The 454,936-nt window shown below is 63.2% G+C and carries 430 protein-coding genes, 2 tRNA genes, 6 pseudogenes and 1 riboswitch (1 of these 439 only partly in view); of the genes and pseudogenes, 238 read left to right on the top strand and 200 right to left on the bottom strand.

All coding sequences use genetic code 11. The features are described from left to right. The first annotated feature begins 58 nt into the window (after positions 1 to 58). The 11 genes from NUH86_RS10065 to NUH86_RS10015 all read left to right on the top strand — a co-directional run bounded on the left by NUH86_RS10065 (position 59) and on the right by NUH86_RS10015 (position 9,948). A complete protein-coding gene (locus tag NUH86_RS10065) occupies positions 59 to 466 on the top strand; it encodes a phage major tail protein, TP901-1 family (RefSeq protein ID WP_267249376.1) in 408 nt (135 codons plus the stop codon). Continuing rightward, positions 463 to 774, top strand: coding sequence for a gene transfer agent family protein (locus tag NUH86_RS10060; RefSeq protein WP_267249375.1), 312 nt, complete (start codon positions 463 to 465; stop codon positions 772 to 774). The genes NUH86_RS10065 and NUH86_RS10060 overlap by 4 nt, the downstream gene beginning before the upstream one ends. After that, a complete protein-coding gene (locus tag NUH86_RS10055; protein WP_267249374.1) occupies positions 771 to 968 on the top strand; it encodes a phage tail assembly chaperone in 198 nt (65 codons plus the stop codon). Before NUH86_RS10060 ends, NUH86_RS10055 begins: the two co-directional genes overlap by 4 nt. A 144-nt stretch (positions 969 to 1,112) precedes the next feature. Beyond that, positions 1,113 to 1,652, top strand: coding sequence for a tail tape measure protein (locus tag NUH86_RS10050; RefSeq protein ID WP_267249373.1), 540 nt, complete (start codon positions 1,113 to 1,115; stop codon positions 1,650 to 1,652). Beyond that, positions 1,649 to 3,976, top strand: a complete 2,328-nt coding sequence (locus tag NUH86_RS10045; protein ID WP_267249372.1) for a DUF2460 domain-containing protein — start codon at positions 1,649 to 1,651, stop codon at positions 3,974 to 3,976. Before NUH86_RS10050 ends, NUH86_RS10045 begins: the two co-directional genes overlap by 4 nt. Next, the gene (locus NUH86_RS10040; RefSeq protein WP_267249371.1) at positions 3,973 to 4,791 is read left to right on the top strand and encodes a DUF2163 domain-containing protein; all 819 of its coding nucleotides are present in this window, start codon (positions 3,973 to 3,975) and stop codon (positions 4,789 to 4,791) included. Before NUH86_RS10045 ends, NUH86_RS10040 begins: the two co-directional genes overlap by 4 nt. Before the next feature lie 8 nt (positions 4,792 to 4,799). Continuing rightward, the gene (locus NUH86_RS10035) at positions 4,800 to 5,159 is read left to right on the top strand and encodes a peptidoglycan endopeptidase (RefSeq protein ID WP_267252093.1); all 360 of its coding nucleotides are present in this window, start codon (positions 4,800 to 4,802) and stop codon (positions 5,157 to 5,159) included. Between the two features lie 8 nt (positions 5,160 to 5,167). Continuing rightward, positions 5,168 to 7,369: a phage tail protein gene (locus tag NUH86_RS10030; RefSeq protein ID WP_267249370.1), complete on the top strand. Its 2,202-nt coding sequence runs from the start codon at positions 5,168 to 5,170 to the stop codon at positions 7,367 to 7,369. Positions 7,370 to 7,408: 39 nt separating this feature from the next. Next, positions 7,409 to 7,912, top strand: coding sequence for a DUF2793 domain-containing protein (locus NUH86_RS10025; protein WP_267249369.1), 504 nt, complete (start codon positions 7,409 to 7,411; stop codon positions 7,910 to 7,912). Between the two features lie 189 nt (positions 7,913 to 8,101). Next, entirely contained in the window at positions 8,102 to 9,178 is a 1,077-nt protein-coding gene (locus NUH86_RS10020) for an OmpA family protein (protein WP_267249368.1), read from the top strand. Between the two features lie 218 nt (positions 9,179 to 9,396). Next, on the top strand, positions 9,397 to 9,948 hold the full coding sequence (locus NUH86_RS10015; RefSeq protein ID WP_267249367.1) for a superoxide dismutase family protein: 552 nt from the start codon (positions 9,397 to 9,399) through the stop codon (positions 9,946 to 9,948). 98 nt (positions 9,949 to 10,046) lie between these two features. On the opposite strand, the gene thpR is transcribed toward NUH86_RS10015, so the two are convergent. Then, a complete protein-coding gene (gene thpR / locus NUH86_RS10010) occupies positions 10,047 to 10,622 on the bottom strand; it encodes an RNA 2',3'-cyclic phosphodiesterase (RefSeq protein ID WP_267249366.1) in 576 nt (191 codons plus the stop codon). A gap of 120 nt (positions 10,623 to 10,742) precedes the next feature. Between thpR and NUH86_RS10005 the strand changes: the two genes are divergently transcribed. Next, positions 10,743 to 11,480, top strand: coding sequence for a Bax inhibitor-1/YccA family protein (locus tag NUH86_RS10005; RefSeq protein ID WP_267249365.1), 738 nt, complete (start codon positions 10,743 to 10,745; stop codon positions 11,478 to 11,480). 56 nt (positions 11,481 to 11,536) lie between these two features. Here the strand turns inward: NUH86_RS10005 and NUH86_RS10000 are convergent, their stop codons facing one another. From NUH86_RS10000 to NUH86_RS09990, 3 genes are all read right to left on the bottom strand, one after another. After that, positions 11,537 to 12,169, bottom strand: a complete 633-nt coding sequence (locus tag NUH86_RS10000) for a glutathione S-transferase family protein (protein WP_267249364.1) — start codon at positions 12,167 to 12,169, stop codon at positions 11,537 to 11,539. A gap of 156 nt (positions 12,170 to 12,325) precedes the next feature. Then, a complete protein-coding gene (gene clpA, locus NUH86_RS09995; protein WP_267249363.1) occupies positions 12,326 to 14,647 on the bottom strand; it encodes an ATP-dependent Clp protease ATP-binding subunit ClpA in 2,322 nt (773 codons plus the stop codon). A 157-nt stretch (positions 14,648 to 14,804) separates the two neighbouring features. Continuing rightward, positions 14,805 to 15,002 (bottom strand): DUF1192 domain-containing protein, encoded by a 198-nt coding sequence (locus tag NUH86_RS09990; protein ID WP_267252092.1) that lies wholly within the window; start codon positions 15,000 to 15,002, stop codon positions 14,805 to 14,807. A gap of 95 nt (positions 15,003 to 15,097) precedes the next feature. Here NUH86_RS09990 and NUH86_RS09985 point away from each other — a divergent pair, with 95 nt between their 5' ends. The 7 genes from NUH86_RS09985 (at position 15,098) to NUH86_RS09955 (ending at position 21,841) form a co-directional block, all read left to right on the top strand. Further along, on the top strand, positions 15,098 to 16,102 hold the full coding sequence (locus tag NUH86_RS09985; RefSeq protein WP_267249362.1) for an NAD(P)H-quinone oxidoreductase: 1,005 nt from the start codon (positions 15,098 to 15,100) through the stop codon (positions 16,100 to 16,102). A 264-nt stretch (positions 16,103 to 16,366) separates the two neighbouring features. Then, positions 16,367 to 17,221 carry a UDP-2,3-diacylglucosamine diphosphatase gene (locus NUH86_RS09980; RefSeq protein WP_267249361.1) on the top strand — a complete coding sequence of 285 codons (855 nt, stop codon included), beginning with the start codon at positions 16,367 to 16,369 and terminating at the stop codon, positions 17,219 to 17,221. Positions 17,222 to 17,250: 29 nt separating this feature from the next. Beyond that, positions 17,251 to 18,279: a glycosyltransferase family 4 protein gene (locus NUH86_RS09975; protein WP_267252091.1), complete on the top strand. Its 1,029-nt coding sequence runs from the start codon at positions 17,251 to 17,253 to the stop codon at positions 18,277 to 18,279. A 125-nt stretch (positions 18,280 to 18,404) separates the two neighbouring features. Further along, positions 18,405 to 19,088: a DUF1013 domain-containing protein gene (locus tag NUH86_RS09970; RefSeq protein WP_267252090.1), complete on the top strand. Its 684-nt coding sequence runs from the start codon at positions 18,405 to 18,407 to the stop codon at positions 19,086 to 19,088. A 139-nt stretch (positions 19,089 to 19,227) separates the two neighbouring features. After that, positions 19,228 to 20,934, top strand: a complete 1,707-nt coding sequence (locus NUH86_RS09965; protein WP_267249360.1) for a long-chain-fatty-acid--CoA ligase — start codon at positions 19,228 to 19,230, stop codon at positions 20,932 to 20,934. Positions 20,935 to 20,975: 41 nt separating this feature from the next. After that, positions 20,976 to 21,509: a peptide-methionine (S)-S-oxide reductase MsrA gene (gene msrA / locus NUH86_RS09960; RefSeq protein ID WP_267249359.1), complete on the top strand. Its 534-nt coding sequence runs from the start codon at positions 20,976 to 20,978 to the stop codon at positions 21,507 to 21,509. A gap of 65 nt (positions 21,510 to 21,574) precedes the next feature. Next, positions 21,575 to 21,841 (top strand): hypothetical protein, encoded by a 267-nt coding sequence (locus NUH86_RS09955; RefSeq protein ID WP_267249358.1) that lies wholly within the window; start codon positions 21,575 to 21,577, stop codon positions 21,839 to 21,841. Between the two features lie 287 nt (positions 21,842 to 22,128). Here NUH86_RS09955 and NUH86_RS09950 read toward each other — a convergent pair whose 3' ends face one another. Continuing rightward, positions 22,129 to 23,085 (bottom strand): L-threonylcarbamoyladenylate synthase, encoded by a 957-nt coding sequence (locus tag NUH86_RS09950; RefSeq protein WP_267249357.1) that lies wholly within the window; start codon positions 23,083 to 23,085, stop codon positions 22,129 to 22,131. A 111-nt stretch (positions 23,086 to 23,196) separates the two neighbouring features. On the opposite strand from NUH86_RS09950, the gene NUH86_RS09945 reads away from it, so the two are divergent. Beyond that, positions 23,197 to 24,015, top strand: a complete 819-nt coding sequence (locus NUH86_RS09945; protein WP_267249356.1) for an ATP-binding protein — start codon at positions 23,197 to 23,199, stop codon at positions 24,013 to 24,015. Between the two features lie 38 nt (positions 24,016 to 24,053). On the opposite strand, the gene NUH86_RS09940 is transcribed toward NUH86_RS09945, so the two are convergent. Together NUH86_RS09940 and NUH86_RS09935 are read right to left on the bottom strand one after the other, a co-directional pair. Continuing rightward, positions 24,054 to 25,382 (bottom strand): PQQ-dependent sugar dehydrogenase, encoded by a 1,329-nt coding sequence (locus NUH86_RS09940; protein WP_267249355.1) that lies wholly within the window; start codon positions 25,380 to 25,382, stop codon positions 24,054 to 24,056. A gap of 60 nt (positions 25,383 to 25,442) precedes the next feature. Next, a complete protein-coding gene (locus NUH86_RS09935) occupies positions 25,443 to 25,616 on the bottom strand; it encodes a hypothetical protein (RefSeq protein WP_267249354.1) in 174 nt (57 codons plus the stop codon). Between the two features lie 227 nt (positions 25,617 to 25,843). Here NUH86_RS09935 and NUH86_RS09930 point away from each other — a divergent pair, with 227 nt between their 5' ends. Next, positions 25,844 to 26,047 (top strand): hypothetical protein, encoded by a 204-nt coding sequence (locus NUH86_RS09930; protein WP_267249353.1) that lies wholly within the window; start codon positions 25,844 to 25,846, stop codon positions 26,045 to 26,047. A gap of 60 nt (positions 26,048 to 26,107) precedes the next feature. Here the strand turns inward: NUH86_RS09930 and argC are convergent, their stop codons facing one another. The 4 genes from argC to NUH86_RS09910 all read right to left on the bottom strand — a co-directional run bounded on the left by argC (position 26,108) and on the right by NUH86_RS09910 (position 29,781). Next, a complete protein-coding gene (argC, locus tag NUH86_RS09925; RefSeq protein WP_267249352.1) occupies positions 26,108 to 27,049 on the bottom strand; it encodes an N-acetyl-gamma-glutamyl-phosphate reductase in 942 nt (313 codons plus the stop codon). Further along, positions 27,046 to 27,954 (bottom strand): C40 family peptidase, encoded by a 909-nt coding sequence (locus tag NUH86_RS09920; RefSeq protein ID WP_267249351.1) that lies wholly within the window; start codon positions 27,952 to 27,954, stop codon positions 27,046 to 27,048. Before NUH86_RS09920 ends, argC begins: the two co-directional genes overlap by 4 nt. Further along, a complete protein-coding gene (locus tag NUH86_RS09915; protein WP_267249350.1) occupies positions 27,914 to 28,321 on the bottom strand; it encodes a MarR family transcriptional regulator in 408 nt (135 codons plus the stop codon). Before NUH86_RS09915 ends, NUH86_RS09920 begins: the two co-directional genes overlap by 41 nt. 62 nt (positions 28,322 to 28,383) lie before the next feature. Then, a complete protein-coding gene (locus NUH86_RS09910) occupies positions 28,384 to 29,781 on the bottom strand; it encodes a leucyl aminopeptidase family protein (protein WP_267249349.1) in 1,398 nt (465 codons plus the stop codon). 141 nt (positions 29,782 to 29,922) lie between these two features. On the opposite strand from NUH86_RS09910, the gene NUH86_RS09905 reads away from it, so the two are divergent. Both NUH86_RS09905 and NUH86_RS09900 read left to right on the top strand, forming a co-directional pair. Beyond that, positions 29,923 to 30,126 carry a hypothetical protein gene (locus tag NUH86_RS09905; protein WP_267249348.1) on the top strand — a complete coding sequence of 68 codons (204 nt, stop codon included), beginning with the start codon at positions 29,923 to 29,925 and terminating at the stop codon, positions 30,124 to 30,126. Further along, complete coding sequence (locus NUH86_RS09900; protein WP_267249347.1) at positions 30,126 to 30,971, top strand: DUF4163 domain-containing protein; 846 nt, start codon at positions 30,126 to 30,128, stop codon at positions 30,969 to 30,971. Before NUH86_RS09905 ends, NUH86_RS09900 begins: the two co-directional genes overlap by 1 nt. A gap of 89 nt (positions 30,972 to 31,060) precedes the next feature. Here the strand turns inward: NUH86_RS09900 and rimO are convergent, their stop codons facing one another. The 4 genes from rimO to serS all read right to left on the bottom strand — a co-directional run bounded on the left by rimO (position 31,061) and on the right by serS (position 35,717). After that, a complete protein-coding gene (rimO, locus tag NUH86_RS09895; protein ID WP_267249346.1) occupies positions 31,061 to 32,458 on the bottom strand; it encodes a 30S ribosomal protein S12 methylthiotransferase RimO in 1,398 nt (465 codons plus the stop codon). A 37-nt stretch (positions 32,459 to 32,495) separates the two neighbouring features. Next, positions 32,496 to 33,545 (bottom strand): potassium channel family protein, encoded by a 1,050-nt coding sequence (locus NUH86_RS09890; RefSeq protein WP_267249345.1) that lies wholly within the window; start codon positions 33,543 to 33,545, stop codon positions 32,496 to 32,498. 112 nt (positions 33,546 to 33,657) lie between these two features. Beyond that, positions 33,658 to 34,422, bottom strand: coding sequence for a 5'/3'-nucleotidase SurE (gene surE / locus NUH86_RS09885; RefSeq protein WP_267249344.1), 765 nt, complete (start codon positions 34,420 to 34,422; stop codon positions 33,658 to 33,660). Positions 34,423 to 34,439: 17 nt separating this feature from the next. After that, positions 34,440 to 35,717 carry a serine--tRNA ligase gene (serS, locus tag NUH86_RS09880; RefSeq protein ID WP_267249343.1) on the bottom strand — a complete coding sequence of 426 codons (1,278 nt, stop codon included), beginning with the start codon at positions 35,715 to 35,717 and terminating at the stop codon, positions 34,440 to 34,442. Between the two features lie 95 nt (positions 35,718 to 35,812). Between serS and NUH86_RS09875 the strand changes: the two genes are divergently transcribed. Beyond that, positions 35,813 to 36,253, top strand: coding sequence for a host attachment family protein (locus tag NUH86_RS09875; RefSeq protein WP_267252089.1), 441 nt, complete (start codon positions 35,813 to 35,815; stop codon positions 36,251 to 36,253). Between the two features lie 55 nt (positions 36,254 to 36,308). Here NUH86_RS09875 and NUH86_RS09870 read toward each other — a convergent pair whose 3' ends face one another. Continuing rightward, on the bottom strand, positions 36,309 to 37,121 hold the full coding sequence (locus NUH86_RS09870; RefSeq protein ID WP_267249342.1) for a PEP-CTERM sorting domain-containing protein: 813 nt from the start codon (positions 37,119 to 37,121) through the stop codon (positions 36,309 to 36,311). 410 nt (positions 37,122 to 37,531) lie between these two features. On the opposite strand from NUH86_RS09870, the gene dksA reads away from it, so the two are divergent. Further along, positions 37,532 to 37,996: an RNA polymerase-binding protein DksA gene (dksA, locus tag NUH86_RS09865; protein WP_267249341.1), complete on the top strand. Its 465-nt coding sequence runs from the start codon at positions 37,532 to 37,534 to the stop codon at positions 37,994 to 37,996. 64 nt (positions 37,997 to 38,060) lie between these two features. Further along, entirely contained in the window at positions 38,061 to 38,426 is a 366-nt protein-coding gene (locus NUH86_RS09860) for a PilZ domain-containing protein (RefSeq protein WP_267249340.1), read from the top strand. 170 nt (positions 38,427 to 38,596) lie between these two features. Here the strand turns inward: NUH86_RS09860 and NUH86_RS09855 are convergent, their stop codons facing one another. Next, positions 38,597 to 38,755: a YdcH family protein gene (locus tag NUH86_RS09855; RefSeq protein ID WP_007684009.1), complete on the bottom strand. Its 159-nt coding sequence runs from the start codon at positions 38,753 to 38,755 to the stop codon at positions 38,597 to 38,599. Between the two features lie 191 nt (positions 38,756 to 38,946). Here NUH86_RS09855 and NUH86_RS09850 point away from each other — a divergent pair, with 191 nt between their 5' ends. Together NUH86_RS09850 and NUH86_RS09845 are read left to right on the top strand one after the other, a co-directional pair. Next, positions 38,947 to 39,126: a YdcH family protein gene (locus tag NUH86_RS09850; RefSeq protein WP_267252088.1), complete on the top strand. Its 180-nt coding sequence runs from the start codon at positions 38,947 to 38,949 to the stop codon at positions 39,124 to 39,126. A 117-nt stretch (positions 39,127 to 39,243) separates the two neighbouring features. Next, a complete protein-coding gene (locus NUH86_RS09845) occupies positions 39,244 to 39,714 on the top strand; it encodes a DUF1465 family protein (RefSeq protein WP_267249339.1) in 471 nt (156 codons plus the stop codon). 50 nt (positions 39,715 to 39,764) lie between these two features. Here NUH86_RS09845 and radC read toward each other — a convergent pair whose 3' ends face one another. Continuing rightward, on the bottom strand, positions 39,765 to 40,502 hold the full coding sequence (gene radC, locus NUH86_RS09840; RefSeq protein ID WP_416365317.1) for a RadC family protein: 738 nt from the start codon (positions 40,500 to 40,502) through the stop codon (positions 39,765 to 39,767). A 98-nt stretch (positions 40,503 to 40,600) separates the two neighbouring features. Between radC and NUH86_RS09835 the strand changes: the two genes are divergently transcribed. The 8 genes from NUH86_RS09835 (at position 40,601) to NUH86_RS09800 (ending at position 47,227) form a co-directional block, all read left to right on the top strand. Next, positions 40,601 to 43,837 (top strand): intermembrane phospholipid transport protein YdbH family protein, encoded by a 3,237-nt coding sequence (locus tag NUH86_RS09835; protein WP_267249338.1) that lies wholly within the window; start codon positions 40,601 to 40,603, stop codon positions 43,835 to 43,837. Further along, positions 43,834 to 44,022, top strand: coding sequence for a YnbE family lipoprotein (locus NUH86_RS09830; protein WP_013846310.1), 189 nt, complete (start codon positions 43,834 to 43,836; stop codon positions 44,020 to 44,022). Before NUH86_RS09835 ends, NUH86_RS09830 begins: the two co-directional genes overlap by 4 nt. Beyond that, complete coding sequence (locus NUH86_RS09825) at positions 44,019 to 44,420, top strand: YdbL family protein (protein WP_267249337.1); 402 nt, start codon at positions 44,019 to 44,021, stop codon at positions 44,418 to 44,420. The genes NUH86_RS09830 and NUH86_RS09825 overlap by 4 nt, the downstream gene beginning before the upstream one ends. A 177-nt stretch (positions 44,421 to 44,597) precedes the next feature. Then, positions 44,598 to 44,921, top strand: coding sequence for an AtpZ/AtpI family protein (locus NUH86_RS09820; RefSeq protein ID WP_176595391.1), 324 nt, complete (start codon positions 44,598 to 44,600; stop codon positions 44,919 to 44,921). 48 nt (positions 44,922 to 44,969) lie between these two features. Continuing rightward, entirely contained in the window at positions 44,970 to 45,755 is a 786-nt protein-coding gene (locus tag NUH86_RS09815) for a F0F1 ATP synthase subunit A (RefSeq protein WP_267249336.1), read from the top strand. Between the two features lie 56 nt (positions 45,756 to 45,811). Then, on the top strand, positions 45,812 to 46,039 hold the full coding sequence (locus NUH86_RS09810; RefSeq protein ID WP_004207392.1) for a F0F1 ATP synthase subunit C: 228 nt from the start codon (positions 45,812 to 45,814) through the stop codon (positions 46,037 to 46,039). An 86-nt stretch (positions 46,040 to 46,125) separates the two neighbouring features. Further along, a complete protein-coding gene (locus tag NUH86_RS09805) occupies positions 46,126 to 46,620 on the top strand; it encodes an ATPase (RefSeq protein ID WP_267249335.1) in 495 nt (164 codons plus the stop codon). Next, positions 46,613 to 47,227, top strand: a complete 615-nt coding sequence (locus NUH86_RS09800; protein WP_267249334.1) for a F0F1 ATP synthase subunit B — start codon at positions 46,613 to 46,615, stop codon at positions 47,225 to 47,227. The genes NUH86_RS09805 and NUH86_RS09800 overlap by 8 nt, the downstream gene beginning before the upstream one ends. A gap of 90 nt (positions 47,228 to 47,317) precedes the next feature. Here the strand turns inward: NUH86_RS09800 and NUH86_RS09795 are convergent, their stop codons facing one another. Beyond that, the gene (locus tag NUH86_RS09795) at positions 47,318 to 47,737 is read right to left on the bottom strand and encodes a sugar transporter (protein ID WP_267249333.1); all 420 of its coding nucleotides are present in this window, start codon (positions 47,735 to 47,737) and stop codon (positions 47,318 to 47,320) included. A gap of 105 nt (positions 47,738 to 47,842) precedes the next feature. Here NUH86_RS09795 and NUH86_RS09790 point away from each other — a divergent pair, with 105 nt between their 5' ends. Beyond that, positions 47,843 to 48,346, top strand: a complete 504-nt coding sequence (locus NUH86_RS09790) for a 2'-5' RNA ligase family protein (RefSeq protein WP_267252086.1) — start codon at positions 47,843 to 47,845, stop codon at positions 48,344 to 48,346. A gap of 25 nt (positions 48,347 to 48,371) precedes the next feature. Here NUH86_RS09790 and NUH86_RS09785 read toward each other — a convergent pair whose 3' ends face one another. The 4 genes from NUH86_RS09785 to NUH86_RS09770 form a co-directional block, all read right to left on the bottom strand. Then, on the bottom strand, positions 48,372 to 49,598 hold the full coding sequence (locus NUH86_RS09785; protein WP_267249332.1) for an NAD(P)/FAD-dependent oxidoreductase: 1,227 nt from the start codon (positions 49,596 to 49,598) through the stop codon (positions 48,372 to 48,374). 82 nt (positions 49,599 to 49,680) lie between these two features. Further along, positions 49,681 to 51,558, bottom strand: a complete 1,878-nt coding sequence (htpG, locus tag NUH86_RS09780) for a molecular chaperone HtpG (protein ID WP_267249331.1) — start codon at positions 51,556 to 51,558, stop codon at positions 49,681 to 49,683. A 73-nt stretch (positions 51,559 to 51,631) separates the two neighbouring features. After that, complete coding sequence (gene chrA / locus NUH86_RS09775) at positions 51,632 to 53,023, bottom strand: chromate efflux transporter (RefSeq protein WP_267249330.1); 1,392 nt, start codon at positions 53,021 to 53,023, stop codon at positions 51,632 to 51,634. Next, a complete protein-coding gene (locus NUH86_RS09770) occupies positions 53,020 to 53,970 on the bottom strand; it encodes a chromate resistance protein ChrB domain-containing protein (protein WP_267249329.1) in 951 nt (316 codons plus the stop codon). The genes chrA and NUH86_RS09770 overlap by 4 nt, the downstream gene beginning before the upstream one ends. Before the next feature lie 306 nt (positions 53,971 to 54,276). Between NUH86_RS09770 and NUH86_RS09765 the strand changes: the two genes are divergently transcribed. The 6 genes from NUH86_RS09765 (at position 54,277) to NUH86_RS09740 (ending at position 62,336) form a co-directional block, all read left to right on the top strand. Beyond that, the gene (locus tag NUH86_RS09765) at positions 54,277 to 56,682 is read left to right on the top strand and encodes a TonB-dependent receptor (protein ID WP_267249328.1); all 2,406 of its coding nucleotides are present in this window, start codon (positions 54,277 to 54,279) and stop codon (positions 56,680 to 56,682) included. After that, positions 56,682 to 57,905, top strand: a complete 1,224-nt coding sequence (locus NUH86_RS09760; RefSeq protein WP_267249327.1) for a dipeptidase — start codon at positions 56,682 to 56,684, stop codon at positions 57,903 to 57,905. The genes NUH86_RS09765 and NUH86_RS09760 overlap by 1 nt, the downstream gene beginning before the upstream one ends. A gap of 318 nt (positions 57,906 to 58,223) precedes the next feature. After that, positions 58,224 to 58,706 (top strand): spore coat U domain-containing protein, encoded by a 483-nt coding sequence (locus NUH86_RS09755; protein ID WP_267249326.1) that lies wholly within the window; start codon positions 58,224 to 58,226, stop codon positions 58,704 to 58,706. Between the two features lie 12 nt (positions 58,707 to 58,718). Then, positions 58,719 to 59,447 (top strand): molecular chaperone, encoded by a 729-nt coding sequence (locus tag NUH86_RS09750; protein ID WP_267249325.1) that lies wholly within the window; start codon positions 58,719 to 58,721, stop codon positions 59,445 to 59,447. Between the two features lie 136 nt (positions 59,448 to 59,583). Continuing rightward, positions 59,584 to 61,863 (top strand): fimbria/pilus outer membrane usher protein, encoded by a 2,280-nt coding sequence (locus NUH86_RS09745; protein WP_267249324.1) that lies wholly within the window; start codon positions 59,584 to 59,586, stop codon positions 61,861 to 61,863. After that, on the top strand, positions 61,860 to 62,336 hold the full coding sequence (locus tag NUH86_RS09740) for a spore coat U domain-containing protein (protein ID WP_267249323.1): 477 nt from the start codon (positions 61,860 to 61,862) through the stop codon (positions 62,334 to 62,336). Before NUH86_RS09745 ends, NUH86_RS09740 begins: the two co-directional genes overlap by 4 nt. On the opposite strand, the gene NUH86_RS09735 is transcribed toward NUH86_RS09740, so the two are convergent. After that, positions 62,330 to 63,316 carry a PAS domain-containing protein gene (locus NUH86_RS09735; protein WP_267249322.1) on the bottom strand — a complete coding sequence of 329 codons (987 nt, stop codon included), beginning with the start codon at positions 63,314 to 63,316 and terminating at the stop codon, positions 62,330 to 62,332. The genes NUH86_RS09740 and NUH86_RS09735 overlap by 7 nt on opposite strands. 289 nt (positions 63,317 to 63,605) lie before the next feature. Here NUH86_RS09735 and NUH86_RS09730 point away from each other — a divergent pair, with 289 nt between their 5' ends. The 6 genes and pseudogenes from NUH86_RS09730 (at position 63,606) to NUH86_RS09705 (ending at position 68,465) form a co-directional block, all read left to right on the top strand. After that, on the top strand, positions 63,606 to 65,525 hold the full coding sequence (locus tag NUH86_RS09730) for a YadA family autotransporter adhesin (protein WP_267249321.1): 1,920 nt from the start codon (positions 63,606 to 63,608) through the stop codon (positions 65,523 to 65,525). Beyond that, a complete protein-coding gene (locus NUH86_RS09725) occupies positions 65,500 to 66,303 on the top strand; it encodes an OmpA family protein (protein WP_267249320.1) in 804 nt (267 codons plus the stop codon). Before NUH86_RS09730 ends, NUH86_RS09725 begins: the two co-directional genes overlap by 26 nt. A 160-nt stretch (positions 66,304 to 66,463) precedes the next feature. Further along, positions 66,464 to 66,847, top strand: a complete 384-nt coding sequence (locus NUH86_RS09720) for a transposase (RefSeq protein ID WP_267249319.1) — start codon at positions 66,464 to 66,466, stop codon at positions 66,845 to 66,847. A 169-nt stretch (positions 66,848 to 67,016) separates the two neighbouring features. Further along, positions 67,017 to 68,075, top strand: coding sequence for an IS110 family transposase (locus NUH86_RS09715; protein ID WP_267249318.1), 1,059 nt, complete (start codon positions 67,017 to 67,019; stop codon positions 68,073 to 68,075). A gap of 16 nt (positions 68,076 to 68,091) precedes the next feature. Continuing rightward, a pseudogene (locus tag NUH86_RS09710) lies at positions 68,092 to 68,277 on the top strand (IS3 family transposase); the annotation flags it as partial. Positions 68,278 to 68,285: 8 nt separating this feature from the next. Next, positions 68,286 to 68,465, top strand: a complete 180-nt coding sequence (locus NUH86_RS09705) for a helix-turn-helix domain-containing protein (RefSeq protein ID WP_267249317.1) — start codon at positions 68,286 to 68,288, stop codon at positions 68,463 to 68,465. Here the strand turns inward: NUH86_RS09705 and cofH are convergent. From cofH to NUH86_RS09675, 6 genes are all read right to left on the bottom strand, one after another. After that, positions 68,429 to 70,786, bottom strand: a complete 2,358-nt coding sequence (gene cofH / locus NUH86_RS09700; RefSeq protein WP_267249316.1) for a 5-amino-6-(D-ribitylamino)uracil--L-tyrosine 4-hydroxyphenyl transferase CofH — start codon at positions 70,784 to 70,786, stop codon at positions 68,429 to 68,431. The two genes, NUH86_RS09705 and cofH, sit on opposite strands and share 37 nt — an antisense overlap. A gap of 59 nt (positions 70,787 to 70,845) precedes the next feature. Then, positions 70,846 to 71,943: an LLM class flavin-dependent oxidoreductase gene (locus tag NUH86_RS09695; RefSeq protein WP_267249315.1), complete on the bottom strand. Its 1,098-nt coding sequence runs from the start codon at positions 71,941 to 71,943 to the stop codon at positions 70,846 to 70,848. Between the two features lie 509 nt (positions 71,944 to 72,452). Then, positions 72,453 to 74,567 (bottom strand): PQQ-dependent dehydrogenase, methanol/ethanol family, encoded by a 2,115-nt coding sequence (locus NUH86_RS09690; protein ID WP_267249314.1) that lies wholly within the window; start codon positions 74,565 to 74,567, stop codon positions 72,453 to 72,455. Positions 74,568 to 74,686: 119 nt separating this feature from the next. Beyond that, a complete protein-coding gene (locus NUH86_RS09685; protein WP_267249313.1) occupies positions 74,687 to 76,177 on the bottom strand; it encodes an aldehyde dehydrogenase family protein in 1,491 nt (496 codons plus the stop codon). A gap of 327 nt (positions 76,178 to 76,504) precedes the next feature. Then, a complete protein-coding gene (locus NUH86_RS09680) occupies positions 76,505 to 77,266 on the bottom strand; it encodes an enoyl-CoA hydratase/isomerase family protein (protein ID WP_267249312.1) in 762 nt (253 codons plus the stop codon). Beyond that, positions 77,263 to 78,429 carry an acyl-CoA dehydrogenase family protein gene (locus NUH86_RS09675; RefSeq protein ID WP_267249311.1) on the bottom strand — a complete coding sequence of 389 codons (1,167 nt, stop codon included), beginning with the start codon at positions 78,427 to 78,429 and terminating at the stop codon, positions 77,263 to 77,265. The genes NUH86_RS09680 and NUH86_RS09675 overlap by 4 nt, the downstream gene beginning before the upstream one ends. Before the next feature lie 269 nt (positions 78,430 to 78,698). On the opposite strand from NUH86_RS09675, the gene NUH86_RS09670 reads away from it, so the two are divergent. From NUH86_RS09670 to NUH86_RS09650, 5 genes are all read left to right on the top strand, one after another. Beyond that, on the top strand, positions 78,699 to 80,003 hold the full coding sequence (locus NUH86_RS09670) for a CaiB/BaiF CoA transferase family protein (RefSeq protein ID WP_267249310.1): 1,305 nt from the start codon (positions 78,699 to 78,701) through the stop codon (positions 80,001 to 80,003). Further along, the gene (locus NUH86_RS09665) at positions 80,000 to 80,911 is read left to right on the top strand and encodes an HpcH/HpaI aldolase/citrate lyase family protein (protein ID WP_267249309.1); all 912 of its coding nucleotides are present in this window, start codon (positions 80,000 to 80,002) and stop codon (positions 80,909 to 80,911) included. The genes NUH86_RS09670 and NUH86_RS09665 overlap by 4 nt, the downstream gene beginning before the upstream one ends. 90 nt (positions 80,912 to 81,001) lie before the next feature. After that, positions 81,002 to 82,432 carry an aldehyde dehydrogenase family protein gene (locus NUH86_RS09660; RefSeq protein ID WP_267249308.1) on the top strand — a complete coding sequence of 477 codons (1,431 nt, stop codon included), beginning with the start codon at positions 81,002 to 81,004 and terminating at the stop codon, positions 82,430 to 82,432. Positions 82,433 to 82,518: 86 nt separating this feature from the next. After that, complete coding sequence (locus NUH86_RS09655) at positions 82,519 to 83,010, top strand: MaoC family dehydratase (protein ID WP_267249307.1); 492 nt, start codon at positions 82,519 to 82,521, stop codon at positions 83,008 to 83,010. Beyond that, positions 83,007 to 83,495, top strand: coding sequence for a MaoC family dehydratase (locus NUH86_RS09650; RefSeq protein ID WP_267249306.1), 489 nt, complete (start codon positions 83,007 to 83,009; stop codon positions 83,493 to 83,495). Before NUH86_RS09655 ends, NUH86_RS09650 begins: the two co-directional genes overlap by 4 nt. A gap of 43 nt (positions 83,496 to 83,538) precedes the next feature. On the opposite strand, the gene NUH86_RS09645 is transcribed toward NUH86_RS09650, so the two are convergent. Further along, a protein-coding gene (locus tag NUH86_RS09645; protein WP_267249305.1) for an IS5 family transposase occupies positions 83,539 to 84,296 on the bottom strand; the annotation gives its coding sequence in 2 pieces (ribosomal slippage) (positions 83,539 to 83,963 and positions 83,963 to 84,296; 759 coding nt in all). A 513-nt stretch (positions 84,297 to 84,809) separates the two neighbouring features. On the opposite strand from NUH86_RS09645, the gene NUH86_RS09640 reads away from it, so the two are divergent. From NUH86_RS09640 to NUH86_RS09615, 6 genes are all read left to right on the top strand, one after another. Next, positions 84,810 to 87,026: a TonB-dependent receptor gene (locus tag NUH86_RS09640; protein ID WP_267249304.1), complete on the top strand. Its 2,217-nt coding sequence runs from the start codon at positions 84,810 to 84,812 to the stop codon at positions 87,024 to 87,026. A gap of 28 nt (positions 87,027 to 87,054) precedes the next feature. Beyond that, positions 87,055 to 88,773 carry an N-acyl-D-amino-acid deacylase family protein gene (locus NUH86_RS09635; RefSeq protein WP_267249303.1) on the top strand — a complete coding sequence of 573 codons (1,719 nt, stop codon included), beginning with the start codon at positions 87,055 to 87,057 and terminating at the stop codon, positions 88,771 to 88,773. A gap of 66 nt (positions 88,774 to 88,839) precedes the next feature. Continuing rightward, entirely contained in the window at positions 88,840 to 90,132 is a 1,293-nt protein-coding gene (locus NUH86_RS09630; RefSeq protein WP_267249301.1) for a cytochrome P450, read from the top strand. A 74-nt stretch (positions 90,133 to 90,206) separates the two neighbouring features. Next, positions 90,207 to 92,267, top strand: coding sequence for a 3-hydroxyacyl-CoA dehydrogenase NAD-binding domain-containing protein (locus NUH86_RS09625; protein ID WP_267249300.1), 2,061 nt, complete (start codon positions 90,207 to 90,209; stop codon positions 92,265 to 92,267). A 41-nt stretch (positions 92,268 to 92,308) separates the two neighbouring features. Further along, a complete protein-coding gene (locus NUH86_RS09620) occupies positions 92,309 to 93,505 on the top strand; it encodes an acyl-CoA dehydrogenase family protein (RefSeq protein WP_267249299.1) in 1,197 nt (398 codons plus the stop codon). Between the two features lie 3 nt (positions 93,506 to 93,508). Continuing rightward, positions 93,509 to 94,633 (top strand): acyl-CoA dehydrogenase family protein, encoded by a 1,125-nt coding sequence (locus tag NUH86_RS09615; RefSeq protein WP_267249298.1) that lies wholly within the window; start codon positions 93,509 to 93,511, stop codon positions 94,631 to 94,633. A gap of 198 nt (positions 94,634 to 94,831) precedes the next feature. Here NUH86_RS09615 and NUH86_RS09610 read toward each other — a convergent pair. The 6 genes from NUH86_RS09610 to NUH86_RS09585 form a co-directional block, all read right to left on the bottom strand. Further along, a protein-coding gene (locus NUH86_RS09610; protein WP_416365316.1) for an IS3 family transposase occupies positions 94,832 to 95,979 on the bottom strand; the annotation gives its coding sequence in 2 pieces (ribosomal slippage) (positions 94,832 to 95,727 and positions 95,727 to 95,979; 1,149 coding nt in all). Between the two features lie 66 nt (positions 95,980 to 96,045). Further along, the gene (locus NUH86_RS09605) at positions 96,046 to 96,186 is read right to left on the bottom strand and encodes a hypothetical protein (protein WP_267249296.1); all 141 of its coding nucleotides are present in this window, start codon (positions 96,184 to 96,186) and stop codon (positions 96,046 to 96,048) included. A gap of 410 nt (positions 96,187 to 96,596) precedes the next feature. After that, a protein-coding gene (locus NUH86_RS09600; protein ID WP_267252085.1) for an IS630 family transposase occupies positions 96,597 to 97,660 on the bottom strand; the annotation gives its coding sequence in 2 pieces (ribosomal slippage) (positions 96,597 to 97,166 and positions 97,169 to 97,660; 1,062 coding nt in all). A gap of 72 nt (positions 97,661 to 97,732) precedes the next feature. Then, positions 97,733 to 98,497: an SDR family NAD(P)-dependent oxidoreductase gene (locus NUH86_RS09595; protein WP_267249295.1), complete on the bottom strand. Its 765-nt coding sequence runs from the start codon at positions 98,495 to 98,497 to the stop codon at positions 97,733 to 97,735. Positions 98,498 to 98,568: 71 nt separating this feature from the next. Continuing rightward, positions 98,569 to 100,830, bottom strand: a complete 2,262-nt coding sequence (locus tag NUH86_RS09590; RefSeq protein ID WP_267249294.1) for an amylo-alpha-1,6-glucosidase — start codon at positions 100,828 to 100,830, stop codon at positions 98,569 to 98,571. Between the two features lie 17 nt (positions 100,831 to 100,847). Further along, complete coding sequence (locus NUH86_RS09585; protein ID WP_267249293.1) at positions 100,848 to 101,942, bottom strand: glycosyltransferase family 4 protein; 1,095 nt, start codon at positions 101,940 to 101,942, stop codon at positions 100,848 to 100,850. Positions 101,943 to 102,222: 280 nt separating this feature from the next. Here NUH86_RS09585 and NUH86_RS09580 point away from each other — a divergent pair, with 280 nt between their 5' ends. From NUH86_RS09580 to epsC, 8 genes are all read left to right on the top strand, one after another. Then, a complete protein-coding gene (locus NUH86_RS09580) occupies positions 102,223 to 102,675 on the top strand; it encodes a hypothetical protein (RefSeq protein WP_267249292.1) in 453 nt (150 codons plus the stop codon). Then, positions 102,672 to 103,382 (top strand): response regulator transcription factor, encoded by a 711-nt coding sequence (locus NUH86_RS09575; RefSeq protein ID WP_267249291.1) that lies wholly within the window; start codon positions 102,672 to 102,674, stop codon positions 103,380 to 103,382. The genes NUH86_RS09580 and NUH86_RS09575 overlap by 4 nt, the downstream gene beginning before the upstream one ends. Before the next feature lie 160 nt (positions 103,383 to 103,542). Next, on the top strand, positions 103,543 to 104,241 hold the full coding sequence (locus NUH86_RS09570) for a carbonic anhydrase (RefSeq protein WP_267249290.1): 699 nt from the start codon (positions 103,543 to 103,545) through the stop codon (positions 104,239 to 104,241). 4 nt (positions 104,242 to 104,245) lie between these two features. Then, a complete protein-coding gene (locus NUH86_RS09565; protein ID WP_267249288.1) occupies positions 104,246 to 105,742 on the top strand; it encodes a SulP family inorganic anion transporter in 1,497 nt (498 codons plus the stop codon). 286 nt (positions 105,743 to 106,028) lie between these two features. Continuing rightward, the gene (locus tag NUH86_RS09560) at positions 106,029 to 106,886 is read left to right on the top strand and encodes a TorF family putative porin (RefSeq protein ID WP_267249287.1); all 858 of its coding nucleotides are present in this window, start codon (positions 106,029 to 106,031) and stop codon (positions 106,884 to 106,886) included. 192 nt (positions 106,887 to 107,078) lie between these two features. Further along, the gene (locus tag NUH86_RS09555; RefSeq protein ID WP_267249286.1) at positions 107,079 to 107,789 is read left to right on the top strand and encodes a response regulator; all 711 of its coding nucleotides are present in this window, start codon (positions 107,079 to 107,081) and stop codon (positions 107,787 to 107,789) included. Next, the gene (locus NUH86_RS09550; protein WP_267249285.1) at positions 107,786 to 109,090 is read left to right on the top strand and encodes an ATP-binding protein; all 1,305 of its coding nucleotides are present in this window, start codon (positions 107,786 to 107,788) and stop codon (positions 109,088 to 109,090) included. The genes NUH86_RS09555 and NUH86_RS09550 overlap by 4 nt, the downstream gene beginning before the upstream one ends. A gap of 186 nt (positions 109,091 to 109,276) precedes the next feature. After that, on the top strand, positions 109,277 to 110,281 hold the full coding sequence (epsC, locus tag NUH86_RS09545) for a serine O-acetyltransferase EpsC (RefSeq protein WP_267249284.1): 1,005 nt from the start codon (positions 109,277 to 109,279) through the stop codon (positions 110,279 to 110,281). Between the two features lie 133 nt (positions 110,282 to 110,414). Here the strand turns inward: epsC and NUH86_RS09540 are convergent, their stop codons facing one another. After that, positions 110,415 to 112,076: an alkaline phosphatase family protein gene (locus tag NUH86_RS09540; RefSeq protein WP_267249283.1), complete on the bottom strand. Its 1,662-nt coding sequence runs from the start codon at positions 112,074 to 112,076 to the stop codon at positions 110,415 to 110,417. 80 nt (positions 112,077 to 112,156) lie between these two features. Here NUH86_RS09540 and NUH86_RS09535 point away from each other — a divergent pair, with 80 nt between their 5' ends. The 9 genes from NUH86_RS09535 (at position 112,157) to NUH86_RS09495 (ending at position 122,056) form a co-directional block, all read left to right on the top strand. Then, positions 112,157 to 114,178: a protein-disulfide reductase DsbD family protein gene (locus NUH86_RS09535; protein WP_267249282.1), complete on the top strand. Its 2,022-nt coding sequence runs from the start codon at positions 112,157 to 112,159 to the stop codon at positions 114,176 to 114,178. Further along, positions 114,178 to 114,915 (top strand): TlyA family RNA methyltransferase, encoded by a 738-nt coding sequence (locus NUH86_RS09530; RefSeq protein ID WP_267249281.1) that lies wholly within the window; start codon positions 114,178 to 114,180, stop codon positions 114,913 to 114,915. The genes NUH86_RS09535 and NUH86_RS09530 overlap by 1 nt, the downstream gene beginning before the upstream one ends. Positions 114,916 to 115,002: 87 nt before the next feature. After that, positions 115,003 to 116,061: an efflux RND transporter periplasmic adaptor subunit gene (locus NUH86_RS09525; RefSeq protein ID WP_267249280.1), complete on the top strand. Its 1,059-nt coding sequence runs from the start codon at positions 115,003 to 115,005 to the stop codon at positions 116,059 to 116,061. Between the two features lie 12 nt (positions 116,062 to 116,073). Further along, positions 116,074 to 119,178, top strand: coding sequence for an efflux RND transporter permease subunit (locus tag NUH86_RS09520; RefSeq protein WP_267249279.1), 3,105 nt, complete (start codon positions 116,074 to 116,076; stop codon positions 119,176 to 119,178). Between the two features lie 20 nt (positions 119,179 to 119,198). Further along, positions 119,199 to 119,747, top strand: a complete 549-nt coding sequence (locus NUH86_RS09515; protein ID WP_267249278.1) for a TspO/MBR family protein — start codon at positions 119,199 to 119,201, stop codon at positions 119,745 to 119,747. 46 nt (positions 119,748 to 119,793) lie between these two features. Next, a complete protein-coding gene (locus tag NUH86_RS09510; protein WP_267249277.1) occupies positions 119,794 to 120,084 on the top strand; it encodes an accessory factor UbiK family protein in 291 nt (96 codons plus the stop codon). Positions 120,085 to 120,153: 69 nt separating this feature from the next. Then, entirely contained in the window at positions 120,154 to 120,660 is a 507-nt protein-coding gene (locus tag NUH86_RS09505) for a YbjN domain-containing protein (RefSeq protein WP_267249276.1), read from the top strand. A 10-nt stretch (positions 120,661 to 120,670) separates the two neighbouring features. Continuing rightward, the gene (locus NUH86_RS09500) at positions 120,671 to 121,483 is read left to right on the top strand and encodes a pyrroline-5-carboxylate reductase family protein (RefSeq protein ID WP_267249275.1); all 813 of its coding nucleotides are present in this window, start codon (positions 120,671 to 120,673) and stop codon (positions 121,481 to 121,483) included. Positions 121,484 to 121,552: 69 nt separating this feature from the next. Beyond that, positions 121,553 to 122,056 (top strand): asparaginase domain-containing protein, encoded by a 504-nt coding sequence (locus NUH86_RS09495; protein ID WP_267249274.1) that lies wholly within the window; start codon positions 121,553 to 121,555, stop codon positions 122,054 to 122,056. 96 nt (positions 122,057 to 122,152) lie between these two features. Here the strand turns inward: NUH86_RS09495 and NUH86_RS09490 are convergent, their stop codons facing one another. The 8 genes from NUH86_RS09490 to NUH86_RS09455 all read right to left on the bottom strand — a co-directional run bounded on the left by NUH86_RS09490 (position 122,153) and on the right by NUH86_RS09455 (position 129,778). Further along, complete coding sequence (locus tag NUH86_RS09490; protein WP_267249273.1) at positions 122,153 to 122,584, bottom strand: DUF2147 domain-containing protein; 432 nt, start codon at positions 122,582 to 122,584, stop codon at positions 122,153 to 122,155. Positions 122,585 to 122,717: 133 nt separating this feature from the next. Further along, a complete protein-coding gene (locus NUH86_RS09485) occupies positions 122,718 to 123,710 on the bottom strand; it encodes a type II secretion system F family protein (protein ID WP_267249272.1) in 993 nt (330 codons plus the stop codon). A 13-nt stretch (positions 123,711 to 123,723) separates the two neighbouring features. After that, positions 123,724 to 124,722 carry a type II secretion system F family protein gene (locus NUH86_RS09480; protein ID WP_267249271.1) on the bottom strand — a complete coding sequence of 333 codons (999 nt, stop codon included), beginning with the start codon at positions 124,720 to 124,722 and terminating at the stop codon, positions 123,724 to 123,726. Positions 124,723 to 124,793: 71 nt separating this feature from the next. After that, complete coding sequence (locus tag NUH86_RS09475) at positions 124,794 to 126,080, bottom strand: pilus assembly protein CpaE (RefSeq protein ID WP_267249270.1); 1,287 nt, start codon at positions 126,078 to 126,080, stop codon at positions 124,794 to 124,796. Position 126,081: 1 nt separating this feature from the next. Then, positions 126,082 to 126,750, bottom strand: a complete 669-nt coding sequence (locus NUH86_RS09470; RefSeq protein ID WP_267249269.1) for a CpaD family pilus assembly protein — start codon at positions 126,748 to 126,750, stop codon at positions 126,082 to 126,084. Positions 126,751 to 126,767: 17 nt separating this feature from the next. Further along, positions 126,768 to 128,246: a type II and III secretion system protein family protein gene (locus NUH86_RS09465; protein WP_267249268.1), complete on the bottom strand. Its 1,479-nt coding sequence runs from the start codon at positions 128,244 to 128,246 to the stop codon at positions 126,768 to 126,770. Position 128,247: 1 nt separating this feature from the next. Continuing rightward, positions 128,248 to 129,252 carry a Flp pilus assembly protein CpaB gene (gene cpaB, locus NUH86_RS09460; RefSeq protein WP_267249267.1) on the bottom strand — a complete coding sequence of 335 codons (1,005 nt, stop codon included), beginning with the start codon at positions 129,250 to 129,252 and terminating at the stop codon, positions 128,248 to 128,250. Between the two features lie 52 nt (positions 129,253 to 129,304). Continuing rightward, positions 129,305 to 129,778 (bottom strand): A24 family peptidase, encoded by a 474-nt coding sequence (locus NUH86_RS09455; RefSeq protein ID WP_267252084.1) that lies wholly within the window; start codon positions 129,776 to 129,778, stop codon positions 129,305 to 129,307. Positions 129,779 to 129,820: 42 nt separating this feature from the next. Here NUH86_RS09455 and NUH86_RS09450 point away from each other — a divergent pair, with 42 nt between their 5' ends. Genes NUH86_RS09450 through NUH86_RS09440 form a run of 3 tightly spaced genes read left to right on the top strand, consistent with a single transcriptional unit; the run spans position 129,821 to position 132,102 of the window. Further along, the gene (locus tag NUH86_RS09450; RefSeq protein ID WP_267252083.1) at positions 129,821 to 130,801 is read left to right on the top strand and encodes an alpha/beta hydrolase; all 981 of its coding nucleotides are present in this window, start codon (positions 129,821 to 129,823) and stop codon (positions 130,799 to 130,801) included. Next, the gene (locus NUH86_RS09445; protein ID WP_267249265.1) at positions 130,798 to 131,901 is read left to right on the top strand and encodes an NAD(P)/FAD-dependent oxidoreductase; all 1,104 of its coding nucleotides are present in this window, start codon (positions 130,798 to 130,800) and stop codon (positions 131,899 to 131,901) included. The genes NUH86_RS09450 and NUH86_RS09445 overlap by 4 nt, the downstream gene beginning before the upstream one ends. Before the next feature lie 24 nt (positions 131,902 to 131,925). Then, positions 131,926 to 132,102, top strand: coding sequence for a YegP family protein (locus tag NUH86_RS09440; RefSeq protein WP_267249264.1), 177 nt, complete (start codon positions 131,926 to 131,928; stop codon positions 132,100 to 132,102). 17 nt (positions 132,103 to 132,119) lie between these two features. On the opposite strand, the gene NUH86_RS09435 is transcribed toward NUH86_RS09440, so the two are convergent. Beyond that, the gene (locus tag NUH86_RS09435) at positions 132,120 to 133,454 is read right to left on the bottom strand and encodes a lipopolysaccharide biosynthesis protein (RefSeq protein ID WP_267249263.1); all 1,335 of its coding nucleotides are present in this window, start codon (positions 133,452 to 133,454) and stop codon (positions 132,120 to 132,122) included. Positions 133,455 to 133,567: 113 nt separating this feature from the next. On the opposite strand from NUH86_RS09435, the gene NUH86_RS09430 reads away from it, so the two are divergent. After that, positions 133,568 to 134,335 carry a phosphocholine cytidylyltransferase family protein gene (locus NUH86_RS09430; protein WP_267249262.1) on the top strand — a complete coding sequence of 256 codons (768 nt, stop codon included), beginning with the start codon at positions 133,568 to 133,570 and terminating at the stop codon, positions 134,333 to 134,335. On the opposite strand, the gene NUH86_RS09425 is transcribed toward NUH86_RS09430, so the two are convergent. The 3 genes from NUH86_RS09425 to NUH86_RS09415 are packed head-to-tail and all read right to left on the bottom strand — an operon-like array spanning position 134,323 to position 136,994. Beyond that, positions 134,323 to 134,751 carry an HIT family protein gene (locus NUH86_RS09425; protein WP_267249261.1) on the bottom strand — a complete coding sequence of 143 codons (429 nt, stop codon included), beginning with the start codon at positions 134,749 to 134,751 and terminating at the stop codon, positions 134,323 to 134,325. The genes NUH86_RS09430 and NUH86_RS09425 overlap by 13 nt on opposite strands. Beyond that, positions 134,748 to 135,860 (bottom strand): CDP-alcohol phosphatidyltransferase family protein, encoded by a 1,113-nt coding sequence (locus NUH86_RS09420; protein WP_267249260.1) that lies wholly within the window; start codon positions 135,858 to 135,860, stop codon positions 134,748 to 134,750. The genes NUH86_RS09425 and NUH86_RS09420 overlap by 4 nt, the downstream gene beginning before the upstream one ends. A 12-nt stretch (positions 135,861 to 135,872) precedes the next feature. After that, positions 135,873 to 136,994 carry a CDP-glycerol glycerophosphotransferase family protein gene (locus tag NUH86_RS09415; protein WP_267249259.1) on the bottom strand — a complete coding sequence of 374 codons (1,122 nt, stop codon included), beginning with the start codon at positions 136,992 to 136,994 and terminating at the stop codon, positions 135,873 to 135,875. Between the two features lie 166 nt (positions 136,995 to 137,160). Here NUH86_RS09415 and NUH86_RS09410 point away from each other — a divergent pair, with 166 nt between their 5' ends. The 9 genes and pseudogenes from NUH86_RS09410 to lpdA all read left to right on the top strand — a co-directional run bounded on the left by NUH86_RS09410 (position 137,161) and on the right by lpdA (position 147,740). Then, the gene (locus NUH86_RS09410) at positions 137,161 to 137,949 is read left to right on the top strand and encodes a succinate dehydrogenase iron-sulfur subunit (RefSeq protein WP_046764649.1); all 789 of its coding nucleotides are present in this window, start codon (positions 137,161 to 137,163) and stop codon (positions 137,947 to 137,949) included. Positions 137,950 to 137,984: 35 nt separating this feature from the next. After that, the gene (locus tag NUH86_RS09405; protein WP_267252082.1) at positions 137,985 to 138,431 is read left to right on the top strand and encodes a PaaI family thioesterase; all 447 of its coding nucleotides are present in this window, start codon (positions 137,985 to 137,987) and stop codon (positions 138,429 to 138,431) included. After that, complete coding sequence (gene zapE, locus NUH86_RS09400; RefSeq protein WP_267249258.1) at positions 138,428 to 139,540, top strand: cell division protein ZapE; 1,113 nt, start codon at positions 138,428 to 138,430, stop codon at positions 139,538 to 139,540. Before NUH86_RS09405 ends, zapE begins: the two co-directional genes overlap by 4 nt. A gap of 322 nt (positions 139,541 to 139,862) precedes the next feature. Next, the gene (mdh, locus tag NUH86_RS09395; protein WP_267249257.1) at positions 139,863 to 140,825 is read left to right on the top strand and encodes a malate dehydrogenase; all 963 of its coding nucleotides are present in this window, start codon (positions 139,863 to 139,865) and stop codon (positions 140,823 to 140,825) included. A gap of 104 nt (positions 140,826 to 140,929) precedes the next feature. Then, positions 140,930 to 141,814, top strand: coding sequence for a succinate--CoA ligase subunit alpha (sucD, locus tag NUH86_RS09390; protein WP_267249256.1), 885 nt, complete (start codon positions 140,930 to 140,932; stop codon positions 141,812 to 141,814). An 85-nt stretch (positions 141,815 to 141,899) separates the two neighbouring features. Continuing rightward, the gene (locus NUH86_RS09385) at positions 141,900 to 144,710 is read left to right on the top strand and encodes a 2-oxoglutarate dehydrogenase E1 component (RefSeq protein ID WP_267249255.1); all 2,811 of its coding nucleotides are present in this window, start codon (positions 141,900 to 141,902) and stop codon (positions 144,708 to 144,710) included. 8 nt (positions 144,711 to 144,718) lie between these two features. Next, the gene (gene odhB, locus NUH86_RS09380; protein ID WP_267249254.1) at positions 144,719 to 145,951 is read left to right on the top strand and encodes a 2-oxoglutarate dehydrogenase complex dihydrolipoyllysine-residue succinyltransferase; all 1,233 of its coding nucleotides are present in this window, start codon (positions 144,719 to 144,721) and stop codon (positions 145,949 to 145,951) included. Between the two features lie 66 nt (positions 145,952 to 146,017). Further along, positions 146,018 to 146,290, top strand: a pseudogene (locus tag NUH86_RS09375) (GIY-YIG nuclease family protein); the annotation flags it as partial. 49 nt (positions 146,291 to 146,339) lie between these two features. Further along, entirely contained in the window at positions 146,340 to 147,740 is a 1,401-nt protein-coding gene (gene lpdA / locus NUH86_RS09370) for a dihydrolipoyl dehydrogenase (protein ID WP_267249253.1), read from the top strand. A gap of 71 nt (positions 147,741 to 147,811) precedes the next feature. Here lpdA and NUH86_RS09365 read toward each other — a convergent pair whose 3' ends face one another. From NUH86_RS09365 to NUH86_RS09355, 3 genes are all read right to left on the bottom strand, one after another. After that, positions 147,812 to 148,984 carry a sensor domain-containing diguanylate cyclase gene (locus tag NUH86_RS09365; RefSeq protein WP_267249252.1) on the bottom strand — a complete coding sequence of 391 codons (1,173 nt, stop codon included), beginning with the start codon at positions 148,982 to 148,984 and terminating at the stop codon, positions 147,812 to 147,814. A 150-nt stretch (positions 148,985 to 149,134) separates the two neighbouring features. Next, positions 149,135 to 149,896: an enoyl-CoA hydratase/isomerase family protein gene (locus NUH86_RS09360; RefSeq protein ID WP_267249251.1), complete on the bottom strand. Its 762-nt coding sequence runs from the start codon at positions 149,894 to 149,896 to the stop codon at positions 149,135 to 149,137. Beyond that, a complete protein-coding gene (locus NUH86_RS09355) occupies positions 149,893 to 150,561 on the bottom strand; it encodes an HAD family hydrolase (RefSeq protein ID WP_267249250.1) in 669 nt (222 codons plus the stop codon). The genes NUH86_RS09360 and NUH86_RS09355 overlap by 4 nt, the downstream gene beginning before the upstream one ends. 43 nt (positions 150,562 to 150,604) lie before the next feature. On the opposite strand from NUH86_RS09355, the gene glmU reads away from it, so the two are divergent. From glmU to glmS, 3 genes are all read left to right on the top strand, one after another. Next, positions 150,605 to 152,014 (top strand): bifunctional UDP-N-acetylglucosamine diphosphorylase/glucosamine-1-phosphate N-acetyltransferase GlmU, encoded by a 1,410-nt coding sequence (gene glmU, locus NUH86_RS09350; RefSeq protein WP_267249249.1) that lies wholly within the window; start codon positions 150,605 to 150,607, stop codon positions 152,012 to 152,014. Then, a complete protein-coding gene (locus NUH86_RS09345; protein ID WP_267249248.1) occupies positions 152,011 to 152,868 on the top strand; it encodes a metallophosphoesterase in 858 nt (285 codons plus the stop codon). Before glmU ends, NUH86_RS09345 begins: the two co-directional genes overlap by 4 nt. A gap of 82 nt (positions 152,869 to 152,950) precedes the next feature. Then, on the top strand, positions 152,951 to 154,774 hold the full coding sequence (gene glmS, locus NUH86_RS09340; RefSeq protein WP_267249247.1) for a glutamine--fructose-6-phosphate transaminase (isomerizing): 1,824 nt from the start codon (positions 152,951 to 152,953) through the stop codon (positions 154,772 to 154,774). Positions 154,775 to 154,941: 167 nt separating this feature from the next. Here the strand turns inward: glmS and NUH86_RS09335 are convergent, their stop codons facing one another. Continuing rightward, on the bottom strand, positions 154,942 to 156,555 hold the full coding sequence (locus NUH86_RS09335; RefSeq protein WP_267249246.1) for a carbon-nitrogen hydrolase family protein: 1,614 nt from the start codon (positions 156,553 to 156,555) through the stop codon (positions 154,942 to 154,944). Between the two features lie 115 nt (positions 156,556 to 156,670). Continuing rightward, positions 156,671 to 157,891, bottom strand: coding sequence for an NADP-dependent isocitrate dehydrogenase (locus tag NUH86_RS09330; RefSeq protein ID WP_267249245.1), 1,221 nt, complete (start codon positions 157,889 to 157,891; stop codon positions 156,671 to 156,673). 270 nt (positions 157,892 to 158,161) lie between these two features. Here NUH86_RS09330 and NUH86_RS09325 point away from each other — a divergent pair, with 270 nt between their 5' ends. Together NUH86_RS09325 and NUH86_RS09320 are read left to right on the top strand one after the other, a co-directional pair. Beyond that, positions 158,162 to 158,896, top strand: a complete 735-nt coding sequence (locus tag NUH86_RS09325; protein ID WP_267249244.1) for a phosphatidylserine decarboxylase — start codon at positions 158,162 to 158,164, stop codon at positions 158,894 to 158,896. Continuing rightward, positions 158,896 to 159,672 carry a CDP-alcohol phosphatidyltransferase family protein gene (locus NUH86_RS09320; RefSeq protein WP_267249243.1) on the top strand — a complete coding sequence of 259 codons (777 nt, stop codon included), beginning with the start codon at positions 158,896 to 158,898 and terminating at the stop codon, positions 159,670 to 159,672. Before NUH86_RS09325 ends, NUH86_RS09320 begins: the two co-directional genes overlap by 1 nt. 3 nt (positions 159,673 to 159,675) lie before the next feature. On the opposite strand, the gene NUH86_RS09315 is transcribed toward NUH86_RS09320, so the two are convergent. Beyond that, entirely contained in the window at positions 159,676 to 159,969 is a 294-nt protein-coding gene (locus NUH86_RS09315; RefSeq protein ID WP_267249242.1) for a hypothetical protein, read from the bottom strand. Positions 159,970 to 160,151: 182 nt separating this feature from the next. Here NUH86_RS09315 and rpsB point away from each other — a divergent pair, with 182 nt between their 5' ends. From rpsB to rpmE, 12 genes are all read left to right on the top strand, one after another. After that, positions 160,152 to 160,910: a 30S ribosomal protein S2 gene (rpsB, locus tag NUH86_RS09310; protein WP_267249241.1), complete on the top strand. Its 759-nt coding sequence runs from the start codon at positions 160,152 to 160,154 to the stop codon at positions 160,908 to 160,910. Positions 160,911 to 161,010: 100 nt separating this feature from the next. Next, entirely contained in the window at positions 161,011 to 161,937 is a 927-nt protein-coding gene (gene tsf / locus NUH86_RS09305) for a translation elongation factor Ts (RefSeq protein WP_267249240.1), read from the top strand. Between the two features lie 183 nt (positions 161,938 to 162,120). Beyond that, positions 162,121 to 162,846 (top strand): UMP kinase, encoded by a 726-nt coding sequence (gene pyrH, locus NUH86_RS09300; RefSeq protein WP_267249239.1) that lies wholly within the window; start codon positions 162,121 to 162,123, stop codon positions 162,844 to 162,846. 5 nt (positions 162,847 to 162,851) lie between these two features. Beyond that, positions 162,852 to 163,409 carry a ribosome recycling factor gene (gene frr, locus NUH86_RS09295; protein WP_267249238.1) on the top strand — a complete coding sequence of 186 codons (558 nt, stop codon included), beginning with the start codon at positions 162,852 to 162,854 and terminating at the stop codon, positions 163,407 to 163,409. A 43-nt stretch (positions 163,410 to 163,452) separates the two neighbouring features. Then, positions 163,453 to 164,193 (top strand): isoprenyl transferase, encoded by a 741-nt coding sequence (locus tag NUH86_RS09290; protein WP_267249237.1) that lies wholly within the window; start codon positions 163,453 to 163,455, stop codon positions 164,191 to 164,193. Positions 164,194 to 164,198: 5 nt separating this feature from the next. Beyond that, positions 164,199 to 164,978, top strand: coding sequence for a phosphatidate cytidylyltransferase (locus NUH86_RS09285; protein WP_267249236.1), 780 nt, complete (start codon positions 164,199 to 164,201; stop codon positions 164,976 to 164,978). Beyond that, positions 164,975 to 166,132, top strand: coding sequence for a 1-deoxy-D-xylulose-5-phosphate reductoisomerase (locus tag NUH86_RS09280; RefSeq protein ID WP_267249235.1), 1,158 nt, complete (start codon positions 164,975 to 164,977; stop codon positions 166,130 to 166,132). The genes NUH86_RS09285 and NUH86_RS09280 overlap by 4 nt, the downstream gene beginning before the upstream one ends. Then, positions 166,129 to 167,262 (top strand): RIP metalloprotease RseP, encoded by a 1,134-nt coding sequence (gene rseP / locus NUH86_RS09275; protein WP_267249234.1) that lies wholly within the window; start codon positions 166,129 to 166,131, stop codon positions 167,260 to 167,262. Before NUH86_RS09280 ends, rseP begins: the two co-directional genes overlap by 4 nt. Positions 167,263 to 167,374: 112 nt before the next feature. Further along, complete coding sequence (gene bamA, locus NUH86_RS09270) at positions 167,375 to 170,032, top strand: outer membrane protein assembly factor BamA (protein WP_267249233.1); 2,658 nt, start codon at positions 167,375 to 167,377, stop codon at positions 170,030 to 170,032. Next, a complete protein-coding gene (locus NUH86_RS09265) occupies positions 170,032 to 170,691 on the top strand; it encodes an OmpH family outer membrane protein (protein ID WP_267249232.1) in 660 nt (219 codons plus the stop codon). The genes bamA and NUH86_RS09265 overlap by 1 nt, the downstream gene beginning before the upstream one ends. 7 nt (positions 170,692 to 170,698) lie before the next feature. Beyond that, on the top strand, positions 170,699 to 171,181 hold the full coding sequence (fabZ, locus tag NUH86_RS09260) for a 3-hydroxyacyl-ACP dehydratase FabZ (RefSeq protein WP_267249231.1): 483 nt from the start codon (positions 170,699 to 170,701) through the stop codon (positions 171,179 to 171,181). 122 nt (positions 171,182 to 171,303) lie between these two features. Next, positions 171,304 to 171,528 carry a 50S ribosomal protein L31 gene (gene rpmE / locus NUH86_RS09255; RefSeq protein WP_013847278.1) on the top strand — a complete coding sequence of 75 codons (225 nt, stop codon included), beginning with the start codon at positions 171,304 to 171,306 and terminating at the stop codon, positions 171,526 to 171,528. A 94-nt stretch (positions 171,529 to 171,622) separates the two neighbouring features. Here rpmE and NUH86_RS09250 read toward each other — a convergent pair whose 3' ends face one another. From NUH86_RS09250 to NUH86_RS09240, 3 genes are all read right to left on the bottom strand, one after another. Then, entirely contained in the window at positions 171,623 to 172,273 is a 651-nt protein-coding gene (locus NUH86_RS09250) for a YoaK family protein (protein ID WP_267249230.1), read from the bottom strand. A gap of 182 nt (positions 172,274 to 172,455) precedes the next feature. Continuing rightward, entirely contained in the window at positions 172,456 to 173,568 is a 1,113-nt protein-coding gene (aroB, locus tag NUH86_RS09245; protein WP_267249229.1) for a 3-dehydroquinate synthase, read from the bottom strand. Next, positions 173,559 to 174,107, bottom strand: a complete 549-nt coding sequence (locus tag NUH86_RS09240) for a shikimate kinase (protein WP_267252081.1) — start codon at positions 174,105 to 174,107, stop codon at positions 173,559 to 173,561. Before NUH86_RS09240 ends, aroB begins: the two co-directional genes overlap by 10 nt. A gap of 79 nt (positions 174,108 to 174,186) precedes the next feature. Between NUH86_RS09240 and NUH86_RS09235 the strand changes: the two genes are divergently transcribed. From NUH86_RS09235 to NUH86_RS09215, 5 genes are all read left to right on the top strand, one after another. Continuing rightward, on the top strand, positions 174,187 to 174,375 hold the full coding sequence (locus tag NUH86_RS09235) for a hypothetical protein (RefSeq protein ID WP_267249228.1): 189 nt from the start codon (positions 174,187 to 174,189) through the stop codon (positions 174,373 to 174,375). Between the two features lie 5 nt (positions 174,376 to 174,380). After that, complete coding sequence (locus tag NUH86_RS09230) at positions 174,381 to 176,198, top strand: hypothetical protein (RefSeq protein ID WP_267249227.1); 1,818 nt, start codon at positions 174,381 to 174,383, stop codon at positions 176,196 to 176,198. Further along, entirely contained in the window at positions 176,198 to 177,115 is a 918-nt protein-coding gene (locus NUH86_RS09225) for a tyrosine recombinase (protein WP_267249226.1), read from the top strand. Before NUH86_RS09230 ends, NUH86_RS09225 begins: the two co-directional genes overlap by 1 nt. A gap of 11 nt (positions 177,116 to 177,126) precedes the next feature. After that, positions 177,127 to 178,071 carry an acetyl-CoA carboxylase carboxyltransferase subunit alpha gene (locus NUH86_RS09220; protein ID WP_267249225.1) on the top strand — a complete coding sequence of 315 codons (945 nt, stop codon included), beginning with the start codon at positions 177,127 to 177,129 and terminating at the stop codon, positions 178,069 to 178,071. 80 nt (positions 178,072 to 178,151) lie between these two features. After that, a complete protein-coding gene (locus tag NUH86_RS09215; protein ID WP_267249224.1) occupies positions 178,152 to 179,630 on the top strand; it encodes a M48 family metalloprotease in 1,479 nt (492 codons plus the stop codon). A 67-nt stretch (positions 179,631 to 179,697) separates the two neighbouring features. On the opposite strand, the gene NUH86_RS09210 is transcribed toward NUH86_RS09215, so the two are convergent. Together NUH86_RS09210 and NUH86_RS09205 are read right to left on the bottom strand one after the other, a co-directional pair. Then, on the bottom strand, positions 179,698 to 179,859 hold the full coding sequence (locus NUH86_RS09210; RefSeq protein ID WP_267249223.1) for a Flp family type IVb pilin: 162 nt from the start codon (positions 179,857 to 179,859) through the stop codon (positions 179,698 to 179,700). Positions 179,860 to 179,997: 138 nt separating this feature from the next. After that, a complete protein-coding gene (locus NUH86_RS09205) occupies positions 179,998 to 180,183 on the bottom strand; it encodes a Flp family type IVb pilin (protein ID WP_267249222.1) in 186 nt (61 codons plus the stop codon). Positions 180,184 to 180,261: 78 nt separating this feature from the next. Here NUH86_RS09205 and NUH86_RS09200 point away from each other — a divergent pair, with 78 nt between their 5' ends. Beyond that, the gene (locus tag NUH86_RS09200) at positions 180,262 to 180,669 is read left to right on the top strand and encodes a (deoxy)nucleoside triphosphate pyrophosphohydrolase (protein WP_267249221.1); all 408 of its coding nucleotides are present in this window, start codon (positions 180,262 to 180,264) and stop codon (positions 180,667 to 180,669) included. 48 nt (positions 180,670 to 180,717) lie between these two features. Here NUH86_RS09200 and bfr read toward each other — a convergent pair whose 3' ends face one another. From bfr to NUH86_RS09185, 3 genes are all read right to left on the bottom strand, one after another. Next, positions 180,718 to 181,197: a bacterioferritin gene (gene bfr / locus NUH86_RS09195; RefSeq protein WP_013847267.1), complete on the bottom strand. Its 480-nt coding sequence runs from the start codon at positions 181,195 to 181,197 to the stop codon at positions 180,718 to 180,720. Positions 181,198 to 181,345: 148 nt separating this feature from the next. Continuing rightward, entirely contained in the window at positions 181,346 to 181,516 is a 171-nt protein-coding gene (locus NUH86_RS09190) for a (2Fe-2S)-binding protein (protein WP_025547882.1), read from the bottom strand. A gap of 54 nt (positions 181,517 to 181,570) precedes the next feature. After that, positions 181,571 to 182,815 carry a DUF418 domain-containing protein gene (locus tag NUH86_RS09185; protein ID WP_267249220.1) on the bottom strand — a complete coding sequence of 415 codons (1,245 nt, stop codon included), beginning with the start codon at positions 182,813 to 182,815 and terminating at the stop codon, positions 181,571 to 181,573. Positions 182,816 to 182,889: 74 nt separating this feature from the next. Here NUH86_RS09185 and NUH86_RS09180 point away from each other — a divergent pair, with 74 nt between their 5' ends. Then, entirely contained in the window at positions 182,890 to 183,657 is a 768-nt protein-coding gene (locus NUH86_RS09180) for a methyltransferase domain-containing protein (RefSeq protein ID WP_267249219.1), read from the top strand. Between the two features lie 92 nt (positions 183,658 to 183,749). Here NUH86_RS09180 and purL read toward each other — a convergent pair whose 3' ends face one another. Further along, a complete protein-coding gene (purL, locus tag NUH86_RS09175; protein ID WP_267249218.1) occupies positions 183,750 to 185,927 on the bottom strand; it encodes a phosphoribosylformylglycinamidine synthase subunit PurL in 2,178 nt (725 codons plus the stop codon). Between the two features lie 106 nt (positions 185,928 to 186,033). Here purL and NUH86_RS09170 point away from each other — a divergent pair, with 106 nt between their 5' ends. Next, a complete protein-coding gene (locus NUH86_RS09170) occupies positions 186,034 to 186,462 on the top strand; it encodes a DUF805 domain-containing protein (RefSeq protein ID WP_267249217.1) in 429 nt (142 codons plus the stop codon). A gap of 75 nt (positions 186,463 to 186,537) precedes the next feature. Here NUH86_RS09170 and NUH86_RS09165 read toward each other — a convergent pair whose 3' ends face one another. Continuing rightward, complete coding sequence (locus tag NUH86_RS09165) at positions 186,538 to 186,918, bottom strand: hypothetical protein (RefSeq protein ID WP_267249216.1); 381 nt, start codon at positions 186,916 to 186,918, stop codon at positions 186,538 to 186,540. Positions 186,919 to 187,086: 168 nt separating this feature from the next. Here NUH86_RS09165 and NUH86_RS09160 point away from each other — a divergent pair, with 168 nt between their 5' ends. The 5 genes from NUH86_RS09160 (at position 187,087) to queA (ending at position 190,845) form a co-directional block, all read left to right on the top strand. Next, positions 187,087 to 187,347 (top strand): exodeoxyribonuclease VII small subunit, encoded by a 261-nt coding sequence (locus NUH86_RS09160; protein ID WP_267249215.1) that lies wholly within the window; start codon positions 187,087 to 187,089, stop codon positions 187,345 to 187,347. Positions 187,348 to 187,358: 11 nt separating this feature from the next. Beyond that, a complete protein-coding gene (locus NUH86_RS09155) occupies positions 187,359 to 188,267 on the top strand; it encodes a polyprenyl synthetase family protein (RefSeq protein ID WP_267249214.1) in 909 nt (302 codons plus the stop codon). A 3-nt stretch (positions 188,268 to 188,270) separates the two neighbouring features. Beyond that, a complete protein-coding gene (coaD, locus tag NUH86_RS09150) occupies positions 188,271 to 188,780 on the top strand; it encodes a pantetheine-phosphate adenylyltransferase (protein ID WP_267249213.1) in 510 nt (169 codons plus the stop codon). Between the two features lie 106 nt (positions 188,781 to 188,886). Beyond that, positions 188,887 to 189,660, top strand: coding sequence for a peptidylprolyl isomerase (locus NUH86_RS09145; RefSeq protein ID WP_267249212.1), 774 nt, complete (start codon positions 188,887 to 188,889; stop codon positions 189,658 to 189,660). 150 nt (positions 189,661 to 189,810) lie between these two features. Continuing rightward, positions 189,811 to 190,845, top strand: a complete 1,035-nt coding sequence (gene queA, locus NUH86_RS09140; protein WP_267249211.1) for a tRNA preQ1(34) S-adenosylmethionine ribosyltransferase-isomerase QueA — start codon at positions 189,811 to 189,813, stop codon at positions 190,843 to 190,845. Between the two features lie 821 nt (positions 190,846 to 191,666). Here queA and NUH86_RS09135 read toward each other — a convergent pair. Both NUH86_RS09135 and NUH86_RS09130 read right to left on the bottom strand, forming a co-directional pair. Next, positions 191,667 to 192,413 (bottom strand): glutaminyl-peptide cyclotransferase, encoded by a 747-nt coding sequence (locus NUH86_RS09135; RefSeq protein WP_267249210.1) that lies wholly within the window; start codon positions 192,411 to 192,413, stop codon positions 191,667 to 191,669. Next, positions 192,410 to 193,147 (bottom strand): YgfZ/GcvT domain-containing protein, encoded by a 738-nt coding sequence (locus NUH86_RS09130; RefSeq protein WP_267252080.1) that lies wholly within the window; start codon positions 193,145 to 193,147, stop codon positions 192,410 to 192,412. Before NUH86_RS09130 ends, NUH86_RS09135 begins: the two co-directional genes overlap by 4 nt. A gap of 61 nt (positions 193,148 to 193,208) precedes the next feature. On the opposite strand from NUH86_RS09130, the gene NUH86_RS09125 reads away from it, so the two are divergent. Beyond that, on the top strand, positions 193,209 to 194,534 hold the full coding sequence (locus NUH86_RS09125; RefSeq protein WP_267249209.1) for a dihydroorotase: 1,326 nt from the start codon (positions 193,209 to 193,211) through the stop codon (positions 194,532 to 194,534). Here NUH86_RS09125 and rarD read toward each other — a convergent pair. Beyond that, complete coding sequence (gene rarD / locus NUH86_RS09120) at positions 194,531 to 195,400, bottom strand: EamA family transporter RarD (RefSeq protein ID WP_267249208.1); 870 nt, start codon at positions 195,398 to 195,400, stop codon at positions 194,531 to 194,533. The genes NUH86_RS09125 and rarD overlap by 4 nt on opposite strands. Before the next feature lie 38 nt (positions 195,401 to 195,438). After that, entirely contained in the window at positions 195,439 to 195,660 is a 222-nt protein-coding gene (locus tag NUH86_RS09115; protein ID WP_267252079.1) for a hypothetical protein, read from the bottom strand. Between the two features lie 161 nt (positions 195,661 to 195,821). Here NUH86_RS09115 and NUH86_RS09110 point away from each other — a divergent pair, with 161 nt between their 5' ends. Continuing rightward, positions 195,822 to 196,517: a hypothetical protein gene (locus tag NUH86_RS09110; RefSeq protein ID WP_267249207.1), complete on the top strand. Its 696-nt coding sequence runs from the start codon at positions 195,822 to 195,824 to the stop codon at positions 196,515 to 196,517. 21 nt (positions 196,518 to 196,538) lie between these two features. On the opposite strand, the gene NUH86_RS09105 is transcribed toward NUH86_RS09110, so the two are convergent. Further along, complete coding sequence (locus tag NUH86_RS09105) at positions 196,539 to 197,465, bottom strand: homoserine O-succinyltransferase (RefSeq protein ID WP_267249206.1); 927 nt, start codon at positions 197,463 to 197,465, stop codon at positions 196,539 to 196,541. 42 nt (positions 197,466 to 197,507) lie between these two features. Then, positions 197,508 to 197,615, bottom strand: a riboswitch (SAM-I-IV-variant riboswitch). 185 nt (positions 197,616 to 197,800) lie between these two features. Here NUH86_RS09105 and crcB point away from each other — a divergent pair. From crcB to NUH86_RS09080, 5 genes are read left to right on the top strand one after another with little or no spacing between them, the layout of a single operon-like run. After that, positions 197,801 to 198,184 carry a fluoride efflux transporter CrcB gene (gene crcB / locus NUH86_RS09100; RefSeq protein ID WP_267249205.1) on the top strand — a complete coding sequence of 128 codons (384 nt, stop codon included), beginning with the start codon at positions 197,801 to 197,803 and terminating at the stop codon, positions 198,182 to 198,184. Further along, positions 198,181 to 199,500 (top strand): RluA family pseudouridine synthase, encoded by a 1,320-nt coding sequence (locus tag NUH86_RS09095; protein WP_267249204.1) that lies wholly within the window; start codon positions 198,181 to 198,183, stop codon positions 199,498 to 199,500. The genes crcB and NUH86_RS09095 overlap by 4 nt, the downstream gene beginning before the upstream one ends. Further along, a complete protein-coding gene (locus tag NUH86_RS09090) occupies positions 199,497 to 200,165 on the top strand; it encodes an HAD-IA family hydrolase (RefSeq protein WP_267249203.1) in 669 nt (222 codons plus the stop codon). Before NUH86_RS09095 ends, NUH86_RS09090 begins: the two co-directional genes overlap by 4 nt. Beyond that, entirely contained in the window at positions 200,162 to 200,419 is a 258-nt protein-coding gene (locus NUH86_RS09085; RefSeq protein WP_267249202.1) for a hypothetical protein, read from the top strand. The genes NUH86_RS09090 and NUH86_RS09085 overlap by 4 nt, the downstream gene beginning before the upstream one ends. Further along, positions 200,416 to 201,111 carry an ATP12 family chaperone protein gene (locus NUH86_RS09080; RefSeq protein ID WP_267249201.1) on the top strand — a complete coding sequence of 232 codons (696 nt, stop codon included), beginning with the start codon at positions 200,416 to 200,418 and terminating at the stop codon, positions 201,109 to 201,111. The genes NUH86_RS09085 and NUH86_RS09080 overlap by 4 nt, the downstream gene beginning before the upstream one ends. A gap of 37 nt (positions 201,112 to 201,148) precedes the next feature. Here NUH86_RS09080 and NUH86_RS09075 read toward each other — a convergent pair whose 3' ends face one another. The 3 genes from NUH86_RS09075 to NUH86_RS09065 all read right to left on the bottom strand — a co-directional run bounded on the left by NUH86_RS09075 (position 201,149) and on the right by NUH86_RS09065 (position 203,679). Then, on the bottom strand, positions 201,149 to 201,805 hold the full coding sequence (locus tag NUH86_RS09075) for a murein L,D-transpeptidase catalytic domain family protein (RefSeq protein WP_267249200.1): 657 nt from the start codon (positions 201,803 to 201,805) through the stop codon (positions 201,149 to 201,151). A gap of 124 nt (positions 201,806 to 201,929) precedes the next feature. Next, positions 201,930 to 202,220, bottom strand: a complete 291-nt coding sequence (locus NUH86_RS09070; RefSeq protein ID WP_267249199.1) for a hypothetical protein — start codon at positions 202,218 to 202,220, stop codon at positions 201,930 to 201,932. Positions 202,221 to 202,224: 4 nt separating this feature from the next. After that, a complete protein-coding gene (locus NUH86_RS09065; RefSeq protein WP_267249198.1) occupies positions 202,225 to 203,679 on the bottom strand; it encodes a L,D-transpeptidase family protein in 1,455 nt (484 codons plus the stop codon). Between the two features lie 58 nt (positions 203,680 to 203,737). On the opposite strand from NUH86_RS09065, the gene NUH86_RS09060 reads away from it, so the two are divergent. Next, complete coding sequence (locus tag NUH86_RS09060; RefSeq protein ID WP_267252078.1) at positions 203,738 to 204,661, top strand: histone deacetylase; 924 nt, start codon at positions 203,738 to 203,740, stop codon at positions 204,659 to 204,661. Here the strand turns inward: NUH86_RS09060 and NUH86_RS09055 are convergent, their stop codons facing one another. The 7 genes from NUH86_RS09055 to hisB all read right to left on the bottom strand — a co-directional run bounded on the left by NUH86_RS09055 (position 204,662) and on the right by hisB (position 208,789). Further along, positions 204,662 to 205,243: a hypothetical protein gene (locus tag NUH86_RS09055; RefSeq protein WP_267249197.1), complete on the bottom strand. Its 582-nt coding sequence runs from the start codon at positions 205,241 to 205,243 to the stop codon at positions 204,662 to 204,664. A gap of 78 nt (positions 205,244 to 205,321) precedes the next feature. After that, complete coding sequence (locus NUH86_RS09050; RefSeq protein WP_267249196.1) at positions 205,322 to 205,642, bottom strand: phosphoribosyl-ATP diphosphatase; 321 nt, start codon at positions 205,640 to 205,642, stop codon at positions 205,322 to 205,324. Between the two features lie 42 nt (positions 205,643 to 205,684). Continuing rightward, the gene (locus tag NUH86_RS09045; protein ID WP_267249195.1) at positions 205,685 to 205,927 is read right to left on the bottom strand and encodes a PEP-CTERM sorting domain-containing protein; all 243 of its coding nucleotides are present in this window, start codon (positions 205,925 to 205,927) and stop codon (positions 205,685 to 205,687) included. A 160-nt stretch (positions 205,928 to 206,087) separates the two neighbouring features. Further along, positions 206,088 to 206,852: an imidazole glycerol phosphate synthase subunit HisF gene (hisF, locus tag NUH86_RS09040; RefSeq protein ID WP_267249194.1), complete on the bottom strand. Its 765-nt coding sequence runs from the start codon at positions 206,850 to 206,852 to the stop codon at positions 206,088 to 206,090. A gap of 1 nt (position 206,853) precedes the next feature. Then, complete coding sequence (gene hisA, locus NUH86_RS09035) at positions 206,854 to 207,591, bottom strand: 1-(5-phosphoribosyl)-5-[(5-phosphoribosylamino)methylideneamino]imidazole-4-carboxamide isomerase (RefSeq protein WP_267249193.1); 738 nt, start codon at positions 207,589 to 207,591, stop codon at positions 206,854 to 206,856. Further along, entirely contained in the window at positions 207,588 to 208,205 is a 618-nt protein-coding gene (gene hisH, locus NUH86_RS09030; protein ID WP_267249192.1) for an imidazole glycerol phosphate synthase subunit HisH, read from the bottom strand. Before hisH ends, hisA begins: the two co-directional genes overlap by 4 nt. Then, positions 208,202 to 208,789, bottom strand: a complete 588-nt coding sequence (gene hisB, locus NUH86_RS09025) for an imidazoleglycerol-phosphate dehydratase HisB (protein ID WP_267249191.1) — start codon at positions 208,787 to 208,789, stop codon at positions 208,202 to 208,204. The genes hisH and hisB overlap by 4 nt, the downstream gene beginning before the upstream one ends. Positions 208,790 to 208,876: 87 nt before the next feature. On the opposite strand from hisB, the gene NUH86_RS09020 reads away from it, so the two are divergent. The 4 genes from NUH86_RS09020 (at position 208,877) to gmk (ending at position 211,915) form a co-directional block, all read left to right on the top strand. After that, a complete protein-coding gene (locus NUH86_RS09020) occupies positions 208,877 to 209,353 on the top strand; it encodes an SspB family protein (RefSeq protein WP_267249190.1) in 477 nt (158 codons plus the stop codon). Between the two features lie 66 nt (positions 209,354 to 209,419). Then, the gene (gene fumC, locus NUH86_RS09015; protein WP_267249189.1) at positions 209,420 to 210,805 is read left to right on the top strand and encodes a class II fumarate hydratase; all 1,386 of its coding nucleotides are present in this window, start codon (positions 209,420 to 209,422) and stop codon (positions 210,803 to 210,805) included. Positions 210,806 to 210,854: 49 nt separating this feature from the next. Then, on the top strand, positions 210,855 to 211,196 hold the full coding sequence (locus NUH86_RS09010) for a hypothetical protein (RefSeq protein WP_267249188.1): 342 nt from the start codon (positions 210,855 to 210,857) through the stop codon (positions 211,194 to 211,196). Positions 211,197 to 211,249: 53 nt separating this feature from the next. After that, positions 211,250 to 211,915 (top strand): guanylate kinase, encoded by a 666-nt coding sequence (gmk, locus tag NUH86_RS09005; protein WP_267249187.1) that lies wholly within the window; start codon positions 211,250 to 211,252, stop codon positions 211,913 to 211,915. Between the two features lie 7 nt (positions 211,916 to 211,922). On the opposite strand, the gene NUH86_RS09000 is transcribed toward gmk, so the two are convergent. Next, positions 211,923 to 212,990: a class I SAM-dependent methyltransferase gene (locus tag NUH86_RS09000; protein ID WP_267249186.1), complete on the bottom strand. Its 1,068-nt coding sequence runs from the start codon at positions 212,988 to 212,990 to the stop codon at positions 211,923 to 211,925. After that, on the bottom strand, positions 212,980 to 213,846 hold the full coding sequence (gene lgt / locus NUH86_RS08995; protein WP_267249185.1) for a prolipoprotein diacylglyceryl transferase: 867 nt from the start codon (positions 213,844 to 213,846) through the stop codon (positions 212,980 to 212,982). The genes NUH86_RS09000 and lgt overlap by 11 nt, the downstream gene beginning before the upstream one ends. A gap of 367 nt (positions 213,847 to 214,213) precedes the next feature. Between lgt and NUH86_RS08990 the strand changes: the two genes are divergently transcribed. The 4 genes and pseudogenes from NUH86_RS08990 (at position 214,214) to NUH86_RS08975 (ending at position 219,430) form a co-directional block, all read left to right on the top strand. Then, positions 214,214 to 215,119 carry a tyrosine-type recombinase/integrase gene (locus tag NUH86_RS08990; protein ID WP_267249184.1) on the top strand — a complete coding sequence of 302 codons (906 nt, stop codon included), beginning with the start codon at positions 214,214 to 214,216 and terminating at the stop codon, positions 215,117 to 215,119. 12 nt (positions 215,120 to 215,131) lie between these two features. Beyond that, positions 215,132 to 215,740, top strand: a pseudogene (locus NUH86_RS08985) (transposase); the annotation flags it as partial. A 512-nt stretch (positions 215,741 to 216,252) separates the two neighbouring features. Continuing rightward, positions 216,253 to 218,610 (top strand): TonB-dependent receptor, encoded by a 2,358-nt coding sequence (locus NUH86_RS08980; RefSeq protein WP_267249183.1) that lies wholly within the window; start codon positions 216,253 to 216,255, stop codon positions 218,608 to 218,610. A gap of 112 nt (positions 218,611 to 218,722) precedes the next feature. After that, entirely contained in the window at positions 218,723 to 219,430 is a 708-nt protein-coding gene (locus NUH86_RS08975) for an alpha/beta fold hydrolase (RefSeq protein WP_267249182.1), read from the top strand. Between the two features lie 214 nt (positions 219,431 to 219,644). Here the strand turns inward: NUH86_RS08975 and NUH86_RS08970 are convergent. Beyond that, positions 219,645 to 220,076: pseudogene (locus NUH86_RS08970) on the bottom strand (transposase); the annotation flags it as partial. Between the two features lie 348 nt (positions 220,077 to 220,424). Between NUH86_RS08970 and NUH86_RS08965 the strand changes: the two are divergent. From NUH86_RS08965 to NUH86_RS08925, 9 genes and pseudogenes are all read left to right on the top strand, one after another. Continuing rightward, on the top strand, positions 220,425 to 222,650 hold the full coding sequence (locus NUH86_RS08965; protein ID WP_267249181.1) for a TonB-dependent receptor: 2,226 nt from the start codon (positions 220,425 to 220,427) through the stop codon (positions 222,648 to 222,650). Positions 222,651 to 222,952: 302 nt separating this feature from the next. After that, positions 222,953 to 224,446, top strand: coding sequence for an aldehyde dehydrogenase (locus NUH86_RS08960; RefSeq protein WP_267249180.1), 1,494 nt, complete (start codon positions 222,953 to 222,955; stop codon positions 224,444 to 224,446). Between the two features lie 29 nt (positions 224,447 to 224,475). Next, complete coding sequence (locus tag NUH86_RS08955; RefSeq protein ID WP_267249179.1) at positions 224,476 to 224,679, top strand: hypothetical protein; 204 nt, start codon at positions 224,476 to 224,478, stop codon at positions 224,677 to 224,679. A gap of 65 nt (positions 224,680 to 224,744) precedes the next feature. Then, on the top strand, positions 224,745 to 224,879 hold the full coding sequence (locus NUH86_RS08950; protein ID WP_267252198.1) for a hypothetical protein: 135 nt from the start codon (positions 224,745 to 224,747) through the stop codon (positions 224,877 to 224,879). Beyond that, positions 224,861 to 225,091, top strand: a pseudogene (locus NUH86_RS08945) (IS5/IS1182 family transposase); the annotation flags it as partial. The gene NUH86_RS08950 and the pseudogene NUH86_RS08945, both read left to right, overlap by 19 nt. Positions 225,092 to 225,337: 246 nt before the next feature. After that, on the top strand, positions 225,338 to 226,588 hold the full coding sequence (locus NUH86_RS08940) for a cytochrome P450 (protein WP_267249178.1): 1,251 nt from the start codon (positions 225,338 to 225,340) through the stop codon (positions 226,586 to 226,588). 127 nt (positions 226,589 to 226,715) lie between these two features. Continuing rightward, a complete protein-coding gene (locus NUH86_RS08935) occupies positions 226,716 to 227,570 on the top strand; it encodes an HpcH/HpaI aldolase/citrate lyase family protein (RefSeq protein ID WP_267249177.1) in 855 nt (284 codons plus the stop codon). Between the two features lie 171 nt (positions 227,571 to 227,741). After that, positions 227,742 to 228,545: a ferredoxin--NADP reductase gene (locus tag NUH86_RS08930; protein WP_267249176.1), complete on the top strand. Its 804-nt coding sequence runs from the start codon at positions 227,742 to 227,744 to the stop codon at positions 228,543 to 228,545. A gap of 111 nt (positions 228,546 to 228,656) precedes the next feature. Next, positions 228,657 to 229,828, top strand: a protein-coding gene (locus NUH86_RS08925) for an IS3 family transposase (RefSeq protein WP_267249175.1) whose coding sequence is annotated in 2 segments (ribosomal slippage) — positions 228,657 to 228,921 and positions 228,921 to 229,828 — 1,173 coding nt in all. Because the reading frame shifts where the segments join, the coding sequence is not laid out codon by codon here. 278 nt (positions 229,829 to 230,106) lie between these two features. Here the strand turns inward: NUH86_RS08925 and NUH86_RS08920 are convergent. From NUH86_RS08920 to NUH86_RS08905, 4 genes and pseudogenes are all read right to left on the bottom strand, one after another. Further along, positions 230,107 to 230,340, bottom strand: a pseudogene (locus tag NUH86_RS08920) (coenzyme F420-0:L-glutamate ligase); the annotation flags it as partial. After that, positions 230,333 to 231,004: an NADPH-dependent F420 reductase gene (gene npdG / locus NUH86_RS08915; protein ID WP_267249174.1), complete on the bottom strand. Its 672-nt coding sequence runs from the start codon at positions 231,002 to 231,004 to the stop codon at positions 230,333 to 230,335. The gene npdG and the pseudogene NUH86_RS08920, both read right to left, overlap by 8 nt. Before the next feature lie 13 nt (positions 231,005 to 231,017). Beyond that, complete coding sequence (locus tag NUH86_RS08910) at positions 231,018 to 231,197, bottom strand: hypothetical protein (RefSeq protein WP_267249173.1); 180 nt, start codon at positions 231,195 to 231,197, stop codon at positions 231,018 to 231,020. Positions 231,198 to 231,353: 156 nt separating this feature from the next. Further along, the gene (locus NUH86_RS08905) at positions 231,354 to 232,685 is read right to left on the bottom strand and encodes an MmgE/PrpD family protein (protein WP_267249172.1); all 1,332 of its coding nucleotides are present in this window, start codon (positions 232,683 to 232,685) and stop codon (positions 231,354 to 231,356) included. 536 nt (positions 232,686 to 233,221) lie between these two features. Here NUH86_RS08905 and NUH86_RS08900 point away from each other — a divergent pair. From NUH86_RS08900 to NUH86_RS08860, 9 genes are all read left to right on the top strand, one after another. Beyond that, the gene (locus tag NUH86_RS08900; protein ID WP_267249171.1) at positions 233,222 to 234,469 is read left to right on the top strand and encodes an acyl-CoA dehydrogenase family protein; all 1,248 of its coding nucleotides are present in this window, start codon (positions 233,222 to 233,224) and stop codon (positions 234,467 to 234,469) included. Positions 234,470 to 234,620: 151 nt separating this feature from the next. Continuing rightward, positions 234,621 to 235,472, top strand: coding sequence for an IclR family transcriptional regulator (locus tag NUH86_RS08895; RefSeq protein WP_267249170.1), 852 nt, complete (start codon positions 234,621 to 234,623; stop codon positions 235,470 to 235,472). Between the two features lie 696 nt (positions 235,473 to 236,168). Then, complete coding sequence (locus NUH86_RS08890) at positions 236,169 to 237,341, top strand: acetyl-CoA C-acyltransferase (RefSeq protein WP_267249169.1); 1,173 nt, start codon at positions 236,169 to 236,171, stop codon at positions 237,339 to 237,341. Between the two features lie 264 nt (positions 237,342 to 237,605). Continuing rightward, the gene (locus tag NUH86_RS08885) at positions 237,606 to 238,958 is read left to right on the top strand and encodes an MFS transporter (protein WP_267252077.1); all 1,353 of its coding nucleotides are present in this window, start codon (positions 237,606 to 237,608) and stop codon (positions 238,956 to 238,958) included. Positions 238,959 to 239,033: 75 nt separating this feature from the next. Then, positions 239,034 to 240,245, top strand: coding sequence for an acyl-CoA dehydrogenase family protein (locus NUH86_RS08880; protein WP_267249168.1), 1,212 nt, complete (start codon positions 239,034 to 239,036; stop codon positions 240,243 to 240,245). 157 nt (positions 240,246 to 240,402) lie between these two features. Further along, positions 240,403 to 241,245, top strand: a complete 843-nt coding sequence (locus NUH86_RS08875) for an enoyl-CoA hydratase-related protein (RefSeq protein WP_267249167.1) — start codon at positions 240,403 to 240,405, stop codon at positions 241,243 to 241,245. A gap of 323 nt (positions 241,246 to 241,568) precedes the next feature. After that, positions 241,569 to 242,582, top strand: a complete 1,014-nt coding sequence (locus NUH86_RS08870) for an NAD(P)H-dependent flavin oxidoreductase (protein WP_267249166.1) — start codon at positions 241,569 to 241,571, stop codon at positions 242,580 to 242,582. Positions 242,583 to 242,713: 131 nt separating this feature from the next. Beyond that, complete coding sequence (locus tag NUH86_RS08865) at positions 242,714 to 243,400, top strand: glutathione S-transferase family protein (RefSeq protein ID WP_267249165.1); 687 nt, start codon at positions 242,714 to 242,716, stop codon at positions 243,398 to 243,400. Between the two features lie 267 nt (positions 243,401 to 243,667). Continuing rightward, entirely contained in the window at positions 243,668 to 245,869 is a 2,202-nt protein-coding gene (locus NUH86_RS08860) for a TonB-dependent receptor (RefSeq protein ID WP_267249164.1), read from the top strand. A gap of 385 nt (positions 245,870 to 246,254) precedes the next feature. On the opposite strand, the gene NUH86_RS08855 is transcribed toward NUH86_RS08860, so the two are convergent. The 3 genes from NUH86_RS08855 to NUH86_RS08845 all read right to left on the bottom strand — a co-directional run bounded on the left by NUH86_RS08855 (position 246,255) and on the right by NUH86_RS08845 (position 248,987). Next, positions 246,255 to 246,329: transfer RNA gene (locus NUH86_RS08855), tRNA-Glu, on the bottom strand. A 291-nt stretch (positions 246,330 to 246,620) separates the two neighbouring features. Next, on the bottom strand, positions 246,621 to 247,409 hold the full coding sequence (locus tag NUH86_RS08850) for a SapC family protein (protein WP_267249163.1): 789 nt from the start codon (positions 247,407 to 247,409) through the stop codon (positions 246,621 to 246,623). Between the two features lie 138 nt (positions 247,410 to 247,547). Further along, positions 247,548 to 248,987: an FAD-binding oxidoreductase gene (locus NUH86_RS08845; protein ID WP_267249162.1), complete on the bottom strand. Its 1,440-nt coding sequence runs from the start codon at positions 248,985 to 248,987 to the stop codon at positions 247,548 to 247,550. A gap of 78 nt (positions 248,988 to 249,065) precedes the next feature. Here NUH86_RS08845 and NUH86_RS08840 point away from each other — a divergent pair, with 78 nt between their 5' ends. From NUH86_RS08840 to NUH86_RS08815, 6 genes are all read left to right on the top strand, one after another. Further along, positions 249,066 to 249,500, top strand: coding sequence for a hypothetical protein (locus NUH86_RS08840; RefSeq protein WP_267249161.1), 435 nt, complete (start codon positions 249,066 to 249,068; stop codon positions 249,498 to 249,500). 109 nt (positions 249,501 to 249,609) lie between these two features. Next, positions 249,610 to 250,959 (top strand): DEAD/DEAH box helicase, encoded by a 1,350-nt coding sequence (locus tag NUH86_RS08835; protein WP_267249160.1) that lies wholly within the window; start codon positions 249,610 to 249,612, stop codon positions 250,957 to 250,959. A 189-nt stretch (positions 250,960 to 251,148) separates the two neighbouring features. Beyond that, positions 251,149 to 253,191, top strand: a complete 2,043-nt coding sequence (locus NUH86_RS08830) for an autotransporter assembly complex protein TamA (RefSeq protein WP_267249159.1) — start codon at positions 251,149 to 251,151, stop codon at positions 253,189 to 253,191. Then, complete coding sequence (locus NUH86_RS08825; RefSeq protein WP_267249158.1) at positions 253,191 to 257,366, top strand: translocation/assembly module TamB domain-containing protein; 4,176 nt, start codon at positions 253,191 to 253,193, stop codon at positions 257,364 to 257,366. Before NUH86_RS08830 ends, NUH86_RS08825 begins: the two co-directional genes overlap by 1 nt. Positions 257,367 to 257,369: 3 nt before the next feature. Next, positions 257,370 to 258,764, top strand: a complete 1,395-nt coding sequence (locus NUH86_RS08820) for an L-serine ammonia-lyase (protein ID WP_323748982.1) — start codon at positions 257,370 to 257,372, stop codon at positions 258,762 to 258,764. A 169-nt stretch (positions 258,765 to 258,933) separates the two neighbouring features. After that, complete coding sequence (locus tag NUH86_RS08815; RefSeq protein WP_267249157.1) at positions 258,934 to 259,587, top strand: outer membrane protein; 654 nt, start codon at positions 258,934 to 258,936, stop codon at positions 259,585 to 259,587. Between the two features lie 83 nt (positions 259,588 to 259,670). Here NUH86_RS08815 and pyrF read toward each other — a convergent pair whose 3' ends face one another. From pyrF to NUH86_RS08795, 4 genes are all read right to left on the bottom strand, one after another. Then, the gene (gene pyrF / locus NUH86_RS08810; RefSeq protein WP_267249156.1) at positions 259,671 to 260,345 is read right to left on the bottom strand and encodes an orotidine-5'-phosphate decarboxylase; all 675 of its coding nucleotides are present in this window, start codon (positions 260,343 to 260,345) and stop codon (positions 259,671 to 259,673) included. Further along, positions 260,342 to 260,668, bottom strand: coding sequence for a lipopolysaccharide assembly protein LapA domain-containing protein (locus NUH86_RS08805; protein WP_267249155.1), 327 nt, complete (start codon positions 260,666 to 260,668; stop codon positions 260,342 to 260,344). Before NUH86_RS08805 ends, pyrF begins: the two co-directional genes overlap by 4 nt. A gap of 216 nt (positions 260,669 to 260,884) precedes the next feature. After that, the gene (gene wrbA / locus NUH86_RS08800) at positions 260,885 to 261,484 is read right to left on the bottom strand and encodes an NAD(P)H:quinone oxidoreductase (RefSeq protein ID WP_267249154.1); all 600 of its coding nucleotides are present in this window, start codon (positions 261,482 to 261,484) and stop codon (positions 260,885 to 260,887) included. 180 nt (positions 261,485 to 261,664) lie between these two features. Beyond that, on the bottom strand, positions 261,665 to 262,384 hold the full coding sequence (locus NUH86_RS08795; protein WP_267249153.1) for a pirin family protein: 720 nt from the start codon (positions 262,382 to 262,384) through the stop codon (positions 261,665 to 261,667). A gap of 108 nt (positions 262,385 to 262,492) precedes the next feature. Here NUH86_RS08795 and NUH86_RS08790 point away from each other — a divergent pair, with 108 nt between their 5' ends. Together NUH86_RS08790 and ctrA are read left to right on the top strand one after the other, a co-directional pair. Continuing rightward, the gene (locus NUH86_RS08790; protein WP_267249152.1) at positions 262,493 to 263,386 is read left to right on the top strand and encodes a LysR family transcriptional regulator; all 894 of its coding nucleotides are present in this window, start codon (positions 262,493 to 262,495) and stop codon (positions 263,384 to 263,386) included. A gap of 208 nt (positions 263,387 to 263,594) precedes the next feature. Then, positions 263,595 to 264,302 (top strand): response regulator transcription factor CtrA, encoded by a 708-nt coding sequence (ctrA, locus tag NUH86_RS08785; protein WP_007688543.1) that lies wholly within the window; start codon positions 263,595 to 263,597, stop codon positions 264,300 to 264,302. Positions 264,303 to 264,388: 86 nt separating this feature from the next. On the opposite strand, the gene NUH86_RS08780 is transcribed toward ctrA, so the two are convergent. The 3 genes from NUH86_RS08780 to NUH86_RS08770 all read right to left on the bottom strand — a co-directional run bounded on the left by NUH86_RS08780 (position 264,389) and on the right by NUH86_RS08770 (position 267,109). After that, positions 264,389 to 264,805 carry a hypothetical protein gene (locus NUH86_RS08780; protein WP_267249151.1) on the bottom strand — a complete coding sequence of 139 codons (417 nt, stop codon included), beginning with the start codon at positions 264,803 to 264,805 and terminating at the stop codon, positions 264,389 to 264,391. A 256-nt stretch (positions 264,806 to 265,061) separates the two neighbouring features. Continuing rightward, positions 265,062 to 265,712 carry a hypothetical protein gene (locus tag NUH86_RS08775; protein ID WP_267249150.1) on the bottom strand — a complete coding sequence of 217 codons (651 nt, stop codon included), beginning with the start codon at positions 265,710 to 265,712 and terminating at the stop codon, positions 265,062 to 265,064. A gap of 101 nt (positions 265,713 to 265,813) precedes the next feature. Continuing rightward, positions 265,814 to 267,109 carry a S8 family serine peptidase gene (locus NUH86_RS08770; RefSeq protein ID WP_267249149.1) on the bottom strand — a complete coding sequence of 432 codons (1,296 nt, stop codon included), beginning with the start codon at positions 267,107 to 267,109 and terminating at the stop codon, positions 265,814 to 265,816. A gap of 91 nt (positions 267,110 to 267,200) precedes the next feature. Here NUH86_RS08770 and NUH86_RS08765 point away from each other — a divergent pair, with 91 nt between their 5' ends. After that, a complete protein-coding gene (locus tag NUH86_RS08765; protein WP_267249148.1) occupies positions 267,201 to 267,689 on the top strand; it encodes an RNA polymerase sigma factor in 489 nt (162 codons plus the stop codon). Beyond that, positions 267,686 to 268,378 (top strand): anti-sigma factor family protein, encoded by a 693-nt coding sequence (locus NUH86_RS08760; protein WP_267249147.1) that lies wholly within the window; start codon positions 267,686 to 267,688, stop codon positions 268,376 to 268,378. The genes NUH86_RS08765 and NUH86_RS08760 overlap by 4 nt, the downstream gene beginning before the upstream one ends. A 52-nt stretch (positions 268,379 to 268,430) precedes the next feature. Here NUH86_RS08760 and NUH86_RS08755 read toward each other — a convergent pair whose 3' ends face one another. The 6 genes from NUH86_RS08755 to NUH86_RS08730 all read right to left on the bottom strand — a co-directional run bounded on the left by NUH86_RS08755 (position 268,431) and on the right by NUH86_RS08730 (position 274,305). Beyond that, the gene (locus NUH86_RS08755) at positions 268,431 to 271,217 is read right to left on the bottom strand and encodes a TonB-dependent receptor plug domain-containing protein (protein WP_267249146.1); all 2,787 of its coding nucleotides are present in this window, start codon (positions 271,215 to 271,217) and stop codon (positions 268,431 to 268,433) included. A gap of 81 nt (positions 271,218 to 271,298) precedes the next feature. Then, the gene (locus NUH86_RS08750; protein WP_416365311.1) at positions 271,299 to 272,063 is read right to left on the bottom strand and encodes a metallophosphoesterase; all 765 of its coding nucleotides are present in this window, start codon (positions 272,061 to 272,063) and stop codon (positions 271,299 to 271,301) included. Positions 272,064 to 272,107: 44 nt separating this feature from the next. After that, positions 272,108 to 272,662, bottom strand: a complete 555-nt coding sequence (gene dcd / locus NUH86_RS08745; RefSeq protein WP_267249144.1) for a dCTP deaminase — start codon at positions 272,660 to 272,662, stop codon at positions 272,108 to 272,110. A 7-nt stretch (positions 272,663 to 272,669) separates the two neighbouring features. Beyond that, positions 272,670 to 273,128 carry a cytidine deaminase gene (locus NUH86_RS08740; protein WP_267249143.1) on the bottom strand — a complete coding sequence of 153 codons (459 nt, stop codon included), beginning with the start codon at positions 273,126 to 273,128 and terminating at the stop codon, positions 272,670 to 272,672. After that, on the bottom strand, positions 273,125 to 273,775 hold the full coding sequence (locus NUH86_RS08735; protein WP_416365310.1) for a glycoside hydrolase family 25 protein: 651 nt from the start codon (positions 273,773 to 273,775) through the stop codon (positions 273,125 to 273,127). The genes NUH86_RS08740 and NUH86_RS08735 overlap by 4 nt, the downstream gene beginning before the upstream one ends. A 47-nt stretch (positions 273,776 to 273,822) precedes the next feature. After that, complete coding sequence (locus tag NUH86_RS08730; RefSeq protein ID WP_267249142.1) at positions 273,823 to 274,305, bottom strand: UPF0262 family protein; 483 nt, start codon at positions 274,303 to 274,305, stop codon at positions 273,823 to 273,825. Between the two features lie 136 nt (positions 274,306 to 274,441). Between NUH86_RS08730 and NUH86_RS08725 the strand changes: the two genes are divergently transcribed. Next, positions 274,442 to 275,923 carry a replicative DNA helicase gene (locus NUH86_RS08725; RefSeq protein ID WP_267249141.1) on the top strand — a complete coding sequence of 494 codons (1,482 nt, stop codon included), beginning with the start codon at positions 274,442 to 274,444 and terminating at the stop codon, positions 275,921 to 275,923. Between the two features lie 46 nt (positions 275,924 to 275,969). Here NUH86_RS08725 and NUH86_RS08720 read toward each other — a convergent pair whose 3' ends face one another. From NUH86_RS08720 to NUH86_RS08685, 8 genes are all read right to left on the bottom strand, one after another. Further along, positions 275,970 to 276,362 carry an MAPEG family protein gene (locus tag NUH86_RS08720; protein ID WP_267249140.1) on the bottom strand — a complete coding sequence of 131 codons (393 nt, stop codon included), beginning with the start codon at positions 276,360 to 276,362 and terminating at the stop codon, positions 275,970 to 275,972. Between the two features lie 90 nt (positions 276,363 to 276,452). After that, the gene (locus NUH86_RS08715) at positions 276,453 to 277,244 is read right to left on the bottom strand and encodes a phosphoadenylyl-sulfate reductase (RefSeq protein WP_267249139.1); all 792 of its coding nucleotides are present in this window, start codon (positions 277,242 to 277,244) and stop codon (positions 276,453 to 276,455) included. Beyond that, positions 277,237 to 277,677 carry a DUF934 domain-containing protein gene (locus NUH86_RS08710; protein WP_267249138.1) on the bottom strand — a complete coding sequence of 147 codons (441 nt, stop codon included), beginning with the start codon at positions 277,675 to 277,677 and terminating at the stop codon, positions 277,237 to 277,239. The genes NUH86_RS08715 and NUH86_RS08710 overlap by 8 nt, the downstream gene beginning before the upstream one ends. Continuing rightward, on the bottom strand, positions 277,670 to 279,313 hold the full coding sequence (locus NUH86_RS08705) for a nitrite/sulfite reductase (protein ID WP_267249137.1): 1,644 nt from the start codon (positions 279,311 to 279,313) through the stop codon (positions 277,670 to 277,672). Before NUH86_RS08705 ends, NUH86_RS08710 begins: the two co-directional genes overlap by 8 nt. 3 nt (positions 279,314 to 279,316) lie before the next feature. Continuing rightward, positions 279,317 to 279,613, bottom strand: a complete 297-nt coding sequence (locus tag NUH86_RS08700; RefSeq protein ID WP_267249136.1) for a DUF2849 domain-containing protein — start codon at positions 279,611 to 279,613, stop codon at positions 279,317 to 279,319. After that, positions 279,610 to 280,398: a uroporphyrinogen-III C-methyltransferase gene (gene cobA / locus NUH86_RS08695; protein ID WP_267249135.1), complete on the bottom strand. Its 789-nt coding sequence runs from the start codon at positions 280,396 to 280,398 to the stop codon at positions 279,610 to 279,612. The genes NUH86_RS08700 and cobA overlap by 4 nt, the downstream gene beginning before the upstream one ends. A 173-nt stretch (positions 280,399 to 280,571) precedes the next feature. Continuing rightward, entirely contained in the window at positions 280,572 to 282,005 is a 1,434-nt protein-coding gene (gene astD, locus NUH86_RS08690; RefSeq protein ID WP_267249134.1) for a succinylglutamate-semialdehyde dehydrogenase, read from the bottom strand. A 27-nt stretch (positions 282,006 to 282,032) separates the two neighbouring features. Continuing rightward, entirely contained in the window at positions 282,033 to 283,427 is a 1,395-nt protein-coding gene (locus tag NUH86_RS08685; RefSeq protein ID WP_267249133.1) for a protein adenylyltransferase SelO, read from the bottom strand. Between the two features lie 40 nt (positions 283,428 to 283,467). Between NUH86_RS08685 and NUH86_RS08680 the strand changes: the two genes are divergently transcribed. The 4 genes from NUH86_RS08680 (at position 283,468) to NUH86_RS08665 (ending at position 287,205) form a co-directional block, all read left to right on the top strand. Further along, positions 283,468 to 284,337: an alpha/beta fold hydrolase gene (locus NUH86_RS08680; RefSeq protein WP_267249132.1), complete on the top strand. Its 870-nt coding sequence runs from the start codon at positions 283,468 to 283,470 to the stop codon at positions 284,335 to 284,337. Next, the gene (locus tag NUH86_RS08675; RefSeq protein WP_267249131.1) at positions 284,330 to 285,496 is read left to right on the top strand and encodes a glycosyltransferase family 4 protein; all 1,167 of its coding nucleotides are present in this window, start codon (positions 284,330 to 284,332) and stop codon (positions 285,494 to 285,496) included. The genes NUH86_RS08680 and NUH86_RS08675 overlap by 8 nt, the downstream gene beginning before the upstream one ends. Positions 285,497 to 285,589: 93 nt before the next feature. Then, positions 285,590 to 286,993 carry an NAD(P)H-dependent flavin oxidoreductase gene (locus NUH86_RS08670; RefSeq protein ID WP_267249130.1) on the top strand — a complete coding sequence of 468 codons (1,404 nt, stop codon included), beginning with the start codon at positions 285,590 to 285,592 and terminating at the stop codon, positions 286,991 to 286,993. Further along, positions 286,993 to 287,205 carry a DUF2093 domain-containing protein gene (locus tag NUH86_RS08665; protein ID WP_267249129.1) on the top strand — a complete coding sequence of 71 codons (213 nt, stop codon included), beginning with the start codon at positions 286,993 to 286,995 and terminating at the stop codon, positions 287,203 to 287,205. The genes NUH86_RS08670 and NUH86_RS08665 overlap by 1 nt, the downstream gene beginning before the upstream one ends. 649 nt (positions 287,206 to 287,854) lie before the next feature. On the opposite strand, the gene NUH86_RS08660 is transcribed toward NUH86_RS08665, so the two are convergent. The 4 genes from NUH86_RS08660 to purS all read right to left on the bottom strand — a co-directional run bounded on the left by NUH86_RS08660 (position 287,855) and on the right by purS (position 290,095). Further along, entirely contained in the window at positions 287,855 to 288,358 is a 504-nt protein-coding gene (locus NUH86_RS08660; protein WP_416365309.1) for an IS110 family transposase, read from the bottom strand. 131 nt (positions 288,359 to 288,489) lie between these two features. Beyond that, a complete protein-coding gene (locus tag NUH86_RS08655; protein ID WP_267249128.1) occupies positions 288,490 to 288,837 on the bottom strand; it encodes a hypothetical protein in 348 nt (115 codons plus the stop codon). Positions 288,838 to 289,183: 346 nt separating this feature from the next. After that, entirely contained in the window at positions 289,184 to 289,858 is a 675-nt protein-coding gene (purQ, locus tag NUH86_RS08650; RefSeq protein WP_267249127.1) for a phosphoribosylformylglycinamidine synthase subunit PurQ, read from the bottom strand. 3 nt (positions 289,859 to 289,861) lie between these two features. Further along, positions 289,862 to 290,095 carry a phosphoribosylformylglycinamidine synthase subunit PurS gene (gene purS, locus NUH86_RS08645; RefSeq protein WP_267249126.1) on the bottom strand — a complete coding sequence of 78 codons (234 nt, stop codon included), beginning with the start codon at positions 290,093 to 290,095 and terminating at the stop codon, positions 289,862 to 289,864. A gap of 109 nt (positions 290,096 to 290,204) precedes the next feature. Between purS and NUH86_RS08640 the strand changes: the two genes are divergently transcribed. After that, positions 290,205 to 290,957, top strand: coding sequence for a sulfite exporter TauE/SafE family protein (locus tag NUH86_RS08640; protein ID WP_267249125.1), 753 nt, complete (start codon positions 290,205 to 290,207; stop codon positions 290,955 to 290,957). A 34-nt stretch (positions 290,958 to 290,991) separates the two neighbouring features. On the opposite strand, the gene purC is transcribed toward NUH86_RS08640, so the two are convergent. From purC to NUH86_RS08610, 6 genes are all read right to left on the bottom strand, one after another. Continuing rightward, complete coding sequence (gene purC, locus NUH86_RS08635) at positions 290,992 to 291,774, bottom strand: phosphoribosylaminoimidazolesuccinocarboxamide synthase (RefSeq protein ID WP_267249124.1); 783 nt, start codon at positions 291,772 to 291,774, stop codon at positions 290,992 to 290,994. 131 nt (positions 291,775 to 291,905) lie between these two features. Further along, positions 291,906 to 292,034, bottom strand: coding sequence for a hypothetical protein (locus NUH86_RS08630; RefSeq protein WP_267249123.1), 129 nt, complete (start codon positions 292,032 to 292,034; stop codon positions 291,906 to 291,908). A gap of 31 nt (positions 292,035 to 292,065) precedes the next feature. After that, positions 292,066 to 293,469 carry an alpha,alpha-trehalose-phosphate synthase (UDP-forming) gene (otsA, locus tag NUH86_RS08625; protein WP_267252074.1) on the bottom strand — a complete coding sequence of 468 codons (1,404 nt, stop codon included), beginning with the start codon at positions 293,467 to 293,469 and terminating at the stop codon, positions 292,066 to 292,068. Positions 293,470 to 293,494: 25 nt separating this feature from the next. Beyond that, on the bottom strand, positions 293,495 to 295,300 hold the full coding sequence (locus NUH86_RS08620) for a glycoside hydrolase family 15 protein (RefSeq protein ID WP_267252073.1): 1,806 nt from the start codon (positions 295,298 to 295,300) through the stop codon (positions 293,495 to 293,497). A gap of 73 nt (positions 295,301 to 295,373) precedes the next feature. Next, complete coding sequence (gene otsB / locus NUH86_RS08615; RefSeq protein ID WP_267249122.1) at positions 295,374 to 296,138, bottom strand: trehalose-phosphatase; 765 nt, start codon at positions 296,136 to 296,138, stop codon at positions 295,374 to 295,376. A gap of 70 nt (positions 296,139 to 296,208) precedes the next feature. After that, entirely contained in the window at positions 296,209 to 296,349 is a 141-nt protein-coding gene (locus tag NUH86_RS08610; protein WP_267249121.1) for a hypothetical protein, read from the bottom strand. Positions 296,350 to 296,480: 131 nt separating this feature from the next. On the opposite strand from NUH86_RS08610, the gene NUH86_RS08605 reads away from it, so the two are divergent. From NUH86_RS08605 to NUH86_RS08595, 3 genes are all read left to right on the top strand, one after another. Next, the gene (locus NUH86_RS08605) at positions 296,481 to 297,401 is read left to right on the top strand and encodes a LysR substrate-binding domain-containing protein (protein ID WP_267249120.1); all 921 of its coding nucleotides are present in this window, start codon (positions 296,481 to 296,483) and stop codon (positions 297,399 to 297,401) included. Between the two features lie 43 nt (positions 297,402 to 297,444). Further along, on the top strand, positions 297,445 to 299,733 hold the full coding sequence (gene parC / locus NUH86_RS08600; protein WP_267249119.1) for a DNA topoisomerase IV subunit A: 2,289 nt from the start codon (positions 297,445 to 297,447) through the stop codon (positions 299,731 to 299,733). An 82-nt stretch (positions 299,734 to 299,815) separates the two neighbouring features. Next, positions 299,816 to 301,567 (top strand): putative bifunctional diguanylate cyclase/phosphodiesterase, encoded by a 1,752-nt coding sequence (locus tag NUH86_RS08595; protein ID WP_416365308.1) that lies wholly within the window; start codon positions 299,816 to 299,818, stop codon positions 301,565 to 301,567. Here the strand turns inward: NUH86_RS08595 and NUH86_RS08590 are convergent. The 4 genes from NUH86_RS08590 to NUH86_RS08575 are packed head-to-tail and all read right to left on the bottom strand — an operon-like array spanning position 301,531 to position 304,458. Further along, positions 301,531 to 302,739, bottom strand: a complete 1,209-nt coding sequence (locus tag NUH86_RS08590) for a CCA tRNA nucleotidyltransferase (protein ID WP_267249117.1) — start codon at positions 302,737 to 302,739, stop codon at positions 301,531 to 301,533. The genes NUH86_RS08595 and NUH86_RS08590 overlap by 37 nt on opposite strands. Further along, entirely contained in the window at positions 302,720 to 303,331 is a 612-nt protein-coding gene (locus tag NUH86_RS08585) for a CoA pyrophosphatase (protein ID WP_267249116.1), read from the bottom strand. The genes NUH86_RS08590 and NUH86_RS08585 overlap by 20 nt, the downstream gene beginning before the upstream one ends. Further along, complete coding sequence (locus NUH86_RS08580; RefSeq protein ID WP_267249115.1) at positions 303,328 to 303,894, bottom strand: DUF1285 domain-containing protein; 567 nt, start codon at positions 303,892 to 303,894, stop codon at positions 303,328 to 303,330. The genes NUH86_RS08585 and NUH86_RS08580 overlap by 4 nt, the downstream gene beginning before the upstream one ends. A 45-nt stretch (positions 303,895 to 303,939) precedes the next feature. Beyond that, on the bottom strand, positions 303,940 to 304,458 hold the full coding sequence (locus NUH86_RS08575; protein WP_267249114.1) for a GNAT family N-acetyltransferase: 519 nt from the start codon (positions 304,456 to 304,458) through the stop codon (positions 303,940 to 303,942). A 127-nt stretch (positions 304,459 to 304,585) separates the two neighbouring features. On the opposite strand from NUH86_RS08575, the gene NUH86_RS08570 reads away from it, so the two are divergent. Further along, positions 304,586 to 304,969, top strand: coding sequence for a dihydroneopterin aldolase (locus NUH86_RS08570; RefSeq protein WP_267249113.1), 384 nt, complete (start codon positions 304,586 to 304,588; stop codon positions 304,967 to 304,969). Positions 304,970 to 304,983: 14 nt separating this feature from the next. On the opposite strand, the gene NUH86_RS08565 is transcribed toward NUH86_RS08570, so the two are convergent. After that, on the bottom strand, positions 304,984 to 305,928 hold the full coding sequence (locus NUH86_RS08565; RefSeq protein ID WP_267249112.1) for an isopenicillin N synthase family dioxygenase: 945 nt from the start codon (positions 305,926 to 305,928) through the stop codon (positions 304,984 to 304,986). A gap of 105 nt (positions 305,929 to 306,033) precedes the next feature. On the opposite strand from NUH86_RS08565, the gene NUH86_RS08560 reads away from it, so the two are divergent. Then, positions 306,034 to 306,441, top strand: a complete 408-nt coding sequence (locus NUH86_RS08560; protein ID WP_267249111.1) for an EVE domain-containing protein — start codon at positions 306,034 to 306,036, stop codon at positions 306,439 to 306,441. 141 nt (positions 306,442 to 306,582) lie between these two features. Next, positions 306,583 to 306,861: a hypothetical protein gene (locus NUH86_RS08555; RefSeq protein ID WP_267252072.1), complete on the top strand. Its 279-nt coding sequence runs from the start codon at positions 306,583 to 306,585 to the stop codon at positions 306,859 to 306,861. A gap of 113 nt (positions 306,862 to 306,974) precedes the next feature. Here the strand turns inward: NUH86_RS08555 and NUH86_RS08550 are convergent, their stop codons facing one another. Then, positions 306,975 to 307,277 (bottom strand): glycine zipper 2TM domain-containing protein, encoded by a 303-nt coding sequence (locus NUH86_RS08550; protein ID WP_267249110.1) that lies wholly within the window; start codon positions 307,275 to 307,277, stop codon positions 306,975 to 306,977. Positions 307,278 to 307,398: 121 nt separating this feature from the next. Between NUH86_RS08550 and NUH86_RS08545 the strand changes: the two genes are divergently transcribed. Together NUH86_RS08545 and NUH86_RS08540 are read left to right on the top strand one after the other, a co-directional pair. Then, positions 307,399 to 307,839, top strand: a complete 441-nt coding sequence (locus NUH86_RS08545) for a cupin domain-containing protein (protein WP_267249109.1) — start codon at positions 307,399 to 307,401, stop codon at positions 307,837 to 307,839. 811 nt (positions 307,840 to 308,650) lie between these two features. Then, a complete protein-coding gene (locus NUH86_RS08540; protein ID WP_267249108.1) occupies positions 308,651 to 309,781 on the top strand; it encodes a glycosyltransferase family 2 protein in 1,131 nt (376 codons plus the stop codon). 4 nt (positions 309,782 to 309,785) lie between these two features. Here NUH86_RS08540 and NUH86_RS08535 read toward each other — a convergent pair. The 4 genes from NUH86_RS08535 to NUH86_RS08520 form a co-directional block, all read right to left on the bottom strand. Next, positions 309,786 to 309,860: transfer RNA gene (locus NUH86_RS08535), tRNA-Thr, on the bottom strand. Between the two features lie 31 nt (positions 309,861 to 309,891). Then, on the bottom strand, positions 309,892 to 310,752 hold the full coding sequence (locus tag NUH86_RS08530; protein ID WP_267249107.1) for a hypothetical protein: 861 nt from the start codon (positions 310,750 to 310,752) through the stop codon (positions 309,892 to 309,894). Further along, positions 310,749 to 312,062: a replication-associated recombination protein A gene (locus NUH86_RS08525; protein WP_267249106.1), complete on the bottom strand. Its 1,314-nt coding sequence runs from the start codon at positions 312,060 to 312,062 to the stop codon at positions 310,749 to 310,751. The genes NUH86_RS08530 and NUH86_RS08525 overlap by 4 nt, the downstream gene beginning before the upstream one ends. Positions 312,063 to 312,090: 28 nt before the next feature. Further along, entirely contained in the window at positions 312,091 to 313,269 is a 1,179-nt protein-coding gene (locus NUH86_RS08520) for a glycosyltransferase family 4 protein (protein WP_267249105.1), read from the bottom strand. A gap of 144 nt (positions 313,270 to 313,413) precedes the next feature. On the opposite strand from NUH86_RS08520, the gene NUH86_RS08515 reads away from it, so the two are divergent. Both NUH86_RS08515 and rnr read left to right on the top strand, forming a co-directional pair. Further along, positions 313,414 to 314,064 carry an MOSC domain-containing protein gene (locus NUH86_RS08515; RefSeq protein WP_267249104.1) on the top strand — a complete coding sequence of 217 codons (651 nt, stop codon included), beginning with the start codon at positions 313,414 to 313,416 and terminating at the stop codon, positions 314,062 to 314,064. A gap of 57 nt (positions 314,065 to 314,121) precedes the next feature. Further along, positions 314,122 to 316,443, top strand: a complete 2,322-nt coding sequence (gene rnr / locus NUH86_RS08510) for a ribonuclease R (RefSeq protein ID WP_267249103.1) — start codon at positions 314,122 to 314,124, stop codon at positions 316,441 to 316,443. 67 nt (positions 316,444 to 316,510) lie between these two features. On the opposite strand, the gene NUH86_RS08505 is transcribed toward rnr, so the two are convergent. The 5 genes from NUH86_RS08505 to NUH86_RS08485 form a co-directional block, all read right to left on the bottom strand. Beyond that, entirely contained in the window at positions 316,511 to 316,831 is a 321-nt protein-coding gene (locus NUH86_RS08505; RefSeq protein WP_267249102.1) for a hypothetical protein, read from the bottom strand. A 101-nt stretch (positions 316,832 to 316,932) separates the two neighbouring features. Beyond that, on the bottom strand, positions 316,933 to 318,309 hold the full coding sequence (locus tag NUH86_RS08500) for an MATE family efflux transporter (RefSeq protein WP_267249101.1): 1,377 nt from the start codon (positions 318,307 to 318,309) through the stop codon (positions 316,933 to 316,935). After that, positions 318,309 to 319,238 (bottom strand): DUF808 domain-containing protein, encoded by a 930-nt coding sequence (locus NUH86_RS08495; protein WP_267249100.1) that lies wholly within the window; start codon positions 319,236 to 319,238, stop codon positions 318,309 to 318,311. The genes NUH86_RS08500 and NUH86_RS08495 overlap by 1 nt, the downstream gene beginning before the upstream one ends. A 122-nt stretch (positions 319,239 to 319,360) precedes the next feature. Further along, on the bottom strand, positions 319,361 to 319,609 hold the full coding sequence (locus NUH86_RS08490; RefSeq protein WP_267249099.1) for a hypothetical protein: 249 nt from the start codon (positions 319,607 to 319,609) through the stop codon (positions 319,361 to 319,363). Continuing rightward, on the bottom strand, positions 319,606 to 319,935 hold the full coding sequence (locus tag NUH86_RS08485) for a hypothetical protein (RefSeq protein ID WP_267249098.1): 330 nt from the start codon (positions 319,933 to 319,935) through the stop codon (positions 319,606 to 319,608). Before NUH86_RS08485 ends, NUH86_RS08490 begins: the two co-directional genes overlap by 4 nt. 105 nt (positions 319,936 to 320,040) lie before the next feature. On the opposite strand from NUH86_RS08485, the gene NUH86_RS08480 reads away from it, so the two are divergent. Continuing rightward, complete coding sequence (locus tag NUH86_RS08480) at positions 320,041 to 320,346, top strand: plasmid stabilization protein (RefSeq protein WP_267249097.1); 306 nt, start codon at positions 320,041 to 320,043, stop codon at positions 320,344 to 320,346. A 53-nt stretch (positions 320,347 to 320,399) separates the two neighbouring features. On the opposite strand, the gene purU is transcribed toward NUH86_RS08480, so the two are convergent. The 3 genes from purU to NUH86_RS08465 form a co-directional block, all read right to left on the bottom strand. Beyond that, entirely contained in the window at positions 320,400 to 321,266 is an 867-nt protein-coding gene (purU, locus tag NUH86_RS08475; RefSeq protein ID WP_267249096.1) for a formyltetrahydrofolate deformylase, read from the bottom strand. A gap of 61 nt (positions 321,267 to 321,327) precedes the next feature. Further along, on the bottom strand, positions 321,328 to 322,356 hold the full coding sequence (locus tag NUH86_RS08470; RefSeq protein WP_267249095.1) for a 2-oxoadipate dioxygenase/decarboxylase family protein: 1,029 nt from the start codon (positions 322,354 to 322,356) through the stop codon (positions 321,328 to 321,330). A gap of 66 nt (positions 322,357 to 322,422) precedes the next feature. Further along, positions 322,423 to 323,445 (bottom strand): SPOR domain-containing protein, encoded by a 1,023-nt coding sequence (locus NUH86_RS08465; protein WP_267249094.1) that lies wholly within the window; start codon positions 323,443 to 323,445, stop codon positions 322,423 to 322,425. Positions 323,446 to 323,612: 167 nt separating this feature from the next. Here NUH86_RS08465 and NUH86_RS08460 point away from each other — a divergent pair, with 167 nt between their 5' ends. From NUH86_RS08460 to NUH86_RS08450, 3 genes are read left to right on the top strand one after another with little or no spacing between them, the layout of a single operon-like run. Beyond that, entirely contained in the window at positions 323,613 to 324,332 is a 720-nt protein-coding gene (locus NUH86_RS08460; protein WP_267249093.1) for a ParA family protein, read from the top strand. A gap of 17 nt (positions 324,333 to 324,349) precedes the next feature. Further along, entirely contained in the window at positions 324,350 to 324,892 is a 543-nt protein-coding gene (locus tag NUH86_RS08455) for a hypothetical protein (RefSeq protein WP_267249092.1), read from the top strand. Positions 324,893 to 324,905: 13 nt separating this feature from the next. Next, complete coding sequence (locus NUH86_RS08450) at positions 324,906 to 326,192, top strand: SPOR domain-containing protein (RefSeq protein WP_267249091.1); 1,287 nt, start codon at positions 324,906 to 324,908, stop codon at positions 326,190 to 326,192. 651 nt (positions 326,193 to 326,843) lie between these two features. Here the strand turns inward: NUH86_RS08450 and NUH86_RS08445 are convergent. The 10 genes from NUH86_RS08445 to NUH86_RS08400 all read right to left on the bottom strand — a co-directional run bounded on the left by NUH86_RS08445 (position 326,844) and on the right by NUH86_RS08400 (position 340,242). Continuing rightward, complete coding sequence (locus tag NUH86_RS08445; RefSeq protein WP_267249090.1) at positions 326,844 to 328,193, bottom strand: sensor histidine kinase; 1,350 nt, start codon at positions 328,191 to 328,193, stop codon at positions 326,844 to 326,846. Continuing rightward, on the bottom strand, positions 328,193 to 328,867 hold the full coding sequence (locus NUH86_RS08440) for a response regulator transcription factor (protein ID WP_267249089.1): 675 nt from the start codon (positions 328,865 to 328,867) through the stop codon (positions 328,193 to 328,195). The genes NUH86_RS08445 and NUH86_RS08440 overlap by 1 nt, the downstream gene beginning before the upstream one ends. Positions 328,868 to 328,871: 4 nt before the next feature. Then, positions 328,872 to 330,077 (bottom strand): TolC family protein, encoded by a 1,206-nt coding sequence (locus NUH86_RS08435; RefSeq protein WP_267252071.1) that lies wholly within the window; start codon positions 330,075 to 330,077, stop codon positions 328,872 to 328,874. A gap of 253 nt (positions 330,078 to 330,330) precedes the next feature. Next, the gene (locus NUH86_RS08430) at positions 330,331 to 331,362 is read right to left on the bottom strand and encodes an IS110 family transposase (protein WP_139139481.1); all 1,032 of its coding nucleotides are present in this window, start codon (positions 331,360 to 331,362) and stop codon (positions 330,331 to 330,333) included. A gap of 276 nt (positions 331,363 to 331,638) precedes the next feature. Continuing rightward, positions 331,639 to 334,740: an efflux RND transporter permease subunit gene (locus NUH86_RS08425; RefSeq protein WP_267252003.1), complete on the bottom strand. Its 3,102-nt coding sequence runs from the start codon at positions 334,738 to 334,740 to the stop codon at positions 331,639 to 331,641. Then, positions 334,740 to 335,732 carry an efflux RND transporter periplasmic adaptor subunit gene (locus NUH86_RS08420; RefSeq protein WP_267252002.1) on the bottom strand — a complete coding sequence of 331 codons (993 nt, stop codon included), beginning with the start codon at positions 335,730 to 335,732 and terminating at the stop codon, positions 334,740 to 334,742. Before NUH86_RS08420 ends, NUH86_RS08425 begins: the two co-directional genes overlap by 1 nt. Positions 335,733 to 335,985: 253 nt before the next feature. Continuing rightward, positions 335,986 to 336,726, bottom strand: coding sequence for a phosphatase PAP2 family protein (locus NUH86_RS08415; RefSeq protein WP_267252001.1), 741 nt, complete (start codon positions 336,724 to 336,726; stop codon positions 335,986 to 335,988). A 144-nt stretch (positions 336,727 to 336,870) separates the two neighbouring features. Further along, positions 336,871 to 338,217: a lipopolysaccharide biosynthesis protein gene (locus NUH86_RS08410; protein WP_267252000.1), complete on the bottom strand. Its 1,347-nt coding sequence runs from the start codon at positions 338,215 to 338,217 to the stop codon at positions 336,871 to 336,873. Positions 338,218 to 338,299: 82 nt separating this feature from the next. Further along, positions 338,300 to 339,412, bottom strand: coding sequence for a glycosyltransferase (locus NUH86_RS08405; protein WP_267251999.1), 1,113 nt, complete (start codon positions 339,410 to 339,412; stop codon positions 338,300 to 338,302). Positions 339,413 to 339,480: 68 nt separating this feature from the next. After that, complete coding sequence (locus NUH86_RS08400; protein WP_267251998.1) at positions 339,481 to 340,242, bottom strand: HAD family hydrolase; 762 nt, start codon at positions 340,240 to 340,242, stop codon at positions 339,481 to 339,483. A gap of 156 nt (positions 340,243 to 340,398) precedes the next feature. Here NUH86_RS08400 and NUH86_RS08395 point away from each other — a divergent pair, with 156 nt between their 5' ends. Continuing rightward, the gene (locus NUH86_RS08395; protein ID WP_267251997.1) at positions 340,399 to 341,655 is read left to right on the top strand and encodes a hypothetical protein; all 1,257 of its coding nucleotides are present in this window, start codon (positions 340,399 to 340,401) and stop codon (positions 341,653 to 341,655) included. 46 nt (positions 341,656 to 341,701) lie between these two features. Here the strand turns inward: NUH86_RS08395 and NUH86_RS08390 are convergent, their stop codons facing one another. From NUH86_RS08390 to NUH86_RS08380, 3 genes are all read right to left on the bottom strand, one after another. Then, a complete protein-coding gene (locus NUH86_RS08390; RefSeq protein ID WP_267251996.1) occupies positions 341,702 to 343,000 on the bottom strand; it encodes an LptF/LptG family permease in 1,299 nt (432 codons plus the stop codon). 119 nt (positions 343,001 to 343,119) lie between these two features. After that, entirely contained in the window at positions 343,120 to 344,214 is a 1,095-nt protein-coding gene (locus NUH86_RS08385; RefSeq protein WP_267251995.1) for a VacJ family lipoprotein, read from the bottom strand. A gap of 133 nt (positions 344,215 to 344,347) precedes the next feature. Beyond that, complete coding sequence (locus tag NUH86_RS08380) at positions 344,348 to 345,259, bottom strand: endonuclease/exonuclease/phosphatase family protein (protein ID WP_267251994.1); 912 nt, start codon at positions 345,257 to 345,259, stop codon at positions 344,348 to 344,350. Between the two features lie 263 nt (positions 345,260 to 345,522). Here NUH86_RS08380 and NUH86_RS08375 point away from each other — a divergent pair, with 263 nt between their 5' ends. Continuing rightward, complete coding sequence (locus tag NUH86_RS08375; RefSeq protein ID WP_267251993.1) at positions 345,523 to 346,275, top strand: hypothetical protein; 753 nt, start codon at positions 345,523 to 345,525, stop codon at positions 346,273 to 346,275. Between the two features lie 88 nt (positions 346,276 to 346,363). Here the strand turns inward: NUH86_RS08375 and NUH86_RS08370 are convergent, their stop codons facing one another. From NUH86_RS08370 to NUH86_RS08355, 4 genes are all read right to left on the bottom strand, one after another. Beyond that, complete coding sequence (locus tag NUH86_RS08370; RefSeq protein WP_267251992.1) at positions 346,364 to 349,429, bottom strand: efflux RND transporter permease subunit; 3,066 nt, start codon at positions 349,427 to 349,429, stop codon at positions 346,364 to 346,366. Next, entirely contained in the window at positions 349,426 to 350,463 is a 1,038-nt protein-coding gene (locus tag NUH86_RS08365) for an efflux RND transporter periplasmic adaptor subunit (protein ID WP_267251991.1), read from the bottom strand. The genes NUH86_RS08370 and NUH86_RS08365 overlap by 4 nt, the downstream gene beginning before the upstream one ends. Beyond that, positions 350,451 to 351,884, bottom strand: a complete 1,434-nt coding sequence (locus NUH86_RS08360; RefSeq protein WP_267251990.1) for a TolC family protein — start codon at positions 351,882 to 351,884, stop codon at positions 350,451 to 350,453. The genes NUH86_RS08365 and NUH86_RS08360 overlap by 13 nt, the downstream gene beginning before the upstream one ends. Positions 351,885 to 352,144: 260 nt before the next feature. Next, positions 352,145 to 352,870: a hypothetical protein gene (locus NUH86_RS08355; protein WP_267251989.1), complete on the bottom strand. Its 726-nt coding sequence runs from the start codon at positions 352,868 to 352,870 to the stop codon at positions 352,145 to 352,147. Positions 352,871 to 353,224: 354 nt separating this feature from the next. Between NUH86_RS08355 and NUH86_RS08350 the strand changes: the two genes are divergently transcribed. The 11 genes from NUH86_RS08350 (at position 353,225) to NUH86_RS08300 (ending at position 363,520) form a co-directional block, all read left to right on the top strand. Next, positions 353,225 to 353,851, top strand: a complete 627-nt coding sequence (locus NUH86_RS08350) for an RNA polymerase sigma factor (protein ID WP_267251988.1) — start codon at positions 353,225 to 353,227, stop codon at positions 353,849 to 353,851. Next, positions 353,835 to 354,797: a FecR family protein gene (locus NUH86_RS08345; protein ID WP_267251987.1), complete on the top strand. Its 963-nt coding sequence runs from the start codon at positions 353,835 to 353,837 to the stop codon at positions 354,795 to 354,797. Before NUH86_RS08350 ends, NUH86_RS08345 begins: the two co-directional genes overlap by 17 nt. Positions 354,798 to 354,831: 34 nt before the next feature. After that, on the top strand, positions 354,832 to 357,150 hold the full coding sequence (locus NUH86_RS08340; protein ID WP_267251986.1) for a TonB-dependent receptor domain-containing protein: 2,319 nt from the start codon (positions 354,832 to 354,834) through the stop codon (positions 357,148 to 357,150). Continuing rightward, on the top strand, positions 357,137 to 357,883 hold the full coding sequence (locus NUH86_RS08335) for a polysaccharide deacetylase family protein (RefSeq protein WP_267251985.1): 747 nt from the start codon (positions 357,137 to 357,139) through the stop codon (positions 357,881 to 357,883). The genes NUH86_RS08340 and NUH86_RS08335 overlap by 14 nt, the downstream gene beginning before the upstream one ends. Positions 357,884 to 357,951: 68 nt before the next feature. After that, entirely contained in the window at positions 357,952 to 359,130 is a 1,179-nt protein-coding gene (locus tag NUH86_RS08330; RefSeq protein ID WP_267251984.1) for a glycosyltransferase, read from the top strand. A 48-nt stretch (positions 359,131 to 359,178) separates the two neighbouring features. Further along, positions 359,179 to 360,132: a hypothetical protein gene (locus tag NUH86_RS08325; RefSeq protein WP_267251983.1), complete on the top strand. Its 954-nt coding sequence runs from the start codon at positions 359,179 to 359,181 to the stop codon at positions 360,130 to 360,132. Further along, positions 360,129 to 360,653 carry a DUF2141 domain-containing protein gene (locus tag NUH86_RS08320; protein ID WP_416365351.1) on the top strand — a complete coding sequence of 175 codons (525 nt, stop codon included), beginning with the start codon at positions 360,129 to 360,131 and terminating at the stop codon, positions 360,651 to 360,653. The genes NUH86_RS08325 and NUH86_RS08320 overlap by 4 nt, the downstream gene beginning before the upstream one ends. Before the next feature lie 4 nt (positions 360,654 to 360,657). After that, positions 360,658 to 361,833: a glycosyltransferase gene (locus NUH86_RS08315; protein ID WP_267251982.1), complete on the top strand. Its 1,176-nt coding sequence runs from the start codon at positions 360,658 to 360,660 to the stop codon at positions 361,831 to 361,833. 287 nt (positions 361,834 to 362,120) lie between these two features. Next, complete coding sequence (locus tag NUH86_RS08310) at positions 362,121 to 362,396, top strand: metal/formaldehyde-sensitive transcriptional repressor (protein WP_267251981.1); 276 nt, start codon at positions 362,121 to 362,123, stop codon at positions 362,394 to 362,396. 10 nt (positions 362,397 to 362,406) lie between these two features. Next, a complete protein-coding gene (gene dmeF / locus NUH86_RS08305) occupies positions 362,407 to 363,327 on the top strand; it encodes a CDF family Co(II)/Ni(II) efflux transporter DmeF (protein WP_267251980.1) in 921 nt (306 codons plus the stop codon). Positions 363,328 to 363,337: 10 nt separating this feature from the next. Beyond that, on the top strand, positions 363,338 to 363,520 hold the full coding sequence (locus NUH86_RS08300) for a DUF1289 domain-containing protein (protein ID WP_267251979.1): 183 nt from the start codon (positions 363,338 to 363,340) through the stop codon (positions 363,518 to 363,520). Between the two features lie 49 nt (positions 363,521 to 363,569). On the opposite strand, the gene cueR is transcribed toward NUH86_RS08300, so the two are convergent. The 4 genes from cueR to copC all read right to left on the bottom strand — a co-directional run bounded on the left by cueR (position 363,570) and on the right by copC (position 367,721). Continuing rightward, positions 363,570 to 363,956: a Cu(I)-responsive transcriptional regulator gene (cueR, locus tag NUH86_RS08295; RefSeq protein ID WP_267251978.1), complete on the bottom strand. Its 387-nt coding sequence runs from the start codon at positions 363,954 to 363,956 to the stop codon at positions 363,570 to 363,572. Beyond that, complete coding sequence (locus NUH86_RS08290) at positions 363,953 to 366,334, bottom strand: heavy metal translocating P-type ATPase (RefSeq protein ID WP_267251977.1); 2,382 nt, start codon at positions 366,332 to 366,334, stop codon at positions 363,953 to 363,955. The genes cueR and NUH86_RS08290 overlap by 4 nt, the downstream gene beginning before the upstream one ends. Before the next feature lie 73 nt (positions 366,335 to 366,407). Next, positions 366,408 to 367,331 (bottom strand): copper homeostasis membrane protein CopD, encoded by a 924-nt coding sequence (gene copD, locus NUH86_RS08285; RefSeq protein ID WP_267251976.1) that lies wholly within the window; start codon positions 367,329 to 367,331, stop codon positions 366,408 to 366,410. A gap of 3 nt (positions 367,332 to 367,334) precedes the next feature. After that, a complete protein-coding gene (copC, locus tag NUH86_RS08280) occupies positions 367,335 to 367,721 on the bottom strand; it encodes a copper homeostasis periplasmic binding protein CopC (protein ID WP_267251975.1) in 387 nt (128 codons plus the stop codon). A 131-nt stretch (positions 367,722 to 367,852) separates the two neighbouring features. Between copC and NUH86_RS08275 the strand changes: the two genes are divergently transcribed. The 13 genes from NUH86_RS08275 to NUH86_RS08215 all read left to right on the top strand — a co-directional run bounded on the left by NUH86_RS08275 (position 367,853) and on the right by NUH86_RS08215 (position 380,432). Beyond that, the gene (locus NUH86_RS08275) at positions 367,853 to 368,131 is read left to right on the top strand and encodes a hypothetical protein (RefSeq protein WP_267251974.1); all 279 of its coding nucleotides are present in this window, start codon (positions 367,853 to 367,855) and stop codon (positions 368,129 to 368,131) included. Then, a complete protein-coding gene (locus NUH86_RS08270; RefSeq protein ID WP_267251973.1) occupies positions 368,128 to 368,568 on the top strand; it encodes a periplasmic heavy metal sensor in 441 nt (146 codons plus the stop codon). Before NUH86_RS08275 ends, NUH86_RS08270 begins: the two co-directional genes overlap by 4 nt. Then, complete coding sequence (locus tag NUH86_RS08265; RefSeq protein ID WP_267251972.1) at positions 368,565 to 369,128, top strand: RNA polymerase sigma factor; 564 nt, start codon at positions 368,565 to 368,567, stop codon at positions 369,126 to 369,128. The genes NUH86_RS08270 and NUH86_RS08265 overlap by 4 nt, the downstream gene beginning before the upstream one ends. Before the next feature lie 54 nt (positions 369,129 to 369,182). After that, positions 369,183 to 371,045, top strand: coding sequence for a copper resistance system multicopper oxidase (locus tag NUH86_RS08260; protein WP_267251971.1), 1,863 nt, complete (start codon positions 369,183 to 369,185; stop codon positions 371,043 to 371,045). After that, positions 371,042 to 372,187 carry a copper resistance protein B gene (locus tag NUH86_RS08255; protein ID WP_267251970.1) on the top strand — a complete coding sequence of 382 codons (1,146 nt, stop codon included), beginning with the start codon at positions 371,042 to 371,044 and terminating at the stop codon, positions 372,185 to 372,187. The genes NUH86_RS08260 and NUH86_RS08255 overlap by 4 nt, the downstream gene beginning before the upstream one ends. Before the next feature lie 150 nt (positions 372,188 to 372,337). After that, positions 372,338 to 372,784 carry a DUF411 domain-containing protein gene (locus NUH86_RS08250; protein WP_267251969.1) on the top strand — a complete coding sequence of 149 codons (447 nt, stop codon included), beginning with the start codon at positions 372,338 to 372,340 and terminating at the stop codon, positions 372,782 to 372,784. Between the two features lie 28 nt (positions 372,785 to 372,812). After that, positions 372,813 to 373,205 carry a hypothetical protein gene (locus tag NUH86_RS08245; RefSeq protein WP_267251968.1) on the top strand — a complete coding sequence of 131 codons (393 nt, stop codon included), beginning with the start codon at positions 372,813 to 372,815 and terminating at the stop codon, positions 373,203 to 373,205. A 102-nt stretch (positions 373,206 to 373,307) separates the two neighbouring features. Then, positions 373,308 to 373,598 (top strand): hypothetical protein, encoded by a 291-nt coding sequence (locus NUH86_RS08240; RefSeq protein WP_267251967.1) that lies wholly within the window; start codon positions 373,308 to 373,310, stop codon positions 373,596 to 373,598. Between the two features lie 134 nt (positions 373,599 to 373,732). After that, positions 373,733 to 374,962, top strand: coding sequence for a TolC family protein (locus NUH86_RS08235; RefSeq protein ID WP_267251966.1), 1,230 nt, complete (start codon positions 373,733 to 373,735; stop codon positions 374,960 to 374,962). Then, positions 374,959 to 376,446 (top strand): efflux RND transporter periplasmic adaptor subunit, encoded by a 1,488-nt coding sequence (locus tag NUH86_RS08230; protein WP_267251965.1) that lies wholly within the window; start codon positions 374,959 to 374,961, stop codon positions 376,444 to 376,446. Before NUH86_RS08235 ends, NUH86_RS08230 begins: the two co-directional genes overlap by 4 nt. Next, positions 376,443 to 379,580, top strand: a complete 3,138-nt coding sequence (locus tag NUH86_RS08225; RefSeq protein ID WP_267251964.1) for an efflux RND transporter permease subunit — start codon at positions 376,443 to 376,445, stop codon at positions 379,578 to 379,580. Before NUH86_RS08230 ends, NUH86_RS08225 begins: the two co-directional genes overlap by 4 nt. A 17-nt stretch (positions 379,581 to 379,597) precedes the next feature. Beyond that, positions 379,598 to 379,987, top strand: coding sequence for a copper-binding protein (locus NUH86_RS08220; protein ID WP_267251963.1), 390 nt, complete (start codon positions 379,598 to 379,600; stop codon positions 379,985 to 379,987). A 172-nt stretch (positions 379,988 to 380,159) separates the two neighbouring features. Beyond that, entirely contained in the window at positions 380,160 to 380,432 is a 273-nt protein-coding gene (locus NUH86_RS08215; protein WP_267251962.1) for a hypothetical protein, read from the top strand. Between the two features lie 85 nt (positions 380,433 to 380,517). On the opposite strand, the gene NUH86_RS08210 is transcribed toward NUH86_RS08215, so the two are convergent. The 8 genes from NUH86_RS08210 to NUH86_RS08175 all read right to left on the bottom strand — a co-directional run bounded on the left by NUH86_RS08210 (position 380,518) and on the right by NUH86_RS08175 (position 391,437). Beyond that, on the bottom strand, positions 380,518 to 381,117 hold the full coding sequence (locus tag NUH86_RS08210; protein ID WP_267251961.1) for an MAPEG family protein: 600 nt from the start codon (positions 381,115 to 381,117) through the stop codon (positions 380,518 to 380,520). A gap of 141 nt (positions 381,118 to 381,258) precedes the next feature. Next, positions 381,259 to 383,415: an NAD(+) synthase gene (locus tag NUH86_RS08205; RefSeq protein ID WP_267251960.1), complete on the bottom strand. Its 2,157-nt coding sequence runs from the start codon at positions 383,413 to 383,415 to the stop codon at positions 381,259 to 381,261. After that, on the bottom strand, positions 383,415 to 383,900 hold the full coding sequence (gene lspA, locus NUH86_RS08200; protein WP_267251959.1) for a signal peptidase II: 486 nt from the start codon (positions 383,898 to 383,900) through the stop codon (positions 383,415 to 383,417). Before lspA ends, NUH86_RS08205 begins: the two co-directional genes overlap by 1 nt. A 117-nt stretch (positions 383,901 to 384,017) precedes the next feature. Beyond that, a complete protein-coding gene (locus NUH86_RS08195) occupies positions 384,018 to 385,292 on the bottom strand; it encodes a sodium:proton exchanger (protein WP_267251958.1) in 1,275 nt (424 codons plus the stop codon). Positions 385,293 to 385,322: 30 nt separating this feature from the next. After that, on the bottom strand, positions 385,323 to 385,664 hold the full coding sequence (locus tag NUH86_RS08190; protein ID WP_267251957.1) for a DUF190 domain-containing protein: 342 nt from the start codon (positions 385,662 to 385,664) through the stop codon (positions 385,323 to 385,325). Positions 385,665 to 385,678: 14 nt separating this feature from the next. Then, positions 385,679 to 388,960, bottom strand: a complete 3,282-nt coding sequence (locus NUH86_RS08185) for an efflux RND transporter permease subunit (protein ID WP_267251956.1) — start codon at positions 388,958 to 388,960, stop codon at positions 385,679 to 385,681. A 3-nt stretch (positions 388,961 to 388,963) separates the two neighbouring features. After that, complete coding sequence (locus tag NUH86_RS08180; RefSeq protein ID WP_267251955.1) at positions 388,964 to 390,139, bottom strand: efflux RND transporter periplasmic adaptor subunit; 1,176 nt, start codon at positions 390,137 to 390,139, stop codon at positions 388,964 to 388,966. Next, positions 390,136 to 391,437, bottom strand: a complete 1,302-nt coding sequence (locus NUH86_RS08175; RefSeq protein WP_416365366.1) for a TolC family protein — start codon at positions 391,435 to 391,437, stop codon at positions 390,136 to 390,138. Before NUH86_RS08175 ends, NUH86_RS08180 begins: the two co-directional genes overlap by 4 nt. A 280-nt stretch (positions 391,438 to 391,717) precedes the next feature. On the opposite strand from NUH86_RS08175, the gene NUH86_RS08170 reads away from it, so the two are divergent. The 4 genes from NUH86_RS08170 to NUH86_RS08155 all read left to right on the top strand — a co-directional run bounded on the left by NUH86_RS08170 (position 391,718) and on the right by NUH86_RS08155 (position 396,229). Further along, positions 391,718 to 392,116, top strand: a complete 399-nt coding sequence (locus NUH86_RS08170; RefSeq protein ID WP_267252069.1) for a MerR family transcriptional regulator — start codon at positions 391,718 to 391,720, stop codon at positions 392,114 to 392,116. Positions 392,117 to 392,500: 384 nt separating this feature from the next. After that, the gene (locus NUH86_RS08165; protein WP_267252068.1) at positions 392,501 to 393,679 is read left to right on the top strand and encodes an aspartyl protease family protein; all 1,179 of its coding nucleotides are present in this window, start codon (positions 392,501 to 392,503) and stop codon (positions 393,677 to 393,679) included. 66 nt (positions 393,680 to 393,745) lie between these two features. Next, positions 393,746 to 395,122 (top strand): sensor histidine kinase, encoded by a 1,377-nt coding sequence (locus NUH86_RS08160; protein ID WP_267251953.1) that lies wholly within the window; start codon positions 393,746 to 393,748, stop codon positions 395,120 to 395,122. A gap of 369 nt (positions 395,123 to 395,491) precedes the next feature. Continuing rightward, positions 395,492 to 396,229 (top strand): TorF family putative porin, encoded by a 738-nt coding sequence (locus NUH86_RS08155; RefSeq protein ID WP_267251952.1) that lies wholly within the window; start codon positions 395,492 to 395,494, stop codon positions 396,227 to 396,229. A 174-nt stretch (positions 396,230 to 396,403) separates the two neighbouring features. Here NUH86_RS08155 and NUH86_RS08150 read toward each other — a convergent pair whose 3' ends face one another. The 4 genes from NUH86_RS08150 to NUH86_RS08135 form a co-directional block, all read right to left on the bottom strand. Continuing rightward, on the bottom strand, positions 396,404 to 397,564 hold the full coding sequence (locus NUH86_RS08150; protein ID WP_267251951.1) for a pepsin/retropepsin-like aspartic protease family protein: 1,161 nt from the start codon (positions 397,562 to 397,564) through the stop codon (positions 396,404 to 396,406). Positions 397,565 to 397,737: 173 nt separating this feature from the next. Further along, entirely contained in the window at positions 397,738 to 398,985 is a 1,248-nt protein-coding gene (locus NUH86_RS08145) for an XRE family transcriptional regulator (RefSeq protein ID WP_267251950.1), read from the bottom strand. Between the two features lie 141 nt (positions 398,986 to 399,126). Then, positions 399,127 to 399,999, bottom strand: a complete 873-nt coding sequence (locus tag NUH86_RS08140) for an undecaprenyl-diphosphate phosphatase (RefSeq protein WP_267251949.1) — start codon at positions 399,997 to 399,999, stop codon at positions 399,127 to 399,129. A 66-nt stretch (positions 400,000 to 400,065) separates the two neighbouring features. Next, positions 400,066 to 402,678 carry a heavy metal translocating P-type ATPase gene (locus NUH86_RS08135; protein ID WP_267251948.1) on the bottom strand — a complete coding sequence of 871 codons (2,613 nt, stop codon included), beginning with the start codon at positions 402,676 to 402,678 and terminating at the stop codon, positions 400,066 to 400,068. On the opposite strand from NUH86_RS08135, the gene NUH86_RS08130 reads away from it, so the two are divergent. From NUH86_RS08130 to NUH86_RS08110, 5 genes are all read left to right on the top strand, one after another. After that, positions 402,656 to 403,075, top strand: a complete 420-nt coding sequence (locus tag NUH86_RS08130) for a MerR family transcriptional regulator (protein ID WP_010405566.1) — start codon at positions 402,656 to 402,658, stop codon at positions 403,073 to 403,075. The two genes, NUH86_RS08135 and NUH86_RS08130, sit on opposite strands and share 23 nt — an antisense overlap. Before the next feature lie 140 nt (positions 403,076 to 403,215). After that, positions 403,216 to 405,153: a cytochrome c/FTR1 family iron permease gene (locus NUH86_RS08125; protein WP_267252067.1), complete on the top strand. Its 1,938-nt coding sequence runs from the start codon at positions 403,216 to 403,218 to the stop codon at positions 405,151 to 405,153. Between the two features lie 97 nt (positions 405,154 to 405,250). Beyond that, positions 405,251 to 405,586: a hypothetical protein gene (locus NUH86_RS08120; protein ID WP_267251947.1), complete on the top strand. Its 336-nt coding sequence runs from the start codon at positions 405,251 to 405,253 to the stop codon at positions 405,584 to 405,586. Positions 405,587 to 405,651: 65 nt separating this feature from the next. After that, positions 405,652 to 406,917 carry a TolC family protein gene (locus NUH86_RS08115; protein ID WP_267251946.1) on the top strand — a complete coding sequence of 422 codons (1,266 nt, stop codon included), beginning with the start codon at positions 405,652 to 405,654 and terminating at the stop codon, positions 406,915 to 406,917. A gap of 119 nt (positions 406,918 to 407,036) precedes the next feature. Continuing rightward, complete coding sequence (locus NUH86_RS08110) at positions 407,037 to 408,203, top strand: efflux RND transporter periplasmic adaptor subunit (protein ID WP_267251945.1); 1,167 nt, start codon at positions 407,037 to 407,039, stop codon at positions 408,201 to 408,203. A 53-nt stretch (positions 408,204 to 408,256) separates the two neighbouring features. Here NUH86_RS08110 and NUH86_RS08105 read toward each other — a convergent pair whose 3' ends face one another. Further along, positions 408,257 to 408,412, bottom strand: coding sequence for a hypothetical protein (locus NUH86_RS08105; protein ID WP_267251944.1), 156 nt, complete (start codon positions 408,410 to 408,412; stop codon positions 408,257 to 408,259). 206 nt (positions 408,413 to 408,618) lie between these two features. Between NUH86_RS08105 and NUH86_RS08100 the strand changes: the two genes are divergently transcribed. From NUH86_RS08100 to NUH86_RS08045, 12 genes are all read left to right on the top strand, one after another. Then, positions 408,619 to 411,876: an efflux RND transporter permease subunit gene (locus NUH86_RS08100; RefSeq protein ID WP_267251943.1), complete on the top strand. Its 3,258-nt coding sequence runs from the start codon at positions 408,619 to 408,621 to the stop codon at positions 411,874 to 411,876. Positions 411,877 to 411,892: 16 nt separating this feature from the next. Then, positions 411,893 to 412,249 carry a DUF190 domain-containing protein gene (locus NUH86_RS08095; RefSeq protein WP_130752799.1) on the top strand — a complete coding sequence of 119 codons (357 nt, stop codon included), beginning with the start codon at positions 411,893 to 411,895 and terminating at the stop codon, positions 412,247 to 412,249. Further along, positions 412,246 to 414,780: a heavy metal translocating P-type ATPase gene (locus tag NUH86_RS08090; RefSeq protein ID WP_267251942.1), complete on the top strand. Its 2,535-nt coding sequence runs from the start codon at positions 412,246 to 412,248 to the stop codon at positions 414,778 to 414,780. The genes NUH86_RS08095 and NUH86_RS08090 overlap by 4 nt, the downstream gene beginning before the upstream one ends. Then, entirely contained in the window at positions 414,773 to 415,258 is a 486-nt protein-coding gene (locus NUH86_RS08085) for an SRPBCC family protein (RefSeq protein ID WP_267251941.1), read from the top strand. Before NUH86_RS08090 ends, NUH86_RS08085 begins: the two co-directional genes overlap by 8 nt. Next, on the top strand, positions 415,259 to 415,672 hold the full coding sequence (locus NUH86_RS08080) for a hypothetical protein (RefSeq protein WP_267251940.1): 414 nt from the start codon (positions 415,259 to 415,261) through the stop codon (positions 415,670 to 415,672). 19 nt (positions 415,673 to 415,691) lie between these two features. Further along, complete coding sequence (locus NUH86_RS08075; protein ID WP_267251939.1) at positions 415,692 to 416,378, top strand: ZIP family metal transporter; 687 nt, start codon at positions 415,692 to 415,694, stop codon at positions 416,376 to 416,378. Between the two features lie 468 nt (positions 416,379 to 416,846). Next, complete coding sequence (locus tag NUH86_RS08070; protein ID WP_267251938.1) at positions 416,847 to 417,509, top strand: RNA polymerase sigma factor; 663 nt, start codon at positions 416,847 to 416,849, stop codon at positions 417,507 to 417,509. A gap of 465 nt (positions 417,510 to 417,974) precedes the next feature. Further along, a complete protein-coding gene (locus NUH86_RS08065; protein ID WP_267251937.1) occupies positions 417,975 to 418,298 on the top strand; it encodes a helix-turn-helix domain-containing protein in 324 nt (107 codons plus the stop codon). A gap of 59 nt (positions 418,299 to 418,357) precedes the next feature. Next, positions 418,358 to 418,843, top strand: coding sequence for a MucR family transcriptional regulator (locus tag NUH86_RS08060; RefSeq protein ID WP_267251936.1), 486 nt, complete (start codon positions 418,358 to 418,360; stop codon positions 418,841 to 418,843). Positions 418,844 to 419,017: 174 nt separating this feature from the next. Then, complete coding sequence (locus tag NUH86_RS08055; RefSeq protein WP_267251935.1) at positions 419,018 to 419,482, top strand: SRPBCC domain-containing protein; 465 nt, start codon at positions 419,018 to 419,020, stop codon at positions 419,480 to 419,482. 96 nt (positions 419,483 to 419,578) lie between these two features. Further along, positions 419,579 to 420,499, top strand: coding sequence for a hypothetical protein (locus tag NUH86_RS08050; RefSeq protein ID WP_267251934.1), 921 nt, complete (start codon positions 419,579 to 419,581; stop codon positions 420,497 to 420,499). 11 nt (positions 420,500 to 420,510) lie between these two features. Continuing rightward, the gene (locus NUH86_RS08045) at positions 420,511 to 421,086 is read left to right on the top strand and encodes a hypothetical protein (RefSeq protein ID WP_267251933.1); all 576 of its coding nucleotides are present in this window, start codon (positions 420,511 to 420,513) and stop codon (positions 421,084 to 421,086) included. 32 nt (positions 421,087 to 421,118) lie between these two features. On the opposite strand, the gene NUH86_RS08040 is transcribed toward NUH86_RS08045, so the two are convergent. The 4 genes from NUH86_RS08040 to NUH86_RS08025 form a co-directional block, all read right to left on the bottom strand. Beyond that, a complete protein-coding gene (locus NUH86_RS08040) occupies positions 421,119 to 424,106 on the bottom strand; it encodes a RelA/SpoT domain-containing protein (RefSeq protein ID WP_267251932.1) in 2,988 nt (995 codons plus the stop codon). Positions 424,107 to 424,209: 103 nt separating this feature from the next. Beyond that, the gene (locus NUH86_RS08035) at positions 424,210 to 425,124 is read right to left on the bottom strand and encodes a nucleotidyltransferase domain-containing protein (protein WP_267251931.1); all 915 of its coding nucleotides are present in this window, start codon (positions 425,122 to 425,124) and stop codon (positions 424,210 to 424,212) included. A gap of 26 nt (positions 425,125 to 425,150) precedes the next feature. Beyond that, positions 425,151 to 425,654, bottom strand: a complete 504-nt coding sequence (locus NUH86_RS08030; protein WP_267251930.1) for a GNAT family N-acetyltransferase — start codon at positions 425,652 to 425,654, stop codon at positions 425,151 to 425,153. Positions 425,655 to 425,662: 8 nt separating this feature from the next. After that, the gene (locus tag NUH86_RS08025; RefSeq protein ID WP_006960007.1) at positions 425,663 to 425,950 is read right to left on the bottom strand and encodes a DUF1778 domain-containing protein; all 288 of its coding nucleotides are present in this window, start codon (positions 425,948 to 425,950) and stop codon (positions 425,663 to 425,665) included. Between the two features lie 194 nt (positions 425,951 to 426,144). Here NUH86_RS08025 and NUH86_RS08020 point away from each other — a divergent pair, with 194 nt between their 5' ends. Further along, positions 426,145 to 426,678, top strand: coding sequence for a hypothetical protein (locus NUH86_RS08020; RefSeq protein ID WP_267251929.1), 534 nt, complete (start codon positions 426,145 to 426,147; stop codon positions 426,676 to 426,678). Here the strand turns inward: NUH86_RS08020 and NUH86_RS08015 are convergent. The 21 genes from NUH86_RS08015 to NUH86_RS07915 form a co-directional block, all read right to left on the bottom strand. Continuing rightward, on the bottom strand, positions 426,675 to 430,418 hold the full coding sequence (locus tag NUH86_RS08015) for a conjugal transfer protein TraG N-terminal domain-containing protein (RefSeq protein WP_267251928.1): 3,744 nt from the start codon (positions 430,416 to 430,418) through the stop codon (positions 426,675 to 426,677). The two genes, NUH86_RS08020 and NUH86_RS08015, sit on opposite strands and share 4 nt — an antisense overlap. A 14-nt stretch (positions 430,419 to 430,432) precedes the next feature. Continuing rightward, positions 430,433 to 431,860 (bottom strand): conjugal transfer protein TraH, encoded by a 1,428-nt coding sequence (locus NUH86_RS08010; RefSeq protein WP_267251927.1) that lies wholly within the window; start codon positions 431,858 to 431,860, stop codon positions 430,433 to 430,435. 53 nt (positions 431,861 to 431,913) lie between these two features. Further along, positions 431,914 to 432,456: a hypothetical protein gene (locus NUH86_RS08005; RefSeq protein WP_416365365.1), complete on the bottom strand. Its 543-nt coding sequence runs from the start codon at positions 432,454 to 432,456 to the stop codon at positions 431,914 to 431,916. A 35-nt stretch (positions 432,457 to 432,491) separates the two neighbouring features. Next, the gene (locus NUH86_RS08000; protein ID WP_267252065.1) at positions 432,492 to 433,373 is read right to left on the bottom strand and encodes a conjugal transfer protein TraF; all 882 of its coding nucleotides are present in this window, start codon (positions 433,371 to 433,373) and stop codon (positions 432,492 to 432,494) included. A gap of 11 nt (positions 433,374 to 433,384) precedes the next feature. Then, positions 433,385 to 433,990, bottom strand: coding sequence for a S26 family signal peptidase (locus tag NUH86_RS07995; protein ID WP_267251926.1), 606 nt, complete (start codon positions 433,988 to 433,990; stop codon positions 433,385 to 433,387). Continuing rightward, positions 433,962 to 434,819: a type-F conjugative transfer system pilin assembly protein TrbC gene (locus tag NUH86_RS07990; RefSeq protein WP_267251925.1), complete on the bottom strand. Its 858-nt coding sequence runs from the start codon at positions 434,817 to 434,819 to the stop codon at positions 433,962 to 433,964. Before NUH86_RS07990 ends, NUH86_RS07995 begins: the two co-directional genes overlap by 29 nt. Then, positions 434,791 to 435,897, bottom strand: a complete 1,107-nt coding sequence (gene traN / locus NUH86_RS07985; protein ID WP_267251924.1) for a conjugal transfer protein TraN — start codon at positions 435,895 to 435,897, stop codon at positions 434,791 to 434,793. Before traN ends, NUH86_RS07990 begins: the two co-directional genes overlap by 29 nt. Beyond that, positions 435,894 to 437,756: a hypothetical protein gene (locus NUH86_RS07980; protein ID WP_267252064.1), complete on the bottom strand. Its 1,863-nt coding sequence runs from the start codon at positions 437,754 to 437,756 to the stop codon at positions 435,894 to 435,896. Before NUH86_RS07980 ends, traN begins: the two co-directional genes overlap by 4 nt. A gap of 266 nt (positions 437,757 to 438,022) precedes the next feature. Beyond that, positions 438,023 to 439,036, bottom strand: coding sequence for a TraU family protein (locus tag NUH86_RS07975; RefSeq protein WP_267251923.1), 1,014 nt, complete (start codon positions 439,034 to 439,036; stop codon positions 438,023 to 438,025). Beyond that, on the bottom strand, positions 439,033 to 439,695 hold the full coding sequence (locus NUH86_RS07970; protein ID WP_267252063.1) for a conjugal transfer protein TraW: 663 nt from the start codon (positions 439,693 to 439,695) through the stop codon (positions 439,033 to 439,035). The genes NUH86_RS07975 and NUH86_RS07970 overlap by 4 nt, the downstream gene beginning before the upstream one ends. 25 nt (positions 439,696 to 439,720) lie before the next feature. Next, a complete protein-coding gene (locus NUH86_RS07965) occupies positions 439,721 to 439,954 on the bottom strand; it encodes a hypothetical protein (protein ID WP_188064351.1) in 234 nt (77 codons plus the stop codon). Next, on the bottom strand, positions 439,951 to 440,280 hold the full coding sequence (locus NUH86_RS07960) for a hypothetical protein (protein ID WP_267251922.1): 330 nt from the start codon (positions 440,278 to 440,280) through the stop codon (positions 439,951 to 439,953). The genes NUH86_RS07965 and NUH86_RS07960 overlap by 4 nt, the downstream gene beginning before the upstream one ends. Before the next feature lie 5 nt (positions 440,281 to 440,285). Beyond that, complete coding sequence (locus NUH86_RS07955) at positions 440,286 to 442,811, bottom strand: TraC family protein (protein WP_267251921.1); 2,526 nt, start codon at positions 442,809 to 442,811, stop codon at positions 440,286 to 440,288. After that, complete coding sequence (locus NUH86_RS07950) at positions 442,808 to 443,425, bottom strand: TraV family lipoprotein (RefSeq protein ID WP_267251920.1); 618 nt, start codon at positions 443,423 to 443,425, stop codon at positions 442,808 to 442,810. Before NUH86_RS07950 ends, NUH86_RS07955 begins: the two co-directional genes overlap by 4 nt. A gap of 35 nt (positions 443,426 to 443,460) precedes the next feature. Further along, positions 443,461 to 444,702 carry a TraB/VirB10 family protein gene (locus tag NUH86_RS07945; protein WP_267252062.1) on the bottom strand — a complete coding sequence of 414 codons (1,242 nt, stop codon included), beginning with the start codon at positions 444,700 to 444,702 and terminating at the stop codon, positions 443,461 to 443,463. 59 nt (positions 444,703 to 444,761) lie between these two features. Continuing rightward, on the bottom strand, positions 444,762 to 445,529 hold the full coding sequence (locus NUH86_RS07940) for a type-F conjugative transfer system secretin TraK (protein ID WP_416365350.1): 768 nt from the start codon (positions 445,527 to 445,529) through the stop codon (positions 444,762 to 444,764). Further along, on the bottom strand, positions 445,513 to 446,112 hold the full coding sequence (locus NUH86_RS07935; RefSeq protein WP_416365364.1) for a TraE/TraK family type IV conjugative transfer system protein: 600 nt from the start codon (positions 446,110 to 446,112) through the stop codon (positions 445,513 to 445,515). Before NUH86_RS07935 ends, NUH86_RS07940 begins: the two co-directional genes overlap by 17 nt. A 41-nt stretch (positions 446,113 to 446,153) precedes the next feature. Beyond that, a complete protein-coding gene (locus NUH86_RS07930; protein ID WP_267251918.1) occupies positions 446,154 to 446,420 on the bottom strand; it encodes a type IV conjugative transfer system protein TraL in 267 nt (88 codons plus the stop codon). 110 nt (positions 446,421 to 446,530) lie between these two features. Beyond that, positions 446,531 to 446,848 carry a hypothetical protein gene (locus NUH86_RS07925; protein WP_267251917.1) on the bottom strand — a complete coding sequence of 106 codons (318 nt, stop codon included), beginning with the start codon at positions 446,846 to 446,848 and terminating at the stop codon, positions 446,531 to 446,533. A gap of 226 nt (positions 446,849 to 447,074) precedes the next feature. After that, on the bottom strand, positions 447,075 to 447,848 hold the full coding sequence (locus NUH86_RS07920) for a DsbC family protein (protein ID WP_416365349.1): 774 nt from the start codon (positions 447,846 to 447,848) through the stop codon (positions 447,075 to 447,077). After that, entirely contained in the window at positions 447,832 to 448,137 is a 306-nt protein-coding gene (locus NUH86_RS07915; RefSeq protein WP_267251916.1) for a hypothetical protein, read from the bottom strand. Before NUH86_RS07915 ends, NUH86_RS07920 begins: the two co-directional genes overlap by 17 nt. Before the next feature lie 401 nt (positions 448,138 to 448,538). Here NUH86_RS07915 and NUH86_RS07910 point away from each other — a divergent pair, with 401 nt between their 5' ends. The 6 genes from NUH86_RS07910 (at position 448,539) to NUH86_RS07885 (ending at position 452,912) form a co-directional block, all read left to right on the top strand. Further along, entirely contained in the window at positions 448,539 to 448,934 is a 396-nt protein-coding gene (locus NUH86_RS07910; RefSeq protein ID WP_267251915.1) for a hypothetical protein, read from the top strand. A gap of 130 nt (positions 448,935 to 449,064) precedes the next feature. Then, the gene (locus NUH86_RS07905) at positions 449,065 to 449,481 is read left to right on the top strand and encodes a helix-turn-helix domain-containing protein (protein WP_267251914.1); all 417 of its coding nucleotides are present in this window, start codon (positions 449,065 to 449,067) and stop codon (positions 449,479 to 449,481) included. A gap of 2 nt (positions 449,482 to 449,483) precedes the next feature. After that, a complete protein-coding gene (locus tag NUH86_RS07900) occupies positions 449,484 to 450,125 on the top strand; it encodes a GntR family transcriptional regulator (RefSeq protein WP_267251913.1) in 642 nt (213 codons plus the stop codon). 160 nt (positions 450,126 to 450,285) lie between these two features. Further along, positions 450,286 to 450,426: a benenodin family lasso peptide gene (locus NUH86_RS07895; RefSeq protein WP_267251912.1), complete on the top strand. Its 141-nt coding sequence runs from the start codon at positions 450,286 to 450,288 to the stop codon at positions 450,424 to 450,426. 57 nt (positions 450,427 to 450,483) lie between these two features. Then, positions 450,484 to 451,149, top strand: coding sequence for a lasso peptide biosynthesis B2 protein (locus NUH86_RS07890; RefSeq protein ID WP_267251911.1), 666 nt, complete (start codon positions 450,484 to 450,486; stop codon positions 451,147 to 451,149). Continuing rightward, positions 451,149 to 452,912 carry an asparagine synthetase B family protein gene (locus tag NUH86_RS07885; protein WP_267251910.1) on the top strand — a complete coding sequence of 588 codons (1,764 nt, stop codon included), beginning with the start codon at positions 451,149 to 451,151 and terminating at the stop codon, positions 452,910 to 452,912. The genes NUH86_RS07890 and NUH86_RS07885 overlap by 1 nt, the downstream gene beginning before the upstream one ends. Positions 452,913 to 452,957: 45 nt before the next feature. Here the strand turns inward: NUH86_RS07885 and NUH86_RS07880 are convergent, their stop codons facing one another. Further along, positions 452,958 to 454,936: the 3' portion of an Atxe2 family lasso peptide isopeptidase gene (locus tag NUH86_RS07880; protein ID WP_267251909.1), read on the bottom strand. The gene runs 247 nt beyond the window's last position; only the last 1,979 of its 2,226 coding nucleotides appear in the window; its start codon lies off the right edge, out of view; it ends in the stop codon at positions 452,958 to 452,960.

Here is a 454,936-nt window from a genome sequence, read left to right as displayed (position 1 = left end):
TTCAGGCCTCTCTCTAAATCCCGATTCTTGCACGGTTTATCTTGGAGGAGAATGCGCCATGGGCGTGGAAAAAGGAAGCGCGTTTCTGTTGAAGATCGGGGATGGCGAGGCGCCGGTCGCCTACGCCACGGTGGCGGGGATGCGCACGACGCAATTGTCCGTCAATGGCGAGGCGGTGAATGTCACCAGCAAGGATTCGGGCGGTTGGCGCGAATTGCTGTCGGGTGCGGGGGTGCGGTCGGTCAGCGTGTCGGCGGCTGGGATTTTCACCGGATCGGCGGCGGAGGTGCGGCTGCGCAACCATGCGCTGGCGGGGACCATCGGCGATTATGAGCTGAGCTTCGAAAGCGGCGAGAAGATGCGCGGGCGGTTCCTGGTGACGCGGCTGGACTATGCCGGGGATTATAATGGGGAGCGCAATTATGCGCTGAGCCTGGAAAGCTCCGGCCCGGTGGTGTCGCTGTGAGCGGGGCTAACGGGGCCAGGGGGGAGGCGGCGCTGGAACTGGGGGGTGAGCGGTTCGTGCTGCGGCCCAGTTTTGCGGCTTTGGTGGCGGCTGAGGAAGAGTTGGGACCGTTGTTCTCGCTGGTGGAGCGGGCGGCGGACGGGAAGCTGTCGCTGGCCGAGATGGCGGGGCTGCTCTGGCATTGTCTGGCGGAGCCGCCCGCAGGGCTGACGCGGGAGGCGTTGGGCGAAGCGATTGTGGCGGTTGGCCTGGCGAAGCTGACGCCGGTGTTGCGCGGGATATTGGGGCAGATTCTGGGGGGACGATGAGCTTTTTCAAGGCGGCGGCGCGGCTGGCCGGGGTCGCGGGGTGGTTGCTGGGGTGGCGGCCGGAGGAATTCTGGCGGTCGACCCCGGCGGAACTGGAGAGCGTTTTGCGGGCGGCTCGCGGGGATGAGGAGGAAGCGTGGGTGGGGATGGATCGGGGGGAGTTGGAGAGGTTGCGGGCCGGGATGCCGGATTGAGGCTTGGGGGTGACTCCGTTTCTCGACTTCGCTCGAAACGAACGGGGTGGGGGTGTGGGGTCGGGGCGGGAAGTCAGTTCCAAGCTCTGGGCTCCTGCCTTCGCAGGAGCATGTTGTGCTTCAAAATGAGCTTTGGGGGGCGGGATGGACGAGGAAATCGACAATCTGGTCGTGCGGGTGCGGGCGGATACGCGGGGATTGGCCCAGGATGTGGGCGTCATGCGGGAGGAATTGGAAGGGACTCTCGCGAACGGTGCGGAGCGGGCCGGGCGGCGGATCGAGCGGGAGTTGCTGCGGGCCGCCCGGTCCGGGAAGTTCGGGTTCGAGGAACTGAAGGCTGTCGCTCTGCGGGTGCTGGATGACATCGCTGCCAATGCGTTGCGGGTGGGGATGGACAGTGTCGGCGGCGGTGGGCTGGTCGGGTTGGCGGCGTCCGTGCTGGGCCTGCCGGGGCGGGCGACTGGCGGGCCGGTGGCGCCGGGGCGGGCCTATGTCGTGGGGGAGCGGGGGCCGGAGGTCTTCGTGCCGACGGCGAGCGGGCAGGTCGTGCCCAACGGCGGCGGCGGGGTGCGGGATGTGCGGGTGAGCATCGCGGTGCAGGGGCAGGGGGCGGATAGCGCCCGACTGCTTTCGCGCAGTGCGCGGCAGGTGGCGAGGGCCGTGAGGGGGGCGATCAGCGGATGAGTGCTTTGAGCTATTGGCTGGCGGATGCACGGCGGGGGCAGGAAGCGCGGTTCATGAAGCGGTTCGCGCCGACCCATTGGACCGTCAATTTCCCCCGCCCGATGATGGCGAGTGTCGTCACCAGCGCGCCGGATGCCTTGCGGGTGGATGCCGTTTTCTATGGGTCGGGCGATCTGGCGGGGCTGATCTGGGAGGCGGAGGACAAGTGGAGCCATGCCCTGCTGGCCTATGAGGCGGATCGGGATTTTCGCGATTGCGTGCTGCGCTTTCGGTGGCGGAGCGGCGGGCTGCGGCGGCTGGACGAGACGCATGGGCCGACGCTGACCATCGAGGGGCGGGATGCGGAGGGCGTGCCGCGGTCCTGGTATGTGCGCTTGTGGAACTATGCGAGCGGTGGGGCAGAAGATGCTGTCGTCACATTGGATTTTGCCGATGTGAGGAGCGGCTTTCTGCTGAGCGAGGGCGAGGCGGTCTGGGCGGGGGATGTCGACCGGATGTTCATCTCGCTGGCCGCGCCCGATTATGATGCGGGGAGCACGCCCTTTGCCGCCGGGGTTGAGGGTTGGTGTGAACTGTCCGGGATAAGTTGCGACGGGGCAGGCTCCGTCCTGCGCGTGGGCGACGTGGTGTTGCCGGAGCATGGGCTGTCGATGGCGACGGGCTATGACGATTGCTTCAACCAGACGCCGGAGCGGATCGTCGCTTCGATCCATGCGCTGGGCTATCGCGGGGACATCAACCATTATGTCGGGATGAGCCATTATTTCCGGCTGGAACCGGTGGGGGGCGGATTTTACGTCAGCCTGGCGGGCGGGGTGCTGAATGCGGCTTGCGCGGCCTGGCATGCGGATTTCGCGCAGAGGGCCAGGGCGCTGGGGCTGGGGGTGATCTGGTCGCTTTCCTATGAATTGTTCGATGCGCATTGCTGGAACGACTGGAAGCAGCGGGCCGAGGACGGGTCGCCCGCGCTGACGGGGTGGTCGCCGCCTTCGACTTTGCTCTCGCCCGCGCATGATGGGGCGATGAGCTATTTGCGGGTGGTTGCGGGGGCCTTTGTTTCCATTGGCTTGGCGGCTGGGATTTCGATCAAGTTTCAGGTGGGGGAGCCGTGGTGGTGGGTGATGCCGGGAGATGGGCGCATCTGCCTGTATGACGATGCGGCGCGGGCGGCCTTTGGCGGCTTGCTGGTTTCCATCCCGGATGTTCGGGGGGTTTTGAGTGCGGCCCAGAAGGCTTTGCTGGATCGGGCGGGGGAGGTGCTGGCGGCTTCGACGGCGGCGCTTTGCGGCTGGGTGAAAGGGGTGGCGCCGGGGGCGGTGACGCATTTGCTGGCCTATCTGCCGACCGTGCTCGATCCGCTGGCGCCGGAGGCGAAGCGGGCGAACATGCCATTGGGATGGGCTTCGCCGGCTTTCGACGTTTTGCAGTTGGAGGATTATGACTGGGTGACGGAGGGGCGGGAGCGGCTGACCGCGCTGGGGATCGAACTGGCGGTCGGGCGGCTGGGCTATCCGGTTCATGAGCAGCATTATTTTTCGGGCTTCGTGCTGCGGGGCGAGGATGCCGGGCAGTGGCGGGAGATTGCGGCGGCGGCGGATGCTGCGGTGAAGCGGGGGACGGCGGCGGTCTTTGTCTGGGCGTTGCCGCAGGTGGCGCGGGACGGCTTCACCTGCTTCCGGCTGGATGGGGAGGATGATGTGCAGGCCTTTGACGATGTCGCTTTTCCTTTGGGCGTAGGGCGGGAGGCGAGCGTTTCACCCGCTTTCTCGACGCAGATCGTGGAGAGCGTTTCCGGGCATGAGCGGCGGAGCAGCGACTGGGCGGATGCGCGCCTGTCCTTCGACGCGGGGCCGGGGGTGCGGTCGGAGGCGGATATGGCGGTGCTGATCGCCTTTTTCCGGGCGCGGCGGGGGGCGGCGCGGGGGTTTCGGTTCACCGATCCTTATGATGACCGGAGTTGCGGCGTGGGCGGTGTGCCGGGGCCTTTGGACCAGCGGCTGGGGCTGGGCGACGGGGTGCGGGCAGAGTTTCCGTTGCAGCGCTTTTATGGGCTGGGCGAGGAGGCGCAGGCGCGGCGGATCACGCGGCCGGTGGCGGGAACTATCCGGGTCGCCGTGGATGGGACCGAGATGGTCGGGGGCTGGAGCCATTCCGGCCTGGGGGTGATCGCTTTCGATGTGGCTCCGGCGGAGGGCGCGGTACTGACGGCGGGGTTCCGGTTCGATGTGCCGGTGCGCTTTGCCGAGGATCGGCTGGATATCAACCGGGCGACATTCGCGGCGGGGGAAGCGCCTTCGGTGCCCTTGGTGGAGATACGCGAATGAGCGGGCTGGAGGCTTTGGACAGGCCGCTGGCGACATTGGCCTTTTGCTGGCGGATCGAGCGGCGGGATGGGGTGACGATGGGGCTGACCAGCCATGATCGGGACTTGGCCGTTGGGCATCTGCTGTATCGGGCGGCGCCGGGGATGACGCCCTCCGCCGTGCGGAGCGGGATCGGGGTCGAGGGGAGCGACGCCGATGTGGAGGGCGCTCTGGTGTCCGATGCGATCAGTGAGGCGGATTTGATGGCGGGGCGCTGGGATGGGGCTGCGCTGGAATTGCGGCTGACGGAGTGGGAGGCTCCGGGGGATTTGTGGTTGTTGCTGGCTCACGGGGAGTTGGGGGCGGTGGCGCGCAGGGCGGGGGCCTTCACGGCGGAGCTGGTGGGAGCGATGGCGGCTTTGAAAGCGCCGGTCGCGCCTTCGACTTCGCCGGATTGCCGGGCGGCGTTGGGGGACCGGCAGTGCCGGGTCGATCTGGCCGGGCGGCGGCGGGTGGTTGCTGTCGAGGCCGTGGAGGATGTCGTCGCGGCTGTTTCCGGGTTGGCGGCGGGGGCCTATGCGTTCGGCACTTTGCGCTGGTTGACCGGGGCCAATGGCGGGATCGTGCAGGGGGTGGTGGATAATGACGCGGAGGGCGTGAGCCTGGCCGATCCGCCGCCTTTTGCGGTGGAGGCGGGGGCCTTGGCCTTGCTGACCGAGGGGTGTGACCGGCAGTTGGCGACCTGCGCCGGGCGGTTCGGCAATGTCGTGAATTTTCGGGGGGAGCCTTATCTGCCGGGGACGGATTTGTTGACGCGCTATCCGGGGGCGGCTTGAGCGCGGCCGTGGCGGCGGCGCGGGCGTTGGTGGGCGCGCGCTTTCGCTTGCATGGGCGGTCGGTCGAGCGGGGGCTGGACTGCGTGGGGCTGGCGGCGCTGGTGCTGGGGCGGCGCGCGCCGGAGGGTTATGGGCTACGGTCGGGGGATGAGGGGCTGGCGGCGGAGTGGTTGCGGGCGGCGGGGTTGCGGCGGGTCAAGGCGGCGCGTGACGGCGATCTGGCGTTGGTGCGGCCGGGGCCTTTGCAACTGCATCTGATGATCGTTGTGCCGGGCGGGCATGTCCATGCCCATGCGGGCGTGGGGCGCGTGGTGGAGATGCCGGGGGATTCGCCCTGGCCGGTGCTGGGCTACTGGCGGCCAAAATAGGAGAAGATATGGCGACGATTATGTTGACCGCCCTTGGCACGGCCATTGGCGGGCCGCTGGGTGGCGCCATCGGGGGGCTGATCGGCAATGCCTTCGATCATGCGGTGCTGTTCAAGCCCAAGGGGGTCGAAGGGCGGCGGTTGACCGAGGTGCAGGTCCAGACATCCACTTATGGGTCGCAGATACCCAGGCTGTTCGGGACGATGCGGGTGGCGGGGACGGTGATCTGGGCGACGGACCTGAAGGAGACCAGGCACAGGAGCGGCGGGGGCAAGGGGCGGCCGAGCGTCACCAGCTACAGCTATTCGGCGAGTTTTGCGGTGGCCCTGTCGGCGCGGGCGGTGCGGGCGGTGCGGCGCGTCTGGGCGGACGGGAACCTGTTGCGCGGGGCGGCGGGGGACTTCAAGACGGAACTGGGGGCTTTCCGGCTGCATATGGGGGGAGAGGACCAGGCGGTCGATCCGCTGATCGCTGCGGCGGAGGGGCTGGGGCTGACGCCGGGGCATCGGGGGATCGCCTATGCGGTGTTCGAGGATCTGGCGCTGGCGGATTATGGCAATCGCATTCCATCGCTGACTTTCGAGATCGAGGCGGATGAGGGCGCGGTTCCGGTTGGCGGGATGGTTGCCGAGTTGAGCGGCGGGATGCTGACGGGCGACGGCCTGGGTTGGGTCGACGGCATGGCGGCGAGCGGCAGGGATGTGGGCGATGCGCTGGCGCCGTTGGCGGAGGCGTTCGACCTTGCCTTCGTGGCCGAAGAGGGCGGGTTGCGTCTGCGGGCTTCCGGGGCGGAAGGCGGAGCGGTTGTCGGGGCTGCTGGGCTGTGCCGCGCGGTGAATGGGCGGGCTTTGGACGGGTTCGAGCAGTCGGGCGGTGCCGCCGATGGCGTGCCGGTGGCTTTGTCGGTGCGCTATTATGATGCGGCGCGTGATTATCAGGCGGGCGTGCAGCGCATCGGCAGGCCGGGACCGGGGCGGCTGGAGCAGGGGGTGGACCTGCCCGTCGTGCTGTCGGGTCAGGATGCGCGGGCGCTGGCGGCGCGGAAGATGGCGATGGCCTGGACCGGGCGCGCGACGATGACGCTGCGGTGCGGGTGGGACGCCCTGCGCCACGGGCCGGGGGATGTCGTGACGGTCGAAGGCGTGCCGGGGCTTTGGCGGATCGAGGAACGGGAATGGGAGGCCATGGCCGTGCGGCTGGCCCTTCGGCGCGTGCCGGGGGCTGGGACGGCGATACCGGCGGGGGCGTCTTCGGGCGCGGTGGTGCGGCAGACGGACAGGCCGCATGGGCCGACGACGCTGATGCTGGCGGATTTGCCGCTGATCAGGGACGGGCTGGCGACGGCGCCGGTCGTCGTGGCGGCGGCGAGCGGTGGCGAAGGGTGGCGCGGCGCGGCGCTTTTCGCCATCGGCGCGACGGGGGAGGCTTCGCCTGTCGGGCGGACGGCGGGCCGGGCGGTGATGGGGCGGGTGGACGCTCCATTGCCAGCGGGGAGCGCGACGTTGATCGATGCTGTCCATGCCGTTCAGGTCACTTTGCTGGCGGCGGATATGGAATTGCACGGGGCGGATGAGGCGGCGCTGGCGCTGGGGCGCAACCTGTGTCTGGTCGGGCGGGAACTGATCCAGTTCAGCCATGCGGTGCAGACCGGCGAGGCGAGCTTCCGGCTGGAGGGGTTGCGGCGGGGGCTGTTCGGAACCGAATGGGCGATGGCGTTCCATGAGGCGGGCGAGCATTTCCTGTTGTTGGAGGAGGATCGGCTGATCGAGCCGTTTGCCGCCTATGGCGGGGTTTCGGAGATGGGCGGAGGCGTCCGGGTCGCGGCGATCGGCGTCGGGGACAGCGAGCCGAGCGAGGCGCTGTTGACGGTGTCGGGGGAGGCCGTGGCGCCGCCTTCCCCGGTTCATGTGACGGCGCGGCCGGACGGCGGGGGTGGCTGGACCGTCGGCTGGACGAGGCGGAGCAGGAACGGGTGGCGCTGGACCAGCGGAACCGACGTGCCGCTGGGCGAGGATCGGGAAGCTTATGAACTGACCCTGTGGGCGGGGGCGGATGCGGTGCGCCGGATCGTCACCGATCAACCCGTCTGGACCTATGACGCGGCGGCGGTGGCCGAGGATATGGGGAGCGGGGGCGAAGTGGCGGTAGAGGTGCGGCAGATAGGTTCCCATGCGCTGGGGCGGGCTGCGCGCATTGTTTTGGTGGGCTGATCGGGAATTTCTCCAGTAACGAAAAAGGATAATCGCATCATGACGATGGACTCGACTTTCCGTTGGGCCTTGCCGCAGCTTTTCGCGGGGCAGGCGCAGAAGGAAATTTTCCACAATGAGGCGCTGGCCCGGATCGACATGCTGCTGCATGGCGCGGTGGAAAGCGCCGATGAGCATGCGCCGCCGCCTTCGCCCCCGGTCGGCGCCTGCTGGATCGTGGCGGCGGGCGCATCGGGCGCGTGGGAGGGGCAGGAGGATGCCCTGGCCTGCTGGACCGAGGGGGGATGGCGCTTTGCCGCTCCGCGCGCGGGGCTTTCGCTATGGGTCGCGGACAGGGGGCATGCCATGTTGCATGACGGGACGGGCTGGCGGGATTGCGGCGCGGGGAGCGACGGATTCCATGTCGGCGGCGCGCGTGTCGTCGGAGCGCGGGCGGCCGCCATCGCCGATCCGTCGGGCGGCGCGACCGTGGACGCGGAGGCCCGTTCCGCACTGGTGGCCATATTGGGCGCGTTGCGGGCGCATGGCTTGATTGCGGCCTGACCGGGCCGTGACTTGGGGGATGTCCGCTTTTTACAAGAAGGCGTCCGCTGATTAGTCTTCGCGGGCGGGTGGACAGGTCTACTGCGTTATTTTTGCAACAGTTTTGCCAATTGTGGACTTGCCATGAAACTTTCTAGCGGATACAGGGTTTCAGCAGTCCTTCGTGACACTTTTGAAAGGGGAATACAGATGCGGAAGCTTGCCCTCGCGGCCGTGCTTGCCACAAGCGCCCTGGCCACTCCGGCCTTGGCGCGTGACAATAGCTGGTATGTCGGCATCGACTCCGGCGTTGTTCTCGTCGAAGATCAGGACATCACCTTCACCCCCGGCAATGCCGGTGCAGCCAGCAACACCATTTCCAATGTGGACTACCACAAGGGCTTCGATGGCGACGCCAATATCGGTTATGATTTCGGCGGTTTCCGCCTGGAAGCCGAGGCGGCCTACAAGCGCGCCGAGGTCGACCTGGACAAGAGCCTCTTCGGCGGTGCGGCTTCGGCCCTGTCCTTCATGCTGAACGGTTTGCTGGACTTCGGTCCCGATGACGGCCTGCAGGGCTTCGTCGGCGGCGGTGTCGGCGTTTCGCGCGGCAAGCTGGCCAACGATCTGGTCAATGATTCGGACACCGGCTTCGCCTGGCAGGCGATCGCGGGCGTTCGCTATCCGCTGACCAACCATGTCGACGTCTCGCTGAAGTATCGCTTCTTCAATCAGGACGATATCAAGCTGATCCCGGCCTACACCACCATCGGTGGCCCCGCCGGTTCGTCGGTCGAAACCAAGCTGCGCACCCACAGCCTGCTGCTGGGTCTGACCTACAACTTCGGTGGCGAACCGGCTGCTCCGCCGCCGCCTCCGCCCCCGCCGCCTCCCCCGCCGCCCCCGCCCCCGCCGCCTCCGCCGCCGGTGGCCGAGTGCAGCCCTGGGCCGTACATCGTGTTCTTCGAATGGGACAAGTCGGACATCACGCCTGACGCCGCCACCATTTTGGACAACGCGGTTTCGGCCTACAGCAACTGCGGCAGCGCCCAGGTCATGCTGGCGGGCTATGCGGACCGTTCGGGTTCGGCCTCGTACAACGTCGGTCTGTCGCAGCGTCGTGCTGACGCGGTCAAGGCCTATGTCGCTTCGAAGGGCATCCCCGACGGCGTGATCACGACCCAGGCGTTCGGTGAATCGAACCCCCGCGTCGAAACCGCCGACGGCGTCCGCGAACTGCAGAACCGTCGCGTGGAAATCACCTACGGTCCGGGTTCGGGTCAGTAAGATATTCCATCCCTTGGGATGGAAGAGGATCGAGGGGCTGGTCGGAAGACCGGCCCCTTTTTTCATATGGTTGGTGCGGTCGATGGTTCGGACGGATGGCTGGCCGTGGCTGCATGGCGCGACCGGCGAAAATCGGATGACATTTCAAATCGCCTAGGCAACAAAAAGCCGCCATGGAGCGTTCGCCAGGCAGCGTCCTTCTGGGGAGTTTGTTCATCATGAAAATTGCCGCCATCATCATGGCGCTGCCCATGGCTTTCATGGCGTCGGGCTGTGTGACCGGTTCGTCCGCCGACGCGCCTGTTGCGGACGCCCCGGCGCCGGTGGCCCATGCCAAGCTGTTGGCGGGGGATGGCTCTTCGCGGGGCGAGGCGACGGTGACACAGGCGGGAGACGGCCTGCATGTCGTCGTGCGCGCGCGGGGGCTGACGCCGGGGATGCATGCCGTGCATGTCCATACCGCCGGAACCTGCACGCCGCCCGACTTCGCCAGCGCGGGCGGACATTGGAATCCGACCGGGCATAAGCATGGCAGGGACAATCCGGACGGCAAGCATATGGGCGACATGCCCAACATGATCGCTGGCGCCGATGGTGCGGGCGAGATGGAATATGTAATTGCGGGCGGAACCGTCAGCGCGGGCGCGACGCCCCTGCTGGACGGCGATGGCGCTGCGGTCGTCATTCATGCGCAGGCCGATGACAACAAGACCGATCCGGCGGGCAATGCCGGTGGGCGCGTGGCCTGTGGCGTCTTGTCGGCGGGATAGGGTTTCGAGAGGCGATGGGCTTGGGTCTGTCGGAAGGGGGCGTTTCTTCTCTTCAAGAAGGGAAGGGCTTCGACGGGCTCAGCCCGAACGGGAGAGGATCAAAATGGCGGGGTGAAGGTCGTTTTGGACCTGGGTGCTGGCAGATCGGCCCGATAGCGTTCGATCCTGTGATAGGCCGATCCCGTCTGGCCGAGGTGGCTTTCATAAAGGGCGAACTCGTCGACTGTGAAGGGCGCGCTCGCCAAGGCGGCGTGGAGGTTCATGAACGGCTCCATCGGACCGGCTGTGCGGCTGAAGCGGGCCAGGGTGACATGGGGGAAATAGCTTCGATTGTCCGGCGAGAGGCCGGTTCGGATGCAGGCGCGGTCGACCTTTCGATGGAGCTGGGCGAGAGGATCGCGTGGCTGTACGCCCGCCCAGAGTGTATGGACCTGGCCCTTGCGGTCGAAACAGCCGACGCCGGAAAGGGCGAGCTGAAACGGTGAAAAGCGGATATTGCCTAGCGCGTCGGCCAGGTCGTTGGCCTGGGGGCGGTCGATTTCACCCACGAAGCGCAAGGTGAGATGCAGTTGCTCATCGTCCTGCCAGCGCGCGCCCATGATGCCGTGCATCAGGTTGAGCAGTTCCGCGCGGATATTGGCGGGGGGACGGATGGCGACGAAAAGCCGATGCATGATCCTGCTATAGCGGTTCCGCCGCGACAAGTCAGGTTGCGCTCTGCGCTTGAATATGTGGCGCGATAAGCCGATAATAGGAAAACCGGCTGCTATCATGCCGGTGAAGGAGATTATCTCATGGCCAATTGGTCCGATCCGCGTTCCGACATTGCGGGTTTTGGCGGCACGACCGCCGCGCGCGGGGAGGCGTTCGACGCTGGCCTGCGCAGCTATATGTTGTCGGTCTATAATTATATGGCGAGCGGCGTGTTGCTGACTGGTTTGGTCGCCATGCTGTTCGCGTCGAGCGGCCTTGCCTATCAGATACTGGCTGGGCCGGGCATATTGAAATATGTCATCATGTTCGCGCCTTTGCTGTTCGTGATGGTCATGAGCTTTGGCGTCAATCGGCTGTCGACCTTTGCGATGCAGGCGATGTTCTGGGCCTATGCCGCGGTGATGGGCCTGTCATTGTCGTCCATATTGCTCGTCTATACGGGGACGTCGGTCGCGCAGACATTTTTCGCGACGGCGGCGGCTTTCGTGGGGCTGAGCCTGTGGGGCTACACGACGAAGCGCGACCTGTCGGCTTTCGGCACTTTCCTGATCATGGGCGTGGTCGGGTTGCTGGTGGCCAGCCTCATCAACCTCTTCTTCCGGTCGAGCGCGATGAGCATGGTGATCAGCTTCATCGGCGTGCTGCTGTTCGCGGGTCTGACCGCCTATGACACGCAGAAGATCAAGAGCATCTACGCCCATGTCGCGGGTACGGACATGATGGGCAAGTCGGTGGTGATGGGGGCGCTGAACCTCTATCTCGACTTTATCAACATGTTCCTGTTCCTGCTGCGCTTCATGGGCAGCCAGCGGAACTGAGGACGCTGTTCAAGATAGGGAAAGGCCCGGCGGAGAAATTCGCTGGGCCTTTTATTTTATGACGGCTTCTGCATCCGGGCGATCAGGGCGTTGTCCTGTTCCTTCTGGCGCCGATAGGCCGGGCGTTCGCGCAGGCGGGCGGCATAGCTTTCGAAAGTGGGGCGGCTGGGGATGGTGCCGAAGCTGAGGCCCCAGTCGATCTGCGCGCCGACATAGACGTCCGCGGCGGTGAACTGCTCGCCGCAAATCCAGGCGGGGCCGGAGACGGCATGTTCCAGTGCATCGACCATATGGTCGAATGTGCCATAGCCCGCCGATTGCTCGCGATTGGCGGGAACGACGAAGCCGAGCGCCTTGTTGGTGACGGCGGCTTCGACTGGACCGGCGGCGAAGAAGAGCCAGCGATAATAATCGGCGCGAGCGTCCGTAGGCGGCGCGAGGTTCGCGGCGGGGAAAGCATCCGCCAGATAAGCGCAGATCGCCGCGCATTCCGTCACCGTCTTGCCGGCATGGACGATGGTGGGGACCTTGCCCATGGGGTTGATCGCCAGATAATCGGCGGACTTCATGCCGCCTTCGCCATAGTCCAGCACGATCGTCTCATAAGGTTGGCCGACTTCCTCCAGCATCCAGCGGGCGATCTGTCCGCGCGACATGGGGTTGGTGTAGAGGGTGATGGCGTTGGGCATGGTAACTCTCCCGTCCTGACTCGCGCAGGAGTGTAGCAGTGTGAGAGCGTCTTGTGACGGGGGCGCTGTTGTTGCGGGAGGATGGGTGCGCGTCCAGCATTGAAAAAGGGCGGCCAAATGGGCCGCCCTTTTTTTCTTTCACCGGATCGGGCGAAATTATTTCGCGGATTCGGCGGGTTTCGCCTTGCCACCCTTCTTGCCCTTCTTGGGGGCGGCGGGGGTGATTTCGAAGGCGAGAGCCTCATCCTTCAGCCGGACATGGACCTCTCCGCCGTGGACCAGCTTGCCGAACAGCAGCTCCTCGGCCAGCGGTTGCTTGATCTTCTCCTGCATCAGGCGGCCCATCGGGCGGGCGCCGTAGAGCTTGTCATAGCCCTTCTTGGTCAGCCATGCCTTGGCATCGTCATCCAGCGTGATGTGGACGTCGCGGTCGGCCAGTTGCAGTTCGAGCTGGAGCACGAACTTGTCGATGACCCGCGCCACGATTTCCGGCGGCAGATAGCTGAACGGAACGATGGCGTCGAGGCGGTTGCGGAATTCCGGCGTGAAGAGTTTCTTCACCGCGTCTTCCTGCGCATCCTCACGGGTCAGTTCGCCAAAGCCGATGCTTTCCTTCGCCATGTCCGACGCACCGGCATTGGTGGTCATGATGAGGATGGTGTTGCGGAAATCCACCGTCTTGCCGTGGTGATCGGTCAGGCGGCCATTGTCCATGACCTGCAACAGGATGTTGAACAGGTCGGGATGGGCCTTTTCGATCTCGTCCAGCAGCAGGACGCTGTGCGGATTCTGGTCGACCGCATCGGTCAGCAGGCCGCCCTGGTCATAGCCGACATAGCCCGGAGGGGCGCCGATCAGGCGGCTGACCGAGTGGCGTTCCATATATTCCGACATGTCGAAACGCTGGAGTGGGATGCCGAGCAGCGTGGCGAGCTGGCGCGCAACCTCCGTCTTGCCGACGCCGGTGGGGCCGGAGAAGAGATAGTTGCCGATCGGCTTGTCGGGATCGCGCAGGCCCGCCCGCGACAGCTTGATCGCGGAGGACAGAACCTCGATTGCCCGATCCTGACCGAAGACGACGCGCTTGAGGTCCGTGTCGAGCGAACCCAGCACCGACTTGTCGTCCGCGGACACGGTCTTGGGAGGGATGCGGGCCATGGTGGCGATGACCTGCTCGATCTCCCTGGGGGTGATCGTCTTCTTGCGCTTCGACGGCACCACCAGCATCTGCATCGCGCCGACCTCATCGATCACGTCGATCGCCTTGTCCGGCAGCTTGCGGTCGTTGATGTAGCGCGCCGAAAGCTCCACCGCCGCCTTGATAGCGTCGGGGGTATATTTGACGTTGTGATGCTCCTCGAAAGCGCTGCGCAGACCGGCGAGAATCTTGATCGTGTCCTCGACGGTGGGTTCGTTGACGTCGATCTTCTGGAACCGGCGCAGCAGGGCGCGGTCCTTTTCGAAATGGTTGCGGAATTCCTTGTAGGTGGTGGAGCCGATGCAGCGGATCGTGCCGCCCGACAGGGCGGGCTTCAGCAGGTTGGACGCATCCATCGCGCCGCCGCTGGTCGCGCCAGCGCCGATGACGGTGTGGATCTCATCGATGAAGAGGACCGCGTGCGGCATCTTCTCCAACTCGGTGACGACGGCTTTCAGACGTTCCTCGAAATCGCCGCGATAGCGGGTGCCCGCCAGCAGCGCGCCCATGTCGAGCGAGTAGATCACCGCTTCCTTGAGGACATCGGGAACCTCGCCCTCGACGATCTTGCGCGCCAGGCCTTCTGCAATGGCGGTCTTGCCCACGCCAGGATCGCCCACATAGAGCGGGTTGTTCTTCGACCGGCGGCACAGGATCTGGATGGTCCGGTCGACTTCGGAAGCGCGGCCGATCAGCGGGTCAACCTTGCCCCGCGCCGCCTTCTCGTTGAGGTTGACGGTGAACTGCTCCAAGGCACTGTCCTTTTTGCCCTTGCTGTCCTGCGCCTTCTTTTCCTCTTCGGCGGCGCCCTTCGTCTCGCGCTGCTGCTCAGGGGTGGCCGTGCCCTTGCCGACGCCGTGGCTGATATAGCTGACGGCGTCCAGGCGGCTCATATCCTGCTGCTGGAGGAAATAGACGGCATAACTCTCCCGCTCGGAAAAGAGGGCGACGAGGACGTTGGCGCCTGTCACTTCATCTTTTCCGGAGGATTGGACGTGCAATATGGCCCGCTGGACCACGCGCTGGAAGCCGCTGGTGGGAGAGGGGTCGCTGGACCCTTCCACCTTCAGGCTGTCGAGTTCGGCGTCCAGATATTGCGTTACCGCGTCGGACAGTTCGCCAAGCTCCACGCCGCAGGCCTGCATCACCTTCGACGCATGTTCGTCGTCGATCAGCGCGAGCAGCAGATGTTCCAGCGTCGCATATTCGTGGCGACGCTCCGATGCGTGGGTCAGCGCATTGTGCAGGGTGGTTTCAAGGGCGGGTGCGAAAGATGGCATGTCTTTTATACTCCTGACCCCAAGGAGGGGTTGTACTTGAACCATATGTCGGCATTGCTCGACGCCGGATCAAGATGGGCATCTCGACCGCCGGAATTGCCAGACTGCCCATGCCCGGTGAGACTCTTCTGGGAGTCGCGGGGGGAAGGGCGCGGGTTCATCGCTTGAATAACGCCTCGGCGCTTGCCTTATGGTTAAAGGCGCTTTCAATCTTCGATCGGGTGCGGGCGATTTCGCCCTCCAGCGCGGTGATGCGCGCATTGAGATCGGCCACGGAAAGCGGCGCCAGATCCTGTCGGAGCAGCAGGCTCAGCGGATCATCGGCCTTTCTGGGCAGATCGTCATCCATGTCCATGACGTGCAATGTTGACCCTGATGACCAGTCTGTCAATAAGGCCTTCATTCCGCCCGTCGATATTGGTGCGGTGAACATTCTCTGGCGGGGCGGACATGGCGGGCGATAGGGCAATTCCTGGCGAAATGATGGCCATCGGCATAGGGACGCCGGGCGGTCCGGAGGCGCTGGCGCCCCAATGGCGGCCGGTGCCTGTGCCCGGTCCCGACGAGGTGCTGATCAAGGTGGCGGCCGCGGGGATCAATCGCCCCGACGTGATGCAGCGGCAGGGGAAATATCCGCCGCCGCCGGGGGCTTCGGACATTCCGGGGCTGGAGGTTTCGGGCGTGATCGTCGCCGCCGGCGGGAGCGCCGAGTTGCTGGTCGGGCAGCGGGTCTGCGCCCTGGTGGCGGGCGGCGGCTATGCCGAATATGCCGTCGCGCCCGCTGGGCAGTGCCTGCCCGTGCCGGACGATTATGATCTGGTCGAGGCGGCGGCCCTGCCGGAAACGTTGTTCACCGTGTGGAGCAACCTGTTCGAGCGCGCCTATGTGGTGGAGGGCGACACGGTGCTGGTCCATGGCGGCACCAGCGGCATCGGCACCATGGCGATCTCGCTCTGCAAGCTGTTCGACATCGCCATCATCGTGACCTGCGGCAGCGACGAGAAGTGTGAGCAGGCCAAGGCCTGGGGCGCGGATCATGCGATCAACTACCGCAAGCAGGACTATGTCGAGGAGGTCAGGCGGATCACCGGCGGGCAGGGGGTGCAGGCGGTGCTCGACATGGTCGGCGGCGATTATGTTCCGCGCAACATCCAGTGCCTGGCGGAAGATGGCCGCCATGTCTCCATCGCGGTGATGGGCGGAGCGAACGCGGAAGTCTTCATTCCCACGATCATGAGCAGGCGGCTGACCCTGACCGGATCGACGCTGCGGCCCCGATCCGTGGCGTTCAAGAGCCTGGTGGCGGACGAACTGATGCGGGTGGTGTGGACCTTTGTCGAGCAGGGCAAGCTGCGGCCTGCGGTAGACAGCCGTTTCCCGCTGGCGGACGCCGCAAAGGCCCATGCGCGCATGGATGCGGGCGATCATTTCGGGAAGATCGTGCTGACGGTTTGAGGGATAGCGGAGCTATCCTATTCCTCCCCTTCGGTAGATGGCGAGGGGGACCATGCGAAGCGTGGTGGAGGGGAAGGGGCACGAGCTCCGAAATTTCCCCTCCACCACTCGCTACGCGAGCGGTCCCCCTCCCCACGCTTCGCGTAGGGAGGATTTGGTGATCTCATGGCCGAAGCCGTAGCATTTCCGTCATATTCGCTGCGGAGTTGTAACATAGTGCGGCTAGGGATTCGCTTCTGAGGGAAACAACTCAGAGGCCGCATCATGAACGCCATCACGCGCCTGCCTTTTATGGACGATGGTGCCGACGACAGGTTCGCCATTCCCGAGCGGGAGGGGAAGCGTCGCCGTTATCGCACGATCTGGATTTCGGACATTCACCTGGGCACGCGCGGCTGCAATGCGACGATGCTGATCGACTTCCTCGACAGCGTCGACAGCGACACCATGTATCTGGTGGGCGACATCATCGACGGCTGGCGCCTGAAGCGCCGCTTCTACTGGCCCGCCGCGCATAACGACGTGGTGTGGCGGGTGATGAAGCGGGCCAAGCGCGGCACTCGCGTCGTCTACATCCCCGGCAATCATGACGAGATGTTCCGCCAGTTCACCGGCCTCAGCTTCGGCGGCGTCGAAATCCGGCGCAAGGCGATCCATGAGACCGCCGATGGCCGCAAGCTGCTGGTGCTGCACGGCGACGAGTTCGACACGATCATGCTGGCGCACCGCTGGCTCGCCTTCATCGGGGACGCCGCCTACAGCATGTTGATGCGCGTCAATGTCGTCGTGAACGCGGTGCGCCAGCGCATGGGCCTGCCCTATTGGTCGCTCAGCAAGATGGCCAAGCACAAGGTCAAGAACGCTGTCGAGTTCATCTCCCGCTTCGAGGAAGTGGTGGCGCATGAGGCCGGATCGCGCGGCGTCGACGGGGTGGTCTGCGGCCATATCCACAATGCCGAAATCCGCGAAATCGCAGGCGTCGAATATTATAATGACGGCGACTGGGTGGAAGGCTGCACCGCTCTGGTCGAGCATGTCGACGGCCGGATGGAAGTGCTGCACTGGGCGGACGAGATCGCCAGGCGCACCGCCGAAGAACCCTCGCGGATCGCGGCCTGACGGGAGGAGAGCCGATGCGCCCACCGTCCATGCGCATAATCATCGTCACCGACGCCTGGAGGCCGCAGGTGAACGGCGTGGTCCGTACCCTCCAGACCATGCAGGCGGAACTGGAGAAGATGGGGCATGCGGTGAAGGTGATCTCGCCCGATCTGTTCGGTTCCATCCCTTGCCCGACCTATCCGGAAATCCGGCTGGCCTTCGCCCGGTCGACCGTAGTGGGGCAGATGATCGCGGCTTTCCGCCCCGACGCGATCCATCTGGCGACCGAAGGCCCGCTCTGCCTTGCGGCGCGGCGCTGGTGCCTGCGCAGCGGCATCCGCTTCACCACCGCCTATCACACGCATTTCCCGGACTATGTAGCGCAGCGCACCGGCCTGCCCGCAGCCTGGTTCTGGCGATATATCCGCTGGTTCCATGGCCCCGCCGAAGCGGTGCTGGTGTCGACCGGATCGGTCAGGCAACAGCTGCGCGCCCATGGCCTGGCGCAGGTGCGCGCCTGGGGCCGGGGCGTGGACCTGGCCGCCTTCACGCCCGCCGCGCCGCCGCCCGCCATCTTTGCCGACCTGCCGCGCCCGATCCAGCTCTATGTCGGGCGCGTCGCGATCGAGAAGAATCTGGAGGCCTTCCTTGCCAGCCGCCATCCCGGCACCAAGGTCGTGGTCGGCGACGGCCCGGCCCGCGCCATGCTGGAAAAGGCTTATCCGCAGGCGCATTTCCTGGGGCCGATGTTCGGAACCGATCTGGCGGGGGCCTATGCCGGGGCCGATGTGTTCGTCTTTCCCAGCCGTACCGACACGTTCGGGCTTGTGATGATCGAGGCGCTGGCCTGCGGCGCCCCGGTGGCGGCCTATCCGGTCACAGGCCCCATCGACATCGTCACTCCGGAAACCGGCGCCTTGTCCGACCGGCTGGAGGACGCCATCGCCGCCGCACTGCTCTGCGACCGCGAAATCTGCGCCGCCTATGCCCGGAGCTTTAGCTGGGACCGCAGCGCACGGGAATTCCTGACCGGCCTGCACAATATCGACCCCCAGGCGCTCGACAGCGCGGCCTGACGCTTTTCCTTGCCCGGCGGTGCAGGATGCACTATCTCAGGTCGGGCGTGGCCGCCCTGCTTGGGCGGCCCTTGTCGTTTTTAGCGCCGTTTTTATGCCGGAGAATTCCCGTGTCCCAGCCTCTCATGCCCCATGCGACAGCCAGTTGGCTGGTCGACAATACCGCGCTGAGCTTCGACCAGATCGCGGAGTTTTGCGGGCTGCATATTCTGGAAGTGCAGGCGATTGCCGACGATACCGCAGGCACCAAATATACCGGCCGCGACCCGGTTCGCGCCCATGAAATCACGATGGAGGAAATCCACAAGGGCGAAAGCAACCCGGATTACCGCCTGAAGATGCTGAAGGGTCCGGAGCCGGTCCGCCGGACCAAGGGGCCGCGCTACACGCCGGTCAGCAAGCGTCAGGACAAGCCGGACGGCATCGCCTGGATATTGCGCAACCATCCGGAGATTTCGGACGGCGCCATCGGCAAGCTGATCGGCACCACCCGCACCACCATCGCCGCGATCCGCGACCGCACGCACTGGAACATCTCCAACATCGTGCCCAAGGATCCGGTGACGCTGGGCCTCTGTTCGCAGCGGGAACTGGACGCGCTGGTGACGAAGGCGGCGAAGAAGGCGGGCATCGAAGCCCCCACCGATTCGCGCCTGGATGGCGACCGCGAGGCGCTGATCAACGAACTGCGCCGCGAGCGCGAGGACGCCACCCGCCGCGCCGAAGAAGCGCTGAAGAGCGAGGCCGACCTGATTTCGGGCGCTGCGAAAATCCTGGACCCGTTCAGCGACAATAAGGGTCACGTTTGATGCCGTAACGTCATTCCGCCGGGGGCGGAGTGACGGTCGGATGCTGTGCAAAAAGGGCCGCGCCTCGACCGGGAGGCGCGGCCCTTTTTGTCATGCTTGACGCTTGCGTAAAGGGAAGGCGTAACTTACACCTGTACAAATGGAGAGCAGAGAAAATATCTGGAAAACCCGCTATAATCACCCCTCCCCCTGGGAGCAGACATTCCCGCCCTTGTCGATGGTGGACATGGTGGCGAACAGCGCCACGGCCAATCCACAGGCGGTGATGATCGATTTCATGGGTCGCAAGACGACCTATGACGAAATGCTGCGCGCGATCCGGCGGGTCGCCAGGGGTTTGCAGGATATGGGCGTCCGGAAGGGCGACCGGGTCGGCCTCTACCTTCCCAACGTCCCTCATTATGTCGCGGCCTATTATGGGGCGATGATGGCCGGGGCCACGGTCGTCAACTACTCGCCCCTCTACACCGCCGCCGAACTGGAACATCAGGTCGAGGATAGCGGCACGAAGATCCTCTTCACCCTGTCGGCTTCGGCGTTGCTGCCCACGGCGCTGGAAGTGCTGGACAATAGCAGCCTGGAGCGGCTGGTCGTCGGCTGCGTCGCGGAAGTCCTGCCGCCCGCCAAATCGGTGCTGTTCCGCCTGTTCAAGCGGAAGGAGACCGCCACGGTCCCACACGATCCGCGCATCACCCATTATGCCGACCTGCTGCGCCATGGCGATGATCCCGCGCCGGTCGCCATCGATCCGGAGCAGGACATCGCCCTGCTGCAATATACCGGCGGCACCACCGGGCGGCCCAAGGGCGCGATGCTGACCCATCAGAATCTGACCGCCAATGCGCGGCAGGTGCGCCTGATCGATCCCCATCCCGAAGCGCCCGACCGCATATTGGCGGTGCTGCCCTTCTTCCATGTGTTCGCCAACACCTGCGTCCTCAACCGCACGGTGCTGAACGGCGGGGAGATGGTGATGCTGCCGCGTTTCGACGGCACCCAGGTTCTTGCCGCGATCCAGCGGACCAGGGCGACGTCGCTGCCCGGCGTGCCCACCATGTACCAGGCGCTGCTGGACCATCCCGCCACGCCGAATATCGACTTCTCCTCCCTGCGCCTGTGCATTTCCGGCGGCGCGCCGCTGCCGCTGGAGGTCAAGCAGCGGTTCGAGGCCATGACCGGCGCCAAGCTGGTCGAGGGATATGGCCTGACCGAAAGCAGCCCGGTCGTCTGCTCCAACCCCTATGAGGGCATCAACAAGTCCGGCACGGTGGGCCAGCCGGTCCCCGGCACGCGCGTCAAGCTGGTCGACCGGGAAGACCCGACCCGGCCGCCGCCCGAAGGCGAACCGGGCGAGCTGGTCTTTGCCGGGCCGCAGATCATGAAGGGCTATTGGCAGCGGCCCGACGCCGACAAGGAGGTGTTCGTCGACGGCTGGCTGCGCACCGGCGATGTCGGGGTGATCGACGCGGACGGCTATGTGAAGATCGTCGACAGGTTGAAGGACATGATCGCCGTGGGCGGGTTCAAGGTCTTTCCCAGCGAGGTCGAGAAAGTCCTCTACCACCATCCGGCGGTCAAGGAGGCGCTGGTGATCGGCATTCCCGACCATTATCGCGGCGAGTGTCCGAAGGCCTTCGTCACCTTGCAGGAGGGTTCCGACATAGACGGCGCCGCGCTCAAGGACTGGCTGAATCCGCAATTGGGGAAGCATGAGAAAGTGTGCGAGGTGGAAGTGCGCCTCAACCTGCCCAAGACGCTGGTGGGCAAGCTGTCCCGCAAGGAATTGGTCGCCGAAGAGCGCGCCAAGGCGGAGGCGGCGACGCCGCAGACTGGAACCGCGGGCTGATCCTCCCTATCTGTGCGGACAATATGGATAAGGACGCGCATATGGCCGAAGAGATCGCAACCCTGGCTGGCGGCTGCTTCTGGTGCACGGAGGCGGTGTATCAGAATCTGAAGGGCGTGAAGGTCGTGGAAAGCGGGTATATCGGCGGTACGCTGCCCGATCCGAGCTATGAACAGGTCTGTTCAGGCGCGACCGGCCATGCCGAGGCGATCCGCATCACCTATGATCCGGCGGTGATCGGCTATGGCGACCTGCTGGACATATTCTTCGCGACCCATGACCCGACGACGCTCAACCGTCAGGGCAACGACATCGGCACGCAATATCGGTCGGCCATCTTTCCCCATTCGCCCGAACAGGCGGCGGCGGCGAAGGCGGGCATCGAGCGCGCCCAGACGGATCGGGCTGACCCGATCGTCACCACGATCGAACCGGACGCCCCCTGGTATCCGGCGGAGGATTATCACCAGAAATATTGGGAGAGGGTAGGGGACCGGAACCCCTATTGCATGGCGGTGATCCCGCCCAAGCTGGCGAAATTGCGCAAGGGCTTTGGGGAGCGCATCGAAGCCTGAACCGTTCGTCGCCTACGGCTTGCTCCTGCCGCCATCGTCTCTAAGCTGGCGGAAAAGGAAGATATATGAACAAGATCCTATTGATGGCCGCGCCGGCTTTGCTGCTGTTTCTGCCGGGCTGCATCGCGCGCACGGCGGCGAAGATCGTGACGGCGCCGGTGCGCGCGGGCAGCCAGGTCGTCGACTGGAGCACCACCAGCCAGGAAGAGGCCGACCGCAATTACGGCCGCAATATGCGCAAGCAGGAAGCGCGTGAAGCCCGCGAGCGCAAGAAAGAGGAAGAACGCCGCCGCCGCGAATGCCGCGATGCAGGTTATGATAATTGCAGGTGAGTGGGTGGACGGGGATAATTTCAGGGCTTGTCGGACTAGCTGATTTTGGGTGGAGAGCGGACGTTCAGTTTTCCGTTCGGGCTGAGCCCTTCGACTGCCTGCCAGGGCAGGCGCTCAGGATAAACTTGCCTTCGGCAAGTCGAAGCCTTCAGCCGAGCGGAGCGAGGCTTCCATGCTTCGCCTCCGCTCAGCAGAGTCCTTCGACTTCGCTCAGGGCGAACGGATATCTAATGTCCGCCATTGGCCGTTCCCTGGTATCCCGAATTTGTCCGCACGACCTGCGCTTTTTAAGCCGCCGCGCGCTTGAGCCGGTCGTTGATCGCCGCCCCGATCCCCTCATTCGGGATTGGCGCCACCGCGATCCGTTCCGCCGCGCTGGCGTCCGCGATGTGAAGCGCCGCGAAAAGATGGGCCGCGGCCTCCCGCATATCGGCATCGGGGCTTAGGTTCACATGGCAGGGCATCAGCCCGAAGCCGATCAGATATTCGTCCTTCTCGGCATTCAGGGCGTTCAGCCGCACCGGCTTGGACGGCGCATAATGGCTTTCCAACTGCCCCGGCGCCTCGATCTTCGCATTGTCCGCGCCCGTCACCACCGGCAGCCGGGCCGCTTCCTTCAGCATCGCCGCCGTGACCGGGCCGGGCCGCAGCAGCCGGATGCAGTCGCTTTCCGGCGCGACGATGGTCGATTCCAGCCCTTCGCTGGTCGGTCCTTCGTCCAGGATCAAGCGGATCTTGCCGTTCAGGCTGGCCAGCACATGTTCGGCCCGCGTCGGGCTGATCGCCCCGCTGCGATTGGCTGAGGGCGCGGCGAGCGGACGCCCGCTTTCCCGGATCAGCGCCCGCATCGCCGGATGCGCGGGCAGGCGCAGCGCCACTGTCGGCAGCCCCGCCATCACCAGCGGCGACAGACCACTGTCGGGCCGGACCGGCAGAACCATGGTCAGCGCGCCGGGCCAGAACCGCTCCGCCAGCTTGTCGGCCACAGGCGAAAAATCAGCCAGACGCCCGGCCATCTCCCGGTCAGCGACGTGCACGATCAGCGGATTGAAGCTGGGCCGTCCCTTCGCGGTGTAGATGGCGGCGACCGCGTTGGAATCCGTGGCGTCCGCCGCCAGGCCATAGACCGTCTCTGTCGGCACGGCGACTGGCTCGCCCGCGCGGATCAGCAACGCCGCCTCGCGCAGCGCTTCGCTGCCATAGCGGCTTATTCGGGTGGAAAAGACTGGATTTGGGATGGTCACGACCCCAGCGATATAAGCCCCATTTTCGGGCAGTAAAAGGCCATTGCTACAGAAGGATGACATCGGCGCCGCGCTTGCCCCTCAAGCGGTGGAGGGTTAAGCGAGGACGCCATGAACGACGCCCTGCTGACCCGCATTGCCGAAGCGCTGGAACGGATCGCGCCGCCGCCCGCTTCTTCCGCCGATCTGGCCGCCGCGCCCGCCTATGTGTGGAATGGGGCGGCGATCCGTCCGGTGGAGGCTTTCGCGCCTGTGGACTATGCCCTGCTGACCGGCATCGACGCGCAAAAGGAGGCGCTGCTCGAAAACAGCCGCCGCCATGCCGCGGGCCATGCCGCGCATGACGTGCTGCTCTGGGGTGCGCGCGGAACCGGCAAGTCCGCCGTGGTCGCCGCCGTCGTCGGCAAGCTCCAGGCCGAGGGGCAGGACATAGGCCTGCTGCAATGCGCGATCGATGAACTGGCCAGCCTGCCGCGGCTTTTCACGATCCTGCGCGACACGCGGCGGCCCTTCATCCTGTTCCTCGACGATCTGGGTTTCGATGAAAATGGCGTGGGCGACGCCCGCGCGCTGCGCTCGCTATTGCAGGGCGGCACCGCGGCGCGCCCGGCCAATGTCCGGCTCTATGTGACGTCCAACCGTCGCCATATCGTGCCGCGCCACCTGTCCGAGCAGGACGATCCGGTCAATCCGCGTGACGTGGTGGACGACAAGATGGCGCTGTCCGACCGCTTCGGCCTCAGCCTTGGCTTCCACGCAATCGATCAGGACGCCTATGTCGCCATCGTCGGCGGCTATGCGGCCAGCCTGGGCCTCAGCTTCGAGCCGCTGGACGCGATCCAGTGGGCCACTCAGCGCGGCAGCCGCTCCGGGCGCGTGGCCTGGCAATATGTGGTGGAGCTGGCCGGGCGGAATGGGATCAATATATAGGGCGCCTTGAAATGGCCCTTATTTTTGATCGCATCACCTCATTTGGCCGCCGTCACCCGCCAAACGACCCCGCCCACATCGTCGCTGACCAGCAACGCGCCCTTGGCGTCCGCCGTCACGTCGACCGGCCGGCCACGCGCCTCGCCCTTGCTGCTCAGAAAGCCGGTCAGCACATCGACCGGCTTGGCCTTGCCCGTCTCGCCATTGTCGCCAAAGGGCACGAACACGACCTTGTAGCCTGATAAGGGCTTCCGGTTCCAACTGCCGTGCAGCCCGACGAAGGCGCCGTTGCCATAGGACGCGCCCAGAGTCACCTTGTCCGCAAAGCTCAGCCCTAGCGGCGCGACATGATTGCCCAGCGCATAGTCCGGCCGCTTGGTATATTCGCGGACTTCAGGCCTTTGCGGCTGGACCCGTCGATCCTCATAGCCGCCCCAATAATTCCACGGCCAGCCATAGAAGGCGCCGAATTCGACCCGCGTCAGATAATCGGGCACCAGATCGCTGCCCAGCATGTCGCGCTCATTCACCACGCCCCACAGCGCGCCGCTTTTGGGTTCGAAAGCCAGCCCCACCGGGTTCCGCAGTCCCGAAGCATAGATGCGATAGGCGCCGGTTTTGGGATTGATCTCCAGCACGGCGGCGCGATTGGCCTCCGCCTCCAGATCATTTTCCCCGATATTGCTGTTGGAGCCGACGCCCACATAGAGCAGCCCCTGCGGACTGGCGGCCAGGCTGCGCGTCCAGTGCATATTGGGCACCTGCGCCGGCAGGCTCAGTATCTTGCGCCCCTTGGCGGCGATCTTCGTCTCGCCTTCCTTATAGGGAAAGGCCATCAGCGCGTCGGTGTTGGCGACGTAGAACGTGTTTTCGACCAGCGCCATGCCATAGGGCGAATTGAGGCCGGTCAGGAAAACGGTCTTCGTCTCCGCCCGCCCGTCGCCATCGGCGTCGCGCAGCAGGGTGATGCGGTTGGCGGAAGGCGCGCCAGCCCCGGCCTTGTTCAGCAGATAGTTCATCACCCGGTTGGCGATGCCGCCGGTCGGCCGCGTCGGGCTGCCGGTTTCCGCCACCAGCACATCGCCATTGGGCAGGCGCAGCAGCGACCGGGGATGGTCCAGCCCATCGGCGAAGCGATCCACGGTCAGCCCCTTTGCCGGAACCGGCTTTTCGCCGCCCTGCCAGGGCGCCGCTTTCGCGACGTTCATCGTCGGGATCATCTCGCTGCGCGGGCTGGTGAAGACGGGTTCCTTGCCGACATCGGCACCGGCGGGAAGCTGCGCCTTGTCCCCGCGCGCGAAATAGAAGAACAGGCCGCCAAGAATGACCAGCGTGAGGAGGGTGAGAGCGATCAGATGCTTCTTCATGGTCCCCCGTTTATGCTGGCCCTCCCAAGCTGGCAAGGCGCGCAACCGTCGGGAGCGAAGCTATTTTCTCCAATCGCGCAGCCACAGCAGCAGGGCGATCACGATGCCCAGCGCTGTGCCCGCCAACAGGCCCGCGCTGGGCTGGCCCATCAGGCCGCCGACGATCGTGCCGCCCAAAATGGTGAGCGCCAAAATGGCGCCTGCGCCGGTCGGTTCTTTTCTGGCCTTGGTCATCGGCCGTTCCTTGCCACGGGCCGGGATGCATGGCCAGAGTTTTCCGGGCTGCGCCGTTTCGGGACAGGCCTGTCCCGGCATGGGATGGCTGTGCCAGGACGGGACGTGGCTAACAGGCCGTTCACCCTCGCAGAGCGCATCCGTCCGTCAATGGGTGAAACTGGCATGGGGATTGAATATATATCCCTACCGTCAGGGTGGGGACTTTGGGGGCCTTGAACATGAATATGCCGTATCTTGCGAATCGCAAGAGCTATGACGACGCTGCCGAGTTGATGGCGTTGTTCGGCGACAATGCGGGTTATGAAGCCGCGGCGCGCGCCGACCGGAGCCGGGACGTGGGCAACCATATCCGCTTTTGCCATTGGCGGCAGATCGAGCGGTTGATCGTGCTGCTAACCCATGAAAGGCCGCTTGGCACGATTCATTGATCCGAAGGTTCGCTCGCCCGACCCTGGCCCGTCATGAATGGGGCAGGTTGGGCGCGCCTCTTAAAGCCGCAAGCCCGAAGTTTCCGGCAAGCCCGCCAATATATTGAGGTTCTGCACCGCAGCCCCGGCCGCGCCCTTGCCCAGATTGTCGAGCGCCGCCACCAGCCGCGCCTGGCCCGTCGCCTCATTGCCGAAGACGAACAGCGCCAGCCGGTCGGTCGCGCCGACATGCTCCAGCCGGACCTGCGTCATCGCGGCGCTGTCTTCCAGCCTTTCCACGCTGACGATCGGGGATCCGGCGTAGGCCGCCGCCAGCGCCCCATGCACATCGGCCACCGATGGTGCGCCGGGCATGGCGCGCAACTGCAACGGCACTTCCACGATCATCCCGCGATAGGTATCGGCCACGGCTGGCGCGAACAGGGGCGGGTGCCGCAAACCGGAATAGCGCAGCATTTCCGGCCCATGCTTGTGCGCCAGCCCCAGTCCATAGGGCCGGAACGCACTCGGCGCGCCGTCCGCGCCCTCATATTCCGCGATCATCGCCTTGCCGCCGCCCGAATAGCCCGATGCGCCCGACACCGTCACCGGCCAGTCGGCAGGCAGCAGCCCCGCCAGCACCAGCGGCCGCACCAGCGCCAGGAAGCCGGTGGGCCAGCAGCCCGGATTGGCGACGAAGCGCGCATTGGCGAGCTTTTCCCGATGGCCCGGCTCCAGTTCGGCGAAGCCATAGGTCCAGCCATCGGCCACGCGATGGGCGGTCGATGCGTCGATCACCCGTGTCCGGTCATTGTCAATCAGCGCCACCGCTTCCCGCGCGGCATCGTCCGGCAGGCAGAGGATGACGATATCCGCCGCGTTCAACGCATCACGGCGCGCCGCCGCATCCTTGCGCTTGTCCCCATCCAGGGTGATGATAGACAATTCCGGGCGGCCAGCCAGCCGCTCGTTGATTTCCAGTCCCGTGGTCCCGACGCCGCCGTCGATGAAAATTTGCGTCATGTGCCGATTCTCCGCCGCGCCGATATGGGTTCCGCGTGATCCGCCGCCAACCGTCCGACGACGTCGGCCAGTGGTTCGATCACCACGCTCATCCAATGGGCGTTGGCATGCAGTAGATTGTCGCCGTCAGTCATGATGCCGACATGGCCCGGAAAGAAGATGAAGTCCCCTCGTCGGAGCGGCGCGTCCGGCGCGATCGGGGAACCGATCCCCTCACGCTGCAGATCGGTGTCGCGGGGTGCCTTGATCCCGCACTGGCCAAGGGCGACCTGCACCAGCCCCGAACAGTCGACGCCGCGATGGCCGCGCCCGCCCCAGACGTAGGGCTGGCCCAGATAGCGTTCCGCCGCCGCAACCCAATCGCTTTCCAGCGCGTCGATGGCAGCGACATGGCGCTTGTGCACATAGCCGTCGGCGCAGGCGAAGAAATCGCCCTCCGCCTCGGCGGCGAACTGCGCGCCGCGGGGCCAGTAATCCGCGATGGGCGATTTGATGTCGGCCGTGCTGAACAGCGGGGCGGTGCCGGTGATGATCCGGCTGTTCACGACTTCCCGCGCATCCAGCGCCTCCCGCCGGACATAGCCGACATAGCCGTCATGTCCGCAAAAGCCCCAGGCCCAGTCCGCCGTCACGTCCAGCGCATGGAAACTTTCGCCGCGCAGCAATTCGCTGACCGCCTGCGCCTTGGGCGTGTCGGCCGCCAGCACCGGCGCACCCGCCGCCACGCAGGTCAGTTCGACAGCGCGGGCATAATGGGCGGAAAACAGCACCCCGGCGAGCGCCAGGTCGGCCAGGTCGCCGCGCGCGGCATGGACCCGCGTGTCGAGCTTGACCGACCGGCCGTCCAGCTTGAATCGGATGCGTTCAGGCAGATTGGCCTGCGGAAGAGAAATGGTGGCGTTCATCGCGGCCGGTTCCTGCGATGAAATGGTGAAAGGCGTCAAGAAATTCCGCCCCTTTTGGGGTCCGGGTGATGAAAATATTGCGCCGGTCGGTGGAGTCCCGTTCCCGCCGCAGATAGCCGAGCGCCGATAATTTGTTGAGAGCGCGGGTGATGACCGGCTTCGACACGTTCAGCGCCTCCGCGAGTCCCCGCACCGTATGCGGCCCCGCGCCGATATAGACGGTCAGCATCAGGGCCATTTGCCGGTTGGTGAGATCGGGTTTTCCTGACCGCACATAATCGACCAGAGTGCGCATCCATTGGCCGAGCGGTTTCAGCCCGGGCCGGTTCAACTCTGCGGCTTCATTCTGTGCAGACTGAGCATCCATGCCCCTCCTAACGCACAATAGCCAATCCGGTTGCGTAACGGCCTGCCAAAACCGCTTTCTTTTTACTTTTTATGGCTATAGCGGGCCTGCAATATATGAAATGCCGCGCGCAGCCCCAACGCTTCGCCGCCCTTGGGCCGCCCCGGCCGGGATGAGGGCCGCCAGGCGAAGGTGTCGAGATGCACCCAGGGGGTGTTTTCCGGCACGAAGCGCTTCAGGAACAGCGCCGCCGTGATCGCCCCGGCAAAGCCGCCTTCGCCCGCATTGTTGATGTCCGCCACGTCCGACTTCAGCATGTCGGCATAGCCGTCCCACAAGGGCAGCCGCCATGTGGGATCGTCCACCGCGCTCCCGGCGGCGTCCATCTCTCCGGCCAGCGCATCGTCGTTGGAGAAGAGGGCAGGCAGGTCCGGACCCACCGCCACCCGCGCCGCGCCGGTCAGCGTGGCATAGTCGATGATGAGGTCCGGCTTGTCCTCGCCCGCCAATGTCAGGGCATCGCCCAGCACCAGCCGCCCTTCGGCATCGGTATTGCCGATCTCCACCGTCAGCCCCTTGCGCGACTGGAGGATGTCGCCGGGCCGGAAGGCATTGCCCGACACCGCATTTTCCGCCGCCGGGATCAACAGATGCAGCCGCACCGGCAGCCGCGCCCCCATGACAAGCTGCGCCAGCGCCAGCGCATGGGCCGCGCCGCCCATATCCTTCTTCATCAGCCGCATCGCGGAAGACGGCTTGATGTCGAGTCCGCCGCTGTCGAAGCAGATGCCCTTGCCGACGATGGCGATCTTCGGATGTTTGGGATTGCCCCAGCGCAGTTCGATCAGGCGCGGTGCGAAGCCCTTGTCCGCCGCCTTGCCGACGGCGTGGATCATCGGAAAGCCCTGCTCCAGCGCGTCGCCCTTCGTCACCTTGCACTCGGCGTCGAAGCGCTTCGCCACCTTGCGCGCCGCCGCTTCCAGATCGCCCGGTCCCATGTCGGCGGCGGGCGTGTTGACCAAATCGCGCACCAGCGCCACCGCTTCGGCCAATCGCACGGCGGCTTCGATCTGCGCCACCTCGCCGGTCAGCAGTACGCGGGCGCCGGAGCCACTCTCCTCCTTGCGATAGCGGTCGAAGCGATATTGCGCGGTCAGCCATCCCAGCATGGCCGCGCCCGCCGTTCCGTCCGCCAGCCGGTATGTCCCTTCCGGCAAAGCCTCCGCCAGCTTAGCCAGGCACCACGGCCCCAGCCTTTCCCGCGAAGCCACGCCCGCCACCACGGACCAGTCCGCCGGATCGTCGCCGGGCAATATGGCATGTTCATACGGCTTGCCCCTGAATTTCTGCGCCGCGGCCAGCGTCCGCACCCGCTCCGGCTGGCTGGTCAGCCAGGCTTCCAGCCCTTGTGAATCCATGATCTGGATCGAACGGGCGGTTTGATTGTTGTCGGCTTTGAGCAGGTCGGAAAAATCAGTCATGACGCACCTGTTTTGAAGAAAGGCGGCGGGGATGGAAAGCGCAATTTTTCGTCGCCTCCGCGCCACTTTCGACCGCGCTAAGATTTGCGTCGGGCGGTTTGCGAGCATAGATTGAACGCAGTTAAAATAAGGAGAGACAGGATGATGCACACCGATGACGGCCGGATCCAGGCCCTTCGCGCCCGTGCCTATGCGCTGGCGGAAAGCGGACGCTTCGATGGAGCGCATGCGGTGGAACAGGCCCTGATCGCGGAAGGATGGCCCAATGCGGGCGCCGCGCTTCAGAGCAGCTATACGCGCAAGGCGATCAGCGAACGGTGCATGGCGGCGACGAAGACCCACTGATGCCGAACGATCAGGGGAGGGGGCAGGCGGGACCGCTGCTAGCGGCGGTGCTGTTGCTTGGCGCGTGCTCGGCGGCGAAGGATGCGGATAATGCTGTGGCGCACGGCAACGATGTCGCGGCCAGCAACTTCGCCAGCCGCATGGCCGGTCAGCCCGAACCACCGCCGCCCGCCAAAGCGTTCGAGCGAAAGGAAAAGACCGACCTGCTCGAATTTGCCTACAGCTATCCCGCTCAGGCGGCGCAGATTCCGGTGCTGGTGGACAAATTCGGCAATGCGTTGAAAGTCACCAGGGCCGATGCACTGAAAATGGCGCGTGAGGACCGGAAGGCGGCCAAGGATGCGGGCTTTCCGTTCCACGCCCATGCGCTTCAAACCCGATGGACCGTGACTGCCGATACCCCTCGTTTCCTGGCGCTGGCATCGGAAAGCTATGCCTATACCGGCGGCGCGCACGGCATGACTGGCTATGATGCCCTGTTGTGGGACAAGGACCGCAAGCGCGAAACGGCGGTGGAGGCGCTCATGACCTCTCCCGCAGCCTTTGCTGCGGCCATTCGCGACCGCTTCTGTGATGCGCTAGACAAGGCGCGGGCGGAAAAGCGGGGCGAGCCGGTGAAGCGCGGCGACGATGACGATTTCACCAAATGCATCGATCCGATGAAAGAGGTGCTGGCGCCCACGTCAAAGGACGGCAAGCTGATCGACGGCGTCACCGTGATCATCGGCCCCTACAGCGCCGGTCCCTATGCGGAGGGGAAATATGAGATCGCGCTCCCGGTCGACGGGGCCATGCGCAAGGCGATCAAGACGGAGTATCAGGACGCCTTCGTGGCGACGCCTTAACGTCGCCTTTCTGTGTATCATGCTCTGGCGCAGGCAAGAGCACAGTCCAAAGCCGGGGACTGGGTTCCTGCCTGCGCAGGAACACCTGGTTATTCAATCTGTTCGTTACCTGACGGCACCCCATAAAGGTCATGTTCGTCCGCATCCTCGATCAGCACGTTGAGGATGCTGCCAGGCGCCAATCCTTCGCCCACGTCGCGCAGGAAGACATTGCCGTCGATCTCCGGCGCATCGGCCTGGCTGCGCGCCGTGGCGCCGACCGATCCGTCCTCATCGGCCTCGCCCACCTCATCGACGATGACCGGCAGCACGCGCCCGACCTTGGCCTGCAATTTGGCGGCTGAGATCGCGGCGGTCTTCTCCATGATCCGCTGGTAGCGTTCTTCCTTGACCTCTTCGGGCACCGCGCCGGGCAGGTCGTTGGCGGTCGCACCCTCGACCGGCTCGAAGCGGAAAGCGCCGACGCGGTCCAGTTGCGCCTCATCCAGCCATTGCAGCAGATAGTCGAAATCCGCCTCCGTCTCGCCGGGGAAGCCGACGACGAAGGACGAACGGATCGCGATGTCCGGGCAGATGTCCCGCCACTTGCGGATGCGGTCCAGCACCTTGGCTTCATTGGCGGGCCGCTTCATCGCCTTCAGCACCGAAGGCGCGGCATGCTGGAACGGAATGTCGAGATAGGGGGTCAGCAAACCCTCAGCCATCAGCGGGATCACATGGTCCACATGCGGATAGGGATAGACATAGTGCAGCCGCACCCAGGGCGGCGTGCCCTCCGCGGTGCGGAGCTGCCCCAGTTCCCGCGCCAGATCGGTCATATGCGCCCGGACATCGCGCCCCTTCCACTGGCGCGTCTCATGCCTTGTATCGACCCCGTAAGCCGACGTGTCCTGGCTGATGATCAGCAGTTCCTTCGTCCCGGCATGCACCAGCTTTTCCGCCTCGCGCAGCACCGCATCGACACGGCGCGACACCAGATCGCCGCGCAATGAAGGAATGATGCAGAAGGAGCAGCGATGGTTGCAGCCCTCCGAAATCTTCAGATAGCTGTAGTGGCGCGGCGTCAGTTTCAGCCCGCCCTCAGGCACCAGATCGACAAAGGCGTTGGGGATAGGCGGCGAGGCTTCATGCACCGCATTCACCACCGCCTCATATTGATGCGCGCCGGTGACGGCCAGCACTTGCGGGAATTTCGCGCGGATCAGTTCCGCCTCATTCCCCATGCAGCCGGTGACGATGACGCGGCCATTTTCCGCGATCGCCTCGCCAATGGCCTCCAGCGATTCTTCCTTGGCCGAATCGAGAAAGCCGCAGGTATTCACCAGCACGACGTCGGCGCCGGCATAGTCGGCGGACATCTGATAGCCGTCGGAACGAAGCTTGGTCAGGATGCGCTCGCTGTCGACCAGTGCCTTGGGACAGCCCAGCGACACCATGCCGACCTTCGGCGCTTCGGGAATTTTGGTTGCCATGATCGGCGCGCACATAGGGATTTTTGCGCCCAATGTCACGGGGGCGCGAAAATCAGGCCGGATCGCGCGCCTTTCCGGCCGCATCCCCCCGCACGATTTCAATGATGAGGTCGCCGGTCTGGAGCCTGGCCGCGCCTTCCTCCCAGAAACCGATGGCGCGTTCGTCGCGATGGATGCGCACCCCAAGGCCGGTCGCAATGGCGGTCAGCGGCTTGCCGATTTCTTCCGGCAGCACGAAGCGTTCGTTGAGTTTGACCTGCCCGCCAGAAGCCGCAAGGTCCGACATATAATCGGCAATATGTCGGCCGCTGGTGCTCCCGGCGAGCAGCAGCCCGGCAAAGCTCACCGGATTGATCACGGTGGTCGCGCCCGCCTGCCGGGCGGGAAGTTCATTATCCTCATTGCGCACGACGATGCTGATGGGCAGGCGAGGGGCCAGATGCCGCGCCGTCAATGTGATCAAGATGGACGTATCGTCCCGCCCCGCCGACACGATCAGCGTCCGTGCCCGGTGGATGGCCACGTCGTTCAGTGTCCGGTCCCGCGTCGAATCGCCGCACAGCACGTTGCACCCCAGCGCTTCGGCCTCCGCCAGCGCCTTCTCGACCGGATCGACCACCACGATCTCGCGGGGATCGACATTGCGCGCCAGCAGTTCGCGCACCGCCTCCGCCCCGCTGGTGCCGAAGCCGGTCACGACGATATGATTATGCAGATCGGCCTGAATACGAGCCATGCGCCACCTGTAGAGGATGTTGCGAAAAAAGAGATTATAGGCCGTGCCCAGAAAGATCAGCCACACGAACAGCCGGATCGGCGTCACCAGCAAGGCTTCGAACAGCCGCGCTTCCGGGCTGACCGGCACGATGTCGCCATAGCCGACCGTCGTGACCGTCACCGTCGTGAAATAGAGCACGTCGACAAAGCTGATCCGGTCGTCGAGATTGTCCTTCAGCCCGTCCCGCCCGATCCAGTGGATCAGCAGCACCAGTCCGATCAACCCGAACACCAGCGCCACCCGCCAGGCAAGGTCGGCCCAGATCGGCAAGGAAGACCGCCGCCGCAGGAAGCCCGCCGCGCTGGACGGGGGCCGGACGGGCATGATCCTCACAGGGGCCTGGTCCAGCGGTCATGGCCGGAGCCGCAGATGGTGGAGAGCCAGGAACGCGACATTGCCCGTTGTGTAACCGGCTCAGGTGGTTAAGGCCAGTGCCCTAACCCCCGAACGCTGCCGCCGTCGCCGCCATCGCGCTGTCCTGCGTCAGGTCATAATGCAGCGGCGTCACCGTCACATAGCCATCGGCAATGGCGGCCAGATCGCTTCCTTCCGGCACGGAGTCGCTCGTTCCCAAGCCGAACCAATAATAGTCGTAGCCGCGCGGGTCGGTGCCCTGGATGATCTTCGTCCGGTCGACATCGTGAAACCCCTGCCGCACCACGCGCACGCCCTTCACCGCCGCCGGATCGATGGCCGGGAAATTGACGTTGAACAGCAATCGCCGACTGGCCGGCATGGCGATCAGCGGGCGCAACACCCGTTCGCCCCAGGCCTGCGCCGCGGCGAAGGGCACGGCGTCGCCCATGCCCTCCCGCGCATAGACCTGGCTCAGCGCAATCGACCTGATGCCGGAGATCGCACCCTCCATCGCGGCGGCTACGGTGCCCGAATAGGTCACGTCCTCCGCCAGATTGGCGCCCCGGTTGACGCCGGACAGCACCAGATCGGGCTTGGCATCCTTCATCAGATGGCCGACCGCCATCATCACCGCATCGGTCGGCGTCCCGGTCACGCTATAATGTTTTTCCCCGTGCTGACGGACGCGCAGCGGCCGTGTCAGCGTCAGGCTGTGGCCCGCGCCGGACTGCTCCTCGCTGGGGGCGACGATCCAGATGTCGTCGGACAGCGTCCGCGCAATCTCCTCCAGCACCGTCAGGCCCGGAGCATGAACCCCATCGTCATTGGTGAGCAGGATGCGCATGGCCGGCCTTTCTTCGCTTATCGGGGCCGCAGCCGCGTCAGGCCGCCCATATAGGGGGCCAGAACCTCCGGCACGATGACGCTGCCGTCCTCCTGCTGGCAATTTTCCAGCACCGCCACCAAGGTCCGCCCCACGGCCAGGCCCGACCCGTTCAGCGTATGCAGGAAGCGCGTATTCTTCTCGCCCTCCGGCTTGTAGCGGGCGTTCATCCGCCGCGCCTGGAAATCGCCGCAATTGGAGACGGAACTGATCTCTCGATAGGTCTGCTGGCTGGGCAGCCAGACTTCCAGATCCCAGGTCTTGCGCGCCCCGAAACCCATGTCGCCGGTGCAGAGCAGCACCTTGCGATAGGGCAGCCCCAGCGCCTGCAACACCCCCTCGGCGGCGGCGCACATGCGCTCATGTTCGGCCTCCGACTCTTCCGGCTTGCAGATCGCGACCAGCTCGACCTTCTCGAACTGATGCTGGCGGATGAAGCCGCGCGTATCGCGCCCCGCCGATCCCGCTTCCGACCGGAAACAGGGGGTCAGGGCGGTCAGGCGCAGCGGCAGGCTCTCCACCGGCACGATCTGCTCGCGCACCAGGTTGGTGAGGGAAACTTCCGCCGTGGGAATCAGCCAGCGTCCGTCGGTGGTCCTGAACAGGTCTTCGGCGAATTTGGGCAACTGCCCGGTGCCGAACAGCGCATCGTCCTTCACCAGCAGCGGCGGATTGACCTCCTCATAGCCATTCTCGCCCGTTTGGCGGTCCAGCATGAACTGCGCCAGCGCCCTGTGCAGCCGCGCCATCTGTCCGCGCAGCGCGGTAAAGCGCGCGCCGGAAAGCGCCGCGCCGCCTTCGAAATCCAGCCCCAGAGCAGGTCCGAAATCCGCGTGATCCTGCGGCGTGAAGGGGAAGCTGCGCGGTTCGCCCCAGCGCGCCACCTCGACATTCTGCGCCTCATCCTCGCCCAGGGGCACATCGTTCGCGGGCAGGTTCGGGATCGCCGCCAAGCGGGCATTGAGGGCCTCGCCAACCTCGCGGTCTTCGGCCTCCAGAGCGGGCATGCTGTCCTTGAGCGCCGCCACTTCGGCCTTCAGCGCCTCGGCCGTCGCCATGTCCTTCTGCGCCATGGCCTGGCCGATGGCCTTGCTCGCTTCATTGCGGCGCGCCTGGCCCTGTTGCAGCGCGGTCTTGATCGCCCGGCTCCGCTCGTCAAGCGCCAGCAGTTCCGCGCTCAGCGGTTCAAGCCCGCGCCGGGCCAGCCCTGCATCGAAAGCGGCGGGATTTTCGCGAAGGAAACGAATGTCGTGCATGGGTCAGCCCTATGCCGTTCCGCGACGAGCCGCGCAACCCTGCTCGCCGCCGCCCGTTCGTGGTAGAAGCGACCGTCAAGATAAGGAGCAGGATGATGCGGATAGACCATGACGCGATGGTGCTGGTGGCCGATGGGCGCAAGATGCTGTTCTTCCGCAACAGGGGCAGCCCGGCCTTTCCTCATCTGGAAACGGAGGAGGTGAAGCAGCAGGACAATCCCCCGGATCGCGAGCAGGCCTCCGACGGGACGGGCCGCGGTCCCAATTCGGTCGGCAGCCACCGGGGTTCCGTGGAGCAGACCAATTTCCACGATCTGGAGGAGGCCCGCTTCGCCGCCGAGGCTGCCGAACTGCTCAAGCACCGCGCCCTGGCCCATGACTATGAAAAGCTGATCGTCGTCGCGCCGCCCGCCGCCCTGGGCGAGATGCGCAAACATTATCACAAGGAAGTGCGCAGCCGGCTGGTGGGGGAGATCGCCAAGGATCTGTCCAATCACCCCGTGCTGGAAATAGAGCGGATCATCGCGACGAGTTGAACGCGATACCCGGCCGGCGCCTCCCCCCGGATGCGCCGGCCGGATCGCCCCCCGGTTAAGCCTCGCCCTTGGCGCGCGCGAACCGCTTGCGCGCCAGCAGGGCGGCCGCGCCCGCGCCGAACAGCAGCACCATCGGCGGCGCAGGCACATCGGTCGGTGGCGGCGGATGATGATGGTCGCCCCCCGACGAACCGGATGAGGAGGACGAGGAAGAAGATGACGTCGAACTGCTGGTCGAAGTCGAACTGGACGTGGAACTCGACGTCGAGGAGCTGCTGGTCACATTGCCGCTGGAGGTGGAGACGTTCCCCGACGATGTCGACACATTGCCCGAAGAGGTCGAAATCCCGCCCGTGGACGTCGATACGCCGCCGGTAGAGGTAGAGGTCGACACGCCTCCGGTCGAGGTGGACACGCCGCCCGTCGTCGAACTGGTCGAACTGGTGATGCCGCCGGTCGAACTGCTGGTGGAGGAGATCACCACCGAGCCGCCCGAACCGCCGCTGCTGCCCCCGAAGAACCCGCCGATGAAGCCGCCGCCGCCAAAGCCGGGTCCGCCCGCCAGGACAACCGGCGCGCCGCCGCCGCCCGACATGACCGGCATTTCCGCCGCCGCGACCGGAGCGGGCAGGGGAATGGGGGTGGCCTGGGTCGTCACGGTCACGGTCTGCGGTGCGCAGGACAATGTTTTCACCACCCGCTGCACCTTGCGCACGGCGACATGCCGGCGCGGCGCCGCCTTCACGCTCTTGGTGCTCTGAACCCCGGCCGGACGCGCGCTCTCGGCGACATGGACAGCGCCGCCGCCGATGATCGCACCGCCAGCGGCGCAAGCGCATAATTTAGCCAATGCCATCCGTACCGACATAGGTTCCACTCTTGTTTGTCTTCGCGGCCCGGTGATCCTGCCAACAGGCCGCTTCCCAATCGCTAACAACGCAAAACAAAGCGTTAACTTCAATGCCGTTAACTCTTAATATCGGGGTTAAGTCGAGGAAAATTCTAACAATTCATAAACCAAGATGGTTAACGTCCCATAGTGAGACGGCGGCCGGACGCTTCCATAATGCGGCTTGTCTATTTTCTTTGATATTGTCGCATCTCAGGGAATCGGCGGTTTTCCGTGATGCAAGGGCGCGCGATGCGCGGTACTTGCGCCGGCCCACCGATTGCCTGCTTGTATCGGGCCTTACCGCTGGCTATTAGGCGCCGTCAATCACAAGCCACGGACACCCCGGCATTTTCAGCACCGGCGGGTCCCGCGAGTCGGAGAGCCAGATGGCATCGGTCCTGAATTCCGATAAAGACGGCCCAAACCCGCCGAAATCGGCTGTAACACTCCCACCCGATTATCGTCCTTCCGCGGACGAAGAGTTCATGAACCCGCTACAGCTGGAATATTTCCGGCAGCGACTATGGGACTGGAAGAAGCAGATATTGGCCGAAGCCGAAGGGACGTTGGCCGTTCTGCAGAACGAACCGCTTCGCGAACCGGACCTCAACGACCGGGCGTCGAGCGAGACGGACTGGTCGATCGAACTGCGCACCCGCGACCGCCAGCGCAAGCTCATCTCCAAGATCGACGCCGCGCTGCGCCGCATCGACGAGGGGGAATATGGCTATTGCGAAGTGACCGGCGAACCCATTTCGCTGGGTCGGCTGGAGGCCCGCCCGATCGCGACCATGACGGTCGAAGCGCAGGAACGGCACGAGCGGCAGGAAAAAGTCTCTCGCGACGATTAACCTTTTGTCCATGCGGCCATGGGAATGTCGCTGCGATAATGTGGTGGATCGCAGGGCGTCGTTCATGGATAGCAATGGGGAAAATGTGGATCGGGGTCCGGCGCGATCGGGTCCGCGAGACAGTTTGTTCCTGCTCACCAATTTAAGTTCGGCCGACGGTACGCCGCTGGGCCGCGCGCGGGTCCGCAATCTTTCCGCGACAGGCCTGATGGCCGATTGCGAACGCGCCGTGCCCGCGGGCCTTCGCATCCGCTTCGACCTGCGCGGTATCGGCCAGGTCAACGGATCGATCGTCTGGTCCCGCAACGACCGCATCGGCATCGTCTTCGATCAGGAAATCGATCCTCAACTGGCGCGCCGGCCGGTCTCGGGGAAGGGCGGGCAAGCACCCTTGCCCGATTATCTGCGCCAGCGCAGGCTCATCCGCTGATTGATGGGAAGTCAATCCTTCCCATCTCTCGTTGAAATGCCCGTCTTCCATCCCGCCCAATAAAAAGCTCCGCAGGCTTATCCGGCCCCGGAGCATCGCCATCCGCTGGAAAAGGCGCATGGATCAGCGGCAAGGGACCGCTGATCCATGCCTTCGGGCATCACCGGCTGTCAGTGCTGCGCCTCCATTTCCTCCTTCAGCCGAAGCTTCTGCTTCTTGAGCGAGGCTACCAGTATGGCATCGGGCATGGGACGGCTCGTCTCCGCCTTGATTCGTGCCTCAAGCCCTGCATGCTTGGCCGAAAGAGCTGAAATGTGGCTATTTTCCATGACATTCTCCTTACGAGGGTGATGGATAATCGAATAAATCATGATTCACCGGGCTTGTCTTCGGGTGATTCGCGCTTTGCGACGGGACGCATGTAAATTTACGATGGTTCGTGCCGCCCCGCCGGGCTATCAAGGCGGGGTGGGACGGCAATGGGTGCGAAAGTAGGTGTATGGTGAGCCGCGAAGACATCATGCGTCGGCTGGAATTACTGCGAATCGAGCATCGCGACCTGGATAGCGCCATTGCCGCGCTGGTCGATTCCGGCGCGGGCGACCAGATGCAGGTGGCGCGCCTGAAGAAGCGCAAATTGCGCCTGCGCGACGAAATGGCGTTGCTGGAGGACCAGCTCGTCCCCGACATCATCGCCTGACCATTTTTGGGCGGATCGTGGTTAATGCCGTATCAAACCGCCCCCGGATGAGACAATTCGGGGTTAACGACCTCCATCGGACCTGACAAAGGCTGACCCTTATGGCAGATATCGTCCATGAAACTCGCCGCTTCTCTTGACCGGGGCCTGCATCGCCGCCTGGTCGATGGCCTTTATGTCGAAGCCATGGTCATGGCGGACGAAGCCCGTGCCTATTTCGATATTCGCGAAACATCCGATCCGGAAACCTGCGATCCCTTGCGCCGTGTCGCCTTTGCCTGCGAATCGCTCAAGGTGACGACCCGGCTGATGCACATCATCGCCTGGCTGCTCAGTCAGCGCGCCTGGCAGCGCGGCGAACTCGACGATGCGGAGATGCTGGACGAGAAATATCGCCTCGGCCACGCCGCCACGACCGATCCGGCGCTTTGCGCGACCTTTCCCTTCGCCGCCCGCGCCTTGATAGAGGGAAGCCAGGATATTTACGAACGTGTCGCCCGCCTGCAGGACCGCATGGCCCGCCCGCGCGCCCACGCCGAACCCAATCCTGCGCGCGCCTTGATGGATCGTCTCAACGCCGCTTTCTGACCGACAGGCGTGCCCGCTCGCCGAACGAGCGGTAGAGGGGAAGGCGATCCCTAAATCAGCCCCTTCGCGCGCAGGCTGCTATGCCCCTGCGACCCGATGATGATATGATCATGCACGGCGATGTTCAGCCGTTTCCCCGCCTCGGCGATCTGGCGGGTGATCTCGATATCCTGCCTGCTCGGTTCCGGCGATCCGCTGGGATGGTTATGGACCAGGATCAGCGCGGCCGAACCCAGATCGATCGCCCGGCGGATCACCTCCCGCGTATAGATCGCCGCCTGGTCGATTGAGCCGTCGCCCATATGTTCGTCGCGAATCAGCATGTTGCGACTGTTGAGGTGCAGCACCCGCACCCGCTCCACCGTCAGGAACGCCATGTCGGCGCGCAGATAGTCGAGCAGCGCCTGCCAGCTTGCCAGCACCGGCTTTTCCGCCACCTCGTTCCGCAGCGTCCGCAGCATCGTCGCCTGGACGATCTTGATCGCGGCGATGCTGGTGTCGCCCATGCCGGGCACGCGGGCGATGGCATGCCAGTCCGCCGCCATCAGCCCGCCTATGCCGCCGAATTCGCGCAATAACGACTTGGCCAGCGGCTTGGTGTCGCGGCGGGGAATGGCCAGCGCGAGCAGATATTCGATCAGTTCATGATCGTGCAGCGCCTCGCCGCCGCTGTCCGCCAGCTTCCGCCGCAGCCGGGCGCGATGCCCCGCGCCGTCATGGGCAGGCTTCAAATCCTTGTCCGACAATGCTTTCCTGGTCCCCCGTTCGCGGAGCGGGACGCTATTCATTGCGCATTTATGGGGCAAGGATATTTAAGGGCGGTCGGACGTTATGAAGGCGTTACGGATTTGAACATGCGCGTTGAAAGCCGGGGTTGACCATAGGCATGGACGATGAAGACGGCGAAAAGGAGATTCGCCGGGGCTGGCTCCGCTGGCTTGGAGTGGGGACGGGATCGCTCGCGCTGGTCCTCGCCGCGCTGTGGACGCAGCGCGCGCCCATCGCCGAAAATTTCATCAGCCGCGAACTCAACCGGCGCGGGGTGGAAGGCAGCTATGATCTGACGGACATCGGCCTGCGCACCCAGCGGATCGAGAATATCGTGCTGGGTGATCCCGCCCGCCCCGATCTGACGGCGCGCTGGGTGGAGGTCGACATCGCCTTCACCGGCCTCTCGCCGCAGGTGGCGGCGGTCCGGGCGGGGGGCGTCAGGATGCGCGGTTCGTTGCGCGATGGCGCGCTGAATCTGGGCGAGATCGACAAGTTTCGCGATCCCAAGTCCACCGCGCCGTTCAGCCTGCCGGACATCGTGCTGGGGTTGAAGGATGCGCGGTTGCGGCTGGATACGGACGCCGGACCGGTCGGCATGCAGATAGACGGTCAGGGGAATTTGCGGTCCGGTTTTCGGGGCAGGCTGGCGGCGGCGATGCCCCATGCGGGAAGCAAGGGCTGTGGCCTGGCCGGTATGCGGGCGATGTTGGATATCGCCATGCGGGATGGGCGTCCACATCTCTCCGGCCCGGTGCGCGGCGACGCGCTGGCCTGCCGCGATGCGGGCACGGCCATGGCGAAGCCGGCGGCCGATGTGGACGTCTGGTTCGGCAAGGCGCTGGATCGGTGGAGCGGCCATGTCGATCTGGCGGGCGAGGCGCTCAAATCCAACGGCATGGTCCTGGCGCGGCCTGTGGGCCGGATCGATTTCGACGGGACGGCTGCGTCCACCGCGGGACGGGCGCGAATCGGGGCGGCGGTCCTTTCGGCGGCGGGCGCATTGGCCGGACCCGCCGACTTCAAGGGCGCCTGGCATCTCGGCAAGGATGGAGCGCGGTTGCAGGGGCGTCTGTCAGCCCGGCAGTTGCGCCTTGCTGGTCGTGATCCTTTGGCGGACATGCGCGAATCGACCGCTGGGACGCCGGTGGGACCGCTGGCCGCGCGGCTGGCCGATGCCGTGCGGCGGGCGGAGACGGACAATGTCCTGCAAACCACGCTGGCCTTCGTTCAGAGAGAAAAGGGCGGCAGTCTGGTGTTGACCGGCACCCGCTTTTCGGCGCGCAGCGGTGCGCGGGCGGCCATTCCCGGAGAAGGGCGCGTGACGATAGGCTGGCCGGGCAAGGCCGGGGCAGCCATCGACTGGGCGCTGGACGGCGCGGTGACGACGGAGGGCGGCGGACTGCCCAAGGCGGCGCTGCGGCTGGGGCGGCGGCCGGGCGGCGGCTTCGGCGGACAATTGTTCCTTGAACCCTATGCGGCGGGCGACGCCCGATTGTCGCTGGAACCGGTGCGCTTCGTTGCCGGGCCGAAGGGAGATACGCGCTTCTCGACAAAGGTGCGGCTCGACGGACCGCTCCCGGCGGGCGGGTTGCGCGGGCTGGTGGCGCCGGTCGAAGGGCAATGGAGCGCCGACGGGAGGATGGCAATCAATCCGCGTTGCGTGCCGGTCTCCCTGATCGAGGCGCGCTATGGCAGCTTCACGGTTGGGCAGACCCGGCAGACCCTATGCCCGGTTGGGCAGGGACCGCTGTTCGCCACCGGGCCTTCGGGCGTGCGCGGCGGGGCGGAAATCCGCAATCTGGCGCTGGCGGGCAGGAATGGCGACAGCCCGATGCGCCTGGCCGCCGACAGGGCGCGGGTCGCCATCGGGCAGGAAGGTTTTGCGATCGTCAACGCCGATCTGGCGATCGGATCGGGAGATTCGCCGGTCCGGCTGACCGCCGCGACTTTGGAAGGCAAGGTTGCGGGCAAGGGCTTTGACGGCATCCTGACGGGCGCGGGCGGCAGGATTGGCGCGGTGCCGTTGATCGTCGAAAATGGCGCGGGCCGATGGAGCTTCGCGGGCGGGGCGCTGAAGCTGGCGGCGGGGGTGACGGTACGCGATGCGCAGGCGCCGGGGCGGTTCGAGCCGCTGAAGGCGCCCGATTTCGTGCTGACCCTGAAGGATGGGCGGATCGCGGCGACCGGCTCTCTGCGAGCGCCGCGCAATGATGGTCTGGTCGCGCGGGTGGTGATCTCGCATGATCTGGGGAGTGGCAGGGGCAAAGCCGATCTGGCCGTGCCGGGCTTGTCCTTCGGTCCCGCCTTGCAGCCGGAGGATGTGACCCGGCTGGCGCTGGGCGTGGTGGCCAATGTGACGGCGACGGTCAGCGGAGAGGGGCGCATCCGTTGGGACGGCGCTCATGTGACCAGCGATGGCCTGTTCCGCACCGATAACGCCAATCTGGCCGCTGCCTTCGGCCCGGTCGAGGGATTGTCGGGCGAATTGCGCTTCACCGATCTGCTGGGCCTGGTCAGCGCGCCGGGGCAGGAAGTGCGAATCAGGTCGGTCAATCCGGGCGTGGAGGTGCGCGACGGCCTGGCGCGCTATCGTCTGGAGGCTGGGCAGAAGGTACGGATCGAGGGCGGCGGCTGGCCCTTTTCCGGCGGTCAGCTTGTCCTTTTGCCGACGACCATGGATTTCAGCGCCGATGTCGACCGTTATCTGACTTTCCGGGTCATCGGGCTGGATGCGGGGGCCTTCATCCAGGCGATGGACCTCAAGAATATCTCCGCGACGGGGACGTTCGACGGCATCATGCCCCTGATCTTCAACGCGCAGGGCGGGCGCGTGGCGGGCGGCGTGCTGACCGCGCGGCAACAGGACATGCCGCCGCTGATGATGCCCGAAGGGGTGCTGCCGGTGATTCCCTGCGACCCTGCGCGCCAGTCGGGCACGCTTTCCTATGTCGGGCCGGTATCGAACGAGCAACTGGGGGCGATGGGTCGACTGGCCTTCGATGCGCTCAAGAATCTGCAATATAAATGCCTGACCATATTGATGGATGGCGCGCTGGATGGCGAAATGGTGACGAATGTCGTCTTCAACGGCGTCAATCGCGGGCAGATCGGCGGTGCGCCGGCGGGGCTGGCCCGCAATTTCACCGGCCTGCCCTTCATCTTCAACGTGCGGATCGCGGCGCCCTTCCGCGGGCTGTTGGGAACCGCCCAGTCCTTCATCGACCCGTCAATGCTCATACAAAACAGCATTGGCGACCAGATGCAGGAAAAGATGCGCCTGAAAATGGGGCAGGAAGGGGTTGCGGTTCAGCCCACCGAAAGCGAGACTATGCGAAACGGGGAGCAGAAATGAAGAAGCGAACGATCATGACGGCGGCTTTCGCCGGTTTGGCCTTGGGGGGCTGCATCCAGGTGAAGGCCCCGGACAAGCCGATCGAAATCAACCTCAACGTCAAGATACAGCAGGAAGTCGTCGTCCGCCTGCAGCGCGATGCACAGGACCTGATCCAGAATAACCCGGAGTTGTTCCCGCAATGACACGCAAATTTTTGATGATCGCCGCCACCGCCGCGGTTGCGTTGACGACTGGGATGGTCATGACTTCTCCGGCGCGGGCGCAGTCGGGCGCCGTGGCCACCGCCATGGCATCGGGTTCGGTTGGAGAGCAGGCTGACGGCTATCTGGGCATCGCCGGGTCGGTGAGCGACACGGTGCGGCAGGAGGTCGAATCGATCAATATCAAGCGCCGGGCAGTCTATACCGACCTTGCCGGCAAGCGCGGCGTGACGGTGCAGGATGTCGCCGCGGCGACCGGATGCCAGACGCTCAGCAGCCGTGTGAAGCCGGGTCAGGTCTACCGCATCGGCGCTGGCGCATGGCAGACCAAGGGCGCTGGACCGATCGCCCTGCCGGGCTATTGCGCGACGGCGGGCTGATTTTCCCGGCGCTGGCGGACTTTCGACCCCGCTTCGTTCGGACGGGAAATTCTCCTGTCCAACGACGGTTGACACTCCCGAAAGCCCTTTCTAAACGGGCCGCGCCTTGACGGGTGCAACCGCAACCGCCATGCCGCCTGACGTGGGGTCTTGAAGCCCTGATGGAAAGGATGGTCGATGGCGGCGGATGCACCGGGGCAAGACCCGGCGGGGGAAGATGCGCGGATCGCCTCTTTGGAGGAACGGATCGCGCAGGCCGAACACGCCGAAAAGGTCAGACAGGGGACACAGGTGCAACAGGCGGACGATGGTTCCCGCCTGGGCAACAGGGTTCTCGCGGAACTGATCGGCGGTCTTGCTGGCGGTGCCGTGGTTGGTGGGACTCTGGACTACTTTCTGCGGACATCCCCGTGGCTCCTGTTGGCATTCCTCGGTCTTGGGATCGTGGCGGCGTTCAGGAACATCATCAGATTGACGACGACGAAGCGTCCCGACCAATAGGGACGCTTTTGTCATAGTCCTTGAGATTAGGCGTTACAGGGGTCCAGCGTGGCAGAATCCGGCAAAATCGATCCGATGCACCAGTTTGCGATCGAACCGCTGTTCGGTACCGACCATCTGTCGATCGGTGGCTTCAACATCGCCTTCACCAACAGCGCGCTCTATATGGTGGCCGCCGCCGTGGTGCTGTGGATCTTCGTCGTCGGCGGCATGAAGCGGGAACTGGTTCCCGGCCGCTGGCAGATGGCGGTCGAATATATGACCGGCTTCATCAAGAGCCTGCTGGTCGCCAATGTGGGTGAGGGCGGCAAGAAATATATTCCTTACGTCTTCTCGCTGTTCATGTTCATCCTGCTGGCGAATCTGCTGGGCCTGCTGCCGCTGGGCCTGGTCGGCCTGCACCCCTTCACCTTCACCAGCCATTTCACCGCGACCGGCGTGCTCGCGATCATGAGCTTTTCGATCGTGCTGGCGGTGGGCTTCTACAAGCATGGCCTGCACTTCTTCTCGCTGTTCGTGCCGCACGGTACGCCGCTGCCGATGATCCCGGTCATTTTCCCGATCGAGCTGATCTCGTTCATGGTGCGTCCGTTCAGCCTGGGCCTGCGACTGTTCGTCGCGATGACCGCCGGTCACGTGCTGCTGAAGGTGCTGGCGGGCTTCGTCATCAACGCATCGAACGCCGGGGTCGGCTTTGGCCTCACCGTCGGCAGCGCCAGCTTCATCCTGATGATCGGCATCAGCGCACTGGAAGTGCTGGTGGCGGTGATCCAGGCCTATGTGTTCGCGCTGCTGACCTCGGTCTACATCAACGATGCCGAGAACCTGCACTAAGATTTTTCGTTATTTCACCCACGTTTGATTAGAGTTTGGAAAAGGGAGTTTACGACATGGACGCAGAAGCCGCAAAGCTGCTCGGTGCTGGCCTGGCCGCCATCGGTGCGGGCATCGCCGCCCTCGGTGTGGGCAACGTCTTCAGCTCGTTCCTGGAAGGCGCGCTGCGCAACCCCGGCGCTGCCGACGGTCAGCAGGGCCGCCTGTTCATCGGTTTCGCTGCGGCGGAACTTCTGGGTCTGCTGGCGTTCGTTATCGCCATGATCCTGGTGTTCGTGGCCTGATAAGCCGCTTTGGGACGGGCAGGGGGGCTTCGCGGCTTCCCATGCCCGTCCTATGATTGACCGCGCCTGATCGGACGGACCTGAAAATGCCTCAAATCGCGCAAATTGCCGAAACCTATTCATCGCAGATTTTCTGGCTGCTGTTGACCTTCGGCTTCGTTTTCTTCGTCGTCGGCCTGGGCATGGTGCCCAAGGTTCAGGCGACGGCCGACGCGCGCGACGCGAAGATCACCGGAGACCTGGATGCCGCCAAGGCGGCCTTCGCCCGCGCCGATGAAGCGGAGGCGGACTATCGGGTCCGCGACGCCGAAAGCCGTGGGGCCGCTCAGGCCATGCTGGCAAAGGCGAAGGCGGAAGCGGCCAAGGCCTCCGAAGTCAAGCTTGCGGCCGCAGACGCGGAGATCGCAGGCCAGATCGGCGCGGCCGAAGCCCGCATCAAGGCTGCCACCGACGCAGCCATGGCAGAGATTGAAACCGTTGCCGCTGACGCAGCGCGCGACATGGTGGTTCGTATTTCCGGCGTGGATGCGTCGGACGACGCAGCCCGCAACGCAGTAAAGGCGGCACTGGCCCATGGCTGAGGCAGCAGCACAGCATAGTGAGGCGGAAGTTCCGCATCTGAACGAGGCGATCCATTCGGAGGGGATGGAGCCGGTCGGCACCGTTGCCCATGAAGGCGTCGCGCCGCACAGCGATCCCAAGGCGGTCGGCATGGATGCCACGGCCTGGGTCAGCCTGGCGATGGCGGTGTTCATCCTGATCCTTATATTCAAGAAGGTGCCCGGCCTGATCGGCGGGGCGCTGGACAGCCGCATCGCTCAGATCAAGGCGCAGTTGGAGGAAGCTTCCAAGCTGCGGGCTGAAGCGGAAGCGCTGAAGGCGGAATATGAAGTCAAGCTGGCCTCGGCGGCTGGAGAGGCCGACGCCATGCGCAAATCGGCCGAACAGGAGGCCGCTACGCTGTTGGAAGATGCGAAGGCCAATGCGACCGCTTTGATCGCGCGCCGTCAGAAGATGGCGGAGGACAAGATCGGCGCTGCGGAGCGCACCGCGATCGCGGGCATCCGCGCCAGGGCGGTGAACGCCGCTACCAGCGCCGCCGCGTCGCTGATCGCGCAGGGGCATGATGCGAAGGCCGACAAGCTGCTGGTTGATGACGCGATCAAGGGGCTTGGACCCAGCGTTTGAAGCCTGTTTGAAGCTTTGGAAAAAAGGGCCGGTGCGGATTGTCGCAGCGGCCCTTTTTTTGGGCCAGCCTATGGCCTGGATTGGATCGGGTCAGCGGAGGATGCCCTTTGCGATCAGGCGGCTCGCATAGCGCCATTGGAAGATGGCGATGATCAGGATCACGGCCGGGAAGATCGCGGCGGTGGGGCCTTTGACCGCCAGTAGGTCGGTGTAGAGGAAGTTGTAGCCGAACTGCACGATCACCGCGATGATCGAGAGCAGGAACAGGGGCGCGGCGGCGGCCTTGTGGAGCAGCAGCAGGATCGCACCCAGCGCGCCCGCGCCGACCGCCACCGCATAGGTCGCCCAGACCCAGCCGGGCATGGCCGCGAAAATCCTGGCGGTATAAGGATCGGTTTTCGCCAATCGGTCGAGATCGGCGCTATATTGCATGATGAAAGCGGCCACCCCCAACAGGTTCCAGAGCAGCAAAAGGATTCCGATGGCTCGAAAGGATCGTGGAGCGGTCATGGCTGTTCCCCTCTGTCGGCGGCCTGCCTGCCGGGACCGCGGGGTAGATCATAGCGGTTGAGGGAATTTTGCGAAAGGAGATGTCGGCTTTTGACGGATGAAGCTTTGGCGGCGCCGATCATCGTGACGGCTTTGATAGGGGCGGCGGATTTCGCCTGGGCCGACGGCCTGCGCCGCGCGCATTTTCCGGCCGGGCGCAATCTGGTGCCAGCGCATATCACGCTGTTCCATCATCTGCCGCCCTCGGCCCTGGAGGAAGTGGCGTGGCGATTGAAGGGACTTTGCGCGGGTCCGTCGCCTGGCGCCAGGCTGACGGAGGTGATGTCGTTGGGAAGAGGGGTCGCATATCGGGTGGAAAGTCCCGAACTGATGGCGATGCGCGATGAACTGGCGGATGCTTTTGCTGGCTTGCTGACGCCGCAGGATCAGGGGAGCCCACGCTTCCATATCACGGTGCAGAACAAAGCCGAGCCAGCAGAGGCGAAGATGCTGGTGGCCGAATTGCGGCGGGATTTCCGTGCAAGGCCGCTTGTCATCGCTGGCCTTGCGGCCTGGCATTATCGCGGTGGTCCCTGGGAATTGGCGATGAAGGCCAGCTTTCGGGGCTGACCTTCATCCATTGTCCAGGCATCTCTCAGGCGAGGCCGACTTCCTTGAGGGGGACGGTTGCGTCGGCCAACTGCGCCTGATCCAGTACTGCGCCGGAAATGACATGGGCGCGGCCCTGCACATAATCCTTGACCGCATTGACGCAGTCGAGCGCGATCAGCTTGCCGCCCTTGAGGTACAGGACGGAAAAGCTGCGAGTGGCCGGATCGCCGCGCAGGATCGTCTGGTCGTGGCCGGTCGAAAGGCCCACGGTCTGGAGCTTCAGATCATATTGATTAGACCAGAACCAGGGCACGGCATGATAGGCTTCTTCCTTGCCCATGATGTGGTTGACGGCGGTCTTCGCCTGGTCATTGGCGTTCTGCACGGACTCCAGACGGATCTGCGCGCCGCGTGCGAAGCTGTTCGCATGGGCGGCGCAATCGCCCACCGCATAGATGTCGGGCAGGCTGGTGCGGCAATATTCGTCCACGTCCACGCCGTTGCCGCCCGCCGCGCCTGCCGCGATCAGCGGCCCGGTTTCGGGGATGATGCCGATGCCGACGATCACCATGTCGGTTTCGATCCGTTCGCCGTCTTGCATCAGCACGGCGGTCGCCTTCCCGTCGGTCACTTCGATGCAGTCCATGCGCGCGCCGGTGCGCAGGTCGACGCCATGGGCGCGATGTTCCGCCTCGTAGAAGCGCGACAATTCCTCGCCCGCCACGCGGGCCAGCACGCGGTCCAGCGCTTCCAGAAGCACGACCTTCTTGCCGAATTTCGAAAGGACGGCAGCCGCTTCCAACCCGATATAGCCGCCGCCGATGACCGTCACATGATTGATCCGGTCGATCTTCGCGATCATGGCGTCGACATCGTCGCGGCGGCGCACCGCGTGGACGCCGGAGGCATCGGCGCCGGTGCAGGTCAGCATGCGCGGGGAACCGCCGGTCGCCCAGATCAGCTTGCCATAGCCGATCTCCCGGTCGCCCGCGGTCACGAATTTGCCCACCGGGTCGACCGACTTCACGCGCAGGCCGAGCAGCATGTCGATCTTGCGCTCTTCCCAGAAGCTGGCCGGGCGGATCAGGATGCGGTCGAAGCTCTTGTCGCCCGCGAAATATTCCTTGGAGAGGGGCGGGCGTTCATAGGGCGGATCCTTTTCATCGCCCACCATCGCGACCGAGCCTTCGAAACCGAGCTGGCGCAGCGAAATGCCCGCCTGCGCCCCGGCATGTCCGGCGCCCACGATCAGAACGTCATAATAGCTCATCGACGCGCTATCCTCTCATTTTTCCTGTTGCCGGGTGATTGGCGCGCTTTCGCGGGACTGGCAAGCGGATTGTCGCTCGCCATCACCGGATTGCGCCACCGATCATGCGGGCGAGGCGGGCGGAAAAGGCGCGAGGGTCGGCGGGAAGCTCGCCATCCGCGATGCGGGCTTCGTCCAGCAGCAGGCGGGCGGCATCCTCGCGCAAGTCGCTGTCCTCGGTCAGCGCGCCGAGTTTTGCGATCAGATCGTGGCGGGGATTGATCTCCAGCACTGGCCTGGCCGCACTGTCGATCCGTCCGGCCCCGGCCAGCAGCTTTTCAAGCTGGCGGTCCATCGCATTGTCGGGCGCGACCAGGCAGACTGCGCTTTCCGTCAACCGTTCCGATGCGCGGACGTCGGACACTTCCTCGCCCAGCACAGTCTTCACATAGGCGATGAAGCCGTCGACCTCCGCCGATGCCTGCGCGGCGGGCGCTTCGCCCTCCGCCAGCGGGATCAGGCTCAGGTCGGCCAGACCCTGCGTCACCGACTTGAACGGCTTGCCCTGATAGTCGACCCCGGCCGTGACCCAGAAGCTGTCGACCTGATCGGTGAGCAGCAGCACTTCGATGCCGCGGGCGCGGAACCCCTCCAGTTGCGGGGAGGAGGCGAGGCGGTCGAGATCGGGGCCGGTGGCGTAGTAGATGGCGGTCTGATTGTCTTTGATCGCTTCGACATATTGTTTGAGCGAACGCCAATCTTCGCCGCCAGCCGTGGATTTGAAGCGGGCGAGGCCGAGCAGCGCCTCCCGCCGGGCGAAATCCTCGTACAGGCCTTCCTTCAGCACCGCGCCGAAATTGTCCCAGAATTTGAGATAGGCATCCCCATCCTTCTCGGCCAGCTTGTCGAGTTCGGAGAGGATGCGGTTGGCGACGCCCTTCTGAATGGCGGCCAGGACCGGGCTTTCCTGGATCATCTCCCGCGAGACGTTGAGCGGCAGATCGTTGCTGTCGACCAGCCCGCGCACGAAACGCAGATAGCGCGGCAATATCTGCGCTTCGTCGGTGATGAAGACGCGGCGGACATAGAGCTTCATCCGGCCTGCGCGATCCGGGTCGAACAGGTCGAACGGGCGCATGGAGGGCAGGAAGGCGAGGACCGAATATTCGTGCAGCCCCTCGGCGCGATAATGCAGCGTCAGCGCGGGTTCGTCGAACTGGCCGGCGGTGCTGCGATAGAAATCGGTATATTCCTCCGCCGTGATATCCGATTTCGGGCGGGTCCAGAGCGCCGCGCCGTCCGCGATCTGCTTTTCCTCCGCATCCGGCTTTTCCTTGAGGAAGATGGGGACCGGGACATGACCGGACTGCGCGGTGACGATGCGCTGGGTGGTGAATTGTTCGGTATAGCTGGCGGCGTCTTCCTTCAGGTGCAGGACGATGCGGGTGCCGCGTGCGGGGGCCTGGGCCGGGTCGACTAGCTGGATGGTGTAGCTGCCCAGACCCTCCGACGCCCAGTGCGCGGCGGTATCCGCCCCGGCCCGGCGGGAGAAGACGTCGACCTTGTCCGCGACCATGAAGGCGGAATAGAAACCGACGCCGAACTGGCCGATCAGTTGCGCGCCTTCACCTTCTTTCGCCGCCGTGACCCGTTCCATGAAGGCGCGGGTGCCGGATCGGGCGATGGTGCCGAGCGCCTCGGCCAGTTCGACCTCGCTCATGCCGATGCCGTTATCCTCGACGATCAACTGGCGGGCCTCGGGGTTGAGCGTGACGGTGATGCGCGGCTGGCCGTCGTCGCCCGCGAGCGCGGGATCGCTCAGCAATTCGTAGCGCAGCTTCTCGCAGGCGTCGGCTGCGTTCGAGATCAACTCGCGCAGGAAGACGTCCTTATCCGAATAGACGGAGTGCACCATCATGTGCAGCAGCCGGGCGACGTCGGCCTCGAAGGAACGGGTTTCGGGTGCAGTGCCGGTGGTCATGGCGGTAACGAAAACTCTCCCCATTGAAAACGAACCGTCAGATGGCGGGAGCGGGGACGGCTTTCAAGCCCCCTCAAGCGATCAGGATATAGGCGGCGCCCAGGGTTGCGCACGCGCCCAGCACCGGCAGCACGCCGATCCCGAACCGGAATATGGCGATCATCGCGCCGGTCGACAGCAGCAGGGCGGGGATATTGACGCTCGACAGCAGCGGCAGGTCGACTCCGCCGATCCGCCGGACCTGCGCGAACAGGGTGTGGATAGCGAACCAGATTGCGAGATTGAGGATCACGCCGACGACTGCGGCGGTGATCGCGGTCAGCGCCGCCGAAAGCGCCGGATTGCCGCGCAACCGCTCGATGAAGGGCGCGCCCGCGAAGATCCAGAGGAAGCAGGGGACGAACGTGACCCAGGTGGTGAGGATTGCGCCCAGCGTCGCGGCGACCAGCGGGTGCAGCACCCCGGAATCGCGAAAGGCGGCCAGGAATCCCACGAACTGCGTCACCATGATCAGCGGCCCCGGCGTCGTTTCCGCCATGCCCAGGCCGTCGAGCATTTCGCCGGGCCGCAGCCAGCCGAAGGTGCCGACTGCCTCCTGCGCGACATAGGCAAGCACCGCATAGGCGCCGCCGAAGGTGACGACCGCCATCTGGCTGAAGAAGCCGGCGATATGGGTGAACACATTGTCCGGTCCCAGGGCCAGGAACAACGCCAGCACCGGCCCCAGCCACAGCAGCAGCAATATCGCCGATATGCGCAACGACCAGCCCGGATGGGGGCGGGCATGTTCGGGCAATTGCTCACCCAATGCGGTGTCGCGGTCATGGACGACATTGCCGCTCCCCGGACCATGGCCTCCGCCGCCCTGGAACGCCATAAGGCCGCTGCGCCCGCCGATGAAGCCGCCCAGGCCCGCCGTCAGGATGATCAGCGGGAAGGGCGCGCCGAGGAAGAAGATCGCCACGAAGGCGGCGACGGCGATTCCGCGCATGACATTATTCTTCAGCGCCCGGGATCCAACCCGGACCACCGCCTGAATCACGATGGCCAGCACCGCCGCCTTCAGGCCGAAGAACAGCCCTTCGATAAGTGGCGCATGGCCCAGCAGGACATAGATATAGCTGAGGCCCAATATAGCGAAGAAGCCGGGCAGCACGAACAATATGCCCGCGATCAGCCCGCCTCTGGTCTTGTGCAGCAGCCAACCGATATAGATGGCCAGTTGCTGCGCCTCCGGTCCCGGCAGCAGCATGCAATAATTGAGCGCGTGGAGGAATCGTTCTTCCCCGATCCAGCGCTTTTCCTCGACCAGCAGCCGGTGCATCACGGCGATCTGCCCCGCCGGGCCGCCGAAACTGAGCGCGGCGATCCGCGCCCAGACGCGGGTCGCTTCGCGGAGAGAAATGCCGTGATCGCCATCGGACGGGTGGGGCGCGGGCGTGATGGAGGATGCGCTGGCCCTCATCGGTCCGTCTTTTTGTTGCTGAAAAAGGCGTGAAACTGGTTGAGCGCGTCGCTCGCCATGGCGATGCGCTGGACGTCGTCGTCGGTCGATGCGCAGACGCCTGACAATATGGCGCTCAGGCCGGGCGTTTCGGGCCGGGCGAACTTGCCGTCGCCAATGTCGAGATCATGGATGATCTCCCCGATCGCGACCAGTGCGGGGTCGTCCAGCAGACCCGCCCGCAGCAGCAATGTCTCAAAGCTGCAACGGTCGCTCTCATGGGTGAATTCGGCGTCCGCCATGTCGAAGCGCAGTTCGCCTGCCGCCGGATCATGATGGCGGCTGTCGACGAATTTGAAGCGGGCGCCGGGATCGATGAACCGGCGGATCAGCCAGGCGCAGGCGATGCGGTCGACATGGACGCCGCTGCGCGTCACCCAGACCCTGTTCGTCAGGTCGATCGCTTCGGTTTCGTCCGTGGGATCGGCGCGGCTGACGTCCGGATGCAGGTAACGCTGCCGGTCTAATTCCGCGAGCGCGGCTTCGGCCTCCTGCCGTCCATGGGCGCCGAAGAAATCCAGCCTGCCGATATCCTCGATCCGCTTTCGCAGCCGGGCGATGTCCGGGCCGCTGGCGGGGCCGGTTTCCAGGAGGCGGCGGGCGGCCTGCGCGATCTCCTCATAATCGGCGTTGCGGGCGCTATCGAACAGGGCGCGGACATCGCCGTCCGATTGACCGGCCAGCAGACGCGCCTCGATCAGGGTGGCTTCGCCGCCATTGGCGGTGATTTCCGCCATGAGGTTGCGGAAGGCGGCTGCGCTCTCCGCCGAATGGGGCAGGACATGGACGGCGTTCTTGAGCGGGACCGCGCCGATCCCTTGCAGCCGCCGCCATATCTTGACCCGCAAATAGGGCGGCTTGGCGGGAAGCTGGTGCAGCAGGGCCAGCCAAAAGGGAGTGTCGGTCATGATGCATATGTATCGATAATGGAAGTATGTAGAAATAGGAATATCATGGCGTAGCCCGTTTTTTGCAGCGTGGGCTTTGGGTCGACCGGCATCCCAGCGAATTTCGTTACGGATTGAGAATTACTCGTTTGCCGGTAGCGGATTTCCACCATCATTTCGTTTCACAAGAAAACCGAGAAAATCGGCTGGTGGCAGGGATGCGTCCGGCTTGCTTGTTATGTGGAGAGATGCAGCGCTGCGCGCCATGCACGGGCGCACGCCTGAACGGCCCATAACTGCCCGAAAAGGGCCGAAAGGGAGCCATTTATGCAGAAGTTCTTGTCCGTTCGCCGTGCCGCCCTGCTGCTGTCATGCTGCGCTGCCACCGTATCGCCCCATGCCTGGGCGCAGGAACCGGTTGCGGAAGAAGATGCCGGCACGATCACCGTCACCGGCCGCCGCATCTCCCAATCGGCGGAGGCCATCGGCGAGGACAAGGTGAGCAATGTCGTGGCGGTCACGCGCGAAGCATTGCTGTCTGCACCCTCTGGCATTTCGGGCCTGAAGATGCTGGAGCAACTGCCCGGCTTCAACGTGCAGACCGATGGCGCACTTGGCCTCTACGAGTTCGGCAACAGCGTCCAGACCCGCGCCTTCAACCTGGACCAGATCGGCTTCGTGGTCGATGGCATCCCGACCGGGCGCAGCGACGCCTTTGGTGGCAGCCCGGTGTTCCGCTATGTCGACAACGAAAATCTCGGCGTGGTGGAAGCTGCCATCGGCGCGGGCGATGTGGGCCTGCCCAGCTATTCGACGCTGGGGCCGGTGGTGCAATATAACAGTATCGCGCCGCAGGACGACATGGGCCTGTTCGTATCGCAGAGCTTCGGCGATTTCGATATGAAGCGCACCTTTATCCGCGTCAGCACCGGGAAGGTCGGACCGTTCAAGGCCTATGTCAGCCGCACGAAGCTGGACAGCGACCTGTGGCGCGGCCCCGGATCGGTCGACCGTGAACATTGGGAAGGGCAGATTCACGCCGATCTGGGCGGCGATAGCTGGGCGCGGTTCAAATTCGTGTCGAACGACTTCTTCGACTATGACTCGCCGACCATTACGCGTGGGCAATATAATTGCGTGTCACGCAATGCGCTGGGCCAGTGCGGTCGCGACTATGCCTATATCGAAAATGTACCGAATACGACGACGGGTTTTGGCCCCACGGCTCCAGGGATCTATTATTCCAACAGCGCTTATACCGCAGTGTATAATCTGGCCATCAACGTTCGCAAGGACAAGCTGTATGGCGCGACCTTCCACGCAGGCATCGCCGATGGCGTTTGGGCGGAATCCACCCTCTATTATGAGGATAAGGACGGTTACGGCGTGTCGCCCGACGCCTATGGCAGCACGACGCGGGGCGCGACCCCGGGCAGCTATCTGCGCTATCTTTATCAGTCGGAGGCGGGCCTTCCCGTCGTCGCGCCCAAGGGCGTGCAATATGGCTTGTCCGGCGTTGGCGGGGATCGTTACGGCATCACCGGCAAGCTGCATTGGGAAATTGGCAGCAACGCTCTGGAAGCAGGAGTCTGGGCCGAAACCGACAAATATCACCGTACCCAGGCGCGTTACAATACGGTCGACGGCGCACCCGACAGCGCGCCTAACCTGAATGAACTGGTCTATCTGCGCCGCGACTACCGGTCGAAGCGCGATATCTTGCAGGTGTTCCTGAAGGACACGCTGAAACTTGCGGACGAACGGCTGATCCTTGACCTTGGGTTCAAGGGGCTGGTGATGGATTATGCCCAGCGTGGCTATCGCGACTTTGACGACTATTACCGCACCACCGGAACGGGCCTAGCCACGCGGGGCATCGCGGGTTGGGGTCCGCAGGCCAACACCGCACATTACAAGGACATGTTCCTGCCCATGGCGGGCCTGCTCTACAAATTTGACGGACGGACGCAGGTTTTCGCCTCCTATGCGGAGAATATGGCCCTGCCCAAGGGCATGGACGATATCTATTCGGTGACGCGTCCTGGAACGTCCGCTCTCGTACCGCAGCCCGCGCCCGAACGGTCGAAGAATATGGAACTGGGCATCCGGACCAACCAGGGGCAAGTCTATGCGTCGTTGGCGGCCTTCTACACGAAGTTCGAAAATCGCATCCAGTCGATCACCAGCTTCGTGCCCGGCGGTGGCGCGTCGACGGAAACCTTCTATCAGAATGTCGGCCGGGTGCGTTCCTATGGCGTGGAATTCGCCGGCACCTACAAACCGTCCTTCCTGGACGGCCTCGCTTACGGCAACCTGAACGCCACCTACAACAACGCGAAGTTCAAGGACAACATCGTCGGCTCGACCGTCATCCCCCTCGCAGGCAAGTTCCTGCCGGACAGCGCCAAGTGGATCGTCAGCGGTGGCGTGACGGTGGAACCGGCAAGCTGGCTGGTCGCCAACTTCTCCGGCAAATATACCAGCAAGCGCTGGTCGACCTTCGTCAATACGCCGGGGTCGAGCGTGCCGGGCTACACTGTCTTCAGCGCCTATGTCGACATTGGGGACGGCCTCAGCTTCGGGCCGGTCAAGGGAATCAAGGCGCGGCTCAACATCGACAATATCTTCGACAAGGACACGCTTTCCTACATATCTGCCCAGCCATCGGGCGACGGCTTCTTCCGGCCGCTTTCTCCCCGCACTTTCCAGTTCACCATTTCGGGCGAGATTTGATGATGAAAAGGATGATGGCGGGGGCGGCGCTGATGGCGCTGCTCCCGTTCGGGGCCCATGCGCAGGATGTGCCCAAGAAGGTCTATCAACTCCATCAGCGGCTGCTGACGCTCGACAGCCATCTCGACACGCCCGCTTCGCTCGACCTGCCCGGCTGGTCGATCGAGGAGGAGCATGGCGTCCATAGCGATTATACCCAAGTCGACCTGCCCCGCATGAAGAAGGGCGGCCTCGACGGCGGTTTCTTCGCGATCTATACGCCGCAGGGGCCGCTGACCGTCGAAGGGTTCCGCAAGGCGCGGGATTTCGCGATCCTGCGCGGCGTGTCGATCCGCCAGATGGTCGCGGCGGACCCGGCGAATTTCACGCTGGCGCTGGAGGCGAAGGACGCCGCGCCCATCGCGGCTGCGGGCAGGCGGGTCGTCTTCATGTCGATGGAGAACGCCTATCCGCTGGGCGAGGATGTTTCGTTGCTCAAGACCTTCCACGACATGGGTGCGCGGGTCGTTGGCTTCGCGCATTTCGCGCATAATCAGTTCGCCGACAGTTCCACCGATCCATCGAAGAAGCCGCGCTTTGGCGGCCTCAGCCCGTTGGGGAAGGAATTGCTCAAGGAGATGAACCGGCTGGGCGTGGTGCCGGATGCGTCGCACAGCAGCGATCAGGTGCTGGACGACCTGCTGGCGTTATCCACCACGCCGGTCCTGCTGACCCATTCGGGTTGCAAGGCGGTCTATGATCATCCTCGCAACATCGACGACGCGCATCTGAAGGCTCTGGCGGCCAAGGGCGGGGTGATCCAGATGAACGCCTTCGGCGCCTATCTGCGCGCCTCCAAACCCAATCCGCAGCGGCAGGAAGCGTTGAAGGCGCTCTTCGGCCAGTTGCGGGAGGATGCCAAGCTGACGCCGGAGACGCGGGCGGAATTGCTGGCAAAGCGGCAGGAGATCGACCGGCTCTACCCCGAGACGGACCGGGCGACCTTCGACGATTTCATGGCGCATATGCTCCACGCCCTGAAGGTGGCGGGGCCGGATCATGTCGGCATCGGCCTGGACTGGGACGGTGGCGGCGGCGTCGTCGGGCTGGAGGATGTGGTCGGCCTGCCCCGGATCACCGCTGCCCTGCTGGAAGCGGGCTATAGCGAGGCGGACGTCCAGAAGATCTGGTCGGGCAATGTCCTGAGGGTTCTGGCCGCAGCGGAAGCGGCCAAGGGACCATAGGCGTTCGCTTGACGCTGCTTGCGTCGGCCGGGACATCGTCAAACCGAAGCAGGGGTCGCCTTCAGAAAGCGACCCCTGACCTGTATCGGGACGTCACCAGTGGCGTGCCGAACCATTTTGATGCAGCGGGATCGGATGCATGTTTGATGTGCGTGCTTCCCTGTTTTTCGTCCGACTTACTTCCATGCCTGAATTATGCCCCGCCGCATTTCCATGGGCGGCCGCGTGAAGGAAAGGCATCGCTAACCCTTCCCTAACCTTTTCGGTCCAAAACCTGATTTAGATTAAGGCGTAACAACTTCGTGTTGGGGAGGCGTCATGCGCAAAATAGGCGCGCTGATCATATTGTTCCTGGTGCCGGGTACGGCGCGGGCGGCGGATGCGACGACGACCATGGGAGTGTCGGCGACGGTTTTGAACGCTTGCCTGGTATCGGCGACCAACATGGCCTTCGGCAATTATGATCCGACATCATCGGTTCCAACCGATGCCACCAGCAGCATCAGCGTGACATGCACGCCGGGAACGTCCTTCAATGTCGGATTGAATTCCGGCGCGACCGGTGGGGCGACCGTCACTACCCGGCAAATGCTGAATGGCGCCAGTCCACTCGACTATTCGCTCTACACTAATGCCGGGCGCAGCGCCAACTGGGGCAATACGCCAGGCTCTGACACGGTTGCGCAGACGGCGTCGGGCATCACGCCCATGTCATTCACCGTCTATGGCAGAATTCCAGCGCAGCAAAGCGCGGTGTCGGGCAGCTATACGGATACAGTCACCGTCACCGTCAGCTATTAACTGAGGCCAGTCATGACAGAAAAATGGCATGGGGCCAGATCCATCGGGATTCTGGCCGGGGGATTGTGCGCGCTGCTTTCCGCGATGGGAATGCGGGCGGAGGCGGCGACTCTGCGCGTCCTGCCGGTGCGCGTCGAACTGGCTGCCGGAAAACAATTCTGCGCCCTGACAATCGCCAATGACGATGCGGCTTCCACGACTCTCCAGATCAGGGGCTATGGCTGGCGCAAGGATGGGGAAGGCAATGACCGGTTGGATCCGGACGCGGGGCTCGTGGTCAATCCATCCATCGTCAGCATCCCGGCCGGGGAAACGCGCCTTGTCCGGTGCAGCCTGCCGGCCGGAGGGGGCGCGCGTGAGGAAAGCTACCGGTTGGTCATTGACGAATTGCCCACCGGCCCGGTCGCGCCCGGCATGTTGCGGACATTGCTGCGCGTCAGCATCCCGCTCTTCCGCGCACCGGCCAACGCGGCGCCGATGCTCAACTGGGCGGTGGTGAAGGGCGCCGATGGGCAGCCACGGATCGCCCTTGCCAATCAGGGCGACCGGCATGTTCAGGTCGCGGCGGTCATCCTGCATCCCGCCGGTTCCGGCAAGGCGGTGAAGCTGGAGCGCGGCTTTTATCTGCTGGCGGGTGGCCGCATCGAATTGCCGCTGGCATCGCAAGCTGCCATCGCCAGGGTGGAAGTGCAAACAACCAGGGGAACGCTCCCGGCGTCCCGGGCCGTCGGCGAGCGGTGAGGGCGCGCGACGGATGGCGCGCGTCATGGCTTGGGAAGGCGGGGCTTGGGAAAGTAGGGCCGGGGAAAGCAAGGGGCGATCCGGCCCTTTCCTGGGCATGCTGGCGATTGCCCTGTGCCCGCTATCATGTGCCGCCATGGCGTCCGATCTTCCGGTCGCGGTCGCGACATCGATGCCCGCCAGGTCCGTCCCGGCAAGGATATGGGCGATGCCCGTCGGGGTCGTCATCAACGGCCGTTCCCTCAGCGAAACGGGACTGGTGGTGCAGACCCAGGGCCAATTGTTCGTCCGGGGGGACATGCCGGGTCAATGGGGCCTGCGACTGCCGGACGGGTTGGCGCGCATCCGGGTGGACGGCGCCGACTATGCTTCGCTGGAGGGGGTGCCCGGCCTTTCGGCAAGGCTGGATGGCGGTGGAGCGACGCTGTTGATCGACGCCGAACCTTCGCTGTTTTCCGCCACGCATTTCGGCACGGCCCGGCATGGCCTTCCTGTCATGGAGGCCATTTCCGCCCAATATGTGGGTTATGACCTGTCTCTCTCGCGGTGGAGCGGGAAGTGGGCCGCATCCGTCCTTCTGGATGCGGGAGCGTCCGGCGACTGGGGCGTGATCGGCACCACCGCCTTGCTGCAAAGGGGCATGGACGGCCCGGGCGCGGTCCGGCTGGACAGCAATTTCATCCGCGATTTCCCTGATCGGCGCCTGCGGCTGACGCTGGGCGACACGGTGACGCGGGGCGGCGACTGGAACCGACCGGTCCGTTTCGCGGGGATCAGGCTGGGCACGGACTTCGCCTTGACCCCTGACGACATCACCTATCCGCTGCCCCGGCTTTCCGGATCATCCACCCTGCCTTCGGTCGTGGAGCTGGCGGCGGTCAGCAGCCGTCAGAGCATGGCGGTGCAGCCCGGCGATTTCGCCATCGATTATCAGCCGGTCTTCACCGGCGCCGGGGAAGTGACGATGACGGTGCGCGACGCGAACGGCGCGGCGCGCACCGTAACCCAGAGCTTTTACACCAGCCCGCGCCTGCTGCGCGAAGGAATCGACGATTTCTCGCTGGAGGCGGGCGTTCCGCGCAGGGATTTCGGTGGCAGCAGCTTCGCCTATGGCGCGCCCTTCGCGGCCGGATTCTGGCGTCATGGGCTGGGCGACGGGCTGACGCTCGCCGGGCGCGCGGAGGCGAGCGGCGATGTGCGGATGGCCGGGCTGGGGCTGGGCGCGATTCTCTCCTCCTGGGGGGAGGTCACGCTGTCGATGGCGGGGGGCCAAAGCCGCTGGGGCACGGGCCTGCTCTGGCGGGCGCAGGTTCAGCGGATCACGTCCCGCTATTCCGTGACGGCCAGCTATATGCGGCAGGATGCCGCCTTCGTCCAGGTGGGCGTTGAAGACCCGTTGCCCGGCAAGCGGCGGGAATTGATCGTGGCGGGCAGCCTGACGCTGGGAAGGCGGGGCAGCATCAATGCCGACTATGTGGAAAATGACGGGGACGGCGGCTATCGTTTCGCCACCGGTTCCCTGTCCTATGCGGCCAGCCTGGGTCCGGCCTGGGTCACATTGGGGGCGCGGCGGACGCGCTTTTCCGACAGCCGGAACAACAGTCTTTTCGGATCGCTCACCCTGCCCCTCGGCACCCGGTCGAACGCCGGCCTGTTCGCCCAGGGGAGTCGCATTGCCGCCAGCGTCAGCCAGACGCCGCCGCCCGACAGCGGCTGGGGCTATCGCTTCCTGGCCGCGCGTCAGGATGGCGACATGTCGCAGTGGGAAGCCGGGGCGACATGGCGCACGGCGGCGGGGGATGTCGATATGTCGATGGCGCGCATGGCCGGTGCTGGCGGCATGCGCCTTCAGGCCCATGGAGCGCTGGTGCGGGCAGGGGGGCAGATCGTCGCGACGCCGCAGCTAGACTATGCCTTCGCCGTGGTGGATGTCGGCGCGGATCAGGATGTGACGGTCTTCTTCGAAAGCCGCCCCGTTGCGCGCAAGGCGGGGCTGGGCAGGCAAGCGGTCGTCACGGGCCTGCAACCCTATGCGGCCAACCGGATCGCCATCGATCTGGACGACCTGCCGATCGACGCTGTCGTGACGTCGGCCGAACAGGTTGCCGTTCCGGGCTATCGGCAGGCCGTCGCGATCCGTTTCGCCCGGACGTCGGCCCATCCCGTCACATTGCGGCTGGTGGACAAGGACGGCGCTCCGGTCGAGCAAGGATTGACCGTCATCGTCGAGGGGGCCGAGTCGGGCGTTTCCGGCCATGACGGCGAAATATTCCTGGCCGATGCCCGGGCAGGGCAGGACATATTGCTGACCGGACCGGCCAAGATCTGCCGCGCCATCGTCCCGGCCTTGCCGGATCGGTCCGGCATGACCAGGATAGCTCCGGTGCCCTGCGCGCCGGATGGGGAGGGGAAATGATGAAGGCTGTCGGATATATGCTGGCCGCTCTTGCGGGCATGGCGCTGACGCCGCCGGCATGGGCCTGCACCCTGTGCAGTTGTTCGGCCTCCACGACCGGCGTCAGCTTCGGCAGCTATGACCCCACCTCGCCCGGTCCGAAGGATGGGGCGGGCGGCGTGACGCTCAGTTGCACGGGTCTCGTTTCGCTGGCCGGGACGATCGACATCGCGATCAGTCCAGGATCTTCGGGCAACGCCCTGGCGCGGCAAATGACGCAGGGAAGCGCGCGGTTGAACTATAATCTCTATACCAACGCCAGCCGCACCACCATCTGGGGAACGGGTTCGGGCGGCACCGCCATCGTGTCCGCGATGCTGACCGGGCTGCTGAGCTTCAGCCAGACCGTCTCGGTCTATGGACAGATACCGGCGGGACAATGGCCGCAGGCTGGCCCCTATTCCGACAGCGTGATCGTCACCATCACTTATTGACCCTTTGATCCTGTCCCCTCTTCCGGGTGGGCGCCGCCGGGAAGCGGCCATAGCGGGTTCGTCCCTATCAGGAAGACGCCGCCCGCCTGCCCATCGGCGGACAGGATAGGCGTCGCGCCGATCCAGACGGTTCCGCTTCCCGCATTGCCCACCAATCCCGCGGTCATGCCGAACGGCTTGCCGGACGTCAGCAGTCCTTCCACGGCGTCGCTGATCGCACCGCGGCTGGAACCGTCGAACAAGGCGGCAAATCGGACACCCAGAATCCGGCTTTCCTCCGTTCCCACCAGATCCGCCAAGGCCGGCGACATGTCCGTTACCATGCCCCGGACATTGAAGGCGCCCCGTGCCAGTCCGGGCAGGCTGTCGGTCAGATTTTCATATGCCGCGATCCGTGCATCCTGGGTACGCAAGGACAGCCTGTCGGTCACTTCGTCCGCCAATATGGCGAAGCCGCCGGGGAAAGCGGAAATCTGGACGCGATAGACCAGCGATAGCCGACCGGTGAAGCTCTGTTCGAATTCTTCCGGCACGCCCGTGTCGCGGACCCTTTCCAGCGCCCGCAGGACGAAATGATGATCCGGCCTGGCCAGCACTTGCGAAAGCGGCGCGCCGCGCACCTCCTGCTCGCTGACCTCCAGCCGCTTCCGCGCGGCCAGGTTGATGCGCGTGAGGTTCAGTTCCTGGTCGGCCAGAATGACCTGCGTCGGGATCATGTCCAGCAGGACATCCAGTTGCGCGGCGGGATGATCGGGGTTGGCGGGACGATGCCGGTCAGCGGACAGACGAAGGAAGGATTCGGTCGAAATCAGGGTCAGGCCGACATGGCCGTGATTCAGGATATGGACGGGTTCGGTCAGCGCCTGGCGCGAATGTACGGCGAAATGCCGAATCAGCGCGGTCGCGGTGACGACCTGACCCGGCGGCAGATCGTCCGCCTTAATGTCCGCCCCTCCACTCGACCCGTTCGGTATCCGCATAATATGTTCGACCCTTTTGGTTCTATCAAAACGGAATCGTAATGAATTCGGGCGTCCGGATCAAATGCTCCCGCGACTCAATGTCTGGGCGGGCAGAATGAGGATATTGGCCGACGAACGGTTAAAATCCGGGGGGGCGTCCGCCCGATACATATTTTGCGTAAAATGCCGTCTGCCCGCCTTGGCGGGCCTTTAGCGGTGATGCTTTCATTTTCACCCCGTGGGGATGCGGGGATGCCGGACCTGCGCGGAGGCGCGGAAAGGCAATCCCTCGAACGGGGGCGGAATTATGAAGGGCGAAGCATCTTGGCACTTGTCCGCACCGCCGCGCAGGCGATGGCTGGCGGCAGCAGTCCTGCTGGCGGGCGCGGGGCAGAGCATGACCGCCCACGCCAATAATGTGGTGAGCGCCTGTTCGGGCGTCAGCCTGCCCCAATCAGTGCTGACGCAGACCATAGGCGACGTCATCACGCCGGTTCTGACGCCGGTGGAATCGACCCTGAGCGCCTTGACGTTCGGAACGGTCAATCTGGGCATCAGCTCCGCACTGTCCAATGCGGCGGCGGGTGCGCCGGTCAACCTCCAGGTGCTCGACATCAACGGCAATACCGTCGATCTGGCGACGGACCCGACGTGCGAAACTACCTCCGACAGCTTCAGCCTGGTCACGCCGAAGGGCATATCCTTCGGCGGCAACAAGATCACCGGGCTGGGATCGCCCGGCTTTGAAGCCAGCGCGGGCGAACTGGATGCCATCGCCATCGGCAATCTTGCCAACACGTCCGTAGGGGCCTTCGGCGCCGTGGCGATCGGGGCGGGCGCGTCGGCGTCCCATGCCGGCAGCGTCGCGCTGGGTCCCGGGTCGGTCGCGAACGGCTTGACGCTCAACCTGCCTGCCTTTCTGGTGGGCGGTACTGCCAGTGCGGAGGTGAATATCGGCGGTCGCCGCCTGACCGGGCTTGCGGCGGGCGCCAATCCGACCGACGCCGTCAATGTGGCGCAATTGCAGGCGGTCAACGACGCCATCGGGACGCTGTCGGGCAACGCAGTGCAATATGACAGCAGTGCCCGGTCGCTGGTGACGTTGCAGGGCGCGGCGGGCACCGGCATCACCAATCTCAGCGCCGGGGCGGTGAACGCCGCCAGCACCGATGCGATCAACGGGTCGCAACTGTACGCGACCAACGATCTGGTCGCTCAGAACAGCGCCGCCATCACCCAGCTCAGCTACGATCTCGCCATATTGAACGATCTGGCCGTTAAATATCAGGATGGGACGAAATCCTCCATCGTCCTGGGCGGCGCAAGCGGCACGACCATCGCCAATCTGGCGGCGGGCAGTGCAAGCAGCGATGCGGTCAACCTATCGCAATTGAACGGCGCGGGCGGCGGGGGAGGAACCCCGCAGGATGCGTTGCCCTATGACCCGGCGATCCAGGCCTATAATGCGGCGCGTGGCGGCGTCGACCAGAAGATCGGCGGGGTCGCGGCGGGCCAGTTGAGCGCGACCAGCACCGACGCGGTCAATGGCGCGCAGCTTTATGCGACCAATATGCAACTGGCCTATAACAGCACCGCGATCACCGACCTTCAGGAAGGGCGGGCAGGGTATTTGCAGGTCAACAACAGTTCCGGCCATGCCAAGCCTGTCGCGAGCGGGGCGGACACGCTGGCGGCGGGCGCGGGCGCGGTGGCTTCCGGCTATGGCGGGCTGGCCCTGGGCACGCAGGCCCAGGCACTCGCGCCTTCTAGCGTCGCGCTCGGCTATGCCTCCGTCGCGGATCGGGCCAACACGGTGTCGGTGGGCAGGGGAGGGGCGGAGCGGCAGATTACCCATGTCGCCGACGGCGTCGCACCGACCGACGCGGTCAATCTGCGCCAGCTTCAAGGCGGGATGGGGCAGGCGGTCGATGTCGCCAATGCCTACGCGGACGTGCGCTTCAACCTGCTCGACAGCGGCCTGCGAAATTTGCGCCGCGATGCGGAAGGCGGGACCGCCGCTTCCATGGCGATGGCCGGGATACCGCAATTTTCCGAAGCCGGTGGCGGTACGCTGGGCATGGGTGTCAGCACCTGGCAAGGCGAACATGCGGTCGCGATGGGCATATCGAAGGTATCGGACAATGGCCGGCTCATCATCCGGGCGTCCGCGGCCTATAACAGCCGCAATCAGGGAGGCGCCAATGCTGGCATGGGCATCGCATTCTGACCCGCGCTTGCATGCGGCAATGCTGGCGCTGGCGCTGAGCATTTCGCCGTCACGGGGCGCCGAGCCGGTTTTCCTGCCGGAGGTCGCTCCCTCGTCGGAATTTCCCGACCCCAGCCGCGCCACCCGCAGGGAGGGTATTTTCCTGCCGCCGACGATGCCGCGCCTGCTGACGCCCGGCATGACCAAGCGGCAGGTCTATGCGCTGCTTGGCGTCCCGCATTTCCACGAAGGCCTGATCGGTGAGCGGCGGTGGAACTATATTCTTGATTTCTATACCGGTTCTGGGACCGAATATCGGATCTGCCGCTTGCAATTGCGCTGGGATCGGAAAATGCGGCTCGAAAAATTGGCCTGGAGCGACAGGGAATGCCGCGACATCGTATATCAGCCCGCCTCTGCGCGGGAGGTTCCGGTCGATCCGAAGCCCATGGCGCCGATTGCAAGGGAAGTGGCCTTCACTCTCTATTTCGATTTCGACAAGGCTGAGATTCGGGAAGAGGGCCGTCGCAACCTGGCTGCGTTCATCGCCGCGAACGGCCACCGAAAATTGACCGTCACGGGTTTTACCGACAGCGTGGGCCGGGAAGCCTATAATGACAGGCTGAGCCTGATGCGGGCGGATGCAGTGGCCAGGATATTGGTCGCGATGGGCGTGCCCCTGTCGGATATGCAAATTTCCGGGGCCGGAGAACGCTCCCCTGCGCATCAGCCCGGACATGTCCCGGACGATCCTCTGAACCGGCGCGTGGTGGTGAGGATAATGCCCGACGGATGGTGACCCCTACGGGGATTGCATATTTCCATTAAAGTATTGATATTAGGAAATAATATAATTTCTTTGATGATGGATGCCACCACATCATCCGCCGTGGCGCTGAGATGGTCACAAGGGGCACGATGTCCGTCACCTTCTCAAGGCCCGGCACAAGGCGAAGCAGGTGAACACGCCTGACTGCGAGGTCCGGTCCGCACTTTACCGAGTGCTGGGCGTAGACCTGACTCAGATCCATGGAATCGGCCCGTCTCTGGCGCTGAAGCTCGTCGGCGAGTGCGGTACCGACCTCGCTGCATGGCCCAGCTCAAAGCATTTTACCTCGTGGCTGTGCCTGGCGCCGGGTAACAAGATCGGGTGGCAAACCGCTCTCCTCGAAAACACGGCGCTCTTCGAGCCGCGCAGCCGCACTCTTGCGCTTGGCTGCAACCACGATCGGTCGCAGCGACACCGCGCTGGGCGCGTTTTATCGGCGGCTATCGGCCAGAGTGGGAAAGGCGAAGGCGGCAAGGGCAATTGCTACGGCTGTGATTATGTTGCTGCGGCTTGATGATTTGACCCATGCTACGATTGACCCTGTGTCATTGTGTTGACGTGTCGGTCATCAAGTCGCCCTGGCAACGGGCGAGATGTGACTTGATAGGAGCCTGACGGGTTCGCCCCTTCACAGTCCTGTCCTCTCTGAACGGTGCCCGGGCACCGTTCAGAGAGGACAGGACATGACCAGTACCAACATCAGTGGCGTCATTGTTGGCGTCGACACCCATAAGTCCACCCATGTTGCAGTGGCAATCGATCTGCATGGGGCCAAGCTTGCCACTTATTCTGTCCCGGCAAACACGAAGGGATATGGCGCTCTTGAGGACTGGGCAACTTCTCTGGGAAAGGTGGAGGCATTTGGAATCGAGGGAACCGGTTCGTACGGCGCCGGCCTCTCACGGCATCTTCGCGCACATGACCATACCGTACTCGAAGTAACGCGGCCCAACCGACAGTTGCGATACCGGCATGGCAAAAATGATAGCCTTGATGCCGAAGGCGCCGCACGATCAGTTCTCAGCGGCCAGGCCATTGCAGAGCCGAAAACACAGGACGGCTCGGTCGAGATGATCCGTCATCTCAAGATCGTGCGGGACTCTGCCGTAAAAAGCAGATCGCAGGCCATGATTACCCTGAAAACATTGATCATCAACGCACCTGCAGCGCTACGCGATACTCTCGATCAGATTAAGGGCAAAGTTGCGCTGATCCGTCACATAGCCGCATTCCGCCCCGGCGCCATAAAATGCACAACGTCATCGGCGAAAACAGCGATGCAAGCTCTGGCTCGCCGCTGGTTGGCACTGCACGAGGAAATACGAGAACATGATCGACAGCTGGAAAAGCTGGTGGCCGCAGCAGCGCCAAATCTACTTGGATCGCATGGGATCGCAACGATGACCGTGGCAGAGATGCTCATCCTTGTTGGCGATGAACCTGCTCGTATCCGTTCAGAGGCCGCCTTGGCGAAGCTTTGCGGCGTGTGTCCAATCCCCGCATCAAGCGGGAAGACTAATCGGTTCAGGCTTAATCGCGGCGGCAATCGCCAGGCCAATGCCGCTCTTTACCGTGTTGCCATCGTTCGGATGAGAAGCCACCCGCCGACGCTTGCCTATGTCAGCAAACGCACCAAGGAAGGAAAAAGCAAAAGCGAGATCATACGGTGCCTGAAACGCTACATCGTCCGAGAAATCTTTACCCAACTGTGCAGGTCGAAAACATCGGCTGTGACCGCTTGACAAATATAGGAGCCTCAACTCTGCCGTCGAGACATTCTTCAAATCCCTGAAGGCGGAGCTCATCTGGCGACAGAGTTGGCCAACTCGGCGACAAGCCGAAGCTGCCATTTTCCAGTACATCAACGGGTTCTACAATTCCCGGCGGCGCCATTCATATTTGGGCGGCATCAGCCCGCTCGCATTCGAGGCCAAGGTGGCATAATGAGATAGGTGACCGGCGCAAATCCGTTACAAGTCCACAACATCAAGCAGGCAACGCCGAGCCGCCATGTCCTCGACACCGAGAAGCGGCTGGGCATGGCGCTGTACGACCGCAAGACTCGCGGCGCGACCCTGGCGGCTGACGGCGCGACCTATCTGCGCATCGCCCCGGGTGACGCCAAGGTATAGGCCAGCTCGCTCTCGGTCCGATCGAACAGCGTGTAGAGCGTCGTGCGCTGCCGTAGCGGGCGTCCGGCAGAAGCGGCCGCTGCACGCAATTCGGGGACGCCGATCTCCTGTCCGTGCGAAGCGCCCGCCGCGCGACTGATGCTTTCGTTCATAAGTACCCCGCCGAGGTCATTCGCGCCCGCGGCCAGCACCGCCGCCGCGCCGTCGGCGCCGAGCTTGACCCAAGAACATTGGATCGAATCGATCTGGCCGAACAGCACGATCCGCGCCACGGCGTGCATCATCAGCGCCTCGCGCCAGGTCGGCCCTTTCCGGCTCTGGCCCTTGCGGTAGAACGGGGCCTCCATGTGGACCAGCGGCAGCGGCACGAATTCGGTGAACCCGCCGGTTTCCTGCTGCAACCGCCGAAGCGCGAGCAGGTGATGTGCCCAATGCTCGGTGCGCTCGAGGTGGCCGTACATGATCGTCGAGGTGGTCGGGATGCCGACCAAATGGGCATCGCGGCAGACGCCGAGCCACTGCGCGGTGGTCAATTTGTCGGGGCAGATCTGCGCGCGGATGTCGTCGTGGAGAATCTCCGCCGCGGTGCCGGGCAGCGAGCCCAGCCCCTCGTCCTTGAGCATCCGCAAGTAGTCGGCAATCGACATGCCGAGCGTCTGCGCGCCCTGCGTGACTTCGAGCGGCGAGAAGGCGTGGACGTGCAGGTGCGGGCAGGCGTCCTTCACCGCGCGGACGATCGAGCGGTAGGTCTCGCCAGTGTAGCTCGGGTGGATGCCGCCCTGCAGGCACACTTCGGTGGCGCCTTTGGCCACTGCCTCGCGGGCGCGGTCGGCGATCTCGGCAAGGTCGAGGTTGTAGGGCTTGTCACGGAAACCGGCCTTGCTGCTGGTCTTCGAAAAGGCGCAGAAGCTGCACGAATGGGTGCAGATGTTGGTGTAGTTGATGTTGCGGTTGACCACAAAGGTCACCTCGTCGCCCTTGGCCTGGCGGCGCAGGGTGTCCGCGGCCGCAACCACCGCTTGAGCAGCGGCCCCTCGCGTTGTGAACAGCGCGACGACGTCGTCCACCAACAGTTCGTTGCCGTTGGCGGCGCGGTCCAAGATGCGGTGGAGCGCGGGTGCGGTCGGCCCGGGCAGCACGCAGCCTAGCGGCTGCTGCGGCGTCGCGGGAGCGTGATCGGCGACGCCAGGGCTCCAGCGGCTGTCGCGCGCGAGGCCTTCGGCGTCCGAGAGCTTGAGAATGGCCGGCTTGAGCTTGGCATCGATCCAGGTCGCATCGTCGGTGGCGACGAAGCGCGGATAGACGGTCAGGCGTTCGACGAGCGGCCGGCCCAGGCTGGCGCAGACCTCTTCGAGCACTGCGATTTCGGGCCAGTGGGCTTCGGGATTGACGTGATCGAGGGTGACAGGGGAAATACCGCCCCAGTCGTCGATCCCTGCCTCTATCAGCTCGACCAGCCGCTCGCCGTTGAGGTTGGGTGGGGCCTGGACCGAGACGTCGTCGGGCAGAACGATACGGGCTGAGGCGATGACGCGGAGGAAATCGGCGTCGCTCGGTTCGGGTGCTTCCGCCATCCGAGTGCCCGGCTTGGGGCAGAAGTTCTGGACGATGACTTCCTGCAGGTGGCCGTGAGCCGCGTGGATGTCGCGCAACGCGAGCAGCGCCTCGATCCGCTCTTCCGCCGTCTCGCCGATGCCAATCAGGATGCCGGTCGTCATCGGCACCTTAGCGCGCCCTGCAGCTTCGAGCGAGGCGATGCGCACCGCCGGCACCTTGTCCGGCGATCCGTGGTGCGACTGGCCCTTTTCGAGCAGCCGCTCCGACGTGCTTTCCAGCATCAGGCCGCAGCTAGCCGCGACCGGGCGCAGCATGTCGTAGTCGGCCTGCTCGAGCACGCCGGCATTCACGTGTGGCAGCAGGCCGGTTTCCCTGAGCACCAGCTCGGCGCAGTGTCGGACGTAGTCGATGGTTCGCGTAAAACCACGCTCCGTCAGCCACTCGCGCGCAGCGGCGTAGCGGCGTTCAGGCGCGTCGCCCAAGGTGAACAGCGCTTCCTTGCACCCGGCCGCCGCGCCGGCGCGGGCGACATCGAGCACCTCCGCCTCGCTCATGTAGGGCGCGAGCAGCCGCGAGGGCGTCGTGGCAAAGCTGCAGTAGTGGCAGACGTCGGCGCAGAGCCGTGTCAGTGGGATGAAGACCTTTGGCGAATAGGTCATACGCGCCGGGCCGCGCTCATCGCGGATGCCGCGAGCCTCCGCCAAAACTGCTTCGAGAGGGGAATTCAGCAGTCGATTGATCAGTTCATGATCTGCGTGTGCCATGGCGATCCTGGTCTAAAGGGTCCGCGGCTTAAGGTTCACATGCGCCGTTCTCGAAAATCTTAGATAGTATGCGATAGCTTGGGGAGAACCTTTTCCGCAGCCATCGTGTAACTTTCTGTACCCATTTCGGATTCGCCTGCTGCTGCCCAAAGGTGGAGCCGATCGAAGCCCAGTTCGAGGATTGCATTGATCCGCTCTATGCAGCTCTCCGGATCGCCCGTCAGCGCGAATTGATCGATGAACTCCGGGCTTAATACCTGTGCCTGATCACTACCGGCCGAGCCGTGCTTCGCCATATCGTAAGTCTCTGCCACGCGCTTGAAAGTTTCGCGCTGAACTTCATTGGCCGGCGTTACGATCTGCTTGTTCATGATGGAAAAACGGGCGTGGACGGACACGCGCCCCTCGGCGAGCTTTCGCGAGACATCGATGTTGGGATGGGGAAACAGCGGGAGGAAGGCAGCAAACTTGACCTGCGACGGATCGCGGCCTGCGGCGACCAATGCTTCGCGCGCCACTTCGATACCCCATTTGAGGCGCTCTCGATCAGCACCAAGCGAGAACGAGATCGCGTCGGCATGACGTGCGGCCGCAGCAATCACTTTGGGCCCCGTGCAGGCCGCTTCGATCGCCGGCTTGGCGAATTCGTTCGGCAGGTATGTCAACCTGCTTCCCTCGGGCGCGTGGTTAAGTGCCAGCTTGTCAAACCCTCGGATCTTTTCCGGCAGAAAATCCGCAGCCGTTTCGAGTGGGACGCTTTTGCCTTGAAGATAGGCTTGCAGCGTCGCCAACGACTTTTCAAACAGCGACACCGAGATCGGAGACGCGCCCACATGCGCCAGCGCCGAATCGCCTCGCCCGATGCCCAGCATCATTCGGCCCTTGGACAGCATTTGCAAGCCTGCGGTGGCTGCCGCCAGGGCCGAGGGGTGTCTCGTTACCGGATTGCTGGTTCCGGTGCCGAGTTGCAGCCGCGTGGTGGCGGCGGCGCACCCTGCCAGGGTGACGAAGGCATCAGAACGAAAACATTGGCTGTCGACCAGAGAGCCGCCGTGCCAGCCATCGGCTTCGAGGCGACAGGCCCAATCGACGATCCCCGCCACGCCCTTATCAGCAGGCTGAACAAGGTTGCTCCAATATTCAATTTCACGGGCCATGATGCGTCCTCAGCAAGTAGACGTCCAGATAATGAGGCTTTGGCGTGCTCGACAAGGTGAATTCGGATGGTCTCCAAACCATTACATACAAGTTTGAAGATTACCCGGCGTGTCCGAAAGCTGGAATGGCTTTAGAGTCCATGAGGAGAAACCCCTCCGACTTCAGTCGGATGCTGGCTTCAGCCCCTCCGCATGATCCTACCGGCCTCAGCCGGTCAGTCATTCAGCCCCGATTCGACGGGAAAGCCGATAGTCCTGGGGAATCCCGCATCCCATCTCTTGAACGCCGCGCGCCAGATCAAGGGAGCAGTTCAGGGCATTGTCGCGACATCAAAGGTTGCCACGAAACTTGACGGTGTACGACCCGGGCCCGGTAAAAGGCCATCAGCCGTCTCAGCCAAGGTGTGCAGTCAATGTCGCGGACGCTGCTCGCCGATGGCTTGATCCCGCTAGGACAAGTCGCCCGGCATCCTGATTGTGGCCGCGCAGCGTTCAGCACCTGATTGACGCTATTCGTCTTTGGCCAGGGCAGCCTGTTGCCGAACATAATGCTGCAAAGCCTGGAGATCGTGGGCTTTAAGCTCATCAAATTCTGGCATGCCCAGCCCCTTTGCCGCGCCTTGCCGAACGATTTGATCGAAGACATCCATGTCGGGCACGATTGCCGACTTGCGAAGGTCGGGGCCGGTGCCGCCCGCGATCGCGCCTGGCCCATGACAGGCCATGCATTTGCGACCGAAGATCGTAGCCCCTTCTAGCGCCAATGCGGCGTCGATCTTGAAGTCCGGCGTACGCAGAATAGGCTCCACCTCCTTTTTGTAGGGCGGTAAAGTTTCCCGGCCTCCCAAAACAAAGGTCAATACCCGACGCTGCTGCTGGCGATAATCCCAACCTAGACGAGCTGAATCGGGCCCCATGCCTCCCGCAATCGCGCCAAATCCGGTCAGCACGGTAAGGTACTGTCGGCCGTTCACACGATAGGCGATCGGCGCTGCCAAAATTCCGTTCTGGGCATTGAAGCGCCACAGCACTTTGCCCGTATCGGCGGCATAAGCCACGAGATAGCCTTCGGCATTGCCCTGGAATACCAGATTTCCTGCCGTCGCCAGGACCCCGCCGTTGAAGAGACCGCGCTGCGGGATGGACCAGGCGGGCCTTTGCGTCACCGGGTTCCACGCCTTCAGCGCGCTTGCATACTCTGGTCCAGCAGGGAAAGGCGCGGTGATGGGGTTTCGTTTGTATCCCGAATCCAGGACCATGTTCGGTTGGCGCTGCCACGACTTCGCGTCGATGCCCGTTCGATCGTAAGACATCCCTCGTTCCGTGGTCGGCAGATAGAGCAGCCCCGTTTGTGGACTGAAAGCCTGCGCCATCCAGTTATGGCCGCCGGCCGATCCGGGCTGGATCCTGCCTTTGCCATCCGGGAAACGGGCTTCGGGATTCTCGACAGGCCGACCTGTCTGCAAGTCAATGCTTTTGGCCCAGTTTACGGTCGTATATGGCTCGGCGGAGATAAGCTTGCCGGAATCACGATCCAGAACGTAAAAGAAGCCATTCTTCGGAGCATGCATCAATATCCGACGGCTTTTGCCATCGATATTGACGGTCGCCAGGGTCATATCCATCGTCGAATTAAAATCCCAGCTTTCTCCGGGATTGGTTTGATAATGCCAGACATATTTTCCGGTATTCGCGTCCAGGGCGACAACGGAAGACAGGAATAGATTGTCGCCGCCACCCGGACTGCGAAGCTCCTGGTTCCACGGCGCGCCATTGCCCGTGCCGACGTAAATCCTGTCCAATTCGGCGTCATAGGTAAAGGCATTCCAGGCAGTTCCGCCGCCGCCGCGCTTCCACCATTCGCCGCGCCATGTCTTTGCGGCCATGCGCTGTGCGTCGTCTTCAAAACCTTTCGCCGGATCGCCCGGGACAGTGTAGAAACGCCAGAGACGCGCGCCGGTATCCGCATTATAGGCCGTGACATAGCCGCGAACATTTCCGGTGTCAGCGCCGCCGTGACCTATGATGACCTTGCCACGGAACACGCGGGGCGCGCCGCTGATAAAGCGGCCGTCATTTGGTCCTTCGGTGGTATCCTGTGACCAGAGCAGCTTGCCACTACTTGCACTGACTGCGAATAACTTTCCATCGAGTGTCGATGCGATAATCTTTCCATTCCAGTACGCGATCCCACGGGGCCCCCAACTGGCTCGCTGTTTCTCGCCGATCTCGTCTGTGACATGAGGATCATAGATCCACAACTCTTTGCCGGTCGTGGCGTCTACGGCAGATATTACGCTATATCCTATAGTATAATAAAGTATGCCGCCAACTTCTAGCGGTTGCGTGAACGTTACATTCGACACGGGAAGGTCTATTTTCCAGGCAAGGCCAAGCGTAGCAACGTTGCCGCCGTTTATTTCCGTTAAAGGACTATAATGTTGCTCATCATATGTCCTGCCAAATGCTGGCCAGTCGTCGCCATCCGTGCCCGACATGATTATGTCGTTGTTGTTGCCACCAGCAATATTGGAGGTATTCTCGCACGATACCAAAGAAATAAAACCGAGCGAGGCTATAAAGCCGCGTAGAAGGCAAGAGGAAAGTTTGCAGGTTGCAAGCATGCCTACAGTCCGATCCATTTTTGAGGCCAAGCACAACGACGACGAGAAGGCAGCGTTTTCGTCAACTGGGGTTGGCCGCCCGGCCCAGTATCGCAGGGAAAATCGACGGGTCATTCACGTTATTGATTCAATTTGACGAAGACTGACTTGGTTTCGAGAAACGCTTCAAGGCCTTGTTCATCGATCTCGCGACCCCATCCGGATTCCTTGTAACCACCAAACGGCATCGTTGGGTGCAGATGTCCGTAGCAATTCACCCAGACGGTTCCGGTCTTCAGTTGCCCCGCGACCAGATGGGCCGTGTTCACATTTGTTGTAAACACCCCGCCGGCCAGACCATATCGCGTGTCGTTCGCTGCCTCGACGACCTCGTCGATACTGTCGAACGACTTGACGACCAGTACCGGGCCAAAAATCTCTTCACGATATATTCCGCTGTCGGCGGGAGGATCGAGAAATATGGTGGGTTCGACGAAGTAGCCGTCGCCATCGCGACGGCCGCCGCCGGTTACCAGCTTGGCACCGTCTGTCCGCCCTTGCTCGATGTAACCGGTTACCCGCTCAAGCTGCCGTTGGGAGACCAATGGCCCCATTTGCGTCTCCGGATCGAATCCGCTGCCGAGCCTGATCTTGCCGGCGATATCGCTGAGGCCCTCCAGAACGGTATCGAGGGCTCGGCGCTGAACGAACAAGCGGGATCCGGCTAGGCAAGCCTGCCCCGCATTCATGAAAATGGCGTGCGCGGCCCCGGGAATGGCGACGGTCATATCGGCATCGTCGAATATGATGTTTGCGGATTTTCCGCCCAGTTCCAAGGTGATCCGCTTGAGGTTGTCGGCGCAGGATCGAACGATCTGCTTTCCCACGGCGGTCGAGCCCGTGAAGGAAATCTTGTCTACATCGGGATGATCGACCAGTGCCTGGCCAGCATCCCCGAAGCCGTGAACGACATTCACGACGCCGGGTGGCACGCCCGCTTCCAGGGCCAGTTCGCCAAGAAGCAAAGCCGTGAGCGGAGTCGCTTCTGCGGGTTTCACGATGCACGTGCATCCTGCGGCCAGAGCGGTGGAAACCTTACCAAGGAACGATGCCATCGGAGCGTTCCACGGCAGGATCAAGCCGACCACCCCGACCGGCTCCTTTGCGGTATAGGCATGCATCTCGGAGCCGTTTCCCGAAATCGCGGCCGAAGCGTTCTTGCCGTAAATGCGCGAGCTCAAGGCGGCTGCCGAGCGGACGCGAGCCGCAGACGCGGCTGCCAGCGCATTGGCCATGGCCAGCGGCATTCCGTTGTTCAGAATGTCCAGATGGGCGAGTTCCTCGGCATGAACTTCGACGAGATCAGCCAGCCGCAACAGAATCCGAGATCGTGCCTCGGCGGTCAATCCTCGCCACCGTCGGTTCTCGAAGGCCCGGCGTGCGGCCGAGACCGCCAGATCTACGTCCGCGCTCGCGCCATGCGCCACTGATGCGATTGGCTTGCCGGTCGCCGGATCGTGTACCTCGTAAGTCTTGCCGGAAGACGCAGCCTGCAATTCTCCGTCAATAAGCAAGAGTTGAGGCAGGTTCAGGCGGTTTAAAACCGATGAAAGGGGCTTCACTGCCGTCATCTATACTATCTCTTTTAATTATTGTCTCCACGGACTGAATAGTGCGGTGGATGCCACGGAACAATGCCGGCCGATGCTTTGCTCGAATGATTGTTTAATTATTACAAATGCGATCAATGCGCGAGCGTTGGGGATATTTGCTGATATGAAATCGAAGGTGGTTTGGTGGCATCTGGCGCCGTGACCAGATTCCGCGCTGGCGAAGGCTGGTTGCGATCCTTCCCCCGGCGGATCGCATCTTGGCGGCCCGCTGGAGGGGGGATCCGGCAAGCTGGCAATTCCCCTCAGCAGGGACGGCCGGCTGGCGCGCCTGGCGCGAACCGGCTTCTACCGGCCCACGAAGTTTCCGGGCCGCCGCTCGATCACGGCGCGAACGCCTTCCCGGAAGTCTTCGGTTTCCATCAAGGCGATCTGATGCTCAAGCTCGTGAGCCAAGCGATCGACCACGCGGGTCGCCATGCCCATGCGGAGTGTCCTGCGGGTGTCGCGAAGAGCCAGCGGCGCGTTTTCGGCAATTTCCCGTGCGAAGGCCAAAGTTCGGCTCGCGAGTTCCACCAATGGGTGTACCTCGTCCACCAGGCCCCACCGCAAGGCCTCTGCCCCGTCGATCCGTCGCCCGGTCAGCAGCATGATTGCCGCGCGTTGCTTCCCGATCAGTTCAGGCAAAGTCGAGGTGATGGCAAATCCGGGGTGAAAGGCCAGCTTCACGAAGTTCGCCACAAAGCGGGCCTCCGGCGCCGCGATGCGGAAGTCCGCTACCAGGGCCAGGCCCAGGCCCGCCCCGACGGCCGGCCCCTGCACGGCGGCGATGATCGGCGTCTCGCAGTCGAACAGGCGTCCTCCCGCCCCGTAGAGTGCCGTCATCTCCGTCCGCCGTTCATCGGCTGAGCGCTGCTGATTGAGGTCGGCGCCCGCGCAAAAGCTCTTGCCCTCGCTCTGCAGCACGATGGCGCGAATGAGTGGGTCGGCGTCGAATGCCTTCACGCGCTCGGCAAGCTCGGTGATGATGCTCGACGACACGAAGTTGTGCGGCGCGCCGGTCAGTGTGACTATGCCGACATGGCCATCGGTGGTCGCGACGACGCTCATCGGCGGAGGCCCAACAGGTCGCGCGCAACCACCCACTTGTGGATTTCGGTCGGACCGTCGTAAATCCGCATGGTACGCAGGCGCCCGCTCATCATCTGAAGCGGCATTTCCTTGGTCATTCCCATGGCTCCGAACGTCTGCATTGCCCGGTCGACCACTTCGTAAGCCATTTCCGTGGCATACCATTTGACCATCGAGATCTCGGAGCGCACGTCGCGGCCTTCATCGAGTTTCCACGCGCAGTCGTAGATCATAAGCCGAGCCGCATGTATCCGCGTCGCTGCCTCGGCAACCCAGAACTGGATCGCCTGCCGATCAGCGAGTGCAGCGCCAAACGTCTTTCGCTGGGGGGCGAATTCAAGGATCATGTCGAGCGCACGCTGGGCCATGCCGACCGACCAGGAAGCCATCTCCACACGGCGTGTGCTGAGCCTCACCTGCATCGGACTGAAGCCGCCGCCCTCGGCACCCAACAATTTCCAACCGGGCACCCGGCAGTCGTCAAGCTCCACCTCGTAAGACACCTGACCGCCGATCATCGGTATCCGGCGGGTGACATTGAAGCCTGGAGCATCGCGATCAACCAGGAACGCCGACATGCCGCCGCGCGCGCCTTTCTCGCGATCGGTGACAGCCATCACGATCGTGAAGTCCGCCTCGGCCGCCCGGGTGATCCAGATCTTGCGGCCGTTCAGAAGCCAATCGTCGCCGTCCCGGTCCGCACGGGTCGTCATTCCCGCAGGGTCGGAACCTGCTCCCGGTTCGGAAATGCCGATGGCCGAAATCGTCTCGCCGCGAACGTAAGGCTCAAGGTAGGCGGCGCGCTGCTGGTCGTTGACCGCCGCCATGAGCATCCGTAGGTTCGGGCTGTCGGGCGGAAGGGTGTAGGGCGTGATCGAGTGGGCCAATGCCTCGTTCACGGCCACCATGGCGACATAAGGCAAGTCGGTCCCGCCGACTGATTCGGGTGCGTCCAGGCCCCACAGACCCATGGCCCGGCTGGCCTCATCGAGGCGCTGCAACTCTTCAGGCGTAAGTTTGAGCTCACCGGTGTTGGCCTCGCGGTCCAGCAGCGCCGGTTCCAATGGAAGCAGTTCGTCGCGCACGAATCGACGGACGAGGTCGACAAGCATGCTGTGTTCTTCTGCGAGGTCGAAATTCATTAAGTCTCTCCAGGATCGCTTCGCTACCAGCGGGACACCAACGTGAACGATGCCACGTCCAGGAAAGGCCCGACTGTCATTAACGGACTACTACAGGAGGGAAGAGACGCAGGCGAGAAATAGCCGCGCGAAAACACAAGGGTAATAAGACAGGCTTGGGCGTTTCTAGATCGTGACACAGCCGAAGCCCAGCCATATCAAATGTCATGCTTTGTGCATCCCAATGAGTGGTGAGTGAGAGCCGGACGTGGTTTTCAAGGAGAGGTGTAATGGGAGAGCCCCGATCAGGTGGTGCGCTTTCGGATCTGAAGATAGTTGATCTTACGCAAATGCTAGCGGGCCCATTCGCTACAATGATGCTGGCTGATCATGGTGCCGAGGTCATAAAGATAGAAAGTATTGAAGGCGAGCTGGCGCGGCATGCCCAGCCATGCAGGCCGGAAGATATAGAACATGTATTTCCGGGTTATTTCGTAAGCGTGAACCGGAACAAGCGTTCCGTCGCGCTCAATCTGAAATCGGATGCCTCGTGCGAAATCGTCAGGAAGCTGGCGGCTAACGCCGATGTGGTGGTCGAAAACTTCCGCTCTGGTGTCATGGACCGTCTCGGTCTGTCGTTCGACGTCTTGCGGGAAGACAATCCAAAGCTCGTCTATGCCTCAATCCGGGGCTTTGGCGACACTGTGGGTGGCAGCAGCCCCCTGCAGGACTGGCCAGCCTTTGACGTCGTGGCTCAGGCGATGGGCGGCATGATGGGGATCACCGGCCCCGAAGAGAATATGCCGACGAAGGTCGGGCCAGGGGTGGGTGATACGATCCCGGCAATGCACTGTGCCTTCGGTATTCTCGCGGCCGTCCATCATGCACGGAAAACAGGTCGCGGCCAGTACGTGGACATCAGTATGCTGGACTCTGTTCTTGCGGTCTGCGAGCGGATTATTCACCAGTACTCAATCCAAGGCTACGTGGCCGGTCCTGAGGGTAACCACCATCCGGTCGGAACCCCGTTCGGATTGTTCCCCGCTTCCGATGGCTGGATCGCGATCGGCGCCCACAAGGATGATTTCTGGCGACGCCTTTGCAAGGCTCTCGACGTTCCGGAACTGGCGGATCGAGAGGGATTCGTGACGACGGCCCAGCGTGCGGTGAACAAAAAGGCCGTGCAGGACGCCATATCGGAAGTCACCAAGAAGTATAGCAAGGCGGAACTCACCAAGCGATTGGGCGCCATTGTTCCCTATGGGCCGGTACTCAACTCGGCAGAAATCATGGAGCACCCCCATTTCCGTGCTCGCAACATGATCGTCCCCATCGATTATCCCGGCATTGACAAGCCGATAGAAACCGTTGGCGTGCCGGTGAAGTTGAGTGAGACGCCGGGCGGTATCCATCGGCGTGCTCCGCGTCACGGTGAACACACGGCCGAAGTCTTGCGGGAACTCGGCATGGATGACGGCGCAATTCGTGATTTGGCTGAGAGGGGGGCGATTGCCATGCCACCCGCCGACTGGATCCAGGTCGCTGAAACGAAAAAGGCTTCGCGCGAAGCATTGCAGAAGGAAACTGCCAAGTGAATGAACGTCCGCAACGTCTGCGCCGGTGTCAGCTATCCGTTCCTGGGATCAGCGAGAAGATGTTGGCGAAAGCGGCAGCTTCCGGGGTCGACCATGTCTTTTGCGACTTTGAAGATGCGGTCGCTCCGTCGCAGAAAGACCAGGCCAGAAAGAATGTGATCAACGCCCTGAACACGCTGGACTGGGGCAGGACGGTTCGATGCGTGCGTATCAACGACGTGCGTACCGAATGGTGCTATGAAGACGTTATCCAGCTCGTGGAAGGCGCAGGGAATAACATCGACACGATCATGCTGCCCAAGGCGCTGGAAGCCGGCGACATTCGCTTTCTCGACCTGCTGCTAGGCCAGATGGAGAAATCGCTGAAGCTTGAGCGCCGCATCGGGATTGAGGTCCTCATCGAGGAAGTCGAAGGGTTGCAAAACGTGGAAGAGATTGCAACCGCCAGCGACCGGCTGGAGTGCCTTATATTCGGCATGGGCGACTACAGCGCGTCTCAGGGTATGAAAGTCAAGGATATCGGCGCGACCGAGGGCTATCCGGGCGACATGTTCCATTACGCACGGTTTCGGATCGCCATGGCCGCTCGCGCTGCAAAGCTCGATCCGGTCGACGGGCCATACGGCCGTTTCACTGATCCCGAAGGCCTCCGTCGCGAGGCAAGGCGGGCATTGCAGCTCGGCATGGTCGGCAAGTGGGCGATTCACCCCAACCAGATCGCTCTGGTGACCGAGATTTTCTCGCCCGACGCCGACGAGATCGCGTGGGCGCGTAAGGTGGAAGAGAAGTTTGACGAGGCCATGGCGGCCGGACTGGGCTCCATTTCCGTCGACGGCAGAATGGTCGACGTTGCATCGATCCGGGTTGTGCGCAACATATTGCGCAAGGCCGATGCGATGGGCCTGTGACGGGGTACGGCTTTGAAGTTTTTTGCTCGTCCGGAATGAGTTCGACGAAACTTTTCAGGTACAGTTTTGAGAACAGCAGGGAAGTATATCATGGTTGAGACTCTAAACCACTTCATCGCGGGCAGGCTGGAACAGTCCGAATCCGGCGACTTCGTGGACAATCTTAGCCCTGCAACCGGCGCGGTGATCGGCCGTGTCGCCAACGGCACGAGCGCTGACGTCGACAGGGCCGTCCAGGCGGCTATCGCGGCGCTCCCGGGTTGGCGCGATCAGAAGCCGATCGCGCGGGGTCGAGTGATGCTGGAGATCGCCCGGAACATCCGGTCGCGGATTGCGGAACTTGCGGCGGCGGAAGTCGCTGACACCGGCATGCCGGAGGCGCAGGCCGCAGGCCAAATGGAGACTGCGGCTGCATACTTCGAGTTCTACGGTGGACTGGTCAACGTGCTGCACGGTGATACGATTGACCTAGGTCCATCGTATCACTCCTATACCCGCCGTGAACCCTTTGGTGTGGTGGGCGTCATTCTCCCATGGAATGCTCCCGTAAACCAGGCCGCGCGCGCTATCGCCCCGGCGCTTGCCGCAGGGAACACGGTGGTGGCAAAGCCGTCTGAGGAAACTTCAACCTCTGCCATTCGGCTGGCGCAGCTCGCAGTCGAAAGCGGCCTTCCGGCTGGTGTGCTGAACGTGGTGCTTGGCGTCGGCGCGCGGGTGGGAGCAGCTGTCGTCGAGCATCCCAAGGTCCGGAAAGTATCGTTCACCGGCAGCGTGCGTGCAGGTCGGGAAGTCGGTAAGATCGCTGCTGAACGCATCATTCCGCTCACCCTCGAACTAGGCGGAAAGTCGCCGAACATCGTCTTTGACGATGCCGATCTGGCAACCGCCGTTCCCAGCACTTTGCGTGGATTTGCAGGCAACGCCGGGCAGATCTGCGTCGCCGGCACGAGGCTTCTCGTGCAGAAATCGATCAAGGACGAATTCCTGGCGAAGCTGAAGGCGGCGGCAGAGGCCTTGAAGTTGGGACCGGTTGCCGACGCATTTTTCGGCCCGATGATCACGCGCGCCCAGTATGACAAGGTTCTGGGCTATTTTGAAATTGCGCAGCAAGAGGGAGCCAAGCTGGTGACCGGGGGCAAGGCGCTTTCGGGCGATGGTATAGGCGATGGCTGGTATGTACCGCCGACGATCTACGAAGTCCGGCCAGAGATGCGGACCGCCAGCGAGGAAATCTTCGGGCCGGTCCTCTCGGTTATCCCGTTTGACGACGAGGAGGACGCGATCCGGATCGCCAACGCTACGGAATACGGCCTAGCTGCGGGAATCCACACACAGAATTTGAGCAGAGCCCATCGGGTCGCGGCTCGTCTCGAAGCTGGCCAGGTCTATATCAACGAATATCTTGCGGGGGGCATCGAGACCCCGTTCGGGGGGTTCAAGCAAAGCGGCTACGGGCGCGAAAAGGGCATCGAGGCACTTCATCATTATACCCAGCTGAAATGCGTCACGGTGCGGCTCTAGCGCGCCCACTTGGAAATCCAGCCGCGCAAGAGACATAAAAGGTGGCGTCCTAACGAAAGCTGGGCCCATATCAATTGGAGTCCAAAATGACCGAAGATGTGCGTGCGAGAGCGAAGTTAGTGCTCAAGGGCCGAATATTCGACGATTTTCAAGTGGGCCAGATATTCCATCACCATTGGGGCCGCACGATATCGGAGGCGGACACGCTGTTTTTTTCCACGCTCATCCTGGCGTTCAATCCGCTCTACCTAAACCGTTCCTTCGCAATCGAGCATGGCCATCCCGACATCGTTGTGAATCCGCAGCTCGTCTTCAACACAATTTTGGGAATGAGCGTTGAAGATTGCAGCGAGATAGGCGGCCCGTTTCTCGGCGTTTACGATCTTACCTATGATCGGCCGGTTTATCCTGGCACCACCCTGGTGGCACGCAGCGAGACTGTGGAGGTTCGAACCTCAGAGAGCAACCCGGCCAACGGCATCGTTACATGGCGGACGGAAGGTTTCGATCAGGACGACAACCGGGTGATCGGTTTTCGCCGATCAAATCTGGTTCGCAAGAAGCGGATGGACATATGAAAATGGAAGCGCTTACTGGAAGTGACAACTACTTCGAAGATTTCGAAGTGGGGGCTGCGCTTCGTCATGCCCGGGGCAAGACGGTTACGAACCTTGAGAATGTGCTATTTACCAACATGGTTCTCAACACGGCGCAGGGCCATTTCAACGAGCATCTGGTAGCGATCAGGGGAACGGGTCACATCGTCGTCTATGGCGGTGTTACCTTCTCCTTGATCCTTGGCCTTTCGACGCAGGACTGCTGCGAGAACGCTCTGGCTGAGTTGGGTCTCGATAATGTTCAACTCAAGAAGCCGGTCACACATGGCGACACCCTTTATGCCTATTCGGAAGTGCTGGAGAAGAGCGATAGTGATCGCGAAGATGCCGGCGTCGTCCGTTTCTGCCACTATGGCTACAACCAGCGTGACGAACTGGTGGTCCAAGTTGAGCGCACGGCATTGATCAAACGCCGAACTCATTGGGTTAAGGCTTCGCCTGGGTGATTTGGCCTGACAGCATGATTGAGTTAGGCTCAGGACTCATTGATCAGAGCCAGAAGATGACGGTGGCGGCGAGAGCGATGGCTGAGAAGAAGGCCGTAGGGCACCGATCGTAGCGGGTGGCGACGCGGCGCCAGTCCTTGAGGCGACCGAACATGATTTCGATGCGGTTGCGGCGTTTGTAGCGACGCTTGTCGTATTTGATGGGATCGAGACGGGATTTCCGTCCAGGAATGCAGGGCTTGATCCCCTTTTGCTGAAGGGCTTCCCTGAACCAGTCGGCGTCATAGCCGCGGTCTCCCAGCAGCCATTGCGCCTTGGGAAGGTCGTCGAGTAGCGCAGCAGCACCGGTATAATCGCTGATCTGGCCTGCGGTCATGAAGAAGCTGAGTGGACGACCGTTGGCATCGGTGACGGCATGAAGCTTGGTGTTCATGCCTCCTTTGGTGCGGCCGATCAGCCGCCCGAGATCCCCTTTTTTACCCGCAGGCTCGATGCCGTGCGGTGCGCCTTCAAGTAGGTCGCATCGATCATGACCGTCTTCGGATCGGCGCCCTCGGCCGCCAGCCCTTCCATCATGCGGAGGAAGACACCCATCTCGCCCCATCGCTTCCATCGGTTGTAGAGCGTCTTGTGCGGGCCATAGTCCTTCGGCGCATCACGCCAGCGCGACCCGTTGCGATTGACGAAGATGATCCCGCTCAGCACCCGCCGATCATCAACTCGTGGCTTGCCGTGGCTCTTGGGAAAATACGGTCGGAGCCGCGCCATCTGCTCGTCCGTCAGCCAGTACAGGTCGCTCATGTTCAGTCTCCTTGCGGAGCCTGAATCAGATCATGCCTCTCGGATCAATGGGGCCTGAGCCTAGTACAGTGGCCACGCCGCTGTTCTGGAAAAAAGTGAATTCAACCTGGCGTCGGGGGGCGGCGAGCTGTACCCGATGCCTTGGATCATCCCCAAATGAGGATCGGGCCCGACGGGCGGGCTCGCTGGCGTGCGTGGCGGGCGCGCCGACGGCGGTATAGCCCGACATCTCAGCTTGCCCGAATCCAGTCAGTATCGATTCCCTTTGGGGCCGCAGGTGGCCAGCTATCTCAACCGTAATATGTCTCGAACAGTGGGCTGTGAGAGAGACGTAATGGCAATGCGATGTTATAAAAATGTCTCGGCTTGGTTCTGAAAGTCCTGATTGAGGCGCCTTCGTAATTGCGCGAAAATCACAAGCGCTAATAATAATATATATGGAATTATAAAAAGCAAAATTTCGATCGAACGAAAAATATACGTCCATAGAGGAACGATCGGGAGGGTGATTAAATGAAAAAAATGCCTTCAAGTGTTATAATCGCGGGTCTATTCGCCTCGGTCTCCTTCCCGGTCTTGGCGCAAACTGAACCACGCGACGAGGGTGCGAGCGATATTGGAGCGATCGTGGTCACCGCCCAGCGCCGTCAGCAAAACCTGCAGGACGTACCGCTCGCCGTTACGGCGATAAGTTCGGATGCGCTGGTGCGTGCCGGGGCGCCTGACACTCAGCAGTTGGTTAAGCTGACGCCGAGCCTGACGATGACGCAGACCAACATTTCGGTAACGCCATTCATTCGTGGCATTGGCACGGCTCAGGGTACGGTGGGTACGGATGCCGCCGTGGCAACTTATGTCGATGGCGTATACATCCAATCGGCCCAGGCGGCGCTGTTCAACTTCAACAACATCGAACGTGTTGAAGTCTTGCGCGGCCCTCAAGGTACGCTCTTTGGGCGCAACACCACGGGCGGTCTCATCCAGGTCGTCACCAAAGACCCTTCGCACATCACCGCGGTGGACATCAGCACCAGCTATCAAAACTTCGACACGATCATCGGTAATCTTTACGCTACCGGCGGGCTCAGCAGGGATTTCGCTATGAGTATTGCTCTGGCGGGACGCAAGCAGGGGCGCGGTTACGGCCGCAACACTTTCCTCAACGAGGACATCGACCGGCAGAATTTTTGGGCCGGGCGGACTGAGCTTCAGTACGAGGCGGGCGGGCTTACGGTCAATCTGGCGGGCGACTACCAGCACTCAGATGGCGGGATTGGCTTGAACAGGCAGCCGATTCCGGGCACCAATTTCTTCACTGGCAGCCCTGGGTCCTTGAGAGCGCGTGAGACCCAGAGCAACGTCTCGGCCGGACACAGTCTGTACCAGTGGGGCGCAACGCTAGACGCGAGCGTTGATCTTTCCACCTCTGTCAGTCTTCACAATCTTTTGGCCTATCGCAAAACCGCATCGAGTTACCTGTATGATCAGGACGCGTCTTCAGTCGCCGTTGCGGACGTGGATATCTACCAGTTCGATCAGAGCCTGCAGCAGGAACTATTCATTGCGGCGGATTTGGGTGCGCTAAGCCTGACTTCGGGACTGTTCTACTACTGGACGCTGGGCGGGGCCGATCCCATCCAGACATCATCCGCGGTACGCGCAAGTCTCAACCTGCGCCGCTTCTCGCGCATTACTACCAAAGCGTACGCCGCCTACACGCAGGGGACGTATGCGCTTGGCGATGCGACTAACCTGACTGTGGGTTTTCGTTACACGCATGAAGATAGAACCAGCGATGGCTACGTAACTGACCTAACAGGGGAAATTATTGCTGCTGCCAGCCTGACCGAGCCCGTCAAGAAATCGACGGGAAAATTGACTTGGCGTTTTGCGCTCGATCACAAGTTCGGGGATGACATTCTCATATATGCGTCAATGAACAGGGGGTATCGAGGCGGCAGTTTTAACGGTGCAACCCCCACTCAACCTGTACTCAAGCCAGAAGTGCTGGACTCATACGAAGCGGGTATCAAGACCGAACTGTTTGACAAGCAGGTCTCGTTCAATATTGCCGGATATCTCTACAACTATGACAATTTGGCGGTAAACCAGGTCGTCGCGGGATCTATAATTGCCGTCAATGCCGCTAAGGCGAAGGCCCGGGGGCTGGAGATGGAGCTAGATGTTGCTCCGCGTATTTCTTACGGAAAGCTTAGGATACATTCCTCAGTCGGATATGCTTGGGGAGAGTATTCGTCATTTCCGGATGGACCAATCTCGATCCCCAATCCGTTCACTTCGACGCCGGCGGGTCTGACTTGTTTCAGCGGTAGCGCCGTTATCACCAGTTCGACGGCAACTGGCGGAAATACAACATGTACCGGTGATCTTTCAGGTAACAGACTTGTTCGGATGCCGAAATGGACTGCGACCCTGGGGGCTGAGTATAGTTTCCGGGCGGCAGGGGGTGAGGTTACTCTCAGCGGAGATTATTACCATTCAAGCAGCTTCTTCTTCGAACCGGCTAATAGACTTACACAACCCGCCTATTCTTTGATCAGCGCGCAAATTTCGTTTCAACCGGAAGGAAGTCCATTGCGGCTTCGGATCTTCGGGTCGAACCTCGAAAATACGACTTATTTGTCGCAGGGTAGCGAACAGTCGCTGGGAGACCTTGTCTCCTATGGGACGCCCCGTACCTATGGTGTGGGTGCCGATATTAGTTTCTGAGGCTATGAATTCAGTCGATGACAGGGTGATGGAGATTGTTATGCAGTATAGTGTTGTCGTCCGAGGGGGAACGGTTATCGATGGAACTGGCGGCGACCGTTTCGTCGCTGATATTGGCATCTCGGATGGCCGGATAGCGAAGATCGGAGACATTCCCGAGCGTGGTACGCGGGAGATCGACGCAACCGGATTGATCGTCGCACCCGGCGTGGTCGATCTGCATACGCATTATGACGCGCAGCTCCACTGGGATCCCTATTGCACCGCGTCGGGCTGGCACGGGACGACCAGCGTCATGCTCGGCAATTGCGGCTTCGGCTTCGCGCCGGTCCGTCCGGGCGACAGCGATCGCTACATGCTGATGATGGAGAATACCGAGCAGGTTCCCTATGATGCGATGAAGCGGACAATGCCCTGGACCTGGGAGACATTTCCTGAATGGCTCGATCACCTGCGCCAGCTTCCCAAGGGGGTGAATGTCGCCACCTATCTGCCGATGAACGCGCTGCTGTCCTATGTGATCGGCGCGGACGAGGCGAAAAAGCGGGCCGCGACCGACGCGGAACGGGCGGAGATGCGCCGCATCCTGAACGAGGCGATGGACGCGGGCGCGTGCGGCTTTTCCTTCTCGTTCCTAGGGGCCGAGGGCAACAGCCACGTCGACTACGACCAGACTCCGATGCCGACCGATGTCATGGACCCGCAGGAGGCGTACATCCTGGCCGACGTGCTTCGTGAGCGCGGCGAAGGGGCCATCCAGATTATTGTCGAGTTTCCCAATGTTGCCGGTGCGCGCCGCGATGTGGTTGAGGAACTGGCCCACCGCAGCGGTCGCCCGGTATTTCACAATATCATTGTCGCAGGGACCGATCTCGAGGTGCAGCGGGAGGTGATGGACTGGATCGACAAGGCCAATGCCCGAGGACTGGATATCTGGTCGCAGGGCTTTACGTTCCGCAAGCCACTGGATATCGACCCACTCAATTACAACAACTGGGATAGCGCGCCGATCTTCCGCGAGCTCTCGGCAGCCCACAGCCGGGAGGACAAGATTGCGTTGGTCAGAAGCGCCGACTTCCGAAATCGTTTCGAATCAACATACGGGCCCGATACCTTATCTAGCAGGCGTTCGTTAGAGCGTTTCATTTTGATGCATTCAGGCCCTGCGTCGCGCTTCGAGCCTTTTGAGGGCAAATATCTCCCCGAAATCGCGGACGAGCTCGGTCGGACAGTCGCTCAGGTGTTTCTCGACATTCTCGATGATAGCGGCTTCGACTGCATGTTCTCCAATCCTTTGACAGGACTGGATGACGGCGTAAGCGTGGCGGAAGTCACCCGGCATCCTAAGGTTCTTCCGGGTCTGTCCGATGGCGGGGCGCACAGCAAGCACGGCAACGGCGGCTTCTGGTCAACCGATATGATTGTGTTGCTGACGCGGGAAACCAACCAGATGTCTTTGGAACATCTGCACGCGGCACTGAGCGCTCGCAACGCGCGTGCCGCAGGTTTCATCGATCGCGGTATGCTCAAGGTCGGCTGCTATGCCGACATCATGATCTACGACCATGCGACGCTGCATTATGAACCTCAGTTGCCCTATGAGCGGGTCTTCGATCTTCCGGGCGGAGACTGGCGCAAGGTAAAGCGCGCCGTCGGTATTCGGTTCGTTCTCGTCAACGGCGAAGTCACTATGGTGGATGGAGTTGAGACGGGTGCCACACCGGGGCTTTTGCTTACGGTGAGCTGAGTATCACGCCTGTCGGCATTCAGATGCCACAGAATAAGTTTCAATTCATCTGAATCAGGAGATGGTATGAGCGGTAGATCAATAGCCGAATTGGCAAAATCCGGTAAACTAAGCCTCAAGGACTCCGAGATCGTAAAGTGCCCCTATGCGGCATACGACTATCTTCTCGAAGAGGCGCCCGTGTATTACGATGCGGGTGGCGATTTCTATGTTGTCACGCGGTATGATGATTTGCGCGCTGCGTTGAAAGATACCACCCTGTTCAACAGCGACGGCGCGTCCGCCAAGCATCGTGCAAGCGTCAATCCAGAGCGAAATAAAAAGATCGAGGAGCTTTTCGAGGAGAAAGGGTGGCCGCGTGAACGCCCGATTGGGAACTATGAGGGCGCAGAGCATAGAGATAGACGGGTAATTTTCGAGTCCTTCCTTCGCGCAAGCAAGGCGCGGGAATATGATGACGTGATTGAAAACATCGCGAACTCTCTGGTCGATAGTTTTGTCGACGACGGACATGCGGAAATCGTTTCGCAATTTTCCGAATTGCTCTCGATCAAGACTATTTGCCACCTTCTAAATGCTCCCGATGACGCAATCCCTATCGTGAAGCGCTCCATGGACGCCATGCTTGCCAACATCGGCGGTATCATGACGGATGAGGAAGCATTCGAAAACGCGCGACGCGAGATAGAGGCGCAGCGCTACTTTAAGGCCATGATAGACCGGTTGCGCGAAACCCCAGAAGATACTCTGCTGAGCGCGTTGGTTAACGCAAAGCTCCCAAGCGGTGAAATGACAGACGCGCAACTCTTGCGGCACGTCATGCTGGACATGTTCATGGCTGGTGCGGAAACATCGGCGAAGGCCATCACTAGCGGGGTCCTCATCCTGGCTCGCAACCCCGAACTGCGCGCTGAAATTGCGGCGGACATCGATGGAAAACTACAACCGTTCATCGAGGAGGTGCTTCGTTTGGAAGGCCCTGCGTCCCAAGCGACGCGAATCGCTGTCAAGGATGTGGAACTGCATGGCGTTGCGATTCCCAAGGGCTCAATGGTGATATTTCGTCTTGCCGCCGCCAATCGCGACGCCCGGAAGTTCGGCTGCCCGGCAGATTTGGATATAACGCGCAAGAACGCTGCTCAACATCTCTCATTTGGGTCCGGCCCCCATGCCTGCGTCGGGGCGCCGTTGGCGAGGCGCGAGCTTTGGTATGGTTTCAAGGCTCTGTTCGAGCGGATCGAGGATATCGCGCTCGCTCCCGATGCAACGATAAACTATATTCCGAATATGGTGTTTCGCGGCATCGATGCTCTCAGGATTACCTTCCAGCCAAGAGCGGATCGGCCGAAGGCCAAGTAGAGTACACGGATAGAGTGGCAGGCGGACGGTGTCCGTCTGCCTGGGAAATTTTTCTATTAGCAGAAGGATTGTTCGTGATCGAGACAGTGTTGCACGGCGATGTTTTCGAGATCGTGTTAGACAACCCGCCTGTGAACGCCTTGGGTCACGGTCTTCGACGCGACCTTGCAGCGGCGTTGCGCACGGCGAGTGCCGACGATGCGGTCAGGGCGATCGCCATTCGCGGTGCGGGAAAGCTGTTTTGTGGCGGCGCGGACATAGCCGAGCTCGGGAAAGTGCGGGGCGAGTCGCTGTTGTCCGAACTGATCAATGAGATCGAATCCAGCGTGAAGCCGGTTATTGCGGCCATTCACGGTCTAGCCCTTGGTGGTGGTCTGGAGATTGCGCTTGGGTGTCATTATCGGATCGCGGTGGCGAAAGCTAAGCTGGGTCTGCCCGAGGTGACCTTGGGCATCTTGCCGGGTGCGGGCGGCACTCAGCGCCTGCCGCGACTGGTCGGCGTCGAGGCGGCCCTCGACATGATCGTCTCGGGCTCTCCCGTCTCGGCCTTGCGAGCCGCCGAGATCGGGCTGGTGGACGAAGTGGTCGATGATGACGCGGACCTCGTCGCGTCGGCAATTGCCTTCGCGCGGAGCGTGAGCGGCGTGCGGCGCACGCGCGAGCGGCCAGCCACGGCTGAAGAGGGCGTGTTCGACCGCTTTGAGGCGCGGAACGCGCGCAAGATCAACGGACTCGACGCTCCCCGGGCCTGTATCGCGGCAGTAAGGGCCGCGACCGAGCTTCCGTTCGAGCAGGGCGTCGCCTGCGAAAGGGCGCTCTTTGGCGAGCTTGTGGAAGGGGATCAGTCCAAGGCGCTGCGTCACGCATTCTTCGCGGAGCGTGCCGCCGCCAAGATCGAAGGTCTGCCCGAGGATGTTGCGCTCCGGCCTGTACGCAGGGTCGGGGTGATCGGTGCCGGCACGATGGGCGGCGGCATCGCGATGAACTTCCTGTCGGCCGGCATCGCGGTGACCATCGTCGAGATGGGACAGGCCACGCTCGACCGCGGAGTGGGGGGCGTGCGCGGAAACTATGAGGCCAGCGCCGCTAAGGGTCGGCTGAAGCCGGAACAGGTCGAGGCCGCGATGGGCCTGCTGAGGCCGACGCTCGTCTTCGACGAGTTGGCCGATTGCGACCTGGTGATCGAGGCCGTGTACGAGAACATGGACGTGAAGAAGGAAATCTTCGCGCGCCTCGACAGGGTGACGAAGCCGGGCGCCATGCTCGCTTCCAACACCTCCTACCTCGACATCGACGAGATCGCGTCGGTCACCGGCCGCCCGCAGGACGTGTTCGGACTGCACTTCTTCTCCCCCGCCAATGTCATGAAACTGGTGGAAGTCGTGCGCGGCGCCCAGACCGCGCCCGACGTCCTCGCCACCGCGATGAACCTAGCACGTAAAATCGGCAAGGTGCCCGTCGTCGCCGGCGTCTGCCACGGCTTCATCGGAAACCGGATGATGACGCCGCGCAAAGTCGAATCCTTCAAGCTCCTGGAAGAAGGCGCCACGCCCGAACAGATCGACCGCGTTCACACAGCGTTCGGCATGCCAATGGGGCCGTTCCAGATGATGGACCTCGCCGGGTGTGACATCGGCTGGCACCGTGATCCAGAGCGGGTCACCACTATCTTGGAAGCCTTGTGCGCGAAAGGTCGGTGGGGGCAAAAAAGCGGCGGCGGATTCTACGACTATGACGAGAAGCGCAGGGCGTCACCGTCACCAGTGGCGCAAGCGATCATCGCTGAGTTTCGTAAAAAGGCCGGGATCGCTTCGCGCGAAATAGCTGACGAGGAAATCGTTGTCCGCACGCTCTATACGATAGTCAACGAGGGTGCGGTTCTGCTCGACGACGGCTATGCCCAACGTGCATCTGACATCGATATAGTGGGTCTCTACGGATACGGATGGCCTCGGCGCACAGGTGGCCCCATGTTCTGGGCTGAACAGATCGGATTTCGAACTCTCGTCGATGGTCTGGAGAAATATCGCTGCAGGCTTGGTCCTGGATACGAAATATCTCGCCTGATCAAGTACTCGGATACCCATGGGATGTCGCTCGACGATGCGCGTTTGAGCCAGCTCGATAGAAATTAACGACTTGAGGCCAATTCCTCCATTTTGTTTAAGGATCTCAGATGGATACAAGGTTTTCCTCTGACGACGAGAAATTCCGTTTGGAGGTTAGAGCATTTTTGCGGGCGAAGCTGCCGACGAAAATCTCTGATAAGATCCTGAACTGGAAGCGTCTCTCAAAGAAAGAGATGGAGGAGTGGCACGCCACTCTTCACGAACGGGGTTGGCTCGCGCCCCATTGGCCTGTTGAATATGGCGGACCCGGATGGAGTGTCAGTCAGAGCGCGATCTTTGATGAAGAGGCGTCTCTGGCCCACGCCCCTCGTCTGCGTTCGATGGGTGTGGCAATGCTCGGGCCTGTCCTTATCAAGTTTGGATCCGAAGCGCAGAAGCAGCACTGGCTGCCGCGCATCCTCGATGGTTCGGACTGGTGGTGCCAGGGATATTCAGAACCCGGTGCGGGATCCGATCTTGCGAGCCTTAAGTGCTCGGCTGTCCGGGATGGTGACCATTATGTGGTAAATGGTCAGAAGACCTGGGCGACCCTGGCCCAGCACGCCAACATGATCTTCTGCCTTGTCAGGACCTCCAGCGAGGCGCGCAAGCAGGAGGGGATTTCGTTTCTTCTTATCGACATGAATACGCCGGGGGTAGAGGTTCGGCCAATACACCTCCTAAATGGCGAAAATGAAGTGAATGAAGTGTTTTTCACGGACGTCAGGGTCCCGGTCGAAAACCTCGTGGGCGAGGAAAACAAAGGCTGGACTTACGCGAAATATCTACTGACTTTCGAGCGAACCGGCATTGCGGGTCTTGGGGAGGCCACCGCCGCCTTCCTTAACCTCAAGCATATCGCGGCCAACGAGACTAAAAATGGTCGCCCGCTAGCGGAGGATGTTTTCTTTGGGGCAAGAATGGCGCGGCTCGAGATCGATCTTGCCAACATGAAGACCACCAATCTGCGTGTTCTCGCCGCGACCGGCAAGGGGGCCATGCCGGTGGCCGAGAGCTCGATGTTGAAGATTCGAGGCACGGAGATCCGGCAGGAGATCACCAGTCTGGCGCGGCGTGCCGTTGGCCCGTATGCGCAGCCATTCATCGCCGAAGTTTTTGAGGATGGATATAATGGAGCACCCGTGGGGCCGGATTACGCCGCTCCTGTTTCCCCTCAATATTTCAACAATCGCAAATTGACGATCTACGGGGGATCAAGCGAAATCCAGCGCGAGATCATCACCAAAGCGATCCTGGGACTTTAACGTATGGATTTTTCCCACCCGAACGAGCGGCAGATGATGGCGGACAGTCTGGGCCGCTATTTGTCGCACCGCTATCCTATCGAGGAACGTCATCGGATTAGCCAGTCTGCCAAGGGCTGGTCGCCGCAGCACTGGGCGGCGCTGGCTGAAATGGGGGTGATCGGCGCCTTGTTCGACGAAAACGCCAGCGGTTTCGGGGGAGACGCCTTCGACATCGGTGTGGTCTTCGAACGATTGGGTCAAGCTCTGGTCGTGGAGCCCTTTCTCGGGACCTTGCTGGCGGGACGTGTTCTTGCGCTTGCAGGGGGGCAAGGCGAGCGTCTTGAGGAGATCATAGCCGGCAAAAAGATTATCAGCTTCGCGTCCGAGGAGCCGACGACCCGATTTGATCTCTCTGCCATTTCAGCACAAGCCAAATCGAGGGACGGTGCCTGGACCGTGACGGGCATCAAAGCCGTTGTCCCGCATTTGGAAGCTGCAGACATCATTGTTGTTTCGGCACGGATCTCCGGTTCGGCTGGCGACGAGAGTGGCATAGGTCTATTCTTGGTCGCCAGCGATGCGGTCGGTGTTACGCTTCGCGGATATCCGCTGATCGACGGTGGGCGAGCGGGTGAGTTGACCCTCCAAGAGGCTCCCGCAATTCTTTTGGCAAATGACGCTCTGTCGATCCTCGAATTTGCCACGGCAGGCGGAATCCTCGCCCTGTGCTGGGAAGCCATCGGCATCATGGATAGGCTGAAGAACGATACACTCGAGTATTTGCGGACGCGCAAGCAGTTTGGGGTGCCGATCGGGAAATTCCAAGCCCTCCAGCATCGCATGGTGACGGTCGCACTCGAGATTGAGCAGGCTCGGTCGTCCGCTATCAATGCTGCCGTCGCCTTTGGTGACGATCGGGCCAGCCGCGAGCGCGCAATGTCGGCTGCCAAGTTCACCGTCGGCAGGGTCGGGACGCTGGTGGCAGAAGAAGCCATTCAGATGCATGGCGGCATCGGAATGACCTGGGAACTGCCATTGTCGCACTACGCCAAACGCCTGACGATGATCGGTCATCAGTTTGGTGATGAAGACTATCATCTCGAACGGTTCATGAATTTTGAGCGGCTGCACCTGACTGAGGCGTAGATGTCCAAACGGCAATTTCGGCCGCACGCACCCCGCGGTGCGCCTCGCGGGGACGGTCGTCGTCAGGTGCCGGTTTCCTGGACTGGGACCTGACCTGCTCCCCCGGCAGTCCCTCGATCATAACGAGAGTCTTGGGGTTGATGCGCTGCTACCCAACCTTGGACCGCTCGGGTCTGGAGTTTTCCGCCTGGTGCGCTGCTACCCAACCTTGGACCGCTCGGGTCTGGAGTTTTCCGCCTGGTCCGGGTCCGGAGGGCTGGTGTCCCCGGTCGGGTTTGCCAGCATGATCGGGGGGATATTCCCGATCGCGCTGTGCGGTCGCTCTTCGTTGTAGTGTCTACGCCAGCGGTCCAACTTTTCGCAAGCGTCTTCCAGCGACAAGAACCAGTGCGTGTTCACGCATTCGCTGCGCAGCTTGCTGTTGAACGCTTCGATGAAGGCATTGTCCGTCGGCTTGCCAGGCCGCGAGAAGTCGAGCGTCACACCCCTTTGGTAAGCCCATAGATCCATGTCCCGCGAGACGAACTCGCTGCCGTTGTCCACCCTGATGGTCTTCGGATAGCCCATCTTCCGGCAGGTCCGATCGAGCGTGGCTACGACGTCCTCTCCGCGGTAGCTGAACCGTGCGTCGATCACCGGCGAGAACCGGCTGAACGTGTCGACCACCGTCAGGATCCGCAGCTTGCGTCCCGTCGCCAGTTGATCATGGACGAAGTCCATGGCCCACACATCGTTGTGCCGGACTGCCGGAGCGCGATCTTCTCGCAGCTTGGCCTTCACTCGACGCTTGGGAGTCTTGTTGCGCAGCTGCAGTCCTAACTCCCTATAAAGCCTATAGACCTTTTTGGCGTTCACGACCCAGCCTTCCCGGCGAAGTATGTAGTACACGCGGCGATAACCATAGCGGACGTGCGTCTCGCAGATGGCCTTGATCCGCTTCTTGATCGCGGCCGGATCGGTGCGACGGGACTTGTAGTGGTAGCTCGAGGTGTCGAACGGCAGGACCTTGCAAGCCCTCCGGATCGACACGCCCCAGTCCGCCAGCATCCCGCCGACCAGCTCGCGCTTCCGATCCGGCCTCAGAGCTTTCGGCGGACAATATCCTGCAGCATCTCCCGGTCGAGCGTCAGGTCCGCCACGATCTTCTTGAGGCGGCCATTCTCCTCCTCCAGCTCGCGCAGCCGCCGCATCTCCGTGGGCAGCAGCCCCGCGTACTTCTTCTTCCAGTTGAAGTACGTCGCCTGGCTGATCCCTGCCTTGCGGCAGACCTCCGCCACTGGTGTACCTTCCTCGCCCTGCTTGATGACGAACGCCTTCTGCGCGTCCGTAAACTTCGATGCCTTCATGCCACGCCTCCTTGCCCAGCCAAGGAAATCTGAGGCCGAAAACTCTAGCTCAAAACGATCCAGCTTTCAGGTGGCAGAGCATTGAATATTCCGGCACACTCGCCTGCGGTTGTAGGATCGCTGCGTGGCTGGCGACAGGTTGCGCAGGCTCATGTCGTCGATCATACGACGACGCAGCGGGCTCACCGCTGCCGTGGCATCAATCATGGGACGGCCTCCTGGTTGAGGGTTGGTCCAGCAACCAAACCTTCTCATCAGGAGGCCATTCCGGCCAAGACCAGAGCCTCTCCCGCGTCAGCGGGTTAGTTCAATGGCCGTGCCCCGCCGCGTGGTGTAACAGCGTCATTGCTGGGGCTTGAGGTGCAGGGAGCGTAGCGACCGGAGCCTCAAGGCCCAGCAATGACATGGCTCCTGTCTTGGCGGCCATGATCAAGACGATCTTTGCCCAGGAGACCTCTCAGGAGGCCCATAAGCAGCTGGAAAACATGCTTTGACGTATCCATGCCAATTCGGATAATTTGTTCCACGGACGGTCTCCTCGTTTGAGATTACAACAACCTCATTCTGGCACATCGCGATGCCGTACGGAGGCCGTCCACCCCAACAACCTGCATTGATCACGACCCACTCGCCCATTTGCGGCGTCCGATCGTCATGATGCGCCACGGCTGATCGACGAGCCTGTTCCAGGCTTCGCAGCAAAGGTCGATGATGTTGTCGTGGGAGGTGAAGATCCGGTTGGACAGCCAGTTGTCGCGCAGGAACTGCCAGATATTTTCCACAGGGTTAAGCTCGGGGCATTTCGGCGGCAGAGGAACGATGCTGATATTCTCGGGCACTTCCAGCTTCCCGGTCATGTGCCACCCCGCTTGATCCATCAGCAGCACACCGTGGGCGCCTGGTTCGATGGCCAGCGATATCTCCGCCAAGTGCAGCGACATGGTCTGGGTATTGCAGAAGGGCAGGACCAGGCCAGCGCCCTTGCCAAGCTCAGGGCAGATAGCGCCGAAGATGTAGGCCGATTTGGTCCTCTGGTCCTTGGGCGCTGAAGGCCGGGTGCCTCGCTGGGCCCAGCGGCGGGTGATCTTGTTTTTCTGCCCGATGCGGGCCTCATCTTGAAACCACACCTCTATAGGCGTGTCGCGCGGGAGAGAGGCTTTGATCTTTGCCAGCTCGGCTGCGAAGCCCCTTTTTTGAAGTCCTCCATCGCATATTCGTTCTGAGCATGGTGACGTGGGCGCGCGGTCAGTTTGACATAGCCCAGCTTCTTCAGCTCCCGTCCCACGGTCGTTTCCGTCAGAGACACGCCGAACTCGTCATGGAGCCAACGCGCCAGGTCAATCAGCCGCCAGCGTACAACCCCATGGATCGCCGGGATCGGGCCGCTCTCAACAACCTCCGCGAGAACCTGGCGCTGGGCATCATTCAACAAGGAGGGCTTGCCCGGCGCCTTACCGTCGAGGAGCCCGTCTGGACCTCGAGCATTGAACCGCACGACCCAGTCCCGCACGATCTGCAGCGTCACTCCGCCGATCCGCGCCGCATCGCTGCGGCTCCTGCCATCATATATTTCCGCTAAGGCCAGGAGCCGGCGCCCCTGATTTGTGCTTTTCGTCGTCCGTGCCAGTCTCCTCAAACCCGCCGCGTCAAAGTCATCTCGCAATCCAATCCCTGCACCCATGGCCATGCCCTCCAACCAGCAGCCATAGAGTCAGAGTTTCGTCGCTTTGGGAATCCCTCTCGTGAGTCAGCATCATCGGAGGTTGGTATAACCTTCTCGCGCCACCTGGAACCCGGCGAAGGACTGGCTGACAGGCATCAATTCGATCCGGTTGAGGTTGATATGGGCAGGCTGGGTGGCGACCCAGAACAGGGCTTCCGCGATATCCTCCGCCGTCATCGGATTGGCTGCGCCGTAAAGCGCGTCGGATGCCGCCTGGCTGCCGGTGCGGACAAGCGTGAATTCGGTCTCTACCATGCCCGGTTCGATCGATGTCACGCGCACGCCGGTGCCGTGCAGGTCCGACCGCAGGCCCAGCGAGAACTGGCTGACGAACGCCTTGGTCCCGCCATAGACGTTGCCGCCCGCATAGGGATAGGTCGCCGCTACCGAACTCAAATTGATGATCGCGCCCTTGCGTTCGATCAGGCGGGGAAGCAGCTTGTGGGTGATAGTGACCAGTCCGGTGACGTTGGTGTCGATCATCTGGCGCCATTGATCGAGATCGGCCTGCTGCGCCGACGCTGTGCCCAACGCCAGCCCGGCATTGTTGATCAGCAGGTCGACATCGGCAAAATCGGCGGGCAGCGCAGCCAGCGCAGCGTCGATGGCCGCTTCGTCGCGCATGTCGAAGCTGATCGCATGCACCTTGTCCGCGCCCAGTTCCGTCACCAGCGCATCCAGCCGTTCGGCCCGGCGTCCGGTGACCACCACCTTCCATCCCGCCGCGACGAACCGCCGCGCCGACGCCGCGCCTATGCCCGCGGTCGCTCCGGTGATCAGCGCCGTTCCTGTCATGCCTTCTTCCATCCTTTCAGCCCAATGGGCCGGGATGTAAGCCTATTTACCGCAATGCCAAGCGCCATTTGTCAGGCAATGGTCACCACCCGCGCGCGGCCCTTCCGGTCGAGCGGCTTCACCACCACCTTGTCGCCCATGCGGTCGAAGGCGATGTCGACCGTTGCCTCCCCCAGGCGCAGCCCATAGAGCGTCAGTTGGTCTATGAAACGGGGCAGGGCAGGTTCGCGCAACGAAATTTCCGCCCCCGCGACATCGAAGCCCAGGCCCAGGCTCGACTGGATCAGCGACAGGGGCGCGGCGGCCGACCAGGCCTGCGGGCTGCATGCGACGGGGTAGAAGGTCGGTCCCTGCGCCCGCCGCCGGGGAAAGCCGCAGAAGAGTTCAGGCAGCCGCATCAGGTCGACATAGGTGGCCGCCGCGAACAGCCCCTCAAATATCTGCGCGGCCTGCGCCCGGTAACCGTAGCGCGAAAAGCCCGCCGCGATCAGCGCATTGTCATGCGGCCAGATGGACCCGTTATGATAGCTCATCGGATTGTAACGCGCCTCGGTAGAGGCGATGGTCCTGACGCCCCATCCGGAAAAGGAGGCGGGCGCCATCAGCGCATGCACCACCATGTCCGCCCGTTCTTCCTTGGCAAGCCCCGTGAACAGCACGTGCCCGGCGTTGGAGGAACGCACGCGGCAGGGCTTTTTCTCCCCATCCAGCGCCAGTACATAGGTGCCGATCCCGGCATCGAAAAAGGCGGCGTCGAACCGCTCCCGCAAATCCTCCGCCCGCATGTGGTAGTTCAGGGTCTTGTCCGGATCGCCCAGCGTGACGAAGATCGCCTCCGCCGCCCTCCAGGCGCCATAGACATAGGCCTGCACTTCCGCGAGCGCGATGGGTCCGCGCGCGATGCTGCCGTCGGCGTGGAAGACGGAATCATGGCTGTCCTTCCAGCCCTGATTGACCAGCCCCTGATCGGTGAAGCGCCCATATTCGACGAAGCCGTCGCCGTCGCGGTCGCCATGTTCGTCTATCCACGTCAAAGCGGCCTGGATGTTCGGCAGGATGGAGGCGATGAAGGCGCTGTCGCCCGTCCGCTCCAGATAGGCGCCCGCCAGCATCACGAACAAGGGCGTGGAATCGATGCTGCCATAATAATGGCGGAAGGGCACTTCGCCCAGTTCCGCCATTTCGCCGTTACGCACCTCATGCAGGATCTTGCCCGGTTCCGCGTCGGCGGCGGCGTCGAACTCGGTTGCCTGATGCGCGGCCAGATAGCCCAGCACGCCCCGGCCGATCGCCGGGTCCGTCCATAGGGTCTCCAATGCGGTGATGATCGCGTCGCGCCCGAACACGGTGCTGAACCAGGGAATGCCCGCATAGGGATAGGGGCCATAGTCGGTGTCGGTCGACAACATGGTGATGTCCGCCACGGACCGCCGCGCCACTTCGTTGAACAGCGGGTTGGAGGATCGCACCGCTGCTCCGCGCGCCCGCGCCTGCTTGAGCGCCTGCATCGATTCCCGCAGCGACTTGAGGAAATATTTGGACAGGGTACCGACAGGCCGATCTTGGGGTTGGCAGCAGATATGCAGATAGAGCGTGCGCCGCTCGCCCGGCGGCACGGTCACCTGGAACCGCGCCTGGCTGTCGGTCAATGCCTGGGGAACAGGCTCAAAGCGCAGCAGCGTCTCGCGCCGCTTGTCGTCCCGCCCGTCATAGCCCAGCAGCACGGCGTCCGCGCCGACCACCGGCTCCCGCAAGGTGCCCCGGCGCAGCCGCGTCATGCCCCGTATCTCGAAAAGGTCCGCGAAATCGGCGGCAAAGCCGATATTCACCTCGACCGTCCGGATTTCAGTGTCGAAATTGCGGATGGTGATCCGTTCATGCACCGCCCCTTCCCACAGGAAACGGGTGCGGCGCAGGTGGATCAGGTCATGCTCCACCGTGATCCGGTCGTCCCCTCCGGTGAAATCGGGATTGGTGAGGTCGCAGGTCAGCATCGCATTGTCGTCGCGCAGCCCGGAACTCAGCAGGATCGGCCTGGTGTCGTTGATGGTAAGGTAGAGATGCGACAAATGCCGCGTGTCGCGGTGATACAGCCCCTCCGGACTGCCCGGTCCGGCTATCGCGTCGCCGCTATGGTCGAAGACGGCGAAACTGTCCCCATGTTTCAGCGTTCGCGGGCGCCGCTCATGCAACGACGCCGTGGCCGGAATGAAGAACTGGGTCTGCGCCTGCGACAGGGCCTGGCCTGGATTGATATTTTCGGGCCTGATATTTTCGGGATTGGCGTTCGGGGCGGAAGGGTTCGGATTTTCCGGCTGCAACTGGCTAGCCATGCCTTCTTCTCCCTTTGCTATCCAACCGCCTGAAGTTCGGCGCCTTCTCCGCGCAATCGGCGCAGCACGGCGGCCTCGGTCCGCGCGCCGGGCAGGTCGTGATAAAGCTGTACATAATCGGCGGCCATCCGTTCTGCCGTGAAACGTGCGTCAAAGGCGGCGCGTACCCTTGCGCGGTCGAGCATGTGCAGATTGCGGACGGCGTCCACGGCATCATCCTCGCTTTCGACGATGAAACCAGACACGCCATGGTCGATCACTTCAGTCACCGATCCGCAGCGGAAGGCGACGACCGGCGTGGCGCAGGCCATGGCCTCTATCATCACCAGCCCAAAGGGTTCGGGCCAGTCGATGGGAAAGAGCAGGGCGCTGGCACGGCCCAGAAATTCGGCCTTCTGCGCTTCGTTGATCTCGCCGATATAGTGGATATTGGGGTAGCGCTCGACCAGCGGGGCGATTTCCTGTTCCCAATAAAGCTGGTCCACCGCATCGATCTTCGCCGCGATGCGCAGCGGCAATCCTGCACGCGCGGCGATGCGGATCGCCCGGTCGGGCCGCTTTTCGGGGGAAATCCGGCCCAGAAAGGCCAGATAGCCGTCGCTGGGACCGGTGCGGGGCTGCAACAGGTCGGCCGGCAGGCCGTGATGGATGGTCCTGGCCCAGTTGACCGGCGGCATCGGCAGGCGCTGATGGTCGGAAATCGACACCAGGCTGTGATCGGGAAAGGCGCGGTAGAAGGCGGGCAGGTCGGGCAAATCCAGCCGTCCGTGCAGCGTCGTCACGGCGCGGCCGATGAAATCCTGCGCCAGCGGCATGTGGATGAGGTCGATGTGGAAATGCAGCGCGTCGAATTCGTCCGCGCGGCGGCGCACCGCGTCCAGCAACATCATATGATAGGGAATGGGATCGCGCACCGCGGGGTTCAGCCGCAGCGCCATCTCCGTCACCGGGACCAGTTCGGCCCGCGTCACCGAATCGCCGCTGGCGAACAGCGTGACTTCATGCCCCTGGCGGACCAGTTCTTCGGTCAGATAGGATACGATACGTTCGGTGCCGCCATACAGGCGCGGCGGCACGCTTTCGGCAAGCGGGGCGATCTGGGCGATTTTCATGGTGGGGCGTTCCTTTCGATGGCCGCGCCCTGACCGATCCCCCGATGATGCAGCGTGCGCCTTTCCTAAAAGCCTGAGAGCCTTGCAAGTTGCATGACGTTCGCCGCTGCATGTCTGTTTTGCCCGATGATGAGCTTGCTCGGCTGCCCGTTGGACTGTCTATGCCTCCCACATCTGGAAAATGCTTGAGCAACAATTTGTAACAATCGGCAAATTTCGGAGACATTCAGTCCGCCTAAACCCCGATCCACCATTTCCAGTTGTTAAGGAGCAGGCCCCCATGTTTCTCATCCTTGCGTCCAGCGCGGCGGCCCTGACCGTCGCAACGCCGATCCACAGCGCTGAAATCACCCATGCATCCAACGCCTATCTGGCGAGTTACAAGACGGAATCGACCGTCCGCCTGCGTGAGGTGGAATCCCGTTTCGCCAATCGTCCGTCGGTGCCGGTGTGCCGCTGGCAGGCCGAATTGGTCGTGAACCGCGACGTCGCCGCGCAAGGCCAAACCCTTGCCGCCGTCGCCAAGCCGATCCACCGCTTCGCCCCGCTGTCGGGCAGCAACGCCGGCAATTGCACCGCCGCCCGCGACCAGATCGAGGCGGAAGTGGCGCGCCATAACCATGCCCGCTCGGCCGAGGCGATCGCCGTCGCGCAGCAGGACCGCGCCGTTCTGGTCAATGAACTGGACGGCATTCACGCGCTGTCCGTGAAAGGCGCCGTGACAGGCGGATGAGTCCACCGCTGATATTGATCGCGGAGGGCCAGCAGGACGTGCGCCATAAAGTGCGCCAATCGCTGGAGGAGAGCGGGTTTCGTGTCCTCACCGCCGCCGCCGCGAACGACATCTGGAATGCGATCGACAACATGGCCGTGGGCGCGGTTGTGCTGGACGCCGCGCTGCGCGGGCCGGACGGCATGGATTTGTGCCGTGACGTCCGGGAACGCAGCAACGTGCCGATCATCCTGGTCGGCGCCAACAGCAGCGAGGTCGATCGTGTGGTCGGGCTGGAACTGGGCGCCGACGATTATATGACGAAGCCCTATTCGATCCGCGAGTTGGCCGCCCGGCTGCGCGCTGTGCTGCGCCGTGGCCGCAACGAGCGCGCATTGGGCCAGCACCGCCCGGCGGAGGCGCGTTTCGACGGCTGGGTGGTCGATTCTTCCCGGCGGGAGGTGATCGATCCCGATGGTGCGCAGGTCGACCTGACCGCCGCCGAATTTTCGCTTCTGCTGGTCCTGCTCGACCATTCGCAGGTGGTGATCGCCCGCCAGCGCCTGATGGAACTGGCCGGGGTGCGCGACACGCCGTCCTCCGACCGCAGCGTTGACGTGCTGGTCAGTCGGCTGCGGCGCAAGCTGAGCCATGGCGGACGGCCCGCGCCCATCGTTACGGTGCGGGGCGGCGGATATATGTTCAGCGCCGTGGTCGACCGGCGCTAGCTTCCTGTCCATCACGGCCAACCGCATGGCCGAACGGGAAAATTTTTCCGGACACATTATTTAACAAAACTGCTGCGCCGCAGCAAAACCGCTTCCCTATCCTTCATCCTCAAGGCCGGTCTTCCCCCTGACCGGCCAACAGACAGAAGGATGCAATGACATGAACGATCTGATCGGTCGCGTCTTCAGCTTCGAAAGCCACGTCTTTCCGAACCAGAGCGCGCTTTACAACCGCCTCGCCAGCGATGGGCAAAGCCCCAAAGCACTGATGATATCCTGCGCGGATTCGCGCATCGTGCCCGAACATATCATGCAGGCCGATCCCGGCGACCTGTTCGTCTGCCGCAATGCCGGCAATATCGTACCGCCGCATGCGACGCAGAATGGCGGCGTCACCTCGACCGTCGAATATGCCGTCATGGTGCTGGGCGTGCGCGACATCATCGTCTGCGGCCACAGCGATTGCGGCGCGATGAAGGCGCTGTCCACCAACGCCGACCTGACGGCGATGCCCAATGTCGCCGCCTGGTTGCGCCACAGCCATGCCGCGCAGAAGGTCTGCCGCGAAAGCTATCCCGACGATCTTTCCGACGCGGACAAGCTGCGCAACATGGCGTTGGAAAATGTCGTGGTGCAGCTTGCCCATCTGCGCACCCATCCCTCGGTCGCGTCGGGCATCGCCCGTGGCGAAATCGCGCTGCACGGCTGGTATGTCGACATCCATGCGGGCCAGGTTCTGGGTCTGGATGGAGAGACGGGTCGCTTCCTGCCGCTGCGCGAAGGCCAGCCGCTGCCCGTGGCGCTGCCCCATGCCCGGCGTCTGGCCGCCGATATCGCCTATGCGCAGGCGGCGGAGTAAGCCGATGCTGAAGGCATTTTCCGGCGGCACGTTCAGCCGCGATTTCACGGCCTCCATCGTCGTCTTCCTGGTGGCCATGCCGCTCTGCATGGGCATTGCCATCGCGTCCGGCGTGCCGCCGGAAAAGGGCCTGATCACCGGCATGATCGGTGGCCTGATCGTCGGTCTGCTGGCAGGATCGCCGTTGCAGGTCAGCGGCCCGGCGGCGGGCCTGGCGGTCATCGTCTTCGAAATCGTGCAGAAACAGGGGCTGTCCGCGCTGGGTCCGATCCTGATCCTGGCGGGCGCCATTCAGGTGGTGGCGGGCCTGTTGCGCGTCGGCGGCTGGTTTCGCGCCATCTCGCCCGCCGTGGTGCACGGCATGCTGGCGGGCATCGGCGTGCTGATCGTCGTCGGCCAGTTCCATGTGCTGTTCGACGACAAGCCGCTCTCCAGCGGCCTTGCCAATCTGATCGCCATGCCGGGTCAGATTTTCGGCCTGTCCAATCAGGATGCGGCTACCGCCTTCGCGGTCGGTCTGGTCACCATCGGCGGCATGCTGGGTTGGGAAAAGCTGCGCCCCGCCTCGATGAAGCTGTTGCCCGGCGCATTGGTGGGCGTGGTTCTGGCGACGCTGGTCGCCTTCTTCCTGGGCCTGCCGGTCGCGCGCGTCGTCGTGCCGGAATCGATCGTCGCCGCCATTTCGCTGCCGGAACAGGGGCTGCTCCAGCAGCTTATGAACCCGACGGTCATCACCACGGCCATCGCCATCGCCTTCATCGCCAGCGCCGAAACGCTGCTGTCGGCGGCGGCTGTCGACCGGATGCATGATGGGGTCCGAACCGACTATAATCGGGAACTGAGCGCCCAGGGCGTGGGCAACCTGCTTTGCGGCGTGGCTGGTGCGCTGCCGATGACGGGCGTGATCGTCCGCAGCTCCGCCAACGTCCAGGCAGGCGCCAAGACGCGGCTGTCGACCGTCCTGCATGGCGCCTGGATATTGGGCTTCGTTGCCCTGTTGCCCTGGTTGCTGCGGGAAATCCCGATGGCGGCGCTGGCGGGCATCCTGGTCGTCACCGGCATCCGTCTGGTCAGCGTTGACCATGTGAAGCATCTCCTCCACCGCTATGGCCCGCTTCCGGCCGTGGTGTGGGCGGCGACGCTGATCTGCGTCGTGGCGACCGACCTGCTGACCGGCGTATTGGTCGGCATCGGCCTGTCGCTGATAGAGCTTCTGCCCCATGCCCGCCGCTTGCGCCTGGGCATGAATGAGGAAGCCCGTGACGATGCGCATGAAGTGGCGCTGCACGGCACCGCCACCTTCCTCAGCCTGCCCAAATTGTCGGCCATGCTGGAATCCGTGCCTGCCGGTCGTCTCGTCATCCTGAATGTGGAGCGCCTTGGCCATATCGACCATACCTGCGCGGAAATGGTCCGCGAATGGGTCGACCGCCGCCGGGGCACGGGCGGGCAGGTCGAGCTGTTCGGTGCCACCGGCCGCATGCGTCATCTCGTCGCCTGACACCCCCCTCGTCACGCGATGAGCGAGCCGCCGCATCACCTTCCAGTGATGCGGCGGCTTTTTAGTTGTGAAGTAGAAACATAATAGAAATATTGAGAATGCTTTAAGAAAATAATCGTGTTGCCGATAGCACAGTGCCGCCATTCCTTTGTGCGTCTGCGAAAAAGCCGTTCCTCAATTCTCCATATCCCCCTAATCTGCTTGCGATCCGCCGGTATCGAGGACGACGAAGAAAAGATCTTCGGACGGAGCGGACGCAGGAAGGAACATTCTTACGTTAAGGGGAATGTTCATGAAATATCAGATTGCCTGTGCCGCGCTTGCGCTGCTTTCCAGCGCTCCGGCTTTCGCTCAGGAAGAGCCAGCAGGCCCCGTCACCGTCACTGGCAGCGTCGGTCTCGTGTCCGATTATCGTTTCCGTGGCGTCTCGCAGAGCGACCGCGGCATGGCCATCCAGGGCGGCATCACCGCTACGCATGAAAGCGGCTTCTATGTCGGCACCTGGGGTTCGAACCTCGGCGGCTGGGGTCGTTTCGGCGGCGCGAACATGGAACTCGATCTGGTTGGCGGTTATTCGGCCTCGCTGGGTGAGGGAACCACGGTCGATATCGGCCTGACCTGGTACATGTATCCGTCGGGCGCCGATGAGACCGACTTCGCCGAGCCCTATGTGAAGCTGTCGCACCAGTTCGGCCCGGTCAAGGGTCTGGTCGGTGTCGCCTATGCTCCCAAGCAGGAAGCGCTTGGCAGGACGTTCAACAGCGCGGCTAGCTATCTCGCCGGCACGCCCGACAATCCAGGCGACAAGGAAGACAATCTCTACGTCTGGGGCGACCTGAACGCCGCCGTTCCCAACACCCCCGTCACGTTGAAGGCCCATGTGGGCTGGTCGAACGGCAATCCGGGTCTGGGCCCCAACGGCACCTCGGTTGCGCCAACCGGCAAATATCTCGACTGGCTGGTCGGCGCCGACCTGGCTATTCCGGGCACGCCGCTGACCGTGGGCGTCGCTTATGTCGACACCGACATCGCCCGTGTCGAGGAAGACTATCTGCGCCCGAACTTCATGGTCAACGATAGCAAGGACATCGGCAAGTCGATCGCGCGCAGCACGGTGGTCTTCTCCCTTTCGGCCGCCTTCTGATGCGATGCATGCCGGGCCTCCATGTGGAGGCCCGGCATGACAAAAATTGCTGTGGCGGGGCGGACGGTTGTCCCGAGCGTGACAAATTGTTGCTAGGGTTGTTGCGTCCTGTTGCAGCCGCGACGTTCGGTTGACCCTCTGCGCGGCGGAACCTATCTCGCTCCTCATGTGCAAAATTCCCTGCTTTCCGGCATGACCGCTCCGACCATCATCCTGGTGGAGGACGACCCGCCGCTGCGCACGCTGACCGCGCGGGCGTTGCAGGAACATGGCTATCAGGTCCGTCCGGCCTCCTCCGGCCCGGAAATGTGGGTGGCCTTCGACGCGGGGCCGGTCGATCTGGTCGTGCTGGATGTCATGCTGCCGGGCACCAACGGCATCGACCTTTGCCGCCAGATCCGGCGCAAGAGCGACGTCCCCATCATCTTCATCAGCGCCAAGGGCAGTGAGACGGACCGCATCGTCGGTCTGGAACTGGGCGCGGACGATTATCTGCCCAAGCCCTTCGGCACCCGCGAGCTGATCGCCCGCATCCGCGCCATATTGCGCCGCGTCGGCGTGGAGCGCGGCCCGGACGAGCATCGGGAGAATGAGGCGCGTTTCGACGGCTGGATCGTCAACTTCCCCCGCCGCGAACTGCGTTCCCCCACCGGCGCGGTCGTCGACCTGACCGGCGCGGAGTTCGACCTGCTCGGCAGCTTCCTCAGCCACCCGCAGCGCGTCATCGCCCGCGAAAGGCTGATCGAACTGTCCCGCACCCGCATGGGCGACAGCAGCGACCGCAGCATCGATGTCCTCGTCAGCCGCCTGCGCCGCAAGTTGACGACGGATGACCGTTCGGCGCCGATCACGACCGTTCGCGGCGTCGGCTATATGTTCAATGCGGAGGTCAGCCGCGCTTGAGACGGCATGTCAGCCTGGTCGGGCAGATCTTCGCGATCCTGCTGCTGACCCTGACGCTGGAATTCGCTGTCGGCATCTTCCTCGACGAGCGGGCCAATCATCTTTCGTTGCAGGATGACGAGGCCCGCCGCCTGGCCGAGCATCTGGTCATCGCCCGCAAACTGTTGATCGAACAGCCGCCGGAACAGCGGCACGCATTGGCGCTGCAACTGACCACCGATCGTTACGACGTGCACTGGACCTCGTCGTCGCCGCCGCCGCCGCCTCTGGCGCCGGGGCTGGAACGGATGCGCCGCCAGATCATCACCTGGGAACCGACGCTGGAACAGTCGGGTCTCTGGCTGAGGCTCGCCTCCCCCGGCCGCGTGTCGGAGATTAATGGCGGCCTCAGGCTGGCGGACGGAAGCTGGCTTTATTTCGGCATGCGACACAGCGGCGGCAAATGGACCTTCGCCATCGGGCGCAAGGGATTGGCGCTGATCCCGGTGCTGGCGTTGCTGATCGCCGGCGGCCTGATGATCCGGCGCACCCTGGCGCCGCTGCGCGACCTGACCAGGGCGACGGAGCGTATTGGCCTGAGCGACGAAGTGGTGGTGGAGGAGAGCGGCTCCAACGACGTCCGCAACCTCATCCGCGCCTTCAACGCGATGCAGACGCGCATCCATCGCCTGATCACCGAACGGACCGAAACGCTGGCGGCGGTTGGCCATGACATGCGGACCCCGCTCGCCCGGTTGCGGCTCAGGCTGGAAAATCTTCCCGAAAACGAGGCGCGGGAGGGGATAGAGGGCGACCTCACCGAAATGGGCGAGATGATCGATTCGCTGCTTGCCTTCCTTGGGGGCGAGAAAAATGGCGAGCCGCCCGTGCGCACCGATCTGGCAGTGCTGGTGGCCACGGTGGTGGACGCCTTTCAGGATCAGGGCAGGAAGGTCGACTATGCCGGGCCGGATCATCTGGAAATGGCGGTGCGTTCGCTCACCCTGCGGCGGGCGATCATCAACCTCATCGAAAACGCCCTGCATTATGGGCGGCGTGCCCGCGTTACGCTTCTGCGCCAGGACCGGGAAGTGCTGATTCGCATCGACGACGACGGCCCCGGCATCCCCCGCGACAAGCTGGATGAGGTGTTGAAGCCCTTTGCCCGGTTGGATGAGGCGCGGCAGCGCAACACACGCGGGCTGGGTCTGGGCCTTGCCATCGTGGCGCGGGCTGTCGAACTGGAGGGCGGGGAACTGACCCTCTCCAACCGGCCGGAGGGCGGATTGCGGGCCGAGATTCGCCTGAATTTGTCGGCCTAGAGCGATTTCCAGTCGGATGGCAGCATCTGACGTTCAAGAAATCGCGGCTCCAGGCTTTTGTACGGGAATCTCCACGGCTGGCATCCAGCCCCGACAAAAGAGAATCTGCCTGCCCCCAAGCAAAACTCATTTACTGCGAAGCGACATGCCGCGCTATGCCGGGCGCCTGTATCGAAAGAGGCGTATATGACGGCAGAAGGCGAAAAGGAAATCGCCCCGGATTATTGGGATATCGACCGGTTGGCGGCGGAATTGGGCGCCGTGCGGCGGCGCTGGAGGCAGGGGCAGGATCATCATGCCGAATATGGCGCGGAGGGTTTTCCCTCCCGCGCCACGCTGACCAAGATCATGGCGGCGCTGTGCGGCGCGCTCTTTCCTCTGCGTCTCGGCCCCAGCTTCGTGCGTCTGCATAATGAGGACGCCTATGTGTACCAGACATTGCAGACGGTGCTGAGCCGCCTCTACGGGCAGATCCGGCTCGAACTGATCTATGCGATGAAGGGTGAACCGATCGAGCAGGTGGATGGGCAAGCGACCCGCATCATCGGCGCTTTCGCGGACAGCCTGCCGGGCTTGCGCGAATTGCTGGACAGCGATGTGGAGGCGGCCTTCCTGGGCGATCCGGCGGCGCGCAGCGTGGACGAGGTGCTGATCTGCTATCCCTCCATGATGGCGATCACCCATCATCGCCTGGCGCACCGGCTCTATCAGTTGGGCGCGCCGCTGGTGGCGCGGATCATCTCCGAAATCGCGCATGGCAGCACCGGGATCGACATCCATCCGGGCGCGAAGATCGGCCACAGCTTCTTCATCGACCATGGCACCGGCGTGGTGATCGGGGAAACCGCGATCGTCGGCGACCGCGTGCGCATCTATCAGGGCGTGACGCTGGGCGCGCGCAGCTTTCCGGCGGATGAGAAGGGCGCGCTGGAAAAGGCGCTGCCGCGCCATCCGATCATCGAGGACGATGTGGTGATCTATGCCGGCGCGACGATATTGGGCCGCATCATCATTGGCAGCCGGTCGGTGATCGGCGGCAATGTCTGGCTGACCGACAGCGTGCCCGCGGACAGCAATGTCCGCCAGGCCAAGGCGCATTATGAAGTCACCAGCCGGGTCGAGGTCTCCGCGCCCCATCGCGTCCACGCGCTGCTGGAGGAGGGACGCGACGGCATAGCGGAGAATATTTGACGGTTTGGCGCACCGTTTCTGCGCAGGCTAGAGCGATTTCCAGTCAGATGGCATCATCTGACGTTTAAGAAATCGCGGTAAAACAAAGGAATAGAGGGGTTTTCGATCTGATTCAATCAGATCGAAAACCCCTCTAGTCGGCGCAGCTATCCCCATCGCCCGCGATCAGATCGAGGCAGCGCCCGTCGATCTGGTCCTTCGGCACCGGCAGTTTGATGAGCGCGGCCAGCGTCGGCAGGATATCGACCGTCTCGACGCCCAGCGGCTGTTCGAAATGGGTGAGGCCCTTGCGCCAGAACAGGATCGGCACGCGGCGGTCGCTATCCCAGGGCGAACCATGGGTTGCCACATAGCCCATCACCGCCGCTTCGGGGATGGACATGACGCGAGGCTTCAGCAGCAGCAGCAGGTCGCCCGACCGCTGCGGATCGAAGCTGGCCCGCGCCTCCTGAATCAACGACCAGCTCTCCGGCGGGCCGGAGGGGGAAGGGGTGGCCGCGATCTCCGCCCTGGTGAAGACGGTCTGCACCTGCGGATGGGCGCGCAGCAGGGCCAGGGTCGCCGTTTCCACCCTGGCGCGCTGTGCCGCCGTCAGGCCACGGTCGAAATACAGGTCGCCCGCCGGGCCATCGCCCCAGATCAGCGTCTTGCCGGTAATGCCGGTCTTTTCCGCGATGGTCACCGACAAAGCCTTGGGCGTCAGCGCCTTGTCGACGCGCTGTTCCATCGGCATGGCGTTCAGGCGATGGCGTTCGGGCAGGTCATGGCCGCCATGGTCGGCGGTCAGCACCACCGCATAGTCCAGCCCGTCCTTGTCCAGCCGGTCGAAAAAGGCACCCAGTTCGCGGTCCAGCCGGTCGACCTGGATGCAGCTTTCCGTTCCCTCCGTGCCGTATGCATGGCCGATATAATCGGTAGCCGACAGGCCGATGGAGATGATGTCGGTCTGCGCCTGCTTGCCCAAGGCCATATTCTCGATGGCGACGGCGGCGAAGGCCAGGGTCATTGCATCCTGCTCCGGCGAGACGCGGAAGGCCTTGTAATCGCCCGCCTCCCGCGCGAAGCGGCCGGTGCCGACGGTAAGGGCGCCCGCCCTGACCGGAAAGTCCTTGGACGCGCATTGCGGCGGCAGTTCGAAGCCGGGATTGCCCTCGGCAAGGCGCTGGGCCATGACCTCATTGACCTTCGCGACCAGCGGCGGCGTCGCCACCCCCTTGTAGCTGACATAGCCTTTCGGCCCGCCCAGCCACCAGACCTGATCGGCGGTCGCCCCGCCCATCATGATGGCGGCGCGATCCTTGCCAGCCACGGACACGACGCGGGTGGCAGGATTGGCGACCTTCATCCGTCCGCCCAGCGTCGGCACCCTCAGATGCACCGGCGAAGCCTGATAATCGGCGCTGCTGGTTCCCGGCTGCGTCTCATCCTCGGCGCAATAGACCAGCTTGTCGGCGCGGGCGGCGCCCAGGTCGAACCAGCTATTGGCGATGATGCCGGTGCGCGACGGGCGGCTGCCGGTCAGGATCGTGCTGTGGCCGGGGCAGGTTTCGGTCGCGGCATGGCTCTGATAGCCGCGTGGGAAGACGATGCCTTGTTCCGTCAGTCGCCTGAGGCCGCCGGTATAATATTGCCGATATTCGCTGAACAGATCGGCGGAAAACTGGTCGACGGAGATGGCGACGATCAGCTTGGGCGGCGTCGAGGGAGCAGAGGCTGCCGGGGATGCAGCCGGTGCCTGGGCGATCACGGGCAGGGGGGTGGCGAGAAGCAGCGCGGCAGCGACTTTTTTCAACATGGAGGGACGATACTTTCTGATGCCTTGACGGCAGAAGCAACGGAACCTAGCCCCCTTGCATTCACCGGAACAGAGGCCCGATGCGGTTTTTTCATGTCCTTCTGATGACAGTCCTGTTGCTGCTCGCGCCAGCCGTGGCGCGGGCGCAGGGCGCATTTGGTCAGGGCACGCCCCATATCGCGGCTGAACTGACTGCCGAAAGCGCGACGCCGCAGCCGGGGAAAGGCACAGCCATCGCCTTTTCCATGACGCCGGAGCCGGGCTGGCACGGCTATTGGGAAAATCCGGGCGACGCGGGTCTGGGCATGACGGTCAAATGGACGCTGCCCAGGGGCGTGACCATCGGCGCGTTGCGCTATCCGGTGCCGGAGACGCTCCTGATCTCCGGCCTGATGAATCATGTCTATGAAGGGCCGTATGGCGTGCTGGCGAACCTGACCGTCGCGCCGGATGTCCCGGCAGGCGCCAAGCTGCCGATCCGCGTTCGCGCCGACTGGCTGGCCTGCACCGACAAGGTCTGCGTTCCCGAAGGCGCCGAACTGACGCTGGACCTGACCGCAGGGGGCGGCGCGATCCTGCCCGGCAGCAGGGCGCAGTTCGACGGCTGGCGAAGCCACCTTCCGCGCCCGTTGGGCAGCGAGGCGAGCTATGCCGTCGTCGATGGCCGCCTGCGCCTGTCCGTGCCGTTTCCGGCGGCGGCGAGCGCCCGCGACGTCCATCTCTTCGCGCTGGCCGACGGCCTGACCCGCTATGCCGCCCCGCAAAGCGTCACGCGCCAGGGCGACCGGCTGCTGATCGAAACCGAAGCCGGGCAGGGCCTGAAATCCGGTCTGGTCCAGGCGGTGCTGCGCACCGGCGGCCATGTCGGCTTCCTGCTGACGGCCAAGCCCGGCGCCGTTCCCGCCGCCCGGTCCGCCACGCTTCAGGCTATGCTGATCGCTCTGGGGGGCGCGCTGCTGGGCGGCCTGCTGCTCAACATCATGCCCTGCGTCTTCCCGATTCTCGGCCTCAAGGCGATGAAGCTCGCCCGTGCAGGCGGCGATGAACGCATCGTCCGCCGGGAGGCGCTGGCCTACAGCCTGGGCATCATCCTCACCTGCCTTGCCCTGGGCGGCCTGCTCCTTGGCCTGCGCGCCGCCGGTACGGCGGTGGGCTGGGCTTTTCAGCTCCAGGACCCGCGCATCATCCTGCTGCTGCTGCTGCTGGTGACGGTGATCACGCTCAACCTTGCCGGGCTGTTCGAACTCAGCGCTTTCGGCGGCGGCGACAGGCTGGCGGGGAAGGGCGGGCTTTCCGGCGCCTTCTGGACCGGCGCGCTGGTCGCCTTCGTCGCCACGCCCTGCACCGGGCCGTTCATGGGCGCGGCCATGGGGGCCGCCCTTGTCCTGCCGCTCGGCGCGGCGCTGGCGATCTTCGCGGGGCTTGGTCTTGGCCTGGCCCTGCCTTTTCTCGCGCTGGCCTATATTCCCGCGCTCCGCACCCGCCTGCCCAAGCCGGGTCCGTGGATGGGCCGCCTTCAGAAAATCCTCGCCATCCCCATGGCATTGACCGCGCTCGGCCTGCTGTGGCTGCTCGGCCAGCAAAGGGGCGTCCCGGCCATCATCCTCGGCCTTGGCGCGGCGCTGATCCTTGCGGTTGTCCTCTGGTGGTTGGGGCGCAGGCAGCGGCACGGCCAGCGCGGCGGGCTGGCGGTGGTTTGCGCAGGGTTCCTCCTCTTCGCCGGAGCCGCAATCCTGCTCCCCACCCATGCGCCCGCCGCAGCGGCTTCGGAAAAGGGCGTGCCCTTCGACGAAGCCCGCCTCGCCAGCCTGCGCGCCGCCAACAAACCGGTCTTCCTCTATTTCACCGCCGACTGGTGCCTCACCTGCAAGGCCAATGAAGCTGCCGCCATCGACCGCAGCGAAACCCGCGCCGTTTTCGAAAAGGCGGGCGTCACCGTAATGGTGGGCGACTGGACCAATGCGGACCCGGCCATCACCCGCTTCCTGGAAGGGCAGGGGCGTTCCGGCGTGCCGCTCTACCTCTGGTACGCGCCGGGCAAGGAGGCGCAGACCTTGCCCCAGCTTCTGACCCCCGCCACGCTGACGGCTCTGGTGCCCTGATGGCCAAGATCCGCGCCGACCAACTGCTCGTGGACAAGGGCCTTGCCGAAAGCCGCGCCCGCGCGCAGGCATTGATCCTCGCCGGTCTCGTCTTCCTGGGGGACCGAAAGATCGACAAGGCCGGTCAGCAGGTCGCCGCCGATGCCGCACTGGAGGTGAAGGGCCGCGACCATCCCTGGGTGTCGCGCGGCGGCATCAAGCTGGCCCATGCGCTGGAGCATTTCCACATCGACGTGACCGGCGCCGTCGCCATCGATGTGGGCAGTTCGACCGGCGGCTTCACCGACGTCCTGCTGACCCATGGCGCGGCGCGGGTCTATGCGGTGGACAGCGGCACCAACCAGCTCGCCTGGAAGCTGCGTTCCGACCCCCGCGTCATCGTCCATGAACAGACCAGCGCCCGCATCCTGAACGCCGATCACATCCCGGAGCCGGTGGACATCATCGTCTGCGACGCCAGTTTCATTGCGCTCGCCAAGGTGCTGGACCGCCCCATGAGCTTCGCCCGCCCCGGCGCCCGCCTGGTCGCCCTCATCAAGCCGCAGTTCGAGGCGGGGCGGGAGGAGGTCGGCAAGGGCGGCGTGGTGCGCGATCCCGTGGTCCATGAACGGGTGTGCAACGAAGCGCGGGACTGGGTGTTGTCCAAGGGATGGCAGGTCGAAGGCATCGCCGCCAGCCCGATCACCGGACCGCAGGGCAATATCGAATTTCTCCTCTCCGCAATATTTGGCGGATAATCCCGTCCTATTCGTTTCGCCGCTATAGTTACCATCCGCGACAAATGCCCAATTGAGTCGCTTGCAAAGGCCGATTAGCCCGATCCCATGCGCACCATCCTGCCTATCCTCCTGATCGCGCTGACCCTTTCCGCCTGTGGCGGTCAAAAGGAAAAGAAAGCGCGTCCGCCAGCACTGGTCGAAGCTGCGCCGATCGCGTCCGAAAGCTTCACCGACAATCTGGACGCCGTCGGCACCGCCTTCGCCAATGAACAGGTGGTGCTGTCCGCCCCGGTGACGGAGCGCATCACCTCCATCAATTTCAGCGACGGGGGCTTTGTCGGCAAGGGGCAGGTGATCGCGACCCTGGCCGTGGGGCAGGAACAGGCGGAACTCGCCGCCGCCCAAGCCCAGGCGTTGCAGGCACAACAGCAATTGAACCGCATTCAGGCGTTGAAAGCGCGCGGCTTCGCGACCGCCGCCAGCCTCGACAGCCAGATCGCGCTGGCCAATGCCGCCCGCGCCAGCGCGCAACAGGCCCGCGCCTCCATCGGTGACCGGGTGATCCGCGCGCCCTTCCCCGGCTGGGTCAGCCTGCGCACCGTATCGCCCGGCGCCATCGTCACCGCCGGCACGCCGATCGCGACGGTCAGCGATATTTCGCGGATCAAGCTGGATTTCACCATTCCCGAAACCCGCCTATCGATGATCCGGGAAGGGCAGGCGATCAAGGCGATCTCCGCCGCCTGGCCCGACCGGCCCTTCACCGGCACGGTCGCCACTATCGATCCGGTGATCGATCCCGCCACCCGCGCCGTCAGGATACGCGCCATCCTGCCCAATCCCGACCGCGCGCTGAAGCCGGGCATGCTGCTGACCGTCAATGTGATCGCCAAGCAGCGCCAGTCGCTGGCCGTGCCGGAACTGGCGGTGGTGGGCGATGGCGAGGAGCGGTTCGTCTTCCTGGTGGAGGGTGGCAAGGCCAAGCGGACCAAGGTCGACACCGGCATTCGCCAGAACGGCCTGGTCGAGATATTGGGCGGGGTGAAGCCGGGCCAGACCGTCGTCACCGACGGCGTCGTCAAGCTGACCGACGGCGTACCCGTGCGCCTGCCGGGCGACAAGCCGGAGGCGAAGAGTGCGAGCGCCGGTCGGGCGGCCGGTTAAGGGAGGCGAACCATGCAGCTTTCGGACCTGTCCGTCCGCCGTCCGGTCTTCGCGGCGGTCGTCGCGGTGCTGCTCTGCATCGTCGGGGTGGTCGGCTATCTCAGCCTGTCCATCCGCGAATATCCCGATACCGACCCGCCGATCGTCTCGGTCGAGACCAGCTATACCGGCGCGGCGGCATCGGTGGTGGAAACCCGTATCACCCAGATCATCGAGGATGGCGTCGCGGGCGTCCAGGGCATCCAGAATATCAATTCGACCTCGCGGGACGGCGTTTCGTCGGTCAACATCGAATTCGACCCGTCGCGGGACATAGATTCCGCAGCCAATGACGTGCGCGACCGCGTCAGCGGCATCGTGGAGGATTTGCCCGAAGACGCGCTGGCTCCGGAAATCCGGAAGGTCGACGCCGATGCGCGGGCGATATTGTTCATCGTCTTCACCAGGGACGGCTGGACCCCGACCCAGATCGCCGACTATCTCGACCGCAATGTGCTGGACCGCTTTTCCGCCATTGACGGCGTCGCCCGCGTCGTCGGCGGCGGCGACGAGCGGCCCTCCACCCGCATCTGGCTGAACGCGGAAAAGCTGGCCGCCTTCGGCATCACGCCCGGCGACATCGAGGTGGCCTTGCGCGCCCAGAATGTGGAACTGCCGGCGGGACGCTTCGAATCGAAGGACCAGAATCAGACGCTGCGTGTCGAGCGCGCCTTTTCCACGCCCGAACAATTTGCCGGGCTGGTCGTCGGGCGCGGCGCGGACGGCTATCAGGTGAAGCTGGGCGATATTGCGCGGATCGAGCAGGGGGCGGAAAACCCCTATACTTCCTTCCGCTCCAACGCCGCCACCGGCGTCGGCGTGGGCATCATCCGCCAGTCGGGCGCCAACACGCTGGACGTCGCGGAAAAGGCGAAGGCGCTGATCGATGAACTGCGCACCACGCTGCCCGAGGGCATGAAGGTCACCATCGGATCGGACGAATCCCTGTTCATCAGCCGCGCCATCGACAATGTCTACGACACGCTGGGCGAAGCGGCCCTGCTGGTGGTGCTGGTCATCTTCCTCTTCCTGGGTTCGATGCGGGCGACGATCATTCCGTCGATCACCGTGCCGATCTGCCTGCTGGCGACCTGCGCCGTCATGTGGCTGCTGGGCCTGTCGATCAACCTGCTGACGCTGCTCGCCTTCGTGCTGGCGATCGGGCTGGTGGTGGACGACGCCATCGTCGTGCTGGAAAATGTCTATCACCGCATAGAGCAGGGGGAAGACCCGCTGGCCGCCGCCTATCTCGGCACGCGGCAGGTGGGTTTCGCCATCATTTCGACCACGCTGGTCGTCTGCGCGGTGTTCGTGCCGGTGATGTTCCTGGCGGGGCAGACGGGCCTGCTGTTCCGCGAACTGGCCATCGCGATGATCGCCGCCATCGCCTTTTCCGGCTTCATTTCGCTCAGCCTGGCGCCGATGCTCTGTTCGAAGCTGCTGCGGCATTCCGAACGGTCCCGGCTGTCGCGTTGGGTGGACGACCGGTTCCAGCGGCTGGAGGCGGCCTATGGACGCCTGCTCGACCGCGTGCTGAGGCGGCCGCTCATTGCCATCGTACCCGTGCTGTTGTTCCTGGCAGGCGCAGGCGCATTGTTCATCACGCTGCCGACCGAACTCGCCCCGGCGGAGGATACCGGCGTCGTCGATGGTCAGGTGACGGCCCCCGAAGGCACCGGCTTCGACCGCATGAAAATCTATATGCAGAGGATCGAGAACGATCTTCAGCCGCTGCGCGACAAAGGCATTCTCCAGGTGCTGAACATGCGCGCGCCTGCGGGCTTCAGCGCCAGCGACGATTTCAACGGCGGCAACATCATCGCCTTCCTGCGTCCGTGGGAGGACCGGACCGTCACCACGGCGGAAGTGGCCGACACGATCAACAAGATCATCGCCAGCCAGCCGGGCGTGCGCGGCAATGTTGCGCCGCGTTCCGGGCTTGGCCGGGGACGTGGCCTGCCAGTCAATCTGGTGCTGGCCGGATCGACCTATGAGGGGCTGGTCGCCGCGCGCGACCGCATCATGGCCGCCGCCGCGACCAATCCGGGCTTCATCAACCTTGATTCCGATTACAAGGAAACCAAGCCGCAGATGCGGATCGAGGTGGATCAGCAGCGGGCGGGCGACCTGGGCGTATCGGCCAACGACATCAGCCAGGCGTTGCAGACACTGCTCGGTTCCCGCCGCGTCACCACTTATGTCGACCGGGGCGAGGAATATCGCGTGCTGGTGCAGGCGGAACGGGAAGGGCGGCAGACCCAGGCGGACCTGGAACGCATCAATGTGCGCAGCCGCACTGGCACCCTGGTGCCCCTGTCCGCCGTCGTCACCGTGCGCGAAGTCGCCGGCCCGCGCCAGCTCAACCGCTATAACAAGCTGCGCGCCATTACCCTGACCGCCGCGCTGGCCCCCGGTTTTTCGCTGGGCGAGGCATTGAATTTCCTGGAGGATCAGGCGCGCCAGTCCCCCGAAGTGCTGGCGCTCGGTTATCGGGGCGAAAGCCAGTCGCTGCGCGAGACCGGCGGGTCAATCTGGCTGGTGTTCGGCCTCACCATCCTGATCGTCTACCTGCTGCTGGCCGCGCAGTTCGAAAGCTTCGTCCATCCCGGCGTCATCATCGCCACGGTTCCGCTGGCGGTCGCGGGCGGCGTGCTGGGCCTGGCGCTGACGGGCGGATCGGTCAATCTCTACAGCCAGATCGGCATCGTCATGCTGGTGGGATTGGCGGCAAAGAACGGCATATTGATCGTGGAATTCGCCAACCAGCTACGCGACGAGGGGCTGGAGATTGGCGACGCCATCCGTCAGGCCGCCGCCCGCCGCCTGCGCCCGATCCTGATGACCTCCATCGCCACGGTCATCGGCGCCGTCCCGCTGGTCGTCCGTGGCGGCGCGGGCGCGGCGGCGCGCCATTCCATCGGCGTGGTGGTGGTGTCCGGCGTCAGCCTGGCGACGCTGATCACGCTGTTCCTGATCCCGATCCTCTATTCGCGGGTTGCAGGACGAACCGTTTCACCGCAAACCGTCAGTCGGCGGCTTGACTCGGCCTTGAAGGATTCGCCTGAAGCCGCCGAGTAAAAGGTGGAGCTTCGTTGCCGATGAACGAGATTGCGTCTCCGGGTCAATTACGTCTCGCCTATGCGCGCTGGGCGCTGGTTACTGTGCCCGCCATTGTTTTCCTTGGCTTTCTTTCGGGAAAGCTCGCCAATAGTGGCTATGGCAATCGCTGGTTCGATGCGCTGGCCAAGCCGGACCTGATGCCGCCCGGCTGGGTCTTCGGCGTTGCCTGGTCCGTGCTTTATGTCCTGATGGCGCTGGCCTTCGCCATCGTGCTCCATGCCCGCGGCGCAAGGGGCAGGGGCGCGGCGATCATCGCCTTCGTCGCGCAATTTGCCCTCAACCTCATCTGGTCGCCGCTTTTCTTCCGCGCGCATCAGGTGGATCAGGCGCTGGTCCTGATCGCCGTCCTGTTCGTCCTCGTCGCCATCACGACCGCGCTTTTCTGGCGCGTCCGCCGGGTCGCGGGTCTTTTGCTGCTGCCCTATCTGTGCTGGCTGGCCTTCGCCTCCTACCTCAATTATGAGATCGGCCGCCTCAATCCGGATGCGGAAAGCCTTGGCAAACCCGCATTCCAGACCCAGATATGATTTTTGGCGCCGGACAGAACGGCGCCGCACGGAAGGACGAAGCATCATGCAGAGCGAAAACCGCTTTTTCGACGACCTTGCCAAGCTGGTGAACGGCGCGGCCGGGACGGTCGCGGGCATGAGCCGCGAATTCGAAACCAATGCCCGCGAAAAGGCCAAGCAGTGGATCGGCGGCATGGATTTCGTCAGCCGCGACGAATTCGATGCGGTCAAGGCGCTGGCCGCCGCCGCCCGCGAAGAGGTGGAATTGCTGAAGGGCCGCCTCGACGCGCTGGAGGGCAAGGCGCCCGAACCGGTGAAGAAGACGGTGCGCGCCAAGCCCAGGGATGAAGAATAAGCGAAATTGTCCACGCTTTTCCATGCCGCCCGCTTTCCTCCAGCGGCAAAAATGCTTTAAGGCGCGCAGATGATGGACAGCGACGAATATGAAAATGGCGGCCAGGAAGCTGCGCCGATCGATATGCTGGCCGCCTTTTTCGAGGCGCATGGCTGGAGCTACGATCAGGTGGGCGAGGACGAAATCGTCGCCAGCACGCAGGGGTCGTGGGCGCAATATGAACTGCGCGGCATCTGGCGCGACGAGGATCAGGTGCTGCAATTGCTTGCCCTGCCCGACATCCGGGTGAACGACGACAAGCGCACCGCCATCTACGAAACGCTGGGCCTGATCAACGAACAGCTCTGGCTTGGCCATTTTGAACTCTGGTCGTCCAGCGGCATCGTGCTGTTCCGTCACGGCGCGCTGCTGGGCGCGGGCGGCACGCTGACGCTCGACCAGGCGCAGATATTGGTCGAAACTGCGATCGACGAATGCGAACGCTTCTACCCGGTGTTCCAGTTCGTCCTCTGGGGCGGCAAGACCCCGGCCGAAGCCCTGTCCGCCAGCCTCATCGAAACGCGCGGCGAAGCCTGAGACTTTTCCCATGACCGATATCTGGCCCGACCATCTCTTCCTTGTCGGCTGCGGCAATATGGCGGGCCAGATGCTGCGGCGATGGCTCGCCTGCGGCCTCGATCCGGCAAAAGTCACCGTGCTGCGCCCAAGCGGCCAGACGGTGGCGGACGGCGTTGCGGTCGTCACCGACTATCCGGCCTCCCTGCCTGCGGACGCCACGATATTGCTTGGCATGAAGCCCTATCAGCTTGGCGAGGTCGCGGCATCGCTCGCGCCGCTCTGCGGGACGGATATCCGCATCCTCTCTATCCTGGCGGGAACGCCGCTCGCCGATCTGCGTGCCGCCCTCCCGGCGGCAGGAGAGATCGTCCGCGCCATGCCCAATCTTCCGGTGGGCATAGGGGAGGGCGTGACCGCGCTCCATGCGGACGCCGCCGTTCCGGCGGCTTCGCGCCAGGCGGTGGAGGCGTTCCTTGCCCCGCTCGGCCTTGCCGAATGGATCGCCGATGAGGGGCAGTTCAACGAAGTCACCGCGCTGTCTGGTTGCGGACCTGCCTTTCTGTTCCGCTTCATCGACGCCTTCGCGCGGGCCGGTGAAGCGCTTGGCCTGCCCGCCGATCAGGCGGCCCGCATGGCGCTTGCCACGGTGCGCGGCTCGGCCAGCATGGCGGCGCTGGCAAGTGAAAGCCCTGCGGTTCTGGCCGACCGCGTCGCCAGCCCCGGCGGCATGACGCGGCAGGGGCTGAACGTCCTCGACGCCGACGACCGTCTGTTGAGGCTGCTCACCGATACGCTGTCCGCCGCCCGCGACCGGGGTGAGGAAATGGCCAGGGGCGGGTAGGGCCGACGGTTCACCTCTCCATGGAAATGCTCTAAAGGGGGCGGCCTTCTTTCCTCCGGAGTTCCCGCCATGCTGTCCCCCGAAATGCCCATTCTTATCCTCACCACTGGCGGGACGATCGACAAGATTTATTTCGATGCGCTGTCGGACTATCAGGTGGGGGAGACGGTGATGGCCAAGCTGCTCGACATCGCCAGAGTCAAGCGGCCCTTCCGCATAGAGGAAGTCACGCGCAAGGACAGCCTGGAACTGGATGACGCCGACCGCGCCCTGATCCGCGACCGCGTAGCCGCCGCGCCGGAAAGCCACATCATCATCACCCATGGCACCGACACGATGACGGAAACGGCCAAGCTGCTTTCAGCCATCCCCGGCAAGACGGTGGTACTGGTGGGCGCGCTGGCCCCGGCACGCTTTGGGGAGAGCGACGCCAGCTTCAATCTGGGCATGGCCTTCGCGACGGTCCAGGCCGCAGGGCCGGGCGTCTACATCACCATGAGCGGGTCCGTCTTCCGCGCCGACAAGGTCGTGAAGGATCGCGCCAAGGGCGCCTTCGTGCCTATCGGGGATTGAGTTCGAGCCTGGCACGGACGTTGATAATATCGTCATCCCAGCTTCCGCTGGGATGACGGAAATGATGTCCGCTCATCACCCCAACCCGACACTGTTTCAGCGCACAGGCGTCCAGATCTGCGTCTTGCAGAAGAACATGATGCAGCCCTGCACCTTCAGCGTGCCGTCGCCGTTGCGGCTGACCTTGCTGTTATAGGTCTTGCCGCTCTCCGGGTCGTAGATCGACCCTTTCCAAAGGCCGCCCGCATCCTCGAACCCGGTGAGCAGCGCCAATCCCGTCAGCGGTTTTCCGCGCAGCGCCGGGTCGGGGTTCTTCATGTCGGTCTGGGGACGGCCGGGGGTGGGCTTCACGATCTTCTCTATCCGTCCGCACAATGTCTTGCCGCAAGGCGATATCTGGACGATGGCCTTGCCCTCGACCGTGGCCCAGCGGCCGGCGATGGGCTGCGCGGCCTCAGCGGGCAGGGCAGCGGACAGGGGCAGGATGAACAGCGCGGCGCGGGCGGCGATGCGGGTGATGGCGACCATGGACCTCTCCGGATTTGCGTCTGGCGGCAAGGGATAAGGCAGGACCGGCGGCTTCGCCAAGGCGGAAAATCAGTGGTTTTTCGCGGATTTCGAAGGGACGCTACGGCAGCGCCCCTGTCGCCCCTCTCAATTTTTAGAAAGCCTTGCTGATCGAGCAGGCCGCCGGACCCAGAATGACGACGAACAGGGTCGGCAGGATGAAGAGAATCAGCGGCACGGTCATGATCGCGGGCAGGCGCGCGGCTTTTTCCTCGGCGCGCATCATGCGTTCATGGCGGAATTCGGCGGACAGCACCCGAAGGGCGGACGCCAGCGGCGTGCCGTATTTCTCGGTCTGGATCATGGTCGTCACGACGCCCTTCACCGCATCCAGCTTGACGCGGTTGGCCAGATTCTCGAACGCCATGCGCCGTTCGGTGAGGAAGCTCAGTTCGATCGCCGTCAGGTGGAATTCGTCGCCCAGTTCCGGATAGGCCTTGCCCAGTTCGCGGGCGACGCGGCTGAAGGCGGCGTCGACGGTCAGGCCCGCCTCGGCGCAGATCACCAGCAGGTCGAGCGCGTCGGGCAGCCCCTTGCGGATCGCGGCGGAACGCTTCTGGACCTTATTGTCGATGAAGATGTCGGGCGCCTTGTAGGACAGCAGCAGTGCTGCGGCAAAGGCCATGAAGCGCTTTGCTCCGCCCCATTCGGGGAAGATGCCCACGGCATAGAGCAGAAGCGCGGCGCCGCCGCCGATCACGATCGGCAGGATCATGCGGCCGAAAATCACCGCGACGGCCCAGTCCTTCGACCGGATGCCGGCTTGCGCCAGCTTGATCTGCGCATCCTTGAGTTGATCGTCCTGCAACACCTTGAGGCTGGACAGCAGCGACCGCATCTGGTCGGTCGCCTGGTTCTTCTTCACCAGCTTGGCGCGGCGGCGGGCGGTGGAGGCGGTGATGCCGGCCTTCAACTGTTCGCGCCGTTCGTTCAGCGCCTTGACGCGCTTCGCCATCGGATCGCGCACGGTCATCACCGCATAGAGCGCGAACAGCATGGCGAGCGTCGCCATGGCGGCTAGCAGCGTACCGAAATCCGTTGCGGTCAGACCGAACAGGGTGCCGGCGGGGACGGGAACATTTTCCATCTTGTCGGCTTCCTCAGATTTCGAAGTTGATCATCTGCGCCATGATGAAGGCGCCGATGCTCATCCAGCACATGCCGCCGATACCGACGACCTGCATGGTCGAAAGGCCGAACAACCCCGCTGGATCGGGCGTGAAGAAGGGCGACATATATTCAAAGTTGATGTAGCAGATCAGGCCGAAGACCGTGAACGGCAGTACGCCGATGATATAGGCCGATGCCTTGGATTCGGATGACATGGCCCGGATCTTGAGCTTCATCTGCGACCGCTGGCGCAGCACGGTGGCAAGGTTGGACAGGGTTTCGGCCAGATTGCCGCCGGTCTCGCGCTGGATCGCCAGGCTGATCACGAAGAATTGGAATTCCGACGTGCCCAGCCGGTCGGCGGTTTCCTGCAACGCCTGGTCCATGGTCTTGCCGATCTTGATCCGCTCCGTGATCAACTTGAATTCCTCGCCCACGGGGCCGGGAACTTCGCTCGACACGACGCCCAGCGTCTCCGCGATGGGAAGGCCGGAGCGCAGGCCGCGGGTCAGCAGTTCCAGCGCATCAGGGAATTTGGAGGTGAACTTCTGCACGCGTTTGTTGATCAGGCGGCTGACCCACATGTGCGGCAGGCCAAGTCCGGCGGCGAGGCCCAGCATCACCGCGAACAGCGGCGGAAAGCCGCGCAGCATCAATATGGCGCAGAGAGCCAGGAAAATGACCGCGCAGGATGTCATATATTGGCTGACCGTCCATTTCTTGCCGGTCATGCGGATGCGCTTGGCCAGATTTTCCGGATTGGGCACCAGCGACACCAGCATGGTCGATTCCGTGCCGGCAGGGCGGTTGGAAATCGCCTTGCGCATGCGCGCTTCCAGGATCGCGTCGGCGGAATCGCTGTGCCGGCCCCGGATCAGCTCCATGCGGCGCTTGCGCGCCTTGTCGGGCGAGGGACCGGCAAAGGCCATGGCGATCAGGCCCAGCATGGTTGCGAGCAGCACCGCTATCAGGATCAAATTGCCGTTCATGTGCCTGCCCGTTCCAAATCCGGTTCCGTCAAAGGAGCCGCGCCGCGTTCAAACGGCGTGACCCGTCCTCTTCATGCCGAAGCCTTGTCCTTGCGGCGCGAGGGGATCATGCTCTTGAGATCGGTGATCCTGCCGAGCAGGGAATCGCCCTTCCTGGTAGAGGATGCGCCGTTTTCCGCCGCATTGCCTTCCTCCGCCGCGCCCAGCACGCTGTCGAGCAGCATGGTGCAGGCAGCGCCGACCTTGCTGCCCTTTGCCGTTTCCGCCAGCGTCTTGCCCAGCTTCGCCGCCTGTGACGCGACCTTGATGTCGAAGGGGATGAGGATGTCGACCTTGCGTTCGATCGACTGTTCGAAATCCTTGCGGCTGATTTCCGGCGATCCCGGATGGACGCGGTTGGCGACCACCAGCACGCGGGACTGCGGCGCGTTGGTCTTCAGCCAGGACAGGATGCGGATCGAATCCCGGGCCGCCGCGAGCGTCAGTTCCGTGACGATCACGGCGACATTCACGTCGCTCATCAGGTGCGGATGCTGGATCAGCATGCCGCGCGGCAGGTCGATGACGCTGCATTCGAAGGCGGCGTGGAACTCCTCCAGCAACTGGTAGAAGGCGCCGCCGTCGGTCAGCATCGGTTGGCTGATCGGCGCTTCGGCCGACAGGATGGCCAGATTGTCGCTGGCGCGGACCATGGCGCGTTCGATGAACAGCCCGTCGATGCGGCTGGGATTTTCGATCGCGTCGGTCAGGCCCCGGCCCGGTTCCAGGTCCATGGCCAGCGCATTGGTGCCGAAATGGACGTCGAGGTCGAGTAGCGCGGTCGGCCGCTGCTTCTTGTCGCTCAGCAGCCAGGCGAGCGAGGTGGCGATGCTGGACGCGCCCACGCCGCCGCGCGTGCCGATGACCGCCGCGGTCATGTGCGGGCGTTCGGGGGCAGCGTCACGGGGGGCGAAGAACACTGCCTGCGCCTGCGCCAGCGCGTCGCGCAACTGGTCGGCGCCGAAGGGTTTCAGCAGATAGTCCTGAATGCCGCTGGCCAGAAGGTCGCGATAGAGGCGCACGTCATTGACCTGGCCCGCCGCGATGACGACCGTGCCGGGTTCGCACACTTCGGCCAGGCTGTTGATGTCGCCCAGCGGATCGCCGCTTTCCGACATGTCGATGAACAGGATTTGGGGCGAAGCGGTGATCGACAGACTCTGCACCGCGTTGCGCATGCCGCCCTTGTTCACCTTTTCGGGCGCCCAGCCCATTTCGGCTGCGACCACGCGCAGCAGGTCGAAGCTGTGATCGTCGCAGACAAAGGCGTGGAAGGGATCGCGCTGGCCCGATGCGCCGGGTTTCCAGGGTGCGTTCATGTCAATTGCCTCCCGACAGGGTCTTGAGGTCGCCGGAGCCGGTCGGCGCCTTTTCGCGATAGGTCGAAATCGCCCGGTTGGACGTGGCGGTGCGCAGGTCGCTGTCGCTGGTCTGGCCGCGCACCAGATCCTCCGGATTGGCGATCATCGCGGCCAGATTGCCGTTCACGCCGCAGCCGAAATTGGTCGATGCGCCCAATTGCTGGTCGGTTTCGGGCTTGTCCGACCAGTTGGGGCAGCCCGGCACGCGGGCGGTGGCGCGGCGCACGATCAGGCGGGCGGCGCCCTGCGGCGCTGTCCCGGCTGCGGCAGAACTGTCCTCACCCACCAGCATGCCGTGGCGGGCGACGACATCGGCTATGCCTTCGCGCAGGGCGGGGCTGTAATAGGCGGCGTCGGTGGCAAGGGCGACCTGATCGCCATAGCCAAGGCCGATCGAAACGAACCAGTCGTCCAACCGGCGCGCTTCCGATGCAGTGAGGCCGCCATCGGGACCGGCCTGCACGTCAAAGGTGAAGGCGGTGTGGCTGACGACCGGCTGATGGATCGACTGCACGCCGCGATTGGCGGTCTGGTCGGTCTGGCAGGCGGCGAGCGGCAACGCCATGAGGGCGAGGGTGCCGAGGCGGACGCCAAAGAGCAAGGGGGTCTTGCGAGACTGGAAAGTCATGTCTTTCGTCCTTCGGATCAGAAGCTGAAGCCCGGCGCGGCGTCCTTCGAACGCTTGCCGGTGTCTCGGGCAGCGACGGGCGGCAACGCGGTCGATGTCTGCGGGCCGGGCGCACGGCTCGGCATGGGCGAGCGGGCGCCGCTGATGCCGTCATGGCCCTGTTCCAGGAACAGGCCCTGACCCTCATTGGCGTTGCGGAACCCATCGGTCGGCAGGCGCACGTCGGATGCGTTGATCGGCTTCACCAGATAGGGGGTGACGACGATGACCAGTTCCGTCTCGTGGCGCTGGAAATTGCGCGACTTGAACAGGCTGCCCAGGATCGGCAGGTTGCCGATGCCGGGAACCTTGCTGATGTTGTTGGCGGTGTCGTTGTTGAGCAGGCCCGCGATCATGAAGGCCTGGCCGGAACCCAGTTCCACCGTGGTTTCGGCGGTGCGGCTCCTCAACGCCGGGACGCTGGAACTGACAGAGAAGTCCAGGCTCGACACGGTCGGGCGGACGCGCAGCGAGATGCGGCCATCGGCCAGCACGGTCGGCGTGAAGGCCAGCTGCACGCCATATTGCTTGAATTCGATGCTGTTGCCCTGCGTCCCGTTGCTGACGGTATAGGGATATTCGCCGCCCGCCAGGAAGCTGGCGGTTTCGCCCGAAAGCGAAGTCAGGTTGGGCTGGGCGAGGGTGGTGGCAAGGCCGCTCGATTCCGCGAGGTCCAGCACGGCGCCGATATCCAGGCCCAGGACGCGCGCGACACCGCCAAGGCTGTAACCGCCGTCTGCGGTGAAGTTGAAAGTTCCCCCTCCGCCGCTGTTGAAGGTGATGGCGTCGCGGGTGCCGCCGCCGATGCCGCCAGCCCACTTGCCGCCGGTAAGGTCTTGCGATTTCCAGTTCATGCCGATCTTGTGGCCGACATCCTTGCTCACTTCGGCAATCTTGACCTGAAGCATGACCTGAAGCGGCGTCGCGGTGCGCAGGCGGCTGACCACCGTCACTTCCTTGCCGACGAACGCCTGGGTCAGCCGTTCCGCCTCCGCCGCGTCTTCCGGCGCGGCGATGGTGCCGGTCAGCAGGACCATGCCGTTCATCTTGTTGACCGCGATTTCCGCGTTCGGCATCGCCAGCTTCAGCATCTGATCGACGCTGGTCAGGTTGTTGCCGACGCGAACCGTGCCGGAAAACAGCACCTTGCCGTTGGTCGCCGTCACGAAAACGGTGGTTTCGCCCGCCTTCTTCGCGATCAGGTAAAGCTGGTTCTGGGAGCGGACATGGACGTCGACCACATCGGGATCGCCGATCACCACGTCCGACATCTTGGCCGGCAGGTTGATGACCTTGCTGCCGCCCACGGAGAGCAGGACCGCATTGTCCTGCGTGGAGGCAGGCGCGGCGTTGAGCGCGCCGGTCGGCGCTGCGGCGGCGGCAATCGCCAGGCCGAACGCTATGGCCGGGCCAAGCAGCGGCCGGGCCGCGCCGGAGTGAATGTTGAACCCCTTCATCTTACTTCCCCCCGACCGGAACGACGGTCACACTGGTTCCGCGCGCGACACGGATCACCGGACCCTGGCCGACAATGGCTCCGATGGCGGGCGTGCCGCCTGCGGCCATATTCTGCAAAGGCTTGGCGGGAACGCTGCTGCGCTGGTAGCGCGAGACGTCGGCGCCGGTGGAATAGGTGCCGCCCCTGTCGACCGGACGGGCCGCCAGGCTGGCCAGAATCTTCTTTTCGGCATTGGGATTGCTGCCGTCGGGCAGGTCCACGTCGCTGCCCGCGATGGCCGCGTCCAGTTCCGAACTATTGTCGGCCAGCGACCGCAGCGAGAGCGAGAGCGAGCCGATGGTCTGCGCCACCGCGATCTTCTCGGCGATCTTGGGCGTCACTTCGATGGTGACGTTGGAATAGGTCTGGACGACCGGCTTGCCGTCGGCGCCCAGTGCGTCCATGCGCTGGTCGGTGGCGAGCACGCGCAGGTTGCGCAGGATGGTTTCGGATACTTTGAGCGGTTCGCCGTCGCCGCCGCCACTGACGCTCTGCGTCAGCATCAGGTCGACGCGGTCGCCCGGGAAGACGAAGCCCGCGACCGAATTCTGCGCCGATACCGGCACGGTCACGGCGCGCATGCCCGGCCCCAGGGCGGCGGCCAGGAAGCCGCGCTCACCCGGCTTGATCACCGAACCCAGGGTCATCGGCTGACCGGCGGAAATCGCTGTGCGGATGACGCTGCCCACCAGCTTCTGCGGATCGGACTGGCCCTTCAGATAATAGGCCTGTTCGATGAGATCCTTGGGCCAGGGCTGGAAGCGGAAGCTTTCCGCGTCCAGGATGGTGCCCACCGGCAGCGCCTTGGTCGCGACCAGCACATGGGGCTGATCCGCCTCGACGGGCATGGACGATGCGCTCGCCTGCGGTGCGCTTGACGAACTCAGCATGTTGCGTGCAAGCAATGCTGTAGTGACCGCTATGATCAGCGCCCCCACCAGCAGCACGATCTTCTTGGCATCCATGATGAAATTCGCCTCCCTCAATCAGACGAGTTGCGTCTGAACCCCCGGATATTCACGCAAATTGGTTAATATATCGTTCGCCAAGCAGCCAGAGCGCAGCGAACGAGATGGCGATGCCATAGGGGATTTGCGGCTGCCCCAGCCGCCGGGTCATGCGATGGTGCACGACGGTCACGATGGTGACGATGCCCCCCAGCACCGCCATCAGCATCAGCATCGACAGGGTCGCCTGCCACGGGAACCAGAGCGCCAGCGCCCCCAGCAGCTTCACGTCGCCGCCGCCGATGCATCCGAATGCGAACAGCGCGGCAAAGGCGACGAACACGATCAGCGCCACCAGCACCTGCACCGCCATGCCCGGCCATGGCGGCAACCCGCAGGCCAGCCACCAGAGCGGCGCCAGCGCGGCCACCGTCAGGTTCAGCCGGTTGGAGATGATGCGTGACCGCAAATCAGTGACCGACGCCACGATCAGCAGCAGTGCCAGGGCGCCGATCAGCGCCATTCTGAAAATATCCCCCGTCATGGGTTCGAAACTGTAGACCCGATGGCTTACCAAAGCGTAACCATGCCGCCGATGGATTCGCCCCGCTCCGTTCCTGCCCCGTTTGACCGCCCCATTTTCGACAGGCGAGCCTGGCCGATGGACGGGCGGCTGGATTACTGGAACGCGCCCGACGGCTGGCCGCTGCGGCGCTATCGGCTGGGGGAGGGTACACGCGGCCGGATGCTGGTGCTGGGCGGCCGGGGCGACATGATCGAGAAATATCTCGAAGTGATCCACCATTGGGCCGGGCGCGGCTGGGCCGTCACCAGCTTCGACTGGCGCGGGCAGGGCGGTTCCGGACGGCTGACCGGCGATCCGCTCTGCGGGCATATCGAGTATTTCGGTCAGTGGATCGCTGATCTCAACGCCTTCGCCGCCGATTGGAGCGCGGAAGGAGAGGGGCCGGCGGTGATCGTCGCGCACAGCATGGGCGGGCATCTGCTGCTGCGCGCCTTGGCGGAGGGTATGGCCCCGCCGGACGCGGCAGCGACCGTGGCGCCGATGATGGGCGTGCGCAGCGCGCCCTTGCCCCGTTGGTTGGCGGCGGCGATTGCCGAGCTGATGTGTGTCCTGGGTTTCGACCGGAAACAGGCCTGGACGCAGAAAGAGGATTCGGAACGGCAGAGGCACATGCGGCAGAAGCGGCTGACGCACGACCCGGACCGCTATGCCGACGAACTGTGGTGGCGCGACCATAGCCGCGACGTGGCGCTGGGATCGCCAAGCTGGAAATGGGTTGAGCAGGCGCTGCATTCGACTCATGCGATGGAAACGCAGCCGGGGTTGGAGCGGATATCCGTGCCGCTGCTGATCCTGGCGGCGCAGAATGACCGGCTGGTGTCGACTCCGGCCATCAGGCGGACGGCGGCGCGGGTGCCGGGTGCGCGGCTGCACGTCTATGGGCCTGAGGCGGCGCATGAAATATTGCGGGAGCTGGACCCGGTGCGGCTGGACGCATTGGCGCGGATCGACGGTTTTCTGGATGAAGTCGTGCCGCGATGACACGGCCCGATATCGTGATTGTCGGCGGCGGGATCGCCGGGGCCAGCCTGGGCGCGGTGCTGGCGGAGCAGGCCAGCGTGCTGATGCTGGAGATGGAAGCAGGCGCGGGCTATCACGCCACCGGACGAGCGGTCTCCTTCTGGGAGGAAACCTATGGCGGGTTGGCGGTCCAGCCGCTGACCACCGCGTCGGGGCCGATGCTGTCGGCGCCCGATCCGGAATTTTCCGGGGCTTCCTTCCTGTCGCCGCGCCGGACCTTGCATGTGGGGCGAGCGGGCGATGTGGCGGCGCGCAATTGGTTGCTGGAGGAATTTGCCGGCAAAGTGGCCTTGCAAGCTGTCGATCCGGCGGCCCTGGTGCCGGGGCTGCGTCCCGAATGGACATTGGGCGTGCTGGAGCCGGGGGTATGCGACATCGACGTGGCGGCGCTGCATCAGGCCTGGCTGCGGCGGTTCCGGCGTCTGGGCGGCGAGGTTCGGCTGGCCACGGCACTACGGCGGGCGGAGGCGCGGGACGGCGGCTGGCGCATCGAAACGGATGCGGGCGCGATCGACTGCGGCCTGATCGTCAATGCGGCGGGGGCCTGGGCGGACGATGTCGCCCGGGCCTGCGGAGTGGAGCCGATCGGCATCACGCCGTTGCGGCGGACGGTGGTGCAATTGCGCGTGCCCGTCATGCCCTCGGCGGATCTGCCGCTGGTCATGGATCTGGCGTCGCAATTCTATTTCAAGCCGGAGGGGGAGGGGCGCGTCTGGCTGACCCCTCATGATGAAGAACCTTCGCTCCCCTGCGACGCCGCGCCCGAAGAACTGGCCGTGGCCGAAGCCATTGCGCGCTTCGAGGCGGTGGTCGATTGGCCGGTCGAGGCGGTGGAGCGCAAATGGGCGGGGCTGCGCAGCTTCTCCCGCGACCGGGCGCCGGTCTATGGCTTCGATCCGGCGGCGCGGGGCTTTTTCTGGTTCGCGGGGCAGGGCGGATTCGGTATCCAGACCTCTCCCGCCGCGGCTTTGCTGGCGGCCGGACTGCTCCGGGGGGATACGCCGCCGCGGGCAGTCGCCAGCATCGATGCCGCACCCTATTCTCCGTCCCGGTTTCGGTAACGCAACAAGCCGGGAGGATGGACCATGGCGCACAAGTTCGTGATCGAGAAGAACAAGGCGGGCGAGTTCGTCGCGAAGTTCAAATATAATAGCGAAACGATCTTCTGGACCGAAGGCTATGCCAACAAGGCCGGCGCCAAGAACGCGATCGAATCCATCCTGAAAAATGGACCCGGCGCGGCGGTCGAAGAAGCGGAATAAGGTTTCGTAACGTTCGATTACCCGGTTTTGCCGGCATGCCGTCTCACGGCCTGCCGGCTCGCCAGCCCCATCATCGCAAAGCCCGCGACCGACGCGATGATATTCGCGCTCGCCGCCCCGACCGTGCCATAGATCGGCAACAGCGCCGCCTGCATTCCCAGCAGCAGCGCCGTCGAAATCAGCGTGATGCGCAGCGACTGGCTGGCCCGGTCGGTCGCCATCAGCAGCGGGCGATAACTCACCCCGACCAGATCGATGCAGGCCGCGACGCCCAGCAGCATGAGCAGCGGATAGGCCGGCAGGAATTCCTTGCCCGCGATCAACCCCAGCAGGGGACGCCCGATGGTCAGGATCAGCGTGATGATCGCCGCGCCCGCGATCAGCGCCAGCCTGTTGGTCCGCCGGAACAGCGTTCCCAACGCTTCATGGCCATGGCTCGAATGGGTGCGACTCAACTCCACGAAAATGCTGCGCGAAAGCAGGCTGGAAATCTTGGTCAGCGAATTGGCGAGCTGGTTGGCGAGCCGGTACAGCCCCGCCCCCGCCGGTCCCACGAACAAGCCGACCACCAGCACGGCCACCTGCTGGCCCATCGACGACAGGGTCGTCTGCAAATTGGTGGCGGTCAGGAAGCCGACGATGCCGGGATTTTCCGCCCGCGCATCCCAGGCGCTGCCGGCCCGCCAGCTTCCCAGCCTCTCGCCGCCCACGCGCAGCGCCAGATACCAATAGCTGACGGCGCACAGCAGTTCCGCCGCGCCCCAGGCGATCAGGAAGCCGGTTATGCCGGGCATCAGCACCCAGGCCAGCCCCGCGCCGATCATGCGCCCGACCGGGATCATCGTTTCGGCAAAGGCGCCGGAATCGAAGCGGTCGAACAGCCGCAGCACGCCGGTCGGGCTGGACCGGATGGTGATCATCATCACCATGCAGAAGATCCAGGCCTGCCACCCCATGCCCGCCGACAATTCCATCAGCGACCCGAAGGCGAGGATGATGAAGGCCGCGATCAGCCCGCCCGCCACAGTGGAGCCAAGGTCGATCAGGATGCAGAACCGCAGCACCCGGTTGAGCGCGTCGCCATTGCCCGATGCCAGATGCGGCTGGCCATAACGCACGACGATCTGCCAACTGTCGAAGCCGACCAGCGTCTTGATGACGTTGGCGGCGCTCAACACCAGTGCGAACCGGCCGAAATCCGCAACGCCCAGGGTCCGCGTGACGATGGCCAGATAGGCAAGGCTGAGCACCGCGCCCACACCCTTGCCACCCAGCAGCCAGCCGGTATTCGCCAGAATGCGGGCGAAGCCTTCCTGAGCGCCACCCGATCCGCGCTTGCTGTCCACTGACATTCCGGCCTTTCGATGCAACGCCTACGCTTGGGCGCGCGCCTATCTAGAATTGGGTTGTGTGTGATGCAACACACCCTGTCCATCGGCTTGTCTTTGCTTTAATGCCCCGGCCCATGACTATTTCGAAAGCCATCATCCTTTCCGCAGGCCAGGGTTCGCGCCTGCTTCCGCTGACCCGCGACGTGCCCAAATGCATGATCGACTTCAACGGCCGGACCCTCATCAGTTGGCAGGTCGCCGCGCTGGTGGCCAATGGCGTCACCGACATCGTGGTCGTCACCGGCTTCCGCACCGAGCGGGTGGAGGATCATGCATTGCAACTCTATCGCGACACGGGCGCGCGCATCCGAACCGTGTTCAACCCCTTTTTCCAGGTGGCAGATAATCTTGGCACTTGCTGGATCGTGCGGGAGGAGATGGACCGGGACTTCATCATCCTGAACGGGGACACCATCGTCTCGGACGAGATCGTGGGCAAGCTGATCGCGGAGGCGGAGGATGCCGTCACCGTCACCGTGGACGTCAAGCAGGACGGCTATGACGATGACGACATGAAGGTGAACCGGGACGAGACGGGCCGCCTGCACGCCATCGGCAAACGCCTGCTGCCGCACGACACCAATGCCGAATCCATCGGCATGCTGGCTTTCCGGGGCGAAGGGCCGGCGATCTTCCGCAACCAGATCGACCAGATGATGCGCACCCCCGAAGGCGTCGAGCGCTGGTATCTGCGCGCCATCGACATCATCGCCAAGGGCAACCGCGTCGGCACCGTCTCGATCGAGGGGCTGGACTGGCAGGAAGTCGACTTCCCGCAGGATGTGGAAGCGGCGAAGGCGCTCACCGCCCGCTGGCTGGCCGAGGGCCGTTACGCGAAATAGGGCTTCAGCCAGGCGACGAGCGCGGCGATCTGCTCCGGATCGAGCTTCACCGCGCTGGCAAGGTCGGGCTGCCCCGGCCATCCGGCGTCGGTGATCGCAAGGTCCGCATGATCGCGGCTGCCCTCATGGCGGGGCAGCACATGGAAATGGACATGCGGGTCCACCATCATCAGCATCATATAATTGATCTTCTGATAGCGAACGGCCTCGGCAAGGGCGGCTTCGATGCCCTTGGTCACGGCCGCCAGTTCGGCATGGGCCTCCGCCGGCAGGTCGCCAAAGGCGGTGGCGTCGGACTTCGCCGCCAGCACCAGCGACCCCAGCGTCGGTTGAGCTGGGCGCAGCAGCACCACCCAATGCACGAACTCCGCGATCAGGGTGGCGGGAAAGCCGAATTTATCGATGGTCGCGTTCATGCCGTCGCCTCCATCCAACTGACGATGGGCCGCCCGGAGCGTTTCACGCCATAGGCCTGCATCAGCCGCACGGCATGCACGACCAGCGACAGGATCGTCCACCAGGCCAGAGCGATCAGCCCGACATCCGGCCGCCCGGCCAGCAGCGCCACGAACAGGATCACCATATTCGGATTGCGCCGCGCGGTGATCAGCCGGAACCGGCTATCGAACCGTTCCCATACGTGGATGTCCATCCCGAAATCCTTGATGAACATCCCCTCGATCAACCGTTGCAGCACATAGCCCGCGATCACCGCCGCCATCACCAGCGCGAAGGTCTGAGTCGACAGCGCTAGCCCCCAGGCCGACAGCCCCACGCCCCAGAAATACCACCAGAAGGGCGGGTGGATCAGGTCGACGCCATGGTCCGCCACATTGCCCCATTTGGACGAGGTGATGGTGCAGCGGGCCAGCTTCCCGTCCACCGTGTCCAGCACCATGAAGACGAACCCGGCGAGTATGCCGGACCAGTAAAGCCCCTGCGAAAACAGATAGGTCGCCACTACGCAGAGCGTTGCGCCAATCGCCGTCACCATATTGGGCGTCATGCCGATGGAGGCGGCCAGCCGCGTCAGCCACAGCGCCAGTTCGGGCCAGAGATATTTGGTGAGCAGGTCGGTGACGCCCTTATAGGCGCCGAAATAACTGCGCCGCTCTATCTCCCGCCGGGTGGCCGGAGTCAGGCGCTGGATGAAGGGGCAATCCAGCTTCCGCAACTGCCGGTTGTAGATTTGCGGTCCGGTGCGGTAATCGATGACGGTCAGCCTGTCGCGATGCCGGGCGATGTCGTCAGGGGTCGGATCGATCCCGACGGGCAGATGCGCCATCACCATCGCATCCCCGTCGACGACCACCGTGCAGGGATGGGCCAGCACATGGCGCAACCATACCGGATCGAAGACATAATCCAGATTGACGTGCAGCCGCGCGCTGCTGGCGCTGCCGTCCGCGGCCAGCCCTTCGGCCCGTGCCAGTCGGCCAAGGCGTTCGGCATTGGTCATGCCCCAGAGCAGGGCGGGATTGTCGCCGATCAGCGACAGGCTTGGCGGGGAGGAGAAGTCGTTCATGATTGCCTGCTCTTATCGTCTGGCCTTTTCAAGGAAAGCGCAAATCGCCTCCGCGCCGCGCCGCGCCGCGCCATGGGGATCGCCGCCCACCGATTCCGCCACCCGATTCCGTTGCGCGTCGGCATAAAATCCGTGCCGTTGCCCCGCCCGGTCCAGCGCGTCGGGTAAAGAAGCAAGGTCATCCAGCACGTCGCCCAGCGTCCAGAACAGATAGTCGGGATCGTCGCGCCAGGACACGCCATGGGCATTCAGGAACAGGCAGGGTCGGGGGAAGGCCAGAAATTCGTAAACCTGGCTGCTGACATCGCCCAGATAGATGTCGGCTCCGCTGGTGTAGCTCATGTCGAACAGCCGGTCGGAATCGAGATCGATCAGAATCTTGCCGGGCTGCGCAAGGGCCATGACGGCATCCTTCGCTGCCTGCGGCGCGTCGGCGAACAGCCGGACATGGGGCGCGACCACCAGATTATACCGGTCCTGTCGCCGGAACCAGTCGATCAGGCCAGGCCCGAACCTGTCCCATGAGGAAAGCGAGCGGCGGAAATGCGGCGCATATAAGACCGTCTGCCGATCATTGTCGAACAATGGGCTGCGCTGCTTTTGCATGCGCAGCATCAGGTCGAGCTTGACATAGCCGTTGGTGGCATAATGGCCGGGACGAATGGTGCCTGCCTCCAGCAATCGCCGCTCGCTTTTTTCTCCGGCGACCAGCACGAAATCGAAATGGCGGTCGCGCGGGTCGAGCATGATCGCGCGGTCGCCCGCTCCATGCGGGGTGAAGATCAGCTTCGTCCGGCGCGGCAGGAAGTGACGGATGGCGGTCGTGGTTCGTTCCGGAACGACGATGGCATCGAAACCGCGCAAATAGGGCAGGGCGCCGATGAGGGTCGGAATGCGGGGATTGCGGCTCAGCTTCATCCGGCGGACGATGGCGGCCGGTCCGGAGCGGCCCAGAATCCTGACCTGGGGCCGGAAATCGGGATAAATATCCGCCAGCCGCGTCAGGATCGGCAAATGGTCCGCGCTCGATACCGCGATTTCAGGAGCACGACCCATGGCCGCCATTTCCGCCGCGATCGGCAAGGCATGGAACAGATGGTGCGGCTCGCCGATAAAAAGGAAAAGGATGCGCATGCATGGACGATCGTTGAAGGATCGGAACCTCTTGGCACGGGCAGGCAGGAAAGGCCAGACGGATGCCGGGGCGTCGCTTCCGCTCGGCAAAAAGGCATGCCGCCGCTTGACTAACGAGTGCCTATATTGTTGAGGGGCGGGAAACGGGATAACAGGAATTATCGAGATGGCCGAATTTGCGTTGCCCAAGAACAGCAAGATCAGCGCCAAGGGCGTTACGCACAAGGCGCCGGACGGGGCGACCAACGTCAAGAGCTTCAAGGTCTATCGCTACGACCCCGACTCGGGCCAGAATCCCCGCTACGACACGTTCGAGATCGATCTGGACAATTGCGGCCCGATGGTTCTGGACGCGCTGCTGAAGATCAAGAATGAATATGATCCGACGCTGACCTTCCGCCGTTCCTGCCGGGAAGGCATTTGCGGCTCCTGCTCGATGAACATGAACGGCCGCAACGGCTTGGCCTGCACCACCTCCATCGAGGAATGTTCGGGCAAGGAAGTGCGCGTCACGCCGCTGCCGCACATGGACGTGATCAAGGATCTGGTGCCTGATTTCACGCATTTCTATGCGCAGTACAACAGCATCAAGCCCTGGCTGCAAACCGTCAGCCCGGCGCCCAGCGGCAAGGAACGGCTCCAGTCGCCCGCCGACCGCGAGAAGCTGGACGGCCTGTATGAGTGCATCCTGTGCGCCTGCTGCTCGACCTCCTGCCCCAGCTACTGGTGGAACAGCGACAAGTTCCTGGGTCCGGCGATCCTGCTCCAGGCCTATCGCTGGCTGGCCGACAGCCGCGACGAATATACCGGCGAGCGTCTGGACGAGCTGGAAGATCCCTTCCGTCTCTATCGCTGCCACACCATCATGAACTGCGCGAACGTCTGCCCCAAGGGACTCAGCCCCGCCAAGGCGATCGCCGAAACCAAGAAGATGATGGTCGAACGGCAGCTCTGATCGACGTGAGCGACGGAGCGGGTCGTCTGAGCCCTGTGGCCGATGGGCCTTGGGCTGGCTGGCTGTCATGGACCGACATGATGCCGGGGACGTTCCTCGCTTCGGCTATCGGCACCAGCTATTCGCGCAGCGATGCGGCGGGCAAGGCGACGGTCATGCTGGAAAGCCTGCCGTCGCACGCCAACCGGCTGGGCGCCCTGCATGGCGGATTTCTGGCCGGTTTCGCCGATCACGCCTATTTCGCCGCGCTGGCGGCCATGGGCCGGCCGGAACAGGCGGCGGCGGTGACCGTTGACCTTGCCATGCAATATTGCGGTTCCGGAAAGGTGGGACCGACCCTGCGCGCGGAGGTCGAGTTGCTGCGGGAGACAGGGCGTCTGATGTTCCTGCGCCTGACCATTTTCCGGGATGATGGCCTGATCGCGGCGTCGACCGCGACCGTGCGGAAAGCGCCCGAACCCCAAAAGCAGCCTTCGAAGTGACCAGCGTCGTCACCCGTTACGACGCGCTTGTCGCGGCGGGGGAATTGCGGCCCGATCCGGATCAGCGGGCGGCGGCGGAACGACTCGACCGGCTGCAACAGGAACTGGAGGCCACGCCGCCGCGGGGATCGACCCTGTGGAAGCTGCTGCGCAAGGCGCCGGAACCTCCCCGCGGCCTCTATATGTGGGGCGGGGTCGGGCGCGGCAAATCGATGCTGATGGACCTGTTCTTCGATACGGTGCATGTCCAGCGCAAGAAACGCGCCCATTTCCACGAATTCATGCTGGACGTGCATGCGCGCCTCGCCGAAGCGCGCAAGTCGGAGACGGGCGACCCGATCCCGCCGGTGGTCGCATCGCTGGCGGAAGAGGCGCGGCTGCTCTGTTTCGATGAGATGGTCGTCAACAACATGGCCGACGCCGCCATCATGTCGCGGCTGTTCACGGGGTTGCTGGAAATGCGGGTGACGATCGTCACCACCTCCAATCGCGAGCCGGACGAACTCTATAAAAACGGTCTCAACCGTCAGCTTTTCCTGCCCTTCATCGCCCTGATCAAGGCGAAGCTGGACGTGATGACCCTGAACGGGCCGACCGACTATCGGCGGGATCGCCTGGGCGACGCGACCTTGTGGCATGCGCCCAACGGGCCGGAGGCGACCCGGGCGCTGTCGGAGGCTTTTTTCCGCCTGACCGACTATCCGGTCGAAGATCGCGCCAAGGTTCCGGTCGAGGAGATTCCGGTGCAGGGCGGGCGCACGCTGCATGTGCCCAAGAGTCTGAAGGGCGTCGCCGTCTTTTCCTTCAAACGCCTCTGCGCGGAGGCGCGGGGCGCGCCGGACTATCTGGCGATCGCGCGCAAATATCACAGCGTCATCATCGTCGGCATTCCTGTGCTGCGGCCGGAAAAGCGCAACGAGGCTGCGCGTTTCGTCACGCTGATCGACGCGCTCTACGAATATAAGGTGAAACTGCTCGCCTCCGCCGATGCGGAACCCGCGCGGCTCTATCCGGAGGGCGACGGCGCCTTCGAATTCGAGCGGACCGTGTCGCGCCTGATGGAAATGCAGTCGGACGACTATCTGGCGTTGGGTCACGGCGAGAAATAATTCGCCTTCCGGATAGAACTTATCCGTTTATCCCATAACAATATATTATCCGGAAAAAAGGGGCCGCACGCTCCCATCAAAGAGAGGCGTGCGGCAGGTGGCCGCTGTGGGGAAGGGCCATGCGCCAGGGTAGGAGCGCGTGGGCGACAGAGGCAAAAGTCCATTAATGCAATTGCGAATGAATTGCAAAGATAATTTGAGGCTGAGGCTCATGCGCGGTTGAAACCTCCGGCGGATAGGCCTAAGCGCACTCTCGTTTCAGATTTCCGGCGTTTCAGGTTTCCCGGCAATTCCGTTTCCACGGTTTGGAGGATGATTGCATATGGCCCGTAAGAAGATCGCGCTGATCGGCGCTGGTAATATCGGTGGCACCCTCGCGCATCTCGCGGCTCTCAAGGGTCTGGGTGACATCGTCCTGTTCGACGTCGTCGAAGGCGTGCCGCAGGGCAAGGCGCTCGACCTGTCGCAGTGCGGCCCGGTCGAAGGCTTCGATGCGAAGATCACCGGCACCAACGATTATGCCGATATCAAGGACGCCGACGTCATCATCGTCACCGCCGGCGTCGCCCGCAAGCCGGGCATGAGCCGCGACGACCTGCTGGGCATCAACCTGAAGGTCATGAAGTCCGTGGGCGAGGGCATCAAGAACAACGCCCCCAACGCCTTCGTCATCTGCATCACCAACCCGCTGGACGCGATGGTGTGGGCGCTGCGCGAATTTTCGGGCCTGCCGCACAACAAGGTCGTCGGCATGGCCGGCGTCCTCGACTCCGCGCGCTTCAGCCACTTCCTGGCCGAGGAATTCCAGGTGTCGGTGAAGGAAGTGACCAGCTTCGTCCTGGGTGGCCATGGCGACACCATGGTTCCGGTCGTCGAATATTCGACCGTCGCGGGCATCCCGATCCCCGACCTCATCAAGCAGGGCCGCTCCACCAAGGAACGCATCGACGCCATCGTGCAGCGCACCCGTTCGGGCGGCGGCGAGATCGTCGCGCTGCTCAAGACCGGTTCGGCCTTCTATGCGCCCGCCACCAGCGGCATCGCCATGGCGGAGGCCTATCTGTTCGACCAGAAGCGCCTGCTGCCCTGCGCCGCTAACCTGACCGGCCAATATGGCGTCGACAATCTCTATGTCGGCGTGCCCGTGATCATCGGCAAGGACGGCGTCGAGCAGGTCATCGAGATCGAACTGAACGAAGAGGCCAAGGCTAACCTCCAGGTGTCGGTCGACGCCGTCAAGGAACTGCTGGAAGCCTGCAAGGGCATCGACGCCACGCTCGCCTGAGCCACACAAGCTTGCACCGGTCCGTCCCCAGGTAAGTGCGCAGCCTGGGGCGGTCCGCCTTTTGGACCCAAAGTGCCACGTCCACAGAAGATAAAGGGACTCCTATGTCCATTCTGGTGAACAAGAACACCAAGGTCATCACCCAGGGTATGACCGGTGCCACCGGTACCTTCCACACTGAAACCGCGTTGGCCTATGGCACGCAGATGGTCGGCGGCGTCACGCCCGGCAAGGGCGGCACGACCCATATCGGCCTGCCCATGTTCGACACCGTCGCCGAAGCCAAGTCGAAGACCGGCGCCGACGCATCGGTCATCTATGTTCCGCCGCCGTTCGCGGCCGACTCGATCCTGGAAGCGATCGACGCGGAAATCCCGCTGATCGTCTGCATCACCGAAGGCATTCCGGTGCTCGACATGGTGAAGGTGAAGCGCGCCCTGTCGGGTGGCAAGTCGCGCCTGATCGGCCCGAACTGCCCCGGCCTGCTGACGCCTGGCGAATGCAAGATCGGCATCATGCCCGGCAACATCTTTTCCAAGGGTTCGGTCGGCGTCGTGTCGCGTTCGGGCACGCTGACCTATGAGGCCGTGTTCCAGACCACCAATGCGGGCCTGGGCCAGACCACGGCCGTCGGCATCGGCGGCGATCCGGTCAACGGCACCAACTTCATCGACGTGCTGGAACTGTTCCTGGCCGACGACGCGACCGAATCGATCATCATGATCGGCGAAATCGGCGGCGACGCGGAAGAGCAGGCCGCCCAGTTCCTGATCGACGAGGCGAAGAAGGGCCGCAAGAAGCCGATGGCAGGCTTCATCGCGGGCCGCACGGCGCCTCCGGGCCGCCGCATGGGTCACGCCGGCGCGATTGTGTCGGGCGGCAAGGGCGACGCGGAAAGCAAGATCGCCGCGATGGAAGCGGCCGGCATCAAGGTTGCCGCCAGCCCCTCCGAACTGGGCACGACCCTGCTGGAAGTGCTGAAGGGCTGATCGGCCGATGGCGATGGCTGGGCTGCACCCCGGCCATCGGTTACCCCGCTCCGCGACTGCACGCGGCACGGATGGGACGTGAAAAATGGGTTACGAGAATCAGGATTTCCCTCTCCCGGCAGATGACGCCGAGCGCGGGCCGAGCTGGGCGCGCACCAACTGGCCGCCGATCGATACCGACGACCTGACCGGGGCGCTTGACCCCACGCAGATGCAGGTGGCCGTGAAGGCCGCCGCCAAGGTCAATGGCAAGGCGGTTTCGGATGTCGACGCCGTCAGCGCCGCCGACGATGCGATCCGCGCCCAGATGCTGATCCGCACCTATCGCGTGCGCGGACATCTGGCTGCCAATCTCGACCCGCTGGGGTTGACCCAACGTGATCTTCCAGCCGATCTGACGCCGGAATATCATGGCCTGACCGACCTCGACAAGAAAGTCTATCTGGGCGGCACGCTGGGCCTGCAATATGCGACCGTGCGAGAGATCGTGGCGATCCTGCGCGCCAATTATTGCGGCAATGTCGGCCTGGAATATATGCACATCTCGGATGTGGAGGAACGCCGCTTCCTGCAGGACCGTCTGGAGGGCAAGGACAAGGAAATCCACTTCACGCCGGAAGGCAAGAAGGCGATCCTGTCCAAGGTGATCCACGCCGAACAATATGAGAAGTTCCTGGGCCGCAAATATGTCGGCACCAAGCGCTTCGGCCTGGACGGCGGCGAATCGATGATCCCCGCGCTGGAGGCCATCATCAAATATGGCGGCGCGCAGGGCGTTCGCGAGATCGTCTACGGCATGGCCCATCGCGGCCGCCTGAACGTGCTCGCCAATGTGATGGCCAAGGGTTTCCGCGTCATCTTCCACGAATTTTCGGGCGGCACCGCCAATCCCGAAGATGTCGGCGGTTCGGGCGACGTGAAATATCACCTGGGCACCTCGACCGACCGGGAATTCGACGGCGTCAAGGTCCACATGTCGCTGGTCCCCAATCCGTCGCACCTCGAAACCGTCGATCCGGTGGTGCTGGGCAAGGTCCGCGCGCAGCAGACCTTCCGCGATGACCTGACTAGGCATGAGCAGGTGCTGCCCGTGCTGATCCATGGCGACGCGGCTTTCGCGGGTCAGGGCATCGTCTGGGAATGCCTCGGCTTCTCGGGCGTTTCCGGCTACAATACGGGCGGCTGCATCCACTTCATCGTCAACAACCAGATCGGTTTCACGACCAGCCCGCAATATTCGCGCGGATCGCCCTATCCCAGCGACGTCGCGAAGGGCGTCCAGGCGCCGATCCTGCACATCAACGGCGACGATCCGGAAGCGGTCACCTTCGCCTGCAAGCTGGCGATGGAATATCGCCAGACCTTCCATCGCGACATCGTGATCGACATGTGGTGCTATCGCCGCTTCGGTCACAATGAAGGCGACGAGCCGTCCTTCACCCAGCCGCAGATGTACGCGAAGATTCGCCAGCATCCCCCGGTCAGCGACGTCTATTCGGCGCGGCTGAAGGCGGAAGGCGTGGTCGACGACGATTTCGTCAACCAGGTGACCGGCGATTTCGTCAACCATCTGGAGGAAGAGTTCGAGGCGGCCAAGAGCTACAAGTCCAACAAGGCCGACTGGTTCGCCGGTCGCTGGTCGGGCCTGCACAAGCCTGCGGACGCCGAAACCACCCGTCAGAGCGTCGAGTCCGCGGTCAGCCAGAAGCTGTTCGACAGCCTGGGCAAGACGCTGACGACGATCCCGGAAGGGCATAATGTCCACAAGACGCTGAAGCGCGTGATCGATGCCAAGGCGGAGATGTTCAAGACCGGCGAGAATTTCGACTGGGCGACCGGTGAGGCGCTGGCCTTCGGTTCGCTGTTGTCGGAAGGCTATGGCGTCCGCCTGTCGGGTCAGGACTCCGGGCGCGGCACTTTCAGCCATCGTCACGCCGTCTGGATCGACCAGGATACGGAGAATAAATATATCCCGCTGTCGACCGTGCCGCATGGCCGGTTCGAAGTGCTGGATTCGCCGCTCTCCGAATATGGCGTGCTCGGCTTCGAATATGGTTTCGCGCTGGCGGACCCGAAGAGCCTCGTGCTGTGGGAAGCGCAGTTCGGCGACTTCGCCAATGGCGCGCAGATCATCTTCGACCAGTATATCGCTTCGTCGGAGACCAAGTGGCTGCGCTCCAACGGCCTCGTCTGCCTGTTGCCGCACGGCTATGAGGGGCAGGGGCCGGAACATAGCTCGGCCCGTCTGGAACGCTATCTCCAGCTTTGCGCGGAAGGAAATATCCAGGTCGCGAACATCACGACCCCGGCGAACTATTTCCATGTCCTGCGCCGTCAGATGCTGCGGCCCTTCCGCAAGCCGCTGATCATCATGGCGCCCAAGTCGCTGCTGCGTCACAAGTCGGCGGTCAGCAAGGCTGAGGATTTTCTGGGCGAAACCCACTTCAAGCGCATCCTTTCGGACCCCAATGCGGCGCCCGACAAGGATACGAGGCGGCTGGTGCTCTGCTCCGGCAAGGTCTTCTACGACCTGATGGAGGCCCGCGACGCCGCTGGCGACACGGACGTGCAGATCGTTCGCATCGAACAGATCTACCCGTTCGCGACCGAAGCCCTCGCCAAGCGCATCGAGCGCATGACGAAGCTGGAAGAGGTCGTCTGGTGTCAGGAAGAACCGCGCAACAACGGCGCATGGTTCTTCGTGGAGCCTTATATCGAGGAAGCGCTGGCCGCAGCCGGCAAGGCGCCGATGCGCGCCCGCTATGCCGGCCGCAAGGCGTCGGCGTCGCCCGCCACGGGCCTCGCCAAGCGCCATGTCGCCGAGCAGGGCGCCCTCGTCGCCGATGCGCTGGGTCACAGCGTCCGTGAAGAAATCCGTCGCCAGATGAAAGGCTGAACAAGCTCATGGCTACCGAAGTTAAAGTCCCCACTCTGGGCGAATCCGTTACCGAAGCAACCGTTGGCCAGTGGCTCAAAAAGCCCGGTGAAGCCGTGAAGGCCGACGAGCCGATCGTGTCCCTGGAAACCGACAAGGTGGCGGTCGACGTGCCTGCGCCGGTCGCGGGCGTGCTGGGAGACATCGTCGCCAAGGAAGGCGACACGGTCGAGGTCGGCGCGCTGCTGGCCTATGTGAACGAGGGCGCGGCCGCTGCGGCTGCCCCTGCCGCCGCGCCCGCCGCCAAGGCGGAGGCGGCTGCCCCGGCTCCCGCCGCTTCGGCTCCGGCCGATGACGAGGAAGGCGGCAACCTGACCCTGTCGCCCGCGGTTCGCCGTCTGGTGCTGGAACATGGCCTGGACCCCAGCAAGATCAAGGGCACCGGCAAGGATGGCCGCCTGACCAAGGACGATGTCGTCGCCGCCGTCGCCGCCGGTACTGCCAAGGCAGCCGCTTCGGCCCCCGCCGCTGCGCCTGCCGCCGCTCCCGCCGCTGGCCCCAGCCGCGCGCAGGAGCGTGTCAAGATGACCCGCCTGCGCCAGACGGTCGCCAAGCGGCTCAAGGAAGCGCAGAACAACGCCGCGCTGCTCACCACCTATAACGACGTCGACATGACCAACGTCATCGAGGCGCGCGCGAAGTATAAGGATCTGTTCGAAAAGAAGCATGGCGTCCGTCTGGGCTTCATGGGCTTTTTCGCCAAGGCTGTCTGCATGGCGCTGCGGGACGTCCCAGGCGTCAATGCGCAGATTGAGGGCGACGAGATCGTCTATAATGATTTCGCCGACATCTCGGTCGCCGTGTCCGCGCCGAACGGCCTGGTCGTGCCGGTGATCCGCAACGCGGAATCGCTGAGCGTGGCCGAGATCGAAAAGACTATCGGCAGCTTCGGCAAGAAGGCGAAGGATGGCACGCTGACCATGGATGATATGAAGGGCGGCACCTTCACCATCTCCAATGGCGGCGTGTTCGGCTCGCTGCTGTCCAGCCCGATCATCAACCCGCCGCAGTCGGCGGTGCTGGGTCTCCACCGGATCGAGGACCGTCCGGTCGTCCGCGACGGCCAGATCGTCATCCGCCCGATGATGTATCTCGCGCTCAGCTATGACCATCGTCTGATCGACGGGCGCGAAGCCGTGACCTTCCTCGTTGCGGTCAAGAACGCGATCGAGGATCCGACCCGCCTGCTGATCGACCTGTAAAGATGTGACCAGTGCTCCTGCGGAAGCAGGAGCCTAGGGTGGAGACGCGCTACGCGAGCCGGCTATGTCTATCTTATGGCTAACAGGCGCAACGGCACCCTATATCTGGGTGTCACGAGCGATCTGGCGGCCAGGGCATATCAACATCGCAAAGGCTTGATTGACGGATTCGCCAAGAACCATGATTGTAAGCTGTTGGTCTGGTTTGAGGCACATGACGATCTGCAGGAAGCGCGGCATCGCGAACTGCGGATGAAGAAATGGAAACGCGCCTGGAAGATCGAGCTGATCGAACGCGATAATCCACAATGGCGGGATTTGTTCGAAACGCTGTTCTGACGACGCCCTGGGCTCCCGCTTTCGCGGGAGCACGGCAATGGAGTGAGAAATGGCAGACTTCGATTATGACGTTCTGGTGATCGGCGCGGGTCCGGGTGGCTATGTCGCGGCGATCCGCGCGGCGCAGCTTGGCCTGAAGACCGCCTGCGCCGAAAGCCGGGAAACGCTGGGCGGCACCTGCCTCAATGTCGGCTGCATCCCGTCCAAGGCGCTGCTGCACGCTTCGGAGCTTTATGAGGAAGCCGCGAACGGCGCGCTTGCCAAGCTGGGCGTGAAGATCGACAAGATGAGCCTGGACCTCGACACCATGCAGGTTCAGCGCAAGGACGCGGTGAAGGGCCTGACCGGCGGCGTCGAGTTTCTGTTCAAGAAGAACAAGGTCGATTGGCTGAAGGGCCTGGCCACTTTCACCGGCGCCAACACCGTTGAGGTGGCGGGCAAGAAGGTGACGGCGAAGAATATCGTCATCGCCACCGGTTCGTCGGTCACGCCGCTCCCCGGCGTTCAGGTCGACAATGCGGGCGGCAAGATCGTCGATTCGACCGGCGCGCTGGAACTGGACAAGGTTCCGGGTCATCTGGTCGTCGTCGGCGGCGGCGTCATCGGGCTGGAACTGGGTTCGGTGTGGCGTCGCGTCGGCGCGAAGGTGACCGTGGTCGAATTTCTCGACCAGATCCTGCCCGGCATGGACGGCGAAGTCCGCAAGGAAGCGAACAAGATCTTCAAGAAGCAGGGTTTCGAGTACAAGCTCGGCACCAAGGTCACGGGCGCGGAAGTCGGCAAGAAGGGCGTGACCCTGACCGTCGAACCCGCCGCTGGCGGTGAAGCGGAGAAGATCGAGGCCGATGTCGTGCTGGTGTCGATCGGCCGCCGTCCGAATACGGAGGGGCTGGGCCTCGACAAGATCGGTCTGGAACTCAATGCGCGTGGCCAGATCGAAACCGATCATGACTTCGCGACCAAGGTTCCGGGCGTCTGGGCGATCGGCGACGTCATCCCCGGCCCGATGCTGGCGCACAAGGCGGAAGATGAGGGCATCGCCGTGGCCGAGAATATTGCGGGCCTGACCGGCATCGTGAACCATGACGTGATCCCCTCGGTCGTTTATACCAAGCCGGAAATCGCTGGCGTCGGCCTGACCGAGGAAGCCGCCAAAGAAAAGGGCGCGATCAAGGTCGGCAAGTTCCCGATGATGGCGAACAGCCGGGCCAAGACCAATCATGAGCCGGATGGCTTTGTGAAGATCATTGCCGATGCCGAAACCGACAAGGTGCTGGGCGTCTGGATCATCGCGACGGTTGCGGGCACGATGATCGCGCAGGCGGCGCAGGCGATGGAATTCGGCGCGTCGAGCGAGGATATCGCCTATACCTGCCACGCCCATCCGACGCACAGCGAAGCGATCAAGGAAGCGGCCATGGCCGTGACGGGGAAGCCGATCCACATGTGATCGGTTTTCGTTCCGCGCAGGAATGAGAAGGCCGCCCTCCAAGGCGGCCTTTTTCATGGCGGCGCGGTCGATCAAGCGCCCTGGGCGTGAAACTTCAGGTCGGTGGCGAGCGTATCCGGCGCGGCGAGCGCCCGGCGCACGCAGACGCGGTTGCGGCCGCGCGTCTTGGCTTCATAGAGCGCCGCGTCCGCCCGCGCGATGGCGTCGTGGATGGAGGCATCGCCGCGCTGCACGGCCGACAGGCCGAAGCTGGCCGTCAGCCGGCGCGACAAACCGAGTTCGTCGGCAACCTCCTGCGCGATGCTTTCGCGAATGTCGTTGGCGATCCCGGCCGCCCGGGCTGCATGGGTGTCGGGCAGGAACAGCACGAATTCCTCGCCGCCGAAGCGGGCCGTGATGGCGTCGGCGGGCGCAAACCGCGCCAATATTTGAGCGAGCAGGACGATCGCGCGATCCCCCAGGGCATGGCCATGGGCATCGTTGACCGTCTTGAAATGATCGATGTCGCAGACGATCATGCTGCCCTGCATCGGCAACTTGCGCGCCCGCTGTGCGATGGCTTCGTCGAAACCCCGCCGGTTGAGCAGGCCGGAAAGCGGATCGTGCTGCGCATCGCGCTGATAGCGGGCGAGCAGGTCCAGCATGTTCGCCGCCAGCGCCGCGAGAGCCAGGAAAAGACCGAAGACGCAGGCCAGCGCCTGCATCAGAAAGGCATAGTCGCTGTTCAGGAAACTGCCGCTCGACAAGGTCAGCGGAATGGTGCTGCCCCGCACCAGATTATCCAGCGCCGTCAGCGCGGCCGCGCCGAACAGGATGCGGTCGGACCAGTTGCCGAGATGATCCCTGCCCGCGATCAGTGGCAGGCCGATCAGCAGGAAGCAGCCGAAATCGGACGCCGCCAGTTCGAGCGGCAGATTGTCCAGCGCGATGGCCACCACGCAGAGCAGCACCGACAGGGCGCAGATTCCGATCCGCGCCCATAACAGCCAGTTCGGCCGCCAGCGTTCCAACAAGGCCTGGCTGAACAGCAGGAAACCGCCAGCGAACAGCAGGTCTGCCACGAAACCCCAGTGAGGCGTGGGAAAAAGCGCGAATCCCGCCGGTACGGCAAAGCCGCCCGCCACGCAGAAAAAAGCGCCGCTCCAATATCCGGCCGCGCGCACGCGCAGGCTCCAGACGAAGCCGAAAACCACGCCGAAGCTTGCCATCATGACGGGCAGGAAGAAGGCGAAATTCTCTCCCACGCTGCGGTGCCTGTTCCTTTTATCGGTCGAAAATCGTGCGCGTTCCGGTGCGTGATCCGTACTGGAAGACCGGTAAAAGCCGTTCCTTAACAAATGCTTCCGGATCGGACTAGATATTCATCCGATATGGATGAACATGCGGCGAGCGGTTCAGAAGCGGGGACGACGCTTGTCCCGGAACGCCTGCACGCCCTCCCGGAAATCGGGCCGGATGAAGGCGTCGCGGAACATGGCCAATGTGTCCGCATCGTCATCGGACTGCCCATCCAGGATGCGGCGGACGATCGCCTTGGACGAAAGGATCGAATGCTGGGCATTGGCCGCCATCACCTTGGCCAATTCCATCGCCGCCTCCAGCGGGTCCGGCGATATCTGGTCGACCAGACCGATGGTCAGCGCCTCTTCCGCATCGTGCAGCGCGGCGGTGAACAGGATGCGCTTGGCCCGCGCCGGTCCGACCAGGTCGACCAGCAGCTTGGTGTCGAACAGCGAATAGACGATGCCCAGCTTCGCCGGAGTGATGCCCAGACGCGCGGCGGGGGAGGCGATCCGCAGGTCGCAGGCGATGGCCAGGCCGCATCCGCCGCCGACCGCATCCCCGTCTATGGCCGCGATGACCGGCTTTTGCGCATGGGCAAGGGCATATTGGGCGGCGCGAATCGCGGCCTGGTTGGCGATGCGCCATTCCTCCTCGCCGGAATGGAGCGCGAATTCGTGGATGTCCGCCCCCGCGCAGAACAGGCCGGGGGCGGCGGAGGTCACGATCAGTACCCGGATCGTCTCGTCCGCCATCGCCTGCTGCACCAGTTGCGGAAATCGCTCCCACATCGCCTGGTTCATGGCGTTGTGCTGCCGGGGCCGGTCGATCAGCAGCGTGGCGACCGCGCCGTCGCGTTCCAGCCGGATCGTCATGCGGGCCAGCGTCCCAGCAGCGGCAGCAGCTCGTCATAATGGTGGATGACGGCGTCGGCCTCCAGCGCCTCCACCGGGCCGTCCAGGAAGCCGAAGCTGACGGCGATGCTGGGGATGCCCGCATTGCGCGCTCCGGCGATGTCGTTGATCGTGTCGCCCAGGAAGATCGTCCGCCCCCCGCCCGCGCGCTCGATCATGGCGTGGATCGGCGCCGGATCGGGCTTCGCGATGCCGACCGTGTCGCCGCCGACGACGCTGGCGAAACGCTCCGACAGGCCGATCTGGTGTAGCAGCGGAACGGTGAAGCGCTCCGCCTTGTTGGTGCAGATGGCAAGCTTCACGCCCGCTGCCTCCAGCGCGTCCATCGCCGCGATCAGGCCGGGATAGGGCAGGGAATGGATCGCCAGATTCTGCTCATAATAATCGAGCAGGATCGGCAGCATCCTTGCCAGCATCGGCTCGTCATAACCGCCCGAAGCGTCCAGCGCCCGCTGGAGCATGACCTTCGCCCCCTTGCCGACAAAGGGGTGGATCGCCGCCACCGGAAAGGGCGGGCGGCCGTCGGTGGCGATGGCGTAATTGACCGCCGCGGCCAGATCGCCGCTGGTGTCGAGCAGGGTGCCGTCAAGGTCGAAGCCGACGATGTCGAAAGGGATGTTGGCCATGGCTGGCTCATGCCGCTTGCGCAGTGGCAAAGGCAAGTCAAACATGGCACAGAGCGCTCAGATTCTTGGCCTCTTTGTGAAGGATGCCCCCGTGACCGCCAGCCGTCCGCCCCATCGCCCTTTGGCAGTGATCATCCTTGCCGCCGGGCAGGGCACGCGCATGAAATCCGCCAGGCATAAGGTGCTGCACCCCATAGCGGGGCGGCCGATGCTGCTCCATCTGCTCGCCAGCGTGGCCGCGTTGCAGCCCGAACGGCAGGTCGTCGTGGTCGGCGCCGGGCGCGATCAGGTGGAAAAGGCGGTGGAGGGCAGCGGCGCCGTCATCGCCGTGCAGGAACAGCAGCATGGCACCGGCCATGCCGTGGCGCAGGCGCATGACGCGCTGGCCGGTTTCGCGGGCGACATATTGATCCTCTATGGCGATGTGCCGCTGGTGCGGACCGAAACCATGCGATCCATGCTGGAGCGTTTGAATTGGGGTGACGAGCCGCGCGCCGTGGTGCTGGGCTTCCGTCCTGAGGATGCCGCCGCCTATGGCCGGATCATCGCCCAGGACCAGGGCGTCATCGAAAAGATGGTCGAATATAAGGACGCCAATGCAGAGGAGCGGGCAGTGACGCTCTGTAATTCGGGGTTGATGGCGGTGCGTTCGACCGACCTGTTCGTGCTGCTCGACCAGATCGGCAACGACAATGTAGCGGGCGAATATTATCTGCCCGACATCGTCATGCTGCCCGGTGCGCAGAGCGCGGTGATAGAGGCGGAGGCCTGGGAAGTCGCCGGGGTCAACAGCCGCGCCGAACTGGCGGGGGTAGAGGCCGTCTGGCAGGACCGCCGCCGCGCCGAGGCGATGCGCGAGGGCGCGACGCTGATCGCGCCGGAAACGGTGTTCTTCGCCCATGACACGGTGATTGGCCGCGACGTGGTGATAGAGCCGAATGTCGTCTTCGGCCCCGGCGTCAGCGTGGCGGACGATGCGACCATCCACGCCTTTTCCCATCTGGAGGGCGCGACCGTCGGCAAGGGCGCGGAAATCGGACCCTATGCCCGCCTGCGCCCCGGCGCGAAGATCGGCGTCAAGGCCAAGGTCGGCAATTTCGTGGAGGTGAAGAAGGCCGAACTGGGCGAGGGCGCCAAGGCCAACCACCTGTCCTATATCGGTGACGCCAGCATCGGGGCGCGCGCCAATATCGGCGCGGGCACCATCACCTGCAACTATGATGGCTTCTTCAAATATAGGACGGAAATCGGGGCGGGCGCCTTCATCGGCTCCAACAGCGCGCTGGTCGCGCCGGTCAAGATCGGGGACGGCGCGATCGTCGCGGCGGGCAGCGTCGTGACGCAGGCGGTGGAGGCCGACGCGCTATGCCTGGTCCGGCCGAAGCAGGAGGCAAAGCCCGGCTGGGCGGCCCGCTTCCGGGCGAGGATGCAGGCGCGCAAAGCATCCAAGTGACGGCCTTCTTCCGAAAGCGGCGCTGGCTTGCGGCGCTGCTGCTCATCTTTCTGCTTTTGTCGGGTGGGGTCGTCTGGCTCCTCGCCAATGCGCGGGCGATGCCGGTCGTGCGTCGGCTGGATGTCGTGCTGCCCTTTCCGGGGGATGCGCCGCGCCGCCCGGTGACGGTGGCGCTGCTGACCGACAGCCATTTGTCCGGACCGGACAACAGCCCGGAACGGATGGCGCGGATCGTCGCGCAGGTGAATGGCCTCAGGCCCGACCTAGTCGTGCTGGGCGGCGACTATATCGGCGATGACAAGGGCGGGGCGACCTATGGTCCCGTACAGAGCATCGCCCCTTTCGCCGCCTTGCGCGCGCCGCTGGGTGTGGTGGCGGTGCTGGGCAATCATGATGCGCGCAAACATGCGGGCATCAACCGCCGGCAGTGGGGTAATCTGTTCGCCCGGATCGGCATCCGCCTGCTTGACAATCAGGCCGTGCGGCGGGGACCGCTGGCGATTGGCGGCCTGCGCGACATCTATACCGGACGGGCCGATATCCCGAAGACGCTGGACGCGATGCAGGCGCTGGGCGGCGCGCCGCTGATGCTGTCCCATGGGCCGGATGCCTTTCCCCTGCTGCCCGACCGGCCGATGCTGACGCTGGTGGGGCATACCCATTGCGGGCAGGTGGCCTTTCCCTTCGCGGGCATCGTCTATGTGCCGTCGCGCTACGGCACGCGCTATGCCTGCGGCGTGTATCGGGAAGGTGCCCGGACCATGGTCGTTTCGGCGGGGCTGGGCACCAGCGGCCTGCCGATCCGGTTGTTGGCGCCGCCTGATCTGTGGTTGGTTACAATTCATCCACGATGACGCTGGCCCCTGTCGCGAATGGCTTGAAAGTGGCATAGGCGGATAAGCATATATTTTTCTAGGGCTTTGGGACTGACTATCCATGTGCGGCATCATCGGAATCATCGGCAGGGACGACGTGGCGGAGCGGCTGGTCGAGGGACTGAAGCGCCTCGAATATCGCGGCTATGACAGCGCGGGCGTCGCCACAGTCCATGACGGGCAGATCGACCGCCGCCGGGCCGAAGGCAAGCTGGCCAATCTGGTGAAGGAACTGGAGGCCGCGCCCTTGCCGGGCATCACCGGCATCGCCCACACCCGCTGGGCCACCCATGGCGCGCCGACGACCAGCAATGCCCATCCCCATGCCACCAGGGAAGTGGCGCTCGTCCACAATGGCATCATCGAGAATTTCAAGCCGCTGCGCGAGGAATTGATGGCGCGTGGCCGGACCTTCGACAGCCAGACCGATACGGAAGTCGTCGCCCATCTGGTGAGCGAACTGGTGGAGCAGGGCGCATCCCCCAAGGATGCGGTGGCGCAGGTGCTGCCCCGCTTGCATGGCGCGTTCGCGCTTGCGATCCTGTTCCGCAGCCATCCCGATATGCTGATCGGTGCGCGCCTTGGGTCGCCGCTGGTGGTCGGCTATGGCGAGGGAGAGACCTATCTTGGCTCCGACGCCCTGGCGCTGGCCCCGCTGACCCAGCGCATCGCCTATCTGGAGGAGGGCGACTGGGTCATCATCACCCGCGATGGCGCGGAGATTTTCGACAAGGACAATAATCCCGTCGAACGGCCCGTCACCATTTCGGGCGTGACCGGCGAACTCATCTCCAAGGGCAATCACCGCCACTATATGCTCAAGGAGATTTACGAGCAGCCGGTGGTCGTGGCGCAGACGCTGCGTTCCTATCTCCGCCGGATGGAGGATCAGGTTTCGCTGCCGATCCCGGATTTCGACCTGGGGTCGATCCGCCGCGTCACCATCGTCGCCTGCGGGACCAGCTATTATGCGGGCATGGTGGCCAAATATTGGATCGAACAGTTCGCCCGCGTCCCTGTCGACATCGATGTGGCGAGCGAGTTTCGTTATCGCGCTCCGGTGATGGAGGAAGGCGGGCTGATGATCGTCATCAGCCAGTCGGGCGAAACCGCCGACACGCTGGCCGCGCTGCGCCACGCCCGGGCGGAGGGGCAGAAGATCGCCGCCGTCGTCAACGTGCCCACCAGCACCATGGCGCGGGAGGCGGACCTGCTGCTGCCGACCAATGCCGGGCCGGAAATCGGCGTGGCGTCGACCAAGGCCTTTACCTGTCAGTTGGCGGTGCTGGCGGCTTTCGCGGCCAATCTGGCGCGGGCCAAGGGGCGGCTGGACGAGAAGGCGGAGAAGGAACTGGTCCGCCACCTGTCCGAAGCGCCCGCCGCGCTGAACGGGGCGCTGGCCTATGACGAATCGATAGAGGCGATGGCGCATCTGATCGCGGGAGCGCGGGACGTGCTCTATCTGGGGCGCGGAACGGATTATCCGCTGGCGCTGGAAGGGGCGCTGAAGCTCAAGGAAATCAGCTATATCCATGCCGAAGGCTATGCCGCGGGCGAGATGAAGCATGGTCCCATCGCCCTGATTGACGACAAGGTGCCGGTGATCGTCCTCGCGCCGAGCGGGCCTTTGTTCGAAAAGACCGTCAGCAACATGCAGGAAGTGCAGGCGCGCGGCGGCAAGGTGGTGCTGATCTCCGACTATGACGGCGTGCAGGCAGCGGGGGAGGGTTGCATGGCGACGATCACCATGCCCAAGGTCCACCCGCTGATCGCGCCGATGGTCTATGCCGTGCCGGTGCAGTTGCTGGCCTATCATGTGGCGGTGGCCAAGGGCACGGATGTCGATCAGCCAAGGAACCTCGCCAAGAGCGTCACCGTCGAGTGAAGGGGGTTTGGGGATGTTCTTCTCCCCTCCCGCAAGCGGGAGGGGCCGGAGGTGGGTCGCCGCGTCAGCGGCGTTCTTCCCTAGCCGAGAAGGCAGAAGCTCGCTCCGCTCGCGCCCACCCCTAACCCCTCCCGCTTGCGGGAGGGGAATGTCTTAAAACCACCCAATCACCCCCCGCCCGGCGCATTGTGCCCGCCCGCGGGCACCGGCCCGCCGCTCGGCGCGTGGGCATGGTCGGGATTGCTGTCCCAGTCGATATGATAGAGGTCGAACCGCCGGTCGCGCAGGTTGCGCACCGTGCCCTCCGCCCGCGCCCAGCTCAGGTCCGCCAGGTTCACGTCCGCCATGGTCAGCGTCTCGACATTCTCCGTCGATTCCGCCGCGATCCCGTCCCGCGCAAAGGGCAGGTCGCACGGCGTCAGGATCGCGCTCTGGGCATATTGAATGTCCATATTGTCGACGTTCGGCAAATTGCCGACATTGCCAGACATGACCACATAGCATTGATTTTCGATGGCCCGCGCCTGCGCGCAATAGCGCACCCGCATGTAACCCAGCCGCGAGTCGGTGCAGAAGGGCACGAAGATGATCCGCGCCCCCTGGTCCACCAGCCGCCGCGCCAGTTCCGGAAATTCGCTGTCGTAACAGATCAGCACGCCGATGGGGCCGCAGTCGGTCTGGATCACGTCCAGCGAATCGCCGCCCTTGATGTTCCACCAGAATGCTTCGTTGGGCGTCGGGTGGATCTTCTCCTGCGTGTGCAGCGACCCGTCGCGCAATGCGACATAGGCGATGTTCTGAATGTCGCCATCGTCGGCCCGCGTCGGATGGGAGCCGCCGATGATGTTGATATTATATTCCAGCGCCATCCGCTCCAGCTCCTTGGTCAGGCGCGGTGTGTAGCCGGTCAGCCGGTCGATCGCTTCGGTGGGCGATAGCTTCCTGGTTTCATAGGAAAGCAGCGGCAGGGTGAACAGTTCGGGAAAGACGATGAAGTCGGAGCGATAATCCGCCGCCACGTCGACGAAATATTCGATGTTGCGGATGAACTCGTCGAAATCCTTCACGGCGCGGGCCTGCAACTGGCAAGTGGCGAGGCGGACGCTTTCCACGCCGCGCGGCACGCGCATTTCGGGCGCTTCATCCGGATCGACATAGGGATTGCGCCACACCAGATGGGCGGCGTGGCCGTCCGACTGCTTGTCCTCCGGCAGGTAATTCTCCAGCACGCCCAGCGGTTCGAACTGGTTCTTGAGCTGGAAGCTGATCACCTGGTCGCGCAGCTTGCCGTGCACCACCTTGTCCAGATAGTCGGCGGGGCCATCGACGCGCCGCTTGGCCCGGGCATAGCCGGGCATGCGTCCGGCGATGACGATGCCGTGCAGGTCCAGTTCCTCGGCCAGTTCCTTGCGCTCGTCATAAAGGCGCTGGCCGATGCGCAGGCCGCGCAGCTTGGGATCGACCGCCATCTCATAGCCGTAGAGCCATTCGCCCGCCGCGCTGTGCCGCGTGCCGAAGCCGTTGGCGGTGATCTCCTCCCAATCATGAGCGGAAAAGGCCATGCTCTTGCTGACGCGCATGGTCGCGCAATAGCCCACGATCTTGTTGTCGTAGAGCGCGATGAAGCAGCCGGTCGGGAAATTGTTGATCTGGCCACGCAGGGTGGCCAGCGAATAATTGGGCATGCCGGGATAGACGCGGGCGATCAGCCGCTGGATGCCGCGCACGTCCGCCGGAACCGCAGCGCGAACTTCCAGGCGCTTCTTGGCTGTCGTCGTCATCAAGCATCTCCCGGCTGCATGGAAAAGGCGACGCCGTGTTGCGGCGCCGCCTCGTTCCGTTACCGTATTGAACCACGGAAAGGCAGATCAGTTCCGCCCGATAATTTCCGTCAGTTTACTGCCACTGGCCCATGGCGGTTTCGAGGTTCGCGCGGATCGCCTCGAAGAACTGCTCGGTGGTCATCCAGGCCTGCTCCGGACCGATCAGCAGGGCCAGATCCTTGGTCATCGCGCCGCTTTCGACGGTTTCGATGCAGACCTTTTCCAGCGTTTCGGCAAAGCGGGTGACTTCCGGCGTCTCGTCGAACTTGCCGCGATAGGCCAGGCCCTGGGTCCAGGCGAAGATCGACGCGATCGGGTTGGTCGACGTCTGCTTGCCCTGCTGGTGCTGGCGATAGTGGCGGGTGACGGTGCCGTGCGCGGCTTCGGCCTCGACCGTCTTGCCGTCGGGCGAGAGCAGCACGGAGGTCATGAGGCCGAGCGAGCCGAAGCCCTGCGCCACCGTATCCGACTGGACGTCGCCGTCGTAATTCTTGCACGCCCAGACGAACTTGCCGCTCCACTTCAGGGCGGATGCGACCATGTCGTCGATCAGGCGGTGTTCGTAGACTGCGCCCACCGCTTTGAACTGGTCGGCGAATTCATTGTCGAACACTTCCTGGAACAGATCCTTGAAGCGGCCGTCATAGGCCTTGAGGATGGTGTTCTTGGTCGACAGGTACAGCGGCCAGCCGCGGCCCAGCGCATAGTTCATGCTGGCGCGGGCGAAATCGCGGATCGAATCGTCCAGATTGTACATGCCCATGGCGACGCCGGAGCTGGGGAAGTTGAAGACGTCCTTCTCGATCTTCTCGCCATTGGCGCCGTCCCACACCATGCGCAGCTTGCCGGGGCCGGGGACCAGGAAGTCGGTGGCGCGATACTGGTCGCCGAACGCATGACGGCCGATGACGATGGGGTCGGTCCAGCCGGGCACCAGGCGCGGCACGTTGCGGATGACGATGGGTTCGCGGAACACCACGCCGCCCAGGATGTTGCGGATGGTGCCGTTGGGCGACTTCCACATTTCCTTCAGGCCGAATTCCTCGACGCGGGCTTCGTCGGGGGTGATGGTGGCGCACTTCACGCCGACGCCATATTCCTTGATCGCATTGGCGGAATCGATGGTGATCTGGTCGTTGGTCTCGTCGCGCTTCTCGACGCCCAGATCATAATATTTGAGGTCGATGTCGAGATAGGGGAGGATGAGGCGCTCGCGAATCCACTGCCAGATGATCCGCGTCATTTCGTCGCCGTCGATCTCCACGACGGGGTTTTTCACCTTGATCTTAGCCATAGCGCCTGTTCCGCTTTCTTCGTTCGGGTGGAATTTGGGACCGCACTAGGCAAAGCGGCGGCAATGTTCAACCGGCTGTGCAGGGTTTTGACGGGAAATGAGCGGAAGCTGACGTGAAATCCACCCTGCGAGCGGAGCGGGGAGGATGGGAACGCTCACTCCCCACCTGTTCCTCCTTTCCGGGCCAAATTCCCGCGAACTTCCGGTAATGGCTCTTGTGCCAGCATCGGGCGTTGTCACTCCAACCGACTGTCCCTAAAGACGATGCCCATGGAAAATGACGAACTGACCGTCGCGCTGGGCGGCAATGTGAAATGGCGATTTCCCTCCGTGCATCCGGAGGGCGTCAAATTCGGCCTGATCGCGGCGGCCATCACCGCGCTGCTGTTCCTGGTCGGCTGGGAGCTTCCCGGCTGGCTGATGGTGATGGTGACGATCTGGGTGCTGGCCTTCTTCCGCGATCCGGTTCGCGCCGTGCCGCAGGATGAGCGGGCCATCGTCGCCCCCGCCGACGGGCTGGTGACGCTGATCCAGCGCGTGCCGCCGCCGCGTGAGATGGCGGGGCCGGATGGGCTGGGCGACCAGCCGATGATCCGCGTGTCGATCTTCATGAGCGTGTTCGACGTACACATCAACCGCACGCCGATCGGCGGGACGGTGAAGTCGGTCGTCTATATCTCCGGCAAGTTCCTGAACGCCGATCTGGACAAGGCGAGCGAGGATAATGAACGCCAGCATATATTGGTCGAGCGGCATGACGGCGTACGCATCGGCTTCACCCAGATTGCGGGCCTTGTGGCGCGGCGGATCGTGCCGTTCGTGAAGCCGGGCGACATGGTCGCCGCCGGACAGCGCATCGGCCTGATCCGCTTCGGCAGCCGGGTTGACGTCTATCTGCCCGCCGGAACCGCGCCCCGCGTGGTGCTGGGGCAGCGCACCGTGGCGGGAGAGACGATCCTTGGCCAGATCGGCGACATGCGCGTGATTTCCGGGATTCAGCAATAATGCGGCAGCGGCGCACCATCCCGCGCGGCCTGCGCCGGGGGATCACCCTGCGGATGGTGGCGCCCAACGCCGTGACGGCGATGGCGCTGTGCTTCGGCCTGACCGGCGTGCGCTACGGCATTTCGGGCGAGTGGGAGAGGGCGGTGCTCGCCATCCTGATCGCCGGGGTGCTGGATGGGCTGGACGGGCGCATCGCCCGGCTGTTGCGGGGCGAAAGCCGCTTCGGCGCGGAACTGGATTCGCTGTCCGATTCCATCGCTTTCGGCGTGGCGCCCGCGCTGGTTCTCTATCTCTGGTCGCTCCATGCCATGCCGAAATTCGGCTGGATATTCGCGCTCGCCCATGCGCTGTCCTGCGCGCTGCGGCTGGCGCGGTTCAACGCCAATATCGATGCCGACGTGCAGCCGCATAAATCGGCGGGTTTCCTCACCGGCGTTCCGGCTCCGGCTGGGGCGGGGCTGGCCTTCGTGCCGCTCTATCTCTGGCTGGTGACGGGCGAGCCGCTGTTCCGCGAATGGTATGTGGTGGCGCCCTGGACGGCCTTCGCCGCCTTCCTGATGATCTCCAACATCGCGACCTATAGCTGGTCGGCCCTTCGCCTACGCAAGCGGATCAGGCTGGAGGTGATCGCGCTTGCCGGTCTGCTGGCCGCGCTGCTGATCACCGATCCCTGGCTGACGCTGCTTGTCCTGTGCGCCCTCTACCTGGCCCTCATCCCCTTCGGCATGATGTCCTATGCCAAGGTGCGCCGCCAAAGGCTGAGCGAAGGGCAGTAACCCTCAGGCGGCCAAGACGGCAGCAGTGAAGGCGGGGGCAGCCGGCCGTTTCGAAGGAGCGGCGCGGCGGCGGCTGATCCGCAAGCGATAGACCGGCACCTCCCGCGGGATCGGCTCAAACGTCAGCGCCGCGACAATCTTGTCGTGATACAGCGCGAACATGCCGATGATGGTGCCTGCGGCCAGCAGGAACGATCCGATGAAAACAAGTGCTGCGACCAGTGCGAACATAAGCAGCTCACTTTCCGTCTTGCCATTTGCACGGCTTGGTTCACTATAGGCCAGCAAACGGCGCAAATCCGCCTTTTGTTCCCTATGTTCTCCTTATGTTCCATCCGGAACGGAGAGTCAACCCCCTTGCATTGGCTTTCTTGCGCGGGTAAAGGCGCGCCCATTCCACATGGGAATCGACATATCCGGTGCTGCGGCGTGACGCTCAGTTCCTGATTCCCAGAGGTCAAACCGGAAGGAGAACTATTATGGCGGCACCTGTCGTCACCATGCACCAATTGATCGAGGCCGGCGCCCATTTCGGCCACCAGACGCACCGCTGGAATCCGCGCATGAAGCCGTACATCTTCGGCGAGCGCAACGGCATCCACATCCTCGACCTGTCGCAGACCGTGCCGCTCTTCAGCCGCGCGCTGGACTTCGTGTCGGCGACCGTCGCCGCCGGTGGCAAGGTGCTGTTCGTCGGCACCAAGCGCCAGGCGCAGGATCCCATCGCCGAAGCCGCCCGCAAGTCGGGCCAGCATTTCGTCAACCACCGCTGGCTGGGCGGCATGCTCACCAACTGGAAGACCATTTCCGGCTCGATCAAGCGTCTGAAGACCCTGGAAGAGAAGCTGTCGGGCGACACCCACGGCTTCACCAAGAAGGAAGTCCTTCAGATGACCCGCGAGCGCGAGAAGCTCGAACTGTCGCTGGGCGGCATCCGCGACATGAACGGCATCCCCGATGTCATGTTCGTGATCGACGCCAACAAGGAAGAACTGGCGATCAAGGAAGCCAACACGCTGGGCATCCCGGTCGTCGCGATCCTCGATTCGAACGTCTCGCCCGACGGCATCGCCTTCCCGGTTCCGGCGAATGACGACGCCAGCCGCGCGATCCGCCTCTACTGCGACGCCATCGCCGCCGCCGCCACCAAGGGCAACCGTGGTGCGCAGCAGGCTTCGGGCGTCGACCTGGGCGCTCTGGACGAGCCAGAGGCCGAAGAGGTCGTCGCTCAGGCCTGATAGCGGTCTTCGAACTGCGAGAATGACAGGCTAGGGCGCGCTCCACCGGAACGCGCCCTAGCGCTTATTTGAACCATTGAACCTCATTAGGAGCCGAAACATGGCCGAAATTACCGCTGCCGCCGTCAAGGAACTGCGCGACCGTTCGGGCGCGGGCATGATGGATTGCAAGAAGGCGCTCACTGAAGCCAATGGCGACATCGAGGCCGCGACCGACTGGCTGCGCGCCAAGGGTCTGGCCGCCGCGCAGAAGAAGTCGAGCCGCACGGCTGCCGAGGGTCTGGTCGGCGTCGCCGTCGCGGGCACCAAGGGCGTTGCCGTCGAAGTGAACAGCGAAACCGACTTCGTCGCCAAGAACGACCAGTTCCAGGATTTCGTCCGCACCGTTTCGGCCATCGCGCTGGAAGCGGGGGTTGCCGACGCCGACGCGCTGTCGAACGCCGCCTATCCGTCGGGCGGCACCGTCGCCGAGAAGCTGGTCGCCAACATCGCCACCATCGGTGAGAACCAGACCCTGCGCCGCGTCGGCCAGGTCGAAGTGAGCCAGGGCGTGGTCGTTCCCTACGTCCACAATGCGGCTGCTCCGGGCCTTGGCAAGATCGGCGTTCTGGTCGCGCTGGAAGGCGACGCGCCTGCCGACGTGCTGGAGCCGCTGGGCAAGCAGATCGCGATGCACATCGCCGCTGCCTTCCCGCTGGCGCTGTCGGCCGCCGACATTGATCCCGCCCTGCTGGAGCGTGAGCGCGCCATCGCCGCCGAAAAGGCCGCCGAATCGGGCAAGCCCGCCGAAATCGTCGCCAAGATGGTCGACGGCGCGGTCGCCAAGTTCGCCAAGGAGCAGGCTCTGCTCAGCCAGCTCTTCGTGATGGACAACAAGACTCCGGTCGCCGACGTCGTCGCCAAGGCCGCGAAGGAAGCAGGCGCGTCGATCACGCTGAAAAACTATGTCCGCTTCCAGCTCGGTGAAGGCATCGAGAAGGAAACGAGCGATTTCGCCGCTGAAGTGGCTGCTGCCGCAGGCGTCTGATCCGTCAGGTCGTTCGCTTCGGGCGACGTCGGGAGGCTAAGGCTTCTCGACATTGCGCGGGCGAACGCTAAGGAAGTTCGGGGTCCAAAACCCCGCTTCACATAATGGCGCGCACTGCCTAAGGTGCGCGCCATTTCCTTGCCCGGTAAAATGGGCACGCTTATAAATGGAATATCGCCCGGCATGACCCGACCCGCCTTCAAGCGCATCTTGTTGAAACTCTCGGGCGAAGTGCTGATGGGGCAGGGGCAGTTCGGCATCGAGCCGGAAACCGTGAACCGTGTCGCGGGCGAAATCGCGGCGGCCAAGGATGCAGGCTTTGAACTCTGCGTGGTCGTCGGCGGCGGCAACATCTTCCGGGGTCTGGCGGGCGCGGCCAAGGGCTTCGACCGGACGAGCGCCGACTATATGGGCATGCTGGCCACCGTCATGAACGCGCTGGCGGTGCAGAATGCGCTGGAAAAGCTGGGCTACGACACCCGCGTCCAGTCCGCCATTCCAATGGCGTCGGTCTGCGAACCCTATATCCGGCGCAAGGCGGTGCGGCACATGGAGAAGGGCCGGATCGTCATCTTCGCGGCGGGCACCGGCAGTCCCTATTTCACCACCGACACCACGGCGGCGCTGCGCGCGGCGGAAATGAATTGCGACGCGCTGTTCAAGGGCACCAGCGTCGACGGCATTTACAATGCCGATCCGAAAAATGTGCCGGACGCCGCGCGCTATGAAGAGATCAGCTTCGACCGCGTGCTGAACGACAATCTGAAGGTCATGGACGCGAGCGCCATTGCCCTTTGCCGCGAAAACAATATTCCCATCGTCGTGTTCAACATCCGCGAAACCGGCAATCTGGCCAAGGTGCTGGCCGGTGACGGTGTGGCGACGATCGTGCAAAATCAGGAGCGCTGAAACAAATGGCTCAATATGACAAGGCCGACCTTGAACGCCGCATGCACGGCGCCGTCGAATCGCTGAAGGGCGATCTTGCCGGCCTGCGCACCGGCCGCGCCAATATCCAGTTGCTCGATCCGGTGACGGTAGAGGTCTATGGCGCGCATATGCCGCTCAACCAGGTAGCGACCGTTTCCGCGCCCGAACCGCGCATGCTGTCGGTGCAGGTATGGGACAAGACCAATGTCGGTCCCTGCGACAAGGCGATCCGTTCGGCGGGCCTGGGCCTGAACCCGATCGTCGATGGCCAGACGCTGCGCCTGCCGATCCCCGACCTGACCGAGGAACGCCGCAAGGAATTGGCCAAGCTGGCCAGCAAATATGCCGAAGGCGCCCGCATCGCCGTCCGCAACGTCCGCCGCGACGGCATGGACAGCCTCAAGGTCGACGAGAAGAAGGGCGAAATCAGCGAGGACGAGCGCAAGCGCCTGGAAACCGAGGTCCAGAAGCTGACCGACAGCACCATCGCGGACATCGACGCGGTGACGGCGGCGAAGGAGAAGGAAATTCTCGGTCAGTGAACCGGGACTTTCCGCCCTTCCCCATGGCGCAATCGACCATCTGATGGCCAGCCAGGCCAAACCCGATCTGACCAGCGGCGCGCCAGCCCATGGCGCGCGTCATGTCGCCATCATCATGGATGGCAATGGCCGCTGGGCGAAGAAGCGATTCCTGCCGCGCATCGCCGGCCACCGCGCCGGGGTGGAGGCGGTGCGCCGCGTCGCCCGCGCGGCGCGGGAACTGGGGCTGGAATGCCTGACGCTCTACGCCTTTTCCTCTGAAAACTGGAAACGCCCGGCGAGCGAAGTGGCGGACCTGATGGGTCTGCTGCGCCATTTCATCCAATCCGACCTGGACGAATTCCATGCCAATGGCGTGCGGCTGCGGATCGTCGGCAATTATCAGGCGCTCGATCCGTCGCTGGTTGACCTGATCGAAAGCGCGGTGGCGCGAACCGCCGGGAATAGTGGTCCGATCATCGCCATCGCGCTCAACTATGGCGCGCAGGATGAACTGGTACGAATGGCGCAGACCTTGGCGCGCCGCGTGGCCGCTGGCGAGATCGCGGCGGAGGAGATCGGCATCGGTGACGTCGACGCGGCGCTCTACACCGCCGATCTGCCGCCGCTCGACCTGATTATCCGCACATCGGGCGAGCAGCGGCTGAGCAATTTCATGCTGTGGCAGGCGGCCTATGCGGAGCTTTATTTCACCGACATGCTGTGGCCGGATTTCGACGGGCGCGCCCTGGCCGCCGCGCTGGATGCCTTCCGCTTGAGGGACCGCCGTTTCGGCGGCTTGTGACACGCATGTCGAGCGAGCTTCGCACCCGCGCGATCGTTGGCGTCATCCTTATATTGGTGGCGCTGGGCGCGCTGTTTTTCGGCGGTTTCTTCTTCTGGTTGCTGCTGGTCGTGGCCGGCGTGCTGATGCAGGGGGAGTGGGGCGCCCTGATCGGCGCCACGCCGGAAAACCGCAAGCTGGCGATGTACGCCGTGTCGGTGCCGCTGGCGATCCTCTGCCCGGTGGCGGCGGGCGTGTCCTGGCTGGCCTTCGGCCTGATGGCGGCGGCCTTCTTCTTCATCGCGTTGACCAGCCGGTCCGTGAAGCTGGCGCTGGGCGTGCCTTATATCGTCGTGCCGGTGATGGCGCTGCTGTATCTGCGCGAACAGGCGCCCAATCTTCAGGGCCTGCTGCTGACCTTCTGGGCGCTGGGGCTGGTCTGGGCGACCGACATCGGCGCTTATTTCGCGGGCCGTTCCATCGGCGGGCCAAAGCTTGCCCCGCGCGTCAGCCCGTCCAAGACCTGGTCCGGCCTGGGGGGCGGCGTGCTGGCGGCGCTGCTCGTCGGCTTCCTGCTCCATCGTTTCGCCGGATTGCCGGTGCAGCTTGCGGGGGCCAGCGGTGTGCTGGCGGTGTCGGCGCAATTGGGCGACCTGCTGGAAAGCTGGATGAAGCGCCGCGCGGGCGTGAAGGACAGCGGCACGCTGCTGCCTGGCCATGGCGGGGTGATGGACCGGCTGGACGGCGTGGTCGCGGCGGCGCCCCTGGCGGCGATCTGCTATATGTTGCTGGTGCAGGCCCGATGAAGACGATTTCGATCTTTGGCGCGACCGGATCGGTCGGCATGTCGACGCTGGATCTGGTCCAGCGCGAGCCCGACGCCTATCGGGTCGTCGCGCTTACCGCGCATAGCGATGTGGCGGGCCTGGCCGCGGCGGCACGGCAGAGCAATGCGAAGATCGCCGTCATCGGTAACGAAGCGCATTATGAGGCGTTGAAGGACGCGCTGCGCGGTTCCGGCGTGGAGGCGGCGGCGGGAGAGGTCGCGCTGGTCGACGCCGCGCAGGCCGGGGCCGACTGGAGCATGGCGGCGATCGTCGGCTGCGCGGGCCTGCGCCCGACCATGGCGGCGCTGAAAGCGGGCGGCACGGTGGCGCTGGCCAACAAGGAATCGCTGGTGTCGGCGGGCGCGCTGATGATGGACGCGGTTGCGGCGTCGGGGGCCACGCTGCTCCCCGTCGACAGCGAACATAATGCGATATTCCAATGCCTTGCAGGAAGCCGGTGGGAGGATGTGTCAAAAATCACCCTGACGGCCAGCGGCGGGCCCTTCCGCACCCGCAGCCGGGAGGAGATGCGCGGCATCACTCCGGCGCAGGCGGTCGCCCATCCCAACTGGTCGATGGGCGCGAAGATCAGCGTCGACAGCGCCACGATGATGAACAAGGGGCTGGAACTGATCGAGGCGGCGCATCTCTTCCCCATCGGTCTCGACCGGATCGAGATACTCGTCCATCCGCAATCGGTCATTCATTCCATGGTCGAATTCCGCGACCGCTCCACCCTGGCGCAGCTCGGTTCGCCCGACATGCGCATCCCCATCGCCCATGCGCTTGCCTGGCCGGAGCGGATCGCCACCCCCTGCCAGCCGCTGGACCTGGCCCGGATCGGCCGGCTGGACTTCGAGGCGCCCGATGAGGTGCGCTTCCCCGCCTTGCGCCTGACGCGGCTGGCGGCGCGGCAGGGCGGGGCGGCCCCCGCCATATTGAACGCCGCCAATGAGGTCGCGGTCGCCGCTTTCCTGAAAGGCGCCATCGGCTTCCTTGATATCGCCATGATTGTGGAGGATGTCCTGAACCGCTATAGCGCGCCTGCGCCCCGTCAGATCGACGATGTGCTGGCTGCGGATGCGGAGGCGCGCGATATGGCTGCACAAGTGATGGAAAGATTGACCGCTTGATCCACAACCCCGGTTTCCTGCTGACTGTCATCGCTTTTGTCGCAGTCATCGGACCGCTCGTCTTCGTGCATGAGCTGGGCCATTATCTGGTGGGCCGCTGGTGCGGGGTGAAGGCGGAGGCCTTTTCCATCGGCTTCGGCCCGGAAATCGCCGCATGGACCGACAGGCGCGGCACCCGCTGGCGTCTGGGCGCGCTGCCGCTGGGCGGCTATGTGCGGTTCAAGGGCGACATGAACGCCGCCAGCCAGACCGACCCGCGCTGGCTGGAAATGCCAGCCGCCGAACGGGCGGAAAGCTTTCCGGCCAAGCCGCTGTGGCAGCGCGCGGCCATTGTCGCGGCTGGGCCGGCGATCAATTTCCTCTTCGCCATATTGATCCTCGCCACCTTCGCCTTCGTCCATGGCGAGAGCCGCACCCCCGCCGTCGCGGGACAGGTGCAGCCGGGCAGCGCGGCGGCTGCGGCGGGCATCGTCGCGGGGGACCGCATCGTCTCACTCAACGGGCGGGAAATGACGACCTTCGACGACATTCGCCTGTTCGCGCAGATTCGTCCGGGCGAACCCGTGACCATCGTGATCGACCGCAAGGGCAAGCTGTTCGAAAGGCAGGGCAAGGTCGGCGCGGTCCAGGAGGATGACGGCTTCGGCAACAAATTCCGCATCGGCCGGCTGGGCATCGCGCCCGGCGATCCGGTGATCGAACCGGTCAGCCTGGTCCGTGCGCCCGTCGTCGCGATCGAGCGGACCGGGCAGATCATCCGCACCATGGTGGAGACGTTGGGCCAGATCGTCGGCGGCGGCCGGTCGGTCAAGGAACTGGGCGGGCCGCTCAAGATCGCGGAGGTTTCGGGTCAGGCGGCGACGCTGGGGGTGGAGAGCTTCGTCTTCTTCATGGCGCTCATCTCGATTAATTTGGGGTTCATCAACCTCTTGCCAATCCCCATGCTGGATGGCGGCCATTTGCTGTTTTACGGGGTGGAGGCGATACAGCGGCGGCCGGTCAGCCCGCAGGTGCAGGAATGGGCTTATCGCTCGGGCCTGGCTGTCCTGCTGGCGATGATGGTGCTGGTGACGTTCAACGATTTATCCTCTTTCGGCCTCTGGGATCGTCTGTCCGGCTTGATCGGCTGAGCCGTATCGGGCAGGAGGACGCGATTTGGCGTCGTCTTTCCGGATGTGAACGGAAATGGCCCGGTGTAAACGACATGTTGCTTTTTTGTAGAAGGTGGAGCGGGTGACAGCGATGATGAGCAACAACAGGCAGCGCCCGGTCGTCGTGGCCCTGTTGGCGACCACGATGATCGCGGGCATGTCTGCGGTGCCGGCGCTGGCGCAAGATGCCCCGCCTGCTGCAGCCCCCGCGCCCGTTCCGGCGGTTACGCCCGCCGCCGCAACGATCCGCAACATCGCCGTGACCGGCATCCAGCGGCTGGAACCGGACACAGTGCTGTCCTACACCAAGCTGCGGATCGGCCAGTCCTTCACCCAGGAATCGCTCGATCAGGCGCTGCGCGACCTTTACGAGACGGAACTGTTCGCCGACGTCCAGATCCGCAACGACAATGGCGCGCTGACCATCGAGGTGAAGGAAAACCCGGTCATCAACCGCATCGTCCTTGAAGGTAATAAGCGCCTCAAGGAAGACAAGATTCGTCCTGAAATAAAACTGGCTCCGCGCCAGATTTATACAAGGTCGAAAGTGCGCGCCGACGTCGCCCGCATCATCGAACTCTATCGCCGCCAGGGCCGCTTCGCCGCCACCGTCGAACCGAAGATGGTGCAGCTCGACCAGAACCGCGTCGACATCGTCTTCGAAATCTCCGAAGGACCGAAATCCAAGGTCCGCCAGATCAACATCATCGGCAATGAGAAGTTCAAGGACGGCGAACTGCGCGGCCAGATGGTGACTAAGCAGTCGCGCTGGTTCCGCATCTTCTCCTCCGGCACCAGCTACGATCCGGATCGCCTGGCCTATGACCAGCAGAAGCTGCGCCAATTCTACCTGACGGAGGGCTATGCCGATTTCCGCGTGATCTCGGCCGTGGCGGAACTGACCCCGGACAAGCAGGACTTCATCATCACCTATGTGGTGGAGGAAGGGCAGCGTTACAAATTCGGCGACGTCAAGGTGAACAGCGACATTCGCGACCTGTCGGGCGATTCGCTGACCAAGATGCTGCCGATGAAGAAGGGGCAATGGTACAACGCCAAGCAGGTCGAGGACACGGTCGACACGCTGAGCGAGACGGCGGGCCTGTTCGGCTATGCCTTCGCGGACGTCCAGCCGGACTTCAACCGCGACAAGGACACGCTGACGATGGGGATCGATTTCCGCATCGCCAACGCGCCGCGCGTCTACGTCGAGCGGGTGGACATCAACGGCAACACGCTGACGCAGGACAAGGTGGTGCGCCGCGAATTCCGCCTGGCGGAGGGCGATGCCTTCAACAGCTTCCTGGTGAAGCGTTCGAAGGACCGCATCAATTCGCTCGGCTTCTTCCAGGAAAAGCTGGATGTCGAACAGAAGCCGGGGTCCGCGCCCGACCGCATCATTCTGGAAACCAACGTGCAGGAAAAATCGACCGGCGAACTGTCGCTTTCGGCCGGTTTCTCCTCGCTGGAGCGGTTCATCGTCTCGGCCTCGATCACCCAGCGCAACTTCCGCGGCAAGGGCCAGGAACTGCGCACCAGCGTCAACTATTCCGCTTATTCCAAGTCGGTGGAAGTGGGCTTCACGGAGCCTTATTTCATGGACAGGAATATCGCGCTGGGCGGCGACATCTATCGCCGCGACCTCAACAGCTTCCGTTATCTGAACAATAACGACCGCGACACCACCTATGAACAGTCGACGACCGGCTTCCAGCTTCGGGCGGGCGTGCCGATCACCGAATATATGTCGCTGGCGCTGCGTTACACGTTGAACCTGGACGATGTGACGCTGGACAGGGATACTTATTATTCCGATCCCGACGGTGCGGGTCCGCTGGGGCAGCAATGCGATCCGTTGCTGGCGGGGCGCTATCTTTGCGATGCCATCGGCAAGCGGACGACATCGTCGCTCGGCTATTCGTTGATCTACGACACACGCGACAACCGCATTCGCCCGACGCGCGGCCATAATGTCGTTCTCAGTCAGGATTTGGCGGGTCTGGGCGGCAGCGTCAAATATGTGCGCACGCGGCTGAACGGCTCCAAATTTTGGCCGCTCGGCAGCGGCTTCATCTTCTCGATTTCGGGCGAGGGCGGCTATATCCACAGCCTGGAAGGCGACCGCCGCGATGCGAGCGGCGCGCTGGTCGATCCGATCCGCCTGACCGACCGTTTCTTCCTGGGTGAACCGCAGATACGCGGCTTCAACATTCGCGGCATCGGCCCCCGCGTGAAGCGCTGGTACCTGACCCAGGATGAGAACGGCAATTATGTACGCCAGTCCGGTAACAACAATGTCAGCGATGACGCGCTGGGTGGCCGCATCTATTATATGGCGCGGGCCGAGGTGGAAATTCCGCTGGGTTCGGGCGCTCGCGAAATGGGGCTGCGGCCGTCCATCTTCCTTGATGCGGGGGCCGTCGCCGGTCTGCGCAATCCTCAGGTCATCGGTCATTCGCCCGGCGTGTGCGCCAACATCTCCACCGGTCAGCGCACGACGGCAGTGAGCGATGGGATCTGCCCGGGCGACAACGCCACCGACCCGACGCAGAACACGCACACTCTCATCATCGGGCCGTTTGAAGAAGAATATCTGGGCGACACGCTGAAACCCCGCGTGTCCGTCGGCTTTGGCGTCAACTGGAATTCGCCGTTCGGCCCGTTCCGCATCGACATTGCCAAGGCCCTGCTCAAGGAACCAGGGGACGACACCAAACTCATCACCTTCAACGTAGGGACTCAATTCTGATGAAGACGATTTTCAAGGCTGCGGCGCTGGTTCTCGCGCCGATGACCGCCATGGCGCTGTCCAGCGTTCCGGCCGCCGCCCAGTCGAAGGTCGGCATCGCCGTCGTCGACCTGCAGCGCGCCGTCGCCACCAGCTCCGCCTATTCCACGGCGCGCACCCAGATTCAGACCACCTACAAGGCGCAGATCGACGGTTTCACCGCGCGCAAGAACGCCATCGACGCCGACCTGAAGGCGAAGGGCACCGCCCTGGAAGCCGCGATGAAGGCAGCCGGCAACAAGCCGACCCCGGCGATCCAGACCCAATATGAGGCCTATCAGAAGGCCGGTCAGGACGGTCAGGCCGAATTGCAGCGCCTGGGCCAGCCGATCGCTCTCGCCAACGCCTATGTCGAAGAACAGATTTCGGCCAAGCTGTCGGACGCGCTGAAGTCCGCCATGACCAAGGCGAAGGTCGACCTGATCCTGTCGCCCGACGCGACCGTCTCCTACCAGCCGACCGTCGACATCACCCAGTCGGTCGTGACCGAACTGAACGCGCTGGTGCCCAGCGTCGGCATCGTTCCGCCCGCCGGTTGGCAGCCGGGCCGCCAGGGCCAGGCCGCTGCCGCGCCTGCCGCTGCTCCGGCCAACCCGTCTCAGCAGCCGACGTCGCGCTGATCGCTCGATGACGGATCAGGTTGACGCCGTGTCCGGCGCCATCGGCCCCTTCGATATCCGGGGGGTCATGGCGTCGCTGCCGCACCGTTATCCGATGCTGCTGGTTGACCGCGTGGTTTCGATTGTGCCCAACACATCGATCCACGCGATCAAGGCCGTGTCGATCAACGAGCCTTTCTTCCAGGGCCATTTCCCCGGCCGTCCGATCATGCCGGGCGTGCTGATCGTGGAGGCGATGGCGCAGGCGGCAGGTGTGCTGACGGTACAGTCGCTCGACCTCGCCGGTTCGGGCAAGCTCGTCTATTTCATGAGCATCGACGCCGTGAAATTCCGCAATCCGGTGGAGCCTGGCTGCCTGCTCGACCTGCATGTCGACGTCGTGCAGATGCGCGGCGCCGTCTGCAAGTTCAGCGGCAAGGCGCTGATCGACGGTAAGCTGCATGCGGAAGCCAATTTCGTCGCGATGATCGCCGATCCGCCGAAGGATTGACCGGGGCAGGGGAGGCTTGGCTTCCCCCCTTGCTTTTGCGCGCATTCCCATGTAACCGCGCGCCTTCGCTTGTTTTACGCATCCTGGCCGGTCGGAAACCGGCCCATAGACGGAGCACACCCATGAAGGCCGATACGCATCCCGATTACCACTTCATCACCGTCCAGATGACCGACGGTTCGACTTTCCGCACCCGCTCGACCTGGGGCAAGGAAGGCGACACGCTGGCGCTCGACATCGATCCCAAGTCGCACCCGGCCTGGACCGGCGGCACCCGCCAGCTTGAGCAGGGCGGCCAGGTGGCGCGCTTCAACAAGCGTTTCGGCGGCCTGACGCTGAAGAAGTAATCGACGCCTTCCAGGGCAGAATATGGAAAGGGCGCCTTCAGGGCGCCCTTTTTTGTGCCGGATGGGTTATTCGCTCCACAGGCGCCCCATCGCATCATTCCAGGTCAGGCAAAGGCCCAAATGCCACAGCCATCATGAGCAGCATTGCTGAAAATGCGACCGCGATCCACAATGCGTGAAGCCCGAATATGGGAAATGCCATTGCTCCCGCCATCGCCCCTGCCATCAGGCCAAGCCACAACAGAAGATATGGCATCCACGCAAAACTTGGTCCTCCTGAGAGCGCAATCGTCAGATGCTGGCCAAATTTGACCAGCGTTCCGGTCATGTAGGTGACCCCGACACTCACCTCGCCATCTCTTTGGAATGTTGCGTTTGCCGCGCCCATGGCGCTGGCCATCAATAATGTGGATACGACCGACCCCCCAAGGCCTGTTTCCGCGAAACCAGCCAAGGTCAGCATCAATAAGACAAGCGCCAGAACGGATTGCTTTCTCCACCGCCCGGCCTTCGCGCCGGTAGCCGTTCCGGCCATCACTCCGGCAACGAACGTCGCAATCAATGCGCCCGCAAACAAGCTGCCATGTACGGGCGTTGCAACGCCGACCGCCATTCGCGTGGAATTCCCGCTCATGAATGACACGAACATTCCCTGTAGCTTCAGAAAGCCCAAAGCGTCCACGAACCCGGCCAAGGCCCCGAGGCCGATCGCCAAAAGCCGACGGCGATTTTCATAGATGCGCATACTGGCCCCTAAAGCGATTTCCAGTCAGATGGCATCATCTGATGTTTAAGAAATCGCGTTAAAACAAAGGAATAGGGCGGTCGATCTGATTCAATCAGATCGAAAATCGCTCTAGACTCCAAAGCGCAGACGGTCAGCTATTATCCCCTCGCCTTCAATAGCCGCCAGTCACCTAACCACCCTCAAACCGCCCGGGCCCGATCCTCATCCAGAAACGCCGCCACATCGTCCAGCACGACATCCTTCGACAGGAAAGTCCGCCCGATCCCCCGCGCCAGCAGGAAGGGCAGGGTGCCCGCCGCCATCTTCTTGTCGTGCAGCATATGCCCGACCAGAGCCGCGCCGTCCGCCGTGACCTGCGCGCTGGCAAGATCATGAGGCAGGCCGACGGCTTTCAGATGCGCCGTCACCCGCTGGGCTTCCTCCGCCGGGCACAAGCCAAGCCGCGCCGAATAGCGGAAGGCGAGGGCCATGCCCGCGGCAACCCCTTCGCCGTGAAGCAGAAGATCGGAAAAGCCGGTGTCGGCCTCCAGCGCATGGCCGAAAGTATGCCCCAGATTCAGCAAAGCCCGCCGCCCGGATGTTTCCCGCTCATCCTCTCCGACGATCTTCGCCTTGGCGGTCACACTGCGCTCGATGGCATATTCCCGCGCCTGCGCATCGCCCGACAGCAACCGGTCCCCCTCCGCCTCGCACCAGGCGAAGAAATCCGGATCGTCGATCAGCCCATATTTCACCACCTCGGCATAGCCCGCCCGCGTCTCGCGCACCGGCAGCGTATCCAGCGTCGAAGGATCGATCAGCACCAGGGCGGGCTGGTAGAAGCTGCCGATCAGATTCTTGCCCGCCCGCGCATTGATCGCGGTCTTGCCGCCGACCGAACTGTCCACCTGCGCCAGCAGCGTCGTCGGCACCTGGATAAAATGGCAGCCGCGCTTCAGGATGGACGCGGCAAAGCCCACCAGATCCCCGATCACCCCGCCGCCCAGCGCCACCACATGGTCGCCCCGCTCGATCTCCAGCGCCAGCAGCGCGTCGAGCAGTTCCTCCAGATGACGCCAGCTCTTGGTCTGCTCGCCCGGCGGCAGGATCACCGGTTCGACCGCGACATGGGCGGCGCGCAGGCTGGCCTCCAGCCGGGGAAGCTGCGCCTTGGCGACATGGGCGTCGGTCACGACCACCAGACGGCCTTTCCGCGCATAGCCCGCCAGATGGGAACCCGCCCGGTCCAGCGCCCCCTGTTCGATCACGATGTCGTAGCTGCGCGCATCCAGCGCGACGCGGACTATTGCCATTGGGAAAGCTGCTCCATGATGCTGTCCACCGCCACATCATGCGGCGCGGCGGCGCTTTTCACATGAATGGGGCAGAGCGCGTAAACCGGATTGCGGATGGCGGCCAGTTCGGTCAGCACGGCCCGCGGATCCTTGCCCTTCAACAGCGGGCGTCCCTCGCGCCGCGACACCCGGTCGACCAGCGTGTCGATGTCGGCGTCCAGCCAGATCGCCAGCGCATTCTCCAGGATCAGCACCCGCGTCTCTTCCTGCATGAAGGCGCCGCCGCCAGTCGCGATCACCTTGGGCACGCCGTCCATCAACCGGGCGATCACGCGCCGCTCGCCATCGCGGAAATAGGCCTCGCCATAGCGGTCGAACATTTCGGTGATCGTCATGCCCGCGGCCTTTTCGATCTCCTCGTCCGCATCCACGAAACCGACGCCCAGCCGCGCCGCCAGCCGCCGCCCGACGGTCGATTTGCCGACGCCCATCATCCCCACCAGGACGATGGGGCCGCGCTTCGCTTGCGCCTCGGCGGATTTGCTGTTTCGCTGCATGGCGAGCGGGGCTATACAACCCCGCGCCGACAAGGCAAATCGCAACTTTCCCCATGTCCACCCGGCCAGAACAGGACTCATGAAGCGCAATCGTTCCTACAGCAGTTTTGAAGGCAGCTCGCGCCGTCGCAAAGCATCCCTGCCGATCCTTCCCATCATCGCGGTCATCGTGCTGGTCGCGATCGTCGCCCTGCTCTGGTCGCGCGGCGGCGAAAAGCCCCAGGCCCGCGTGGAAAAAGTGATTCCCGCCGAAAAGCTGGGTCAGTAATCGGCATGGGGCAGCGGCGCGTGAACGCGAAATGGGCGCTGGGCAGCTTCGCGCTGGCGCTGGCGCTGCCGGTCGTCGCGCAGCAGGCGCCCGAATCCCTGCTGCCGCCCGGCTTTGGCGACACGCCCGCGACGCCCGCTCCCGCACCGTCCCAGCCTGCCCGCCCAGCGCAGGGGCCGTCGGCCCCCGCCGCACCGGCGACCGCCGAGCCCATCCAGCCGCCGAGCTTCGCGGTGACGGACGATCTGGCCGCCAATGCCGCCGAGGAAGGGCCGTCCGAAGAAGAAATCGCCGCGCAGAAGGCGAAATACGACCTTCCCGAAAATGCGCATCGCTCGCTCGACCGGGTGGGGCCGCTGACGCCGGAACGTCTGGGGCTGGAGCCCAACGCCTTCGGCGCGCAGTCCGGCCAGTTCCTCGCGGCCCTGATGAAGGAGACGCACGCGCCGATCACCTCGCGCTGGGCGTCCATCCTGCTGCGGCGCGCCCTGCTGTCCGCCACCGATACGCCCCACGACATAGACGGCGCCGACTGGGTGGCCGAACGCGCCTGGCTGCTGCTGCGCATGGGGGAGGCGGACAGCGCCCGCCTGCTGGTGCAGAGCGTCGATTCCGACCGGTTCACGCCGCGCCTCTACGCCATCGCCATGCAGACCTATCTCGCCACGGCGGACCCGGCGGGGCTGTGTCCGCTGTCGGCGGGGGCGCTGCGGTTCAGCAAGGAGCCGGGCTGGGACATGACCCGCGCCATCTGCCCGGCGCTGTCGGGGGACCAGGGTTCGGCCAGCGGCGCGCTCAACCAGGCGCAGCGGCGCGGCGTGGTGCGCGGCATCGATTATCGCCTGGCGGAAAAGGTGGTCGGCACCGGTTTCAACGCCCGCCGCTCGGTGAAGATCGAATGGGATGCGGTGGACCGGCTGACGGCCTGGCGCTTCGGTCTGGCGACGGCGCTCAATGTCGAAATTCCCGACGATCTTTACGGCACGGTCGGACCGCATGTCCGCGCCTGGGAGGCGCGCGCGCCTGCGCTGTCCGCTGTCCGTCGCCTGCCCGGCGCTGAAATGGCGGCGCGGCTGGGCGTCTTTTCCAACAAGGCGCTGATCGGTTTCTACAGCCAGTTGCAGGCCGACGGGGATGTGCCCGCCAATGCGGCCGACCGGATCGACGCGCTGCGCACGGCTTATTCGGGGGCGGGCACTGATGAGCGGCTGCAAGCGATGCGGACGCTGTGGCAGAATGAAGCGCGGCCCGATTTCGTCGGCCTGATCGCGACGGCGCGGGCTGCGGCGGCGCTTCCGGTTTCCGAACTCGGCGCGCGCGATGCCGCCAATCTGGTCGCGGCGATGTTCACGGCGGGTTACGACCGCAGCGCCGCCCGCTGGGCGCGGCTTGCCGCGCAGGCGGATGGAGACGGCGCGGGCGATCTCTGGGCCTTGCTGGCGGTCGGCGCGCCCAGTTCCGTGGTGCAGGTCGGCTCGGGCCGCGTCTCCTCCTTCGCCAAGCAGGCCGATGCGCGCAAGACCCAGATGCTGATCGCGGCGCTGGCCGGGCTTTCCCGGATCGATGCGCAGGACGCCGTATCGCTGGCGCAGGAGAATGGCCTCAACCTGGGAGCAGCCAGCCGCTGGTCCCGCGCCATCGACGCAGCCGCCGGGCGGGGCGAAAAGGCCAGTGTCGCGCTGCTGGCGGCGGTCGGCATGCAGACCGCCGACTGGAACCGTCTGCCGGCCTTCCACCTCTATCATATCGTCGCAGCGCTGCATCGCGTCGGCCTCGACCCCGAAGCGCGGATGATCGCGGCAGAGGCGATGACGCGGCTCTGATGGGCGAGGATGCCGCGCTCATCGACCGATTTCTGGAGATGATGGCGGCCGAACGGGGCGCATCCCGCAACACGCTGTTGGCCTATCGTGCCGATCTGACGGGCGCGGGGGAGATTGTCGGCGGCCTTGCCAGTGCGACCAAGGAGGGCATAGCCGAACTGGCGACGGCCTGGGCGGAACTGGCCGCCTCCTCGGTGGCGCGCAAATCCTCCGCCCTGCGCGCCTTCTACGCCTTTCTGGAGGAGGAGGGGCTGCGGGCCGACAATCCCTCCGCCGCCCTGCCGCGTCCTGCGACCCGTCGTTCGCTGCCCAAGATCCTCTCGACGCAGGAGGTGGATTCGCTGTTCGCGCTGATCGCCGGAAAGCTGGATGTAGAGCATCCTTCGCCGCTCGACCTGCGCCTGTCCGCGCTGATCGAATTGCTTTACGGGTCAGGCCTGCGTGCGACCGAATTGATGTCGCTGCCGCGCCGCGCATTGGCGTCCGACCGGCCCTTCCTGATCCTGAAGGGCAAGGGCGCCCGCGAACGGCTGGTGCCGATTTCCGACCGCGCCCGCGCCGCCGTCGCCGCCTGGCTGCACCATGTGCCCGCCGACAGCCCCTGGCTCTTCCCCTCCGGCAAGAGCCATGTCAGCCGCATCCGCCTCTACCAAATGGTGAAGGCGCTGGCCGCCGCCGCCGGAATCGCGCCCGAACGGGTCAGCCCCCATGTGCTGCGCCACGCCTTCGCCACCCATTTGCTGGAGGGCGGGGCGGACCTGCGCGCCTTGCAGTCCATGCTGGGCCATGCCGACATCGGCACCACGCAAATCTATACCCATGTCGACAGCCGCCGGCTGGTCGAACTGGTCAACAGCCGCCATCCACTGGCCAGCATGACGCATCGGCGCGTTGACGGCGACGTTTCTCCGCCCTAACGCCATGCCCCATGGTTAGTTTTCTCGAATTCGAAAAGCCCATCGCGGAACTGGAAGCGCGGATCATCGAACTGCGCGCCACCGCCAATGCGGGCGACATCGACATCAGCGGCGAGATCGACAGGCTGGAGCAGCGCGCTGCGAAAATGCTGGTCGACACCTATGCGAAGCTGTCGCCCTGGCAGAAGACGCAGGTGGCGCGCCATCCCGACCGCCCGCATTTCAAGGATTATGTCGCGGGCATGTTCGACAATTTCATGCCCCTGGCCGGGGACCGCGCCTTTTCGGACGATCAGGCGATCATCGGCGGCTTCGCGACTTTGGGCGACCGGCGCGTGGTCGTGATCGGCCATGAAAAGGGCGACGATACGGCCAGCCGCGTCCGACACAATTTCGGCATGGCCAAGCCGGAGGGCTATCGCAAGGCGATCCGCCTGATGCAGCTTGCCGACCGTTTCGACCTGCCGGTGGTGACGCTGGTCGATACGTCGGGCGCTTTCCCCGGCGTGCAGGCGGAGGAACGCGGACAGGCGGAGGCCATCGCCCGCTCGACCGAACAATGCCTCGCCCTTGGCGTGCCGATGGTGGCCGCCGTGGTGGGGGAGGGCGGCTCTGGCGGCGCTGTGGCGTTGGCGGCGGCCAATCGCGTGCTGATGTTCGAACATGCGGTCTATTCGGTGATCTCGCCCGAAGGCTGCGCCTCTATCCTCTGGCGCACGGCGGAAAAGGCCAGCGACGCCGCCACCGCCATGCAGGTCACGGCGCAGCATCTGAAATCGCTGGGCGTCATCGACCGCATCGTTCCGGAGCCGATCGGCGGCGCCCATCGTGAGCCGGTGCAGGCGATCGCCAGTCTGGGCGCGGCCATCGGCCAGGAACTGGATTCGCTTTCCGGCATGAGCGCCGACGCGCTGCGCACCGATCGCGCCGACAAGTTCCTCGCCATCGGCGTGTGACCGATAAGCCCCCTGTTTTGGGGAACTTGCGGCTGCTATCCCTCGTTACGCCATGGTAACAGGGGAGGCAGGAGGGTAGCGTGAAGCACTTATCATCTCTGGCTTATGCGGGGCTGGGCTTGATTGCCCTGGCCGCCGCGCCGTCCGCGATCAGCCAGCAGCGGGCGATTCGCACGGTTTCGTCGATCAGCCCGCAGGAAAAGGAAGCAGGCGCCAAGCAGCATCCCCAGCTTCTTAACGAATTTAGCGGCGCCTATGCCGGACCGCAGGCGAAATATGTGGAGGGCGTGGGCCGCCGGATCGCGGTCCAGTCCGGCCTGTCCAACGCGCAGGGGGATTTCACCGTCACCCTGCTCAATTCACCGGTGAACAACGCCTTCGCCATTCCCGGCGGCTATGTCTATGTCACGCGGCAGCTCTTGGCGCTGATGAACGACGAGGCGGAGCTTGCGGGCGTGCTCGGCCATGAAATCGGCCATGTCGCGGCCCAGCATGGCCAGCGGCGGCAGCAGGCGGCGCAACGCAACGCCATTGGCGGCACGCTGCTCCAAGTGCTGACCGGCGCGCTGCTGGGCGATTCGGGGCTTACCGGCCTGCTGCAAAAGGGGATCGGCCAGGGCAGCCAGTTGCTGACGCTCAAATTCTCCCGCAGCCAGGAATATGAGGCGGACGATCTGGGCATTCGTTACCTCGCTTCGGGCGGCTACGATCCCAAGGCTCTCTCGACCATGCTGGCCTCCCTCGCGGCGCAGAGCAGCCTGGACGCCAGGGTCGCGGGCAGTTCGCGCTCCGTGCCGGAATGGGCCAGCACGCACCCCGATCCGGCCTCCCGCGTCGGGCGGGCGGCGCGCAATGCCACCGCCAGCGGGTCGACCGGCACCGTGCGCAACCGGGATGCGTTTCTGAATGCCTTGGACGGCATATTATACGGCGACGATCCGAAACAGGGCGTGATCGAGGGCAACCGTTTCCGTCATCCCGATTTGAAGCTGAGCTTCACCGCGCCTTCGGGCTTCGGCATGGAAAATGGCGCAAGCGCCGTGACCGTCGCGGGATCGGGCGGGCAGGCGCAGTTCGGCGCCGCTGCCTATAATGGCGATCTGTCCGCCTATATCGGTTCGGTCTTCGCGAAGCTGGGCGGCGGCAATGGCGGCGTTCCGCCCGGCGAGGTCCGCCGCACCACGGTGAACGGGCTTCCCGCGGCCTGGCGCACCGTCCGGGCCAGCACCCAGTCCAGCCAGGTCGATGCGACCGTCTTCGCTTATGATTTCGGTGGCGGGAAAGCCTATCATTTCCTGCTGCTGACGGCGGCGGGTCAGGGATTCGGCCCCTTTTCGGCCATGGTCCAGTCGGTGCAGCGCCTTTCCCCGCAGGAGGCGGCTGCGATCAAGCCGCGTAGGGTCGACGTCGTCACCGTAAAGGCTGGCGACACTGTCCAGTCGCTCGCCAAGCGGATGGCTTATGCGGATTACGCGACGGACCGTTTCCGGACGATCAACGCCTTGACGGCCAGCAGCGTGCTCCGGCCGGGTCAGCGTGTGAAGATCGTCACCTGGTGAGGGGGAGAGCAATAAAAAGGGCGACGGAATTGCTTCCGTCGCCCTTTTTTCGTCAATGCGTTCGAGCTTACTTCAGGTTGCCCGAGACATTGTTGAAGGTGTTGCCGAGCTTGTCGCCCAGGCTGGACATGGCGCCGATGGCGGCGACAGCGATGAGCGCGGCGATCAGGCCATATTCAATAGCGGTCGCACCCTTTTCGTTCTTCATCATCTTGCGGATGAACTGCATTGGAAGTCTCCTTGCCTCAAGTTACACGTTTAACTACCCGGCCGCCCCCCGCTTGAAATGAAGGTCAGCTTCGATTGATGTAGCGGGGGTGGGTTGATAAAGATTTAATGAGATGAAAGGGGTGTCAGATATAGATGGTTAATGCGCCAGAACTTCTGTGGTGACATTGTTCCACATGCCGATGGTCTTATTGGCGACGTTCGACATGGCGCCGATTATGGCAAGGCAGATGAGGGCGAGGATCAATCCATACTCCACCGCCGTCGCGCCGCGTTGACAATAGATCAGCTTCCAAAAGCTGAAGTTTCTAAACAACGCCCGCATGCCGCACCCCATTTACACACAGCCCCAAATGCCCTTGTAAAAGCGGCAGAGTTAACAAACCCCTCAAGTCGGATCATCATGACGATAATTTCTCCCCTGCTGGTGGTTGCAGCCGCCCTGGTCGACGCGGATGGCCGTGTTCTTTTGCAGCAGCGCCCGCCGGGAAAGCCGATGGCGCACCTATGGGAATTCCCCGGCGGCAAGGTGGAGCCGGGAGAAGCGCCTGAAATCGCATTGATCCGCGAGTTGGAGGAGGAACTGGGCATCCGCACCCATGCAAGCTGCCTCGCGCCCGCGACCTTCGCGAGCGAGCCGCTGGGCGACCGCCATCTGCTGCTGTTGCTTTATGTCTGCCGCAAATGGCAGGGCATCCCCGAAGCGCGGCACGCGACCGCGCTCCAATGGGTTAGGCCCGCGCAAATGTACGCGCTGGACATGCCGCCAGCGGACTTGCCGCTGATTGGCTTGCTGGATTCGCTGATCTGACGGAGGAGAGGGGCGGGCGCGCCCGACGGGCCGCCCCCCCTTGAACCCTTATTCCTCGGCCGCCTTGCTCTGTAGCTGGATATAATTCTGGATGCCCATGCGGTCGATCATCTCGAACTGGGTTTCCAGCGTGTCGACATGCTCTTCCTCGCTTTCGAGGATGTGCTGGAACAGATCGCGGCTCACATAGTCGCGGATCGATTCGCAATAGGCGATGGCGTCCTTCAGCACCGGCAGGGCTTCATATTCCAGTTCGAGGTCGGCCTTCAATATTTCCTCCACCGTCTCCCCGATCTTCAGGCGGCCGAGCAACTGGAAATTGGGCAGTCCGTCCAGGAACAGGATGCGCTCCGCCAGCTTGTCGGCGTGCTTCATCTCGTCGATCGATTCCTCATATTCGAACTTGGCCAGCTTCTCGATGCCCCAATGGTTCAGCATGCGATAGTGGAGGAAATATTGGTTGATCGCGGTCAGCTCGTTCTTGAGAACCTCGTTCAGATATTCGATGACCTTGGCGTCGCCCTTCATGGCGTTCTTCTCCGGCTGTAAGGAAGTGCCGGGATCATAAGCGTTTCGTTTCCGTTTGTTAATCCGGAAAGCCGCGGAAATCCGCCATTTTTTGTTGCGCTATTGCGTCAAGTTCGCGTCAGTCGGATGCGCCTGACTCGCAATGGCTTTAAATGGAAGCGCGCTCCGCCGCGATGATCGTGCGGGCGAAGGGCACGCACTGGCCGCATTTGGGCCGACGTCCCAGGCGCGCATAAGCGCTGCACGGAGTGGCGCAACCTTCGCGGGCGACCTCTTTCAGATCCTTTTCACGAATGGCATTGCAGACACAGACAACCATGCAAATCTCCTGAACGTGGAGATAGCGCAGATGATAATAGGTCGCAATAGAGATTCAGCCGCTGTTGCGAATCTTTTGCGTTTGGCGGCGAGCCAGGCTGCGCCACAGCCATTCCGCCGGCCCCAACGCGAATCGCCTCTGCCATAGCGGCGACCAGACCAGCATGACCGCCCATGCCGCCACGACGAACAACGGCATGGAACGATGCGGAACATGGCCGAACAGCCCAAGCCCCCAGCCGTAGAAGATCGCGCACATGAAAAGGCTGCTGCCCAGATAGTTGCTGAGCGCCAGCCGCCCGACCGCGGCGATTCGCGCCATGACGGCCCGGTTGCGATGGCGCGTGAACAGCCACAGGATCAGGGCCGCCCAACCCACGGCCAGCGGGATGCGGAAGGGGAAGGACCAGGCCAGCACCGACCCCAGCGTCGTGAGCGGAGAGAATCGGCTGGAAATGATCCAGGCCGCAAGCGCCGCCATCGGGATCAGCCCGATCAGGAAACAATGCCGCGCGGTCCGCCAATATTGCTCCGCCTGCCAGCGTCCGGTCAGGAAGCCGCTCTTCAACATCGCCATGCCCAACAGCATGAAGCCCAGCGTGTCGAAGGCGATGAACGGCAAAGTCGTCAGCCATTGGCGGCCGAACAGGGCGACATGATGCAGGAAAATCCCGGCATAGCCGCCGCCATAGATCATATATTCGCTTCGGATCGCTGGATGCGCCGGATCGGAAAGCGAAGCGATGAAATCGGCGAAACCCGCGCTGATGTCTGCTGCCGCGCCAGGCGCGGTGGCGGCATGGCCCCAGGCGTAGAGCGTGCCGATGAACCCCGCGCACACCAGGAAATGCGCCAGGAAGAAGAGAAAGGCCCATTTGACGAGCGCCAGCGGCTCCATCCGCACGAACAGCAGCGCGTTCAGGCCGACCAGCGCATAGATCATCAATATGTCGCCCCACCACAGCAGCAGATAATGGGCCAGGCCGAAGACGAACAGCCAGGCGGCTCGGATCACCTGCGCCCGCCGCCCGTCACGCCCGGCCATTTCCTCCCGGTCGATCAGCAGCAGCATCGACGCGCCGAACAGCATGGAGAACAGCGCCCGCATCTTGCCGTCGACAGCCATGAAACTGACCGTCCAGAAGGCGATGTCGCCCATGGAAAGCGGCCCAGCCGCCGCCGGGCTGAAATAGGCCTGTTCCGGCAGGGCGAAGGCCGCGATGTTCATCCAGAGGATTCCCATGACCGCGCAGCCGCGCAGCACGTCCATGGCGGGAATCCGGGAAGAGGGGGCGGTCATCGGTCGTGGCTGTCCTTGAATTGGGCCTTGAAGAGGCTGGAAATCGGCTCGTGGCTCTGTCAATGCGACTAGCCATGAATGGTCGGCGCAAGCAACGAATAAGCGACGCTTTCGGCGCGGCGGCGGGGCGTTATGACGATCATGCCGGGCCGCAGCGGCTGGCCGCCGCGCTGGTGGCCGATCTCGCGCAGAGGCAAAGGCCCGACGGCGTCGGCCGCATATTGGAGATCGGCTGTGGCACCGGTTTCCTGACGCGGGACATCCAGGCGCGTTGGCCGGGCGCGGAACTGGTGGTGACGGACCTGTCGCCGGACATGCTGGCGCGGGCGGCGAAGGGCGGACTGGTCGCTGGCACATTCCTGACGATGGACGGCGAAGCGCCGATTTTCGAGGGGGAGTGGTTCGACCTCATCCTCTCCAGCCTGGCCTTCCAGTGGTTCGACGATCTGGAGGGCGCCATTGTCCGGCTGGCGGGATTGCTGCGGCCGGGGGGAAGCCTGATCTTCTCCACTATGGGGCAGGGCAGTTTCGCCCGCTGGCGCGGGGCGCATGACGCTGGCGGGGTGCGGGCCGGCATTCCGGACTATCCCTCACTGGAAACGCTGCGCGAGATGCTGGCGCGCTTCGGGGATGCCTTTGCCTTTGACGAGGATTATGTCCTGCCCTGCGGTGGAGCGAAGGGCCTGATCGCGCATCTGAAGGGCATCGGTGCGGTGGTGCCAGGTGAAGGGCGCAGGCCGCTTCCGCCCAGGGATTTGCGCCGGGTCATGGCTGCCTTCGAGGCGAGCGGCGGCGATGATGTCTATCAGGTGCTGTTCGGCCGCGTGACGCGGGCGGGTTAGCGGGGCTGATCGGAGCGAAGGCCGTAATCGCCCAACCGCCAACGTTAAGTGACGCGCCCCTGCCTGCGCAGGAGCACGTCACCTTGTATCGTTTACAGTTCGCTATCCATCAGCGCCGGGAAGAAGCCCTCATGCGCGTCGCGCAGGTCGGCCAGCGTCATGCCCACGACCTTGTCGCCGCCGGTGGCGCCGATCTTCACGGCGCCCGGAATGTCGACGCCCTGGGCAGCGGCGACGATGTAGCGGCCCTGATCCTCGCCAAAGGCGCTTGCCGTCGTCAGCGTGACGCTCAATTCCGCGCCGATGCCGCCCGCCAACGCCATTTCGGTCACGGCTACAGCCAGGCCGCCGTCGGAAATGTCATGCACCGCATTGACCTTGCCTTCCGCGATCAGGGCGCGGACGGTTTCGGCGTTGGCGCGTTCTGCGGCCAGGTCGACCCTGGGCGCATCGCCCGCTTCCCGCCCGGCGATTTCCCGCAGCCAGATCGATTGGCCGAGATGCGTCCCTTCGCCGCCGATGACCCAGATCGCATCGCCCTCATTCTTGAAAGCGACGGTCGCCATCACGTCGACGTCCTTGAGCAGGCCGATCCCGCCGATTGCCGGGGTGGGCAGGATCGCGGAACCGCCGCCGGTCGCCTTGGACTCATTGTAAAGCGACACATTGCCTGACACGATCGGGAAATCCAGCGCCCGGCAGGCGTCACCCATGCCCTCAAGGCAGCCGGTGAACTGGGCCATGATCTCCGGCCGCTGCGGATTGGCGAAGTTGAGGCAGTTGGTGACGGCCAGCGGGGTCGCGCCGACCGCTGAAATGTTGCGATAGCATTCCGCGATCGCCTGCTTGCCGCCCTCATAGGGATCGGCATAGCAATAGCGCGGCGTGCAGTCGGTGCTGATCGCAATGCCCTTTTGCGAGCCATGGACGCGGACCACCGCCGCATCGCCGCCGGGCCGCTGCACCGTGTCGGCGCCGACCATATGGTCATATTGTTCCCAGATCCAGCGGCGGCTGGCGATGTCGGGCGAGCCCATCAGCTTGACGAGATCCGCGCCGATGTCGGCGCTTTCCGCGATTTCGCCCAGCGGCTGAACGCCCGACCAGATCCTATATTCGTCCTTCGGCATCGCCGGACGGTCGTAAAGCGGCGCATCGTCGGCCAGCGGGGCGAGCGGAATGTCGCACACCGTCTCGCCCTTGTGGACCAGCACCATGCGGCCGGTGTCGGTTACATGGCCGATCACCGCGAAATCCAGTTCCCACTTCCGGAAAATGGCTTCGGCAAAGGCTTCCTTGCCCGGTTGCAGCACCATCAGCATGCGTTCCTGCGATTCGGACAGCATCATTTCATAGGCGGTCATGCCGGTTTCGCGCTGCGGCACCTTGTCCATGTTCAGCTCGATGCCGACGCCGCCCTTGGACGCCATCTCCACGGAGGAAGAGGTGAGGCCCGCCGCGCCCATGTCCTGGATCGCGACGATGGCGTCGGACGCCATCAGTTCCAGGCAGGCTTCGATCAGCAGCTTCTCGGTGAAGGGGTCGCCCACCTGCACGGTGGGGCGCTTTTCTTCCGAATCCTCGCCGAAGTCGGCGGAGGCCATGGTCGCGCCATGAATGCCGTCGCGGCCGGTCTTCGACCCGACATAGACGATGGGATTGCCGACGCCCGACGCGGCGCTGTAGAAAATCTTGTCCGTATCCGCGACGCCCACGGTCATCGCGTTGACCAGGATATTGCCATCATAGGCGGGGTGGAAATTCACCTCGCCGCCTACGGTCGGCACGCCCACGCAATTGCCGTAGCCGCCGATGCCATGCACCACGCCGCTGATGAGATGCTTCATCTTGGGGTGATCGGGCCGCCCGAAACGCAGCGCGTTCATGTTCGCCACCGGGCGCGCGCCCATGGTGAACACGTCGCGCAATATGCCGCCCACGCCCGTCGCCGCGCCCTGATAGGGTTCGATGTAGGACGGGTGGTTGTGGCTTTCCATCTTGAAGATCGCGGCCTGGCCGTCGCCAATGTCGACAACGCCCGCATTCTCGCCGGGGCCGCAAATGACCTGCGGCCCTTCGGTCGGCAACTTCTTCAAATGGATGCGCGAGCTTTTGTATGAGCAATGCTCCGACCACATGACCGAGAATATGCCGAGTTCGGTGAGATTCGGCTCCCGGCCGAGCGCGTGCAGGACGCGATCATATTCTTCGGGAGAAAGCCCATGTTCGGCGACGACCTGGGGCGTGATCTGGGATGCGGTGCTGGACATGTGCGCGCCTTTAGCGAGGGCGCGCCCGATAGACAATGCTGACGCTCGCGCACGGGCGAAAACATGATAGCTTTCGCAAAGTCGGACGACAAAAGGGGAGTTGCCCATGGAATGGATGCTGTTGCCGTTGCGCCGCTACGCCAAATTTTCCGGCCGGGCGCGGCCCAGGGAATATTGGATGTTCGTCCTGTTCCTGCTGCTCTGCTATATCGGGGTCGCGATCGTAGAGGGGCTGCTTGGCCTGAGCACGAGCGATCGCTGGTTTCAGCGTGGTCCCTGGTGGGCCAGTGCGGGCTACAGCACGCGCGGCGGGCCGCTCACCGGCCTGTTCACGCTGGCGATGCTGATTCCCAATATCGCCGTGTCCGTCCGCCGGCTGCACGATACGGATCGCAGCGGCTGGTGGTTGCTGATCGTCTTCTTCCCGATCATCGGCAGCATCGTCCTGCTGATCTTCTTCATCATGAGCGGCACGCGGGGGGCCAATCGCTTCGGCCCCGATCCGGTCGAGGTGGGGGAGCCGGAGTTGCGTTGAGCGGCAACGGGATCGAATAAAAAGGCCGGCCTCCATAGGGAAGGCCGGCCCGTATGTGCAGGAAAATGAAAAGGATCAGCCCTTGCAGCTCACCGCGCTCTTGCCCGGCAGGGTGGCGGTGATCTGCTTGCCCGAACCCTCGACCTTGTAGCCCTCGGCTTCGAAGGGCTTGCCCGCTTCGGCGGCGGTCAGCTTGATCGGCGCGCCGTTCTTTTCGGTGCGCAGGTTCGCCGTCTTGTCGTCGCTCATGAAGTCGACGAAGATCAGGCTGTTGTCCTTGCAGCGATATTGATGGCTTTCCTTCACCATCGGCGGCAGCTCGACCGGGGCGGCATTGGCCAGCCTTTCAGCCATGGGATCGGCAGGGCCGCCCACGACTTCGGGTTCGTCGTTATTGTTGCATGCGGACAGCAGCGCGAGCGCCGCGACGGAGATGAGGGAGAGATGATATTTCATAGCGGTCCTTCTATGTGCACTAGCTATACCAAGCGTCAACGCAAAACTGCCGCAAGTCCGCCAGCCACTGGTCTGACGTCATGACGTTTTCGTGACAGGAAAGCCGGAATCGGCCGCGACGGACCATGTGGGCTTGACCGGGCGGGCGGGGGCCGCCAATGCAGGGGAATGGCGCAAGACAGCATGACAGAGCAGGGCGATCCATCGCAATTGTCGTTCGAGGATGCGCTGCGCGCGCTCGAATCGATCGTCCGGCGGCTGGAGAGCGGCGACGTGCCGCTCGACGAATCCATTTCGCTTTATTCGCAGGGCGAGGAATTGCGGAAACGCTGCATGGAACGGCTCCAGGCGGCGGAGGCCCGCATCGCCAAGCTGACCGTCGACGCCAGCGGCGCCGTCACGGGCGCGCAGCCCTTCGGTACGGACTGAAGGCCGCAGGCATGAGCGGAGCCGCCTCCGCCTCCACCCTGGTCGCCAGCCGCGCCGCCGCCCTCGCGGTGGATATCGACCATTTGTTCGACCTGCTGCTGGCGGTCCCCGACGATCCGCGCAAACGCCTTTACGAAGCGATGCGCCATGCCGCGATGGGCGGCGGCAAGCGGCTGCGTCCGCTGCTGGTGCAGGCGGCCAGCGACCTGTTCAACATCTCACGCGATTCGGCGCTGCGGGTCGGCGTCGCGGTCGAATGCATCCATGTCTATTCGCTGGTGCATGACGACCTGCCGGCTATGGACGACGACGACATGCGCCGGGGCAAGCCGACCGTGCACAAGGCGTTCGACGAGGCGACGGCGATCCTGGCGGGCGATTGCCTGCACGATCTGGCCTTCGAATTGCTGGCGGATGAGGAAACCCATCCCGACCCCTTCGTCCGCATCGAACTGGTGAAGGCGCTGGCGCTCGCCAGCGGCACCAGCGGCATGGCGGGCGGCCAGATGATGGATCTGGAGGCGGAAAGGGCGAGCTTCGACCTGTCCACCGTCACCCGGCTCCAGCAATTGAAGACCGGCGCGCTGATCGCCTTCTGCGTCGATGCCGCCGCGATCATGGCGCGCATCCCGCCGGACGCCCGCACCCGCCTGCACGGCTATGCGCGCGACATCGGCCTGGCCTTCCAGATCGCCGACGACCTGCTCGACGTGGAGGGGGACGCCGATCTTGCCGGCAAGGCGCTGGGCAAGGATGCGGCGGCGGGCAAGGAAACCTTCGTCTCGCTGCTGGGCGCGGATCGGGCGCGGGAGCAGGCCCGCCTGCTGGTGGAACAGGCCAAGGCGCATCTGCATGGGCACGGTCCGGAGGCTGACCTGCTGCGCGCCATCGCGGACTATATCGTGGAAAGGGATCGCTAGGGCATGAGCAAGCAGAGGGTGGGGGTTTATCCCGGCACGTTCGATCCGATCACTCTGGGTCATATGGACATCATCCGGCGCGGCGCGAAGCTGGTCGACAAGCTGGTGATCGGCGTCACGACCAACATCTCCAAATCGCCCATGTTTTCCGATGAGGAGCGGCTGGACATGGTCCGCCGCGAATGTGCGGGGATCGACACGGAAATCGTCGTCACCGGCTTCAACTCGCTGCTGATGGACTTCGCCGAATCGCAGGGGGCCAGCGTCATCATCCGGGGCCTGCGCGCCGTCGCGGACTTCGAATATGAATATCAGATGGCGGGCATGAACCAGCAGATCAACGGCCGGGTCGAAACGGTCTTCCTGATGGCGGACGTGTCGCTGCAACCCATCGCCTCCCGCCTGGTCAAGGAAATCGCGCTTTACGGCGGGCCGATCCACAAGTTCGTCAGCCCCACGATATGCGACGAAGTGGAGGCGCGGGTGGCGCAACTCGGCCTCAAGGGCCAGTAAAGCCTTCGCTAAAGGCTCCACTCAGCCTTCGTTCAGTTGCCAATCGCCAAGAGCACGCTATCAGGGGCACATTCGCACCTGGGCAAATATGAGGAAAGCTTCGTTCATGCGGTTCACGTCGGCGCTCAAGACCGTGGCGATCGGTTTCGCTCTCTATGCATCGAGCGGCGCCGCCCTGGCCCAGGGCGGCGGGCGCAGTGCCGAGGAAACGAAAAAGGAAGAGGCCGCCGTCCGCGCGGAGCAGGCCGCCAAGCAGCTCGGCCTCGATCCTGCTTCCAGGCTGCCGTCCGCGACGGTGCCGGTCGACCCGCAGAATGTCTGGGATCTCGACCTGTCGAGCGGCGGGCGCGTGCGCATCCAGCTTCGCCCCGACATCGCGCCCACCCATGTCGAGCGGATCAAGGAACTGACGCGCCAGGGCTTCTACAACGGCCTTAAATTCCATCGCGTCATTCCCGGCTTCATGGCGCAGGGCGGCGATCCCAAGGGGGACGGCACCGGCGGCTCGACGCTTCCCGACCTGAAGGCGGAATTCAACCCGATGCCGCATCTGCGCGGCACCGTCTCCATGGCCCGCGCCCAGAGCGATGACAGCGCGAACAGCCAGTTCTTCATCGTCTTCCTGCCGCGCATGCAGCTCGACAAGAAATATACCGTCTTCGGCCGGGTGATCGACGGCATGCAATATGTCGACGCCATCCATCAGGGCGAGCCGCCCGCCGATCCGACCCTCATCCTCCAGGCGTCGATCGAAAGCGACGGCAAGCCGCCCGTGACCGCGCTTCCCACCCCGCCCGCGCCGCCCGCACCCTCGATCATCGCGCCGCCGGTGAAGAAGCCAGCCCCCGCGAAGAAGCCCGCCGCGCCGAAGAAGAAGTAACAGGGCCGCCTTGCTCTTCCCTCGTCATGCTGAACTTGTTTCAGCATGACGAGGGAAGAGCGGTGCATCGCGATGCATGGCCAGATCGCCTGCCCTGACCGTGCTGAGACAAGTTCAGTCTGACGACCCGCTGCTGAGGACCGGCGCCCCATGCGCGTAGACCTGTTCGATTTCGACCTTCCGCCCGAAAGCATCGCGCTCCGGCCTGCATCCCCCCGCGATTCGGCGCGGCTGTTGCTGGTATCCGGCGACGCCCCTTTCGAGGATCGGACCGTGCGCGACCTGCCGGGCCTGCTGCGCGCTGGCGACGTGCTGGTCTTCAACGACACCAAAGTCATCCCCGCCCAGCTTGAAGGCATGCGCGGCGAGGCCAGGATCGGCGCGACCCTCCACAAGCGGCTCGGCCTGCGCCAATGGCAGGCCTTTCTGCGCAACGCCAAGCGGGTTCGCGACGGCGACCGGATCGATTTCGGCGCGGGCGTCACCGCCCTTGCCGGGCCACGGGACGAGGATGGCGGCGTCACGCTAAGCTTCGAGGGCGAGGAGCCGGTGGAAGTCCTGCTGGAACGGGCCGGACGCATGCCGCTGCCTCCCTATATCGCCAGCAAGCGTCCCACGGACGACCGCGACCGCAGCGACTATCAGACCATGTTCGCGCGGGAGGACGGCGCGGTCGCGGCGCCCACCGCCGCGCTGCATTTCACGCCGGACCTGATGGCGGCGCTGAAGACGGCGGGTGTAGGCACGGAAACGCTGACCCTGCATGTCGGCGCGGGGACTTTCCTGCCGGTGAAGGCTGACGACACCGACGATCATCGGATGCACGCCGAATGGGGGCGGATCGACCAGGCGACGGCGGATCGGCTGAACGCGGCGCGGCGGGCGGGCGGACGCCTGATCGCGGTCGGCACCACCAGCCTGCGCCTGCTGGAAAGCGCTTGCGGAGAGGATGGCGTCATCCGCCCCTTCGCCGACGAGACGCGGATCTTCATCACGCCGGGCTATCGCTTCCGGGCGGTCGATGGGCTGATGACCAATTTCCATTTGCCCAAATCGACATTGTTCATGCTGGTAAGTGCCTTGATGGGCACGGAAAAAATGCAATCAGCGTACAGGCACGCAATCAAGGAAGGCTATCGGTTCTACAGCTACGGGGACTCCAGCCTGCTGCTGCCGGAGCGATAAGGCGGAAGGCATTTCGAGTGGGAAAGGTCGCCTTCGTAATGCGGGGGTCACGTGTTCGAGTCACCATCGCCAATGCGTCCGCGCCTGGGGGCTTTGCTCCTGTCATTCCACGTCCTCCTCCAAATCGGGAGGATATGGGCTATGCAAACTGTCATCTTCCTAATCGGGATCGCCGCAGCACAACGTCACCACTCTCAAGTACGCAAATGCCCACGGGCCACGTTTTTTAACGGGTGTCATGCCTCCAAAATGCGATCGGCCGCGACCCTCCTGGCCCATCTAGAGCACGGCCCGTTTCTACCCCACACAGGCGGGCCCAGCCCGGGACCGTTTTGAAGGATGTCAGCTTGCTCCGCGTCATCAACGGCTAAAGCGCACGGTACTGAAGCGACCACGCAAGGTTTCGTGTTCCTCCTCATCAGGAGAAGACGATGACCCAGAATGTCACCCGTACCCGCCGGCAATGCCGCCTTGGCTCCAGCCCGCAAATTCATATCCCGCACTCGTCCTGGAGCCGCGTCGAGCGCGCACCCGAACGCGCCGTGCCGGTCAAGCCGGATGAGTTCTGGAGCCGTTTGGGGCTTTTACGGGGTCGCTCCGATCATGCTGCTATGAGGAGGAAGCGGAACTATCCTAATCCTCCCCGTCGATAGATGGGGAGGGGGACCGGCCGAAGGCTGGTGGAGGGGAAGATACGCAGGTCACGCCATTTCCCCTCCACCACGCTTCGCGCGGTTCCCGTCCCCACGCTGCGCGCAGGGAGGAATAAGAACATGCGCTACCGCCCAATATCCGTCCTGCACTAACGTCCACCGGCCAAATCACTGCCCGATCTTTATCTCGAACAATTTGGCCCAGTTTTTTCCGGTCACGAACAGGCGGTCGGCCTTCGTGTCATAGGCGATGCCGTTGGCCACCGCCTCGCTGTCGCTTGCTCCGCTGGCTTTCAGCAGCGGGGCGATGTCGAGCCAGTCGATGACCGATCCCGAGCGCGGGTCGATCCTGACGATATGGCTGTCATACCAGATATTGGCCCAGATCTCGCCCTTCACATATTCCAGTTCGTTCAGCCGATCCACGGGACGGCCGTTCCAGGTCACCGTGATCCGCCGTTCCTCGGTCAGTTTTTCGGGGTCCAGAAACCGCAACTGCGCCGTGCCGTCGCTCATGATGAGGCTGCGGCCGTCCTGCGTCAGTCCCCAGCCTTCGCCTTCATAACGAAACTGGGAAACCGGCGAAAAATCGTTCAGCTTCCAGACGAAGCCCTGCCGATGCCGCCAGGTCAGACTGATCAGCCGGTCCTTCCAGTTGACGATTCCCTCGCCAAAATAGGGGCGGGGCACGATCCGGCGGTTCAGCACCTTGCCGTTCTTAAGGTCGACCTTGCGAATCTCGGACTCGCCCTCCAGCCCGGTGCTCTCGTACAGCGCGCCGTCATGATAGAAGAGCCCCTCGGTAAAGGCGGCCGGATCATGCGGATAGCTTCGGACCAGCGTCCACCGCGTTTCCGCTTGCGCTGGCGCGACCAGCAGCCATGCGCCCAGCAGCGCGACGAGGATACGCATCATTCGGCCGCCTGCTCCGCCATCGCGCCGGAGAGCCAGCCGGGCAGGGCAGCAGGATCGATATCTTCCACCCGCCGCAGTTCGATCGACAGGCCAAGGTCAGGCAACGCCGCCTTCTGGCGCTTCTCATCGGCTTCGGCGAGCGGCACGGCCACCAGCCGCCGGTTGACCTTGTTGCGATAATGCATGCGGGCGGTGTTTTCCTGCCCGACATAGCAGCCCTTGTCATAATCGACGCCGCCCAGTTCCCCGGCATTGGTTTCCAGCCACAAAATCTGGTCCTGTCCCAGTTCCCCGGCCCCCTCGAACACCCCCAGCGCCAGCCTGTGCGCCCGAAAAGCCGCCGATGCGTCGCCGTCGTCCGGCGGCGCGATCCAGCGATGCCCCAGCGCTGGCAGGCGGGGGTCGAAGGGTCTGTTCTGCGCCTCCAGCGCCCAATGAACCGCCAGCGTCTCTTCCCGCGCAATCGCCACCTTGCGCCGCAGCCGATAAAGCGTCAGCCGCCTTACCAGCGCGTCCGCTTGTGCCGCCTCGCAATCGATCAGCACATCGTCTCCGTCCGCCCAAAGGATGAAGTCGAACAGCGTCTTGCCCTGCGGCGTCAGCAGCGCGGTCCAGCGCGGCTCGCCCGCCTTCAGCCCCGGCACGTCGCGGGTCAGCAGGCCTTGCAGGAAGATTTTCGCCTCCTCGCCGGAAATTCTGAGGAGCGTGCGGTCGGTTAGGGTGGTGCCAATCATCGGCTTTAGGTAGGACACTGCGCAACCATATCCAAGCCCATCCAAAGCAGGCGACATCGACATGACCTTCGACCTCCTTCTCAAGAACGGCACCGTCCACACCCCCGGCGGCGCGGAAAGCGTGGATGTAGGCGTCAGCGGCGGCAGGATCGTCGCTATCGGCACGTCCCTGGGCGCCGCGGGCGAGGTGATCGACTGCACAGGACTCGACGTGCTGCCCGGCTGCATCGACAGCCAGGTCCATTTCCGCGAGCCGGGGCTGGAGCATAAGGAGGACCTGGAATCGGGCAGCCGCGCGGCGGTGCTGGGCGGCGTCACCGCCGTCTTCGAAATGCCCAACACCAACCCCAATACCGACACGGCTGAACGGGTTCACGACAAGCTGAAGCGCGCCCATCATCGCATGTGGTGCGACCACGCCTTCTATGTCGGCGCCACCGCCGACAATGCCGGGCAGTTGAAGGAGTTTGAGCGGATACCCGGCACGGCGGGCGTCAAGATATTCATGGGGGCCTCGACCGGCAGCCTGCTGGTCGACGATGACGAGGCTCTGTCCCGCGTCCTCGCCAGCGGCACACGGCGCGTCGCCATCCATGCCGAGGACGAAGCGCGGATGAACGCCCGCAAGGATTTGCGGGTGGAGGGCGACCCGTCCTCCCACCCCGTCTGGCGCGACGATGAAAGCGCGATGATCGCGACGAAGCGCATCATCGACCTGGCCCGCAAGGCCCGCCGCCGCATCCACATCCTGCATGTGACGACGCCCGCCGAACTGGAATATATCGCCCGCAACAAGGATATCGCCACCTGCGAGGTCACGCCCCAGCATCTGACCCTGGCGGCGGAGGACGCCTATCCGCGCCTGGGCACCTATGCGCAGATGAACCCGCCGATCCGGTCCGGGGCGCATCGCGACGGCCTGTGGCACTGGCTGAACCAGGGCGTGCCGGATGTTCTGGGCAGCGATCATGCCCCGCACACGATAGAGGAAAAGGCGAAGCCCTATCCCGCCTCGCCCAGCGGCATGCCCGGCGTCCAGACGCTGGTGCCGCTGCTGCTCAATCATGTCGCGGAGGGGCGGTTGTCGCTGCGCCGGTTCATCGAACTGACCTCCTCCGGCCCGCAGCGCGTCTTCGGGCTGGTGGGGAAGGGGCGCATCGCGCTCGGTTATGATGCCGATTTCACCGTGGTCGATCTCAAGAAGCGCTGGACCGTCGGCAGCGATTGGCTGGCTTCCCGCTGCGACTGGTCGCCTTTCGAAGGTATGGAACTGACCGGCAAGGCGGTCGGCACCATCATCCGCGGGCATCGCGTGATGTGGGAAGATGCGCTTGCCAATCAGGCGGTGGGCGAGGCGGTGCGGTTCGAGGCGACTGAATTCGCCTAAATCGTCGCCAGACGATTGCGGCGGGCGGCGGTCAGGCTGTCCGTCGCGAACAGGATCAGGCCCAGCCAGATCAATGCAAAGCTCGCCATCTGGCCCACCGTCAGCTTTTCCCCGAAAAGCAGGATGCCACACAGAAATTGCAGCGTCGGCGCCAGATATTGCAGCAGGCCCAGGGTGGCCATGGGCAGCCGCTGGGCGGCGGTCGCGAAGAGCACCAGCGGCACCGTGGTCACCAGGCCGGTGACGATCAGCAGGATGGTCGTCGCCATGTCCTGCCCGAAACTGACGCCGCCATGCGCCGACAGCCAGACCAGATAGCCGATGGCAGGCGGCGTCAGCAGCAGCGTCTCCACGCCCAGACCCGTCATCGGCGCCACGGGCGTCAGCTTGCGGATCAGCCCGTAGAAAGCGAAGGTCAGCGCCAGCGCGACACTGATCCACAACGTGGTCAGGGCGGTCGCCGCCATGACGGCGACGCCCACCGCGGCGATCCCGACCGCAACCGCTTGTCCGCGCCGCAGCCGTTCGTGGAGCAGCAGCACGCCCAGCCCGACATTGACCAGCGGATTGAGGAAATAGCCAAGGCTGGCGGCGATCACATGGCCGCCATTCACGGCCCAGACATAGGTCAGCCAGTTCAAGCCGATCATCAGGGCCGATCCCGCCAGCGGCAGCATGAGTCGGCGATCCCGCAAAATGGCCGACAGCGCGGGCAGGTTCCGCCGCGCCAGCAGCAGAACCGTGACCAACAGCAGCGACCAGAGGATGCGCTGGCTGACGATCTCCACCGCATTTACATGGTGCAGCAGCCTGAAGAAGATCGGCAACAGCCCCCATGCGGCATAAGCGCCCATCGCGGCGAGCAATCCCCGCCGGGCCGCCTGTTCGGATGATGGCCGGGCGTTCAGAATATGCCTCCCCCCAGGAACAGTCGCAGCGCCCCGAAAGCCGCCACGATCAGGCAGAAATTGCGCCCGCCATTCTTGGCCGACAGCATGCCGACGAAGGCGCCGAACAGGGCGACCGGCACCAGCAGCCAGTTGAGCGCGCCCAGCAACGGAAACACCGCCGGGATCATCAGGATAAGCGTGAAAAGGCCGATCAGCGCTGACAATATGTTGAGCATGACGGCATAAATGAAGCTTCCTCCGCGTCGCGGCAAGGCGGGCGGCGATGCCAATTGGCGGAGACTGGCCCCACCTTCTGAGAAAATTCAGGGATTCACTAAAATCCCTAACGAAAAATTAACCTTTGCTCTTCATCCCCTGTTTACGAAGGAGTGAAGCCATGGCGCCTGTTCGATCTTTTTGCGTCCTCGCATTGCTGGCCGCCCTGCCGCTGGTGGGCTGTAGCAAGAAGGATGATGATCTGAACGCGCTGGACGCGCAACTCACCAACAATGCGGTCGACGCGCTGGCTGGACAGATTGTGGTCGACCCCCGGCTTGCAGGCCAATCGCAGCGGACCGCGAAGCTGCCTGTGCTGACGGGAGCGGCCGCCAAGGGGCTGGCCGATTCCGTGAAACTGGCTGGCGGCACGCTGCTCGCGACGCCTGCGCCTGTCGAGGCAGAGGTGAAGGAATCCGCATCCATGCTGGCCGCGGTGGCCAGCGAACAGAAAAAGCCCGGCGGCAACGCCTTGTGCCGCGAGCAACTGGTCTACGGCGCCCAATGGGCCAGCCGCCTGCCGGAACCCTTCACCCTCTATCCCGGTGCGCAGTTGATCGAGGCGGCCGGGGCGGAAAAGGACGGATGCACGCTGCGCGCCGCCACCTTCGTGACGCCGGTGCCCCAGCAGAGCGTGATGGATTTCTATTATACCCAGGCCCGTCGCGCCGGTTTCGACGCCGAACATAAGGTGATGGGCGGCGACCATGTCCTGGGCGGTTCGCGCAAGGATGACGGCAGCGCCTTCTTCCTGCTGTTCACCGAAGCGCCTGGCGGCAAGACCAGCGTCGACGTGATCGCGGATCACGGCCGCTAGGAATTAGCTGCTGAAACCGTTCTAGGCCGCCGTAAGCACCGGCGCTTGACCGGCCGCGCCCAGGTCGAAGGGCACTGTCTGGTACATTTCGTTGATCCAGTTGCCGAACAGCAGATGCGCATGGCTGCGCCAATGATTTTGCGGCTGCTGGCCTGGATCGTCGTCGGGGAAATAATGGGCAGGCAACTGCCTTCCCCCGTCACGCGCATATTCCTCCGCCAAGGTCAGCGTATCATATTCCAGATGGTTGAACATATGCAGGAAGCCGCGCCCCGGATCACCGATCAGGCAAAGACCTGATTCATCGCTCTCGGCCAATATCTGCAAGCCGCGTCCCTCCAGAATATCCTGTCGCCGCACTGCCGACCAGCGCGACACCGGCACGCAAAAATTATCGGAAAAGCCACGCATCCAGGGCGATGACGGCATGTGATTGTGATGCCGGAACAGGCCGAAAGCCTTCCGCTCCAGCGCATGTTTCTCCACGCCATGGAAATGAAATAGCGCGGCCTGCGCCGCCCAGCAGATGCTGAGCGAACGATGCACATGAGTCTGCGTCCAGTCGAAAATGGCGCGCAATTCGTCCCAATAGCTCACCTCTTCGAAGGGCAATTGCTCCACCGGCGCCCCGGTGACGATGAAGCCGTCGAACCGCTCGTCCCGGACATCGCTCCACGGGCGATAGAAGGACGCCATATGATCGGCGGAGGCGTTGCGCGACACATGGTCGCTGATCCGCACCAGCGTCAGTTCGACCTGCAACGGCGTGGCGCCCAGCAGCCGGGCAAGCTGCGTCTCGGTACTGATCTTGTCAGGCATCAGGTTGAGCAGCGCGATCCGAAGCGGACGAATATCCTGCCGCACCGCATCGGCCTCCCGCATCACCATGACCCCTTCCGCCTCCAATATGGGACGGGCAGGCAGGTCGTCGGCTATCTTGATCGGCACGTCTCGTCATTCCCTGTTGCGGAGCGACGCTGGCGATGTGGCTGGGGTCCGCTTGGTTGCCGGATCGGCCACATCCTCCTTTTACGGAGTGCCACCTTGCCCGGATCGGCAGGTTGGCGTTGGGCGTCGCCCCAACTCTTGATGCTGACGGCTAGATAGGCGGATGAAGCGGCTTTGGCAATCGCCGCTTTAGGGGTGAATAGGAAAAGTTTGAACCCAAGGCAGGACGCGGGACATGCAGGATCGTGGCCACTCCCTGCACATCTGGCGGACTCTCATTTCCAAGGTCAATGATCGCTTCCCAATCCTTGCAAAAATGCTCTAGGGCGGGCGGCATGACCAATATCTTTCTCGTCATGGCAGGCGGCGCCGTCGGATCGGCGCTGCGTTATCTGCTTGGGCGTCTTGCAGGCCAGATGTTCCCCGCCGCCCTGTGGCCATGGGGAACCTTCGGGGCCAACATCATCGGCGGTTTCGCCATGGGCCTGCTGGCCGGGTGGCTGGCGCGTTTCAACACCGGCGCGGGTGAACCGATCCGCCTGCTGCTCGCTGTCGGCGTGCTGGGCGGTTTCACCACTTTCTCCTCGTTCAGCCTGGAAACCGTGCTGATGATGGAACGCGGCCAGTTCGGCATGGCGCTGGCCTATGCCGCCTTTTCGGTCATCGGCGCGGTCGGCGCGCTGGCCGGGGGCGTCGCCGTGATGAGGAGCGTCGCATGAAGGGGCGACCGCCCGGCAAAAGCTCCGGTCCGCGCAAGCCCGCCGCCGCTCCCCAGGGGCGTGCCCGCGGTGCCGCCAAGGCCGCTCGCGCCCGCAAGCCCGACGCGCCTAAAGCCGGCCCCAAGCCCGGCCCAAAGCCGGCCCCCAAGTCCAACGCAGCGAAGCCTGCCGTCCCGCCCGCCAAGTCGTCTCCGGCCAAGGGCGTTTCGCTGGATGTCCGGCAGTTCCGCGTCGGCACGGACGATGACGGCATCCGGCTCGACCGCTGGTTCCAGCGGCATCTGCCCGATGTCGGTTTCAACACCGTCTCCCGCTGGACCCGCACCGGCCAGTTGCGCGTCGACGGCGCCCGCGCGGCGCCGGGCGATCGCGTCGCGGAGGGCCAGAGCATCCGCGTACCCCCCGCCGAGCCAAAGGCGGCCGAAACCGTGAAGCCCAAGCGCGTTCGTCCGCAATTGACCGACGACCAGACCGCATTCGCCCAGGGGATCGTCATCCACCGCGATGCGCAGGCCATCGTCATCAACAAACCGCCGGGCCTGGCCACCCAGGGGGGCACGAAGACCGACGATCATGTCGACGGCCTGCTCGACGCGCTGGAATATGAACTCGACCAACGGCCCAAACTGGTCCATCGCCTGGACAAGGACACGTCCGGCGCGCTGCTGATCGCCCGCACAGCCCGGTCGGCGGCCTTCTTCGCCAAGGCTTTTTCCAGCCGCACGGCGCGCAAGGTTTATTGGGCGATCGTCATGGGCGTCCCCTCCATCGAGGACGGCATGGTCGAACTGCCCATCGCCAAGCAGCCGGGAACCGGCGGCGAGAAAATGCATGTGGACCAGGAGGAGGGGCTGCCTTCCCGCTCGCGCTATCGCGTGATCGAGCGCGCGGGCAATCGCGCTGCCTGGGTCGAACTACAGCCCTATACCGGCCGCACCCATCAGTTGCGCGTCCATATGGCGGCCATCGGCCATCCGATCGTCGGCGACGGCAAATATGGCGGCAAGGAAGCCTTTCTGAGCGGCACGATCAGCCGCAAGATGCACCTTCATGCTCGCCGCATCCGCGTCGATCATCCCGATGGCGGCCGCGTCGACGTGCGCGCCGAATTGCCCGAACATTTCGCGGCCAGCCTGGTTTCGCTGGGTTTCGACCTGTCCGTGGGCGATCTGCCGTTGGACGAGGAGATCGCCCGCCCCCCCACGCGGGAGGATGAGAAGAAGGCCGCCCGTGCCCATGCCAAGCAAATCCGCAAGGGTCGCAAGGGCGAAAGGCGCGCGCGGGGTTCGGGCGCAGGACCGCGCAAGAAGTCATGACGAACAAGCTTGCGGTGTTCGATTGCGACGGCACGCTGGTCGATAGCCAGCACAGCATCTGCACGGCCATGATTCGCGCCTTCGAAGGGGAAAGGCTGGCCGCGCCGGATCGGGCGACCATCCTGTCCGTCGTCGGCCTGTCGCTGCCGCTTGCCATGGCCCGGCTGCTTCCGGAGGCGGAGGCCGATTATCACGAGCATCTTTCGGAACGCTACAAGCTCGCTTTCCAGCAGCTTCGCCGCGAGAACGCCGTGTCGGAGCCGCTTTATCCGGGGATAGCCGACCTCATTCGCGACCTGGATGCCGATGGATGGCTGTTGGGTGTCGCGACCGGCAAGTCGGACAGGGGGCTGCAACTTTGCCTCAGCCATCATGGCATCCATGCGCATTTCGTGACGTTGCAGACGGCCGACCGCCATCCGTCCAAGCCGCATCCATCCATGCTGCTCACCGCCATGGCCGAAGCGGGCGCCACCCCTGAAACGACGGTGATGATCGGCGATACCAGCTTTGACGTTGACATGGCCTTGACGGCGGGTACCCGCGCGCTTGGCGTCGGCTGGGGCTATCATGCGCCGCAGGACCTGATCGCGGCGGGCGCGCATAGCGTGGCGATGGACAGCGCGGAATTGCGCGGTCATATCCACGCCCACGACATCGGATGACCGACATGCCGCCGATCCCGCCAGTCGACCCTGAAAAGGTCGCCCGCCAGCGCTTTTTCGCGCTTGGCCTGTTCCGCCTGTCCGGCGCGTTGCTGGTGATGTTCGGCTTCCTCATATTGATGCAGCGCTTCCATTGGGTGCAGGGAAGCAAGGCCAAGGCGATGGGCGCGATCTTCGTCGTCGTCGGCCTGTTCCAGTTCGTGATCGTGCCGCGCCTGCTGCTCGCCTTGTTCCGGAAACCGCCGCAATCATGAAACGCTTCTACAAGGACGTCACGGTCGTTCCGGGCGAAACCGGTTTCGAACTTCGCTTGGATGGCCGCCCGGTCCGCACGCCCGCCCGCGCTCCACTGGCTCTGCCCAATGCGCGCCTTGCCGAGGCGATTGCCGAGGAATGGCGTGCCCAGGGCGACATGGTCGATCCGCGCTCCATGCCCTTTACCGGCCTGGCCAATGGCGCCATCGACCAGATCGAGCCCCATCGTGAAAGCTTCGCCGCGGGCATTGCGCGCTATGGGGAAAGCGACCTGCTCTGCTACCGCGCCGAGGGGCCAGCCGAACTGGTGGCGCGCGAAGCCGCCGCCTGGGATCCTCTGCTGGATTGGGCGCGCCGCCGCTATGACGTTACTTTCCGGGTAACGCAGGGCATCATCCCGGTCGATCAGCCTGCCGAGACGCTGGAACGGCTTGGGGGGGCGGTGGCTGCCTTCGATCCCTTCACCCTTGCGGGGCTGTCGACATTGGTGACGCTGTCCGGATCGCTGGTCTGCGGCCTCGCGGTCGTGGAAGGCGGTCATGATGGCGATGCGATCTGGGCCGCCGCCGAAATCGACGAGGCGTGGGAAACCGAACAATGGGGCGAGGATGCCGAGGCCGCCGCTCGTTCGGCGCGGCGCAGGGATGAATTCGCGATGGCGCGAGCCTTTTGTGAATGGACTCGCGGCTGAGTTGAGCGGGGGGACTGTGGTCCCACACGCCCCTGGCTTACGGCACCCCGCCGACGATCTTGTCGGCAAAGAGCAGCCGGCCCGGCCCCATCAGCCCGATGAATTGCGGCAACATATGACGGGCCAGCGCGAAGCACCCTTCGCTGCGGCCGATCTTGCCCCAGGTCGCGATATGATCTTCGCTGACATAATCGGCGCCATGCACGACGATGGCGCGCATTTCCGCATTGTTGTTTTGCGGGTCCAGCCCCATCAGGCGCATCGCCCGGCCATGTTGGCCTTCGTAGATTTCGCCCGTCTTGAACGCGCCCGAACTACTCGCCAGCGAATTGGGTTCGTTGGAAAAGGTCTGGAGCCAACCCGAATGTCCGGGGTCGGAGCCGCGGCCATGGGCGACCAGATAGGAACTGGCCTGTCCGCCGATCAGGTCGACCACATGGAAACGCAATTCCCGCGAGGGTGCATTGAAGTCGGCCAAGCCCACCCGGTCGCGCAACGTGAACATATGGCCATGCTGATCGAGCGCCGCCTTGGCGCGCTCCAGCAATTTCGCATAGGGTCGGACAGCGAGCGGCCCGGCGGGAACCGGACGCGGCAGCGTTTCACCGAGGGACGCCGCCCGTCCGGCGCTGTCGGCAAGGAATGAAAAGGCCAGCCCGCTCAAAGCGAGCTTCGTAAAACTGCGACGATCCATGAATCGCAATATAGCAAAGGAGCGGCGCCGGTCCAAGGGCAGCGTCGGATCGCGCCCGCCATCCACGCGATCCCGGTCCGCAAAGCCGCCATTCCGCCTCGTTTCCGGGGCGGGACGTGCCGACTTATTGGGTCGCGTTCGCACCTTCCTCCGCGCCCGCTCGCTCCAGGCGCGCGGTCATGCCGGTGGCCGCGGCGTCATCCTCTATCTGCTGTTGTTCTGAAATGGTCGGGGCGGGGGCCGGTGCGGGCGCGGCATTATTGCTCGGCTCCGGGGTAGCCTCCGGCTCGTCGACGATGACATTCTCGACCGGCGGTTCGACCAGATTGTTGGTCACCGGGGCCTCTTCCTCCTTCTTCCCGCAGGCGGCGAGGGCGAGCGCGCCGGCAAGGGCGATGAGGGCGAATTTGCGCATGAAATCAGTCCTTCGATGCGATGGAGGCCGCGGGCGCGGCGGTCGGGTCGACGCGACGGCTGGACGCTTCGATCTTTGCGGCCAGCAGCTTGTCCCAGCCATAGGGATCGGAACGAAAACTCATCGTGCCGTTATTGCTGGCGAAGGCGGTCCAGTAAAGCAGGTACACCGCTACTTCCTTGGGCAGCGAAACCCGCTGGGTCTTGCCGGTGTCGATCAGCGACTGGATCTGCCCGGCGAGATCGGGATTGCTGGCCACCATCAGCTCCGCCAGCGGCACCGGCTTTTCCAGGCGAATGCAGCCATGGCTCGCCAGGCGGTCATAGCTCGAAAATTTCGCTCGCGACGGGGTGTCGTGCAGATAGACGGCGAAGGGATTGTTGAAATCGAATTTCAGCCGCCCCAGCGCGCTGTTGGGTCCGGCGGGCTGCACGATCCGCTCGCCTGTCTCCGGCTTGCCGACGATCTTGTATCCTTGGCGAATCAGCGCAGCGCGCCCCTTGGGCCACAATTCGCGCTTGGCGATGGAGGCGGGCACGTTCCACGGCGGATTGACCACGATCGAATGGATACTGGATGTCAGCATCGGCGTCGCATTGTCCGGCGCGCCCGTCACGGCGCGCATCGACGTCACAGGCTCATCGCCCTCGAATAGCGTCAGCACGGCGGCGGCGATGTTCACCTGCACCCTGTTGACCGGCAACTGGCGTGGCATCCAGCGCCAGCGTTCCATATTCGCCATGATCGCGGCGATGCGGTCGTCCACCGGCACGTTCAGTTCCCTGAGCGTCCGCGCATCCAGCAGGCCGGTGGGGTTGAGGCCGTAGCGCCGCTGCGCCCGTTGCAGCACGTCGACCAGCTTTTCGCCGGGCGTGACGCTCTTGTCTTCTATCGCGATGCGTGCGCGCACCAGGTCGGGGGAGGATTGCGCCGTCAGCGTGGGCCAGCCGCCCGTATCGCGAATCCGTTCATAATTGGCCAGGCCCTTGCGCAGCCCGTCATAGCCCGCATAGGGCGGCGTCAGGTTGAGCGCCCATTGCGGCAGCCGATCCTCGCTGATCGCCTTGGCTAGGCCCGGCCGCGGATCGAACGGGGCAGGGCGCAACGCCCAGATTTCCAGGAAGTCCGCCGTGTCGACGCGCCCTGTGCTGAGCGCTTTGGCCCGGTCCAGCGCCGCCGAAAGCAGGGCGTTGCCCTTCAGGTCTCCGGTCGCCTTACTGCGCGCCATCAGTCCTTGCTGCGTGCCGCCCTTCAGCCAGTCGTTGAGCCAGCGTTCCTGCGCGGCGGACGGTTGGGGCAGCGGAACAGGCGGCGGCGTCACGATGGACGGCGGCAGGATCACCTGCGGCTGGGGCGCGGGCAGGGTCGGCGCAACCGCCGGAGGCTGCGCCACGGATGGCACGGCAGCGGCGGCCAGGAGGCAAAAAACGGAAAAACGGATCAATTCGGGACGGTTCATGCTGGACCAGATAGCGCAAAGCCCGCATCGTTCAAACTCGAAGATAGCGGAAAAGATGATGCTGCACGTCGTTCACCATTCGGCCTATGTCTCTCCGGCAACAGCGGGCAGTTCCTTTCGCTTCGACAAATATGGGCTGGTGATGGAAGCGCTGACCATGGCCGCCGCGTCCTTTACCGTGCATGAACCCACCCCCATGCCGCGCCGGTGGATAGAGGCGGTCCATGACCCCGCCTATGTCGATCAGGTCGCGACGATGACCGTGCCGCGCGAAAAGGAACGGCGCATCGGCTTTCCGGTGACGGAGCGGGTGATGCGCCGATCCATGCTCTCGCCCGGCGGCACCTGGCTGGCGGCCCGGCTGGCGCTGCGTCATGGCTATGCCGCCAATGCGGCGGGCGGCAGCCATCATGCGCTGGCCGACAGCGGCGCGGGCTATTGCGTGTTCAACGATCTTGCCATCGCCGCCAACCGGTTGATCGGCGAGGGGGATGCGCGGCGGATATTGATCCTGGATCTCGACGTGCATCAGGGCGACGGCACCGCCGCATTGATGAGCGGACGGGAAGAGGTTTTTACCCTGTCGATCCATGCCGAACGCAATTTCCCGGTGCGAAAGGCGCAATCCACGCTCGACATCGGCCTGCCCGATGGAACGGACGACGATGCCTATATGGACGTGCTGATGCAGGCGATGCCGCCTGTGCTGGACGATTTTCGGCCTGATCTGATTCTCTATCAGGCCGGGGTCGATCCCCATGCAGACGACCGCCTGGGCCGCCTTGCGCTCAGCGATGCAGGTCTGGACAGCCGCGACCGGGCCGTGATGCGCGCCGCTCGCAGCCGGGGCATAGCGCTCGCCAGCACCATGGGTGGAGGTTATGGCGCGGACCGCATGGCGATCGCCCGGCGGCATGCCGCCTGCATGATCCGGCTGGCGGAGGAGGCGGCTGCCGAAAGCGATCCCGGCGCGCAATCCTGATCAATGCACCGTTTCCTCTGTCACGGCGTCCGGGCCGGTCGGGCGCCTGCTCTCCATGATCTTTGCCGCCACCAGTCCGGCCGCGATCAACGCGACAAAATCGCTGAAGGCCAGGTAAAGACTATATCCCCAGGGCGTATGGTTGAACACGGCTTGCCCGACATGCAGCCACAGCACGGCCGTGAGCGCGAACAATATCGTCACCCTTGCCCTTCCGCCCAGATCGCCACTGACGAAGCGCAGCATCAGCGCGATCAGCACGCCGACAACCAGCGCCAGGATCAGGCCGCCGATCAGCGCGCCCGCATCCGTCACCGGGAAGCCGCTGTTGTTGTAGAAGACCATCGCGACCGGCCCCTTGCCATAAAGCACCGTGCCTTCAGCGGTTGCCGGATCGGGAATGACGTAAACGCCGGTTCCTGACGGCGTTAGCGCCTGCGCCATGGCGGCCTGCAAATTGCTGCCGGCTCCGGATTCCGTGCGATGAAAGGCGAGGCCGCTCAGCGGCGTCCCCCAGAAGACGAAGCCCACCAAATACATCGCCACGCCGCCGATCATGCCGCCCAACAGGGTTTTGAACATAGGCCCTCCTGTCCTCTCAATGGTTGAGAGGCTGACGGACAAACGCCGATGCGGCAATATCTTTCCGGAAAAAGGCGTTTAATCGGTCTTGCGGGAGGCTTTTTCCGCGATGCCCGACACGCCTTCGCGCCGGTCGAGTTCGTCCAGCACATCGTCCAGGCCGATGTCGAGATCGGCCAGCAACACCAGCAGGTGGAACAGCAGGTCCGCGCTTTCACCGATCGCGCCCTGCCTGTCGGATGCCATGGCGGCGATGATCGTCTCGACCGCTTCCTCGCCCACCTTCTGGGCGATCTTGCCCCGCCCCCTGGCGGTCAGCTTGGCCACATAGGATTGGCTGGGATCGGCCTGCCGCCGCTGACGGATGGTCTGTTCAAGATCGAATAGGGTCGCGCGCATGACGCCATCAAGCGCCGCGCACGCGACCCGTCAAATGAAAACTTACTTCCGCTTGCGGCGAGCGGCGAAAACCCGTGCGCCCAGAACCGCCGCGCCCAGGCCGAACAGGGCCATCTGTTCGGGTTCGGGAACCGGTGTGGGCGTGCCGCCGGAACTGGAGCCGCCGCCCGAAGAACTGGACGAGCCGCCGCACTTCTTGCCCCAGCACCAGCTTGCCTCGGCCGGAGCCGCCGCGCCCATCAAAGCGGCCACGCCAGCGGTCAGAAACAGCTTGTTCACATTCATTTGCCTCACCCCTTTATCGGTTTGGAACAGGTAAAGGGAAATATGCAGGGACCGTGCCAAATAGACGAAAAACCCGGAGGGCGCGAAGAATATGGTTAACCAGTAATCCGCATATCTGGTTAATGTAAACTCAACCGACGCTTTGGCAGAAAAGCCGCTGTCAACCCGCCCTGACGGGAATGCCGGCAGCCGCAAGTGCCTGATGCGCTTCGGCAATGCTGTGTTGACCGAAGTGAAATATAGATGCCGCCAGCACGGCGCTGGCATGGCCTTCGATCACGCCCTCCACCAGATGTTCCAGCGTGCCGACGCCGCCGCTGGCGATCACCGGGACCGACACCGCATCGGCGATGGCGCGGGTCAGGGCAAGGTCATAACCCGCCTTGGTTCCGTCGCCGTCCATGGACGTGACCAGCAGTTCGCCCGCGCCCAGATCGGCCAGCCTGACGGCATGTTCCAGCGCGTCGATGCCGGTCGGCTTGCGCCCCCCATGGGTGAAGATTTCCCAGCGGCCTTCCCCGACGCGCCGGGCGTCGACCGAGCCGACCACGCACTGGCTGCCGAAGCGGTCGGCAATGTCCGCCACCACTTCGGGGCGGACGACCGCGGCGCTGTTCACCGCCACCTTGTCCGCTCCGGCGAGCAGCAGCGCCCGCGCATCTTCCGGACTGCGCACGCCGCCGCCGACCGTCACCGGCATGAAGCAGACCTCCGCGGTGCGCCGCACCACGTCCAATATGGTGCCGCGCGCCTCATGCGTTGCGGTAATGTCCAGGAAGCACAGTTCATCCGCGCCCGCCGCGTCGTAGATCTTGGCCTGCTCTACCGGATCGCCTGCGTCACGCAGGTCGACGAAGTTCACGCCCTTGACGACGCGCCCATTGGCGACGTCCAGGCAGGGTATGACGCGGGTGCGGACGGTCATCCTATGCCGCCGCCTGCGCCACCGTCAGCGCGGTCTTGAGGTCCAGCCGCCCGTCATAGAGCGCCCGGCCGGTGATCACGCCTTCAATGCCCTCATCGGCATGAAGACTGAGGATGCGGATATCCGCGATGCCCGCGACCCCGCCGCTGGCGATCACGGGAATGTCCGTCGCCCGCGCCAGATCGACGGTCGCATCGATATTGCAGCCCTTCAGCAGCCCGTCGCGGCCGACATCGGTGAAGAGCAGGCTGGCGACGCCCGCATCCTCGAACCGGCGGGCAAGGTCGACCACCGGCATGTCCGATTTCTCGGCCCAGCCGTCCGTCGCGACGAAGCCGTCGCGGGCATCCACCGCCACCACGATGCCGCCGGGAAAATCCCGCGCGGCGGCCTTGACGAAATCCGGGTCTTTCAGCGCCGCCGTGCCGATCACGATGCGCGATACGCCCAGGTCGAACCAGCGTTCCACCGCCTCCCGGTTACGGATGCCGCCGCCCAGTTGCACATGACCGGGAAAGGCCGCGACGATGGCTTCGACCGCTTCGGCATTGACGGCATGGCCCGCGAAGCTGCCGTCGAGATCGACCACGTGCAGATGCTGCGCACCCGCTTCCGCGAACAGCAGCGCCTGCGCGGCGGGATTGTCGCCATAGACGGTGGCGCGATTCATGTCGCCTTCGGCCAGGCGGACGACCTGGCCGCCCTTTAGGTCGATGGCGGGGAAAACGATGAGGCTCATGGACGCCATTCCAGAAAGCGGGAAAGGAAGGAAAGGCCGTAATTCTGGCTCTTTTCCGGGTGAAACTGGCAGCCGATGATCGTGTCCCGCGCCACCGCGGCGACCAGCGGGCCGCCATGATCGGTCACGGCGGCGATATGATCGTCCTGCGCTACGTCGAAATGATAGCTGTGCAGGAAATAGGCCTCGCCCGCTTCCAGCAGCGGAGGATTGCCGCGCAGGGTCACGTCGTTCCAGCCCATATGCGGCACCTTGATCGCCGGATCGTGCGGCTCGATCAGGCGTACCGTGCCGGAAATCCAGCCCAACCCTTCATGCCGCCCGAATTCCTCCCCGGCGTCGGCCAGCAGCTGCATGCCCACGCACACGCCCAGAAAGGGCACGCCGCGCCGATGCACTGCTTCGTTCATCGCCTCGACCATGCCGGGGATGGCGACCAGCGCATCGCGGCAGGCGCGGAAGGCGCCCACGCCGGGCAGGACGATACGATCCGCCTTCGCCACCAGATCGGCGTCGGCGGTGATGGCGGCATCCGTCGCGCCCGCCTTGCGCAGGGCGTTATGCACCGAATGAAGGTTGCCCGCGCCGTAATCGATCAGGGCAAGCGTCGTCACAATATCCCCTTGGTCGACGGAATGGCGTCGGCCTTGCGCGGGTCGATCTCCACCGCCTGCCGCAGTGCGCGGGCAAGCCCCTTGAAGCAGCTTTCCACGATGTGATGATTGTTGCTGCCGTAAAGATTTTCGATGTGCAGCGTGATCCCCGCGGCCTGGGCGAAGCTGTGGAAGAAATGCTCGACCATTTCCGTATCCCATTCCCCGATGCGCTGCACGGTGAAGGGCGCCTTGAACACCAGCCAGGGGCGGCCGGAAATGTCCAGCGACACGCGGGTCAGCGTCTCGTCCATCGGGGAATAGACGCTGCCGTAGCGGGAAATGCCGCGCTTGTCGCCCAGCGCCTTGGCCACCGCCTCGCCGATTGCGATCGCCGTATCCTCGGTGGTGTGGTGCTGGTCGACATGCAGGTCGCCGACCGTCTTCACCTCCATGTCGATCAGCGAGTGGCGGGACAGTTGCTCGATCATGTGATCGAAAAAGCCAATGCCCGTCGAAACGGTATAGATGCCGGTGCCGTCCAGGTTGACGGTCACGTCGATCTGCGTTTCCGCAGTGTTGCGGTGAATGTCGGCCGTGCGCATGGCTGCGCCCTATACCGAAGTGTGCGCCGGTTGCAATGTGCCGTCACGCTCTTGACCCGCGCCGCCGCGCCGTTAGGACATGGGCGGATGAGCGATGACCTGCCCGACAGCCTGATTCCCTATGACGAAATCGTGCAGGAGGCCCTGCGCGCCGTGGTTGGCCGCGTATTGGGGGAAATCGAGCGTTCCGGCGGGCTTCCCGGCGTGCATCACTTCTACATCACCTTCAAGACTCAGGCGGTCGGTGTCGATATTCCGCGCCATCTGGTCGAGCGCTTCCCGGATGAGATGACCATCGTGCTCCAGAATAAATTCTGGGATTTGAAGGTCGGCGATGATGCTTTCGGGGTCAGCCTGACCTTCAATCAGGTGGCCGCGCATCTGCATATTCCCTTCGCCGCGATCACTGCCTTTGTCGATCCGGCGGTGAATTTCGCCCTTCAGTTCCAGGCGCAGGCCGACATCGCGCCCGAACCGCATGAAGAGGCGGAGAATGACGCGCCCCAGATGACGACGGAAGATGGCTCGAATGTCGTCACCGTGGATTTCGGCAAGAAAAAATAGGTCTGGAATAGGGGACTTGGCGTCCCCAGATTGGCGGCACTCCGGCCATTTCAAGGAGCGCCCGACTTGAGCGAGACTCGTACCGAAACCGACAGCATCGGCGCTATCGAAGTGCCTGCCGGCGCTTATTGGGGCGCGCAGACCCAGCGCAGCATCGAAAATTTCCCTTTCGGGGCCGACGAGCGGATGCCGATCGGCATCGTCCACGCCCTGGCCATCGTGAAGCAGGCCGCGGCGCGGGTGAATCGCGGCCATGGACTCGATTCGGGCCTGGCCGATGCGATCGAGGCGGCCGCCGCCGAAGTGATCGCGGGCCACCATGACGACCAGTTTCCCCTCGTCATCTGGCAAACCGGCAGCGGCACCCAGTCGAACATGAACGTCAATGAGGTGATTGCGGGCATCGCCAATGAAGCGCTGACCGGCAAGCGCGGCGGCAAGAAGCCGGTCCACCCCAACGACCATGTGAATATGGGACAGTCGTCCAACGACAGTTTCCCGACCGCGTTGCATATCGCGGCGGCGCGGGCGGTGACGGGGCATTTGTTTCCCGCACTGGACCGGCTGCATGCGGCGCTCGATGCCAAGGCCAAGGCATGGGCAGGCATCGTCAAGATCGGTCGTACGCATTTGCAGGATGCGACGCCCCTGACGCTGGGGCAGGAATTTTCCGGCTATGCGCATCAACTCTACCGTAGCCGCAAGCGGATCGAACCCGCGACCATGCATGGCATGACGGCGCTGGCGCAGGGCGGCACGGCGGTCGGCACCGGCCTCAATGCGCCCCAGGGCTTCGATGTCGATGTGGCGAGGGAGATTGCGGCGCTGACCGGCTTGCCGTTCCGCACCGCCGACAACAAGTTCGAGGCGCTGGCGTCCAACGATCCGCTGGTTCATCTGTCCTCGACCCTGGCGACGCTGGCGGTGGCGCTGACCAAGATCGCCAATGACATCCGCCTGCTCGGCAGCGGTCCGCGCTCGGGCCTTGGTGAACTGGACCTGCCCGCCAATGAGCCGGGCAGTTCCATCATGCCCGGCAAGGTCAACCCGACCCAGTGCGAGATGCTGACCATGGTCGCCGCCCAGGTCATCGGCAATCATCAGGCGGTGACGGTCGGCGGCTTGCAGGGGCATCTGGAACTCAATGTCTTCAAGCCGCTGATCGGCGCGGCGGTGCTGCGGTCGATCCATTTGCTGAGCGTCGGCATGGACAGCTTTGCCGAACGCTGCGTCGAAGGGCTGGAGGCGAACGAAAGGCGGATAGCCGAACTGGTCGACCGGTCGCTGATGCTGGTGACGGCGCTGGCCCCGGAAATCGGCTATGACAATGCAGCGAAGATCGCCAAGCACGCCCATGCCGAGGGGCTGACCCTGAAGGAGGCGGGGTTGGCTTTGGGGCTGGTGGATGAAGCGACCTTCGACCGGCTGGTGCGGCCTGAAAATATGGTCTGATCCAGATCAACATGGCGGAACCGGCCGGGCTGCGGTACATTGACGCCCTATGAAGAAAAATTCGTCCGATCAGCCGATCATCGCCGTCCGTCCGCCCCGCAAGGATGGGCTGCTCAAGAAGGCGGCGCGGGTCGGGGCGACCGTCGTTGCGGCACGGGTCGCGGCGGATACGGGGAAGAAGGGCGTGATCGGCCTGCTCGCGGGCATGGGGGCCAAGCGGTTGATCATGCGCCATCCGGCGGGCGCCCTGTTCGTGACGGGCGCCTATATGGCGGGCAAGATTTTCGAAGCCAAGCGGGAAGCGGATCGCAAGCGCAAGACCAAGGCGCTGCCGGACAAAAGCGGTCAGCCCATATTGATCGAGGAGGCGCGCAAAGCCCGCAAAGGCTGACGCGCGCGGATTGTCCCTCTTGCCAAATCGCGTTGTTGGCGGCACTAGCGGCCATGGCCGACAGCACCTCCATCGAGACGCCCGATTTCAAGCGCCGCGGCGTCCTGTTCGTTCTTTCCTCGCCTTCGGGCGCGGGCAAATCCACCATTGCGCGCAAACTGCTCGCCGCTGAGCCGGATCTGGCGATGTCGGTGTCCGCGACGACGCGGCCGATGCGGCCGGGCGAGGTCGAGGGCAAGGACTATCATTTCGTCGATCTGGAGGAATTCCGGCGGATGACCGCCGAGCATGAGTTCCTGGAATGGGCGCATGTCTTCGGCCAGCGTTACGGCACGCCCCGCGCGCCGGTGGAGGAGATGCTGAAGTCCGGACAGGACGTGCTGTTCGACATCGATTGGCAGGGCGCGCAGCAATTGCACCAGATTGCAGGCGGCGACGTGGTCCGCATCTTCATCCTGCCGCCGTCCATGGAGGAACTGGAGCGTCGTTTGCGGGGCCGGGCGACGGACAGCGATGAAGTGATCGAGGGCCGCATGTCGCGTGCCGCCGGGGAGATCGCGCATTGGGACGGCTATGATTATGTCCTTTGCAATGTCGATGCGGAGGATTGCTTCCGCCGCGTCCAGACCATCCTGCATGCCGAGCGCATGAAGCGCAGCCGCCAGACGGGTCTCATTGGCTTCATCCGCAGGCTCAGCCGCTATCATCAGGAGGATTGAGGGCCGTTCAGCCCTCGAATCCCGCCGGGTCGGCCCAGTCCGGGTGAACCCAGGCCATCGCCTTGAACAGCGTTCCCATGGCGTCGTCGGCGGTCAGCCGGTGGCGGGCGGCTTCCACCTCTTCCGCGCGGGCGGGGGTGGTTCGGCTGAGCTGATCGGCGCGGGCGTCGATGCCGAGCTGGCGTAAAAACGCGCCCTGACCGACGGTCCGCGTCACGCGCAGCCCGGCCTGCCGCGCCATATTGCCGATCATGGTGAAATCGACATGGGTGGTGAGGTCGCTTTCGCCCGGTTCCAGAAATGGATCGGCGAAGCGATGCGCCCTGACCGCCTGGAGCGTGTCGCCGGTCGCCGGGCCTTCATAGCCATAGTCGACGATGATCGCGGCGCCGCCCTGCTTCGCGATTCGGTGGGCCAGTTCCAGCGCGATGGCCGATCCGGCGAGGGGCATTTCCAGGATCGTGCCCTCCGGCGCGTCCGCGGCCATGGCGGGGATGCCGGATTCGACGCGGCGGTAACCGGGCATGGGGGCGAAGCGGTCGGGTTCGTCCGGGTCGGGGCGGATGACGACCCGTTCGCGCCATTCGCTGCCGACGCGGACGATCTGCCGGACGGGGAGGGCGTCGAAAAATTCATTGGCGACGACCAGCAACGGCCCCTCGTCCGGCAGGGTGGACACGGCGTCATGGTGCTGGACGTTGGGAATGAGCGCCCTTTGCCGTTCGCGCAGGCTGGGGCTGGTCTCCACGAAATGGATGCGCGGGTGAAGCCCGGCGCTGGCCATGGAACGCAGCGCGTCGGAAGCGAGCGTGCCGCGGCCAGGGCCTAGCTCGACATAATTCACCGCCGGACGGGTGCCGGACCGCATCCAGATGTCCGCCAGGCACAGGCCGATCAGTTCCCCGAACATCTGGCTGATCTCGGGCGCGGTGGTGAAATCGCCCGCTACGCCCAGCGGATCGCGGGTGCCGTAATAATGCTGGTTCGCCTCCGCCATATAATGGGCGACGGAGATCGGGCCGCCCGCCGCGATCTGGCGGGCGAGGCGTTCGGACAAAGTCAGCTCAACTGACACTCGCGCTGCCTGCAACGGGTTCGACGCGGACGCGGCGGCCCTTCGCCGTGACGATCAGGTAGAGGCCGCCCAGGATCATCGGGACGCACAGCCACTGGCCCATATGCAGGCCGGTGCGGGCGGCGAATTCCATGAGTTGGGCGTCGGCCTCGCGAAAATATTCGACGCCGAAGCGGAAGACGCCGTAGCCAAGCAGGAAGAGGCCGACGAGCATGCCGGGATTGTAGCGGGCGCGGGTCTTCCAGAAGGCGAAGGCGAGGATCAGGAACAGCACCATGCCTTCCAGGACGGCTTCGTAAAGCTGGCTCGGATGGCGGGCGAAGGGGCCGCCGGTGGGAAAGACGATCCCCCAGGGCACGTCGGTCTCCTTGCCCCAAAGTTCCCCGTTCACGAAATTGGCGAGGCGGCCAAAGAACAGGCCGAAGGGGACGCAGCAGGCGACGAAATCATGGATGCGCAGCCAGGACAGCTTTTCCCTGCGCGCCATGTAGAGGATGCCGAGCGACACGCCGATCGCCCCGCCATGGAAGGACATGCCGCCGTTCCACAGCTTGAAGATGTCCAGCGGATTGCGAAGGATTTCGGGCTGGTAGAAGAAGACATAGGCCAGCCGCCCGCCGATGATGATGCCCAGCGTCGCGTAGAAGATCATGTCGTCGGCATGGCGGCGGGCCATGGGCGAACCGGGCTGGGCGATCAGCTTCAGCAGATACCAGTAGCCGATCAATATGCCCGCCAGATAGGCGAGGCTGTACCATTTCAGCGTGAAGAAGCCGAGGTCGAGCGCGACCGGGCTGAGGCCTAGCTGGTCGAAACGGATGGCGCCCGAAGCGGCGGCGGCAAGGTCAAGGATCAAGTTGTCGTTCCCCTTGGGAAAATCGTCCCCGCCATAGAGCAGGTCGGGGGAAGTAGGAAAGGGGGAAGGCGAAAATCGAAGCTGCGGCGCCAGGAAATGGCGGAAAAGCGTCGGTTTGGAACCGAAGTTCACAGTGTATGCGCGCGCGTGCCTGGGCGCGCGTATGCGTGGCGTATCGGACATTTCGAAGAGGCGTGCAGGATAGGCGCGTTGGCGGGGAATAGGACAGGCTGAATTTCGGGCTGTTGGAGAAATAGGATGTTTTTTGAGGGGTTTGTGGCCGTTGGGCCACGCATTGACCTGGGCCTTTGGCGGGGCGAGGTTGCCGTCTGAGGTTGGCAGTTCCTTCAGCGAAGAGGAACTTGCCATGACTGTCTCGATCAACACCGCTCCGATCAGCCCGCTCCGTCAACGCATGCAGCACGATATGATGATGCGGGGTTTTGGCCCCCATACACAGAAGGATTATATCCGCCATGTGAAGCGCCTGGCCGCCTTTCTCGGACGTCCTCCCGATACGGCGACCGAAGAGGACCTGCGCCGCTTCCAGGTGATGCAGCATGAAAGCGGCGTCCGGCCTGCCACCATCAATAGCCCGGTGTCGGCGCTCCGCTTCCTGTTCACGGTGACGCTCAAGCGGCGCGATCTGGCACGGGCGCTGGTAATCACCCGTATTGTCCCCCGGATGCCCGAAGTGCTGAGCGTCGAGGAGGCCGCGCGACTGCTCCAGGCAGCGCCGGGCATCAAGTACAAGGCGGCATTGGGCGTCGCCTATGGCGCGGGCCTGCATGTGTCAGAGGTCGCCCACCTCAAGGTCGATGATATCGACAGCAAGCGGATGCTGATCCACATCGAGCAGGGCAAGGGCGGCAAGGACCGCAATGCCATGCTCTCGCCGCAGTTGCTCGAACTGCTGCGGATGTGGTGGCGCGAGGGCAGGAAGCGCGGTGTCCTGATCCCGCATGGCTGGCTGTTCCCGGGCCAGACTGTCACCGATCCGATCTCGACCCGGCAGCTGCACCGCGCGGTTCAGGAGGCAGCCGAGGTGGCCGGAATCCGCAAGCGCGTCAGCCCCCACACCCTGCGGCACTCCTTCGCCACGCACCTGCTCGAACAGGATGTCGATATCCGCGTGATCCAGGTCCTGCTCGGCCACAGCAAGCTCGAAACCACCGCGCTTTACACCAAGGTCTCGACCCGGACGATCCACGCCGTGTCGAGCCCGCTCGACCAACTGATGGCGCTGATGGAGGGCAAGACGCCCGCCGGCTGAGCCGGTGCGCCCCGCCGCCTCTTTCTCACCCGGCTGACCGCCCTCTACGACGCGGGGCGGCTCGCCTTCTTCGGATCCATGACCGATCTGGCCGACCGTCGAACCTTCCTGCGGCACCTGTCGCCGGTGCGGAAAAAGCGCTGGGTCGTCTATGCCAAGCCGCCCTTTGCCGGACCGGAGGCGGTGCTTGCCTATCTCTCGCGCTACACCCACCGCGTCGCCATCTCGAACCGGCGCCTGGTTGCCTTCGACGCAAACGGCGTCACCTTCCGCTGCAAGGATTATCGACGCGACGGTGCTGAACGCCATCGCATCATGACGCTAGTCGTCGATGAGTTTATCCGCCGCTTCCTGCTCCATGTCCTGCCACGCGGCTTCCACCACATCGGGCATTCCGGCTTGCTCGCCAGCGCATCGCGCAAGGACAATCTCGGGCTCGCCCGCAGGCTGCTGGCCGTCCCGTCAGAGCCGGACCTGCCGACGCCCGAAATCCCGCTCAACACTTGGCAACCATGCCCGTGCTGCGGCGGGCGCATGATCGTCATCGAAACCTTCGCCCGCTGGGGGCAACCACGGGCGCCGCCGAAGTTACCCACGCTGATCCGGGAACTCGCGTCATGATCCGGCATGATCAGCCAACAGCCATCGCCCCGCATGACCTGCGGTGGTCAAAGGCAAGGGCTGCGTCCGTCTCCGAGGTGCCCATCTCGCAATCCAATCGCTGCACCCATGGCCATGCCCTCCAACCAGCAGCCATAGAGTCAGAGTTTCGTCGCTTTGGGAATCCCTCTCGTGAGTCAGCATCATGGGAGGTTGGTATGAATCAGATTTTTAACCCATACGCAACTGTAGTACTATCGTTGCATAGGCCCAAACGGCCGATTGCCATCAACCCTGTAATATTCAATTCCACAATATTGATAATGGTTGAGTAACCAAGCACTATACAAGGAGTGCCGCGTTAAGATGCCTTACAGCTTCGATGTAGTGGGGATTTCGATGCAGTGGGGATAAAACGGAAGCGGTGCCCGAAGGTATTGTTCCGGTTTTCGCGAGTAAACAAGCAGATATAAAGCAAAAATCGACAATAAGATTTAGTTTCATCAAAAATAGAATATATCCGGAGGATGTCAATGAATAAGCGGATTTTCACTGGCTTATTACTGGCGAGCGCAACAACCATGCCAACAATAGCGCTCGGGCAATCGGCAGAAGCGAGGTCCGATGAAATCGTGGTTACTGCCCGCAAGCGAGATGAGACGCTGATCTCGGTTCCGGTCATCGTGTCCGCGGTGCGCGGCGAGGAACTGGAGCGCAAGGGCATCACCAATCTCGACGGCCTCTCCCGCATCGTACCGCAGCTTGTCATCGGCGAAGGGGCGGGCAGTCGTCAAGGCGGCGGCATCGTCATCCGCGGGGTCGCCGGGCCGGACGCCAACAATCTCAGTGACCAGGCGGTTTCGATCAACGTCGATGGCGTGCAGGTGGCCAAAGGCAACGTGCGACGGATGAGCGAGGTCGATCTGGCTCAAGTCGAAGTCCTCAAGGGACCGCAGGCGCTGTTTTTCGGCAAGAACAGCCCTGGCGGTATCATTTCCATTCGAACAAACGATCCCGGTGATCGCCTGGAAGCCGGCGGCACAATGGGTTACGAAACCGAAGCGCAAGAAATGCGCGCAACCGCCTATGTCTCCACGCCGCTGTCAGAAACATTAGGCTTCCGCCTTGCCGGTATTTATTCGAGCATGGACGGTTACTTCAAGGACATCTCTCCGGCTGGGATATTCAAGGTCGCTGACCGGTCGCCCAATGCGCAATCCTATGCCGTGCGCGGGACGATGCTATGGAATCCCAGCGATCGCTTCAGCGCGCGGCTGAAGGTCAATTACGGAAATGCGAAGCAGAACGGGATGACTGCGTCCACGCAGTATACCGACTGCCCCACCGGCCAACGCCAAAGCGGAACGCCCGGGCTGTCGTGCAACATCGGAACCGACACTATCACTGTTGCCGGTTATGGACCGTATCTGGCGACGGTGGGCGGTACGCTCAACAATTTCCGCACTGACGGCAAACCTCACTCGTCGCAGTCGCAGATCCTGGCAAGCCTGGAACTGACTTATGACCTCGGCGAGCAAATTTCGCTACAATCGATCACTGGGTACTACAAAACACGTTTCAACAGCGCCCAAGTCATCTGGCCGGATCCTTCCGTGATCCCCGCCGCCAGTCTTGCCCTCGCAAGCGAGCAAATCTCTCAGGAACTTCGTCTTGCCACCGATTTCGAGGGTATTGTAAACTTTTACGGCGGCGCTTTTTATGCTCATTCCAAGGACGAAACCAGTTCATACGTCTGGCTTTTCGGCGGCAACCTCCCTTCGCCGTTCGGCACGCTGACTTCCCCCAGACAGTTCCTCAACATCCTGTATGGTCAGCGGGGCACCGCCTGGTCGGGTTATGGCCAGCTCAGTCTGAAGCCGACGGAGCAGTTCGAGTTGACCGCGGGTGGGCGCTATTCGTACGAGCGCAAGAGGTTGCCGATCGTCCGCCAGGGCATAGGGCCGAACCAACTCATCCTCGATAGCAGCAGAGAAGTCGCCACGCCTTTCCGATCAGACTCCTGGCGCAATTTCTCGGCGGAAGTCACGGCGGCCTATCGCCCCAGCAGCGACCTGACGATCTTTGCATCGTACAAGGAAGGTTTCCTGTCCGGAGGTTTCAATAGCAGCAACGCGCCGGCGGTTACGGATTTGCGCTACAAGCCCGAAACAATCCGCGGCTTCGAGGGCGGGATCAAGGCCGCCCTGCTCGACCGAGCGCTGCGGATCAACATCTCGGCATATGACTACAAACTCACCGATGTGCAGGTGGCCGGCTATATCGGGATCATCGCCACGCTCAACAACGCGGGCAAGGCCCGCACGACCGGCATCGAGGGCGAGTTCAACTACACGACACCTCTCCGCGGGCTGCGCCTCAATGGCGCCCTCTCCTACAACAACGGACGGTACACCAGCTTCCCCGGTGCCGCCTGCTACGCCGGGCAGACACCCGCCTTAGGCTGCACCATCGTCGGCGGTGTAGCCACGCAGGACCTCAGCGACACCCAGCTTCCGCGGGCGCCGAAGTGGGCGGCAGCCACCGGTTTTTCATACGAGACGCCAATTGGTGGCGACCTGGCCTTCGGCTTGGATGGAGATCTAACCTATAGCTCGAGCTATCTGACCGATCCAACGTCGGCGCCGCGCGGACGCCAGGCTGACTATACACTGCTGGGCGGCTCGGTGCGGCTAGGCGCGGAAAACAAGCGCTGGCAGATCGCGTTTATCGGACGCAACCTTACCAACAAGCACGTATTCCAGTTCACCAATGAGGTGCCGTTCACCGGAGGCGGCACCGGAACGGCCGCGGGTACCCTGTCCGATCGTTACGGTGCGATCGGTCGCGGGCGCCAGCTAATGGTACAGCTTTCAGTGAAATTCGGAGGCTGAGCCTCAGACAAGGCACATGGCCGGGTCAAGCGCCCGGCCATGTATTGTATTCTGAAGGCACTTTGGCGCGTCTTCCAGGGCGGCGTCTTGATTAAGATGAGGGTATCGGTCGATGGCGACATTCATTTTCATTCACGGTGGATTCCACGGGGGGTGGTGCTGGCACAAAGTCACTGCACGACTTGAAGCACAAGGCCACCGCGCTATCGCGCCCGACATGCCGGGACACGGAATCGATCCTACCCCCAGGCATACCGTGACGATGGACCTGATCGTCAGCAGACTGTGCGAGCTTATCGACAGCATCGAGGGACAGGTGGTGCTTGTCGGTCATTCCCTGGGCGGAGCCGTCATTTCCAACATTGCGGAAAGACGGCCTGAAAAAATCGAGCGGCTCTACTACGTCACTGCCTTCCTGTTGCCCAACGGCGACAGCACGCACGGCACACTTCAACGGCGCAAAAAAGGTGGTCCGGAGTCAGGCCTGTCAGATGACGGGGCGCAGTTGCTGCCATCACTCGATAGCGTTCGAGAATTGTTCTATCACCTATGCAGCGAGGACGACGTGGCCTTGGCGAAGATGCTGCTGGTTCCCGAAAATGCCGTCGTCGCCCTGGGCCCTGTAAGTGTCACGCCTGAACGTTGGGGAAGCATTCCGCGGTACTTCGTCGAATGTACGGCCGACCGGGCGATTCCACCGGAATTGCAGCGCAAGATGCACGTGGAAATGGGCTGCGCTCGGTACTGGGAAATACCCGCCGAGCACTCGCCATTCTTTTCACAGCCTGATGCTCTCGTCGAAATTCTACTGACACGCTGAACAGGTCCGCATCGCTCCGATATATCTTCAGAAAGCCTTGGAGAAGTTGCTGTCGTCCCGGGCCGACCCATTCGGTCAGGAGACATCTTGCTAGGCATCGCTCGCAAAGGCGCGAAGTTGGACGCCTCGAAAATCTCTGGCTTTTTTGAAGGGTCGTGTCCCACGGGGTTCTCTAATCGCATTCGTCAAGCTGTTGCGATGGGATATCGGCGACCAGGCGCAAGCCGACCATGACCGGCCCTTTGCGCGATGCCAGCGTCAGCGACACCAGCGTCTGGCAATTGGCGTTCTTGCCAAGCGCGCCGGCATATTGCGGGGCTACGCAATCCGAGCTCTTCCCCTTCTTGGGCAGTGCCGTGTCATCGACGATCAGCCAAGCATCTGCGCCGCCGACCTGGGCAACGGCTTCGGCGAGCAGCGCTGCCTCCAAAGGCTTCGCATCCCACACGCCGCTCGCGACAAAATGATGGAGCTGGTCGTAGCTGACCGAGCCATCCCGCGCCGCCATTGGCTGCACACTCTTGCGATCCCCCGGCCCGATCAGTCCCGCAACATAGCTCGGGCACATCCGGCCACGGGTCTTGTGCCCGAGCGCCGACACAAACGGTGCCAGCCAATCCTCAAGGGCATTCCGCCACTCATCCATCGCCAGCCTCCACAAGCTGGCTCCTCAGCCATCACCAATCCACACAAAAGGGAATCCCAAAATTAGGATTCCGCCAAAGGAGCGCTAAACACGTAGAGACGTCCTATTGAGTGAGTGGCATTTCTATTACGTATGAAATACATATATTGTGCACTTGTTCAATTCCCCAAGATGCGTTACTTCATGGATAACAATAGTATAGAAATATTTTAGATACAGTAAATGCAATAATATTATAGTTGCGCTTTTGGATACTATTATATCTTTCGTATGGCCGTACTTCCGTTTCGATCCAGTCATCGTAATTGATTTCTAAGTATAATAAGAAATAAATGGAGGGATAGGGGCATGGGGAATCGTACATTCGCTCGAGTTTCGAGCTTGGCTATCGTGGCTGGTCTGATCGGGGTATCGCCACGCGCCATGGCGCAAGAGTCCGCACAGGCCACGGACGATATTATCGTTACTGCGCAGAAGAGGGAAGAGCGCCTTCTCGACGTGCCGACGGCCATCGCGGCCCTGTCTGGCGATCAGCTTCAGTCGCGCCAGATTCTTATGGAAACAGATCTGGTGAAGCTTGTGCCGGGATTGCAGGTCAACAGCAATTTCGGGCAGACAAACCTGAACTACACGCTCCGCGGTATTGGCCCGGCCGGTCAGTTTGCTTCCAGCAACGCTGCGCCGATCGGTATCTACAGCGACGAAATTCCCCAGGCGTTCACGGCAGCGTCTGGCGTACAGTTCTTTGATCTTGAGCGCGTGGAAGTGCTGAAAGGCCCGCAGGGTACGCTTTATGGGCGAAACACCACCGGCGGACTGGTCAACTTCATCAGCCGTGCCCCCCAGTTGGACGGTGAATTGAACGGGCGGATGAGCGCCCTTTACGGCAACAGGCACAAATACGCCCTCGAAGCGGCGACCGATTTGACAATCGCGAGCGACAAACTTGGCGCCCGCGTGGCCGTTTCCGCGAGTGGCACCGATGGCTACATGCGCAATGCCGTGACGAAGGAAACATACGGCGATTACACCAGCATCCAGGGTCGCGTAATCCTGGTGGGCAATGTAACGGACGATCTCGACTTTCAGCTCAAATTATTCGGGAACCGGGTACGGGGCGAAGCGAGCCCCGGCTACTTCATGGGCACTTTGCCGGGCGGCAGCGATCTCTTCGGCTTCACTAGGGCAAATTTCGCCCGCAACGAGACGATCATCGATCGCAATCCAACGGAGCAGAACACGTCAGCCTACGGCACGTCGCTGCGGGTTAACTGGGATGCCGGACCGTTCGATATCGTTTCGGTGACCGGCGTTCAGAAATCGGCCTACTATCTCGATGGCGATTGCGACGGCGGCGCAAGCTCGCTCTGCCTTGCCATATTTGACACCAAGGCCAGGCAGTTCACTCAGGACCTGCGCCTTGCCTACGCCAATGATGGCGTAAATCTCATCGCCGGTGCCTTCTATGCTCAAGACACCATCCGTCAGAGCCAGATCTTGAGTTTCTTGGGGCAGCTTGGTCCCTTGGGCCTGAAACTGCATAACTACTTCACACAAAAGCGCGAATCCTTTGCGGTCTATGCGGATGGCGCGTTCGACGTCACGCCTGAACTGACTGTCACGGCAGGCGTGCGCTACACGTGGGACACGGTCCGCCTGACCGACACCTACGCGGTCGCGCTGGATGCCTATCCGAATGGCAACCCGGTGGCGAACCTGATCCCCTTCAGCCTCGTTTTCGACCCCAATCTTCGTTACCCTGACCAGAAGCGATCGCCATCGGCGCTGACGGGCCGCCTCGTGGTCGATTACAAGATCAGCGACGGCGTCATGATCTACGGCAGCTATTCGCGCGGCTATCGCCAGGGCGCCTTCAATGGACAGGCGGTAACGGAGGCGTCGCTCACTTATGTCGACCCGGAGAAGGTTCACGCCTTTGAGCTTGGTCTTAAGGGGCAATTCTTCGACCGGGCGCTTACGGCCACTGCAGACCTATTTTATCTGGACATCACCAATCAGCACGTAACCAGCCAGATCAACGTGAATGGCACCATCGCCCCCTCGATCGCGGGCCTGAATGGATATTCGCGCGGGTTGGAGTTTGACCTGTCCTGGAAGGTGACGGACCGGCTGACACTTCGCGGCGGCGGGAGCGTCTTGAAGACGCGTTATGACGATGGCCAGACCGTCGTAGGCGTTTCGGCCGACGGGAACCGGTTCCCTTATGCTCCGAAGTTCGCGACACAGGTCGGCGCCGACTGGAAGGTCTGGACGAACGACAAAGCCAGCGTGACTTTTTCAACCGACTGGAATTACACCGGCGGGTACTTCTACAATCCCGAAAACGGCAAGGCCTCGAACAACAGGTTCCTGAATCGGGGGTCGCCATCGTACTGGCTTGGCAATGCTCGGGTCACGGTGGGATTCGGATCGATCCAACTGTCGGCATGGGTAGAGAATCTGACCGACCAATTCTACATTCCGATCATTCAGGACGCTTCGGGTTTGACGTTCAATTACGGTGCCCTTGGCATGCCAAGGTCCTATGGCGTAACGCTGAAGACCTCGTTCTAGAGCACGGGGCGTGACATCGGAATCGCGCAATTCTCAAATTGATCTGCAAAAAATCCATCTGGACGGACCCTAAGTGTCTGATTGAAAACTAAGATTGGTAGTATCACCAGTCTGGCTTGGCGGCGTTCCTGACCGTTGATTTAGGGTTTTCACCAAAGATTTTTGTGGAGCACGTTTTGGCAGAAAAAGAAGTAAGGGGTACTGTCCAATATTGTTCGTGTATTTCATAGGACCGATTTACGTCCGAATATTGAAACTATATGTAAGTCGATAAAGCGAAATCAGCTAAAAGAGGATAACCCATGTCCGAACTTGCAACCAAGGCGCCCGTCAACCACCCTGATCGGTTCTTTATTGGCGGCGAATGGACCGCGCCCTCATCGTCAGAGAAGCTTGATGTTATTGATTCCGACAGCGAAGAGGTGTTCCTCTCGGTGGCTAAGGCGCAGGCGGCGGATATCGAGCGCGCAATCGCATCGGCGCGTCGCGCATTCGACAACGGGCCTTGGCCGCGCATGAGCCACGCCGAGCGCGCGGAATGGCTGCGCAGAATCGCTGCGGAGATCAGCATGCGGGCATCTGACATCGCCCGCATCTCGACGGTCGAATCGGGCATATTGCACCGCCACGCCCAGGGATCCGCCGCTGCGCTCGGCAGCGCCTACGAGTATTATGCCGGCCTCGCCGATACTTTTCCGTTCATCGAGCGACACGAGCCGCGCGCTGGCGGTAAGGTCGGCTTGTTGATGCGCGAGCCGGTAGGCGTGGTCGCGGCGATTATTCCCTGGAACGCTGCGCCGATGCTCACCGCCTATAAATGCGCGCCGGCGCTACTCGCGGGCTGCACTGTGATTATCAAGGCTTCGCCCGAGGCTCCGGGCACTTCTTATGTCCTCGCCGAGGTTTGCGAGAAGATCGGCTTGCCGCCGGGGGTGATCAACGTGCTGACCGCCGATCGCGATGTGTCCGAATTGCTGGTACGCCATCCGGGCGTTGACAAGATCACCTTCACCGGATCGACCGCTGCCGGCCGTAAGATCGCGTCGATCTGCGGTGAACGCATCGCGCGCTGCACGCTCGAGCTGGGCGGCAAGTCGGCCGCTGTGATCCTCGACGACTACGACATCGCCACAGCCGCGCAGAACATCGCTGGCAATGCCGTCTTGCTGACGGGCCAGGTCTGCGCCTCGCTTACCCGCATTATTGTGCCCAAGCGGAGCCACGATGACATGGTCGAGGCGCTCGTAGCCAGTTTCGAGAAAATCAGAGTGGGCAATCCGTTCGGGCCAGACACGGACATGGGGCCGCTCGCCATGGCGCGGCAGCGCGACCGTGTCGAAAGCTACATCGCGACGGGTATTGCCGAAGGCGCCAGGCTCGCCACGGGCGGCCGCCGTCCGAGCCACCTTAACCGCGGCTTCTATATCGAGCCCACGGTGTTCGCGAATGTCGGCAACGACCAGACGATCGCTCGAGAGGAAATTTTCGGTCCGGTGCTCAGTGTTATCCCTGCGACGGATGAGGCTGAAGCCATGGCGATCGCCAACGACACGATCTTCGGTCTTAACGCGTCGGTCTTCACCAATGATACCGACAGGGCTCTGGCTGCTTCGCGCGAGTTGCGCTCGGGCACAGTGGGCCACAACAGCTTCCGCGGCGATTTCAGTATCGCTTTTGGCGGCTTCAAACAGTCCGGCATTGGCCGAGAAGGGGGTGTCGAGGGACTCCTTCCGTTCCTTGAGGTCAAGACGGTGATTCTGGATGCCGAACCCAGCGGAATATATGCGCCTGTTTGACGTCCCCCCGATTTCTTCTGCCGGTTTGAATGAAATTTTCCGGTAATGTGATCCTCGTGCCGGATCGCTTTGTTGCAAAACCTTGGCTAGGCCTGATGCAGCCATTATTTCAGATGGGAACCCTCAAAAACCTGGACACTTCCGAAAGGCTTTCGCCAGACGTCGGGCATTTTTATTCACTTGGGGCATTCGAGCAGGTTCGGACGCGTTATACCAAGTCCCTGAATGTGTGACTCACGAGGGGGTTCGGCTGCGGGCTATTTTCTGGTTCCGAGACGCAAACCGGAGGAGGCTTGCGATGGCGTCGGCGCTTGGATTGCGGTTGGATTTCGACGGAGCGGAATTGCGGCGGCTGACCCTGGCCGCGATTTACGAGGGTGCATCGCGCGGCGAAGCGGCGCGGATCGGCGGGGTGACGCTACCCACGGGCTGATCCGTACCTGAGGCGCCGGCGCCGCCAATGCCCATGACGGGGCGCGCCTGCCTGATCTGGTGAGCCGACAAAATACGGCTTCTGGCGTCTGGGCGGATACCGCCTATCGTTCGAAGAAGAACGAAGCATTCCTCGAAAAGGGCATGTTCAAGAGCCACATCCACCAGAAGCGGTTGCCAGGGCACCCTCTGCCCGAGCGGATCGCCAAGGCCAAGAGGTGTCCAATTGACTCGTCCGCCTGCAAAAAAGGCACAAAGTCGAGCGTAGACAGGGAAGAACCGCGATATCACATCGCACGTGTAATAGTTGGAACGGGGAACTGGTGTACGGAGGAAAATCGTCGGAATATTGACGCCGAGAACGAGCGAGCGCCAAATTCCGATCCATCCTTTCAGCGATCAGCGCGAAGAGACTTGAAAAGATAATTTTATCCCGAGCCCGACGAGGAGCGTAGAACTATGAAAGGCCAGCCACTCGGGCAGGATATCGACCTGAGCAAGTTCGCCGAAATGGGCAATGATCTCATACCGCGGCTCAACAGCCTTCGCGAGCAAGACCCGCTGTACTGGAGCAAGACCAGCAAATGCTGGATCGCTACGGGCCACTCATTTGTGGTGGAAGGGTTGAGCGGCAAGCTGCCCCTATCCGCCAAACGGCACCAGATTATCGAAAGCTTCTTCCCGGATCCCGTCGAACGCGCACAGAAGATCGGCTATATCGTGGAAGTCTTTCCTGACTTCCTGACTAACACCGACCCGCCTGAACAGGCCCGGCTTCGCAAGCTGCTGATGTTGGCATTCAGCAAGCAGGTGGCGGAAAGCTATCGTCCTTATGTGCGGACTGTTGTCGCGGAGGTGATGGACAGCCTTGCGGATCGCACGACCGTGGACTTCGTCGGTGAAGTCGCGCGGCGGATCACGGCCAAGGTCATACTTCACGTCATGGGATTGCCCGAAGATCATCTCGCCCAAACGGAACATTGGGCACAGACCCTGAACGCGGGGCTGAGCGGCAATCCGAACCCCGTGGCAATGGCGGCGGCCAATGATGCGATGGTGGAAATGCGCGACGTATTCGAGAAGGAGATCGAACGGAGAGAGGGCAAGGCGCCCACCAACGACTTCGTCTCGCTTCTGCTCGCTGCTCGCGACGGTAGCGACCAGCTGACCCGAAGCGAACTCATCGCGCAATTGATCCTGGTGCTCGTCGCCGGTCATGACACCACGCTCAACACCATGGCGCTCAGCGTCGCGAAGCTCGCCGATATGCCCGAGGAGCGGACGATCATGCGGGACAATCCGGACAAGTTCGAAGCCTGTATCATGGAACTGATGCGGGTCGTCGCGATGTCCACCTCGATGCGGCGAGTCGTCAGCGAGGATTTCGAATGGCAAGGGCGGCATTTGCAGCGGGGGCAGGTCATATTTCTGATGCTCGCCGCAGCCAATCGCGACCCCGCCGTATTTTCCCGGCCCGAGCAAATCGATTTCGACCGCAACCAGGCCGGCAACATGACGTTCGCCCCCGGACGCCATTTCTGCATCGGGCACTGGTTCGCCAAGATGATGATGTCAGAGGCGCTGCCGGCATTCCTCGCCCGTTATGAAAGCTGGGATGTGCTGGAGGACGATCTGCTGTTTACCGCGTCGGTGGGCTTTCGCGGGCCTGTGCGCGTCAACCTTCGCCTTCACCCAAGGCTCGCAGCCTAGTTACTGGATGTTTTGGCCGAATGTCGAGCCACAGCACACACTTAATGAGTTCTCGGTGGATCGGGTTTAGATCCGTAGTGGCTGAGCATCCGCCATCTTGATGCCAATTCCAAAGGGGTTAGAATAAATGGAAAATATTCGTGCGCGCCGAAGTGCGCTTTACATGCCGGCAACTAATAATCGCGCAATTGAAAAAGCGCGCGAGCTGACCTGCGATGTCGTGATTATCGACCTCGAGGATGCAGTCGCTCCCGATATGAAGCATGTCGCTCGCGAGAACGCTTTGGCAGCGGTGCGCGCTGGTGGCTTTGGGCGACGAGAGCTCGTGCTTCGGGTGAATGGCCTCGACGGGCCTTGGGGCGAGGCTGATATCGCCGCTGCGCGGGACGCGGGTTTTCACGCGGTCCTCGTACCGAAGGTTTCTTGTGTCGAGGATCTGCGCCGTTGTCGCGAAGGTCTCGGCGGAGCTACTCCGCTGTGGGCAATGATCGAAACCTGCACAGCGTTCTCAAGGCTGTCGGAGCTGGCGGTCGCTTCCGCGGCGGCGGAATGCCATGCGTGGGTCATCGGCACCAATGATCTTGCCAAGGAGATGCGTTGTCGCCTTGACGCTGCACGTACTACGCTAGTCCCGGCTTTGTCGTTCGCAGTCATCGCGGCGCGAGCGCATGGGATCGCATTGCTCGACGGGGTGTTCAATGATCTGGAAGACGGCGACGGCTTCGAGCGGCAATGCAGGCAGGGCCTCGCCCTGGGTTTCGATGGCAAGACGCTGATACATCCGCGGCAGGTTGCAACGGCCAATCGAGTTTTCTCGCCCGAACCGGAAGAGGTGACGTGGTCTCGGCAGATCGTCGATGCCTTCGCCTTGCCTGAGAACGCCAACAGCGGTGTCCTCAAGATTGACGGCCATATGGTCGAGCGCCTCCATCTTGAGGAGGCACGGAGAATTCTTGCGCTGGCTCACCTCGCCGCGGAGTGAAGATGGCGCGGTTGGAACCGCATGGGCGGTCCGTTCTGTTGGCCGACATCTGTGGGTGTGCCACGCCGCAGCCCGCGTCAATGCAGATGTAATGAATTTCGCGGCGGCGTTGGCTGGCGCTTGCTCCAATGCCATGAGGCATGCCGCCATTACTGACAAGGAAAAACCCACATGGCCGAAACTGTATCAGAGAAAGCTGCTATCGAGCCCTCCAAACTCTATTCTGTGGAAAGCGTAACCAAGGTTCATCATTGGACGGACGAGCTTTTTTCGTTTCGCACGACGCGCGATGCCAAATTCGACTTCGTGAGCGGTCAATTCGTGATGGTTGGGCTGATGGTCGATGGGAAACCGATCCTTCGCGCCTATTCCATTGCATCCGGGCTTGCCGAAAGCGAGCTTGAGTTCTTCTCCGTCAAGGTTCCGAATGGCCCGCTCACGTCGCGGTTGCAGAACATCCAGGCGGGTGACTCCATTCTGGTGGGCCGGAAGCCGACAGGAACCTTGGTTCTCGACGCTTTGAGGCCCGGTCGCCGCCTGTATATGTTGGGCACGGGTACGGGGCTCGCGCCTTGGTTGGCGCTCATCCGCGATCCTGCCGTATATAGCGCCTTCGACAAGGTTGTCGTGATCCATTCCGTCCGACAAACTGCTGACTTGGCCTATCGAGAGATACTCGCAGGTGACCCGGCGTATATATTGTCGCAGGCCACCGGAAAGCTGCTCTATTATCCAACTGTCACGCGAGAGGACTATCGAAACACTGGGCGCATCACCGAATTACTTACATCCGGAAAGCTGTTTTCCGACTTGAAGGTCGAGACATTAGATCCCGAAAGGGACCGAGTCATGATCTGCGGCAGTCCATCTTTCAATGCCGATATCAAAGCACTGCTTGGCGAACGGGGCTTTGCGGAAGGCGCGCTGAGCGCGCCTGGCGATTTCGTCATTGAGAAAGCGTTTGTTGAGGGTTGACCGTTGCGTTCTTACGGCGGGGTCGATCGCGGTTGCATAGCCCGTATTGAGGTGGTGCCGGAAATTCGGACAGGGTGTTAAGCTCATCCCGACCTGAAGGAATGGACGGGAATGAAGACGACGAGAAAGCGCTACAGCGCAGAGTTCAAGGCGAAGGTTGCGATGGAGGCGATCCGGGGCGATCTGACGCTGGCCGAACTGGCAGCGAAGCATGGCATCCACCACACGATGATCGGGGCATGGAAGCGACAGGCGATGGATGGGATGGCCAGCCTGTTCGATAATGGCGATCAGAGCTCGAAGGCTGCCAGTGAGGCGGAAATCGAGAAGTTGCATGCCAAAATCGGGCAATTGCTGGTGGAAAGGGATTTTTTGGCGAAAGCCTCCGGTCGATGAGCGTGGCCTGGAGGCGATCGAAGATCGAGCCAGCACACCAGCACCTGTCGATCGCGATGCAGTGCCGCCTGCTGTCGATCAGTCGGTCGTCCTATTACTACACGCCGGTGCCGGAAACCGACGAGACGCTGGCGCTGATGACGGTGATCGACGAGACGTTCATGGAATGCCCGTGGTACGGTAGCCGGCAGATGGCGCGGCATTTACGGCGTCTGGGCCATGCGATCGGCCGTCGCCGGGTCCGGCGGCTGATGGCGAAGATGGGGCTGGCGGCAATTTACCAGCGCCCTCGCACGAGCGATCCGCATCCCGAGCATCGGATTTATCCCTATCTGCTGCGCAATCTGGAAATCACGCGCCCCAACCACGTCTGGTGCGCGGACGTGACCTATCTGCCCATGCGCCGGGGCTTCCTGTATTTGGTCGCCATCATGGACTGGGCAAGCCGCAAGGTGCTGGCCTGGCGGCTATCGAACACCATGGATGCCGGCTTTTGCGTCGAGGCCCTGGAGGAGGCGCTGGCCCGTTTTGGTAAGCCCGATATCTTCAATACCGATCAGGGCAGCCAATTCACCAGCAATGCCTTCACCGGTGTGCTGCGCGCAGCCGAGATCAGGATCAGCATGGACGGCCGGGGACGCTGGATGGACAATGTCTTCATCGAACGGCTCTGGCGGTCTGTGAAGTACGAATGCGTCTATCTGCACGCCTTCGAGACCGGATCTGAACTGCGTGCCGGCCTTGGCCGATGGTTCGCCTATTATGACAACCATCGTCCTCATTCACGCCTTGCGGGCAAAACCCCAGGCGAGGCATATGGGCAAATCGGCGCTTCAAATCATGGGGGGCATGCCCCCCATGATTTGATCACCCAAATGGCGGCATGAACGACAACCGGAATGAGCTTAACTTAACCGCCAAACTGTCCAAGAAGACGGCACCACCTCATATCTGTTTCCCCGTCAGCACCAATGACACAGATGTGAGGTTGTGATTTAAGGAGAATTTGGGTCTCGTCGCAGTGACGAAGGAACGCAGATGATACTCAAATCCTCATGCACCAAGAAGCCTGGGAGCAGGTGGTGAACGACCTTCTCCGTGTAACCCGGTGGCACGTCTCGGTTGAAGACAAGATCAGGATCGCGGTGGAAGGGCTGCGCCGTGACGACCGCATCGCCGAGCTGTGCCGCAAGGCATTGCCCAGAGCCTGTATTGCACCTGTGTCGAGATCGACGAACCGTCCTTCGGCCTTAGACACGATCTTTTGCGTGACGACGAGTATGTCTGTCGTCTCCGGAGTAATGTCGATTGCTGCGATCGCATCAACCAGTAGCCGTGCCAGATCGTCTCCCGGTCGGACTTCACCGATTGCCGAGAGGGGGTGGTCTCGATCATGCAAGCTTTGAGTCGGCGGGTTGGACGAGATTCCCTGTGATTTTAATGCCCGCGCCGTCAACCTGATATGTCTTGTTGATGAAGATGAGCAGCGAGGTCATCGCCTCCGCAGCCGCCGAGTTGACGAGTGCACCGCCATGGATTCCACGCAGACCCGCGGCGTTCGCCAGCTCCACCACTTTGGCCCGCGTCGTCTTATCGTCGCCGAACACAAGCACGTCGCAGCCGATATCCTGATCGATGATCAGCTTGTGCGCGGCGACATTGTGGAACGCTGAGACGACCGTCACGCCTTCGCCGAGCGCATGTTGCGCTTTGACTGCGGCGCTGCCCTCGGCGGGGAGCTGCACTCGCATGACCTTAGGTGGAATCAGCGGGACGGTGGTATCGACTACGATCTTGCCCTGGACATGAGGTTTGATCTCAGCGAGCGTCGCGTCCTGTGCGGCAAACGGCACCGTCACGATCACGATGTCGCCGGCGCTGGCCGCATCGGCATTGATCTTGCCGGTCAGGCCGAACCCGAGTTCTGCCGCTGTATTCTCGGCGTTCTCCGCCGAGCGTGATCCAATGATCACCTTGCGTCCCGCCTTCGCCAGCCGCCTTGCGATTGCAGCGCCGAGCTTGCCGGTGCCGCCGACCACGGCGATCACTGTAGTGTCGGTCATTCCTGTTCCTCCATTATTCGGCGGCGAGCAGCGCCGCGACCAGTTGGTAAAGCGTCGTCCGGTGCATCGCGAACCGGCCCGCGCCCTGCGCGATGTCGTTCATGTGATCAACGTCCCAGTTCTGGCCGTTGGTGCCGCCTGCGGCGTGCGCGATTGACTGGTTCATCAGCGCGCCGCCCAATACCACAAACACCTTGTTATCAGGACGGAATGAAGCCGCATAGTTCGGGACTGGGGTCTTATCGCCTGTCATACATCCTCGTTTCAGCCGCCTTCTGGCGTTTCGGGTATATCTGTTTTGCCGGATCAGACCGGTGGACCGGCGAAGAGGTTATCGTACCCGACATCGTCAGGAGCCTTTCAGAAGCTCCATCAGCGGCGACACGTTCGGCTGGTCCTCAAGGGCGGTGATCAGGGAAATCACCTCCTGGGTGGTGCCCGATGACAATGTATTCGAGGCAAGGCGACGGAACTTGCTTTCGACACGGGATTGCTGTGCGGCCAAATCGTCCGCCGGGACGGAGACGTCAGCGGAAGCTGTGAAGGTCTGGCCGTCCTTGAGCGTAACTTTTACCGTCGAGGCCGGACCCGGGGCAGATGGGATAACCGCTATCTTTTCGCACAAGGCAACGAGCTCGGGCCGCTGCGCCGTCTCGTCGCTGAACAGCGCCTCGGCGGAAGTGTCTTCGCCCAACAGGGCCATCGAGCATGTCATCCGCAACGAGAATTTGCACTCAAGACCGGTGCGCGGAACCTGGATGTTGCAGGTTGCAAGGTGGCGCGGAAGCACGCTGATTTCCACCGCGCCGATCTGTTCGACCGAGTAACCCAGCGCCTGCTGGATTTCCCTGGCAGCCTCGATCGTGTTGTGGGTGAGATAGCAGGCGGCATGATATTTGAAGAGCGCGTCGCGAACATAAGGCATGCCGCGCTCGGCCAGCGAACTTTTCGTGTCGAATTCATCGACATGCGCGCGCGTGAAGCCTTGCAGGGAGGCCAGGGTGTCTTCATCGCTGGTAAAACCCCCGTGCGCCAGGAGCGCCGCCAGCAGCCCGTTCTGCGCAGCCCTTCCAACCTGGAAGGGCTTGCTCATCGTCCCGAAAACCCCTTTGAGCCCTGCCGCCTGAACGCCGGCAAGGCCAAATGCATGTCGATACTGATCCAGATCGAGACCGAGAAGGTATCCTGCCGCCATCGCCGCCCCGAACGTGCCTATCGTCGCGGTTGTGTGTCCGCCGCGTTCATAATGGGGCTGCGCCATAAGCAGGCCGACCCGGCTCTCGGCTTCGACGCCCATTACGAAGGCCAGAAGGACATCGGCGCCGGTCGCGCCACGCGCTTCACCAAGCGCGAAAACGGCGGGTGCCACGGGCGCGGTTGGATGGCCCATCGTCCAGAGCACATCATCGAAATCCAGCGCATGGCCAAGGGTGCCGTTGATCAGGGCTGCATCGATTGCGCGCGTCCTCAGCCCCAGGCCGAGCAGCGTAGCCTCGTGCGGTGCCTCGGGAAACATGCAGGTGTCCATCAGTGGGCGCATGATCAATTCGTTGCGAGCGGCGAGTGAAACGCCGATCCAGTCAAGCAGGCATTGTTTGGCGACGATCACGGCGGGTTCGGGCAGCGCTTGTTTTCCGAGCGAGAGTACCGCCTGCAGCAAAGACTTCGTATAGATTTCCATGCTATCATTCCCAGATTGGGGCGCATCCCTGAGAAGGGAAATGCTCACAACAAACAGGTGTTTGCCACCAAAGAAAAACAGTGCGTGCCATGCCTTCGCTGGCCGTATGACAGCCGAACATCGCCAGGAAAAAGAAGTAAGCCGTCTCTGATCAAGAAGGTACCCCGACGCCCAGGCGGGGCTGAGCGGTCGGAGTTGTTCCTGCGGAAATACCGCCCGGCGGGCATCCTTCCAGACGGGGAGAAACTCCCGCATATTCCGTGCAGAACAGTGCGTCGCCCACACGTTGAATGTCAAGCGGCCGTTCTTCCGAATGGGGTTTCAGAGGAGTGCGAAGAACAAAATCACACATGTACTGCAATGGGATACAAGTCATCGCTTCGCGCCCGCCGGCCGGGACCAGCGTAAATGCAGATGTAATGAATGCGGCCGCGCCGTTGGCCGACGCCTGCTCCGGTGTCACGAAGCATTCCGCCATTACCGACCACACAAAGAACCATGGTCATGGCACGAGACCCCGCGAGGAGAGCCGGCAAATGACCATAGACGAAATCGCCTCACAGATCACGTTGTCGCGCCGTGCCGACAACATATTCAACGAGGCGCTGCTTCCGGACGAAACCCGTCGCATCCGTCGCGAGGCTCGGGATTTTGCCGAAACAGTCCTGAAGCCGGAAGCCTTCCGCCTAAACACGACCCCCGAAAGCCGCGACAGTTTTCCTCGCGCGATGTTTAAAGCCATGGCCGCGGCAGGCCTGTATGAGATCCCGTTCCCTACGGACGTGGGCGGGCGTGGGCTTGAATTTCCGACTCTGGCGACCATGATCGTTCTGGAGGAACTTGGCTATTTTTCCGCTGGCATCGCGTCCGCTCTGTTCGACGCACAGGCGCTGCTGGTCGGCCAGACGCTGGCCAATGCATCAGACACGCTTCGGCTGCGTTATCTGCCAAAGATCGTACGCGGCGAGGTTGTCGGATCCTTTGCTACCAGCGAGCCGCAGGCGAGCACCGATCTTTCCCCCGGCGCATTGCGCACGATGGCAACACGGACGGAGAATGGTTGGCGGATCAATGGGAAGAAGCGCTGGATCAGCAATGCTATCGCGGCCGACTTCATCCTGACGCTCTGTCGCACAGGGAGCAACGAACAAACCATCATCCTGGTCGAAACCGATCAAAACGGTGTTGAGGTGGGGGCGCCCGATCTCAAGATGGGCAACCATCCGCAATTGACCTCGGACGTCACATATAACGAGGCGCTTGCGCCGGAAGAGAATGTGGTAGGCAAGGTGGGCGGCGGACTCAAGGCGGCTCTTTCGGCTCTCATGCTGGGGCGCATTGGCATCGGAGCCGTGGGCGTGGGCTTGGCTCAGGCCGCTTTTGACCAGGCAAGCGCGCATATGGAGCAGCGACACGCCTTCGGACAACCGCTTGCCCGGTTTCAGCACTGGCAGTTCACATTTGCTGACCACGCCATCCAGCTGGAGGCGGCGAGGGGTATCTACCTCAAGGCTGCCCAACTGCATGACATTGGATTTCCTGCTGACGCAGAGGCGGCGATGGCGAAGGTGGCAGGATCGCGCCTAGCGGTAGACGTCGCACGCGATGCCATCCAGGTTTGCGGTGCCTATGGTTTCGCACGTTACGTTCAGGGCGCAGAATCGGAACGCACCTTGGAAGCGATCTACCGCGATGCCAAAATCGGGGAAATCTACGAGGGTGCGAATGAGATCCAGAAGTGGATCCTTGCTCGCCGGATTTTTGGTCGCCACATCACGGGATAACAGCCTTTACGAAAAGATAACGTCCTAGCTCAAGGCAGGAGTACGCAGCTGGCTAAGGCTTGATTACATATGTAATATAGGTCTTGTACGGCACCTCGAATCCCGCCATAGAACTGGTAGCCGTATGATAAAACACGGCACGGAGAGGGTAATGAGTATCCTTGTAGCAGAAATGCAAGATATCGTGCCATGGCTCGAGCCCGCAGGGAATGTGCGGCATGTGAAATCTGCCGAACGGACTTTGGCCTTGTTCGAGCTCTTCTCGTTGCACCAGCGACCAATGACGGTTGCAGAGATTACGCGAGCACTTGGCATTCCGCAGCCCAGCGCGAGCATGCTTTTGCGTAATCTTACGGTGCTTGGCTATCTTGAGTATGATCGGGTGCATCGAACGTATATCCCGTCAATACGGATAATGTTGCTGGGCAGCTGGGTTCAACGTCAATTCAGTGAACAAGGATTGATTGAACGTCGGCTGGATCACTTGTCGGCTCAACTCTGCGAAGTGCTCAAAATGCGGGCGACCGTGATATTGGGTATCCAGAACGTTGTCTATTCACAATATGTTCTTGTCCGGATGCCGCAAAATCCGGATTTGCTGGTGCAGTCTGGAATGTTGCGTCCAATTACGTGCACATCTGTGGGTAAGATGCTTTTGAGCCAAAAGTCGGACGCTGAAGTCGAAGCTCTCGTCCGGCGCTGCAATGCGGAAGTCGCGGATGAACGGCAGTGGGTGCGGCCGAAGGAATTTGTTGCGGAAATGCACACCGTCAGGCGAAATGGCTACGCCGAAACCTGCGGAACTATGTCTCCGGGGCGAAGCACCATTGCGGTTCCCGTGGTTGGGACCGTCGCGACGATGCCGATGGCGGTGGCGGTAGGCGGTCTCAGCGCGCAGATTCAAGAGAACCGTGACGCGATCCTAAGCGCTCTTTGCGAGTTTCAGATCGGATACAAGGAAGCAATCGCCGGATCTTTCGACCAACGAGCATCGGCCGCCTGAGCGGACTTTACGTGGTAAGCGGCGGCGTCATTCCACTACGTCGCTCACTGACCGCGGGCTGATGTCTGCCACCAATCGGCTGGGTTTCCGTTTCCCATCCTGGAGCTGCGCATGTGCCCCCGGCCCGCCATGATTTTTTCTGAGTAAACGGAATCCTCACTCTCTGTGTCACTTCGGTCGTCCGAATGCCATCCGCCGGCTTCAACGTACAGGCAGGCAATCTGCTCTTCTTCGCGGCGTGCCGTTAAGCACGGCGATCACATTTTAGCGCAGGATGCATACATCGCTTTGCCCGCATCGACCAAGACATGAGGGGCCGGGGGAATTGCAGATGCAATATCCTGGCCGTCACGTTGACCGGTTGCGTCTTGCCGGGGATGGTGCTGCGCAATTCAGATTTGGAAGCACATTAAACGGCACTTGGGCTTGGCCGGATTGCCTCGGCTGGGCTCTACCAGCGAGGCCAAATCGCTCAGGAGGTGCAGATGCAGTGCGATGTCATAATCCGGGACGGGACCGTGATCGACGGCACGGGCAACAAGCGCTTTGTGGCCGATGTCGCCCTGGCGGATGGCCGGATAGCGAAGATCGGAGACATGGGGGCCGAAGGCAGCCGGACAGGGCAAAGGTTTGGACGTCGCCAGGCAAGGCGAACGCGAAGTATCTTTCCCCAGATATCATTGTCAGGAGTCATGAATGCGCGACGCAGTTATCGTTTCCACCGCCCGCACGCCGATCGGCAGAGCCTACAAGGGTGCGTTCAACATCACGCCATCGCCAACCCTGGCCGCGCATGCCATTCGTGCCGCAGTTGAACGTTCGGGCATCGATCCGCAGGAAGTTGACGACCTCGTTTTCGGCTCGGCGTTGCCACAAGGCGTCCAGCACACAATCGGTCGTACCGCGGCCCTGCGAGCCGGTCTGCCGGTTACCGTTCCGGGCATGACGGTTGACCGGCAATGTGCATCCGGACTGATGGCCATAGCGACGGCGGCCAAGCAAGTCATCGTCGATCGCATGGATATCGTCGCCGCGGGCGGCGTGGAATCCATCTCCATGGTCCAGACCAAAAGCCTTCGTAACGATCCGGACCTCGAGTTGAAGGCGATGCATCCCGACATCTACATGCCGATGCTGCAGACGGCTGAAATCGTCGCCAAGCGCTATGCAATCGGACGGGACCGGCAGGATGCCTATGCCCTGCGTTCGCAGCAGCTGACCGCGGCGGCGCAGCGGGCTGGAGCTTTCGATGCCGAGATCGTGCCGGTCACGGCGACGATGGCCATCGCCGACAGGGCGACAGGAGAAATCACCAAACGCGAGATCACGATTGCCAAGGACGAGGGCAACCGGCCGGAGACGAGCGCAGAGGGTCTTGCTGCGCTCAAACCGGTCGTGGAGGGCGGTGTGATCACTGCGGGCAACGCGTCGCAACTGTCGGACGGCGCATCGGCTTGCGTCGTGATGGAGGCTGACCTTGCGGCCCGTCGGGGCCTGGCTCCGCTGGGCCGTTATGTCGGCATGGCGGTCGCAGGCACCGAACCGGACGAGATGGGCATCGGGCCCGTCTTCGCTGTGCCCAAGCTGCTCGGGCGGTTTGGGCTGGGCATCGACGACATCGGCCTTTGGGAGTTGAACGAGGCCTTCGCGGTGCAGGTGCTTTACTGCCAGGACAAACTAGGCATTCCCGGCGACCGGCTGAACGTCAACGGCGGCGCGATCTCTATTGGTCACCCTTACGGGATGTCGGGCGCTCGAATGGTCGGCCACGCGCTGCTCGAGGGCAAAAGACGCGGTGTGCGCCATGTCGTCGTCACGATGTGCGTCGGCGGTGGAATGGGGGCCGCGGGGCTGTTTGAAGTTCTGTGACCGGGGCGGAACGGTCGTGGCAACGCCCAGCTGCCCCCCCCCGCGCCCTCGAGAAACGAACCGGGCGCTTTGATGCGTTCGTCGCTGGAGGCAGGTTGGGCATCCTTGAGCTTCAATACAGGTGCAATGGATTCCGACAGGCCAAGTATCTGCGCGCAAAGGCGGCCCACTCCCGATAACAAGGGTCCAGTGCACGATCAAAAACCTGCCGATCGATCGTCCGTGGCATGCCACAAAATGTGAGGGGTAGAAGCGTTGTCTTACGTGCCGGTCGACTGGAAGCCAAAAAAAGCGACTTCCTACATATGGTACGTAGCCGTGCTACTGTCGTGCGCGCACATTGCCTCCATCATGGACAGATACCTCCTCAGCGTCGTGCTCGAGGACGTGAAGCGAGCCCTGTCGCTGACCGACACCCAGCTGGGTGTGCTCCAGGGGCCTGCCTTTGTGCTTTCATTTGCATTGGCCAGCATACCGCTCGGCCGGTTGTCGGACCTCGTGAGCCGAAAGTGGATCATCGCGGGTGCGGTTGCGTTCTGGAGCGCGGCGACGTTCGCCTGCGCATTCGCCGACACCTTTGCGGAACTGTTGTTCGCGCGCCTCGCCGTCGGTCTGGGCGAAGCCGCCTTGATGCCTTCGGCGGTATCGATCATCGTCTCCCTTTTCTCGGAGGAGAAGCGAAGCCTCGGCATCTCGATCTTCACGGCAGGTTCCTCGCTTGGGCGTGCGGCGGGCTTCTCGATCGGAGGAGCAATATTGGGATGGAGCACGGCGGCGGGGCCCGGCGCGCGGATTCTCGCCGACCTTGGCTTTGCTGCTTGGCAGACGGTCTTCCTGGCCGGGGGGATAGCCGGCATTGTCCTCACCGTAGTTCTGCTCCTGACTCTGCGCGAGCCACCGAGAAGGCCCGTGGAGGGGCCGAAAACGCGGCTTGCCGATGCCCTTTTGCACTTTTACCGAAACAAGGCGGCCTATCTGTCGATCTTCCTGCCTTTCGCGCTGTTCAACGCGATTGTTCAGATGCTCGGCGCCTGGAGCGTAAGCTTTTATGTGCGCAAATTCGGAATCACGGCAGCCGAGGCCGGCGCGTTGGTCGGAACAACCGTGCTGATAGCCGGACCGGCAGGTCACCTGTTCGGCGGCTGGCTGAACGATCGCCTGACCCGGAATTCCCCGGGGATACAGCCATTCATCCTTCTGGTGATCCTGGGATTGTCGCCGATCTTCATCCTGGCATTTACGATGTCACCAAGCGTGCCAGCGGCTGCGGCTGCGTTCATGCTGTTCTATTTGGCGGGCGCGGTGAGCGGCCCTACCAGCTATTCAGGCTGCCAGATCCCCACGCCGGACGCCCATCGCGGTTCCATATCCGCGATCTTTCTTACCTTCTTCACTCTGGTGGGATTCGGGTTGGGCCCGCTTGTGGTGGGCGCAGTTGGCGACCTCATGGTTCCGGGGGTGAACAATCTTGGATCGGCAATGCAGATGTGCACCCTGATATTCGCGGTCGCAGGCATGCTGGCCGCCTTTCTTGGCAGACCGGCGTTCATCCGGGCGGCCGTGGAGGCAAAACCGCCGTTGACCGCCCATAAGGACAGGGAGACGGCCCCCGCATAAACAGGTCGGCTCCTCGCCTCGCCATATTGACGTAAAAACAATCAAAATCAAACAGGAAAGGGATGGGATAATGTCGTGGTTGATGTGAACGAAGCGCCGTCCATTGGCTACATGACAGAAGAGCGTATCCAGATGCGGGATATGGCTCGCGATTTTGTGCGCAAGGAACTGTTGCCATTAGCAAACAGGCTGGATCCCGTGCGCGGTGACATGCCCCGTGAACTTATCGAGAAGATGGGTGACCTGGGTTTCTTCGGTATCCTCATCCCGGAAGAGCTTGGCGGTCTGGGACTGGGAGCTTTCGAATTCTGCCTGGTTGCGGAGGAGCTCGCTCGCGGTTGGATGAGCGCTTCCAGCATCATCGCGCGCGGCAATGCCGGATACCTGACTGTCCCCGGGTCCGGTGAAGAAAGGAAGGAGAAAATTCGCCTGATGGCGCGGGGTCGATATCTGGGCGCAAGCGCCCTGTCCGAGCCCGGGACCGGTTCGGATCTGTCAGGCATAAGCTGCCGGGCACGCAAGGACGGCGATCATTGGGTTATCAGCGGGAACAAATACTGGTGCACTTTTGCCGATGGCGCCAACTTCATTCGTGTTCTTTGCCGCGTAGAGGGTGAGGAGGCGCAGCCAGGCAGGGCCGGAACGGCGATCATTCCGGTGGAGAAGCCGGCCGGACAACTCCCTGAGGGCGTGACGGGCAACCCCATTCCCAAGATTGGATATTTTGGCTGGAAGACCTGGGAGCTTCGTTTTGACGATGTTCGCGTTCCCATCCAGTCGATCGACGAAGCGCCGCTCGGATACAAGGGAGGGGGTGTCAACGCTGCCGCCCACTCCCTCAGCCTGGCCAGAGCGCACACCGCCGCGCGCTCGATCGGCCTGGCAAGAGGCGCGCTTGAGGACGCGATCGCTTATGCCAAGGACCGTATACAGTTCGGCCAGCCGATCTCGGACTTCCAGGCGATTCGCTTCAAGATCGCCACCATGGCCACCGAGATCGAGGCCGCCCGCCAGCTCTTGCACCATGTCTGCACGGAAATCGACGCGGGGAGAGCAGAGAGGGTGCACACCTCGATGGTCAAATATTTTGCGGCGGAGATGGCCGAGCGTGTCACGAGCGAGGCTCTGCAGATTCATGGCGGGTCGGGTTACACGACGCTTCATGCGGTCGAACGCCATTGGCGAGACGCACGCCTCACGAAAATCTTTGAAGGCACCTCCGAGATACAGCAGCGGATCATAGCCGATACCCTCCTCGGGAAACCCACGATCCGGGGTTCCAACTGACGGCGGGGCAAGGTTCGTCGCGGCGCGGCTCTGCCCGACAGCTGCGTCCACCAGGATGAGGAAAAAAACAGCAGCCGGGCTTGGCGACCAGGCCAGAATAAAGCCGAAGAAATACCATTCGGTAAGTTAAATATATTCCATAATCATGGAGCGTTCGATGGAACAACGAAACACCATCATGTACGAGATCGAGGATCGCGTGGCGTGGATTACGCTTAACAGGCCCGACCGACTCAATGCGCTCACGTCAGAGATGAATGCCGAACTGCGCGACGTTGTGTCGATGGCTTCCAGCGACGCGCGCGTCAGGGCGATTGTGCTGACGGGCGCCGGTCGCGGGTTCTGTGCAGGGGCAGATATGCAAAACCTTGCCAACAAGGTGCCCTTATCAAACGAGTTCGGTGACAGTGAGATTTTTGAAAGCCGGCTTCGCTCGGACTTTGGTCCATCGATTGACGAACACCTCCAGAACGCCCAGCAATTCGGATATTTCCTGCGCGTGAAAAAGCCGGTCATCGCCGCCGTTAACGGCCCGGCAGTGGGAATCGGGATGGTTCTCACCCTGTACGCCGATGTGCGCCTGGCATCGGATAGCGCGATGTTCCTGACCGGATTTGCCCGTCGCGGCCTTGTGGCCGAGCACGGGGTCAGCTGGATACTTCCGAAATATGTCGGATTTCCGGCCGCACTGGAAATGTCGCTGTCCTCGCGAAAAATTTCAGCGGAAGAGGCTCGGCGGTTGCAACTTGTCAGCCGTGTCATACCTGCGGCAACGTTTCGTCAGGAAGTGCAGGACTATGCTCGCGACCTGGCTGAAAACGTCTCTCCGCGCTCGATGGCGGTGATCAAGGCCCAGTTCTGGAAAGCGCAGTTCCAGAATCTGGACGAGGCGATCGCTACGGCACTTCGCGAGGTCCGGCTCTGCGTGACGCACGACGATTTCAAGGAAGGTGTGGCCCACTTCCAGGAACGCCGCCCCCCGGTATTCCAGGATATCTGATTACCATCAGGTTCTTCGGGTTCCGGCGCCAGCAGGGTCGTCGGGTCCGCCAACCCGCTGATAAACGCGATCGGTCGGAATGACCGATCGCGTATCGCGGGCGAAGTGAGTCTGGCGAATCCGAAGCGCGATTGCCAGTTGCACATTACAGATGAAGTAGATTTCACCATCCTCGTTTTGCGTATTTGCGACCTGCCGGTGCGGGGCTAAAGCTCAAGCAGGGGATCGTCGCAAATGAGGCGGACGGTGGCCCTTTCGACCAACGTCGCGGCCCAGCTGACCGAGAGTGCTGCCGACCGCACAGCTGCACATGGACACGTTCAATGAAGACACGCATTACCGAACTGTTCGGAATACAACATCCGATCGTCCAGGGCGGCATGCACCACGTAGGCCTGGCCGGCCTTGCCGCAGCCGTTTCCAACGCAGGCGGCCTTGGCATGATCACGGCCCTCACTCTCGGGTCCCCGGCGGGGCTTCGCGAAGAAATCGTTCGTTGCAAGGGCATGACCGACAAGCCGTTCGGCGTGAATCTGACGTTCTTGCCATCCGTCAACCCGCCGGACTATCCGGGCTTCGTGAAGGCCATCATTGAAGAGGGAATCAGGATAGTCGAAACGGCTGGTAACAATCCGCAGGATTGGATGCCGCTCCTGAAGGATGCGGGCGTCAAGGTCATCCACAAGTGCACGTCCGTTCGGCACGCGCTCAAAGCGCAGGCGATCGGCTGTGACGCAGTGAGTGTCGATGGGTTCGAATGCGGCGGGCATCCCGGCGAAGACGACATTCCGAACTTCATCCTGCTCCCGCGTGCTGCGGAGGAACTGTCCATCCCCTTCATTGCTTCGGGAGGCATGGCCGACGCGCGTTCGCTCGTCGCGGCGCTGGCGCTAGGCGCCGACGGCATCAATATGGGGACGCGGTTCATCGCCACGAAAGAGGCACCTGTCCACGACAACGTGAAGCAGACATTGGTCGAAGCTTCGGAACTCGACACGCGACTGGTGCTTCGGCCCTTGCGAAACACCGAGCGAGTGCTGAACAACGCCGCCGTTCAAAGGCTTCTCGAGAAGGAACGGAATTTGGGCGCAGACATTACCTTCGCCGATGTCGCTCCCGAGGTCGCCGGAATTTATCCGCGCGTGATGAAGCAGGGCGATGTTGCCGCCGGCGCATGGTCTTGCGGCATGGTTGCCGGGTTGATCAACGATGTACCGTCGGTAGCCGAGTTGATCGACCGCATCATGAGCGAGGCAAAGGAGTTGATTGCCGACCGGCTTAATCGCCTGGCCGAGGTCCGGGTGGATGCGGGCGAGGTCGTATTCTCAGGCAACTGAGCCAGGCGTTGCCGAGCCGTCGCAAGGGAGTGCGCTTCAAGACGGAGGCGGACGCGGCGTAATGTTGCGGATGCTTCCGGGGGCGTGGCGATGAAGGTCCAAGGGGCCGATTTGTACTTGGAGTACAAAAAATGATAAGATTGTACCAATTTACGACATCGCCGTTTTGCGAGAAGGTGCGGCGAATTCTGAATTTCAAATCGATCCCTTTCGAGATTCAAGAAGTCACTCGCAATGAGATTGACCAAATTCCCCACATAAGCCCTCGCGGTAAAGTGCCCGCCATATTGGATGGCGATACGGCGGTCTGGGATTCAACGCGCATCGCCCATTACCTGGAAGAGAAGTTTCCCGCCCCTGCCTTGATCCCCGAAGATCCCAAGCTCGCCAGCGCGGTTCACATATTTGAAGATTGGGCGGATGAGAGCCTGTTTTTCTATGAAGTAACGATGCGGCTGTCCTGGGAGCAGAACGTCGATCATGCCCTCCCTGAATTTCTGGCGACGATGCCCGGAATGCCAACCGAGCAGGTTCGCGCCCTCTTGCTGGAAAAGACGCGGACTCGGACAGGGTATCAGGGGATCGGCCGCAAGAGCCAGGAAGAGGTTGTCGAAGACGTGGTGCGGCATTTGACCGCGATTGAACGTCTCGTCCACGGGGGCGGCTGGCTTGTTGGCTCTCAGATCACCATCGCCGATATCGCCGTTGCCGCCCAGCTCGGGGCGCTTGCATATGCCAGTGAGGTGAAGGCACTCCTGCCCAAATACCCCGGTGTGAGCAGGTGGAGAGCCGCCGTCGATAATCTCGCGCCAGCCTGAAAATCCTGCCTGGCTGGGCATGAACTGCTGCACCGATCAGGGCGCGGCCTCACCGGTTCGCGCGGCACGAATATGCCCGGCGTTCCGCATGCAGAGTGTCATTCTTGGGGTCCGCGCTACCGCGCCGAAAGTGGATCGAGCCCAAGCAAGCTACATGCATCAGTACAGTTGTAATATCCCGACCGGCGAAATTGTGAATGGATGGAAACAGGCATATAGTTTTTGCATAGAATCAGAAAACTATACTATCAAACGAGGGGGTTATGCATGAAAAGCAAGATTTTTAGTGCGTGCGTGGTAATCCCTATTGGTCTTTATGCCATACCAGCACTTGCCCAGTCGAAGAAATCAGCGCCAGACGCCGTCAGCCCGGATGAAATAATTGTCACGGCCCAGCGCATCGCCCAGTCGCTTCAGAAGGTTCCGATTTCGATTGCCGCAGTCACTGGGGAAGCTCTGGTCCGTTCCGGCGTGACGACTACGACGGACCTGCCGCAAGTTGCGCCTGGGTTGGTCATAAGCCGGAATGTCTTTAATATAAAGCCGTTCATGCGAGGTGTGGGCTCGGCGCTGTCGCCCCTGGGCATTGAAAATCCGGTCGCGTTATATGTCGATAGCGTCTACATTCCCAACACCGGCGCCATCTTTTTCAGCTTTAGCAATGTCGATCGTATCGAAGTGCTGCGAGGGCCGCAGGGCACGCTATTCGGGCGCAATGCCACTGGCGGCCTGATCAATGTCATCACCAGCGATCCGTCCGACAAGTTCGAGTTGAAAGCGGAAGCGACTTTCGAAAACTACAGCACCAATACGCAAAAAGCATATATCAATGGTGCGATAAGCGACAATGTTTCCGCGAACATCGCTTTTTATAACAAGCACCAGGGTCAGGGCTGGGGCAAGAACCTGATCACCGGCCAGGATGTCAACTCCAGCCGGGAAACCGGCGTCCGCGGCAAGTTGCGCGTTGATGCGAGCGAAGCGCTGTCGTTCGTCTTGACCGGCTTTTACACCGACATCGGCGGGGATCTCGGCCTGGCCCGGGTAACAATTCCCGGCAGCGTGTCGGCTGACGGGTACACAGGGGCCATCAGCATCTATGACAACCGGGGAGCGGCGCCGTCTGGCGGTAAAGGCACTCATGCGGGGGTTAGTCTCCGGACCGATCTTGATATCCAGGACAATCTGGTTCTGCAGAGCACGACAGCATGGCAGCATGCGTCCAATATAAATCGGTGGGATATTGATGGATCGCCCGCAAGGGGCGGAGACGTTCTTTCCGATACCGATCAGTACAGCTTCCAGCAAGAGCTTCTGATCACGAGAAAGAGCGACGCATTCGATCTGACGGCCGGGTTATTCTACTTCCAGGATATTTCGAAGTACAATAATATCCAGATAGATAATTCTGCCTCCGCGTCTGTCAACGCAAGACGCGTCACTCGCCAGAGAACTCGGTCTTATGCCGCGTTTGCTCAGGCGACCATCAAGCTTGACCCCAGAACCAACATCACGGCCGGCCTGCGCTATACCCGCGACGAGACCGTGTACGACGGCAGGCGTTTCGCCGTTGCCGGCAACGCGAGTCCTCCCGGCACACTGCTGAATGCGTCCCTCGGTCTTTCGAGCAACGACGGGGCCCTGTCGTGGCGCATCGGCATCGATCATGAACTGGGCGATAACGTCATGGCTTATGCGTCATATAATCGCGGTTTCAAGAGCGGCGGTTTTGACGGCCCAAGTGTGCCCCGCGGGGCGCTGGAACCCGAGAGGCTTGATGCGTTCGAAATTGGCTTCAAGTCCGAATTTCTCGACAGAAGGGTTCGGCTGAATGTCAGCTCGTTCTACTATGATTACCGGAACATTCAGCTTGCTCAGGTGACGCCGACGGGAAGCCAGACCCTTAATGCTGCTCGGGCCGAGAGCTACGGTGGAGAAGCTGAACTGCGAGTTCTGCCTGAAGTTGGGCTGGGAAGGCTTGAGTTCGGCGCGAACATGACGCTGTCTCACGGGACTTACAAGTCCTTCCCCAACGGTCCGATCGGCGTTCCCAAGCCCGCAACTTGTACACCTGTTCCGACGACGACCGGACCCGCTACTGGCGGCAATCTCAACTGCGCGGGTGATCTGTCCGGAAAGAAAATGATCCGTCTGCCGGATTGGACGGCTAGCCTCAACTTCAATTACACGGTTCCGATCGGGGCAGGCGAACTCGGCCTGAGCGCTAGCTATACCTACAACGACGGGTTCTTCTGGGAGCCTGCAAACCGCATTCGCCAGCGGGGTTATGGAATCCTTGGCGGAGAGATCTCTTACGGGTTTGACGACAATCGATACAAAATCCGCGTGTTCGGTCGTAACCTGACGGACACCAAATATCTTACTCAGGGTTCCGAGGGTGCCGCGGCTGATCTCGGATCGCCCGGGGAACCAATGGCTTACGGCATCGGATTTGGGTTCAAGTTTTGATGTGTAGGGTTGGGACCGATAACAGCGTTCATTTTCCTACTCCTCCAAACTGCACTCACCCCGGAATGGGATGGGCGGCGAAAGAGTGACCGGAAGACCCGCCAGCGGAGCCGGGGCGCACCCTTGGGCGTGACGAACAGGAACAAGCCGTCACTGTCTGTGAGCTTATAGGGCTTCTCGCGGCCCTTGGCCGCCTTGATGGCAACGGCGGTCAACGCCATGATGGTATCTCCCACGAGGGGAGCGAACGGCTACCATCAGAACTACCATCGAATTGCTGGTATAGGGTGGTATCCAGTCGCTCCGTGTGGAACGATCATACCACAGAAAATCCGCAGAAAACAGCCATTTACGGGACGCAATGGCACCTTTCGAGAAGGGAAGGTGGTGACCCCTACGGGAATCGAACCCGTGTTTCAGCCGTGAGAGGGCCGCGTCCTGACCGCTAGACGAAGGGGCCGCTGGTCGCGCTGGGCGACGGGCAGGGGTCGCCTTTAAGAGGGGCGTCCGGTGTCGTCAAGCGAAACCCGCTCGCTTTCCTGCGACCCATAAAAAACCACCCCATGCATTCGCATGGGGTGGCCAAGGTTCAGGGAGGAGACGCCTCCAAAAGGGGGAGGCGCCCATACGACACACCCGAAAGGGGGGCAGGTGCATCGCATGTTCGGTAGATAGAGAAGGTTGCGCAGAGTTTCAAGTGGCTTTACGCAACCTTTCTCCCTAAATATTCGTCATGGATACTTAATTTCCATTAAGCTTCAGCAGCTTGGGCCTCTGTCGGCAGGGCGATCGGCCCCTTGCCCTGCGCCACCTGAGACTCGAACACTTCGCGCATCAGTTGGAGCGAGAAGAGGTGGGCATGGATCAGCGGCAGCATGCCGTTCTGGCTGATCTTGCGCAATTGGTCGCCCCGCATGTCGCGCAGCTTTTCCTCATTCACCATGCGGAAGCCGCGATAGACGAAGGGCTGGTCGTTGCCGGGCACCTGGATCGCGACTTCGCCGTCCATCAGCAGGTCGAGATCGGTCAGATCCTTCATGAACTGGCCGGTGCGGGCGGCCGCCTGCTCGAAATCCTCGCAGAATTTGAGGACGCCCTGGGTCAGTTCGCTGGGCTTGCCGTCCTCGAACAGCGGCTGGCCCTCCTCGAACGTGCCGATGGCATCGCTGGTCGGATCGAAGCAGAGCGACAGTTCGTCGCTGTCGGACCGCAGCTTCGCCAGCATCCAGGGATAGCGGCGGACATAGGCGGGGACATAGGCCGGACCGCGCAATTTTCCTTCATCGTCCAGGAAGGTGTTGACGCCTTCGTTCAGGCCCATCAGCGCCAGCGGAACCGGCTCGTCGCCGGAAGAGAAGATGATCGGCACGAAGCGCTGGGCGGCCACGAATTCATCGACGGTCAGCGGAATGGCGTGCTGCGTGGTGAGGAAGGGCGCCGAATCCACCGAACGGCTGCGATAGGCGGCGTGATCGACGCTGCTGAGCGGGATAAGGTCGTTGTAGAAGACGGGAAGGCCGTTCGCGGGCGCGCTTGCCATGATGTGTAAGTCCATTTCCAACAAAAAGCGGCGCATTTTCCTGTGCGCCGCTGGCCTGATACTGGGCAGAAGGGAATAAAGCCCTTGGGCGCTGGAGGCAATCGCTTTCGCTGAGCGGCGTCCGATATGGGGCTGTCGTCAGCCTTCTTCGGGGCGCGGGATCAGCTTGTCCGGGTTCATGATGCCCTGGGGGTCGAAGGCGGCCTTGATGGCGCGCAGGGCGTGGAGACGCGCCGGGCTGGCGAGGCGGCCCAGTTCGGCGCGCTTCATCTGGCCGATGCCATGTTCGGCGGAGATGGAGCCGCCCGCCGCGACCACCGCGTCGTGGACGAAGGCGTTGATCGCCTGGCTCTCCGCCGCGATCCAGGCCGGGCCGTCGCTGGTGCCGCTGGGGGCGCGGACGTGGAAATGGACGTTGCCGTCGCCCAGATGGCCGAAGGAGGAGGCGGTGGTGCCGGGAAAGCTCTTCTCCACCGCCGCCGCCGCATCGACCATGAAGGCGGGCATGCGGGGGACGGGAACGCTGATGTCGTACTGGAGCGCCGGTCCCTGCGCGCGTTCGGCCTCGGAAAGCGATTCGCGGATGCGCCAGAAGGCTTCGGCCTGCGCCTCATTGGCGGCGATGGCGGCGTCTACGGCAATGCCTTGCTCCAGCGCCTCTGCCAGGGCGCTTTCGAGCCGTTCGGAGGGGCCGGGTTCGCGCAGGTCGCCATGGTCGACCTCGATCAGCACATGCCACGGCGTGCGCGTCCCGATCGGGCAGCGGGTGCCGGCTATGTGCGAGAGGACGTGGCCCAGGCCGTCGTCGGCGATCACCTCAAACCCTTCCACGCTGTCGCCCAGCCGCGCTTCGCATAGGCGGAGCAGGGCAAGCGCCTGCGTGGGGGAGGGGACGCCGATCCAGCCGACGGCGCGGGCGGCGATGGCGGGAACCAGGCGCAGCGACGCGGCGGTGACGATGCCCAGCGTGCCTTCGGCGCCGATCAGCAATTGTTTGATGTCATAGCCGCGATTGTCCTTTTTCAGGGCGTCGAGGCCTTCAAAGACGCTGCCGTCGGGCAGCACCGCCTCTATCCCTTCCACCAATGCGCGCATCGTGCCGTGGCGCAGGACCTGCGTGCCGCCCGCATTGGTGGAGATCAGCCCGCCGATGGTGGCAGACCCCTTGGCGCCCAGACTCAAGGGGAAGCGCCTGCCTTCGGCCGCGGCGGCGTCGTGGAGGTTGGAGAGGATGACCCCGGCCTCGCAAATCGCCAGATTGTCTTGCGGAGACAGGCTGCGGATGCGGTTCATCCGGCGCAACGACAGGATCAGCGCGGAGCCGTCCGCAGGGGGCGTGGCGCCGCCGACCATGGAGGTGTTGCCGCCCTGCGGCACGAGCGGCACCCCCCATTTCGCGGCCAGTGCGACGGCGGCGGCGACATGTTCGGTCGAATCCGGCTGAAGGATCGCGGCGGCGGCGCCATGATAGCGGCCACGCCAGTCGCCGACCCAGGGGGCGATGTCGTCCGCGTTCGTGATGACGCCCTTTGGCCCCAGAAGATGCTGGAAGGCGGCGATAACCTCTTGTCCTATCATGGGACTGTCCTATGCCTTGAAATTCATCGACGGTTCAACCTGTGGCCCATAGCGTCTGCGTCCCAAAAGGGGTTCGACTTGCTTTATTCCGTCCTGCTGCTGATGAATGCGCCAGCCGCCGATCCTGTGCAATGGGCGCAGTTGTCGATCGAGCAACGCATCATCATCCGCGTGCCGATGGCGAGGAAGGGACGCGCGCCGTCTCGTCCCGAACCGGAAGCGCGGGATGGATGGAAGGAAAAGAAGGGGCCGCGCTGCATTGCCCTCCGCTCGATTCGGTCAGCCAGCATCATCATGGACAATGCCATAGATTTGTTGCTGGCGGACAATCACCGATACCGCGCCCGGTTGGAGCGCGGGTGCAACAGCATGGGCTTTTATTCAGGCTTCTATGTCGAGCCGGATGGGGACGGGTCGCTCTGTTCGGGGCGGGACGAGTTGCAGGCGCGCAGCGGGGCCAGTTGCGCGATCGACAGTTTCCGGCGATTGGAACAGGCCGAACCCGACGAATAAGCGCGTCACTTTCGCGATTTTCTTGACAAGAGAGCGATATTTCCGCAAGGCGCGCGCGATTTCCTCTGCGTTTCCATGCGGTGGATAGCCTCCTGTCCCGGACATTTGAATGACTTTTGCCGATCTCGGCCTTTCCGACGAATTATTGAAGGCCGTAACCGAGGCCGGATATGACACGCCCACGCCCATCCAGGCGCAGGCGATCCCGCCCGTGCTGATGATGAAGGACATTATCGGCATCGCCCAGACGGGGACGGGCAAGACCGCCAGCTTCGTGCTGCCGATGATTGACATATTGGCCCACGGCCGCGCCCGCGCCCTGATGCCGCGATCGCTGATCCTGGAGCCGACCCGCGAACTCGCCGCCCAGGTGGCGGAGAATTTCGAGAAATACGGGAAATATCACAAGCTCAACATGGCGCTGCTGATTGGCGGCGTGCAAATGGGCGATCAGCTCAAAGCCCTGGAAAAGGGCGTCGACGTGCTGATCGCGACGCCAGGCCGCCTGATGGACCTGTTCCAGCGGGGCAAGATCCTGCTCAACGGCTGCAGCATGCTGGTGATCGACGAAGCCGACCGGATGCTCGACATGGGCTTCATCCCGGATATCGAGGAAATCTGCACCAAGCTGCCCGCCCAGCGGCAGACCCTGCTGTTTTCCGCGACCATGCCGCCGGTGATCAAGAAACTGGCCGACCGGTTCCTGAGCAATCCCAAGTCGATCGAGGTGGCGCGGCCCGCGACGGCCTCGACCAACATCACCCAGCGGCTGGTGAAGGTCGATTCGCGCAAGAAGCGTGAGGCCCTGCGCGCCATGCTGGAGGCCGAGGACGTGCTGAGCGCGGTGATCTTCTGCAACCGCAAGACGACGGTGCGTGACCTTAACAAGAGCCTCCAGCGCCATGGCTTCAAGTCGGGCGAGATTCACGGCGACATCGACCAGTCGGCGCGGATCGCGGAACTGGAGCGGTTCCGGGCGGGGACGGTGAACATATTGGTGGCGTCGGACGTGGCGGCGCGCGGGCTGGACATCAAGGGCGTGAGCCATGTGTTCAACTTCGACGCGCCCTGGCATCCGGACGATTATGTGCACCGCATCGGCCGCACCGGCCGGGCAGGGGCGAAGGGGGTCGCCTATACCTTCGTGACGGCGGACGATGCCGAGGCGATCGACAATATCCAGAAGCTGATCAAGCAGCAGATCGAGACGATCGACGCGCCGATGGCGGCTGCTCCGGCGGAACGCGCCGTGGAGGAGCCGCGCAAGGCGGACAGGGAACGGCGGCCAGACCGCAAGTCCGAAAAGCGCCGCGACGAACGGCGTCATGAAGAACCGCGTGCGGCCCGTCCGGAAGGCAATGGCGCTCGCCCGCGTCGGTACGAATCGGTCGACGATGGCCCGGATGTCGGCTGGAACGGCCCGGTGCCGGAGTTTCTGTCGGTGGGTTTCAGCGCTTAGCCGCTATTCCAAGCGGGCCTGTGCAAGGTCTGCAAATGGCCATCTGCAGACATTTTCCTCCGCAAATGGGAGGGGGCAGGGGCGTCGGCTTCCATCCATCGCACGCTCCAGCCCGAATCGCCGCACAGGCTGTCCCGGCATGATCTTGGGGGCTGGCCATTTGCCCAATAACTGGTCTAGATCAGACCTATGAACACCGGTTTGCGGACCTGCCGCCGCATTTCAGGCCTTCCGCAAGCTGCCCGATGCTTTCTCGCGCCGCTGCTTCTGCTCGCGCCCGTCGCCTATGCGCAGACGGCGCCCCAGACCGGCGCCCCGTCCGATCCCGATCCCGCCCTTGCGCCGATGCCCGATATTGGCGTCGACTGGCCCGACATGGGCCAGCCGGACGCCGTCACTCCGATGGTCGAACTGCCGCCCGAAACCCCCGACGCGCAGCAAAAGGCCGAGGCACCGGAAGCCTCCGACGAACCGGCAGAGGAGGCCGTCACTTTCGCGGACACGGGTGAGGAGCGCCGCTACACCGTCACGCTGACCGGCGTGGAAGAAATTGCCGACGTCCAGTTCAACACCCGCTTCAATGAATTATCGGCCCTGCATCTGGGGAAGGGGGAACCCGCCAACCTCGCCCAGATCAACCGTCGCATCAAGGAGGACAGCGACCTGCTGGACCGCCTGCTGCGCGCCAAGGGCTATTATGCCGCCCGAGTCCGTGGTGGGGTCGCCGCGCCGCCGCCGGGCGGCGACAAGTTGGCCGTCACCCTTCGGATCGTGCCGGGCGCCCGCTATCTTCTCTCCTCCGTCGATCTGACGGGCCTGGAAACCACCGGCGAGCGTGAAGCGAAATTGCGGGCCGCATTCCCGCCCAAGCCCGGCGATCCCGTCGATGCCGATGCCATTCTTGCGGGCCGGGAATCGCTGGCGGTCGCGCTTGCGGAAAACGGCTTCCCCTTCGGCAAGGTGGACGAACCGGAAGTCCGCATCGACCATGAAGAACGCAAGGGCGATCTGGATATCGTCGTCAATCCCGGCGCCTATCGCACCTTCGGCAAGATCGTCATGGGCGATCGGAGATTGTTCAGCGCCCGCCATGTCCAGCGCATCGCCCGTTTCCACCCCGGCGACCCCTATATGGCGTCGGACGTGGAGGATTTGCGGCAGGCGCTGGTCGCCACAGGCCTGGTTTCCTCCCTGACGATGACGCCGAAGGACGCGGGCGACGGCGAGCATGTCGACCTGGCCATCGACGCCAAACCTGCGCCATTGCGCACTATCGCGGGCGAATTGGGTTACGGCACGGGCGAGGGCTATCGCGCGGAAGTGAGCTGGACCCATCGCAATTTCTTCCCGCCCGAAGGCGCCGTGACCCTGCGCGGCGTGGTCGGCACGCAGGAGCAGACGGCCTCCTTCACCTATCGCCGCAACAATTTCCGCCGCCGCGACAATGTGCTGACGGGCCTGCTGTCGGTCAGCAATATCAGGCGCGACGCCTATGATGCCCGCACCGTCACCCTGTCGGGGTCGCTGGAGCGCCAGACCAACATCCTCTTCCAGAAGAAATGGGTCTGGCGCATCGGCGGCGAACTGATCGCCTCCGACGAGGCTGATGCGTTCAGCAACGGCAACCGCCGCACCTTCCTTATTAGCGCCGTTCCCCTAAGCCTCACCTATGACGGCAGCGACGACCTGCTGAACCCCACCAGAGGGTTCCGCCTGGGTGGCCGCCTCAGCCCCGAACTTTCCTTCCAGAACACGACCTTTGGCTATGCCCGCGTGCAACTTGACGGCAGCGTCTATCAACCGATGAACGAGCGCATCGTGCTTGCCGCCCGCGCCCGTTTCGGCACGATCCTGGGGTCGACCGTCGACCGCATCGCTCCGTCGCGGCGCTTCTATGCGGGCGGCGGCGCGTCGGTGCGCGGCTATGGCTATCAGGCGATCGGACCGCGCTACGGCCCGGATGACGATCCGGTCGGCGGCAAGAGCCTGGCCGAATTCTCGCTGGAATCGCGCATACGCTTCGGCAATTTCGGCGTCGTGCCCTTTGTCGACGCGGGGAATATCTCGACCAGCTTCCTGCCCCGCTTCCGCGACCTGCGCATCGGCGCGGGGCTGGGCGTGCGCTATTACAGCAGCTTCGGCCCGATCCGCATCGACGTCGGCACGCCGCTCAACCCGCAGTCTGGCGATCCGAAGGTCGCCGTCTACGTCTCGCTGGGACAGGCCTTCTGATGGCGCCAGATTCGCCCGCCGCCCCGCCGCGCCGCCGCCGCGCCTGGGATAGCCGCTGGCAACGCTGGGTCGCGGGCATCATCGCCACGCTGCTGCTGATCGTGGCGGGTGCGCTGGCCTGGCTCGACACCACGTCCGGCCACCGCTTCCTCGTTGCCCGGATCGCCCGGATCAGCCCGCCTTCGGGCCTGCGCATCCATGTCGACCGGATAGAGGGCAGCATCTACCGCAAGGCGATCCTCCACGGCCTCACCCTGTCCGATCCCAAGGGCGCCTTCCTCGACGCGTCCAGGGTGGAACTGGACTGGTGGCCCTTCGCCTGGGCCTATAACCGGCTGGACATCGACCGCCTCGTCATACCGCAGGCGACCCTGCACAAGCTGCCGAAACTCAACCCCAGCGAGCGGCAGGGGCCGATCCTGCCCGGTTTCGACATCCGCCTGATGCAATTTTCCGTCGGCCGCCTGATCATCGACCGGGGCGTCACCGGGAAGGTGCAACAGGCCACGCTGTCGGGCGACGCCGACATTCGCGGCGGCCGCGCCATCATAGACCTTTCGGCCCGCGTGCTGAATGGCGAGGATGCGCTCAACATTGCGCTCGACAGCCGCCCGGACGACGACAGGTTCGACCTGGACGTCACGGTCAACGCCCCCAAGGGAGGCGTGCTGGCGGTCATGGCGGGCCTGCGGCAGGACGCCAACCTGCGCATCCATGGCAGGGGTAGCTGGACCCGATGGGACGGGCGCCTGGCGGGCACGCTCGACAGCGAACCCGCCATCGACCTGAAGCTCGCGGCCCGCAGCGGAAACTATGCCGCCACCGGCACCATCGAAGGCTCCGCCATAGCGGGGCAGGGCCTGTTCCAGCGACTCTCCGCCCCCCGCCTCACCATTCAGGCCAGCGGATCGATGACCGACCGGGTGATCGACGGCAAGCTCTCGCTCCGCTCCACCGCGATCGACCTCAGCGCCGACGGCGGCATCGACCTGCGCAACAATGCGCTCGATAATCTGCTTGTCGATGTGAAGCTCGCCCGCCCGCAGGCGCTGCTCAAGTCGATGAATGGCCGCGACATCGCCGCCCGCATCCGCCTGGACGGTCCGCTGGGGGCGTTCGGCTATGAATATCTGCTGACGGCGAAGCAACTGGCCTTCGGCAAGACCGTGATCCACGATGTCCGCGCCGACGGGAAGGGGCGCAAGGCCAGGGGCGGTCCCGCGCTGATCCCCGTCCACCTGCGCGCCCGCCGCCTGGACGGGCAGGGCGAACTGGTCGAAGGCATCATCCGCAATTTCGTCCTGGACGGGGTGCTGCAACTCAAGGATCAGCAGATCGTCAGCAACCCGATGACGGTGCGATCCGACAAGCTGCGCGGCAAGCTGATCATGGTCGCGGACCTGAAGACGGGCCGTTATGATTTCGGCCTGGACGGGCAGATCAGCGGCCTTGCCATTCGCGGCCTGGGCATCGTCGACCTGACGTCGAAACTGCGCGCCATCCCCGGTCCCAAGGGCGCCTTCACGCTCAGCGGCAATGCGATGGCGCGGATGCGGCGGCTGGACAACAGCTTCCTGCGTTCGCTGGGCGGCGGCCTGCCCGTGCTGCGCAGCGGCTTGACGCTTGGGCCGGACGGGCAGCTTCAATTCACCAACCTCCATCTTGAAGCGCCGCTGATCGTCCTTGCGGCCAAGGGCTATCGCCGCCGCGACGGCACATTCCATTTCGAAGGCAGCGGCCGGCACAGAAGCTATGGCCCCCTGCGCCTGACCCTGGACGGCAAGATCGACCGCCCGACCGTCGACGTGATCCTGCAAAGTCCGTTGAAAGCACTGGGCGTCACCGACATGCACGTCCACCTCGTCCCCGACGCGGCGGGCTACGGCTTCACGGCGGAGGGCGGATCGACGCTTGGCCCCTTCACCGGTAATGGCGCGATCCTGCTGCCGTCCGGCGGCCAGGCCATCGTCCGGATCGCCCGCGTGACGGCATCCGGCGTGACCGCAAGCGGTGACCTGCGCCCGGTCACCGGCGGCCTTGACGGCACGCTCAATGTCAGCGGCCCGGTTATCGGGACCGTCGCCTTCGCGCCCGTCAACGGCATTCAGCGGCTCATCCTGAAGCTGGACGCCACTGACGCCAGCTTCGACGGCCCGACCAGCATCGCCGTCCGCCGGGGCAAGCTGGACGCGACGATCCTGCTCGATCCAGCAGGCACATCGATCAACGCCACCGCGCAGGCGCGGGGCGTGCGCGTCGGCGCGATCTCCATCGGCCGCCTTGCCGCCAACGCTGAACTGGTCGATGGCAGCGGCAAGGTCCGCGCCAGCGTCTCCGGCCAGCGCGGTCGCCTGTTCGACCTTACCGGCGAAGCGCAGGTCGAACCCGGCCGCATCCAGATCCAGGCCAGCGGCACCATCGACAAGCGCCCGATCCGGCTGACCCGCGCCGCCATCTTCACCCGCACCCAGGACGGCTGGCGCCTCGACCCCGCGTCGATCAGCTTCGCGGGCGGATCGCTCCAGCTTGGCGGGGAATTAAGCGGCCAGACCACCAGTATCGAAGCGCGCCTGGAGAAGCTGCCCCTCTCGCTGCTGGACATCGCCTATGACAATCTGGGCCTGGGTGGCACGGCCACCGGTTCGCTCAGCTATGTGCATACCCGTGGCGACATGCCCACCGGCAAGGCGGAACTGCGCGTGCGTGGCCTGTCCCGTTCCGGCCTGTCGCTCAGTTCCCGCCCGGTCGACGCAGGCGTCAATGCGGTTCTCTCCCATGACCGGCTGGCGACCCGCATGATCTTCGTCGCGGACGGCCAGACCATCGGTCGCGCCCAGGCGCTGCTGACCCCGCTTGGGTCTGAAGGCAGTTTGGTCGAGCGCCTCAACCGCGCCCCGCTCTTCGCGCAGCTTCGCTATAACGGCACCGCCGATACGCTTTGGCGTCTGACCGGGGTGGAGATTGTCGACATATCCGGCCCCGTCAGCGTCACCGCCGATGCGCGGGGCACGCTGGGCGACCCGGTCATCACTGGCGCGCTCGCCACCGATGGCGCTGCGATCAACAGCCCCGTCACCGGCATGCGCCTGCACGACGTCAAGGCGCGGGGGCGCTTCTCCGGCGCGCAACTGGTCATGACCGATTTCAGCGCCACCGCGCAAAATGGCGGCAGCGTCACCGGCACCGGCAGCTTCACCTTCATGGGGCTGGGGGGCGTCGGCATGGACCTGCGCCTTCAGGCTGAAAACGCCGCCCTGCTGGAGCGTGACGATATCGCCGCCACCGTCACCGGCCCGATCACGCTCAATTCCACCGGCAAGGGCGGTACCATCGGCGGCGACCTGATCCTCAATCGCAGCCGCTTCACCATGGGCCGCGCCGCCGCCGTGGCGCAAATCCCCGAACTCAGGGTCATCGAGATCAACCGGCGCGGCGATGAGATAGAGCGCCCTCGCACCATCGCCCCCTGGGTGCTGGCGATCAAGGCGCGCGCCCGCAACCGGTTGATCGTAACGGGCCTCGGCCTCGAAAGCGAATGGCGCGCCGATCTCGACATTGGCGGCACCGTCGCCAGCCCCGCCATAGCGGGCACCGCCACCCTCGTTCGCGGCACCTATGATTTCGCGGGCCGCCGCTTCGATCTGAAGGAAGGCAAGATCCAGTTCGACGGCCGCACGCCCGTCAACCCGACGCTGGATATCGATGCGGAGGCGAATGTCAGCGACCTGACCGCCACCATCCATGTCGGCGGCACCGGCCTGAAACCCGTCATCACCTTCACCAGCGTCCCAGCGTTGCCGCAGGATGAACTGCTGTCCCGCATCCTGTTCGGCACGTCCATCGTCAACCTGTCCGCGCCCGAAGCGCTGCAACTCGCCTCGGCGGTCGGCTCGCTCCAGGGGCAGGGCGGCCTCGACCCGATCAACGCCGTGCGCAGGGCGGCGGGCCTCGACCGGCTGCGCATCATCGCCGCCGATCCGAATCAGGGGCAGGGTACGTCCATCGCGGCGGGCAAATATCTGACGCGCAAGACCTATGTGGAACTGATCACCGACGGGCAGGGCTATTCCGCCACCCGCATCGAATATCAGGTCACGCGCTGGCTCTCGCTGCTCGCCGCCATCTCCACGCTTGGCCGTGAAAGCGCCAACGTCCGCGTTTCGAAGGATTATTAAGGCGTGACCAAATCCCGCATCGACGCCGCTGCCGCGATCAGCGTCATGGACCTGTTCACCATCGGTATCGGCCCGTCCAGCTCGCACACGGTCGGCCCGATGCGCGCGGCGCTGATGTTCATGGACTCGTTGCCAGCCATTCCGATCCGCGTGCAATGCGAACTTTACGGCTCGCTGGCCCTCACCGGCAAAGGCCACGCCACCGATACGGCGATATTGCTCGGCCTGTCCGGCCATCGTCCCGAAAGCGTCGACCCAGACGCCATCCCCGCGACCCTGGTCGCCATCCGCAGCGAAGGCCGCATCCAGTCGGGCAGCGCCGCCGGTCAATTCATCCCCTTCGACGAAGGGACCGACCTGCTTTTCCGCATGGGTGAATTTATGGAGGCGCACAGCAATGGCATGCGCTTCTCCGCATGGTTTGAAGGGCAGGAAAAACCCCTTGTCCGCGACTATTATTCCGTCGGTGGCGGCGCAGTCCTGCCCGGCACGGCGGAGATCGCCGCCGGTACGCCGCTCGGCCACAATGTCGTTCAGCCGCATCCCTTCTCCTCCGGCGCAGAAATGCTTGGCCTGGGCGAATCGACTGGCCTCAGCATCGCTACCCTGGTCCTGCGCAATGAAGGCGCCTGGCGCGCCCAGGGCGAAACCGAAGCCTTCCTTGACAGCGTGATCGACGCGATGAGCGCCTCCATCTACCGCGGCCTGAAGGAAGAGGGCTTGCTCCCCGGCGGTCTCAAGGTCCGCCGTCGCGCCCGCGCCATCCATAACCGGTTGGTGTTGCAGCAAAACGCCCTCGGCCCCGCGCAGATATTCGAATGGGTCAGCCTGTTCGCCCTTGCGGTGAACGAGGAAAATGCCGCGGGAGGCCGCGTCGTCACCGCGCCCACCAATGGCGCGGCGGGCGTCATCCCGGCAGTGCTGCATTATTATCGCCGCTTCGTTCCCGGCGCGGACCGGGATGGCGAACGCCGCTTCCTGCTCACCGCCGCCGCCATCGGCTTCCTCTACAAGAAGCGTGCCTCAATCTCCGCCGCCGAAATGGGTTGTCAGGGAGAGGTCGGTGTGGCCTGCTCCATGGCTGCCGCAGGTCTTGCCGCCGTTCTTGGCGGCACCAACGGTCAAATCGAAAACGCCGCCGAGATCGGCATGGAGCATAATCTGGGCCTCACCTGCGACCCGATCGGCGGCCTGGTCCAGATACCTTGCATCGAACGCAATACCATGGGTGCGGTGAAGGCGATCAACGCCGCCTATCTCGCCTTGCAAGGCGATGGCCGCCACATCGTCAGCCTGGACGCGGTGATCGAAACCATGCGCCAGACGGGGGAGGACATGGCCAGCCGATACAAGGAAACCAGCCTCGGCGGCCTGGCCGTCAATGTGGTGGAATGCTGATCGGCTCGTCGTCCCCGTGGCTCTCTTTCACGGCGACCTGAGTGTGGTTCGTGGCATTAATGGCACATAATCAATCGTTTATCTGAGGTTCATGAAACTTCACGGCATCCCCATGACTTCAAACTGTTCCTCCTGACAGGGGAAAAGAAGAAGAATGGAGTATCCGAATATGCGTAAGATTCTGGCCGCAACCCTCCTGACCGGCGCAGCGGTCGCAAACCCCGCTCTGGCGCAGGAACCCAATTCCACCTTCACCGGCCCTCGCGTGGAAGCGATATTGGGCTATGACCGCACGGGCGCCGGCAGCAGCGTCGATAACGATAATGACCGGGACGACCAGTCGATCGACGGACTGCTCTATGGCGTGGGCGCGGGCTATGACGTGAACCTCGGCAGCGCGGTCATCGGCGTGGAAGGCGAATATACCGATTCCACCGCGAAGAGCAGCCGCAACGACTTCACCGACCAGTTCGGCTTCGGCCGCGTCAAGCAGGGGCGCGATCTCTATGTCGGCGCGCGGGCGGGCATCCTCGCCAATCCGAACACGCTGGTCTATGTGAAGGGCGGCTATACCAACACCAAGCTGGATGTACTGGCTGGCGACACCAACCAGGAAACCAACACCGATTTCAAACTGGACGGCTGGCGCATCGGCGCGGGTGTGGAACGAGCGATCAACACCAACACCTTCGCCAAACTGGAATATCGTTATTCCAAATATGAGGATGCGCATATCGATTTCGCCAATGGCGCGACCAGCGAAGAATTCGGCATCGACACCGACCGCCATCAGGTCGTGGCCAGCCTGGGCTGGCGCTTCTGACGGCAGCGGAACCGCAGACCGGGCAGCTTGCTGCCACGCCATAGTTGGAAGAGGGGGGCATTGTCCCCCTCTTCTGACTCCGCCTAAAGCGTAGCCTCGATCTCCCTGGCCGCGATATCGGGCTTTTCCGCCAGGCTGATCGGGCGCCCGACCACCAGGATAGATGCGCCGCGATCCAGCGCCTCACGCGGCGTCACTGCCCGTTTCTGGTCGCCCATGGCCCCGCCCGCAGGCCGCACCCCTGGCACCACGAAGAACCCCTCCGGCCAGGCCTTCTTCGCCAGCCCGACCTCCTCGCCGGAACAGACGATCCCGTCCAGCCCCGCGCTGTGCGCCAGATCGGCCAGCCGCGCCACCTGATCCTCGGCCCGGCCGCCGACGCCGATATCCAGCAGGTCGCCATCGTCCAGACTGGTGAGCACCGTCACGGCGACCACCTTCGTGTTGACGCCTGCCGCCGCCTTCGCATCCTCCAGCATGGCACGCCCGCCCGCTGCATGGACGGTCAGGATCGCCGGCTCCAGCACATGAAGCGCCTGCACCGCCTTGGCCACGGTATTGGGTATGTCGTGCAGCTTCAGGTCCAGGAAGATCGGCAGGTTGAACTTCATCATCTCATGCACGCCGTGATGGCCATGGGCGCAGAAGAATTCCAGCCCCAGCTTCAGCCCGCCCACATGATGGCGCACCTGCTGCGCCAGTAACTGGGCCTTGCGCAGGTCGGGCGTATCGATGGCGACGTAGATCGGGCTGGTCATGCTTGTCCTGTGACGGAGAGGGAAGGTGCCGCTGCTGCCGCATCCTCTGCGGCGGTGACGGCAGGAGAGGGGGTGGCGGTCGCGGCGACCAGCGCTCGTTCGGTGCTTTCCAGCTTGCGCTTCATCCGCCAGCGCGTGGCCCGCGCCATGATCCAGAACGGCAGCGCACCCAATATATAGGCGCCGATCAACAGAACTGGCAGCTTGGTTTCCATAACGAGATCGCCCCATAGACGGACGGTCACGGGCACATAATTCGCCATGCAAAAAAAGGCGAGGGCGACGGCGATGACGACCCAGAAGGCAGTCCGCAGAAATTGCATCAACGCTCCTATAGCTGCTGAACGACGCAGCTTAGGCGATTTTGTCGCGCTGCGGAAGCGCTTCATCGGATGAACGAAAAGAAGGGTGCCGACGCGCAGTCCGATGCGCCGGCTCCCCATTGGAGTTGATGCCTTGCGACCCAGGGCCCTCAACAACCGTCCCGCCCGAAGCGATCGAAATCGCATCGGACGAAAACCAGACGGCGCGGCAACCGCTTATCCGTGCAGCTTCAACGCCGTTTCCGCGATCCGGCGGCCCTGATAGCGCGCGCCTTCCAATTCCTCCTCATCCGGCTGGCGGCTGCCGTCGCCGTCGGCCAGCGTGGTCGCGCCATAGGGGGATCCGCCGCGCACCTTGTCGACACCCATCTGCCCGGCAAAACCATAGTCGAGGCCGACGATCACCAAGCCGAAATGCAGCAGGTTGGTAATGATCGAGAACAAGGTGGTTTCCTGGCCGCCATGCTGGCTGGCGGTCGAGGTGAAGGCCCCGCCGACCTTGCCGTTCAGCGCGCCGCGCGCCCACAGGCCGCCCGCCTGGTCCAGGAACGCCGCCATCTGGCTGGACATGCGGCCGAAGCGCGTGCCGGTGCCGATGATGATCGCGTCATATTCCGCCAGATCGGCGACGGTCGCGATGGGCGCTTCCTGATCCAGCTTGAAATGCGCGGCCTTCGCGATTTCCAGCGGCGCCGTTTCGGGCACGCGCTTGATGTCGACCTGCGCACCGGTCGAAGCGGCGCCTTCGGCCACGGCCTTGGCCATCGTTTCGATGTGGCCGTAGGAGGAATAGTAGAGAACCAGAACCTTAGTCATGAGTGTCTCCAATCGCGTTAATGCGTTGATCGTAAAAAGGTTTCGAAAAATTTGGCCGCCCGCGTGAGGGGGGAGGGAATACGCGGGCGGCCTTCGGCCCGTCCATAAGGGGGGAGAGGGACGGGCCGGATTCCGGTCGTTGGATTTCACGCGGTCATGCCAACGCTTGACCTGGAAATGCTATATGCTGTCCACCAGAACGATTTCGGTGTCCTCGATCGCCTTGACGGTGATGGGCGCGCCGCCGATGATCGCGGCGCCATCCCGCGCCTCGAAAATCTGGCCCTCTATCTCGATCCGGCCCGTCGCCGGGACCAGATAGAGATGACGCCCTTCGGCGCTGTCATAGGTCACGCTCTCGCCCGCCTTGACGGTGCCGCCCAGCAGGCGGGCGTCGGCGCGGATGCGGAGCGCTTCCTTGTCATCCTCATGGCCGCTGGCCAGCACCACCAGCTTGCCGGACCGGTCGCCACTGGGAAAGGGCTTGGCGCCCCAGCTCGGCTGGCCGCCACGGTCGCTGGGGATGATCCAGATCTGGAAGAGCGTCGTCGTCTCATCCTCCAGATTATATTCGGCGTGACGGATGCCGGTGCCCGCGCTCATCACCTGGACATCGCCCGCTGCGGTGCGGCCCTTGTTGCCCAGGCTGTCCTGATGGGTGATCGCGCCCTTGCGGACATAGGTGATGATTTCCATGTCCGCATGGGGATGCGGCGGAAAGCCGGAGCGCGAAGCGATTTCATCGTCGTTCCACACCCGGATCGCGCCCCAGTGCATCCGGGCCGGATCATGATAGTCCGCGAAGGAAAAATGATGCCGCGCATTCAGCCAGCCATGGTCGGCATGGCCGAGCGAGGCGAAGGGGCGGCGCTCTATGCGGCTCCCGACTGTCGTGCTCATAACTCAGGCCCTTTCAAATGTTCGCCGGGGGTTTCCGGCTTGCTTTCCGCCAATGTAGCGATCAGGATCGTTTCCTGAATAAGCAGCATTGAAACGGATTGTTTCCTTATGCGTCTTCCCGATTTCGAAGCCTGGGCGATGTTCGCCGCCGTGGTCGAACATCGCAGCTTCACGGACGCCGCCAAGGCGTTGAGCGTGTCCAAGGCCACCGTGTCCAAGGCGGTGACGCGGCTGGAGCAGCATCTGGACACCAGCCTGTTCAGCCGCACCAGCCGCCGCCTGGCCCTGACCGAAAGCGGCAAGCGGCTGGCGGACCATGCCGCCCGCATCCTTTCCGAAGGACAGGCGGCGGAGGAAGCTGCGCGGGACGAGACGGCGGAACTGTCCGGCACGGTCCGCCTGGGCGCGCCGATGAACTTCGGTCTGCTGCGTGTCGCGCCGCTGATCGCGGAGTTCACCAGGCAATATCCGCAGGTGGACATTGACCTGCACCTGTCCGACGCCCGCATCGACCTGGTGGAGATGGGGCTGGACGCCACCATCCGTATCGCCGACATGCCCGACAGTTCGCTTCGCGCCCGGCGGCTGGCTGACGTCAAGCTGCATACCATCGCTTCGCCGGCCTATCTGGCGGAACGGGGGCGTCCGACGCACCCGTCCGACCTCGGCAGTCATGATTGCCTCTGCTATTCCAACACGCCGGCGCCCGACGTCTGGCGTTTCTCCGGCCCCGGCCAGCAGAATGTCGTGGTGCAGGTCCGCGCCCGCATCACGGTTAACAGTGGGGAGGCGATGCTGCCTGCCCTGCGCGCCGGGGTGGGTATCGCCAGGTTGCCCGACTTCATCGTCGGCGAGGGGCTGGCATCGGGTGAATTGGAGGAAATTCTGGTCGACTGGCGGCCGCCGCCCTTCGGCATTCATCTGGTCACGCCGCCATCGCGCCTGCGGCCCGCGCGGGTCGATGCGGTGCTTGATTTCCTGACTCGACATCATGGCTGTTGACCGCTCGTTTCGCAGACGAATCCATATTGACTCATCTGAATCATTTCGGCGCCAAAACATTGAAAACTGATTCAAAATCACGCGACTCGTGGATTTCTGCCGGTTAGCGAAAAATTAACCTTTGTCCTTCAGAAGTTTTTTGGTTAATGAATTGGAGCGGTTGTCGTTCTCTGGGGGTGAACGGGACTGCTACGCAAAGGGGCTTCACATGCGCGTGCTGCTAATCGAAGACGAACCGACCACCGCGAAGGCCATCGAGCTTATGCTCACGACCGAGGGGTTCAACGTCTATACGACCGACCTTGGCGAAGAGGGTCTCGACCTCGGCAAGCTCTATGATTACGACATCATCTGCCTGGACCTGAACCTGCCGGACATGCACGGCTATGACGTGCTCAAAAAGCTCCGCGCCGCGAAGGTGCAGACGCCGGTGCTGATCCTCTCCGGCGTGGCGGAGATGGACAGCAAGGTCCGCTCCTTCGGTTTCGGCGCTGACGATTATGTGACCAAGCCGTTCCATCGCGAGGAACTGATCGCCCGCATCCATGCCGTGGTGCGCCGTTCGAAGGGCCATTCGCAGTCGGTCATCCGCACCGGCAAGCTGGCGGTGAACCTGGACGCGAAGACCGTGGAAGTGGACGGCAACCGCGTCCACCTGACCGGCAAGGAATATGCGATGCTGGAGCTTCTGTCGCTCCGCAAGGGCACGACTCTAACCAAGGAAATGTTCCTCAACCATCTTTATGGCGGCATGGACGAGCCGGAACTCAAGATCATCGACGTCTTCATCTGCAAGCTGCGCAAGAAGCTGGCGCTGGCCTGCAATGGCGAAAATTATATCGAGACGGTCTGGGGCCGCGGTTATGTGCTGCGCGATCCGGACGAGGCGGAAGAATTCGCCACGAAGGTCGCCTGACGAATCCAGCATCGGTACAGGAAACAGGAAGGCCGACGATCCAAGGGGGATTGTCGGCCTTTTTCATTTTGGACGCCGGGGAAAGGTCAATCCAGTTTGAAACGGGTATCCAGGCCCGGCGATCGGGTTCTGAAACCCGGCCTTTTCGTTTCGGTAGACACCCGGAAATTGGTGGGAACCTGATAGGATGCGACCGGCCGTTCGGCGGGGGCGGGGCTTTTCACATTGGCGGGATCGATCGAGGCGCGCAGTTCCACGCCGAAGGCCTGGCCCCTGCGCCACACGACCCTGCCTTCGGCGGGCGCGCAATCGGGCAGGGTGATGACCACGCTGTCCCCCAGCGCCAGATCCAGTTCGCATCGCCCGCCAATGCCCAGTTCCGAAACGTCGCGGACCAATATGTCGATTTCGCCATGGCGCGGATGGCGCATGCGCGCCTTCAGCAACCGGCGCCGTCGTTGATATTGGCGCTTCGACAGAAATTCGGGATCGGAATCGGGCATGAATGTCCCGCTATTTTTCCTTTTTGGGCGTCATGAAGACCCCCGATTGCGACCTCATTCCAATGAGCGTCGGCCCGTAGGAATGGCTATAACTTTAGTTTTAACCTCATTGCCGGTGGATGGGAAGTTGGATGATCTTAACCCAATTAAATCAATCGGTTTTCAGCGAAGCCACAGGAAAAGGCCGGCCATCCCGATGGGGAGGGCCGGCCTTTCGATCGGGCGATGGGGCGGTAGGGGCCGCCCCATCGAAATATTATTCAGCCGCCTGATCGGAAGAGGCGGAACCGCTCGACCCGGTGGCCTGGCCGTTGCCCGAAAGCTGGCCGCTGGCGTCTATCGAGGCTGCGCCGCTCGCTTTGTTCGCGATGCCGCTTGCAGTCCCCGCCGCGCTGCCGGCAGCGCTCGCGGCATGATCATGAGCGGCGCTGGCCGCCGCTCCGGCACGGTCGCGGGTGTTGGCGACGGCCATGGCTGCCCGATCCCGCGCTGCGCCAGCCGTGCTGTCTGCCTGATCGCGCAGGCCGCCCACGGCGTTGCCGACATCGCTGGTGCCCAGCGTATCGGCGGTCAAGCTGCCGCTGGCCGAGCCGCTTGCGGAGCCGGAGGCGCTGCCGCCATGCTTTTTGCCGTGGCGGCTGACCGACCCGCTGGCGGAACCGCTGCCGCTGCCACGGCCCGAACCGCTGGCGCCCACGCGACCATTTTCCAGGTCGACGCTGCGGTCGAGACCGATGCCGCCAGAACCGCCGAGCGTGCCGCCCAGCGATCCGCCGACGCCACCCAGGCCGCCGCCCAGGCCGCCGCCGAGCATGCCGCCACCGCCGCCGCCCAGCAACTGGGCCGAGGCGGGCGCCGCCGTCATGGCGGCCAGGGCGGCGGTGGCGAGAAGGAACTTCACTTTCATCGATCGTCTCCTTGTTCATTGTCGATCCGATGAAAGGACAACGGGATAGCGATCCGATTTAATCCCGATCCCGCCGAGAAAATTTCACAAACCACTGAAATTCAGTCTATATTTCTGCATTCGCCGCAGATCACGCCTGGCCCGGCGCCGCGTTTCGCCTCTGCGCGCAGGGCGCCGACGCTGCCGGTGGCGAACAGGCGTCCCGCCACCAACGGCGCCGCGAAGGAGGTGCCCCGCACCTTGCCCTTGCCGCCATCGGGGCGCGCCGCATTCATGTCCGCTCCCGGCGCGGCGAAATCGACATGGCGCGCTCGCCCGGCTTCGGGCAGGATGCGCCCGCGCCCGTCAATGCCGGTGACGGCGATCACATCGGCATAGGAGGCCGGATAGGCCGGAGGCGCCGCCGGTCCGTCATTGCCGACCGCCGCGACCACGGTCACGCCCTTTTCCCGCGCCAGCCGGATCGCGCCCGCCAACAGCGGATTATCCGGTCCCACCAGGCTGACCGTCACCACGCTGGCCCCACGCGCGGCCATCCAGCCCAAGGCCCGCGCTATCGCAAAGGCGCCGCCGCCGCCGGGATCGTCGCCATAGACATCGGCCACCAGCAATGGGACGCCCGGCGCCGCGCCGCGTATGTTGCCCGCTCCGCTGATGAGCGACGCCACCGCTGTCCCATGCGCGCTGGCACGGGGCGCGCCGCGGGCGAAGCCCTGCTGCTCGACCGGGCCATTCAACGCCGGGTGACGGGCCACGCCCCCGTCGATCAGCCCTGCCGCCTTGCCCCGCACCGGACCCGTTCCGGCCAGGGCAGCGGCCGTCATCCCCATTGACGAACCGCTGGGGAAATAGAGATTGTCGGCGCTGGCCTGGGCTTCGGGAGCGATCGATCGCACCTGTTTCAAGGCGCGAGGCAGGCTGCGGCCCTTGGGCACGGTCAGTCGGGTGACGGGGAGGGCGAGTCCCTCGACCGTCGCATCCTCCACCCCATAGCCTGCGGAGCGCAGCGCTTCGATGCTCTTCTCCCGCGCACCGGTCAGCAATATGACGCCGCGCCGCGCCGGTTCGCGCCGGTCGTCCAGTTCCACCGAGTCCGCATGGCGCCGCAGCAGATCGCCGATCCGCGCCGCTCGCGCAGCCAATAGCCGATCCGCCAGACGAGCGGGCGACAGCCGGTCCAGCCCCGCCTGGTCCAGCCTTCCTTCCACCCGATCCAGTACATCGGGCACGACGCCGCCCACCTGCCCCAACGTGCCGCCGGGGGAGGGCAGCAACTGCGCCTGCGCGCCTGGCGCGGTCAGCAGCAGGCCGGCGACGATCCATGGGCGTGCGAATTTCATCTCGACCTCTCTACCACCGGCGCGTCTTCCGGTCCTTGCGCTCTCAAAATGATTCATCGTGAAAAAATTTCCGATACAAGATCCGTCCTCAGGGATGAAACGGAAGCGGACGGTCGTTTCATCCCTGACGGACAGAAATGGAGACCGGATGTCGTTCGAAAGCGATCTGTTGGCGATCCTGCCCCGGCTGCGGCGCTTTGCGGTCAGCCTGTCGCGGGACCGCGCCGATGCGGACGACCTCTGCCAGGCGGCGCTGGAAAGGGCGCTGCGGGCACGCGACCAATGGCAACCGGGGACGAGACTGGATAGCTGGATGTATCGGATCATGCGCAATCTCTGGATCGACGAGGGCCGCTCACGCCAGCGCGCCGCCCGGACCTTCGTGCCGGAAGAGGCGGGCGAGCATGTCGGCCATGCCGGCGACCGCGATGTGGAAGCGCATGTCATGCTTTCCGACGTGGATCGCGCCATGCACGCCTTGCCCGACGAGCAGCGGGAGGCCATCGCGCTCGTTCTGGTCGAGGGGTTGTCCTACAAGGAGGCGGCCGAGATATTGGGCATTCCCATGGGAACGCTGACGTCGCGGCTGGTGCGCGGGCGCGGTGCGCTGATAGAAGTGCTGGGGGAAGCGGCATGACGGACATCGATGAAGCCATGCTGATCGCCTGGGTCGACGGCGAGTTGGACGAAGTGACGCGGCGGCGCGTGGACCGCGCCGTGGCGGAGGATTCGGCGCTGGCTGAGCGGCTGAACATGCATATTCGCCTGCGCCAGCGGTTGTCGGGCCATTACGCCCCGGTCGAGGCGGAACCGGTGCCTGCCGGAATGCAGGCGCTGCTGGCGGAAAGCGCGAAGGTCGCCCCGATGGTCCGGCCTGCGCCGCGCTGGCGCTCCTGGGGCGCGGGCGGCGCGATTGCCGCCAGCCTTCTGCTGGGGTTGGGCATCGGCCATTGGTCTGGCGGTCCCGGCGGCCCGATCGCGGTCGAGAATGGCGTCATGGTGGCGCAGGGCGCCTTGGCGACCGCGCTCGACACGCAACTGGCTTCCGCGCAGGAGGGCTTGCCGGTCAGGATCGGCCTCAGCTTCCAGCGCAGGGGCGGCGGCTGGTGCCGCAGTTTCGAAGGGCAGGCGGTTTCAGGTGTCGCTTGTCGCGAAGGAGAGGGCTGGCAGGTGCAGCAACTGGTGCCGGGAACGGGGCGGGAGACGGATTATCGTCAGGCCTCATCCGGCGATGCGCGCATCATGGCGACGGTCGATGCCTTAATGGATGGCGTCCCGCTCGACGCCGCGCAGGAGAAGGCGGCGAAGGAACAGGGGTGGCGTTAGAACAGGGCAGCCATGGGCGGGGAGGGGGCATCCGCGCCAACCGTTGCTTCGGTCAGAATTCGAAGTTCAACCGACCGTAATAAAAGCCCCCGCTGACGCCATAGGGCGAATATTGATTGTAGAGCGAGAAGCCGTTGCCTTGCAATATGGGCAGCAATTTGTCGGGATAGCTGTTGAACAGATTATTGGCGCCCGCCGTCAGCCTGATGCCCTTGCGCAGTTCCATCCCGGCTTCCAGATCGACGATGATCTTCGGGTCGATCTCCGCATCCAGCGAAGACGTGGTCGGGTGGACCATCGTCACCTTGCCATAACGGGTTGCGCGCAGGTTCAGGCTGGCCGGTCCCTTTGTCCAGAGGATGTTGGCGATGAACTTTTCGCGTGGCGTGCCCTTGGTGAAATCGCCCCGTTTAGAGCGGCCGATCAGCGTCAGGTCGGAACTGGCCAGCACGGGCGGCACGGCATCGACATGGGTGAAGACGGTCTTGTTGAAATTGGCCGACAGGCTGAACACCGCATGGCCCAGATCGCTGAGGTCGGCGCGCCAGGTGCTGACCACGTCCAGCCCCCGCGTCCGCGTATCGGCGGCGTTGGAGAAGTAGAAGCCGCCCGCCGAGGAGGTGATGCCCGCCGCCGCCAGCACGTTGCGCACCAGCGGCCCTTGCAGGGTTTCGGAAAGGAGAATGCGGTCCCTGATCCTGATCTGATAGGCATCGACCGTGATGTTGAGGCGCGTCGTGGGCGTGAGGACGATGCCAGCGGACAGGTTCCTCGATTTTTCCGGCTTCAGCGGCGTGGCCCCCAACGCGACGGCGGCGGGGGAATCCACCGGCAGCGCCGACACGGGCAACAGCACGCCGCCGACATTGATGGTGCTGGCGGAGGAATAATGCTGCTGTTGCAGCGTCGGGGCGCGGAAGCCGGTGCTGGCCGTGCCGCGCAGCGCCAGGCCGCGCACCGGCTCGATGCGCAGCGAAGCCTTGCCGGTGTCGGTGGTGCCGAAGTCGGAATAATCCTCATGCCGCCCCGCCAGAGCGACTTCGACACCCTCCGCGACCTGCTGTTCCAGGTTCAGATAGGCGCTCCAACTGTGGCGGTTCCATTTCCCTGCGGAGGAGAGCGGAAAGCCCGTCACGCCCTGCGATCCGGAGGTGCGCAGCACGCCCGCATTGGCGCCGCCGGTCGACCGATAGCCGCCGTCGACATAGGATTCTGGGTCGCCCGCGCCGATGGCGTAGCCGTTCCAGCGATATTCCGCGCCCAACGCCGCCAGCAGCGGTTCGGCCAGTCCCAGGTCGACCATTTTCCGGATGTCGAGATTGGTCGTCCACTCTTTCGACGTGACGGAACCGATATGCATGTCGGTCGGGCTTGCCGGGCCGAGCGATGCGTTGAGGACGGAGTTTTCCCGATATTTCACCCAGTCGCGGGCGAAGCTGCTGGACAGGTCATAGTGGAACGTGTCCGACAGATCGCCGCGCAGCCCTGCCGCCGCCTGGAAATCCTCATCATAGATATGGAGATGGGGGCTGTAGCCGTTGGGGAAGAGTTCCGGGATGTTGTTCGGCGCATCGGGGAAGCGATAGGTCAGCCAGGCGTCGCTGTGCCGCCGCGATGCCGTGCCGAACAGGTAGAATTCCACCATGTCGTTCACCGGCAGGGACAGGTCATAGGCGAAGTTGACGCCGGAAACCTGCGGCTGGCCGCCCTTGTTGACATTGCGGTCGACGGTCGCCTCCCGCGGGTCGAGCGCGCCGGTGGTGGAGGAATAGAGCTGGCCCATCCGTGCGTAGAACAGGCCGGGATTGGGCGCGCTGCGATAGGTGCGCCCCTGAAGATAGGCGTCCAGCGTGAAATGGACATGGCCGCCGTCACCGATGCGGAAGCCTTTGCTGATCTGGAACCGGCCCTGTTCGCCGCCGCCGTCCGCCGTGGCGCCGCTCAGGAAGGCGGCGGTGCCGCTGGCGTCGTCCTTCAGCAGGATGTTGACCACGCCCGCGATCGCGTCCGACCCATATTGGGCCGAGGCTCCGTCGCGCAGCACCTCTATCCGTTCGATGGAGGAGGAAGGGATGAGGTCCAGGTCCGGCGGCGACTGGCCGTTCTGGGTCGTGCCGTTGATGAAGAGGGTCGCCGTATTGTGCCGCCGCTTGCCGTTCACCAGAACCAGCAACTGGTCCCCCGCAAGCCCGCGCAGCGACAGCGTCTTGACCGCGAAGCTGGCCCCGGCGCCGCTGTTCGACACGTTGATCGACGGCACCAGCGTTCCCAGCAGGTCGCGGACAGACTGCTTGCCGCTGGCTTCCAGATCCCTGGCGCTCAGCACGTCGATGGGGGCCAGGCTTTCCGCGACGGTGCGCGTGGTCTGGCGGGTGCCGGTGACGATGATGGGGGTCGACGCTTCCTCCGCCTCGGTCCCCGGCGTCATGGAGACCGGCGCCGCCGCGCCGGCCACGCCGACCTGAGCTAACTGGACCGCCAGGGGACTGCGGCGGGTGGTGCTGCGATTCGCCGGGATGATGAGGGCGACGACCCCCACGCCCGCCTCGCTATGTTTGAATGCGGTTCCGGCCAGCAACCGGTCCAGCGCGTCGTCGGTCGACAGCCAGCCCTGGACGCGCCGGCTGCGGATGGCGACGACTTCGTCATAGGGGAACAGGATGCGCACGCCCGATTGCGCCGATAGCTGACGCAGGGCGCTGCTCAGCGGCTGAGGCGCAATGTCGAACTTGTGGCGTTGCGACAGCGCCGCGTCGGTTTTCGAAGCCGCCATAAGATCCACGGGCGACCCAAGGCAGGCGGTAAGGGCGACCCTCGCCAATGCATGGCGAATACGCATCGATAGTTCCCCTGTGGCTGTCGGCATTATTTGCCGTTCCGATCTTCCAACGAAGAAAGGGCGGCGATCCGCCATGCGCGATCAGGCGCCGGTTTGCAGAAACCAGCGCCGATCTTCCTCCAGTCCGATCGCGGTCAGCCGGCCGGTGCGGAAGGCGCCGGTGTCGATGCCGATCCGGTTGGGTTGAACGTCCACATCCTCGCTGATGTTGTGGCCGTGGACGATCATCTTGCCGAAGTGTCGCCGGTGGTTCAGGAAATCGCCCCTGATCCAGCGCAGATCACCGGGAATCTGCGCGTCGAGGGCGATGCGCGGCCGCACCCCGGCATGCACGAACAGATAGTCGCCCAGCGGCAGCATGTCGGGAAAATCGTCCAGGAAATCGACATGGGCGCGGGAGATGTGCGTCAGCATCCATTGCGCCAGCGCCTCATCGTTCATGGCCGCGCTCTCATCGGCCGCCAGGCCGTAGCTGGCCAGCGTCTCCACCCCCCCCAGGCGCCGGAAATAGCGCGCCGCCTGCGCGCTGCCCCGCGCCGCCGCGATGAACATTTCCTCATGATTGCCCTTGATGAAGCGGACATGCTCATCCGATCGCGCCAGTTCCATCGCCCGCTCGACGACCTGCGCCGATTGCGGTCCGCGGTCCACCAGATCGCCCAGCAGGATCAGCAGCCGGGGCAGGGGAGGGCGATGGGCATCATCCTGCGCGATCCTGTCCAGTAATTCTGCAAACAGATCGTCCCGGCCATGAATGTCGCCGATCGCATAGACGCGCACGTTTCCGCCCACGCTGGGGGCGCGCATGTCCCCAGGCACTTTCCGGCGGCGAAAGGGCATCAGCATGGCGGGCAGCGCTCACATATCATGCTCGCCAGTCTCGCATGGCATCAAAGGCGCGGCAATGTGACGCCCTGCTGCCCCATATATTTGCCGGCACGGTCGGCATAGCTGGTCTCGCACGGCTCATTCCCCTTGAGGAACAGGAACTGGCAGGCGCCCTCATTGGCGTAGATTTTGGCGGGCAGCGGCGTGGTGTTGGAAAATTCCAGCGTCACATGGCCTTCCCAGCCCGGTTCCAGCGGCGTGACGTTCACGATGATGCCGCACCGCGCATAGGTGGACTTGCCCAGACAGATGACCAGCACGTCGCGGGGCACCCGGAAATATTCGACCGTCCGCGCCAGCGCGAAGCTGTTGGGCGGGATGATGCAGCAGTCGGTCTTGCGGTCGACGAAGCTGTTCGCCGCGAAATCCTTGGGGTCCACCACGGCGCTGTCGACATTGGTGAAGATCTTGAATTCGTCCGCCACCCGCGCATCATAGCCGTAGGAGGACAGGCCATAGCTGATGCAGCCGTCGCGCCGCTGGCTCTCCACGAACGGTTCGATCATGCCGTTGGTCTGGGCCTGTTCGCGAATCCATTTATCCGACAATATCGACATGGCTGGTTCAGCTCTTTCCGGGATTGACGCCCAGGTCCACGGGACCGAAGGCATGAGGCAATAATTCAGCGACGCTATGTTGGACCACCGCGACCCCATCCGGCGCCGCGCAGTAGATGGCGAGCGTCCTTCCGGCCATCTGCTCGGCTTCGTTCATGATCTGGCGGCACCGGCCGCAGGGCGTGACGATGGCGTCGCCCGCAATGGAGCCATCCGCCCCCATGGCGCCCCCGACGACCGCGATCGCCTCCACATCGGCCATGCGGCCCTGCGCATTGACCGTCGCCAGCGCCACCGTTTCCGCGCAGAGCGAAAGGCCATAGCTCGCATTTTCGAAATTGCAGCCGGTGACGATCCGTCCGTCGGTCAGCCGCACGGCAGCGCCGACGGCAAAGCGGCTATAGGGCGCGTGGGCGTTCGCCATCGCCCCGCGCGCCGCCTCGATCAGTTCTTCCGTTCCGCTCATCGCGGCATCACATCCCATCTCACCGGACCGTCGATGCCGTCGATATGCCGCATATCGCTGGCTGTCCACATCACCCATTTGCGCTTTTCGCTATCGGGAGGAAAGAAGTTGCGATCCAGCCACAATGTCCGATTGATCCCGGATGCAATGCCATATTGCGCATCGAAATCGTCGCTGACGTTCAGGACGACCGGCGTGCCGGAATGGCTTTCGATCAGATTGATCAGCGTATTCAATTCCGACAGCACCGCATCCTGCCCCGGCCGCGCCCGGCAGCCCGGCTCGAACGCCAGTCGGATCACGGGCGGCAGGGCGGCATTGTCGCGCGGCACCATGGTTATGAATCCGGTCGCCTGATCGCTGGCCTTCGCGCACAGGCTGAAATCGAGCGATGCGCCATAGCGCATGCCCGCTGCCCGCGCCCCCGCCCAATTGGCCTCGAACGCCGGATCGCGGAACCGCCCGTCGCTGGCCGCGCGGATATAGGCGAAATCCGTGCCCTGCGCCGCCAGCGTGCCCCATTCGATGGTCCCGTTGTCGGATGATATGGAAACGCCCTGGGTCGGAAATTCTTCCCGGTCCGGCGCCCAGTCGCGGGCATAAAGCCACGCACCCAGGACCAGCAGTCCCAGAACGGCGAAAACCACGCAAAAACGGCCCAGCAACTGGCCGGCACTAATGATACGGATGCCCCTTACCCCTTGATGTGCAGGACGCAGATCAGCGTGAAGAGGCGACGGGCCGTGTCGAAGTCGACCTTGATCTTGCCCTCCAGCCGCTCGATCAGCGTCTCGGCGGCGGCATTGTGGATGCCCCGGCGCGCCATGTCCACCGTTTCGATCTGCTGCGGCGATGCGTTGCTGATCGCCTGATAATAGCTGTCGCAGATCGCGAAATAGTCGCGGATCGGGCGGCGGAAACGGCCCAGGCTCAGGATGATGGCCTCCAGCGGATCGCCATTCTCCCGCCGGATCTCGATGACCAGCCGCCCTTCCTCGACGCGCAGATGCACCTTGTAGGGACCGGCATAGCCGTCCTCATGCACCCGTTGCGGTGCGAAATAATTGTCTTCCAGCAGGTCGAAAATGGCGATGCGCCGTTCCTGCTCCACATCGGCGTTGCGCCAGAGGATCGTCCGCTCGTCGAGCGTGATATCGATGATGCGCGGATCGGCCATGGACGCTATGGTCAGTGCGGCGGCGCACCCGGAAAAGCAACTGGGAAAAGCAGGAGGAATTCTTGTCCACAGCTTTTCCAAATGCTTTCAACCTTCCGCCTTGCATGGGTCCGTGCGCGGCGCGATGAGGGGAGCGATGGTTGAACTGGTCCAAATGAATAACCCCGCCGAAACAGGCGTCACCGAACTTCCCCGTAACGTCGAGGCGGAGGCCGCGCTGCTTGGCGCGTTGATGATCGACAATCGCATCGCCGAAGATGTGCAGTTGAAGTTGAAACCCGAACATTTCTTCGAACCGCTGCACGGCCGCATATATGAATCCGTGATGAAGCTGGTCGAGCGTGACATGGTCGCGAACCCGGTCACGCTGAAACCGATGCTGGAGCAGGATCCGGCGCTCAAGGAACTGGGCGGCGTCGGCTATCTGGCGCAATTGACGGGCAATGGCGCGGCGTTGCTGGGTGCGCGGGATTTCGCGACGCAGATATATGATCTGGCGCTTCTGCGGCAGCTTGTACAGGTCGGCCGTGAACTGGTTGAAAATGCCCTGGATACCAGCGAGGATGTGAATCCCCGCGAGCAGATAGAGCAGGCCGAAGTGGCGCTCTACAAGGTGTCGGAAGGGGAGGGTGAAAGCGGATCGGTCAAGAGCTTCGCCACCGCCACCACCATGGCGGTGCAGGTCGCGGAGCGCGCCCTCAACAGCGGCGGCCATGTGTCGGGCATCACCACCGGTATCAACAGCCTGAACGAGAAAATCGGCGGCATGCACAATTCGGACTTGATGATCCTGGCGGGTCGTCCGGGTATGGGCAAGACCTCGCTTGCCACCAATATCGCCTATAATACCGCCTCGCGCTGGCTGCGGGACAATGCCGACGGCATTCCGCCCGAAAAGAATATGGGTGCGAAAACGGCCTTTTTCAGCCTGGAAATGTCCGCGGATCAGCTAGCGACTCGCGTGCTGGCCGAACAGTCGGGCATCAGCGGCGAAGCGTTGCGCATGGGCAAGATCAGCCGGTCCGATTTCCAGAATCTCTCCCGCGCGGCGCGGGAGTTGCAGGAATTGCCGCTGTTCATCGACGATACGCCGGGCCTGACCATTGCGGCGCTGCGCACCCGCGCCCGTCGGTTGAAGCGCCGCCATGATATCGGCTTCGTCGTGGTCGACTATCTCCAATTGCTCCAGGGTACTGGAAAGGGAGACAACCGCGTCAATGAAATTTCTGAAATTTCCCGTGGCTTGAAGACGCTGGCGAAGGAATTGAACTGCCCGGTCCTGGCGCTGTCCCAGCTCAGCCGCGCCGTCGAGCAGCGTGAGGACAAGCGGCCGCAGCTTTCCGACCTGCGCGAATCAGGCTCGATCGAGCAGGACGCGGACATGGTCTGGTTCGTGTTCCGCGAGGATTATTATGTCGCCGCCAAGGAGCCGGGGAACAAGGAAAGTTCCGAACATCTGGAATGGGCGCAGGAAATGGAGCGCATCTACGGCCTGGCCGAGTTGATCGTGGCGAAGCAGCGCCACGGCTCCACCGGCCGCATCCGCATGAAGTTCGATGCGAAGATCACGCGCTTCTCGGACTTGGCGGAAGGCAGCTATATGGAGGATTATGATTGATCGCCCCGATCCTGCCCCCAACATATGATGGGGAGAGGCAAGGCGATCAGCTTACGAGAGCCTGGAAAACCAGCCCCAGTCCCACGAGGCTCGCCAGATGGACCAGTGTCCGCAACGCCGGGATGCCCATACCGTAAAGCGGCAGATATATGATGCGGGCACCCAGCCAGAGCCAGCCGCCAACCGCCGTCATATCGCTGGTCTTGCCCGCGACCACCACGCCCAGCAGGGTGATGATGGCGATCGGATAAGTCTCCAGAAAATTCGCCTGCGCCCGCACCAGCCGCCCGCCGACAGCGTTAAGGGGCGGCAACTCCTCGTCACGCGCGCCCATATTCCATTTCGTGCCATATTGCCGCGTCTTGATGTGGGCGGCCGCGAAGATATGTACCAGCAGCAGCAAGCAACTCCACGCCAATATCTTCAATTCAACGGCCATATCGCCCTCCCCCGATCAATTGGTCGTGAAAACAATGGAGGCGATACAAAAATCCTCCCCGGCGCCGGGTGTGGGGAGGATTGGAAGGCCTCAGAATACCGGCTGGTTGGCCGGATCGTCCGGATCGGCCGCAGGGGCGGGGATCGGCGTCACCGGCGAGTGAATCCCGCACTCCACCTTGTCCCACCCGCGCCAGCGCCCGGCGCGGGGGTCTTCGCCCGGCAGCACCTTGGACGTGCAGGGTTCGCAGCCGATCGACAGATAGCCCTGCGCCTCCAGCGGATGGCGGGGCAGCTTCTCCGCCTCGAACCAGGCCTCCAGATCGTCCTTGGTCCAATCGCCCAGCGGATTGATCTTCAGCCGCCCATCCTCGATCTCGAAGCGGGGCAGGTTCTGGCGCGTCACCGACTGGAACGCCTTGCGCCCGGAAATCCAGGCATCCAGGCCATCCTTGGCGCGGTTCATCGGCTCGACCTTGCGGATTTCGCAGCAGCCGTCGGGATCGTAGGACCAGCGCAGGCCGGTTTCGTCCTTCTGCGCCAGCACGTCCGCATGGGGCGCGACCGCCCGGCTGTCGGTGAAGCCCAGCGTCCTGATCAGCGTCTCGCGATAATCCAGCGTCTCGGCGAACATCTTCAGCGTATCGACGAAGATCACAGGCACCGTCCTGTCCGCTTTGGCGATCAGCGACAGCAGCACCGCGCTTTCGGTGCCGAAGGAGGAGACGACGGCGACATTCCCCGCCAGCCCTTCGGCAAAGACGGTCTTGAGCATCGACAGCGTGTCGACGCCCTCGAAACGCGCATTCAGCGTGTCCGCGTCGGCCTGGGTAAAGGCGGGACGGGCGTCGATCACGTCAATCCGGCGGGCAGGTTCAGCCATTCGCAGTCTCCGGGTGCCGTTTCGCCCAGACCGGGCGGCGGCCGTCGACGGTCTTCTGATAGACGTCGGCATAGCGGTTGAGGGCGCGTTCCACGGCGGCATCGTCCAGCGCCTTGTCGGGCCGGAAGCTGTCGAAACCGCAGCGGCGCATCGCGACGATCTGGTCTACCAGCACATCGCCCATGGCGCGCAGTTCGCCCTGATATCCGGCCTCACGCAAAATCCGCGCCGCCGAATAGCCGCGCCCGTCGCCATAGGCGGGGAAGTTCACCTCGACCAGCGACAGCCGGTCGAGATAAGGCAGCAATTCGCGCGCATCCTCGCCCGCTTCGATCCGCACGGCGGTCGAGTTGGACTGGCCGGTGAAGGATTCGACCGTCACGGCGGGTTCCTGCGTGGCTTCGCCTTTGCGGAAGGACAGGAACTCAACCATAGATCGCCTCCTTAAAGGGCTTCATGCCAAGACGGCGATAGGTGTCGAGAAAGCGTTCGCCTTCCTCCCGCTCGGCAAGATAGAGGTTCGTGACCTTCTCGATGGCGTCGACCACGCCGTCCTCGGAAAAGCCGGGGCCAGTGATCTGGCCGACGCTGGCATCCTCCGCGCCCGATCCGCCAAGGGAAAGCTGGAAATTCTCCACGCCCTTCCGGTCCACGCCCAGCACGCCGATATGCCCCGCATGGTGGTGGCCGCAGGCGTTGATGCAGCCGGAAATCTTGACCTTCAGTTCGCCCAGATCCTTCTGGCGTTCTATCGAGCCAAAACGCTCCGACAGCTTCTGCGCCAACGGGATCGACCGGGCATTGGCCAGGCTGCAATAATCAAGGCCAGGGCAGGCGATGATGTCGGTGATCAGGTCCAGATTGGCTTCGGCCAGCCCGGCCTCATCCAGCTTCTGCCAGATGGCGTAAAGGTCCGCCTTCTTCACATGCGGCAGGACGAGGTTCTGCGCGTGGGTCACGCGCAGTTCGTCGAGCGAATAGGTTTCGGCCAGATCGGCCACCAGTCCGATCTGCTCCGCCGAAGCATCGCCCGGAATCCCGCCGCGCGGTTTCAGGCTGATATTGACGATGGCATAGCCCGGCTGTTTGTGCGCCGCGACCTGACGGTCCACCCAGAGGGCAAAGGCCGGATCGGAAAGGTCCAGATCGTCGCTCAGGCCCGTCTCATATGCCGGTCCCGCGAAGAAGGGCCGGATGCGGTCCAGTTCCTCGGTCGGCGGATTGAGACCGAGTTCGCGCATATGCGCATATTCTTCCTCGACCTGTCGCTTATATTCCTCGACGCCCAGTTCGTGGACCAGGATCTTGATCCGCGCCTTATACTTGTTGTCGCGGCGGCCGTAGCGGTTGTACACGCGCAGGCACGCTTCCAGATAGGAGACGATCTCCTCCTCCGGCACAAAATCCCTGATTTGCGGCGCAACCATCGGCGTGCGGCCCATGCCGCCGCCGGCATAGACTTCCGCGCCGATTTGTTTTCCGTTCGGGCCGTCCCGCGATACCAGTTTCAGGCCGATGTCATGCAACCGCATGGCGGCGCGATCTTCCTCATTGGCGATCACGCAAATCTTGAACTTGCGCGGCAGATAGGTGAATTCCGGATGGAAGGTCGACCATTGGCGCAGCAATTCCGCCCAGGGGCGGGGATCGGTCACTTCGTCGGCGGAAACGCCCGCATATTGATCGGACGAGATATTGCGGATGCAATTGCCGCTGGTCTGGATGGCGTGCATCTCGACCGTGGCGAGTTCGGCCAATATGTCCGGCGCGTCGGCCAGCTTGATCCAATTATATTGCAGGTTCTGCCGCGTGGTGAAATGGCCGTAACCCTTGTCATATTTCGCCGCGATCTCGCCCAGCTTGCGCATCTGCCTGCCCGACAGCGTGCCATAGGGGATGGCGACGCGCAGCATATAGGCGTGCAATTGCAGGTAGAGGCCGTTCATCAGCCGCAGCGGCTTGAACTGATCCTCGGTCAGATGCCCGGCCAGGCGGCGTTGCACCTGATCGCGAAATTCCTCGACCCGGGCGTCGACGATGGACTGGTCGTAGCTGTCGTAACGATACATGGTTCAGATCACCCAGTTGCCGGCGTCGGCGTTATTCGGTTTCAGCGTCAGGTCGGGGCGCACGGTCGGCCCCAGGGCGCGGATGCGGTCCTTGATATGCGCGGGGCGCACGCCCTCCTCATCGACGGTCGCGTCGATCACATAGGCGCCGACGACGCGCAGCGCGGCTTCCTCCGCCCGCGCCAGTTCGTCGCCCTTGTCGCCCACGTCGACGGAATCGCCGACCTGCCGCGACCAGCCGTCGCCCGCCCACCAGATCACGTCCCCGGTGCCCAGGTCATTGCCGGTCAAAATCTTCACGAAAGCATCTCCGCCCCATTGTTCATCTGCGCGGCCCAACCCGCCAGCACATCCTGCGCCAGCGCATAGGCCGCCACTTCACCCACCACGATCAGCGCCGGACTCTTGACCTTTTCCCGCGCCATCATGTTGCCCAGATCGGCCAGCAAGGTGCGCAGGGTCCGCATGTCGGCGCGTGTGCCGTTTTCCAGCACCGCCACCGGAATTCCCGGCGACACGCCGTCCGCGATCAGCTTGTCGGCGATGTCCGCCGCCGTCGCCACGCCCATATAGATGACGAGCGTGCGGCCCGCGCCCGCCAATCCCGACCAGTCCTGATCGGTCAGCCCCTTGCATTGGCCCGCGACGAAGGTCACGGCGCTCGCCGCATCGCGATGGGTAAGGGGCAATTGCGCCTGCGCCGCGCAGCCGATGGCCGCGCTGATCCCCGGCACGATCTCGACCGGAACGCCTGCGTCGCGGCAGGCCTCCATCTCTTCGCCGCCGCGCCCGAAGATGAAGGGATCGCCGCCCTTCAGCCGCACGACTTTCCGCCCCGCCTGCGCCAGTTCGACCAGCAGGGCGTTGATCCCATCCTGCGGCACGGAATGGCGGCTGCGCTTCTTGGCGACCGAGATCAGCTCAGCATGCGGAGAGGCGAGCGCCAATATCTCGGTCGAAACCAGCCCGTCATGCACGATCACCTCCGCCTCTCCGATCAGGCGCGCGGCGCGCAAGGTCAGCAGTTCCGGGTCGCCCGGACCCGCGCCGACAAGATGGATAAGGGCAGGTGGAGTTTCAGCCATGCTCGGCAAATGGCGAAAGCGGCCAATGGATTCAATCCAGAATGCTTTGTCCGGCACGTAGGAAAATTTGGGGAGGGGTTAATTTAACTCCCTCCGCTTTCCGGCATCCCGGCGCTGGAATCCAGCATAGCCTCACGAGATCCCAGCTTTCGCTGGGATGGCGAAGGGGGGCGTCAATCCCCCATCGCGCCGGTGTCGATGTCCTTCAATCCCACGCCAATGGATGCGCGGGGCTGTTCGATCTCCACCGAAACCACCGGATAGGCGCAATAGTCCGCCGCATAATAGGCGCTTGGGCGATGGTTGCCCGAAATCCCGATGCCGCCGAAGGGCGCGGATGAAGAAGCGCCATTGGTCGGCCGGTTCCAGTTGACGATCCCCGCACGGATATTGGCCCAGAACTGGTTATATTGCTCCGGCGATCCGCCGACCAGCGCCGCCGACAGCCCATAGCGGGTGTTGTTCGCCTCCCTGATCGCCGATTCGAAATCCGGCACGCGGATGACCTGCAGCAAAGGCCCGAACAATTCGATATCCGGCCGTTCCGCCATGGCGGTCACGTCTATGATCGCCGGAGTCAGGAAGGGCAGTCCCTTGGCCGTGCGGACCATATGCTTGATCGGCCTGCCGCCGTTGCTCATCAGGTAAAGGAAACTCTCGGTCAGTTGATCCGCCGCCTGATTGTCGATCACCGGCCCCATATAGGGCGCGGGGTCGGCATGGGGATGGTCTATGATCAGCCGGTCGGCCAGCCTCTTGACCTCCGCGATCAGCGTGTCGGCCAACTCTTCCTTGACGATCAGCCTGCTCGCCGCCGTGCAGCGCTGCCCGCTCGACAGGAAGGCGGATTGCACGATCAGCACCGCCGCGCTGGCGATGTCGGCCGTGTCCCAGGCGACGATAGGATTGTTGCCGCCCATTTCGAGCGCCAATATCTTTCCCGGATTGGCCGCGAACTGCCGGTTGATGGCGATGCCGGTCTGCGCCGATCCGGTGAACAGCACGCCGCCCACATCGGGGTGCGCGGCCAGCGCCTTGCCTTCATCCGGCCCGCCCAGCACCAGGCGCACGGCATCCTCCGGCACGCCCGCTTCATGGTAGAAGCGCACCAGCATCTCGCCCACGGCGGGCGTCTTTTCCGACGGCTTGAACAGCACGGCGTTGCCCGCCAGCAGCGCAGGGATGATATGTCCGTTGGGCAGATGCGCCGGGAAATTATACGGCCCCAGCACCGCCATCACGCCATGGGGCTTGTGCCGGACCGACTGGCGCGCGCCCATGGCTGCTTCCAGCCGCCTTTGCCCGGTCCGTTCCGAAAAGGCGGCGACGGAAATGTCGACCTTGTTCATCACCGCCGTGACTTCGGTGCGCGCATCCCACAGCGGCTTGCCGGTTTCCCGCGCGATCAGGTCGGCCAGCGCCTCTTCATTGGCGCGCACGACATTGACGAAGCGGCGCAGCGTTTCGATGCGGTAGGCGATGGGCTGCGCGGCCCATTTGGGCCAGGCGTCGCGGGCGCGGGCGACTTCCGCCTCCACGTCGCTGGCAGTCCCCTGCCACAAAAGAGCACCAGTGGCGGGTTCCATCGAAGTCAGCGTGGCGGACATGGTGCAGATATGGAGGATAATGGGGCGTTAGGGAAGGGGTGGCGCATCGCCCAGCGCATCGCCCATGCGGCGGATCGCGGCCACCTTGGCGTGGAGGGGCGCCCAGTCGTCTCCCTCGGCAATAGCGCTCCAGATAGCCTCCACCTCATCGATATGCATGGAGCAGGGGGTGGCATCTTCCCAATAGGAATGATCCTTCGGCCCGCTGGCCTCAAATCCCGCGATGGCTTCCCGGAATCCAGCCCATTCCTCGTCCGCATAGGGCGCGCCGTCTCGCGGATCGCTGCCGCGCCAGTCCTGAAAGAAACGATCGATCGGCGTCTCGCTCGCGATCATGCCGCGCACCGCCGCCTCGACCATGGCGGAGGCATCGCCGTTCTGCACGACGCCCAGCCGCCAGCAGAAGCGCCGGGTCATCGCCTCGCCATAAAGCGCGGGAAAGCGCTCAAGTTGCGCGATCAGCGGTTCCGCCTCCACCAGGGGGCGCAGCGACACGGCCAGTTGCGCCACGTCCCAGTGGATCGCTTCCGCCTGCCGTCCGAAAGCATAGAGCCCGGCATGATCGAAATAGGCTGCGGTAAAGCCCGGCTCCCACAGCGGTGTGAACCGCCAGGGTCCATAATCGAAGCTTTCGCCCGTCACATTGATATTGTCGCTGTTGAGCACGCCATGGACAAAGCCCGCGACCATGTAGCTCGCCGCCAGATCGGCGGCGCGCTCCACCACGCGGCCCAGCAATTGCGCGGGCGGATTGTCGCCCGGTACCTCGCCGTACAGCCTGGTCAGGGCATAGTCGGTCAGCCGCTCCAGCAAGCCCTTGTCATTGAAATAGGCCGCCCGCTGGAACGACCCGATGCGGATATGCGAATGGCTCAATCGCACCATGGCGGCGCCGCGGGTAGGGGAGGGTTCGTCATTGCGCTCCAATGCCTCGCCCGTCTCGATGATGGAGAAGGTCTTGGACGTGTTGACGCCCAAGGCCTCCAGCATCTCGGTCGCCAATATCTCGCGCACGCCGCCTTTCAACGTAAGCCGCCCGTCCCCGAACCGGCTGTAGGGCGTCTGGCCCGACCCTTTCGTACCCAGGTCCAGCAACCGACCTGCTCCATCCCGCACCTGTGCGAACAGGAAGCCGCGCCCGTCGCCGATATCGGGATTGTACACGCGAAACTGATGCCCATGGTAACGCAGCGCCATCGGCCCCGGCAGCGATCCTTCCAGCGGCGCGAACCGTCCGAAATGCGCCACCCACTGCTCGTCGCTCAGTTCGCCAAGTCCCACTGTCGGCGCCCAGCGGTCGTTGCGGAAGCGCAGGGTCGCTTGCGGAAAATCCGCTGCCGCGACCGGATCGGCGAAATCGGGTTGCAGCGCGGCGATTTCATTCGCGGGGCTATATTTGGCGGGTTGCAGGGTAGAGCGCATGCGGCGATATGGGGGATGCAGGGTGGAAGGATCAAGCAGCTTGAGCAGCTATAGCGACGGATATTGGTGGTCCCCCGACGGGCTGAGGCTCCATTATCGCGATTATGCAGGCGGGGAGGATGGCCGTCCGCCCTTGCTCTGCCTGCCGGGCCTGACCCGCAACGCCCGCGATTTCGAGCCGCTCGCCGCCCGTTTGGCCGGTGATTGGCGCCTGATCTGCCCGGACATGCGCGGCCGCGCCGAAAGCGCGCAGGCGAAAGACCCGATGACCTATGTCCCGCTCACCTATTTGCAGGACATCAGCCGGTTGTTGGCGGATCTTGCCGTCACCCGCTTCGTCGCCATCGGCACGTCTCTGGGCGGCATCATCACCATGCTGATCGCCGCGACCCATCGGGAATGGCTGGCGGGCGCGCTGCTCAACGATGTCGGGCCGACGCTGGAGGAGGCGGGGCTTGCCCGCATCCGCACCTATGTCGGCATCGGCCAGTCGCATCCCAGTTGGGTCCATGCCGCCCGCGCGCTGGAGGAATCGAACCGCGACATCTATCCGGCCTATGGCCTCGACCAATGGCTTGCCATGGCGAAGCGGCTTTACCGGCTTACCAGCGCGGGCCGCATCGTCCTTGACTATGACATGCGCATTGCCGAACCCCTGCGCGTGGCCAGCGATGAAGCCGGGGTCGACATGTGGCCGGTGATGCGGGCCTTTCGCGGCATTCCAACGCTGCTGCTGCGCGGGGAGCGTTCCGACCTGCTGTCCGCCGCCACGGCCGAACGCATGGCACAGGAAATCGGCCCCGACGCGGAGCTGGCGACCATCCCCCATGTCGGCCATGCCCCGGTCCTCGACGAACCGGCTTCGGCCTTCGCCATCGACAGGCTGCTGGCGCGGGTTCTGAATGGCTGAAGCGGTTTTCAGGGCGGGAAGATCAGGGGGAACGAACGATCCGCCCCGGCTGCTTCACGTCCATGGCAGCTTCTCGCTAGGCGGCAAGGAAGCCCGCGCCGTGCGCCTGATGAACCTGTGGGGCGACCGCGTCCGTCACAGCATCGTCAGCGCGGCGCCGCATCTGATGAGCGCCCGTGACGCCATCGATCCCGCCACGCCAGCCGATTTTCCCGATCCGCCCCCGCTGACAGGCAAGCCGAGCCTGAAGCGGTTCAAGGCGATCGCGCAATTCCTGTCGGGCTACGACCTCATCCTCAGCTATAATTGGGGGGCGATGGACGCCGTGATGGCGCATCGCATCCATGCCAAATCCCTCGACCTTCCGCCGTTGATCCATCATGAGGACGGCTTCAACGCGGACGAAGCGACCGGCCTCAAGCCGCAGCGCAACCTCTACCGCCGCCTCGCGCTCCAGCGCGCTCATGCGCTGGTCGTCCCTTCCATCCGGCTGGATGCCGTCGCCCGCCAGGTCTGGCGGCAGCCTGCCGCCAGGGTCCATCTGATCCGCAACGGCATCGACACTGCCCGCTATGCGCAACCGCCCGCGCCGGACGCCATAGCGGCGCTCCACCGCACCCCCAGCAAGCTGGTGGTCGGCACGCTGGCCGGTCTTCGCGCCGTCAAGAACATCCCGCGCCTCGTCCGCGCCGTCGCCCCGCATCGCGACCGGCTGCAATTGGCGGTGGTGGGGGAGGGGCCGGAACGCGACGCCATATTGGTCGAGGCCAACGCCCATGGCGTCGACATCTGCATGGCGGGTTTCCTCAGCGAACCCTGGCGCTTCATCGGCCTGTTCGACATTTTCGCCCTCTCCTCCGACAGCGAACAATTCCCCGTCTCGCTGATAGAGGCGATGGCGGCGGGGTTGCCCATAGCCGCCATGGACGTGGGCGATGTCGCCCATATGGTCGCGCCGGAAAACGGGCCGTTCGTTGTCTCTGACGAGGCGGGCCTTGCCGCCGCCATTGGCGTTCTTGCCCGCGACCCGGCCTTGCGCCAGCGCCTGGGGGAAGCCAACCGGCACCGCGCCCAGCGCGATTTCACCGAATCCGCTATGGTTGACGCCTATGCAACCCTTTACGGCGAGGCACTATCCAGCCCCTCCATTTTAAGGTAGGGCGCGGCCAAATATTCGTCATTCCACTGCAAAGCTGTTATAGGGCGGCATTTAAGTGGTCGGGGCCACGGGATTTTTGCGCGGGAGATTGCGTTGTTCAAGGGGTTGAAGCCCATCATCTATGGCGGCCGCGAAGTGTGGCCGCTGGTCGAGGGCGGCAAGGGGGTAGCCGTTTCCAACCATGCCAGTTCCGGCGCATGGGCCGCGGCCGGGGGGATCGGCACGGTGTCGGCGGTGAATGCGGACAGCTATGACAGTTTCGGCAACGTCATCCCGCAAATCTATCATGGCCGCACCCGGCGCGACCGTCATGAGGAACTGATCGCCTATGCCATCGACGGCGCGGTCGAACAGGTGAAGCGCGCCTTCGAGATCGCGGGCGGCAAGGGCGCGATCAACATCAACGTCCTCTGGGAAATGGGCGGGGCGCAGCGCGTCCTGCACGGCGTCCTTGAAAAGACCAGGGGCATGGTGGCGGGCGTCACCTGCGGCGCGGGCATGCCGTACAAGCTGTCCGAAATCGCTGCATCCTATGGCGTCAACTATCTGCCTATCGTCAGTTCGGGCCGCGCCTTCCGCGCCCTCTGGAAACGCGCCTATTCCAAGGCTTCGGAATGGCTGGCGGCGGTGGTCTATGAAGATCCCTGGCTGGCGGGCGGGCATAACGGCCTGTCCAACGCCGAAGACCCGCGCGCACCCCAGGACCCCTATCCCCGCGTCCGCGACCTGCGCGCCACGATGCGCGAAGGCGGCATTTCGGACGATGTGCCGATCGTCATGGCGGGCGGCGTCTGGGCGCTCAAGGACTGGAACGACTGGATCGACAATCCCGAACTGGGCGCGATCATGTTCCAGTTCGGCACCCGTCCGCTGCTGACGCAGGAAAGCCCGATCCCGCAGCTCTGGAAGGAGCGGTTGATGCAGTTGGAGCCGGGCGACGTGCTGCTGCACCGCTTCTCGCCCACCGGCTTCTATAGTTCGGCGGTCCGCAATCCCTTCCTGCGCCTGCTGGAGGCGCGTTCGGAACGGCAAATTCCCTTCAGCACCGAACAGGCGGGCGATCATACGCATCAGCTCGACGCCGGGGTGAAGGGCAAGAATTTCTGGGTGACGCGGGGCGACCTGCTGCGCGCCCGCGAATGGGTGGGGCAGGGCTTCACCTCCGCGCTCAAGACGCCGGACAACACGCTGGTCTTCGTGACCGAAGAGGAAAAGGCCGAAATCCGCAAGGATCAGACCGATTGCATGGGCTGCCTCAGCCAGTGCGCCTTCTCAAGCTGGATGGACAGCGAGACCAACTCCACCGGCCGTCTGGCCGACCCGCGCAGCTTCTGCATCCAGAAGTCGCTGCAGGAGGCCGTCCATGGCGGCGACCTTGACAAGAATCTGCTCTTCGCGGGCCATGGCGCCTATAAGTTCAAGCAGGATCCCTTTTATTCGAACGGGTTCGTGCCGACCGTGAAGCAGCTTGTCGATCGCATCCTGACCGGCGACTGATGGCGGATATCCAGGGACTGGCGGTGCTGCATTACGACACGCCGCATTTCGACATCGTGCGTCCGGGCCAGTTCGTGCTGTGCGCCGTTTCGGGCGCGCGAATCGAGCTTGACGACCTTAAATATTGGAGCGCGGAGTTTCAGGAAGCGTATCGGGGGCCGATGGAGGCGACCCGGTCCTTTCTGAAGCATCGGGGGCAAATTTTCGACTAAAGTTTATCCTGTCCAAACTTGACCCTTTTCCTGCTTGGCATGCTGCGCTTTCGTCTGCCCCGCTATGCTCAAGGTTTTGATTTTATAAGAAAACCGTCGAATTTTCTCCTTGGCTGGCGGATTTCGGTTGTGTTACGAAACTAAATTCAAGATGTGAATTTTCAATTTATCGCATTTTTTGAGCGTTTGATCGCACTTATCCTATTCCTTGGAACGCTCTAATGGTTTATCGTTTCTGAACGAAGCGACAAAGATCGCTCGGCCAAGGAAGGATGTGAGTGATGTCGCGTATCGACATTTTCGGTGATCGACTTTGTGTAGTGACAAGCCTGCTGATCGTGGGCTGGTTCATCTACAATGTGGCGTTCTGAGGAACGCATCTCACCGCGCTCTTTCGCCGGAATTCCCTTCCCGTCCTTGTCAGGGCGGACTTGCTGGCCATCAGGCCCTAAAACCTGTCGTCTCGACACCTCAAGCAGGGCTATCTTTCATCTCTCTATAAAATGAGTAGATATATGCGCGAGCACATCGCTCCGCAGCTTCCTAAGAAACAGCCATATCGGGCTCTGGCGGCAATAGCTGGAGTGAGAAGCCGAAGGTCTTGGCGCGGCGCTGGAGATTGCCGATCACCCGGCTGCGAGATCGTTCCTCATATTGTGAGGCGCCGGGGTCGTGGTACGCGATGCCGTACCGCAAGCTGTTGTAGAACAGCACAGCTATCTTGCGGGCGGTGGCCGTAGGCCCGCATGGTTGCAACGCCTGCTACCGGACGGAAACTTCCCCGCAACAGCCCATAGCTATGAAGGCGTTGCAGCCAGGCGGCATCACTGACATCGGTTTTGCGGCCGGGCACGTTCTTGGCGTAGCGCGCATTGACGAGGATGACGTTGAAGCCGTGCTGCTCCAACACTTCATAGGCCGGAATCCAGTAAACACCGGTGGATTCCATCGCCACGCTGGTAACGCCGCATGCCTTGAACCAGCGAGCCATCTCATGTAGGTCGCCGGTGAACGTGCCAAATGCCCGCACAGGATTATCGTCCGCCTGCGGATTGATGGCCGCCATGTGCATGGTCGAACCGATGTCGATGGCAGCGGCGCCTCTGTTCACCATCGCCAATGCGTCCGCGCCTGGGGGCTTTGCTCCTGTCATTCCACGTCCTCCTCCAAATCGGGAGGATATGGGCTATGCCAACCGTCATCTTCCTAATCGGGATCGCCGCAGCACGACGTCACCACTCTCAAGTACGCAAATGCCCACGGGCCACGTTTTTTAACGGGGTGTCATGCCTCCAATAAGCGATCGGCCGCGACCCTCCTGGCCCATCTAGAGCACGGCCCGTTTCTACCCCACACAGGCGGGCTCAGCCCGGGACCGGTTTTTTTGAAGCTGATACCTTCGCCGATGAAGAAGCGCGATAGCATGCTCGTGTCCGCACGGACCCCCCGCTCGACCAAAAGCTTTGCTGACAGGGCCGACAGCGTGATGTCCGGCTCGGTCGCGATCGCCGCCAGAAGCCAGTCTCGTTCGGGCTTCACCTTCGATGGACGATGCCCGCCCGTTCCCGCACAGCGCCGGTCACCAACGCGCTCGTAGCGCTGCGCCCACTTGATCGCTGATGCCTCGCTCACGCCAAAACGGCGTCAGGCCGAGCGTCGGCTCTCGCCGCCCCGCACCACAGCGTCGATCACCCGATCTCGCAAATCTTGAGAATAGGATCGTGGCATAAGGGCTGGCCTCCATACCCAGCCCTCAGCTTGAATCACATCCAAACAGCCTTGGAAATCCCGCAATTCAATCTATTCACCGAAGGCTCCAAGGGGTAGCGCTTATCGGTCATCCTGGCGAAAGCTGGGATCTCGTGGGGCCAGGTCGTGCCCTATCGCCTGAGATCCCAGCTTTCGCTGGGATGACGATTGGTTTGCGGGGCCTTGCGTCGGAGATGAACAAATGGATGCGACGTAGACGCTCGACCGCTCAGGCCCGGGCCAGCAACCCTTCCACCAGCCCCTCGAACAGCCGCCGTCCGTCCGTCGCGCCATGGGCCGCCTCGATCACCCGTTCGGGATGCGGCATCATGCCCAGCACATTGCCGGCTTCGTTCAGGATGCCTGCGATGTTCCGCGCCGACCCGTTAACGCTCTCCGCATAGCGCAGCGCCACCCGGCCTTCGCCTTCCAGCCGGTCCAGCGTCGCCGCATCGGCGAAATAATTACCGTCATGATGCGCCACCGGAAAGCTGATCGCCTCACCCGCCTCATAGCGGCTGGTGAAGGCGCTCTGCGCATTCTCGACCGTCAGCGCCACGTCGCGGCAGACGAAATGCCCGCCCGCATTGCGCAGCAGCGCGCCCGGCAGCAGTCCGCTTTCGGTCAGCACCTGGAAACCGTTGCAGATGCCGAGCACATGGGCGCCCCGGTCAGCCGCCCTGGCCACCGCCTGCATCACCGGCGAACGGGCCGCCATCGCACCGGAGCGCAGATAATCGCCATAGGAAAAGCCGCCCGGCACGCCGATCAGGTCGATATCGTCCGGCAGTTCGGTGTCGCGGTGCCAGATCATGGCGGGCTTCGCGCCGGTCGCCGCCTCGAACGCCACGGCGAGGTCGCGGTCGCAATTGCTGCCGGGGAAGACGATGACGGCGCTCTTCATGGCTCAGGCCACCTTTTCGACGCTGTAGTTTTCGATCACGGTATTGGCCAGCAGCTTGCGGCACATGGCGTCGATATCCTCGTCGCTGGTGCCGTCCGCCAGGTCCAGCTCGATCAGCTTGCCCGCGCGCACGTCATTGACGCCGCCAAAGCCAAGGCCTTCCAGCGCGTGATGGATCGCCTTGCCCTGCGGGTCGAGGACACCGCCCTTGAGGGTGACGAAGATGCGGGCTTTCATGAGGCAGGAAACTCCGTAATCAGGCTTTCGCGCACCCCCTAATCTTCTCGGCCCCCGCAGGCAAGGCATTATACTTTCCTGGTCGGCCGCGTTGCTTTAGGCGGACGCGATGAATCAGGAATATCTTTATTTTACATGCGCCATCGCGGCCGTGATCCTGTCCGGCCTTGCCAAGGGCGGGTTCGCCGGGGTCGGGGCGCTGGCCATGCCGATCATGGCCCTGGGCGTGGACCCGGTAAAGGGGGCCGCGATCCTGCTGCCTATCCTGATCCTGCAGGACGCCGTCAGCGTCTGGTCGTTTCGCCATAGCTGGGACCGGCATATAGCGAAGGTCATGTTGCCGGGAATGGCGATGGGGGTCGCCATCGGCTATGTCTTCGCGGCCCAGGTTTCCGAAGTCGCGGTGCTGGGCGTGCTGGGCCTGATTTCGGCGCTGTTCGGCCTGCAACGCCTCTGGGTGGAGCGCGGCGGTGCGATGGTGCTGCCGTCCAATTCGCCGAGCTGGATCGGCATGCTGTTCGGCGTGGCGAGCGGCTTCACCAGCCAGATAGCCCATGCGGGGTCGCCGCCTTTCCAGATGTGGGTGCTGCCCAAGCGTCTGCCCCGCGACACGCTGGTCGGGACGACGGCAGTCACCTTTGCCACGATGAACTGGATGAAGGTTCCCGCCTATGCCGCGCTGGGGCAGTTCACCAGGACCAACCTGCTGGCGACCGCGACGCTGATTCCCGTGGCCGTCGCGGCGACCTTGGCGGGCGTGGTGCTGGTGAAGCGGGTGGATGCGGCGCGCTTCTACACGCTCATCTATGTGTTGATGGTGCTGCTGGGTATCAAGCTGCTGGTGGACGCGCTGCTCGCCTGAGCAATCTGCTCCAAGCAGCGCGCCGGAATTCAGGTCAATCCTTGCCGCGCTTCTTGCGGTGGGTATCCAGGTCGAGGACGGTCGTGTCCGCGCCTTCGGGCATCAAGCCCAGGCGGCGGGCGACTTCCTGATAGGCCTCCACTTCGCCGCCCAGATCGCGGCGGAAACGGTCCTTGTCCAGCTTTTCGCCGGTCGCCATGTCCCACAGGCGGCAGCCGTCCGGGCTGATTTCGTCGGCCAGGATGACGCGGCTATATTCGCCGTCCCACAGGCGGCCGAACTCCAGCTTGAAATCGATCAGGCGGATGCCGATGCCCGCGAACAGGCCGCACATGAAGTCGTTGATGCGGATCGCCATGTCGGCGATGTCGTGCATCTCCTCCTGCGTGGCCCAGCCGAAGCAGGCGATATGTTCTTCGGACACCAGCGGGTCGCCCAGCGCATCGTCCTTGTAGCAATATTCGATCAGCGTGCGGGGAAGTTGCGTGCCTTCCTCGATGCCCAGCTTCTTGCTGAGCGAACCGGCGGCGACGTTGCGCACCACGACCTCGATCGGAACGATCTCCACCTGGCGGACGAGCTGTTCGCGCATGTTGAGGCGGCGGATGAAGTGGGTGGGAACGCCGATCTGGCCGAGCAGGGTGAAGATATGCTCGGAAATACGGTTGTTGAGGACGCCCTTGCCCGAAATCGTGCCCTTCTTCTGGGCATTGAAGGCGGTCGCGTCATCCTTGAAATATTGGATGATCGTACCCGGCTCGGGGCCTTCGTAAAGGATCTTTGCCTTGCCTTCGTAGATCTGGCGGCGACGGGCCATATGCGGTTCCTGTCTTCCCAAAAAAGAAATGCGCCCCGGCAAACGCGAATCGGGAAGGATCAGCGGGTGCCGGGGCTGCTTGGGCTGGCCCTTAGACCAAAGTGGGCAAGGGTGCAAATATATGGGAAGCCCTACAATACGTCCCCGAACATGAACCAGACGAGCGTGAGCCAAGCCACCAGCCCGACCGCGCCCAATATGACGCCCGACCGGGCGCGGATGGCGGCGATCGGGCCGCGCGCTTCTTCTTCCTGTTCCATCGCCGCGACAGTAGCGGCAGATCGGGGAAAGTTAAGCCGGTTCCGCTTCCGGTTTCATTTCGCCGTTGCGCTGCACCGCCATCAGCCGTTCGGTGAAGCGCTGGCGCCACCAACTGATGTCCTGTTGCTCCACGCTGTCCATCATGGCGCGCCAGCGGCGCTTGCGCTCGTCCAGCGGCATGGCGAGTGCGCGGTTGATGGCGTCGGACATCTCCTCCGGGCTGTAGGGGTTGATCAGCAGCGCGTCCTTGAGCTGCTGGGCGGCGCCCGCGAAGCGCGACAGGATGAGGACGCCCGGATCGTCGGGATTTTGGGCGGCCACATATTCCTTGGCGACCAGATTCATGCCATCGCGCAACGGCGTGACCAGGCCGATCTTCGCGGCGCGATAGATACCTGCCAGCTTGTCGCGGGGATAGCCCTGGTTGACGTAGCGGATCGGTGTCCAGTCGACATCGCTATATTCGCCGTTGATCCGGCCGGCGAGGGAATCCAGCGTCGCGCGGATATGCCGATAGCTTTCCACCTCCCCGCGGGAGGGCGGCGCGATCTGGGTCAACACCACATTGCGATGATGTTCGCCATGGTCCTTCAGGAAGCGGGCATAGCCGTTGAACCGTTCCTCCAGCCCCTTGCTGTAGTCCAGCCGGTCGACCCCCACGATCATGACGCGGTCCTGCAACGATCGGCGGACCTTTTCGTACATTTCCCCGGCCGTTTCGCTGACGGCGGCATGGGCGAATTCCTGCGCGTTGATCCCGATCGGGCAGGCGATGGCCTGAATGGTCCGGTTGCCCAGCGTCACCAGGTCGCCGTCCACGGTGCCGCCCATTTCCCGTTCCACATAATGGCGGAAGGATTCCAGCCATTCCTCGGTATGGAAGCCCACGACATCATAGGCGAAAAGGGCCTGCACCAATTTGGTGTGATGGGGCAGCGACACCAGCAGCCGGGTCGGCGGCCAGGGGATGTGCAGGAAGAAGCCCATGCGATTGTCATGGCCCCGGTCCCGCAGCATCCGGCCCAGCGGGATCATGTGATAATCCTGGACCCAGATGATGTCTTCGGGTTCGATCAGCGGGCCGGTGGTGTCGGCGAAACGCTGATTGACGCGGTTGTAGCCGCCCTCGAAATCGCGTTCATATTCGGCCAGGTCGATGCGGAAGTGGAACAGCGGCCAGAGCGTCTTGTTGGCGTAGCCGTTATAATATTCGTCGACATCCTGTTCTTCCAGGTCGATGGTCGCGGTCTTGACCCCGTCATCCTCGGCAAAGCCGATCTGGCCGGTGAAATTTTCCGTCACCTCGCCGGACCAGCCGACCCATATGCCCCGGCTTTCCCGCAGGGCCTGGGAAAGGGCGACGGCCAGGCCGCCCTGGTTGCCGGTCTGGCTGGGTCTGCTGACCCGGTTGGAAATGACGATCAGGCGGCTCATGTCGAGCGCTTCCATTTCAAGCGGCTCATCGCATCACGCTCCATGGTTTGCTCAAGAGCACGGCGCAGTTGATGATGCCGACCAATGAGTAGGTTTGAGGATAGTTCCCCCACAATTCCCCGGTAGCGGGGTCGATATCCTCCGACAGCAGGCCCGCAGCCGTGCGGCGGGTCAGCATCTCTTCGAACAGGGTCCGCGCCTCCTCCCCCCGGCCGGTGCGGTGCAGCGCCTCGATCAGCCAGAATGTGCAGACGTTGAAGGCGGTGACCGGCTCCCCGAAATCGTCCGGCGCGCTGTAGCGGAGCATGTCGTTGCCGCGCCGCAGATCCTGTTCCAGTGCCTTAAGCGTCCCGACGAACATGGGATTGTCCGCCGTCAGGAAACGCAGGTCGAGCAATTGGAGCAGGGATGCGTCCCGCGCATCATCCTCGAAATTGGCGGAGATGGCGTTGCTGTCGGTGCGCCAGGCGGATTGGAGGATGCGGGCCTTCATGACCTCCGCCCGCTCGCGCCAATAGGCTTCGCGTTCCGGTCGGCCAACCGCTATGGCCGCGTGGGCGAGGCGGTCGCACGCGGCCCAGCACATCACCGCGCTGTAGCTGTGGACATGGGCGCGGGTGCGCAATTCCCAAAGGCCCGCATCGGGCTGGTCATAGACCTGCCAGGCCCGCTCGCCCACGGCCTCCAGCGCCTCGAAATCCGCCTCGCCCGCCATGCGGAGCAGGCGCTGGTCGATGAAGCCCTGGACGGAGGAGAGGACGATCTGCCCATAGGCGTCATGCTGGATCTGCGCATAGGCGGCGTTGCCGATTCGCACTGGGCCCATGCCGCGATATCCGGGCAGGTTCTGCGCCTCCCGCTCCGCCAGCGTGGCCTTGCCGCGCACATCGTAGAGCGGCTGGATATGCCCGCCTCGCGCGCCGTCGACGATGTTGCGCAGATAGACGAGATAGCTTTCCAGCACGTCCAGCGCGCCCAGCCGGTTGAGCGCCTCCACCGTATAATAGGCGTCCCTGATCCAGCAGTAGCGATAATCCCAGTTGCGGCCGCTGTCGGCATGTTCGGGGATGCTGGTGGTCAGCGCCGCGACGATCGCTCCGGTTTCCTCATGCTGGCAGAGCTTCAGCGTGATGGCGGAACGGATGACCGCCTCCTGCCATTCGGCGGGGATGGCCAGGCCGCGCACCCAGATCTGCCATTCGTGGATGGTGTCGTCCAGCATCCGCTCTACCGCCGGGCGGAGGGCGTCGGAAAAGCTTTCGTCCGGCCCCAGGAAGAAATGCATGTCATGTTCGATCCGGAACCAGCTTTCCTGGCTGATCAGGCCGATGGGCGCATTGGTGGACACGCGCATGGCCATGTAGGACAGCACCAACCGGATATGGTTGGAGCCGTAGCTGATCGGCACTCGTTCCGAATGCCAGGACGTGGTCGGGCGCAGCCGGACGCGAATGCGGGGACTCCCCGAAATCGGCCGGACGATGCGGGCGAAGGCCACCGGGCGATACATGCGGCCCTGATGCTTGTGGCGAGGGCAGAAATCGTAAAGCTCTATCGCATTGCCCTGATCGTCGGTCTGGCGGGTGACCAGGACCGGGGTGTTGCGGATATAATGCTGCTCGATCCGGACGCAGTTCTCCAACTCTATGGCCCAGAAGCCGCGAGCGTCCGGCGAGTCCCAGGCGGCATCGTCCAGCAGCGCGGAAAAGACCGGGTCGCCGTCCACGCGGGGGACGCATGCCCAGATGATCCGACCGGCGCGGTCGATCAGCGCCGATGCCTGGCAATTGCCGATGGGCCAGAGGTCGAGCGACCGTTCGCCGCCGCCCATCATGTCCTTTTTCTGCGTCGCTATCGGTCTGTCCCCCTTGTTCGTGCACGACAGGGGGCGCCGGACCGTTGAATCAGTCGATGCCGGCGATCCCCTGGGCAAGATAATGCCTGACGGCGGCAACCTGTTCCAAAGAGAATGCGGCGAGCGTGGCCCGGGGCGCGCCGACCAGAACCCCTGCGCCGCCCAGGTCGCGGGCGACGGCAAAGCCCTCTTCATCGGTCACGTCATCCCCGATGAACAGAGGTTTTCCGCCTTGCATCGGCCTTCGCTGCATCAGGGTCCGGATGGCCGTGCCCTTGTCGGCGCCGCCGGGCCGCAATTCGTAGAGCATCTTGCCGGGTTGCAGCGCCAGGCCAAGCTGGTCCGCCAGCCTTTCGGCAAGATCGCGGGCCGCCTGCCCCCATTGCGGAGCGCCGCGAAAATGGAGGCCGACGCTGATGGTCTTGCGTTCGACCAGCAGGCCGGGTTTGTGGACGGCGAAGGACTGGAAGGCGGTTTCGGCATCGTCGATGGCGGGCAGGCGGGCGGGCGCTTCGGTCGTTTCGCCGGGTTCCGCGAATTCCAGCCCATGGGTGCCCGCCAGCAGAAAGGCGCCGAAACCCAGATCCCGCAACGTCGCGACCGACCGGCCGCTGACGATGGCCAGCCGGCCGTCCAGCCGATCGTGCAGCCGTTCCAGCAGGGCAAGCAGTTCGTCGTCCACCACGACGCCGTCGGGCGTGTCCGCGATCGGCGCCAGCGTGCCGTCGAAGTCCAGGAACAGCGCCGCCCCGATCAGCAGCGCGGGCGGCGGAGGGGGAAGATCGGGAAGAGGGGGAAGGCGGGACTCGGACACGCGCGCAAAGTGGCGCATGGCGCGGAATGCGCAAGCCCCGTCTGACGCCGATCGCGATTTTCGTGCGGCTTCATCGCCGTTCCTCCGTCCAGGGCGCGGACCAGGCGATGCGATGGAGCGTGCAGAAGGCCTGCATGATGGCGGCGATCATGCCGGAGAGGGATGTTCCATGGCCGTTGGCGCACGGCCGGGCGTCGTCAGACAAGCGCATGACGGGTTCCTTCTTTCCATGAATGAATGAGCGAACTGCATTCGTTTCGCTGCAATGCCTATCGTCCATTTCCGTAGCGATCGCCAACAAAAGGATGGACGGCGCATATAAGGCTGGCTTATTAATGAGGGATGAGCCAATTGCCGCCCCTGTCCGCCGTCCGCGTGTTCGAAGCTGCCGCCCGGCTGGAGAATTTCACCGCCGCCGCGCAGGAATTGGGGATGACCCAGGCGGCGGTCAGCTATCAGGTGAAATTGCTGGAAGAAAGGCTGGGGATCAGCCTGTTCCAGCGGGCGGGGCGGAAAGTGACGCTGACCGACAAGGGGCGGGAGATCGCGTCCATCCTTACCCGCGCCTTCGACCAGATGCGGCAGGGTTTCGCCGCGCTGACGCAGGATCATTCGACGGTGCTGACGGTCAGTTGTTCCAACAGCTTCGCGCATCTCTGGCTGGCGCCCCGGATCGGGACGTTCCAGATGCGCCAGCCGGGGCTGGCGGTGCGGATCGACGCGACCGACCGGGTCGTGGATTTCGCCCGCGACGGCGTGGATGTCGCGGTGCGGGGTGGGGAGGGGAAATGGCCGGGGACGGAGGCGAAGCTGCTGACCCATAACCGGCTTGCGCCCCTGTGCAGCCCCGGCTGGCTGGCGAAGAACGGGCCGATTGCCGATGCCCATGCGCTGCACGCCATGCCGCGCCTGTCGCCGGACGACATGTGGTGGCATGAATGGTTCGCCGGGGTCGGCGTGGAGGCCGATGGCAAGGCGCTGCCCCCCGGCATCGCGCTGGATTCCCAGGTGATGGAGGGGCGCGCCGCCATGGCCGGGCAGGGCGTCGCCATCGTCAACCTGTTCCTGTGGAAGGCGGAAGTGGAGGCCGGGTTGCTGGTGGAGGCCGTGCCTTCCTATGTGAAGGAGCGGGCTAGCTATTGGGTGGCCTACCCGCCCCATGCCCGCAACACGCCCAAGGTGAAGGCCTTTCGCGACTGGATCGGCGCGGAGTTCGCACGGGAAATAGCCGCCGATCCCGAAGGGCGTTATCTGCCGCGCTAAACCCCGTTTCCGTTTTGTCGCGGCGCTGCTATTCCCCTTCGCGATGACCGATTTTCGTGACCCGTTCGACGCTATCAAGGATCACCCGTTCGACGATGCGCTGTCCCAGCGTTATCTCGTCTATGCGCTTTCCACCATCACCGCCCGGTCGCTGCCGGACCTGCGCGACGGGTTGAAGCCGGTGCATCGGCGGCTGCTCTGGGCGATGCGGCTGCTGCGGATGGAGCCGGGCGGCGCTTCGCCCGACGTGCTGGTCGCCAATCCGGCGCGCAACACCACCTCCTACAAGAAATGCGCCCGCGTCGTCGGTGACGTGATCGGCAAATATCACCCGCATGGCGATGCGTCGGTCTATGACGCCATGGTGCGTCTGGCGCAGGATTTCTCGCTGCGCACGCCGCTGGTCGACGGGCAGGGCAATTTCGGCAATATCGACGGCGATAATGCGGCGGCCATGCGCTATACCGAGGCGCGGCTGACGCAGGCGGCGGCCGACCTGATGGCGGGTCTGGACGAGGGCACCGTCGAATTCCGCCCGACCTATAATGGCGAGGATCAGGAGCCGGAGGTTTTCCCCGGCCTTTTCCCCAATCTGCTCGCCAATGGCGCGACCGGCATCGCGGTCGGCATGGCGACCAGTATCCCGCCGCACAATGTGTCGGAGCTGATCGACGCCGCCAGCCTGCTGATCGACAATCCCGATGCCGAACATGCCGACCTGATGCAGGTCGTGCGCGGGCCGGACTATCCGACGGGCGGCGTGCTGGTCGACAGCCCCTCCATCATTTCAGAGGCTTATGCGACGGGGCGGGGATCGTTTCGAACCCGCGCCCGCTGGCACAAGGAGGATGGCGGGCGCGGCACCTGGGTCGCGGTGGTCACGCAAATCCCCTTCCAGGTGCAGAAGTCCAAGCTGATCGAGCAGATCGCGGCGCTGATCAACGACAAGAAGCTGCCGATCCTGGCCGATGTGCGGGATGAGAGCGACGAGCAGATCCGCATCGTCATCGAGCCGCGCGCCCGCACCGTCGACCCTGATGTGCTGATGGACAGCCTGTTCCGGCTTACCGATCTGGAGAATCGCTTCCCGCTGAACCTGAACGTGCTCGACGCCACGCGGACGCCAAGGGTGCTGGGCCTGAAGCCGGTCCTGATCGAATGGCTGAAACACCAGATCGACGTGCTGGTGAAGCGCGCCCAGCATCGGCTGGACAAGATCGCGGCGCGGCTGGAACTGCTCGACGGCTATATCATCGCCTATCTCAACCTGGACCGGGTGATCGAGATCATCCGCACAGAGGATGAGCCGAAAGAGGTGATGATGGCTGAATTCGGCCTCAACGACCGGCAGGCCGAGGCGATTCTCAACATGCGGCTGCGCTCCCTGCGCAAGCTGGAGGAAATGGAATTGCGGCGCGAGCATGCGGAACTGCTCAAGGAACGGGACGAACTCGTAAAGCTGGTCGAAAGCCCGGCGCGGCAGCGGACGCGGCTGAAAAAAGACCTGGCCGACCTGCGCAAGCGCTATTCGCCCGACAGCGATTTCGGCAAGCGGCGCACCCTGGTCGAGGAAGCGGCGCCGGCGCGGGAAATCCCGCTGGAGGCGATGATCGAGAAGGAACCGATCACCGTGATCCTGTCCGAACGCGGCTGGATCAGGGCGATGAGCGGGCATCGCGATCTGGCTTCGGCGGACACGCTGAAATTCAAGGAAGGTGACGGTCCGATGATCGCCTTCCACGCGCAGACGACCGACAAGCTGCTGCTGGCGACGGAGACGGGGCGCATCTTCACCCTGGGCGCGGACAAGTTGCCGGGCGGACGCGGCTTTGGCGATCCGGTGCGGTCGCTGGTCGACATGGACGGGACCGGCAATATCGTCACCCTGATGCCGGCGCGAACCGGCGGCGAACTGCTGCTGGCATCGTCGGACGGTCGCGGTTTCGTGGCGGCGGTGGCCGACGTGATCGCGGAAACCCGCAAGGGCAAGCAGGTCGTGAATGTCCGGACCGGCGCGAAGCTGAGCGTCGTGCATCCCGTCGCGCCGGAGGCGGACAGCGTCGCGGTGGTGGGTGAGAATCGCAAGCTGCTGGTCTTCCCGCTGGTGGAAATGCCGCGCATGGCGCGCGGGCAGGGCGTGCAGATGCAGCGCTATCGCGACGGCGGATTGTCGGACGCCATCGCCTTCCGCCTGTCGGACGGGCTTAGCTGGGCGATGGGCGGCGGGTCGGGCCGCACACGGACGGAAGCGGACATGACGCCATGGCGCGTCGCCAGGGGCGCCGCGGGGCGGATGCCGCCCACCGGATTCCCGCGCGATAACCGTTTCTGACAAGCGGATTTTTTTGAGACGATTTCACGAAAATCGAAATTCGTTTCCCGAAAATTTACCCATTGGACCTATCGCCGGGGACATGAAATCCACGTCGATGCGTGATCGGCCGACCGAAGCGCCGAAAATCGACCTCTCTGCGGGGGCGGATGGCGCATGTCCGTCGCATCGCGTGGCGATGGTGGACTGGCTGACCGCGCTGCCCTATCCGGCGGCCACATTTTCCTATGAAAACAACAAGTTTTCGCTGGTGGCGGCCAATGTCGCCTTCGGCAATCATTTCAATTCTCCCGCACCCGGAGAGGCCGAGCGGGCTCACGTCGCGCAGTGGCGCAAGCGTATCCTGGAATATGTCTTGTCGGGGCGCGATTCCGAAGGGTTCGAATTGCGCCGCGACGGCGCCCTGGGGCCTGAATATTTCTATTGCACCGTGGGCCGCCTGCCTGAAATGGAGGGGCAGTCCAATCTTTTCCTGTTGACCGCGCTGGACCGGACCAGCGACCGGGCCATCGAGAAGAATTTGCGGCGGGAATTGCTGTCCGACGGCTTGACCGCACTGCCCAACCGGACCGGCTTTGGCGAGGAAATCGACGACCGGCTGGCCAACATGCTCTGGCCGGACAATGCGCAGTTCGGGATCATCGCCATCGATCTCAGCCGGTTCAGCCGGGTCAATGAGTCATTGGGACCGATGGCTGGCGACGAACTGTTGATCACAGTGGCCAAGCGATTGAAGTCGAGTCTGCGCCAGGGCGATGTTCTGGCGCGGATCGGCGGCAATGATTTTGCGATTTTCGCCAGATTGAACAATGGCTTGTCGGATGCTCTTCATATCGTTCAGCGCATTCGCGATGCGCTCGGCTATCCGATCAGGCTGAGCGACCTTCAGATTCGGGTCGATTGCGCGATCGGCTGCGCATTGTCGACCCACCTGGCCGAAGACCCAGAGGATGTCGTGCGCAAGGCGCAGGCGGCGGTGAAGATCGCCAAGCGCAGCGGCAAGGTGGAAATCTACCGCAACGGCGTGCTGAAGGAGGCGCAGCGGCGCTTTTCCATAGAGAGTCGCCTGCGTGACGCGCTGCTCCAGGGCGAATTGACCCTGGCCTTCCAGCCGCTCGTTCATTTGCAGACCGGGGAGGTTACCGGTTTCGAAGCGCTGGCGCGGTGGGAAGATGCGGAACTGGGCCATGTCTCGCCGGTCGAGTTCATCGCCGTGGCGGAGGAAAGCGGGCTGATCACGTCGCTGGGGCGCTGGGCGGCCTATGAGGCGGCGCAGGCGCTCAGCCGGTGGGATGCGAAATTCGGCCAGCCGCTGCCGGTGGGCGTCAATGTGAACCTTTCCCCCATTCAGATGGCGCGGGACGATGTCGCCTCCATGTTCGAGGAAGCGCTGCGCTATTCGGGCATTTCGGGCAACCGCCTGACCGCGGAACTGACCGAAAGCGCCATCGTGGCCGATCCGGAAAAGGCGCGGAAGCTGCTGTTCGCGCTCAAGGATCTGCACATGCCGATCGCCATGGACGATTTCGGCACGGGCTATTCGAACCTGGCGAGCCTGCACAGCCTGCCGATCGACATTTTGAAGATCGACCGCAGTTTCGTGACCTCCATGCTGGAGGATCGCGACAAGGAAATCATGGTGCGCACCATCCTGTCGCTGGCGGAATCGCTGGGCCTGCATGTGACGGCGGAGGGGATAGAGACGCAGCAACTGGCCCTTGCGTTGCAGAATCTGGGCTGCTGGCAGGGGCAGGGCTATTATTTCGCGCGGCCGATGCCGGAGGTCGAAGCCTTCGACTATTGGCGGGCGCGCTGGAATTTCGAAACGGTCTGATCCGCGATCTCGGCCACGCGGGCTTCGTCGGGAAAGCCCTCCGCCACCCAGATTTCCTGAACCTGCGCCAGCGCCCTTGCCACGTCCGGGCCGGGTTGCAGGCCACGCGCGATCAGCGCGCCGCCGCTGATCGGCAGGCGGGGCGGGGTCCAGTCCGTGAGCGTCCCCATGCTATCCAGCGATGCCGCGGGATCGATCAATATCTGATCGATCGCCCCTTCGACGCCGATCCGAAAGGCGAGGGCGCGGGGCGTTTCGCCGCCACCGCCCTCCAGCGCGGTCATCAGGCGCTTGCGGGCCTTGTTGGATAATTTCAGCCGGGCGCCGACCTGATCGGCAGCGCGCGGATCGGGCGGGAGCAGGGCGGCCAGACGGCGCAGGGCGGAAAGGCCAGCGCCGGAGGCGGCTTCACGCTCGATCAGGGCGGAGAGGCGGGCAAGCCCGCTTCCGTCGATCTCCGGAACGACCGGCAGCAATATGCCCCCGTCGATCATCAGCCGAAGCGCGGCGAGGGGCCGGGGCACGGCGAGCAATTTCAGCAGTTCGTCCGCGATGCGCTCGCGTGAAAGGGCCATCAGGCTGTTGGCGGCGGCGCGGCAGGCGGCATAAGACGCCGCATCGGGCCGGTCATCGCCGAAACGGGCGAGGAAACGGAAATAACGCAGGATGCGCAGATGGTCCTCCGCGATGCGGGCGTCGGCATCCCCGATGAAGCGGACCCGATGCGCCTTCAGGTCCGCCACGCCGCCGAAGAAATCCGTAATTTCATGGGTAAGCGGGTCGGCATAAAGGGCGTTGATCGTGAAATCGCGCCGCGCCGCATCCTCCCGCCAGTCGCCGGTATAGGCGATGGTGGCGCGTCGTCCGTCAGTGCTGACATCCCGGCGCAGGGTGGTGATCTCGACCGGCCAGCCATGGATGACCGCCGTCACGGTGCCATGATCGATGCCGGTGGGAACGGCCTTGATCCCGGCGAGCTTCAGGCGTTCCATGACTCCCTTGGGGTCAATGACGGTCGCGATGTCCAGGTCGTTCACCGGCAGGCCGAGCAACCCGTCCCGTACCGCGCCGCCGACGAAGCGGACAAGGCCCTGCTCCGCGCCCAGCGCCTTGAGCAGTGCGTCCAGGCCGGGCCGATGGCGCCAGTCCGCGTCAGGAAGCAGACTGGTCATGGCCAAGCCTCCGCGAAAGATTGGCGAGGATCGCGGCGGTAATTCCCCAGATACGGCGTCCTTCCCAGAATATTTCGTAATAATGCCTCTCAACGCCCTGGAATAATATCGTTTTCCTGATCCGGTTGGCAGGGTCGAGCGCGAAGGAGAGGGGAAGCTCGAACAGATCCGCTACCTCCGTTTCCTGCGGGAAGAGAGGGAGATCGGGCGGGATCACCCCCAGCACCGGCACGATGTCGAAGCCGGTGAAGGTATGATAGCGATCCGACGTGCCGATGATGTCGACGACATGGGGAAGCAGGCCGATTTCCTCCCGCGCCTCCCGCAAGGCTCCGGCGATTTCGTCGCTGTCGTCATCGTCGATCCGCCCGCCGGGAAAGGCGACCTGTCCCGCATGCTTGCGCAATTTCGCCGAACGCTGGGTCAGGATCAGGCCGGGTTCGGGGCGGTCGGTGATGGCGACCAAGACGGCGGCGGGGGCCAGGACAAGGTCGCCTTCTATGCGGGGATCGCGCGTGTCCGACGGCAACAGGCTGGCTTCGCGTTCATGCCCCTCCTTCAATGCGGTCCGCAGCCGCTCCGCCAGCGTCATGCCGATCCGTCCAGTGCGAAGAAGGCGCCGTTGCTCCAGAGGCCGATGGGGTCGGCGCCTTCGTCCAGGGCAAGGTTCATCAGCTCATAATAGACGCTGCGGGCGATCAGCGCTTCCAGCCCGCCGCGCACATGGAGATAGGGATGCGGCCCGTCCGGCGTCTCTCGCAGGGCAAGCGCATTGTCTGGCCCGGCGGCGACCAGATCGCCGGTGTTGAGGCGAAAGGCCAGGCTGCGGTCCCGCCCGTCGCCTTCGGTCTTGAGTTCCACCGCGACGAAGGGCGCGTCCTCCACCTCGATAGAGAGCTTTTCGACCGGCGTGACCAGCACATAGCCGCCATCCCCCTCCCGGCGCAGGATGGTGGAAAAGAGGCGGACCATGGCTTCGCGGCCGATGGGCGATCCTTGATGGAACCAGGTGCCGTCGCGGGCGATGCGCATGTCGCTGTCGCCGCAATGGTCGGGATTCCATTTCTCCACCGGCGGCAGCCGCTTTTCCGCGAGCAGGCGCGCGATATCCGTCAGGGAAAGGCTGGCGAGATCGGGGGGCGGCTCCATCGGCATAGGGCGGAGATAGGAGCCGGAGCGCCCGAAGGCAAAAGGGAAATTTCAGGCCTGGACGGTGATCCGGGGGCTGAGCATGCCCTTGCCGCCGATGGCGCGTCCGTCGACGGAGAGCGCCAGCAGGCGGCGCGCCTCGAACGGGCCGGGGCAGTTCCAGCCGCTGGTTCCTTCGGCGGAAAAGCCCCAGAAGCGGCCGTAATATTCAGGATCGCCGATCATCATCAGCGGATCGCTGCGATGGGTGCGGGCGGCGGTGACCATCGCGTCCATCATCGCGCGGCCATGGCCGGTGCCCTGGGCGGACGGGTCGACGGCGACGGGGCCGACCATGATCAGCGGCGTCTGGCTGCCATCGTCATGGGTGAGCGCGACGGGCCAGCTTTGCAGCGACCCGACGAGCCTGCCCTTCTCATCCTCTATCCCAAAGGACAGTTCGGGGAGCCAGGGCATGCCGTCGCGAATCAGATAGGCGGTGCGGCCGTGCCGGTCAGCGCCGAAGGCCGCGTCGAGCAGATGCTCGACCGCGTCCTGCGACATGATGTTGAGGGGCACTATAACAGACACGTCTTGCCGATCCGTCCTCAATGGCGCATGGACGCGCCGAGAGCGGCGGGCTTTAGCGCGTGGCTCGCAAAATAAAAGTCTAAACTGGACCCCGCCCGCAGCGGGAACCGGGCGAATGTGGCGAGCTATGAACAGCGGATTTGACGATTTTCTGACGTTGGAGGTCAATCATCTGGATGTGGATGTCCTGACAGGCATCTATTCCGAAGAGACGCACCTGCCGCAGCCGCTGCGCATTTCCATCCGGGCCAAGCTGAAGATCGCGGATCATTATGATCCCGACACGCCCCTGTCGCGGTCCAAAAACTATATGGACCTGAAGCATGCCGCGACCGCGGCGTTGCCGGAAGGGCAGCATTTCACGCTGATCGAAGCGGTGGCCGACCATATCATCGAGACGATCTTCCTTCAGGACGACAAGGTCAGCCATGTCGAGGTGAAGATCGTGAAACTCGCCCTCAGCGAGAAGGGCGAGGAAATCGGCATCACCATGGGGCGCGGGCGGAAATAGCCCCGCCCGAAACCCTATCCCTTGATCAGCCCGATCTCCCGCAACCGTTCCGTCAGATAGTCGTGCGCCGTGATCGGCGGATCGCGCCGGGGATGGTCCGCATCCACGCATTGCGGCAGGGCGTCGATCAGGAAATCCGGCCGCAGGTGCAGGAAGAAGGGCATGGAATAGCGCGAAAAGCCCCGGCGTTCCGGCGGCGGATTGACGACGCGATGGCTGGTCGAGGGCAGATGATAGTTGGTCAGCCGCTGGAGCATGTCGCCCACATTGATGGCCAGCGCGCCCGGCGGCGGCACGACGGGGAGCCAGTTGCCGCCCCGATCCTTGAGTTCCAGCCCGCCTTCCTCCGCGCCCAGCAGCAGGGTGATGAGGTTGATGTCCTCATGCGCGCCGGCGCGGATGCCGGGCGCTTCCGCCGACACAGGCGGGTAATGGAGCAGGCGCAGGATCGAATTGCCATTCTCGACCGGCCTGTCGAACCAGCGTTCCTCCAGGCCCAGATAAAGGGCGATGGCGGAGAGCAGTTCGGCGCCGACGCGGTCGAACTCCGCATAGAGTTTCGCGAAAGTCTCATGAAATTCGGGCAGTTCGTCAGGCCAGACATTGGGCGGCATGGTTTCCGCCAAGGGATCGCCTGCCGGCAGGTCGCGGCCGACATGCCAGAATTCCTTGAGGTCGTTTTCGCTCGCGCCCTTGGCGATTTCCACGCCAAAGGCCGTATAGCCCCGCTGGCCGCCATTATATCTGGCGTCGTATCGCCGCTTCGCCTCTTCGGGCAGCGCGAAAAACTGGCGGGCCAGCGCCCAGCCCTTGTCGATCAGCGCCTGGTCCATGCCATGGTCCTTCACCATGGCGAATCCGAAACGCTGGAAGGAGCCCCCGAAGGCGGCGGAAAAATCGGCCTTCGACATATCCGCCATGGACAGGACAGGCACTTGTTCCAGCACCGATTGCGACACGTTTATTCTCCGAAATCCATATGATTGGCCCGGCGCGCCATCAGCGCGTCACGCGGCCATACGCACATTCTTGATCGTCCTCGTCGGCTGATGCAAGGAGAAGCCATGAACTACTGGCTGATGAAATCCGAACCCGATGTCTTTTCCTATGACGATCTGGTCGAAAAGGGGAAAGCGGAATGGGACGGGGTGCGCAACTATGCCGCCCAGAACAATATGAAGGCGATGAGGAAAGGCGACCTGTCGATCTTCTATCACAGCAATGTCGGGGTAGAGGCCGTTGGCATCATGGAGATTGTCGGGGAGGCCGCGCCCGACAGCACGGATGAGACGGGCAAGTGGATCGCCGTCCATGTGGGGCCAAAGGAAAAGTTCGCAAAGCCGGTGACGTTGAAGACGATGAAGGCCGATCCGGCGCTGGCCGATATGGCGATGATCCGCCAGTCGCGCCTGTCCGTATCCCCGCTGACGGAAGCGGAATTCAAGCATATCGTCGATTTGTCAAAGGCTTGAGAAAGCAGTTGCGGGAAATGCAATCGTTTCGCCTTTGTTTGCGATTGTCGCGTTGCCGCAACGCACCATAAACCGGCGTCAACAGAAAAGAATATTCCCAGAGGTGTTTGATCGGCATTCACAAGGAGTTTACCCATGCGAATGCTGTCCAAGTTTGTCCTTTCCGCCCTGTTCGCCTTTGGCGCCGCCAATGCTCCGGCCCATGCCGAAGACGCTGCCAAGCAGAAGTTCACGCACGAAGGTTTCACCTATATCTATGACGTCAAGGACACCAAGACCGGCAAGGTGATTTCGGGCCGTCGTTACCCCGACGCCGTTGCCTTCAACCTGTCCGTCAAGGGAGGCCGCGTTTCGGGCGTCTCCGGCGGTCAGGCCGTTGCCTTCAAGCTGGAGGAGGCGCGCGGCGCGGCCGCCGAATAAGATCCTCGAAGCTTTTTCCCGGAAAAAAGGGCGGCTTTCCATTGGGAAGCCGCCCTTTTCCATGCCTTGCCGTTTGCGCTGGGTAAGGGCTGCGCGGTCGCCAGGCCTGGACCTCAGCGGCAGCGGCGCTTGCTGTCGATTTCCTTGCCCAGCAACGCACCGCCCGCCGCGCCCAGAATCGTGCCGGTGGCGCGGTCGCCGCGGGTGTCGATAGCGCGGCCAATCAGCGCGCCGCCGACGCCGCCGACGATCAGGCCGGTCGTGCCGTCGGACTTGCGGCAATAGGTGCGGCCGTCGCGACCGCGCCACTCACGATATTCATAATGGCGACGGGCATTCGCGCCGTCCGATGGGACAGCCATCGAAACCGGAATCGCCAGCGAAACGGCAGCCAGGGCCATAAGAGCTTTACGCATTTCATCTCCTTCAAAAGGCGTGCTTTGATCGTTCAACCCGCCCATATTGATCGAGGTTGCATGAACCTGCGACAACGGCACATCGCATTGTTTTGGCACGCATAAAATTTGAGGTCAGGTGATGAGCGGATACGATGAAACGGGGGCGAAGGCGTTGATCCGTTCTTTGGACCTTGCCCCTCATCCCGAAGGCGGATGGTATAGGGAATGTTGGCGGGCGAAAGCCGAAGCGGGCGAGCGCGCTGCCGGAACCACGATCTATTTCCTGCTGGAGGCGCATCAACGATCCCACTGGCATCGGGTTGATGCCGACGAACATTGGTTCTGGCATGCTGGCGCGCCGATGACCCTTTCCATCGCGGCAGAGGGCGGGCCGGTACGGGAATGGCTGCTGGGCGGCGATGTGCTGGCGGGGCAGCAGCCGCAATTGCTGGTTCCCTCCCATCATTGGCAGGCGGCGCGCCCGGTGGACGGCTGGACATTGGTGAGCTGCGTCGTGATCCCCGGCTTCGAATTTTCCGGCTTTGCGCTGGCGCCGGACGGGTGGTCGCCGGGCGGCTGAAACGCCAGGAAAAAAATTATCCACATCTATCCACAGCTTTAGGGCGAATCCGTCTTCGAGGTGAAAGATTCCGCTTTGCCCGACTCGCTTTTGGTGAGAGCATCCTCTTATCGGAAAGGACGGGAGACAGAGAAATCTGGATGCCAAAGTCAAAGAGAAATCAATGACTTGAAGGACTTTTCGAGCGTCGGAAAAGAAGCATGGACCGGAAGGAAAATGCGGAAAGCCGATGGTCCTCAATAGACGATGCTGTGCACGCGCGAAAGTGAACGTCGGGCATCGAATAAAGAGGACAGGCTGCGGGAAAACGGCCGACCGGCCGGAAGAACGGAGCCGACACGATAGCAAAGCCTTTTAGGCGGACCTATCGCGCGCCGAGTCCGATGATCGCATCTCGAAAGAGAAGCGGATCGAGAGACACGACGGAAGTGGGGACCGGCAGAAATGCCGGCCCCCATTTTGCTTTTGGGCCTTTATCGTCAGGCAGGGCGAAGCGGCGAACCGCCTGATTTGCGACCTGAAAACGCCTTTACATCGAAAGCCGATATGATAGGCCGCATCGGGTCGAGCGCGCGGAAGGGTAAAGCTGCGCCTGGACCATCGTGCGTTAAACCGGGAACTTCGGTTACCTTGGGCTTGTCGAAGGACTTTGCTTCTCTTCAAGAGAAATGGCTTCGCCCGGTTCAACCCGAACTGCGAAAGCTGGTTCGATTTAACGCAGGATGCTTTGATTTAATGAGTTTTCTGCGATTTTCGGGTCGTCAGATGGTCCATCTGACTTGAAATCGCTCCAGCTAATCGGGGAGTCGAGGTGGAGACCGACATTCGGGAGGGGACGGGGGAGAAATCCTCCGTAAGAGGGCATGCGCGCAATGGGGCGGGCATCGGGCGGCCATGGCTGAGCATATTGGTGCCGTTCTATAATGTCCTGCCCTATCTGGAAGAATGCCTGTCCTCCATCATCGAACAGATGGACGGCGACAGCGGCATCGAACTGATCCTGATCGACGACAAGTCGACGGATGGGTCGGCCGAACTGTGCGCGGAACTGATCGCCGGGGCGCGATGCAATGTCCGGATGATGCATCATGCCGAAAACCGGGGGATGAGCGCGGCGCGCAATTCGTTGCTGGAAGCGGCGGCGGGCGATTATCTGTGGTTCGTCGATTCGGACGACAAGTTGCTGCCGGGGTCCGTCGCCGCGCTGCGGGATATTGTTCGCTCGTCTCGGCCCGATGTCGTGCTGTGCGATTATTTGCGTGGCGATGGCGTGCCCATCGCCGCCTTTGCCGGGCCGGTCGGCAAACTGGACGACAATATCGAGACGTTGATCGCCGGGACCTTCGCCAACCGGCGGCTGCACATATGGTCGCGCGTCTGGAACCGGTCGCTGTTCGCCAGCGGCATCCGCTTTCCGGAAGGCGTCTGCTTCGAGGACATAGCCACTGTCCCCTGGCTGATGCTGAGGGCGAAAAGCTATTTCTATTCGGCCCAGCCGTGGGTCTATTACCGGTCGCGGCCCGGCAGCATCATCGCCCAGATTTCCAGGGTGCCGCGGCAATTCGATGTTCGGCGGAACGATGATCTGGCAAGCGCGCTCAACGGTTTTCACTATGACCTTGCCCATGCAATTCCGGGCGTGAAGCGGGAGACGGAGGCGTTGCTGGGGCGCTTTATCTCGCGCGAATTCTTCAAGCTTTCGAGGCGGCTTGTGCGGTCGCGCCAATATGCGGACCTGGCGGCGCTGCGCGTTCTGATCGCCCGGTACAGGGGCATGATGGAAGGCAATTCGCCCGTGCCCTTTTCCCGGATCGCGGTCCGCTATCTATTGAAAGGACAGATCGTCCGGGCGGCGGAATTGTGGCTGGCACTGGCCCTTGCGGGGCGTCGTCCCGCGAATCAGGAGGCCCCGCCGATGGCGGAACGTTCCCGTTACGCCTGAAATATGGTGCCGGATGAGGGGATCGAACCCCCGACCTTCGGTTTACAAAACCGCTGCACTACCGCTGTGCTAATCCGGCGCGCCCGTTTCGGACGGGGAGCGCCTTACTATCAGATGATGCCGAACGTCCAGCCCTCTGTTGCGGCGATTTTCGCATCGAGCGGGCCAGGACTCCACAGGCTGGGCTGCGGCGCGGCGCGGCGGAGCCAGGCGGCGGTCAGGATCGCGTCGGCGCCGTGATCGTCCGGCGGCAGGCCCGGATGCGGTTGCGATTCGACGGCGCGCAGGGCGTCATTCAGCGCGGCGAGATCGCGCATCTTGGTCCTGCCCCTGGGACGCCCGGCGGCGCGGGCGGCTATGCTGGTGTAGATTTCGATCACCAGCGAGCCGGTTTCGGGTGGCGGGTCGAAGGGCCAGACGGGGACGTGGGCGTGGACATGGTGGAGCAGCCGCATCCCTGAGAAACTCGCCTTGGCGACCTGAGCCGCGCCGATGGCGTCGTAGACCGTGGAGGGCTTGCCGCCGCCCTGCGCGTTGTAATGCGCTTCGCAGGCCCGGTTGTGCATATAGTCGGCCTTTACCCCGTCGGCCTTGCCGAAATAGAAATGGCGGCGGTGGGTCCGTTCGAGCAGGCTGGCCGCGCCCAGATCCTCATCCTCGCAAATGCCATCGACATAGGCCCAGAAGGCGGGGCCGGCGGTCGGCGCTTCGTCGCCGGGCAGGTAGCTTTGGCGGGCGATATAGGGTGGGGCGAAGCTGAAATCGAAGCCGAAAAGGGTGGGGGCTTCGCGGGCGGTGCGGATCAGCCAGTCCGCGACGGCCCGCCGCGACCAGAAACCGCCGCCGTCCGGATGCTGGAGCAGGGGAACCGCCTCGCCCGCCTCACAAAGGGCCACGGCGATGCCCTTGTGGCGCGAACCCTTGGCGCCCGACCAGTCGATGACGGCATAGCGGGCGAAGCGCGGCGTCATTGCTGATGGCGTTCGGCTCTCAGGCGGTCCCAATAGGCCAGGCGTTCGGCGATGCGCGCTTCGAACCCGCGTTCGGTGGGGGCGTAGAAAGTCTGGGGCTGCATCTCGTCCGGCCAGTAATCGTCGCCGGAAAAGCCGTCCACCGCGTCATGGTCATACTGATAGCCCTTGCCGTAGCCAATATTCTTCATGAGCTTGGTCGGGGCGTTCAATATATTCTGCGGCGGCATCAGGGAGCCGGTGTCGCGGGCGGATTTCCAGGCGGCCTTCATCGCGTTGTAGGCGGCGTTGGATTTGGGGGCCGTGGCGCAATAGAGGCAGGCCTGGACGATGGCGAGTTCGCCTTCCGGAGAGCCGAGAAATTCGTAAGTGTCCTTCGCGGCGAGGCACTGGACGACGGCCTGCGGATCGGCAAGGCCGATATCCTCCACCGCGAAGCGGACGAGGCGGCGCAGGACGTAGAGCGGTTCCTCGCCCGCCGTGAGCATCCGGGCGAGATAATAGAGGGCGGCTTGCGGGTCCGATCCGCGCAGGCTTTTATGCAGCGCGGAAATCAGGTTGTAATGGCCCTCCCGATCCTTGTCATAGACCGCCACGCGGCGGTGGAGCAGGGCGGATAGGCCCGCGGCATCGAGCGGTTCGGGAATGTCGATGGAATAGAGGGTCTCGACCTGGTTGAGCAGGAAGCGGCCATCGCCATCCGCGCTGGCGAGCAGGGCTTCGCGGGCGGCTGGGGCGAGTGGCAAGGGGCGGCCTGTCAGGGCTTCGGCGCGGTCCAGCAACAGTTCGAGGGCGCTGGCGTCCAACCGGCGCAGGATCAGCACCTGCGCGCGGGAGAGAAGCGCGGCGTTGAGTTCGAAGCTGGGATTTTCCGTGGTCGCGCCGACCAGCGTGACGGTGCCGTCCTCCACGAAGGGCAGGAAGCTGTCCTGCTGCGCCCGGTTGAAGCGGTGGATTTCGTCCACGAAGAGCAGGGTCTTTTCGCCGCGCCGGGCATGGTCCCTGGCGGCGGCGAAGACCTTTTTGAGGTCCGCCACGCCGGAAAAGACGGCGGAGATCGGCTCGAAACGCATGCCCACCGCATCGGCCAGCAGGCGGGAAATGGTGGTCTTGCCCGTTCCCGGCGGCCCCCACAGGATGATGGAGGAGAGGCGGCCCGCCGCGACCATGCGGCCGATGGCGCCTTCGGGACCGGTCAGATGGTCCTGCCCGACCACGTCGGCCAGGGTGCGGGGACGCAGCTTGTCCGCCAGCGGGGCGTCGGCCGGGGTCGTGGTGGGCAGGTCGTCGGGAGCGAAAAGGTCAGCCATCACCCTTGATATAGGAAGGCTTTCGCTTTCAGGGAACAGGACTCGACCGGACGACCGCCCCATGTTCGCGCTGGCGGATCACGCGGAGATAGGTGTCGACCAGCGCCTGGTTGACCTGATCCCAGCCATAGCGTTCCGCTTCGCCCATGGCGGCCGCACCGGCGGCGGATCGCATGGCGGGATCGGTGCAATAGGCGGTCAGCGCATCGGCGAATGCGGTGATCGCGCCGGGGCGGATCAGGCGGCCGGTCACGCCTTCGGTGACCAGGCTCTCGCTGCCGGTGGCGCGGGCGGCGACGGTGGGCAGGCCGCAGGCCATCGCCTCCAGCGTCACATTGCCGAAGGTTTCCGTGACGCTGGGGTTGAACAGCATGTCCATGCTGGCGACGGCACGGCCAAGTTCCGGGCCTTTCTGAAAGCCGGTGAAGATCGCGTTCGGCAGGCGGTTTTCGAACCATTCGCGGGCCGGGCCTTCGCCGACGATCAGCACCTTGTGACGCACATTCCTGGACGTCAGATGATCGATCGTGTCGGAAAAGACATCCAGCCCCTTTTCCATCACCAGCCGGCCGACGAAGCCAATCACCGGTTCGTCGTCCGCCATGCCCCGCGACTGGCGCCAGGCGGAATCGCGGCGGTCGGGATTGAAGATTTCCCGGTCGATGCCGCGGGTCCAGATGCCGACATCATAGCTCATCCGCTGTTCGCGCAGCAGTTGCGCCATCGATTCGGACGGCGCGACGATGGCGTCGCAGCGGCGATAGAAGCGGCGCAGGATCGATTCGATCAGCGGCTCCAGAAAGGCGAGGCCATAATAGCGCGGATAGGTTTCGAAGCGCGTGTGGACCGAAGCGACGGCGGGCAGGCCGCGCGCGCGCGCCCAACTGATGGCGCGATGGCCGAGCGGGTCGGGGCTGGAGACATGCACCAGATTGGGAGCGAAGCGCTTGAGGTCGCGGCGGACGGCGCCCGAAAGGCGATAGGGAATCCGATATTCGCTGCGCCCCGGCACCGGCACGGACGGCGCGCTGACCAACTCCCCCGCCGGATCGAAAGCGGGCGTATCGGTCGTGGGCGAATAGACGCGCACGGCCGCGCCCTGGCGCAGCAGATAGCCCACGAAGCGATTGAGCGCCTGGTTCGCGCCATCGCGCACATAGTTGTAATTGCCGCTGAAGAGTGCGACGCGAAGCCCCGTGACATCCATTCGTCGCCCTTAACGCAGGCAATCGCAAAACCCAAGGGAAGGGCGAGGGCCATGCGATTTTTGCCTGCCGGCGCTTTCCCGGCCCGATGCCTTTGCCTGTCGAGCGGCCTTTCCCCTCCGGCGGCTTTCATGCCAGGGAGGGGCATGACCGCGCTTTCCATGACCGTCGACGCGCTGCTGACCGGCGCGCCCGTTCCCTTCCGGGACGGCGAATATAGCGCCATCGCGAAGAGGCCGGTGGAGGGAGTTGTGCGGATCGGCTGGCTGGGCCTGGAAGGCGACAGGGTGGCCGACACCGTGCATCATGGCGGCTGGGACAAGGCGATCCACCTCTATCCGCAGGATCATTATGACTGGTGGCGCGAGCGGAAGCCGGACCATCCGCTGCTCGACAGGCCGGGCGCCTTTGGCGAGAATATCGCGTCACGCGGCATGACGGAGGCGGAAATATGCCTGGGCGACCGCTTCTCCCTGGGCAGTGCGGTGATAGAGGTGAGCCATGGACGGCAGCCCTGCTGGAAGCTCGACCATCGTTTCGGCGCGAAGGACGTGATGGCGACCATCGTGAAGACGGCGCGGTGCGGCATATATTTCCGCGTCATCCGGGAAGGCGAGGCCGAGTCCGGCACGCGGATGAACCTGCTGGAGCGTCCTTTGCCGGATTGGCCGGTGGCGCGGCTGTTCCAACTGCTGATCGGCGGCGGACACAAGGCCGATCCGGATGCGGTGCGGGCGCTGGCGGACATGCCGGTCCTGGCCGAAGCGTGGCGGGAACGAGCGCGGAAACTCGCATGAGCCATAGGCTGGCCGCAGGCACTGGCGTGGCGCAACCGCTCCCCCTATAGCTGGCCCATGGCATCCACCGAAAAGAAGAAGAAAACCGTCCCCGCCCGAACCCCCGCCCGAACCAAAGTGCGGCCCGCGGGCTTCCCGACACGCGAGCAGGTGATGGATTTCATCACCACCTCCGAACAGGCGGCGGGAAAGCGGGAAATCGCCAAGGCGTTCGGCCTGAAGGGGCAGGAGAAGATCGCGCTCAAGGCGTTGCTGAAGGACATGGCGGATGAAGGGCTGATCGACATCGGCCCGGCGCGCGCCTTCCACAAGATGGGCGGCGTGCCCAAGGTCACGGTGCTGCGGATCGTCGATGTGGACGACACGACCCTGATCGCCACGCCCGAACGCTGGGAGGCGGAGGGCCAGCCCGCGCCCCGATTGCGCATCGTGGAGCGCGGCAAGCGGGGCGCGCTGACCATCGGCGACCGCATCCTGGCGCGGACGGAGGAGGCCGGACGCGGCTGGGTCGCCCATCCGATGAAGAAGCTCGCCAAGGCCAGCGAGGAATTGCTGGGCGTGGTGGAGGAGGGAGACGGCGGCAAGCTGTGGCTGCGCCCCGTCGACAAGCGCATTCGCCGGGACACGCCGATTTCGGATGTGGGGACGGCGAAGAAGGGCGATCTGGTGCTGGCCGAGCCGGTGGGGCGGCCGCCCCGGATAACGGCGCGTGTGACGGACATATTGGGCGATCCCTTCGCCCCGCGCAGCTTCAGCCTGATCGCCATCCATAAACATGGCATTCCGCACGTCTTTTCCGAACGGGTGGAGGAAGAGGCGGTATCGGCATCGAAACTCGCTTTGCATGAGGAGAAGCGGGAGGATCTGCGGCACCTGCCCATCGTCGCCATCGATCCGGTCGATGCGCGGGATCATGACGATGCGGTCTGGGCCGCGCCGGACGACGATCCCGCCAATGAGGGCGGCTACAAGGTGATCGTCGCGATCGCGGACGTCAGCTATTATGTGCGGCCGGGCAGCGCGCTGGACCGGGAGGCGCGCAAGCGGGGGAACAGCGTCTATTTCCCCGACCTCGTGGTGCCGATGCTGCCGCATCAGCTTTCCTCCGACATGTGTTCGCTGCGGGCGGGCGAGGACAGGGCGGCGATGGCGTGCCACCTCGTCCTCGACGCTTCGGGGAAGGTGAAGAGCTGGCGCTTCTCCCGCGCCGTGATCCGGGTGGCGGCGGTGCTGGCCTATGAGGATGCGCAGGCGGCCATCGACGGAGAAAAGCCGCTCGATTTGCTGGAAACCGCCCTCAGGCCGCTATGGGCCTGCTGGGCGCTGCTGCGCAAGGCGCGGGACAAGCGGGAACCCCTGGCGCTCGACCTGCCGGAACGGCGCGTGGTGCTGGACGATCATGGCAAGATCGTCAGCGTCGCGGTGCGCGAACGGCTGGACGCGCATATGTTGATCGAGGATTATATGATCGCCGCCAATGTCGCGGCGGCCAAGGCGCTGGAAGCCAAAAAAGCGCCCGTCATGTACCGCGTCCACGAACCGCCAAGCCGCGACAAGCTGGTGGCGCTGAAGGACTATCTTGCCACCTTCGACATCGAATTCGCCCTGGGGCAGGTGGTGAAGCCGTCCACCTTCAACCAGTTGATCAAGCGCGTCGGGGAAGCGGAGGAAAAGCCCCTGATCATGGAGCAGATATTGCGCAGCCAGACGCAGGCCTATTATGCGCCGTCCAATCTGGGCCATTTCGGGCTGGCATTGGGGTCATATGCTCATTTCACCTCGCCCATCCGCCGCTATGCGGACCTGCTGGTGCACCGGGCGCTGGTGGGCGCCCATGGACTGGAACTGCCCGCGCCCAAGGGGGACATTCCCGACCGCTCTTCGCTGAGCGGCGAGGATATGGAGAATATGGGCCGCGTCGGCGAGATGATCAGCCAGCATGAGCGCCGCGCCATGGAGGCGGAACGCGATACCATCGACCGCTATGTCGCGGCCTTTCTGGCGGCGCATGTGGGCGATCTGGTCGAGGCGCGGATCACGGGGGTACAGAGCTTCGGCTTCTTCGCCACGGTGGAGGGGCTGGGCGGCGACGGGCTGGTGCCGGTGTCGACCCTGGGCGACGAGCGCTTTTATTATGACGAGGCGGGACGGGCGCTGGAGGGCGTGGAAAGCGGCGACCGCTATACGGTCGGCCAACGGCTGCAATTGCGGCTGGTGGAGGCGGACCCGATCAACGGGGCTTTGCGCTTCGAACTGCCCGATGCCCTGCCGCAGCGGCCCAGCTTCAAGAAGGATCGTGTGCGGCCGGGCAGCGCCCGGCGCGGACGGCCCACCAATATCCGGCATATCGGGGCGAAGCGGGGCAAGCATCGCCGGTGATAACGCAACGGAAAAGGGCGGCCACGCAGGACCGCCCCTTTTCCATCCCAAAGCGGGCCGCGGAGGATCAGGCCGCCGCGCTCTCCGGCTCCACGGCGAACAGGGTCACGCCCTTATATTTGCTGTCGGACTGATCATAGAGGCCGTGCATAGCCTCGAACTTTTCCTCGATCAGGCTGACGTCGTTCAACCCCGCCAGCTTGAAAGTGCCCAGCTTCAGTTCCCGCGGCGGGCGGCCGTCGCGCTCTATGGTCACGGCGTCGATGAACATCTCGTCATGGCGCGTGTAGAGGATATGCGGAGCCAGCTTCACGACCATCTTGTTATAGGTCGCGGTCAGACATTTCTGGAGCGCGATGGCTTCGAAGAACATGGTGGGAGCGTTCATAGTGCGTTTTTCATGACAAATTTGAAGCCCAGGTTCAATTGCTTTGTGCATCGCACCATCATCCTGCAATGCAACCTGGCGGATTTGCGGGACAAACGGCGTCAGGCGCTTCGCGCATGCGGCAGCAGGTGCAGACGCTCCCGCAGCGCCCAGCGCAGGACAAGCGATAGCGCCACCACTCCAAGCCCGCTCGCCAGCCCCAGCCAGATGCCCAGCCCCTGCAATCCCAGCGGAAAGGCCAGGATGACGCCGACGCCGATGCCGATCACCCAATAGCCGATCAGGGCGAAGATCATCGGCACCCGCGTATCCTGTATGCCCCGCAGCACGCCCGCGCCGACCGCCTGAGCGGCGTCCACCAACTGGAACAGCGCCGCCACCCCCAGGAAACCGACCGCCAGCGCCGCCGTCCGCCCGTTGGCCGGATCGTGCAAGTCCAGGAATCCCGAAATCAGCCACCGGGGAAAGGCGATCAGCATCGCCGCCGCCATCAGCGCGAATCCGGTGCCGATCGCCAGAGCCAGCCATCCCGCCCGGCCGACCCCCGCCCGGTCACGCTTGCCATAGGCCAACCCCACGCGCACCGTCGCGGCCTGGCCCACGCCCATGGGCACCATGAAGACCAGCGCCGCGATCTGGATCGCCACCGCATGCGCCGCCAGCGAGTCGCGGTCGATCAACCCCATCAGAAAGGCGGAGGCGTTGAACACGGTCGTTTCCAGCCCCAGGGTGATCGCGATGGGCAGGCCCAGCGTCCAGACCGTCCGGTGCCGCTCCCTGTCCCGCGTCCAGAACTGCCCCAGCAGGCGGTAGCGCCGGAACCGCCGGTCGATCAGAATGACGGACAGCAGTCCGAAGAACAGGAAGGAAGAGGACAGGCTGCTCGCGATCCCCGCGCCGAACAACCCCAGCGCGGGAAAGCCCAGATGCCCGAAGATCAGCGCCCACCCCGCCAGCACATTGAACGGGATGGCGCAGGCCATGACGATCAGGCCCCAGACCGGTCGCTCCAGCGCGGAAATGAAATTGCGCAGGGTGGTGAAACCCAGAAAGGGCAGCAGCGCCCATTGCAGCCCGCGCATCAATTCGCCCGCCTGGGCCGCAAGGTCGGCTTCCTGCCCCATCAGCAGCAGGATCGCCTCGCTTTCCCACAGCAGCGCCCAGGCGGGCAGGACGAACAGCGCCGCCGCGCGCAGCGTCTGGTGCACCGTCCGCCGGACATCGCGCACCGAATGCCGCCGCCGCCCGCGCTCGGTCGCGATCAGGGGCGCGGCGGCGGTGACCAGCCCCATGCCGAAGATCAGCAGCGCGTTGAACAGGTTGATCGCCAGCGCCCCCGAAGCCACCGCGCTCGCCCCCAAGCGGCCTAGCAGCAGCAGGTCGGTCGCGGCGATCCCCGCCCAGGCGATATTGCCGGCGATCATCGGCAGCGCGAGCGCCGTCAGCGCCCCGGCCTCCAGGCGCCAGGGTGAACGCATCAATGCTTCTTGAAGAGGTGCAGCACCGCCACGACGATGCCGCCGACGACCAGTCCGACGATGCCCGCGCCCAGGGCGTTCACGACCCAGTCGACCACCGGCGCGACGGCGGGCAGGGCATGGGCGGCGCCTGCCGCGAGATGATGGATCGCGCCGGGTATCAGATCCCAGTGAAACTCATGCAGCCCGTGGACGATCAATCCGCCGCCGACCCACAGCATCGCCGCCGTGCCCACCACGCTCAATATCCGCATCAGCACGGGCATGGCCTTCACCATCGCCCGGCCCAATGCCCGCGTGCCGACCGAGCGCCGCTCGGCCAGATGCAGGCCGATATCGTCCATCTTCACGATGAAGCCGACGACGCCATAGACGCCCGCGGTAATCAGGAAGGCGACGACGAGCAGGATGATCGCCTGTTCCCAGATCGGTTCCGCCGCCACCGTGCCAAGCGCGATCGCCATGATCTCCCCCGACAGGATGAAGTCGGTGCGGATCGCGCCGGACACCTTCCGGTCCTCCAGTTCCTTCGAACTGTGCGTCTCCAGCGCTTCTTCCGCCAGATCATGGCCGCCCTGCATGGCTTCGAGCAGCTTTTCCGCCGCTTCGAAACAGAGGAAGGCCCCGCCCAGCATCAGCAGCGGCGGCAGCAGCCAGGGCGCAAAGGCGCTGAGCACCAGCGCGGCGGGCAGCAGGAACAACAGCTTGTTGCGCAGCGATCCCTTGGCGATCTTCCAGATGATGGGCAGTTCGCGGTCGGGCGTCAGGCCCATGACATAGCGCGGCGTGACGGCGGTGTCGTCGATCACGACTCCGGCCGCCTTCGACCCGGCCTTGCCCGCGGCGGCGGCGACGTCGTCCAGCGACGTGGCGGTGAGCTTGACAATCCCCGCTACGTCATCGAGCAGCGCGATCAGACCCGAAGGCATTGATAAAATTCCCCTGTTGGTCCCGACAGGGGACCGGAAGCCGTCTCATAGAGGCGGGGCAAGGGTGGGGCAATGGATTGGCGCGGCTTCAAACCGATAAATGGCTGTCGGCGCGCAGCTTGTCAGTGCAGCCCGCGATAATTGGCCGGCGGGTCGCTGGCAGGGAAGCTCTCGTCATTCTGCTCATCCACCAGATCCCAATCGCGGGCATCGATATGCTGCTCTTCCGGCCCCGCATCGCGCACCCGGACGGGGGTGAAGGCGGCACGCCTTTGGTCCTCGGCCCCCTCTTTGCTCTGCCATTCCTTCCACCCCTTCCACGCCGCGGCGCCCAGCCCGGTGAGGAATGCCAGCTTCAACAGCCCCTTCATTTCGGCTTCTCCTGTGTTTCATGCAGATGGACCCACTCGGCCTTATTTCCGCCGATGCTGTCGGGCGGCAGCGGGATTTCGCCTTCCTCATCCGTACCACCGGGCGGATCGCCGGAAGCGGCGGACCCGATGGACCAGCGTTCGCGCAGCGCGGCGTCGATCATCGCCCGCCAGACGCGCCCATCACCCGCCTCCGCCATGGCGTCGTCCGGGTCTTTCATGATTGCGATCAGCCCGGCGGCCTGCTCCACCCGATCCCGCCAGTCATCGGGATTCCCGGCTGCCAGGTGGCGGGCCAGCCGTTCCAATAGGGTGTGCTGCTCCATGACGGGATGAACGCGGTCGCCGCTCCTCTGTTCCCGCCTCGCAACGGAGTGAACGGCAACGCCCGTCGCTCGTTGCAGCGAAGCGGGGATCGAAAGGAGAGAGCCATGCCCCAGGGCGACAAGAGCAGCTACACCGACAAGCAGAAGCGCAAGGCCGAACATATAGAGAAGGGCTATGAGGATCGCGGCGTCTCAGGAAAAGAGGCGGAACGGCGCGCCTGGGCCACGGTGAACAAGGAATCGGGCGGCGGCAACAAATCCGGTTCCGGCCGGGGGAAGGCCGATACCCGCGCCTCATCCCGCAAGGGCGGGAAAAAGGGCGGTGCGGCCTCGTCCCGTCGAACGGCGGCCGACCGCTCCGCCGCCGCGAAAAAGGGGTGGGAAACCCGGCGCAAAATGGCGGGGGGATAGCCGACAAATCCTCCCCATCGATAGATGGGGAGGAACAGGAAGGTTTGTGCTGCCTAGCGAAATACCACCGTCTTGCCGCCATTGCGCAACACCCGGCGGTCGGCCAGCCATCCCACCGCCCGCGCCAGCACCTGCGTCTCGATATCCCGCCCGATCCGGATCATATCCTCCGCCGTGGCGCGATGATCGACGCGCTCCACCGCCTGCTCGATGATCGGCCCTTCATCCAGATCGGCGGTCACGAAATGCGCCGTCGCGCCGATCAGCTTCACGCCCCGCTCATGCGCCCGGTGATAGGGCCGCGCACCCTTGAATCCCGGCAGGAAGCTGTGGTGGATATTGACGCAGCGCCCCGCAAGCGCCTCGACCAACCCTTCCGACAACACCTGCATATAGCGGGCCAGGATCAGATATTCGGACCGCGTCCGCTCGAAAATGCCCAGCAAGGCGGCTTCCTGCGCGGCCTTGTCGCCATTGGGGGGCAGTTCATGATAGGGGATGCCGTGCCATTCGGTGATCCGGCGCATGTCGGGATGGTTGGACACCACGCCCATGATGTCGACCGCCAGCGTCCCCGTCTGCCAGCGGTGCAGCAGGTCGGCCAGGCAATGCGACCCCTTGGACACGGCGATCAGCATGCGCGGCTTTTCATCCGCCGCCGTCAGCCGCCAGTCCATGGCGAAGCGCGTCCCCACATCGGCAAAGTCTCCGCGCAGCCGCTCCGTATCGCCCATGCGCTCATCGGTGGCCTCGAACGCGACGCGCATGAAGAAGCGATCCGCCTCCCGGTCGGCATATTGCTGGCTGTCGGTGATGAAGCCGCCGCGCTCGGCCAGGAACTGGCTCACCGCCGCGACGATGCCCACCCGATCGGCGCAGGCCAGGGTCAGAACCCAGGATGGGACAACCGGATCAATCAACGCGCATCTCCCCCGCAAACCGGGAAACCCGTTGCCTCAAGCTTGCGCGCCGATCAACCCGTTACGCGCTTCCTTCGTCCCGTGCGCTGGTCATCGCGAAAATGCCCGTCGCATTGCCGGTGTCGAAGGCAAGGTCCAGCCGACCGGTCTCCGGATCGATATCCCGGCTGATGAATTCATAGAAAGACCCCGGCACCCGCCGCAATTCATTCCCGGCGAAAAGCCGCTCCACCGTATCGGCGCGGAAGGCGGTCTGCCGAACCCGCCCCGTGCGGGAGATTTCCAGCCTGTCCTTCATCGGCCAGTCATCCGCCTTCAGCCGCTCCGCCAGCGCCGCGACGTCCGCCACCCTGTCCGTCGCATGGTTGAAGGCATTGCCTTCCGTCGCGATCCAGGCGGCTTCATGCGACCGGGAGAGCAGCAGTTCATAATCCCCGATGCTGACGGGCTGATGCTGCCGGTCGAAGGCCGCGACGATCACCGGCAGCGCCGCCGCCGCTTCCGCCAGCGAAACGGCATCGCCGTCCGCATATTTCCCCAGAACCGCCTTGGCATCCGCCGTCAACGGATCGCGGGAGGTGCCGAACGCGCGCGCCGCCGCCTCGGCAAATTGCGGGTCGAAGCGGTCGACATGCAGTTCCGACAGGAAGAATTGCGGGATCGCCTCAGGCAAATCGGCATGGCGATAGGCCCGGCCGGTCATCCGCAGCCGGTCGAGCGGATAGACCGCCGCCATATGATAGCCCAGGGGCGTCAATATGCGGGTAAAGGCCTCTTCGCCCGGCGGCAATTCCCCGGTCGGTCCTTCCGGCATCCGCACGGTGCGCAGGGCGCCATGGTCGAACACCACCTTGCCTCCACGCGCCAGCCTGTCCGCGACATAGGCCGCCCCGCTGGGCACCCGCTCCAGCAGGTCGTGGAACAGGGCGATGTTCATCGCCATGGCGAAGGCGGCGCGGGAAACATGGGGACCGCGCTCAGCCATCAGCGCGGGATCGACGTCCAGGGCATCCAGCGCTCCACGCGCCGCCTCGACGCCCAAAATCCCTTCCACCAGCGCGCTGATCACCCTTTGATTTTCGACCGACATGGGACGCTCCGTGACAAGGCCCCCATTATCGCATGCTTGAAATAAAATTCCAAGCCGTTGCAAGATTCACATCTTCTTGGGCATGCAGTCCGCGCCCGCCGCCTTGATCGCGCCGCACAGCTTGCTGGCGTCCGCGCTGCTGGCCAGAGGCCCGGCCTGCAACCGGGTCACCCCGCCGCTCGTCAGGATATAGGGCTGATAGCCGGACAGGCCGCTGACCTTGGCGCTGAGCTGGCTCCAGAGCGTCCGGGCGCGGGCCTCCGCGCTGAACGCGCCGATCTGCACGCGCCATCCGCCGTTCGCCGCCTTGGGCAAGGCGGGCTTGGGCGCCGGGGGTTTGGCAGCCGCTGCCTTCGCGGGCGCGGGCCTGGGGGCGGGGACCGCTTCGACCGGTTTGGGCTTGGGCGGGGTCGACGGCGGCAATTGCGCCGAGCGGATAGGCTTGGGCGCGTCACGCGACACCGGCGCCGTCTGGCGAGGCTCATCCACCGCCAGACCGGGCTTTTCCTGCCGGCCGATGGACCGCGCCATGGCGATGCCGTCGTTGCGCTGGTCCTGCGGGATATATTTGTCCATCTGGCGAAGGCTCGCCGTCGCCTGGGCCAGGCCGGATTCGGACGCCCGCGTCATCAGCGCATAGGCCCGCACCCAATTTTTCGCCGTCAGGTCGCCGTTGAACAGGGCCGTGCCGACGATATATTGCGCGCGGGGCTCGCCCCGCTCGGCGGCATGTTGCAGATAGGGAAAGGCGCCCGCCCGGTCGCCCTGCTGGAACATCAGCAGCCCCAGATTGTCCTCGGCGCGGGAATGGCCCTGCTTCGCCGCCTTGCGATACCAATCGATCGCGGCTGCCGGATCGGCCTTCACGCCCCGGCCCAGCTTATAGGCCTGCCCCATGTTGAACTGCGCGTCCGGGTCGCCCGCCTGCGCCAGCGGCTGCCATGTGGCGACGGCCTTGGCATAGTCGCCCTGTTGCCAGGCATCGACGCCCATCTTCACATCGGCCCGCGCCGCCCCGGCCAAACCGAATGGCGTCAGGCTCAACATCGTTCCAGCGGCCAGCATGCCCCAGATACGCTTCATGCTCATGCTCCCAATGAGTCTTCGTGCCATCCTATGCCGCACCAAGGTTAATAGCGACTTAGCATTAAGGACATCGCCTTTTAACCGCCTTTCACGCTTCCGCGCCGATTAACCAATTCTTAGGCGGGCCTGTGGCACTCCTTCCACCGATTGGATTTCTTGGGGGAAGTTGCGTGCGGATATTGGCATTGGCATCGCAAAAGGGGGGGTCGGGCAAGACGACCCTGTCGGGCCATCTGGCCGTCCAGGCGCAGATGGCGGGCGCAGGCCCGGTCGTGCTGATCGACATCGACCCGCAAGGATCGCTGGCCGACTGGTGGAACGAGCGGGAGGCCGAATATCCCGCCTTCGCCCAGACCACCGTCGCCCGCCTGGCCGCGGACCTGGAAATCCTCCGTCAGCAGGGCTTCAAGCTGGCCGTCATCGACACGCCCCCCGCCATCACCATGGCGATCCAGAGCGTCATTTCCGTCGCCGAGCTGATCGTCGTGCCGACCCGTCCCAGCCCGCACGACCTGCGCGCCGTGGGGGCCACCGTCGACCTGTGCGAACGCGCGGGCAAGCCGTTGATCTTCGTGGTGAACGGCGCGACGCCCAAGGCGCGGATCACCTCCGAAGCCGCGGTCGCCCTGTCCCAACATGGGACGGTCGCCCCGATCACGCTGCACCACCGCACCGATTTCGCGGCGTCCATGATCGATGGCCGCACGGTGATGGAGGTCGACGCCAACAGCCGCTCCGCAGGGGAGGTCACGCAGTTGTGGACCTATATTTCGGACCGGCTGGAAAAGAATTTCCGCCGCACCGTCTTTGCCGTGCCGCACAATGCGGTCGGAACGGCTGGCGCGGTTCGTCCGGCAAATGGCGGCTTCGGCCGTCGGATCTCGCAGTAAGAGGGGAAGGGAATATCATGGTCGAACCGAAACCTCTCGCCTCGCTGACCTCCGGCCTGCTGGCCCGCAAGGGGGGCGCATCGCCCGCCATGCGCCGTCCCGTCTTCGGCATGACTTCCGGCGCCACCGCGCTTCAGGAGGATCTGGGCTGGAACGACATGGGCTTTGACGTGACCCAGTCCGAACCCGCGCCGACCGAGGCCAGATCCGTCGCCGGCCTGACGCCGATGACTGCCGTCCCGGCACTGGCCCCCGTGCCCACCGTCGTCACGGAGCGCGAGGAACTGGCCGAGCGCATTGCCGAAGCCGGCGCCCCGGCAAAGGCCGAAAAGCCCAAAAAGCCCGCCAAGACCCGCACCGCCGCCGCGACGAAGGGCCGGAAGGCCGCCTTCACCCTGCGGCTCGACGCGGACCGTCATTTGAAGCTGCGGCTCGCCAGCGCCATTGTCGGCCGTTCGGCGCAGCAGATGGTGACGCAGGCGCTGGACGCTTATCTCAGCAGCCTGCCGGAAGTCGACCGGCTGGCCCAGCAATTGCCGCGCGCCCGCGGCGACAATTAAGGGTTTGAAAGCCATGAAGCGCAAGGCCTTCGCCAAAGCAGCGGTCGCATCGATGCTTATCGGCACGACCATGGTGGGATGCACCGGCGCGGCATTCCGCGATGCCGGCCATGTCGGCGCCATCGCGCCCAAACAGAATCCGGATCGCCTTGCCGCCAACGTCGAAAAAGCGCTGGCCGACCGCAACGGCGCGCAGGCGGTGGAACTGGCGGAAGCCGCCGTGCAGGCCGCGCCGCAGGACGCCCGTTATCGTCAGTTGCTGGGCCGCGCCTATGTGGCGGCGGGCCGCTTCGCATCGGCCGAAACCGCGCTGACGGACGCGATGACGCTCGGCAATCGCGATGCGCGCACCATTGTCACCCTGGCGCTGGTCGACGTGGCGTTGGGCAAGGACCGCGCCGCCCGCGACCTGCTTGCCAACCACACGGACATCGTGCCTGCCGCTGACTATGGCCTAGCGATGGCGATGGCGGGCGACGCGCCCGAAGGCGTGCGCATCCTGTCCGAAGTGATCCACGATCCGTCGGCCAACGCGCAGACCCGTCAGAATCTCGCCTATGCCTATGCGCTGGCGGGCCGGTGGAAGGATGCGCGGATGATGGCGGGCTTCGACCTCGATCCGCTCGCCGCCAATGATCGCATAACCCAATGGGCGCAGAACGCAGCGCCGGGCTTCTCGTCGCAGCGCGTGGCTGCCCTGATGGGCGTAACCATCAACGGCGCCGATGCAGGCCAGCCGGTCGCTCTGGCCCTGGCGCCCGCGACCGCTCCGGTCCAGATGGCGGAGGCCGCTCCGGCTGAGCAGGCCGTCGAAGCCGCGCCGGTCGCAATCGCCGCTGCCGATTCCGCGCCGCCGTTCGCCGCCGCCCAGGAAGCGCCCGCGCCGACGATCCAGGCGCTCGCCGCCCCGGTTCGCGTCGCCGCGCCCCGCGCGGCCGCCCCCATTTCCGCCCGCGTCCAGAAAGCCGCCTTCAGCCCCAGCGGCAATGGCAGCAGCAACTGGGTGGTCCAGCTTGGCGCCTATGACAACGCGGCCATCGCGAAGGAAAAATGGTACGCCATGGCCCGCCGCAACAGCGCCCTGGCGAACCTGCCCGTCGTCACCAGCCAGATCACGCTGAACGGCGCGACCTTCGCCCGCCTGGCTGTCGGCGGCTTTGACGACCGGGCCGAAGCCGTCGCGCTTTGCCGCTCGATCCAGGCCCGTCGCGGCAAGTGCTTCGTGCGGGAAAATGTGGCCGGCGCGACATCCCAGCGCTGGGCCTTGGCGACACGCGGCCGCCAATACGCCGCCCGCTGATCGCCGACAAAATCCTCCCGATCGAGAGATGGGGAGGATAGGTCCGCCAATATCCAAAATCGGCCCATCGGCTGCCGACGTCATCCGCCGCATCTGCGCGCCGAATATCGTCAATTTCCGGAAATCCCGGCCGTTTCCACACTGGCCGGAAAGGGCGAAAATTGGCTCCCCCTATAATCCACATTGCGAACTTTTTTAGGATTCCAACGATGGAAGCTAGAAAACTGGTCACGCGTTACCGTGCCGCGTTCAAGAACGCGGCTTGATATATTATTTAACGACAGACAATACGTCCTGTAGTGTTCAAAATGGCGCAAGAGAACATGCCAGTTCCATTTTTGTGTGGCTATTCTCTTGCGCTTTGAATCAATAAGGCAGCGTTTAATTAAAATCGTGGCACGAGGTCCAGCGGTTCATCGCCCGCAAAAAGCGTGTAGCTCGGCTCTCTCTCGGTTCGATCTGGGAGTGATGATGGCTTAGGATTTTGATCGCCGCAATAGGTAGGGCACTGAAGTGCCGCTTGCGTATCAATGCGGACAAAAGGGCACAAATTTACCCTTTTCTTCCCAAGTTTGTACCGCACCAACTTAAAACTATTTTGATTTTGGCGCATTGATGGCGCCAGTCAAAAAGGCGTGTCCGCTCGGACGATCATAATGCCGATAGTTCGACCAACACTTCGAATCCGGGTGGTGAGGTGATCTGGGTACTGCCCCGATGGGCGGTCGCTATTGCTGACACTAAGGCGAGGCCAAGGCCGTGACCGTTGGTGGTACGGCTCCGCTCGTCACGCGTGAACCTCTCGAAGAGTTTGGTGACGTCGCCCTCGACGCCAGGTCCGTCGTCGACGACGAGCAATCGGGTGGACGCTCCTCGGCGATTCAGCGTCACGTTTACCGTGGTCCCTCGTGGTGTATGGGTGAGGGCGTTGTCCAGCAAGTTGGTCATCAACTGTTGGAGTAGGCGCCGATCTCCCTTCAGATTGATGTCAGGGCTAATGTTCGCGATGAGAATATGGCCCCCGGCTTCCATGTCGGGGCGATAGGTCTCCACGATTCCCTCGACGAGGTCGCTTAGTGCGACATCGCTGAACTCCCCCCTTAAACCCAATCCTTCGACCTCGGCTATGCGGAGCAAGGCGGCAAAGATATCCAGAAGTTCATGCGATTGCGCACTTGCAGCCTCGATCGCGCACAACTGGACCGCGCGATCTTCACTGCTGAGTGCCTCATCGAGCCGGTTATGCAGCCGGGTGAGAGGGGTGCGCAGGTCGTGCGCGACGTCGCTCGACACCTGACGCAGATTGTCCATGAGCAGGCCGATGCGGTCGAGCATCCGGTTCAAGGTTTCCGCGACGCGATCGAACTCGTCGCCTTGGCCGGTGATCGGCATTCGCTGCGTCATATCACCATCGATGATTGCCAGCGCCGTGCGGTCGATCCGCGCCAGGCGTGATCGAGTGACCGCACCGACAATCCATGCAGCTCCGATACCCAGCAGCATTATCGCGCCAAATGCCCCGGCAAACAGGCGGATCATCGTCGCGTCCATTTCGTCGATAACCGCGCGGTCGGCGGCGACGAGCAGGCGGTGGCCGCCCGACAACCGGGTGGTCAGCGACTGAGCAATCCGTCGTTCCCCGTCGCGAGTGTAGGGCAGTAGTTCGACATAGCCCGGTTCAGCCGGCACCGTTGCATCGAGCTTTCCGGCGACGGCGCGGCCATTTGCATCGACGAGGCGATAGTCGAGACTGGCGGTACTCCGCGCCGCTTCGCGCCGCGCGATTGCTTTGGCGACGCCGTTTGGACCATCATCTCCCTCGTCGATCAGCGCGGCGGTCTCCGCGGCAACACGGTGGTCGAGCTGCTTTTCCAGTTCTTCATGGACGACCTCGAAGGCAATACCACCAACTACCAGGGTGGCGACCCCGAACCCGATCGCGACAAGCGCAACAAGGCCGAAGGTTGTCCGCCACCAGCTCTTTGCCTGCGAGCCGGGCATCACGCCTCTCGGATCATATAGCCCGCGCCGCGTATCGTCTCGATCGCATCGGTATCAAATCCGGCATTGAGCTTCGAGCGCAGTCGGCTGAGATGGGTCTCGACAATGTTGGTCTTGGGATCGAAATCGAAATCCCAAACACGTTCGAGCAGCATCGTGCGCGTCATCACCCGGCCGGGATGACGCATCAGCTCGGCGAGCAGCGCGAATTCGCGCGGTTGGAGCGTCACGCGCTGGCCTGAGCGCGTGACTGTGCGGCGATGAAGGTCGAGGATGATGTCGCCTGCTGACAGGCGCGCAGGTTCGACCGCCGCGACCGGGCGGCGGCCAAGTGCCTGGAGCCGCGCTGCAAGCTCGGAAAAGGCGAAAGGCTTGATTAGATAATCGTCGGCGCCGCCTTCCAGCCCTTCGACCCGGTCGGCGATGCCCCCGATCGCGGTCAGCATCAGCACCGGCGCTGTGTTGCCCGCAGCGCGCAACGCCCTGACCAGCGACAACCCGTCGAGCCCAGGGAGCATCCGGTCGATCACCAGCGCATCGAAGCCGCCCTCGGTCGCCAGGAACAGTCCGTCGCGACCGTCCAAGCTGGTGACGACATGGTGCCCGAGTTCGCTCAGGCCGCGGGCGACGAATCGACTGGTGTCGGCGTCGTCCTCGACAATTAGGATACGCATGGCGTCACTGTAGCGCCGCGGCGTCGGTCTGCCACCCACCACCGAGCGCCCGGAACAATGCGACTTGGGCCTGTGCAACAACAAGATCGGACTGCGCTCGCGCCAGTGCGCTTTGGGCGCGGGTCCGTTCCGCGTCGAGCTGAACCAAGAAAGCGACATCGCCGAGCCGGACGCGCGCTGCGGCGCGGCGGGCCGTGAGGTCGGCTTGCGTCAAGGCTGCGCCCAGCGTGAAGTTTCGCCGCATCTCGGCGTCATAGGCTGCCAGCGCGGTCTCGACCTCGCGCAGCCCGCGCAGGACGGCGACATCCCAGCTCGCCAACGCTGCCCGCTCGGTCGCGCGCGCCTGCGCGATCCTTGCGCGCGCGGGTGCCTGGTTGGGGAATGCCCAGCTGATCAACGGCGATGCGGTCGCGACGAAATTGCCGGTCAGCAACCCGACGGCGCCTCCAAGATTGACGCGCGGATACAAGTCCGCGCGAGCAACTCCGATGCGAGCGGCGGCAGCGGCGATGCGGCGCTCAGCTTCGCGGATGTCGGGTCGGCGCAGGAGCAGCGCCTGTCCATCGCCCACCGGGACGGTCGCGCCAAGCTTCGGCGGGGCGCTACAGATGATCGGATCGGTCCGCGCGTCAGCCGGTGGGCGGCCTTGTAACGTGGCGATCCGATAGCGGGCGTTCGCTTGCAGCGCCTCATAGGGCGCAATCGTCGCGCGGGTAGTTTCGAGCAGGTTTGCCGCCTGAGATACTTCGGGTGGCGAAACCTCGCCGGCGCGTAGCTGGCTGCGTATAGCGGCGACAGAGCGTTCCTGCACCCGCACCTGTTCGCCCGCAACGCGCAGCGCCTGCGTCGCGCCACACAGCTCGACATAGGCAAGGACGGTGTCTGCGACGACCGCGACGCGAAGCCCGTCGAGCGCGGCCGCCTGCGCCTCTGCGTCAGCAGCAGCGGCAAGCGCACCCGAGCGCAGGCGACCGAACAGATCGGCGTCCCAGCTCGCAGTCGGCGCAAGGTCATAGTCGGTCGTGGGCACGTTCGACGAGGCGCTTGGCTGGCTGGCGCTGCCATCGACCGTGGCGGCGCTCTCTATCGTCGTCTGTGGCAACCGCGCCGCGCGTGCCTGGCGCAGCGCAGCGCGCGCGCCGTCGAGATTGGCATAGGCGACGCGCAGGTCGGCGTTGGCAGCAAGGCTTCTGTGGTTGCCGCCCGTGATGCAAGAAGTTTCTGATCCGAAGAGCGAGTGATCGAGTGCGGTCTTCTGTCAGGCCTTTGGTTGCGGCGTTTCAGAAGCCGCTGGCCGGTATGGTGATCTGCGGTTCGAGTCCAAATCTCGTTTTCGAGCTGGGATGCTCACGCCTCGTAACTGGTTTTCCCGAACCAGATCTGTTCGCTCATTTCGCCCATTCGGGTCGTCGCCTTCTCACACCCCCATCATCCGACGTTAGGTAAGCTTGTTGGCATGCCGATCATGCAACTGCTGCCTGCGCCGGAATTCTGTATTCATTACCATTTTTTATCAGGGCCCAAATCGTTCTGGCCATCTTGTTGGCGAGGGCAATTGCCACAAGCATTCTCGGTTTCCTGGCAAGCATATCTGCGAGCCAGGAATTTTCTGGAATCGATCTTCGACCCATCCAATTCAGACGGGACATTGCACCTATGATAAGCAGTCTGCGGATATCGGCCTGACCCGCTTTCGAAATACGTCCAAGGCGCTCCTTTCCGCCCGAGGAGAATTGTCGCGGGACAAGACCGAGCCAGGCCGCGAAGTCCCGCCCGCATCGGAAGCTCTCCATTGATGGGGCGAAGGCCTCGACCGCTAAGGCTGTTAAAGGGCCAACTCCCGGAATCGTCTGTAGCCGCTTGGCCGCGTCAGTTTCAGCCGCCAGCGCTTTGATCTTCTTTGTCCGTATATTGATACGCTCAGTTTTCTCAGCGATCTGTGCCAATAGATCTCGGCATTCCTCCCGCATCAAAACGGGCAAATCGCTGTTAAGCTCATCAAGAATGTCCGCAATCCTGCAGAGCTGATTTATGCCTTGGGGGACAACATGACCATATTCATAGAGCGCCGCCCTTACGGCATTGACCAGTTCCGTGCGTTGATGAACCAGCCGTTCTCTTCCGCGAAATAGAATCGCCCTGCTTTGCTGCTCTTCCGACTTTGGATCAACAAACCGCATCTCTGGTCGTTGAGCCGCAATTACGATCGCTTCAGCGTCAGCGGCATCATTTTTCTGTCGCTTCACGAACGGCTTAACATAGTGTGGTGCGATAAGTTTGACCTCGTGGCCAAGCCGGATCATTTCCCGGGCCCAATAATGCGCACTGCCACATGCTTCCATCACGATCACCGCCGACGGTTGCGCTGCCATAAATGCGGCGAAGGCTGAACGCGGAAGCTTTTTCCGAAACTTGGGTTCGCCTGTCATTGACGCTGCATGAAGCTGAAACACGGACTTTGCCAAGTCCACGCCGATCATTGTATCTTTTGACACGATTGCCGTCCTTTCCGCTCAGTGGTCCTAATTCCACTATCCTGGCACATCTCAGTGCCGTCTGGGGAGGGCGGCAACCACCCCATCTCGTCTGGACCAGGCGGTCGAGTACGGGATCGTCGTAGAGGTGCCACCAATTCTCCGGAACGGGTGCGATGGCCGCGATGGGCAGGTCCGCGAACGGCCCCATGGCGGCGGGCGGCGCTATCGTCGGAGGCGGCGCGGGGGCGGTCATGCAGGCTGTGAGGACAAAAGCGGCGAGGGGGGTGAGGCGCTTCATGCCGGTTGCCCCGCTCCTGCGGCCTCGGGCCTGCGCTTCTCCTCACCGAAGCGCGCATAGAGCGCTGGCATCAGGAACAGGTTGAGCAGGGTCGACGACACCAACCCGCCCAGGATGACGATCGCCATTGGATGCTCGATCTCGTGTCCGGGCTTGTCACCCGCGACCACCAACGGCAGGAGCGCAAGGCCCGCGCACAGGGCGGTCATCAGGATCGGCACCAGCCGTTCCTCGGCGCCGCGCAGGATCAATGCAGGGCCAAACGCCTCTCCCTCCACCCGGCGGAGGTGGTCATAATGCGACAGCAGCATGATGCCGTTTCGCGCTGAAATGCCGATCACAGTGACGAAGCCGACCAACGAACCGAGCGACAGCACGCCACCGGTCAACGCCACTCCAACTACCCCGCCTACCAGCGCAAAAGGCAGGCTCAAGGCGACAAGCGCGGTGATCCGTCCCGAACGAAACTCCAGCCACACCAGCAGCAGGATGCCGATCAGGCACAGCAGTCCCGTGCTCCAAAGGCGTTGGCGCGATTCCTGGAGCGCGGCATATTCACCGAGGACGCGCGGGCTGTAGCCGGTGGCGAACGGCACCTGTGCCACTGCCGATTCCACCGCGCGGGCGACACCGCCCAGATCGGCGCCTGCGACGTTGAGCGTCACGTCGATCCGGCGCTGGCCATTTTCGCGCTTCACTTCGTTTGGCGCTGGCATGATCCGCACATCGGCAACATCGCGCAATCGCACCGGCGCGCCTGATGGTGACAGGATCATCAGGTCGGCTAGCGCGTGCAAGTCGCCGCGCACCGCGGGTTCGCCCCACAGCGCGACATCGAATGCCTTCTGGTCGTGGTAGATTTCGCCCAGCTTCTGCCCCGCGACGAGCGTTTGCGCCTGTCGGCGGACTTCGCCGGCGGTCAGGCCGAAGGTCGCAAGATCGGCCGGGCGCGGAATTACCTGTATCTGCGGCACTAGCACCTGCTGCTCGACCTTCAGATCAGCAACGCCAGGGATGCCTGCCACCTTTGCGCGAACACGCTCCGCGGCTGCGCGCAGCTCGGCCTGATCGGGGCCGAAGATGCGGACGACGACGGTCGCACCAGCGCCTGTCAGCACTTCCTTGATGCGCTCGCGCAGATAGGTCAGCACGTCGCGGTAGAGTCCGGGATAGCCGTCGATCGCCGCCTTGATGCGCGCGACGCTCTCGTCATAGGGCGCGTTTTCATCGAGGCTGATCCACAGTTCGGTAAAGTTCGGCCCGACCACCTCGTCGGCAGCCTCTGCGCGGCCGATATGCGCGCCGAAATTACGCACCCCGGGGATGGCGCGCAGCTCCTTCGACGCGCGGATGGTGATGCGCTCCATCGCCTCGATCGACGTCCCCGGCTTTTCGACGAAGTGCATCAGAAAGTCGGTTTCGCGGAAATCGGGCAGGAACTGATCCTTGAACCCGGCATAGCTTAGCCCGGCGAGCAGCAGTCCACCCGCGACAATCCCCATGGCGAGCGTCGGGCGCGCGACCAGCCGGGGAAGCGCACCCGCATAGCGCCGCTTGAGCAACGCCACGAGCCGCGTATCGCGCTCGGCCTTCAGCGGCGCATTCGGCAACAGGAACAGGCACATCGCGGGCGTGACGACCAGTGCGACCAGTAGTGAGGCGGCAATCGCAAGCACATAAGCGATGGCGAGCGGCTGGAAGAAAGTGCCGGCCACGCCGCCGAGGAAGAAGATCGGCAAGAACACCAGCATCACGATCAGCGACGCGAAGACAACCGCCGAGCGCACCTCAAGTGAGGCCGACAGCACCACGTCGAACGCCGAGCGCGGATTGCCCGCCTCGCGATTGAGCCGTAGCCGCCGGGCGATATTCTCGACATCGATGATCGCATCATCGACCACTTCGCCAAGCGCGATCACCAGGCCGGCGATCACCATCGTGTTGATCGTGGCGCCGCTCCACAGTAGCACCAGCCCCGCACCGAGCAGCGACAGCGGGATCGCGACCAGACTGATCGTGGCCTGCCGCCAGTCGCGGGTAAACACGAACAGGACGATGGCCACCAGGACGCAGCCGATCAGCAGCGCACGGGTGAGGTTGTCGATCGAGCGTTCGATGAATGTTGCCGGACGGAAGATCGTCGTGTCGACCTTCACGTCGCGAAGTCCCGGTGCGAGCTCGCCAAGTGCGGCCTCGACGTCGCGGGTCAATTGCAGGGTATTGCCGGTCGGCTGCTTCTCGACGATGAGCATCAGGCCGGGCACGTCGTCGATGATCGCATTGCCGATCGGGGCCGCGAACCCATCGACCACGCGGGCAACGTCGCCGATCCGCACTGGCGCGTCGCCGCTCTGCTTGACGATCGCCTGTGCGAGATCATCGGCACTCTGGATCGCGCTCGTCTGCTGCACCGCGAGCCGCTGGTTGGGCGTATCGACGAAGCCACCCCCACCGACCAGCACGGCATCACCGGCCGCTGCCCGCAGTTCGGCGAGCGTCACGCCTGCCGCGCGCAGCCGATCTGGATCGACGAGGATTTGCAATTGCCTGTCACGCAGGCCCCAGATCGCCACATTGGCGACGCCCGGCACCGCCATCAGCCGCGGCCGGATCGTCCAGCGCGCCAGTTCCGAAATCTGCATCTGGTCGAGCTTTGTCGAGGTGATGCCGATCTTCATCGCGCGGCTGGTCGATGAGAGCGGTGGCAGCATGACAGGCGGCCGCGCGGCGGTGGGCAACCGCGCCTGCGCCTGCGTCACCCGTTCCTGCACCAATTGCCGTGCCCGGATCACATCGGTGCCAAGCTTGAACAGAATCTGGACCGACGAAAGCCCCAGCACCGATTTCGAGCGCAGCGTCGCCAGATCGGGAACGCCGCTTACCGCCACCTCGATCGGCACCGTGACCAGGCTTTCGACTTCCTCGGTCGACATGCCCGGCGCCTCGGTCTGCACCTCGACCATCGGCGGTGCGAACTCCGGGAACACGTCGAGAGGCACGTCGCCGGTGGCCCGCAGACCGAGGACGACGAGCAGCGCGGCCATGGCGATAACCAGCACCCGCTGGGTCAGCGCAGCGCGAACCAGATGGCCAAGCATCAGTGCGGCGTCCCGAACTCGGTGCCGAACAATTCGGCCGCGCCGTCCGTGACGATGTCGGCGCCGCGCTGAAGGCCGCGTGACAGCAAGGCGACGTCACCCGTAACGCTCGCAACCTCGATACGCTGGCGGACATAACTGTTGGGCGCGGTGCGCCGGTAGACCCACTCACCGCCATATATATCGCGGACTATCGCCCCGGTCGGTACGGATAGCCCGGCGTCCGTTCCGCCAAGCGGTAGAGCGACAGCCACCCGCTGTCCGACACGATAGGTGCGGTCACGATTGTCGAGCGCGAAGAACAGATCAACGGTGCCCGCCGTTGCATTTGCTGAGGGTGGAGCCTGAACGGCGCGCGCGCTGCGCGGCGAAGCGATAGCGTCGCCCAAGGGCCGGACAGTCGCGGCGCGTCCACGCTCGACGCCGCCAACATCGGTTCCGAAGACAGGTACGCGGACCCACAGGGTTGACTGATTGCCCATCGCGCCGACGGATGGCCCTAGCAATCGTCGCTGCGCCTGAGCGGCATCTGCCACGGCGCGTGCCGTCGCTAATCCCGCCGCTGCTTCATCGCGGGCGCGCACGCTGCCCGCTTCTTCCCGGACCAGCGCATCGGCTCTGGCGAGGGCGATGCGCGCGAGACGAACGAGTGCCTGGGTTCGAGCAACCTCACCATCGGCTGCTGCCTGGCTGGCGCCGATCTGGGCAATGTTGCTGGTCGAGCCCGTAGGGACGCCGCCCGCGCCTGATGGCGGCACGACGATTTCGCCGCTCGTCTCGCGCATTCGCTCCGCGCTGCCGTCCTCGATTCGCACGACGCGAATGCCAAGTCGCTGTTGGGCTTGGGGCGTTAGCCTAAGTTTCAGGAGGTCGGCCTCATGGGCAACGGCTTCAGCCTTGGCCGACACTGCTGGCTTCGCCGCAGGTTCGCTCTTACAACCCTGAAGCAGGGTGATGGGCAGTAGCAGGGCGATGTGTAGGACGCGGTTCATCGCGCTTCCTTAAGATAACGCGATTGGGGCGAGCTTGGCGGCGCTATACAAAACCCCAATGTTGAGGCGCGCCACCTTCGACACCCACGAACATCATGGGGGACAGCCAGGGAGCCATTGAACAGCTATCGCATTGCTTTAACGGGATTTATAAATTTTTTGGACCCCAACGCGGTATTGGTAGATTGGATTATCTGGACGTCATGAAATCGTCCTCTCTTTTCAGGGAAGTCCATCCAGTCTGGCGTTAGGCTTATGTCTGATTGGGAGGCACGGCTGAGATTGACCCGGGCTCGTCGATTTTGTGGCCCCGCTGCAGGCTCCGAGCAACCAGCGAACAAAGTGCGGCCCAACTGGCGCCGACACACCACCCTGCTACAACATCGCTTGGCCAGTGCACGCCCAGATATACGCGCGAGAAACCGATCGTCAGGGTGAGAAGGATGGCAACGCCCATGAGGAAAATCCGCATGCTGCGGCTGCCTTCCGCGCGTGAGAGGAGTGCGCCAAGCGTAAGATACGTTATCGCCGAGTTCATCGCATGGCCGCTTGGAAAACTCAGGCTGTGCACATCGACCAGATGTGCGACCAGATCAGGTCGGGGCCGAGCATAGCCAAACTTCAGAATGTTGCTCAAAATCGCCCCGCTTGTGATGGCGATGGTCACAAAAATTGCCGTTTTCGTTTTCCCTGAGGCCAGCAAATACCCAGCGGTGAGTGCGGTCAGCAGAGTCAGAACCGTCACACCTCCCAAAGCGGTGATATCGATCATGGCTCCCTGCAACCAAGCTGGACCGATCGGGACAGCAGAATTGTTTGCTCCGCGCAGCGCGCGCAGGATTAGCCTGTCCAGCGCGAAGTTATCGCCCTCCCGGACTTCCGATCCGAGACGAAGGAATATAAGCGCTCCTACAGCTGTGACGAGAAATACCATCAAGATGCGGCTGTCTATGCGGTGGCGCGTGAAGATATGCGCAAATATTTGGGGAACCATGATTCTCGCTCAATTTGCCAATCAGTTTAGCATGAAGTGGTTGGAGGAAAATTGGAGAGGTTATACAAAACCCCAACGTCGGTGCGCGTCATTTGATGAACCGGTCCGGGGGTAATAGCGGCACTGCCCGCTCAACCGGCAGCGTCATCGCGGTTGATGAACAGCGCGCCAAGCGGCTGTACCAAGCATGATGAGTGCGAGCAGGGAGGCTGTAACCGTCGCGAACGCTGCGCCAATCGTTCCCATCTTGTCGAGAAACAGGAAGAGGGCACCAAATAAAAATGCCGTTGATACAAGGCGAAGGCGGAGCGCCAGCCACACTCGACCCGTTGCGAGAAGGGCAGGCTCAAAGCTAACACTTCCCGCGTCCAGCGCTGCTGCCGTACCCAGAATCAGCACCAACGGATAGACCGGGGCATAGGGCGCACCGGCCAATAACGCGAGCGTTGGGCGGCCGAGCAGCAGCAACATTGCGATCATGATAGCTGCGGTAATCAGCGCAAGCAGCGAAGCGCTTCGGAACAGCCGCGCAAGTTCGGCTGCTGTGTGACCGGCGCGCGCGCGCATGATCTCTGAGAATGTCGCACGCGAGAGCATGTCTGAGATATTCGCGAGAGCCTGGCCGAGCTGATGAGCGATCCTGTAACCACCCGCTGCAGCAGGACTGACGGAGGCGCCGACGAGCAATACCGCGAACTGCTTGCCGACGAGCCCCAGCGTTGACCCCGCATTGGTGATGGCAGCATATCGCCAGAGACCGGGACACTCTTTGGGTACGGCTACCAAACCTCGCCAATTCCACCATTCTCGCTGAGGTTGCAGCACGCGGAATGCAAGCGCCCAATGGGCTATGGCCGTTACCAATTCAGCCACCGCCCACGCGATCAACAATCCCGTGACGGAGGCGCCCGTGCTTATCACCAGCAATGCGCCTATCAGACGGACCACAGGCGTCACTGTCTCGGCAAGAGCGGCCGCCCCAAAGCGGTCGTGAAGACGCAACACGCCGGTGGCGGCGGAACGGAAAGAAACGAGTAGGACGAAACAGAAGATCAACGCTTGGGTTTGCGTTCCGCTCGACCAGCCGAACCAGGGTCCAAGAAGCGCTACGCCGGCAACAGCCAGGCCTGCGCCGATTATGGCACCTGCGAAATCCAATATGGTACAAAAAGCTACCAGGCGCCCCAGCGCATCGGACTGCCCGGCACGAAGGAAGCCCATTCCGTACCGAATGAGCAACTGCCAGGATTCGAAGCTGACAATAGTGGCGATCGCCTGGCCCGTCCCGAGAATCACGACAAACTGGCCAAAGGCGGTTGGGCCAAGCGAGCGCGTTGCCAGTCCAAGATAGATAAGGCTCAGAACTGCCCCCACAATCTTTCCGGCGAGCAACCAACCAGTATTGCGTAAAATGCCGTGCCATGCGCCATCGCGATGCGTGTCAGACTCTGGGTGTCGTAAGCGGCGCAAGAGATTACTGCCATAAGTCACGGGAGGGTCGGTCCAATCCGTATTGAGAGGCAGCCTGACCGGCTAAAGCGATGCTCACAATAACGAGCCCTGAGCAGCGACACTATCGTGCATCGGGCCGGCAAGCGCCCTCCCCCTCCCACAACGCGCAAAGGGCCTTCACATGGTCGGCAATCCCCCCCGTAACAGAGTGACCCTGCGCTATCGCCCGCAATGTCGTGGGCCTTTCGCCCTCCAGCCTGCTGTCTATCAACTGGGCAAGATTTAACGGATCGGCCTTTTCGATGATGCCGCAGCCAGGTGCCATGCGCAGCAATGCGCGCGCGGACGCAAAGCAATCTGTGCTTAGGACCGGGCAGTTGGCTGCCATGGCTTCTAAGGCCACGGCCGGTAAGCCTTCATAGCGAGACGGCAGAATGAACAGGTTCGCGCGCTTGAGCCATCCAGCGACGTCGGACACATATCCTGGGAGGGTAACGCGAGCTGTGAGGCCAAGCGACCTGACCAGTTGCTCCAATCTCTTTCGGTCTGAGCCGTCACCCAATATGATCAGCCGCGCATCAGTCCGTTGTACACGCGCGAAGGCGCGGATCAGAAGATCGAAGCGCTTCTGCCTCGTCAGGCGACCGATACCCAGGATTAGAGGAGGTGCGGTGGCAGAGGCGCTCGAGCCGTCTGGTGCCAGCATAGCATCAGTTACATAGGGATTGATCACGGTTCGGACACGGCGCGCTGCCTGAGGATAGGCAGCTTTCAACATCGTCGTTTCTGCCTCGCTCAATGTCCATATGGCGCTCGCGCAGGAAAAGGCTTTCCCATAGCCCCAGAGGCGCAATTTTCGGACCGGTCCACGATGACGCGAGCCGACAACGGGATTGGTCGTTTTTAGAACCAGTTTTGCCTTTTCAATTTGCGCAAACTTTCGGGCCGCTGTGCAAATCCAGGCTGTATTGTTGGCTGTCGAAATAAGAACGTCCGGTTCCGCCGCACGAAGCGCTCGGACGAGTGCAGGCATCAACCTTAGCAGGTCAAATGTCCGCCAAGTCGATTGCTGACTGATAAAGCGAACGGAAACCGCCGGACCAAGCATGTCTGAAAGCAGCGATTGTGCGGTACCACCCCGACATAGGACCAGCAGCTCGACGTCGAATCCCGCATCGGCGTAACCGCGCGCCAGCAGGGCGGTCACCCGGTCGGTGCCGCCTTGGCTCAACATATAGGCGAATAGGACTACCTTCCTTCGCCCCGGGAGGTGCGGGGTAGTCGTCGGCGGCGGCGCAAATCTCATTCCCATAAGATGATCGACCAACTGCGACGTGATGCCAGTTCTCGCAATTTGGGTGAAGGGTTCACGGCGACCTGCTCGTCCGCCCACTCGAATGTCGGTCGATCTGATATGTGGTCTGAATAGAAGCGAATGTCGGTCTTACCACGCGAGAGGCGGTTGGTTTCAAGATAGGCCGCGAGCATGTCGCGCTTGGCGCTGCCATAGCAGTTCTCGCCGTCGATCTTTGCGATGAGGTGATCGTCGTGCCAGGAAGACCGGGTTCCTACGACCTCGTCAATACCCAGCTTTGCCGCGATCGCATCAAGATACACGCTATTGGCGGCGGTTGCCATAATCACTCTTCGACCGTCCGCACGCTCCTGATCGATTTGTGCCATTCCGGATGGGTAAATCCCGTTCCGGCAGATTTTGCTCGCAAAACGCTCTGCCAAGGCCGTGATTGCGGGGCCTGGTGTGGAGCGACCAAGCAGCAGCGCTTGTTCCAGTTCCTTCACGCGACGTCTGGTGATCAGACCCGCAAGATAGGCGAGCATGCAGGCGATGACCGCAGGTGCTAGCAATAGCCGCCATGGAGCAAGTCGCAGGGCGGCGAATATGAGAAAGGCGGTGTAGGTTGGTTTGCGCGTCAGCGTCCGGTCGAGATCGAATATCGACAGCCGGATTCGACTGTCAGTCCTAAGCTCTGGCAGCCTCCCTCGCGCCTGCTCAGGGGCTAAGGGAGAGCATCTACTGGTTTTCGGCGACAATGAGTTCTGCATTTGGTCTGCCCTGTTGTCCCCTGGCGCATGAGGCAGCTCTAGGACGGCACGACTGGTCGAGAGTCGCACCTCCTGTGCCCATGAAATTGTCTCTGCGAACAGCTGGAGGTGCAACATTGTCGGATCGCTGCCGTCCTAGCTGGGAAGGGCGGGATAATGAACAAACCAGACCAGACATCCCTCGTCGTCGCTGGTCTGGAACCGGGAGCGACAAGCAAACGAGGGGCAGCCCGCGTCGCTGGTCGATCGAGGCGGATCGGTTTTTTGTTCAACCATGATCAGATACACCAGATCGCCCACAGCCTCCCGATTGCCCTTGCATTGGCAGCGCAGGACGGCGCTTTTGAGGTTATCATCGCATCGACTAACGCCACGATGCGGCAGGAAATCGTGCGATTGGCTGGATCGCTTTTGGACCGGATTACGCTCGTCGACCTGAACATGACGTCGGCTGTGTCGCGTTCATTGGTCACCATATTTGGCAAAGCGTTGCCAGCGCACAAGATTCTTATTTATCGCGACAACCTCGAGTTTTTTCGCTCGTTAGACATTCTTGTTGTAAGCGAACGGACTTCTTTGCTGCTCAAAACCCGGTATGGCCTGGATCGCCCGCTCATGGTCCTTGCCGATCATGGAGCAGGTGACCGTGCGATTGGTTTTGGTCGCAAGGCGGCCCTATTTGACCACATACTGGCCGCAGGCCCAAAAATACGCGATCGTTTGGTTCGAGATGCCGGTGTGGATCCGGCGCGATTGACGATAACCGGCTACCCAAAATTTGATGCCTGCCCAGGTGACGCGGTTCCTCTGCCGATGCAATCCAATGGCAAACCAACCGTTCTCTACAACCCGCATGTCTCGCCGCATCTCTCGTCATGGTTCGGGATGGGGGCTCGCGTACTTGAGCATTTTCTCAACAGTGATCGGTACAATCTCATTTTTGCGCCGCACATGATGTTGTTCCAGCGTGCCGTCACGGTGACAATTGATAAGCTAAGGGTAGCGCGAACAGGATCTATAGCTCCCAGATACCGTGAAGCGGCCCATTTTCATATTGATACCGGATCGGTTGCATCAACTGACATGAGCTATGTTAGAATGGCAGACATTTATTTGGGGGACGTAAGCAGCCAAGTGTACGAATTCCTCAAAAAGCCTCGACCTTGTGTATTTATAAATGCCCATCGCTGTGCATGGGAGGAAGATCCTAACTTCGCTCATTGGCAGGCCGGTCCGGTGATCGAAACCATCGATCGGCTGGACGCTGCATTGGATCAGGCAATTCGGGATCATGACGTGCTATACCGCCCCATCCAGGAACAACTGTTCGGATATACGTTTGATCTTGCTGCCGAGCCATCAGCGCAGCGGGCCGCCAGAGCAATTCTCAAAATTGCATCGACACAGATATAGACTGTCCCGAGCACAGCCGCTCACACCGAGCGAAAAGGCATCGAGTCTAGCGGTATCGGCGTCCAAGCGATGCTATCGGTCGAGATATGCATTTGATCAGATGTGATTCGATCACCCCCAGGCCACCGGCGGTCGTAATACGCATTAGCAGCCAGGCAGCTACAGCCCAACCCGCCAGAAGTAGAGCAAAAAAAGATATTGCGTTCGACGCGTAGACGGCCTCGACGGCCGCGCTCATCCGGATGAAAACGACCAGCAAAACAAGTCCTACGCCGAGCCCAATAGCGGAACGGGAGCGCTTGGGCGGAATCGCGAGGGCAAAAGCAAGGAAAGGCACGATGAAACAAAAGCACATCCCGGCAATCCTGGCTGCCAGCGCTGCGATGGCGCCATTTGGGGAGCCCGTCGACACCCTTGGCTCGCCACGCGTCATGGCCAGCAACGTATCAATCCGCACGCGATCCAGCTGTTCGCGAGGCGAGATGCGTGGTGGTAAGGCTGCTCCCAACGGCAATGGCAGTTCGAGCCGAGCGAACTGACCGGAGCCTGACCATGAACCGCGATTCCATCGCACAAAAGTTCCATCCTCTAGTATGAGTCGAAGCCGATGATCTGAGTCAAATTGCGCTGTTGCAAACGCAGCTGCCACAGTGGTGGTACCCGTTTGTACGAAAACACCGGAGAAGGTATTTGGGGCAATCCCCATCCGATCGACCGATAGGGCTACATCCTTGGCGAGATGCACGACGGTGCCAGGGCGAATTCTCAGACCATGGTCGCCGCTTTGGATTTCTGTACCTAATGAGTCGAGCTGACGTTCGCCCCAGGGTTGCGCGTAGCCGCGTATTCCGAAAATCAAAACTGCCACGCAGAATGCGGTAATAATGGGGACTTTCAGGATCGCAGCATTGGAAAACCCAGCTGCGGCGAAAATCTCGAGCTCGCCTTGCAGCGCCAACCTTCGTAAAGCCAAAGCAACGGACAGATAAAGAGCTACGAGCAATCCGAACCCAAGATATTCAGGAAGCAGTGCGACGACATAGCGGCCCAAAAGGTTGATAGGGTCATAAACATCTACCATCGCCTTGATCAGGCGCGGCACATTCTCCAGCGTCAGCAGCATCACGATGATCGCCACTGTTGCGGCAAAGGGTGCGATGATGCCGGAGGCAATGTACCTGTCGATCAGCAGTATGCGACGGTGCGACAGGATTGATCGTCGTGGCCGCGCTTTTGGATCGGCTCGAATGAGCTTGTCGAGCGGGAGAGGTCCATCGAGGATTCCTTGTTCGACGAGCCGGGGTTGCTGAAGGGTTTCCCCATAGGATGGGATCGCTGATGCCACCTTATGAGACGTCGCGATCGACGGGGAGTCACATTACGAGACTATCTCCTCGGGCTTGCGTCGTGGGGCGATGACGGCCTGCTTATTGCCAGGCACCAAGGGAGTTCCGATGCTGGGCGTCAGGTGGTTCCGCCATGTCGGGGCGAAGGGCTGTGTAAGTCCGAGTTCGACATCCTGATCTCGGGCCTTTCGTCTGAGGTGTTGGAGAAAATCGGCGCGCTCTGGGGCGTTACCTTTTCAGGACCTTCTACTGGCACGGACAATGGAACGGTGACCGGCACCGCTGCTCGAGGGGCCGGGACCACATTAGGATCGAAGGCGGGATCGCCTAGCACCGCTGTCGGCGTGCCTTGCTCTGTGCGTCTGCCTCGAAGGCCATCGATTTCGGCCTGGCGTTTGCGAAGATAGAAAGCGCGTGAGGCTTCATAGGGATCAGCGCTTCCATCTCGTATCGTATGGAGTTGCTCGTCAAACTCGGCTCGGTGATCAAGCGCTCCGATGACACTTGCCGGGAGTGTGAAAGTGGCCTGGTTAAATGGCTTGCCAAAAGCGAGTGGCAGGACGAGCCGGTCCAACCCGTCGCCGACAAGATCGCGTAGGGTAGTGGGTCCGATCAGGGGCAAGAACAGGAACGGCCCTGGTTTAATACCGTAGTAGCCCATGCTGTCGGCAAAGCCGTTTGGTCGTCGGGGAAGGGCAAAAGGGTGCCGTTTCGCCACGTCGACCAGACCTGCGCCGCCGATAGTGGAGTTGATGGCAAAACGCCCGAATGTTTCAGCGCCCTTGCCGGGTTCGAGCTGAAGCAGGAAGTTAAGGAAAACGACTGGTTCGCGGAGGTTGTAGAGGAAGTTGCGTAGTCCGCTGCGTATCGGTCCAGGAACCCTGTGCTGATAAGTGAGCGCTATAGGGCCGACAAATGCCTTGTCGACCGATTGCGTGACCTCAAAGGACTTCACATTGACGCTTTCCAACGGATCGCTGACGATGCGTGGTCGCGCCGTTACGACGATATCATCCTGATCGACCTCTTGGCGCGTTGCTGGTGTGACCGGCGCCACCTGCGGAGGTGATGCGAGTGCTGTTTCCTGAACTGGAGTCGCGTCGATGCGCGGACCAGCAACTCGGAGATGTTCGATCTCGCGGGGCAGTTTTCCGTCACCCGCGACGGGTGCGTTGAGCAAATGTAGCGCGACGATGGCTGCCGAAATGCTCATGGTGTCTTTCCTTACGGTCTTCCGTTCCCATCCCCGCCAGTGCGTAGGTTAGGTGGGGGCGAAGTCGGTGCGAACTGGATGCGGCAGATGAAAGGGCTGTCATGATTTTGATTGAGCGCTCATGGTCGACATATCAAGAATGGCTGAGCCGGTAATCGACAGAAAAACCCATATGGTCCGATAGCATATCGGCACCGCCCGCCCGCCCGAATGGAATAGCGGCGTGCATGGCATTTAATATGACATGTTCGCCATCGCTCATGAACTGCCAGTCGCGCCCGCGTTTCAGGATCCATTTGGCATCGGCCGATTGCGCGATTCCGCCCGCCGGATTGGTGAAGCAGATGCTTAGGCCATCGCGCACAACGGCTCGACCCCGGTCGTTGCTTAAGCCGCGGACCGAACCTAGCAGGAGGCTGCGTCGCGCTGGGCGCGGTCCCATGTTGAAGTCACCAGCCATAATGAGGGGGGAGGCAGGATCGTGATAGATCGCAACGAAGCGGCGCAGAAACGCGACCTGGCGCTGATAGGCATAGAGTGAGCGATCATCCGCTACACCGGACGCACGCCGGGAATTGAGGTGTGTGGTCAGGATTTCGACAGGGATGGGGACGCCAGGTACGGCAACGGCGACAAGGAGCACGCCCTTGTTGGCAAGGCAGTCGTAACCGGCACAAGTATAGCTTGGGAATGCGGCGCGCCGCATACGCACGATGGGATAATCAGAGAGAATCTGCAGGCCGCTGTCGACGAATTTGCCCTGAGTTTCCCCCTTGATCCAGCTACCGGCTGCTGCAAACCGTCGATCATCGGCGGACAAGGCTCTATCGTCATGCGTATCGGCTGCTGGACCGGTGACGATATGGGCATAGCCGGCAGCCCGCCCTATCGACTTGGCTTCGTCTGTAAATGCTTCTTGCAATGCGACAATGTGCGGTTGACGTCCCCGTGAGCGGAGCTGACCAAGTCGTTGCCCGATGGCCTCAAGTGCACCATCACGCCCCCATGCCACGGGCCAGGGCAGGCCCTTTACATTGTAGGTCATGACCGAAAGCGCTTCGGGGGCAGCACTGCTATTTGGTTCAAGATCAAAGGGTGCTGAACGCAGCGGTGGGGAAGCGCCAAGGAGGCTAAAGGCAACCAGTATCCAGCAATTTCTCGTTCGCACTTGTCGCTCCCTCGCTCGGATCGTCAAGGCAATGACGTCGTGCGCCTCCCAATGTCGCAGTGGGCTGGAGCAGTTTGCGCAGGATGCGATAATCCCGGCGTGGCAACGTCCCAGAGGTGCCGGGACATGATGATGTCTCGATGTCAGGGGAATTCATCATGGACAGGGCATCAGATACTCAACGCTATCATTGGACGCGGTACGGGATAGCATTGGCGCTTTTGGTGATCCCTCAGATTGCGCGAGCCGAAGCAGTCCCAATAGTTTATGATTCGCCCGGCGTTAGTCATGCAACTGTCGTGAAACAGCCTGATCTCCGCCGCAAAGACTGGAAACGTACTTTTGATTTTGGTAACCAGCGTCTGTCAATCGACGGTACGCGTGCAAAATCGGCGAGCCTTGTCGATCGCTTTGCGCTCAGGCCGGACAACAAGATCAAATCCTGGTCGCTGTCTGGCCGTTATGACCATAATATTGGATCGCTTGGCACCATCGGTCTTGTCGGCACGGTTTTGGTTGAAAAGCGACGTCCGTGGGGGCTCATGTCTGGCGGACACGCGCTAGGTTCACGAACGGTGTTCGCCGGCGTCGAATGGGTCGGCGAGGAGCGCGGACATATCGCACTTGGCGTGTTCAAGGCCGGCAATAGTGGGGTACGACACGGCTTTGATCGGCTGGCCGAACTTGCCGCCGGTGCTCCACTCAACGCTTCGGGTCTTCGCTTTGAAGGAGATGTCCTGGCGTGGGGCCTGGCAGGTACAGGAAACCGCGGAACGACCTTGGGTTTCGATGCCCGCCTTCAACGTGTAGGCTTGGCCGATGCCACGATGATCGGTGGCCGGACCAGCGGGACGGACAGTCGCTTAGCGTTCACGCTACGTCACCGCTTCTAGAAGCGCCGGCCTGATTTCACAGATAGCTTGGAGCGCTCGGACTGGTGCGCCGCTAGGTCAGACCGGCGAAGCAGAGACCCATCACCGGTTAGGATGGCGCCGTATTTTCCGTTATCCGCACACCGGCTCCGATCCTGCCCAGCAACAAAATTAGTCCGGGCAGTAGAGTTAGCACAAGCGGGGCGCCGATCGCCAAGCCGGCGATGATCGCCGTCGCCAACGGCCGCTGCAGCCCGGATCCGCGGCCTAACCCCAACGCCAGCGGCAATAATGTGAGGATCGCAATCAAGGCCGACATCAGGATTGGCCGCAACCGGGCACGGCCTGCCTCGATGAGAGACTCGCTGGTAATTGATGCGTCCGGGACAAGCTCGGCGAGAAAGAAAATGGCAAGTTCGGTCAGCATGCCGACGACCATCGTCACGCCCATGAGTGCAGATATGTCGAGTTCGGTACCGGTAATCCATAGGCCGAACAGGACGGCACAGATCGAAAGGAGGACCGTGCAGATAACCGCGATAGTGAATGCCCAGCTTTCATAGAGAAGCGTGAGCAATAATGCCGACAGGAGCAATGCTGCGACAAAAACAGTCGTAAGATCCGAAAAAGATTGTGTTTGTTGCGCGTAAAGGCCGCCATAGTCGATGCGGATCGTCGCTGGGAGATGGAGCTGTCCAACCTTCGTTTGCACGGCCTTCATACCAGAGCCAAGGTCAAGTCCTTCGAGCCGCGCCGTCACCGCGATGAAGGGCGCCAGATCCTCCCGCGTTATCTGGCGCTGACCTGCAGCGATCTCGACGTGAGCTACCTGGTTCAGAGCAGCGGTCCGCCCATCCGGCGCGCGCAAAATGAGGGCACCCAACATGTCGGCGCGCTGACGCAAAGTGAGTGGCGCGCGGACGCGGACGTCGATCAAAGTTTCGCCAGCGAGTAGCCGCGTGGCCACTGTGCCCGCAATCTGGGCTTCGACCTGTTTTGCGACCATGTCGGGGTCGAGGCCAGCCAGCGCAGCGGCTGGCCGATTGACCTTCAGGATGATCGCATCGCCCGCCACGCGCAATCCGTCCTGTACCTCGACAATCCCATTGATGGTGCCGATACCTTGGGCAACCTTGCGGGCCGCTGATGCAAGGGTACCGGGATCATCGCCAAATAGTTTTACCTCGATGGGTTGGGGGACAGCCGTGAGATCACCGATCAGGTCTTCCATCAACTGCAGCAGTTCAACCTGAAGGCCGGGAACCTGTGCCTCTATTTTTAACCGGATTTCGGTCATGACAGCTTCGATCGGACGGCGGCTGCCACCTTTGAGACGGACAAAAAAATCGCCCTCGTCGGCTTCGGTCAACCCCCCGCCCAGCTGGAAGCCGGTGCGGCGAGAATAGCTTACCACCTCCGGGGTATCGCGGATGATTGCTTCAACCTGACGCAGGAGCTGATCGGTGTCGCTGAGCGCCGCGCCGGATTTGGCCTTATAGTCCAGAATGAAACCGCCTTCATCCATCTTCGGCATGAAGCCGGATTGTACATGGGTCCAGGAAAAGGTGCCAACCAGCAGCAGGATTGCAGCGCCTACACCGACGAAGACGCCCGGCCGTACTAAGGCACGATGGGCCGCACGATCGTAGCCGTCGCCAATACGACCCATGAATCCGTCAGCCTTCTCTGCCGCCTCGACATCGCGCATCGTGAGCCAGCGCGAGGCGACGAGGGGCAAAGCGTAGCGGGCATATAGCAGCGACACGATCAGAGCGGCCGTCATCGTCACTGCCAGGGCCTTGAAGAAACCACCAGTGACACCGGTGATGAATGCAAGCGGCAGAAAGACAACGATCGTCGCAGCCGTCGATCCGAACAACGGCCGTGCCATTTCCGCCGCAGCGTCCAGCAACGATGGTTTGGTACTGGCAGGCGCCTCCTGCATCCGGCGCATGAGATGTTCGAGCATGACGACAGCGTCGTCGACGATCAGGCCGACAGCCGCCGCCATGCCCCCGAGCGTCATCATGTTGAAGCTCATGCCCAGGACGAGAAGCGCGAGACATGTCGCGGCAAGCACGGCGGGCAGTAGAGCCGCCGTGATCACCATCAGCCGCCAACTACGTAGGAAAAGGAAGAGAACCAGACCGGCCAGGAAAGCGCCAAGCAAAATTGCGTCGCGTACGGCGCTGGCTGCGCCTGCGACCAGCTCCGACTGATCATAAAATGGGCTGACGATCACATCTGTGGGCAACCCGGCGCTTTTCAGACGCTCGTCGATCGCTTTGACGAGTGTAACCGCGTCTGCTGCCGGGGTCTGGCGAATATTCACCAGCACAGCGTTGGTGCCGTTGGAGGTCACACGCGTCCAAGCCGGGGCAGGAGCCCGCCGAATCGTGGCGACCTGTCCGAGTGTGACGATTCCAGCTCCCGGATCAGTTGCAGCCTTGAGTGGGACCGCCGCTATGTCAGCCTCGTTCGCGATGCGATTTTCGACGAGGGCAAGATAGAGCCTATGGCGGTCTTCGACTCTTCCCACGGCGGCGACGCTGTTCGCACTGTTAAGGGCGGTCGCGACGTCGTTGATGGTCAGCCCCAGCGCTTGCATCCGCGCCGGGTCGACGTCGACGGCGATCTCCGGTGTTCCCCCGCCAACGATATCGACGCCGGCAACGCCTGGAACCGTTGAAAGCAGGGGGCGCAACCGCAACTGAGCCAGTTGCTGGAGAGCAACGCCATCTCGACGGTCCGATGTCAGCGAAAGACCGAGCACCGGAAAGATTGTTGGATCCGAGCGCCTCACATTGAATCGGGTGCCCGCGGGCAAATCGGGCAAGATGGTGGCCAACGCTCCCTGAGTGGCGAGCGTTGCCGCCACCATGTCCTGACCCCAGTCGAAACTTAGCGAAATTTCGGCCGAGCCGCGGCTGGTGGTCGAGCGAATCCGCGTGACGCCAGGCACGCTTCTTAACGCAATTTCCCCCGGCCGTGTGATGTCGGCCGCCATCTGGGCAGCGTCGCGTTCGCCCGCATCAATCGCCACGACAACCCGTGGATAATTGATCTGCGGGAACAATGTGACCGGGAGCCGAGTCCCCGCGAAAAGCCCTGCCAGGGTGACGAGAAAGACGCTGAGCCAGATAGACCGGCGATGCCGCTCGAGCAGAGGCCTCATCGCTTGCCTCGTTCGCGAACCTTCATGCCATCCTCAAGCGCGGTGCCGCCTTCGATAACCACCCGATTTCCCGCGACCAGTCCCTGAAGCACGGTGATCTGGTCGCCCGCCGTGTTGCCTGGCACGATATCGACTCGATGGGCAGCGTCGTTGCTGACGACAAAAACGTAGGGCTTGCCGCCATCATCCAGCAAAGCGCCATAGGGGATCGTGATGCCGGGCTTCACGGCCCCAACCGTAATGACAGCTTGGAGAGGCTGGCCAACCGATATGTTCGAACCGGGTGGCAAGATTGCAAAAACCGACGCAAGGCGCGTTGTCGCCTCGGGTTGGGGATCGACGCCGATCACGATAGTCTCGATTGCCTTTGTCGATCCGACTCTCTGTATCCTGACGCGCTGGCCAATACGCATCGTCTGCAGGGCAGCGGCATCGACGCCGAAGCGCGCACGCGCATTTCCCGTGGCAGCTATGCTCGCCACCATAGTACCTGCGGCCAACTGGTCGCCCGCCTTAGCGCTGAGATTTTGCACTGTGCCAGCCATGGGCGCACGCAAAGTCAAGCCATCAGCTCGGTTGGCCAGGCTCGCACGCAAGGCATTTGCGGTCGCGGCCGCAGCTCGCGCGGTTTCGACATCTGCATCACTCGCCAGACCGTCGGTACGGAGGCGCAGGAACCGAGCCAGCGTCGCATTGGCTGCGGCCGCGTCACTCGTGGCGCGCACGAGGTCCAGTCGTGTCGTCGGACTCGGCTGCAAGAGCGCGATGACCTGCCCACGTTGGACTCCGGTGCCGGTGGGGGCAACAATGCGAGTGAGGACGGCTTCGCTTGGGATAATAAGATTCTGAACGCCGCCAGGCCCCGCCTCTGCAATGCCGTAAACAGTAAGGGTTTCACCCGAGGTGCCCATGCTCGCGACAGCGGTGCGAACACGCGCAATCGGATCGGGAGCGGTGCCCGTTTCGGGTGCGCTGCCGCAGGCCGCCAAGATTATCAACGCTGCGAAGGGCAGGGCTCTGATCATCGATTCCATACTTCGCTGGGTCCACCGGATAACAGTTCGAGGGAGATTATCGTTTCGGCAGCCTGCTGATCGAGGGCAGCCAGGGCGATCTGGCGATCTCGAAGCGTCTGAGCGGCCGTCTGGGCCGTGGCCTGCGAGAGATCACCGCGCATCTCGGCGCGTGCGGTGGCACTGGCAAAGCGTTCGAGGGCAGGCATGGCAGCGCGCAGCGCAGCCTGTTGGCGCCGAATCGTTGCCAGGGAGGCGGTGGCGGCGGCTATATCCGCTCGGGTCTGGAACAGGCGTGCATCATATTCAGCATGAAGCTGCGCGCGTGTGGCCCGGGCGACAGCGATGCCGCCCCGGTTGCGATTCCACAGCGGCAAAGTGAACCCGATTTGCGGTCCCAGAGTCACGTTTCCGGCGGTATCGCGCGCGCTGGCGACGGTTAGCGAAAGGTTTGGAAATTGATCGAGGATGGCCTTTCGCGTGTCTGCTTCGCTTGCATCATATCCTGCGCGTAATGCCTGCAGGTCGAGCCTGCGCGCGACAGCCTGGGCGACGAGTATTTCTGTCGAAGGCGGAACTGGATGGTCTGGCGCTGGCGCCAGTCGCACAGCGAAGGAAGGCGGCAGGCCAAGCAAGCGGTTGAGTTCCAGCCGGGCAGCCGTCAGGTCGCGATCGACCGTTCGCAATCGGTCGCCTGAGTCGAGCGCGGCCAGACGGCGTGCGTCGGTATCCGATGCGGTAATATCGCCTCGTCCCGCCGCCCGTTGGGATCGCTGTAGAAGGTCTTCGGCCGACGAGGCGCTGGCCCGTGCCAGGCCCAGTTGGCGCTGCAGCGCGACGATTCGGGCGCCTTGGAGCCGCGCCGCACCCGATGTCTGCCATTCTGCCCATGCCAGATCGAGCCTAACCTGCCGTCGCGTTGCACGCGCGGACTCGGCCGTGACGTTGCGGGTGCGCATTGCCGAGAGATCAAAGCCGATCTGCCCCGCAAGACCGTTGAGCGTGTCTGGCCCCGACAGAAGTTTGTCAAACCCTAGCTGAGCGGTGGGATCAGGCAGGAGCCGCGCGGCAAAGGCTTGCGCGTCGCTCACGCCCGCCTTGATGCGCAGGGCCTTCAAATCCGGGTTCTCGAGAACGGAGATCACCGCGAGTGCATTGGGCGTCAACGGTTGCGAAAGGTCGATCGCCTGCGCAGAGAGGAAGGGTCGGTCGAGAAGGGAAGCATCGAGTGAAAGCGCCGACAAGTCCGGCTTGGCGAATGCCACTTCCGATGAGGAAAGGGGAGACGGTTGATAAGTTGCACACCCTGCGAGAAGAAAAAACGGGATTGCCATCACGCACCAGCGTGCAGGCTCTAACGAAGAGCCGCGCGGCACGGTGATCGGCGTCAGATAGCCGGACCGATACGAAATCGTTGGAGGGGCGAGCCACGGGTTCTTCAAGGCGGTCAGTCACTTTCGTCGACGAGCTCTTGGCCATCACCAAGTATACGCAAGGTTATCAGGCTGATTCTGGTCATGCGGATGTCAGATTCTGCCATCACACATACGCAGCAACGGTGCGAGTTTATGTTGGTCATTGGCATAGCCAAATCAGGGAATTGCTGCGCTGGATTGCACACCGGTGAAATCCACAAACATTACAGGCCCGAGCGAGCATCTTCTATCGTCCGTTCGGGGCTTTTTCACAACCTTTGGCACCCTCAAGACTTGGAACTGTCCACATGCTGGAAAACAGATTCGAGTTCGTCGACCATATCGAGCTCGGCTTTGGCGCTGGCCCGTGCGTGCGGCACATTCTGCGCTGATACCGCTTTCTCCATATCCGTAAGAACCGTCTCGAATCGCGTGACGAGACCCGCAGCGGCAGGGCGCATGCGGATGTTGGACCAGCGTTCGCGCGCAAAGATCATGGCGCGAGCCATATCCGCCCAGCGTACGGGCGCCGCTTGTGCATCTGCATCGTAGCGAAATCCGGCATAGTCGAGGAGGCTGACATCGACCGGAATCGCAGGGGTGCCGGGAACTGCGCTCACTAGCGTGCGAAAGCATTCCATCGAGGCAAGAGCGACGTCAGCGGGTCTGTCGGCCGCATTGGCTCGCCGTATAGACGTCAGCTCGTCTGCGAGTTTCACTGAAATCGCATGTGGCACGATGCCCGCGATGCCCTTCGCGGCGTTCTCGGCGGCATCGATGGCTTTCGAACGCGCGGGGGGCGTGGCGCTAAAGGCGGTCTCGGTCAGGCTTTCAAACGGCTCGGCCGCGGCAAGCAATTGAGCGGTGACTGCAGGATAGTTGGATACGGCGAGTGTCGCCTGGCCCAGGCCATTTGCTGAGGCGCTCGTTGTGTCTGATTGAGCGTCAGGCGCTTTGGGTGGCGCGGCGCTGTTACTCCCGCAGGCTGACAGTGCGGTGAATGCAAGGACCATCGGAAGACAATTTCGGGTGCGGGGCATAATATCTCCAAAAGGTCGGGCGAGACCAATGTGCAGCGCGTGCCTACCTGCCTTCGGTTCCGAGGTTAGACGGCGCGCCTTGGACAAAGTCTCACTTAGCCAGCCGCGGAACGTTACGGCCACCCGTCCTCTCCGTAGCTGCGCCTCTGATGAATGCTACCGCTCGATGGGGTTCACCGCGGATGGGTTTCACGGCGGTAGCGGACACCACAAACTTGTGCCAGAAGACGCGGGGGCGATCCAAAGTCGCATCCATCGCTCACGCCTCGATCGTAACGACATTGTCATCCGGTCGTGCCTCAAGGTGGCGGCGGAAGAAAGTCGATCGTGCATAAATATGCGCGCGGCGTCGGTTGGAGCAATGCAGGACGGATGTCGGAGGGCGGACTCAAAGGGCTATTTCTCGATTTGAGGCCAGCGTTAACGCGCTATCTGCTCGTGCGCGGACTGTCGCAGGACGATGCCGACGATCTTATCCAGGACATGTATCTCAAGCTGGAGAGCTATCAGGGCGGTCCGGTTGGTGAACCACGCGCCTATCTGTATCGCATGACACATAATCTTCTGCTGGATCGACGCCGTTCTGCGGCGCGACGGATTCGGCGCGAGAAGGAGTGGTCTGCGGGTGGAACCGGCGTGGTTTCCGAGGTCGATGTACGCCCCTCGGCGGAAGAGGCGTTGATTGCGCGCGAACGATTAAATGTGATCACAACTGCCCTGAAGATTTTGCCGGAGCGGACCCGCGACATTTTCCGGCGCTTCAGGATCGACGGGCAGACCCAAAAGGTGATTGCCGGCGAGCTGGGTGTCAGCAAGAGCGCAGTGGAGAAGCATCTCTATCGGGCGTACCATGTTGTCGCGGCGGCAAAGGCCCGCCTGGACGAAGAGCCCGGGGATGCGACAATCGGGGAAGGAGAACGTCACAGGGACATGAGCGATGACCATGACCGCTGAACGAGACGACGCTTTGCGCGAGGAAGCGATCCGCTGGCACGTCCGTATCGCGGAGGGTTCGGTGGAGGACTGGGAGGCGTTCGTCGACTGGCTGGGTGCTGATCCGGCTCATGCGCAGGCCTATGATGCGATTGAAGCGGTCGATGCGGAAGCTGGTCCGGCAATTCTTGAGGCCCAACCGCAGGCGCCGCAGGCCGCCAATGACGATAACCCCAGCCCTGCTCGTGGTTGGTGGTGGGGCGGCGGCGTGGCAGCATCGATTGCGCTCGCCGCAATCTTCGGCCCTGGCCTCGTCCAGCGTGGTGATCCCTATCACGTGGCAACGCTGGCGGGCCAAACGCGGACCGTGGCGCTGCCATCGGGTGATCGCATTGCCCTCAACGGGAACAGCAGCATCACGCTCGATCACCAAAATCCCCGTTTTGCCAAGCTCGAGCGCGGCGAGGCTATCTTCACGATCAGGCATGACCCTGCAGCGCCATTCGTCGTTCAAGTTGGGGATGAGCGCATTCAGGACGTTGGAACGGTCTTCAATGTCGTTCGAGATGAGGATGGCGTGCGTGTGGCCGTCGCGGAAGGGTCGGTGCTTTATAACCCGCAGAGTGAAGCTGTGACCCTGGCGGCCGGAGAATCGCTGCGCGACCCAGGCGGCAATGGCGCAATCATCCGGAGTGGCGTCGATCCCACTGCGGTCGGCTCCTGGAGTGAGGGGCGCTTGAGTTATACCGCCACCCCGCTGTCTTTGGTCGCCGCCGATCTGGCCCGCGCGATTGGGGAGAAAGTAACACTGGATCCCGTCCTCGAAAACCAGCGTTTTACGGGCACGATCACACTCGACACCGACCGGGCCCGTCTCTTTGCGGATTTGGCGGTTCTGTTGAATGTGCGCGCGGAGCACGGCGCCTCCGGCTGGAAGCTGGTTACACGCAATCGTGCGGGGCGCTGATGTTCTGATCGCACTCGCCGGTATTGCGCTTGCAATGCCGACGGTTGCAGCGGCCCAGAGCAGATCGTTCTCGATTCCTGCGGGTTCTCTAGGCGAGGCGATTGCACGATTCGGCGAGCAGTCCGGCCTCACGATCGGCTTGGCAGATGCGCGCCTCGGGTCGCGCCGAACTGCGGGCATACAAGGTCGCTTCTCGGCGCGCGCTGCGCTTAGGCTGCTGCTCACCGGGACGGGGGCCACCTTCGAGTTCATCAATCCGCGCACCGTTCGGATCATCGACGCACCGCCAACGCGCGCCAGGCGGACGGCAAGCCCGCGTCGGATCGCGCCGCCCGAACCGAGGGCGGTCGATACAGGCGAGATCGTGGTCACGGCGAGCAAACAGGGCATTATGCTCGATCGCTATGCCGGGTCGGTCGATGTGGTCGATCTCGACCCCGATCGGAACGCCCGGTCGGCTTCGCGGGGAACGTCGGCCATCGTAGCGCGCCTGCCCACGCTCGCTTCAACGAGCCTGGGTCCGGGCCGGGACAAATTGTTCATTCGGGGAGTGGCGGACAGCAGCTTTAATGGACCAACACAGGCAACCGTCGGTCAGTATCTCGGCGATGTGCGCCTGACGTATAATGCGCCTGATCCCGATCTAAATCTTTATGACATGGAACGTGTCGAAGTGCTCGCGGGTCCGCAAGGTACGCTGTACGGCACCGGTGCGTTGGGTGGTATCATCCGGCTTGTTCCCAATATGCCCGACCCCTCGGGCGGGGCGGGCTCTGCTTCAGTCGGCCTTGGGACTACGCGAAAGGGAGGCACCAGTAGCGATGGTGCCGCAATGCTCAATGTCCCTATCGTCGGTGACAGGCTGGCGATCCGTGCAGTTGGGTATCGGGTCATTGACGCCGGCTATATTGACGACCCGTTGCGGAGGCAATCCAACATCAACCGGTCTATCAGCTATGGCGGGCGGCTCGACATACGCTATGCGCTTGGCAATGACTGGACCTTCGATGTGGGCGGCGTCGTTCAAAATATCGCCAGCCGCGATGGGCAATATACGCTGCGCGGCCAACCCGACCTCACGCGCACTACGCTGCTCGCTCAGCCATTCGACAATGATTATCGCCTGGCGCAATTCCGGATTGCCAAGCGCTGGAATGATATGGAGCTCGTGTCCTCGACCGCGCTTGTGCGGCACGACGTCGAGACGCGCTATGATGCAACAACTGCCTCTACAGGAGCGCCGCCGCGCCTGTTCGATGAAACGATAGGTATCTCGCTCATTTCGCACGAAACGCGTCTGTCCGGCCGTCGTCGGGGCACCGACGATTGGGTCGCCGGTGTCAGTGTTGTCCACGACATTGAGCAGCAGAGGCGGCGCTTGGGAGATCCCTTAGCCCCCGCGACGATCACGGGTGTGCGTAACGAGGTCACAGAGGCTGCCTTGTTCGGACAATATACAATCCCCATCACACCGCGCCTGGGCGCGACCATCGGCGGGCGGGTCACCTATTCCAGCGCTGTGGGTCAGGCGCTCGATACCGCGCTGCCCGAAGATATGGAGCCCAAGCGCACAGCGGTGCGCACCTCGCCGTCGCTGGCGCTATCGTGGCGCCCGGTCAATCGGTTGCTGGTATTCGTGCACTACCAGGAAGCCGCGCGGGCGGGCGGTCTGGCGGTCGGCCCGACATCCAGCCCCCAAAGCGTCCAACGATTCGAAAGCGACACGCTCAATATGATCGAAGGGGGTTTCCGATTCGGCCGGCCCGGTCGTGACCGGTTCGCCGCCAGTGCGACGCTGTCCTATTCGCGCTGGTCGGACATTCAGGCTGATCTCGTTGATGAGACGGGTCTCCCTTTTACCGTCAATATCGGCAATGGCCGGATCATCGGCCTCGACACGAATATCGCGTGGATGCCGATTGCGGCCCTGCAGTTCGAGTTGTCGGCGTTTTTTAATCGTTCCAGGCTGACGGACGCAGCCCCGGCCTACGCGGCTGCGGACGAACGCGATCTGCCCAATGTTGCGGAGTCGGGTGGCCGCGCAGCCATTACCTATCGTGCCACGCTGTCGCCGTCCGCGTCTCTCGTGCTGGACGGAAGCCTCCGCTATGTCGGCACATCCCAACTCGGGATTGGTCCACCAATCGATGTCAGTCAGGGTAAATATCTCGAAAGCAGCGTTGGCGGCAGGCTAGAATTTGGGCGAATGGGATTGTCGCTGGATGTGAGCAATCTGGGAGATGTGCGGGGCAACCGCTTTGCGTTCGGCAATCCCTTCGGTTTGGTCGCGCGGAACCAGATCACGCCGCTGCGACCGCGCAGTATCCGGATTGGTCTTGATGCCAAATTCTAAACGCCTCCTACTCGCTTCGATCCATGATGTCGGCCCCAGGTTCGAGCATGAGGTCGACAGGTTGGCTGATCGCATGGCGGGGCTTCTGGGTGGTCCCCGCTTTGCGATGCTGGTGGTCCCGGATCATTGGGATGAAGCCCCGCTCAGCAAAGCCAAGGGCTATCAACGCAAGCTGCGTGCCTGGTCAGATGCTGGCGTGGAAATGTTCCTGCACGGCTGGCGCCATCGCGACGACAGCGTTCACGTTCATGGCGTTGCCCGTTTTCGTGCCAGACACATGACAGCAGGTGAGGGCGAGTTCCTGGGGCTTGAGCGCGAAGAAGCCCTGCGGCGCATGCGGGCCGGACGTGCAATCGTCGAGAACGCCATCGGGCGACCCGTTGCCGGGTTCATTGCGCCAGCCTGGCTCTATGGCGAGGGTGCCCGTGCAGCCCTCCTGGACGAAGATTTCGCGCTCACCGAGGACCATATGCGGGTGTGGTGTCCGTCTGATGGGCGCGTCCTCGCACGCGGGCCGGTTATAACATGGGCGAGCCGCAGCACGTCTCGCATCGCGAGCTCTCTTGCCTTTGCAAGCTTGGCGCGCGCAGCGCTGGATATCATGCCCACGGTGCGAATCGCCGTCCATCCCGGCGACACCAAGGTGCCGAGCCTGCTGAATAGCATCGATAAGACTGTCACCCGCTTCGTGCGGGATCGGACGGTCGGACGCTATGGAGATCTACTGGATTGAGTGCTGATCCATGCGACATCGCGCCGGGCGTGGCGTCCAAGGGGCATCCCTGATCGAGACCCCCTCGCATGCAACAGCCTTTCCGCGTCATGATCTTTCTTCACAGTTTTGAGCCCGGCGGGGTTGAGAGAGTTGCATTACGCCTTACCCAGGCCTGGACGGAACGCGGTATCGACACCCAACTCGTGCTCGGCAGGAGCGATGGAGCCATGCGATCGGAGTGGCCCGCGCTTTCCTACTCGTCGCTGGCGATTCGCGGCATCGCGACCGGGCGCTTCGAGACGCTCTGGATGATCCTGCGCCTGCCAGGCGAAATTCGTCGCCAGCGCCCGGATATCTTGTTCTGCGCTGGCAACACCTACACGGTAGTAGCCGTCGCCATGAAACTGCTGCTGGGCAGCACCTGTCCGCCGATTGTGGCCAAGGTCAGCAATGATCTGGCGCGGCGGGATCTGGTCGGTCCTGTACGATGGGGATATCGGCTCTGGCTAAGGATCCAGGGGCGCTTAATCGACCAGTTTGTCGGGATGGCATCGCCTATGTTCACAGAGATTGCGGACGCGATGGCGCTTCTCCGATCGCAAGTGGCGATCATCAACGATCCGGCAATCAGCGCGGCAGATATTCCGCGAGCAGAGCGGGTGCGATCACTGCGAGACGGTGACGACCGAGGCACACGCTACATCGCGGTCGGACGGCTGGTAGCGCAGAAAAACTTCGCACTCTTGATCGGCGCGTTCGCCGCTATGGCCGGTCCGCAGGATTGCCTGACGATCCTGGGGGATGGCCCGGAGCGCACGTCGTTGACGCGCCTGATTGCGGAGGTGGGCATGACCGGGCAGGTGTATATGCCGGGTCACATAGGTCCGGTCATCGAACGGCTCAAGGCAAGCGATGTCTTTGTCCTGTCGTCCGACTATGAAGGCGTGCCGGCCGTGATCATCGAGGCACTCGCTGCAGGCCTGGTCATTGTCGCGACCGATTGCAGCGTCAGTATGGCCAGTCTTCTTGAACACGGCGCATTGGGGGAATTGGTGCCGAGGCGGAGTCTCTGGTGCCTTGAACAGGCGATGCGTGCGGCAGCCGTGCGCACGCCTGACCCCGGTCGCGCCAGACGACAGGCCAGTCGCTTCACCGTCGAATGCGCAGCAGACGCCTATGCCGCCCTTTTCGCGCGCCAGATCACCAAAGCGCGCAATGTTCCAAACCCCGAGAAAAATTCTCACGGTGCCGATGCGATGTTGTGACGGTGGTGGCGTCCCAGAACTGACCAGTAACGGCGACGGATGTGACGCGTGTATCGGATCAGCGAGAGTATAGATTCTGACCCTATTGTTTTGGATTGGAAGGAAATTGTACCGACGCGGCCGGATCCGGTCGTCCTCAAGGTGGGGGTGTCCCGCATCAGCCGTGCGGCAGCGCCCGCGATTTCATTGGCTATCCTTGGCGTCGTTGTCGCGCAACTCGCGACGATCGATCTCACCAGCATTTGGGCGCTGCTCCCGACGTCCCTGGGGTTCTGGCTGATCTTCGCCTGTTATTACGCTGCGGCGCCATTTGCAGACTGGGTGATCTTCCGCCGCCTGTGGTCGATCCCGATCGCTGGGTTTTTCGCGCTCGTCCGCAAGCTGATCGGCAACGAACTGCTGCTCGGTTATGTCGGCGAGCTCTATTTTTACAGTTGGGCGCGCAAGCGCTCGAATATGGTGGGGGCGCCTTTCGGGGCGGTCAAGGATGTCGCCATCCTCTCCGCCGTGGTCGGCAATTGCGTAACGCTCGCGATGCTTGGCCTTGCCTATCCGCTCTTCGGGTCGCTCCATCTAGGGCTGGATAACAGGACACTGGTCTTTTCGATCAGCGTGGTCCTGCTCACGTCTGTCGCGGCAATGCTGTATCGCAAAAAGCTGTTCAGTTTGCCGCGACAGGATCTTTGGTTCGTTGTTCTGATCCATTTTGCGCGGATCATTATGACCACGGGGCTTGCGGCCTGGATGTGGCATATCGCTCTTCCGAGCGTATCGGTCAGCCTCTGGTTGCTGCTTTCCACGTTAAGGCTGCTCCTGTCACGCCTGCCATTTGTGCCGAACAAGGACGTCGTGTTCGCGGGCATGGCGATCTTCCTCGTTGGCCAGGATCACCAGGTCGTCGGTCTGATGGCGCTGATGGCCGGGATCATTTTGGCGACCCATTTGGTGGTCGGGCTCGCTCTTGCCGGCGCCGAACTTGTCAACTGGAGCCGGCCGAAATGAGGCGTGCGTTGTGGCTCGCCGTTTTCATGCCAGTGGTAGCCCAGGCCCAACTGCGCTCAAACCCAGATCTGGGCATGAACGAGGGACGCTGCCGCGCCGGGGAAGTAGGACCGGCCTTTCTGGTAACAGCGGTTGGCCTCAAGGATCGCCAGGGTCGAATGCGGCTAGAGGTCTATCCTCCGGATGATGATGATTTCTTAGAAGACGACAATGTTCTTCTCAATGAAAGCAAAACATTTCGTCGCGCGGAGGTCGCAGTTCCGTCATCCGGGCCGGTGAAAATGTGCATCCGCATCCCTGGTCCGGGAACTTACACGCTCTCATTGCTGCATGATCGTGACAGCAACCGGAAATTCGGCCTGTCGGTCGATGGGCTCGGCTTTCCCAATAATCCAAAACTGCGCTTCTCGAAACCGCCCGCCAGCGCGGCGCGCGCGGTTGCAGGTGCGGGCATCACGCCGCTCACAATCCGTATGAACTATCGCCATGGCCTGCTGTCGTTCGGGCCGATCGGGAATTGATGATATGAAGATCGTCGACGTCTGCGCTTTCTATTCTCCTAAGGGCGGCGGGGTTCGCACTTACATCGATCGCAAGCTCGCAGAAGGTCCGAAGGCAGGACACGAGATTGTGGTAATCGCGCCCGGTCCCCGTTCACTGATCGAAGAGAGGGGGCAGGGCGCGCGGATAGTGTGGTTGGAATCCCCCAAATTCCCATTGGACGGCAATTATCACTATTTCGCCGATGCCAAGGCCCTTCACGCTGCTCTGGATTGCGAACGGCCCGATGTGGTCGAAGTTTCCTCGCCCTGGCGCAGCGCTTCTATGGTCGCAGACTGGCAGGGACAGGCGGCGCGTTCGCTGGTGATGCATGCCGATCCATTGGCAGCCTACGCCTATCGGTGGTTCGAGATGCTGGCTGATCGGCCGACCATCGATCGTGGTTTTGACTGGTTCTGGCGTCATCTGCGGCGGCTCGACGCCCGCTTTGAAACCGTGATCAGCGCGAGTTTCAGCCTTTCTGCAAGGCTCGAAGCAGGTGGATTGCGTGGTGTTTCGACCATTCCCATGGGAGTCGAACCGGGCCTCTTCTCCCCTGCATTGCGCGATCTCCCTCTACGGCGTCGCTTGCTTGATATGTGCGGGCTCGAGGCAAGCGGGACCTTGTTGCTCGGTGTCGGTCGTCATGGCCCCGAAAAGAGATGGCCGATGATCGTCGAAGCTGTGATGTCGGTCCAGTTTAGTGCCCCGGTTGGGCTGATTCTGGTAGGCGATGGCCGGGAGCGAGCGAGAATTGTCCGGCAGATTGGCGCTAATCCCCATATCCAACTGTTGGCGCCAATCACCGATCGGGAGGAGCTTGCCAGAATGATGGCCAGTGCCGACGGGCTTGTTCACGGATGCGAAGCTGAAACCTTTTGTATGGTTGCGGCCGAAGCATCTGCGTCAGGGCTGCCACTGATTGTTCCAAGTGACGGGGGAGCTTCGGACCAGGCGCTGGCTCAGCGAGGCTGGCGATATCCGTCCGGCTCGGCAGCGGGGGCAGCGCGGGCGATGCTGGATTTTGTTCAATCAAGGCAGCTTGAGCTGGTAGCACCAGCCCCAATTGTCCATTCGGCGCCCCGCACGATGGCGGATCATTTCATCGAGTTGTTCGCGCACTATGAAGCTGTGCGTGCGCCGATGCGGGTTGCGGCTTGATGAAACTCCTTCACCGCAGATCTCACTTTGTGGACGCCGCCGAGTGCGACTTCGTCGGGACGAGGACGGACCGCCTCGCAGTTATGCGAGAGGCCTTCACGAGCACCGGGCAGTCGTCCCCTGATCCAGTTGCGATGCGGTCGCTTGGGAGCGTAGACGAGTGCGGCTGTCTGGCTCTGTTAGGGCGCTTTCTTATGTGGGCAAGCCGCAACGCAAGTTAATTCGACGTTAGACCAGATCAGAATACTGTTACCGCACCGCTTCTATATAGGATAGGGGGGTATGCTATGGGACATTTGACCGAAGGCAATGATGAACTCCTGAAGCGGGTGCGCCGAATCGCCGGTCAGGTCACGGCGATTGAGAAAGCGCTCGCGGCAGGGACGGACTGCACGACGACGCTGCATCTGGTCGCGGCGACACGCGGTGCCATCAATGGCCTCATGGACGTGATTATCGAGGAGCATGTCCGCGCGCATGTGGCGCATCCCGATCTTCCGGCCGAGGAGCGCGCCGCAGGGGCGGAAGAACTGATCGCGGTCATACGCCGCTACGCAAAATGAGGCTGAGATATTGACCACGTCCCGCGACATTGAAGCCTTTACGCACGACCATGTGTATCTTGGGGCCTCTCACGACGAGAACGCCCGCAGGACCTTGTGGGTTGTGGTGCTGACGGCTGTGATGATGATCGGCGAGATCTTCGCCGGCTATGTCACAGGCTCGATGGCGCTCCTTGCCGACGGTTTTCATATGGCGACCCATGCCGGGGCGCTGAGTGTCGCAGCGATTGCCTATGCCTATGCCAAGCGGCATGCATCCAATGGACGGTTCAGCTTCGGAACCGGGAAGGTCGGCGACTTGGCAGGCTTCGCTTCGGCGCTCGTGCTAGGCCTTATCGCCTTGGGAATCGGGGTCGAATCGATCCTGCGGCTGTTCGAACCCATCAAGGTCGCGTTTGGCGAAGCAACGGTGATTGCGGTCATTGGGCTCGGCGTGAACATCGTCAGCGCATTCCTGCTGTCGGGTAGTCACCATCATAACGGTCATGACGATCACGCCCATGACCATGATGCCCATGGCGGCGACAATAACCTCCGCTCAGCCTATGTGCACGTCCTCGCCGACGCTCTCACCTCGGTGTTGGCCATCACGGCTCTTCTGGCAGGTCGCTATCTGGGCTGGGTATGGATGGACCCAGTCATGGGCATCGTCGGGGCGGCGGTGATCGCTCGCTGGTCCTGGAGCTTGATGCGCGATACCGCCGCGGTCCTTCTCGATACGACCGACAATCATGTGGCCGAGGAAATACAGGATCTTGTCGAAGGCCCAGGAGATGCGCGCATTTCCGATCTCCATGTCTGGCGCGTCGGCCCTGACGCGCATGCCGCGATCGTCGGTGTCGTTGGTGGCGTGGGCATCGATGCGAGTGTTATCCGTAACCGGCTCGTCCCCGTCCACGAGTTGAAGCATCTGACAATCGAATGCCATTGAAAGCGCACCCGTGAAGTCCCCGTGCATAGACTTGTGCGCGTTCGACGGTTCGACCGGCTGGTGCCGAGGGTGCGGCAGGTCCAAACCCGAATGCAGGACATGGAAGAAGGCGCAGCCGCAACAGCAACGCAAGATCGCTGCCGACCTACCGCGCCGGCTCGCGAAGCTGGCAGGACGCGGCCTGCATAAGTGATCGGCTAGCCTGGCGGCTAGCGCGCTCTGTCCGACCCCGCCAGATAGGCTCAGGAAGCCAGGCGCGTGATTATCGGACATTCGGGCCGCTCGTTGCCGTGGCAGGCCTTCGCCAGTTCGAGCAATGCTTCGCGCATTGCATTGAGCGCGTCCGCCTTCCGGCCGAGATCTGCGGCGCGCGATTCCGCCAGTGTCTTGACTTCCGCGCTGGCGCGATCGCGATCAGACCAGAGATCGAGCAGCACGCGGATTTCCTCGATGGGAAAGCCGAGATCGCGGGCGTTGGCGATGAAGCGCAGGCGATGCACGTCGGCTTGCGAATAGTCACGATACCCGCTGTCACGTCGCGGCGGCGACGGGATAAGCCCGATCTTCTCATAATGGCGGATCATCCGCTGCGACACAGCGCTCGCGTCGGAGGCCGCGCCGATGTTCACAGCGTCACCCGATTGAGGCGCAGCGCGTTGGTGACGACGCTGACGGATGACAGGGCCATTGCCGCGGCAGCGATGACAGGCGACAGCAGGATGCCGAACACCGGGTAGAGCAACCCAGCGGCGATGGGGACGCCAGCGGCATTGTAGATGAAGGCGAAGAACAGGTTCTGGCGGATGTTGGCCATCGTCGCCTCGCTCAGCCGCCGCGCTCGCACGATGCCATTGAGATCGCCCTTGAGCAGCGTGATTCCAGCGCTTTCGATGGCGACATCGGTGCCCGAACCCATGGCGATGCCGACGTCCGCTGCCGCGAGGGCAGGCGCATCGTTCACCCCATCGCCTGCCATCGCGACGACATGGCCTTCGCGTTGTAGCCGCAGGACGACAGCGCTCTTCTGATCGGGCAGCACCTCGGCTTCAACCGCTTCAATGCCAAGTTTCCGGGCCACCGCCTCGGCGGTCGTCCGGTTGTCGCCCGTCAGCATGACGACGCTCACGCCCTCTTTTCGCAAGGCGGCCAGCGCCTCCGCTGTCGTTGCCTTGATCGGGTCGGCAATGGCGAGAATCCCGGCGACCCGGCCGTCAACGGCGGCGAAAATCGCCGTCGCCCCGTCCGCCCGCAGCTCATCGGCCCGTGCAGCTGCGGCTGACACATCAATCCCATTCTCCTTGAAATAGGCCGCGCCGCCCAGAAAGATGCGTTTGCCGTCCACGGTCCCGACCGCACCCTTGCCGGTAGGCGAGTCAAAGTCGGAGACCTCGGGAGCTTCGATGTCACGATCCTTTGCGGCCACGACGATCGCGAGCGCCAGCGGATGCTCTGACGCCCGCTCTACGCCCGCCGCGAGGCGAAGAAGATCGTGCTCCGACAAGCCTTCCATCGGCACGATGCTCGTCACCGACGGTCGTCCTTCGGTCAGCGTGCCGGTCTTGTCGACGACGATCGTATCGACCTTCTCCATTCGCTCCAGCGCCTCGGCATTCTTGATCAGGACGCCAAGGCCCGCACCCCGTCCGATCCCGACCATGATCGACATCGGCGTCGCCAGGCCCAGCGCGCAGGGACAGGCGATGATCAGCACCGCGACCGCGGCTACGAGGCCGTGCGCCAGTCGCGGCTCAGGGCCCCATATTGCCCATATCGCAAAGGAGAGCAGCGCGACGCCAAGCACCGCAGGGACGAACCACCCGGCAACCTTGTCGGCCATGCGCTGGATTGGCGCGCGCGAGCGCTGTGCATCCGCCACCATCTGGACGATCCGCGCCAGCATCGTATCGCGGCCAACCTTGTCCGCGCGTATGAGGAGAGATCCCGTTTGGTTTATAGTGCCCGCTACCACATGGGCATCGACCGTCTTCGTCACCGGCATCGACTCGCCGGTCACCATAGACTCATCGATCGAAGAGCGGCCATCCTCGACAATCGCATCTACAGGCACCTTCTCGCCGGGGCGGACCCGCAACCTGTCGCCAACGGCGATCAAGTCGATCGCGACTTCCTCGTCGCTACCGTCCGGCAGGAGCCGGCGGGCAGTCTTGGGTGCCAGATTGAGAAGGGCTTTGATCGCACCTGAAGTGCGCTCGCGGGCGCGCAATTCCAGAACCTGTCCGAGAAGCACGAGGACGGTAATGACCGCGGCGGCCTCGAAATAGATTGCGACAGTGCCATCCATCATGCGGAATGCCGCCGGGAATATCCCGGGGGCAAGCGTGGCCACCACGCTATAGGCCCAAGCGACACCGGTTCCCATCGCGATCAGCGTGAACATGTTGAGGTTTCGTGTCTGGAGCGATGCCCAGCCGCGCTGGAAGAATGGCCAGCCCGCCCAGATCACGACGGGGGTGGCCAGCGCGAACTGGATCCATCCCGATATCCTCTCGGGGACGAGATGGTGGAGCGCCGGGAACAGATGCCCGCCCATTTCGAGCAGGAACACGGGCACGGTCAGGGCTAGAGCGATCCAGAAGCGCCGCGTCATGTCGACAAGTTCGGGACTGGGGCCGGCGTCGGCTGTCGCGACCTCAGGTTCGAGCGCCATGCCGCAGATTGGACAAGCTCCCGGCCCCGGCCGACGGATTTCGGGATGCATCGGACAGGTCCAGATCGCGCCGGCTGGTTCGTCCGGCGCCGTACGATCGGCCCTGGCGAGATAGCGCGCCGGGTCGGCAACGAACTTGGCGCGGCAGCCGGCACTGCAGAAATGCCAGGTCTTACCGTCATGATCGGCGTGATGCTGTGTCGCCGCCGGATCGACTGTCATCCCGCAAACGGGATCGAGGGCCTGCTCGGAACCTGCGGGAACGAGCGCGCTCTTCGCGTGACCAGCGCAGCAAGCATGATTTTGGCCGCCATGCGCCGTGGATTTTGGTTCGGACATTCCCGTTCTCCTTATCGACGCCCCCTATCTAGGGTCTGACATCGTGTCAGGGTCAAGGGCCGCTACAAATTATCTATCCAGCGGCGAGGGGCTCCAGCGTCCCGAGCCACGCGACCAACGCAAGAATCGTGATCGCCATCGCGGCTTCCAGCGCTATGCTCCGCCGCAGGCTTGAAAGCGCCCGGCCAGGACTTCCGTGCGCGATCGCCTCGTCAAGGCGAGGCGTAAGCCGGAAGCGGTTGGCCGCCGCCATGACCAGCATGGCGACGAACAGCGCGATCTTCGCCAGCAGCAGCTGGCCCCAAAGGTCCGTCGCAAGGTTCGCGATCTTGTCGATGCCGACCAGGTAAAGGCCATTCGTAAGTCCGGTGATGACGATCAGTCCGACAATGACCGATCCGACCCCTGCAAACCCGTTCAATGCGCGGTGCGCGACCTCGATCCGCGAGACGTCGGTCACCCGCGCAGGAAGCGTCAACAAGATGAGCATCATGAGCGCGCCAAGCCAGGCCGACGCGGCAAGGAGGTGCGCGATATCGCCGGTGAGGTGGAACAGGCCGCTGGTTCCTTCGGTCCCGGCGCCATGACCCGACCAGGCAAGCGTCCCGACCGCGATCGCCGCCAGAGCCGAAACGACCGCCAGGGAGCCAGTTGAAGGACGTCGCACCAACATTGCCGACGCCAGGATCAGGACGAGAGAGACCTCGCGGACTCCAAAGGCCCAGCCGACCGCAGTTTCGGTCAGGAGCATCGTCAAGATATTCCTGTCGATGCTCCAGAGATCGGTTCCGCTCATGGCGGCAGACATCAGACCGAAACCCAGCGGGGTCGCGATGATCCCGGCTGCCGCCAAACTGCCGATCAACGGCCTGAACCGGACCATATGGATTTGCTCATCGCCACGCAGCGCATAGAGGCCGAACAAGGGCGCACCGAACAACAGGCCGAGATCGAGGTAGAGCACAAGCCGCGTGGCAATCAGAAGCCAGTCCAGCATGACCTATCGGACGGTGAAGGCGAGCGTTCCGGTGATCTTGTGCGTGTCGGTCGATACCGCATGCCAGTCGAGCTTGTAGGTGCCAGCGGGCAGCGGGCGCGGAAAGACCGCAACCAACGTCTTGCCGTTTGCGGCAACCGAAGTCTTGAAGCCGGCCATCTTCATCGGGGCGTGGTTCGCCATGCCGGGCATGCCGGTCATGGCAAGGTCGATCCCGGACACGGGCGCCATCAATGTTTCGCTGAAAGTCAGCGATACCTGCGTTGTATTGGTGACGGTCGCCTGCGCCGCCGGCGTCGATGATATCAGTTTCGGGTGCGCGATGGCCGGAGCGGAGATGGTCGCGAGTGCGGCGGCAATGGCTGCACCGATGAGGTGAACTGACTTCATGGGGGACTCCTCTTGGTTTCCCTGCTGAATACGCAGGGTAGGGCCTCACCCCTCATAGCGCTGTGACGATATGCTATGAGGGATCGCCGGCACCGATGCGTAGTATCGGTAGAGAGCGTGGAGATTGACGCATGACCGATATTGATAGAGCGCTGGCGCGGCTGCGCGAACTGCCCGTCCATCCTGGATTGGGGGCGATCGACGGCGCGGTACTGGAGGGCCTAACGTCTCGCGCGCTTGGCTCCCGACCGCTTTCGGGAAGCGTCTTCGGCCTGGCGGCGCTGGCGGCTCTTTCGATCGGGATTGCCAGTTCGGTCATTCCCGGTACCCCAGTCAGAGCCGCCTCGGTTACGCCATTTGGTGCGCCGTCTGCGCTCGTTCCCTCGTCGCTCCTCGGCGGCAGCGAATGAACGACCGTCGCCGTCTGCTGCTCATCGCGCTGATCGCGTTTTTCGCGGCAGTTGCCGGCGTGCTCGTGGGGCGGGCTTATGTGGCACGACAGACGCCCGTCGAAACCGAACTGCACACGCTCCTTCACAGCCAGCTGGAACTGGATTCCGGCCAGCACGCGAGGATCGAGGAGATCGAACGGCGGTTCGCAGTGCGCAAGCAGGCGCTCGAACTCGAGCTTCGCGCGGACAATGCGCGCCTCGCCGACGCGATCGAGGCGGAGCATGGCTATGGTCCCCAGGTGAGTGCGGCGGTCGATCGCTCGCATCAGGCGATGGGTCAGCTTCAGAAAGAGACGCTCGAACATATCTTCGCCATGCGTAGCGTGCTGCGCGCCGATCAGGCGGCCAAATTCGATTCCGCGGTGGTCAAGGCGCTCACGGCCAAGGATCGGTGACGATCGACGTCGCCGGCTGTACGGACGGCGAACTGGCCGCGCTTGCTCTGGCCGGTCGGCAGGCCGCCTATGGCGAACTTATGCATCGCCATCGGGACAACGTATATCGCCTGATCCGTGGGCACATCGGAGACGCGGATGCGGCGCTCGATGTCACCCAGCTAAGCTTTCTGTCCGCCTTTTCCGCGCTTGGCCGTTATGACGGCGCGCGACCGTTTCGTCTGTGGATCGCGCGCATCGCGATCAACAAATGCCATGACTGGGCGCGTCGCCGCGCGGTCCGCAGGCTGTTGTCGTTTGCACTCCCGATCGACGAAGCGAGCCAGGTCGCGGACGATGCTGCGACGCCCGAGGCACTCCTTTCCGACCGCCAGGAGTTGAAGCGCACGATGGCGGCGATCGGGGCCTTGCCCGTGGCGCTGCGCGATACCCTCGTGCTGCGAACGATCGAGGGGCTGTCGCAGATCGAGACGGCCGAGGTTTTGGGGATCAGCGAAAAGGCGGTCGAGACGCGGCTTTATCGCGCGCGTTCCAAATTGCAGGAAAGTTTGAGGGACTGATGCTCTGGATGCGTATCCTGATCGATAGCTTTTTCATTCAGGGGCCTTCCTGCCATGCGTATCTCCCACCTCGATAGACGGTCGCTGTTGCGTGGCGCCGCGCTTGGCGGTGCGGGGCTGTCCCTCGCGAACTGGTTTCCGGCGTGGGCGCAGCCGGTGTCAGCCGGAATCGTCCGCCCGCTACCAACGGTAAGCGGTACCGATATAGCACTGAAAATTGCCCACCAGATGATGACGGTCGATGGCCGCGAAACCCATGCGATCGGAGTCAACGGGACCATTCCGGCGCCACTCATCCGGCTGAAACAGGGGACGAGAGTCCGGCTTTCGGTAACCAACGATCTCGACGAGGACAGCTCGATCCATTGGCATGGACTGCTCGTGCCGGCGCAGTTCGACGGTGTGCCCGGCATCAGCTTCCCAGGTATCCGCCCACGATCGACCTTCGTCTATGAATTCCCGATCATCCAGGCGGGCACCTACTGGTATCACAGCCATTCGGGTCTGCAGGAGCAGATGGGCCATTACGGCCCGATCGTCATCGACCCCGAGGGCGAGGATACTGTTCGCTACGACCGCGAGCATGTGATCGTCCTGTCGGATCACAGTCCGATGCACCCGCATGCGATCTTCCTGAAGCTCAAGCAGCAGGCGGGTTACTTCAACTATCAGAAGCAGACGCTGGCCGGGCTGCTGGCGGGCCGCGATCAGCCACTCAAGGAGCGGATGGACTGGGGCAAGATGCGGATGGACCCGACCGACGTGTCCGACGTGACGGGTTCGACCTACACCTTTCTCGTCAACGGCCATGGCCCGCGTGACAACTGGACGGCTCTCTTCCAGCCGGGCGAGCGGGTGCGCCTGCGCTTCATCAACGCCTCGGCGATGACGATCTTCAACGTCCGGATTCCGGGCCTGCCGCTGACCATCGTCCAGGCCGATGGGCAGGATGTGCGTCCGGTCACGGTCGACGAATTCCAGATCACGGTCGCCGAGACCTTTGACGTGATCGTCACGCCGACCGACGAACGGGCCTACACGATCGTCGGCGAGGCGGTCGATCGCTCCGGCCTGGCGCGCGCAACGCTGGCGCCGCGCGAAGGCATGGCCGCCGGAGTGCCGCCGCTCCGCTCCCGGCCAGTCGCCACGATGAAGGACATGGGGATGGACATGTCGGGCATGGACATGTCGGGAGCAAGCGGCGGCACGATCGACCTGAGCAAGCCCGACAGCGGCATGGCCGGCATGGACCATGCCGCGATGGGCCACGACATGGCGGCGGGAGCCGCTGGCGCGATGGCAGGCATGGCGCCGCAAGCCGGCGCCGGAATGGCCGGAATGGATCATTCCGCGATGGGCGGGATGAACATGCGCGACCCGAAGAATGCGCCGCAGGTTCGCATGGGGCCGGGGGTGCAGACGATCGCACCGATGGCGATGGACCGCACCGGCGATCCGGGCCAGGGCCTCGAAAATGTCGGTCACAAGGTGCTGGTCTATCGCGACCTGATGGCGTTGACGCGCAATCCCGATATACGCGCGCCGGACCGGGCGATGGAGATCCACCTGACCGCCAATATGGAGCGGTACATGTGGTCGTTCGACGGGCTGAAGATGAGCGAAGTCAAGGCGCCGATCCCTTTCCTGAAGGACGAGCGCGTGCGGGTGACGCTCGTCAACGACACGATGATGTCGCATCCGATCCATCTCCACGGCCATTTTTTCGAGTTGGTGACCGGCCATGGCGAATATGCGCCGCGCAAGCACACGGTCAACGTACTGCCGGGCGGCAAGGTGACCTTTGACGTCACCACTGACGCGGTCGGCGACTGGGCGTTCCACTGCCATATGCTCTACCACATGCACGCCGGGATGATGCAGGTTGTCTCGGTCCGTCCGCGCGGAGACGCGGCATGAACCGCATCCTTCTCCTTGCGCTCGCGCCGCTCGCGATCCCCGCCCCGGTCGCGGCGCAGGCGATGGACCAGTCGAACATGCCTGGCATGCAGATGCCGGCGCCGAAGAAGCCTGCGGCAAAGCCGACAATGCGAAAGCCGCCGACGCAACGACCGCTGCCCGCTGTTCCGCGCGCGTCGGCATCCACGCCAGCGCGTCCGGCCGTCGCAAAGCCCGCTCCGGCAGTCGCTGGGGGAGCAGATCCGCATGCGGACCATGACATGACGACGATGCCCGGGATGGCCATGCCCGGCGCTCCGGCGGCGGTGAGCGCGGGAAAGCACGACATGGCCACCATGCCCGGCATGGAGATGGGACCAGGCACGGCTGACCATGGAACGGGCGGCACCGCCCTGGCGCCCGGCACCGCCCCGGCGCCTGCGCCGCCGACCGACCATTATGCCGATCGCGCCTTTCCGGCTGCGGAAATGGCGCGCGTGCGGACCGATCTCTACAGGGAGCATGGCGGCGGCAGCTTCCACCAGGTCATGTTCAATCTGGCCGAGTATCAGGCGCGCAAGGGCGGCGACGGCTTTCGCTGGGACGGAGAGGCATGGCTCGGCGGGGACATCAACCGGTTGGTCGTCAAGAGCGAGGGCGAAGGGGCGTTCAAGGGCGGCGGCGTCGATAGCGCCGAAGTGCAGGCGCTCTACAGCCGTGCGATCGATCCGTACTGGAACCTGCAGGCGGGTGTCAGGTACGATTTCAAGCCGAACCCCTCGCGTACTTATGCGACCATCGGCATCGAAGGACTGGCGCCCAACTGGTTTGAGATCGAAGGCGCGCTGTTCCTGTCTGACAAGGGCGATGTTCTCGCTCGAGCCGAGGGCTATTATGATCAGCGGATCACCCAACGCCTGATCCTCCAGCCGCGCGTCGAGCTGAATTTCGCGGCGCAGGATGTACCCGAGAACCGGATTGGTTCGGGCCTATCGAACGCCGAACTGGGTCTGCGGCTTCGCTATGAGATCAGGCGGGAGTTCGCGCCCTATATCGGTGTGTCCTATGATCGGAAAGTTGGCGATACAGCTCGCTATGCGCGGCTCGACGGCAAGAATGTCGGAACGACGAGCTTTGTGATCGGCTTGAGAAGCTGGTTTTGACATCGGTCGCCGGTGCAATGTGTTTTTCTGAGGGATGGATCTTTCTGCTGCGTATGTAACGATAAGGGCATCGCAGCTGTATAATAGGGTCAAGTGCGTAATTGGCCGCAGCTGGCGGTGGTTATCGAACGTACGAACAGGAATGACGACATGAAGTCTGCCTCCCTCTTTGCAGCGTGCCTCGCCCTCGGCGTTCCTTCGCTTGCGATAGCGGCTGCGGACATCGTCGTTCACCGGGATCCCGGCTGTGGTTGCTGCGAGCAATGGGCTGCCCAGGTCCGTCAGCAATTCGACCGGCGCTTATCCATCGTCGACGATCAGCAGCGATCCACCTTTCAGCGCGCGCACGGCGTACCGGCTCGGCTATCATCGTGTCATACAGCGATCGTCGATGGTATGGTTTTCGAGGGCCATGTCCCCATCGCGGACATGAAGCGCCTTCTCGCGCAGCGTCCGCGTGGTGTGAGCGGTCTCGCCGTAACAGGCATGCCTGTCGGATCACCGGGCATGGAAGTCCCCGGGCAGGCGGCCCAATCTTTCAATGTCATTGCCTTTGGTGCAGGCCGCGAAACCATCTTCGCCCGCCACGGCGGATGAGTATGGCGTTGTCCCTGGATCATGAGTGGTGTATTCGGTTACGGCTGTGAAACGTGCGCTTCATCTCTTTCTCCTGCTTGGAGCCCTGATCGGTCTGCTCGGCCAGGAAGCCGCCTTTGCGTCCGGCCCGCCTGCGGCGTCCGCGCCGATGGCGATGTCGAGTATGGCCGCTTCCGGCATGTCCGAAGACTGCATGAAGATGATGGCGCAGCAACAGCAGCCTGCGCAGAAACCGTGCAAGGGCATGACACTGGCCTGCATCGCCGCGATGGGCTGCCTCATTCCCATGGCCGTGCGCAATGACGCACCGGTGCTTGGCAGCCGCGAAGCCGGTTCAACCCTGGCTTTCTGGACAACCACCACGGTCCTGCGCGGCAGTGATCTTACTCCTGAACCGGAACCACCGACTCTCCTTGGCTGATCGAAACCGGCCGTCAGGCTGACAGGATCGTTGCGCCTGTCGCGCACCAAACATCCTGCTCAATCTGCGGCTACCACGATGTTTTGCCAAAGGATTACAGTCATGAAAAACCGTGTTTTCTATGCTCTGCTGGGGCTCGCCCTTGCCGCACCCGTCGCCGCGTTCGCCGGCCAACCCGACCACAGCCAACAGTCCGGCCACTATGAGTGGAAGCCGGTTCCGCAATATGGCCCGCGTGCCACGGGGCCTACCCAGCGGCGTGTATGGGTGCCTGATGCCACGCAAGTGGGGGCTTGCGACTGCGACATGATGAAGATGAGCAGCACTGCCGCTGCTGATTGCATGAAGCAGATGCACAGCATGGCATCGCCGTCGGCCACTTCGGTTGGCTAGGCACAGATTCTGGCCGCTTCAGGTCGCATAGACGGCTAGGCCAGCAGTGGCGGCGGGATGTCCCCATCCTGCCGCCACTGACATGCCCGTCATAGTGCGCGATGTCGGCCTGATCGCTCGATCAGGAGTTTTCCATGCGATTGTTTCTATGTCTGCCGCTGCTCGCGGCGATCCCCGGGATCGCGTTTGCCGGGCCGCTCACTTTTGAAGCTGCGCTCCAGCGCGCCCGGCAGGAAGCGCCGTCGATCAAGGCCAAGGCGCTCGGCGCCGATGCCGCGCGGTCCGCGCGCGGCGGGGCAGGCGCGCTGCCCGACCCGACGCTTGGCGTGAGCGTCGAGAGCTTCCCGATCTCGGGACCGCTCGCGTTCGAGCCGCAGCGTGACGATTTCACGATGGCGCGGGTCGGCGTGTCGCAGGACATTCCCAATCTCGCCAAGCGCCATGCCCAGCAGGCGCGCGCCGATAGCGATATCAAGGCGGCCGAGGCCGATACCGCGGTCGAGGCCCGCACGGTCGAGGTTGGCACCGCGCTCGCCTGGATCAACCTGGCCTATGCCGAACGCAGACTTGCTGCACTCGACGATGTCCTGTCCCGCCTCGAGCGCGTGGTCGGAACGACGCCGGGCGCTGTCGCCTCGGGCAATGCGCGGCCGGCGCAGACCCTCGCCGGGCAGCAGGCGGTCGCCGCCATGCAGGATCGCCGCAGCGAACTGGTGTCGAATGTGGCGCGGGCACGCGCGACGCTGACCCGCTGGACCGGCGATCCCGCGCCCGAGATCGCCGGACCGATCCCCGATTTTGCGGTCGATGCGGCAACCCTGCGCGCAGGACTCGATCGCCAGCCCACGATCCGGATGATCGATGCCCAGGCGGGGCAAGCGGATGCCGATGTTCGCCTGGCCGACGCCGGACGGCGCTCCGACTTCGGCGTCAACCTGGCCTATCAACGGCGCGATCCCCGGTTCGGCGATTATGTTTCTGCCGGTATAACCGTCAGCCTGCCGTTCTTCACCCGCAATCGCCAGAATGCCGGGATCGCCGCGGCCCAGGCCAATGCCGGGCGGGTCCTGGTCGAACGCGAGGCCACCCGCCGCGCGCTCGCCGCCGACCTCGACGCCGATCTCGCCGATCATATCATGCATCATGAGCAGTGGATGCGCGCGCGGGACACGCTGCAGCCGCTTGCCGACCAGCGCGTCAAATTGGAGACTGCCAGCTACGGCGCTGGACGCGCGAGTCTCGTCGATGTCGCAGACGCCTATGCCGCGCTCGCCGACGCGACCCTCACTGCCCTCGACCGCGAAGCCCTGGTCGTCGCCGACGGCGCGCGGCTGACCCTCACCTATCGGAGCGCCGACCAATGAGCCTTGAGATATCACCGCGCGCCCGGCTCGGACTTGCTGCAGCAATGCTAGCGCTCGTTGCCGGCGGCGCAGGTTATGGCATCGCTCATCTCGGTGGGAGTGAAACCGCTCACATGCAAACAGCCGATCCCGGCCGTAAGGCGCTCTACTGGTACGATCCGATGGTGCCGTCGCAGCATTTCGACAAGCCGGGCAAATCGCCGTTCATGGATATGCAGCTTGTCGCCAAATATGCCGACGAAGGCGGGGGCGACGCACCCGGCGTGCGGATCGATCCGGCGACCTCGCAAACGCTGGGGCTCCGCACAGTTGCGGCGCGCCGCGGGGAGCTCGCCAGTAGCCTCACCGCCACCGGCACGATCGACTTCAATCAGCGCGATGTCGCGATCGTCCAGGCGCGCGCGGGCGGGTTCGTTAGCCGTGTCTATGCCCGTGCGCCCGGCGACATCATCGGCGCCGGTGCCCCGCTTGCCGATCTGCTCGTTCCCGAATGGGCGGGCGCACAGGCCGAGTTTCTTGCGGTTCGCCGCTCCGGGAACGCAGCGTTGATCCAGGCGGCGCGCCAGCGGCTCGCGCTGCTTGGAATGCCGTCTGGCACGATCGCGTCGGTCGAGCGGACGGGGCGACCGCATAACGTGGTGACGATCTCCACGCCGACCGGTGGGGTCATCAAGACATTGGACGTTCGGGCAGGGATGACGATGACGGCGGGGCAGACACTCGCCGAGGTCAACGGCCTCGGCACGGTCTGGCTCAACGCCGCCGTGCCCGAGGCGATCGCCGGTCCGCTCAGGCCCGGGCAAACCGTGCAGGCAACGCTCGCGGCATTTCCCGGCGAGACCTTGTCGGGCCGTGTTTCCGCGATCCTGCCCCAGACACAGGCGGATAGCCGGACGCTGACCGTGCGGATCGAGCTTCCCAACCGCGGCGGGCGTCTGCGTCCCGGCATGTTCGCCACCGTGTCGTTCGGCGGCAGCGCACAACCGGCGCTGCTGGTGCCATCCGAAGCGTTGATCCGCACCGGCAAGCGGACATTGGTGATGCTCGCACTAGACAAGGGGCGCTACCGGCCTGCCGAAGTGCAGACCGGCCGTGAATCCGGCGGCGACACCGAGATCCTGGCGGGCCTCGGCGAAGGGGAGAAGATCGTCGCGTCGGGCCAGTTCCTGATTGATTCCGAGGCGAGCCTCTCGGGCGTGGAGGCGCGGCCGATCGGGGGCACGCCGACGGCTGCCGTCAAACCAGCAGCTACGGCCGCGCTCTACGAGACCGTCGGCAAGATAGAGCAGATCACCGCCAATTCGGTGACGCTCAGCCATGAGCCGGTGCCCGCCATCAGCTGGCCGGCGATGACGATGACGTTCCAGCTTCCCGATCCGAAGGTCGTGCGGGGCCTGAAGGCCGGCGACCGCGTCCGCTTCGGGTTCGACCGGCCACCGGCGGGGCCGACCGTGCGGCGCATGGTGAAGGTCGCTGGCCAGTGATCGCCCATCTCATCCGCTGGTCGGTCAGGAACCGCTTCTTCGTCCTGATCGCGATGCTGGCATTGGTCGGCGCCGGGTTGTGGGCGGTGCGCTCGACCCCGATCGATGCGCTGCCCGACCTGTCCGACGTGCAGGTCGTGATCCGCACCTCCTATCCGGGGCAAGCGCCGCAGATCGTCGAGAACCAGGTCACCTATCCGCTGACCACCACCATGCTGTCTGTGCCCGGCGCCAAGACGGTGCGCGGCTATTCCTTCTTCGGCGACAGCTTCGTCTATGTGATCTTCGAGGACGGGACCGATCTCTATTGGGCACGCAGCCGCGTGCTCGAATATTTGAATCAGGTGCAGGGGCGCTTGCCGCCGAGCGCTCGCAGCGCGCTCGGCCCTGACGCCACCGGGGTCGGCTGGGTCTATGAATATGCGCTAGTCGACCGGAGCGGCCGGCATGACCTGTCGCAGCTCCGTGGGCTTCAGGACTGGTTCCTGCGCTACGAATTGAAGACCGTGACCGGCGTCGCCGAGGTCGCAAGCATCGGTGGCATGGTCAAGCAATACCAGGTGCTGCTCGATCCGGTGAAGCTCGCCGCTTACGGGATCACCCACCAACAGGCGGTCCAGGCGATCCAACAGGCCAATCAGGAAGCGGGCGGCTCGGTGCTCGAAATGGCCGAGGCCGAATATATGGTCCGCGCCTCGGGCTATCTGAAGACGCTCGACGACTTCCGGGTGATTCCACTGAAGACGGCGGCCGGTGGCGTACCCGTGCGTCTCGGCGACGTCGCAACCATCCAGATCGGCCCCGAGATGCGGCGCGGCATCGCGGAACTGAACGGAGAGGGCGAAGTCGCCGGCGGCGTGGTGATCCTTCGCTCGGGCAAGAACGCGCGTGAGACGATCGCGGCGGTCAAGGACAAGCTCGCCGATCTCAAGAAAAGCCTGCCGCCCGGCGTCGAGGTGGTGACGGTCTATGACCGTTCGCAGCTCATCGATCGCGCCGTCGAGAATCTCACCCACAAGCTGATCGAGGAGTTCATCGTCGTCGCGATCGTCTGCGGGCTGTTCCTCTGGCATGTCCGCTCAGCGCTGGTCGCGATCCTGACCCTGCCATTGGGCGTGCTGGCGGCGTTCGTCGTCATGCGATTCCAAGGAGTGAACGCCAATATCATGTCGCTCGGCGGTATCGCCATCGCCATCGGCGCGATGGTCGATGCGGCCGTGGTGATGATCGAGAATGCCCACAAGAAGATCGAGCGCTGGGAGCAGGAGCATCCTGGCAAGCATCTCGAGGGCGAGATGCGCTGGACCGTCGTCACCGAGGCGGCGGCCGAGGTCGGGCCCGCCTTGTTCTTCAGCCTGCTGATCATCACGCTGTCGTTCATTCCCGTGTTCACGCTGGAGGCGCAGGAAGGCCGGCTGTTCGCGCCACTCGCCTTCACCAAGACCTATGCGATGGCGTCGGCGGCGATCCTGTCGGTGACCCTGGTGCCGATCCTGATGGGATGGCTGATCCGCGGTCGCATCCCCGCCGAGCAGGCCAATCCGGTCAACCGCTGGCTGACCGATCTTTATCGGCCAGCGATCGACTGGACGATGCGAAAACCCAAGGCGGTGCTGGTGATCGCTGCGCTGGTCTTCGCGACGACCGCCTGGCCACTCACCCGGCTTGGCGGCGAATTCATGCCCAATCTCGACGAGGGCGACCTGCTCTACATGCCCTCGGCCTTGCCGGGCCTCTCTGCGGCCAAGGCCTCGCAACTGCTCCAGCAGACCGACCGGCTGATCAAGACGGTGCCCGAGGTCGAGAGCGTGTTCGGCAAGGCCGGTCGCGCCGAGACCGCGACTGATCCGGCGCCGCTGGAGATGTTCGAGACGACGATCCAGTTCAAGCCCCGCGACCAATGGCGTCCCGGAATGACGCCGGAGAAACTGGTCGACGAACTCGACCGCACGGTGAAGCTGCCCGGCCTCGCCAATGTCTGGGTGCCGCCGATCCGCAACCGCATCGACATGCTCGCGACCGGCATCAAGAGCCCGATCGGGGTCAAGGTATCGGGCGCCGATCTCGCCCAGCTCGATCGCATCGCGCATGATGTCGAGACGGTCGCCAAGACCGTGCCGGGCGTTTCCTCCGCCCTCGCCGAACGGCTGACCGGCGGGCGCTATGTCGATGTCGATATCGACCGGGCCGCCGCCGCACGGTTCGGGCTCAACATCACCGATGTGCAGGCGATCGTCTCGGGCGCGATCGGCGGCGAGACGATCGGCGAGACAGTCGAGGGGCTGGCCCGCTATCCGATCAGCGTGCGCTATCCGCGCGAGCTGCGCGACAGCCTCGAAGGGCTGCGGACATTGCCGGTCCTCACCCCGTCGGGCCAGCAGATCACGCTCGGCACCGTGGCCGATGTATCGATTGCCGAAGGCCCGCCGATGCTCAAGACCGAGAATGCGCGGCCCTCGACCTGGGTCTATGTCGACGTGCGCGGACGCGACCTCGCCTCGGTGGTCGGCGACCTCCAGCGTGCAGTCGCGAAACAGGTCAGGCTCTCGCCTGGCGTCAGCATCGCTTACTCCGGCCAGTTCGAATATCTCCAGCGGGCGGTCGAGAAGCTCAAGCTGGTCGTGCCCGCGACTCTGCTCATCATCTTCGTTCTGCTCTACATGATCTTTCGGCGCTTCGACGAAGCGGCGCTGATCATGGGCACGCTGCCGTTTGCGCTCACTGGGGGCATCTGGCTCCTCTATCTGCTTGGCTATCATCAGTCGGTGGCGACCGGGGTCGGCTTCATCGCGCTGGCCGGCGTCTCCGCCGAGTTCGGTGTGGTGATGCTAATCTATCTCAAGCACGCTTATGAGGATCGCGGTCCAGCCCCGGATGCGGCTCAGGTCGAAACGGCGGTGCGCGAAGGCGCGCTACTGCGAGTCCGGCCCAAGGCGATGACGGTGGCGGTGATCCTCGCCGGCCTGCTGCCGATCCTGCTCGGATCGGGCGCGGGTTCAGAGGTGATGAGCCGCATCGCCGCACCGATGATCGGCGGCATGCTCACCGCGCCGCTGCTCTCCATGTTCGTCCTACCCGCCGCTTATCTGCTGCTGCGCCGGCCGAAGACCAAGCCGATACCTCAACCCGTTTAACCTGCAAGGAGAAGACCATGAACTATGCACGACTGACCATTGCCCTCGGCCTCGCCGCCCTGACTGCCGCCTGCGGCAAGAAGGCGGAGACGCCAATCGCGACCGAGACCAACCAGACGGCGCCCGCCGCAGCCATGAGCGGCGACATGGGCAATATGGCGATGGCGCCGGCGGCCCCTGCGCAGATCATGGCCAAGGGCCATGGCACGGTCACTGCCATCGACAAGGCCGCAGGCACGATCACGCTCGATCATGGCCCGATCCCCGAAGCCAAGTGGCCGGCGATGACGATGGCGTTCAAGGCGGCCCCGGCGATCACCGATGCGGCCAAGGTCGGTGACAAGGTCGATTTTGATCTCACGCTGACCGGCAATACCGGCGAGGTGACGGCCATCAGCAAGAAGTAGCCCACGAGCCATTGTCGCGAAGACATCCAACGGCCGCAGTCGGCGCAAATCTTCTGTGCTCATACTGCGGTCGGTGGTCTGGGCTCCGATCGCCGGTTTTCGGAAATTGGGCTTGACCCTCTAGCTGCTAGAGGGTGCAAACCGCGAACCATTCTTAACAAGAGACTCGTCGATGCGCTCCGGCCACCTTGCTGCCTCCACCGCTGTTGTCGCTCATCGGCCGTTCTCGATGCGATGGCTCATCCTGATCCTCGCGGCGCTAACGCTGTCGCTGCCCGCACGCGCGTCGGCCAGCGACGCCGAAGTGCAAACGACCTGGCGCCTGCTCGACTATATCGCGGTCGACTATTCAGGGGCGGTTTCAGACGGCAGGGTGACCAGCGCTGCCGAATATGCCGAAATGACCGAATTTGCCGGGCAGGTCGAAGCCAGGATCCGGGTGTGAGTTGATATCCAAAAATGCCCGCGCCGGGCGTGTTGCTGGCGATCCTGTCGGCCATATTGTTCGGCGCGAGCACGCTTTGGCCAAGCTAAACGGCGCCGCGGGTCAGGTCGGCGCAGATGTCGATTAAGATCCAGGCGAACGCGGCGAGGGTGGGCAGTGCCGTCATCGCCATTCCGAAGGCTCTGCCGGTCGCTCCAAGCGGGTAACCGCGCAGAAACGTGATCCTTCCCGCCGCGAACAGGACCACGGCACCCATAATGAAGCCGAGCGGAGCGTCGCCGTCGACAGTGGCGAGCGCGAGGAAGGCGACGCTCGTCATCGTAGCCTGCTCGAGCGTGTTCTGAAGGAACGCGAGCGGCACCTTCAGCCGTTCGCTTGGCGGGGCGAAGGCCGAACCCGGATTGTCCGGTGCTGAGTAACGCCGGATGGTCGACACCATGCCGACACCGACGGCAACCCACAGCATCACGAGGAGGCTTGCGCGGGCGGCGAAGGCAAGCCGCGGGGCGGTCTCACGTGGCAGCTCTATCTGTTCGGGCAGCCACAAGGTGGCCACGCCCAGGACCACTGCGCACAGCAGGAAAGCCGCCGCCGCCCGTCTACGGATGCCCGACCGTTCTGCGGCCATGTCCACGGACTTTGCATGCTCCGCCATCGTTGTTCGCTCCAGCTTGCTGCCGATCACTCCTCGCCACCTCGTGGGGGGGCTTCGTTGGGGCCGCCCCGAAACGACGCCTCTGTCGCTCACGCCCGGCTGCCTATTCGGCGTTCTCGGAATGGCGCTGTCGCGGTGCTTCTCAATCTGCGGGACGGTCGGGCGCGGACGTCATCTGACAATGGGTCTGCCCTCCGTGGACACCTTCGGCGGATCCTGCGTCGAAGCATCCTCACCCGCCGTTTTGAGGTCTTCGGGCACGTTGCTGCGCAGCTCGTTGATCCAGATCTGGCCGTCGGCGTCCGAGGGGGCGCGCCAGTCGCCGCGCGGCGACAGCGAGCCGCCTGTCGTGACTTTCGGTCCGTTCGGCAGGGCGGATCGCTTGAACTGGTTGGCGAAGAAGCGGCGCAGGAAGACGTCGAGCCAGTCGCGGATGGTGGATATGCTGTAGGATCGCTTTTGCTCCTCCGGGAAGCCCGGCGGCCAGTTGCCCGCAGCGGCATCTTGCCAGGCGTGAAGCGCCAGAAAGGCGATCTTGGAGGGTCGCAGCCCGAACCGGGTGAGATAGTAGATCGAGAAGTCGTGGAGTTCGTAAGGACCGATCTTGTCCTCGGTGCTCTGTGACTGGCCCTCGGACGCCTGCGGGATGAGCTCCGGCGATATCGTCGTCCCGAGCACGTCGAGCAGAATGTCGGTCACTTCGGCGTCGATCAGGCGGTTCGACGCCGTCCACCGGATGAGGTGCTGGATGAGGGTCTTCGGAAGCGAGCCGTTCACATTGTAGTGGCTCATCTGGTCGCCGACGCCGTAGGTGCACCAGCCAAGCGCTAGTTCCGACATGTTGCCGGTCCCGAGCACCAGGCCGTCACGCTGATTGGCGGCCCTGAACAGGAGGTCGGTCCGGATCCCCGCCTGCACGTTCTCGAAGGTCGTGTCGTAGACCGGCTCGCCGCTCGCGAACGGGTGCCGCAGATCCCTCAGCATCTGAATGGCCAGCGGCCTGATGTCGATTTCCTCGGCCGTCACGCCAAGCCCTCTCATCAGCGCGTGCGCATTGGACCTGGTCCTGCTGCTGGTGGCGAAGCCGGGCATGGTGAAGCCGAGGATGTCGGTGCGTGGACGCCCGAGTAAATCAAATGCCTTCGCCGCGACGATCAAGGCGTGGGTCGAATCCAACCCTCCGGATACGCCGATGCAGATCTTGCCTATCCGGGTCGCCTCGAGCCGCTGCGCGAACCCAGTCACCTGGATGTTGAATGCCTCGTAGCAGTCCTGGTCGAGACGGGCTGGGTCGTCGGGCACGAAGGGGAAGCGATTGATGCATCGCCGCAGGCCTATGTTGCCCTGCGGCGGCTCGAAGCGGAAGGACACGCGTCGGAAGCGCCGGTCTGGCATGCCATTGGCGATCGCGGCCTCGTTGAACGTGCCGGTTCGCATGCGCTCTAATTGCAGCCGCTCAATGTCGATGTCCGCGACGGCCATCTGGGACTTAGCGCTGAAGCGCTCCGTCTCCGCGAGCTGAGCCCCGAGTTCGTAAATGCAGGCCTGGCCATCCCAGGCTAGATCGGTCGTCGATTCCCCGGATCCGGCCGCCGAGTAGATGTAGGCAGCCCAGCAGCGGCCGGACTGGATCTCGCAGAGGCGCCGCCGCGTGTCCGCTTTCCCAACCACGATGTTGCTGGCAGAGAGGTTCGTCAGGATCAGCGCGCCGGCGAGCGCCGCGAAGTCGCTGGGCGGTGCGGGCGCCCAGACGTCCTCGCATATCTCGGTGTGGAAGATCAGGCCGTCGACGTCCTCCGCCTGGAACAGGAGGTCCATCCCGAACGGGGTGGGCTCGCCTCCGATGAGGATCTCGCCGCGCACGTCCCGCCCGGAGGCGAACCACCGCTTCTCGTAGAACTCGCGGTAATTGGGTAGGTGCCCCTTCGGCACGACGCCGAGGATCCGACCCCGATGGACGGCGACGGCGCAGTTGTAGAGACGCCCCTCACGGCGGAGCGGTGCCCCAACGAGGAGAACCGGACGGAGATCGCGGCTCGTGGCGACCAGCTCCAGGAGTCGCCTATCGACCTCGTCGAGCAGCGCCCGCTGAAGGAGGAGGTCGTCGATGGAATAGCCCGACAGCCCGAGCTCCGGGAAGACCATCAACGCGACCCCTTCATCGCTCCCCTCGCGGGCAAGTCTCAGCGTCTCTTCGAGGTTGAACGCCGGTTCCGCGATTCTGCAGATGGGACGGCAGGCGGCGACCCTCACGAAACCTTGCTGGTAGATCGACAGGAAGTCGGCTGCCTTGGCTGGCGCTCGCTCGTTCATTTCCGTTCCCGACATCACTTGTCTCCACGGTGGGTGGATCGTGGCTCCGACTTCCTGTCGGACGGATCGCTAGCGATGAGCACGATCACGACGCCTACGGTGATGAACGCATCGGCCAGGTTAAACGTCGGCCAGTGCAATCCGCCCCAGTGGAGGTCGACGAAGTCCCGAACGCCTCCGAATCTCAGCCTGTCTGCGATGTTCCCGATGCCACCGCCGAGGATCATGCCCAGAGCTGCGCGGCAGAGAGGACTTGCCGCCCGAACGATCATGACAAGTACGACTGCCACAACGGCCGCGGCGACTGCTATCAGCAGGATCGGGTCGCCCCCCGTGGCGAGCCCGAATGCAACGCCAGTGTTCCTGCCGGACGTGACATTAAGGAAGGGAGCGACTTGTATCTCGCCGTGGTTAGCGACGACCTGGAAAGCCGCCGACTTCGTTACCTGGTCGACGGTCAAGGCGAGCCCTGCGCCCAGCCACGCGGCGGCGCTCCTCATCGACCTGTCCTCCAGGGGTGGCGCATCCCTGGGCCTTGATGTCGGGTCGTCTGGATCGCAGTGACGGGATGATTACACAACGAACTCACGCTGCTTGCGGACGCGCCGGGTGGTGGTTCAACCACGTTGACCGTCTCGGCGCCCGGTTCTGCTGAACAGCGCAGCAAGAGCTTGGAGGTTCGTCAGGAACAAGATAGCCGCGAGTACCAGGTAGCCCCATGCTAGCCATGTCAGTGTGTTGACGATGCGAGGTTCGTCGCTCTGCCAAATCACCGCCAGGGTCACCTGGACTATGAAAAGGATAGCCAAAGCAGCCGCACCTGCCAGACTTAAACGAAAACGAAGTAGCAAGCCGATCCCGAATAGCGATTGCGCGGCGGTAAGGAAAAACTCCTCGTGCTGGCGTGCGTCGAGCGGGAGGCTCGTGAGGTGCCCCGCGCCCAAGCCGACGGCCAGCGGCAACATGCCGACAAGCAGGGTCCATTGGTTGATTTTGTCGGACATCATCGTCGCTAGCCCGGTCTCGGAGCGGCCCGACAGCACGAACAGCGCGGCTACAACGACGGCGGGCGCTTCGCTCGCGAGCGGCGCAAGCCACTGGATCAGCAAGAACTCGTCGAACCCCAAAAGGCGACCCGAGTCGATCATCGATTCGGCGAAAGGCTCGGCGGATACAAGAATGATCGCGGCTGCGACGATCGTCAGCGTTCCCATCGCCAACCACTGGCGAAGAGGTGAAAGCAGCATGAGCGCGGCGGCCGGGCCGGGCTCTTCGTCGTCATCGTCATCGGCGTCCGCACCAGTCTCCTTCCGGCTGGCGCGCCACATATACAGGCCGAACAGCGCGACCAGCACGACGGTGTCGATCGGTGAAATCCGGCCTTTTGCGACGATGACGAAGGCGTAGATGCTTGGAAGCAGCAGGAAGAGAATCTCGGTCCGGTTCGCGGGCAGCAGCGAAATCGCGCGCTCCCGCGTGCGCCGCCAATGAAGCAGCACGAGCAACGGCCATGCGAGGCCCACGAGCAGCCGGTTCGCACCGGTCATGTTCGCTGCGGCATAATGGACGTAATTCGATCCAGGATTCGCACCCGCCGAATAGGCGTAATAAAAGTCGACGGCATATTCGGGCAGCACGGTGATCAGCGCGACGATCGCTACGATCAGCCCTGCCGAAATGCGTTTCTCGGCCGCCTCAGCGCCCCATGACAGGAGGAAGCCCGCTGCCAGAATGGCCGCGCCAAAAACGAACGTGTCGAGTAGCGGGTTCGGGCGCCAGCCCTCGATCCGCAAGATCACGGCGGGAATCATCACCACCCCGACCAGCGCGAGCAACAGCGCAAAGCGGCGCAACGACGGCCGCGGAGGGGAAGCGGAAAGAGTGTCAGTCACCACGAACGATCCTCATTCCGGCCCCGAACTTCACTCTGGCTGTGTCGCGCTGGCCGAAAGCTCCGCTCCGAGAACTTCCACTGCTTCGAGCGTCATCAAGCCTATCCCCGGCACATCGGACAGGTCCGACACGAAAGTCCGCAATCGGGCATCGGTATCGACGATCTCGATCACCACGGCTCGATCGCTTTCGAGAACGTGGCGGCGATGAAGATGCGCCGATCGGCCGAACCCGATCAGCGCCTCAAGCACGGTGACGCCGGCAAGTCTGGCGTCACGCGCTTTTGATGCGACCACCTCGAACACCTTTCGGTCGCCATAGTAAGCGGCCTCGTCGGTGTAGATGCGGAGCAGCTTGGTTTGCTCGCTCATGATCACCTCCTCTGTCATGTCAAAGCCGGCACGGGAGTCGGATGCGCGCCCCCGCCGCTACTCGGCTCGGGATCGTGCCGCTCGGGATCGCGGGGCTTGCCCGCCCGCTCGCCCCAGCCGAGCACTACTCGAGCAATGGCGGGGAGTACGAGGAGCGTGAGGATGGTAGCCGCGACCAGGCCGCCGATAACGGTTGTCGCCAAGGGCTTCTGGACCTCGGCGCCGGTGCCGTGCGCGAGCGCCATCGGCACGAAGCCGATCGCCGGCACGAAGCCGGTCATCACCACGGCGCGCATCTTTTCGGCCATGCCGTCGCGGATCGCCTGAGCGAGTGGCAGCCCAGCCTCGATCCGTTCGCGTATCGCCGTCATCACCACGAGGCCGTTGAGTACGGCGACGCCAGCAAGACAGATGAAGCCGACAGCAGCCGATACCGAGAACGCAATGCCGGTTAGCGCCAAGGTGAACACGCCACCCGCCAGCCCCAAGGGCACTGCGAGGAACACCGCGGTAGCGCGTCCGAAACTGCCGAGCGCCATGTAGAGCAGGCCAAAGATCAACGCAAAGCAGAGCGGCACAACGATCGAGAGGCGCTTGGACGCATCTTGCAGGCTTTGGAACTGCCCGCCCCATTCGAGGTAATAGCCGGCCGGAAGTTTGACTTGCGCGATTTTCGCCTGCGCTTCGGTAACGAACGATCCGGCGTCACGTCCCAACAAGTTTACTTGAATGGCGAGACGGCGTTTGCCGTTCTCACGCCTGATCTCATTCAAGCCTTCGGTAACGCGGATCTGTGCAACTTGGGCGAGCGGAATTTGCTGGCGTGGTTGGCCCACCTTCTCGGGTAGCAGTACCGGCAGCGCCTGGATGTCATCAAGGCTGGCACGTGTGGTTTCCGGAACGCGCACCGTGATGTCGAACCGCCGGTCGCCCTCATAGAGCAAGCCGGCTTCCCGACCTCCCAGCGCTGCAGAGACCGTATCGGCTACCTCGCGCACCGTGAGGCCGTAGCGTGCGATAGCGGCGCGGTCGAGCTTCACATCCAGCGCCGGCGCACCGCCAACCTGGTCAGCCTTTACGCTGCCCGCGCCCGGAACTGATTGCAGCACGCGAACCATTTCGTTGGCGGTTTGCGCCATCTTATCGAGGTCGTCGCCATAAAGCTTGATCGCGACGTCGCCGCGGACGCCGGCGATCAACTCGTTGAATCTCAGCTGTATTGGCTGGCTCATCTCATAGATCTGGCCGAGCTGACCCCGTGATGCTTTTTCAATGCGCTCGATTACCTCTGCCTTTGTCTCGACGCCTGCCGGCCACTGATCTTGGGGCTTCAGGATGACGTAAGCGTCCGACATATTCTGCGGCATCGGATCGGTCGCGACTTCGGCGGTGCCGGTTTTGGAAAACATCAGCTCCACTTCCGGCAACTTCATAATGGCTGCTTCGACCCCACGCTGCATCGCAAGCGATTGTTCGAGGTTGACCGAGGGCACGCGTGTCGAGGCGAGGGCGATATTCTTCTCGTCGAGCTGCGGGATGAACTCGCTACCCAACAGTCCGAAGGCTGGCACTGCGGCGAGGAAGAAGATCAGTCCGCCGGCAATGAAAGGCCAGGGCCGCGCAATCGCCTTGTCGAGCAGCGGCAGATAGCGTTCCTTGCCCTTGCGGATCAGCCACACCTCCTTCTCGGCGACCCGGCCGCGAATAAGCAAGGCCACCATCGCCGGCACGAAGGTCAGCGCCAGGATGAACGCTGCGACGAGCGCAAGCATGATCGTGATCGCCATAGGCGAGAACGTCTTGCCCTCGACGCCGGTGAACATGAGCAACGGCGCGAACGCGAGCAGGATAATGGCCTGGCCGAACACGGTTGGCTTTATCATTTCCTGGGAGGCCCGCATGGTCTCCTCAAGCCGCTCGCGAAGGGTGAGCAGCCGCCCCTCATGCTCCTGCCGATGCGCGAGACGTGCCAGGCAGTTTTCGATGATGATGACCGCGCCGTCGACGATCAGGCCGAAGTCGAGCGCACCCAGGCTCATCAGGTTGCCGGGCACGTGGAAAGCGTTCATCCCCATCGCCATCATCAGGAACGAGAAGGGGATGACGAGCACCGCGATCAGCGCCGCGCGCCAGTTGCCGAGCAACAGGAATAGCGCAACCGCTACCAGAATCGCGCCCTCGGTCAGATTGCGCTGCACGGTCGCGACCGTCGCATTGACCAGCTTCGAGCGGTCGAGCACGACCTTTACCTGAACGCCAGGTGGCAACGTCTTCGCTACCTCGTTGAGCTTTGCTGAGACATCCTGCGCGACAATGCGACTGTTCTGGCCGATCAACATCAATGCCGTGCCGATCACGGCTTCCTTGCCGTTCACACTTCCCGCACCGGTACGAAGATCTCCACCGCTCTCGACATTGGCAATCTGGCCAACGGTGATGGCAACACCGCCGCGTGTCGCGGCGACGGCGTTTTTGATCTCATCCACCGAGCGCACGCGCGCATCGAGCCTTACAAGATACCCTTCGCCGCCGCGGTTGTAGTAATTCGCGCCCACCGCGAGGTTGGCGTTTTCCAATGCCTCGCCCAATTCGCTATACGAGATGCCGTAGGTCGATAGCTTCACCGGATCTGGTTCGACTACGAACGTCTTGGCATAGCCGCCGATCGAGTCGACGCCCGCCACGCCCGGTACGGCGCGGAGCTGCGGGCGGACGATCCAGTCCTGAACGGTGCGAAGGAACCCGGCCTGTTCGACCGCATTCGCCAGCCGATCGCCTTCGGGCGTCAGATAGCTCCCATCCGATTGCCAGCCTGGCTGGCCGTTCACGATTTTCGCGCCTTTGCCTTCAGGATTGGCGTATTCGACCGTGTACATCACGACTTCGCCGAGACCGGTCGTAACGGGGCCGATCTGCGGCTGTACGCCGTCGGGCAACGTATCGCGCGCCTGGGTAAGGCGTTCGCCTACCTGCTGGCGCGCGAAATAGAGATCGGTGCCTTCCGAGAATATTGCGGATACCTGGCTAAAGCCATTGCGGGAAATCGAACGGGTCGTCTCCAGTCCAGGGATGCCAGCCAGCGCGGTTTCGATCGGATAGGTGACGAGCTTTTCCATCTCGACCGGCGAGAGGCGCCGATCGACGGTGTTGATCTGCACCTGTTTGTTGGTGATGTCGGGCACGGCGTCGATCGGCAGCTTGGTGAGCTGCCACAGGCCAAGACTGGCAATCGCCAGGAAGATGAACAGGACCGCCCAGCGCGCACGGACGGCCAGCGCGATAAGGTTGGCGATCATCTGTTATTCTTCCTCGCCCGCGCCCTTGCCGAGTTCGGCTTTGAGCAGGAAGGCGTTCTTGGTGGCGATGGTCTGGCCGGCTGAGAGGCCCGACACGATCTCGATGCGGCCGGCGCTGCGCTGGCCCGTGGTGACGGGCATTGCCTTGAACCCCTTGGAGGTTCGAACGAACACCACGTCGCGGGCATTGAGCGACTGAACCGCTTCCTCGGGGACCACGATCGCAGTCGACGTGCCGCTCCGACTTGGGAATAGCCGCACGCGTACCGCCAGGCCCGGCTGTAGCCGGCCACCGATCACGTCGAGCACCGCCGTCGCGGAGCGCGTCTCGCCGCTCAAGGTCGGCGTTACCGCGCGCACGCGCGCGCTGGTGGTGCTGCCATCCGGCAGCTCGATAATCGCTCTGTCACCGGGGGCGAGCCGTTGCGCGTCGGCAGGCCCAATCGCCGCCTCGATCTGTATCTGGCTTGGATCGGCGACGCGAAACAGTTCAGTCTCCGGCTGCACGAAAGCGCCCAGGCTGACATTCTCGGTCGTCACCCGGCCCGTGATCGGGGACGCGACAACGACACTGCGGCCATCGTTGGTCACGTTGGCCGCGACCGCTGCAACACTCGCGCGCCGCGCCTCGGCCGCCGCCGAAGCTGCCTCCGCCTGCGCGGTTTCCAGATCGACCCGCGGGCTGACCTTCTGGTCGTAGAGGTAGCGTTCGCGCGCCAGGTTGCGTTGCGCGAGCGTTGCCTTGGCCGCCGCCGCGGTGCGATCGGCCGCGAACTGCGCGGCTTCGCGGCTCTCGACGATCGCCAGCGGCTCGCCTCGACGCACCGGGTCCCCCAATCGCTTGTACACCCGCGTCACCGCGCCGCCCGCGCGCGCGGTCACGATTGCCTCGCCGGCAGGGGAGGGTGCCACCGTCGCTTGGGCCACGATCTCGGCCGCTAACCCGCCCGGGTTGACGGTCTCGGTGGTAACGCCCGTGTTCTTTAACATCTCGGCGCTCATCTCGAGCGTGTCGCTTGGGGCTGCCTCGGTATCAGTTTCTCCAGGCTTTGCTGCGGCCTCGGCCGCACGTGCGGCCGGAGTGTCGGCTGTGTATCGCGCAATCGTGAACCCGCCTGCCGCGGCGACAAGCACCGCCGCCGCCACGCCGCCTAGAAGCCGCTTGTCCTGAACGATCATCGGCTATCTCCGGGTGTGGCCGGACGCGCGCTCGTGGGCGTCAGTTCGGCAAAAAGGGTTGCAGGCGCGGTCAGTCGCGCCAGGCGGGCCTCCGCGTCATGATAGGCGGCAAGGGCGTCGGTCGCATCGGCGCGGGTCTGTGCGAGCGTGCGCTCGGCTTCCAACAGATCGAGCTGGCCAAACTTGCCCCCGGCATAACCGATGCGCGCGATCCGGGCGGCTTCGGTTGCCGCTGCCAGCGCCGGCCCTCCGGCCGTGCGCGCGGTTGTTGCGGCATTTGCGAGCTCGGCCTGCGCACTCGCTATCGACCGTTCGGCCTCCAATATAGCGAGCCGACGTAGCGCGTCGGCCTGGGCCTGTTGCGCCTGCGCCTGCGCCACCGCCGCATTCCCGTTGTTGAAAACGGGGAACGGGATCGAGACCCCGAACACTGCAGCCACATCGTTGGTGGCCGCGAGTCGACGCGCGCTCGCGCTCACTGTCACATCGGGAATGCGCTGCGCGCGTGCGAGTTGGACCTGGGCGCTTGCGGTCCTTGCGTCCGCAGTCGCCGCCGCGAGTGCAAGTGTGCCCTCGGCCTCAATCGGCTGGGTGGGCCCGTAGCCGCCGATGCGATCGAACCATGCTGAGTCGAGCGCCCCGCTGACGGGTCGCCCGACCAATCGCTCAAGATTGCCGCGCGCGACCTCAGCATTGCGTGTAGCCCGCTCCACTGCGGTCTCCGCGTTGATGCGAAGCACGTCCGCACGCTGTTGCTCGATTGGCGACGCCGCGCCCGCGGCCACGCGCGTCCGCGCGACCCGCAGAGCCTCCGCGGCGATTTGCGCCTGATCGCGCGCTACCGTCAACCGGCGCTCGGCCGCAACCGCGTCATTATAGCTTTGGGTGATGGCGAGCGTGAGGTCGGCGATGGCGATGGCTGATCCGATCCGCGCGCGATCGATCTGCGCATCCGCAACCGCGACACGCGCCGACCGCTTGCCCCCAAGCTCGATCGGAAGTGCCAGCCCCGCGGTCGTTTCGGCGCTGCGAAAGCCGCGATATTCGCCGCTGCCGGCCACGTTTTCGGTCTCGACAACGACCTCGGGGTTTGGGCGAAGGCTTGCAACGGCACGGCCTGCGGTTGCGGCTTGCACACCTGCGGCACCGGCCTCTAACGATGGTGAGACCGCGCCGCCCAGCGCCAAGGCTCGCTCAAGGCTGAAGGGTGGCTCTGTGGCTGCCTGAGGCGGCGAGGTAGCCGTCTGCGCCTTCGCCACTGACGCTCCGATGAGGGAGACGGCCAGAGCCGCATTCAACACGCACGAAAGCGCACGGGGCGAAACACTCATCCTGCGCACTCCTAGGAAACTGGCCGTAGCGCAGCGCGCCCTTTGCGGACGATCTCACGCATGAGCTGGAGGTATTGAAGCGCGATCACGCCCGCAACCCAGAGGTCGGGCCAAGCTTGGCGCGTCGATGGCGGGCGCACCCGTCAACGGTTTGAGTGTCAATCATCTGGCTTCTTTACAATCTCTAGTTACTATAGGAGCAAGCCCAAAAGTTGGATCGTCGCAAAAATTATGGAGCAAACGTGAAATGAAGATTGGAGATCTGGCGCGCGCGACTGCGACCAAGGTGACGACGATCCGATTTTACGAACAAATTGGTGTGCTCGAAACACCCTTGCGCACATCTTCGGGCAGACGCACCTATGGTAACGGTGATGTGGATCGCCTGAACTTCGTGCGGAACGGGCGAAGGCTGGGTTTCTCGATCGACGAAATCCGCTCGCTCCTCGCGCTTGCCGATCAACCGGAGCGCGACTGTGCGGAAGCAGCGGAAATCGCCGCGCGCCATCTGGTCGGTGTGGAGGATCGACTTCGCCAACTTTCTGCCTTGCGTGACGAGTTGAGCGCTATGAGCGCCAGCGCGTGTTGTGCCCGAACGATGGCCGAGTGCCGGGTTATCCAGGCAATTGCCCGACCGGTAGGATAGCGGCCTTTTGATGGCGACCAAAACGAGTATTTTCGATGTCATCCCGTCATCTTCGTACACTAACGTCGTTTTTGTCGTTGCGGCGTTCGCAGGGCCGGTTCCAGCTCTTGCGGATCCGTCCGACGACGACGTCAATCCCGATCGATACGGGTTCGCGGATGGGAGCCGGGCGGTGAGCCTCGCGGCGGGCCTCTCGAAACGCTTCTCTCGCTCGAACCGCTGCACGGTGGTAATATTGGTGATCGAGGGGCTTGACCCTCTAGTAGCTAGAGCATGTAGTTAAAGCTCGCACCTCTTCGCGACCGGTGAGAATCGAATGGAAATCTGGTGGAAACCTGGGCTGAATTGGAGACGACCCGGCACGCTGACCGGCGGACGGCACTCATGTGTATGGGTGCTGGGCTAATCGTAACGAGGTTTCCGCTTCCGCTATGGGCGGCGAGAAACAATCGCGATCAACTTTGGGGCGGCTTCGCTACGCCTCCGACTTGGCGTCCCCTAGAAGTCGGAACCGGTGACACGCTGATCGTGCCTGCCAAGGTGTCCGGCATAGCAATCGACGCGGTACTCGACAGCGGCAGCGGCGCGTCCATTATCAGCAAGCCGCTTGCTGCGAAGCTAGGCATGACGAACCTGGAGCCGCGACGGATCAACGGCCTGGGCGGCAAGGCTCCGGTTGGTCTGGTCCGCAATGTCGCGGTGACGCTGGGCGCTTATGCTCCCGTCCTTCCCTTCGCGGTGGTCGCAGACTTGCGAGCGGCCTCTGCCGCCTTTGGTCGGCCTGTCGATATGCTGCTCGGGGCAGACGTGCTGGCCGGCGGCTGCGTGGCGCTCGATTTTGCGACACGACGCTTTGCATTTGAGAAGCCGGCCAGCTTTGTGGCGGGGCCGGAATGGACTGCGCTGCCGCTTAGGCACGGCGCCAAACAGGAATTGTTCCTGCTCGCGTCCATCACCGGACTGGACCCGGTGCCGCTGATGCTCGATTTCGGCAACTCGTCGGCGCTGATGTTATCCTCCGCCTATGTCGAGGCGCACGCCCTTCTGGCTGGCAAACCCGTTTCCACCGCCGCCATCGGCGGGGTCGAAGGGGTGCAAGTCGTCAAGTCCTTCATCGCCGACAAGGTGAGCTTGGGCGCGCTCACGGTCGCCTCTGTTCCGGCGCTTGCCCTCGATCGGTGGACCTCGGTGAGTACAGTAGGCAATGTGGGGATGCCGCTGCTCGGACAATTCGATATCGTGCTGGACGTGTCCCAAGGGCAGTTGTGGTTGCGATCCGCCCCAGCTCGGGCGCGCCTGCCGATGCTGAAGGATCGAAGCGGCCTTGGTCTCGCAGCCTCCGCTACTGACCTGACTGTTGTGCATGTGGCATCCGGCAGTCCTGCGGATCAAGCAGGGTGGACTGTGGGTGAACAAGTCATAGCCGTGAATGGTCGTGCTATCGACGCTTCCTATACGCGGGGACTACTCTGGCAGTGGCGTTATGGCCCCGCAGGAAGTCGGGTAACGCTCAAGCTCGCAGACGGAACGACGCGGATGCTAAATCTTGCCGATTACTACTGAGCAATCCGACAGAAAAGCAAAGGAATGTGCCGATCTTGCTCGGGTCTGGTTGAAGGGGTGGAAGCTATGATCTCTTATTCCTTGAGATCACCGATGACCTCATTTTTGTGCTTATTCATCGTCGCCACATCTGTAAGTGGATTCGCTCTTTTTTCAGCGGACGAACAGAAGGTCCGGCAATCGCTTGATCAGTGGGTAAAGTTGGAAAGCAGCTTGATCGCGCAGGAAGGGAGCGGGGCTAGCCAATCCGAACTCCAGGCGCGGATCTTCACGCTTTCAAATCGCGGCAATCTGCGCGATTTTGGGGTTGTGATCACCGACGAAATGGGCAAACCACTTGCCGGGAATGTAAAAACATTGAGGCGGCCGTCACTCGGTTTTTCTGTGGTTGAAATACAGGATGTCCATGGAGCCCATATCCGCGCGCGTGGTCTTACGCGCGAACTAGGGCAGGGGCGGCGGCTCACTGTCATCGCAGAGAATGACCCATTTGATAAGTACAAGTCCGGGCTGGCGCAGACTCACCTGTTAGCCTTCGGCGCGATCATGCTCATTGGTTTGAGTATCGCTCTATTTTATCAATGGTTTATTAGTCATCGGATCGGCGAACTGCGCCAAACTGTTGAAGCGATCACCGATGGCGACCTTCGGCATCGCGTGCCGATCATTGAAGGGACGGGTAAATTCCAACAGCAGGCTGAGGAATTTAACCGAATGCTTGATCATCTCAGCGATCGGATGGCTCAGATGAGGAACGTTTCAAATGATATCTCACACGAGTTGCGAGCGCCCCTTGCGCGGCTGAGAAGCCAGCTTGCTTCGCTTGCGCGGACGGATGACGCGAAACTGGTCAATGAGGATCTCGTCACCGCGATCGCACAAACAGATATTTTGCTTGCGACGTTCAACGCTTTACTGCGAATTGCTGAAATTGAAGGGGGGAACCGGCGCGCGGGTTTTATCGCCGTTAGCCTCGACGGACTGGTGAGCGAAATCAGCCATATGATGGAGCCGGTGGCTCTCGAAACAGGGCATCGTCTCATTCTCGGCTCTTGCGATACGGCCTATATATTGGGCGATCGATTGTTGCTGACGCAGATGCTGATCAATCTGGTGGAAAATTGTCTTCGGCATACACCATCTAAAACGTTGATCAAACTGGCGGTCGCCGTCAGTGAAGACAGTGCCATTCTGACAGTACAAGACGATGGCTATGGAATTGATGTCGATCAACGCGCTTTGGTTTTGAGCCGATTCGGTCGGCTCACACGTAGCACTCCGACGATTGGCCACGGCCTTGGGCTACCGTTAGTCGACGCAATTGTCCGACTTCACCGTGGCGTGCTGCGCCTTGAAGATGCCAAGCCGGGACTCCGTGTGCGTGCAGCCCTGCCGCTCACCGCCTCAACGCGATCGGCCTCGGAGTCAAGCAAGGTTTCATAATCTATGTCCTAGGCTCCGCGCGAGAGGCGGTTCAGAGCTTGATCGGCCATTCATCCAATCCCTCACGATTGGCGCTCCTCCCCGCTAGGGAGAGTCGCCGCATTCTAAAACTTATCCGGATGTCCATCGGAGCGCCCGGCTGCGATTCGGTCTCAACCTGCCTTTCGACGCTCGTGCTATCCGAGATGTTGCCGAGGCGCCACACCTGGTGAAAATTTCTTATGTTGCCCGTACGTTTCTTGTGCGTTGCACAATGTTGCTACATTGTGAAAACCTTCATTGCTATTCGGCCCCCGTTCAGCGCGAGCGAGAGGACTGAGCGTGGTGGAGCGCAGGAGAACAAGGAGACTTTCATAAGGGGAAACACTCGTGCGAAAATCAATAGCGCTGTCTTCAGCGATTCTTCTGGCTAGCGTCGTATCGCCCGCGTTGGCGCAGGAAGCGCCGCCAAGTGATATCACGATCTCTGGAGGCGCCACTCTCGTGTCGGATTATCGCTTCCGTGGTATCTCGCAGACCAACAAGCGCGCTGCGGTGCAGGGCACTTTTACCGTCAGTCACACCTCTGGCTTCTATGCGACCGTGTGGGGCTCGTCGGTAGATCGCTATATCTACGACAACAGCCAAGAGATCGACCTGATCGCAGGCTATAAGCACTCGTTCGGCGGTACCACGCTCGATGTAGGTGTTCTCTACTATTACTATCCGAATTCTGGTTTCAAGAATTCCGACTTTGCGGAACCCTATGCGTCGGTCTCCCATACTTTGGGTCCAGTGACGGGAAAACTCAGCGCGGCTTATGCGCCGAAGCAGCAGGCGCTGTCTCTCGACAATGTCACGAAGCGAGACAGCCTTTACATTGCCGGAGATCTTTCGGCCGCTATTCCGCAAACACCGTTGAGTTTGTCAGCCCACCTGGGACGGTCGTTTAACCGAAGCTACCTTACTTTTGGTGAGAAATACACCGACTGGAGCGTCGGAGCGTCCTATACGTGGAAGAGCCTGACTTTAGGAGTATCCTATGTGGATACCAACAAGGATCTCTTCAACGGCACGCGCAACATCTCGAAGGCGGGTGTTGTCGGCACGATCGGCGTAGCGTTCTGACCGCACGTCAGAATCATCTGGGGTCGCAGCAAGCTGCGGCCCCAGCCCAGCTCATACCAAATTCGCATGGGCGCCATGGAAAAATGTACGGCGAAGCGATGCAAGCGAGCGATGCAAAATATTTGTCCGACCAAGGTTCTCGCAGCCTCACCTGCCAAGCGATCGCGTTACAGCTCAGTAATAATCGCCCAGAATCAAATATCTGATTCCCCCATTTTCCATCGTCAGACACACCTCTGTGCCTGCGTCGGCTTCGCCCCATCGCCAAAAGCCCGATGACCAATATACATCGTCGATCGGTCTACCGTTCACCAAGCGAATCAAGTCGCCTGGCTGCCAGTTCTCCTTCGCTGCAGGACTGTCACGGGCTACCAGAAGAACTCTCAAATACTGATTTTGCTGCAAGACCCGCAGACCCGTTCGATTCCGCGGGATTGGAATCGCGCCGGTCTTGGAAGGCGAGGACACATGGAGAACATTATTGGTATAGTCGGCTCCAATGCGAAATTTCGAGAGGATCGGCATACCAATCGTTCCGTGTCCGAGACGATGATCAAAGCCGGGCGTGGGTTGCTCGAGCAGCGCATCGACTCCGGTTAGTGTGAAGCCTGCGAAGGACACTTCTTTCATGCTAATGAGACCGGTTTCCCGAATGCCATTGGCACCACCCACCAGCGAATTCGACAGGCGTCGGTCCAGATGCAGGCCATTTGGCTTCCAGTAGCTGGATTGTAAGACGAGGGGGTTAGCGGAGCCAAGGTCGAATTCGAGTTCAACGGGTGGCCCGCTTTCGAGCAACACGGCTATGATGCGACCACGCCCTGCTTTGAATCTTCTGAGCGGCGTCGTGGCCGCCGCAACCGAATGAAATGCTGCGCCTGCTGGTGCAAATGCGATCTGTCTCTGAGGGAAATCTATATCAACGAATGCGGCTTCGAATATCTCCCGTCCCAGCACTCCATCTATTCGCAATCCGATCATCGAACACAGAAGATCCATATCCATCACTGCGACAGTCATTCCGCGAATGCTAACCATGGGTAGGCTGACGTCGACACCCTGGACGAGCTGCGTCTCTTGGAGCGCGCCTCGGTCATAAATTGGCAGGGTGCCGGCAGACTTTCGGTGAAGGCGTGAGAAGAGATCCCGACTGATCGCGGACACCTCCATCCCGCTGTCCATCAGGAGCGTAGACACTCGACCATCCACCTCCGCTTGCAGGATCAAGCGTGACTCACGATTGAAGTCGAATGGCATTGCGCGCGCAGGGCCTGCTGCGCCATGCCACACCAATTTCGGGATAGGGAACTTTTCCTCGGGGAACTCAAAGCTCATCAGATCGAACCATTCACCTGTCCAGAATTACAAACCTATCGTCTACGTGATAGCCTGTACCAAACTTCTTCGTATTATTCTTTGAGCGGCGAAGACGTGTCATGGCAGCGGTGGCAGTCATGACAAGTTTCGGAGAAGGCGGCATCCGAGCAATCAAACCTTTGACAGGGACGTTAATCATGGAGTTGTTCGCGAACGTCGCCATTCGCAGCTACTCTATTGGGAAACTGAATGTCTCCGGCCTGCCGACGAATATGTCCAACAACGACGGCTGGCCCTACGCCGAGACGCCGAGCGTCCGCTAAGATTGCCTCGCGCGTCCAGGTAAATTGCGACTTGCAGCTGGCCCATGCTCTGCTGGGAATCAGCGCTTCTCGGGAAAATACATCTGCCTCATCCTCGTCGTCCGAGTCCGCCGGAGCATTCACATCGTCAAAAATGCTATCATATTTTCCAGGGGCAATGTGGAGAACAAGGTGAGCGACCTCGTGCATCAGCGTAAACCAGAAGGTCTCAAGTCGGGGATCACGTAGGGTAAGGGCTATTGAGTAATTCCCTTTACATGTCCGCAATGCAGCGCCGTCAATATGCATTCCTGGCAACGCCTCCTCTACAACCAAGGCGATGCCGGCATCCAGAAGATGCTGGCGCGCACGCCTTACGCCGTCTCTTTCTCGACTTAAGCCAGCAAGGCTTCGAAGCCAGTTTGCGTCCGCGACAACTGGTAAAAACTCGCGGATGGGAGGTCGAAAGTCTGTAAGAATCATCACTCTCGCTTCCCAAGCGGACAGTGCTGGCTCATGTGGAATGTTTGCTGATCTTGCGTATCGGTGTCGCAAATTCGCCTGCGGACCCCAAGCCTTGGCAAAAAAGTCCTTAAGATCTTCGGGCGCTGTATTGCGAGCATCGATGAGCGATCCCCGATAAGGGCCCAACCACCCCCGCCGATACATCTCACCGACCGGAAAGCATGACGCTTTAGATGGGTCCGTATGGTTCAAGGTCCGCTTACCGTTGAGCTCTCCGGCTTGAAAAATATCGAGGGCTAGGGCATCAGCGACCATTGCGATCCGGCGAAGACTAGCCGATTCATAACGGTCCACTTCGTACTTTTGGATTTGCTGCATCTTGAGCCCCATGAATTCCGCCAGTTCCTTCTGGGTCATTCCTCTGGCAATGCGAGCTGCAATAAGAAGATTCGGTAGTGCGGAGAGACTTTCTACCGGAAGTAACGAAGATTCAGTGACCTGAAGCCGTTCATAAAGTTCCATGTCGCTCCTCATTTCGGCGACACGCTTCGTTAGCTCCTCGCGTTCTCGCGCAATGAGATCGGTGGCGTCGTCTCCGATGGCTTCGAGTCTTATTCGAAGCGACGCGAGCGCCAGTCGTGTTGATCGGTATTGCTGGCTATTCTTGATCATTCGATCCTCACCGAATCATTCGCCCGATTCGATCTCTCTCGGGCGCTTTCGATCCATTCACCAAACAAGCGGAGCGACCGGCGAGATCTCAGGTAGTCGATTTTGCCATCAGGCGGCAGTGTTCCAACTAATGTGGCCATGTCAGATGCCCCACCCATTGGTTGTCCCCACAAGAAGCATGATGCCAAGCGTTCCGCGATAGATAACGAACGGCCAGGCGGAGAAACGCCCGAGGACGCGCATGAGCGCCCAGATCGCCGCGAATGCCGAAACGGATGCGACGACAAGGCCGACCGCCAGAATGGACCAGCCGTGCATGTCGAGGTGGACTTTGTGCAGCTCCCACAATTCCTTCAGTCCGGCGAGAGCGATAGCCGGGATGCCCAACAGGAATGAAAAGCGCGCAGCTTCTTCACGCTTAAATCCGAGTGCGAGCGCAGCGGTAAGAGTTGATCCGGAGCGTGAGACGCCTGGGATGAGGGCGCCGACCTGCGCCAGGCCGACGAGCAGCGCGTCCACCAGTGATGCATTCTCAATGCTGCGGCGGTGGCGTGCCAGGATTTCGGTGAGCGCCATCAGCACCGCCATCAAGATGCACGCCCAGCCAATCACCGGCAATGCGCGAAGGGGCGAGTTGCATGTGTTGAGGCTGCTCGAAAGGAGCGCGCCCGCCAGCGCGATAGGGATCGTCGCCAGCACGATCCAGGTCGCCAGACGAAGGTCGGGATCGGCGAATTCGCGGCGGCTGATCGCCGACACGGATCCGACCGCAAGACGGCGAACGTCCTGCCAGAAATAGCTGATAACGGCGGCGAGTGCCGCAAGCTGCATCGCGGCCGAAAAGGCCGAACCCGGATCTCGCCACCCCAGCACGGCAGGTACGACGCGCATATGGGCTGTCGATGAAATCGGCAGAAGTTCAGTAATGCCCTGGACCACGCCCAATAGGGCGACCTTGGCATAGCCCAAAGTCACAAAGCCCGTGTCGATGCTCGCGGTACATTGTCCGCCCATATCAATGTGGTCCTTTTGGGGGATGGAAGAGCGAAGATCGTGGCTTCGGCACGCTCGGTAACCGGGCTATCGCGCCCGCTGGTCGCGATCGATAAGACGCAGCCCGTTGAGCACGACCAAGAGCGACGCACCGACATCCGCCGCTATCGCGCCCCAGAGCGACGCCATCCCGAGCAGCGTCAGTCCCCCGAAGACGAGCTTTATCGCAAGCGAGAAGCCAATGTTCTGCCGGATGACGGTGAGTGTCGCTCGTGAGTGCCGAATAAGCCACGGTAGCTGGGAGAGATCGTCCTGCATCAGTGCAATATCCGCCGTCTCGATTGCCGCATCACTCCCAATCGCGCCCATCGCGATGCCGAGGCTCGCCCGCGCCATCGCCGGCGCGTCGTTGACGCCGTCACCGACCATGGCGACAAGGCCATGTTGCGCCACCAGTCTTTCTATCGCCTTGACCTTCTGTTCGGGAAGTAGCTCGGCATAAACCTCATCCACGCCGGTTTCATGCGCGATGGCCTGCGCGGGCGCGCGGCTGTCTCCCGTCAGCATCACGACCTGTGCGATGCCAAGTTCATGCAGTTTCGCGACGATTTGCCTGGCCTCAGGACGCACTGCATCACCAATTGAAATTAATCCGATGACCGACTGGGCCTCGCCGACAACGATCCCGGTCAGTCCGGCCCCAGCGATTCGACGCAACTGGGCGGCAAGCTCATCGTCCCCTGCACCCCCCAGCCTCTCGCCGAGATAGCCAGGGGAGCCGACCCAGATTTCGCGACCATCGATCGCGCCAACGACTCCTTGCCCGGGCAAGGCCGTCACCGACGTTGCAGGGACGACATCGACGCCGCGCTCTGCTGCGGCATCGAGGATCGCGTGGGCAATCGGATGCTCGCTTCGCGCTTCGATGGCAGCCGCGACCGCCAGCAGCTCAATCTCGCCCCGACCGCCAAGCGGGACAAGCTCGATCACCTTGGGGCGGCCAAGCGTAAGCGTGCCGGTCTTGTCCATCGCGATCGCCGTGATGCGGGCGGGCGTTTCCAGATGGACACCTCCCTTGATCAGCACGCCCCGCCGGGCCGCGCCGGTCAATCCTGCGACGATGCTGACTGGCGTCGAGATGACCAGTGCGCAGGGGCAGGCGATGACGAGCAACACCAGCGCTTGATAGAACCATGCGGCCCAATCGCCCCCGAGCAGAAGTGGCGGCACGAGGAATACCGCCAGGGAAAGCGCCATCACGACCGGTGTGTATATCCGCGCGAAGCGTTCCACCCACTGTTCGGTCGGAGCCCGTTTGCTTTGCGCCTCGCCGACCATGCGTACGATACGCGCGAGTGTCGTATCGGAGGCTGGCCGAGTCGTGACGATCTCGAGCGCGCCCATGCCGTTGATGGTCCCGGCATAAACCGTTGCGTCTTGCGTGACCGTGACGGGTACGCTTTCGCCCGTGATTGGCGCCTGATTGACAGCGCTCGTCCCCGCAACCACATAGCCGTCGAGCGGTATCTTTCCGCCCGGTGGAACGATCACATGGGTTCCGACCGCAACTTCGGCAACGGGTACGTCCTTCTCGACGCCTGCCGCATCTCGTATCCGGGCCGAATCCGGCGCGATTTCCATAAGGGCGGCGACGGCACGGCGGGCACGTCCCAGGCTCCATGCCTCAAGCGCCAGCGCAAGGGCGAAGAAAAATGCGACAGTCGCCGCTTCGAACCATTGGCCGATGCCGAGGGCGCCGGCCACCGCTACAAGCATGAGCAGGTTCATGTCCGGCCGGAGTCGCCGCGCCGCGAGGATCGCCTTGGGCGCGACATATCGAACTGCCGACAGGATCGCCAAGGAATAAGCGAGCATCGCCAGAAGCGGGGGGTGCGCCTCGCGCGCCAGACTCTCGTGCAGTACCGCAGCGAAGCCATTTGCGCGCGCGTGAATCGCAAAACCGATCAGGACCAAAGCGCCGCTTGCGATCGTCAGCCCGGCCTGAACACGGCGTCGCCGCTGCTCCTCTGGCGCATTGGCACTTCGCTCGCCTTCTTTCCACAGTTCGGCGCGCATCCCCGTGCGTTCGACTGCCCTTAGGATGTCGGCGTGATGAGAGAGATCGGCACCGCTCGCGATCGACATGCGACCGTTGATGAGATCGAACGACAGATTTTCCGGCCCGACGATCGGACCGAGTTCGCGCTTGAGCACCGCGACTTCGTCACCGCAGTCCATGCCATGGATTTCGAAAATGACGCCGTCCGGATGGTCCGGGAGAGCCTGGGCAACGGGCGCCGGTTCACCCGAGCAGCTTCTGCAACCGTCGGCTCCTGCGGCATCTTTTGAGATACCGCTCTGACCATCTAGCTCGGCGGTCATCCCGGTGGTCGATACGGCCGCGATCACGGCTTCGACTGTGAGGCCGGACGCGACATCGACGTCGAGCAGGCCAAGCTTCGGCTGGAACGACAAAAACCGCTCATCTCCAACGAGTGGGATAAGCGCTTCTCTGAGCAATCGAACCTCATTCTGGAAGTCTAGCCCCTGGACCTTGAAGCGCCACCGGCGCCCTATCGCTATGGGGCTCGTCCCGGTCTGCTCGAACATTGCGTCACCTCGACTTTTCGACATGACACCCACTATACAGTCTGAAGTCACTAGAGGGTCAAACGATATGTCCACCGAGCCGCTCAGCATCGGGAGTCTCGCCAAAGCCACCGACAGCAAGGTGGAGACGATCCGCTATTATGAGAGCATCGGCTTGTTGGCGGCGCCCGCCCGAACAAAGAACAACTATCGCGCCTACACCGCCCAACATCTCGCACGGCTCAGTTTCATTCGCAGGGCTCGCGCGCTGGGTTTCTCGATCGACCAGGTTCAGGAGTTGCTCAAGCTCGCCGACCAGAAGGATATTTCTTGCAAGGCGGTGGACGCGATCGCGCGGGAGCATCTCGCCGAAATCGACCGAAAGCTCCGCGATCTGAATACTTTGAGGTCCGAGTTGAGCAACGTGATTGTCCAGTGCGGACAGGGCACTATTTCCGAGTGCCGCATCATCGAGACATTGGCGCCGGATTCCGCCACGTTCAGCTGAGCAGGGCGGTTGATGATACCACCGTTCGCAATTGCCAGCAGCTAATGCAAACAAGTCGCAAAACCACTTGACCCTCTAGCGGCTAGAGGGTGTAGACGTTGCGCATGTTTACGCCTTCAAACAGCCCTTTGTCGATTCTCTTGCGGACGGTCTCGTTGCGCCGCGCGCTGGCGGTGCTCGGCGCCCTCTTGTTTGCCCTTGGCACAAGCGTCGCGGCCCATGCCCAAACGACCGACGTCCAGACGGCATGGCGGCTACTTGATTATATGGCGGTCGACTATGGCGGTGCTGTCAGCGGCGGACGGGTGAAGAGTCCTTCCGAATATGCCGAGATGACCGAATTCGCGGCCTCGGTATCGACTCGCCTTTCGACGCTGTCGCCCACGCCGGCGCGCGGGAAGCTGATCGCGGGCGCAGCTCGACTTCAGGGCGTCATCGCCGCGAAGGGAACGCCCGAAGAGGTCGCCCGCATCGCCCATGGCCTCGCCGCCGATCTGCTCAAGGCCTATCCCGTGCCGCTCGCGCCGGGCAAGGCGCCCGACCTCGCCCGCGGCGCCACGTTGTTCGCGCAGAATTGCGCGAGTTGTCACGGCATGACCGGGGATGGGCATGGCCCCGACGCGGCGAAGCTCACCACGCCGCCGATCGCCTTCAGCGAAATAACGCGCGCGCGGCAACGCAGTCCCTTCGCGCTGTACCAGGTCATCGACCAGGGCATCGACGGCACGGCGATGCAAAGCTTTGCGACCTTGCCGAGCGATGATCGCTGGGCGTTGGCCTTCTATGCCGGTCGCTTTGCCTTTCCCGACGCCCTTGCAAGCCAGGGCGAGCGGCTGTGGAAATCCGATCCCGGCCTGCGGCACATGATCCCCGACCTGACAACACTGGCGGGACTGACCCCGGAGGTGCTTGCCAAGACGATCGGACCTGCCAAGGCCGACGCGGTGATCGCCTATCTGCGCCGTCACCCGGACGCGGTGATCCGGCAGGCACCCGGCTCGCTGACCATCGCGCGCGAAAAACTGGCACGGAGCCTTGCCGCGTACCGCGGTGGCGACCGTCAGGCTGCCCAGGAACTCGCGCTTTCGGCTTATCTCGATGGCTTCGAGCCACTTGAGCCGATGCTGACCGCGCGCGATGCAACGCTCATGGGGCACATCGAAAGCGCCATGGGCGAATTCCGGGCATCGCTCCAGCAAGGTCGCCCGGTCGACGAGGTCGCCACGCGCGTCCAGGTGCTCGACGGCCTGTTCGACGATGCCGACGCGGCATTGTCCCCGGATGCAGCGAGTAGCGCATCGACCTTCCTGGGTGCCTTCACCATCCTGCTGCGCGAGGGGCTCGAAGCGCTGTTGATCGTCGTTGCGATGATCGCCTTCCTGCGCAAGGCCGAGCGGCCCGAGGTGCTGCCCTACGTCCATGGCGGCTGGATCGGGGCGCTGGCAGCGGGCGGCCTGACTTGGGGAATCGCGACCTATGCAATCGGGATCAGCGGCGCGAGCCGCGAGCTTACCGAAGGGTTCGGATCGCTGTTCGCGGCCGTCGTCCTGCTCTCCGTGGGGATCTGGATGCACGGGAAGGCGCAGGCGGACCAATGGCAGCGCTACATCCGCCAGAAGATGTCGCACGCATTGTCGAAGCAGTCGGCCTGGTTCCTGTTCGGCCTGGCCTTCATCGTCGTCTATCGCGAGGTCTTCGAGACGATCCTGTTCTACGCCGCGCTCTGGACCCAGGGCAATGGCGCCATGATGCTGGCGGGCGCCGGCTCGGCGGTTCTGCTGCTCGGACTCATCGCCTGGGTGCTACTGCGCTACAGCCGCGACCTGCCGATCGCGAAGTTCTTCGCCTACAGCGCGTGGCTGATGGCGATCCTCACCATCGTCCTCGCAGGCAAGGGCGTGTCGGCGCTGCAGGAAGCGGGCATCATCGACATCGCCCCGCTTGCGGGCGGGATCCGCGTCTCCATGCTCGGTATCTTCCCAACCCTGCAGTCGATGGCCGCCCAACTCCTGATGCTCATCGCGGTGCTCGGCGGCTTCATCCTCAATCGGCGCCGTGCCGCTGCGGTAACCGGCTGATGCAGCCCGCGCAGAACTGCGCCCGAATCCGGCAAGTGAAGGTTCGGCACAACATTCTCTGGCCTCCACGAGCCTATAGTTGCTAGAAGGAGCGTAGATGCATCGATTGACGATCCTTTTTGCTTGCCTGGCCGTGTTCCTGTCCCTGGGGATGGGGTCGGTCACGCATGCAATGGAGCCGATCGTCTGTATCGATGCCAATAGCGCCGCCGAGATTGGTCATGCCGATGGCGATGGCGATCAGGTGCCCGCCGATAGCGACAAGGGCTATCCGCACCATCATGGCAGTTGCCATGGCCATCATGTCGCAGCACCAATGGCGAAAGCCGAGCCTTTTGGAGAGGATTCGGTTGGATCAATCATGCGGCCTAGCCAGGCGATAGCCATGGCAACCGCAGCCGCTGATCCGGCGCTACGACCTCCACAAGCCTGACGATTTCCTAGCTCCCTCCGGCATCGACCGGTGGGCTCTCAAGGTTCGTCAGGAGTACTTTACCCATGCATCGTGTCATCGCGGCCTTGTTGGCCGTAACGTCCTGCGCGTCGATCGCGCAGGCGCAGACGGCCACATCGCCGCCGTCTGCCAATCAACCTGTCTTCACGCTCGAACGTGCCCGCACCATCGCGGGGGGCAGCTCTCCCAGTATCGATGCTGCGAGCGCCGACCTGCGCGCGGCTGGTGCCGCTCGCACCATAGCTGGCCTCCGGCCCAATCCTGAGATTCAGGTGCAGACGGAGAATGTCGCGGGGTCGGGTCAGTATCGCGGCGTCCGAAGCGCCGAAACGACGGCGAGTCTTGCCTTGCCGATCGAATTGGGCGGAAAGCGTTCGGCCCGGATCGCAGTCGCTGATTCCCGCAGTAATCGCGCTCGCATCGATGCGGCTATTGCGCTTGCAGACCTCAATCTGCGCATATCCCAGACCTATATCGAGGCGGCCGCCGCAGAGCGGCGCGTGGACGTCGCGCGCCAGCAAGCAGAGATTGCGGGCAATGCCTTCAGGGCGGCGCGCGTTCGCGTGACCGCCGGGGCGGGGGCGCCGATCGACCAGCAGCGTGCCGATGTGCTGCGCGTCAACGCCGAACTTGGGCTGGAACGGGCGCTCCGCGAGGCCGAAGTGGCACGCGGCAATCTCGCGCGCCTGATCGGTCAGCCCATCGATGGTACGCTTGACCTGGCCTGGTTCGACCGTATCGGCGGCTACGGGCCGGCGGTGAGGATCGCGCCCGACGGAACGCTGGCGCTTGCCGCTGCGCAGGCGGACGTGAATACGGCCAGCGCCCAGGTTCGGCTCGCACGCTCCCAGCGCGTGCCCGACATCACGATCAGCGCCGGCGCACGTCGTCTCGCGCAGACCAACGACATGGCGGCCGTGGTGGGGATCGCCATTCCCTTTCCCGTCTTCAACAATGGTTCCGCAGCGGTCAGCCAGGCCCGGGCAGAGCAGGATCGTGCCGACGCCAATCGCAGGCTGGCGATCATCGAGGCCGAACAGGCTATCGCAGGCGCGCAGGCCCAACTCGCCAATGCGGCGGCAACCGCCAGATCCATGGGCGGCCCTGGCCTTGCCGCGGCCTTGGAAGCCGCGCGGATTGCCCGTGTCGGCTATGCCCAGGGCAAGTTCAGTCAGCTCGACTTGCTGGAGGCGGAAAGAACGCTTGCCGAGACACGCGCTGCCTTCACCGATGCCCTGGCAGCCTATCACGATGCCGAGGCTCGCCTTGAGCGACTGACCGCGCCCGCGCCTGAATTGCGGGAGCGCTGAGCGATGCAGCTATCCTCCTTAAAGCTGCGGTTCGCCGCGCACGTTCCCATCATGACGGCACATGCGCCGTCGATCGCCGGGCCATCACGCCCAGGCCAGCCCCATTCCGGAGATATCCTATGATCCAAGACAAGCGCCTTCTGGGCGGCGTGGCGGGCGCCGTGTTGTTCGCCGCCGTCGGCGGTTTTACCGTCGCGCGCTGCACGAGCGATACCCCTGCGGCCACGACCGAAACCGCGGCAAAGGGCGACGAGGCTCAGGCCGATGCGCCCGCCGATACGATCACGATGACTGCGGCCGCGATCAAGGATGCCGGGGTTGTCACCGAGACGATCACCGCAGGCGGGCTTGGGGCAGAGATTATCTCCCAGGCCGTCGTCACGCCGTCGCCGACCGGTGAGGCGATCGTGACCGCAAGGGCGGGTGGCGCCGTAACGCGTGTCCTGAAGAGGCTGGGCGATCCGGTTCGTGCCGGAGAGGCGCTGGCGGTAGTCGAAAGCCGCGATGCGGCACAGATTGCGGCGGACCGCACGGCCGCGGGTGCCAAGGCAACGCTGGCGCAGAAGGCGCTGGCCCGCGAAAGCTATCTCTATGACCAGAAGGTATCCGCCCGGGTCGATCTGGAGACCGCACAGGCAGAAGCGGCCTCGGCCGCTGCGGAAGCGCGGCGAGCGGCGGTTGCAGCGGGTGCTGCCAACATCACGTCCGATGGTCGCGGCGTTGTCCTCGCCAGTCCGATCTCGGGTCGCGTGACCGCAATGAAGGTCAGTCTTGGAGCCTATGTACAACCGGAGACGGAGCTGTTTCGGGTCGCTGATCCGCGCCAGATCCAGATCGAAGCGGCGGTCGGTGCCGCTGATGCCGCTCGTCTCGAAGCAGGGGACAAGGCGATCATCGAACTCCCTGATGGCCGTACTGTCGATGCGCGGGTGCGGGCAGTAACACCCACGCTCAGCGGCGAAACGCGCGCTGCTACTGCGGTCCTGGACGTGACCAGCAGCCTGCTTCAACCCGGCCTTGCGGTCCGCGTGCGGATGATTCCGAGCCGGAGCGTGACGTCCAATGCGATCGTCGTTCCCGAAGAAGCAGTGCAGTCCGTGGGCGGTCGCGACGTCGTGTTCGTGCGTACCGCCAACGGCTTCAAGGCGACACCGGTGACGACCGGCCAGCGCAGCGCTGGCCGTATTGAAATCGCGTCGGGCTTCCCCGCTGGGCGGGCCATCGCCACCCGCAACGCCTTCTTGCTCAAAGCCGAGCTCGGCAAGGGCGCGGGGGAAGAGGAATGAGGCGCGCTACAGCCCTGCAGATCGTAGCAGGAAGCGCGGTCGGCTTTTTGACGTCAGCCTGCGCCAATAATCCGGCGCTCGCTATCACGCCTGAAGCGAGATCCGGCAAATCGCTTAGAATCTGGAGCGCCCATGCCGAGGACGGCGGTGACACCGTTCTGGTTCACGGACTGGTCCGGCGCCCAGCATTGGCTCTTGGCATGCTTCATGGGCATCTCCACGTCGTGGCCCGTTTTTCAGATGGTCGCCCCGACGTAACCGCCGACACGCGCTGGAGCAGGATCGCCCCCAAGGGTTCACGCACCGGTTCATATGCCGTGCGCTTGCCGATCGCAGACGCTGCCGCTGTCTCCCAAATCATTGTGTCCTACGCCTCCACCGCTGACGCGGCGGGCACGATCCCAGGAATGTACCCATGATCGCGAACTTAATGGCGCTATCCGTCCGCGCACGCTGGGCGGTCGTTCTCCTTTTTCTCGTCATCGCCGGCTTCGGCGCGTGGCAGCTGACAAAGCTGCCGATCGACGCAGTGCCGGACATCACCAACAATCAGGTCCAGATCAACACCGTCGAACGCGGCCTGTCGCCGATTGAAATCGAAAAGCGCGTCACCTTCCCGATCGAGACCGCCCTGGCTGGCATTCCCGGCCTTGAAACCACCCGCTCGCTGTCGCGCAACGGCTTCAGCCAGGTATCGGCTATCTTCACCGACAAGACCGATCTCTACTTCGCTCGCCAGCAAGTCAGCGAGCGGCTGACACAGGCGCGCGATACGCTTCCCGACGGCGTGCAGCCGCAGATTGGTCCGGTCACGACGGGCCTTGGCGAAGTGCTGATGTATTCGGTCGATTTCGCCAATCCCGGCGGGAAAGGCGCGACCGTTCGCAACGGCCAGCCGGGCTGGCAGTCGGATGGCAGTTTTCTGACCCCGGAAGGCGCTCGGCTGACCGACGAAGTGGGCCGTGCCGCTTATCTGCGCACGGTACAGGATTGGATCATCCGTCCGCAGCTTCGCACCGTAAAGGGCGTCGCTGGCATCGACTCGATTGGCGGCTACGCCAAGCAATATATCGTCGAGCCCGATCCGGTGAAGCTGTCCTCCTACGGCATCTCCTATTCCGAACTCGCCAAGGCGCTGGAGGCATCGAACCTTGCAGTCGGCGCCAACTACTTCAATCGCGGCGGTGAGGCGTTCCTGCTCCGCGCGGACGCGCGCATTCGCGATATCGACGAAATTGCCGACGCCATCGTCGCGACCCGTGGCGGCTTGCCGATCGCGGTCAAGGACGTCGCCAATGTGAAGATCGGCGGCGAGTTGCGCACGGGCGCTGCGAGCCAGAACGGCCATGAAGCCGTCATCGGCACCGCGTTGATGCTGATCGGCGAGAATAGCCGCGTCGTCGCGCGCAATGTCGGGGAGAGACTGGACGGGATTGGCAAGTCGCTGCCGCCAGGGATCAAGGTGACGACGGTCCTCGACCGATCGAAGCTCGTCAACGCAACCGTCGCCACGGTTCAAAGGAATCTGATCGAAGGCGCGATCCTGGTCGCAGCCGCATTGTTCCTGCTGCTCGGCAATGTCCGCGCGGCGATCATCGCAGTCCTCATCATTCCCTTCTCGTTCCTGATGATGGCGATCGGCATGAATGCCTTTCGCGTGCCGGGTAACCTCATGAGCCTCGGCGCTCTCGACTTCGGCCTGATCGTCGATGGCGCGGTGATCATCATTGAAAACTGCCTGGCGCGGCTCGCCCACCGCCAGGAGCATGAAGGCCGGTTGCTCAACCTGCGCGAACGTCTCGAAGAGACGATGCGGGCGTCCCAAGAGATGATCAAGCCGACGGTGTTCGGCCAGGGCATCATCCTGCTCGCGTTCGCGCCGCTGCTCATGTTCACTGGTGTGGAAGGCAAGACCTTCTCGCCAATGGCCATCACGATCATGCTCGCATTGGTCGCGGCGTTCATCCTTGCGCTCACCTTCGTACCGGCGATGGTTGCGCTCCTGATCCGAGGCAAGGTCTCGGAAAAGGAGGTCTGGATCATCGCCAAGACCAAGGCGCGCTATGCGCCGTTGCTGGACAAAGCGGTGGCAAAGCCATGGCCGTTCATCGCCGCCGGCTTCGCTTTCTTCGCGGCGTCGGCATTGGTCTTCGGCTTCTTGGGACAGGAGTTCATCCCCCAGCTCGACGAGAAGAATGTCGCGCTTGCCTCGACCCGCGTCCCCTCCGTGTCGCTTGAGCGGTCACTGGAGATGCAGCGCGAGGTCGAAAAGGCGGTCACCAGCCTGCCCGAAGTTGAGGTCATGTTCTCGAAAACCGGCACGGCGGAGGTAGCGACCGACCCGATGCCGCCGAACATTTCCGATGGCTTTGTGATCCTTAAACCACAGGAAGAATGGCCTGAAGGCGTCAACACGAAGGCCGACGTGCTCAAGCGGATCGAAGAAAAGTCCGGCGCGAAGATCGGCAATGCCTTCGAGGTCAGCCAGCCCATCCAGCTCCGCTTCAACGAGCTGATCGCGGGCGTGCGTGGCGATGTCGCGATCAAGCTCTACGGCGATGATCTCGACAAGATGGGCGTCACTGCGCAGGAAATCGTTCGTGCGCTCCAGACCGTTCCCGGCGCTGCGGACGTAAAGGCAGAACAAACCAGCGGTTCGCCAACGCTCGACGTGAAGTTCGATCGTGCGGCGATCGCGCGTTACGGCCTGACCATCGAGGAAGTCGCCGACACGGTTGCGGCCGCGATGGGCGGGCGTGAGGCGGGTTTGCTCTTTGAGGGCGATCGGCGCTTCGAGGTGACCGTGCGCGTACCGGCGGCCACGCGCGAAAGCCTCGATGCCCTGGCCGCGCTTCCTGTCCTGCTTCCCCAGGAAGCCGGCGGACACAGGGGTTCCGTACCTCTCTCGCAGGTCGCGCAGTTCCGGTTCAGCGAAGGTCTGAACCAGATCAGCCGCGAGAATGGCAAGCGGCGCGTCGTCATCCAGGCCAATGTGCGCGGTCGTGACGTCGGTTCCTTCGTCGCCGAGGCCCAGGCCAAAGTCGACAAGCTGGCCTTGCCATCGGGCTCCTATCTGGAGTGGGGTGGCCAGTTCCAGAACCTGCAAGCGGCGTCGCAGCGTCTCGCGATTGTCGTGCCCCTGTGTTTCCTGGCGATCTTCGGCTTGCTCTACATGGCGCTGGGCGGTCTTGCCCGGGCCGCGTCGGTGTTTCTCGCGGTGCCTTTGGGCCTTGCGGGCGGCGTTTTCACCCTCTGGCTGACAGGCATCTCCTTCTCCGTTTCCGCCGCGGTCGGATTTATCTGTCTCGCCGGGGTCGCGGTCCTGAACGGTCTCGTCGTGATGACCGCGATCCGGGAGAAGCTGGAGGCGGGCGTCGAGTTGAGCCGCGCCATCATCGAGGGCACATTCGAAAAGGTGCGGCCGGTCATCATGACAGGCTTCGTGCCGGCGATCGGCTTCGTACCGATGGCGCTCGCGCACGGCACCGGCGCCGAGGTCCAAAAGCCGCTCGCAACCGTCGTGATCGGCGGTTTGATCGCGGCAACGATCCTGACCCTGCTGGTGCTGCCCGCCATTTCCAAGGTTGTATTGGGCTTGGGCGAGCGGATCGGTCGCCGGCCTGCAAAACAGCACGATGAAGAGGCCCCGAATGCCTCGCCAGCAACGGCCTGAGAGAGAGGACAAGAAGATGAACGAACAAGCAAAATTGCTGCGCATCTACACCGACGAAGCCGCTTACTTCGGCGATCGCAAGGTATTCGAAGTGGTTGCGACGCGCGCGCGTGACGCGAAAGTGGCCGGGGTTACGGTGCTTCAGGCATTGGTCGGCTTTGGCCGATCAGCACATGTCCACCGCCGTCATGTCCTCGAGGATGATCAGTCGCTGGTTATCGAGATCGTGGATGAGGACGCACGGCTCCGGGCCTTTGTCGCTTCGCTCGCCGATGTGACCGGCATTGGCCTCATGACCCTGGAAGTCGTCGAGATCGTGGGGGGCGAAGCTGCAAGCTTCGCCCCGAGCGACACGCCGGGAGAGGCGCAATGACCGAAAAACTGCGCCTGGAATTGCCGCTCCTCTTGCCCGAAGTCGATGACACGGCCGATGGCTGTGTAGCGCGCCTGGTGGCCAATCTCAGCGCGCGGGAAGGTGTTCGCGACGCGCATATCATCGCGGCGGAAGGCGATGCACCGGCAAAGCTTTGTGTCCATTACGACCCGGATTTCCTGTCCTTGCCGCGCATTCGGGAACTCGCGCAAAGCGAAGGCGCGAAGATCACAGAGCGATTTGGGCATCTGCGCTGGAATGTCGAAGGGCTCTCCAACCAGCGCCGCGCGCGCACTGTCGCGGAACGACTGCTCCGCGCTCCTGGTATCGTCGAGGCCGATGCGTCTGCTGCCGGCGTCGTGCGGTTGGACTTCGACCGTGAAGCAATCTCGGAGAGCGATGTTCGTCGTCTGCTCGGGGAAATGGGCCTCGGCGTCCGTGCCGAGCCGGGGAGGGCGCCATCATCGCCCGCGGCGGCGGGCGCTGCCGACGCCCATGCCGGCCATGCTCATGGCGATGAAAAGGGTCATGAGGGGCATGATCATGGCGCTGGCAAAGAAGGCGAGGGCCATGATCACGCGCATGGCGGGATGATATTCGGCGCAAACACCGAGATAATCTTCGCCATTATGTGCGGCGCATTCGCAGCGGTCGGTTTCGGCGTCGAAAAGCTCACCAGCGCTCCGACCTGGATACCGATGGCGTCCTACATTCTGGCCTATGGTTTGGGCGGCTATTTCACGCTGCGCGAGGCGATCGACAATTTGCGCATGAAGCGGTTCGAGATCGATACGCTCATGCTCGTTGCCGCCGGCGGTGCGGCCGCGCTGGGTGCCTGGGCAGAAGGCGCGCTGCTGCTGTTCCTGTTCAGCATGGGGCATTCGCTCGAACATTATGCGATGGGCCGGGCCAAGCGTGCCATCGAGGCGCTCGCTGAACTTGCGCCTCAGACCGCGCTGGTACGGCGGGACGGGCAAACCCGGGAAATCCCTGTCGAGGAGCTTGCGGTCGGCGACATCGCGATCGTCAAGCCCAACGAACGCATGCCGGCCGATGGGTTCGTGGTGGTCGGCACCTCAAGCGTCAACCAGGCGCCGGTCACCGGCGAGAGCATGCCGGTGGACAAGCGACCGGTCGACGATCCCGCGGGCGCTGCGGCGCAGCCTGACAAGGTTGCGGCGGCGTATCGGATCTTTGCAGGGACGATCAACGGCGCGGGCGCGATCGAGGTGCAGGTCTCCCGCCTGTCCAAGGACACGACGCTTGCCAAGGTTGTGCAGATGGTCGGCGAAGCTCAGGCGCAGAAGTCGCCGACCCAGCGCTTCACCGACCGCTTCGAGCGGATCTTCGTGCCCGCCGTTCTGGCGCTCGTCGTGCTGCTGCTGTTTGCCTGGGTGGTGATCGACGAACCCTTCCGTGACAGCTTCTATCGCGCCATGGCGGTGCTGGTGGCTGCCAGTCCCTGCGCACTCGCGATCGCGACGCCAAGCGCCGTGCTGTCGGGAATTGCACGGGCCGCGCGCGGCGGCGTTCTGGTCAAGGGAGGAGGGCCGCTCGAGAATCTTGGAACCCTACGGGCCATCGCTTTCGACAAGACTGGCACGCTGACCGAAGGCCGGCCCCAGATTACCGATGTTATTCCCGCCGACGGCGCCACCGAAGCGGATTTGCTGCGCATTGCCATCGCCGTTGAGAGCCTGAGCGATCATCCGCTCGCCGCCGCCGTTGCTTCTGGCGGTCGTGCGCGGCTCGGCGAGGTGGGGATTCCGGCCGCTACCGACCTGCGCAGCATCACGGGTCGGGGTGTCCAGGCGATGGTCGAAGGCGAGGCGGTCCATATCGGCAGTCCCAAATTATTTGGAGAGGTCGACGGTGCTCCGTTGCCGGAAGGGCTGCGCGATGCCGGTGTGAAACTTGAGGAGACGGGCCGGACAACGATGATCGTCCGCAGGGGCGAGCGCTATCTTGGCGTGATCGGGCTGATGGACACGCCCCGCGCCGCTGCCGTCGCGACACTCGCCCGGCTGCGCGAGCTCGGTATTACCCGCATGATCATGATCTCGGGCGACAACCAGCGTGTCGCCGACGCGATCGCCAAGCAGGTGGGCCTGGATGAGGCCTGGGGCGATCTCATGCCCGAGGACAAGGTCGAGGCCATCAAGAAGCTGAAGGCGCAGGACAAGGTTGCGATGGTCGGTGACGGTGTCAACGATGCGCCGGCGATGGCCAATGCGACCGTGGGTATTGCGATGGGAGCGGCAGGATCGGATGTCGCGCTCGAGACGGCAGACGTCGCGCTTATGGCTGATGACCTCGCTCATTTGCCGTTCGCGGTTGGGCTCAGCCGGCAGACGAGCCGGATTATTCGCCAGAATCTTTATATGAGCCTTGGTGTCGTCGCTGTGTTGCTGCCGGCAACGATCCTTGGGCTCGGAATCGGTCCGGCGGTCCTTGCGCATGAAGGATCGACGCTGGTCGTCGTGTTCAATGCGTTGCGGCTGCTTGCTTTCAAGGATCGCGATCATGTTTGAGGTGGAGCATGTGATGTGCCTATCGACGTCACCGCTGCGTGTGTGGACGGCGGTGTCCGACCTTGGCGGCTTCGCGCGGTGGCACCCGTTCATCCGGCTGTCGGGCGTTGCATCGGAAGGCAGCGCGATCGGGTACACGTTCAACACCACCTTCCTGCGCAAGCCCCTGACGGCGCCTGCGACGATCACGCGCTTCCGCAAACCCGCGGAAATCAGTTGGAAGACAGGGCTGCGGGGCCTGATGATGCTCGAGGAAACCTATCGGATCGACGAGATTCCCTCTGGGACTGAGATCCATCACACCACGCGCTGCTGGGGCCTCGTTTCGATTCTGGCTGCGCGCAAGATGAAAGGCCGCATCCTGGGCAGCATGAAGGAATCGGACCGGGCTCTTGAGCGCTACCTCAGACCCGGCTCGCCGGCGGCGCGCCCGCTTTCGCGCGGTGATCGCCGCGTTGCCAAACGGAAGGCTCATTAAATGTTCGTCGCGCCCACGGAAATTGGGCCGGCACTGAAGCAGGTGCCACGACGCTTGCGATCTTCAGGGGCTTCTCTCGCGGTCGCAGCCCTGATTATATTGAGCGCGGCAGGCTGCTCCAGCCAGGCGCCCTCGTCCAATCCGCACGACGAAGATCATTTCGCCGGCACAAATCCGCAGATCATTGGGCGTCACATTTATGGATGTGACGACGGTGCGCAAATCACCGTCGATTTCCTTGCCGATGGCCTGACCATCGAGGTGCGCAGCACGGCTGGCGGAAAGCCGGTACGGCTCAGTGCTCCGGGGCAAGGGCTTCAGTATATCGGCGATCGGATCACAGCCGATGCAACGGGCGGGCAGATGACGATCAACCGTCAAGGGCATCCCGCCCAAGCCTGTCGTCGGATCTAGGGCTCGCAGGAGAACGAATATGCTGGCGCTGCAATATACGCTCATTCCGGTGCTGGCGGTAATCCTGGGCTCGATATGGGCGAGCTGGCGCCAACCGAGCCCCGCATTCGTCAGCGCCATGCAGCATCTTGCCGCTGGCGTGGTGTTCGCGGCCGCCGCCGCGGAAATATTGCCGCAGGTCATGCACGAAGCATCTCCGTTGGCGACCTTCATCGGCGGTGCGCTCGGGGTCGCTGTCATGCTGTCGCTCAAAGGCCTGGAAGGACGGACCAAGGGGCCGGTGGCGATGTTGGGCGCGATCGGCATCGACATTCTCATCGATGGACTGGTGCTCGGGCTGGCATTCATCGCAGGCGCCAAAGCCGGCCTTCTGTTGACGATCGCGCTCACGCTCGAAGTGCTGTTCCTCGGATTGACGGTGACAGCCGAACTCGGGGAGACGGTGCGCTCCAGGCGCAAGGTGATCGCCATCACGTTCGGACTGGCGTTGCTCCTTCCGGTTGGCGCACTGGTCGCGACCCCGGTCGCTACCTTTCCGCCCGTGGTCATCGCGGGCTTCCTGAGTTTCGGCCTTATGGCCCTGCTGTATCTGGTCACCGAGGAACTGCTGGTCGAGGCCCATGAGCGGCCCGACAGCCCGCTAATCAGCGCGATGTTCTTCGTCGGCTTTCTGGGCTTGCTGCTCATCGAGGAGATTATTGGTTAGGACGATCCGCCGGCAGATCATCGCTGCCGAACGCTATTTCGTAGGAGTACAGGCTTCCTGGTGCCGACACCGCAGAATAGTCTGGCCGTCTTCGCCCTCCGTCAAGCCGGCGGTTTGTGGACCGCGTGCCTGCAGCGCTTAAAGCCTCGACTGCCATGGAATATAGGCATGTTTCGGGAAGCGGATGCTCTCAGCCGATACGTCCGTCTGGCGGCCCGTCGCGTTGTGTCGAGGGATAACAGCAGCTATGTTGTTGCGATTGATTCGCAAGTTTGGGCATGTGCCGGATTGGGGGATCGATCACGCGCTGACGCCGCTGGTCGCGCTACCTCAGATGATGGACGCTTCCATGCCCAATGAGCACATAATATCGCGGCTCTCTCGTGCTGGTCGGATTCTCAGGACCGATGGGTTTTGGCGCGCACGGCGCAAGTGCTGGGACCATCCTGACCGGATGGCGAGGCGGCTGTGCCGACGAAGCCCGTGAAGGATGGTGGCACTTTACCCCGTCGCGGGGAGGGCGGGCCAGGCGGTCCATCTGTGGGGCGGAGCCTTGCGGTTGCCGGCGCCCCGTTCCGGTCCGCCCACATCGCGGAGGCGTCTCTCGATCGTCTGCGTACTTTGCTCGAAACAGAATATGATTTGCTGCTCGTCAGGCTCAGCGGTGCGCTGCGATCGCCAGATGCCGCGACTGAGGCGCTCCACGACGCCTATCTCAAGCTCGAGAGCGGCCCCGTCATAGGAGAGGTCAGAAATCCCCTCTCCTATCTCTATCGAATGGCAATCAATCTGGCGAAAAACCGGCGACGTCATGAAATGCTGTTCACGCCCGCCGATGCCGCCGCAGTCGTTGATCTCACCGACGATGCGCCGGATCCCGAGCGCGCGGCGAGCGCAAGGCTTGCTCTGGATCGAGTGCTCGACGCGCTTGAGACCCTGCCAGCCCAGAGGCGCGACATCTTCCTGGCGGCCTGGCGCGACGAGAAGACGCAGGTCGAAATCGCTGCCAAATTCGGGCTCCACAAACGTACCGTCCAGAAGGAACTGGCGCGCGCGGAACGGCATCTGCGGACCGCGCTTTGTAACGAGTCATCCTGCGAACCTGGATCTTCCGACGGCACGCCACGCTAGCATCGGAATAATCTGACCGCCGACCGCAGCGCGCGGACGATGCGCAGGTTCCGAACCCCTGCGACCGCCGCTCCGCAGCCCCCTCTATCTCCAAGAAATATTTGGACCGGGACGACCGCCTTTTCGTCCCGCCAAGTGTCAGGGACGATAGGGAGTAATAGGGTCCTCACGCCGTGTTCTGACACGGGCGCCCTTTCCAGGCGTCAATGTCCCACGCGTGGCGACTATTGGGAACGGCAATCAGACCGCGTTCCGCGTCCGTAGCCTGCCCATTGTCCCTCCGGGGGTCGCGATGGCGGCAAGGCGCGCTTGAAGGCCGGCGAGTATCTCAACGCGCGCGTTTCGCGGCAGGGCGAGTGCGCGCCGTCTCTCCTGGCCCATACGGGAAGGGGTGAGCGCGGGACGATCCACCCGCCTGCGGGGCCTCGCCTGGCATCGTGGCAGGAGCGGCTGGCGAAGGAAACCATGAGCGCGAAGCTCGGGGAAACCGTCGTGATCTCGGATCTCGCTCGCGCTTGCCGGTTGTCCATGAGCTATTTCGTCCGGGCTTTCACGAACACGGTCGGGATCGCGCCGTACACCTGGTTTATCGGACAGAGGATTGTTCTCGCCCAGACCCTCCTGGCGCAGTCGCATTCCCCGCTGGCAGAGATCGCTCTCGAATGCGGCTTCGTCGATCAAAGCCATTTCACCAACACCTTTGTCCGCAGAGTTGGTACGACGCCCCTCCAGTGGAGACGAGAGGCCTGGGGCGAACGATCATTGCCAAGACGCCCTTGTTCGAAATAGCATCATTCACCAAGACCGGCTGCCTCGGCCGCGACGCTTTTCCATCACAAAGGAAGCTCATGAACGACACGACCGACAGCAAGCTCGATCTTCTCTCGCTCACGGCCGACATTGTTTCGGCGCACGTGGCCAATAACAGCGTTGCGGTCGGTGATCTTCCGGTGCTTATTGCCAATGTCCACGGCTCACTCGCCGGCCTCGGCACTGGGCCAACGCCAGTGCAGGAGGAAGAGCAGAAGCCGGCGGTCTCCGTCCGCACCTCGGTCAAGCCGGACTACATCGTCTGCCTTGAGGACGGAAAGAGGCTGAAGATGCTCAAGCGGCATCTCATGACCCATTATCAACTGACGCCGGACGCTTATCGCGCGAAGTGGAAGCTTCCTGCAGATTATCCCATGGTCTCGCCCAACTATGCTGAGCAGCGCCGGAGCCTTGCAAAGAAGATCGGGCTTGGACGGAAGGGGCGGGGAACGCCGCCGCTCCCCGAGCCGGCGCCATCAGCACCAAAGCGGCGCGGCCGGAAGCCGAAGGCAACCGCATCCTGATCGCGGATGGAGGGTCGCAGCGGCACTACCGAAACCTCCGGCGATACGGTTTCGTCACGATGGCAGGTCTGGGGGCGCCCGATCTGACGGCCCAACTTCGTTGCTCGAGCCACCAACCTAAACTCATCCCGCACGCTTGCAGCGTGTGATCGCCCCTCTCTAAAGTCCTCTCAAATGAGCGACTCACGAACCCATACCGCGTCTCGGACAATCATCGCGTCGCAACGAGCCATTTTCCGAGCCTTTCTGGACCCGGAAGCGGTCGCGTCCTGGCGACCGCCCAAGGGCATGTCGGCAAAGGTGTTCGCGTTTGATCCGCGCCCGGACGGCATCTACAAAATGGCGTTTATCTATCCCGAGACCGAACACGGTCGCGGAAAGTCGACAGCTGATGCCGACATCTTCGAAGGCCGTTTCGTCGAACTCGTCCCCGACGAGTTGATTGTCGAAGAGGTCCAGTTCGAGTCTGACAATCCTGTATTCGCCGGCACGATGACGATCACCACGGCTTTGCTGCCGGTGACGGGCGGCACGAAGGTCAGCATCAGAGCAGAGAATGTGCCGTCGGGAATCAGCGCGACCGATCATCGTGTCGGCATGGAATCGACACTCAAGAACCTTGCCAATTTCATCGAGTAGGCGGTTCGGGCTTCTCGTATGCCGGTGACGCAGGCGCCGTCTGCGAGTGCAGTCCTGATCCGTTACCTGACGAGATCAGATTTGGAGGGGTTACTTGTGATAAGCGGAGATGGAGACGAAGGCTGGTACATCAGAGATATTGGTGCCGGCCATGGCCGCCAACTCTGGCGCATCACCCACCAGACGGCGACCCGAACAGGCGTCACCAATGCCGAGGGAGGTCCGGGAAGCTACTATTCAGTGGAACCGGGCGAGACGATCTGGGCGTGCCTACGCCGGCAGACGCCCTGGCTTGAGGGCATGAAGGAGCCCGGCCCATTCCAGCGCATGATTCGCGCGCCGGGCGACTATCATCCCCGCATCGCTCGCCCGATCGCCTTGATGGAGACAGCGAAACTCTGGCTTCCCGAACTAGCGGCAGAGCAGCGCTATATTACCGGTGCGCAAAGCCAACTCACCTCGCTGGTGGCTCAGCTTCAAGCGATTTGCCGGGTCGTGCAACCGGCTCCCTCGACGCTTTCTGCTTATGGCCATGAGATCCGCAACCTGCTGATCCTCGCGGCAACCGAAGTGGAGATGCATTGGCGGGGCATTCTGGTCGCCAATGGCCTATCCAAGAAGCAATTCCGCACCGAGGATTATGTGAAGTTGGCCGGACCGCTTGGGCTGAAAGCCTATCAGGTCCGTTTCCATCCCTATCCCGATCTCGCGCCGATCGTGCCCTTTGCGACATGGGACGCGGACACGCCAACCCAGTCCCTGGCCTGGTACGCAGCTTACAATGCCGTGAAGCACAACCGCGAGCATGAGTTCGAACGGGCAACGCTCCTCGATGCACTGGCCGCGGTCGCGGCCTGCGCCGTGCTGCTGGTCGCGCAGTTCGGAGACAGGGCGCTCGTGCTGGATCTCTCGCGGATTCTTGGCGTCGAGGCGCCGGACTGGCCGCTTGAGGAGATGTATCTCATGCCGCAGACGGATGAGGGTTGGATCATGCAGCCTCACCCGGCGCTCAGTTGAGAGAGACGCAATTGCCCTATCAGAATCGCGCTGACGGCAGAATTGCCGTCACGATCGACAGCAATGTCTGGAACCTGTTCGAACGGCTTGATCTGCGCCTAGCAATCGAGCTGCCGGCGAAGAGGTTCATCCTGTTCATCCCGAGACAGATCGAGATCGAGATCGCGGCGATCCCAGACCGTCCCGAAAAGGCCGGGATCAGGGCCTATATCGCGCGCGAAATGACGGACAGTGCGATCGGCGTGACGGCTGTGTTTGGGTTCGCTCGGCAGGGTAGCGGGCCCGAACGGCATGGCGGCTTTGGGTTCGGAACCTTCCAATCCGAAGACGCGCGTGCCTTCTACGCCGCCATCAGCGAGACCTATCTTCTGAACCGGCGGACCAAGGGAAGTGGGTTAACCGACAATGAGGGGGATGCAGCCGTCGCTGCCGCATCACTTTCATCGGTGGTGTTGACCCTCGACATCAAGCCGGGACCGCTTCGTGCCGCACTCGATCATGGCGGCAAGGTGCTCGACATGACGCCGTTCGAAAGTTCGGGCCTCAGCCTTGAGGACTACATCGCTGCGTATCACGGAACGGCGTGATGGGGCGTCTCGGGAAACGGAGACAATGCCGGTCAAGCCTCGCCCCAATCTCGTTTCCGTTGCTCGACATCACGCTCGGCTCGGCGCTGCTCCCAGGCCATCGACTGATCGATCCGCCGTAACTGGTCCAGGACATAGGTCTGCACCTTGACTCGCGGATCTTCACGCCACCGTTCAAGCCGCGTGCGCTGCGCGCTCTCAGCTTCGACCCAACCGAACTCACCCCGCACGACGCCTGTCTTGCCAAGGACGCTCGAGACGCGGCTCAGCCACTCATCGCCTTCCTCAAGCCGATCAACCAGATCCATGCAGAGCGGATAGACCTGCTCGTTGCCTTCATAGGCAAGCAATGTGGTCAGGACGAAGGCAAGGTCGTCACGATCACCCTTTTTTACCACCTCGGCCAAGGGGGCCGCGATCTCCTGCGATAGCTTGGGGAAAACATTGCCGATGAGGCGGCCGCCGCGGAATTCGTGATGGAGCGGCTCATGGCTATGCCATCTCCGCGCGGCGTCGAGGAGCATTGCGGGCTCTCGGGACAGCGGCCCCTGAAGGTGGTGAAGCCGGAAGGGAATGGGATCGAAATGCCGGTCGCTGCCATCGCGCTCGCGATAGATCCGGGCCTCGAAGAATTCGAAGACGATTGCTGGGAAACGGTCGGCGATGATCGCCAGCACCTGATCGGCCCGATAGTCCACTTCGTGAACGTCGACGAAGGACTGCACCAGGTGCCGCGACTGCGCTTCGTCGAGCGCAGCAAGAAGCGCCCCTCTATGAAGGCCCCAGGCCCAGTTGATCCAGTTGGTCTTCTTCACGTCGGTCAGATGGCCAATGGCCGGCATGAAGACGGCATCGATCAGCCGTTGGTCAGGCGTCTTGTCGAACCGCTCCGCCGCGACGTTGAGGACGGTGAAAACGCCATCATCGTCCGCAAATTCGATCGCGCGCGCGGTGAGGGTGACCAGCGTATCCGGGGCAAATATCTCCTGGCAGCGCAGATAATCGCCAAGATTGGCGAGGAACCGCCCTTCGCCAATCCACCGGGCGATAAACTGTCGCGCGATCGACTGCTCACCGCTCTTGTCGGTGCCGAGCAGCAGCGAAACGAGCAGCGGCGAGAGCATATCGTCCATCGCGTCGAGAAAACGCGCGGCGACTTGAGGTTTCGTCTCGCCCAGGAGCTTCATGCAATCGCCCAGCGACTCGAGTTCTCCGCCCGTTTGTTTCGGTTCGGCGAGGTAGTGTCGGACCCGCTCGATCCAGGTGCCAGTAGTCTCGTCGGTGATCTGGGCGATGATATCTGGGTAGCTGCCAGCACGCCATTCCCGTGTGGCATCCGGATCGAAGGGATGCTCATCCCAGGCCGTGGGCCTGATCGAGTCATGGCCGATGAGCGTCTTGTAGAGGACGAACTCAGGATCGGCATTGAGCGCGTCGCGCAGCGCCAGCAGTTCGCCGACGATCTGCTGCTGCGCTGCGGCTAGCTCGGCATTGTCCGCCATGTGCGGCGGCAGCGCGTGGAAACGATAGTGGCAATGGATCGCGTCGGTCTCGCACCAGCGGCGCAATTCGAGCCCCCATTTGCCGATGCGTGCAGTCTGGATGGCGATGACGCGCGCGCCATCCTCCATGATGGTTCGCAAAAGGTCGTCGCTGCCGCCATTGTAGGGCGTTGCGCTAGCCTTGCGCAGCGCGTCGAGCACCGCGCGACGGGCGCCGTCATCCTCAGCGGCGTCGAGCAGCCGCTCGAGAATGTTAATCGCCTCTGTGCGCTGCATGCGGAGGACGTCCGAAACCGGGACTGCTCCCTGATGAAAGACCACGGTGGTCATCGAGTTCTGAGTCGTTCCGCCGAGTTCGGCGGAGAGCAGATTGCCAAGCATAGCGATGATCAAGCCGCGCGCGGCCGTAATCTCATCGGCCTTGAGCTTGCCAATCCCGTCCAGGATCAGCTGAGGGATCGCGGGGCCGTATTTATTCCAGATCGCTAGATCATGCTTCGAGAAGGTGACGGCGAGATCGAACCAAATCTTCCGTTCAATGTCGGTCGCCGCACCGGCGAACAGGCGGACCAGTGTGGTGAACGTCAGCTCAGGATCGCAGTAGAGATGATCGTTAATAAGCTGGGAAACCTTGCGTGCGATGTCGTCGCCGCCTTTGCCGGGATAATTTCCGAAAACCGTCTCGACGGGCGCGGAGTCCGATCCGCGGGTCCGGGCAACCGCATCGGCCAGCAACGGTACCAGCTTCACGAACTGTGCGGCACGATTGTCGAAATGGGGGAGGATGAGATCGTCGAGCTTTCCGATCGCCTCCGAAAGATCGTTGTTGTCAGTCGATGTAGCGAGGATCTCGATCGTTTCGTCTACGCTTTCGTCAGCGCGGATCAGTTGGTCGAAGTCGCGCGCGATCTTGTCGAAGTCATGACCGGCGGGCAGCAGATAGTCACGCATGACCTTGTCCATGCGCTCCTTGATGGCTTCCAAGCGCTTCTGCCCGACGTGCTGGAGGTTGGGCTGCTTGTAGATCGTGTCATGGCCCATTTCAGCCCAGGCATGATTGAGCAGGGTCTGCACCTGGATCTCAGCTCGGAGCCCTGCGAAGGATTGATATTCTGGAAGGGCCAACCGCTCGGGCTTCAATTGGACGAGATAGTTGGTGCTGTCGAACAGTCTCGTCTCGGTCTCGGTCCCCGGAACGGGATGATGGACATTCACGGTCACGACTTCGAAATTGTCGTGGATAATGCCCGTGTGATTGAATGCGTCGACCTGTGTGTTGGTGAGGAAGACCACGCGGGCTCCGGCAAGGTCCTTGATTTCCTCGTCGATGGCGGCGTTCAGGTCGACGCCCCGATTGAGAAGTTTCTTGCCAAGCGAATCCGCCTGCTTCGCGCGCCCTGTGATCGCATGTGGAACAATGAAATGTGCTTTGGTCGCCGCGACAAGGATATGGCGGATGGCCTTTACAAAGGCGCTATATCGACTGCGCCCCTCCCGCTTGTATTCGTCGAACGTCATATTTCCCTCGCATTCGTGCGGTCACACTTTTGCAGGAATCCGCCAAGGCTGGGCTTTCTGTCGCGCTCAGGACTGTCAGTCGCCACGGCCACGAATGATCTAATCACAGCGCTGCGCGTAGCTCAGCGATTCGTGCCGTGCAGTCCTCGTGGACGAGGCGGCCAAGCTCCTCGACGCGTTCGGAGAGCCAGGTCAGCTCTTCCTCGGTGATCCGATAGTGCCTTGAGAAGCGCGCCTTTACGTAGGCGTCCTTGAGTTTTGCAAAACGCGCTCTGGCTCGGGCATTGTCGCGGGGCCAAGCCTCGAAAAGGTGATTGGATTGCCGCTCGGCTTGGGTGCGCAGGAACGCCAGATTGTGGACGTGTGGCGTGTAAAAGGTCGTGACCAGAAGAATGCAGTGATACAGCCGTTCAGATGCCTGGTGCAGAGTGAACGCAGCATCGCGGTACTCTTTCTGAGACATATAAAAGTGAAAGCCCTTTTGAGCACTTAGGGCCGCAGAGAACCACTCCTCAAAATACTCGGAAGCAGCCGTGAACGCCTCATCCGGTGTTTTCGGCTTCGGCTGATGAAGTTCGCTGTCCTCGGCTTGATAAAGCGCGATTCCGTCGCGCGCGACATCTATGAAGAAGGAGCGCCCGTGCGCGAGCCCGTCATTTACCTCCTGAAGGGAATGGACAATGAAGTTTACGGGCGTCTTTAAATTCTGGGTAATCGTCCGCTCACGGTTCAGGCGTTCATCGGCCTTCTCCCAGTAAGCCACGCGATCGGTCAGCTCCTTCTGGTTGACGATGACGAGCAGATCGAAGTCCGATTGATATGCCTTTGCCGTGTGCGGCTCATCAACCCAGTTGCCGCGCGCATAGGAGCCGTAGAGAATGACCTTCAGGATGCGGCCAAGCTTGCGCTGGCCGTCAGGTTTGCCATGTGCATCATCGAATTCCTCGAACAGAATCTGAACGACACGATCAAGCTCGCGCCGCTTCGCTAGAGGGAGATGATCGAGTTCTGTTCGCATGGCTGTCCTGTTTCTGTTCTTCGCAATTATCCCTGGAGATGCCGCCGGGCATCTTTCAACAATAGGAACATGTGATTTGGATCCGATAACCCTGGGATGAAATCGAAATTCTGATAGAATTGGCGTGCAGCCTCGTCCTTGGCATGTGCAGCGATTGCACGAATTCCAGCGATATCGGCTGCCTGCAAAGTCCGCGTGAGGGCATCTTTCAGAAGACCGGAGCCGAGCCCTTTTCCTTGATAGCCAGTCGAAACGCCGAGCCGTGCAAGGATCATCAACGGAACGGGGTGCCGCGCCATTCCCTTTGTCAGGCGATCGGGCGCATCACTATGATCGACATGCCCCACAACCAGAGTGTGGAAACCCACAACCTCGTCTCCGGTTAGGGCAACGTAGGACTGGGATGCCCCGCCTTGCTGCGCCTGCCAGGCGTAGCGCGACAGGAACCGGTTGAGCTCCTCGCGACCGCAATCGAAAACATCGATGGCATGGTCGCGGCGAAGCTTTTCAATGCGAAACTGGGGCGCCATCGGTGCGCTTAACCTGGGTCCTGCTCGAACACGCTCGGCTTTGTAAGCAGTTCAGCCAGCCTTGGCGTGTGGCGAGGGGGCGCATCGAGTGCTGCCAGGAATGCCGCCCACTGGTCCGCGTCCAGATTGAACTCCCGACGATCGGGGAGCGTCTCTTCAGCGCGCGCCAATGCGCTTTCCAGCACGAATTCGCTGACCGAGCGATGCGCAGCGAGCGCAGCCTGTTGAAGCGTCCGCTTTGCAGTGGGTGACAGGCGTAGATCGAGTTTCTCAGTTCGGGCGGTAGCAGAAGCCATGACACACCTCCTTTCGATCCACCCCTCATACCCGACATGCCGGACAATGTCATGACATAATTTTACGCTTCCGTCACATTTTGCCGACGGGTCTAAATGTTCATTGGGCGCCCCCCTCGGCCGCATGGCATGACCCTATGGCCGAAATTCCGGGTCGGAGGGGAAGGGGGGATCGCGGCTGGAGGAGATTGGCTATGCGCCATGAATATTTCCCATCCATTCCAGATCGTCGATTCCAAAAGCGTGCGGATTTTGCTATAACCGTCACGCACAGGAACGCGGATCAAATGTCGCCAGATTCTGCCACCAATATGGATGAACCGGTCGTTCCAGCCGAGGAGTGGGTTCGGCCGCGCGCTGCGGACTATCTGTGGCGTCCATGGTACGCGAAGCTCTGGTGGGCTGCGATCCCCATCTACTGGCTTCCTGCCGGATCACCTTTCGGGATCGACTTCCTCGCGGATTTCTACACCAGCAGCGTTGGTATCTACCTCAATATTGTCTTTCTTCCCGTGACGGCTCTTATCGTTCTGGGGTTTGGCTTCGCCCGGAGGTGGCGCGAGAGCGACGCTTGGAGCGAAACGTACCCAGCCGAACACGGCAGGGCGAGCGCCTTCCACCGGCGAACGCCGGGTAGTCCCCCTGCTTATATGGATCCACTCAGTCCGCTTTCGGGCTCGATGTGGATTGGTAGCCCCAAGAGCCGGGCACGGCGCCACGGACGCTAATCCTTGCGTGTCTTGAATGACGGGTCGCCATCGTTGCTGCCATGATCCCGATCACCGGTTAGCCTCCCGCTGCTTAGCACCGAGGACTGTTCTCCCGAAACGATGGGAGCTGCATAGTCGAACGTGCCTCTGCCTGAATCTGCGTTTTCGAGATACCGGTTTCGAAGTCCTTGGGGTCCAAGGACCTGTCGTCCCAACTCCTCCGAGAAGGCTCTTTGCGGATTGCTTGATTTTGAAGCGGCCCGCTCCGCCGCTGCTATTGCATTGCGAACATCATAATTGACGATGTCCATCGTCGCCGACGCGCTCGAACTCGTCACGCTGGTCTCCGTACTATTGAATCCGAGGGTGCCCCCGACGTGCCCCTGTGCCCCCCGGCCACCGCGCGAGCTGCCTTTCGTGCTATCAGATGTGCTTCGTCCCCCTGACTCTGCTGAGGCCCCGCCGCCGATGTCTAGGTCAACCGCTGTTCCCATGGCATTTTGCTTGTCCGCCGAGCGGCTCAGCGACCGCTGCCACCCTGTCTGCGCCATGACCGCCTGAACGTCGCGCTGTAGGGTATCGGCAACCTGCGGCTTCAGCCGCCACTCGCCTTTGCGGTCCATCTCGAACCCGCCCTGCAGCCAGTTGGCCATCGCGGCACGGCCTTCCTCGCCGCCGCCCATGAAGTGCTCGATCGTGTCGGGGCCGGCTTGCTTGCCCGCTTCGAACCGCGTGCTCGTGTCATTGCGCGCGGATTGCTGGAACCCTGCGCTGCTGGATACGAGCAGATCGTTCTCGGCAAAGCTGAAGCGAGCATTTCCTCCCTTGGCCAATGCGCCAAACTGACTTTCGTTGATCAGGCCCGCGCGGAGCAACTGACCAGCCTGATCCGCGGTCAGGTTCATTGCGAGATCGCCATTCTGCGCCATTGCCAACTCGCGCTTCGACATGGTGATGCCGTGGCTGCGCAGCAGCCCCTGCATCCGGCTCAGCCGCTCGTTATCGACGATCCTGGTCAGCCGCTCGTTGCCGGCGCGATCGGCGATGCCCGCAGCACCGCCCTCAGCCATATCGACCTGATTGCCGGCCGTCCGGCTCAGAGCCTGGATGAAGCTGTCGAGGTGCGCCGCCTCGCGCGTTGAGACGCCGGCCGCTGCGGCGCCTTCTGCAAACCCGAAATTATCGGACTGTCGGCGTTGCTCTCCGATCCGCGCAGCCGACCGCGTGCCGCCGGTGCCCACCTCGCGCTGGGCGTCGAGTTTGCCCGAGCGCTCGGCGAAATCATATTCTGCCGCTTCGCGGGTCCGCCCATAGACACTTGTTCCTTCGCGACCGGCCTCGGCCGTCGCACCATCGGCGGTGCCGACCTGGGTCGCGGCATTGTAAGTTTCGAGGGCGTGAAGCACCTGCGCCTCGTTGCGTCCAGTGGCGCGGGAGAGTTGAGAGATTGCGGAACTGCGGGCTTCACCGGATAGCGCGTTGACGAAGCCGATGCGGCGCGCGGTCTCTTGTGGAGGAAGGCCGAGCATTTGCGCGGCGTCGCGCTGGCCCTGGTTGCTGCCGGTGCGCAGCGCCTGCTCGGTCGCGACGTTGCCGCGCTCGATCCCGGCGACACTTTCCCCGGCAAAGTCCCGCCGGCCTTCCATCGCGCCAACTTGAATCTGGGCCGATGTCAGGTCGTTGGCAATCATCTGCTCCTGATCATAGGCATTGGCGATCAGCTTGGCGAAGGTCGGGTCGGACTGCGCCTCGCCGATCACGCCCGACGCCTTCAACTCGGCGTCCTTCGCCGAATAGCCGCCGCGCTCGAAATGGCGCGTCGCCCCCTGCATCATCATGCCGTAAGCCCGCTGGTCGCCAAATGCCCGCCACTGGACGAGATTCTGCGAAAATGCCGCGAATGCCTTCTCGCCGGTCTCGCCCTGGCCGAAATAAGTGTTGCCGAGTGACCGAAGCGCGTCCTTCTCGGCGAACTGGTGAATTGCGCTGGTGGCGGCATTGGCCTGGACCGCGCGGGCTACTTGCGGGTCGCCCAGGTCACGGCCGTTGAGGGCCGGCGACAGGCTGCCCATCTGCCGCGCGCCCTCGATGCCGCCGAGCGCGAACGCGGTGCCACCCGCCGCACCCGGCCGTTCGCCAAGAATACGGCCAGCCTCACCATAGGCGCGATTGGCGCCGAAGGTCGAACGCTCGCCAAAGTCGCCAAAGCTCGAAGCGGCGCCGGCGCGCGCGCGCGTGCCTGCGGCCGAGGCCTGACTCTCGAGTGCCGAGGCGTAGCCTTCGCTCGTGCCGAGCGATGCCGCGGCCGCGCTGGCCTGGCCAGTGACGCCAAGGGTGCCGCTGGTGAAGGAAGTGAAGACATTGCCGCTGAACCGAAAGACGGTGAACACGAATGCGCCGGCTAAGCCAGCGGCAGCCGTGCGGAAGCTCCCGAAGATTGCCAGTGCCTTCATTGCCGCCGACGGGGCCAGCAACCAGGCATTGGCGCCGAGCGCATTCGATCGCATCTCGGCGAGCGCATCAGCCGCGCGGCCAAGCGTCAGCTGATAGATACCGGCATCGATGACACCCCAGAGCGCCACGAATACGAACAGGCCAAGCGCGAAGCTCGCGACACGTAGATTGATCGGCGTCAGGATGAACAGCAGCGCGACGGGTATCATGAACAGCATGATCCCGAACACCGTCGCGCGGATTGTCGGCATCCATTCATTGGCGACCGACATCGTCGCCAAGCCGTTCGAAACGACCGCCCGGTTGGCCATCACGCGTGCGGCTGTCGCCGGGGAATCCTCGAACAGCACATCGCCCACCGTATTGCCGAGCAAGATATGGGACATCAGCGCCTGGATGGTCAGGGGACGGCCGAGCATCATCTGTCCCATTTCACCGAGCTGCTGGCGGCAACGGGCGAGTTGCTGGGCATTGGCCGTATCGAATCCGGTCCGCGAACAGACCTGCTGGCTATAGCTCTCGAACAGGGTCGGGTCGGACAGCCGGTCCGAGATATGCGCCCAGGCATCGGTGCAACTCACCGTTGTCCCGCCCTTGTCGGACTCGGTATAGACCGTCGAAAAGGTCGCTGGCCCCGCCATCGCCGCGAACGCCGCAGGCAGGTCGGTGGTCGTGCGGAACAGCTTGTCGTCGTCGACGCCATAGGCAGCCGAAACACGCGCGACCGGATAGCATTGACGGACGTAATCCTTGATCGTCGCGTCCAGGAACGTGTCGGTCATCGGCCCGCGCGGCGAGACCGCGTTCAGGAACAGGTCGAAGCTGTGCCCGCCGGCGCCGAACTCGATCTTGGCATTGGGATCGAGGGTGTTGTCGTCGATCGTCTCCACCAGTGCTCGCTCGATCATGTTGGTCGCACCCGCCACCAGCACCAGCAAGGTGGGCACGCCGCCGACCGGCTGATAGGCATTACGGACCCTGTCGTAGACATGGACCGTGCCCGTGGTGGCGATCAGCCCGACGAAGATGCCGATGCCGACGAGGATCTGGAAACCGAACGCCACCAGTCCCATGCCCGAGCCGCGAACGCTGGCGAGAAGCGCACCCAGGCCGATGCCGACGGTCGCGACGATCAGCACCAGCGTCTCATAGCGCGGATCCGCGAAAATCATCGACACCAGCCGGAACGCATCGACCGTCTCGGCGAACCCGTCATAGGTGTGAAAGCTGGTATCGACCGCAAACGCGGGGGTCGCGGCGAGAAGCGCGGGCAGGAAGGCGAGGGGCTTGGCGAGGCGGCGCATGGCGATCTCTTCGGCTATTGGTTGCGAGTGGCGGCGGCGCCGGCGGCATCGCGCGCGTCGCGGTCGCGCTGGCGGACGAGGCCGGCATAGTTGGCCGACAGGTTCGCCTGGTTGAGCGCCGCCATGTAGCTTTGGCGCATCTGCGCGCGTTGGCGCAGCACCTCGTCCCGCAGGTCGCGCAGTTGCTCGATGCCTTTGGACAGGATCCGGGTCTGGCAGATCGTGGCACTATTACCGTCCGCCGCGCCCGCGGCGCTCGTGCCGCGCTCGGCATTGCTCACCGCGAAATCAATCGTGCGCGTAAGGTCGTTGAGCATCTGATAGGCGAGGGTGAGCGCGACCAGTTCGTCTGTGTCGCCAATGACCGAGTTCACCACGCCCTGACGCACGCCCCATTCCAGCATGCGATAGACCGGCAGCGTCCGGACATTGGCGACAAACTGCCGCTCTTCTGCTGACAGCGCAGCGCGCGTGCGAATCTTGGTAGCGATCGACTCCATTCGCTCGCGCGCCAGGATCAATGCCCCGCGCCCGGTCCCATCCTGCGCGCAATCGGCGCCGGTCGGGGGAATGTTCAGCGCTCGCTTCTGGACTCGACCTGTCAGGAAATCCTGGGGGCTCTCCGTATCCTGCGCTGGGCATTGTGGGATCGCGGTGAACAGCGGCACCTTATCCGTCGGATCCCAGCGCATATAAACGTCACCGACCCTGGCGCGCATCACGCTTGCCCAGTCGCCCGCTCCGACCCGCGTCGCGGCATGGCTCAAGAGCGAGCCGGTGCGGAAGATCTCGGTGACCTCGGCCGGGCAATTGGTCAGAGCGTCGCGCAGATCCTCGGTCGGATTGTTGTTGTTGGCCTGTATTTTCTCGCGGGAGTTCTGGTAGCTTTTGGCGAAGCCTTGCTTGACCGATTTGTAGCCGGTCATCTCCTCGATAATACCCGACATATTGTCGTCGCCCTTGGCGATCTGAACCATGCGGTTGGCGAGGCGGCAGTCATTGACCTGGATCGAGTTCAGGAAGTTGGTCGCCGCTTCCATCTTCGAGATGATGTTCCCCATCTTCTCGTCGAGCGTCTCGAGCAGATACTGGAACGCGACCGCAGGCGCGGCCTGCAGGATGCTCTCGAGCTTCTGCACGAGATAGTCCGGGTCCAGGAACGACATGCCGCCCAGGAACATGTCGATGCCGCCGCAGCCGGCTTTCACCTTGGGAAGCGTCAACGACATCAGATAGTCGTTATGGACATCGACCCGGCCCGACATGCCGCCTGCGGTCACATAACCGCGCGTCTGGTCCTCGAAGCTGCCCGGACTGGTATAGGTGACATTGTCGAACCAGCTCTCGGCCCAGCTCTGTGCGCTCGCTGGCGCGGCATTCGCAGCCGTCGCAAGGATCAGGCCCGAGAGGAAAAGGCGGACGCGGGTGGGGGCTGGGAACATGGCGGGCTCCTGTTGAAATCAAGGGGAAGGAGAGGTGCTGCGCCCGCCATTGCTCAGCGCCTCCCTTGTGATTGTGCCGGCATGCCGACGATGCCGGTGAATTTGGACATGGCGCGCACCCCCACTGCGGGCCGCACGCCGGTCAACATCTTCGCCGCGAGATAGAGGTTGCGCGCAAGGTTGGCGCTGTGATCGGTGCCGATCGCGATCGGCACCACGCGCCCCGCGTCGGCGATCGGGCGCGCCCAGGAAACCGGATGCCCGACCCAGGGCAGACCGAGCCGCCCCGATCGGATCATCGCCTCTTGCGCGCTGATCGTCCGAACCTGCCAGCCATAACGTGCTCCAAGCGCCGTTAGCTTGGTCCAGAGATCGCCGCAGGGAACGCATCCCGGTGTGGTGGTCATCTCGATGACGAACGCCGGCCCCTGACCGCGCAGCGTGGCGTTGAAATCGTCTGGGAAATCGCGCGTCGCCGGGACCCGCGACAACCAGGCGTGCATGCCATTGCTGTCTGCAACCGGATGGATCGCGGCGCGCATCGCCTGCTCGCGCGTAACGGTCTGCGCGGCAGCAGCGGATCCGGTGTCTATCATCAAGCCCAGGATGCCGATCAGGGCGACGAGCCGGATCACCGCTTCGGCTCCAGGCTGACATCGACGAGATCGCCGCCCAAGGCTCGCGGATCGGTCGCCGAGACCGGGCCGTTGCCGAGCGCATCGAAGAAGCCGTCATCCTCGCCGGGGCCGGTCATGAACTGTTCGGGGCGAATATCGCCGCGCAGCAGCCGCACTGCCTGGTAGGCCATCTGCGCGAGATTGGGATAAGCCTCGACGCCACTCGCGATCACCATGCGCTGCGCGCTGCCGCGCCGGATGATCATCGTGGTCGGCGTGATTTCAACGCCGAACCGCTGCCCGACCTCAGGTCGTTTGCCGACGTCCATCAGCGTGACCTGCCAGCCCATCTCCTCCTGGAAGCGTTGGACGATCGGCCATTGGACACGGCAATAGCCGCAGGTCGAACGCGAAAACATGACGAGCGCGAATTCATTGGCATGTGCGCGCAGATAGCCGCGGCGGATCGCATCCTTCTGCGCCGTGAGTTCCGATCGCGCGTCACCGACCATCGGGTTCGCGGATTTCGAATTGAGCTCGGGGTGCTGGAGCATTGCGATCTGGGTCACGCCCGCAAACGCCCGCGCCTTGCGCCGCGCGAAGTCCTGCAGTCGCCAGAAGTCGGAGACCGCATCGACCGTCAGCACCGTGGCGGCATAGTCGCGCTGCTGCTCGATCAGCTTTCGGATCTTGGGCGGCGTCCAGGTCGCAAGCTCTGCCATCGGTGGGATGACGGGCTTGGCCAGTGCTTCTGGATCCTCGGCCGCGGGCGGCGGAGCCTTGGGCGCCTCGTACCACCAATAGCCTTGCTTCAGTTTCGCCGGATCGCCGGAGCTTTGCGCGAACGCGGTTGCCGGGAGCAACAGGCTGGTGGCAATCGCCGCGGCGCCGAGCATGACGCGGCGGCTCACAGCAGCCGCTCCATCCGGGTTAGCCGGCTGATCGGGACCAAACCGAAATAGCGGCTGTCGAACCCACGCGGGTGGTGCGATCCGATATAGACCATGCCGCGCGGGATCACGCCGCTCCACTGGAAATGCTCCAGCTTGAGGCCGTGAATCCCATAGGGAAGGCTGACCCCGAGCAGCACGCCATTGCAGAAAAAATGAGCGTCCCAGGATTTGGGCGCACCGACCGACGGTGTTTCGATCAGTGTCAGCCGCTCGCCCGGCATGCAAAGCGCGTGCTTGGTGACGCTGACCGGCTTGGGTCCGGCGATCGGATGGTGGAGCGTGAACATCACATAGTCGCCCTTCGCGATCGGCCCCGGCGCCTTGCGGACGGCCCAGGCGCCGATCGAGGGGCTCATCACTAGGCTGATCTGGGGCAGGACAATCGCCGCGAGCAGCGCCACGGGCAGGACGATCGCAAGCGCGCGCCACAAACGCGCAGGCCGTGCCGGCTCGCCCAGGCCCTGTGCTCCGAGCGCGACCGCAGCCTTGCCCGGCAGGCGCCGGAGCCGCGGCCACAGGCCAAGGACGGCGTTAACGAGCGCCCAAAAGAGCCTGAGCATCGCGCACCTCCTTGTCGCCGCCCAATCGGGCATATTCTTCCAACAGACCCGGGAGTGCGCTGTCGCCATAGACGACATGAGACGCTCTCGGGCTCTCATCCTCGCGCTCGCAATAGGCTTGGGTCGGATCTCCCGGGACCATGGCCAGCGCGGGTACGCGGGCGACCCCGTGTTGCCGAAACACGATCGGGTCGACGATGAGCTGGATGTTGCGCATCGCGCAGGACGGCCCCTCGCACCCTGGATCGATCCGGAGAATCTCGGCCGACAGCTTCGCCATCGGCCCAACCTTGTGCAGACCACCCGGCATGCCGCGAAAGGCGAGGACGCCATGCACCCGTTCGAGTTGCGCGGCGTAGGTTCGCAGGATCGGGACGGGTATCGACGACGAGACGAACAGCACCGGCACCCACGCTTTGATCGTGGGGGAGGGCGCTGTCTTGGCCACCGCCTCCATCTCGCCGGGCTCGAGTCCGAGCGCTTGCCGCAGTCGCTTTGCCTGCGCCTCGCGTTCGGCGGCCATCCGCGCTTCGCCGGCAGCGAGGGCGGCGCGGGCGCGTGCGTCGATCGCGGGCGTAGGAAGCCGACTGCGGAGGCCCTCGAAGGCGCGCCGACGCTCTGCCTCGCTGGGGCCAGGGGGCAGCTTGGGGTCCGGCACATCAGCGCGCCCCTCCCTGGCGCGTGTGACAGCGCCTTTCACCCGTTCCATCGCCGCGTCGCCCTGGTCCTGGATGCGCTCGCGCGCCGAATCCTGGGCGAGCGCCACGGTTGCGATTGCAAACCCGGCCAGGGCGAGGGCGCTACTCGCCGACCGCCTTGAGATACGCATTGACGCGCTCCTTCATATCGATCTGGATGTCGGATTGGGCGCGAGCCTCGATGTCCGCATAATATTCGGATAGGTCCATTTTGGAGAAATCCAGCGCCTGGAACTCTTCAGGCGTGAAGCCCCGGCACATCGGCTTTTTGGGCGAGCCCCACAGATTGCCGTTGAACGCCTTCAATTGCGGGCGGCCCTGCTCCTGAATGATGCGGCCGAGCTTGGTGTTGAAGCAGCAATGGCCGCGCGCCTTTTGCAGGCAGATCCCGAGGAAGCTCGAGGTGCAGTAGCTGCCGACCTCGTGGCACATGCCCGAGCCGCGCAGCATGCCGACTTCCATGTCCTGTTGGTCGCAGCCCTGGAGAAGCACCTCGATCATGAAATTGATCGCAAGGCTGATCGCGATCGAGGTTGGATCAAGGCCGATGATCAGTGCATTGGCGCCGGCATTCGCTGCCTGGCCCGCGGTCGCCCCGGCACGGAACGCTGTAAAGGCCGCGCTCATGCCGGTGAAGACGCCCTTGGCGACCGCGATCTTGGTGCCGATCGAACCGATCGACGATCCCATGCCGTCCTTGACGATTTTGCCCTTATCCTTGCAGCAGTTCGAGAGGGTCGTGCTGAGCCCGGGGGGCCGGCAGCGCATCGCGCGGCCGCTGAATATCTCGATCGTACCCAGGCAATTGCCGTCGGCATCGACCGGGCCGTCGGGCGCCGTGCCGGGGTCCTCGATCGGAGGCTCCTCGACAATCGGATTGGCCGCCACATCGGCGCAGCTATGGGGCGAACAGGTCGCGCCGCCATTCTTGGGCAGGCAGGCGAACTGGGATCCGAGCGGGCAGCTATAATCGCCGGAAGGGGCCGCCACGCAGGCGATCTCCTCGAGCGGGCATTGATACTGGCCGCTCGAGGTGATGGTGCAATAGGCCATCTCGCCGGCGTCGGCTGCGTCGCCATTGCCGTTGAGATCGGCGGCGCACATCTGCTGTGCGGAAGCAGGCTGTGGCTGGCACGCCGCGACCAAGGCGCAGCCGAACAGCACCGCATGTGCCGCACTGCGTGGCAAAAGGAGCCACCGCGCGATCATCGCACCGTCCCCGTGCAGACAAGGTCCGCGCCGCCCAGGCGCACGGTCTGCATCATCACGACCGCCTCGGGAAAATCGTCGAGACAGCCGCAAGCCGAGACGATCTCCTCGCCAGGGCCGGTCGGACAGGCATTGTCGCTCCCGCAAGCATGATAGAAGCTGTCGTAGGCGGTCGGATTGTTCTGCAGGCTGCCGACGACGCCGGCCGGCGCCGCGGCCGTATTCACGCGAGGCGCGCGTGTTTTGCAAATGGGCTCGCATGCAGGCACGCTGCCACGATCTGGCAAGCTGAATGGCCGCGTCGATTCCGCGAAGCTACCATCCCCCTGCCGCGCGCGATCGGCCAATATCGTCTCGGTCGAATGGTCGATGATATAGGTGCCACGGCTCGTGTCCGGTTTCGGTAGCGATGTGCTGTCGATCGCGCATCGATAGGTCCTGTCCTTCTGAAAGAAGTCCCGGGTGAGGGATACCGGACAGGCTTCGGTGCCGAGGAGCCGCGTCTGGGGCAGCGGACGCAGGCCCGTGCTGATGCCGTTCCGGAAGGTCTGGACGCCATCGATCATCTCGCTATCGACCCGGCATTTGGAATCGGCCGCGATTGCCCCGCAATGATCGACCAGCTGTTCGACGGTTCGGCAGCTATCGTCGACCTCGACATGGACCCGCGCCATGCCCTCCCCGTGATCGCCAACCGCGACGCGCAACCAGATCTCATGGTCGCCCGGGGTGAGCCAGGGCTTCAGATCGAGATTGGGATAAGCGTAAAAAGTTCGCCCCAGCTCGCATCGGCCTGGAGGAAAGCCGGTCGAGGTCCAGGGGCTTGGGCCGGACGCGACCAGCGTGCCATCGATCCGGACCTGGCCCCAATCGTCCGCGAAATACTCCGCGAGCCGTGCGTCGACGATACGGTCGGAAGCGCCGACATGCAGCGTCATCTTGAAGTCGAACAGGCGGCAGCTTCCCCCGGAAAGGCTGTTGTCGCTCGGAGAGCCCAGATAGAAGTCGACCGCCTTGCCGCTCTTGATCGTCGAATAGCCGCCGCTCGTCCGGGTGATGATATCGTCGATGCCGGATTTGACGACCGTCACTTGCCGCTCGATCGTGCAGTGCCGGAGTTGCTGCGCGGTCCCGTGGCCGACCGGCGAGCCGGATAGCGACTGGAACACATGGTTGCTGGACGCCGCTGCGAATGCATCGCCCGCGAGCGCGCTGGGGTTGGCGCGATAAGCGGTCTGGGCAAGCGAGGGGTCGCTCGTGCAGGCGGTCGACTGGGCGCCGACATAGCGGATCGAGGGGCCGTCGATCATCGCCTGCGCGACACCGATGCGTGGATCGGCCGTGGTGAGCGCGCCGATCATCCCGCCGCCCAGGTCCCCGAGCACCGAGGCCATGTTGCCCCAGGCGAGATTGGTCCCGCAGCTATTGTTTATGCAGTAGCAACCGGCGAGCTGCGGCATGTCGACCTGGGTGAGCTTCAGATTGCGCGCCGTATCCATGTCCCAGCGAAAATAGTTGCACTGGTTCCAGGTGCCTGGCTGGCAGGAGATCACGCCGTTCGCGCAAATGCCCGAGACCGGCACCGGCAGATTGATGCGGCTGTCGACCGTGCCATCGAAGTCGGTGTCCCGCGCGATCTGAACTGAGGCCAGGTCGCCGGAGGAGGCCGGTTGGACCAGCACTTCCATCAGCGTCGCCGTCTTCTGACAGGCCAGATTGGGAGTGAATGCCTTGCTGCTGTCGACCGTCGTGATCGGCTGCCCCGAAAGCCCCGGCGTGACATAGTTGCGCTGTAGAGCCTCGCTGTCGCCGGACTTGGCGCGCGCGGCTTCGGCCGCTGTCCGCGCGCGCTCCTCCATTGTCTGGGCGAGCGCGGGCGGCGCCGAAAAGAGGGTGGCCAGCGCGGTCGCGGTAACGGTCCAGACCAGGGGGAGCAGCCCGGACCGCCAGGGGAGCGTGACGACCGCGCTGGCCGTGGGTGGAGCGACGCCGCGGGGGGACGTCGGCGTCGCTCCCGCCTCGCGTGCGCGCCAGCGGCCGTCAGGGCCTTGGCGGGCAGACCTCCGGTAATTGCCGGCGGCGTGCGCGAGACGTTCTTGAAAGGGGTGGGGGAAAAGCGACCCGCTCATGGCACCGGAATCCCGGCGCAGCAGATCACCTTTTCGAAAAGCATGAACTGGGCGTTGTCCTTGCCGGGTGCGTGCTTGCCGCTCGTCCAGAGCGCACCGGGCCGGCCGATATTGACGCACTTGCCGCCCTTGACCGGCTCCATCAGCTGAAGCTTGTAGCGCGACTTGGTCCAGATCGGGCTGGGCTTGAACGAGCAGCCATCGGACGAACTGATGGTGAGCGCGCCGAGGCGCCCCATCATGAACGTGCCGCGCGCCGCGAGCCCCGCCCAGGCCTCGACCGAGTCATCGAAATGAATGTCGCCGGCGATCGGATAGGTCGCGCCCCAGGAGCCCATGCACCAGAAGAGCGGATCGATGACCTTGCCGGCCGCGGCTGCCGCGCTGTCGCCCATGCAAGCCAGGCCGGCGGCAGGATTGCCGAACAATATGCCCTCGGGCTGGATGATCGCGCCCAATGTGCCCGATTGCCACGTCGGCAGAATCTCGGTGATCAGCGCGACGTCGAACCCATCGTCTTCCAGGCATGGAAGATCGGTGAACATGTCGAGCATCGCCCAGACCGGCGAGATGTAATAGTGCATTTGCGCGAACATCTTGCGCGTGTTCGTTCCATCAGCGATCGAGGATTGGCTACCCTGGAGCTTGCCGCCCGTCGGCATGAGATCGGCGCCGAGCGCCATCATGCACCCTGGCTCCGTCACCACGTCGACCATGCGGTTGGGCGACCAGTAAGAGACCTTCACGCCGAACCAGAACTGGACCCCTTTGCGGCATGCGCAGAGCGGTTTCGACGCCGATTGCGCATCCAGCGCCTTGTCGAGCATGTCGAAGCTGCCGATCCGGACACCGCCGACGGTGATCGGAAAGATGCACGTCCAGCGCACCTTGGTTATGGGATTGAAGACACTGCTCTCGCATTTCGACGCATGCGCCTGGCTTGGCCAGGCGAGCGTCGCGACCAGGCCGATCGCAAGCCCGATGAGGAAGATATGACAGCGCCGGATCATCGAACCGCTCCTATGAGGTTGCTCGGCAGCTGGCGGCTTCGCGGGCCAAATTCGGTCAACACGAGCTTCTGGCCAGCTTGGGCGACGACGACGGGCGCGACGGTCAACCCGAGGCGCTCCTTGACCCTTTCCTCAAGGATGTAGATCGCGCGGCCCGTCTTCTCGGTGAGCGCGATCGGGTCGCCGCTATCGCCGCCGAGCGCGGTCAGCAGAATGAAGTCGGTCGGCCGTGCGGTCCGGAGCGCCCAGCCCAGGTCGCGCGGATGAACGACCACGAGCCGCTGCGGCAGCTTGACGAAGGTCAGCGGATTGAAGGTGAAGCCCTTGGGGTAAAGCGTCTTTCCGTCGGGCAGGCGAATGTCGAAATCGAGCGTGTAGAAGGGCACGACGGTCCGCACCCGATCCGATGTCGCGGGCGCAAGTGCCGCAGCCTTGAGGGCGCTCCATTTCTCGCGGGGACCGAATGCCTTCGACATATCGCGCGGCAACGTCGCGACCTTGGCCTCGATTTCGGTCAGCGCGTCAGGCTCGACGATCGGCCAGGTTCTGCCGATCGTGCTGCGATTCATGCCCGAGGTTTCGGCGCGGGCGGCAAAAGCCAGCGCGCCGGCACCGATCAGCAGCAGCACGACGGTCGCGGCCTGCCCAAGAACGACCATTTTGGCGCTGGACGGGATGAGAGGATCAGCGGCCACGGCGGCGCCTCCAGTCGGTGGGAGGAGGATCGGGGAAGCCGACGAGCGCGAACATGAGCGATGCGCCGGAGACGAAGCTGACTAGGCTGACGACCACGCGCAGATGGCTCGCGATGCCCGGCTCGAGCATCAGCAGGAATGTCTGCACGAACAGCAGAAGGGAGCCGCCGACGACGAGACGCACTGCTCCGGGTGAGGGATTGTCATCGAGGAGGCCGTTCACGAAGCCCTCCATTGTTTGAAACGGGTCAGCAGCCGTGCGCTCCAGGCGGACAGGCCGAGCAGCAGCAGTCCGCTGGCAAAGCAGGAAGCGGCCACCAATATGGCGGCGCGCAGGACCAGCATCGCGGGTTGGTCCAGTACGATGCCGGCCGCTGCGACGAGCACCCCCATCATCAGTGTTTCAATTGCGACCAGGCGGAGCTTCCAAAGGACGGACTCTGCCTCGCAGCGCGCAGCCACCCGCGCTTCGATCACCCGTTCGAGTTCGAGATCGGCCGTCAGATCGAGCGGCAATTGATCGGGGTGAGAAGGGTTGGCGCGTCGCATCACGGTCACTCCGCTGCCGCCAGCCGGACCGGATCCGGCAATCCAAGGATCTCGGCGGGATCGACGCCTGCGAGGCGGCAAACCGCCTCGAGCGGCGACAGACCCAGCCCGATCAGGGCCTCGAAGGCTGCGACCTCATCGGGCGCCGACGTATTGATCCAGTAGGAGAAGGGGTCGACAACGAGCCTGGCGATGCCCAGGCCCAATGGGGAGTCGATGAAGACCTCGCTATAGTTCGGCTTGGAGTTGCGGACTGATTTCAGGAGGTCGAGAACGAACCCCGAATAGTCGAGAATCTTGTTCTCGACCGCGCGATCATAGGTCGAGCCCTGCAGCAGGAACCGAGTTGCCGCGTTTTCCAGGATCACCTGTCCGGTGCCGCCAAACAGAGTCAGGTCGTTCATCGATTGCAGCACGATGCCAAACGAACCGCGATATTTGCGCGCGCGCCGATAGCCTTGGCCGAAAGCCTCGGCGAGGCGGCTCAGGTCCTGTCCCTCGGTCCGCGTCATGAACTGCGCGGCCTCGTCGCACAGCACGAAGCGCGGCCGATCGCGGGCGGAGAGATACAGCTCCTGGGTGACGGCATTGACCACCACCATGACGATCACGTTGAAAAGATCGGGCATCGCCTTGAGCCGTTCGAGCTCAAGCACGACGAACTCGTCCGATCTGATGTCGAGCGTCGAGGGGCCGTTGAAATAATGGCCATAGGCGCCGTCGGAGCCGAAATCCCGCAAGTTGAAGGCAAGCTCACGAGCTACCGGCACGAGGTGATCAACCCGATCAAGGTCGCTTCCAGCATGCGCCGGATAGGTGCCGAGCCATTCGCGCACCGAGTCGATGCCATGATCGGCACGGCCCGTATCGATCGTCCACTGGACGGCCGATTTCAGCAGATTCCATTCGGAGGTCGAAACGCCCTTGCGCGTCGAGGCATTGGCCATTTCGGCGACGATCGCCACCGCCATGGTGATCGCCGACTGCTTGTCGTCACCGTCGAGCGCCAGGCCCATGTCGAACGGATTGAGGACCAGTTGCTCCTCGCCGATATCGATATAGCGGCCCGAGCAAAGCGTGCAGAGCTTCCTATAGCTCCCGCCGATGTCGATGATGCGGATGAGCGCGCCGCACGCATAATATTGCTGGCAAAGATTGTTGAGCAGGAAGCTCTTGCCCGCTCCGGACTCCGCCGAGACGATGAAATTATAATTGTTGATGCGCGGATCGAAGAGATCGAGCGTGATAAGCTGACCTTTGCGGCCCGTGTAGAGCAAAGCCGGTCGGCCGCCGCCGCGAAAGTCGGTCTGAATCGGCGCCAGCAGAACAGCCGCCTTCACCGGCATGCGGAAGTCGCGCTCAAGCATGCGCAGCGTCGTGCGGTCCGGATACAGCCCGAATGGCAGGCTCATCGGGAGCAGGGTCGGATTGAGATAGCTCTCCTCCTGCATCGAGAAGGGCAGTGGTTCGCTCTCCCACAGACGCTTCGCGCGGGCGGCGAGCTCGCGGGCATGGGCGCGGTCGCGACCGAATACCCAGACCATCGGGATGACGCGGACGAACTTCGAGTTGCCCGCCTCATCGAGAATCCAGCCGATCTCCTCGATCTGCTTGCCGACCTCGACCGCGAAGGAGCCCGCAGCCTTCTGCGCGGAAAGGATCTGCGCGCGTTTGTGGATCTCGAACTGTGAATGGTCGAACAGGATGTTCAGCGTGTAGAGGAACGGACCGCCGATCTGGTCGCTGTCTTCCGCCGAGCCGCGCATCCCGCCCAGAAGGCGGTTCGCGCGCTCGGCAGTGATGCGCCGCGCGGGTGCCTTGGGCGTCAGGCAGCGCGCGACCTGGTTGCCGATAAAGACCTCCGGTCCCTCGAACAGGAGGTCGGGGCCAGCGTCGATGATCTGCTTGGCGAGCGTCGGCGCGCCGATCGTCGCGCCATCGGCGAACACACCGGGTGCCGATTGCGTGACACCGTTGAAGATGCGGCGGTAGAAAGAGATCATCTCCTCGGGCTCGAGGCGGCGAATGCCAAGCTTGGCGAGTTGCTCCTCGACTTGGCGCCGAAGATCCTCGCCGAGGGGGCGCCGCGTCTTGATCGACAGCAGCGTGCGAAAGTTTCGCACGGGGATGCCGTGCAAGGCCTTCAGGCCATGTCGACCCCGGCTCAGATATTCGCGGGTGCGTCGCGCGGACGCCTGGATGAGGGGGTCGTCGCGGGTTTTGAGATCGAGAAACGCGTCGAGCGCGTCGTCGATCAGCGGGTCGGCGAAGGTGTGGAGTTGGAGGACCGTGCCGTCCGGGAAATTGACGTTCAGCAGGCCCTGCAGCGCACCCTGAACATGCGCGAACATGTACGCGGTCGGCACGATCTCCCACGCGTGGCCCCATGTGTCGTCGATGCAGAGGAACGCCTCGCTCTCCGCGTCCCAGGCGACGAGCGGCAGATAATCGGAATAGGCGTCGCGGCGTACCGCGTTGCGCATGCGAGAATAAGAGAGCCCGCGGCCTCGCTTTGAGCCAGGCGCGCTCATCGCCGCGGCTCCGTCGCGGACGTGATCGGGGCTTCGGGCGTGTCACCGGCTGCCGTCGCGGCTGTGGACTCCTGGACCTGACCAAGGATCGGTGCCTTTGCCGCCTGGCTCGGCGGCGCGACAAGGCTTCCCCCGACCACCCAGACGGGCTTCTCCATGATCGAATAGACGTAGCGCGGCATATAGAGCCGGTCCGGCCGCTGCCGGTCGGCATAAGGCAGGATCAATGTCCGGACGGTCCGCGCGGGTTTGAGCATCGGTGTCACGGGCGCATCGATCAGCCCCTTGAGTTCCTGGTAGACGCTGTCGCGATAGGTGCCGTAGGCGCTCGGAGGTCCGGCGCGATCGCTGCGTTGACCACGCTTTGCTGCGGTCTGGTCGCGCAGCATTTTGCGGTCGTTGGTGACCGCAGGGTCGGATTTGGACGTGACCCCGGCGACCGCGTCCTCATAGGCCCTCTCGGGGTGGATACACTGGCCGTGATCATCATTCTTGCAGGAGAATTTCTCGCTATAGGGCGACATGAGTGACCCCATGGTCGCGCAGCCGGAGAGGAGCAGGGCGGCTCCGGAGGCGAACGCGAGCGCTCCGCCGCGAATGACATGCTTGGGCATTGCTGGTGCTCCCTGGAGGATGGGCGGTCGGCGCATCAGAACTTGGCTCCAACCGAAGGCTTGATCTCGAGGGCGAGGCCCTCCTGGATGACGACCACCACATCCTTGGCGGCGCCCACCTCGACCACCGGTCCCGCCTGACGAGCGAGATCGAGATAGAAATCGGTCAGCTTGTCGGACGAGCGCGAGAGCCCTCCCGCGATGCCGGTTTTGGCCGCATCGCCCGCATCAAGCGTGCGCACGCTGCCGAGCGCCGAGGTGGAGACATTTCCGAACGTGCCCTCGACCGATTGGGCGATGCCCGCGATCGTGCCGGCGATGAACGAGCGCGCAAGCGTTGCCCCGGCGCGGGTTACCACCTTGCCGGACAGGCCCTTCTTGCCATCGGCGTCGACGAAGAAGCCTTTGATCGGCTGATCGACGACCGCATGCTCATCGAAGTCGACGCAGGAGATCGAGACGAGCTGAATCTCGACCCGCTCCTTCGCCAGGCTGCCGGTCGCATTGCCGATGACGAAACATCCCGACAAATTGGCTTTGACGTCATTGGGCAGCACGGCCGGGGCCTGCACACGGGCGATGATCGGTTCCGGATTGCTGGTCGCATCGCGGCTCGCCAGCGCGTCGATCCCGGTCAGCAGCCTCGCTTTCATGAAACCAGGTGGCAAATAGATCGTCCGATTGGCTTTTTTTGATCGTGCCACGCCGGCCGCGCCTCCCTCCGCCGCGACCGCGTTCGTGGCCGCGCCGATCGCGCCCACCTGGCGCTCGGTCGGGGGTGCGGGCGGTGCCGGAGGCGCTGCCGGAGCAGCGGGCGGCGGGGGCAGCGAGTCGCCTTCGGCTTTCGCTTCTGGCGGTGCCGGCGGATAAGCAGGTGCCTCCCCGGGCAGGGCTGGAGGCAATCCAGCATCCGCGCCATGATCGCCGGCACCAATGTCGGCGCCGGGCGTGACACGGCCCTGCTCGATGGCGGTCACGCGGTCACCGAGCAGTGACTGCCCGTCGAGGATCTTCTGAAGGTCGCCGCGCATCTTGACTTCGAGGCTGTCGCCGCGAAGGCCCGCGCCCATGTCCAGCTTGGACGCTTCCGGCGCCTTTGCCAGCTCCTGCGTGCCGTTCGAACTCGCGGTATAGAGGCCAAAGCCAAGCACAGCGATCGTTGCGACGACGCCTGCCTGCTTCGCGCGCAGCTTCTGGTCCGACGTGAGCCGCGCCCATTGCGTCCGCAGGTCGAGCAAGGCTGGACGATCGCCGGTCTCTTCGAGCGGTGCGTCCATGCCGGACGGCACTCCGGGCAGCGGTGCGGCGCCAGGCGCGGCGGGATCAGCCGGGCCGGTCATTGCGTGACGCTCCGCCGTATGACGATCAGCCGTGCGCTATCGCCCTGGCCGAGTGTAAGCCGGTCGAGCGTTACTGCGAAAATGTCCGGACCCAATGCCGAATCCAGGAACGCGCGCTCATCCAGGTTCACCGGGATCGGACTGGTCAGGAGATATTCGCTGGCTGATAGTCCGGCGCCTTCAACGTCCAGACGCCGACGCTCATGGATAAAGACATTGGGAAGGTCGACCACCATGAGCTTTGTTGCCTGCGGAGCAACTTCGGTGAACGACGCCGGGATCCGATCCTGCAGCAGCGCGAGCACGATCCCGACCGCGCGCTCCTCCTCGACCAGCGGACCGAGCAGCGCATCATTGGCGCGTGCCCGCTGGGAGGAACCCGGGACAAGCGTCACGGTCTGCGCGGGGATGTCCGACGGTTCGGCGTAGAGCGGGTAGATCGCGCCGTTGCACGACACGAAGAATTCTGATGGCGTCGTCACGAACGTGCGGGTCTTTGCGCCTATGTCGTCGGTCTCGAGCACGAGGAACTTGATCCAGGCGTCGGATCCGCCGCGCTCGACGGCGAGGCCCTTCTCGGCCGAGAACTTGACGTCGTCGATGTCGCCGCCGACGCAGACGATATGATTGACGTCGTGGTTGGACAGCCGGATGCGGCTGGTCTGGTCGGGCAGGGCCACGACCGACTGGGCGAGTGCCGGCGTTGTGGCGGTGAATACCGCCAGGGCGCAGGCAAGCCTCAAGCTTCTACCGAATCTCGGCACTGAAATTCTCCTCCTGAAGGGCGGTCAGCCAGAAGCGGCCATTGTCGATCGCGAAGCGGATGCGCAGGTTTCCACGGAACTTGCGGATGACGCCGCCGATGACGCGGACCTTCTCGACGGGCACGACGATCTCGGTATCGGTGTAGGTGACCGGCTGATCGCCGCGGATATAGGTCGCGATCGACAGCGTCGGATTGCTGGCGAGCTCGTCCAGCAGCCGGTTCAGGCTGTCGCGCAGGCCATTATAGGCGCTCGGATGGACAAGGCTCAGCAACTCCTGGAACTGGCGATCGGCCGAATAGGCCGAGTAGGTCCCGGCCAGGCTGACGATGTTCCGCGTGATGGTCCGCAGATATGTCGTCGAGGGCTTGTTGCCGGTGACATAGAGGTCGCCGCCCGCGCCGAACGGGACGATCACGGTGCGCTGGTTCTGGTTCGACGTGTAGACGACGGTGCCGAGCACTGCGGTGATCCCGAAGAGTCCCGCGATCGCGAACTTTAGGAGCCGGTTCTCCTCGAAGAGATTGGCCGAGCCCTGAAGATAGCGGTGAAGATGCCAGCTTGGCCGGGTGTCGCCGATCATGTCGGCATCGACCTTGCGTCTGAATGGATGCCCCATGCACTCTACTCGAAAAAGCGGGTCTGGGTCGGACCCGGATAATGACGGAAGCGGAGAAGACCCCAGCGCCAGGCCAGATGCGGGATGAAACCGCGCGGCTTGGTTCGCTTCCAGGGAATGAAGAGGAGAAGAGCGCCGATGAGCGTCCAACCGATCATCCCGCCGACGATCACGGCGACGAAGATGGTGGACATCACGACGATGAACTCCTGACTGTCGAACCAGAGGATCTGGACCGGCCGGTGCAGGAACTGCGGCAGACGTTCTTCCAACGCCCTTCTCCCTTGCTTCATCACGCGTCAGCGTGATTTCCGAGAGGTGACCACCACCCCCCGTCTCGAAAGGCGCGCGAGCCGGAAGACCCGGCGCGGCGCGCCAAGGCTCAGATCACCATGCCGAAGGTCTGGAGGATTGAATCCGCCTTGATCAGGCAGACCGCCGCCACGATCGTCGGAATGCCGATCATGATGTTGCTGAAGAGGCGCGAGACGCCGAACAGGAAGGCGGCGACACCGCCGACAAAGCCGAGCGGGCCTTTGACGCCCTTGTTCACGACGATGTCGTAGATGTCGTAGCCAAGATCGCCGGCTGCCGGTGCCTGGAAGGCGTGGGCGGCGCTGGTGCAGGCGATGGCAACCAGCAAGAACAGGACCGCCGCGTCGGCGGTGCGGAAAGTCCGGTTGGGGAGCAGACTGAGCATTGATGGTCTCCTTGGAAACGGAGCCGTCCGAACACATGCCTGCCGGCACCGATGGGAATCGTTGTCGGCCGACGGCGACGCTGGACGGCTCCGAAGGAGCGCGGCCGCCGGCATCCCGGCCCTCGCACCGCTCGGCGCACGCTCATTGGAGCAGCGGCGCGGAGTGGTGGTGAGGCCCGCCAGATAGGGGAGGGGAGTGCAGGCGTTCGGCACTGCACTGGGCGAGTCAGGGTTGTGCATCGACGTTGCCCTTCTGATCGAGGAACGCCTGGAGCTCGGCCTGCTGAAAACCGGAGACGAGCTTGCCATCGACGAACAGCGTCGGCGTACCGGCGATGCCCATCTTGCTGACGGTGCGCGCGTCCTTCGCGACCTTCTGCTGTCCGGCCTGGCATTTGAGGAGCACTGCGGGCTTCGCGCCGGCATAGACCGCTTTGAACGCGGCTTCCTTGTCGGGGGAGCAGAGGATATGCTCGGCTTTCGCCGCGGCATCCGGATGGATCGTGCTGACGAAGTAGATCAGCCGCTGAACCGGCTTGCCCTCGGCGGCCTTCGCCGCCCAAAAGCGATCGAGCGCCTGGCAATAGGGGCAGTCGGGATCGGTGAACTCGATCACCTGGGGCGCACCGGCCGGACCGATCACAAGCGCATCGGCTGGGTCGATCGCGCCGAGCCGCTTTCGCGCGCTCGCATCCTGGGCCATTGCGGTGACGTTGATGCCGTTCTTGTCGTAGACGGCTGCGAACAGCAGATGACCACTCTCCGGCGCAAAATAGATGATGCGCCCACCGGCCGTCGCCTGATAGATGGCTCCCTTGACGGGCGCTGGTCCGAAGTCCTCAAAGCTGAGGTTGGTGAAGGTCTGGCGCAATTGACGCTGGGCGTCTGCAGCTGCCGCGGGCAGAGGATCACTCGGGGCCGCTATCGGGGCATTCTGCGCAAACGCGGATGTCCCCGCGAGCAGCAACGAAGCTGCCAGCAGTTCAACGGCGCGACGCACTGGGAACCTCCCCGCTCGCTTGGGCCGAAAGCGCGAAGATCCTTGCGTCGACCTTGAACGCGGCACCGATCGGGATCGCGGTAGCAACCACCGGCTTGGCGGCCTGTCCCGCCACTTGCCGGAGGCGGATCGAATAGCCCTGATCGTCTTGGACGATCGCGAGCTGGCTGCGGGCGGCACAGGGATAGCCTTCGGCGTCGGGCCGATAATCCTGCGCCTGGGCCTGGGACGCGAGCAGGCTGGTCGCAAGGATCGCAGCAAGCCTGGTCGATGGGCGTGGAAAGGTCATGAGACGCGTCTCCTCGTGGCGCGAATCCGCGCTTTGGTTCAGGGTTTGAAAGGTGCGGATCGAGGGACTGCGGGCGTTAGCTAGAGGCGCCCATGACCACCGATCCGGTGTGCCACGAGCAATGCCGATGTCTTGAAATGCCTGCAATAGGGAGGGCACTGAGGTGCCGAAGCGGCGAAAGAAAGCTTATAAGTCCGCAACTTGAATATTGCGGGCCATCACACGCCCGGATGGGCGCTAAATGGAACCGAGCGGCACTGAAGTGCCGCTTTAGCCATGGTTGGAGTAGGGTAAAGACCGACTTTTGCCCCGAAACAGCAGCAAATCGCTATCGGGAAGGGGGTAACAAGCGAATGGGCCGAGCAACACGAACTTTCAAACTCCGGCTCTCGCCGGCCGGGATGGATGTGCTCATCGACTCGCACTGCCATCTGATTCGCACCACGCGCTGCCTCCTTGCGTGGGGCACTACCCTGCATGTGGCTGTGAACTATCTCGATACGGTCCCAGCGAGCACTATAGTCGATTCTTTGAATGCCCTGCGAGAAGCACCATTGAGCGGATCGGAGGAGCATCACGTCGGCGCGCCGCATCGTCTTTGGGATACTGCCTCACAGATCGCCGAGCGTGTCCGATGTGCCGTGCCGGATCGCGAGCCGCCCTCACTCGGGAGCATCTACATCCTCGCGCTTCAGCATCTTGCGCGCGCGGATGGCGCACAGCTCCTGGCTGCTTTCGAGCGCGCGAGCCCGCCGGTGAAAAGGCCGCCAATCGCCGATGGCAAGATTGGTCAATGATTTCAGAATGCTGGCAGTCGATGCTTGGCCAAATTGGCGGCGGTTCCGTTTGACAGTGGTGGTATGCACACCTAGCAATAGGGTCCGAAATGGCCTTGGCGGGCGGTATCTCCCGTAAGGAGACACGGACATGTCGCTGGATTGCGCGGCTTCCGTTGCTGATGCACCGCTCTCGTATGTGAAAGAACAGTCGGGACGGCAGATTGAGGAAGCACGGAAGAAGATAGGTATCACGCAGCGCGAGCTGGCCAGGAATCTCGGTATGGGAGTCCGCTGGCTGCGCGAGATTGAGTCCGGAAACCCGAAGTCGAAGCTCGATGATCATCTGCGCTGCGCATATCGGCTTGGTTTGTCGACCGGCCACATTCTCATCCCCCTGTTGTTCGCGGGCCAGCGCATGTGCTTCCCAAGGCAGCTCGCGGCTGGCGATCTTTGCGATCTCGAGCGGCTATGCGTTGAAGTCGTCGCAGAGCGGAATCTTAGCCAGCTGACCAATGCCCTTACGCCCAGATGGCAGCCCTCGGCGCTCGCAGCAGGGGCGAGCTAGTGATGTCTGCAGCGGATCCGATCACGCAAGAGCGCGTCTATCGCGCACTCAAGGCAGACTATCTGGCGGGTCTCTTCCACGCTGGTGAGAAACTCGAGATCCAGGACATCGCAGACCGCCATGGGGCGAGCAAAACACCTGTGCGAGAAGCAGCCTGTCGACTGATGGGGGAGGGCTTGGTCGAGCCAGATAGCGCTGGCGGATTTCGGGTCACGCTTGCGACCCCGCTAGAACTGATCCATCTTTATGCTTGGAACACGCATCTGCTCTTGGGCTTGGCCCAGAGGATGAAAAAATCGGTTCTCAGCCAGACTCTGGACCGTTTCTCGCGTGCGGGGTTCGGCAGCACGCCCGTTGAGATCGCGACACTTACCGGATCAATCTTCCTCGCGTTTGCTGAATCAACAGGAAATACGGAGGCCATGGCCGCCATCGCACAGATCAACGAACGTCTATTCTATCAGCGAGTCGCTGGAGCAGCCAAGATCAAGGAGGCTGCTAGAGAGCTGCGTACAATGACAAATTCCGCTGTGGCCGATGTCCATAAGAGCGTCCATCGGCGCATTGAATCTTACCATGAGCGGAGAATCGACCATCAACAGCAAATTATCCAGAAGCAGGCGCAAGAGGCGTTGGAACGCTAAATCAGTCGCTTAGAAGGCCGATACTTAAATCCAAGTCAGACTCAGAAAATATTCTCGGATATCGCGCCAATTTGTCTAGATATATTCGGGTCCGTCGAAGGTTTGCCCGCGCTATCCTTGGACTGCCGCTGTTCTTGCGGCGGATCAAAAGGAGCGTGTCATGCAACGCAATGACGAACATCACGACGACGAACTGATCGATCTCGGTTCGGCCATCGCCGAAACCAAAGGCGCCAACCAAGGCCAGTCAGATGCAGAGGGCCAGCCGCGCAGTCTGATCGGCGGCATTTCCGACGACTGAAAGGGTGGGGCGCGCCTTGCAGGATGTGAGGTGCGCCTTTCCTTGGGGGTATTGGGCATGCGCTATCGCCTTCGTGACAATCTCTATGCTGCCAAAGCAGACAAACTCATCCTTCTGGATCTTGAAGCGGATCGCTATTTCGCCTTGCCGCCTTCGCTCGAAATGGCGCTACGCGAAGTTATAGCACAGCCCGAGACTACCGACCCAGCTTGTGAAAACATCGCCCTTCTTGTGCGGCAAAAGCTGATCGTGGAGGAGCCGACGGTCGCGTCGAACCCGGACACGGCAATTCTTCCTGCCGCGGAGCGGGAATTGATTCTGCCGGCATGCGTCCGGCCACACTGGACTCTGACAGCACAACTTGCGGCCATCCAGATCAATATGGCGATCAAGTGCCGGGCAATGGGCCTCAATCGGCTGCGTGCTGACACATTTCGGAGCCGTGCTCGATACGCCCCTCGACAGGACAGCGGCCTGGAAACCTATTTTTTGATCGCCGCGAGCTTTGCGAAACTGGACTATATATTTCCCGTCGCTGATCGCTGTCTGGTGCGCACATTGTCTTTCCTGCGTGCAAGCCACGTCCGCGGCTATTTCCCATCGTTCGTCGTCGGCGTTCAAGCCAGGCCATTTTCAGCCCATTGTTGGGCGCAATCGGGAGACCTCGTGCTCAATGACAGGCTCGAGAATGTTGCCGGTTACGTGCCCATTCTCGTGATCTGATGCCGTTTCAGTATGTGATCTTGCTCGAAAGTGAGTCAGACAGCCGGGAACGACGGTCCGACCAGTTAATGGCCGGGACCGGTCTTGTCCTGACGAAGCGGACAAAGGACTATCTGCTCTTCACCAACGCACCCGCGGACGTGATCGACCTTGGGGAAACCGGCGTCATTCTCGGATCCCTCTTTCCGACTTTTGGTCCGCCCGAGCGTCAACGGCAGCTGGATGGCAAAGAGGCAGATCAGATCACCGCCAGTTCAGTTCGCCATCTTCTGGAGCGCTATTGGGGAAGCTATATTGCCTTGCACAGGGGGGCCACTGGTCATCATGTCCTTCGAGCGCCGCTGGGCACGCTATCCTGCCTCTATGTCCGGGGCCATGACTATGTCGCCTTCGCGTCCCGGGCCAAGCTTCTTGTTCAGGCTGGCCTCGCTCGCGGCAGTGTCGATTGGCAAGCTTTGGCACATTATCTCTATCTCAGAGACCTGCCGAGCCCTCATACGGCTCTGCTCGAATTCCGAGAATTGCTGCCAGGAACAGAGATTACAATTTCCAGTCAGACCACGGCCATCGCGCAGCTATGGTCACCGTGGAGCTATGTGGACAGTCGGGGAGATGCCGCGGATCCAGTGCTGGATGTGAAGGTAGAGCGGACAATTCAAAACTGCGTTGCTGCCTTCGCCTCGCAGTTTGATAATGTCGTGGCCACACTTTCCGGCGGCCTGGATTCTTCCGTCGTCCTGGCATGCCTTGCCAGAAGCCGTACGAACGTGACGGCCCTCACGATAAGTACGCAGGATCCAAACGGCGACGAGCGCCCATATGCCAAATGTATGTCGCAGCATGCGCAGGTCGAATTGCTGGAAGAATTTTATCATCTGGAAGACATTGATCTCGGCAAATCAGTCGCCAGTCATTTGCCACGCCCGTCTGGCCGAATCCATGAGCAGGCCTATCGAGCGGCGGTAGCCAGGATTGCCCAGTCACAAAATGTCGCAGCCATTTTCACCGGCAACGGCGGCGACAACATATTCTATAATAGCGCATCGGTGCGCCCGATAATTGATCGCTTCTTGCTGCAGGGGATCGGTCCCAGTCTCGCGACGATGTTAGACGTTGCTTCGCTAACCCGGACAAGCCTTTTCAGGGTCATCTTGGAAACCGCCCGTCTAGTGGTGCACGATGGCGGCAAATGCCGCTGGAAGCCGACACCGCAATTGCTCAGCGAAGAACTCTTGGCCGCTCAGGCGCACCTTCCAATCGAACATCCGTGGTTGACGCCGAACGATCGTTTGATTCCCGGCAAGGCGGGGCACATCAACATGCTGCTTCGTATGCAACATCATGTCGAGGGCTATTCGCCTGACCTTCCATTCACCGTAGTGAACCCGATCGCCGCCCAACCGATAGTCGAGCTTTGCCTGGCTATACCAAGTTGGCGCGCTTGCACGGGCGGACGAAATCGCGCTTTCATTCGCGATGCATTTTCCACCCAGCTTCCGGGCACGATTCTTAACCGGACGACAAAGGCTGGGCCAGACAGTTTCATTCTTGCCCTGCTAGACGCCCGTATTGAGCAAATTCGCGAGCGCCTCTCCTACGGACATCTCAGCCGGCAGGGGATTCTGAATCGGACCGAGTTGGACGAGATTTTTCGAACGGGTCGGTGCCGAGACCCAGTATATTATTTGAGGCTGATGGCGTTGCTCGACACGGAGGCTTGGCTAGACCAATGGATCGCGCCTGGCGTGTCCTCGCTCGATTAAATAGCCACATGGTGCGCCAAAACATTCGAGGGCTTGGCGGGATTTTCACCTGCTTGCAGGAGGCGGATCGAGGCCGGTTTGCGACCTGCTCCCTTCTGGTAAGCGAAGTGGGTTGAACAGGGCAGCCGAACCTCCAGAGCGGGAGTTGTTCCCTAATGGGTCAGCGGCGCGCCAAGTACGGCGGAGGCCTTCCCATCTAGCTATGTCCGTCTGGCGCTCGGGGTCATTCGATCGCCAGTCGTTCAGCCAGAAGTCGAACCAGTCTACGCTGCGCTTATAAACGGCAAGACGATGGGCCGGCTGCCATTTGACATGGGTTTCGTCAGGAAAGACGAAGAGATCGACCGGCAGCCCGACTTCTTTCATGGCGGTATAGGCCCCCATCGCGGATCGAAATTCGCTGTCGGCCATTTGCATCAATACCGGAAACTTCAACTTCCGGACATTTGCTACCCACGAAAGGTTTGCCCAAAAGTTGGGTGCCGCATCCGAAAGCGATGGCCAGCCCGTTTCCCGATATTGGCGCGCTATGCCGGGGCCCAGGAGTGCCAGTTGCGCCGGCTCCCAACAGCAATTGCTCATTGCTGCCGCGGAAAATATACTGCTGTGGAGTCCCGCAAATTGTACGCTCGACGCGCCATCGCTGACTCCCGTGACGCCGACACGCTGCGGATCAACAAGACCGCTGGCGATCAGCTTGTGGACGGCAATCTCGGTAGCGGATAGCACATTGCGTCTATCAACGAGATCGACGAGATCAGCCTTGTCGAGGTCGGCATAACTCTGGGCATTCGAAGGCGCTGCGGGGGACTGGGGCCGCTCTATATTCAGAACGGCATACCCTCGATTCGCGAACAATTGTACGGGATATTCGTCGCCCGTACCCCCGCGCAGAAAGCCGCGCGATGTATATTGAACCACAATTAGAGGGTATCGTTTTCCCTCCCTGTAACCGACCGGCAGAACGACATCTCCAAAACATTCGACACCAAACATGCTTTTCCAGTGAAGTCGGATTGCCTTGCCGAGCGATACACGTCGAAACTGTGGATTCGGATCGAATATCGGCCTTTCGCTCCCGCGGCTTAGGTCGATTGCAACAAGTTTTCTGGGTGCGGTCGATCCCTCTTTCAGACAGAGCAGGCGGGCTTGTGCAGTTTGGCAATCAAGGAGGAGGCCGGTAGTCTGATAGACTTTTTTCGGCAAACGGCTCCCAAGCTTCCACATATAAATGGCGGTGAGTTCTTGTCCCCAGCCTTCGCGGCGGAGATAGATCACCCGTCGACCATCATTCGACCAACCGATGATGCCTGTAATGCCCTGACAGGAAGCCGCCTTGCAGTCCTGCCGAACCCCATGCTCGTCTTCAGCAGCCAGATCCAGCGGGCGAGGAAAACGATCACTTTCCTGCCTGAACGTCCAGGCACGACGGCCATCTACTGACGTCGAAATGTCGACGGCTCCCGACCGCACAGAATCTGGATGCTCCGAAAATAAGGCGATCTCGGCTGGCTCCGCCGGCCGAGAAGCCCCGGTCGCAACGTCGATCGTCGCATAATCCGATTTTATCGGCGGTGCAGGGTAGGGCTCGCTGCTGCTATTGGGAGAGAAGCGATCATCAAATATATATCCGGTTTTGCCTTCAATCCTGATCTTGTCTCGGACAACGCGAAGCGGACCGTCAGTGGCCACAACGAGGTTCGTGCCGTCCTCGTCGATCCTGAAGTCGACGATGTCATTTGCCATATGGCTGAGCTGAACGCTGGCTGACCCGTCGGCGAAGGCGCGCCAAACCTGCGTCGAACCAACCACCCGCTTCAGGAACGCGAAAGAGCGGCTGTCACGAAACCAACGTGGCATAATGACTTGGGGCAAACCTGTCGGGACGTCTGCTCTTCCAAGGAGTTGATCGAAGCGAAAGCGAATGAACTCGCCCCCTTGGTCAACGACGACAGGCCGGACATGCTTGTCCGGCGTCAGGCTCATGACTAGCATGGCAATGCAATAGCCATTAGCGGCCGGAT

It is taken from the genome of Sphingobium sp. JS3065, assembly GCF_026427355.1.
Taxonomy (GTDB): domain Bacteria; phylum Pseudomonadota; class Alphaproteobacteria; order Sphingomonadales; family Sphingomonadaceae; genus Sphingobium.
Note: the sequence above shows the minus strand (reverse complement) of the source record. Positions and strands in the feature narration are given on the sequence as shown.

Coding starts and splice junctions, on each gene's coding strand:
- NUH86_RS10065 (WP_267249376.1), top strand. CDS start 59: ATGGGCGTGGAAAAAGGAAGCGCGTTTCTGTTGAAGATCGGGGATGGC.
- NUH86_RS10055 (WP_267249374.1), top strand. CDS start 771: ATGAGCTTTTTCAAGGCGGCGGCGCGGCTGGCCGGGGTCGCGGGGTGG.
- NUH86_RS10050 (WP_267249373.1), top strand. CDS start 1,113: ATGGACGAGGAAATCGACAATCTGGTCGTGCGGGTGCGGGCGGATACG.
- NUH86_RS10045 (WP_267249372.1), top strand. CDS start 1,649: ATGAGTGCTTTGAGCTATTGGCTGGCGGATGCACGGCGGGGGCAGGAA.
- NUH86_RS10040 (WP_267249371.1), top strand. CDS start 3,973: ATGAGCGGGCTGGAGGCTTTGGACAGGCCGCTGGCGACATTGGCCTTT.
- NUH86_RS10030 (WP_267249370.1), top strand. CDS start 5,168: ATGGCGACGATTATGTTGACCGCCCTTGGCACGGCCATTGGCGGGCCG.
- NUH86_RS10025 (WP_267249369.1), top strand. CDS start 7,409: ATGACGATGGACTCGACTTTCCGTTGGGCCTTGCCGCAGCTTTTCGCG.
- NUH86_RS10020 (WP_267249368.1), top strand. CDS start 8,102: ATGCGGAAGCTTGCCCTCGCGGCCGTGCTTGCCACAAGCGCCCTGGCC.
- NUH86_RS10015 (WP_267249367.1), top strand. CDS start 9,397: ATGAAAATTGCCGCCATCATCATGGCGCTGCCCATGGCTTTCATGGCG.
- thpR (WP_267249366.1), bottom strand. CDS start 10,622: ATGCATCGGCTTTTCGTCGCCATCCGTCCCCCCGCCAATATCCGCGCG.
- NUH86_RS10005 (WP_267249365.1), top strand. CDS start 10,743: ATGGCCAATTGGTCCGATCCGCGTTCCGACATTGCGGGTTTTGGCGGC.
- NUH86_RS10000 (WP_267249364.1), bottom strand. CDS start 12,169: ATGCCCAACGCCATCACCCTCTACACCAACCCCATGTCGCGCGGACAG.
- clpA (WP_267249363.1), bottom strand. CDS start 14,647: ATGCCATCTTTCGCACCCGCCCTTGAAACCACCCTGCACAATGCGCTG.
- NUH86_RS09990 (WP_267252092.1), bottom strand. CDS start 15,002: ATGGACATGGATGACGATCTGCCCAGAAAGGCCGATGATCCGCTGAGC.
- NUH86_RS09985 (WP_267249362.1), top strand. CDS start 15,098: ATGGCGGGCGATAGGGCAATTCCTGGCGAAATGATGGCCATCGGCATA.
- NUH86_RS09980 (WP_267249361.1), top strand. CDS start 16,367: ATGAACGCCATCACGCGCCTGCCTTTTATGGACGATGGTGCCGACGAC.
- NUH86_RS09975 (WP_267252091.1), top strand. CDS start 17,251: ATGCGCATAATCATCGTCACCGACGCCTGGAGGCCGCAGGTGAACGGC.
- NUH86_RS09970 (WP_267252090.1), top strand. CDS start 18,405: ATGCCCCATGCGACAGCCAGTTGGCTGGTCGACAATACCGCGCTGAGC.
- NUH86_RS09965 (WP_267249360.1), top strand. CDS start 19,228: ATGGAGAGCAGAGAAAATATCTGGAAAACCCGCTATAATCACCCCTCC.
- msrA (WP_267249359.1), top strand. CDS start 20,976: ATGGCCGAAGAGATCGCAACCCTGGCTGGCGGCTGCTTCTGGTGCACG.
- NUH86_RS09955 (WP_267249358.1), top strand. CDS start 21,575: ATGAACAAGATCCTATTGATGGCCGCGCCGGCTTTGCTGCTGTTTCTG.
- NUH86_RS09945 (WP_267249356.1), top strand. CDS start 23,197: ATGAACGACGCCCTGCTGACCCGCATTGCCGAAGCGCTGGAACGGATC.
- NUH86_RS09940 (WP_267249355.1), bottom strand. CDS start 25,382: ATGAAGAAGCATCTGATCGCTCTCACCCTCCTCACGCTGGTCATTCTT.
- NUH86_RS09935 (WP_267249354.1), bottom strand. CDS start 25,616: ATGACCAAGGCCAGAAAAGAACCGACCGGCGCAGGCGCCATTTTGGCG.
- NUH86_RS09930 (WP_267249353.1), top strand. CDS start 25,844: ATGCCGTATCTTGCGAATCGCAAGAGCTATGACGACGCTGCCGAGTTG.
- argC (WP_267249352.1), bottom strand. CDS start 27,049: ATGACGCAAATTTTCATCGACGGCGGCGTCGGGACCACGGGACTGGAA.
- NUH86_RS09920 (WP_267249351.1), bottom strand. CDS start 27,954: ATGAACGCCACCATTTCTCTTCCGCAGGCCAATCTGCCTGAACGCATC.
- NUH86_RS09915 (WP_267249350.1), bottom strand. CDS start 28,321: ATGGATGCTCAGTCTGCACAGAATGAAGCCGCAGAGTTGAACCGGCCC.
- NUH86_RS09910 (WP_267249349.1), bottom strand. CDS start 29,781: ATGACTGATTTTTCCGACCTGCTCAAAGCCGACAACAATCAAACCGCC.
- NUH86_RS09905 (WP_267249348.1), top strand. CDS start 29,923: ATGATGCACACCGATGACGGCCGGATCCAGGCCCTTCGCGCCCGTGCC.
- NUH86_RS09900 (WP_267249347.1), top strand. CDS start 30,126: ATGCCGAACGATCAGGGGAGGGGGCAGGCGGGACCGCTGCTAGCGGCG.
- rimO (WP_267249346.1), bottom strand. CDS start 32,458: ATGTGCGCGCCGATCATGGCAACCAAAATTCCCGAAGCGCCGAAGGTC.
- NUH86_RS09890 (WP_267249345.1), bottom strand. CDS start 33,545: ATGCCCGTCCGGCCCCCGTCCAGCGCGGCGGGCTTCCTGCGGCGGCGG.
- surE (WP_267249344.1), bottom strand. CDS start 34,422: ATGCGCATCCTGCTCACCAATGACGATGGGGTTCATGCTCCGGGCCTG.
- serS (WP_267249343.1), bottom strand. CDS start 35,717: ATGCACGACATTCGTTTCCTTCGCGAAAATCCCGCCGCTTTCGATGCA.
- NUH86_RS09875 (WP_267252089.1), top strand. CDS start 35,813: ATGCGGATAGACCATGACGCGATGGTGCTGGTGGCCGATGGGCGCAAG.
- NUH86_RS09870 (WP_267249342.1), bottom strand. CDS start 37,121: ATGTCGGTACGGATGGCATTGGCTAAATTATGCGCTTGCGCCGCTGGC.
- dksA (WP_267249341.1), top strand. CDS start 37,532: ATGGCATCGGTCCTGAATTCCGATAAAGACGGCCCAAACCCGCCGAAA.
- NUH86_RS09860 (WP_267249340.1), top strand. CDS start 38,061: ATGGATAGCAATGGGGAAAATGTGGATCGGGGTCCGGCGCGATCGGGT.
- NUH86_RS09855 (WP_007684009.1), bottom strand. CDS start 38,755: ATGGAAAATAGCCACATTTCAGCTCTTTCGGCCAAGCATGCAGGGCTT.
- NUH86_RS09850 (WP_267252088.1), top strand. CDS start 38,947: ATGCGTCGGCTGGAATTACTGCGAATCGAGCATCGCGACCTGGATAGC.
- NUH86_RS09845 (WP_267249339.1), top strand. CDS start 39,244: ATGAAACTCGCCGCTTCTCTTGACCGGGGCCTGCATCGCCGCCTGGTC.
- radC (WP_416365317.1), bottom strand. CDS start 40,502: ATGAATAGCGTCCCGCTCCGCGAACGGGGGACCAGGAAAGCATTGTCG.
- NUH86_RS09835 (WP_267249338.1), top strand. CDS start 40,601: ATGGACGATGAAGACGGCGAAAAGGAGATTCGCCGGGGCTGGCTCCGC.
- NUH86_RS09830 (WP_013846310.1), top strand. CDS start 43,834: ATGAAGAAGCGAACGATCATGACGGCGGCTTTCGCCGGTTTGGCCTTG.
- NUH86_RS09825 (WP_267249337.1), top strand. CDS start 44,019: ATGACACGCAAATTTTTGATGATCGCCGCCACCGCCGCGGTTGCGTTG.
- NUH86_RS09820 (WP_176595391.1), top strand. CDS start 44,598: ATGGCGGCGGATGCACCGGGGCAAGACCCGGCGGGGGAAGATGCGCGG.
- NUH86_RS09810 (WP_004207392.1), top strand. CDS start 45,812: ATGGACGCAGAAGCCGCAAAGCTGCTCGGTGCTGGCCTGGCCGCCATC.
- NUH86_RS09805 (WP_267249335.1), top strand. CDS start 46,126: ATGCCTCAAATCGCGCAAATTGCCGAAACCTATTCATCGCAGATTTTC.
- NUH86_RS09800 (WP_267249334.1), top strand. CDS start 46,613: ATGGCTGAGGCAGCAGCACAGCATAGTGAGGCGGAAGTTCCGCATCTG.
- NUH86_RS09795 (WP_267249333.1), bottom strand. CDS start 47,737: ATGACCGCTCCACGATCCTTTCGAGCCATCGGAATCCTTTTGCTGCTC.
- NUH86_RS09785 (WP_267249332.1), bottom strand. CDS start 49,598: ATGAGCTATTATGACGTTCTGATCGTGGGCGCCGGACATGCCGGGGCG.
- htpG (WP_267249331.1), bottom strand. CDS start 51,558: ATGACCACCGGCACTGCACCCGAAACCCGTTCCTTCGAGGCCGACGTC.
- chrA (WP_267249330.1), bottom strand. CDS start 53,023: ATGAGGGCCAGCGCATCCTCCATCACGCCCGCGCCCCACCCGTCCGAT.
- NUH86_RS09770 (WP_267249329.1), bottom strand. CDS start 53,970: ATGACCGACACTCCCTTTTGGCTGGCCCTGCTGCACCAGCTTCCCGCC.
- NUH86_RS09765 (WP_267249328.1), top strand. CDS start 54,277: ATGCAGAAGTTCTTGTCCGTTCGCCGTGCCGCCCTGCTGCTGTCATGC.
- NUH86_RS09760 (WP_267249327.1), top strand. CDS start 56,682: ATGATGAAAAGGATGATGGCGGGGGCGGCGCTGATGGCGCTGCTCCCG.
- NUH86_RS09755 (WP_267249326.1), top strand. CDS start 58,224: ATGCGCAAAATAGGCGCGCTGATCATATTGTTCCTGGTGCCGGGTACG.
- NUH86_RS09750 (WP_267249325.1), top strand. CDS start 58,719: ATGACAGAAAAATGGCATGGGGCCAGATCCATCGGGATTCTGGCCGGG.
- NUH86_RS09745 (WP_267249324.1), top strand. CDS start 59,584: ATGGCGTCCGATCTTCCGGTCGCGGTCGCGACATCGATGCCCGCCAGG.
- NUH86_RS09740 (WP_267249323.1), top strand. CDS start 61,860: ATGATGAAGGCTGTCGGATATATGCTGGCCGCTCTTGCGGGCATGGCG.
- NUH86_RS09735 (WP_267249322.1), bottom strand. CDS start 63,316: ATGCGGATACCGAACGGGTCGAGTGGAGGGGCGGACATTAAGGCGGAC.
- NUH86_RS09730 (WP_267249321.1), top strand. CDS start 63,606: ATGAAGGGCGAAGCATCTTGGCACTTGTCCGCACCGCCGCGCAGGCGA.
- NUH86_RS09725 (WP_267249320.1), top strand. CDS start 65,500: ATGCTGGCATGGGCATCGCATTCTGACCCGCGCTTGCATGCGGCAATG.
- NUH86_RS09715 (WP_267249318.1), top strand. CDS start 67,017: ATGACCAGTACCAACATCAGTGGCGTCATTGTTGGCGTCGACACCCAT.
- cofH (WP_267249316.1), bottom strand. CDS start 70,786: ATGGCACACGCAGATCATGAACTGATCAATCGACTGCTGAATTCCCCT.
- NUH86_RS09695 (WP_267249315.1), bottom strand. CDS start 71,943: ATGGCCCGTGAAATTGAATATTGGAGCAACCTTGTTCAGCCTGCTGAT.
- NUH86_RS09690 (WP_267249314.1), bottom strand. CDS start 74,567: ATGCTTGCAACCTGCAAACTTTCCTCTTGCCTTCTACGCGGCTTTATA.
- NUH86_RS09685 (WP_267249313.1), bottom strand. CDS start 76,177: ATGACGGCAGTGAAGCCCCTTTCATCGGTTTTAAACCGCCTGAACCTG.
- NUH86_RS09680 (WP_267249312.1), bottom strand. CDS start 77,266: ATGAGCGTCGTCGCGACCACCGATGGCCATGTCGGCATAGTCACACTG.
- NUH86_RS09675 (WP_267249311.1), bottom strand. CDS start 78,429: ATGAATTTCGACCTCGCAGAAGAACACAGCATGCTTGTCGACCTCGTC.
- NUH86_RS09670 (WP_267249310.1), top strand. CDS start 78,699: ATGGGAGAGCCCCGATCAGGTGGTGCGCTTTCGGATCTGAAGATAGTT.
- NUH86_RS09660 (WP_267249308.1), top strand. CDS start 81,002: ATGGTTGAGACTCTAAACCACTTCATCGCGGGCAGGCTGGAACAGTCC.
- NUH86_RS09655 (WP_267249307.1), top strand. CDS start 82,519: ATGACCGAAGATGTGCGTGCGAGAGCGAAGTTAGTGCTCAAGGGCCGA.
- NUH86_RS09650 (WP_267249306.1), top strand. CDS start 83,007: ATGAAAATGGAAGCGCTTACTGGAAGTGACAACTACTTCGAAGATTTC.
- NUH86_RS09640 (WP_267249304.1), top strand. CDS start 84,810: ATGAAAAAAATGCCTTCAAGTGTTATAATCGCGGGTCTATTCGCCTCG.
- NUH86_RS09635 (WP_267249303.1), top strand. CDS start 87,055: ATGGAGATTGTTATGCAGTATAGTGTTGTCGTCCGAGGGGGAACGGTT.
- NUH86_RS09630 (WP_267249301.1), top strand. CDS start 88,840: ATGAGCGGTAGATCAATAGCCGAATTGGCAAAATCCGGTAAACTAAGC.
- NUH86_RS09620 (WP_267249299.1), top strand. CDS start 92,309: ATGGATACAAGGTTTTCCTCTGACGACGAGAAATTCCGTTTGGAGGTT.
- NUH86_RS09615 (WP_267249298.1), top strand. CDS start 93,509: ATGGATTTTTCCCACCCGAACGAGCGGCAGATGATGGCGGACAGTCTG.
- NUH86_RS09605 (WP_267249296.1), bottom strand. CDS start 96,186: ATGATTGATGCCACGGCAGCGGTGAGCCCGCTGCGTCGTCGTATGATC.
- NUH86_RS09595 (WP_267249295.1), bottom strand. CDS start 98,497: ATGACAGGAACGGCGCTGATCACCGGAGCGACCGCGGGCATAGGCGCG.
- NUH86_RS09590 (WP_267249294.1), bottom strand. CDS start 100,830: ATGGCTAGCCAGTTGCAGCCGGAAAATCCGAACCCTTCCGCCCCGAAC.
- NUH86_RS09585 (WP_267249293.1), bottom strand. CDS start 101,942: ATGAAAATCGCCCAGATCGCCCCGCTTGCCGAAAGCGTGCCGCCGCGC.
- NUH86_RS09580 (WP_267249292.1), top strand. CDS start 102,223: ATGTTTCTCATCCTTGCGTCCAGCGCGGCGGCCCTGACCGTCGCAACG.
- NUH86_RS09575 (WP_267249291.1), top strand. CDS start 102,672: ATGAGTCCACCGCTGATATTGATCGCGGAGGGCCAGCAGGACGTGCGC.
- NUH86_RS09570 (WP_267249290.1), top strand. CDS start 103,543: ATGAACGATCTGATCGGTCGCGTCTTCAGCTTCGAAAGCCACGTCTTT.
- NUH86_RS09565 (WP_267249288.1), top strand. CDS start 104,246: ATGCTGAAGGCATTTTCCGGCGGCACGTTCAGCCGCGATTTCACGGCC.
- NUH86_RS09560 (WP_267249287.1), top strand. CDS start 106,029: ATGTTCATGAAATATCAGATTGCCTGTGCCGCGCTTGCGCTGCTTTCC.
- NUH86_RS09555 (WP_267249286.1), top strand. CDS start 107,079: ATGACCGCTCCGACCATCATCCTGGTGGAGGACGACCCGCCGCTGCGC.
- epsC (WP_267249284.1), top strand. CDS start 109,277: ATGACGGCAGAAGGCGAAAAGGAAATCGCCCCGGATTATTGGGATATC.
- NUH86_RS09540 (WP_267249283.1), bottom strand. CDS start 112,076: ATGTTGAAAAAAGTCGCTGCCGCGCTGCTTCTCGCCACCCCCCTGCCC.
- NUH86_RS09535 (WP_267249282.1), top strand. CDS start 112,157: ATGCGGTTTTTTCATGTCCTTCTGATGACAGTCCTGTTGCTGCTCGCG.
- NUH86_RS09530 (WP_267249281.1), top strand. CDS start 114,178: ATGGCCAAGATCCGCGCCGACCAACTGCTCGTGGACAAGGGCCTTGCC.
- NUH86_RS09525 (WP_267249280.1), top strand. CDS start 115,003: ATGCGCACCATCCTGCCTATCCTCCTGATCGCGCTGACCCTTTCCGCC.
- NUH86_RS09520 (WP_267249279.1), top strand. CDS start 116,074: ATGCAGCTTTCGGACCTGTCCGTCCGCCGTCCGGTCTTCGCGGCGGTC.
- NUH86_RS09515 (WP_267249278.1), top strand. CDS start 119,199: ATGAACGAGATTGCGTCTCCGGGTCAATTACGTCTCGCCTATGCGCGC.
- NUH86_RS09510 (WP_267249277.1), top strand. CDS start 119,794: ATGCAGAGCGAAAACCGCTTTTTCGACGACCTTGCCAAGCTGGTGAAC.
- NUH86_RS09505 (WP_267249276.1), top strand. CDS start 120,154: ATGATGGACAGCGACGAATATGAAAATGGCGGCCAGGAAGCTGCGCCG.
- NUH86_RS09500 (WP_267249275.1), top strand. CDS start 120,671: ATGACCGATATCTGGCCCGACCATCTCTTCCTTGTCGGCTGCGGCAAT.
- NUH86_RS09495 (WP_267249274.1), top strand. CDS start 121,553: ATGCTGTCCCCCGAAATGCCCATTCTTATCCTCACCACTGGCGGGACG.
- NUH86_RS09490 (WP_267249273.1), bottom strand. CDS start 122,584: ATGGTCGCCATCACCCGCATCGCCGCCCGCGCCGCGCTGTTCATCCTG.
- NUH86_RS09485 (WP_267249272.1), bottom strand. CDS start 123,710: ATGGAAAATGTTCCCGTCCCCGCCGGCACCCTGTTCGGTCTGACCGCA.
- NUH86_RS09480 (WP_267249271.1), bottom strand. CDS start 124,722: ATGAACGGCAATTTGATCCTGATAGCGGTGCTGCTCGCAACCATGCTG.
- NUH86_RS09475 (WP_267249270.1), bottom strand. CDS start 126,080: ATGAACGCACCCTGGAAACCCGGCGCATCGGGCCAGCGCGATCCCTTC.
- NUH86_RS09470 (WP_267249269.1), bottom strand. CDS start 126,750: ATGACTTTCCAGTCTCGCAAGACCCCCTTGCTCTTTGGCGTCCGCCTC.
- NUH86_RS09465 (WP_267249268.1), bottom strand. CDS start 128,246: ATGAAGGGGTTCAACATTCACTCCGGCGCGGCCCGGCCGCTGCTTGGC.
- cpaB (WP_267249267.1), bottom strand. CDS start 129,252: ATGGATGCCAAGAAGATCGTGCTGCTGGTGGGGGCGCTGATCATAGCG.
- NUH86_RS09455 (WP_267252084.1), bottom strand. CDS start 129,778: ATGACGGGGGATATTTTCAGAATGGCGCTGATCGGCGCCCTGGCACTG.
- NUH86_RS09450 (WP_267252083.1), top strand. CDS start 129,821: ATGCCGCCGATGGATTCGCCCCGCTCCGTTCCTGCCCCGTTTGACCGC.
- NUH86_RS09445 (WP_267249265.1), top strand. CDS start 130,798: ATGACACGGCCCGATATCGTGATTGTCGGCGGCGGGATCGCCGGGGCC.
- NUH86_RS09440 (WP_267249264.1), top strand. CDS start 131,926: ATGGCGCACAAGTTCGTGATCGAGAAGAACAAGGCGGGCGAGTTCGTC.
- NUH86_RS09435 (WP_267249263.1), bottom strand. CDS start 133,454: ATGTCAGTGGACAGCAAGCGCGGATCGGGTGGCGCTCAGGAAGGCTTC.
- NUH86_RS09430 (WP_267249262.1), top strand. CDS start 133,568: ATGACTATTTCGAAAGCCATCATCCTTTCCGCAGGCCAGGGTTCGCGC.
- NUH86_RS09425 (WP_267249261.1), bottom strand. CDS start 134,751: ATGAACGCGACCATCGATAAATTCGGCTTTCCCGCCACCCTGATCGCG.
- NUH86_RS09420 (WP_267249260.1), bottom strand. CDS start 135,860: ATGAACGACTTCTCCTCCCCGCCAAGCCTGTCGCTGATCGGCGACAAT.
- NUH86_RS09415 (WP_267249259.1), bottom strand. CDS start 136,994: ATGCGCATCCTTTTCCTTTTTATCGGCGAGCCGCACCATCTGTTCCAT.
- NUH86_RS09410 (WP_046764649.1), top strand. CDS start 137,161: ATGGCCGAATTTGCGTTGCCCAAGAACAGCAAGATCAGCGCCAAGGGC.
- mdh (WP_267249257.1), top strand. CDS start 139,863: ATGGCCCGTAAGAAGATCGCGCTGATCGGCGCTGGTAATATCGGTGGC.
- sucD (WP_267249256.1), top strand. CDS start 140,930: ATGTCCATTCTGGTGAACAAGAACACCAAGGTCATCACCCAGGGTATG.
- NUH86_RS09385 (WP_267249255.1), top strand. CDS start 141,900: ATGGGTTACGAGAATCAGGATTTCCCTCTCCCGGCAGATGACGCCGAG.
- odhB (WP_267249254.1), top strand. CDS start 144,719: ATGGCTACCGAAGTTAAAGTCCCCACTCTGGGCGAATCCGTTACCGAA.
- lpdA (WP_267249253.1), top strand. CDS start 146,340: ATGGCAGACTTCGATTATGACGTTCTGGTGATCGGCGCGGGTCCGGGT.
- NUH86_RS09360 (WP_267249251.1), bottom strand. CDS start 149,896: ATGACGATCCGGCTGGAACGCGACGGCGCGGTCGCCACGCTGCTGATC.
- NUH86_RS09355 (WP_267249250.1), bottom strand. CDS start 150,561: ATGGCCAACATCCCTTTCGACATCGTCGGCTTCGACCTTGACGGCACC.
- glmU (WP_267249249.1), top strand. CDS start 150,605: ATGGCACAGAGCGCTCAGATTCTTGGCCTCTTTGTGAAGGATGCCCCC.
- glmS (WP_267249247.1), top strand. CDS start 152,951: ATGTGCGGCATCATCGGAATCATCGGCAGGGACGACGTGGCGGAGCGG.
- NUH86_RS09335 (WP_267249246.1), bottom strand. CDS start 156,555: ATGACGACGACAGCCAAGAAGCGCCTGGAAGTTCGCGCTGCGGTTCCG.
- NUH86_RS09330 (WP_267249245.1), bottom strand. CDS start 157,891: ATGGCTAAGATCAAGGTGAAAAACCCCGTCGTGGAGATCGACGGCGAC.
- NUH86_RS09325 (WP_267249244.1), top strand. CDS start 158,162: ATGGAAAATGACGAACTGACCGTCGCGCTGGGCGGCAATGTGAAATGG.
- NUH86_RS09320 (WP_267249243.1), top strand. CDS start 158,896: ATGCGGCAGCGGCGCACCATCCCGCGCGGCCTGCGCCGGGGGATCACC.
- rpsB (WP_267249241.1), top strand. CDS start 160,152: ATGGCGGCACCTGTCGTCACCATGCACCAATTGATCGAGGCCGGCGCC.
- tsf (WP_267249240.1), top strand. CDS start 161,011: ATGGCCGAAATTACCGCTGCCGCCGTCAAGGAACTGCGCGACCGTTCG.
- pyrH (WP_267249239.1), top strand. CDS start 162,121: ATGACCCGACCCGCCTTCAAGCGCATCTTGTTGAAACTCTCGGGCGAA.
- frr (WP_267249238.1), top strand. CDS start 162,852: ATGGCTCAATATGACAAGGCCGACCTTGAACGCCGCATGCACGGCGCC.
- NUH86_RS09290 (WP_267249237.1), top strand. CDS start 163,453: ATGGCCAGCCAGGCCAAACCCGATCTGACCAGCGGCGCGCCAGCCCAT.
- NUH86_RS09285 (WP_267249236.1), top strand. CDS start 164,199: ATGTCGAGCGAGCTTCGCACCCGCGCGATCGTTGGCGTCATCCTTATA.
- NUH86_RS09280 (WP_267249235.1), top strand. CDS start 164,975: ATGAAGACGATTTCGATCTTTGGCGCGACCGGATCGGTCGGCATGTCG.
- bamA (WP_267249233.1), top strand. CDS start 167,375: ATGATGAGCAACAACAGGCAGCGCCCGGTCGTCGTGGCCCTGTTGGCG.
- NUH86_RS09265 (WP_267249232.1), top strand. CDS start 170,032: ATGAAGACGATTTTCAAGGCTGCGGCGCTGGTTCTCGCGCCGATGACC.
- fabZ (WP_267249231.1), top strand. CDS start 170,699: ATGACGGATCAGGTTGACGCCGTGTCCGGCGCCATCGGCCCCTTCGAT.
- rpmE (WP_013847278.1), top strand. CDS start 171,304: ATGAAGGCCGATACGCATCCCGATTACCACTTCATCACCGTCCAGATG.
- NUH86_RS09250 (WP_267249230.1), bottom strand. CDS start 172,273: ATGCGCATCTATGAAAATCGCCGTCGGCTTTTGGCGATCGGCCTCGGG.
- aroB (WP_267249229.1), bottom strand. CDS start 173,568: ATGGCAATAGTCCGCGTCGCGCTGGATGCGCGCAGCTACGACATCGTG.
- NUH86_RS09240 (WP_267252081.1), bottom strand. CDS start 174,107: ATGCAGCGAAACAGCAAATCCGCCGAGGCGCAAGCGAAGCGCGGCCCC.
- NUH86_RS09235 (WP_267249228.1), top strand. CDS start 174,187: ATGAAGCGCAATCGTTCCTACAGCAGTTTTGAAGGCAGCTCGCGCCGT.
- NUH86_RS09230 (WP_267249227.1), top strand. CDS start 174,381: ATGGGGCAGCGGCGCGTGAACGCGAAATGGGCGCTGGGCAGCTTCGCG.
- NUH86_RS09225 (WP_267249226.1), top strand. CDS start 176,198: ATGGGCGAGGATGCCGCGCTCATCGACCGATTTCTGGAGATGATGGCG.
- NUH86_RS09220 (WP_267249225.1), top strand. CDS start 177,127: ATGGTTAGTTTTCTCGAATTCGAAAAGCCCATCGCGGAACTGGAAGCG.
- NUH86_RS09210 (WP_267249223.1), bottom strand. CDS start 179,859: ATGCAGTTCATCCGCAAGATGATGAAGAACGAAAAGGGTGCGACCGCT.
- NUH86_RS09205 (WP_267249222.1), bottom strand. CDS start 180,183: ATGCGGGCGTTGTTTAGAAACTTCAGCTTTTGGAAGCTGATCTATTGT.
- NUH86_RS09200 (WP_267249221.1), top strand. CDS start 180,262: ATGACGATAATTTCTCCCCTGCTGGTGGTTGCAGCCGCCCTGGTCGAC.
- bfr (WP_013847267.1), bottom strand. CDS start 181,197: ATGAAGGGCGACGCCAAGGTCATCGAATATCTGAACGAGGTTCTCAAG.
- NUH86_RS09190 (WP_025547882.1), bottom strand. CDS start 181,516: ATGGTTGTCTGTGTCTGCAATGCCATTCGTGAAAAGGATCTGAAAGAG.
- NUH86_RS09185 (WP_267249220.1), bottom strand. CDS start 182,815: ATGACCGCCCCCTCTTCCCGGATTCCCGCCATGGACGTGCTGCGCGGC.
- NUH86_RS09180 (WP_267249219.1), top strand. CDS start 182,890: ATGAATGGTCGGCGCAAGCAACGAATAAGCGACGCTTTCGGCGCGGCG.
- purL (WP_267249218.1), bottom strand. CDS start 185,927: ATGTCCAGCACCGCATCCCAGATCACGCCCCAGGTCGTCGCCGAACAT.
- NUH86_RS09170 (WP_267249217.1), top strand. CDS start 186,034: ATGGAATGGATGCTGTTGCCGTTGCGCCGCTACGCCAAATTTTCCGGC.
- NUH86_RS09165 (WP_267249216.1), bottom strand. CDS start 186,918: ATGAAATATCATCTCTCCCTCATCTCCGTCGCGGCGCTCGCGCTGCTG.
- NUH86_RS09160 (WP_267249215.1), top strand. CDS start 187,087: ATGGCGCAAGACAGCATGACAGAGCAGGGCGATCCATCGCAATTGTCG.
- NUH86_RS09155 (WP_267249214.1), top strand. CDS start 187,359: ATGAGCGGAGCCGCCTCCGCCTCCACCCTGGTCGCCAGCCGCGCCGCC.
- coaD (WP_267249213.1), top strand. CDS start 188,271: ATGAGCAAGCAGAGGGTGGGGGTTTATCCCGGCACGTTCGATCCGATC.
- NUH86_RS09145 (WP_267249212.1), top strand. CDS start 188,887: ATGCGGTTCACGTCGGCGCTCAAGACCGTGGCGATCGGTTTCGCTCTC.
- queA (WP_267249211.1), top strand. CDS start 189,811: ATGCGCGTAGACCTGTTCGATTTCGACCTTCCGCCCGAAAGCATCGCG.
- NUH86_RS09135 (WP_267249210.1), bottom strand. CDS start 192,413: ATGATGCGTATCCTCGTCGCGCTGCTGGGCGCATGGCTGCTGGTCGCG.
- NUH86_RS09130 (WP_267252080.1), bottom strand. CDS start 193,147: ATGATTGGCACCACCCTAACCGACCGCACGCTCCTCAGAATTTCCGGC.
- NUH86_RS09125 (WP_267249209.1), top strand. CDS start 193,209: ATGACCTTCGACCTCCTTCTCAAGAACGGCACCGTCCACACCCCCGGC.
- NUH86_RS09115 (WP_267252079.1), bottom strand. CDS start 195,660: ATGCTCAACATATTGTCAGCGCTGATCGGCCTTTTCACGCTTATCCTG.
- NUH86_RS09110 (WP_267249207.1), top strand. CDS start 195,822: ATGGCGCCTGTTCGATCTTTTTGCGTCCTCGCATTGCTGGCCGCCCTG.
- crcB (WP_267249205.1), top strand. CDS start 197,801: ATGACCAATATCTTTCTCGTCATGGCAGGCGGCGCCGTCGGATCGGCG.
- NUH86_RS09095 (WP_267249204.1), top strand. CDS start 198,181: ATGAAGGGGCGACCGCCCGGCAAAAGCTCCGGTCCGCGCAAGCCCGCC.
- NUH86_RS09090 (WP_267249203.1), top strand. CDS start 199,497: ATGACGAACAAGCTTGCGGTGTTCGATTGCGACGGCACGCTGGTCGAT.
- NUH86_RS09085 (WP_267249202.1), top strand. CDS start 200,162: ATGACCGACATGCCGCCGATCCCGCCAGTCGACCCTGAAAAGGTCGCC.
- NUH86_RS09080 (WP_267249201.1), top strand. CDS start 200,416: ATGAAACGCTTCTACAAGGACGTCACGGTCGTTCCGGGCGAAACCGGT.
- NUH86_RS09075 (WP_267249200.1), bottom strand. CDS start 201,805: ATGGATCGTCGCAGTTTTACGAAGCTCGCTTTGAGCGGGCTGGCCTTT.
- NUH86_RS09070 (WP_267249199.1), bottom strand. CDS start 202,220: ATGCGCAAATTCGCCCTCATCGCCCTTGCCGGCGCGCTCGCCCTCGCC.
- NUH86_RS09065 (WP_267249198.1), bottom strand. CDS start 203,679: ATGAACCGTCCCGAATTGATCCGTTTTTCCGTTTTTTGCCTCCTGGCC.
- NUH86_RS09060 (WP_267252078.1), top strand. CDS start 203,738: ATGCTGCACGTCGTTCACCATTCGGCCTATGTCTCTCCGGCAACAGCG.
- NUH86_RS09055 (WP_267249197.1), bottom strand. CDS start 205,243: ATGTTCAAAACCCTGTTGGGCGGCATGATCGGCGGCGTGGCGATGTAT.
- NUH86_RS09050 (WP_267249196.1), bottom strand. CDS start 205,642: ATGCGCGCGACCCTATTCGATCTTGAACAGACCATCCGTCAGCGGCGG.
- NUH86_RS09045 (WP_267249195.1), bottom strand. CDS start 205,927: ATGAATGTGAACAAGCTGTTTCTGACCGCTGGCGTGGCCGCTTTGATG.
- hisF (WP_267249194.1), bottom strand. CDS start 206,852: ATGACCGTCCGCACCCGCGTCATACCCTGCCTGGACGTCGCCAATGGG.
- hisA (WP_267249193.1), bottom strand. CDS start 207,591: ATGAGCCTCATCGTTTTCCCCGCCATCGACCTAAAGGGCGGCCAGGTC.
- hisB (WP_267249191.1), bottom strand. CDS start 208,789: ATGCGCACGGCCGACATTCACCGCAACACTGCGGAAACGCAGATCGAC.
- NUH86_RS09020 (WP_267249190.1), top strand. CDS start 208,877: ATGAGCGATGACCTGCCCGACAGCCTGATTCCCTATGACGAAATCGTG.
- NUH86_RS09010 (WP_267249188.1), top strand. CDS start 210,855: ATGAAGAAAAATTCGTCCGATCAGCCGATCATCGCCGTCCGTCCGCCC.
- gmk (WP_267249187.1), top strand. CDS start 211,250: ATGGCCGACAGCACCTCCATCGAGACGCCCGATTTCAAGCGCCGCGGC.
- NUH86_RS08990 (WP_267249184.1), top strand. CDS start 214,214: ATGACTGTCTCGATCAACACCGCTCCGATCAGCCCGCTCCGTCAACGC.
- NUH86_RS08980 (WP_267249183.1), top strand. CDS start 216,253: ATGAATAAGCGGATTTTCACTGGCTTATTACTGGCGAGCGCAACAACC.
- NUH86_RS08975 (WP_267249182.1), top strand. CDS start 218,723: ATGGCGACATTCATTTTCATTCACGGTGGATTCCACGGGGGGTGGTGC.
- NUH86_RS08965 (WP_267249181.1), top strand. CDS start 220,425: ATGGGGAATCGTACATTCGCTCGAGTTTCGAGCTTGGCTATCGTGGCT.
- NUH86_RS08960 (WP_267249180.1), top strand. CDS start 222,953: ATGTCCGAACTTGCAACCAAGGCGCCCGTCAACCACCCTGATCGGTTC.
- NUH86_RS08955 (WP_267249179.1), top strand. CDS start 224,476: ATGAAATTTTCCGGTAATGTGATCCTCGTGCCGGATCGCTTTGTTGCA.
- NUH86_RS08950 (WP_267252198.1), top strand. CDS start 224,745: ATGGCGTCGGCGCTTGGATTGCGGTTGGATTTCGACGGAGCGGAATTG.
- NUH86_RS08940 (WP_267249178.1), top strand. CDS start 225,338: ATGAAAGGCCAGCCACTCGGGCAGGATATCGACCTGAGCAAGTTCGCC.
- NUH86_RS08935 (WP_267249177.1), top strand. CDS start 226,716: ATGGAAAATATTCGTGCGCGCCGAAGTGCGCTTTACATGCCGGCAACT.
- NUH86_RS08930 (WP_267249176.1), top strand. CDS start 227,742: ATGGCCGAAACTGTATCAGAGAAAGCTGCTATCGAGCCCTCCAAACTC.
- npdG (WP_267249174.1), bottom strand. CDS start 231,004: ATGACCGACACTACAGTGATCGCCGTGGTCGGCGGCACCGGCAAGCTC.
- NUH86_RS08905 (WP_267249172.1), bottom strand. CDS start 232,685: ATGGAAATCTATACGAAGTCTTTGCTGCAGGCGGTACTCTCGCTCGGA.
- NUH86_RS08900 (WP_267249171.1), top strand. CDS start 233,222: ATGACCATAGACGAAATCGCCTCACAGATCACGTTGTCGCGCCGTGCC.
- NUH86_RS08895 (WP_267249170.1), top strand. CDS start 234,621: ATGAGTATCCTTGTAGCAGAAATGCAAGATATCGTGCCATGGCTCGAG.
- NUH86_RS08890 (WP_267249169.1), top strand. CDS start 236,169: ATGCGCGACGCAGTTATCGTTTCCACCGCCCGCACGCCGATCGGCAGA.
- NUH86_RS08875 (WP_267249167.1), top strand. CDS start 240,403: ATGGAACAACGAAACACCATCATGTACGAGATCGAGGATCGCGTGGCG.
- NUH86_RS08870 (WP_267249166.1), top strand. CDS start 241,569: ATGAAGACACGCATTACCGAACTGTTCGGAATACAACATCCGATCGTC.
- NUH86_RS08865 (WP_267249165.1), top strand. CDS start 242,714: ATGATAAGATTGTACCAATTTACGACATCGCCGTTTTGCGAGAAGGTG.
- NUH86_RS08860 (WP_267249164.1), top strand. CDS start 243,668: ATGAAAAGCAAGATTTTTAGTGCGTGCGTGGTAATCCCTATTGGTCTT.
- NUH86_RS08850 (WP_267249163.1), bottom strand. CDS start 247,409: ATGGCAAGCGCGCCCGCGAACGGCCTTCCCGTCTTCTACAACGACCTT.
- NUH86_RS08845 (WP_267249162.1), bottom strand. CDS start 248,987: ATGATAGGACAAGAGGTTATCGCCGCCTTCCAGCATCTTCTGGGGCCA.
- NUH86_RS08835 (WP_267249160.1), top strand. CDS start 249,610: ATGACTTTTGCCGATCTCGGCCTTTCCGACGAATTATTGAAGGCCGTA.
- NUH86_RS08830 (WP_267249159.1), top strand. CDS start 251,149: ATGAACACCGGTTTGCGGACCTGCCGCCGCATTTCAGGCCTTCCGCAA.
- NUH86_RS08825 (WP_267249158.1), top strand. CDS start 253,191: ATGGCGCCAGATTCGCCCGCCGCCCCGCCGCGCCGCCGCCGCGCCTGG.
- NUH86_RS08815 (WP_267249157.1), top strand. CDS start 258,934: ATGCGTAAGATTCTGGCCGCAACCCTCCTGACCGGCGCAGCGGTCGCA.
- pyrF (WP_267249156.1), bottom strand. CDS start 260,345: ATGACCAGCCCGATCTACGTCGCCATCGATACGCCCGACCTGCGCAAG.
- NUH86_RS08805 (WP_267249155.1), bottom strand. CDS start 260,668: ATGCAATTTCTGCGGACTGCCTTCTGGGTCGTCATCGCCGTCGCCCTC.
- wrbA (WP_267249154.1), bottom strand. CDS start 261,484: ATGACTAAGGTTCTGGTTCTCTACTATTCCTCCTACGGCCACATCGAA.
- NUH86_RS08795 (WP_267249153.1), bottom strand. CDS start 262,384: ATGAGCACGACAGTCGGGAGCCGCATAGAGCGCCGCCCCTTCGCCTCG.
- NUH86_RS08790 (WP_267249152.1), top strand. CDS start 262,493: ATGCGTCTTCCCGATTTCGAAGCCTGGGCGATGTTCGCCGCCGTGGTC.
- ctrA (WP_007688543.1), top strand. CDS start 263,595: ATGCGCGTGCTGCTAATCGAAGACGAACCGACCACCGCGAAGGCCATC.
- NUH86_RS08780 (WP_267249151.1), bottom strand. CDS start 264,805: ATGCCCGATTCCGATCCCGAATTTCTGTCGAAGCGCCAATATCAACGA.
- NUH86_RS08775 (WP_267249150.1), bottom strand. CDS start 265,712: ATGAAAGTGAAGTTCCTTCTCGCCACCGCCGCCCTGGCCGCCATGACG.
- NUH86_RS08770 (WP_267249149.1), bottom strand. CDS start 267,109: ATGAATCATTTTGAGAGCGCAAGGACCGGAAGACGCGCCGGTGGTAGA.
- NUH86_RS08765 (WP_267249148.1), top strand. CDS start 267,201: ATGTCGTTCGAAAGCGATCTGTTGGCGATCCTGCCCCGGCTGCGGCGC.
- NUH86_RS08760 (WP_267249147.1), top strand. CDS start 267,686: ATGACGGACATCGATGAAGCCATGCTGATCGCCTGGGTCGACGGCGAG.
- NUH86_RS08755 (WP_267249146.1), bottom strand. CDS start 271,217: ATGCGTATTCGCCATGCATTGGCGAGGGTCGCCCTTACCGCCTGCCTT.
- NUH86_RS08750 (WP_416365311.1), bottom strand. CDS start 272,063: ATGCTGATGCCCTTTCGCCGCCGGAAAGTGCCTGGGGACATGCGCGCC.
- dcd (WP_267249144.1), bottom strand. CDS start 272,662: ATGTCGATATTGTCGGATAAATGGATTCGCGAACAGGCCCAGACCAAC.
- NUH86_RS08740 (WP_267249143.1), bottom strand. CDS start 273,128: ATGAGCGGAACGGAAGAACTGATCGAGGCGGCGCGCGGGGCGATGGCG.
- NUH86_RS08730 (WP_267249142.1), bottom strand. CDS start 274,305: ATGGCCGATCCGCGCATCATCGATATCACGCTCGACGAGCGGACGATC.
- NUH86_RS08725 (WP_267249141.1), top strand. CDS start 274,442: ATGGTTGAACTGGTCCAAATGAATAACCCCGCCGAAACAGGCGTCACC.
- NUH86_RS08720 (WP_267249140.1), bottom strand. CDS start 276,362: ATGGCCGTTGAATTGAAGATATTGGCGTGGAGTTGCTTGCTGCTGCTG.
- NUH86_RS08715 (WP_267249139.1), bottom strand. CDS start 277,244: ATGGCTGAACCTGCCCGCCGGATTGACGTGATCGACGCCCGTCCCGCC.
- NUH86_RS08710 (WP_267249138.1), bottom strand. CDS start 277,677: ATGGTTGAGTTCCTGTCCTTCCGCAAAGGCGAAGCCACGCAGGAACCC.
- NUH86_RS08705 (WP_267249137.1), bottom strand. CDS start 279,313: ATGTATCGTTACGACAGCTACGACCAGTCCATCGTCGACGCCCGGGTC.
- cobA (WP_267249135.1), bottom strand. CDS start 280,398: ATGGCTGAAACTCCACCTGCCCTTATCCATCTTGTCGGCGCGGGTCCG.
- astD (WP_267249134.1), bottom strand. CDS start 282,005: ATGTCCGCCACGCTGACTTCGATGGAACCCGCCACTGGTGCTCTTTTG.
- NUH86_RS08685 (WP_267249133.1), bottom strand. CDS start 283,427: ATGCGCTCTACCCTGCAACCCGCCAAATATAGCCCCGCGAATGAAATC.
- NUH86_RS08675 (WP_267249131.1), top strand. CDS start 284,330: ATGGCTGAAGCGGTTTTCAGGGCGGGAAGATCAGGGGGAACGAACGAT.
- NUH86_RS08665 (WP_267249129.1), top strand. CDS start 286,993: ATGGCGGATATCCAGGGACTGGCGGTGCTGCATTACGACACGCCGCAT.
- NUH86_RS08660 (WP_416365309.1), bottom strand. CDS start 288,358: ATGACAGGAGCAAAGCCCCCAGGCGCGGACGCATTGGCGATGGTGAAC.
- purQ (WP_267249127.1), bottom strand. CDS start 289,858: ATGAAGAGCGCCGTCATCGTCTTCCCCGGCAGCAATTGCGACCGCGAC.
- purS (WP_267249126.1), bottom strand. CDS start 290,095: ATGAAAGCCCGCATCTTCGTCACCCTCAAGGGCGGTGTCCTCGACCCG.
- NUH86_RS08640 (WP_267249125.1), top strand. CDS start 290,205: ATGAATCAGGAATATCTTTATTTTACATGCGCCATCGCGGCCGTGATC.
- purC (WP_267249124.1), bottom strand. CDS start 291,774: ATGGCCCGTCGCCGCCAGATCTACGAAGGCAAGGCAAAGATCCTTTAC.
- NUH86_RS08630 (WP_267249123.1), bottom strand. CDS start 292,034: ATGGAACAGGAAGAAGAAGCGCGCGGCCCGATCGCCGCCATCCGCGCC.
- otsA (WP_267252074.1), bottom strand. CDS start 293,469: ATGAGCCGCCTGATCGTCATTTCCAACCGGGTCAGCAGACCCAGCCAG.
- NUH86_RS08620 (WP_267252073.1), bottom strand. CDS start 295,300: ATGGGCGGCGGCGAACGGTCGCTCGACCTCTGGCCCATCGGCAATTGC.
- NUH86_RS08610 (WP_267249121.1), bottom strand. CDS start 296,349: ATGCGCTTGTCTGACGACGCCCGGCCGTGCGCCAACGGCCATGGAACA.
- NUH86_RS08605 (WP_267249120.1), top strand. CDS start 296,481: ATGAGCCAATTGCCGCCCCTGTCCGCCGTCCGCGTGTTCGAAGCTGCC.
- parC (WP_267249119.1), top strand. CDS start 297,445: ATGACCGATTTTCGTGACCCGTTCGACGCTATCAAGGATCACCCGTTC.
- NUH86_RS08595 (WP_416365308.1), top strand. CDS start 299,816: ATGAAATCCACGTCGATGCGTGATCGGCCGACCGAAGCGCCGAAAATC.
- NUH86_RS08590 (WP_267249117.1), bottom strand. CDS start 302,739: ATGACCAGTCTGCTTCCTGACGCGGACTGGCGCCATCGGCCCGGCCTG.
- NUH86_RS08585 (WP_267249116.1), bottom strand. CDS start 303,331: ATGACGCTGGCGGAGCGGCTGCGGACCGCATTGAAGGAGGGGCATGAA.
- NUH86_RS08580 (WP_267249115.1), bottom strand. CDS start 303,894: ATGCCGATGGAGCCGCCCCCCGATCTCGCCAGCCTTTCCCTGACGGAT.
- NUH86_RS08570 (WP_267249113.1), top strand. CDS start 304,586: ATGAACAGCGGATTTGACGATTTTCTGACGTTGGAGGTCAATCATCTG.
- NUH86_RS08560 (WP_267249111.1), top strand. CDS start 306,034: ATGAACTACTGGCTGATGAAATCCGAACCCGATGTCTTTTCCTATGAC.
- NUH86_RS08555 (WP_267252072.1), top strand. CDS start 306,583: ATGCTGTCCAAGTTTGTCCTTTCCGCCCTGTTCGCCTTTGGCGCCGCC.
- NUH86_RS08550 (WP_267249110.1), bottom strand. CDS start 307,277: ATGCGTAAAGCTCTTATGGCCCTGGCTGCCGTTTCGCTGGCGATTCCG.
- NUH86_RS08545 (WP_267249109.1), top strand. CDS start 307,399: ATGAGCGGATACGATGAAACGGGGGCGAAGGCGTTGATCCGTTCTTTG.
- NUH86_RS08530 (WP_267249107.1), bottom strand. CDS start 310,752: ATGACGCCGCGCTTCGCCCGCTATGCCGTCATCGACTGGTCGGGCGCC.
- NUH86_RS08525 (WP_267249106.1), bottom strand. CDS start 312,062: ATGGCTGACCTTTTCGCTCCCGACGACCTGCCCACCACGACCCCGGCC.
- NUH86_RS08520 (WP_267249105.1), bottom strand. CDS start 313,269: ATGGATGTCACGGGGCTTCGCGTCGCACTCTTCAGCGGCAATTACAAC.
- NUH86_RS08515 (WP_267249104.1), top strand. CDS start 313,414: ATGACCGCGCTTTCCATGACCGTCGACGCGCTGCTGACCGGCGCGCCC.
- rnr (WP_267249103.1), top strand. CDS start 314,122: ATGGCATCCACCGAAAAGAAGAAGAAAACCGTCCCCGCCCGAACCCCC.
- NUH86_RS08505 (WP_267249102.1), bottom strand. CDS start 316,831: ATGAACGCTCCCACCATGTTCTTCGAAGCCATCGCGCTCCAGAAATGT.
- NUH86_RS08500 (WP_267249101.1), bottom strand. CDS start 318,309: ATGCGTTCACCCTGGCGCCTGGAGGCCGGGGCGCTGACGGCGCTCGCG.
- NUH86_RS08495 (WP_267249100.1), bottom strand. CDS start 319,238: ATGCCTTCGGGTCTGATCGCGCTGCTCGATGACGTAGCGGGGATTGTC.
- NUH86_RS08490 (WP_267249099.1), bottom strand. CDS start 319,609: ATGAAGGGGCTGTTGAAGCTGGCATTCCTCACCGGGCTGGGCGCCGCG.
- NUH86_RS08485 (WP_267249098.1), bottom strand. CDS start 319,935: ATGGAGCAGCACACCCTATTGGAACGGCTGGCCCGCCACCTGGCAGCC.
- NUH86_RS08480 (WP_267249097.1), top strand. CDS start 320,041: ATGCCCCAGGGCGACAAGAGCAGCTACACCGACAAGCAGAAGCGCAAG.
- NUH86_RS08470 (WP_267249095.1), bottom strand. CDS start 322,356: ATGTCGGTCGAAAATCAAAGGGTGATCAGCGCGCTGGTGGAAGGGATT.
- NUH86_RS08465 (WP_267249094.1), bottom strand. CDS start 323,445: ATGAGCATGAAGCGTATCTGGGGCATGCTGGCCGCTGGAACGATGTTG.
- NUH86_RS08455 (WP_267249092.1), top strand. CDS start 324,350: ATGGTCGAACCGAAACCTCTCGCCTCGCTGACCTCCGGCCTGCTGGCC.
- NUH86_RS08450 (WP_267249091.1), top strand. CDS start 324,906: ATGAAGCGCAAGGCCTTCGCCAAAGCAGCGGTCGCATCGATGCTTATC.
- NUH86_RS08445 (WP_267249090.1), bottom strand. CDS start 328,193: ATGCCCGGCTCGCAGGCAAAGAGCTGGTGGCGGACAACCTTCGGCCTT.
- NUH86_RS08440 (WP_267249089.1), bottom strand. CDS start 328,867: ATGCGTATCCTAATTGTCGAGGACGACGCCGACACCAGTCGATTCGTC.
- NUH86_RS08425 (WP_267252003.1), bottom strand. CDS start 334,740: ATGCTTGGCCATCTGGTTCGCGCTGCGCTGACCCAGCGGGTGCTGGTT.
- NUH86_RS08420 (WP_267252002.1), bottom strand. CDS start 335,732: ATGAACCGCGTCCTACACATCGCCCTGCTACTGCCCATCACCCTGCTT.
- NUH86_RS08415 (WP_267252001.1), bottom strand. CDS start 336,726: ATGGTTCCCCAAATATTTGCGCATATCTTCACGCGCCACCGCATAGAC.
- NUH86_RS08405 (WP_267251999.1), bottom strand. CDS start 339,412: ATGTTGAGCCAAGGCGGCACCGACCGGGTGACCGCCCTGCTGGCGCGC.
- NUH86_RS08400 (WP_267251998.1), bottom strand. CDS start 340,242: ATGCAGAACTCATTGTCGCCGAAAACCAGTAGATGCTCTCCCTTAGCC.
- NUH86_RS08395 (WP_267251997.1), top strand. CDS start 340,399: ATGAACAAACCAGACCAGACATCCCTCGTCGTCGCTGGTCTGGAACCG.
- NUH86_RS08385 (WP_267251995.1), bottom strand. CDS start 344,214: ATGAGCATTTCGGCAGCCATCGTCGCGCTACATTTGCTCAACGCACCC.
- NUH86_RS08380 (WP_267251994.1), bottom strand. CDS start 345,259: ATGACCTACAATGTAAAGGGCCTGCCCTGGCCCGTGGCATGGGGGCGT.
- NUH86_RS08375 (WP_267251993.1), top strand. CDS start 345,523: ATGTCAGGGGAATTCATCATGGACAGGGCATCAGATACTCAACGCTAT.
- NUH86_RS08370 (WP_267251992.1), bottom strand. CDS start 349,429: ATGAGGCCTCTGCTCGAGCGGCATCGCCGGTCTATCTGGCTCAGCGTC.
- NUH86_RS08365 (WP_267251991.1), bottom strand. CDS start 350,463: ATGGAATCGATGATCAGAGCCCTGCCCTTCGCAGCGTTGATAATCTTG.
- NUH86_RS08355 (WP_267251989.1), bottom strand. CDS start 352,870: ATGGTCCTTGCATTCACCGCACTGTCAGCCTGCGGGAGTAACAGCGCC.
- NUH86_RS08345 (WP_267251987.1), top strand. CDS start 353,835: ATGACCATGACCGCTGAACGAGACGACGCTTTGCGCGAGGAAGCGATC.
- NUH86_RS08340 (WP_267251986.1), top strand. CDS start 354,832: ATGCCGACGGTTGCAGCGGCCCAGAGCAGATCGTTCTCGATTCCTGCG.
- NUH86_RS08335 (WP_267251985.1), top strand. CDS start 357,137: ATGCCAAATTCTAAACGCCTCCTACTCGCTTCGATCCATGATGTCGGC.
- NUH86_RS08330 (WP_267251984.1), top strand. CDS start 357,952: ATGCAACAGCCTTTCCGCGTCATGATCTTTCTTCACAGTTTTGAGCCC.
- NUH86_RS08320 (WP_416365351.1), top strand. CDS start 360,129: ATGAGGCGTGCGTTGTGGCTCGCCGTTTTCATGCCAGTGGTAGCCCAG.
- NUH86_RS08315 (WP_267251982.1), top strand. CDS start 360,658: ATGAAGATCGTCGACGTCTGCGCTTTCTATTCTCCTAAGGGCGGCGGG.
- NUH86_RS08310 (WP_267251981.1), top strand. CDS start 362,121: ATGGGACATTTGACCGAAGGCAATGATGAACTCCTGAAGCGGGTGCGC.
- NUH86_RS08290 (WP_267251977.1), bottom strand. CDS start 366,334: ATGTCCGAACCAAAATCCACGGCGCATGGCGGCCAAAATCATGCTTGC.
- copD (WP_267251976.1), bottom strand. CDS start 367,331: ATGCTGGACTGGCTTCTGATTGCCACGCGGCTTGTGCTCTACCTCGAT.
- copC (WP_267251975.1), bottom strand. CDS start 367,721: ATGAAGTCAGTTCACCTCATCGGTGCAGCCATTGCCGCCGCACTCGCG.
- NUH86_RS08275 (WP_267251974.1), top strand. CDS start 367,853: ATGACCGATATTGATAGAGCGCTGGCGCGGCTGCGCGAACTGCCCGTC.
- NUH86_RS08270 (WP_267251973.1), top strand. CDS start 368,128: ATGAACGACCGTCGCCGTCTGCTGCTCATCGCGCTGATCGCGTTTTTC.
- NUH86_RS08260 (WP_267251971.1), top strand. CDS start 369,183: ATGCGTATCTCCCACCTCGATAGACGGTCGCTGTTGCGTGGCGCCGCG.
- NUH86_RS08255 (WP_267251970.1), top strand. CDS start 371,042: ATGAACCGCATCCTTCTCCTTGCGCTCGCGCCGCTCGCGATCCCCGCC.
- NUH86_RS08250 (WP_267251969.1), top strand. CDS start 372,338: ATGAAGTCTGCCTCCCTCTTTGCAGCGTGCCTCGCCCTCGGCGTTCCT.
- NUH86_RS08240 (WP_267251967.1), top strand. CDS start 373,308: ATGAAAAACCGTGTTTTCTATGCTCTGCTGGGGCTCGCCCTTGCCGCA.
- NUH86_RS08235 (WP_267251966.1), top strand. CDS start 373,733: ATGCGATTGTTTCTATGTCTGCCGCTGCTCGCGGCGATCCCCGGGATC.
- NUH86_RS08230 (WP_267251965.1), top strand. CDS start 374,959: ATGAGCCTTGAGATATCACCGCGCGCCCGGCTCGGACTTGCTGCAGCA.
- NUH86_RS08220 (WP_267251963.1), top strand. CDS start 379,598: ATGAACTATGCACGACTGACCATTGCCCTCGGCCTCGCCGCCCTGACT.
- NUH86_RS08215 (WP_267251962.1), top strand. CDS start 380,160: ATGCGCTCCGGCCACCTTGCTGCCTCCACCGCTGTTGTCGCTCATCGG.
- NUH86_RS08205 (WP_267251960.1), bottom strand. CDS start 383,415: ATGTCGGGAACGGAAATGAACGAGCGAGCGCCAGCCAAGGCAGCCGAC.
- lspA (WP_267251959.1), bottom strand. CDS start 383,900: ATGAGGAGCGCCGCCGCGTGGCTGGGCGCAGGGCTCGCCTTGACCGTC.
- NUH86_RS08190 (WP_267251957.1), bottom strand. CDS start 385,664: ATGAGCGAGCAAACCAAGCTGCTCCGCATCTACACCGACGAGGCCGCT.
- NUH86_RS08185 (WP_267251956.1), bottom strand. CDS start 388,960: ATGATCGCCAACCTTATCGCGCTGGCCGTCCGTGCGCGCTGGGCGGTC.
- NUH86_RS08180 (WP_267251955.1), bottom strand. CDS start 390,139: ATGATCGTTCAGGACAAGCGGCTTCTAGGCGGCGTGGCGGCGGCGGTG.
- NUH86_RS08170 (WP_267252069.1), top strand. CDS start 391,718: ATGAAGATTGGAGATCTGGCGCGCGCGACTGCGACCAAGGTGACGACG.
- NUH86_RS08165 (WP_267252068.1), top strand. CDS start 392,501: ATGTGTATGGGTGCTGGGCTAATCGTAACGAGGTTTCCGCTTCCGCTA.
- NUH86_RS08160 (WP_267251953.1), top strand. CDS start 393,746: ATGATCTCTTATTCCTTGAGATCACCGATGACCTCATTTTTGTGCTTA.
- NUH86_RS08150 (WP_267251951.1), bottom strand. CDS start 397,564: ATGAGCTTTGAGTTCCCCGAGGAAAAGTTCCCTATCCCGAAATTGGTG.
- NUH86_RS08145 (WP_267251950.1), bottom strand. CDS start 398,985: ATGATCAAGAATAGCCAGCAATACCGATCAACACGACTGGCGCTCGCG.
- NUH86_RS08140 (WP_267251949.1), bottom strand. CDS start 399,999: ATGGGCGGACAATGTACCGCGAGCATCGACACGGGCTTTGTGACTTTG.
- NUH86_RS08130 (WP_010405566.1), top strand. CDS start 402,656: ATGTCCACCGAGCCGCTCAGCATCGGGAGTCTCGCCAAAGCCACCGAC.
- NUH86_RS08135 (WP_267251948.1), bottom strand. CDS start 402,678: ATGCTGAGCGGCTCGGTGGACATATCGTTTGACCCTCTAGTGACTTCA.
- NUH86_RS08120 (WP_267251947.1), top strand. CDS start 405,251: ATGCATCGATTGACGATCCTTTTTGCTTGCCTGGCCGTGTTCCTGTCC.
- NUH86_RS08115 (WP_267251946.1), top strand. CDS start 405,652: ATGCATCGTGTCATCGCGGCCTTGTTGGCCGTAACGTCCTGCGCGTCG.
- NUH86_RS08110 (WP_267251945.1), top strand. CDS start 407,037: ATGATCCAAGACAAGCGCCTTCTGGGCGGCGTGGCGGGCGCCGTGTTG.
- NUH86_RS08105 (WP_267251944.1), bottom strand. CDS start 408,412: ATGAAGCATGCCAAGAGCCAATGCTGGGCGCCGGACCAGTCCGTGAAC.
- NUH86_RS08100 (WP_267251943.1), top strand. CDS start 408,619: ATGATCGCGAACTTAATGGCGCTATCCGTCCGCGCACGCTGGGCGGTC.
- NUH86_RS08095 (WP_130752799.1), top strand. CDS start 411,893: ATGAACGAACAAGCAAAATTGCTGCGCATCTACACCGACGAAGCCGCT.
- NUH86_RS08090 (WP_267251942.1), top strand. CDS start 412,246: ATGACCGAAAAACTGCGCCTGGAATTGCCGCTCCTCTTGCCCGAAGTC.
- NUH86_RS08085 (WP_267251941.1), top strand. CDS start 414,773: ATGTTTGAGGTGGAGCATGTGATGTGCCTATCGACGTCACCGCTGCGT.
- NUH86_RS08080 (WP_267251940.1), top strand. CDS start 415,259: ATGTTCGTCGCGCCCACGGAAATTGGGCCGGCACTGAAGCAGGTGCCA.
- NUH86_RS08075 (WP_267251939.1), top strand. CDS start 415,692: ATGCTGGCGCTGCAATATACGCTCATTCCGGTGCTGGCGGTAATCCTG.
- NUH86_RS08065 (WP_267251937.1), top strand. CDS start 417,975: ATGAGCGCGAAGCTCGGGGAAACCGTCGTGATCTCGGATCTCGCTCGC.
- NUH86_RS08060 (WP_267251936.1), top strand. CDS start 418,358: ATGAACGACACGACCGACAGCAAGCTCGATCTTCTCTCGCTCACGGCC.
- NUH86_RS08055 (WP_267251935.1), top strand. CDS start 419,018: ATGAGCGACTCACGAACCCATACCGCGTCTCGGACAATCATCGCGTCG.
- NUH86_RS08040 (WP_267251932.1), bottom strand. CDS start 424,106: ATGACGTTCGACGAATACAAGCGGGAGGGGCGCAGTCGATATAGCGCC.
- NUH86_RS08035 (WP_267251931.1), bottom strand. CDS start 425,124: ATGCGAACAGAACTCGATCATCTCCCTCTAGCGAAGCGGCGCGAGCTT.
- NUH86_RS08030 (WP_267251930.1), bottom strand. CDS start 425,654: ATGGCGCCCCAGTTTCGCATTGAAAAGCTTCGCCGCGACCATGCCATC.
- NUH86_RS08025 (WP_006960007.1), bottom strand. CDS start 425,950: ATGGCTTCTGCTACCGCCCGAACTGAGAAACTCGATCTACGCCTGTCA.
- NUH86_RS08020 (WP_267251929.1), top strand. CDS start 426,145: ATGCGCCATGAATATTTCCCATCCATTCCAGATCGTCGATTCCAAAAG.
- NUH86_RS08015 (WP_267251928.1), bottom strand. CDS start 430,418: ATGCGCCGCCTCGCCAAGCCCCTCGCCTTCCTGCCCGCGCTTCTCGCC.
- NUH86_RS08010 (WP_267251927.1), bottom strand. CDS start 431,860: ATGTTCCCAGCCCCCACCCGCGTCCGCCTTTTCCTCTCGGGCCTGATC.
- NUH86_RS08005 (WP_416365365.1), bottom strand. CDS start 432,456: ATGATAGACACCGGATCCGCTGCTGCCGCGCAGACCGTTACGCGCGAG.
- NUH86_RS08000 (WP_267252065.1), bottom strand. CDS start 433,373: ATGCTCGGCGCCGCGGCGATTGCCACCAGCCTGTTGCTCCCGGCAACC.
- NUH86_RS07995 (WP_267251926.1), bottom strand. CDS start 433,990: ATGCTCAGGCTCTTTTGGGCGCTCGTTAACGCCGTCCTTGGCCTGTGG.
- NUH86_RS07990 (WP_267251925.1), bottom strand. CDS start 434,819: ATGCGTATCTCAAGGCGGTCGGCGAGTAGCGCCCTCGCCCTGGCCGGG.
- traN (WP_267251924.1), bottom strand. CDS start 435,897: ATGATCGCGCGGTGGCTCCTTTTGCCACGCAGTGCGGCACATGCGGTG.
- NUH86_RS07980 (WP_267252064.1), bottom strand. CDS start 437,756: ATGGAGGAGCGCGCGCGGACAGCGGCCGAAGCCGCGCGCGCCAAGTCC.
- NUH86_RS07975 (WP_267251923.1), bottom strand. CDS start 439,036: ATGATCCGGCGCTGTCATATCTTCCTCATCGGGCTTGCGATCGGCCTG.
- NUH86_RS07970 (WP_267252063.1), bottom strand. CDS start 439,695: ATGGTCGTTCTTGGGCAGGCCGCGACCGTCGTGCTGCTGCTGATCGGT.
- NUH86_RS07960 (WP_267251922.1), bottom strand. CDS start 440,280: ATGCGACGCGCCAACCCTTCTCACCCCGATCAATTGCCGCTCGATCTG.
- NUH86_RS07955 (WP_267251921.1), bottom strand. CDS start 442,811: ATGAGCGCGCCTGGCTCAAAGCGAGGCCGCGGGCTCTCTTATTCTCGC.
- NUH86_RS07950 (WP_267251920.1), bottom strand. CDS start 443,425: ATGCCCAAGCATGTCATTCGCGGCGGAGCGCTCGCGTTCGCCTCCGGA.
- NUH86_RS07945 (WP_267252062.1), bottom strand. CDS start 444,702: ATGGACGCACCGCTCGAAGAGACCGGCGATCGTCCAGCCTTGCTCGAC.
- NUH86_RS07935 (WP_416365364.1), bottom strand. CDS start 446,112: ATGATCGGCGACACCCGGCCAAGCTGGCATCTTCACCGCTATCTTCAG.
- NUH86_RS07925 (WP_267251917.1), bottom strand. CDS start 446,848: ATGCTCAGTCTGCTCCCCAACCGGACTTTCCGCACCGCCGACGCGGCG.
- NUH86_RS07915 (WP_267251916.1), bottom strand. CDS start 448,137: ATGACCTTTCCACGCCCATCGACCAGGCTTGCTGCGATCCTTGCGACC.
- NUH86_RS07910 (WP_267251915.1), top strand. CDS start 448,539: ATGGATGTGCTCATCGACTCGCACTGCCATCTGATTCGCACCACGCGC.
- NUH86_RS07905 (WP_267251914.1), top strand. CDS start 449,065: ATGTCGCTGGATTGCGCGGCTTCCGTTGCTGATGCACCGCTCTCGTAT.
- NUH86_RS07900 (WP_267251913.1), top strand. CDS start 449,484: ATGTCTGCAGCGGATCCGATCACGCAAGAGCGCGTCTATCGCGCACTC.
- NUH86_RS07895 (WP_267251912.1), top strand. CDS start 450,286: ATGCAACGCAATGACGAACATCACGACGACGAACTGATCGATCTCGGT.
- NUH86_RS07890 (WP_267251911.1), top strand. CDS start 450,484: ATGCGCTATCGCCTTCGTGACAATCTCTATGCTGCCAAAGCAGACAAA.
- NUH86_RS07885 (WP_267251910.1), top strand. CDS start 451,149: ATGCCGTTTCAGTATGTGATCTTGCTCGAAAGTGAGTCAGACAGCCGG.